General features: G+C 51.0%; 424 protein-coding genes, 3 tRNA genes, 12 pseudogenes, 3 riboswitches and 2 other annotated features (2 of these 444 running past the window's edge). Of the genes and pseudogenes, 263 read left to right on the top strand and 176 right to left on the bottom strand.

What is annotated here, in order from left to right; all coding sequences use genetic code 11:
* Positions 1–105, bottom strand: the 5' portion of a protein-coding gene (argH, locus tag HRU73_RS07620) for an argininosuccinate lyase (RefSeq protein ID WP_287398315.1). It extends 1281 nt beyond the left edge of the window; only the first 105 of its 1386 coding nucleotides appear in the window; its start codon is at positions 103–105; the stop codon falls past the left edge of the window.
* 184 nt (positions 106–289) lie between these two features.
* Between argH and HRU73_RS07615 the strand changes: the two genes are divergently transcribed.
* Positions 290–952, top strand: a complete 663-nt coding sequence (locus HRU73_RS07615) for a hypothetical protein (protein WP_011112391.1) — start codon at positions 290–292, stop codon at positions 950–952.
* Between the two features lie 47 nt (positions 953–999).
* Here HRU73_RS07615 and murA read toward each other — a convergent pair whose 3' ends face one another.
* Positions 1000–2253: a UDP-N-acetylglucosamine 1-carboxyvinyltransferase gene (gene murA / locus HRU73_RS07610; RefSeq protein ID WP_287398314.1), complete on the bottom strand. Its 1254-nt coding sequence runs from the start codon at positions 2251–2253 to the stop codon at positions 1000–1002.
* Between the two features lie 87 nt (positions 2254–2340).
* Between murA and HRU73_RS07605 the strand changes: the two genes are divergently transcribed.
* Positions 2341–2730, top strand: coding sequence for a RidA family protein (locus HRU73_RS07605; protein ID WP_276677344.1), 390 nt, complete (start codon positions 2341–2343; stop codon positions 2728–2730).
* Positions 2731–2760: 30 nt separating this feature from the next.
* Positions 2761–4818, top strand: a complete 2058-nt coding sequence (gene recG, locus HRU73_RS07600; RefSeq protein ID WP_287398313.1) for an ATP-dependent DNA helicase RecG — start codon at positions 2761–2763, stop codon at positions 4816–4818.
* Here the strand turns inward: recG and rapZ are convergent.
* Positions 4803–5669 carry an RNase adapter RapZ gene (gene rapZ, locus HRU73_RS07595; RefSeq protein WP_276677346.1) on the bottom strand — a complete coding sequence of 289 codons (867 nt, stop codon included), beginning with the start codon at positions 5667–5669 and terminating at the stop codon, positions 4803–4805. The two genes, recG and rapZ, sit on opposite strands and share 16 nt — an antisense overlap.
* Positions 5670–5752: 83 nt before the next feature.
* Here rapZ and greB point away from each other — a divergent pair, with 83 nt between their 5' ends.
* Positions 5753–6301 (top strand): transcription elongation factor GreB, encoded by a 549-nt coding sequence (gene greB, locus HRU73_RS07590; protein WP_011112386.1) that lies wholly within the window; start codon positions 5753–5755, stop codon positions 6299–6301.
* Positions 6302–6363: 62 nt separating this feature from the next.
* Here the strand turns inward: greB and HRU73_RS07585 are convergent, their stop codons facing one another.
* The 3 genes from HRU73_RS07585 to HRU73_RS07575 form a co-directional block, all read right to left on the bottom strand.
* Positions 6364–8082, bottom strand: a complete 1719-nt coding sequence (locus HRU73_RS07585; protein ID WP_276818122.1) for an adenylate/guanylate cyclase domain-containing protein — start codon at positions 8080–8082, stop codon at positions 6364–6366.
* On the bottom strand, positions 8045–8896 hold the full coding sequence (locus HRU73_RS07580; protein ID WP_011112384.1) for an HDOD domain-containing protein: 852 nt from the start codon (positions 8894–8896) through the stop codon (positions 8045–8047). Before HRU73_RS07580 ends, HRU73_RS07585 begins: the two co-directional genes overlap by 38 nt.
* Positions 8897–9948: 1052 nt before the next feature.
* Positions 9949–10039: transfer RNA gene (locus HRU73_RS07575), tRNA-Ser, on the bottom strand.
* A gap of 181 nt (positions 10040–10220) precedes the next feature.
* Between HRU73_RS07575 and HRU73_RS07570 the strand changes: the two genes are divergently transcribed.
* Complete coding sequence (locus tag HRU73_RS07570; RefSeq protein WP_276818123.1) at positions 10221–10709, top strand: hypothetical protein; 489 nt, start codon at positions 10221–10223, stop codon at positions 10707–10709.
* A 91-nt stretch (positions 10710–10800) separates the two neighbouring features.
* Here the strand turns inward: HRU73_RS07570 and ubiD are convergent, their stop codons facing one another.
* The 8 genes from ubiD to HRU73_RS07530 form a co-directional block, all read right to left on the bottom strand.
* Positions 10801–12264: a 4-hydroxy-3-polyprenylbenzoate decarboxylase gene (ubiD, locus tag HRU73_RS07565; RefSeq protein ID WP_287398312.1), complete on the bottom strand. Its 1464-nt coding sequence runs from the start codon at positions 12262–12264 to the stop codon at positions 10801–10803.
* Positions 12265–12334: 70 nt separating this feature from the next.
* A complete protein-coding gene (gene ubiA, locus HRU73_RS07560) occupies positions 12335–13213 on the bottom strand; it encodes a 4-hydroxybenzoate octaprenyltransferase (RefSeq protein ID WP_281870617.1) in 879 nt (292 codons plus the stop codon).
* Between the two features lie 88 nt (positions 13214–13301).
* On the bottom strand, positions 13302–13838 hold the full coding sequence (locus tag HRU73_RS07555) for a chorismate--pyruvate lyase family protein (protein WP_011112379.1): 537 nt from the start codon (positions 13836–13838) through the stop codon (positions 13302–13304).
* Positions 13839–13933: 95 nt separating this feature from the next.
* The gene (locus HRU73_RS07550) at positions 13934–14302 is read right to left on the bottom strand and encodes a response regulator (RefSeq protein WP_041357235.1); all 369 of its coding nucleotides are present in this window, start codon (positions 14300–14302) and stop codon (positions 13934–13936) included.
* 157 nt (positions 14303–14459) lie between these two features.
* Positions 14460–15929 (bottom strand): TrkH family potassium uptake protein, encoded by a 1470-nt coding sequence (locus HRU73_RS07545; protein ID WP_287398311.1) that lies wholly within the window; start codon positions 15927–15929, stop codon positions 14460–14462.
* A 9-nt stretch (positions 15930–15938) separates the two neighbouring features.
* Complete coding sequence (gene trkA, locus HRU73_RS07540; RefSeq protein WP_287398310.1) at positions 15939–17384, bottom strand: Trk system potassium transporter TrkA; 1446 nt, start codon at positions 17382–17384, stop codon at positions 15939–15941.
* A gap of 278 nt (positions 17385–17662) precedes the next feature.
* Positions 17663–18937, bottom strand: a complete 1275-nt coding sequence (locus HRU73_RS07535) for a YfiM family lipoprotein (protein ID WP_287398309.1) — start codon at positions 18935–18937, stop codon at positions 17663–17665.
* A gap of 115 nt (positions 18938–19052) precedes the next feature.
* A complete protein-coding gene (locus tag HRU73_RS07530) occupies positions 19053–19601 on the bottom strand; it encodes a Slp family lipoprotein (RefSeq protein WP_011112374.1) in 549 nt (182 codons plus the stop codon).
* A gap of 250 nt (positions 19602–19851) precedes the next feature.
* Here HRU73_RS07530 and minC point away from each other — a divergent pair, with 250 nt between their 5' ends.
* From minC to HRU73_RS07475, 11 genes are all read left to right on the top strand, one after another.
* Entirely contained in the window at positions 19852–20577 is a 726-nt protein-coding gene (minC, locus tag HRU73_RS07525; protein ID WP_011112373.1) for a septum site-determining protein MinC, read from the top strand.
* A 25-nt stretch (positions 20578–20602) separates the two neighbouring features.
* The gene (gene minD / locus HRU73_RS07520) at positions 20603–21412 is read left to right on the top strand and encodes a septum site-determining protein MinD (protein WP_011112372.1); all 810 of its coding nucleotides are present in this window, start codon (positions 20603–20605) and stop codon (positions 21410–21412) included.
* Positions 21412–21708, top strand: coding sequence for a cell division topological specificity factor MinE (minE, locus tag HRU73_RS07515; protein WP_011112371.1), 297 nt, complete (start codon positions 21412–21414; stop codon positions 21706–21708). Before minD ends, minE begins: the two co-directional genes overlap by 1 nt.
* A 130-nt stretch (positions 21709–21838) precedes the next feature.
* A complete protein-coding gene (lolB, locus tag HRU73_RS07510; RefSeq protein ID WP_287398307.1) occupies positions 21839–22459 on the top strand; it encodes a lipoprotein insertase outer membrane protein LolB in 621 nt (206 codons plus the stop codon).
* 20 nt (positions 22460–22479) lie between these two features.
* The gene (gene ispE / locus HRU73_RS07505) at positions 22480–23316 is read left to right on the top strand and encodes a 4-(cytidine 5'-diphospho)-2-C-methyl-D-erythritol kinase (RefSeq protein WP_287398305.1); all 837 of its coding nucleotides are present in this window, start codon (positions 22480–22482) and stop codon (positions 23314–23316) included.
* A gap of 9 nt (positions 23317–23325) precedes the next feature.
* Positions 23326–23400, top strand: a tRNA-Gln gene (locus tag HRU73_RS07500).
* Between the two features lie 92 nt (positions 23401–23492).
* A complete protein-coding gene (locus HRU73_RS07495; protein ID WP_011112368.1) occupies positions 23493–24443 on the top strand; it encodes a ribose-phosphate pyrophosphokinase in 951 nt (316 codons plus the stop codon).
* A 56-nt stretch (positions 24444–24499) separates the two neighbouring features.
* Entirely contained in the window at positions 24500–25096 is a 597-nt protein-coding gene (locus HRU73_RS07490) for a 50S ribosomal protein L25/general stress protein Ctc (RefSeq protein WP_011112367.1), read from the top strand.
* 115 nt (positions 25097–25211) lie between these two features.
* Complete coding sequence (gene pth / locus HRU73_RS07485) at positions 25212–25799, top strand: aminoacyl-tRNA hydrolase (protein WP_011112366.1); 588 nt, start codon at positions 25212–25214, stop codon at positions 25797–25799.
* Between the two features lie 74 nt (positions 25800–25873).
* Positions 25874–26965: a redox-regulated ATPase YchF gene (gene ychF, locus HRU73_RS07480; protein WP_276678401.1), complete on the top strand. Its 1092-nt coding sequence runs from the start codon at positions 25874–25876 to the stop codon at positions 26963–26965.
* A gap of 196 nt (positions 26966–27161) precedes the next feature.
* Positions 27162–28376, top strand: a complete 1215-nt coding sequence (locus tag HRU73_RS07475) for a tyrosine-type recombinase/integrase (protein ID WP_287398303.1) — start codon at positions 27162–27164, stop codon at positions 28374–28376.
* A 56-nt stretch (positions 28377–28432) separates the two neighbouring features.
* Here the strand turns inward: HRU73_RS07475 and HRU73_RS07470 are convergent, their stop codons facing one another.
* From HRU73_RS07470 to HRU73_RS07460, 3 genes and pseudogenes are all read right to left on the bottom strand, one after another.
* Positions 28433–29167 (bottom strand): sulfite exporter TauE/SafE family protein, encoded by a 735-nt coding sequence (locus tag HRU73_RS07470; protein WP_281870615.1) that lies wholly within the window; start codon positions 29165–29167, stop codon positions 28433–28435.
* Positions 29168–29285: 118 nt separating this feature from the next.
* Positions 29286–30059: an IS5 family transposase gene (locus HRU73_RS07465; protein WP_287398302.1), complete on the bottom strand. Its 774-nt coding sequence runs from the start codon at positions 30057–30059 to the stop codon at positions 29286–29288.
* Between the two features lie 278 nt (positions 30060–30337).
* Positions 30338–31574: pseudogene (locus tag HRU73_RS07460) on the bottom strand (IS3 family transposase).
* Positions 31171–31287, bottom strand: a sequence feature (AL1L pseudoknot). (Overlaps the previous pseudogene by 117 nt.)
* Here HRU73_RS07460 and HRU73_RS07455 point away from each other — a divergent pair.
* A complete protein-coding gene (locus HRU73_RS07455) occupies positions 31484–31897 on the top strand; it encodes a TonB-dependent receptor domain-containing protein (RefSeq protein WP_287398300.1) in 414 nt (137 codons plus the stop codon). The pseudogene HRU73_RS07460 and the gene HRU73_RS07455 overlap by 91 nt on opposite strands.
* Positions 31881–32225, top strand: coding sequence for a TonB-dependent receptor domain-containing protein (locus HRU73_RS07450; RefSeq protein WP_287398298.1), 345 nt, complete (start codon positions 31881–31883; stop codon positions 32223–32225). Before HRU73_RS07455 ends, HRU73_RS07450 begins: the two co-directional genes overlap by 17 nt.
* A 34-nt stretch (positions 32226–32259) precedes the next feature.
* On the opposite strand, the gene HRU73_RS07445 is transcribed toward HRU73_RS07450, so the two are convergent.
* The 4 genes from HRU73_RS07445 to dksA form a co-directional block, all read right to left on the bottom strand.
* A complete protein-coding gene (locus HRU73_RS07445; protein ID WP_287398297.1) occupies positions 32260–32493 on the bottom strand; it encodes a type II toxin-antitoxin system RelE/ParE family toxin in 234 nt (77 codons plus the stop codon).
* Positions 32493–32753, bottom strand: a complete 261-nt coding sequence (locus HRU73_RS07440) for a type II toxin-antitoxin system ParD family antitoxin (protein ID WP_287398296.1) — start codon at positions 32751–32753, stop codon at positions 32493–32495. The genes HRU73_RS07445 and HRU73_RS07440 overlap by 1 nt, the downstream gene beginning before the upstream one ends.
* Positions 32754–32852: 99 nt before the next feature.
* A complete protein-coding gene (locus HRU73_RS07435; protein WP_287398295.1) occupies positions 32853–33266 on the bottom strand; it encodes a hypothetical protein in 414 nt (137 codons plus the stop codon).
* A gap of 330 nt (positions 33267–33596) precedes the next feature.
* The gene (gene dksA, locus HRU73_RS07430) at positions 33597–34022 is read right to left on the bottom strand and encodes an RNA polymerase-binding protein DksA (RefSeq protein ID WP_011111087.1); all 426 of its coding nucleotides are present in this window, start codon (positions 34020–34022) and stop codon (positions 33597–33599) included.
* A gap of 271 nt (positions 34023–34293) precedes the next feature.
* Here dksA and HRU73_RS07425 point away from each other — a divergent pair, with 271 nt between their 5' ends.
* Entirely contained in the window at positions 34294–35226 is a 933-nt protein-coding gene (locus tag HRU73_RS07425) for an alpha/beta fold hydrolase (protein WP_287398294.1), read from the top strand.
* Positions 35227–35273: 47 nt separating this feature from the next.
* On the opposite strand, the gene HRU73_RS07420 is transcribed toward HRU73_RS07425, so the two are convergent.
* The 11 genes from HRU73_RS07420 to glgP form a co-directional block, all read right to left on the bottom strand.
* On the bottom strand, positions 35274–36710 hold the full coding sequence (locus HRU73_RS07420) for a DUF4139 domain-containing protein (protein ID WP_287398293.1): 1437 nt from the start codon (positions 36708–36710) through the stop codon (positions 35274–35276).
* A gap of 140 nt (positions 36711–36850) precedes the next feature.
* Entirely contained in the window at positions 36851–38947 is a 2097-nt protein-coding gene (locus tag HRU73_RS07415; protein ID WP_287398292.1) for a coiled-coil domain-containing protein, read from the bottom strand.
* Between the two features lie 5 nt (positions 38948–38952).
* Positions 38953–39096 carry a hypothetical protein gene (locus HRU73_RS07410; RefSeq protein ID WP_281871348.1) on the bottom strand — a complete coding sequence of 48 codons (144 nt, stop codon included), beginning with the start codon at positions 39094–39096 and terminating at the stop codon, positions 38953–38955.
* Between the two features lie 12 nt (positions 39097–39108).
* The gene (gene fliR, locus HRU73_RS07405) at positions 39109–39906 is read right to left on the bottom strand and encodes a flagellar biosynthetic protein FliR (RefSeq protein WP_287398291.1); all 798 of its coding nucleotides are present in this window, start codon (positions 39904–39906) and stop codon (positions 39109–39111) included.
* Positions 39907–39998: 92 nt separating this feature from the next.
* Complete coding sequence (gene fliQ, locus HRU73_RS07400) at positions 39999–40274, bottom strand: flagellar biosynthesis protein FliQ (RefSeq protein ID WP_287398290.1); 276 nt, start codon at positions 40272–40274, stop codon at positions 39999–40001.
* Between the two features lie 15 nt (positions 40275–40289).
* Positions 40290–41096 carry a flagellar type III secretion system pore protein FliP gene (gene fliP, locus HRU73_RS07395; protein ID WP_287398289.1) on the bottom strand — a complete coding sequence of 269 codons (807 nt, stop codon included), beginning with the start codon at positions 41094–41096 and terminating at the stop codon, positions 40290–40292.
* On the bottom strand, positions 41086–41535 hold the full coding sequence (gene fliO, locus HRU73_RS07390; RefSeq protein WP_276678514.1) for a flagellar biosynthetic protein FliO: 450 nt from the start codon (positions 41533–41535) through the stop codon (positions 41086–41088). The genes fliP and fliO overlap by 11 nt, the downstream gene beginning before the upstream one ends.
* 26 nt (positions 41536–41561) lie before the next feature.
* Complete coding sequence (gene fliN / locus HRU73_RS07385) at positions 41562–42035, bottom strand: flagellar motor switch protein FliN (protein ID WP_287398288.1); 474 nt, start codon at positions 42033–42035, stop codon at positions 41562–41564.
* Between the two features lie 14 nt (positions 42036–42049).
* Positions 42050–43042, bottom strand: a complete 993-nt coding sequence (gene fliM / locus HRU73_RS07380; RefSeq protein WP_011111096.1) for a flagellar motor switch protein FliM — start codon at positions 43040–43042, stop codon at positions 42050–42052.
* Between the two features lie 12 nt (positions 43043–43054).
* Positions 43055–43543: a flagellar basal body-associated protein FliL gene (fliL, locus tag HRU73_RS07375; protein WP_011111097.1), complete on the bottom strand. Its 489-nt coding sequence runs from the start codon at positions 43541–43543 to the stop codon at positions 43055–43057.
* 257 nt (positions 43544–43800) lie between these two features.
* Positions 43801–46365 carry an alpha-glucan family phosphorylase gene (glgP, locus tag HRU73_RS07370; protein WP_287398287.1) on the bottom strand — a complete coding sequence of 855 codons (2565 nt, stop codon included), beginning with the start codon at positions 46363–46365 and terminating at the stop codon, positions 43801–43803.
* 440 nt (positions 46366–46805) lie between these two features.
* On the opposite strand from glgP, the gene HRU73_RS07365 reads away from it, so the two are divergent.
* The 13 genes from HRU73_RS07365 (at position 46806) to HRU73_RS07310 (ending at position 54751) form a co-directional block, all read left to right on the top strand.
* Positions 46806–46964, top strand: coding sequence for a hypothetical protein (locus HRU73_RS07365; protein ID WP_281871345.1), 159 nt, complete (start codon positions 46806–46808; stop codon positions 46962–46964).
* Entirely contained in the window at positions 46961–47740 is a 780-nt protein-coding gene (locus tag HRU73_RS07360; protein ID WP_287398285.1) for a sulfite exporter TauE/SafE family protein, read from the top strand. Before HRU73_RS07365 ends, HRU73_RS07360 begins: the two co-directional genes overlap by 4 nt.
* Before the next feature lie 181 nt (positions 47741–47921).
* Positions 47922–48419 (top strand): transcription/translation regulatory transformer protein RfaH, encoded by a 498-nt coding sequence (gene rfaH, locus HRU73_RS07355; protein ID WP_287398284.1) that lies wholly within the window; start codon positions 47922–47924, stop codon positions 48417–48419.
* Positions 48420–48752: 333 nt separating this feature from the next.
* Positions 48753–49811, top strand: coding sequence for a dTDP-glucose 4,6-dehydratase (gene rfbB / locus HRU73_RS07350; RefSeq protein ID WP_287398283.1), 1059 nt, complete (start codon positions 48753–48755; stop codon positions 49809–49811).
* Between the two features lie 288 nt (positions 49812–50099).
* Positions 50100–50327: a DUF4160 domain-containing protein gene (locus tag HRU73_RS07345; protein ID WP_041356437.1), complete on the top strand. Its 228-nt coding sequence runs from the start codon at positions 50100–50102 to the stop codon at positions 50325–50327.
* Positions 50324–50824, top strand: coding sequence for a DUF2442 domain-containing protein (locus HRU73_RS07340; RefSeq protein ID WP_011111102.1), 501 nt, complete (start codon positions 50324–50326; stop codon positions 50822–50824). Before HRU73_RS07345 ends, HRU73_RS07340 begins: the two co-directional genes overlap by 4 nt.
* A gap of 129 nt (positions 50825–50953) precedes the next feature.
* On the top strand, positions 50954–51772 hold the full coding sequence (locus HRU73_RS07335) for an ABC transporter permease (protein WP_287398282.1): 819 nt from the start codon (positions 50954–50956) through the stop codon (positions 51770–51772).
* 166 nt (positions 51773–51938) lie between these two features.
* Entirely contained in the window at positions 51939–52181 is a 243-nt protein-coding gene (locus HRU73_RS07330; RefSeq protein ID WP_287398281.1) for a hypothetical protein, read from the top strand.
* A complete protein-coding gene (locus tag HRU73_RS13430; RefSeq protein ID WP_353765016.1) occupies positions 52117–52296 on the top strand; it encodes a Fic family protein in 180 nt (59 codons plus the stop codon). The genes HRU73_RS07330 and HRU73_RS13430 overlap by 65 nt, the downstream gene beginning before the upstream one ends.
* 184 nt (positions 52297–52480) lie before the next feature.
* On the top strand, positions 52481–53635 hold the full coding sequence (locus tag HRU73_RS07325; RefSeq protein ID WP_287398280.1) for an ATP-binding protein: 1155 nt from the start codon (positions 52481–52483) through the stop codon (positions 53633–53635).
* A 148-nt stretch (positions 53636–53783) separates the two neighbouring features.
* On the top strand, positions 53784–54005 hold the full coding sequence (locus tag HRU73_RS07320) for a ribbon-helix-helix protein, CopG family (protein ID WP_011111106.1): 222 nt from the start codon (positions 53784–53786) through the stop codon (positions 54003–54005).
* Positions 53983–54237, top strand: coding sequence for a type II toxin-antitoxin system RelE family toxin (locus HRU73_RS07315; protein ID WP_011111107.1), 255 nt, complete (start codon positions 53983–53985; stop codon positions 54235–54237). The genes HRU73_RS07320 and HRU73_RS07315 overlap by 23 nt, the downstream gene beginning before the upstream one ends.
* A 322-nt stretch (positions 54238–54559) precedes the next feature.
* Positions 54560–54751, top strand: a complete 192-nt coding sequence (locus HRU73_RS07310; protein ID WP_287398279.1) for a type II toxin-antitoxin system RelE/ParE family toxin — start codon at positions 54560–54562, stop codon at positions 54749–54751.
* Here HRU73_RS07310 and HRU73_RS07305 read toward each other — a convergent pair.
* On the bottom strand, positions 54696–56606 hold the full coding sequence (locus HRU73_RS07305) for an ATP-binding cassette domain-containing protein (protein WP_287398278.1): 1911 nt from the start codon (positions 56604–56606) through the stop codon (positions 54696–54698). The genes HRU73_RS07310 and HRU73_RS07305 overlap by 56 nt on opposite strands.
* A gap of 298 nt (positions 56607–56904) precedes the next feature.
* On the opposite strand from HRU73_RS07305, the gene vapB reads away from it, so the two are divergent.
* The 15 genes from vapB to HRU73_RS07230 all read left to right on the top strand — a co-directional run bounded on the left by vapB (position 56905) and on the right by HRU73_RS07230 (position 70296).
* Positions 56905–57138, top strand: coding sequence for a type II toxin-antitoxin system VapB family antitoxin (gene vapB / locus HRU73_RS07300; RefSeq protein WP_276678541.1), 234 nt, complete (start codon positions 56905–56907; stop codon positions 57136–57138).
* Positions 57138–57539, top strand: coding sequence for a type II toxin-antitoxin system tRNA(fMet)-specific endonuclease VapC (gene vapC, locus HRU73_RS07295; protein WP_276678542.1), 402 nt, complete (start codon positions 57138–57140; stop codon positions 57537–57539). The genes vapB and vapC (HRU73_RS07295) overlap by 1 nt, the downstream gene beginning before the upstream one ends.
* Positions 57540–57953: 414 nt before the next feature.
* On the top strand, positions 57954–58901 hold the full coding sequence (locus HRU73_RS07290; RefSeq protein WP_287398277.1) for an IS110 family RNA-guided transposase: 948 nt from the start codon (positions 57954–57956) through the stop codon (positions 58899–58901).
* Positions 58898–59278, top strand: coding sequence for a hypothetical protein (locus HRU73_RS07285; protein WP_287398276.1), 381 nt, complete (start codon positions 58898–58900; stop codon positions 59276–59278). Before HRU73_RS07290 ends, HRU73_RS07285 begins: the two co-directional genes overlap by 4 nt.
* Positions 59279–59327: 49 nt before the next feature.
* Positions 59328–60116 carry an ABC transporter permease gene (locus HRU73_RS07280; protein WP_287398275.1) on the top strand — a complete coding sequence of 263 codons (789 nt, stop codon included), beginning with the start codon at positions 59328–59330 and terminating at the stop codon, positions 60114–60116.
* Positions 60117–60122: 6 nt separating this feature from the next.
* Positions 60123–60863 carry an ABC transporter ATP-binding protein gene (locus HRU73_RS07275; protein ID WP_287398274.1) on the top strand — a complete coding sequence of 247 codons (741 nt, stop codon included), beginning with the start codon at positions 60123–60125 and terminating at the stop codon, positions 60861–60863.
* Positions 60856–62394 carry a glycosyltransferase family 61 protein gene (locus HRU73_RS07270; RefSeq protein WP_287398273.1) on the top strand — a complete coding sequence of 513 codons (1539 nt, stop codon included), beginning with the start codon at positions 60856–60858 and terminating at the stop codon, positions 62392–62394. The genes HRU73_RS07275 and HRU73_RS07270 overlap by 8 nt, the downstream gene beginning before the upstream one ends.
* Positions 62391–63146, top strand: coding sequence for an acyltransferase (locus HRU73_RS07265; RefSeq protein ID WP_287398272.1), 756 nt, complete (start codon positions 62391–62393; stop codon positions 63144–63146). The genes HRU73_RS07270 and HRU73_RS07265 overlap by 4 nt, the downstream gene beginning before the upstream one ends.
* Entirely contained in the window at positions 63143–63559 is a 417-nt protein-coding gene (locus HRU73_RS07260) for a sugar 3,4-ketoisomerase (RefSeq protein WP_287398271.1), read from the top strand. The genes HRU73_RS07265 and HRU73_RS07260 overlap by 4 nt, the downstream gene beginning before the upstream one ends.
* A complete protein-coding gene (locus tag HRU73_RS07255; protein ID WP_287398270.1) occupies positions 63559–64659 on the top strand; it encodes a DegT/DnrJ/EryC1/StrS family aminotransferase in 1101 nt (366 codons plus the stop codon). The genes HRU73_RS07260 and HRU73_RS07255 overlap by 1 nt, the downstream gene beginning before the upstream one ends.
* On the top strand, positions 64646–66745 hold the full coding sequence (locus tag HRU73_RS07250; RefSeq protein WP_287398269.1) for a methyltransferase domain-containing protein: 2100 nt from the start codon (positions 64646–64648) through the stop codon (positions 66743–66745). The genes HRU73_RS07255 and HRU73_RS07250 overlap by 14 nt, the downstream gene beginning before the upstream one ends.
* 44 nt (positions 66746–66789) lie before the next feature.
* The gene (locus HRU73_RS07245) at positions 66790–67560 is read left to right on the top strand and encodes a class I SAM-dependent methyltransferase (protein ID WP_287398268.1); all 771 of its coding nucleotides are present in this window, start codon (positions 66790–66792) and stop codon (positions 67558–67560) included.
* A complete protein-coding gene (locus HRU73_RS07240; protein ID WP_287398267.1) occupies positions 67557–68180 on the top strand; it encodes an HAD-IB family phosphatase in 624 nt (207 codons plus the stop codon). The genes HRU73_RS07245 and HRU73_RS07240 overlap by 4 nt, the downstream gene beginning before the upstream one ends.
* Positions 68156–68818, top strand: coding sequence for an NTP transferase domain-containing protein (locus HRU73_RS07235; RefSeq protein ID WP_287398266.1), 663 nt, complete (start codon positions 68156–68158; stop codon positions 68816–68818). Before HRU73_RS07240 ends, HRU73_RS07235 begins: the two co-directional genes overlap by 25 nt.
* Before the next feature lie 26 nt (positions 68819–68844).
* On the top strand, positions 68845–70296 hold the full coding sequence (locus HRU73_RS07230) for a glycosyltransferase (protein ID WP_287398265.1): 1452 nt from the start codon (positions 68845–68847) through the stop codon (positions 70294–70296).
* Between the two features lie 443 nt (positions 70297–70739).
* On the opposite strand, the gene HRU73_RS07225 is transcribed toward HRU73_RS07230, so the two are convergent.
* From HRU73_RS07225 to HRU73_RS07195, 7 genes and pseudogenes are all read right to left on the bottom strand, one after another.
* The gene (locus HRU73_RS07225) at positions 70740–72422 is read right to left on the bottom strand and encodes an AIPR family protein (protein ID WP_287398264.1); all 1683 of its coding nucleotides are present in this window, start codon (positions 72420–72422) and stop codon (positions 70740–70742) included.
* Between the two features lie 53 nt (positions 72423–72475).
* Positions 72476–72664 (bottom strand): annotated as a pseudogene (locus tag HRU73_RS07220) (IS3 family transposase); the annotation flags it as partial.
* A gap of 57 nt (positions 72665–72721) precedes the next feature.
* Positions 72722–73039: a HigA family addiction module antitoxin gene (locus HRU73_RS07215; RefSeq protein WP_011111121.1), complete on the bottom strand. Its 318-nt coding sequence runs from the start codon at positions 73037–73039 to the stop codon at positions 72722–72724.
* Between the two features lie 12 nt (positions 73040–73051).
* Positions 73052–73375: a type II toxin-antitoxin system RelE/ParE family toxin gene (locus tag HRU73_RS07210; protein ID WP_287398263.1), complete on the bottom strand. Its 324-nt coding sequence runs from the start codon at positions 73373–73375 to the stop codon at positions 73052–73054.
* 279 nt (positions 73376–73654) lie between these two features.
* Positions 73655–74650 (bottom strand): Rpn family recombination-promoting nuclease/putative transposase, encoded by a 996-nt coding sequence (locus HRU73_RS07205; protein WP_287398262.1) that lies wholly within the window; start codon positions 74648–74650, stop codon positions 73655–73657.
* A gap of 3 nt (positions 74651–74653) precedes the next feature.
* Positions 74654–74971 (bottom strand): helix-turn-helix domain-containing protein, encoded by a 318-nt coding sequence (locus HRU73_RS07200; RefSeq protein WP_011111124.1) that lies wholly within the window; start codon positions 74969–74971, stop codon positions 74654–74656.
* Positions 74968–75288 (bottom strand): type II toxin-antitoxin system RelE/ParE family toxin, encoded by a 321-nt coding sequence (locus tag HRU73_RS07195; RefSeq protein WP_011111125.1) that lies wholly within the window; start codon positions 75286–75288, stop codon positions 74968–74970. Before HRU73_RS07195 ends, HRU73_RS07200 begins: the two co-directional genes overlap by 4 nt.
* 988 nt (positions 75289–76276) lie before the next feature.
* Here HRU73_RS07195 and HRU73_RS07185 point away from each other — a divergent pair.
* Together HRU73_RS07185 and HRU73_RS07180 are read left to right on the top strand one after the other, a co-directional pair.
* On the top strand, positions 76277–77431 hold the full coding sequence (locus HRU73_RS07185) for an AAA family ATPase (protein ID WP_287398261.1): 1155 nt from the start codon (positions 76277–76279) through the stop codon (positions 77429–77431).
* Positions 77428–78042 carry a hypothetical protein gene (locus HRU73_RS07180; protein ID WP_287398260.1) on the top strand — a complete coding sequence of 205 codons (615 nt, stop codon included), beginning with the start codon at positions 77428–77430 and terminating at the stop codon, positions 78040–78042. Before HRU73_RS07185 ends, HRU73_RS07180 begins: the two co-directional genes overlap by 4 nt.
* A 244-nt stretch (positions 78043–78286) precedes the next feature.
* Here HRU73_RS07180 and HRU73_RS07175 read toward each other — a convergent pair.
* The 3 genes and pseudogenes from HRU73_RS07175 to HRU73_RS07165 form a co-directional block, all read right to left on the bottom strand.
* Positions 78287–79332, bottom strand: a pseudogene (locus HRU73_RS07175) (IS481 family transposase).
* Between the two features lie 120 nt (positions 79333–79452).
* Positions 79453–80619 (bottom strand): annotated as a pseudogene (locus HRU73_RS07170) (IS3 family transposase).
* Between the two features lie 405 nt (positions 80620–81024).
* Positions 81025–82341 carry an ATP-binding protein gene (locus HRU73_RS07165; protein ID WP_281870416.1) on the bottom strand — a complete coding sequence of 439 codons (1317 nt, stop codon included), beginning with the start codon at positions 82339–82341 and terminating at the stop codon, positions 81025–81027.
* 175 nt (positions 82342–82516) lie between these two features.
* On the opposite strand from HRU73_RS07165, the gene HRU73_RS07160 reads away from it, so the two are divergent.
* The 9 genes from HRU73_RS07160 (at position 82517) to HRU73_RS07120 (ending at position 88681) form a co-directional block, all read left to right on the top strand.
* Positions 82517–82657 (top strand): hypothetical protein, encoded by a 141-nt coding sequence (locus HRU73_RS07160; RefSeq protein WP_287398258.1) that lies wholly within the window; start codon positions 82517–82519, stop codon positions 82655–82657.
* A gap of 232 nt (positions 82658–82889) precedes the next feature.
* A complete protein-coding gene (locus HRU73_RS07155; protein WP_041356451.1) occupies positions 82890–83129 on the top strand; it encodes an antitoxin in 240 nt (79 codons plus the stop codon).
* Positions 83126–83536 carry a type II toxin-antitoxin system VapC family toxin gene (locus HRU73_RS07150; RefSeq protein WP_287398256.1) on the top strand — a complete coding sequence of 137 codons (411 nt, stop codon included), beginning with the start codon at positions 83126–83128 and terminating at the stop codon, positions 83534–83536. Before HRU73_RS07155 ends, HRU73_RS07150 begins: the two co-directional genes overlap by 4 nt.
* A gap of 35 nt (positions 83537–83571) precedes the next feature.
* Entirely contained in the window at positions 83572–84315 is a 744-nt protein-coding gene (locus tag HRU73_RS07145) for a glycosyltransferase family 2 protein (RefSeq protein ID WP_287398255.1), read from the top strand.
* 107 nt (positions 84316–84422) lie between these two features.
* On the top strand, positions 84423–84632 hold the full coding sequence (locus tag HRU73_RS07140) for a type II toxin-antitoxin system VapB family antitoxin (RefSeq protein ID WP_276818242.1): 210 nt from the start codon (positions 84423–84425) through the stop codon (positions 84630–84632).
* Positions 84632–85042: a type II toxin-antitoxin system VapC family toxin gene (gene vapC, locus HRU73_RS07135; RefSeq protein ID WP_276818241.1), complete on the top strand. Its 411-nt coding sequence runs from the start codon at positions 84632–84634 to the stop codon at positions 85040–85042. Before HRU73_RS07140 ends, vapC (HRU73_RS07135) begins: the two co-directional genes overlap by 1 nt.
* Positions 85043–85138: 96 nt before the next feature.
* Positions 85139–86086 carry a UDP-glucose 4-epimerase family protein gene (locus HRU73_RS07130; RefSeq protein ID WP_287398254.1) on the top strand — a complete coding sequence of 316 codons (948 nt, stop codon included), beginning with the start codon at positions 85139–85141 and terminating at the stop codon, positions 86084–86086.
* Between the two features lie 58 nt (positions 86087–86144).
* Positions 86145–86705, top strand: coding sequence for a sugar transferase (locus tag HRU73_RS07125; protein WP_287398253.1), 561 nt, complete (start codon positions 86145–86147; stop codon positions 86703–86705).
* An 8-nt stretch (positions 86706–86713) separates the two neighbouring features.
* Positions 86714–88681 (top strand): polysaccharide biosynthesis protein, encoded by a 1968-nt coding sequence (locus HRU73_RS07120; protein ID WP_287398252.1) that lies wholly within the window; start codon positions 86714–86716, stop codon positions 88679–88681.
* Between the two features lie 47 nt (positions 88682–88728).
* On the opposite strand, the gene HRU73_RS07115 is transcribed toward HRU73_RS07120, so the two are convergent.
* The 3 genes from HRU73_RS07115 to rluD all read right to left on the bottom strand — a co-directional run bounded on the left by HRU73_RS07115 (position 88729) and on the right by rluD (position 92033).
* Positions 88729–89226: a DUF4124 domain-containing protein gene (locus HRU73_RS07115; RefSeq protein ID WP_287398251.1), complete on the bottom strand. Its 498-nt coding sequence runs from the start codon at positions 89224–89226 to the stop codon at positions 88729–88731.
* 155 nt (positions 89227–89381) lie between these two features.
* On the bottom strand, positions 89382–90767 hold the full coding sequence (gene glnA, locus HRU73_RS07110; RefSeq protein ID WP_281870418.1) for a type I glutamate--ammonia ligase: 1386 nt from the start codon (positions 90765–90767) through the stop codon (positions 89382–89384).
* Positions 90768–90998: 231 nt separating this feature from the next.
* Positions 90999–92033 carry a 23S rRNA pseudouridine(1911/1915/1917) synthase RluD gene (gene rluD / locus HRU73_RS07105; protein WP_287398250.1) on the bottom strand — a complete coding sequence of 345 codons (1035 nt, stop codon included), beginning with the start codon at positions 92031–92033 and terminating at the stop codon, positions 90999–91001.
* Here rluD and HRU73_RS07100 point away from each other — a divergent pair.
* The 4 genes and pseudogenes from HRU73_RS07100 (at position 92032) to HRU73_RS07085 (ending at position 95438) form a co-directional block, all read left to right on the top strand.
* A complete protein-coding gene (locus tag HRU73_RS07100; protein WP_041356454.1) occupies positions 92032–92835 on the top strand; it encodes an outer membrane protein assembly factor BamD in 804 nt (267 codons plus the stop codon). The genes rluD and HRU73_RS07100 overlap by 2 nt on opposite strands.
* 76 nt (positions 92836–92911) lie before the next feature.
* Positions 92912–92987, top strand: a tRNA-Arg gene (locus HRU73_RS07095).
* A 147-nt stretch (positions 92988–93134) separates the two neighbouring features.
* Positions 93135–94019: a recombination-associated protein RdgC gene (locus tag HRU73_RS07090; RefSeq protein ID WP_281870407.1), complete on the top strand. Its 885-nt coding sequence runs from the start codon at positions 93135–93137 to the stop codon at positions 94017–94019.
* A gap of 116 nt (positions 94020–94135) precedes the next feature.
* Positions 94136–95438 (top strand): annotated as a pseudogene (locus HRU73_RS07085) (IS701 family transposase).
* A gap of 30 nt (positions 95439–95468) precedes the next feature.
* Here HRU73_RS07085 and HRU73_RS07080 read toward each other — a convergent pair.
* From HRU73_RS07080 to HRU73_RS07060, 5 genes are all read right to left on the bottom strand, one after another.
* A protein-coding gene (locus tag HRU73_RS07080) for an IS5 family transposase (protein ID WP_502709289.1) occupies positions 95469–96267 on the bottom strand; the annotation gives its coding sequence in 2 pieces (ribosomal slippage) (positions 95469–95993 and positions 95995–96267; 798 coding nt in all).
* 106 nt (positions 96268–96373) lie between these two features.
* Entirely contained in the window at positions 96374–97003 is a 630-nt protein-coding gene (locus tag HRU73_RS07075; protein ID WP_281871180.1) for a DUF1292 domain-containing protein, read from the bottom strand.
* Positions 97000–97614: an SCO family protein gene (locus tag HRU73_RS07070; protein WP_281871179.1), complete on the bottom strand. Its 615-nt coding sequence runs from the start codon at positions 97612–97614 to the stop codon at positions 97000–97002. Before HRU73_RS07070 ends, HRU73_RS07075 begins: the two co-directional genes overlap by 4 nt.
* A gap of 118 nt (positions 97615–97732) precedes the next feature.
* A complete protein-coding gene (locus HRU73_RS07065; protein ID WP_287398248.1) occupies positions 97733–99094 on the bottom strand; it encodes a YncE family protein in 1362 nt (453 codons plus the stop codon).
* A 718-nt stretch (positions 99095–99812) separates the two neighbouring features.
* On the bottom strand, positions 99813–100172 hold the full coding sequence (locus HRU73_RS07060; RefSeq protein WP_287398247.1) for a hypothetical protein: 360 nt from the start codon (positions 100170–100172) through the stop codon (positions 99813–99815).
* A gap of 319 nt (positions 100173–100491) precedes the next feature.
* On the opposite strand from HRU73_RS07060, the gene HRU73_RS07055 reads away from it, so the two are divergent.
* A complete protein-coding gene (locus HRU73_RS07055) occupies positions 100492–102054 on the top strand; it encodes an amino acid permease (protein WP_281871176.1) in 1563 nt (520 codons plus the stop codon).
* Between the two features lie 187 nt (positions 102055–102241).
* On the opposite strand, the gene HRU73_RS07050 is transcribed toward HRU73_RS07055, so the two are convergent.
* Positions 102242–102931, bottom strand: a complete 690-nt coding sequence (locus tag HRU73_RS07050) for a response regulator (protein ID WP_281871175.1) — start codon at positions 102929–102931, stop codon at positions 102242–102244.
* Positions 102928–104364 carry an ATP-binding protein gene (locus HRU73_RS07045; RefSeq protein WP_287398246.1) on the bottom strand — a complete coding sequence of 479 codons (1437 nt, stop codon included), beginning with the start codon at positions 104362–104364 and terminating at the stop codon, positions 102928–102930. Before HRU73_RS07045 ends, HRU73_RS07050 begins: the two co-directional genes overlap by 4 nt.
* Before the next feature lie 349 nt (positions 104365–104713).
* Between HRU73_RS07045 and HRU73_RS07040 the strand changes: the two genes are divergently transcribed.
* Positions 104714–105478, top strand: coding sequence for a DsbC family protein (locus HRU73_RS07040; protein WP_281871173.1), 765 nt, complete (start codon positions 104714–104716; stop codon positions 105476–105478).
* A 118-nt stretch (positions 105479–105596) separates the two neighbouring features.
* On the opposite strand, the gene HRU73_RS07035 is transcribed toward HRU73_RS07040, so the two are convergent.
* A complete protein-coding gene (locus HRU73_RS07035; RefSeq protein ID WP_011111150.1) occupies positions 105597–106385 on the bottom strand; it encodes a PEP-CTERM sorting domain-containing protein in 789 nt (262 codons plus the stop codon).
* Positions 106386–106856: 471 nt separating this feature from the next.
* On the opposite strand from HRU73_RS07035, the gene HRU73_RS07030 reads away from it, so the two are divergent.
* Complete coding sequence (locus HRU73_RS07030) at positions 106857–107861, top strand: class 1 fructose-bisphosphatase (RefSeq protein WP_011111151.1); 1005 nt, start codon at positions 106857–106859, stop codon at positions 107859–107861.
* Positions 107862–107886: 25 nt separating this feature from the next.
* On the opposite strand, the gene HRU73_RS07025 is transcribed toward HRU73_RS07030, so the two are convergent.
* The 5 genes from HRU73_RS07025 to yhbY all read right to left on the bottom strand — a co-directional run bounded on the left by HRU73_RS07025 (position 107887) and on the right by yhbY (position 111139).
* A complete protein-coding gene (locus HRU73_RS07025; RefSeq protein ID WP_011111152.1) occupies positions 107887–108867 on the bottom strand; it encodes a glutathione S-transferase family protein in 981 nt (326 codons plus the stop codon).
* 4 nt (positions 108868–108871) lie between these two features.
* Positions 108872–109138 (bottom strand): DoxX family protein, encoded by a 267-nt coding sequence (locus tag HRU73_RS07020; RefSeq protein ID WP_287398245.1) that lies wholly within the window; start codon positions 109136–109138, stop codon positions 108872–108874.
* Positions 109139–109780: 642 nt separating this feature from the next.
* Positions 109781–110164 carry a CBS domain-containing protein gene (locus tag HRU73_RS07015; RefSeq protein WP_011111154.1) on the bottom strand — a complete coding sequence of 128 codons (384 nt, stop codon included), beginning with the start codon at positions 110162–110164 and terminating at the stop codon, positions 109781–109783.
* Complete coding sequence (locus HRU73_RS07010; protein ID WP_011111155.1) at positions 110161–110571, bottom strand: CBS domain-containing protein; 411 nt, start codon at positions 110569–110571, stop codon at positions 110161–110163. Before HRU73_RS07010 ends, HRU73_RS07015 begins: the two co-directional genes overlap by 4 nt.
* A gap of 187 nt (positions 110572–110758) precedes the next feature.
* The gene (gene yhbY, locus HRU73_RS07005; protein ID WP_011111156.1) at positions 110759–111139 is read right to left on the bottom strand and encodes a ribosome assembly RNA-binding protein YhbY; all 381 of its coding nucleotides are present in this window, start codon (positions 111137–111139) and stop codon (positions 110759–110761) included.
* A gap of 43 nt (positions 111140–111182) precedes the next feature.
* Between yhbY and HRU73_RS07000 the strand changes: the two genes are divergently transcribed.
* The 10 genes from HRU73_RS07000 to HRU73_RS06955 all read left to right on the top strand — a co-directional run bounded on the left by HRU73_RS07000 (position 111183) and on the right by HRU73_RS06955 (position 124816).
* The gene (locus HRU73_RS07000) at positions 111183–111803 is read left to right on the top strand and encodes an RlmE family RNA methyltransferase (protein ID WP_287398244.1); all 621 of its coding nucleotides are present in this window, start codon (positions 111183–111185) and stop codon (positions 111801–111803) included.
* Positions 111804–111887: 84 nt separating this feature from the next.
* On the top strand, positions 111888–113819 hold the full coding sequence (gene ftsH / locus HRU73_RS06995; RefSeq protein WP_011111158.1) for an ATP-dependent zinc metalloprotease FtsH: 1932 nt from the start codon (positions 111888–111890) through the stop codon (positions 113817–113819).
* A gap of 113 nt (positions 113820–113932) precedes the next feature.
* Entirely contained in the window at positions 113933–114730 is a 798-nt protein-coding gene (folP, locus tag HRU73_RS06990; RefSeq protein WP_287398243.1) for a dihydropteroate synthase, read from the top strand.
* 180 nt (positions 114731–114910) lie between these two features.
* Positions 114911–116287: a phosphoglucosamine mutase gene (gene glmM / locus HRU73_RS06985; protein WP_287398242.1), complete on the top strand. Its 1377-nt coding sequence runs from the start codon at positions 114911–114913 to the stop codon at positions 116285–116287.
* 123 nt (positions 116288–116410) lie between these two features.
* Complete coding sequence (locus HRU73_RS06980; RefSeq protein ID WP_276677536.1) at positions 116411–117424, top strand: PstS family phosphate ABC transporter substrate-binding protein; 1014 nt, start codon at positions 116411–116413, stop codon at positions 117422–117424.
* A 167-nt stretch (positions 117425–117591) separates the two neighbouring features.
* Positions 117592–119019 carry a siroheme synthase CysG gene (cysG, locus tag HRU73_RS06975; protein ID WP_287398241.1) on the top strand — a complete coding sequence of 476 codons (1428 nt, stop codon included), beginning with the start codon at positions 117592–117594 and terminating at the stop codon, positions 119017–119019.
* A gap of 168 nt (positions 119020–119187) precedes the next feature.
* Positions 119188–119733: a sigma-70 family RNA polymerase sigma factor gene (locus tag HRU73_RS06970; protein ID WP_276677539.1), complete on the top strand. Its 546-nt coding sequence runs from the start codon at positions 119188–119190 to the stop codon at positions 119731–119733.
* Positions 119721–120647: a FecR domain-containing protein gene (locus tag HRU73_RS06965; protein ID WP_287398240.1), complete on the top strand. Its 927-nt coding sequence runs from the start codon at positions 119721–119723 to the stop codon at positions 120645–120647. Before HRU73_RS06970 ends, HRU73_RS06965 begins: the two co-directional genes overlap by 13 nt.
* A 345-nt stretch (positions 120648–120992) precedes the next feature.
* Positions 120993–123506: a TonB-dependent siderophore receptor gene (locus HRU73_RS06960; protein ID WP_287398239.1), complete on the top strand. Its 2514-nt coding sequence runs from the start codon at positions 120993–120995 to the stop codon at positions 123504–123506.
* A gap of 92 nt (positions 123507–123598) precedes the next feature.
* Positions 123599–124816 carry a sialidase family protein gene (locus HRU73_RS06955; protein WP_287398238.1) on the top strand — a complete coding sequence of 406 codons (1218 nt, stop codon included), beginning with the start codon at positions 123599–123601 and terminating at the stop codon, positions 124814–124816.
* Between the two features lie 24 nt (positions 124817–124840).
* Here HRU73_RS06955 and HRU73_RS06950 read toward each other — a convergent pair whose 3' ends face one another.
* Positions 124841–125032 carry a hypothetical protein gene (locus tag HRU73_RS06950; RefSeq protein ID WP_287398237.1) on the bottom strand — a complete coding sequence of 64 codons (192 nt, stop codon included), beginning with the start codon at positions 125030–125032 and terminating at the stop codon, positions 124841–124843.
* Between the two features lie 225 nt (positions 125033–125257).
* Between HRU73_RS06950 and HRU73_RS06945 the strand changes: the two genes are divergently transcribed.
* From HRU73_RS06945 to HRU73_RS06920, 6 genes are all read left to right on the top strand, one after another.
* Positions 125258–126574 carry a PepSY-associated TM helix domain-containing protein gene (locus tag HRU73_RS06945; RefSeq protein WP_287398236.1) on the top strand — a complete coding sequence of 439 codons (1317 nt, stop codon included), beginning with the start codon at positions 125258–125260 and terminating at the stop codon, positions 126572–126574.
* A 15-nt stretch (positions 126575–126589) separates the two neighbouring features.
* Positions 126590–128005 (top strand): efflux transporter outer membrane subunit, encoded by a 1416-nt coding sequence (locus HRU73_RS06940; RefSeq protein ID WP_011111168.1) that lies wholly within the window; start codon positions 126590–126592, stop codon positions 128003–128005.
* A 198-nt stretch (positions 128006–128203) separates the two neighbouring features.
* The gene (locus HRU73_RS06935) at positions 128204–129442 is read left to right on the top strand and encodes an efflux RND transporter periplasmic adaptor subunit (RefSeq protein WP_287398235.1); all 1239 of its coding nucleotides are present in this window, start codon (positions 128204–128206) and stop codon (positions 129440–129442) included.
* The gene (locus tag HRU73_RS06930) at positions 129439–132561 is read left to right on the top strand and encodes an efflux RND transporter permease subunit (RefSeq protein ID WP_287398234.1); all 3123 of its coding nucleotides are present in this window, start codon (positions 129439–129441) and stop codon (positions 132559–132561) included. Before HRU73_RS06935 ends, HRU73_RS06930 begins: the two co-directional genes overlap by 4 nt.
* A gap of 169 nt (positions 132562–132730) precedes the next feature.
* On the top strand, positions 132731–133231 hold the full coding sequence (locus tag HRU73_RS06925) for an RNA polymerase sigma factor (protein WP_011111171.1): 501 nt from the start codon (positions 132731–132733) through the stop codon (positions 133229–133231).
* A gap of 68 nt (positions 133232–133299) precedes the next feature.
* A complete protein-coding gene (locus tag HRU73_RS06920) occupies positions 133300–134283 on the top strand; it encodes a FecR family protein (RefSeq protein ID WP_287398233.1) in 984 nt (327 codons plus the stop codon).
* A 111-nt stretch (positions 134284–134394) separates the two neighbouring features.
* Here HRU73_RS06920 and HRU73_RS06915 read toward each other — a convergent pair whose 3' ends face one another.
* The 3 genes from HRU73_RS06915 to HRU73_RS06905 form a co-directional block, all read right to left on the bottom strand.
* Positions 134395–135018 (bottom strand): hypothetical protein, encoded by a 624-nt coding sequence (locus HRU73_RS06915; RefSeq protein ID WP_011111173.1) that lies wholly within the window; start codon positions 135016–135018, stop codon positions 134395–134397.
* Positions 135019–135038: 20 nt separating this feature from the next.
* Positions 135039–135779 carry a HupE/UreJ family protein gene (locus HRU73_RS06910; protein ID WP_287398232.1) on the bottom strand — a complete coding sequence of 247 codons (741 nt, stop codon included), beginning with the start codon at positions 135777–135779 and terminating at the stop codon, positions 135039–135041.
* Positions 135780–136181: 402 nt separating this feature from the next.
* Entirely contained in the window at positions 136182–136316 is a 135-nt protein-coding gene (locus HRU73_RS06905; RefSeq protein WP_256335805.1) for a hypothetical protein, read from the bottom strand.
* Between the two features lie 955 nt (positions 136317–137271).
* On the opposite strand from HRU73_RS06905, the gene HRU73_RS06900 reads away from it, so the two are divergent.
* The 7 genes from HRU73_RS06900 to HRU73_RS06870 all read left to right on the top strand — a co-directional run bounded on the left by HRU73_RS06900 (position 137272) and on the right by HRU73_RS06870 (position 145987).
* Entirely contained in the window at positions 137272–139635 is a 2364-nt protein-coding gene (locus HRU73_RS06900; protein WP_287398230.1) for a TonB-dependent siderophore receptor, read from the top strand.
* 223 nt (positions 139636–139858) lie between these two features.
* Complete coding sequence (locus HRU73_RS06895) at positions 139859–140392, top strand: RNA polymerase sigma factor (RefSeq protein WP_234989017.1); 534 nt, start codon at positions 139859–139861, stop codon at positions 140390–140392.
* 66 nt (positions 140393–140458) lie between these two features.
* Positions 140459–141409 (top strand): FecR family protein, encoded by a 951-nt coding sequence (locus tag HRU73_RS06890; protein ID WP_287398228.1) that lies wholly within the window; start codon positions 140459–140461, stop codon positions 141407–141409.
* Positions 141410–141540: 131 nt separating this feature from the next.
* On the top strand, positions 141541–143889 hold the full coding sequence (locus HRU73_RS06885) for a TonB-dependent siderophore receptor (RefSeq protein WP_287398227.1): 2349 nt from the start codon (positions 141541–141543) through the stop codon (positions 143887–143889).
* Positions 143890–143891: 2 nt separating this feature from the next.
* Positions 143892–145124, top strand: a complete 1233-nt coding sequence (locus HRU73_RS06880) for a PepSY-associated TM helix domain-containing protein (RefSeq protein WP_287398226.1) — start codon at positions 143892–143894, stop codon at positions 145122–145124.
* Positions 145125–145412: 288 nt separating this feature from the next.
* A complete protein-coding gene (locus HRU73_RS06875) occupies positions 145413–145700 on the top strand; it encodes a CopG family ribbon-helix-helix protein (RefSeq protein WP_287398225.1) in 288 nt (95 codons plus the stop codon).
* Positions 145697–145987: a type II toxin-antitoxin system RelE/ParE family toxin gene (locus tag HRU73_RS06870; RefSeq protein ID WP_287398224.1), complete on the top strand. Its 291-nt coding sequence runs from the start codon at positions 145697–145699 to the stop codon at positions 145985–145987. The genes HRU73_RS06875 and HRU73_RS06870 overlap by 4 nt, the downstream gene beginning before the upstream one ends.
* Before the next feature lie 54 nt (positions 145988–146041).
* On the opposite strand, the gene HRU73_RS06865 is transcribed toward HRU73_RS06870, so the two are convergent.
* Entirely contained in the window at positions 146042–146458 is a 417-nt protein-coding gene (locus HRU73_RS06865; protein WP_287398222.1) for a type II toxin-antitoxin system VapC family toxin, read from the bottom strand.
* The gene (locus HRU73_RS06860) at positions 146455–146733 is read right to left on the bottom strand and encodes a hypothetical protein (protein ID WP_287398221.1); all 279 of its coding nucleotides are present in this window, start codon (positions 146731–146733) and stop codon (positions 146455–146457) included. The genes HRU73_RS06865 and HRU73_RS06860 overlap by 4 nt, the downstream gene beginning before the upstream one ends.
* Positions 146734–147121: 388 nt before the next feature.
* Here HRU73_RS06860 and HRU73_RS06855 point away from each other — a divergent pair, with 388 nt between their 5' ends.
* From HRU73_RS06855 to HRU73_RS06825, 7 genes are all read left to right on the top strand, one after another.
* The gene (locus tag HRU73_RS06855; RefSeq protein ID WP_041356469.1) at positions 147122–147625 is read left to right on the top strand and encodes an RNA polymerase sigma factor; all 504 of its coding nucleotides are present in this window, start codon (positions 147122–147124) and stop codon (positions 147623–147625) included.
* Positions 147625–148554 carry a FecR family protein gene (locus HRU73_RS06850; protein WP_287398220.1) on the top strand — a complete coding sequence of 310 codons (930 nt, stop codon included), beginning with the start codon at positions 147625–147627 and terminating at the stop codon, positions 148552–148554. The genes HRU73_RS06855 and HRU73_RS06850 overlap by 1 nt, the downstream gene beginning before the upstream one ends.
* Positions 148555–148770: 216 nt before the next feature.
* Complete coding sequence (locus HRU73_RS06845; protein WP_287398219.1) at positions 148771–151122, top strand: TonB-dependent siderophore receptor; 2352 nt, start codon at positions 148771–148773, stop codon at positions 151120–151122.
* Between the two features lie 93 nt (positions 151123–151215).
* Positions 151216–151911 carry an RNA polymerase sigma factor gene (locus HRU73_RS06840; RefSeq protein WP_281871200.1) on the top strand — a complete coding sequence of 232 codons (696 nt, stop codon included), beginning with the start codon at positions 151216–151218 and terminating at the stop codon, positions 151909–151911.
* A gap of 99 nt (positions 151912–152010) precedes the next feature.
* The gene (locus HRU73_RS06835; RefSeq protein ID WP_287398217.1) at positions 152011–153042 is read left to right on the top strand and encodes a FecR family protein; all 1032 of its coding nucleotides are present in this window, start codon (positions 152011–152013) and stop codon (positions 153040–153042) included.
* A 628-nt stretch (positions 153043–153670) separates the two neighbouring features.
* Positions 153671–155590: a TonB-dependent siderophore receptor gene (locus HRU73_RS06830; protein WP_287398216.1), complete on the top strand. Its 1920-nt coding sequence runs from the start codon at positions 153671–153673 to the stop codon at positions 155588–155590.
* A gap of 151 nt (positions 155591–155741) precedes the next feature.
* On the top strand, positions 155742–156950 hold the full coding sequence (locus HRU73_RS06825) for a PepSY-associated TM helix domain-containing protein (RefSeq protein ID WP_287398215.1): 1209 nt from the start codon (positions 155742–155744) through the stop codon (positions 156948–156950).
* 117 nt (positions 156951–157067) lie between these two features.
* On the opposite strand, the gene HRU73_RS06820 is transcribed toward HRU73_RS06825, so the two are convergent.
* Positions 157068–157403, bottom strand: a complete 336-nt coding sequence (locus HRU73_RS06820) for a hypothetical protein (RefSeq protein ID WP_287398214.1) — start codon at positions 157401–157403, stop codon at positions 157068–157070.
* Between HRU73_RS06820 and HRU73_RS06815 the strand changes: the two genes are divergently transcribed.
* On the top strand, positions 157343–157720 hold the full coding sequence (locus HRU73_RS06815) for a TonB-dependent receptor domain-containing protein (RefSeq protein WP_353765128.1): 378 nt from the start codon (positions 157343–157345) through the stop codon (positions 157718–157720). The genes HRU73_RS06820 and HRU73_RS06815 overlap by 61 nt on opposite strands.
* A gap of 49 nt (positions 157721–157769) precedes the next feature.
* Here the strand turns inward: HRU73_RS06815 and HRU73_RS06810 are convergent, their stop codons facing one another.
* The 5 genes from HRU73_RS06810 to HRU73_RS13425 all read right to left on the bottom strand — a co-directional run bounded on the left by HRU73_RS06810 (position 157770) and on the right by HRU73_RS13425 (position 163184).
* The gene (locus HRU73_RS06810) at positions 157770–158192 is read right to left on the bottom strand and encodes a type II toxin-antitoxin system VapC family toxin (RefSeq protein ID WP_287398213.1); all 423 of its coding nucleotides are present in this window, start codon (positions 158190–158192) and stop codon (positions 157770–157772) included.
* Entirely contained in the window at positions 158189–158404 is a 216-nt protein-coding gene (locus tag HRU73_RS06805; protein WP_287398212.1) for an AbrB/MazE/SpoVT family DNA-binding domain-containing protein, read from the bottom strand. Before HRU73_RS06805 ends, HRU73_RS06810 begins: the two co-directional genes overlap by 4 nt.
* 431 nt (positions 158405–158835) lie before the next feature.
* Positions 158836–161574, bottom strand: a complete 2739-nt coding sequence (locus HRU73_RS06800; RefSeq protein ID WP_287398211.1) for a multicopper oxidase domain-containing protein — start codon at positions 161572–161574, stop codon at positions 158836–158838.
* Between the two features lie 41 nt (positions 161575–161615).
* Positions 161616–162635: a multicopper oxidase domain-containing protein gene (locus tag HRU73_RS06795; protein WP_287398210.1), complete on the bottom strand. Its 1020-nt coding sequence runs from the start codon at positions 162633–162635 to the stop codon at positions 161616–161618.
* Positions 162636–162977: 342 nt separating this feature from the next.
* On the bottom strand, positions 162978–163184 hold the full coding sequence (locus HRU73_RS13425; RefSeq protein ID WP_353765014.1) for a bacterial transcriptional activator domain-containing protein: 207 nt from the start codon (positions 163182–163184) through the stop codon (positions 162978–162980).
* Positions 163185–163397: 213 nt separating this feature from the next.
* Between HRU73_RS13425 and HRU73_RS06790 the strand changes: the two genes are divergently transcribed.
* A complete protein-coding gene (locus HRU73_RS06790) occupies positions 163398–164645 on the top strand; it encodes an EAL domain-containing response regulator (protein WP_287398209.1) in 1248 nt (415 codons plus the stop codon).
* Positions 164646–164687: 42 nt separating this feature from the next.
* Here the strand turns inward: HRU73_RS06790 and HRU73_RS06785 are convergent, their stop codons facing one another.
* Entirely contained in the window at positions 164688–165236 is a 549-nt protein-coding gene (locus tag HRU73_RS06785; RefSeq protein ID WP_287398208.1) for a dihydrofolate reductase, read from the bottom strand.
* Positions 165233–166027 carry a thymidylate synthase gene (locus HRU73_RS06780; RefSeq protein ID WP_287398207.1) on the bottom strand — a complete coding sequence of 265 codons (795 nt, stop codon included), beginning with the start codon at positions 166025–166027 and terminating at the stop codon, positions 165233–165235. Before HRU73_RS06780 ends, HRU73_RS06785 begins: the two co-directional genes overlap by 4 nt.
* Positions 166028–166125: 98 nt before the next feature.
* On the opposite strand from HRU73_RS06780, the gene HRU73_RS06775 reads away from it, so the two are divergent.
* Together HRU73_RS06775 and HRU73_RS06770 are read left to right on the top strand one after the other, a co-directional pair.
* A complete protein-coding gene (locus HRU73_RS06775; RefSeq protein WP_287398206.1) occupies positions 166126–167628 on the top strand; it encodes a M17 family metallopeptidase in 1503 nt (500 codons plus the stop codon).
* 50 nt (positions 167629–167678) lie between these two features.
* Complete coding sequence (locus HRU73_RS06770) at positions 167679–168029, top strand: DUF4389 domain-containing protein (RefSeq protein ID WP_011111196.1); 351 nt, start codon at positions 167679–167681, stop codon at positions 168027–168029.
* 121 nt (positions 168030–168150) lie between these two features.
* Here the strand turns inward: HRU73_RS06770 and HRU73_RS06765 are convergent, their stop codons facing one another.
* The 13 genes from HRU73_RS06765 to HRU73_RS06705 form a co-directional block, all read right to left on the bottom strand.
* Positions 168151–168912 carry a DUF2490 domain-containing protein gene (locus HRU73_RS06765; RefSeq protein WP_287398204.1) on the bottom strand — a complete coding sequence of 254 codons (762 nt, stop codon included), beginning with the start codon at positions 168910–168912 and terminating at the stop codon, positions 168151–168153.
* A gap of 296 nt (positions 168913–169208) precedes the next feature.
* Positions 169209–170138 (bottom strand): CysB family HTH-type transcriptional regulator, encoded by a 930-nt coding sequence (locus HRU73_RS06760; RefSeq protein WP_287398203.1) that lies wholly within the window; start codon positions 170136–170138, stop codon positions 169209–169211.
* 90 nt (positions 170139–170228) lie between these two features.
* A complete protein-coding gene (locus tag HRU73_RS06755) occupies positions 170229–171854 on the bottom strand; it encodes a family 2A encapsulin nanocompartment cargo protein cysteine desulfurase (protein WP_287398202.1) in 1626 nt (541 codons plus the stop codon).
* Positions 171841–172758, bottom strand: coding sequence for a family 2A encapsulin nanocompartment shell protein (locus HRU73_RS06750; RefSeq protein WP_287398201.1), 918 nt, complete (start codon positions 172756–172758; stop codon positions 171841–171843). The genes HRU73_RS06755 and HRU73_RS06750 overlap by 14 nt, the downstream gene beginning before the upstream one ends.
* A gap of 108 nt (positions 172759–172866) precedes the next feature.
* Positions 172867–173805 carry a serine O-acetyltransferase EpsC gene (gene epsC, locus HRU73_RS06745; RefSeq protein ID WP_287398200.1) on the bottom strand — a complete coding sequence of 313 codons (939 nt, stop codon included), beginning with the start codon at positions 173803–173805 and terminating at the stop codon, positions 172867–172869.
* Positions 173805–174893: a sulfate/molybdate ABC transporter ATP-binding protein gene (locus HRU73_RS06740; protein ID WP_287398199.1), complete on the bottom strand. Its 1089-nt coding sequence runs from the start codon at positions 174891–174893 to the stop codon at positions 173805–173807. The genes epsC and HRU73_RS06740 overlap by 1 nt, the downstream gene beginning before the upstream one ends.
* Positions 174890–175768: a sulfate ABC transporter permease subunit CysW gene (gene cysW / locus HRU73_RS06735; protein ID WP_287398198.1), complete on the bottom strand. Its 879-nt coding sequence runs from the start codon at positions 175766–175768 to the stop codon at positions 174890–174892. Before cysW ends, HRU73_RS06740 begins: the two co-directional genes overlap by 4 nt.
* 10 nt (positions 175769–175778) lie before the next feature.
* Complete coding sequence (cysT, locus tag HRU73_RS06730) at positions 175779–176612, bottom strand: sulfate ABC transporter permease subunit CysT (RefSeq protein WP_287398197.1); 834 nt, start codon at positions 176610–176612, stop codon at positions 175779–175781.
* Positions 176613–176677: 65 nt separating this feature from the next.
* Positions 176678–177466, bottom strand: a complete 789-nt coding sequence (locus tag HRU73_RS06725) for an EAL domain-containing protein (protein WP_287398196.1) — start codon at positions 177464–177466, stop codon at positions 176678–176680.
* 90 nt (positions 177467–177556) lie between these two features.
* Positions 177557–178468, bottom strand: coding sequence for an EAL domain-containing protein (locus HRU73_RS06720; RefSeq protein ID WP_287398195.1), 912 nt, complete (start codon positions 178466–178468; stop codon positions 177557–177559).
* 111 nt (positions 178469–178579) lie between these two features.
* Positions 178580–178885, bottom strand: coding sequence for a DUF2325 domain-containing protein (locus HRU73_RS06715; protein ID WP_287398194.1), 306 nt, complete (start codon positions 178883–178885; stop codon positions 178580–178582).
* A 57-nt stretch (positions 178886–178942) separates the two neighbouring features.
* Entirely contained in the window at positions 178943–179950 is a 1008-nt protein-coding gene (locus HRU73_RS06710; protein ID WP_287398193.1) for a sulfate ABC transporter substrate-binding protein, read from the bottom strand.
* A gap of 28 nt (positions 179951–179978) precedes the next feature.
* The gene (locus HRU73_RS06705; protein WP_287398192.1) at positions 179979–181553 is read right to left on the bottom strand and encodes an alginate export family protein; all 1575 of its coding nucleotides are present in this window, start codon (positions 181551–181553) and stop codon (positions 179979–179981) included.
* 258 nt (positions 181554–181811) lie between these two features.
* Here HRU73_RS06705 and HRU73_RS06700 point away from each other — a divergent pair.
* A protein-coding gene (locus HRU73_RS06700) for an IS5 family transposase (RefSeq protein ID WP_276678332.1) occupies positions 181812–182575 on the top strand; the annotation gives its coding sequence in 2 pieces (ribosomal slippage) (positions 181812–182172 and positions 182172–182575; 765 coding nt in all).
* A gap of 87 nt (positions 182576–182662) precedes the next feature.
* Positions 182663–183396: pseudogene (locus tag HRU73_RS06695) on the top strand (IS5 family transposase); the annotation flags it as partial.
* A 161-nt stretch (positions 183397–183557) separates the two neighbouring features.
* Here the strand turns inward: HRU73_RS06695 and HRU73_RS06690 are convergent.
* Positions 183558–184607, bottom strand: a complete 1050-nt coding sequence (locus tag HRU73_RS06690; protein ID WP_287398191.1) for a hypothetical protein — start codon at positions 184605–184607, stop codon at positions 183558–183560.
* 144 nt (positions 184608–184751) lie between these two features.
* Between HRU73_RS06690 and HRU73_RS06685 the strand changes: the two are divergent.
* Together HRU73_RS06685 and rpoH are read left to right on the top strand one after the other, a co-directional pair.
* Positions 184752–185051, top strand: a pseudogene (locus HRU73_RS06685) (IS5/IS1182 family transposase); the annotation flags it as partial.
* A 109-nt stretch (positions 185052–185160) separates the two neighbouring features.
* Positions 185161–186003 carry an RNA polymerase sigma factor RpoH gene (rpoH, locus tag HRU73_RS06680; protein ID WP_287398190.1) on the top strand — a complete coding sequence of 281 codons (843 nt, stop codon included), beginning with the start codon at positions 185161–185163 and terminating at the stop codon, positions 186001–186003.
* Positions 186004–186059: 56 nt separating this feature from the next.
* Here the strand turns inward: rpoH and HRU73_RS06675 are convergent, their stop codons facing one another.
* Positions 186060–186770 (bottom strand): type 1 glutamine amidotransferase, encoded by a 711-nt coding sequence (locus HRU73_RS06675; RefSeq protein WP_287398189.1) that lies wholly within the window; start codon positions 186768–186770, stop codon positions 186060–186062.
* A gap of 273 nt (positions 186771–187043) precedes the next feature.
* Between HRU73_RS06675 and HRU73_RS06670 the strand changes: the two genes are divergently transcribed.
* Both HRU73_RS06670 and HRU73_RS06665 read left to right on the top strand, forming a co-directional pair.
* Positions 187044–188435, top strand: coding sequence for a DUF2868 domain-containing protein (locus HRU73_RS06670; protein WP_287398188.1), 1392 nt, complete (start codon positions 187044–187046; stop codon positions 188433–188435).
* Positions 188436–188449: 14 nt separating this feature from the next.
* A complete protein-coding gene (locus tag HRU73_RS06665) occupies positions 188450–189871 on the top strand; it encodes a DUF3482 domain-containing protein (protein ID WP_276679036.1) in 1422 nt (473 codons plus the stop codon).
* Positions 189872–189890: 19 nt separating this feature from the next.
* Here the strand turns inward: HRU73_RS06665 and HRU73_RS06660 are convergent, their stop codons facing one another.
* Both HRU73_RS06660 and ppc read right to left on the bottom strand, forming a co-directional pair.
* Positions 189891–191876, bottom strand: coding sequence for an integrase (locus tag HRU73_RS06660; RefSeq protein WP_287398187.1), 1986 nt, complete (start codon positions 191874–191876; stop codon positions 189891–189893).
* 253 nt (positions 191877–192129) lie between these two features.
* A complete protein-coding gene (ppc, locus tag HRU73_RS06655) occupies positions 192130–194931 on the bottom strand; it encodes a phosphoenolpyruvate carboxylase (RefSeq protein WP_287400016.1) in 2802 nt (933 codons plus the stop codon).
* Positions 194932–195054: 123 nt separating this feature from the next.
* On the opposite strand from ppc, the gene hemC reads away from it, so the two are divergent.
* The 4 genes from hemC to HRU73_RS06635 are packed head-to-tail and all read left to right on the top strand — an operon-like array spanning position 195055 to position 199014.
* Positions 195055–195981, top strand: coding sequence for a hydroxymethylbilane synthase (gene hemC, locus HRU73_RS06650; protein WP_287400041.1), 927 nt, complete (start codon positions 195055–195057; stop codon positions 195979–195981).
* Between the two features lie 3 nt (positions 195982–195984).
* Entirely contained in the window at positions 195985–196791 is an 807-nt protein-coding gene (locus tag HRU73_RS06645) for a uroporphyrinogen-III synthase (protein ID WP_287400015.1), read from the top strand.
* Positions 196792–196814: 23 nt separating this feature from the next.
* Positions 196815–197822: a uroporphyrinogen-III C-methyltransferase gene (locus tag HRU73_RS06640; protein WP_287400014.1), complete on the top strand. Its 1008-nt coding sequence runs from the start codon at positions 196815–196817 to the stop codon at positions 197820–197822.
* Positions 197823–197844: 22 nt separating this feature from the next.
* Positions 197845–199014 (top strand): heme biosynthesis protein HemY, encoded by a 1170-nt coding sequence (locus HRU73_RS06635; protein ID WP_287400012.1) that lies wholly within the window; start codon positions 197845–197847, stop codon positions 199012–199014.
* Positions 199015–199018: 4 nt separating this feature from the next.
* On the opposite strand, the gene HRU73_RS06630 is transcribed toward HRU73_RS06635, so the two are convergent.
* Positions 199019–200065: a CDP-6-deoxy-delta-3,4-glucoseen reductase gene (locus HRU73_RS06630; RefSeq protein ID WP_011111220.1), complete on the bottom strand. Its 1047-nt coding sequence runs from the start codon at positions 200063–200065 to the stop codon at positions 199019–199021.
* A gap of 29 nt (positions 200066–200094) precedes the next feature.
* Here HRU73_RS06630 and HRU73_RS06625 point away from each other — a divergent pair, with 29 nt between their 5' ends.
* The 6 genes from HRU73_RS06625 to HRU73_RS06600 all read left to right on the top strand — a co-directional run bounded on the left by HRU73_RS06625 (position 200095) and on the right by HRU73_RS06600 (position 204842).
* Positions 200095–201006: an SDR family oxidoreductase gene (locus tag HRU73_RS06625; RefSeq protein ID WP_287400010.1), complete on the top strand. Its 912-nt coding sequence runs from the start codon at positions 200095–200097 to the stop codon at positions 201004–201006.
* Between the two features lie 53 nt (positions 201007–201059).
* A complete protein-coding gene (locus tag HRU73_RS06620; RefSeq protein WP_011111222.1) occupies positions 201060–202280 on the top strand; it encodes a type II secretion system F family protein in 1221 nt (406 codons plus the stop codon).
* Positions 202281–202327: 47 nt separating this feature from the next.
* On the top strand, positions 202328–203188 hold the full coding sequence (locus tag HRU73_RS06615; protein WP_287400008.1) for a prepilin peptidase: 861 nt from the start codon (positions 202328–202330) through the stop codon (positions 203186–203188).
* Between the two features lie 2 nt (positions 203189–203190).
* On the top strand, positions 203191–203802 hold the full coding sequence (coaE, locus tag HRU73_RS06610) for a dephospho-CoA kinase (protein WP_276818065.1): 612 nt from the start codon (positions 203191–203193) through the stop codon (positions 203800–203802).
* Positions 203803–203875: 73 nt separating this feature from the next.
* Complete coding sequence (gene zapD / locus HRU73_RS06605; RefSeq protein ID WP_041357059.1) at positions 203876–204631, top strand: cell division protein ZapD; 756 nt, start codon at positions 203876–203878, stop codon at positions 204629–204631.
* Positions 204632–204647: 16 nt separating this feature from the next.
* Entirely contained in the window at positions 204648–204842 is a 195-nt protein-coding gene (locus HRU73_RS06600; protein ID WP_276818064.1) for a DNA gyrase inhibitor YacG, read from the top strand.
* 114 nt (positions 204843–204956) lie between these two features.
* Here HRU73_RS06600 and lplT read toward each other — a convergent pair whose 3' ends face one another.
* Positions 204957–206222: a lysophospholipid transporter LplT gene (gene lplT / locus HRU73_RS06595; RefSeq protein ID WP_276818063.1), complete on the bottom strand. Its 1266-nt coding sequence runs from the start codon at positions 206220–206222 to the stop codon at positions 204957–204959.
* 226 nt (positions 206223–206448) lie between these two features.
* On the opposite strand from lplT, the gene nhaC reads away from it, so the two are divergent.
* From nhaC to HRU73_RS06530, 13 genes are all read left to right on the top strand, one after another.
* A complete protein-coding gene (gene nhaC / locus HRU73_RS06590) occupies positions 206449–207879 on the top strand; it encodes a Na+/H+ antiporter NhaC (protein WP_276818062.1) in 1431 nt (476 codons plus the stop codon).
* A gap of 4 nt (positions 207880–207883) precedes the next feature.
* Positions 207884–208348: a hypothetical protein gene (locus tag HRU73_RS06585; protein WP_011111228.1), complete on the top strand. Its 465-nt coding sequence runs from the start codon at positions 207884–207886 to the stop codon at positions 208346–208348.
* 4 nt (positions 208349–208352) lie between these two features.
* Positions 208353–209024, top strand: a complete 672-nt coding sequence (locus HRU73_RS06580) for a YoaK family protein (protein WP_287400004.1) — start codon at positions 208353–208355, stop codon at positions 209022–209024.
* A 175-nt stretch (positions 209025–209199) separates the two neighbouring features.
* On the top strand, positions 209200–209994 hold the full coding sequence (locus tag HRU73_RS06575) for a class I SAM-dependent methyltransferase (RefSeq protein WP_276818060.1): 795 nt from the start codon (positions 209200–209202) through the stop codon (positions 209992–209994).
* A 206-nt stretch (positions 209995–210200) separates the two neighbouring features.
* On the top strand, positions 210201–210446 hold the full coding sequence (locus HRU73_RS06570) for a hypothetical protein (RefSeq protein WP_011111231.1): 246 nt from the start codon (positions 210201–210203) through the stop codon (positions 210444–210446).
* A 31-nt stretch (positions 210447–210477) separates the two neighbouring features.
* Positions 210478–211275, top strand: a complete 798-nt coding sequence (locus tag HRU73_RS06565; RefSeq protein WP_011111232.1) for a carbonic anhydrase — start codon at positions 210478–210480, stop codon at positions 211273–211275.
* A 52-nt stretch (positions 211276–211327) separates the two neighbouring features.
* Positions 211328–212126, top strand: a protein-coding gene (locus HRU73_RS06560) for an IS5 family transposase (RefSeq protein ID WP_502709294.1) whose coding sequence is annotated in 2 segments (ribosomal slippage) — positions 211328–211600 and positions 211602–212126 — 798 coding nt in all. Because the reading frame shifts where the segments join, the coding sequence is not laid out codon by codon here.
* Positions 212127–212452: 326 nt separating this feature from the next.
* Positions 212453–212551: riboswitch (glycine riboswitch) on the top strand.
* A gap of 96 nt (positions 212552–212647) precedes the next feature.
* Complete coding sequence (gcvT, locus tag HRU73_RS06555) at positions 212648–213739, top strand: glycine cleavage system aminomethyltransferase GcvT (RefSeq protein WP_287400002.1); 1092 nt, start codon at positions 212648–212650, stop codon at positions 213737–213739.
* Positions 213740–213811: 72 nt separating this feature from the next.
* Positions 213812–214201 (top strand): glycine cleavage system protein GcvH, encoded by a 390-nt coding sequence (gcvH, locus tag HRU73_RS06550; RefSeq protein WP_011111234.1) that lies wholly within the window; start codon positions 213812–213814, stop codon positions 214199–214201.
* A gap of 68 nt (positions 214202–214269) precedes the next feature.
* The gene (gene gcvPA / locus HRU73_RS06545) at positions 214270–215631 is read left to right on the top strand and encodes an aminomethyl-transferring glycine dehydrogenase subunit GcvPA (protein ID WP_287400000.1); all 1362 of its coding nucleotides are present in this window, start codon (positions 214270–214272) and stop codon (positions 215629–215631) included.
* Positions 215632–215700: 69 nt separating this feature from the next.
* Positions 215701–217152, top strand: coding sequence for an aminomethyl-transferring glycine dehydrogenase subunit GcvPB (gcvPB, locus tag HRU73_RS06540; RefSeq protein WP_011111236.1), 1452 nt, complete (start codon positions 215701–215703; stop codon positions 217150–217152).
* A 1-nt stretch (position 217153) separates the two neighbouring features.
* Positions 217154–218089, top strand: a complete 936-nt coding sequence (locus tag HRU73_RS06535) for a carbohydrate kinase family protein (RefSeq protein ID WP_287399998.1) — start codon at positions 217154–217156, stop codon at positions 218087–218089.
* 307 nt (positions 218090–218396) lie between these two features.
* A complete protein-coding gene (locus HRU73_RS06530; protein ID WP_287399997.1) occupies positions 218397–219032 on the top strand; it encodes a lysophospholipid acyltransferase family protein in 636 nt (211 codons plus the stop codon).
* Here HRU73_RS06530 and HRU73_RS06525 read toward each other — a convergent pair.
* The 3 genes from HRU73_RS06525 to HRU73_RS06515 are packed head-to-tail and all read right to left on the bottom strand — an operon-like array spanning position 218974 to position 221084.
* Entirely contained in the window at positions 218974–219780 is an 807-nt protein-coding gene (locus HRU73_RS06525; protein WP_287399995.1) for a symmetrical bis(5'-nucleosyl)-tetraphosphatase, read from the bottom strand. The two genes, HRU73_RS06530 and HRU73_RS06525, sit on opposite strands and share 59 nt — an antisense overlap.
* A 6-nt stretch (positions 219781–219786) precedes the next feature.
* Positions 219787–220593 carry a 4-hydroxy-tetrahydrodipicolinate reductase gene (gene dapB / locus HRU73_RS06520; RefSeq protein WP_011111240.1) on the bottom strand — a complete coding sequence of 269 codons (807 nt, stop codon included), beginning with the start codon at positions 220591–220593 and terminating at the stop codon, positions 219787–219789.
* Positions 220590–221084 (bottom strand): outer membrane protein assembly factor BamE, encoded by a 495-nt coding sequence (locus HRU73_RS06515; protein ID WP_011111241.1) that lies wholly within the window; start codon positions 221082–221084, stop codon positions 220590–220592. Before HRU73_RS06515 ends, dapB begins: the two co-directional genes overlap by 4 nt.
* A 212-nt stretch (positions 221085–221296) precedes the next feature.
* Here HRU73_RS06515 and fur point away from each other — a divergent pair, with 212 nt between their 5' ends.
* Both fur and HRU73_RS06505 read left to right on the top strand, forming a co-directional pair.
* The gene (gene fur, locus HRU73_RS06510) at positions 221297–221737 is read left to right on the top strand and encodes a ferric iron uptake transcriptional regulator (protein ID WP_011111242.1); all 441 of its coding nucleotides are present in this window, start codon (positions 221297–221299) and stop codon (positions 221735–221737) included.
* Between the two features lie 455 nt (positions 221738–222192).
* On the top strand, positions 222193–224403 hold the full coding sequence (locus HRU73_RS06505) for a TonB-dependent receptor (RefSeq protein ID WP_276679019.1): 2211 nt from the start codon (positions 222193–222195) through the stop codon (positions 224401–224403).
* Positions 224404–224447: 44 nt separating this feature from the next.
* Here the strand turns inward: HRU73_RS06505 and HRU73_RS06500 are convergent, their stop codons facing one another.
* The gene (locus tag HRU73_RS06500; protein ID WP_287399994.1) at positions 224448–227186 is read right to left on the bottom strand and encodes a cation-transporting P-type ATPase; all 2739 of its coding nucleotides are present in this window, start codon (positions 227184–227186) and stop codon (positions 224448–224450) included.
* A 265-nt stretch (positions 227187–227451) separates the two neighbouring features.
* Between HRU73_RS06500 and HRU73_RS06495 the strand changes: the two genes are divergently transcribed.
* Positions 227452–228234 (top strand): M90 family metallopeptidase, encoded by a 783-nt coding sequence (locus tag HRU73_RS06495; protein ID WP_287399993.1) that lies wholly within the window; start codon positions 227452–227454, stop codon positions 228232–228234.
* A 6-nt stretch (positions 228235–228240) separates the two neighbouring features.
* Here HRU73_RS06495 and HRU73_RS06490 read toward each other — a convergent pair whose 3' ends face one another.
* The gene (locus HRU73_RS06490; protein WP_287399992.1) at positions 228241–229425 is read right to left on the bottom strand and encodes an iron-containing alcohol dehydrogenase; all 1185 of its coding nucleotides are present in this window, start codon (positions 229423–229425) and stop codon (positions 228241–228243) included.
* Positions 229425–229727 (bottom strand): antibiotic biosynthesis monooxygenase, encoded by a 303-nt coding sequence (locus HRU73_RS06485; RefSeq protein ID WP_276679014.1) that lies wholly within the window; start codon positions 229725–229727, stop codon positions 229425–229427. The genes HRU73_RS06490 and HRU73_RS06485 overlap by 1 nt, the downstream gene beginning before the upstream one ends.
* Positions 229728–229847: 120 nt before the next feature.
* On the opposite strand from HRU73_RS06485, the gene HRU73_RS06480 reads away from it, so the two are divergent.
* Positions 229848–230198 (top strand): cupin domain-containing protein, encoded by a 351-nt coding sequence (locus tag HRU73_RS06480; RefSeq protein WP_276679041.1) that lies wholly within the window; start codon positions 229848–229850, stop codon positions 230196–230198.
* Between the two features lie 83 nt (positions 230199–230281).
* Here the strand turns inward: HRU73_RS06480 and dcd are convergent, their stop codons facing one another.
* Positions 230282–230848 (bottom strand): dCTP deaminase, encoded by a 567-nt coding sequence (gene dcd / locus HRU73_RS06475; protein WP_276679013.1) that lies wholly within the window; start codon positions 230846–230848, stop codon positions 230282–230284.
* A 9-nt stretch (positions 230849–230857) separates the two neighbouring features.
* Positions 230858–231943, bottom strand: coding sequence for an iron-sulfur cluster carrier protein ApbC (gene apbC / locus HRU73_RS06470; RefSeq protein WP_281871496.1), 1086 nt, complete (start codon positions 231941–231943; stop codon positions 230858–230860).
* A 99-nt stretch (positions 231944–232042) separates the two neighbouring features.
* On the opposite strand from apbC, the gene metG reads away from it, so the two are divergent.
* From metG to HRU73_RS06435, 7 genes are all read left to right on the top strand, one after another.
* Complete coding sequence (metG, locus tag HRU73_RS06465) at positions 232043–234163, top strand: methionine--tRNA ligase (RefSeq protein WP_287399989.1); 2121 nt, start codon at positions 232043–232045, stop codon at positions 234161–234163.
* A 139-nt stretch (positions 234164–234302) separates the two neighbouring features.
* Entirely contained in the window at positions 234303–236963 is a 2661-nt protein-coding gene (gene pepN, locus HRU73_RS06460) for an aminopeptidase N (RefSeq protein ID WP_287399987.1), read from the top strand.
* Positions 236964–237582: 619 nt separating this feature from the next.
* Positions 237583–246243 (top strand): Calx-beta domain-containing protein, encoded by an 8661-nt coding sequence (locus tag HRU73_RS06455; RefSeq protein ID WP_287399985.1) that lies wholly within the window; start codon positions 237583–237585, stop codon positions 246241–246243.
* A 173-nt stretch (positions 246244–246416) separates the two neighbouring features.
* A complete protein-coding gene (locus HRU73_RS06450; protein ID WP_287399984.1) occupies positions 246417–247064 on the top strand; it encodes a hypothetical protein in 648 nt (215 codons plus the stop codon).
* A gap of 401 nt (positions 247065–247465) precedes the next feature.
* The gene (locus HRU73_RS06445) at positions 247466–249238 is read left to right on the top strand and encodes a type I secretion system permease/ATPase (RefSeq protein ID WP_287399983.1); all 1773 of its coding nucleotides are present in this window, start codon (positions 247466–247468) and stop codon (positions 249236–249238) included.
* Between the two features lie 13 nt (positions 249239–249251).
* Entirely contained in the window at positions 249252–250598 is a 1347-nt protein-coding gene (locus tag HRU73_RS06440) for an HlyD family type I secretion periplasmic adaptor subunit (RefSeq protein ID WP_287399982.1), read from the top strand.
* A 2-nt stretch (positions 250599–250600) separates the two neighbouring features.
* On the top strand, positions 250601–251929 hold the full coding sequence (locus HRU73_RS06435; RefSeq protein ID WP_287399981.1) for a TolC family outer membrane protein: 1329 nt from the start codon (positions 250601–250603) through the stop codon (positions 251927–251929).
* Between the two features lie 120 nt (positions 251930–252049).
* On the opposite strand, the gene HRU73_RS06430 is transcribed toward HRU73_RS06435, so the two are convergent.
* The 16 genes from HRU73_RS06430 to HRU73_RS06355 form a co-directional block, all read right to left on the bottom strand.
* On the bottom strand, positions 252050–252388 hold the full coding sequence (locus HRU73_RS06430; RefSeq protein ID WP_276818042.1) for a hypothetical protein: 339 nt from the start codon (positions 252386–252388) through the stop codon (positions 252050–252052).
* A gap of 389 nt (positions 252389–252777) precedes the next feature.
* Positions 252778–253404, bottom strand: coding sequence for a cob(I)yrinic acid a,c-diamide adenosyltransferase (cobO, locus tag HRU73_RS06425; protein WP_287399980.1), 627 nt, complete (start codon positions 253402–253404; stop codon positions 252778–252780).
* Positions 253391–253972, bottom strand: a complete 582-nt coding sequence (locus tag HRU73_RS06420) for a hypothetical protein (protein ID WP_287399979.1) — start codon at positions 253970–253972, stop codon at positions 253391–253393. The genes cobO and HRU73_RS06420 overlap by 14 nt, the downstream gene beginning before the upstream one ends.
* Positions 253973–253980: 8 nt before the next feature.
* Positions 253981–255819, bottom strand: coding sequence for a TonB-dependent vitamin B12 receptor (btuB, locus tag HRU73_RS06415; protein WP_287399977.1), 1839 nt, complete (start codon positions 255817–255819; stop codon positions 253981–253983).
* Positions 255820–255942: 123 nt separating this feature from the next.
* A riboswitch (cobalamin riboswitch) is annotated at positions 255943–256169 on the bottom strand.
* A 130-nt stretch (positions 256170–256299) separates the two neighbouring features.
* Positions 256300–257076, bottom strand: coding sequence for a twin-arginine translocase subunit TatC (tatC, locus tag HRU73_RS06410; RefSeq protein ID WP_287399976.1), 777 nt, complete (start codon positions 257074–257076; stop codon positions 256300–256302).
* Positions 257077–257172: 96 nt separating this feature from the next.
* On the bottom strand, positions 257173–257568 hold the full coding sequence (gene tatB, locus HRU73_RS06405; RefSeq protein ID WP_281871708.1) for a Sec-independent protein translocase protein TatB: 396 nt from the start codon (positions 257566–257568) through the stop codon (positions 257173–257175).
* 84 nt (positions 257569–257652) lie between these two features.
* On the bottom strand, positions 257653–257883 hold the full coding sequence (gene tatA, locus HRU73_RS06400; protein ID WP_011111262.1) for a Sec-independent protein translocase subunit TatA: 231 nt from the start codon (positions 257881–257883) through the stop codon (positions 257653–257655).
* An 18-nt stretch (positions 257884–257901) separates the two neighbouring features.
* On the bottom strand, positions 257902–258252 hold the full coding sequence (locus HRU73_RS06395; RefSeq protein ID WP_011111263.1) for a histidine triad nucleotide-binding protein: 351 nt from the start codon (positions 258250–258252) through the stop codon (positions 257902–257904).
* A 1-nt stretch (position 258253) separates the two neighbouring features.
* Positions 258254–258592 (bottom strand): phosphoribosyl-ATP diphosphatase, encoded by a 339-nt coding sequence (locus HRU73_RS06390; RefSeq protein ID WP_011111264.1) that lies wholly within the window; start codon positions 258590–258592, stop codon positions 258254–258256.
* The gene (gene hisI, locus HRU73_RS06385) at positions 258589–258978 is read right to left on the bottom strand and encodes a phosphoribosyl-AMP cyclohydrolase (protein WP_287399974.1); all 390 of its coding nucleotides are present in this window, start codon (positions 258976–258978) and stop codon (positions 258589–258591) included. Before hisI ends, HRU73_RS06390 begins: the two co-directional genes overlap by 4 nt.
* 156 nt (positions 258979–259134) lie before the next feature.
* Complete coding sequence (gene hisF / locus HRU73_RS06380; protein ID WP_287399973.1) at positions 259135–259911, bottom strand: imidazole glycerol phosphate synthase subunit HisF; 777 nt, start codon at positions 259909–259911, stop codon at positions 259135–259137.
* Between the two features lie 99 nt (positions 259912–260010).
* Positions 260011–260760: a 1-(5-phosphoribosyl)-5-[(5-phosphoribosylamino)methylideneamino]imidazole-4-carboxamide isomerase gene (gene hisA / locus HRU73_RS06375; protein WP_287399971.1), complete on the bottom strand. Its 750-nt coding sequence runs from the start codon at positions 260758–260760 to the stop codon at positions 260011–260013.
* A gap of 79 nt (positions 260761–260839) precedes the next feature.
* Positions 260840–261478: an imidazole glycerol phosphate synthase subunit HisH gene (gene hisH, locus HRU73_RS06370; protein ID WP_287399969.1), complete on the bottom strand. Its 639-nt coding sequence runs from the start codon at positions 261476–261478 to the stop codon at positions 260840–260842.
* A 30-nt stretch (positions 261479–261508) separates the two neighbouring features.
* Positions 261509–262096: an imidazoleglycerol-phosphate dehydratase HisB gene (gene hisB / locus HRU73_RS06365; RefSeq protein WP_287400040.1), complete on the bottom strand. Its 588-nt coding sequence runs from the start codon at positions 262094–262096 to the stop codon at positions 261509–261511.
* A 41-nt stretch (positions 262097–262137) separates the two neighbouring features.
* Entirely contained in the window at positions 262138–263217 is a 1080-nt protein-coding gene (gene hisC / locus HRU73_RS06360) for a histidinol-phosphate transaminase (protein WP_287399967.1), read from the bottom strand.
* A 39-nt stretch (positions 263218–263256) separates the two neighbouring features.
* Entirely contained in the window at positions 263257–263550 is a 294-nt protein-coding gene (locus tag HRU73_RS06355; protein ID WP_011111271.1) for a hypothetical protein, read from the bottom strand.
* 289 nt (positions 263551–263839) lie between these two features.
* Between HRU73_RS06355 and ispH the strand changes: the two genes are divergently transcribed.
* A complete protein-coding gene (gene ispH / locus HRU73_RS06350) occupies positions 263840–264811 on the top strand; it encodes a 4-hydroxy-3-methylbut-2-enyl diphosphate reductase (RefSeq protein WP_287399965.1) in 972 nt (323 codons plus the stop codon).
* Between the two features lie 2 nt (positions 264812–264813).
* Here ispH and thiO read toward each other — a convergent pair whose 3' ends face one another.
* Positions 264814–265920, bottom strand: a complete 1107-nt coding sequence (gene thiO / locus HRU73_RS06345; protein ID WP_287399963.1) for a glycine oxidase ThiO — start codon at positions 265918–265920, stop codon at positions 264814–264816.
* Between the two features lie 171 nt (positions 265921–266091).
* Between thiO and aroQ the strand changes: the two genes are divergently transcribed.
* The 5 genes from aroQ to HRU73_RS06320 all read left to right on the top strand — a co-directional run bounded on the left by aroQ (position 266092) and on the right by HRU73_RS06320 (position 270339).
* Positions 266092–266526 carry a type II 3-dehydroquinate dehydratase gene (aroQ, locus tag HRU73_RS06340; RefSeq protein WP_276677971.1) on the top strand — a complete coding sequence of 145 codons (435 nt, stop codon included), beginning with the start codon at positions 266092–266094 and terminating at the stop codon, positions 266524–266526.
* A gap of 200 nt (positions 266527–266726) precedes the next feature.
* Entirely contained in the window at positions 266727–267185 is a 459-nt protein-coding gene (gene accB / locus HRU73_RS06335; RefSeq protein ID WP_011111275.1) for an acetyl-CoA carboxylase biotin carboxyl carrier protein, read from the top strand.
* Positions 267186–267254: 69 nt separating this feature from the next.
* Positions 267255–268613, top strand: a complete 1359-nt coding sequence (gene accC, locus HRU73_RS06330; RefSeq protein ID WP_011111276.1) for an acetyl-CoA carboxylase biotin carboxylase subunit — start codon at positions 267255–267257, stop codon at positions 268611–268613.
* 35 nt (positions 268614–268648) lie between these two features.
* Positions 268649–269590, top strand: coding sequence for a 50S ribosomal protein L11 methyltransferase (gene prmA, locus HRU73_RS06325; protein WP_287399961.1), 942 nt, complete (start codon positions 268649–268651; stop codon positions 269588–269590).
* A complete protein-coding gene (locus tag HRU73_RS06320; protein WP_287399959.1) occupies positions 269587–270339 on the top strand; it encodes a zinc-ribbon and DUF3426 domain-containing protein in 753 nt (250 codons plus the stop codon). The genes prmA and HRU73_RS06320 overlap by 4 nt, the downstream gene beginning before the upstream one ends.
* A 45-nt stretch (positions 270340–270384) precedes the next feature.
* Here the strand turns inward: HRU73_RS06320 and HRU73_RS06315 are convergent, their stop codons facing one another.
* Genes HRU73_RS06315 through HRU73_RS06305 form a run of 3 tightly spaced genes read right to left on the bottom strand, consistent with a single transcriptional unit; the run spans position 270385 to position 272913 of the window.
* Positions 270385–271731 carry an N-acetylmuramoyl-L-alanine amidase gene (locus HRU73_RS06315; protein WP_287399956.1) on the bottom strand — a complete coding sequence of 449 codons (1347 nt, stop codon included), beginning with the start codon at positions 271729–271731 and terminating at the stop codon, positions 270385–270387.
* The gene (tsaE, locus tag HRU73_RS06310) at positions 271695–272171 is read right to left on the bottom strand and encodes a tRNA (adenosine(37)-N6)-threonylcarbamoyltransferase complex ATPase subunit type 1 TsaE (RefSeq protein WP_276818077.1); all 477 of its coding nucleotides are present in this window, start codon (positions 272169–272171) and stop codon (positions 271695–271697) included. Before tsaE ends, HRU73_RS06315 begins: the two co-directional genes overlap by 37 nt.
* A gap of 43 nt (positions 272172–272214) precedes the next feature.
* Positions 272215–272913, bottom strand: coding sequence for an SDR family oxidoreductase (locus tag HRU73_RS06305; protein ID WP_287399955.1), 699 nt, complete (start codon positions 272911–272913; stop codon positions 272215–272217).
* Between the two features lie 239 nt (positions 272914–273152).
* On the opposite strand from HRU73_RS06305, the gene metK reads away from it, so the two are divergent.
* The 3 genes from metK to metF all read left to right on the top strand — a co-directional run bounded on the left by metK (position 273153) and on the right by metF (position 276900).
* The gene (gene metK, locus HRU73_RS06300; protein ID WP_011111282.1) at positions 273153–274316 is read left to right on the top strand and encodes a methionine adenosyltransferase; all 1164 of its coding nucleotides are present in this window, start codon (positions 273153–273155) and stop codon (positions 274314–274316) included.
* Between the two features lie 37 nt (positions 274317–274353).
* A riboswitch (S-adenosyl-L-homocysteine riboswitch) is annotated at positions 274354–274431 on the top strand.
* A gap of 16 nt (positions 274432–274447) precedes the next feature.
* The gene (gene ahcY / locus HRU73_RS06295; protein ID WP_276677320.1) at positions 274448–275884 is read left to right on the top strand and encodes an adenosylhomocysteinase; all 1437 of its coding nucleotides are present in this window, start codon (positions 274448–274450) and stop codon (positions 275882–275884) included.
* Between the two features lie 170 nt (positions 275885–276054).
* A complete protein-coding gene (metF, locus tag HRU73_RS06290; RefSeq protein WP_287399952.1) occupies positions 276055–276900 on the top strand; it encodes a methylenetetrahydrofolate reductase [NAD(P)H] in 846 nt (281 codons plus the stop codon).
* A gap of 180 nt (positions 276901–277080) precedes the next feature.
* Here the strand turns inward: metF and HRU73_RS06285 are convergent, their stop codons facing one another.
* Complete coding sequence (locus HRU73_RS06285) at positions 277081–277422, bottom strand: hypothetical protein (protein ID WP_287399950.1); 342 nt, start codon at positions 277420–277422, stop codon at positions 277081–277083.
* 104 nt (positions 277423–277526) lie between these two features.
* Between HRU73_RS06285 and HRU73_RS06280 the strand changes: the two genes are divergently transcribed.
* From HRU73_RS06280 to HRU73_RS06255, 6 genes are all read left to right on the top strand, one after another.
* On the top strand, positions 277527–277733 hold the full coding sequence (locus tag HRU73_RS06280; RefSeq protein ID WP_287399948.1) for a hypothetical protein: 207 nt from the start codon (positions 277527–277529) through the stop codon (positions 277731–277733).
* A 168-nt stretch (positions 277734–277901) separates the two neighbouring features.
* A complete protein-coding gene (locus HRU73_RS06275; protein WP_287399947.1) occupies positions 277902–278168 on the top strand; it encodes a hypothetical protein in 267 nt (88 codons plus the stop codon).
* Complete coding sequence (locus HRU73_RS06270; protein ID WP_287399946.1) at positions 278150–278461, top strand: hypothetical protein; 312 nt, start codon at positions 278150–278152, stop codon at positions 278459–278461. Before HRU73_RS06275 ends, HRU73_RS06270 begins: the two co-directional genes overlap by 19 nt.
* 144 nt (positions 278462–278605) lie before the next feature.
* The gene (locus HRU73_RS06265) at positions 278606–279106 is read left to right on the top strand and encodes a C39 family peptidase (RefSeq protein WP_287399945.1); all 501 of its coding nucleotides are present in this window, start codon (positions 278606–278608) and stop codon (positions 279104–279106) included.
* Between the two features lie 2 nt (positions 279107–279108).
* Positions 279109–280014 carry a ChaN family lipoprotein gene (locus HRU73_RS06260; RefSeq protein ID WP_287399944.1) on the top strand — a complete coding sequence of 302 codons (906 nt, stop codon included), beginning with the start codon at positions 279109–279111 and terminating at the stop codon, positions 280012–280014.
* A gap of 48 nt (positions 280015–280062) precedes the next feature.
* The gene (locus tag HRU73_RS06255; RefSeq protein ID WP_287399943.1) at positions 280063–280920 is read left to right on the top strand and encodes a DUF2059 domain-containing protein; all 858 of its coding nucleotides are present in this window, start codon (positions 280063–280065) and stop codon (positions 280918–280920) included.
* 252 nt (positions 280921–281172) lie between these two features.
* Here HRU73_RS06255 and HRU73_RS06250 read toward each other — a convergent pair whose 3' ends face one another.
* From HRU73_RS06250 to HRU73_RS06240, 3 genes and pseudogenes are all read right to left on the bottom strand, one after another.
* The gene (locus tag HRU73_RS06250) at positions 281173–281982 is read right to left on the bottom strand and encodes an NYN domain-containing protein (protein WP_287399942.1); all 810 of its coding nucleotides are present in this window, start codon (positions 281980–281982) and stop codon (positions 281173–281175) included.
* A gap of 483 nt (positions 281983–282465) precedes the next feature.
* Positions 282466–283637, bottom strand: a protein-coding gene (locus HRU73_RS06245; RefSeq protein WP_287399941.1) for an IS3 family transposase whose coding sequence is annotated in 2 segments (ribosomal slippage) — positions 282466–283358 and positions 283358–283637 — 1173 coding nt in all. Because the reading frame shifts where the segments join, the coding sequence is not laid out codon by codon here.
* A gap of 237 nt (positions 283638–283874) precedes the next feature.
* Positions 283875–284471: pseudogene (locus tag HRU73_RS06240) on the bottom strand (transposase); the annotation flags it as partial.
* 545 nt (positions 284472–285016) lie between these two features.
* Between HRU73_RS06240 and sbcB the strand changes: the two are divergent.
* Positions 285017–286507, top strand: coding sequence for an exodeoxyribonuclease I (sbcB, locus tag HRU73_RS06235; protein ID WP_287399939.1), 1491 nt, complete (start codon positions 285017–285019; stop codon positions 286505–286507).
* Positions 286507–287223, top strand: a complete 717-nt coding sequence (locus HRU73_RS06230; RefSeq protein WP_287399938.1) for a YgjP family zinc-dependent metalloprotease — start codon at positions 286507–286509, stop codon at positions 287221–287223. The genes sbcB and HRU73_RS06230 overlap by 1 nt, the downstream gene beginning before the upstream one ends.
* 28 nt (positions 287224–287251) lie before the next feature.
* On the opposite strand, the gene glcF is transcribed toward HRU73_RS06230, so the two are convergent.
* The 4 genes from glcF to HRU73_RS06210 are packed head-to-tail and all read right to left on the bottom strand — an operon-like array spanning position 287252 to position 292034.
* On the bottom strand, positions 287252–288511 hold the full coding sequence (glcF, locus tag HRU73_RS06225; protein ID WP_287399936.1) for a glycolate oxidase subunit GlcF: 1260 nt from the start codon (positions 288509–288511) through the stop codon (positions 287252–287254).
* Between the two features lie 3 nt (positions 288512–288514).
* On the bottom strand, positions 288515–289600 hold the full coding sequence (glcE, locus tag HRU73_RS06220) for a glycolate oxidase subunit GlcE (RefSeq protein ID WP_287399934.1): 1086 nt from the start codon (positions 289598–289600) through the stop codon (positions 288515–288517).
* Positions 289601–289609: 9 nt separating this feature from the next.
* Positions 289610–291064, bottom strand: coding sequence for an FAD-linked oxidase C-terminal domain-containing protein (locus HRU73_RS06215; RefSeq protein WP_287399932.1), 1455 nt, complete (start codon positions 291062–291064; stop codon positions 289610–289612).
* A complete protein-coding gene (locus HRU73_RS06210) occupies positions 291054–292034 on the bottom strand; it encodes a 2-hydroxy-3-oxopropionate reductase (RefSeq protein WP_287400038.1) in 981 nt (326 codons plus the stop codon). The genes HRU73_RS06215 and HRU73_RS06210 overlap by 11 nt, the downstream gene beginning before the upstream one ends.
* A 225-nt stretch (positions 292035–292259) precedes the next feature.
* Between HRU73_RS06210 and rfbA the strand changes: the two genes are divergently transcribed.
* The 4 genes from rfbA (at position 292260) to HRU73_RS06190 (ending at position 295842) form a co-directional block, all read left to right on the top strand.
* A complete protein-coding gene (gene rfbA, locus HRU73_RS06205; RefSeq protein ID WP_281871379.1) occupies positions 292260–293141 on the top strand; it encodes a glucose-1-phosphate thymidylyltransferase RfbA in 882 nt (293 codons plus the stop codon).
* Positions 293141–293686 (top strand): dTDP-4-dehydrorhamnose 3,5-epimerase, encoded by a 546-nt coding sequence (rfbC, locus tag HRU73_RS06200; protein WP_287399929.1) that lies wholly within the window; start codon positions 293141–293143, stop codon positions 293684–293686. Before rfbA ends, rfbC begins: the two co-directional genes overlap by 1 nt.
* 69 nt (positions 293687–293755) lie before the next feature.
* Entirely contained in the window at positions 293756–294763 is a 1008-nt protein-coding gene (gene galE, locus HRU73_RS06195; RefSeq protein ID WP_011111300.1) for a UDP-glucose 4-epimerase GalE, read from the top strand.
* Positions 294764–294927: 164 nt separating this feature from the next.
* The gene (locus tag HRU73_RS06190; RefSeq protein ID WP_276677636.1) at positions 294928–295842 is read left to right on the top strand and encodes a formate/nitrite transporter family protein; all 915 of its coding nucleotides are present in this window, start codon (positions 294928–294930) and stop codon (positions 295840–295842) included.
* 45 nt (positions 295843–295887) lie between these two features.
* Here the strand turns inward: HRU73_RS06190 and HRU73_RS06185 are convergent, their stop codons facing one another.
* The 4 genes from HRU73_RS06185 to HRU73_RS06170 form a co-directional block, all read right to left on the bottom strand.
* The gene (locus HRU73_RS06185) at positions 295888–296457 is read right to left on the bottom strand and encodes a hypothetical protein (protein WP_011111302.1); all 570 of its coding nucleotides are present in this window, start codon (positions 296455–296457) and stop codon (positions 295888–295890) included.
* Positions 296441–297070, bottom strand: coding sequence for an SCO family protein (locus tag HRU73_RS06180; protein WP_276677634.1), 630 nt, complete (start codon positions 297068–297070; stop codon positions 296441–296443). Before HRU73_RS06180 ends, HRU73_RS06185 begins: the two co-directional genes overlap by 17 nt.
* Positions 297071–297164: 94 nt before the next feature.
* Complete coding sequence (locus tag HRU73_RS06175; RefSeq protein ID WP_011111304.1) at positions 297165–298643, bottom strand: cbb3-type cytochrome c oxidase subunit I; 1479 nt, start codon at positions 298641–298643, stop codon at positions 297165–297167.
* Positions 298644–298687: 44 nt separating this feature from the next.
* The gene (locus tag HRU73_RS06170; protein ID WP_011111305.1) at positions 298688–299212 is read right to left on the bottom strand and encodes a cupredoxin domain-containing protein; all 525 of its coding nucleotides are present in this window, start codon (positions 299210–299212) and stop codon (positions 298688–298690) included.
* Between the two features lie 290 nt (positions 299213–299502).
* On the opposite strand from HRU73_RS06170, the gene leuC reads away from it, so the two are divergent.
* The 17 genes from leuC to ilvA all read left to right on the top strand — a co-directional run bounded on the left by leuC (position 299503) and on the right by ilvA (position 318228).
* Positions 299503–300915: a 3-isopropylmalate dehydratase large subunit gene (gene leuC / locus HRU73_RS06165; RefSeq protein WP_011111306.1), complete on the top strand. Its 1413-nt coding sequence runs from the start codon at positions 299503–299505 to the stop codon at positions 300913–300915.
* 33 nt (positions 300916–300948) lie between these two features.
* Entirely contained in the window at positions 300949–301077 is a 129-nt protein-coding gene (locus HRU73_RS06160) for an entericidin A/B family lipoprotein (protein WP_011111307.1), read from the top strand.
* A gap of 5 nt (positions 301078–301082) precedes the next feature.
* Positions 301083–301748 carry a 3-isopropylmalate dehydratase small subunit gene (gene leuD, locus HRU73_RS06155; protein WP_287399926.1) on the top strand — a complete coding sequence of 222 codons (666 nt, stop codon included), beginning with the start codon at positions 301083–301085 and terminating at the stop codon, positions 301746–301748.
* Complete coding sequence (leuB, locus tag HRU73_RS06150; protein WP_287399925.1) at positions 301745–302815, top strand: 3-isopropylmalate dehydrogenase; 1071 nt, start codon at positions 301745–301747, stop codon at positions 302813–302815. Before leuD ends, leuB begins: the two co-directional genes overlap by 4 nt.
* A gap of 148 nt (positions 302816–302963) precedes the next feature.
* Positions 302964–304085 carry an aspartate-semialdehyde dehydrogenase gene (gene asd, locus HRU73_RS06145; RefSeq protein ID WP_011111310.1) on the top strand — a complete coding sequence of 374 codons (1122 nt, stop codon included), beginning with the start codon at positions 302964–302966 and terminating at the stop codon, positions 304083–304085.
* Between the two features lie 201 nt (positions 304086–304286).
* Positions 304287–306584, top strand: coding sequence for a motility hub landmark protein FimV (locus tag HRU73_RS06140; RefSeq protein ID WP_287399924.1), 2298 nt, complete (start codon positions 304287–304289; stop codon positions 306582–306584).
* 159 nt (positions 306585–306743) lie between these two features.
* A complete protein-coding gene (gene truA, locus HRU73_RS06135) occupies positions 306744–307529 on the top strand; it encodes a tRNA pseudouridine(38-40) synthase TruA (protein ID WP_287399923.1) in 786 nt (261 codons plus the stop codon).
* A gap of 56 nt (positions 307530–307585) precedes the next feature.
* A complete protein-coding gene (locus HRU73_RS06130; protein WP_287399922.1) occupies positions 307586–308221 on the top strand; it encodes a phosphoribosylanthranilate isomerase in 636 nt (211 codons plus the stop codon).
* Positions 308199–309398, top strand: coding sequence for a tryptophan synthase subunit beta (trpB, locus tag HRU73_RS06125; protein ID WP_287399920.1), 1200 nt, complete (start codon positions 308199–308201; stop codon positions 309396–309398). The genes HRU73_RS06130 and trpB overlap by 23 nt, the downstream gene beginning before the upstream one ends.
* A 52-nt stretch (positions 309399–309450) precedes the next feature.
* The gene (gene trpA, locus HRU73_RS06120) at positions 309451–310278 is read left to right on the top strand and encodes a tryptophan synthase subunit alpha (RefSeq protein ID WP_287399918.1); all 828 of its coding nucleotides are present in this window, start codon (positions 309451–309453) and stop codon (positions 310276–310278) included.
* Between the two features lie 3 nt (positions 310279–310281).
* Positions 310282–311175: an acetyl-CoA carboxylase, carboxyltransferase subunit beta gene (gene accD / locus HRU73_RS06115; RefSeq protein WP_011111316.1), complete on the top strand. Its 894-nt coding sequence runs from the start codon at positions 310282–310284 to the stop codon at positions 311173–311175.
* Positions 311176–311324: 149 nt separating this feature from the next.
* A complete protein-coding gene (gene folC, locus HRU73_RS06110; protein WP_287399915.1) occupies positions 311325–312617 on the top strand; it encodes a bifunctional tetrahydrofolate synthase/dihydrofolate synthase in 1293 nt (430 codons plus the stop codon).
* Positions 312618–312637: 20 nt separating this feature from the next.
* Complete coding sequence (locus HRU73_RS06105; RefSeq protein WP_287399914.1) at positions 312638–313294, top strand: SPOR domain-containing protein; 657 nt, start codon at positions 312638–312640, stop codon at positions 313292–313294.
* Positions 313291–313791 carry a CvpA family protein gene (locus HRU73_RS06100; RefSeq protein ID WP_287399913.1) on the top strand — a complete coding sequence of 167 codons (501 nt, stop codon included), beginning with the start codon at positions 313291–313293 and terminating at the stop codon, positions 313789–313791. The genes HRU73_RS06105 and HRU73_RS06100 overlap by 4 nt, the downstream gene beginning before the upstream one ends.
* A gap of 104 nt (positions 313792–313895) precedes the next feature.
* A complete protein-coding gene (purF, locus tag HRU73_RS06095; RefSeq protein WP_287399911.1) occupies positions 313896–315413 on the top strand; it encodes an amidophosphoribosyltransferase in 1518 nt (505 codons plus the stop codon).
* 16 nt (positions 315414–315429) lie between these two features.
* Positions 315430–316605 carry an O-succinylhomoserine sulfhydrylase gene (locus HRU73_RS06090; protein ID WP_281871395.1) on the top strand — a complete coding sequence of 392 codons (1176 nt, stop codon included), beginning with the start codon at positions 315430–315432 and terminating at the stop codon, positions 316603–316605.
* A gap of 111 nt (positions 316606–316716) precedes the next feature.
* Positions 316717–318228 carry a threonine ammonia-lyase, biosynthetic gene (gene ilvA / locus HRU73_RS06085; RefSeq protein WP_011111322.1) on the top strand — a complete coding sequence of 504 codons (1512 nt, stop codon included), beginning with the start codon at positions 316717–316719 and terminating at the stop codon, positions 318226–318228.
* An 82-nt stretch (positions 318229–318310) separates the two neighbouring features.
* Here the strand turns inward: ilvA and HRU73_RS06080 are convergent, their stop codons facing one another.
* From HRU73_RS06080 to HRU73_RS06050, 7 genes are all read right to left on the bottom strand, one after another.
* Positions 318311–318646: a type II toxin-antitoxin system RelE/ParE family toxin gene (locus HRU73_RS06080; protein WP_287399907.1), complete on the bottom strand. Its 336-nt coding sequence runs from the start codon at positions 318644–318646 to the stop codon at positions 318311–318313.
* On the bottom strand, positions 318646–318921 hold the full coding sequence (locus tag HRU73_RS06075; RefSeq protein ID WP_011111324.1) for a type II toxin-antitoxin system Phd/YefM family antitoxin: 276 nt from the start codon (positions 318919–318921) through the stop codon (positions 318646–318648). Before HRU73_RS06075 ends, HRU73_RS06080 begins: the two co-directional genes overlap by 1 nt.
* Positions 318922–319116: 195 nt before the next feature.
* On the bottom strand, positions 319117–319830 hold the full coding sequence (locus HRU73_RS06070; protein WP_011111325.1) for a hypothetical protein: 714 nt from the start codon (positions 319828–319830) through the stop codon (positions 319117–319119).
* A gap of 64 nt (positions 319831–319894) precedes the next feature.
* Positions 319895–321880 carry a type II secretion system secretin GspD gene (gene gspD, locus HRU73_RS06065; RefSeq protein WP_287399904.1) on the bottom strand — a complete coding sequence of 662 codons (1986 nt, stop codon included), beginning with the start codon at positions 321878–321880 and terminating at the stop codon, positions 319895–319897.
* A gap of 104 nt (positions 321881–321984) precedes the next feature.
* Positions 321985–322341, bottom strand: a complete 357-nt coding sequence (locus tag HRU73_RS06060) for a hypothetical protein (protein WP_287399902.1) — start codon at positions 322339–322341, stop codon at positions 321985–321987.
* Between the two features lie 175 nt (positions 322342–322516).
* On the bottom strand, positions 322517–323065 hold the full coding sequence (gspM, locus tag HRU73_RS06055) for a type II secretion system protein GspM (RefSeq protein ID WP_287399900.1): 549 nt from the start codon (positions 323063–323065) through the stop codon (positions 322517–322519).
* Positions 323062–324099: a PilN domain-containing protein gene (locus HRU73_RS06050; protein WP_287399898.1), complete on the bottom strand. Its 1038-nt coding sequence runs from the start codon at positions 324097–324099 to the stop codon at positions 323062–323064. Before HRU73_RS06050 ends, gspM begins: the two co-directional genes overlap by 4 nt.
* 192 nt (positions 324100–324291) lie before the next feature.
* On the opposite strand from HRU73_RS06050, the gene HRU73_RS06045 reads away from it, so the two are divergent.
* The 29 genes and pseudogenes from HRU73_RS06045 (at position 324292) to HRU73_RS05915 (ending at position 355270) form a co-directional block, all read left to right on the top strand.
* Positions 324292–324525 carry an RHS repeat domain-containing protein gene (locus HRU73_RS06045; RefSeq protein ID WP_287399896.1) on the top strand — a complete coding sequence of 78 codons (234 nt, stop codon included), beginning with the start codon at positions 324292–324294 and terminating at the stop codon, positions 324523–324525.
* Between the two features lie 168 nt (positions 324526–324693).
* Positions 324694–330876: an RHS repeat-associated core domain-containing protein gene (locus HRU73_RS06040; RefSeq protein WP_287399894.1), complete on the top strand. Its 6183-nt coding sequence runs from the start codon at positions 324694–324696 to the stop codon at positions 330874–330876.
* Positions 330877–330915: 39 nt separating this feature from the next.
* A complete protein-coding gene (locus tag HRU73_RS06035; protein WP_287399892.1) occupies positions 330916–331575 on the top strand; it encodes a hypothetical protein in 660 nt (219 codons plus the stop codon).
* 161 nt (positions 331576–331736) lie between these two features.
* Complete coding sequence (locus HRU73_RS06030; protein ID WP_353765111.1) at positions 331737–333359, top strand: polymorphic toxin type 10 domain-containing protein; 1623 nt, start codon at positions 331737–331739, stop codon at positions 333357–333359.
* Positions 333344–333643: an Imm27 family immunity protein gene (locus tag HRU73_RS06025; protein WP_276679993.1), complete on the top strand. Its 300-nt coding sequence runs from the start codon at positions 333344–333346 to the stop codon at positions 333641–333643. The genes HRU73_RS06030 and HRU73_RS06025 overlap by 16 nt, the downstream gene beginning before the upstream one ends.
* A gap of 87 nt (positions 333644–333730) precedes the next feature.
* Entirely contained in the window at positions 333731–333889 is a 159-nt protein-coding gene (locus tag HRU73_RS13415; protein ID WP_276679995.1) for a toxin C-terminal domain-containing protein, read from the top strand.
* A gap of 1 nt (position 333890) precedes the next feature.
* The gene (locus HRU73_RS06020) at positions 333891–334088 is read left to right on the top strand and encodes a hypothetical protein (RefSeq protein WP_287399891.1); all 198 of its coding nucleotides are present in this window, start codon (positions 333891–333893) and stop codon (positions 334086–334088) included.
* A gap of 205 nt (positions 334089–334293) precedes the next feature.
* Positions 334294–336762 (top strand): RHS repeat-associated core domain-containing protein, encoded by a 2469-nt coding sequence (locus HRU73_RS06015; RefSeq protein ID WP_287399889.1) that lies wholly within the window; start codon positions 334294–334296, stop codon positions 336760–336762.
* Between the two features lie 11 nt (positions 336763–336773).
* Positions 336774–337094, top strand: coding sequence for a hypothetical protein (locus HRU73_RS06010; RefSeq protein WP_287399887.1), 321 nt, complete (start codon positions 336774–336776; stop codon positions 337092–337094).
* Between the two features lie 138 nt (positions 337095–337232).
* Positions 337233–340394, top strand: a complete 3162-nt coding sequence (locus HRU73_RS06005; protein ID WP_287399886.1) for an RHS repeat-associated core domain-containing protein — start codon at positions 337233–337235, stop codon at positions 340392–340394.
* A gap of 107 nt (positions 340395–340501) precedes the next feature.
* The gene (locus HRU73_RS06000) at positions 340502–341161 is read left to right on the top strand and encodes a DUF416 family protein (RefSeq protein WP_287399884.1); all 660 of its coding nucleotides are present in this window, start codon (positions 340502–340504) and stop codon (positions 341159–341161) included.
* 4 nt (positions 341162–341165) lie between these two features.
* Entirely contained in the window at positions 341166–342056 is an 891-nt protein-coding gene (locus tag HRU73_RS05995; protein WP_287399882.1) for an RHS repeat-associated core domain-containing protein, read from the top strand.
* A 413-nt stretch (positions 342057–342469) separates the two neighbouring features.
* Positions 342470–343654, top strand: coding sequence for an RHS repeat-associated core domain-containing protein (locus HRU73_RS05990; RefSeq protein ID WP_287399880.1), 1185 nt, complete (start codon positions 342470–342472; stop codon positions 343652–343654).
* Complete coding sequence (locus HRU73_RS05985; RefSeq protein ID WP_281871030.1) at positions 343651–344163, top strand: hypothetical protein; 513 nt, start codon at positions 343651–343653, stop codon at positions 344161–344163. Before HRU73_RS05990 ends, HRU73_RS05985 begins: the two co-directional genes overlap by 4 nt.
* Positions 344164–344280: 117 nt before the next feature.
* Positions 344281–344730: a polymorphic toxin type 50 domain-containing protein gene (locus HRU73_RS05980; RefSeq protein WP_281871031.1), complete on the top strand. Its 450-nt coding sequence runs from the start codon at positions 344281–344283 to the stop codon at positions 344728–344730.
* 2 nt (positions 344731–344732) lie between these two features.
* Positions 344733–345044: a MafI2 family immunity protein gene (locus tag HRU73_RS05975; RefSeq protein WP_287399879.1), complete on the top strand. Its 312-nt coding sequence runs from the start codon at positions 344733–344735 to the stop codon at positions 345042–345044.
* Positions 345045–345467: 423 nt separating this feature from the next.
* On the top strand, positions 345468–346922 hold the full coding sequence (locus HRU73_RS05970) for an RHS repeat-associated core domain-containing protein (RefSeq protein ID WP_287399877.1): 1455 nt from the start codon (positions 345468–345470) through the stop codon (positions 346920–346922).
* Positions 346919–347650, top strand: coding sequence for a hypothetical protein (locus tag HRU73_RS05965; protein ID WP_281871028.1), 732 nt, complete (start codon positions 346919–346921; stop codon positions 347648–347650). The genes HRU73_RS05970 and HRU73_RS05965 overlap by 4 nt, the downstream gene beginning before the upstream one ends.
* A gap of 233 nt (positions 347651–347883) precedes the next feature.
* Positions 347884–349278, top strand: coding sequence for an RHS repeat-associated core domain-containing protein (locus HRU73_RS05960; RefSeq protein WP_287399875.1), 1395 nt, complete (start codon positions 347884–347886; stop codon positions 349276–349278).
* 15 nt (positions 349279–349293) lie between these two features.
* The gene (locus HRU73_RS05955) at positions 349294–349773 is read left to right on the top strand and encodes a DUF4265 domain-containing protein (protein WP_287399874.1); all 480 of its coding nucleotides are present in this window, start codon (positions 349294–349296) and stop codon (positions 349771–349773) included.
* Positions 349774–349848: 75 nt separating this feature from the next.
* A complete protein-coding gene (locus HRU73_RS05950) occupies positions 349849–350847 on the top strand; it encodes an RHS repeat-associated core domain-containing protein (protein WP_287399873.1) in 999 nt (332 codons plus the stop codon).
* Positions 350848–350849: 2 nt separating this feature from the next.
* Positions 350850–351289: pseudogene (locus HRU73_RS13535) on the top strand (MafI2 family immunity protein).
* Between the two features lie 290 nt (positions 351290–351579).
* Positions 351580–352749 carry an RHS repeat-associated core domain-containing protein gene (locus HRU73_RS05945; RefSeq protein ID WP_287399872.1) on the top strand — a complete coding sequence of 390 codons (1170 nt, stop codon included), beginning with the start codon at positions 351580–351582 and terminating at the stop codon, positions 352747–352749.
* 12 nt (positions 352750–352761) lie between these two features.
* Positions 352762–353244, top strand: coding sequence for a hypothetical protein (locus tag HRU73_RS05940; RefSeq protein ID WP_287399870.1), 483 nt, complete (start codon positions 352762–352764; stop codon positions 353242–353244).
* Between the two features lie 107 nt (positions 353245–353351).
* Entirely contained in the window at positions 353352–353630 is a 279-nt protein-coding gene (locus HRU73_RS05935; RefSeq protein WP_287399869.1) for a hypothetical protein, read from the top strand.
* Between the two features lies 1 nt (position 353631).
* Entirely contained in the window at positions 353632–354147 is a 516-nt protein-coding gene (locus HRU73_RS05930; protein ID WP_287399868.1) for a hypothetical protein, read from the top strand.
* A 64-nt stretch (positions 354148–354211) separates the two neighbouring features.
* The gene (locus HRU73_RS05925) at positions 354212–354337 is read left to right on the top strand and encodes a hypothetical protein (RefSeq protein WP_287399867.1); all 126 of its coding nucleotides are present in this window, start codon (positions 354212–354214) and stop codon (positions 354335–354337) included.
* Complete coding sequence (locus tag HRU73_RS05920) at positions 354313–354855, top strand: hypothetical protein (protein WP_287399866.1); 543 nt, start codon at positions 354313–354315, stop codon at positions 354853–354855. Before HRU73_RS05925 ends, HRU73_RS05920 begins: the two co-directional genes overlap by 25 nt.
* Before the next feature lie 10 nt (positions 354856–354865).
* On the top strand, positions 354866–355270 hold the full coding sequence (locus HRU73_RS05915; RefSeq protein WP_287399864.1) for a hypothetical protein: 405 nt from the start codon (positions 354866–354868) through the stop codon (positions 355268–355270).
* A 13-nt stretch (positions 355271–355283) separates the two neighbouring features.
* Here the strand turns inward: HRU73_RS05915 and HRU73_RS05910 are convergent, their stop codons facing one another.
* Genes HRU73_RS05910 through HRU73_RS05900 form a run of 4 tightly spaced genes read right to left on the bottom strand, consistent with a single transcriptional unit; the run spans position 355284 to position 356132 of the window.
* On the bottom strand, positions 355284–355391 hold the full coding sequence (locus HRU73_RS05910) for a helix-turn-helix domain-containing protein (RefSeq protein ID WP_502709310.1): 108 nt from the start codon (positions 355389–355391) through the stop codon (positions 355284–355286).
* An 18-nt stretch (positions 355392–355409) separates the two neighbouring features.
* Complete coding sequence (locus tag HRU73_RS05905) at positions 355410–355703, bottom strand: addiction module antidote protein (RefSeq protein WP_287399863.1); 294 nt, start codon at positions 355701–355703, stop codon at positions 355410–355412.
* Entirely contained in the window at positions 355696–355911 is a 216-nt protein-coding gene (locus HRU73_RS13405) for a type II toxin-antitoxin system RelE/ParE family toxin (protein ID WP_353765109.1), read from the bottom strand. The genes HRU73_RS05905 and HRU73_RS13405 overlap by 8 nt, the downstream gene beginning before the upstream one ends.
* A complete protein-coding gene (locus HRU73_RS05900) occupies positions 355911–356132 on the bottom strand; it encodes a ribbon-helix-helix protein, CopG family (RefSeq protein WP_041356728.1) in 222 nt (73 codons plus the stop codon). The genes HRU73_RS13405 and HRU73_RS05900 overlap by 1 nt, the downstream gene beginning before the upstream one ends.
* 343 nt (positions 356133–356475) lie before the next feature.
* On the opposite strand from HRU73_RS05900, the gene HRU73_RS05895 reads away from it, so the two are divergent.
* The 19 genes and pseudogenes from HRU73_RS05895 (at position 356476) to HRU73_RS05815 (ending at position 382001) form a co-directional block, all read left to right on the top strand.
* Entirely contained in the window at positions 356476–358206 is a 1731-nt protein-coding gene (locus HRU73_RS05895) for a GspE/PulE family protein (RefSeq protein ID WP_287399862.1), read from the top strand.
* Positions 358203–359423: a type II secretion system F family protein gene (locus tag HRU73_RS05890; RefSeq protein ID WP_287399860.1), complete on the top strand. Its 1221-nt coding sequence runs from the start codon at positions 358203–358205 to the stop codon at positions 359421–359423. Before HRU73_RS05895 ends, HRU73_RS05890 begins: the two co-directional genes overlap by 4 nt.
* Complete coding sequence (gene gspG / locus HRU73_RS05885; RefSeq protein ID WP_276818452.1) at positions 359423–359875, top strand: type II secretion system major pseudopilin GspG; 453 nt, start codon at positions 359423–359425, stop codon at positions 359873–359875. The genes HRU73_RS05890 and gspG overlap by 1 nt, the downstream gene beginning before the upstream one ends.
* The gene (locus tag HRU73_RS13400; RefSeq protein ID WP_078737664.1) at positions 359796–360278 is read left to right on the top strand and encodes a prepilin-type N-terminal cleavage/methylation domain-containing protein; all 483 of its coding nucleotides are present in this window, start codon (positions 359796–359798) and stop codon (positions 360276–360278) included. Before gspG ends, HRU73_RS13400 begins: the two co-directional genes overlap by 80 nt.
* Positions 360279–360282: 4 nt before the next feature.
* Positions 360283–360663: a type II secretion system protein gene (locus HRU73_RS05880; RefSeq protein ID WP_276677672.1), complete on the top strand. Its 381-nt coding sequence runs from the start codon at positions 360283–360285 to the stop codon at positions 360661–360663.
* Between the two features lie 2 nt (positions 360664–360665).
* Positions 360666–361310 (top strand): PulJ/GspJ family protein, encoded by a 645-nt coding sequence (locus HRU73_RS05875; RefSeq protein ID WP_276818453.1) that lies wholly within the window; start codon positions 360666–360668, stop codon positions 361308–361310.
* Between the two features lie 330 nt (positions 361311–361640).
* Positions 361641–363701, top strand: a complete 2061-nt coding sequence (locus HRU73_RS05870; protein ID WP_276818454.1) for a methyl-accepting chemotaxis protein — start codon at positions 361641–361643, stop codon at positions 363699–363701.
* A 73-nt stretch (positions 363702–363774) separates the two neighbouring features.
* Positions 363775–368916, top strand: a complete 5142-nt coding sequence (locus HRU73_RS05865) for a hybrid sensor histidine kinase/response regulator (RefSeq protein ID WP_287399857.1) — start codon at positions 363775–363777, stop codon at positions 368914–368916.
* A gap of 13 nt (positions 368917–368929) precedes the next feature.
* Positions 368930–369052, top strand: a pseudogene (locus tag HRU73_RS05860) (IS630 family transposase); the annotation flags it as partial.
* Between the two features lie 31 nt (positions 369053–369083).
* A complete protein-coding gene (locus HRU73_RS13530) occupies positions 369084–369215 on the top strand; it encodes a FitA-like ribbon-helix-helix domain-containing protein (protein ID WP_502709309.1) in 132 nt (43 codons plus the stop codon).
* A 497-nt stretch (positions 369216–369712) separates the two neighbouring features.
* Entirely contained in the window at positions 369713–370993 is a 1281-nt protein-coding gene (locus tag HRU73_RS05855) for a KamA family radical SAM protein (protein WP_287399856.1), read from the top strand.
* A 595-nt stretch (positions 370994–371588) separates the two neighbouring features.
* Positions 371589–372296 (top strand): SpvB/TcaC N-terminal domain-containing protein, encoded by a 708-nt coding sequence (locus HRU73_RS05850; protein WP_287399855.1) that lies wholly within the window; start codon positions 371589–371591, stop codon positions 372294–372296.
* Between the two features lie 182 nt (positions 372297–372478).
* Positions 372479–373237 carry a hypothetical protein gene (locus HRU73_RS05845; RefSeq protein WP_041357155.1) on the top strand — a complete coding sequence of 253 codons (759 nt, stop codon included), beginning with the start codon at positions 372479–372481 and terminating at the stop codon, positions 373235–373237.
* A gap of 55 nt (positions 373238–373292) precedes the next feature.
* Positions 373293–373838 carry a hypothetical protein gene (locus HRU73_RS05840; protein WP_041356718.1) on the top strand — a complete coding sequence of 182 codons (546 nt, stop codon included), beginning with the start codon at positions 373293–373295 and terminating at the stop codon, positions 373836–373838.
* Positions 373835–374050, top strand: coding sequence for a hypothetical protein (locus HRU73_RS05835; RefSeq protein WP_287399854.1), 216 nt, complete (start codon positions 373835–373837; stop codon positions 374048–374050). Before HRU73_RS05840 ends, HRU73_RS05835 begins: the two co-directional genes overlap by 4 nt.
* Before the next feature lie 32 nt (positions 374051–374082).
* Entirely contained in the window at positions 374083–375579 is a 1497-nt protein-coding gene (locus HRU73_RS05830; protein ID WP_287399853.1) for a tyrosinase family protein, read from the top strand.
* Between the two features lie 170 nt (positions 375580–375749).
* Positions 375750–377351 carry a peroxidase family protein gene (locus HRU73_RS05825; protein ID WP_287399851.1) on the top strand — a complete coding sequence of 534 codons (1602 nt, stop codon included), beginning with the start codon at positions 375750–375752 and terminating at the stop codon, positions 377349–377351.
* A 65-nt stretch (positions 377352–377416) separates the two neighbouring features.
* Positions 377417–379084 carry a lipoxygenase family protein gene (locus tag HRU73_RS05820; protein ID WP_287399850.1) on the top strand — a complete coding sequence of 556 codons (1668 nt, stop codon included), beginning with the start codon at positions 377417–377419 and terminating at the stop codon, positions 379082–379084.
* Positions 379085–379139: 55 nt separating this feature from the next.
* The gene (locus tag HRU73_RS05815; RefSeq protein ID WP_287399849.1) at positions 379140–382001 is read left to right on the top strand and encodes a peroxidase family protein; all 2862 of its coding nucleotides are present in this window, start codon (positions 379140–379142) and stop codon (positions 381999–382001) included.
* 87 nt (positions 382002–382088) lie between these two features.
* On the opposite strand, the gene HRU73_RS05810 is transcribed toward HRU73_RS05815, so the two are convergent.
* Positions 382089–384035: a GMC family oxidoreductase gene (locus HRU73_RS05810; RefSeq protein WP_287399848.1), complete on the bottom strand. Its 1947-nt coding sequence runs from the start codon at positions 384033–384035 to the stop codon at positions 382089–382091.
* 102 nt (positions 384036–384137) lie between these two features.
* Positions 384138–386807, bottom strand: a complete 2670-nt coding sequence (locus HRU73_RS05805; RefSeq protein WP_287399847.1) for a c-type cytochrome — start codon at positions 386805–386807, stop codon at positions 384138–384140.
* A gap of 383 nt (positions 386808–387190) precedes the next feature.
* Between HRU73_RS05805 and HRU73_RS05800 the strand changes: the two genes are divergently transcribed.
* From HRU73_RS05800 to HRU73_RS05765, 8 genes are all read left to right on the top strand, one after another.
* A complete protein-coding gene (locus HRU73_RS05800; protein ID WP_276818461.1) occupies positions 387191–387646 on the top strand; it encodes a hypothetical protein in 456 nt (151 codons plus the stop codon).
* 33 nt (positions 387647–387679) lie between these two features.
* Positions 387680–388984, top strand: coding sequence for a hypothetical protein (locus HRU73_RS05795; RefSeq protein WP_287399846.1), 1305 nt, complete (start codon positions 387680–387682; stop codon positions 388982–388984).
* On the top strand, positions 388966–390525 hold the full coding sequence (locus HRU73_RS05790; RefSeq protein WP_287399845.1) for a Dyp-type peroxidase: 1560 nt from the start codon (positions 388966–388968) through the stop codon (positions 390523–390525). Before HRU73_RS05795 ends, HRU73_RS05790 begins: the two co-directional genes overlap by 19 nt.
* Positions 390522–391736 (top strand): catalase family protein, encoded by a 1215-nt coding sequence (locus HRU73_RS05785; protein WP_287399844.1) that lies wholly within the window; start codon positions 390522–390524, stop codon positions 391734–391736. Before HRU73_RS05790 ends, HRU73_RS05785 begins: the two co-directional genes overlap by 4 nt.
* Before the next feature lie 264 nt (positions 391737–392000).
* Entirely contained in the window at positions 392001–392807 is an 807-nt protein-coding gene (locus HRU73_RS05780; protein WP_287399843.1) for a tellurite resistance TerB family protein, read from the top strand.
* Positions 392808–392964: 157 nt separating this feature from the next.
* Positions 392965–394092, top strand: a complete 1128-nt coding sequence (locus HRU73_RS05775) for a DUF1207 domain-containing protein (RefSeq protein WP_041357152.1) — start codon at positions 392965–392967, stop codon at positions 394090–394092.
* 39 nt (positions 394093–394131) lie between these two features.
* Positions 394132–395236, top strand: a protein-coding gene (gene prfB / locus HRU73_RS05770; RefSeq protein WP_281871417.1) for a peptide chain release factor 2 whose coding sequence is annotated in 2 segments (ribosomal slippage) — positions 394132–394212 and positions 394214–395236 — 1104 coding nt in all. Because the reading frame shifts where the segments join, the coding sequence is not laid out codon by codon here.
* A 56-nt stretch (positions 395237–395292) separates the two neighbouring features.
* Positions 395293–396549: a putative Na+/H+ antiporter gene (locus HRU73_RS05765; RefSeq protein WP_287399842.1), complete on the top strand. Its 1257-nt coding sequence runs from the start codon at positions 395293–395295 to the stop codon at positions 396547–396549.
* 187 nt (positions 396550–396736) lie between these two features.
* Here the strand turns inward: HRU73_RS05765 and HRU73_RS05760 are convergent, their stop codons facing one another.
* The gene (locus tag HRU73_RS05760; protein ID WP_011111813.1) at positions 396737–397315 is read right to left on the bottom strand and encodes a carbonic anhydrase; all 579 of its coding nucleotides are present in this window, start codon (positions 397313–397315) and stop codon (positions 396737–396739) included.
* 496 nt (positions 397316–397811) lie between these two features.
* Positions 397812–399116 (bottom strand): annotated as a pseudogene (locus HRU73_RS05755) (IS701 family transposase).
* A 108-nt stretch (positions 399117–399224) separates the two neighbouring features.
* Here HRU73_RS05755 and HRU73_RS05750 point away from each other — a divergent pair.
* Positions 399225–400022: an IS5 family transposase gene (locus HRU73_RS05750; protein WP_287399841.1), complete on the top strand. Its 798-nt coding sequence runs from the start codon at positions 399225–399227 to the stop codon at positions 400020–400022.
* 45 nt (positions 400023–400067) lie between these two features.
* Entirely contained in the window at positions 400068–400829 is a 762-nt protein-coding gene (locus HRU73_RS05745) for a head GIN domain-containing protein (RefSeq protein WP_287399840.1), read from the top strand.
* Here HRU73_RS05745 and HRU73_RS05740 read toward each other — a convergent pair.
* The 6 genes from HRU73_RS05740 to HRU73_RS05715 all read right to left on the bottom strand — a co-directional run bounded on the left by HRU73_RS05740 (position 400812) and on the right by HRU73_RS05715 (position 406611).
* Positions 400812–401645 (bottom strand): IS630 family transposase, encoded by an 834-nt coding sequence (locus tag HRU73_RS05740; protein ID WP_287399839.1) that lies wholly within the window; start codon positions 401643–401645, stop codon positions 400812–400814. The genes HRU73_RS05745 and HRU73_RS05740 overlap by 18 nt on opposite strands.
* Positions 401646–401776: 131 nt before the next feature.
* Complete coding sequence (locus HRU73_RS05735) at positions 401777–402169, bottom strand: hypothetical protein (protein ID WP_287399838.1); 393 nt, start codon at positions 402167–402169, stop codon at positions 401777–401779.
* Between the two features lie 61 nt (positions 402170–402230).
* The gene (locus HRU73_RS05730) at positions 402231–402494 is read right to left on the bottom strand and encodes an AbrB/MazE/SpoVT family DNA-binding domain-containing protein (RefSeq protein ID WP_287399837.1); all 264 of its coding nucleotides are present in this window, start codon (positions 402492–402494) and stop codon (positions 402231–402233) included.
* Between the two features lie 338 nt (positions 402495–402832).
* Positions 402833–403282, bottom strand: a complete 450-nt coding sequence (locus tag HRU73_RS05725) for a TonB-dependent receptor domain-containing protein (RefSeq protein WP_353765104.1) — start codon at positions 403280–403282, stop codon at positions 402833–402835.
* Positions 403283–403345: 63 nt separating this feature from the next.
* Positions 403346–404583 (bottom strand): IS3 family transposase gene (locus HRU73_RS05720; protein ID WP_502709308.1). Its coding sequence is split into 2 segments (ribosomal slippage): positions 403346–404292 and positions 404292–404583, totalling 1239 coding nucleotides; the frame shifts between segments, so codons are not numbered across the junction.
* Positions 404180–404296: a sequence feature (AL1L pseudoknot), on the bottom strand. (Overlaps the previous gene by 117 nt.)
* A 30-nt stretch (positions 404584–404613) precedes the next feature.
* Positions 404614–406611, bottom strand: coding sequence for a TonB-dependent siderophore receptor (locus tag HRU73_RS05715; protein ID WP_287399834.1), 1998 nt, complete (start codon positions 406609–406611; stop codon positions 404614–404616).
* Positions 406612–406936: 325 nt separating this feature from the next.
* Between HRU73_RS05715 and dinB the strand changes: the two genes are divergently transcribed.
* Positions 406937–408085 carry a DNA polymerase IV gene (gene dinB / locus HRU73_RS05710; protein ID WP_287399832.1) on the top strand — a complete coding sequence of 383 codons (1149 nt, stop codon included), beginning with the start codon at positions 406937–406939 and terminating at the stop codon, positions 408083–408085.
* Between the two features lie 387 nt (positions 408086–408472).
* Here the strand turns inward: dinB and HRU73_RS13390 are convergent, their stop codons facing one another.
* The 4 genes from HRU73_RS13390 to HRU73_RS05695 form a co-directional block, all read right to left on the bottom strand.
* A complete protein-coding gene (locus tag HRU73_RS13390; protein WP_353765127.1) occupies positions 408473–408799 on the bottom strand; it encodes a type II toxin-antitoxin system RelE/ParE family toxin in 327 nt (108 codons plus the stop codon).
* Between the two features lie 39 nt (positions 408800–408838).
* Positions 408839–409099, bottom strand: a complete 261-nt coding sequence (locus HRU73_RS05705) for a type II toxin-antitoxin system ParD family antitoxin (protein WP_287399830.1) — start codon at positions 409097–409099, stop codon at positions 408839–408841.
* Between the two features lie 143 nt (positions 409100–409242).
* On the bottom strand, positions 409243–410247 hold the full coding sequence (locus HRU73_RS05700; protein WP_287399828.1) for a FecR domain-containing protein: 1005 nt from the start codon (positions 410245–410247) through the stop codon (positions 409243–409245).
* Between the two features lie 35 nt (positions 410248–410282).
* Positions 410283–410864, bottom strand: coding sequence for a sigma-70 family RNA polymerase sigma factor (locus tag HRU73_RS05695; RefSeq protein WP_287399827.1), 582 nt, complete (start codon positions 410862–410864; stop codon positions 410283–410285).
* A 245-nt stretch (positions 410865–411109) separates the two neighbouring features.
* Between HRU73_RS05695 and HRU73_RS05690 the strand changes: the two genes are divergently transcribed.
* The gene (locus tag HRU73_RS05690; RefSeq protein ID WP_287399826.1) at positions 411110–413278 is read left to right on the top strand and encodes a heavy metal translocating P-type ATPase; all 2169 of its coding nucleotides are present in this window, start codon (positions 411110–411112) and stop codon (positions 413276–413278) included.
* 15 nt (positions 413279–413293) lie between these two features.
* Here the strand turns inward: HRU73_RS05690 and HRU73_RS05685 are convergent, their stop codons facing one another.
* The 8 genes from HRU73_RS05685 to hlyD all read right to left on the bottom strand — a co-directional run bounded on the left by HRU73_RS05685 (position 413294) and on the right by hlyD (position 425083).
* Entirely contained in the window at positions 413294–414133 is an 840-nt protein-coding gene (locus tag HRU73_RS05685) for an SDR family oxidoreductase (protein WP_287399824.1), read from the bottom strand.
* Between the two features lie 74 nt (positions 414134–414207).
* Positions 414208–416592, bottom strand: coding sequence for a sucrose synthase (locus tag HRU73_RS05680; RefSeq protein WP_287399823.1), 2385 nt, complete (start codon positions 416590–416592; stop codon positions 414208–414210).
* A gap of 69 nt (positions 416593–416661) precedes the next feature.
* Complete coding sequence (locus HRU73_RS05675; RefSeq protein WP_287399821.1) at positions 416662–418773, bottom strand: HAD-IIB family hydrolase; 2112 nt, start codon at positions 418771–418773, stop codon at positions 416662–416664.
* Positions 418774–418810: 37 nt separating this feature from the next.
* A complete protein-coding gene (locus HRU73_RS05670) occupies positions 418811–419752 on the bottom strand; it encodes a carbohydrate kinase family protein (RefSeq protein WP_287399820.1) in 942 nt (313 codons plus the stop codon).
* A gap of 249 nt (positions 419753–420001) precedes the next feature.
* On the bottom strand, positions 420002–421126 hold the full coding sequence (locus HRU73_RS05665) for an ABC transporter permease (protein ID WP_287399819.1): 1125 nt from the start codon (positions 421124–421126) through the stop codon (positions 420002–420004).
* 6 nt (positions 421127–421132) lie between these two features.
* Positions 421133–422284, bottom strand: coding sequence for an ABC transporter permease (locus HRU73_RS05660; RefSeq protein WP_287399818.1), 1152 nt, complete (start codon positions 422282–422284; stop codon positions 421133–421135).
* Complete coding sequence (locus HRU73_RS05655) at positions 422281–424053, bottom strand: ATP-binding cassette domain-containing protein (protein ID WP_287399816.1); 1773 nt, start codon at positions 424051–424053, stop codon at positions 422281–422283. Before HRU73_RS05655 ends, HRU73_RS05660 begins: the two co-directional genes overlap by 4 nt.
* A 1-nt stretch (position 424054) precedes the next feature.
* Positions 424055–425083 (bottom strand): secretion protein HlyD, encoded by a 1029-nt coding sequence (hlyD, locus tag HRU73_RS05650; protein ID WP_276679129.1) that lies wholly within the window; start codon positions 425081–425083, stop codon positions 424055–424057.
* Between the two features lie 216 nt (positions 425084–425299).
* Between hlyD and HRU73_RS05645 the strand changes: the two genes are divergently transcribed.
* Positions 425300–425431: a type II toxin-antitoxin system Phd/YefM family antitoxin gene (locus HRU73_RS05645; RefSeq protein ID WP_287399814.1), complete on the top strand. Its 132-nt coding sequence runs from the start codon at positions 425300–425302 to the stop codon at positions 425429–425431.
* Here the strand turns inward: HRU73_RS05645 and HRU73_RS05640 are convergent, their stop codons facing one another.
* Both HRU73_RS05640 and HRU73_RS05635 read right to left on the bottom strand, forming a co-directional pair.
* On the bottom strand, positions 425432–426193 hold the full coding sequence (locus tag HRU73_RS05640; protein WP_287399813.1) for an IS5 family transposase: 762 nt from the start codon (positions 426191–426193) through the stop codon (positions 425432–425434).
* Positions 426194–426284: 91 nt separating this feature from the next.
* Positions 426285–426845 carry a gamma carbonic anhydrase family protein gene (locus tag HRU73_RS05635; protein WP_011111795.1) on the bottom strand — a complete coding sequence of 187 codons (561 nt, stop codon included), beginning with the start codon at positions 426843–426845 and terminating at the stop codon, positions 426285–426287.
* Between the two features lie 30 nt (positions 426846–426875).
* Here HRU73_RS05635 and HRU73_RS05630 point away from each other — a divergent pair, with 30 nt between their 5' ends.
* Positions 426876–427352, top strand: a complete 477-nt coding sequence (locus HRU73_RS05630; RefSeq protein ID WP_011111794.1) for a glutathione peroxidase — start codon at positions 426876–426878, stop codon at positions 427350–427352.
* A 212-nt stretch (positions 427353–427564) separates the two neighbouring features.
* On the top strand, positions 427565–429736 hold the full coding sequence (locus tag HRU73_RS05625; protein ID WP_287399811.1) for a TonB-dependent receptor family protein: 2172 nt from the start codon (positions 427565–427567) through the stop codon (positions 429734–429736).
* 144 nt (positions 429737–429880) lie between these two features.
* Here HRU73_RS05625 and HRU73_RS05620 read toward each other — a convergent pair whose 3' ends face one another.
* Together HRU73_RS05620 and HRU73_RS05615 are read right to left on the bottom strand one after the other, a co-directional pair.
* Positions 429881–430873 carry a cation diffusion facilitator family transporter gene (locus HRU73_RS05620; protein ID WP_287399809.1) on the bottom strand — a complete coding sequence of 331 codons (993 nt, stop codon included), beginning with the start codon at positions 430871–430873 and terminating at the stop codon, positions 429881–429883.
* A gap of 265 nt (positions 430874–431138) precedes the next feature.
* A complete protein-coding gene (locus tag HRU73_RS05615) occupies positions 431139–431774 on the bottom strand; it encodes a hypothetical protein (RefSeq protein WP_276679136.1) in 636 nt (211 codons plus the stop codon).
* Positions 431775–432284: 510 nt separating this feature from the next.
* Between HRU73_RS05615 and HRU73_RS05610 the strand changes: the two genes are divergently transcribed.
* The 3 genes from HRU73_RS05610 to HRU73_RS05595 all read left to right on the top strand — a co-directional run bounded on the left by HRU73_RS05610 (position 432285) and on the right by HRU73_RS05595 (position 434652).
* Entirely contained in the window at positions 432285–433247 is a 963-nt protein-coding gene (locus HRU73_RS05610) for a universal stress protein (RefSeq protein ID WP_276680044.1), read from the top strand.
* Positions 433248–433568: 321 nt separating this feature from the next.
* The gene (locus HRU73_RS05600) at positions 433569–433919 is read left to right on the top strand and encodes a DUF3147 family protein (RefSeq protein WP_276680045.1); all 351 of its coding nucleotides are present in this window, start codon (positions 433569–433571) and stop codon (positions 433917–433919) included.
* 256 nt (positions 433920–434175) lie between these two features.
* The gene (locus HRU73_RS05595) at positions 434176–434652 is read left to right on the top strand and encodes a hypothetical protein (RefSeq protein ID WP_281871610.1); all 477 of its coding nucleotides are present in this window, start codon (positions 434176–434178) and stop codon (positions 434650–434652) included.
* A 36-nt stretch (positions 434653–434688) separates the two neighbouring features.
* Here HRU73_RS05595 and HRU73_RS05590 read toward each other — a convergent pair whose 3' ends face one another.
* A complete protein-coding gene (locus HRU73_RS05590) occupies positions 434689–435249 on the bottom strand; it encodes a YqaA family protein (protein WP_287399808.1) in 561 nt (186 codons plus the stop codon).
* Between the two features lie 458 nt (positions 435250–435707).
* Here HRU73_RS05590 and HRU73_RS05585 point away from each other — a divergent pair, with 458 nt between their 5' ends.
* The 20 genes and pseudogenes from HRU73_RS05585 to HRU73_RS05490 all read left to right on the top strand — a co-directional run bounded on the left by HRU73_RS05585 (position 435708) and on the right by HRU73_RS05490 (position 457475).
* Complete coding sequence (locus HRU73_RS05585; RefSeq protein ID WP_287399807.1) at positions 435708–436703, top strand: ABC transporter substrate-binding protein; 996 nt, start codon at positions 435708–435710, stop codon at positions 436701–436703.
* A complete protein-coding gene (locus HRU73_RS05580; protein ID WP_287399806.1) occupies positions 436700–437488 on the top strand; it encodes an ABC transporter permease in 789 nt (262 codons plus the stop codon). Before HRU73_RS05585 ends, HRU73_RS05580 begins: the two co-directional genes overlap by 4 nt.
* Positions 437485–438279, top strand: coding sequence for an ABC transporter ATP-binding protein (locus HRU73_RS05575; protein WP_287399804.1), 795 nt, complete (start codon positions 437485–437487; stop codon positions 438277–438279). Before HRU73_RS05580 ends, HRU73_RS05575 begins: the two co-directional genes overlap by 4 nt.
* A pseudogene (locus HRU73_RS05570) lies at positions 438273–439283 on the top strand (NnrS family protein). The gene HRU73_RS05575 and the pseudogene HRU73_RS05570 overlap by 7 nt, the downstream one beginning before the upstream one ends.
* 48 nt (positions 439284–439331) lie before the next feature.
* On the top strand, positions 439332–439493 hold the full coding sequence (locus HRU73_RS05565) for a hypothetical protein (protein ID WP_287399802.1): 162 nt from the start codon (positions 439332–439334) through the stop codon (positions 439491–439493).
* A 200-nt stretch (positions 439494–439693) separates the two neighbouring features.
* Positions 439694–441586 carry a patatin-like phospholipase family protein gene (locus HRU73_RS05560; RefSeq protein WP_287399800.1) on the top strand — a complete coding sequence of 631 codons (1893 nt, stop codon included), beginning with the start codon at positions 439694–439696 and terminating at the stop codon, positions 441584–441586.
* A gap of 365 nt (positions 441587–441951) precedes the next feature.
* Positions 441952–442137, top strand: coding sequence for a sigma factor (locus HRU73_RS05555; protein WP_287399798.1), 186 nt, complete (start codon positions 441952–441954; stop codon positions 442135–442137).
* Positions 442127–442477 carry an RNA polymerase sigma factor gene (locus HRU73_RS05550; protein WP_287399796.1) on the top strand — a complete coding sequence of 117 codons (351 nt, stop codon included), beginning with the start codon at positions 442127–442129 and terminating at the stop codon, positions 442475–442477. The genes HRU73_RS05555 and HRU73_RS05550 overlap by 11 nt, the downstream gene beginning before the upstream one ends.
* Positions 442478–442652: 175 nt before the next feature.
* On the top strand, positions 442653–443798 hold the full coding sequence (locus tag HRU73_RS05545) for a FecR family protein (protein ID WP_287399794.1): 1146 nt from the start codon (positions 442653–442655) through the stop codon (positions 443796–443798).
* A 214-nt stretch (positions 443799–444012) separates the two neighbouring features.
* The gene (locus HRU73_RS05540) at positions 444013–446385 is read left to right on the top strand and encodes a TonB-dependent siderophore receptor (RefSeq protein WP_287399793.1); all 2373 of its coding nucleotides are present in this window, start codon (positions 444013–444015) and stop codon (positions 446383–446385) included.
* Between the two features lie 242 nt (positions 446386–446627).
* Positions 446628–446996, top strand: a complete 369-nt coding sequence (locus tag HRU73_RS05535) for a DUF6164 family protein (protein ID WP_011111778.1) — start codon at positions 446628–446630, stop codon at positions 446994–446996.
* A gap of 216 nt (positions 446997–447212) precedes the next feature.
* Positions 447213–448706, top strand: a complete 1494-nt coding sequence (gene lnt, locus HRU73_RS05530) for an apolipoprotein N-acyltransferase (protein ID WP_287400036.1) — start codon at positions 447213–447215, stop codon at positions 448704–448706.
* A gap of 55 nt (positions 448707–448761) precedes the next feature.
* A complete protein-coding gene (locus HRU73_RS05525) occupies positions 448762–449685 on the top strand; it encodes a glycine--tRNA ligase subunit alpha (protein WP_287400035.1) in 924 nt (307 codons plus the stop codon).
* A complete protein-coding gene (gene glyS / locus HRU73_RS05520) occupies positions 449682–451829 on the top strand; it encodes a glycine--tRNA ligase subunit beta (RefSeq protein ID WP_287399791.1) in 2148 nt (715 codons plus the stop codon). Before HRU73_RS05525 ends, glyS begins: the two co-directional genes overlap by 4 nt.
* Positions 451830–451840: 11 nt before the next feature.
* On the top strand, positions 451841–452383 hold the full coding sequence (gene gmhB / locus HRU73_RS05515; protein WP_011111774.1) for a D-glycero-beta-D-manno-heptose 1,7-bisphosphate 7-phosphatase: 543 nt from the start codon (positions 451841–451843) through the stop codon (positions 452381–452383).
* Entirely contained in the window at positions 452383–453111 is a 729-nt protein-coding gene (locus HRU73_RS05510; RefSeq protein ID WP_011111773.1) for a lysophospholipid acyltransferase family protein, read from the top strand. The genes gmhB and HRU73_RS05510 overlap by 1 nt, the downstream gene beginning before the upstream one ends.
* A 192-nt stretch (positions 453112–453303) precedes the next feature.
* Positions 453304–455748, top strand: a complete 2445-nt coding sequence (locus HRU73_RS05505; RefSeq protein ID WP_287399790.1) for a S8 family peptidase — start codon at positions 453304–453306, stop codon at positions 455746–455748.
* 284 nt (positions 455749–456032) lie between these two features.
* Positions 456033–456263 carry a type II toxin-antitoxin system MazE family antitoxin gene (mazE, locus tag HRU73_RS05500; protein ID WP_276677604.1) on the top strand — a complete coding sequence of 77 codons (231 nt, stop codon included), beginning with the start codon at positions 456033–456035 and terminating at the stop codon, positions 456261–456263.
* Complete coding sequence (locus HRU73_RS05495) at positions 456256–456597, top strand: type II toxin-antitoxin system PemK/MazF family toxin (protein WP_287399789.1); 342 nt, start codon at positions 456256–456258, stop codon at positions 456595–456597. The genes mazE and HRU73_RS05495 overlap by 8 nt, the downstream gene beginning before the upstream one ends.
* 368 nt (positions 456598–456965) lie before the next feature.
* Positions 456966–457475: a DUF1269 domain-containing protein gene (locus HRU73_RS05490; RefSeq protein WP_276818375.1), complete on the top strand. Its 510-nt coding sequence runs from the start codon at positions 456966–456968 to the stop codon at positions 457473–457475.
* Between the two features lie 157 nt (positions 457476–457632).
* Here the strand turns inward: HRU73_RS05490 and HRU73_RS05485 are convergent, their stop codons facing one another.
* From HRU73_RS05485 to xseA, 6 genes are all read right to left on the bottom strand, one after another.
* Positions 457633–458022 carry a RidA family protein gene (locus tag HRU73_RS05485; protein ID WP_041356684.1) on the bottom strand — a complete coding sequence of 130 codons (390 nt, stop codon included), beginning with the start codon at positions 458020–458022 and terminating at the stop codon, positions 457633–457635.
* 157 nt (positions 458023–458179) lie between these two features.
* Positions 458180–458968, bottom strand: coding sequence for a peptidoglycan-binding protein (locus HRU73_RS05480; RefSeq protein ID WP_276677610.1), 789 nt, complete (start codon positions 458966–458968; stop codon positions 458180–458182).
* 27 nt (positions 458969–458995) lie between these two features.
* Positions 458996–459490, bottom strand: a complete 495-nt coding sequence (locus tag HRU73_RS05475) for a disulfide bond formation protein B (RefSeq protein ID WP_276677611.1) — start codon at positions 459488–459490, stop codon at positions 458996–458998.
* 6 nt (positions 459491–459496) lie between these two features.
* On the bottom strand, positions 459497–460684 hold the full coding sequence (locus tag HRU73_RS05470) for a THUMP domain-containing class I SAM-dependent RNA methyltransferase (protein WP_276677613.1): 1188 nt from the start codon (positions 460682–460684) through the stop codon (positions 459497–459499).
* Between the two features lie 40 nt (positions 460685–460724).
* The gene (locus HRU73_RS05465) at positions 460725–461105 is read right to left on the bottom strand and encodes a DUF423 domain-containing protein (RefSeq protein ID WP_287399786.1); all 381 of its coding nucleotides are present in this window, start codon (positions 461103–461105) and stop codon (positions 460725–460727) included.
* 208 nt (positions 461106–461313) lie between these two features.
* Positions 461314–461373, bottom strand: the end of a protein-coding gene (xseA, locus tag HRU73_RS05460; RefSeq protein ID WP_287399784.1) for an exodeoxyribonuclease VII large subunit. Its footprint extends 1287 nt past the window's final position; only the last 60 of its 1347 coding nucleotides appear in the window; the start codon falls outside the window, past its right edge; the stop codon is at positions 461314–461316.

Genomic DNA, 461373 nt, shown 5'->3' with positions numbered 1-461373 from the left:
TTCGGCCAGTCGGTAGTCGAATCCGATCGATGCGGTATAGCGTTGTACGAGTTGCGCAACCGGTTCACTGAAACGTCCCGACCAGGTTTTTTTATCTTTTTCCACGGAAATGTCTGTCGTTTGTTGAAACCCTGTATTTTACCCGCAACCCGGAAAGAATCGACTGGCAGATTTTGCAACACGTATGCATAATAGGGGCTGGTTATTGGCAGCACTGCTTTCCCTGGAAAAGGGAATGGTGGATAATTAGCGCCTTTCATCGAGTCACTCATTAACGAAGGAGCAATTCATGTCGGATCAATACACGCAGAACGAGAGCGACCAGTCCAAAGACAAGGTCGAATGGACCAAGCCCGCTTCATTACTCAATATTCTGGGCAAGAAGTTTGCGCCAATTGCCGACCTGCAGCACAAACAGTTGCCTTCATGGTCATTACTGGTTTTTCTGGGCATATTGCTGCTGGTGTTCATCTGGAAGCAGATTGCTGTAAACCAGGCTGAGTCACGGCTGGAAAAAGGGCAGGCTCAGATCGCGCAGCAGCTTGAGGAAAAGAGTAAGGAGTTGGTCAAAAAAGCGCGTGAATATGCCGACAGCCAGTACAAAAAGGAAGAGGAACGCTTTGGTCAGGTGCTGGCTTGGGCAGTGCGTGGCGAGCTGATCCGTAACAATCTGGACCAGATCGACCAGTATCTGACCGAACTCGTCAAGACGAAAGATACCGAGCGCGTTGTATTGATCAGTGATGAAGGCAAGCTGCTGGTATCCACCGATAAAAGACTGGAGAGTGAAGAGGCTTCGAGTCTTTATCCTAAAGATGTTCTTGGTCTGCAGACCATCACTATCAAATCCGACGTGGATAACAGGAAATTGCTGGTCGTGCCGGTCATGGGCCTGAACAAACGTCTGGCTACCATCGTGATCAGCTACAACCCGCCATCACTGCTGAACTGATTCGACGACGAACTGCCAGTTTCAGACCCCCGTAATACGGGGGTTTTTTAATTTATGCGTTTGATTTGTGCACCTGCCTGTGCCAGTTTTCGTTCGATTCGTTCGTAACCCCGATCCAGGTGATAGATCCGGTCGACGATAGTTTCTCCCTGCGCAACCAGCCCGGCGATGATCAGGCAGGCGGAGGCACGCAAATCAGTTGCCATCACACTGGCGCCATCGAGTTGGGGAATGCCATGCACGATCGCAGTATTACCTTCGACCTGAATATCCGCATTCAGACGTTTGAGCTCCTGTACATGCATGAAGCGGTTTTCGAAAATCGTTTCCGTCATGACAGAGGTCCCGTCAGCAATGCTGTTCAGCGCCATGAACTGCGCCTGCATATCGGTGGGAAAAGCCGGATAGGGTGCGGTACGCAGACTGACCGGCTGTGGCCGGTGCTGCATGCGCAGGCGGATCCAGTCTTCACCCGTATCGATGGCCGCACCAGTCTCGATCAGTTTACCGAGTACGACATCGAGTGTATCTGCGCGTGTCCGGGTCAGGGTGATGTCACCCCCGCAGGCAGCGACAGCAGTCAGGAATGTGCCGGTCTCGATGCGATCAGGCATGACAGTATGTGAACAGCCATGCAGGTGATCCACCCCTTCGATGACGATGATGTCACTGCCTGCCCCTTCGATTTTTGCTCCCATACTGATGAGGCAGTCTGCCAGATCGACTACTTCAGGTTCACGCGCGGCATTTTCCAGGATGGTGGTACCGGAGGCGAGCGTGGCGGCCATCATCAGATTCTCGGTGCCGGTGACGGTAACGAGATCCATGACGATACGCGTACCCGAAAGGCGTCCGGCCTGGGCACGGATGTAGCCCTGTTCGATACTGATGTCCGCTCCCATGGCCTGCAGTCCTTTGATATGCTGATCTACCGGACGCATGCCGATTGCGCAGCCGCCCGGCAGTGAAATATATGCCTGCCCGGTTCGTGCCAGCAGCGGACCCAGTACGAGGATGGCGGCACGCATGGTTTTGACCATGTCGTAAGAAGCGGTCGGATTGGTAATGCTGGCAGCAGACAGTTCTGTTGTATCCGGGTCATTTGTTAAAATGCGCACACCGATCTGTTCGAGCAGTGCCAGCATGGTGGTGATATCCCGCAGATGCGGGAGGTTCTGGATGGTAAATGTATCGGCAGTCAGCAGCGATGCGCACAATACCGGCAGGGCTGCGTTTTTGGCACCGGAAATACTGATTTCACCCTGGAGCTTAGCTCCTCCGTGAATGACGAGTTTCTGCATGAATTTATACTTTATCGAGAATTGAGACGCTGCCTGCCTGTGCGGGCGCCAGACATTTTATTCTATCGTACTATCCAGGGAGTCAGAATGAGCAAATTTATTATCCAGACCAATGATGCCCCGCAGGCAATCGGCACCTATTCACAGGCTGTTCGCGTGACGGGCGGGGAGACCGTTTACCTTTCCGGCCAGATCGGGCTCGATCCGGTCAGCATGGAAATGGTGGCGGGGGTCGATGCGCAGATCGAGCAGGTCATTGCCAATCTCAAGGCAGTGATCGCTGCCAGTGGCGGCAGTTTGGGCGATGTGGTCAAACTGAACGTTTATCTGACCGACCTGAGCAATTTCTCCCGGGTCAATGAAATCATGGGCAAGCATTTCAGCCAGCCGTATCCCGCACGTGCAGCCATTGGTGTGGCAGCATTGCCGCGTGATGCACTGGTGGAGATGGATGCTGTCGTCGTGCTGGATAAATGACGCTGGTTTCCCATTCACATCATTTTCCCGTTGGCTGCTCATTTTTTCGACTCACTGGATGAGGCTTTACGCAAGAAGCTCGAGAAACTTGGCCTGTTCAGTGATTTCGATCTGGTTTTGCACCTGCCGCTGCGTTATGAGGATGAAACACGGCTGTTGCCCATTAGCCAGGCCGTTCCTGGAAGTACAGTACAGGTAGAAGGGGTCGTTGCCGAGCAGGAAGTGCTGGTCCGCCCGCGGCGGCAGCTCGTTTGCCGGGTGGATGACGATAGCGGTACGCTTTATCTGCGTTTTTTCAATTTTTATGCCAGTCAGGTAACCGCCTGGTCACCGGGCACGCGGCTGCGCGTACTGGGTGAAGTACGGGCCGGATTCCACGGGGTGGAAATGGTGCACCCGAAATGCCGGGTAGTGCGTGGCAGTATGGTGCTGGCGAATACGCTGACACCGGTTTACCCGGGAATGGCCGGGCTGCCGCAACGTACCCTTGCCCGGCTGATCATGCAGGCTTTTGAACGATTACGTGCAAAACGGCTTCTGCAGGAAACCCTGCCGGCAACGATATTATCTGCTTGTCAGTTCCCTGCATTCGAGGACAGTTTGTCCATACTTCATTGTCCACCTGCCGGGGTGTCGATCACATCCTTGCAGCAACGCTCCCATCCGGCCTGGTTTCGGATCAAGTTCGACGAATTACTGGCGCAGCAACTCTCCATGCGTTGTCATTATCACCAGCGCCGCAGTCAGCAGGCACCTGTTCTGCAGCAGCAGACCGGCTTGCAGCAGGCATTGCTGGAGGTACTGCCATTCGGTCTGACTGACGCGCAATGCAAAGTGGTGACTGAAATCAGCAAGGATCTTGCGCAGCCTTATCCCATGCAGCGGCTGTTACAGGGAGATGTAGGCAGCGGCAAAACGATCGTGGCAGCACTGGCTGCTTTGCAGTCGATCGGAAACGGTTATCAGGTCGCTGTCATGGCGCCTACAGAAATTCTGGCCGAGCAGCATTTCCGCAAACTATCCGACTGGTTGACTCCCCTTGGTGTGGGGGTGGGCTGGTTGTCCGGCAGCCAGAAGAAAAGCCTGCGCAATCAGGAGCTGGAAAGAACAGCAACGGGTGAGGCTATGCTTGTCATCGGAACACATGCGTTGTTCCGGGAGGCGGTCCAGTTCAAGTGCCTTGGGTTGGTGATCATCGATGAACAGCACCGTTTCGGTGTTGGTCAGCGGCTGGCACTGCGTATGAAAGGCGGAGATGAGGAGGTGATACCGCATCAGCTGATGATGAGTGCCACACCGATTCCACGAACACTTTCCATGAGCTATTTCGCTGATCTGGATGTTTCTGTCATCGATCAGCTGCCGCCTGGCAGATCACCGGTGGTAACCAGATTGATCGACAGCAGCCGGCGCGAGGAAATCGTTGCGCGTATCCGTGAAGCTTGTCTGGCTGGTCGCCAGGCTTACTGGGTCTGCCCGCTGATCGAGGAATCAGAGGCATTGCAGTTGAAAACGGCGGTGGAAACCTATGAAACGTTGAGCCAGACTTTTCCTGATCTCAGAATTGCTCTCATTCACGGCCGGCTCGACAGCGATGAAAAATCTGTGATCATGGCGGAATTCAGTCAGGGAGAAGTACAATTGCTGGTTGCCACGACTGTGATCGAAGTAGGGGTGGATGTGCCGAATGCTTCGCTGATGGTGATCGAGCATGCTGAGCGTATGGGATTGTCGCAACTGCATCAACTGCGTGGGCGGATCGGTCGTGGATCGGCCACCGGTGTGTGTGTCCTGATGTATCAGCAGCCGTTGTCCGAAGTGGCACGTAAACGGTTGCAGATCATTTTCGAACATCGTGATGGATTCGAAATCGCGCGTCAGGATCTGTTGCTGCGCGGGCCTGGGGAGTTCCTCGGCACCCGTCAGAGTGGTGTGCCTCTGCTGCGATTTGCCAATCTGGAAGAGGATATCGATCTGCTTGAAATGGCACGCAATGTTGCCGAGGACATGCTGCGCGATCATCCGCTGGCGGCGCAGTGCCACATGCAGCGCTGGCTGGGAAGGAAAGAAGATTATCTGCGGGCGTAGTGCGGCTTGTATTCCGCCAGGCCGCGATGACGCACCAGAACATGGGCGCTGTCATGGAAGTGCAGTGCGAGCTTTTCTGCAAAATAAACCGAGCGGTGCTGTCCCCCGGTACAACCGATGGCAACCGTGAGATAGGCCCGGTTATCCCGTATGTAAGCAGGTAGCCAGGTACCCAGAAAACTGCTGATATCTCTGAGCATTTTTGAGGCATCCGGCTGAGATTCCATAAAGCGGATGACTTCGGGATCGTGCCCGGTCAATTCCTTCAGTTGCGGATCGTAAAAAGGATTAGGCAGACAACGTATGTCGAATACCAGATCAGCGTCCAGCGGAATACCGTGTTTGTAGCCGAACGACTGGAACAATAGTGTCAATTGAGAGGGGCTTCGGCTGTCTGCAATGAAATCCTTGATAAAGGCCCGCAGCGCATTGGGCCTGAGAGAACTGGTATCGATATGATGTCCCAACCCTGTCAATGTGGCCAGAGCTTCACGTTCACGCCGGATGGCTTCTTCCAGGGTAATATTTTTATCGCTCAGGGGGTGTCTGCGACGGGTTTCGGAAAAGCGCTGCATCAGCGTCTCAGTACGTGCTTCCAGAAATATGAATTTTATCTGGATGCTTTTGTCGATCATTTTGAGCTGCCAGGGCAGAACAGTAATGTTCTCGCCGCTGCGCATATCGATGGCGACCGCAACGTAAGCGTGCTGCTGCGTTTGCAGGTGGTTGATGAGAACGACAAGCAATGACGCGGGAAGGTTATCGACACAGTAGTAGCCTGAATCTTCCAGGACTTTGAGTGCGATCGATTTTCCCGAACCGGATAACCCGCTGATAATGATGACTTGCATGGTTTTGAGTATAACAGGCAGATTAATTTGGGAGTGTATGCAAAAGCAGTATTCGTTCATACAAATGATGAGTGAATGTAAGTGTGAGTAAGGCATTTACCAAGGAAAGTGACGGTGAGGAAGAGCTGGATGGCAACCCACAGCTGCCGCAAGGCGTAAAAAACTACATTACTCCGGGAGGTTATCAGCGCTTAAAGGATGAATTCGATCAATTATGGAGAGTGGAACGCCCGGAACTGGTCAAAGTCGTTTCCTGGGCAGCATCGAACGGTGATCGCTCGGAGAATGGTGATTACATCTACGGAAAACGGCGTTTACGTGAAATCGATCGCCGCCTGCGGTTTTTATCCAGGCGTCTGGATAACGCCGAAATCATCGATCCGAAGCAGCGCGGCGAATGTGATCAGGTATTTTTTGGTGCGACGGTAACGGTTTGCAATCAGCGCGGCGAGGAGCAGACTTACAGCATCGTCGGTATCGATGAAGCTGAACCGGGCCGGGGCTGGATCAGCTGGATTTCACCGCTGGCCAAAGCACTGCTGAAGGCACGTGAAGGAGATGTGGTGCCATTGCAGACACCGGGCGGCCCGCAAGAACTGGAAGTAGTGGAAATCCGTTACGAAGCGTTGTGACATCGATACAGGTGAGTCGTGTCCGGAACGGCTGATCGTTCGTGCATCAGGCAGAGATGTGATCAGTCTTTTGCGTGATGAGTGGTGAAAATGTCGTGCAACAGAGGCTGGCTGGCGGTTTGCACATAGCGAACGGCCTGTTTGTTGCGTTTTCCTTTCAGTTTGAGATGAAAGGGTTTACTGAATCTGATATCAGGGTGATCCATGTGTGCGGTGGTTTCGTACAGTGCTTCGCTGATCAGTATCGCGCCCGGACAGCAGTTTTTTTCAAGGCGGGCAGCAGTATTGACGACATCTCCGATCGTCGTCCAGTCGAGCCTGTCAGAAGAACCAACATTACCGATGACCACCTTGCCCCAATGGATACCGATGCGTAAGAGCAGCAGATCTTTGCCGGCACGCATTCGCAAATTATTGAAGTCGTAGGAATGTTTGTGAATTTCCAATGCGGCCAGTATGGCTTTGTGGGGCTCTCTGAACAGCGCCATGACACAATCACCCATGAATTTGTCGATGATTCCCTCATGCTGTCTGACGGCTTTTGTGATTCTGCCGAGTATCAGGTTGAGCGTATGAATGACGGATTCTTCTTTTTCGTTGTTTTCCACATAGCTGGTAAAGCCGGCAATATCACAGAACAGGACAGCGAGCCGGCATTCTTCATTGGGGAGTGCATTGCCGCCCAGCCGGACGATTTCCCGGGCTTTTTGCTCGACCAGCTGAGGGACGTAATTACGGGTGATGTTATGAACACGGGCTTCATTGAGGATGGAACCTTCGGCCAGTGTATGGGTGGCTTTATGGTCCAGCGATACGACCTGCCACAATGTGTGAATGGTCATGTCATGATGGCGATAACCGCTGATATTGAAAAGTAGCGACAGGCTGTTGTCATGCGGCAGTCTGACGCGGATTCTGTAGTTCTCGAATACCCCGTCCTGGGACTCCAGAGCAAGTCCCCATAGCACGTCGTTATAGAAATGGCCGGGAATGATGCCTGTCAGGATGTGAACCGAAGTCGGTGATACTTCCAGCTTCAGGTTGTTGAGAATCGCAGGGGAGATGGACAGGATATCGCCTGCACTGGAAAAAACGATGATGCCGTAGTTCAGTTTGCAGAAAATAGCCTGTGTTTTATCCGATTCCTCAGCAGAGAGCAGTAATTCAGAATGTTCCGCCTGTTCCAGGTGAGGGTGATGCCGTGCTATGTCTCTCACTACTTTGGCGGAGTGATAGCCCGGTGCGGTGGTCCCATCGATCTGTTTTAGCAGTGTGAATCCGATCGCTTTGGCAAGTTTACTATCCAGATAAGTACTGTTGTCACAGTTTTCCGGGTATTCGATGCGTATTAAAGTGCCCTTTTCTTCAGGAAAGGTCAGTATGACCTGGAAATGATTCTTTCTGCAGAATTGCTCGATATTCCGATCACCATGCGTGATCAGCTCATTCTGCAGAAGTTCATCGAATACATTGTCCTTGCTGGCGATATCGATGTTCAGATCATTTTCGATCGCTCGCTGGAATGCATGGCGATGCATGGTTCTGACTATGTTTGTAATCAGTTTGTGCAGTAAAAGTACGGTTGAATCCAGCAGACGCGGGCATTGCAGACGTTTCAGTGAACATACGATTTCCTGTTCCAGCTCTTGCCAGACGTTATGCTCAATCGAGGTAACGATGATCGGGCGACCGTGCCCGGGAGAATGTGATTCGATCTTGTTCGAGCTTGTTCCAGAGGGGGGGTCAACAGCGATCATGGGCGCAGAACTGAAAGATTTCATCGTTGATCAATTTCTGAAAGAAAGCTTCATCGAGCAGATGGTCAGAAAACTCTTCATTCAGTCCGTAAGCCATCAGCTTCTCCTTGCGGATGACCGGGTCACAGGGGTTGGTACCAATTCCGGCTCCTTTGATCAGGCTGTTGGCGATTGCCAGCCAGAGCAGGATTTCATTGTCGATCTGCCCGGGTAATAACTGATCCAGATCAGTGCCGACATACAGCTGAAACTGTGGCGGGAGTTTCCATTCCCTGACTGCCTGCTCACCGATCTGGTAATGATCCGTACCCATGAATTTTTGCTCCGCTTCCTTGCTAGAGCAGGCATTCTCGAGCGCATAGGTAAGCGCATCCATATAATCCTTGCGCACGTGGGTAAAAAGCAGCACCTTGCCGATATCGTGAACCAGTCCGGCAACAAAGGCCTCTTCACAATCCTCCGCTTTTCCCAGTTCAGAACAGATGTTGTAACTGGCAATGGCAGTCAGCAGGGAATGGTGCCAGATATGTTTGCATACCAGGGCATTCTTGCTTTTGGAAAATACGGAACGCGAGAAAGCCAGTATGACCAGTGAACGAATGATATTGATTCCCAGCAGACTGATCGCAATGGGTAATGTCCTGATCGGCTGACTGCGATTGTAAATGGGTGAATTTGCCACTCTGAGAATGAACGATGCAACCACCTGGTCGGAACGCAACAGATGATCCATTTCCCTGAAGCAGTTCGGAGATTCTTCATTGATCTCGATGATTCTGGAAATGATTTCCGGTTGTGCGGATTTTATGGTTTTGTAGTCAATGATGCATCGATTCATGGCTCATGGCTGCCGGGGTCATGGCAGTAAAAATTTTTGGGTGTTGTTATAAATTAAAACAACGGCATGTATGAGACCGGCTTGATAGATAACAAAGAAAATTCCCGGAATTTGGGAGAATTCTTGATCGTTGTTTCTGAAAGCCTGGCGAAAACAGTTTTAATCGGAATTAACTATATTCGGGATATGAGAATCCGAATTGATATGAGGTTGCAATAGAGAGACTCGTACAGCTTGTGGAAGTTTTAGCCAGGATTGTTGTAACCAACAATATCGAATCAGGTGGGTGGATTGAGAAACTGAGGAAAAACGCCCAGGTACTGAACACTCCTGTAGAGACTCGCGTTGTTTCCCTTTCAGGGGCGCCGTTGCCGCTACAGGGGTAAAGGAAGGGGTGTGTTCAGCACCTGACCAGACTATAAGCCCGAGAAATTGATGATGTCAAGGTTATTGAAATATGTTAATTAAATTATTTGCGTTTCGTTCGATGAAACCGTCTCGATTTTATTACCTTAGGTATGATCATAATTCTCATCTAATGGTTAGGAAATCCCTGAAGAACTGCCTGTGTTGCCATTTATGCGTTAAAAGTCAGCTCGAAATGCTCATTTATTACGTATATAAACTCCAATTTTTACTCGGCGCAAGCGCCTCGCTCTATGGGCCAACCTTACGGCTGTTCGCTACGCTTTACTTGCGTCACCGGCTTTTGCCCTGAACTGACTGTCTGCTGATGTTTTTCAGAGGTTCCCTAAATAGTTGCGGATGATCGATGCCTTACCATAAAACTGAGTAAACCAATCAGTGGCTGAGTGCGTTATGACAATTATGATGTAACCAGTCTTGGTTATCTGCCTTTTTGGCAGAATCATCCCCTGTCCACCATCCCTCCTCCTATGACAGGGGATTTTCTTATGATGTAAAGTGGTTTTATATAGTGAAGTCTGTCAACCGTAAAAAATGTTGACCAAAAAGCCGATGCAAAAACATGACCAAATATGCTTAAATATGGTCTGCTGGATTTATTAAGCAACTGATTTTATTGACGATAATGGCGGAGAAGGCGGGATTCGAACCCGCGGTACGGTATTACCGTACACACGCTTTCCAGGCGTGCACCTTCAGCCACTCGGTCACTTCTCCTTGCCCTGTCAAACGCGGCCGTAAAGGATAAACTAGATTCACATCGGGAGCAATACGTGGTGGGTTGTCGGGTGCTTCTGCGGGTATTGTCATCCGGTTGTTTGCCTGGGGTGTTTACTAATATTCATGATGTGGTGAGAATGATATGTTTCCGGCTCATCCCACAATAAAGGAGGTTGATTTGAAGAAAATTTTTACAATTGTTTTGGGTTTTGTCATGACTGCTGCCATGGCTGATGGAGTTGATCAGCGCCAGATTCTGCCCATGAATGAGATGCAGCGTAATCATCTGCTGAGCGAAATGCGTATGTTGCTGACCGGCACAGGTGCCATTCTGGAGGCACTTGCGCAGGATGACAGAGCCGCTGCCGCACGCCATGCCCGTTCACTTGGAACGGATATGCCGCACAAAATGGAAGGGCACATGGATAACATCCTGCCCGAGCAGTTCATGCAGTTGGGCATGGCCATGCATCAGGCGTTTGACAGGATTGCACAGGATGCGGAATCGGGGAAGGATACGAAGCATACGTTGCAGCAATTGAGTGAAACGCTGGGGCGTTGCACGGCGTGTCATGCCACCTATCAGATCAGTACTGGCAGGCAGCTTGCCGGGCAAGGTTCACAAAAAAATCACGGGGAGCATGGAGCGCATTCACATACGCATTAGGGTAGTCTGATGTGCAGTCGAGTCGGTATTCATGGACAGTATTCCGCTTTTCCAGAGAAGGAAAAGTCTTCTTATCCTCGTAACGGAACGATCAGAATGGCAGTCGCTGCCAGAGATGGTCGATTCTGGTTTTGACGGCTGCATCCATTTCGATGGGGCGACCCCATTCACGTGTTGTTTCACCCGGCCATTTGTTCGTAGCATCCAGACCCATTTTGCTGCCAAGTCCTGAAACCGGGCTGGCAAAATCGAGATAGTCGATTGGAGTGTTTTCCACGATCAGAGTATCGCGTACCGGGTCGACCCGGGTAGTCATCGCCCAGACGACTTCTTTCCAGTCACGGATATCGATGTCATCGTCGGTCACGATGATGAACTTGGTATACATGAACTGGCGCAGGAAACTCCAGATACCAAACATGACACGCTTGGCATGGCCGGGATACTGCTTTTTCATGCTGACCACGGCAAGACGGTAAGAACAGCCTTCCGGTGGCAGGTAAAAATCGGTAATTTCGGTGAATTGTTTCTGCAACAGCGGTACGAATACCTCGTTGAGTGCTACACCGAGAATGGCCGGCTCATCGGGCGGTTTGCCGGTGTAGGTGGAATGGTAAATCGGGTTGCGGCGCATGGTGATGCGTTCGATCGTGAAGACTGGGAAGGTTTCCTGTTCGTTGTAATAGCCGGTATGGTCACCGTAGGGACCTTCTACTGCCATTTCATCCGGATGAATATAGCCTTCCAGTACGATTTCCGCGCTGGCGGGAACCTGTAAATCATGCGTCAGGCATTTGACGACTTCAGTTTTTGCCCCGCGCAGCAAACCGGCGAACTGATATTCGCTCAGGCTGTCAGGAACGGGAGTCACTGCACCGAGGATGGTTGCCGGATCAGCACCCAGTGCAACGGCAACAGGGTAGGGTTGTCTCGGATAAATTTGGCAAAAATCACGGTAATCCAGTGCTCCGCCGCGATGCGCCAGCCAGCGCATGATTACTTTGTTCGGAGCGATCACCTGCTGCCGGTAAATTCCCAGGTTTTGCCTTGATTTATGCGGGCCGCGTGTCACCGTAAGCCCCCAGGTGATCAGGGGTGCTACATCTCCCGGCCAGCAGGTCTGGATCGGCAGTTTACCCAGATCGACATCGGCACCTTCCCATATGATTTCCTGGCAAGGGGCGCTGGCCAGTTGTTTGGGTGCCATATTGAGCACCTGCTTCAGTACCGGCAGTTTTTCCCAGGCGTCGCGCAGTCCTTTGGGCGGATCGGGTTCCTTGAGATAGGCGAGCAGCTTGCCCACTTCACGCAGGGCGGAAACCGATGTCTGGCCCATGCCTAGCGCCACCCGTTCCGGTGTGCCGAACAGATTGCCCAGCACCGGGATAGTATGTCCGGCAGGCCGTTCGAACAGTACAGCCGGACCGGCCTGTTTGAGCAGACGATCACAGATTTCCGTCATCTCCAGGCGAGGGTCGACTTCGATATCCACGCGCTTCAGATCACCCCGTTGCTCAAGCTGTACGAGAAAATCACGCAAATCCTTGTATTTCATAAATCAGGCCCGGTGGTTGTAAGTGAGTTGAGCGGCGTGTAATGGGGTTGGAGCTGATCCTGAATCTTCGTCAGAATGATTGATCGGTTCTGAGCAGCGTATCCAGCAATATACCCGCAAATATGACTGCACCGATCCAGTTATTATGCAGAAATGCCTGGAAACAGCGGGAAGGTTCACGTTTGCGGATCATGCCGTATTGAACGATGACCAGGCCTAATGCAACCAGCAGGGCGCCATAAAACCAGATGCCACGTTGCAGCAATATGCCTGCGTAAGTCAGGGTGCTCAGGAAAATGATATGGCATAGCAGAATCCCTGCCACATCAAACCGACCGAGCGTAATAGCAGATGTTCTGATACCGATTTTCAGATCATCTGCGCGATCCACCAGCGCATATTCGGTATCGTAAGCGATCACCCAGAACAGATTGGCCAGCACCAGTAACCATGCAAGCGGTGGTACGGTACCGGTTTGTGCTGCAAACGCCATGGGAATACCGAAACTGAATGCGATACCCAGATATGCCTGCGGCATGGCAAAAAAGCGTTTGGTAAACGGGTAGGAAGCTGCAAGGAACAGGGCTGGTACGGATAGCTGGATCGTCAGCAGATTGAGCGGCAGTATCAGCAGGAATGCGCACAAACTCAATCCGGCGGCGATCAGCAATGCTTCTCGTGCAGTAATGAGGCCGGCCGCCAGCGGACGGTTGCGGGTACGAGAAACGTGAGGATCGATGCGCCGGTCGGCAAAATCGTTGATGGCGCAACCAGCAGAGCGCATCAGAATTGTACCGAGAACGAAAATCACCAGAATCATCGGATCCGGCATGCCGTCAGCCGCCAGCCACAATCCCCATAATGTCGGCCACAGCAGTAACAGAATACCGATGGGTTTATCCAGCCGGATCAGCCGGGTGTATGCGGAAAGCCGGTCCGCGAAAGTCATGTTTACAGAAGTCATAAGAATGGGTTCAGTAATGTATCCGGGCCTGATGGATCGATCAGGATAAGGTATGGCGTATTTTACTACTGCCTCAGAGTCTGCGGATTGCGGGCAGAAATACCTCGGTGACGAGTATCGGCTGATGTTGCAGGATGAATAACGAGCGCCTTGCCCAGAGATCGGCCGGGCGGTTCTGCAGTCGTTTGCAGGCACGTTCGAACAGCGGGTGGTGCGGTTTCAGTTTCTTGAAAGCAAGAGGAGTGCGCTGTATCAGTGGGTTGGTAAACAGCATGGTGCCCAGTGACTGATTGCCCAGGCGGCTCAGGCCGCGCCATGCACCTCGTAAATGTTCTTTTCTGACGATCGAATGAGCAAATACAACCGGTGTTTCGTTACAGCGCAAATAAACCTCCCGTACCAGTGCCCGGGTCTGTCTGCGCAGGTTCATGACTTCCAGCTCATCGATACACGCCGTTGCCAGTGCCTGAAAAATAGGTTCGACACGAAAATGTTCACAGCGATCCTGAATCAGGCGGGTGAGAGAACCCCGGTGAGTCAGCCACCAGTGAAGGTCGACGGGAGCGGAAACAGGTGCAGGATGCCACGCCAGAGGCGGGTTAACCTTCATTACAGCAGAAATGAAGGAACGGGACGGTAGCCATGATACGAATCTGAATAACCATTGGACCAGGCCGATAATTGTTATATCGTTTTCCAGCCGTATCAGGCCGGTACCCGGTGGTGTGAAGTGTGTTTACGTACCGTGTCGAGCAGTGCTTCTTTGGTAAACGGCTTGGTAAGATATTCATCAGAGCCGACCATTCTGCCGCGCGCGCGATCGAACAATCCGCTCTTGCTGGAGAGCATGATCACTGGCACAGACTGATATCTGGGGTTCTTTTTGATCAGCATACAGGCCTGGTAGCCATCCAGCCGTGGCATGACGATATCCAGAAAAATGATATCCGGCTGACAGTCGATGACCTTGGCCATTGCATCAAATCCATCTGTAGCCAGAATGACCTCGCAGCCGGAGTGTGCGAGAAAAATTTCCGCGCTACGCCGGATGGTATTGCTGTCATCAACCACCATTACTTTGATACCTGCTAAATCATTTGCCGTTTCAGTCACGATTTCCCCTTATTTCCAAGGTTTCCTTGCCAAGCTATCTTTCCGCTGCAGTCAGATTTTTGCCCGTTATGATAACGCATTATCGGCCAATCCGATTCGATCTGAATATTCTGCGGCGTCATCTCCGCCAGAAGGCGGGGGTGAAAACAATCATCAGCGTATAAAATTCCAGCCTGCCCAGGAACATGCCAAAGCTGCACAGCCAGATCTGGAAGTCGTTGAGCGATGCATAGGTCATGGCCGGACCGACTGCTCCCAGACCTGCTCCCAGATTGTTCAGGCAGGCGACGGCAGCCGAGAAGGCAGTAATCTCATCCAGGCCACTTAACGTCAGCGCCAGCGTCATCAGAACGATGCTGATCAGATAGACGAAAAAAAATCCCAGAATGGCAAAAATGATTTCATTGGTAATGATGCTTCTGCCGATTTTGATCAGTGAAACTGCACGCGGGTGCATGATGATGATCATTTCACGAAAAAATTGCTGAAACAGGATACGTGCCCGGATCATTTTGATACCGCCGCCAGTCGAGCCCGATGAAGTGCAGAAACCCGATAAAAACAGCATCCAGAGCGGAGCAAAGATCGGCCAGAGGGCATAGTCGGTGTTGCTGTAGCCGGCAGTAGTGGCAGTGGAAACCACATTGAAAGCTGCATAACGCAAGGCAACCAGAGGATCCGTGTAAATACCTTTTATCCAGAGGAACCCGGCTACTCCAATACAACTGGCCAGCGTGATCAGGATATACAGTTTTGCTTCCGGGTCGGCGCGGTAAGGGGAGAAGCTTTTGGCGCGCCATGCAACGAAATGGGATGAGAAATTGATACCGGCAATCAGCATGAACAATATAGCGATTGCCTCGATCAGCGGAGAATTCCAGTATCCATAACTGGAGTCATGCGTGGAAAACCCCCCCAATCCCAGTGTGCTCAGCGCGTGAGCAATCGCATCGAATGGAGTCATTCCAGCCAACCGGTAGGCAATCATACAAGTAAGCGTCAGCGTGACATAGATCAGCCATAACCGCTTGGCGGTCTCGGCGATTCGTGGTGTCAGTCGGGATTCTTTTATCGGCCCGGGGATCTCGGCGCTGAGAAGCTGCCTGCCCCCGACACCGAGCATGGGCAGAATCGCCACGGCCAGTACGATCAGGCCCATTCCGCCCAGCCAGGCCATGAGGCAGCGCCACAGATTGATTGCATAAGGAAGCTCATCGAGCCGTGTCAGTATCGTCGCTCCGGTCGAGGTCAGACCGGAAGCTGCTTCAAAATACGCTTTGGCGATACCGAGTTCCGGCAAATACCAGACCAGGGGCAGCATGCCAAACAAGGGCAGTGACAGCCAGACCAGCACCACCAGCAGAAACCCGTCACGAATCTGCAGTTCCCGCTTGAAGCGATAAGTCAGTATCCATATAGCAGCACCACACCCGAGCGTAACGGACAGTGCATCGAGAAAAACCGACAGTGATCCATCCAGCGTCCAGTAAGCAACTCCGCAGGGGATCAGCAGAACCAGCCCGAACATCATGACCATGCGGCCCAAGATGTTGGCTACTGCCAGGAAATGACTCAGGACATGGCCCATGGTGCCTGATTACAGAAATCCCACATTCACCTGAAACAGTTTCTCCACCTGCCGTACCATTTTTTTGTTGACGACGAACAGGATGACATGATCATTCTGCTCGATCACGGTATCGTGATGGGCAATGATGACCTGTGCCTGCTTCCATTGAGCTAAGATACTGTCTTCTTCCTGTTCGGACAGGTTCCGGTAAACATCCCCCGGTGGCAGTCCGCGCACGATAGCGCCGATGGTGGTGCTTCTGGGCAATTTGATTTCTTCGATTTTGCGGCCGACCACCCGGGAAGAACGGGTGTCACCATGTGCGACCAGCTCCAGCGCCTCGGCTGCACCGCGCCGCAGGCTGTGCACCACGGCTACATCTCCCTGGCGGACATAAGCCAGCAGTGATCCAATCGTGACTTGTGCGGGCGAAATGGCAATATCGATGCCACTGTCTTGCATCAGATCCACGTACATACTGCGGTTGATCAGGGCGATCACCTTGCGTGCACCCATGCGTTTGGCCATCAGCGCAGCCATGATGTTGTTTTCCTCATCATCAGTCAACGCACAGAATATGTCCATTTCACTGATATTTTCACTCTCCAGCAGCTCTTCGTCAGTGACATTACCATGTAGAATCAGCGTGTTATGCAAATTCTGAGTCAGTGATTCACATACTTTGATATCCCGCTCGATGATCCGTACCTGGTGAGACTGTTGTAATACCTCCGCCAGCCGGCGGCCAATTCTGCCACCGCCTGCAATCATCACTCGCCTGACGGATTTGTCCATGCGGCGTAGTTCACCCATGACGGCACGAATGTCGCTGGAGGAAGCGATGAAAAATACCTCATCATCTTCTTCGACGATGGTGCTGCCTTCAGGAATGATCGGGTGGTTATGGCGGAAAATTGCTGCAACCCGGGTATCCAGATTGGGGACGTGCCGGCGCAATTCCTTCAACTGGCGTCCGATCAGCGGACCGCCGCGAATAGCTTTCACCGCTACCAGACTGACCTTGCCGGAGGCAAAATCGAGCACTTGCAGCGCACCCGGAAACTCGATCAGCTTTTCTATGTATTTGGTCAGTATCCGTTCCGGACAAATCGCAAAATCGACACAGAAATTTTCCCGGGAGAATATGTCCGGGTGATCCAGGTAATCCACGGTACGGATACGGGCAATCCGGGTAGGGGTGTTGAACATGCTTGCAGCCAGCTTGCATGCAACCAGATTGGTTTCATCGCTTCCGGTAAGTGCCAGTATCATGTCGGCATCTTCCATGCCCGCCTGAATCATGATGTCAGGGTGAGAGGCACTGCCGACGACAGTACGCAAGTCCAGCCGCTCCTGCAACAGGCTGAGCCTGTTCCTTACCAGATCGACTACCGTAATATCGTTGGATTCGCTGGCCAGGCTTTCAGCCACGGTCGAACCGACACGGCCAGCTCCCAGGATGACAATTTTCATTAACGGTACCTGTTTTATAAGCTGATGACAGGGAGTGCAATAATTCGTGTGCCGTTTACCGGCAGATCATGGAGTAGTGGTGTGTGGGAGGAAGAGTACCTTGTATTCATTATCCTGATCTGATCTGGAGAAGCGGGTTATACCGATCGCGTATATCGTGGCGGAGTATTTTACTCTTCCCTGCCTGCATCTGTCTTTCCCCAATCGGCTTCTGTTTCTGTGCAGGGAAATTTCTGGGTTGAAGGTATTAAAAATATTCGTAAGTGATTGAGCATATCCTAATAACGCAGCCATTTCAGGGAAGCCACCCGCTGTTCGATCTTATCCATCATTTCGTGATAGCGGGGGCTGCTGGTACTTCCAAAGCGCGCTTTGAAGGCAGTTTCGGACATGTGTTCGGGCAGATCGGACCAGTGTGGGATGAGGTCGGTGTCGTGTATTCCAGCCAGAATGATGTTCCGCATCCGGCGTGCTGAATCCTGGCTGGCCATGGCTTTCTCGGTAAAACGGGTTCCTGAGCGATCTGCCATGAGGTCGTTGAAGGAAAATCCGCTGCCGGAACGTGAATCTTCCAGCTCTTTATATAAACCAATGGCGTTGGACAGGGTTGTATCCGAGTAAGCAGTAATTACTGCGGAAGCCATGAAGTGCATGGCTAGATCGTTGCGTCCATCCAGGGTGACATTGATTCTGACCGGATCCGGCCAGTTGGCTGTTTCCGGGATGACCAGCCTGAGCGGGAATTGAACGACATGAAATGCCGTTACCAGAATTGCGGCGCGGAATTCTTCCAGCACGTTTCCATTGGGCGAATGACGAACGGTTTCCTGCATGATCTGTGTCAGTATCTCTGACAGCGTAATGGTGTGTGAAACCCGTTTACGATTCTGTTCGTTGAGGAAATGGTGATAGTGCGACAGCTTGTCCAGCGCCTGCCGGTCAAAAAAAGGCAGGCTGACGGGGGAGTAACTGGCTTTGTCGATTCCCCATCCTTTCCAGAAATAAGAAATTGCTACTTCATTGCGGGAAAACCGCAGTTTTCTGAAAGCATCGAGGCCGGCGCGTGCATCTGGACTGGCAGTCTGCAGCCATGCCAGCAGCTTTTCCGTCAGTTGGCCGGCAAGAATATCCGGGATATGTATTTTCCCGATGCTTACCGAGCTGAGCTCGGGAAAGCTTTTGCCTTCGGTCAGTGTAGCCTGCAGATTGAGATGACCTGTGATCATTCCCGGGGGTATCGGCAGGCTGAGCTGTATCTGTGCGCTTTTGTCGTGCATGGTGACTTTTGCATGTCCCTGAGCGAGATGATATGCAAGATAATTCAGAGCATTATCGAGATCATCTGCCTGGATTCTGACTGTGGCCGATGTGCCGGGGCGTACCTGGTAACGGTGTGTATCGAGAATATCTTTGGCACGGGCAATCTGTTCCGGTGTGATGGAGATTTCTCGTTCAATCCGGGGATGACTGTCGATGGCAAGGTAAGTCATGATTGCTAGGGTGACAACCAGAATCAGGGTGCAGATTCCTGTCAGATTGAGTAATTTCCACATGCCGGATGAGTGTTGTCGGATATCGGGCCGGCCACTTTCAGGTGGCCGGCTGCTTCATTGTTTACGGTATGAATCGGTAAAATATTGACTGCCCTGAATGTCCCGGGTACTCGTGTCACCACCAGAACCGGTAGGGCCGGTAATACCCGTTGTAGAAAAACGGGTAGCCATATCCATAATAACCGGGATAGGGTCCGTAACGGTACAGGTTGTCTTCACGATAGGCCTGCGGCCAGAGATGGATGGTCTTGGCAGTGATGAGTGGAATATGGATGGTTTTGTTTCCGATTGTGCGTTCGATATTTCCTTTTACTGTGCCGATGACGGTTACTTCTACACCTTTGGTATAAATTGCTGGATCGAGAAACTCATTGATCTCTACCGCGAAACGTCCTTCTCCAGGTTTTCTGGTTTCCGGGTATCCGCTGCGATCGAGCGGATGAAAAAGCACCTGCATCAGACTGAAATCCGTTTCGTTTTCCACCTCGATCACAGTCCCTCCCCAGCGAACCGGTGCATCCTTATAGGTTTCAGCGTTCTGGCTGACTGGCTGGTAAGGGATATCCACTGCTGAAAAATTTCTGATTTCAGGCGGCATGCTGGTGCAGGCGCCGATGAGAAACAAAGTGCACGACAGGAGAAGGGGCAGGGTATGGGTTTTCATATTTTTTCCTCGACGGATAAAGTGGAAAAGTGTAAACCTCAAGTTGGACAAACACTCCGCCTAGATGTTCGGTGCAGACAATACGCGATTTACCAGGTTTCTGATCAAACCAGTTTATTCCGATTGATTGAAAGGTATAATAACGACTTTTACAGCCGGCCCCGGATTATCTTGCCTGATTTCATCTTTCACATGTTTTCGCATAGCGCAGCCGGTTCAATACAAGGTATAAGGCTGAGGGATCACTGATATGGATCAGTCTTCCATCCTTGACTTCAGAAGTGGCACCTTTTTCGCACCCATTCTGGTCCTGTACAACAATGATCTGGAAAAGATCGAGCAGCGGTTGCAGGAGAAAATTGCCAGTGCTCCCGATTTCTTCAGCAGTTCCCCTGTATTGTTCGATTTGAGTGAGCTGAATGAGAATGACAAAAAGATCGATGTCGAAGCGCTCATATCACTCCTTCGTAGACTGAGCCTCTTCCCTGTCGGGATCAGGGGGGGAGATCCTTCACAGGAAAAGCGGGCGCTGGAATTATCCGTTCCGGTTGATTCCGGCCGCAGCCGTAATGACGCTATCCTGCCGGAGATACAAAGGAAAGACGATACCATGCCCGAGGTTCAGCCAGTGATCAGGGAGGCGGTACGCGCGCCTGCAATGATGATTACCCAGCCGGTGCGCTCGGGCCAGCGGATCTATGCTGCCAGCGATCTGGTGATTCTGGCACAGGTCAGTGCTGGTGCTGAAATCATGGCTGAAGGCAATATCCATGTTTATAACACGCTGAGAGGGCGGGCACTGGCCGGTGTGCAGGGAGATACCGCTGCCAGGTTTTTCTGTCTGGATCTGCAGGCGGAACTGGTTTCAATTGCAGGTATTTATAAAACCAGCGAGGATCTGAAGGAGACTCCCAAGAAGAAGCCGGTACAGGTCTATTTGCGCGATCAGGCGCTGATCATTGAAGAATTGAGCTGAAAATATTTCTGAGAAGGAGATTCAATTGGCAAGAATCATCGTCGTAACGTCAGGGAAGGGGGGGGTCGGTAAAACCACGACCAGTGCTGCGATCGCCATGGGGTTGGCTAAAAGGGGGCATAAAACAGCTGTCATCGATTTCGATGTCGGTCTGCGCAATCTGGATCTGATCATGGGATGTGAGCGCCGCGTGGTGTACGACTTCGTCAACGTCATCAATGGTGAAGCGAATCTCAATCAGGCGCTGATCAAGGATAAGAACTGCAATCAGCTCTATATCCTGCCTGCGTCGCAGACACGTGATAAAGATGCGCTGAATCTGGAAGGTGTTGGCAGGGTGCTGGAGGAACTTTCCAAGGATTTCAAATATATCGTGTGTGATTCCCCTGCAGGGATCGAGAAAGGGGCCTACCTCGCCATGTATTACGCAGATGATGCATTTGTCGTGACCAATCCGGAAGTTTCGTCCGTAAGAGATTCGGATCGTATGCTGGGGATACTGGCAAGCAAATCGCGCCGGGCTGAATTGAACATGGAGCCTATCAAGGAATACCTGTTGCTGACGCGTTATGATCCGGATCGGGTTGAATCCGGTGAAATGCTGGGTCTGGATGATGTGCAGGAGATTTTGTCGTTACATTTGCTGGGTGTCATTCCGGAATCCAAATCGGTGTTGAATGCGTCTAATTCGGGAATTCCCGTGATCCTGGATGAGAAAAGCGATGCAGGTCAGGCCTATGCGGATGTGGTAGCGCGTTATCTTGGAGAAAAAAAACCACTCCGTTTCATTGACAGTAAGAAAGGATTTCTCAGAAAGCTGTTTGGAGGTAAATAATGAGCTTACTGGATTATTTCAGATCATCTAAATCTAAAACAGCTTCGGTTGCCAAGGAAAGATTGCAGATTCTCGTTGCGCATGAACGTTATTATCGCAACAAACCGTCTTATCTGCCCCAGTTGCAGGAAGAGTTGATGCAGGTCATCCGCAAGTACGTACAAGTGGATCAGGATGCCATCTCCGTTAAATTCGAACAGGATGACAACCAGGAAACACTCGAATTGAATATCATCCTGCCGGATTCGCAGAATACGCGGAATACTCAGCAGGATGCAGTACGAAATTCATTCTGAACGGCCATGTCCCGCCGAATCATTAAAAATTACTGGAGGAGGGCTACCTGCCAGATCTCCTGAAATGAATGACATTGTGTTTTCCTGCATTTCCAGTTTGAGTGCCAGGAGAATGGCATGCAGAAGCTGGGTGTTGGGCATTCTCCTGGTTCTGGTCGGGTGTGCCGGGCCGGAGGTTCATCAGGGAGAAGTGACTACAGTCGTCATTCAACCGGTACAAGAGCAAGCTGATATTGCGAATGAGCCTTTTGTACTCACTGGCAGGTTGGCAGTGAATGCCAGACAGCATCGGTTTTCCGGGGGAATTCGCTGGCAGCATACCGGGCAGAGTGATGAAATTTACCTGTTTTCCCCGCTTGGGCAGATCGTTGCAGAGATTTTCAGGGATCAGACCGGCGTGCGTCTGGTTACTTCTGAGCCCGCCATTTATCAGGCACAGAATGCGGAGTATCTCACCAGCCAGGTACTGGGCTGGGAGCTGCCGCTTGCCGGTATGCGGTTCTGGGTGCGCGGAACCCATTTTCCAGATACGGTTGCTGAAAAAGATCTGGATAAGAACAGACGTACGGTAGCCATTCGTCAGGATGGGTGGCAGGTGGTTTACCAGAATTATTATCCTGCACAGGAGGGTATGTCTGTTTTACCAAGATTGCTGGAATTTAGTCGGCCGGACGTGAAAATGAGGCTGCTGGTCGATCAGTGGCAGGGTGAAACAAAGAACGGTGACGCCACGGGTAAAGAGTTACCGTAAATAATTTTTCTTTCTCGTGTATGGACATATTTCCAGCGCCGGCCAAACTCAACCTGTTTCTGCACGTGATCGGACGTCGGGAAGATGGTTACCACCTGTTGCAGACCGTCTTCCGCTTTATCGACCATTCAGATCGACTGCATTTTGACATTACTCATGATGGTGTCATCAGGCATGAGAACCTGATTCCCGACCTGACGGAAACGGATGATTTATGCGTTCGGGCAGCAAAATTGTTGCGGCAACGGTTCGGCAGAGAGTCACTCGGAGTGAAAATTCATCTGGAAAAGAATATTCCGCTGGGAGGAGGGCTGGGCGGAGGAAGTTCCGATGCGGCCACAACGCTGATTGCCCTGAACAGGCTGTGGGGGATCAACTGGAAAAGAGAACGCCTGATGGCACTGGGACTGGAATTGGGCGCCGATGTGCCGGTGTTCATCTATGGCAGGAATGCATTTGCCGAGGGAGTGGGGGAAGAACTGCATGCTGTCGATTTGCCATCGGCCTGGTATGTCGTGCTGACGCCGCCTGTCCAGATTTCCACAGCGGCGGTTTTCACCAGCAAAGAGTTGACACGAAATACAATTCCTATCAAAATGGCGGCCTTTTCCATGGGACAGGGGCATAATGATCTTGAGCCCGTTGCGATGCGCATGCAGCCTGTCATTGCTGGATGGCTGGAATGGTTGAAGCAGCAGCATGGCACGACGAAAGTGGCGATGAGTGGTTCAGGGTCGTGTATGTTTGCGGAATTCCCTTCCGAATCGGCTGCGCGCGAGGTATTCGGGCGGTTGCCGGGCGATATGAGCGGATTTGTCGTGTCAGGGCTCGCAAGACATCCTTTGTCGGATTTTTAGAATATTTTTTGGGGAGTCGCCAAGTGGTAAGGCACCGGATTTTGATTCCGGCATTCGTAGGTTCGATCCCTACCTCCCCAGCCAGATCCTAATGAGTCTGCCAGTATCGTGGCAGGTATCACGCAAGTGGTCGGATCAGCCCGTGTCGTTTTTTAAACCGGATGTAAAAGTTACCTATGTCCTATGACAGCCTGATGGTTTTTACCGGAACGGCCAATCCGAAACTGGCACATGATGTAGTCAAATATCTGAACATCAATCTCGGGCGTGCAAACGTTGGGCGTTTCAGTGATGGTGAAGTCATGGTGGAGATACTTGAAAATGTCAGGGGTAATGACGTTTTTGTATTGCAATCCACCTGTACACCGACCAATGACAGCCTGATGGAAATTCTGGTGATCGTCGATGCGCTGAAACGTGCTTCAGCCAGCCGTGTTACTGCGGCAATTCCCTATTTCGGTTATGCGCGGCAGGATAGAAGAACCCGGTCTGCGCGGGTACCCATTACCGCCAAAGTTGTGGCAAATATGCTGACCAGTGTCGGAGTGGACAGGGTGCTGACCATGGATTTACATTCCGACCAGATTCAGGGGTTTTTCGATATTCCGGTCGATAACGTCTACGGCATGCCGATTCTGCTCGGGGATATCTGGAAGCATGACTATCAGAACCTGATCGTCGTTTCGCCCGATGTGGGCGGCGTGGTACGTGCACGCCATCTTGCCAAGCGCCTGGAATGTGATCTGGCCATCATAGACAAGCGGCGTCCCAAACCGAATGAATCCAAGGTCATGAACATCATCGGTGACGTCAGGGGGCGTACCTGCGTGATCATCGATGACATGGTGGATACGGCAAACACGTTGTGTGAAGCGGCATCTGCGTTGAAACGGGAGGGTGCAGCCAGCGTGATCGCCTATTCGACTCATGCGGTTCTGTCAGGGAAGGCAGTGGAACGTGTCCAGACTTCGGATCTGGATAAACTGGTGGTAACGGATACGATTCCGTTAAGAGAAGATGCCAGCAAATGTAACCGTATTCATCAGTTAAGCGTGGCCAGCCTGCTGGGTGAATCCATGCTCAGGATAAGTAACGAAAGTTCGCTGAGCTCGCTGTTTATAGAATGAGATAATGTTCTGGTCCGTTCGCGGGTGGGCGGGCTGTTTGTTTTCAGGAGAATGGAATGCAAATCGAAATCAGTGCCAACAGTCGTAAATTACATGGAACCGGCGCAAATCGTCGTCTGCGTTCCCAAGGAAGATTGCCGGGAGTCATTTATGGTGGCAATGGTGACGCGCAATCGATCGAACTCGATCACAAGGATCTGTACTACAAGCTGAAAATGGAAGCTTTTCATGCATCCATCCTTTCGATCAGTATTGATGGCAAAAAGGAACAGGTGCTTTTGCGTGATGTGCAAATGCACCCGTTCAAGCAACAGGTGTTGCACATCGACTTTCAGCGTGTCAGACAGGATCAGAAAATCCACGTAAAAGTACCGTTGCATTTCATCAACGCTGATATTGCGCCAGGGGTCAAGTTGTCGGGCGGGATGATCAGCCACGTGGCAACCGAGATCGAGATATCCTGTCTGCCTAAAGATCTGCCTGAATTCATCACGGTGGATCTGTCCGGAATGACGGCCGGCAGCACGCTGCATTTGAGTGATCTGATACTGTCGGAAAATGTCGAAATACCTGCTTTGTTGAAAGGTGATAATCTGCCAGTGGCTACACTTATTGCGAAGCGTGGGGAAGCCGGCGAATCCAGCGAAGAATAAACCTGATTCTGTTTGTATGCCAGGGAGATACTCCCTGGCATCGTTTACCATCGCTCCATTATTAAAAGTCCGTTCACCCTTTTCTGAATCCCTTGTTGCCGAACTGCACTGAGTTATGGAGTTACCCGTAAGGCTGGTGGTGGGTCTTGGCAACCCGGGCGAGAAGTATGCCTCGACCCGCCATAACGTCGGTTTTGACTGGTTGGACCGTCTGGCCAGTTCACAACGGGTTGCATTCACGCTGGAAACCCGGTTTCGCGGGTTGTGTGCACGCATCATGCTGGCCGATACCGACATCTGGCTGCTCAAACCCCAAACCTACATGAATGCCAGCGGCATGTCGGTTGCTGCTGTATGCCGCTATTACAAGATAGTGCCCGAACAGATGCTGGTCGTTCACGATGAACTGGACCTGCAGCCTGGCGTCATCAAACTGAAATCCGGTGGCGGGACCGGGGGACACAACGGCCTTAAAAGTATCGTCGCGGATCTTTCCAGCCAGGTTTTCTGGCGATTGCGGATCGGCGTGGGACATCCGGGAGATCGAAATCAGGTGGTGGATTATGTCCTGCATCCCCCGCGCAGGGAAGAAGCAGCACTGATCGATGAAGCAATAGATCACAGCATGCAGGTATGGCCGCTGATCGCCCGGGGAGATTTTGCCGCGGCAATGCAGCGACTGCATACCCGGCAGGAAAACTGAAAAAAACTGAGAAACTGTCTCACCTGTAAGCCGCTATTCTGTATCGCTTTCAGGAAATCGATGGAAACCGGATTATGAGCCTGAAATGTGGAATCGTCGGTTTGCCCAATGTTGGCAAATCCACTTTGTTTAATGCGTTGACCAAAGCAGGTATCGCTGCAGAAAACTATCCGTTCTGCACCATCGAGCCCAACGTCGGTATCGTTGAAGTACCTGATTCACGCCTCACCGAGCTGAGCAGAATCGTCAATCCGCAGCGTGTGCAACCGGCCATCGTGGAGTTCGTCGATATTGCCGGACTGGTGGCGGGTGCTTCCAAGGGAGAGGGGTTGGGTAACCAGTTTCTTGCCAACATTCGTGAAACAGATGCCATCGTCAACGTCGTGCGCTGTTTCGATGATCCGAACGTCGTGCACGTTGCCGGCAAGGTCGATCCGCTGGCTGATATCGAGGTCATTTTGACCGAACTGGCACTGGCCGATCTTGCTACCGTGGATAAAGCCATTGCGCGTGATGGCAAGAAAGCGAAATCCGGTGACAAGGAAGCAATCAAACTGGTTACGGTACTTGAGAAATTGATACCACACCTCAATCAGGGACAGCCGGCGCGCACATTCCCGCTTTCAGACGAGGAAAAGGAAATCATCAGGCCGTTATGCCTGCTGACGATCAAGCCGGCCATGTATGTGGGTAATGTGCTGGAAGACGGTTTTGAAAACAATCCATATCTCGATCGCCTGCGTGAATATGCAGCAAAAGAAAACGCACCAGTCGTGGCGCTGTGTGCCAAGATCGAAGCTGAACTGGCCGATCTCGACGAAGCAGATAAAAAGGAATTTCTGGCTGACCTGGGGCTGGAAGAACCTGGCCTCAACCGCCTGATTCGTGCGGGTTACGATCTGCTTGGCCTGCAAACCTATTTCACTGCCGGTGTGAAGGAAGTGCGCGCCTGGACCATACACAAGGGTAATACCGCCCCGCAGGCAGCAGGCGTCATCCATACCGACTTTGAAAAAGGCTTCATCCGGGCACAAACCGTATCCTATGCTGATTTCATTGCCTGCGGCGGCGAAGCCGGTGCGAAGGAAAAAGGCAAAATGCGGGTGGAAGGCAAGGATTACATCGTTCAGGATGGTGATGTGATGCATTTTCTGTTTAACGTCTGACGAATTTTGCTGGATCTTGATGGCGCTCAGTAGCGCTTGGTGGACAGGTTGACCCATTTGAAATCAATGGGTTGCGTAAACAATACGGTCTGCTGAGCGTTCCTATTGTTCATCGAGGTCTGAAAAATTCGGGGGTAGCGTTGGGGGTACTCGTGTTCAACCGTGGGGGTACTTTTCCCCGCAGTGGAGTCCAACGATGCCCGAAAATCTACTCACCGACCTCAAGGTCAGGTCGGCCAAATCGACTGATCGAGACTGGAAACTTTCAGACGGCGGGGGCCTGTTCCTGCTGGTCAAGCCCTCCGGCGGCAAGCTCTGGCGGTGGAAGTATCGCCTGCAAGGCAAGGAGAACCTCTTTGCCATTGGAGGCTTTCCTCAAGTAAGCCTTGCGGAGGCACGTGCTACCCGCGAGAAAGCGCGTGCCTTGGTCAAGCAAGGTATCCACCCTGCGCATGAGAGGCAGCAGGTCAAGCAGCGCAACCTGGAAGCACTGGAGGAACGCAAGCGCGCCCGTGAAAACTTATTCGCCAAGGTGGCGCAGGCGTACCTGGCCGAGATCAAGCCAGTCTTTGCGCTCAGTTCCTACCGCACGAAAGAATCCCGCATCAGGAAGTACCTGTCGCCCAAGTTCGACGGCATGCCGATGAGTGACATTGGCGTCAAGCAGATCCGCCCGTTGCTGGAGGAGTGCAAGGCCCACGGCGCGTGGGCGGCCATTCACGTCAAAGGTGATCTGTCGGCCATCTTCGAGTTTGCTGTGGTGCGTGGCCTGATTGAGGCCAACCCGATCCCGAGCCTGCGCGGGCTGCTACGCGTGCCTGCCAGCGAAAGCAAAGCGGCGATGACGCGCGAGCAGATCCAGAAGTTCTACCTGGCCCTGCGGGGCTACAGAGGCTATCCGGAAACTGCACTGTGCCTGTGGTTGATTGCACTGACCGCTTGCCGTCTCGGGGAAGCTGCCAATGCCGAATGGGAAGAGTTCGATTTTGAGGACGCCGTGTGGCGTCGGCCTGCTGCCAAGATGAAAGCGCGGCGTGACCATATCAGCCCACTTTCCACACAGGCAATTGCAGTCCTAAAGGACTTGCAGCGCATCACTGGGGAAGGCCGTTATCTTTTCCCGCACCGCAGCGGCAAAGGCTTTGCCACGCCCAACCGGCTCACCTATGCCATGCGCGATATGAATCTGGGACGGGGAACGACACCGCATTGTTGGCGTACAACGTTCTCGACCTGGGCCAATGAGAACGGATTCAGGCCCGATGCGATTGAGCGACAGCTTGCCCATGTGGAAGGCAACAAAGTTCGTGCAACTTACAATAAAGCGCTCTTACTGGATGCCAGAAAATTAATGCTACAAGCTTGGGGAAACTATTTAGAAGATGCTAATAACGGCAACGCCTCTAAATGATTTGATTCCCTTCACGCCATAGGGCTTGGCCTCCTTAATGCAAATAGAGTATTAATCTACCAAAGAAGATTTAGTCCCGAAACTAGTAATAATACTGAAAGTATAGCGCGCAACCAGCGATCAGATAAAAACCGGCTTCCAATCAGTGCTCCAAGGGATCCGCCAACAGCAACTGCGACGAGCCACCAAGGCAAGGCGCTAGGAATCTGATCCCAATGGATATAAGCGCCCATCAGAGCAGCGGCTGAGTTAATTAGATTGTATACTGCGGTGGTCGCTGCTGTTTGCCTGGGAGTCCCCCAGTTCATTGCGAGGATCACGGGAGCCAAAAATACTCCTCCACCTGTTCCGGTAGTTCCCGAGACGAATCCAATGAGAGCGCCTGTTGCTAGCGCAGCATAAAATGGAGGCGAGGTAGGCGCGCCCACTGCTGCTGGCCTCTTGCTCAGAGCTGACCGGGCCATCTGAAAGGCTGAGAGTACAAGCACTCCCCCTACAATAGGAAAGTAGATATGTTCTGGAAGCTGAATTGCCCCACCAACCAGCGAAAACGGAAACCCCAAAACTGCAAACGGATAAACGCTTCGCCAACTCAAACGGCCAGCCTTAAAAAAATGAAAAGTTCCGATTGCTGCAACTAATAAATTCAAAGAAAGCGCAGTTGTTTTCATGGCCAGAGGCGCGAACCCCAAAAGCGCCATTGCAGCAATATAGCCTGATGCTCCCGCCTGCCCAACCGCCGCATAGATAAAAGCAATAACAAAAAAAGCTATTGCCAACCAGATCAACACTCTAAGCTCATTATTACCCCTGCGAGCCGCACCTTATAAGAGGGCGGCTTGTGGATCCAGACAGCACCTTGACGCGAAAAGCTTTCTTGGTGATTATGCATCTAAGTCTTTTGTGATTCTAGGATCTGTTAACACTAATTAAATAATCTACAATCAGAGCGAAATGGATGAAGAATCGGAAAACTGAATCCAACTTGTCAAAGCGAGAGAAGATTCTTCTGAATCTCTTCAGGCGACGAAACAGCCGTTCCACCTCATTACGCTTTTTGTACATTTCAACGTTGTACTCCCAGGGCGACACACGATTTGCTTTTGGCGGCACCACTGGAATCATCCCCAGATCAAGTACCAACTGTCGGGTTTCATCCCCTTCGTACGCTTTATCCATGATCACGTGAGTGTCAGAGAATCCCTTATTCTCCGGGGTTTTCAGCAATTTTCGCCCTTCTGGCGCATCACCGGCTTTGGCCGGGGATAACGAAAACACTACCGCGGTTCTGGCATCTGCCGCGACCAGATGAATTTTGGTAGTCCAGCCCCTCGTGATTGACCGATAGCTTGAACACCGTTTTTTTAGTGCACCAGTACCATCAGGATGGACTTTGACTATCGTACTATCCAGCGACATGTGATCCACTTCCAGCTGTATCAGCTTGTTTTGCTGGAGTGCGAGGAAAACCCGATCCAGGACGCCATTCTTGGCCCAACGGTTGGCGCGCGTGTAAATGCTGTGCCAATTGCCGAATTTCACAGGCAGACCACGCCACTTACAGCCGTGCTCTGCAACATACAAAATCGCGTTGAGCACTTCCAAATTCGAGAGTGTGACGTTACCCCGTTGTATCGGCAGTAGATTTTCAATAAGCTTGAATTGCAATGCAGATATTTCCATTCGGTAATTTTAATACAAATAGTGTTAACAGGCCCTAGTATCATTACTTACCGCTGGCCGGCTTGCGTTATTTGCCAAGATAAACAGCGCTGATTTGTGTTCTTTCATGACCCAGCTCACGACTGATGGTTTGCCTTGCTTCAACGTCCAATACATGCTGCGCAGCAGTCAGGTCTTTGGCACAAGGCCCACCCACCGCAGGTGCTTTCCACCCTGTCAAAGCCTCATATCGGCTCTGCGCCTCCTGAACCGTCCCGACAATCGAGGAGGCTATTTGGTTAAAGTAAAATATCCATCAATGTCTTATTATCCTGGGTTTGTCGGTAGTTTTCTTCAGCCTGAGCTGGAGGAATATACCCGATAGATCCAAGCAGGCGTTGATGGTTATACCAGGCAACCCATTCCAAAGTTGCCAGCTCCACAGCAGCCCTGGTTTTCCAGGGAGCTCTCCTGTGTATCAGTTCAGCCTTGTACAGGCCATTGATCGTTTCAGCCAGCGCATTATCGTAACTGTCACCGCGACTGCCGACAGACGGTTCAATACCGGCTTGTGCCAGACGTTCGGTATAACGGATCGACACGTATTGCGATCCTCTGTCGGAATGATGAATCAGGGTATCAGCAGGACGGCGATCATACAAGGCCTGCTCCAGCGCATCAAGCACAAAATCCGTACTCATGGTGCTGCTGACACGCCAGCCAACGATGCGGCGGGCAAATACATCGATAACAAAAGCCACGTACAACCAGCCCTGCCAGTTGATACATAGGTGAAGTCCGAGACCCACAGCTGATTGGGCCGATTGGCATGAAACATCCGGTTGACGAGATCGCGCGGGCAAGTCGCGTTCTGCCGGACAACAGTGGTGCGAATGATTTTGCCCCGTCGGGCACCTTGTAAACCCAGCTGGCGCATCAGACGTTCAACCGTACAACGCGCCACAGTCACACCTTCACGTTGCAATTGATACCAGATCTTGCGTGCACCATAGACTTGCATATTGGCCTGCCAGACACGCCGGATATCAGCCATCAACAACTCATCTCTGCGAGCCCGCGCACTGCGTAATTGTGGATAGCGCTGGCGGGCAGCATGGCGCCAGTACGCTGAAGGGGCAACCTGCAACACCTTGCAGACTGGCTCGACCCCATAGATACTCCGATACTGATCAATGTAAGCGTTTACTTCTTCAGAACGCGGTCGAGCTCCGCCTGGGCGAAAAAAGCACTGGCTGTTTTCAATATCTCATTGGCTCGGCGCAGTTCCCTGTTCTCACGCTCCAACGCCTTGAGGCGATCACGTTCACTGCTTGTCAGACCTTCGCGTGCGCCATTGTTAATTTTGCTACGTTTAACCCATTCCAGCAACGTGGAGGGCACACAGCCAATCTTGGGTGCAATTGATTCAACCGCCGCCCACAGCGATGGATACTCGCCGCGATGCTCCTGTACCAAACGAACAGATCGTTCACGAACTTCAGGGGAAAACTTGTTTTGCTTGTTTTGTTTATTCATGGCTCCATTCTCTCAAAAGTTGGAGCCTCCTCAAAACCCGGGGCGATTCAAATCGTGGAGAAGTACTTCCTCCGTTAGTCAGTAAACAATATGAAGTCGGTGCAAAATATGACATTAACCCCAACCTGTTGCTGAGCACTGCACTGTTCCGGATTGAAAAAGCCAATCAGTATTCAGATCTTGCAACTCCCATCCCGAGTTATGTCCAGGATGGTCTACAGGTACATAACGGGGTGGAATTGGTCTTGACCGGGAAAGTAACCGACAATCTGACCATCATGGGGGGGCACTCTAATGGATATCAGTGTGGAAAAATCCAATAATCCCACTATGGAAGGCAAAAAACCAACCAATGCCGCTTCCAGAATGGGCAAGATTTATGCGGAATACGCGCTTCCCTGGATTCCAGGGCTGAGCCTGACCGGAGGTATTTACTATACCGGTGAGAAATATGCTGATATATCCAATACCGACAAGATTCCCAGTTATACCCTGTATGACATTGGCGCACGATATACCACTCGTGTACTAGATAAAGCACTGACGGTACGTCTGAATGTCTTCAATCTGACCGGTAAGAACTATTGGCAAAACGCTAATTATTTAGGTGTACCGAGAACTGTTGCATTTTCTGTCAGTACGATGTTTTAGCAAAACGCTGATTTTTCCCGCCATCCGGATTGCTTCATCCCCGCAGGATTCGAAATGACAGCGTTTCGTTTATCTTTCCTGGATCCTTGATCATTCCCACGCGAAGCGTGGGAATGCCGCCCGCCGTGCAGGATGCAAACATGATGCGCTGACATTGTGCGCGCAACTCGCGCACGAAGCTTAAGGCACGCGTGGGGTTGTCAGCAGCGATATAATCAGCAATGGCTTCGAGGTCTTGCTCGGCCAGCGGAGTAAAGGCCAGACGCATCAACGTTCAACTTGCGCAGCGTACTTGGCCTCGAGGCGGTCGAACACTGCCTCGGCAGATTTGGCAGGACTGCTGGCCCGGCCTGCTGCGATTTCTGCACGCAGGGCATCAAGCTCAAGCTGTTCACGCTCCTCCAGCAGACGCAACCCCGCTCGCACCACTTCGCTTACCGAGCTATAACGCCCGGTTTCAACCTGATGTGCCAGAAATTTCTCAAAATGCTCACCCAACGTCACGCTGGTATTTTTTTGTGCAGACATAGTCGTCGCCTGAAGAGTTTCAGAAGAATCTTCTCTCGCTTTGACAAGTTGGATGTAGTTTTCCGATTCTTCATCCATTTCGCTCTGATTGTAGATTATTTAATTAGTGTTAACAGGACCTAACACCATGTTTTGTATCTCCTGTAAATCCTGAGCTTCATCAAATCTGACTTTTGGCATTCTGCCAGGCAGAAATATCCGTTTCAACCAGATGGTAAACGTCCGTCGCAACCCACTCTGTTCCGGTGATTGCAACCAGATAATCAGTGCCTGCAGTATTTGTTGGACATCTTCCGGGGTACGACTGTTCTCCAGCCGGAATAGTGCTGCCGTCAGATTACGCAGGGTGGCCAGTTCATGATCATGATAGCTGCCTTCATCCAGCAGCAGGTAGACATACAGCCAGTCTTTCCCCCAGCGTATACGCCAGATGATGTCGTCGTGCCGTTCACGCAGATCGGCCACCATCTCGGCGTGGGAGAACAATGCTTTATAATCGTGATCGTAATCCATCGGGGAAGTGTAACAGAGCCTGTGCCTGCCCGCGCGGACAGGTGTTAGCGGCATGTGAATGTAATGAAGCAGGAGGCAATCCACATTTTCTATGTAAACATCCGAGCTCGAAGAAAAAGAAGCCCGGATAACCCCAACCGTGCACTATTGCGGCTGGAGGGTGGCCGACGAAACTGACCCCGGTCGTCTTTGCGCAACCGGTACGGATGGGTGGATTGATCCCTTCGCCGGCTGCTGGAAAAAAACTAAGGAAATGAGAGTATTTGATCTGGATTCCGGCGTTCTGCCGGAATCAGGTGGTGACTGTTTGCTGTGCAGATTACCCGGCAGTTATTTCGCCATTTGCCTTTCCCGGATTTCGTCCAGTGTTTTGCAGTCGATGCAGAGTGATGCGGTTGGTCTTGCTTCCAGCCGTTTCAGGCCAATTTCGATACCGCATTTCTCGCAATAGCCATATTCCCCTGAGTCGATTTTGGTGAAAATCTCGTCAATTTTCTTGATCAGTTTACGCTCGCGGTCGCGACTGCGCAGTTCCAGTGCCATATCGGATTCTTGCGTAGCCCGATCAGCCGGGTCAGCGAAAATGGTGGATTCTTCCTGCATGACATGGACGGCGCGATCGATTTCCATGCTGAGTTCGGCCCGTTGGTATTCCAGTATTTTCCGGAAATGTGCCAATTGCTCCGGGCTCATGTATTCCTCGCCTGCTTTGGGCTCATAAGGGGGAATGGTGCGTGATTCCAGTTGTTTACCCATTCGTTGCATACTCCTTCTGGTTGTTCACCTTGTAAGTTGAGGAAAAATAAACCTGTCATCAATACCAGAAAGCATCATGGATGGCAAGTAAACGGCTGAAGAATGAGTGAAAACCTTATCAGATATATTGGTAATGCTGTGATTCGTAGATATGTTTTGTAAGTGTATTTGTATTCGATGGATCGAGCTGTATAAACTGCAGTAGCATTCATGCAGTTACAGCCTGACAATCCCTGCGGATACGATTTCACTCAGTTCTGAAAAAGGTGCTATGAAGAATTCTGCTGCTATAGCGTGGAAGTTTCTGTCTGTTCCGGCGCAACCCGGAAAAATGAAATCCGGGCGTGGCTGGCGTCAGCTTGCGTATACAGATTGGGGAAATCCGAAAAATGAACATGTGGTGGTGTGTGCCCATGGCCTGACACGCAATTGCAGGGATTTCGATTTTCTTGCGGCAGCGCTGGAACAGGATTTCAGAGTGATTTGTGTCGATATGGCAGGGCGGGGGCGCAGCGACTGGCTGAAAGAGGCTGAGGATTATAATTCGGCGGCAACTTATGTGTCGGATATGGAGCATGTGCTCGAACATGTTTACCGGCAGAATGACAGCGACAGCTTCCGGATTTACTGGGTAGGGGTATCGATGGGTGGATTGATCGGCATGCTGCTCGCTGCCCGCCAGCGTCCCGCGGTATCTTACCGATTCAGAACGCTGGTGATGAGTGATATCGGCCCGCATGTCCCTTCCGGGATATTGAGTCTGTTTGCGGCCACGATTGGCAAGGATCCCCGTTTCCGGAGTCTGAGTGAGCTGGAATCCCACATGCGCGCTACTGCCTTGCCTTATAGTCCGTTGACAGATACACAATGGCATCATTTGGCACTGTACAGTGCGCGCGAATATGAGGATGGCACGATTGGCTACCGTTACGATCCGGCGATTTCATCCGGTTTCAGGCCGGATCGTATCAAGGATATCGATTTGTGGGCCTACTGGAACAGGCTCGATCTTCCAGTGTTGGTGCTGCGGGGAGAGAAATCAGGCGTATTGACGCCTGAAACAGCGGGTGAAATGCAATTACATCGGTCCAATGTGCAGATTACCGAACTGGCGGGTATCGGGCATGCGCCCATGCTGATGGATGCGGATCAGATCAATCTGGTCAGAGATTATCTGCTGAAAATCAGAAACCGGACAGAATGAGGATTGTCCGGTTAGTGTCCTGATCTCTGCAGATAGAAACGGTTTTCTCAGTGTTTGATTCGAACCCGGTAACTGAGGATAGTTTTCTGGTTGGTGGGAACTTTGACCAGCCACTCGACCAGATTGGCAGAAGATTTTGTGTGTGGCTGGGATTCTGAAATCATCATCCAGTCACCCGGGATGGGCTCCTGTACGCGAATCGTGACAGCTTCCTGACGAGCATTATGGATTTCGATCTGGTGAGCCGTTTCGGTAAAACGGCGAGAAGGGGTATCCAGTTGCTGAAAGTCGGTTTGAGTCCGCATGGCCGTAATATCGGTAGCCTTGCCCAGTTTTACGCGAACCTCTTCGTTTTTTGCAGTATGGTCGATGTGATCTTCACCTAAAAACTGGAGATTATCGCGAGAGTCATTCTGGTAGACGCGTATGGTTCCCCTGGGTAACGGCACACCCAATCCTTCTCCTTCGTTCTTGAACTGGATCAGTACTACTGGCTTCAGCTTGTCATCGAGATTGGAATATCTGCTGAAATAATAGGCATTCGTGCCGCGCAACAGAAACTCCTGACTGACCGGAATATCCGTTACCGGCATCAGTGTGATCTGCTTGCTCTGATTCTCTGCCAGTGTAGTGGGAACGGGCAGGGAGTAAAGATGATATTCGGATAATGATTCCTCTCTGACTGCCTGATATTCAGCCGCATCAGCTACCATGGCCATCATTTTTCTTGCCTGGGGTGGCTCGGGAGTAACCTGATTGACCTCTCCGGAAACCAGCTGCAAATGAGCATCAGGGTAGGCAATACCACTATGATTGGCCAGCGTGACCAGTCCGCTGAGATCGAGCCGGCCGTCGTTGGCATCGAGCCGGGCGACGTAATCAGCCTGCCAGGAAAGCCCGGAAGTCAGGTAGGATAATTCGAGTTCATGTTTGCCTGGAGTGGCACCATCCAGTACCAGTGAAAGAGTGGGGTGATCGTGCAGGCTGCCGGGAACATCGGGGAAGGCGATTCGTCCCGGCGTACCGGTTTCGATCCGATCCTTGAATTTCAGCACGACACCCCCGCTGATAGAAAGTACGGTGGCAGCTTCCACGGTTTCTGCACCGGTGGCAGGATTGACGTAAATGACATTGACACTGCGCCCCAGATATTTTTCCAGCAGTTTTTCCGGGGTGAGCAGGTCAAAATCGAAATTCTGTTCCACCATCCGGATCGAGGAAGTTTTTTCCGGTGTGCGCAACAGTGCTGTTTCCGGGCGTATTTGGGCAGAAACGTCACACCAGGCCAGTTTGTTTATTCCTTTTTCCAGTGGAACGTGACGCAGATCCCTGATCAGGGCCAGATTTTCGTTGTAAATGGTGATGCTGACCTGTTGCTGATCCTGAAGCTGGGTGGTCTTTTCTTCTATGTGCATGGCAAACCCTTTGACACTGGCAGTTGCCAGTATCAGGGGCAATAAGGTCTTACACAAGGTTCTCAGCACGCTTGTTCCCCTCTGATTTTTTGTATTGTTATTAGCCTGATTCTGAAAGACTGCAGATCGGCATATTGCGTACCTTGCTGCCGTTCTGACCGTTTGAGGCATGTTGCTTATTTTATCTCAAGTTGAAATGAGTAGACCGATTATTCTATTTCAGCAGTTTCTGATTTATCCGGTAATACTTCAGTGTCATTGGATTCGATCGAGTTGCCGGAGGCACCTGACTGAACCGGATCGTTCAGCATGCCGGATTCCGGTTGATTGGCTGAATCGTCGGATCCATCGAGCGCACCAGATGTTTCTGCTGCCATGCGTTCTTCCGTAGCTGCGAGCAGGGCTTCACCGTCATCAGAGGAATGAGTATCGCCTTGTTCTTTATCATGCATGACGGTATCAGACGGGATTTCCTCATCAAAACAATCCTGAATCATTTTGGTTGTTTCAATTTCCTCCCGAATTTTCCGGGATGCCTGTGCAATTGCAGCTTCGTCGGTTCGGATACGGGCCAGTGCTGCTTCTACAGCCATCGCTTCGACGGCTTCCCGGGCAATGGCACGTTCAACGGCCAGTGCATCCTGCTCTATACGTTCCTGTATTGCCTTCAGCGCTGAAGATTCGAGCTTGATTTTATGCAACACGGTTGCCGCAGCGGTTTCAGCAGCCTTGAGTCTTTCTTCCGTTTTTGCCATGGCGATAACCTGGTTCTGGGCAATGCGGGTCGAAAGTTCGGTCAGTTTCTGTTCCATTTCTATACGTGCAGCAGCAGCGGATTTGGCTTGCTGTACGGCCTCGGCCTGTTTTCTCTTGTTTTCGATCAGGCGTGCTTCAGTTTCTGCCAGTTCATTGGCTTCTTTCTCGACCTGCCTGTCCAGAGCAATGCGTTTTTCAGCCAGTTCTGCCGCGTGTGTTTCTGCTGTAATTTTATCTTCTGCTGTTTTTCTGGCGACTGCTTCCGCGGCTGCGCGGGCACGTGCTCGCCGGATGGCGGTTTCCTGGGCCTGTATACGTTCCTTGATCGTATCGGTAACTGCCTGATCGGTTTGTGCCTTTTCGTTGAAAATGGCTGTTTCCTGTTCTTTTGCCTGCATGCGGGCTTCAGCCGCAGCGCATGCCTCGTTTTCCGCAAGAGTGTGTGCGCGTGTTTTCTCCAGCAGTAGCGTATCTGCCCGGGAACGTTCCAGAGCAGCGTTGGCTGCTTCTTGTTCAGCCAGGGCAACTTGCTCTGCCATGGCGCGGGCTTTCCGTTCTGCTTCGATTCGGGTGCGCTGGGCGGTGGCGGCTTCCAGTTCGGCTGCAGCACGTGCTTCCGCCTCCGATTTTGCGGTCAGATCGAGATCGCGACGGGATTGGGCAGCTTCGATCGCTTTCTTCTCAGCATCGAGCCGGGATTGTTCCGCTTCTCGCGCACTGATTTCACCCTGTAATTTTTGCTGGGCTTTCGATGTCAGATCAGCCTCGGCTTCGGTGCGCAGCCGGATTTCTTCGATCGCCTGACGCTCAGCCTCGGCTTTGGCATTGGCCAGTGCAATATTTTTCTCATCCTCTTCGATTCTTGCACGGGCGAGTGCAGTTGCTTCTGCTTCGGCTGCAGAAGCTGCAAGCGCTATTTTCAGCGCTTCTTCGTGGGTTCTTCGTCTGGCGATGGCCGCCTCGATGGCTCTTTGCTCTGCCAGTTCTCTTTCCCGGGATTTTTCCAAGGCAAGCGCTTCTTCCTGTAAACGTCGCCGTGCTTTTTCGGTGGTGGCGGCTTCTGCCTGCACTTTGGCACGCAGTGCGGTAACCGTTTCTTTTTCTGCTCTCAGGCCATCCTCGACAGTCTGACGCAGTCTCGCTTCCAGCTCCTGGCGTGCATGGGCTTCATGCGCAGCCAGTGCTTCTGCCCGGGCGCGTGCCCTGGCTTCTTCCGTTGCAGCGGTCTCGGCCTTGATGCGTGCTTCGGCTGCCAGTCTGGCACTGGCCTCCACTCGGGCACGCGCTTCTGCCGTGACACGTGCCCGAGCTTCGGTCTCAATCCGGCTTTTGGCTTCCCGGATCGCGAGATTCTCGGCTTCCAGCCGTGAGGCATTGCTGTCATCGGCAGGGGCATCATACTCTTCCTGTGCCGGAGTATCGTTCGTGGTCAGCAGGGTGTCGTCGGATGCGGTTTTACCGGTATAAAGGGGGACTACATTGGATTCAGCTTCATTTTCTGACTGGGGGCTAATATTCAGAATCGACCTGAGATGAGATTTGAATAGCATGGTGGTTACCGTTTTCTCAAGAAAAATATGCGAGTGCCGCTTACCTTATCAATCACCGGAAGATTGCGATCGGCCAAAAAAAGGGTAAAAAATCCGGTTAATCCAAAGAATGCCAAAATGTTCGATGAGGCCGGATCGGGAATGGCCATTCCGACTCATTTTCAGGGTATTCCAGCCACGCTGGCTTTGCTGGAGAGTGAACGCATGACCGAGAAATTCTCCTGAAACAGTTGATTGAGCAGAGGGGTGAAATAGGGCAATGCCCATGACATGACCAGCAGACCGATTCCCAGCGTCAGTGGAAATCCGACGGCAAAAATGTTCAGTTGGGGAGCGGCGCGTGTCAGGATACCCAGCGCAAGGTTGGTGATCAGCAGAGCTGTCAGGACAGGTAAGGACAGATGTAATCCCAGCATGAAAATTTTGATTCCCCAATTGACGAGTGCCGTGAATGAAGTGGTACTCATTCCCTCGGCCCCGATGGGCAGCGTGGTGAAACTGTGTGCAAGAATGGCGATGACCTGCAAATGCCCGTCGATGGCCAGAAACGTGAGAGTGGCCAGCAACCCGTAGAAGCGGCCAACCAGCTGGACCTGTCCGGATTGCTGGGGATCGAAGAAAGTGGCAAAACCAAGGCCCATCTGCAATCCTGTGATTTCACCTGCCATTTCGACTGCAGTAAAAACGATGCGCATGGAAAAACCCATGGCCAGTCCGATGATGATCTGCTGCATCAGAACGATGAGACCAACACCGGAACCCGGATCGATCTGAGGCAGCGGGGGCAGCAGCGGTGCAATCAGAATAGCCAGCAGTACAGCCAGCCCCAGTTTCGTCTGAGTCGGAATCGAGCTGCTGCCCAGCAGTGGTGTGCTCGCCAGGAGTGCGAGGATTCTGGCCAGCGGCCAGATCAGGGTGGACAGCCAACTGTTCAGTTGTTCGGTCGTGATGCTGAACATGGGTCGATGGCCTGGGCTAGATACGATGTATCAGGCTGCAGAAAAGCGTGAAGGATGCAGCATAAAATGGAAATGTCAGCACGTTTCGCCCGTCAGCCACTGCTGATGATCCAGGGAATGCTGGTATAAAGCCGGGTGATGTAATCGAGCATGATCTGCAATATCCAGGGTCCGGCCAGCGTCAGCGTGATGAATATGGCCAGCAGTTTCGGAATGAACGACAACGTCATCTCATTGATCTGTGTGGCAGCCTGAAAAATACTGATGACCAGACCCGTTACCAGCGCCGCCAGTAATAAGGGGGCTGCGATCGTGAATGTGACCTCCAGTGCCTGCCGGCCGATAGTCATTGCCTGTTCCGGGTTCATGGGGCGATCTCCTCGTCAGACGTAGAAACTCTGGGTGAGCGAACCGATCAGCAGATTCCAGCCATCGACCAGCACGAACAGCATCAGCTTGAACGGCAGCGAAATGATCATGGGTGACAGCATCATCATCCCCATGGCCATCAGCGTGCTGGCAACGACCATATCGATGATCAGAAAGGGGATGAATACGACAAATCCGATCTGGAAGGCGGTTTTCAACTCACTGGTAATATAGGCAGGCACCAGGATTTTCATCGGTACCTGATCCGGGCTTTCGATTTCTCCGTTTTCGGCAATCCGGGCAAACAGGGCGATATCTGCTTCGCGCGTCTGGCGCAGCATGAAGGATTTGAGCGGATCTCCCGCCTTTTCCATCGCTTCGACGATGCTGATTTTATCTTCCGAGAACGGCAGGTACGCTTCCGTATAAACCTTGTCGATGACCGGCGACATGATGAAGAAAGACAGGAACAGTGCCAGGCCGAGCAGTACCTGATTGGGCGGGGAGGATTGTGTGCCCATCGCCTGGCGCAACAGTGACAGAACGATGATGATACGGGTGAAGCTGGACATCATCAGGACGACGGCTGGCAGAAACGTCAGCGAAGTCAGCAGCAGCAGAGTCTGCAGGCTGAGGGTATAGGTAGCGCCCCCTCCCGCTGCAGGGGTGCTGGTAACGGCAGGAAATCCTGTTTTCTGAGCCAGCACCGGGCCGGCAACGCCGATTCCCGCAACCAGCAACAGGATGCCGCAATTGATGGAGCGTTTGGGCAGACTGTGCCGGAAGCTGGTTTTGGGATGGGCTGGTAATTTATCGTTCATGACCTTGTTCCAGATGAGCCTGCAACTTTTCCGTAAAACGGCTGGCGGGAGGTGGTTCGGCGGTTTCACCGGCAGGCAGAGTGTTTTTGTCCATCTGATGCAGCAGGTTGACCTGGCCCGGTGCAACGCCCAGTACCAGCCAGGTATCGCCGATTTCGGCCAGCACGATCCTTTCTCTCTGGCCGACACTGGCAGAGGAAATGACTTTCAGCAGACCTGTCCGGTTGGCAGGATGAAAGCCGATTTTCTTGAACAGCCAGGCAATCAGTGCGATGAATGCCAGTACCATGAGCAACCCGGCTGACAGTTGCAGCATGCTCTCGGTGGAAATGATCGGAGGCGGCGGGGTAAAGCCCTGATTTCCTGCAGGTTCGGCAAGCAACTGCTGTGGCAGCCACAGCCACAGTGCTGCACCAGCGCGGATACGTATGGGTTGCATGGATTTGGCGATCGGCCCGGTATCAATCAGCGGTTGAGTTTGCGTATGCGTTCACTGGGGGTGATGATGTCAGTCAGGCGGATACCGAACTTTTCATTGACGACCACCACTTCTCCCTGAGCAATCAGACAGCCATTGACCAGCACATCCATCGGCTCCCCGGCCATACCATTCAGCTCCACTACGGAACCTTGTGCCAGTTGCAGCAGATTTTTGATAGCGATCCGGGTGCGGCCCAGCTCGACAGTCAGTTGCACCGGAATGTCCAGAATCATGTCGATATCGTTGCGGGTATCGTTCAGCACGTCATTCCTGGAGAACTGCTCGAAAACGGGGGAGGGTTTCGTCAGGCTGTCACTCGCCAGATGGGCTGATGAGGGAGGTGGCGATCCATTGTCATCATCGGTTGTCGGCTGAGCATCAGCAGCCTGCTGTTCCGCCATGGCTGCGGCCCAGTCATCCTGTTCGGTTTGCGGTTCGGTTACGGTGGATTCATTCATCTTCTGCTCCGGTATCAGTCGGTTTCGTTGGGAGATCGTACAGTTTTGACTTTGAGCGCATAGTGGCCGTTGAGGATGCCGTAATGACAATCCATGATCGGTACGTTGTTTGCTATTGCCACCACGGTATCGGGAATATCGAGCGCGATGACATCGCCTTCCTGCATGTTGAGAATCTGGTGTAACGTTACCTGGGTCTGGCCCAGATTGGCGATGATTTCTATTTCCGCTCCCTGTACTTGCCTGGTCAGTGATTTGATCCAGTTTTTGTCAACTTCCGCACGATCTTCCTGCATGCTGTTGTTGAGCAGGTCGCGTATCGGCTCCAGCATGGTGTAGGGGATGCAGGTATAGAATTCCCCGCGATTGCCACCCAGGTTGAGCTCGAAGGCGCTGGCGACGACAATGTCGGTCGGGGTGACGATATTGGCGAATTGCGGATTCATTTCCGCCCGGATATATTCAAATTTGACCGGATAGACAGACTGCCATGCCTTTTCGTAGTGTTCGAACAGAACATCCAGCAGGCGCCGGATGATGCCCTGTTCGGTCAGGGTGAACTCACGTCCCTCCACTCTGGTATGGAAACGGCCATCTCCACCGAACATGTTGTCCACAATCAGGAATATCAGGTTGGGATCGATGGTGAACAGCGCGGTACCGCGCAACGGTTTCATGCTGACCAGGTTGATATTCGCCGGGACGACCAGTGAACGGGTGAATTCGCTGTATTTGATGGTTTTGATCGAACCGGCGGAAATATCCACCCCCCGGCGCAGAAAATTGTAGAGCCCGATCTGCAGTGAATTGGCGAATCGTGCATTGATGATTTCCAGGGCGGGCATGCGTCCGCGCACGATCCGCTCCTGGGTGGCCATGTTGTAGGGGCGAACACCGCCCGGATAGGAGACCTCGTTTTCTTTCTGGGCAGTTTGCTGATGCTTGCTGCCATTCTCAAAGTTCAGCAGCGCATCAACTTCATCCTGGGTAAGAAAATTCTCGGCCATGGCGCGCAGAGTTTACTGAATGATGAACGAGGTGAACAAAACATCCAGAATGTCATCCTCCAGCTCTTCAGAATCGATCTTTGATCTGACTGCCTGAATGATATCCTCGCTGAGTTTCTGTTTGCCCTCCAGCGTGTTGATCTCGGAGGGCTTCTTGCTGGATAGCAGCAGCAGGATCTGATTGCGGACTTCAGGTTTCTTGTCTTCGATGATCTTGACCGCGTCCGATTCGTTTACTTTGAGGGACAGTTCTACCTGCAGATAGTGTGGTTCCCTGTCATCTGATTGCAGATTGACAGTAAAGCTTTCGAGCTTGATGAAGGTCGTCGGTTTCTTTTTCTTCTTTTTCTCGACCGTGACTTCTGATCCCTCTTCCTGCTGTTGTTTCATGTAATACCAGGTACCGCCGATTCCTGCGCCGACGGACAGCACTCCGATCAGAACAAACAGAATCATCTTCTTTTTATTGCCCGTGCCGGCCGGTAGAGTCGCTTCGCTCATGATTTCTCCTGCGTGGATAGTGATACGGGCGAATTATGGGTAATACGCGGAAATTTCGATCATCTGAACAATCGCCTAATCTCCGGCTATTTCCACACGCTGCACGGAAAGGGGTTTCCTATGTCGCCAGGTTATCTGGTGCGAGTGAGTTGGAAGAAGTGGCTGTTCAGCAATGAGGGTGACAAAGATACCGGATCACTACACTTTTCTTGTGATCATCGCAATTCTGTCTGCAGTGCGGTTCATGGAGGGCTTAATCAGAGGTTCTTCAAGGATACGATTCCGCTCCACCAGTGGATCAGGTGATTCTCGATCGGGATACAGGCATCGGGGTGATGGGCGATACAACGTGGTGTGAAATCGGTATGGGCGCGCAGCGTATTCAGCCGGGCTGTATACAGATAGCCGTTTACGGCGCCAGGCATTTCATTGCCGCGCTGCATCGCTTCGCGGACGGGGACTTTACCTTCGATCGGATCGGCATAGAGTTGCACCTGTACAGATTCGGGAGGGATGCCTCCCAGATAAACCGGTACTTCAAACAGCCAGCCTTGCTCATCTTGAGAAACGATCAGGTTTCCCCAGTGGATTTCGTGCCAGCTTCTTTTCAGTTGCTCGTCCCACTGGCGCAGTTCCCGCGCTGTCGAGCTGCCGGGGGCCGTTCTCTGCTGGAAGGCAGCAGCGGCAGGAAGATAGAGTTGCTCGACATATTCACGTACCATCCGGTTGCTGCTGAACTGCGGAGCGAGATGGGCCATGCTGGTGCGCATACGGGCTACCCAGGCTGCGGGAATACCACTGGCATCGCGATCGTAGAACATCGGTATGATTTCTTCTTCCAGCAGGCGATACAGTTGTTCCGCTTCCATGGCATCCCAGCCGGGTTCATGGTGTTCGCGGCCATCACCCAGCGCCCAGCCGGCATCCGGGGTGTAGGCTTCGGCCCACCAGCCGTCGAGTTCCGAGAGATTCAATCCGCCATTGGCCAGTACTTTCATGCCGCTGGTACCACTGGCCTCCCACGGCCGGCGCGGAGTGTTGATCCAGATATCCACTCCCTGTACCAGTTCCTGTGCCAGCGCGATATCGTAGTCTTCAAGAAACACGACATGGTTGCGTACATCCGGCCTGCTGGAAAACTGTGCCCATTCCTGGATGAAGCGCTTGCCTTCGTTATCGGCAGGGTGTGCTTTGCCGGCGACGACCAGTTGCACCGGCCGGTCTGTCCGGGTGAGCAGCCGGGCGAGGCGTTCACGATCGTGCAGCAGCAGGTTGGGGCGCTTGTAAGCGGTAAAGCGGCGGGCAAAACCGAGTGTCAGCACATTGGGGTCCAGTATCCGGTCAACCTGACTGATCGCTTCCGTGTCTGCACCTCTTTGTCCCTGCAATATCCGCATCCGTTGCCGTGCGTGGCGCACCAGATCGGCGCGTTCCTGACCGCACAGATTCCAGAGTGCCGCATCGTCGAGTTTGTGTATTTTAGTGGCGAGTGTTTCTTCCGAACCCAGCCAGCGACCTTTGCCACAGGAATCTGTCCAGATTTCGTCTGCCCAGGGAGAATCCCACGAAGGGACGTGCACACCATTGGTAACATGCGTGACGGGGACTTCACATTCCGGCCACTGTGGGTACAACTTCTGGAAAATACTTCGACTGACCTGACCGTGCAGCCGGCTGACGCCGTTCATCATGCCGCAGGTGCGTGCTGCCAGATAAGCCATATTGAAAGGTTCATCATCATCCTGCCCGTTGCTGCGCCCGAATGCCATCAGTTCATCGAGTGGCATACCCAGGTTTCTGGCGTAGGGCAGGCCGTATTTGATCATCAGCGCGCGCGGGAAAGTGTCGAAACCAGCCGCTACCGGAGTATGCGTGGTGAACAGGTTGCCCGGGCGGGTCGCCCAGAGTGCTTCGTGGAAATCCATCTGCCTTTTCTGCGCGAAACAGCGGGCACGTTCCAACGTAACGAAAGCAGCATGACCTTCATTCAGGTGACAGACATCGATTTCCAGTGCCAGCGCTTCGATGAGTTGCCAGCCGCCGATTCCCAGCACGATTTCCTGTACCAGACGGATTTCTTCCCCTCCGCCGTACAGCTTGCCGGTAATACCACGATCGAGCGCATTGTTCAGCGGATTGTTACTATCCAGTAAATACAGGCTGACCCGTCCTACACGTGCTTCCCAGACGTGCAGTTGTACCGTCCGCCCGGGCAGCCTGATCGGGATGGACAGCCAGGTGCCGTCATGAGCTCGCAGAGGGTGCAAGGGCAGGCTGCTGGAATCGTTGTAGGGATAGATTTCCTGCTGCCACCCGCTGGCATCCAGCATCTGCCGGAAATAACCTTCCTGATACAGCAGGCCGACTGCGATTACCGGTACAGCCAGATCACTGGCTGCCTTGAGATAATCTCCCGCCAGCACACCCAGCCCGCCGGCATACAATGGTAAAGCCTTGCCCAGACCGTATTCCATGCTGAAATAGGCGATTCTGCGCAGACCGGCGTTGTCGTGTACCTCTCCAAACCAGCCCCCACAACTGCAATAACGATTGCGTGCTTCAACCAGACGATCGAGATGCTGTCTGAATTCCTGATCCTGGCTCAGCGTCTGCAATCGTTCATGCGATAGATTCTGCAGGACGACGAAAGGATTTTCGCTTTGTTCCCACAGCTGCGGATCCATGATTTTCCACATGGCATCTCCTCCGTGGCTCCAGGTCCAGCGCAAATCCATTGCCAGATCGGCAATCTGCTCGACCAGCGGCAGCAGATCAGCAGGCAAATCTCTCAGGTAAGACATGAGTAAACGAGGTATTTGCATACGTTTTGTCCTCCTTTTGCAGTGATGTCCGAATATCGAACATTAAGGTTATTTGTCGGGAAAAACGCGATGATCGGTTTCCCGTCAGGTTGTGCAGCCCGAAAGGGCGCATGGGCAGGTAGTGAGTTACTGAAACATTCGTTTTCCCATGGTATTACCGGCAGATCCACAGGTAAAGATATTCTTCGATTGCTGCCGGACGAAACCGATCCCATATTCAATTGGAATTCGGGCGGAGATTCATCTGTATGCAGCAGGGAATATCCTCTTCGGCTGGTTACAAGGCTGTTTGTCCGACAGTTTCACAAGAAAATTTAATCAGCAAAATCAAATCACGATAAACTGCCACCCTTTCTTACAGGTTGGGTTGTTTTCGACCCGGCAAAAAAGTGATTTGCCGGAGCGAAGTAACTTCAACCCGGACAGGCAAATAAATCCCTATGCGACAATTTGAATTCACAATTTTGGCAGAGCAAGCTGACCTGAACGGTGTTGATGAAGACGTACCGTATTCCGACAGGCGGCAGCAGTTCAACGAATCAGGTATTCACGATATTGTATTCATTGCGATGTGCGATTTTGCGGGAGCACGCGCATGATCGACTGGTCTTTTACGTTGGCGGGTGCATTGACCGGTTTTGTCATCGGATTGACCGGTGTGGGTGGGGGTGCCTTGATGACTCCCATTCTGCTGCTGGTGTTCGGTGTTCAGCCTGTAACGGCGGTAGCGACCGATTTGTGGTTTGCCGCCATCACCAAAATAGCTGGTGCTCGAGTGCACCATACCAATGGCAATGTCGATTGGCAGGTGGTCAAACGGTTGTGGTCGGGCAGTCTTCCCATGGCTCTGCTGGTCGTGCTGCTGGTAAGCATGGGAACACACATTGCAAAAGTGGATTGGCTGACCAAAGGGATCGGCATTGTCGTGCTGATTACGGCGATCGGCCTGCTGACCGCACCCCGAATGGTTGCTCTGGCCAGAAAGAAACGAACCGGGCAGCCGGAACGGTTCGAAACCATGCAATCGATACTGACAGTCATTGCCGGTGCAATCCTTGGTGTGTGCGTTGCGCTGACATCGGTGGGGGCGGGAGTGCTGGGAAGTGTAATGCTGCTGTATCTTTATCCGTTGCGTATGACTCCGCATCGCCTGATAGCCACGGATATCGTGCATGCTATTCCGCTGGCAGTTGTTGCTGGCCTGGGTTATCTGTTCGCAGGCAAGGTCGATTGGTGGATGCTGATCAGCCTGCTGCTGGGCTCGGTACCTACCGTCGTTGCGGGCAGTATGCTGGCCAGCAAAATTACCGGGCGATGGATTCAGATCGCTTTGGCATGCGTACTCGCTGCGGCAGGGCTGAAAGTTCTCATATAAAAGAGTCTTGACAAAATATATCCTGCAGGATGCGGGAACTGTCTGTGCAGATATTTTTCATATACTGAAGAGCAGTAAATAAACAGACAATTCTGTATACATCCCAGATATGACAAATTCATTGCTGTGCCAACATTGGCTACAGTAGAATGTTGTCGTCTGGATAACCTGGGGAGAGGCAATGCACTGGTATCTCGTTCATACCAAACTCAAGCAGGAGAAATGTGCTTTTCAGAATCTGCAACAGCAGGGGTATCGATGTTACCTGCCGATGTTGCCGGTAGAAAAGCTTCATCTGGGAAATCTGACGGTGGTCGATGAACCACTGTTTCCCCGTTACCTTTTTATTCAACTGGAGCAGGGCGATTCCGCCAAAAGCTGGGTGCCGATCCGTTCCACCAGAGGTGTCAACCGGCTGGTATGTTTCGGATCTGAACCTGCCAGGATCGATGATATTCTGATCGATCTTCTGCGTATGCAGGAAGCTTCTTTCCAGCATAAACCCGAACGACTGTTCAAACCCGGGGAAAGAGTGCGCCTGACAGAAGGCGCCTTCGCCGGTATCGAGGGGATCTACCAGATGGCAGAAGGTGAACGCCGTGTGATGGTACTCATCGAACTGCTGAGTAAACCGGTTGCCATGCGAGTTTCACCGACCAGTTTGCGTAAAACAAACTGAGAAACTCTAAAAATCTGCGTAACTGATTGGTAAGTTTGGCCAGCCTGTTTCATTCATTAGGCAGAATGTTTCCCAAAAACATGGCAATGTGGCAAAATTTCGCCCGTCTGCCGGCAGGTTGCGATTCATTTACTCGCTGCTGGTTTGTGCAGTCTGCTGCTTTACTTCGTTGAATCTCTCTCCTGTTATAAAACAGGCATGGCGGTAGCGTGCCTGAAATACTCAGATTTTTTCCCTAATGTGGTAACCCATTGTTGTCGTAAGAATTTCCATAAAAAGAATGGTGCGATTTGTATCTGAAGTTCGGCTGGATTTGAAAAGGAGTCATTGGAAGTGATATTGGTTACTGGCGGGGCCGGTTTTATCGGCAGCAATTTTGTTCTGGACTGGCTGGCGCAGTCTGAAGAAACAGTCATCAATCTGGATGCACTCACTTATGCCGGCAACCGGGCGAACCTGGCTTCGCTGGAAGGTGATTCACGCCATATTTTTGTGAAAGGCAGCATTACTGATTTCGATCTGGTTGCGCGTCTTTTACACGAACACCATCCTCGAGCTGTCATCAACTTTGCGGCCGAATCACATGTCGACCGAAGTATCCATGGTCCGGAGAATTTCATCCAGACCAATATCGTTGGTACTTTTCGCCTGCTTGAGTGTGTACGTGCCTTTTGGAATGATCTGAGGGAGCCTGATCAACAGGATTTTCGCTTTCTGCATGTTTCCACTGACGAGGTATACGGCACCCTGAGCAAGGAAGCCTCTCCTTTTACCGAGGTCAGTCGTTATGAGCCCAACAGCCCGTATTCGGCCAGCAAGGCAGCGAGTGACCACCTGGTGCGCGCCTGGCACCACACTTACGGATTGCCGGTACTTACCACCAATTGCAGCAATAATTACGGACCCTATCATTTCCCGGAAAAACTCATCCCGCTGATGATTGTGAATGCTCTCGCAGGCAAGCCACTACCCGTGTATGGTGATGGCATGCAGATCCGTGACTGGCTCTATGTCAAAGATCATTGTGGTGCAATCCGACGTGTGCTCGAGGTTGGAAAACCGGGTGAAATTTATAATATTGGCGGCTGGAATGAGAAGCCGAATATCGAAATCGTTAATACAGTCTGCAAACTGCTCGATGAGCTGCGGCCCAAAGCAGATGGTACGAGCTACGCATCACAAATCACCTATGTCGCAGATCGCCCCGGCCACGATCGCCGCTATGCCATCGATGCACACAAGATCGAACGCGAACTGGGCTGGAGACCTGCTGAAACCTTTGAAACCGGCATCTGCAAAACGGTGCAGTGGTATCTCGACAACCCGGAGTGGGTGGCACAGGTTCAGTCTGGTGCGTATCGTGAATGGATAACCAGGCAGTATGGAGAGTAAGGGTCAGGAATAGAAAGGTAGAAAACGGGAAACTATACAGACAGAAACACCGTCGTCCTATGCTTGAACTCTCATTGCGAACGCCAACGGCGTGAAGCAATCGAGTAATAGAGGTAGTGAACATACCGGGTTACCCTCGCTACGGCGCTTATTGTTACCCAATTCAATGAATAGCCAGAGATGAAGATACCTTTGGCTATTCGGGATAAACCGCTTATTTTCAATCTACTTTTAGCGCGTGCATCACTCTTCTTGAAATAGTGCAACCATTGCCCCAAACTTGATGTAATGCCAACCCTGAAACGTTTCAATGATCTACGGGTGTTGATGTATCTGAATGACCATCCACCACCCCATGCTCATGTCAAATTACGTGATGGACGGGAATGCACAGTCGACCTTGATAATCTTGCGATCAAGGGCCGGGTGACAGAGCGCGAGATACGTGAAGCACTGGCCTGGATTGAAGCAAGTCGGGATTTGCTGTTTGATGAATGGCGGAGGAATAATCCATGAACGAGTACTTTTTTCCAAAATTGACAGCTGTTGAGGCCTTGGCGCCTTACCGTCTGCGCACTACCTGGAGCACTGGCGAGGTGCTGGAGGTTGATGTAGGTGACATCCTGCGCAAAATTCCTGATCTCGCTCCTATCCTGGATCCAGAGGCGTTTGCGCGCGTACATATTGCTGAATGGGAGGGGAGTGTTGAGTGGTTCGATACCGAATTCGGCCGGGACAACGTTTACGCTTGGGCCAAGGAGCAGGCAGGTGAAGTTAGCCACGAAATGTTTGGTGACTGGATGCACCGAAATAACCTGTCACTAACTACTGCTGCCGAGGCGCTGGGAATTAGCCGGCGGATGGTGAGTTACTACCGTACCGCGCACAAAATTATCCCGCGTACTATCTGGCTGGCTTGCCTGGGTTGGGAAGCCACGCGCCCTGAGACAAAGACTCTGCCGCGCACTTTGCCTGCAGCCTACGCTAAGGGAGTTTCAGCTTCATTGTCATGATGGCGCTACTTTTAATCATGGTTGTCATTGGAGGTGCTGGATCGCCGCATTACTATGCAGCTTGCGAAGGCAGTGATGGCAACGCAGATAGTTTTGCAAATCATTTATTGAGGTGGAGGTATTGGGTTGATGCGTCAATTTCCTGCAACGCCGGTAGAAATGTTTACCAGTCTCTGGCGCAATCGTGAACTGATTCTGGCTTCTGCCAAGCGCGAAATACTGGGGCGTTATCGTGGCTCTGTGCTGGGCCTGCTATGGTCTTTTTTCAACCCGATATTCATGCTGGCGGTGTACACCTTTGTATTCAGCGTAGTATTCAAGGCGCGCTGGAGCGTGGGAAGCGAATCCAAAACCGAGTTTGCCCTGGTGCTTTTTGCTGGTTTGATCGTGTTCAACCTGTTTGCCGAGTGTATCAATCGTGCACCTGCGCTGATTCTTGCCAACCCCAACTACGTCAAGAAAGTGGTTTTTCCGCTGGAGACCCTGACTTTTGTCAGTCTGCTTTCAGCTTTGTATCATGCCTTGATCAGCCTGGGTGTCTGGCTGGCAGCCTACGTAATTTTGTTTGGTGTTCCGCATGCAAGTGCACTGTACCTGCCATTTGTCGTCATGCCATTTGCTCTGTTTATCCTGGGGTTGAGCTGGATTCTGGCATCACTGGGTGTTTATCTGCGTGATGTATCACAATTCATCGGAGTAATAACTTCGGTACTCATGTTTCTCAGTCCTATTTTCTACCCGATTAGTGCTTTGCCCGAAAGCTATCAGCATTTGCTGTACCTTAACCCTCTTACCCCAGTCATCGAAATGGTGCGGGATGTGTTGTATTGGGGGAAAATGCCGGATTTCTTGCTGCTGGCACTTTACTGGCTGGTTACCGGGACAATTGCTTGGCTGGGGTTTGCCTGGTTCCAGAAGACCAGAAAAGGGTTTGCTGATGTTCTTTGAATACCGCGTTGTAAAAATTCCTTTCTGCCACCTTTCCCATTTCATGAGAAACAGCGCACAGGTGCGGCAAGCTCCTGATTGACTTATCGATGAGTTATCAACCACCTTTCAGCCTTACTGCCACGTTGTTCAACCGTGTTGCGGCCTATACAGGGTTCACTGGCGATTGAAGGTAATTACCTATTACCAGGTCATTGCTGATAGCACGGCGCAAACCGATTGTGCATTTTTTATTGAATTCATGCTGACGGTGATTGAAGAAACCTTAAGCGAATCACAGATCATTACCCCGCAAGCTACCTTGCAAGATATCCCGCAAGCTGTATTGGAGATTATGGAGCAATATGGCGGAGTTTTACCAATACCGGCGCAGCCGTACCGAATTGCAAGCGTTTTGCCATTTGAGTGACCGCGAACATTTTCGCAAAGCTGTTTTAGCCCCTTTACTTGATGCTGGCTGGCTGCGGCGCACTCAACCAGATAAACCCAATAGCCCCAGGCAAAAATATTTTCGTGAGCATTGATGGTGCTGCGCTTATGCACCTGCTGGCTGACAGAAGCACCGGATTGCTATCCGTTCGTCCTGTTTGCGGATAAAGACTACATGATTCGTGAAAACAAACATTTGGGTTTCTATCCAGAATTTCTACAAAATGCTAGAGAGATCTATTGGATATAATAGAGATGTCTAGTATTTTGTAGGATTGCATGATGACTCTTTTTCAACGTCCTTTCGTCGCACAGCTTGCGCACCGTCTGGACGGTATGCAACCGCTGATACAAGTGCTGACAGGCCCCCGTCAGGTGGGCAAGACTACAGGTGTGCGGCAACTGATGGCACAATGCAGCTATCCGCAGCATTATGCCAATGCCGACGATGTGCTGGTGAGTGACCGCAGCTGGTTGCTGGAGCAGTGGCAACAGGCATTGCTGTTGGGCGAAGGCGCCCTGCTTGTGGTGGATGAAATCCAGAAGGTGGTGAACTGGCCAGAAACCATCAAGGCACTGTGGGACGCGCAGCCGGGACGCTTGCGAGTGTTGCTGCTGGGTTCCAGTGCCCTGCAAATTCAGAGTGGCGTAACAGAAAGTCTGGCTGGACGCTTTGAACTGCTGAGAGTACATCATTGGACATTTACCGAATTGCACGCTGCCTTTGGTTACGACTTGCCGCGTTATCTCGCTTTTGGTGGCTATCCGGGCGCAGTTGTCCTGGAGTATGATCCCGATCGCTGGTACGCCTACATGAAGGATGCAATTGTAGAGGCAGTTATCGGCAAGGACATCTTGCAAAGTCGCAAGGTGGCCAACCCGGCACTTTTTCGGCAGGCGTTCGAGATTTTATGCGCCTACCCTGCGCAGGAAATTAGCTACACCAAACTGCTGGGGCAGTTGCAGGACAAGGGAAATACCGATCTGGTCAAATATTACATTGAGCTGTACGGTGGTGCTTTTTTGTTGCATGCGTTGCAGAAGTATTCACCCAAGACATGGCTTGCACGCAGTTCCAGTCCCAAGATGCTACCGGCTTGCCCGGCGCTGTACGGTATGGTAGCGGGGGTAGATGTGATGCGGAGTACGGAGCAGCGCGGGCGGGCATTTGAACTGGTGGTGGGTGCTGAACTGATGCAGCTGCCTGGGCAGGTGTTTTATTGGCGTGAGCGTAACGATGAGGTGGATTTTGTATACCAGTATCGCGAGCGATTGTACGCCATCGAGGTAAAATCCGGTCGCAAAAAATCGGCCAGGGGACTGGACGCCTTTTGTGCACAGGAGCCCAAGGCTTTGCGGGTGATTGTAACACCGGAGAATTTTGCGCAGTTTTCTGCTGAGCCGCGCGATTTTCTGCAACAGGTGGCAATATGACAATTGCTTGAAATTACCTTGCGCAAGATAGTTACAGAAATGGGAAACGGCCTGATTGATGCGGTCTTATGAGAGCGGCATTGACCTGATAATGGCTCTTGCCTAGACTCGCATCAATTAACATTAACTGACATTACATGGGGGTGCTATGGCTCAAATTACTGCTCGTTTGCCCGATGACCTTGTTTCTTCCCTTGACGCGGCTGCAGCTCGTTTACGGCGTTCTCGGGCAGAAGTGGTTCGTCAGGCGGTGGAATATTATCTGGAGGATTTTGAGGATATCTCGCAGGCGATCGATATATTGCGAGATCCGGCAGATCCGATACTGGATTGGGAAGAGGTAAAGCGTGATCTACTCCATCTCGATTAGACAGAGCGCGGTAAAGTCACTTGAAAAAATTCCCGGACCAGACCGACTGCGTATCATAAAAGCAATCGATTTGCTGAAAGAACATCCCGGTGCCGGATCTATCCTGAAGGGTGAGTTTTCCGGGTTGCGCCGGATACGGGTTGGTATGTATCGAGTCGTATATGAAATCCAGGATAACCTCTTAACGATTCTGGTTGTTCGTATCAATCATCGTCGTGATATTTATCGCTGAGCGGTCAAGAAGCTTCTGATTAAATCGATAAATGTCATTGCGGGTGTATCAGTCTTCAGCCGCAGGGCCATAGGTCGTGGCGGGAAGCAATCCAGTAAAATATAAAACCCAATGACATCTGGATTAACAAATAACATTCAGAAAAACCTGGAGAGAATCTGTTTTCAGCAAAAGAAATGAGAGTGGCATGAAACCTGCCCCGGGCAATACAAGAGAGAGTGGAAGCTGGCCGCACCTCAATGCGGGCCGGTCATGGCCGTACAAATAATGAAGTTGAAGCTGAATTCGCTGCCAGGCGCAACCAGGTAATAACCGGCCGGGTGTGATAGTTGTCTGGACGCCAGAAGCGGAACAAGACTGGGCAGACATCTGGGACTACATCGCGGCGGACAACCCCGGCGCGGCTGGAGTGAAGCGTTTTGTGACACCCCGGTTTAGCCCGCTTTCAAACCATTGCGTTATACATCTTCCCCAAGTTCACTTTGCAATAATTCCAGCTCTTCTAAGTTATTGAGCCAGGTTTCTTCCAGTTTTACTTGCTTTTGTAGCAAGTTGGTTTGCTGGCTTAGGTATTGCTTGAGCTGATCTTTTTGCGGCTGCTCATAGAGACTATTATCAGCCAAAATGATTTCCAAAGCCTGCAGCTCTTTTTGAATGTTATCTAACTGTTTTTCTAATGTATCAGTGTGCTTGCGTAGCGGTGCCAGTTGTTTACGTAGTGCTGCAACTGCCTGGCGTTGTGCGCGGCGATCGACTTTATCGGGGCTGGCTGCATCGCTATCAGGACGCTGGCGCAAACGATAATCGTTGAGCCATTTGCTGTAGTCCTCAAGATCGCCTGCAAACTCCCGCACACGGCCATCAGCAACTAAGTACAACTCATCCACGGTACTTTTAATCAGATGGCGATCGTGAGACACCAGCAGTAGTGCACCGGAGAAATCTTGTAAAGCCATACTCAATGCTTGTCGCATTTCTAAATCAAGGTGGTTGGTGGGCTCATCGAGCAGTAATAAATTAGGTTTACCCCACGCAATCAGCGCCAAAGCCAAGCGGGCTTTTTCACCACCGGAGAAATTGAGCACGGGTTCATCACAGCGCTTGCCGCGAAAATTAAAACCGCCGAGGAAATTACGCAAAACTTGCTCGCGCTCATCTTGAGCAATACGTTGAAGGTGTAGCAACGGGCTGGCTTTTGGATCAAGTGAGTCCAGTTGATGTTGGGCAAAGTAGCCAATCGCTAAGTTTTCACTGCGGGTGAGTTGACCTGCCAATAGCGGTAAATCGTCCACAATACTTTTAATCAGAGTTGATTTACCTGCACCGTTGGGGCCAAGTAAAGCAATCCGTGCGCCCGGGACTAGTTGTAGCTTTACATTGCTTAAAATAGGCTGCCCCACGTTGTAACCAAGCTCTGCTTCATTGAGATTCAGCAGCGGTGTAGAGACTTTATCAGCCACGCGGAAAATAAAGTCAAAAGGTGAATCAAAGTGTGCTGGCGCCAGCTCCTCCATGCGTTCCAGGGCTTTAACACGGCTTTGTGCTTGCCGTGCTTTACTGGCCTTGGCTTTAAAGCGTCGGATGAAATCTTCCATATGCGCGCGCTGTGCTCTTTGTTTTTCGTGCGCTTGCTGTTGCTGCATAATACGTGCAGCACGGGCGCGTTCAAAGGCTGTATAGCCGCCGCAATATAGCGTTAGTTTTTGCTGATCAATATGGACAATATGACCGACCACTGCATCTAAAAAATCACGGTCATGGGAAATCAGCAGCAAGGTACCGGGATAGCTTTGCAGCCAACTTTCCAACCATAAAATCGCATCGAGATCCAAGTGGTTAGTGGGCTCATCAAGTAATAGCAAGTCTGATGGGCACATTAACGCTTGAGCCAGATTTAAGCGCATCCGCCAGCCACCGGAAAAGCTATTGACCTGATTTCCCATTTGTTCTTCCAGGAAACCCAAACCAGCTAATAATTTACGTGCGCGCGCGTCGGAGGTATAGGCATCAGCGTTATCAAGTTCCGAGTACAAGCGGCCAAGCTCAACTCCGTCTTGTCGTTGTTCAGCTTTGACCAGTTGCTGTTGAATATCGCGCAAGTAGCCATCACCATCGAGCACATAATCAATCGCATTACAATCAGGTGCATCGATTTCTTGGCGCATATGGGCAATGCGCCAGTTCATCGGCAATACGCAATCGCCCGCATCAGGATGCAGTTCACCACGTAGCAGGGCAAATAAGCTGGATTTGCCGGCGCCATTGGCACCAATTAAGCCGACTTTATGCCTTGGGTGCAGGGTTAAATCTGCATTTTCCAGTAAGCGCAGAGGGCCACGTTGCAAGGTCAGTTCTGAGATTCTTATCATGGCGCGCAGTTTAGCAGTTTCGCGGAAGTTACCGATCCTGATTGATGATCCGGATTTCCAGCAGCTTCTCCCGAACGGCTGGATTCACCGTGTCACTCATGGGTGACCTAGTCAAGTAAGCTCGGCAACCCAGTGCTTAAATTACGATTTCAGGCACGAAGTTGTACGTGCTATAGGTCGGGTGGTGCAGTACCCATTTTCATACCAAAAAATAGGTAAATATTCCTCCCGCAGATGTCCATACAACAAGCAATGCTATATACTTGTAGTATCTGGCTGCTTTGATTGGAGGATCGTGATGCATACAGGTACTGTTTTTGAAAATAACCGTACTCAGGCTGTACGTTTGCCGGTAGATGTGCGCTTTGCCGATGATGTGAAAAAGGTCTGGGTACGTAAACTGGGTAAAGAGCGAATCCTGACCCCGGTTGACCATACCTGGGACAGCTTTTTTCTGGCGGAACAAGGCGTTTCAGAAGATTTTTTGTCTGAACGTGCCAGTCAGGAGCAGCAGGAGCGCGAGGTGTTCTGATGCTCAAATATATGCTGGATACGAACATCGCCATCTACGTTATCAAACGTCGGCCAATAGAAGCGCTGGTTACCTTTAACCGCTATGCAGACATGATGTGCGTAAGCGCTGTTACCGAAGCCGAGTTACTGCACGGCGCAGAAAAAAGCCAGCAGCGTGAGCACAACCTGCGACAGGTGGCTGATTTTTTATCTCGTCTGGAAGTGCTGTCGTATACCAGTAAAGCAGCCGGGCATTATGGTGATATTCGTGCTGATCTGGAGCGAAAAGGAAAGCTCATCGGCGTGAATGACTTGCACATAGCCGCTCATGCTCGCAGTGAAGGTTTCATCCTGGTCAGCAATAACCTGCGTGAATTTGAACGAGTAGATGGTTTGCGTTTGGAAAATTGGATTACCTGATCGCTCTGTTGGATTGAAGATTGTTTGACATCCTTTTCTACCAGGTAACCTCAGATAACAACGCCGACAGAATGTAAAAATTACCGATTTCCTTTTCGTTACCGGCGGTACTGGATTGTCGCGTCGGCCTGCGGCCTCCTCGCAACGACGAAGTGGGCATAATGCAGATTACCCTGATTTCTGCCGTCATCCTATGCTTGAACTCTCATCTGGAATAGACGTATTTTAGATGAGAAGGAGAAGGGATAGAGATCGTGTCCGTCTTTGGCCATCAAGGCTGTTCGCAATGCAGATCGCCCTTTTCCAACCTGCCCACAAGGCCGGACAGTTCTATTGGAGCATGACTCCGTATTCAGGATGAAGGCAAAGGGTACAGGTATTAAATAACGTTTATATCAATTGGAGGAAACCCAAATGATAGTTGGAATAGACATCAGTAAAGACTGGTTTGACACGGCCTGGCTGATTTCAGATCAGCTTTGCAGTCGGCGCTTTCCCTATACGGATGAAGGGATTGAACAACTGCTGGAGCAGGCGCCTGCTGAAGCGGTATTTGTGATGGAGGCAACGGGTACCTACCATGCCCGGCTGGCAGTAAAATTGTTTGAAGCCGGATGCAAGGTCAGTGTGGTCAATCCGCTGGTGATCAAACGCTATGCCCAGATGAAATTACTGCGTGTCAAAAGTGATCGGGCAGATGCGGCGCTGATCATGCAATATGGCCGACATGAAACACCTGCCCTGTGGGCGCCTGCCAGCGAGGAAGTGCAGGAGCTGCAACAGGCTCACGGCTGGCTCAATGACTTGATTACCGAACGAACCCGTTTGTTCAATCGCCAGCAAGCGCATGCACACCGTGCCAGGCCAAGTGTTTTCGTTATCAAACAAATGAATTTGCAACAACGACAACTGCAGCAACGCATCGAAGCATGTGAACAACACCTGGAGACCCTGGTAAAAAAGTCTTTTGCCGAACTGCGTGAACGGTTGCTGACAATTCCCTCAATAGGGGACAAAACCGCGCTTGAACTGATCATTGTGACGAATGGATTCACTCGTTTTGAGGATGTCAAAGCGCTGTGTGCCTATATTGGCGTCAGCCCGACCACATTTCGTTCAGGCAGTTCGGTCAGAGGTAAAGGAGGCATTGCTAAAATGGGCCAGGGACATGTTCGGCAGCTGCTTTATCTGTGTACCTGGACGGCCAGAACGTGCAATCTTGCATGTAAAAAGCTCTATCAGCGGCTACAGGCTGCAGGTAAACCACCCAAAGTAATCGGTATTGCAATTGCCCATAAATTATTGCGACAGGTTTTTGCAATCGCTACAAAAAATGCGACATTTTCACCAGAATTTGCTTGACACAAAGCACAGTTCATTGCGAAACGGCGCAGCTGGTGAAACAATCCAGTAAAATACTGCTTTTACTTCTACCAAAACTCAAATGGCATTCGGATCAACAAATTTTTACCGTCTTTGCAAACGCTTGCGGCGTGAAGCAATCCGGTACTTTTGTGTCATTACCTTTGCTGGATCGCCGCAGCCTTGCAGGCTTCGCGATGACGAAAATTAGGGAAAGCTGCTCCTGTTTGCAGCAAGAAAATGAGGATGGCATGAAACCTGTCTCGAACAGTGCAAGGGTAATTGGCCACTGCCAGTGGCGGTTCAAATCACACGTGTTCTTCACGCCTTTGCACGCGGCGTTCAATTTCATCGCGCGTGGGAAGTGTTGTAGATAAAAATAACCATGGTAAGTAACAAATGTCAGTACAAGGGTGTAATCCCACGATGAATTCACGAATAACCATTTTTTTATCGGAGTTATATGGCAGCCGTAATGTATTGTTACAACTGATTACACAACAGCTAATCCTTCGTTATCGTCGTACTGCTTTGGGTTACGTGTGGACGCTTATCAATCCGTTGTTGATGATGACTGTCATGGCGGTTGTGTTTTCTACTTTATTTAAAGCAGATTTAAAAATTTTTGCGATGTTTCTGTTTGCCGGCATGATTCCATGGAATTTTTTTAACTCGGTTGTTACACAATCTGGCACGGCTTTTATTAATAACGAAGGATTGATCAAAAAGATCTATCTTCCCAAAATCATTTTTCCTCTAAGCATCGCCTTTGCGTTACTGATTGATAGTTTGCTTTCGTTTGCGGCTTTATTCGTCATTATTCTTGCGCTTGGCGGTACACTTTCCTGGGCGCTGCTATTTTTACCGCTAAGTTTTGCGTTACTGTTTCTTTTTGCCATGGGCGTCGGTCTAGTCATGTCCATTGCTACGGTTTTCTTCCGTGATCTTCAGCATGTTATTTTGATTGTCATGCAAGGTCTCTTTTTTCTGACGCCCATTCTCTACAAACATGATGCATTGGCGGGCAAGGTTGCCTGGTTGGTTGGGTTGAATCCAGTTACACCTTTTATCGCCCTTTTTAGAGTACCGCTTATGGAGGCCACTCTCCCGAGTGGCGACATAATATTACAAACCGTAGCTATTGCTGCTTGCGCAATGGCCATTGGCCTAATCGTTTTTCTCCGTCAAGAGAAAAAAATTGTCTTCAGGCTGTGAGTAAATATGTCAGGCATTCACGTTGAAGATTTATCGATCAAGTTTCGTATTTATCACGACCGTTCACCATCACTAAAAGAAAGCTTTGCAAATATTTTCAAGCGGAACGGCCAATCTGCATATTCTGAATTTTGGGCTGTTAAGAATTTGTCTTTTGACATCAAAGCTGGCGATAGGGTAGGCATTGTTGGCCACAACGGCGCAGGGAAAAGCACTTTATTGAAAGCTCTGTGCAGAGTTTATGAATCATCGGAAGGTATCGTCTCGGTCGATGGGCGCATCGCGCCACTGCTGGAAATCGGAGCCGGGTTCCACCCGGAATTTACCGGGCGTGAAAACATTTACCTGAATGGTTCTATTCTTGGTTACAGTAGGCAGCAACTAAAAAAAATAGAGCCCGAAGTCATTGCCTTCGCTGAACTTCAGGAGTTTATCGATACGCCAGTGAAGTATTACTCAACGGGAATGTACATGAGATTGGCGTTCACGCTGGCTACAGCTATGCACCCGGACATTTTGGTGCTCGATGAGATATTTGCAGGGGGAGATGCGGCCTTCATGGCCAAAGCCCAATCCAGAATGCACGACCTGATTGATAAGGCAAACATTATGATTATGGTTTCTCATGACCATTTGTTGGTCAAATCACTCTGTAATCGTGTGTTATGGCTAGATCATGGCAGGCTCATCGCGGATGGTTCTCCTGATGAAGTGATCGAGCAATATGTGGCAGGAAAAAATGAGTAAGCCCCCCGAGGAACTTGTATCTGGTTTACACGAAACTGTTTGCACCTCTCGCGAAAATCTATTGTGCCTAGAACAATTGCAAGAGCAGGTTTTGGCTCACACTCAGAAGAGTAGTGCGTGCACTGCTGCATGGCTGCCACCTGAAGATGGCGCAGATATGACTGGGTTGCTTCCGACGGTTAAGATCTGCAAAGTGGAGTCGCATCCCGGCACACTAGACATTGTTACTCGTCTTAAGGAAACCTGGGCTGGACGGTTTTATATAAATCACTTGAAACAAGTTCCGTTGATACGCAGATTAATTATCGTGTTGTGGCGAAATTTATATTTCTTCTATGCCCATTTTGTTGCCGCTAATTTTAGTTCACGTCCAGCAAATCGCTGGCGTCCATTAGTTAAACTCGCCGACTATGTAGAATCGTCGAATATTCCGACGATTAAAGTGTTCGATGCGGTCAGGGTAGATACTCCAGCGCCTAAAGTGTTCCCGGCCGAGGACCAGGCCTATCTGGTGTCACCGCATGACCACTATGTGTTCCCCCCGGTTTATGTCGCGGAACTAAGAGATGTGGAAGTGTATGGCGGCACCAACCTGCTCTTTGCGCATGATGCAGTGATTTGTCATGACCTGTATGACTTTGAGCGCGATTACACTAGCGAGGAGTTACATGGCCGTCATGTGATTAGCCCAAAAAAGAAGCTTATGCGGCTGTTGAGTGACGACGCCGCGCCGGAGCAGATGCTCTTGGCAGCGGCTTTCCTCGACGCTTGCGCCCATAACTATGCGCACTGGCTAACTGAAGTCCTCCCGCGCATCGCTGCTTTCTGCTCTATTAAGCAGTATGCAAATGTTCCCATACTTGTAGATGATGGTTTGCATCGTAACATCATGGAATCGCTGTTATTGGTTGTGGGACATGAGCGTGATGTTATTCTTGTGCCAATAGGCAGGTCGGTAAGAGTGGAAACTCTTTATACTACATCGGTGACAGGGTATGTGCCATTTGAACGCCGAACTAATAAGCTACAGGGTTATTCGCACGGCAAATTCAGCTCACTCGCATTGGAGCAACTCAGTAATCAAATTGCTACGATTGCTGATAGACAACCAAAACATATTTTTCCAGAAAAAATATACGTTTGCCGCAATTCAGGGGTAAGAAAAGTCACAAACTCAGCTGTATTGGAAGAGGTTCTCGCTGACCATGGTTATGTTACTGTTGAGCCTGAAAGATTTACGTTTTTAAACCAAGTTCGGTTATTTAGAAATACAAAAAAGATAGTTTCACCAACTGGATCAGCTTTGGTTAATGCGATTTTTTGTCAGCCCGGGGTGTGTGTTGGTGTTTTGATGGCGAAGCACGAGCAGATGATCTACAGGTATTGGGCAAATATGTTACCTCCTCTACAGATCATGACCTTTTATATCCTTGGTAATATCACCGATAATCATTTAAGCGGAATTCATGCTGACTTTAAAATAGATGAAATAAATATTGATAGATTGCTTGCGTCATGGGAAGCCAAATGACTCTAGTGCATCCAACAGCATATGTATCGCCAGGTGCAAAAATCGGGAAAAGCGTCGAAATTGGCCCATTTACTATCGTTCATGAAAATGTGATTTTGGGTGATCGGACTAAGGTTGGAGCATACTGTGAACTTGGGTTAGCAACCCAGCTTGGTGATGGTACTCCGTTAATTATCAGTGAAGACTCGCTAATTCGATCCCATTCCGTTTTTTATGAATCTTCCTCTTTTGGGCCCGGCCTTACAACAGGGCATCGTGTAACCGTCAGGGAAAAAACGAAAGCCGGTTCCAGTTTTCAGATTGGAACCTCTAGCGAAATACAAGGGGATTGCCTTATCAGAGATTACGTTCGGTTCCAATCGAATGTATTTGTTGGAAAAAAAACTACTATTGGAAATTTCGTCTGGATACTGCCTTATGTCGTTCTTACAAATGACCCAACCCCACCAAGTAACGTTTTGATGGGTTGTACAGTAGAAGACTACGCAAGTATTGCAGCAGCAGCGATCGTGCTTCCAGGGGTGACTGTTGGTTATCAATCTTTAGTTGCAGCTAAGGCATGTGTTACCAAGGATGTTCCTCCATACATGGTTGTTGCAGGCTTGCCCGCGCGTGTCGTAGGTAAAACGAGTGATATCAAGCTAAGAGATGGCTCTGGAGACTCTGCTTATCCTTGGACACGTCACTTTAAACGTGGCTATCCTGTTTCAATAACGGAACATTGGGTTTCCGAGGAAGAAAAATATTTATGAGTCTGAAAAAATGCCAAACCTATAATCTGCCGCGAATCAATGACCCGCGAGGTAATTTGACATTTGTTGAGGCCAATCGCCATATCCCGTTTGACATACGCCGCGTCTATTACCTCTACGATGTTCCGGGTGGTGCCGAACGAGGCGGGCATGCACACAAGGCTTTGCATCAATTGATCATCGCCATGTCCGGCTCGTTTGATATTCATCTGGATGATGGTTATGCAAAAAAAACGATACACTTGAACCGCAGCTATAACGGCTTATATGTGTGCCCCATGATCTGGCGGGAAATTGATAATTTTTCTTCGGGCGCTGTATGTATGGTATTGGCGTCCGATTATTACGATGAAAACGACTACTATCGCGACTATGCTTTGTTTATCAATGATGTAAAAAGGGTTGCCGAATAATGCAAGTTCCTTTTCTTGATTTAAGCCGCCTGCATCAGGCGATTCGTCAGCCACTTGACGAAGCCTATCGCCGTGTTATGGACTCAGGCTGGTTCATTATGGGCCCAGAATTGGAAGCCTTTGAGTCAGAATTTGCCGCCTACAGTGAGGTGAAACACTGCATTGGTGCAGGTAATGGCCTAGAGGCGCTCCACCTGTTGCTAAGAGCTTATGGAATTGGGCCAGGTGACGAGGTCATTGTGCCATCCAACACTTTTATCGCCACTTGGCTGGCTGTGAGCCAGTGTAGTGCGACACCGGTGCCTGTAGAGCCAGACATCAAAACCCACAATATAGACCCCGCACTCATCGCGGCGGCAATCACGCCTCGTACTCGCGCCATTGTGCCTGTTCACTTATATGGGCAGCCTGCGGATATGGATTCAATCAAAAAACTTGCTTCAAAGCATGGGCTGATTGTGATTGAAGATGCTGCCCAAGCGCAGGGTGCGAGATACAAAGGGCGGCGCGTTGGCTCGCTGGGCCATGCTGCCGCCACTAGTTTCTACCCAGGAAAAAATCTTGGAGCGATGGGTGATGGTGGCGCAGTACTTACCAACGATGATGCAATTGCCGATAAAGTTCGGTTACTTCGTAACTATGGTTCGAAGATCAAATATCAACATGACTTGACCGGCTACAATAGTCGACTAGATGAGTTGCAGGCAGCATTTTTAAGAGAAAAATTAAAAATACTGGATGAATGGAACGCAAAGCGCAGGGAAATTGCTGCCGCGTATTCAGTGCATCTCGAAGATTGCGATATTGAACTGCCATTCGTATCTGAGTATGCTGAACCTGTGTGGCATCTTTATGTAATATGCAGCAAAGACCGGGATGCGCTCAAGACTCATCTTGATCAACAGGGTATCTCGACTGTCATTCACTACCCAACTCCCCCCCACCGACAAGCCTGCTATTCAGATTATGAAAGCCGTAACCTGCCTGTCGCGGAAACGTTAGCGAGGGAGGTGCTAAGCCTGCCTATGTCACCTGACCTTCTAGAAGACGAGATAGAGCAGGTATGCAGGGCATTAAGAGGCTTTGATGAAAATAGCTGATTTTCTTCGACGGTTGCGCGGCAAGATTACTGGACTAGATGCGATATCGGCCCGGTTTGATATTTTGCAAACGCAGTTGGATCGTCTTTTGACTATTGCGGGACAATTGAATCAAGGTGGGCGGGCACTACCCGATATTGAAGGTAAATTGATCTATGCACAGAGCGGTTCACCGGCAGCATCTACTTCGATCGCACGAGCATCACTCGATTCTTCGAATGACTTGAATGTTCAAGTGGTGCCAAATCACAAGAGGTTATCAGTCATTGAAGCTTTGCCTGGCGAGAAGATACGGCTTGTTTTTCTTGTGATCACTCCAGAAATATGGCCATCGATTGAACCTGTCTGGAAAAAAGCCACTAACGATCAACGTTTCGTTACCTCGGTTGTGGTTCTTAAGAGTTCTAATCCCGAAATAACCCTAGTGTCATTATCCAAGGCAAAGGCCTTGCTCGAAGGCAAGGGAATACCCTATTTTTCTGAGCAGACGTTTTCCCTCGACAGTTATCGACCGCATGTGGTCTTCTTCCCATTACCCTATGGCAGCCTTTATCCCCAGAGCTACAAACCCGAGGTTGTTGCGGCCATGGGATGCCGTATTGCTTATGTGTCTTATGGTCTGGAGGTGGGTGGGGGCGTCTTCAATGCTCGCTATCAGTACGATAGCGAGGTTCCGCGTGTTGCTTGGCGGGTTTTCGCCCGTTCTCCGGCCCAACTGACAAGCTTCGGCCGTTACTGCAGCTACGGCAATGGGCATGTGGTGGTCACGGGCCACCCCAGGGTTGAGATAGACGGTAGTCATGAAATCCAAGTGCATCGTGTAGCAAAAACGAAAGCTTGTGGTCGATCTGTGATTCTCTGGACACCTCATTTCACAGTCATAACACGCCGGAAATGGTCGTCCTTCATTGATCACTACGAAACGATTCTCAGACTGATCGACGATCGTCCGGACCTTTTCCTGCTGGTAAGACCACATCCTTTTCTGCGAGCAAGTCTTACCAAACTTGAAGGTTGGGGGCCGGAGCGTGTAGCTGCATGGTTTAGCGCGATCAACGAAAAGGACAACGTGCATGTAGACACCGAGACGGATTACCGCCCAGCTTTCGAAATTTCTTCGGTGTTGATGGCGGATGCGGGATCTTTCTTGGTTGAATATCTGCGCACCGGAAAACCGGTTTGTTACCTCACTGGCAAGGACGATATTGGACTGAATGAGGAGGTACGCAGCCTTGCCTGCTTCTATTCCGGAGCAACCGAGACCGACATCGCTGGGTTTCTGGATCGGGTCGTCAGGAATGGCGAGGATTCTTTGTTGGAGGCACGGAAGTCTGCTTTGCTGACCTATTTTGGGCTGGACAATCAGACACCGTCACAATCCATCCTCGACGAAATCAGTAACAACGTTGGCAACAATTCGCCACGTATTTATAGTACCGAGCTGCCGACGTCACCCCGTCACGATGAGGCGTTTCAATACTGGGCAAAGGCAACATCGACCTTTCTTGCGCCTGAAACTTACTATCAGGAGCAAGAAACCAAGTTGCGCGACATCCTTAGCCGTCACGCAAAGGGGCGGTTTGCAGCTGATATCGGTTGCGGTAATGGTCGCTTCACCCAGATCATCAGTGAGTACTTCGAGTTTACCGAGGCTACAGATCCGAATGAGCTGCTCATTAGCGAAGCACGTGAGCATGCCGTACGGAAGGGCATTACCAATATCGCCTATTCCGTTGAGCGATTGGAGCATGCCGAAAGCCTGTCTACCTATGATTTTGTGAGCTGCATGAGTGTGACTTCGGACTTGGTCGACGATGAGGTGTTCATCAAGTCTATCTGGAAGCTCAAGGCAGCCATGCGACCCGGGGCAAAGCTTCTTCTAAAGGAAACCCTCAACCTATCCACCACTGAGATGATTGAATGGAACGGCTACACGGCGGTATACCGTAACGCTAGGGCTTATCTCCAGGCATTCGAGGCGGCAGGTCTTGCCTTGGTGGAAGAGCTGCTCATCGCTCAGGACTTGGAGAAGCATCGTGTCAATAGTTTCTACGTCTTCTTGGAGAGCACTGGTGAGCCTGTGTGATTTGGCTTGGCCTTGTTTAGAAATGAAATTCTGAAAGGTTACGCGTGAGAATTAAAACGAGGCCAGGCGAACAGGGCGCACCGCAGATAGACCCTGCTGCAGTGGAAAGCTTTTTCTGCAAACGTGCAGAGAAGGCGAAGACTATCGGTTCTTTGCGGGCCGTGATCTATCAGGACAAGCACCCCGATTTAGCCGAGCGCCGAGATGCCGCCGAAAAGGCGCTGCTGTTGCCTAAGCTTGGGCTCCAGGCACATAGCCGCGTGTTGGACATAGGCTGTGGTACGGGCAGGTGGACAGGTGTGCTTGCGCCGCAGGTTAAGGTGTATCACGGCACGGATTTCGCTGCCGGTCTCATCGATATCGCCCGCGTGGAACATGGCACGGCACAGAACGTGCGCTATTCCGTGCTGCCCAGTGTCTCCATTAGCTTGGGGGCACTTGGAGAATCCCAAGGCTTTGACAAGATTGTTGTGCTTGGGTTACTGATATACCTTAACGAGGAAGACGTTTTTGAGACACTTTGCCGAGTGGCTGAAGTGGCTGCACCGCAATGTCGGCTACTGATCCGCGAACCCATTGCCATAGGCGAGCGGCTAACCATTAAGGAGCATTTTTCGAGTGATCTGGAACAGATTTACAACGCGATATACCGTACCGAGGAAGAGCTTCTTTTCATGATCTCAGAGACTGTCGGGCGAGTCGGCTTCAAACTGAGCGATAGCGGTTACGTCTATGAGCAACGCGAGATGAATAACCGCGCAGATACTGTGCAAAAGTGGTATCTGTTAGAAAGGCGTAAGGGGGGGGTTAAATGAGCTTAAATTCGGCATGTGAGCGCACAGCCTTCTGTTTTGATATGGATGGAACAATTACCAAAGCAGAGTTATTACCCTGCATTGCATCCGAACTCGGAATCGCGGATGAGATAGCAACTCTGACCAATGCCACGATGGATGGTCATATCGAATTTGAGCCATCCTTCCGGCTGCGCTGCCTGCTTCTGGGGCAAATTGACCCGCAGGTGATCCGGCAAGTGGTCGCAGCTGTTCCACTTGACGAAAACTTGCTGCGTTTCATTACTGACCGTAAAGAAGACTGCTTCATCGTGAGCGGTAACCTTAATATTTGGATCCAGCCGATCTTGCAGCGTTGTGGTTGCCAAGCCTTTACGTCGGTAGGGGAGTATGTAAATGGCAAGCTACAGCTTAAGAGCATTCTCAACAAGGCTCGCGCTCTGAGAGGCATTCGAGAGAATATAGGTTATGAGCGCGTGGTCGCAGTCGGAGACGGCGCTAATGATGCGGTAATGCTTGATCAGGCGGATGTCGGGATCGCCTTCGGCGGTGTTCATGCTGCTGCTCAGGCAGCGATTCATGCATCAAGATATGTCATCCACGATGGAAGTACTCTATGCAACCTGTTGAGAACGCTGTAATTGCCGCCGCCGGCCTTGGCTCGCGTTTGGGTCTTGGACACCCCAAATGCATGTTGGAACTTGGCGGGATCACGTTGCTCACCCGGATGATCCGAATGCTCGAATTGCATGTTTCGCGGATCCACGTGGTCATTGGCTACCGTGAAGATCTGATCATCGACTATTGCGCCCGCTATCACCCGCAGGTTGTGCTGGTAAGGAATCCAGAATTCAGGATCACCAACACTGCCCAGAGCTTTGCACTCGGCGCGCGCTACCTGAGGGGTAAATGCGTCTTCCTTGACGGGGACCTCGTTATAAATCCCGATAGTTTCGGTGCTTTCCTTGACCAAGCTGCTCGGCCAGAGATACTCGTCGGGCTTTGCCAGCCCAATACTGAAAATGCCGTCTTTGTAAATACCGAAGAGTCTGCCCAAGGGCTAATCGTAACGGGTTTCACAAGAGAGAATCGGACACTTTGTGAGTGGGCTAATGTTTTCACCGGCCCAAGCACTGTGATGAACAGTGCCGAAAATTATGTTTTTGAACATCTGGCTAAATTGCTGCCGCTGTCCGGACACATGTTGGAACTGGCCGAGATTGACACGAGTGCCGACATGCGCTCGGCAGAATCTTTCGTATTGAAACATGGGCTCTGAGGCTGCCAGCCACCGTGAGCGCATAAATGTTTGTTTTTGATAGCTCAGTTCGTTCACTAATAAGCAGGGTAGAAATTGCTCTTGACGGTGACAGTGTTAACGTCGCGTTGCGTCTTGTTCACAACTTTGTCGAGCGGATAGTGACCGAGCCTATCTGTGCGGCGCAGGTTTTTGCTTCGCGTGACTTGGATCAGTTATGTTTGCGCATCGGTCGCCATAATCTGGCTGGCTTGGTTGTTCCACAAGATAATCCTTTGCCGGGTGGTAAGAATGGGTCAACTGTTGTTTATCTGGTCAGTCGCTTGCAGCGATCTGGTGGCCATTCGCGACTGGTTCAGGACTTCATTCGTGCGCAGCCAGAAAAGAACCACTTAATACTGTCAACTGAGGTTGGCGGTCCTTCGGATAAAGATTTTTTTTCGAAGCTTTTTGCTACAGATGAGAATGTGTATTTTATGTGTGCGCCAGGTGGGAACTTTGAAGCGCGACTAAGCTGGTTGCAATCTACTTTGCTCACCAGTCGGCCTGAACATGTTTATCTGTTTAACCACCATCAGGATAGTGTTGCAGCTGCAGCGCTTGTTCCAGAACTCAGGCTAGCAGGGAGTTTCTGCCACCACGGTGATCACCATCTTTGTCTCGGCGTCCACTTTAATCACCTCACCCATATCGACTTTCATCCGATGGGTTTTTACTATTGTCGTGATCAATTGGGCGTGGATAACCGGTACCTACCGCTCACTTTCGAGGACAAGCACTGCCTACCTGCTCAAACTGAATTCATGCATGGCGGGCCACTGACTACAGCTACGGCAGCGCGTTCTAATAAAGTTGAAATTCCTTACTACGTCAGCTATCTGGATACCATACCTCGCGTGCTGAAGGTAACAGGGGGGCGGCACATTCACATTGGAAAATTGACGCCATGGGCGCTACGTCGTATTTACAATCAGATGTGCAAGCAAGATGTCCAGAAAGATCGTTTTGTTTACATTGATTGGACGCCCAGTGTCTGGAAAGCTTTGCAGGAACATGAGGTGGATGTTTATATTGCATCATTCCCTTATGGGGCTGGCTTGACTCTGATTGAGGCTATGGGTGCTGGTATACCGGTGATCATGCATCAGCACATGTATTCACGCGTATTGAGTGGATTGGAGCTGGCTTACCCAGAGGCATTCAGCTGGGCAGATCCGGAAGATCTCTTAACATACTTGAAGGCTCTTGAGCCTGAAAGCCTTCAACATGAAAGGTATCTTGCGCGCCAGCGCTATGAAGCATTTCATCACCCAGAGATGCTACGAGACTATTTGCGAGATCCCGAATCGGTACGATTAGCAGTTCCTCCACTTATGAGTAAATTCAGGCCACGTTACGATGAGTGGGCTGCTTGGGCTGAGAGGCAGTTAAGTTTTTCCCGACTTGTTTATCGGTTTGCTTATCGTATTTGGCGCAGATATCGGCGTTTGGCGAGCTAAAATTCAGGATGCATCGGCAGTAAAATGCACGTAATATCAAGGTGCTATAAAATCTGCATGAAAAACTGACACCGGAAAATCGTTTTATCCATGATGAATTTTCCCGCTTCCGTAATGTTTCACTGTGGGGCCGGTTGATAGGCTTATACCGTACCGGGCTTTATCGACAAACACTCGTAGGAAATATCACTCTGTGGCTGGCGGCGTTATTCAAACGCCTTTAGCAGTCTGTTACAGCGATGTTCAAATAAGCTACCTTATTCAAATTTTCTGGATCGCCACGGCCTAACGGCCTCGTGAAGACGATGGAAATTGAGAAAAGCTGCTCCTGCTCGCTTTGTCTTTGCATGGTAATGCGCTCAATTCCTCTTCTTTCTTTGCGAGGAAGCGTAGCTGACAAAGCAATCCGGCGTAACTGACCTGGTTTGGTTGAAGGCCATCGATCACACCTCGATCTGATCAAGTTTCCCGATCAGATCACCACGGCGGAAGGTGGCAGAGAGTTGCTGCACGGAAATTTCCTGGTTCCCATACAGAGCCTTGAGTGCGGTATCGATATCTTGTCGGGACACTACAAACACGGCTTCGCCCTGTTCCTCAATCCATTGTCTGACCTGGACAAAATTGCGGTGGTCCAGGCCATTGAGCTTGATATCCAGTGCTTTGAGCAGCCGCTTTCCCATCTGCATGGCGATAAAGCAAGATGCATAGCGGACGAACAATGGATCATCACCATGCGGCCGGCGTCGGTGATTTTCAGCGATGCGATAAAGCAAGGCTGCAATCACCACCTGAGCGCCATTGAGCGACTCGCTAAAGATGGTGTCGTACAGCTTGCCGAAGTGCTCGCGGGTCAAAAATTTCGCCTGATGTGGCGCTTTACGCCAAATGGCCAGTACAGCCTCCGCTGCGGCACCTGTGGTAATGTCGGTGGCCTTGGTGGTTGCATCCATGCGCTTGCGTCGGTAACTATAGCCCAGGTTTTGAATGCTTTGTTCGAGCTGCTGCTGCCTGACATCGTTGGCGCGCAGATCCTTCAAGTCCACCGGGTTTTGACTGTTGGTGGCGTGAGTTATTTGCAGAACCACATCGTCGTTATCGCTGCTCAGTTCGTACAGCCGGATCAAGACGCTTGCCTGCGCGGGTAAGGCCTGGCCATTTTTTTCAAGTTCCTCGGCTGTTTTGAGGATGGTCATACAGCTTTGGCCACCATTGACGATCTGCAGGTTCTTGACTTTGATTTGAAAATCACCTTGTTGAAGTGCGTTGTAGGTGAATTTGTCGCAAACAAGGGTTATCCCATTGTTGAAAAAATAGAAATTCTCTGGCGCATTTGAACTCAATGTAGCGCGGATACCCTCATTTACACGATTTCCGTGCAACCCAAGATAGCGTCTAATATTGCGCTCCAGCAGCTTTTCGCCATGACTTTTCATGAGCGCAGCCACTTCAACCACGGGCATCCGCCCTACGCATACACGGCTGTAATTCATGTCTTCAACCATGGCCTTGCCCGTCAACCGCAAGGTTTCATCGACCGGTTTGATGCTCTGCAAGATACCGATCAATACGTCGTGATTAACATGTTCCCAGGTAACTTGATCACCAAAAACAGCACGGTCAATCGACTGCTGGGCATCTGCGTTCCATTTGAGGCCATTATTACAAGCGATGGCACGAACACGCGGAATCAGGCCATCTCGAATCAAAGAGCGAGCCTGTTCCACTTTGACGCGCAGTCGATCATTGATAGCGCCAAGATCGGCAGACGGATCGAAGATATGGCGAATGGCATTGACCATCGCTTCGATGCTGTTTTGTTCGAAATTTGAATTTCCCTCAAGATTTTTTTTGTACTTTCCTTGAAACAGGGTAACGCCAAACTCGCCATCCATTTCTTCGGTAATGTGCAGTGCATCCACCCCGAAGTCGCCGCCTCCGTCGGTCAGACAGTCGAAGGCTTCATCAGCATCGAGATCAAGCATGGTTTCGACGCACAAGTAAACAAAGGCTAGCGACCTGAGGCGATCGCCATCGCTGATGCCAAACTCTTCGGTCGCTCGTTCCCTGATTTTATCTTGAACACCAGCCAAACGCTGATCAATGATTGATGCGTTGATGTTCATATCATTGCTCCTTGTTCTGGCCTAATACTCCCGGACACTGTGCCATGATCTGGTCAAGTAAAACCGGATACTCCAGTTGAGTGACATTTTTCCATTTCTGCCTCATATTGATTCTGGCTTTTGTATCCCAAGTATGAATGTGGTCGATGACTGTTATAAAACATGGAAATATACTGCAGCACATCTTGTTGTGCTGCATGGCGGGTCTGGTAATGTATCGAATCACGCCAACATAGATGCTCTTGGGACCCGGTATTCTTACTTTGGTGGTGGTTGAAACCATCCACTGGGAACAATGATCAGGCCGGTGTCCCATGCTCTTGGGTATTTGCCCACGGCCTGATCTTCGCCAATGTTTCTTCCAGCGCACCGCGCGCCATCTCGATATCGTAGTCCACTTGTAGGCGCAACCACCATCCGTCTGACAGACCAAAAAATCGGCATAGGCGCAAATCTGTATCTACGGTAATGGCGCGCTTCCCCGTTACGATTTCACCGATGCGCTGCGCTGATACGCCAATTTCCTTTGCCAGCCGGTAATTGCTCATACCCAGCGGAATTAAGAATTCCTCTGCCAGCATCTCGCCGGGGGAAACCGGCGTTAATTTATTATTCATGGTTAATCTCCATCAGTGGTAATCCACAATCTCAACATCTTCTGCATCCGTGCCCGTCCAGCGGAAGCACACACGCCACTGGTCGTTGATGCGGATACTGTGCTGCCCGGCACGATCGCCTTTCAATATCTCCAGCCGATTCGCGGACGACACACGTATATCCTCAATGCGCCGTGCTAAATCAAGTTGCTTGAGCTTGCGTAACGCTGGACGCTCAATGTTGACAAATCGTGCAACTCGCCCTAACTTGAATAAGGTTTCAGGATCCGCGCATCGAAATGTCTTGATCGTCATGAGTATATAGTATTGCGTTGCGATATTAGCGTCAAACGACATTACAGATTAACGCCAACTTGGAGAAACACTGATTTATCCCGTCACCCTACGCTTTTATGCTTGCCTGGAATAAGCGTGTTTTGTGTAAAAGAGGAAAAGAGTGGGGAGCTTGTATCGTACAGGGCTTTATCGACAGACTTTTGCAGGAAATGTCACTCTGTGGCTGGCGGCGTTATTCAAATGTTTTTAGCAGTGTGTTGTAACGATGACTGAAACCGGCAACTTTGCACTCCTGCAACCACAATGGCGGGATGAAAGGGTGCGTAAATGCAGAAATCATTACTCTTCGAATACTTCTTCGATAGTTTGTGCTACCAGAATCCGCTCACCCCAGCGCAACAAAGTCTGCGAATCTGCAGATTTAATACGAGTCTGGGTAATTTCATCTGCCGGACCAAATTTTCGTTCCAGCAGCCTCAAAAAAAATTCTACCTCACCCTCCAATCGTCCTTCCTGTCGTCCTTCCTGGATACCGATTTGTTTGCCTTCCTCAATTCCCTGTTGTTTCCAGTCTTTGGTCCAATCTTTGACACGTTCTGAAAGCATGCTGTATACCTCCTGTAAATCATGAATTTCATCGAAGCTGGTTTTGGGCATTCTGCCTGGTAAGAATACCCGTTTTAGCCAGACAGTAAATGCACGTCGCAGGCTGTCTTGTTCCGGGGTATGCAACCAAGTGATTAATGCCTGCAATACTTGTTGGACATCTTCCGGGGTGCGACTGTTCTCCAGTCGGAATAACGCGGCTGTCAGATTACGTAATGCTACCAGTTCGTGTTCATGGTAGCGGCCTTCGTCCAGCAGCAGGTAGTTGAGTTGTGGTCGATAACGATCCAACCCACCAGGTGCAGGCAAGATCAGCTCACCCATATTCACTGGCGCTTGCCAGCGATGATCTCCGTTGTACAAAACCATCGGCAGTACCGGTGGCAGCTGTTCCCCCGTTTTAATGGATTCACTACGGATGAGATCCTGATACAGCAGGCCGATGTAAGTCATGATCCGCACCGCCATGAACCAGTCCACAGTAGATTGGAATTCCAGCAGCAGGTAAACGTACAGCCATTCGTCTTGCTTGCCTTGCTTGCGGCGCAAACGCCAGATGATGTCGTCCTGGCGCTCTCTCAAATCATCGCTAATATAGCTGCCGTTAATCTTTTCCAGTGTAGAGAAATCAAGTTCATTAACCCAGCCTTCTTTCACAAAGCCACGCAACAGGTCTGCCACCATTTCAGCGTGGGAAAACAGCAGTTTATAACCGTGATCGTGATTCATCTCTCAGTTGCCACGGTTTCTCTTGAAGGTACGCAAGGTTTGGGCAGAGAACATCTGGTTGCGGCCTACGATACAGCTGGGCACCAATTTGCCTGATTGCACATAGCGGCGCAGCGTGGGCAACGATATCTCCAGATATTCTGCTGCTTCCGGGGCCGAGAACGGTTCCTGATATGTTTCACCAAATATCTGCTCATGGGTGAAATCATCCTCACGGAAGGCGCTGTCCGCCAGCAGGGAAAAGAATCGAATCCGTTCAGCTATCGGCATTCTCTTTATTTCAGCGTATAACTCTTCGGCAGTTAAGGTATGGCTCATCATATTTCTCTCGGATTTTTATCGTGTCGCAAGTACTGTTTCAGTTTGTCGTAAAAGTTTTCGTGCGTACCGATTTGATAGAAGTCGATGATCATAAATTCAACAGGTGTGTTTCTGGTAGGCGATCGGTAAGCTATTAGATACTCTTGCTGATTGAATCGGAACTTGTAAACCCGAACATCAGCCAGATCCCCGGCCTTGAGCTCGCCAATTTCTGGTGTTTCACATATCATTTCCACCTCATCTTCGATCGCTAGCCGCAGCGGTTTGGTAGCTTTCTTGACATACTGGGCGAATGGGCGCTTAAAGCTGGTTTTCATGAGTCGATATTAGATAGCAATAGATTTCATGTCAAATCAAAAATGATCTTTCAACCGAAAAGGTAGTATTGTCAGATTTGCGTGAAAAACTAACCCCGGAGAGTTGGCTCATCTATGACGAATTTTCCCACTTCCGCAATGCTTTACTGTGGAACCGGCTGGCGGCGTTATTCAAGCGCCTTTAACAGTGCTGTTATAACGATGACAAAAATCGGCAGCTTTGCATATCTGCTAGTGTTGTCTCTGGATTACTTCACCCTTGCAGGGTTCGCAAAGACTGCGGAGGTTGGATCTGCTGTGTCTTTGGAGTACGAAGTGCAGCAATCCAGAGAGACAGGCGGTACAGGGACTGGATCGCCATGTCACGTTGCGATTCACGAAGACCGTGAAAATTGAGGCAATCCAGTTCCACAGGAGATGCGGTTTGTACCTCAGCCGGGTTTGCCCGATTTGCGCGCTGTGAGATCTTGCAGTGAGCCAGATATGTATTTATGAATAATACTGGAGACAAGCGTTTGATATGGGATGCCTTCTTCAATTGCTCTGGACTGAATAGCGACAAGATCCCTGTTCGATATGCGAATATTTATTCTTTTATCCTTCTTGAAGGTAAGGTTGGCCGCAGCCTCAAGTTCTTTCTTGCGTGATTTGGTTAGCGTCGATTCGTACTCGCCGGACTCCACATCATCAAGCAGCGTTTTCTTTTCATGTGATCGCTTTTCTTTGTTTATATTTCACCTGAGAACTTGTTCGATACCTCACTGAAGGGCGCATTACGGCGTTGGAGTTGAGCTTAAAATGCTCACATACTTCAAATATGCTCTGCTTTCTCATTCAATTTTGCCTTGCACTGCATTCCTTGATCGAGACCTTGAACAGGTCCTCAGGGCGAGCTGCGTCCGGATAGAATGAAATTGTTATCGGGCACTTGGAATGGTAAACGTTGAGCTACTCGCTAACGTACGCAGTCTTTGAGGAGATAAACATAATGCAGGTCACAAAAGTTAAATTGAAAAATTGGCGTAACTTTAGAAATTTTGAAGCGCCGTTTCGTGATGTTTCATACATCTTAGGGCCCAATGCTTCTGGTAAGTCTAATTTGCTGGATGTCTTCCGTTTCTTACGAGATGTCAGTAAACCAGCAGGCGGCGGGCTTCAATCGGCGGTGATCGCCAGAGGTGGGATCAGCAAGCTACGTTGTCTTCATGCGCGCCGAGATCCAGAGGTTTGTATCGATGTTGAACTGTCGGATTCTCCGGATGATGAAATACCTAACTGGCGTTATGTGTTGGGGTTCAAGCCAGAAGGCAAAGGTGCGCAACGTATTCTGGTATCCAAAGAAGAGGTCTGGCACGAAGGCAAGCAGTTATTTTCGAGGCCTGATAAGAGTGATGACAAGGACTCTGTGCTGCTGACCCAAACACGCCTTGAGCAAATTGCTGCCAATGCTGAATTCAGGGAGCTTGCGGATTTCTTCGGTTCGATCACCTATTTGCATTTGGTGCCTCAATTGTTGAAATTCGCGGATCAACTGGGTGGGCGACCTTTGGAGAATGATCCGTTTGGACAGAGCTTTCTTGAACGGATCGCTAAAACAACTGAGCGTGTTCGAAACACGCGATTAAAGAAGATCAGTGAAGCTTTGACATTGGCTGTGCCTCAGTTCAGAGAGTTGCGGTTCGTCAAGGATGATTCAGGGCACCCTCATCTTGAAGCTCTGTATTCGCATCACAGACCTAATGCAGGATGGCAATCAGAGGAGCATTTTTCTGATGGAACCCTGCGACTGCTCGGGCTGTTGTGGGCCTTGCTGGATGGTAGTTCCATGCTGCTTCTCGAGGAACCCGAGATTTCGCTTAATGATGCGGTAGTGAAAGAAATTCCGCTTATTATTCAGCGCCTGCAAAAGAACAGGAAACCAAAGCGACAAGTGGTCATCAGTACTCACAGCGAGGCTTTGCTAAGCAACCCGGGAATCGATGGTCGTGGCATTATTCTGCTGGAAGCTACGGCAGATGGTTCAACCGGGCGGACCTTGCAAAAAGAAGAAGCTTCAGCGCTCGAAGCGGGACTCTCGGTGGCCGAGGTGGTACTGCCGAAAACGCGCCCCAGTTCAGTCAATCAGCTTGGGTTTTGGGAATGATGCCTGTTGCCTTGGCTACTGAGGATGAGCTCAGTGAGGCGGCAGGTGTGAAGCTGTTATCAGAACATCCGGTTTTGGCAGAAACTCCGCCGATGCTACTGAGAAAAAACGGCTTTGGATACTTGCGCTCACGAATGGATAGCTGGCGACAGATGGCCAATCGCCAGATTGTGATCGTTTTAACCGACTTAGATAAAGTAGCATGTCCAGTGATTTTGTTGAAAGACTGGTTGGGTGCTGAGCGGCAGCACTCTGAAAACCTGTTGTTGCGTATTGCCGAACGCGAGGTTGAGTCATGGCTGCTTGCTGACCACGAGGCACTTGTAAAATTGATTGGCAAGAAAATCCAGTTTCCAGTACAGCCAGACAATTTGTCCGATCCCAAACAGCACCTGCTCGGATTGGCTAAAAAGGCACATCGTGCAGTGAGAGAAGATCTGGTCGCTCAACAAGGAGCCATTGCGCGGCAGGGGATTGGCTATAACAGCCGCTTGGTGAAATGGATACAAACGGAATGGTCTCCGGAAAGAGCCGCCACCCGCTCACCTAGCCTTTTGCGGGCCAGAAACGTCATGCGTGAGGCTGCCAATAGAGTGATGCAGGCAAAGTAATCGCTTTGTGGAGTCTGAACTCAGAAACAAACTTCGTTAAAGTTGTAGGATCGAAATGAAGTTAGTAATTTACAAAGGGTCTTGGGAAGCTAAAGTGGTTTTATTCGTAAAAGTTTGAGTATTTCAAGGTAAAGGTTATCACGGCGATAGTTGACGTGGTCAAGGTTTTTTGTACACTTTAGTTGTAGTAGTTGAGATCTGATCTGACAGTTACCCGATTTGACGAGTGCCTGTTAGATCAGATTCAGTTATTCAATTCGGTAATTTTATCGTCCCATATCTCCTTTGCGTCAATTAAAGTTTGCATCGGGGTGCGTCCACAGCACATTTTTCCCTGGTGAGTCCGCACACTGTTGTAGTACGCCATCCAATCATCCAGATCGTGTTGTAACTCTTCAATGGACTGGTAAATCTTGCGCCGGAATGTCACCTGGTAGAACTCCTGCAAGATGGTTTTGTGAAAGCGTTCGCAAATACCGTTGGTCTGCGGATGATTGGCTTTCGTTTTGGAATGTTCGATGTCATTGAGTGCCAGATAAAGCTGGTAATCATGATTTTCCGGCTTGCCGCAATATTCGGTACCGCGGTCGGTCAGAATGCGAATAATGCCCATACTCTGTTCAGCAAAGAACGGCAGTACCCGGTCATTGAGCATATCAGCTGATGTAATTGGTGTTTTGTTGGTATACAGCTTCGCTGCTGCCCGCCCACTTGGAATAAGTGTCGACGAAGGTTTGCTGGTAAATTCGTCCCACACCTTTGAGGGTACCGACGTAAAGGTATCCTGACTACCGAGATACCCGGGTGAGCCGTCTCAATTTCGCCTTGAGCAACATCATCTTCCTGCTTCTTCTCCAATGCTTGCACCTGTGCTTCGGTCAGCACTGCCCCAGTCTCAGCAATATGTTTCTCCAAGGCTGACAGACGCTTCTTGAACGATTCCAGATTCTGGCGCAGCCATACCGAACGGACACCAGACGGAGAAACAAAAATTCCACGCTTACGCAGTTCGTTGGAAACACGAACCTGACCAAAAGCCGGTTGCTCCAGAGCAAAGGCCAGGATCGCTGCTTCCGTCGCTTCTTCTACACGGTTCTTGATATTGGGCTTACGTCGGTTTGCATCTATCAGAGCTTCAACACCTCCTGTTTCCACAGCTGCCTGATAGCGATAGAAAGTATCGCGAGAAAAACCCATCACCTTACAGGCACGGGATACATTGCCAAGCTCAGCTGCCAGATTAAGCAAGCCAATCTTGTGTTTAATGATTTTATGATGAACACTGCTCATGGGATTACTCCTTTACGCTTTCGCGTTTGGTTGATAAAGATTCGCACCTCTATCAAACCGGGTAATCCCACCTCTTGGCAAGACCTGCTGTCAGATCAAATCTGAACTACTACACTTTAGTTAAGCAACTTTTCTGATTTTTGCCATTTCAGCTTCATACTGATTGGGGCTTCTGTACCCCAGGTATGAATGCAGTCGGTGGTTGTTGTAAAACATAGTGATGTAATTCAGCACATCCTGGTGGGCTTCATGGCGCGTCTGGTAATATCGCCACTGGACTCGTTCCTGTTTCAGGCTGCCAAAAAAACTTTCCACAACTGCATTGTCCCAACAGTCTCCTTTTCGGCTCATGCTGCCCTCGAACCCGTGGGCCTTTAGTAACCGGCGGTAATCCTTGCTGGCATATTGGGAGCCTCGATCTGAATGCATGATCAGTCCTGCTGTCGGTTGACGTTGCCAGATAGCCATTCTGAGGGCATCGCAGACCAGTTGTGCCTTCATGCGGGAACTCATGCTCCAGCCCACCACCTTGCGTGAGTACAGGTCAATGACTCTGCCGTACAGCCAACCTTTTGTGTCCACAGGCAGGTGATGTCTCCGGCGTACACCTGATCGGGCGCCACGACATCAAATTCCCGGTTCAACCTGTTATCAAATACCGGTTTCCGGTGATTACTGTTGGTCGTGACTTTGTACCGCTTACGCTGCTTTGCTTGTACACCTGCTTCGATCATGAGTTTGCGCACTTTGCTACGGCTGACCGGGTAACTCCGGGCATTGAGCACTTGCTTCATCCGGCGGCTGCCATAGGTGTTATCACTGGATTCTGCGATCTCACGAACCACTTCCAGCAGCGTCTGGTAGCGGGCATCATCCGGCTTATCGGTATTTCGCTTCAGGTAACCGTAATAGCCACTGCGGGTAACACCCGGAGTTGGCACATCAGGCCGACCGGGCAGGTCTTCTTCTTTTGGGTGATAAACGAATACTTCAATTCGTTTCTTTGGCGAAGAAGACCGTCGCTTCCTTTAAGATGTGTTTCTCCATTTCCAGTTGCTTTACCCGAACCTTCAGCTTCCTGATTTCCTCCTGCTCCAGAGTCAGCTTGCCGTTACCTCTGAATGCCTGTCCGTCGCTATCCTCCCGATACTCCCTGATCCAGCGCCCCAGTTGAGAAATATTGATTTCCAGACTTCTAGCTGCCTCCGCACGGGTATACCCCTGCTCCAGTACCAGACTGACTGCATCCAATTTGAATTCTTTTGAATATTGCTTCCTTGGGATCATTTCTTCTCCTACAGTTAAAAATATTATCTCTTAACTGAGGTGTACAGATCTATTGAACCACATCAAGTTGAATCGAAAATTAACGCCGGAAAACTGTTCCATCTATGGTGAATTTTCTCGTTTTCGTAATGCTTCATTATGGAATCGGCTTGCGGGTCTGTACCGTACAAGGCTTTATCGGCAGACTCTTGGGGGAAATATCACTCTGTGGCTGGCTGTATTATTCAAGCGCTTGTAGCAGCGCTACTATGATCATGATTTCCGTTGTCAATCATGGCCAATCAGCTTTGGTTAAATATGGATAGCAAAAACGAAGGTACCAGCCATCCCTCTGCTGTATCGGGTTACTGATATTTTTCTGGATTGCCTCAATCCCTCAAATTTTTGCGATGTACAAAAATTGCTTTATTCAAAACCCAGCAACCATTCACTTGCGGGAATATGCTCCACTTCATCAGGAACACCCACTGAGGAACTGGAATACAGGCTGATCAGCAACTTTCTGGCACCAGCTTCCGCCGGGCTTAAGTTCGCAAAGGGGCGAATTTCCCTTGCCAGGGTGGCTTCATCGCTGATATCCAGACTTACCTGCACCAGCCACAGCTCCCCGCTTGGCAGCCGTGCATGAAAATCAATTTCATATTTATTGGGTGTCAGAAAATAACCGACATCTGCCCCGGTTTTTATGAGTGCATGCAGCACTACCGTTTCCAGGGCATGGCCTAAGTTTACTTTTCTGGCAGGGTCGTAAAGTGCCATCAAGCCCGTATCGACGGGATAAATCTTGCGCGGGTTTACCTGCTGCCTGCGTACAGAATCCGTCGCTAAAGGTAAAGTATGCACCAAAAATGCATCTTCCAAATAGCCAAGCATTTGATACAGGCTGTCTTTACTAATGGCCACGCCACGCGAGCGCAAGTCACCGTGAAATTTATTGATACTGAAACTGCCAGCGGCATTGGCAAGCAACTGCTGCACCAACCAGCGTAACACCTGTGGCTGGCTTAGATTATGGCGTTCAATTACATCACGCAGCAGAACAACATCAATATAACTACGCAACAAGGCCAAACGGCTGCGCTCATCAAGCCCTTGCGCTTCAGGAAAACCACCTTGCCTTAAATATTGAAGTAATTGGGCGTCAAGTTGTGAACGAAGTGCTTTGGTTAAACGCGCGGTATTCCTTGGCTCCAATCCCTGGTGGCGCAAAAACTCACGAAAACAAAAAGGATCAACTGTTGTATCCAGGGCCCGGCCGCGCATAGTGGTGGCCACTTCCCTCGAAAGCATTCTGGCAGAAGAACCCGATAAATAAAGCTGGATATTCTCACTATCCAGTAGTCTTCGGGCAAAAGTCTCCCAGCCTGGTATCACTTGGATTTCATCCAGGAAAAACACCGCACGCTTTTGGTCGCGCCATTGAGGGTTCAGCTGATAAAACTCTTCCAGCACCAACTCCAAATCTTTGGCTTGCATACCTGACAGGCGCTCATCTTCAAAGCTGAAATACAACAGACCTTCTCTTGGTATTCCCTGTTGCACATACTCAGCCAACAGCTGCCACATAAAACTGCTTTTACCAGCCCGGCGTATACCAATAATAGCCAAAGCCTTATTCGGCACGTGTGGCCGCCAGACATTACGCAAAGTGAGCTGTGGCAGAGCTTGCGCTTGCGCATCAATAATCTTTTGGCGAATAACAGATCGGTATTTTTCTTTCATGGCGATACGATATTATCCCTGTAAAAGGGATAATATAAATGAAATATTTCCTGATTAACAGGATAATAAATGATCTGCGATATCAACAGCACACCGCTAATCTGATCGGGAGAAATAGTGGATGTATTGCCAGGTTCAGGCATTTGGATCTGATGCTATTCGGGAGGTATAGACAGTGGAATACGCGCAATATCGAGCCGTTGTCAGGCTTGCGGAGAAACTGACAGCGGAAAATGGGTTCATCTATGACGAATTTTCCCGCTTCCGAAATGCTTCACTGTGGAGCCGGCTGGCGGCGTTATTCAAGCGCCTTTAGCAGTGCTGTTATAACGATGACAGAAATGATGATTCTGCATATCTGCTAACGTTACTACTGGATCACCACGTTCCGCCACTTGTCAGAGTTAAATCCAGCATAGTGAGTCAAAAATCACGAAAAACCAGAATCAAGGATTATCGTGAAATTTGCAGGCTAAGCGAGTCGATACATTGACGATCTGTTAGAAGAAACATATGCTTGACCTATGTTTAGGAATAGGAGTAATACCATGTTATCTGAACGTTATGTCAGATTGTTTCGTAACGGCAAGAATCAGGCTGTGCGTATTCCTCGCGAATTCGAGCTGAATGCGCAGGAGGTAATCATGCGTCGGGAAGGTAATCGTTTGATTATTGAACCGGTACCCCCAAAAGGCTTGCTGGTAGTGTTGGCAGAGTTGGCACCACTTGAGGAAAATTTTTCTGATATTGATACCAGATTGGCACCGTTGGATGACATTGATTTATGATCTCACCGCGTTATTTACTGGATACGAATATTCTTTCTGATCTGGTTCGCTATCCACAAGGAGTTATAGCCCGACGAATTGAGGAAGTTGGTGAAGCGGCGGTATGTACGTCGATTATCGTTGCCGCAGAATTGAGGTTTGGAGCTGCCAGGAGAAATTCCTTAAGGCTGACCAGGCAGGTGGAAGCCATTCTGGCGGCAATCGAGGTGTTGCCGCTTGATACGCCAGTGGACCGCGCTTATGCGCAATTGCGCTGGGTGCTTGAGCAATCTGGACAGGTCATCGGGCCTAACGATATGCTGATTGCTGCCCAGGCTATGGCAAGTCAATGTGTGCTGATTACTGCCAATCTGGATAAATTTTCCCGGATTGGGGAATTGCAGGTAGAAAACTGGTTAGTGAGGTAAGTTGCGATATTGAGTATCTTTGAGAATGTTGTTACATGATCACTGTTTCTATCGTCAGTCATGGCCAGTCGACCCTGGTCGAGCAATTGCTCGCGGATTTGGTCAGATTGGATATGTCCATGGTTACCGAAGTTCTGGTTACGCTCAATATTCCTGAAGATATTTCATTAAAGCCCAGTGACTACCCTTATCCGGTCAGGATATTGAGAAATACTGCACCTAGAGGGTTTGGCGCAAACCACAATGCGGTCTTTCGGCAGGCAGAAGGGGAATGGTTCTGTGTGATGAATCCTGATATTCGTTTGGTTGATAATCCTTTTCCGATCCTGATCGAGGAGGGAGCACATGATTCTGCAGGTGTGATCGCACCGATGGTGGTTACGCCAAGCGGTATGATCGAGGACAGCGTGCGTCGTTTTCCTGTATTGACATCTCTGGCAGCAAAACTGTTCGGGCATGGAGATGGCCGGTATCTCTTTGCTGCCGGTGATGAGGCATTTGCAGCAGATTGGGTGGCGGGTATGTTCATGCTGTTTCGTACTGAGGATTTTCGTGCAGTCGGGGGCTTTGATGAAGGCTTCTTTCTGTATTACGAGGATGTCGATATTTGTGCACGCCTGTGGCAATCAGGGCGGTCAGTATTGGCGTGCCCAAAGGCCAGCGTTATTCACGATGCACAGCGATCGAGCCACCGGAATCTGCGCTACATGAAGTGGCACGCTTTGAGTCTGATCCGTTATTTCTGGAAACATTGGGGGCGTTTGCCTCGAATATTTTAGATTCCATATTTCTCGGAACTGTGGCCGTGATGATCGCTGATTAACAGATATTACTGTTGTATTTCACTTTGTTGAGTATAAGAATACACATTAGGAGATGTATAAGTATGCGCACAAATATTGTTATAGATGATCAATTGGTCGAGGAAGCGATGTCTCTGGCTGGCCTTCATACTAAGCGGGAGCTGGTCGAACTGGCATTGCGTGAGTTTGTGGCATCTCGCAAGCGCCTGAATCTGCGTTGTTTGCGCGGAGCGGATCTGATCGATGAAAACTACGACTATAAGGGTATTCGTGAAAGAAATATGGAGGATTGATGTATCTGGTAGATACCTCGGTATGGATTGATTTTCTCAGGGGTCGGCCTGGAGCTCATGTAGATTTTTTTGATCATTTGTTGGATGACCCGCTGGCTACCGGTTTATCAAATGTAATTTATCTGGAGATTCTTCAGGGCGCGCGTGATATGCAGGCTTTTGAACGTTTGCAACATTATTTTTCTACACAGCGTTTCTATGACTTTGCCAATGTCCGCCAGTCTTATGAGGCTGCAGCAATGTTATTCCACCTCTGTCGTCGACAGGGTATTACTGTGCGTTCCACTCTGGATTGTCTGATCGCACAGTGTGCTATTGAACATGATCTGATTTTGCTGCACAACGATCGGGATTATCTTGGGTTAAGTCAAAGTGCATCCACTTTGCGGCAAAAGCATTTTCTGGTTTGAGAACATAGGCATATTTATGCATGGTCCGCTATTACCGGAGATTTTGCGAGCATTTTCTTCGAACGCACTACCTGGATAACAAGTGGAGTAGTTGAAATGAACATTCTGGTTACGGGTGCAAATGGCTTTGTCGGGCAGACGTTATGTCCGGCTCTGGAGAGAGCTGGTTTGCGGGCCGTTCGAGCAGTGCGTATATCCACCAGGTATGAGGAGATTTCAGTTGGTGAAGTGGATGGGGAAACGAGCTGGAGCAGAGTGTTCGATGAAGGTATCGATGGTGTCGTTCACCTGGCGGCCAAAGTACCGCTGGCAGAGAAGGAAAAAGAAGCAGCCGATTCATATCACCGGGTGAACACGCTGGGTACCGTTCGTCTGGCTCGGGAATGCGCGGCAAGAGGTATCAGGCGATTTGTTTTCATCAGCACTGTGAAAGTGCTGGGCGAGGAGTGCGATAAGCCCTTTCAGGTTGATGATTCTGCTGTGCCGAGTGATGCTTATGCCATCTCCAAATGGGAGGCAGAGCAGTCGCTTAGGCAGATATCTGCTGAAACGGGGATGGAAGTGGTCATCCTGCGTCCGCCACTGGTATACGGGCCCGGCGTAGGGGGTAATTTCCTGCGGTTATTGCAGATGGTAGATCGACGAATACCGCTGCCGCTGGGAGCGATTCACAATCGGCGCAGTCTGATTTACCTCGGGAATCTGGTGGATATCATCCGGCTTTGTCTGACACATCCTGATGCTGCCAGCAAAACATTCATGGTGAGTGATGGTGAGGATGTTTCCACCCCGGGCTTGATTCGTCGGATTGGATCTGTGCTGGGGCATGGAAGTTTTCTGCTGCCTGTACCGGCAGCCTGGATGAGACGGGTGGGGGATTTGTTGGGAAAACGATCTGCAATCGACCGTTTGACGGGCTCGCTTTCGGTTGACAGCATGCCCGTACAGAAAGAACTGGGCTGGCTGCCGCCTTACGGCATGCAGGCTGGTCTGGCGCTGACTGTGCAGTGGTATCGTCAGCATAAACCGGAAACGAGGTCGTAGTGTGAGGCAGATGAGCGGCAAAACAAGAGAAAGCCCGCTTTTCGTGAACCGAGAGGTAATGTTGCGTTTACTGGATATCGTGCTGGTAATCCCGGGCATTCTGGTGACTTTGCCGCTTATGGTGGTTCTTTATGCAATCGGGTTGTTTGATACCGGCTCCCCGCTGTTTCGGCAGATACGAGTGGGTCGGCGGCAGCAACCGTTTACTCTGGTCAAATTCCGTACCATGCGGCCAGGGACGGCTTCGGTGGCCACTCATCTGGCCGATGCCTCTGCAGTGACTCCTTTTGGCGGTTTTCTGCGCCAAACCAAGCTGGATGAATTGCCACAGTTATGGAACGTACTCAGGGGGGAGATGAGTCTGGTCGGTCCCCGTCCGTGTCTGCCGAATCAGCATGAGTTGATCAGGGAACGGCAGCTTCGGGGTGTGTTCGATGTACGCCCTGGTATTACGGGGTTGGCGCAGATTCAGGGGATCGATATGTCTACCCCCGTTTTACTGGCGGAAATCGATGCACAGATGATCAAAACATTATCGCTGACATCCTGTTTCAGATACATTCTGCTGACGGCACTGGGGCGTGGTACAGGTGATCGCGTAAGAAAAAAATCCGGGTAGTGAACATCATGCTGGAAAAATACCTTGCACAGCTTGCATCTCCGGTCCTGGCATTGCCCCGTACGGCAAAACGTATGGTTGTGCTTTCAGTTGATCTCAGTTTATGTATTCTGACGGTATGGCTGGCTTATTACCTGCGCTTGGGTGAATTCATCAGTTTTTCCGGACAGGGCTACTGGGCGACAGGTGCTGTTCGGGCTGCGGCCGCTTCGGTCGTACTGGCGCTGCCCATTTTTATCGTAACCGGTCTTTACCGCGCCATCTTCCGGTATAGCGGCTGGCCGGCGTTGCTGGCCGTGGCACGTGCAATCGGTATTTACGGACTGGCTTATGCATCCATGTTTACGGTGATCGGGCTGCCGGGTGTTCCGCGAACAGTCGGTATCATCCAGCCGATTCTGCTTCTGCTGTTTGTAGGTGCATCGCGCGCAATGGCTCGTGTGTGGCTGGGAGATCAATACCAGAATATCCTGAAGCGCGCCTCCCAGCCCAAAGCCCTTATTTATGGTGTTGGCCGGACGGGTCGTCAGCTGGCCTCGGTTATGACCAACAGCCCGGAAATACAGGTAGTGGGATTTCTGGATGATGACGATCGTTTGCACGGACATGTGCTCAACGGTTTGCCTATCTATAATCCAGGTGATCTGACTGGGCTGGTTCTGACGCTGAACATCAGCGATGTACTGCTGGCGATGCCTGGTATCTCGCGCCGTCGTCGTAATGAAATCCTGAGCCAGATCCGCAGTGCACGTGTCTCGGTGCGCACCCTGCCCAGCATGGCGGATCTGATTCAGGGCAGGGTCAGTATTGCAGATCTGCGCGAGCTGGATATCGATGATTTGCTTGGCCGCGAGCCGGTAATGCCCAACCATATCCTGCTGGCGAAGAATATCCTGGACAAGGTGGTACTGGTAACAGGAGCGGGCGGATCGATCGGCAGCGAGTTGTGTCGCCAGATTCTTGCTGTCGAACCTGCCAGGTTGTTGCTGATCGAGCAGAATGAGTTTGCACTTTATCTGATTCACCAGGAGCTGGAGGAAAAGCTTGCTGGTCGTGAGGTTGTGCTGGTACCTCTTCTGGCTTCGGTGCAGGATGAAGATCGGATGTGCGAGATCATGTCTACCTGGCATCCTGATACCGTTTATCACGCAGCGGCCTATAAACATGTACCGCTGGTGGAGCACAATCCGGCGGAAGGCATCAAGAATAACGCACTGGGTACGCTTTGCCTCGCACAGGCGGCTGAGGAGAACGGTGTGGCGGATTTCGTACTGATCAGTACGGATAAGGCGGTGCGGCCTACCAATATCATGGGTGCGAGCAAGCGTTTGGCTGAAATGGTGCTGCAGGCGCTTGCAGACAGGGGTTCCGCCACCCGATTCTCCATAGTGCGTTTTGGCAATGTACTGGGTTCTTCAGGCTCGGTGGTACCGCGCTTCCGCCGGCAGATCCGTGAAGGTGGCCCGATTACGCTGACTCACCCTGAAATTACCCGCTATTTCATGACTATTCCGGAAGCCGCTCAACTGGTCATTCAGGCGGGAGCCATGGCGAAAGGGGGAGGTGTGTTCGTGCTGGACATGGGACAATCGGTCAAGATCATCGATCTGGCACACCGCATGATTGAGCTCTCCGGACTGAAGATCAGGGATGAGCAGAATCCGGAAGGAGATATCGAAATCGTGATTACTGGTTTACGTCCCGGAGAAAAACTCTATGAAGAGTTGCTGATCGGTGATGACCTGGAACCGACCTCACATCCACGAATCATGAAAGCACGTGAGGAGTTCGTTCCCTGGGCAGATCTGGAAGACAAGCTGAGTGCGCTGGAGGTGGTGCTCGATGTGAACGATGTCAGCGTGATTCGGCTGATGATGGAACAGCTCGTTCCTGGTTATACACCCAGCCAGGAGATCGTGGATTGGGTATATCTTGCGCAGGAAGCTGAAATCCAGGTACCGAGCCTGGGAAATTAATTATTTGGATCAGGCTGCAGAACTGAATTGCCTGCATCCGGGATGCATTAAAGGTTGTTGAGTTCCATTTTGAGTGCTTCGATATTGCGTTCGTGTGCTGCGGCCTGATTGCGCAGCTGCAGAATATCGAAATGATCTGACGTAAAGTACGGGCGGCCTGGTAAGTAGTTATCCGTTTTCTGTTGCGTCAGATCAATGGTTTTCAGGGCATCTTCCAGCAATCTGGTTTCGTTGGCAAGCTCCTGGGAAAGTATCTGCCTGCGTTTGCTGTCTCGCTGGTCCTGCTGGAGCTTGCTGACTCTGGGGTAATTGCTGCCGGTAATGGCGACTGTGATAGGTTCGGTGCTGGTGCCGTTCCGGCGCGAGGGGACTGCCGGCACTGATTTGGATGACTGAATTTGCCTGGTATTTTTAGCAGGATCATTGGTGAAAATGACGCGCCCGCGTTCATCCACCAGTTTATGGATACCGGAAGCTGTGCAGGCAGTAGAAAGACCGAACGACAGAGCTCCAGTCAGCATGATGGTGCAGTAGGTTCGTTTCATGGAGAACACCCCCGATTCTAAAATGGATAGTTTCAAACCGGAATTCCGTGTTCCACGGTGGTGAAGAGCACGGAATCCGATCCGGGATGTGTCAGATTCTAAGCCTGGCTGCTGGTGTGGTGACTTATGAATAAACGCAGATAAATATCGCTTTTTTACAGGCTGTAATACAGGGCAAATTCAACAGGGTGTGTCGTGGTACGCAATAATATCGCTTCTTCCGACTTGAGCTTGATGAAAGCATCGATCATGTCGTTGGAGAATACGTTGCCGCGTGTCAGGAATTCACGATCGCTATCCAAGCTTGCCAGCGCTTCTTCCAGTGAAGCACAGGTATTGGGCACCATCGAAGCTTCTTCCGGGGGCAGGTCATAAAGGTTTTTATCCATGGGGTCGCCAGGATGGATTTTGTTTTGAATACCATCCAGTCCCGCCATCAGCAGAGCAGTAAAGGTGAGATAAGGGTTGGCGCTGGGATCCGGGAAACGGATTTCGATACGGCGCTGCTTCGGGCTGCTGGCATAGGGGATGCGAACAGCGGCTGACCGGTTGCTGGCGGAGTAGGCGATGTTGACCGGCGCTTCGAAACCGGCCACCAGTCTTTTATACGAATTGGTACCGGGATTGGCAAAGGCATTCAGTGCCTTGGCGTGCCGGATAATGCCGCCGATGTAATACAGCGCGGTTTCCGACATACCGGCATAGCCGTTGCCGGCAAACAGATTTTTGCCTTCTTTCCAGATCGACTGGTGGACGTGCATGCCGGAACCATTGTCACCGACGATCGGTTTGGGCATGAATGTCGCTGTTTTGCCATAGGAAACGGCGATATTGTGGATGACGTATTTCATCAATTGGTTCCAGTCGGCACGTTTTACCAGGCTGCTGAAACGGGTACCAATCTCGCACTGCCCGGCATTGGCGACTTCATGGTGATGAACTTCGACGGGAATGCCCAGTTCATCGAGCACCATGCACATAGCCGAGCGGATGTCGTGCAGGGAATCCACTGGCGGTACCGGCATGTATCCGCCTTTGACTGCGGGCCGATAACCGTTATTGTTTTTCTCATAGCGTTTTTTGGAGCTCCAGGCAGCTTCTTCCGATTCGATTTTGACGAAACATCCGGACATGTCGGTATGCCAGCGGACCGAATCAAAAATGAAAAATTCCAGCTCCGGGCCAAAGTAGGCGATATCGCCGATACCGGTGGATTTCAGATAAATCTCACCGCGTTTGGCCAGTGAGCGCGGATCACGGTTGTATCCCTGCCCGTCAGCAGGATCGACGACATCGCAGGTCAGCAGCAGTGTGGTTTCTTCCATGAAAGGATCCAGTGCGGCGGTTTCCGGGTCGGGCATGAGCAGCATGTCGGACGCGTGAATGTTTTTCCAACCGGCAATCGAGGATCCGTCGAATGCGTGGCCATCTTCAAATTTATCGGTATCGAAGGTATGTGCGGGGACCGTGACATGATGTTCTTTGCCGTTGGTGTCGGTGAAGCGCAGATCAACGAACTTGACTTCATGATCCTGAATCATTTTTAAAACATCAGCTGCCACAGTTTTTCTCCAAAAGGTGTTTATTTACTTGGGAAACGATTTGTATGAATGCATGTGCCCGACTGGGAAAAATCAGGCAAGTACGAAGGGTGACATTGTACCGTCGGGCTGGCATCGAATAAATAGGCCGACTGTTTTATTTCGGGCAAGAAACCATGGTTTATCTGCGTTTTGGGCGAAGTTCATGGAGAACAGGTAAACAAATTCCGTTTATAGTGGCCTGGAAACAGAGGAATGAGGCAGGTTGCGTATTGCCTGCAATAAAGCGGCCATATCGTCCGGCAGTGGGGATTCCCAAAGTAGAATTTGTCCGCTGTGAGGGTGTGTCAGTTCGAGCTGCCAGGCATGCAGCGCTTGTCTGGGCAGGCGTACAACTGCATCTGCTGTCGATGGATCAGGGGATGTTCTGCCATATACCGGATCTCCTGCAAGTGGATGGCCGATGGACAGCAGATGAACGCGAATCTGGTGTGTGCGCCCGGTTTCCAGGCTGCAGTGCAGCAATGTGCTGGCAGTAAATTTTTCCAGCACCCGGTAATGCGTGCGTGCCGGTTTGCCATTCTGAACGACTGCCATGCGGGTGCGGTGGATGGGGTGTCTGCCAATCGGCGCATCTACTACGCCATCTTTTTCAAGTTTACCTAGCACGAGTGCGAGATAATGGCGTTTGACAGTGCGTTGCTGCAATTGTCTGGCCAGATCGAACTGTGCCTCGATCGTTTTAGCGACGACCAGCAGGCCGGTGGTATCCTTGTCCAGCCGGTGAACGATACCGGCGCGTGGTACCTGGCTGAGCTGCGGGGCATGATTGAGCAGTGCGTTCAGCAAGGTTCCATGCCAGTTACCGTTTCCCGGGTGGACGACCAGGCCGGCAGGTTTGTCGATGATAATCAGGTGGTCATCTTCGAACAGGATTTTGAGTGGAATGGCCTCTGCCTGATGGCTTTGATCGTTTTCAGCCTGGCTGGCAAGCACACAAATGGATTCTCCCCCCCATACCTTCTGTTTGCAGGTTGCTGCCGCGCTATCCACGCTGACACATTTTTGTTCGATCCATCCTTGTAACCGGCTGCGTGACCATTGGGGAAGCAGTTGCGCCAAGGCCTGATCCAGGCGCAGCCCTGCGAGATTATCGGGTACAGTCAGTTCGATGGTGTGTTCATTCTCCTGACTGCCGGCTGTGGATGAGTCGGGCTTTGCGCTATAATTGCGCCCATCTTGCTCGTTAATGAGACGGTTCATCATGTTGCGACAATTTTTGGCAGGGTGGTTGGTGGTAATGCTGGCTGCATGCGGCATCTTATCTGAGAAAACAGTTGATCACAGTAAATGGTCTGCGAGCAAGTTCTATGTCGAGGCTAAAAACGAACTCAACGAAGGTAACTATGCAGCTGCGGTCAAACTGTTCGAAGCACTGGAGGCTCGTTACCCCTATGGACGTTATGCCCAGCAGGCGCAGCTCGAAATAGCCTACGCCTATTATAAGGATCAGGAGCACGCTTCAGCCATTGCTGCGGCAGAGCGGTTCATCCAGCTTTATCCTCATCACCAGAATATTGATTACGCCTATTATATCAAGGGCCTGGCAAGCTTTAACGATGATCAGGGCCTGATGGGATATATCACTCACAAGATCATCAAACAGGATATGAGTGAACGGGATGCCAAAGCTTCACGGGAGTCGTTCGAAAGTCTGAAGCAACTGGTGACACGTTATCCGGACAGCAAATATACGCCCGATGCGCTTCAGCGTATGGCGTACCTGGTCAATGCACTGGCAAGAGGCGAAATTCACGTCGCACAATATTACATGAAGCGGAAAGCTTATGTGGCTGCCATCAAGCGCGCCCAGTTCATACTGGAGGAATATCCGCAGACCCCTGCCACGGAGGATGCTCTGTATATCATGGCGGTAGCCTACGGTGAACTCGGTATGACCGATTTGCGTGAAGACGTGGAAAAGGTCATCAGAAAAAATTTCCCGGAAAGTATCTATCTCACAGATTCCGGCGCAGTGAAAGGAAAATCCTGGTGGGAAATCTGGTAGCAGGCTGATTTCTTCCTGTTCCGGGAGCAGCTATGGATTTCGTTCACCCGGCATTTTGGCGTAAAATGCAGCCCCCGCCCTGGTAGCTCAGGGGATAGAGCGACCCCCTCCTAAGGGGTAGGTCGGACGTTCGATTCGTCTCCAGGGCGCCAAAAAAACAGCTTTTCGGAATCTGCTTTGTACAAAAACAAAGATTACCCTCTTTGCCAGTCATGCAACCTCCTGCTGTGAGCGATTCTTCTTTTTATACTGCATTTCTTGCCTTCTGTTCTGATGGAATTTTCGATTGATACGAGTATATGTGGTTTAGAAATTTACTGATTTACCGTCTTGCCGGTGAAGTGATTACCTCGGACGAACTTGAAGCGTATCTGGCAAAACAAACCTTGCAGGGTTGTCTGGGGTTGGAACCCCAAAGCCGGGGGTGGGTTCCACCGGGGATCGCAGAGGCCGATCTGGTTTACAGCTATGGACAGCAGATGCTGATTGCGCTGGGAACTGAGAAAAAGCTGCTGCCTGCATCCGTCGTCAATCAGCTGGCCAAAGTGCGTGCTCAGGAAATGGAATCGCATCAGGGTTATGCGCCTGGCCGCAAACAAATGAAAGAAATCAAGGAAGCGGCTTATCGTGAACTGTTGTCGCGTGCGTTTGCCATCCGGCAGCGGAGTCATGCATGGATCGATCCGGTGGGTGGCTGGTTCATTGTTGAAGGCGCAAGTGCTTCTAAAGCGGATGCCCTGATTGAAGCATTCATCAAATCGACTGGTATCGGGCTGAAACGCATCAGGACAACTATGGCACCGACATCCGCCATGACGGCATGGCTTTCAGGCGATGGTCCGCCTGCCATTTTTTCGGTCGATAGTGACAGTATTTTCCGCAGTCGTGAGGATAAGAAGGTTTCAGTGAGCTATATCCGGCAGTCACCCGATCCACAGGAAATCACCCGGCATGTCCGGACGGGTAAGGAAGTCATCAGGCTGGCGATGACCTGGCGAGACAAAATCTCGTTCATTCTGGATGAAAATCTGCAGCTGAAACGGCTGACTTTGCTCGATATCGACCGGGAATCGGCTGAAACAGCTGAAGAGCAGTTTGACAGCAGTTTTTTTCTGATGACGGAAGAATTGCGGCAATTGTTGCCGGACTTGGTTGAGATATTAGGTGGAATGACAGCTGACTAGCGCCCAGAGTAGTGCTTCTCTGATAAAACGTTGTTTCCAGTATTTCTTAGTACTACAGTCGTAGATAATGATGAGAGAATATAGCCTGAATCAACGATGAGGTGGGTTTGGGTATGATGTCACAACTGCATGATTGGGCGAAGGAGCTGGAGGTAGTGCACGAACGGCTTGGGAGTTTATTCAAGCGCAGCGAGCCACGCCAACGCAGTCTTGCGTACCTGAAAGGCCTGTTGAGCACGGTAGAGCGCAAGAACGGCTGGCAACTGGCCGAATGGATGGGCGAGACAACACCCGATGGGGTGCAGCATCTGCTGGAACGCGCACAGTGGGATGCTGATGCGGCGCGCGACGTGCTGCGCGATTACGTTGTCGAGCACGTGGGTGATCCAGACGGCGTGCTGATCGTTGATGAGACAGGTTTTGTCAAGAAAGGAACCCACTCGGTTGGTGTGCAGCGCCAGTACAGCGGTACGGCCGGGCGTATCGAGAACAGCCAGATCGGCGTGTTTTTGTGCTATGCCGGCGCCGGTGGCAGTGCTTTCATCGACCGTGAACTTTATATTCCGCGCCAGTGGACGGATGATCGTTCACGCTGCGAGGCTGCAGGCATTGCACAGGAGGTGGAATTTGCGACCAAACCCCAGCTGGCACGCAAGATGATCGAGCGAGCGCTGGATGTGGGCGTGCCCTGTGGGTGGATCACAGGCGATGAGGTTTACGGTAGAGACCGGCATCTGCGGGTATGGCTGGAGTCACGCGAGCAGGCCTTCGTACTGGCTGTAGCCGGAGAGTGAACCGCTGGTGGCAGGGGGCCACAGCACGTGAAAGCCGAGGAGATTGCACAAGCGCTACCAGCACGTGCATGGCGTCATCTGTCGGCAGGCGCTGGAGCCAAAGGTGAACGTCTGTACGACTGGGCGCTGGTACCGCTGTGGCGGCTGCAATTGACACAGAAGGAGCGTCGCTTCGGACACTATCTGCTGGTGCGGCGCAGCCTGGATGAGCATCAGGAGTTGGCCTATTATGTGGTGCATGCCAGGCGCTCGCAGGCTCAGCTCAAGCGTTTGGTGCAGATCGCTGGCAGACGTTGGGAGATTGAGATCGGCTTTGAGGCCACCAAAGGCGAGTGCGGACTTGATCATTACGAGGTGCGCCGCTGGCAGGGCTGGTATCGCCACATCACACTGGCGCTACTGGCCCATGCGGTGCTGGTGGCCCTGCGGGTGCGGGAGAAAAAAACACACACCCGGCCTGATTGCCCTGAGCGTGCCCGAGTTGCGTAAGCTGTTATCGCATCTGCTGTGGCACACCAGCCAGGCTATCGAACATGTGCTGCACTGGTCCGTGTGGCGTAGAAAACATCAACACAGAGCCCGACAAGCTCACTACCGACGCAGAGGGTTCTCTCCTCCCGAATAAAATATATACGGCTGTAGTATTAGAACCTGTTTACGATCTTTTGAGCAGTAATGCCAGGAAGGCCAGATGAATGAACTGCAGACTGGTGTTGAGCTTACGCTCGCAGTTTTTCCATAATCTTCTGCTCTTCTCCAGCCAGGCGAAACTACGCTCGACGATCCAGCGTTTGGGCATAACTTTGAAGGTATGCAGTTCACTGCGCCTGGCAATCTGCACCGTGACAGCTTCGCCCAGAATTTCTCGCACGCCTTCAGCGAATGGTTCTCCAGTATAGCCACTATCGCACAGCAAACTTTGTACTTGCCCCAAGCCCAGCCTGCAGCGCTCCAGAGCTTGCAATGCACCTTTACGGTCAGTCACTTCCGCCGTCGTCACCGCAATAGCATGCGGCAAATCCTGGGTATCGACAGCGATATGGCGCTTGATACCCGATACCTTCTTGCCAGCGTCATAACCTTTCTGGTCGGCCGTGTCTGTGTTTTTCACGCTCTGTGCGTCCATGATCAAGAGCGCGCTGCAAACGTTGCGCCCCTGTTTCTCTCGGACCGCGCCAACCTGATTTTTTGAGTGCCCGCTCCAATACGCTCACGCCGTACTGGTCGGGCTCACTCCACTTGCTCCAATAAGCATATACACTCTGCCACTTGGGAAACTCTCCGGGTAGGAATCTCCATTGGCAACCAGTGCGCAGCAGGTACAGCACCGCGCAGAATACCTCGTACAGATCCACCGTCGTGGGCTTGGTGCTGCGTCGTACACTGCGCAATAACTGCTCTATCTCCGCAAACTTCTCTCTGCTGATATCGCTGGCATACTCGGTTCTTTTCATCCATGCATTATCAGGAATAGTAAAAAGATCGTAAACAGGTTCTTATAAAGAATGTAACCAAATAAATGTTTTGTTTGGTTACATTCAGATGGTTTCATTACTATAGTCAGAGCCTTTGATTATTACTTTTGGGAGCGCAGATTTTATTGAGCAATGTAATAGCAGAGAGTGGCTTTTCATTGTTGTGTGTTTTTCCTTTTCTTCCCCAATCGTATATTTTACTGACTTCCAGCGTATCCCCTTTGATCCTGGCCCGAACTGTATAAGCATCAAAACTGAAATTTGTATTGAAATCAATCCAGTCTAGCGGCACACTGAATTCTCCTCCCCGAAAAATGGAAGTGATATTAAAGTTCGTCAAGTGTGAATTTACCTTGAATTTGCCAAGAATGAGGAGATCATCGTCATCAGGTTGAGGTGAGCGTTCATATACCAGCACCTGATTTTCTTTTTCTTTATTGACAGGCAAAAGAAGAACATAAGTTTTTCCATGTGTGATGTGAAGAAGCAGATAATCATGGTCGTTTCCCTGTATACGTTCTCCCCGTGTTTTAACCTGGAATACAAGATGGTGGTTGTCGGGCGAAATATCTGCCATTACACGTAAAATATCCAGTTCAGGTGCAATGGATTTATCCATAAAAGAAACAACTACCCGAGGATCCGGATTTATTCTCATGCCGGAAACAGATCCCATGACCATGAGCAGTACTACTGCTATCAAAGCTCTATTCATGATTTGAATAATCCCTTGTTATCTTTAAAGATTCTGGCTACATCGACAGCATCTTTCAATGCATCAAAAATTACCCTGATTTTCCCTGTCGGATCAATCAGGAAAGCTGTAGTACTGTGATCAACCTGATAGTGGGTTTGATTACCTGCATTCTTTGTATAGAAGATAACCTCTACCTGAAAAGCATTTTTGAAATGCTCAAGCTCTTCCCCTTCAAAGCGTAAATAAGTAATGCCATCACCAAAGCCTTTTGTATAGCCGGATAAAATTTCTTCTGTATCCCTATCCGGGTCAACTGTGACAAAAACTCCATTGAGCTCGATCTGTTCATTGGCTGCTGCTTTAACCAGCATAGATAAATTAGCAAGCGACATCGGGCAGACATCTTTGCAGTGGGTGAAGCCAAAAACGACCAGCTTCCACTGATTGGCATTGGTTGTGTCCGCTTGTTCCAGGTGAGTAATCGTTTCTGCCTGTAACGGTACCGGATGGGATAATGTAATGGTTGCTGCTCTGATATCAGTTTGTATAAAAATAAGAAATACGGTGGTAATAATCTGGAAACAGGAGCTTCGTAAGCTTTTCAATTTCATGTTATCTATCTTCTTCATCAATTGTCCTGAACTGTTTTATATGCTGTATTTATATTTATTTTTAAACCGATCCATCCTGATTTCTATCTGATAATTTTCTGGATAAAAGAGAACAGATCGGTTTCCTGAATTACAATCAGCGAAGACCGCCAGCAGTACAAATACCATGTGGTTTGGTCAGACCATCATTCGGTCCCCAGATTTTGACAACGGTATCTGTCTCAGTATCGATTTTGAGTACATAACCCGAAACCCAGCTTGCGACTATCAGATAACGGTTATCCGGTGTCGGGCTGATTGTATGAGCTACTGCATAGCCGGTGGGTAATTCCCGACCAGGTTTAAGCCTTTTCAGGAATCGTGGTTTGTAGCGATCGGTCAGATCAAATACAGAAATATATCCATCGTTGGCAAATGTGTAATCAAGCGAATCCTCTTCCGCAATATAGAGCTTGCCATTGACCACTGCGATGTCGGAGGGAGAGCGAAAAACACCTTTTCCATTTGCATGACTGGTATGGTCGAGAATTTTTGTTGCAGTTCCTTCCAAAGTATCAAGCAGCCATATACTGGGCGGGATAATTTGTTTGGTAGTAGCGGAAGTCAGTGAAGTTTTATCAAGCTGCATGGAAGCGGTCACAGCATATCGTTCATCCAGCCAATATACGAAATGGGTAAACGCTGCGTGCCGTTTTTCATCGCCCAGTCTGATCTGGCCAATCGTTTGCAGCTCGCCCGTTTGTCTATTGGGCTTGTAAACATCGATCACGCTGTTATCAAAGAAATATCCGGTTCCAAGGCCAATGGTTCCAGATTTATTAAACATGATACCGTGCGTTTGTTCCGTATAGCCGGGTATGGCAATAGGATCCACGCCACTTACGAGTTCGTTTGTTTTATGATTGATGACGCGTACCCTGTCCGAGGTAAGCTCGGTCATATAGATAAAGTCTGAGTAGGGCAAAATTGTGGGACCGTGTATCTGAGTTGTCCCTCTCCCTACTAACCAGTTAGGGACAGCTTGCACATTGTTGACGGGCTCAACAAACGGAAATTCTGTTGGTGTTCCCGGGTTATCTGCTGCTATTGCAGTTTCTACTGCAAGTGAGATTGTTCCTGCATCCCAGTTAATATCATTTACTTTCAGTATGATGATGTAAGCAGGATGCTCTGCCGTATTATCAGATGTAATAAAAATCTTATTTCCTTCTGGCAATACGAGAGTATGTTGTAATGGAACATTTCCTGGCCAGCCACTGAGGCTTGTCGGGTCAATAGTAATCAGTTTGTCATTTTCGTAGTTAAAGAGATAGACCATTCCGGAGTGATAGTCTATTGCGGTTGCTATAGGTTGCAGATAATTGTTGTAAACGTCAGGATACTGATACGTCGGTAATGGTGCCGGACGATTATCTTTAGCAAAGATTGCTCCGGAAGATAATGAAAATGTACATATTGCTGCTAATGTGACTCCTCTGGCCCAGCTTCTTAGAATCATTTATAAGTTCCTTTCTATGCTATTTAAATAAATTCTCAAGTAATCGGATGATAAAAACCTGTTACTTAAGAACCCGTCAGGAAATATCTTCCTGATTTCAACGTACCTGTGATTGACTGCGTATCTGCTTTATCAATCGTGGGTGACAAACTGACAGATTATCCATATGGCATATCTGATAAATTCGGATAGCACACTTTCCTAACCGGAGACGGAGTAACGGTACTCAAACTGGGTTTATTTAATAATTTTTCTGCTCTTGTATAAAAAACAGAGGGGTATCATTGGATATATGGCATCAAGTTTTTTGATAGCGTGTTGCTATTAGATGATATGGCGGTACTTGATTCTTAGATGTGGTGTATTTCACATACGATACTGCTTTCCTTTTATAAAGGAGAATGGTTCATACCAAAGGAGAAAAGTTGTTTGATAGTTCAGTCCGATTGAACTACATCATAGAAATAAAATTCCCAGTATTCTGGACAGTAACCTGTAGTTGAAGTGATCAGTCTTGATCGATATGGGTTGGGAACCGGCTGAAGCAGCCGGAAAGTAATTTGACAGCAATTTTTCCGACGACGGAAGAGCTGTGGTAGCTGTTACCAGAGTTGGTAGAGGTATTTGGCAGAATAGTCAGTGGATGAACAACGGCCTGCAATGGCCGATAGAAACGGGAGACCATTGCAGGCAGAGTGAATAGTGAATGTTTTTGTTGTTACTGTGTTGTACCTGATTGTTCCGGTTTTTTCTCCTGCATTTTTTGCTGATGTCTCTCGCGCCACTGTTCCTGCCGGCGCTGTTTCAGTTCCTGCAGTTTGGAATACTGCTCAGGTGTCAGAATGGTTTTCAGTTGGGACTGGGTTTCCTCGCGGATCGTCTTGAATTTTTCTCCATTTTGTTTGAAGAGTGTGTCAATTCTGGATTTCTGGTCGTCAGTCAGGGACAACTCTTTGTCCAGCCGTTCTATTTTCTTCGCCCGGTATTGTTCATGATCATGTTTGTGCTCTCCCGGGTTGGCAGTAACCGCCAAAGGAAATGCCAGAGCGAGAACGATACCGATAAGTTTTTTGTTCATGATGAACCTCCTGGTTGATTTTCAGAAACAGAACGGAATGTTTTCCGCCCTTGATGACAACTATACTTTGCCAATTTGCAAATACTTTGCAGAGATTGTGAAAAGAATGTGAAAGATGCAGGAACACAATCTGACTCAAATATGCTCCCGATGTTCAATCGGTTGTCATGTTGCCAAGCCTGAACATGCAGATAACCAGACGCAGACACAGGTATTTTTGTCCTGATTTCGGTCTTATGGTCATGGTATTTCTTGTACACTATCCCCCGCTAAATTCAGGGATTTTGTAACTATCTGTTTTTATTGAAGGAGAGGGTTCATGATCTTCTGGCGCGTAAAATCGCTAGATGCCATTCTGGCTACAGCCGAAAAGAAAAGTCTTCACCGTTCTCTGGGCGTGTGGCAGTTGACGCTGCTGGGGGTAGGAGCAATTATCGGCACAGGTATTTTTGTGCTGACTGCCGAGGCAGCACAAAAAGCCGGCCCCGGTATGATGATTGCTTTTGTCATTGCCGGTTTCGTTTGTGCAGTAGCCGCACTCTGCTATTCCGAGCTTTCTTCAATGGTACCGGTATCCGGGTCTGCTTATACCTATTCCTACGCCGTGCTCGGTGAACTGATCGCATGGATGGTGGGATGGGCATTGATACTGGAATATTCTGTTGCAGCCGGGGCGGTCGCCGTAGGCTGGTCGGGCTATTTCGTCGGGTTGCTGAATAATGCCTCGCTGGGATTCGAAATTCCCTATGTACTGGCGAACGGTCCGTTTGCCGGGGGTATCATCAATCTGCCCGCGGTTGTCATCTGCCTGCTGGTCGTCGGCCTGTTGATCATCGGAACACGAGAAAGCGCCATGTTCAATGCCATCCTTGTTGCAGTCAAAATCATCGCTCTGACGGCGTTCATTGCACTGGCGCTGCCGGCTGCCGATATGAACCATTTCGATCCTTTTCTACCACTGGGAACCTCGGGTGTTGTTGCTGCTGCTGCTTCCATTTTTTTCGCATATGTTGGTTTTGATGCGGTATCAACCGCAGCGGAAGAAACAAAAGATCCGCAACGTAACCTTCCAATTGCTCTTATCAGTTCGTTACTGCTGTGTACATTGTTTTATTTACTGGTATCTGCCGGGGTGATCGGCGCAGTGGGTGCACAGCCACTGGTCGATGCCGCGGGGGAGGGGCTCGCCCCCGGTTCCAGGGAAATGGCTGCGCAGTGCAAATTACTCGCGGCTGCAGGACAGCAACCGGTAGTCTGCTCGCACGAAGCACTGGCACATGTATTGCGTGAAATAGGCTGGGAGAGAATTGGCAACCTGCTTGGCCTGGCTGCTTTCCTGGCGCTTCCCTCGGTGATTCTCATGATGCTGTTCGGGCAGACACGTATCTTTTTCGTCATGTCGCGTGATGGTTTGCTGCCGGAAGTATTGAGCCGCGTCCATCCACGCTTCAAAACTCCATATATCGTCACGCTGGTTACCGGCGTAGGCGTAACGGCAGCAGCAGCTTTCCTGCCAGTGGGCAAGCTTGCAAATATTTCCAATTCCGGAACATTGTTCGCTTTTCTGATCGTAGCATTGACGGTCATGATTCTGCGGGTCAGGGACAAAAATCGTCCCAGGCCTTTCAGGACGCCTGTGATCTGGCTGGTGGGGCCACTTGCCATTGGCGGTTGTCTGATTCTTTTTCTGTTTTTACCGATGGATGCCAAACTGGTGTTTCCGATCTGGACTGGAATCGGTCTGATTTTTTATTTTCTTTACGGTTACCGGAGAAGTCATGTTCTGCTGGGTATTGATACACCTTCAGGTGGCGAGAACCTGATCGAACCGATCCGATCTCTTGCAGATCGCAGTGATAAAACCGAAGTGAAAGTGAAATAAACCTTTCGCCTTACGGCGAGGATCGCATTGTTTTATGTCTACTGCTTACATCACTCACCCCGTCTGCCTCGAACACAACATGGGATACGATCACCCGGAATCTCCCGGGTGGTTGATGGCACCGGAAGCTTTCCGGCCGGAAATGATGAGTGGGAAAGTTGAAGCGACGAAGTCCCGTACCGGATCGTTATTCTTCCAGCTCGACAGATTGTGGGTCATAGCGATAGCCTGCGCCATAGACTGAACAGATCACTTCTTTTTCCGGAATCAGTTCAGCAATCTTTTTCCTCAGCTTCTTGATGTGGCTGTCTATCGTTCTGTCTGAAACGATGCGCTGATCCTGATAGATCAGATCCATCAGTCTGGCGCGCGAGAAAATACGCCCCGGTTGCTGATATAACGTATAGAGCAACTGAAATTCAACGGCAGTCAACTCGATCTCTCGCCCATCGTACTGGACCTTGAAACTTTTGGGGGAGAGTGTGAGCGCCTGCTGCGCCGAGTTCGGGGCGGGCGGCTGCAGTCTGCGCAACACAGCCTTGACGCGTGCAACCATTTCTCTGGGACTGAAAGGCTTGCAGATATAATCATCCGCTCCCATTTCCAGTCCCAGCAAACGGTCGATTTCCTCGATTCGTGCGGTCACTATGATGACCGGCACCTGGCTGAAACTGCGAATATCGCGGCAGATATCGAGACCATCCCGCCCCGGTACCATCAGATCCAGCAATACTAGTTCGACAGTATTTTCCTTCAGCCAGGGGATCACTTCCAGCCCCTGACTCAGGCAATGAGTCTGGAAACCGGCATGCTGCAGATAATCGGCTTCCAGTCTGGCCAGCCTGGGTTCATCTTCGACGATCAGAATACGGCTCATAGCGTAATTGGCAGCTCGATATGTATCGCCAGACCGCCCAGAGCCGAATGGGATGCCATCAGCGTTCCTTCATGCGCTCTGACGATATTGCTGCAGATGGCCAACCCCAGGCCGGCTCCTCCCAGATGCCGGTTGCGTGAGTGATCGACACGATAGAAACGATCGAACAGATGCGCGATATCCTGATCCGAGACACCGGGACTGCTGTCCGCCAGTTCGATCACCAGCTTGTCTGCCAGGCGCTGAACCGTGATTTCCAGTTGCCCTCCCGCATCCGTATGGTTCAGGCTGTTGGTCAGCAAATTGCGGAACAATTGTGATAACCGGTCAGGATCAGCATTGACCAGTACAGGTTTGAACAGCCGGTTGATCCATCTGACACTGATCTGCTTATGATTGAAATCAGCTGTGAACGTTGCCAGATCTTCTCGCAGCAAGGGTACGGGGTCGAGCAGTACTTTCCGGTAACTCAATGCACCCTGATCGGATAAAGCAAGCTGGTAAAGATCTTCTGTCAGACGATTGAGCCGTAGCACATCACCGGACAGGGATTCTATCGCTGCGGGAGTTAATGGGTGAACCCCATCCAGGATGGCTTCCAGCTCACCACGCAAAACGGCCAGTGGTGTCCGCAATTCATGAGAGATATCGGCTACCCACCGTCTGCGACTCTGTTCTGCCTGCTCCAGCGCAGCTGCCGTATCATTGAAATTCAGTGCCAGTTGGCCCATTTCATCCTTCGATAGGACAGGTAGTCTGGCTTTGTAATCTCCTGTCGCCAACCTTTGTACCACCGCTGCGATCTGTTTGAGCGGACGACCGAGGTGATAGGCCATCAACCAGGCGATCAGTGCAGATAGCACCACCATGGACAATGCAATCCAGAAGAAAAAGTCAGCCTGTTGTTCCATGAAGTAAATATCGCTGGCCTGACTGACCGGGTTTCCCGGCAGCAGGCCAAGAAACCCGACTGTCCGGTATTCATACTGAACAGGATGCAGGTTCAGTTGAGAAATCAATTCTTTCCGCCCGAACAGAATCGATTTATCTGCATCCAGCAGCATTACCCGTAACTCGAATGGAGACCACTTTCTTTCAGCTGTTCCGGGTGTTACTGCCGGCGGCCACTGCCGATCAGGCTCGTGCTGTATCTGCTCGATAATCCACTTCGGTGGACGATGCCGGTGCGGGCCGGCATGCCACAATAACGAAATCCAGTGTTGCTTGTTTCCGGCCAGCTCTCCCCAGCCACGGTGCTCAGCATAGTGTTCCTCCAGTACATCGATGATTTTATCCAGCCGTTCCTGCTGTCTTTTTTCGATGAACTCGGTGAATCCTTTCTCCAAGGACCAACGGGTGAAAAAATGCATCCCCATCACCACTACGAACGTAGTCAGCAGAAAGGCCAGGAATAATTTGATTCGGATGGACATAAAAATGGATATTTACTACAGGGTGACCAAGAGGAAATAGTACGGAAATAAAAGAATAACCATCCTATCCTATGCTTGAATCTTCCTCTGGAATAGAATAGGCGTATTTTAGTTGAGCAGGGAAGAGGCAGTGATCTAAATCATCTGTAGTTGTGAAAATCTGGGGAAAAGAATGTGTTGTTCTACTAAAGAAGAGCGGGAATATTACGTTAGATTGCATTACTTTGATGTAATTACAGAAATACTGGATTCCCGTAGAGGTGCATGGTTTTGTCTATTGTCATGATAATAGGATTTGTGAAGATAGTAAGTTAAAAAAATCAGACTTTATCAGTTAGGAATATTAGCAATGAAGCTTGCAAAATTATTACTTACTTTAGTTTTAGCATCTTTCGCCTGCCTGACGGTGGCGAATCCAATGTGGGAACCGGATTTACCCAGGGCAAAGTCTGCGTTTGAAAAGGAAACGAGAGTTCCCTTACGGGCAGGTCATTATATCGAGCCCACTCTTTTCAAAGGATTTTATGCCGTGCGCACGGGGCAGGCAGGTGGCCCTTCTGCCTATTTCCGGGAGGACATGGGATGGTTGGGGAATATAAAGTCGCCAGGGTGGGTAATTCAGTCACCAGCTGAAGATAACCCGGCCTATAAACATACCTGGCTGCGTCAACAGCTTGCACAGATTCCATTGGAACAGTTGGTGCTGGTAAAACGATCTACTCCACCTGTGGCAGTGATATGGTCGGCGCCAGATTGTCCTTATTGCCGCAAACTTGAAAAAACACTGGAGCAGGAAAATGCTTCCGTATATGTGGTACCGGTGGGGGTGGCTGAAAATGGATTCAGGCAGGCTGCCAGGGTATATTGTGCTGATGATCCTGCACAAGCCTGGCGCAAAGTGATGCAAGGTTCTGAAATAAATGGTCGAGCGAAAACTTCATGCCAATATCCTCGTGATATGTTAAACGACATCGGCTTCTTTCTTGGAATGGGAAGAATGGCAACGCCAATCGTTGTTTTTGCCGATGGGTCTACGGTAATTGGGTGGAATGATCAGAATGCCTGGATGCTCTTGCGCAAAAAAATAAGTGAGCAAATTTTTTTTAACGATTAAGGTTAAGGTAAAAGGCACTGAATGCTAGGCGTTTTATCAAAGCGGTTCATCAAACGGCAATGGCAACTCGCGATTATTGCCATTGCTGTTGTGAAATAAAATACCGTGTTAAATCAGATTAGCTGTTCTTGCGACGGCGAGTAGCTGTCATACCAAGCAGGCCTAATCCCAATATCGCCAGAGTTGCGGGCTCAGGTACATTGTTAGTGTCATCACCACCACCACCAGCAACACTGCCAAAACCATCCAGATAGACATAACCCCAGTGTCCAGTAGGCTGGCAATCAGCCGCTACGAGGGACAACATGAAATCATGGCCTTTCAGTGTGTCGTTGATATTGAGCGTCTCGATTTGCCAGTCTTGGGTGTAGTAATTACCACCACTTAATGAGAAGCGACTGTCTACGCCACTTCCGCTAGAAGCGGCATTATATTCCCGGGTAATAAGATCAATGCCGTCTGTAAGATCAGTTAATACCAGTTTGAAGGTGGCGGCGTCATTGACACCATGTGCACCCAGCAGAACGGCTTTCCATACAAAGTTGATGCTGTCTTCCGTGTAGTTGGTGACGGTCTGCGTGATTGCGGAAGCATAGCCACCCCAAGTGGTGTCTTCGATACGGGCACTGTAATTACCGGCATACACGGTGCTGCCAAACGCGGCTCCAACATTGGGATCAATGGTGCCAGCGCTAATTATTTGCGAATGCATTGCATAGTTATCATTGGCAAATACCCAGTCTGGCGTCAGGTTGGCGTTATTGATACTGGCACGATAAGCTGAGTTTGAAACTGTCCAGCCGTTGAAGTTACCAGTTTCGAAACCTCCATTGACGAAGGGATCGGCGTGCGCGGCTGATACCAGCAGTGTGGAGGCTGCCAGAGTAAGAGCAAATTTTGTTTTCATATAAACCTTTTATTGTTTAAATTAATGATAAATAGGCAGTTTCTGCCAGATAGATATAAAGCATGAGATATGCCAGCTTTTCATGGCTTTTGTATGTGTATGAAATTACGTTACTTCCTGTTTCTTGATTTGTGAAATGACCAGAAAGGAGGGGGCTTGTGTAAATTCTTTTGACAACTTTCTGATATTTCCCGGAGATGAGGGTGCTATCAGTAAGGTTTCTCAGAATTTCTGTGAGAAGGTTAAAACCCGGGTAGAGGGTTTCGACAAAATATAGTTTGTTAAAAAAGTGTGGCGCAACTCCAGATTACTGATCAGTGGGAGATTAATCCGGGGCTTAGATGCGCAGTGCAGTCTCAATTTGAGATAAAAGTGATCGGGAGAGGATATTTAGCTCTTTTTTTCATACGCTCGTTATGGTTGCCAAACCAGTATAATTGACGCTTTTTTAATTTCTCGAGAGGAAAGCTGATGCATACCGGTACTACCCTTACCCAGTTCATCATTGAAGAGCAGCGTCACATCGCGGGAGCGAGCGGTGATTTCACCGCATTGCTGAACGATATCGTGACTGCTATCAAGACCATTTCCAATGCGGTGAACAAGGGGGCGCTGATTGGTGTGATGGGGGCGCTGGATACAGAAAACGTTCAGGGTGAAACCCAAAAAAAGCTGGATGTGATTACCAATGAAATCATGATCCGCAACAATGAATGGGCTGGTCATCTTTCTGGCATGGCATCGGAGGAAATGGATGATGTCTACTCGATTCCGTCTCCTTATCCACTCGGCAAATATCTGCTGGTATTTGACCCGCTGGATGGTTCCAGTAACGTGGATCTCAATATTTCCGTCGGGACGATTTTTTCGATTTTGCGCTCGCCAGTGCCAAGCCGGGCTGCCAGTATGGAAGATTTCCTGCAACCCGGCGTCAAACAGGTTTGTGCAGGTTATGCATTGTATGGTTCATCCACCATGTTGGTGCTGACCACAGGCCATGGTGTCAATGGTTTTACGCTGGATCGTGATATCGGTGAATTCGTGCTGACACATCCAAACATGAGGATTCCCGCCGATACCAGGGAATTTGCCATCAATGCCTCCAACCAGCGTTTCTGGGAAGCACCGGTACAGCGTTATGTGGCGGAGTGTCTGGCAGGAAGTACCGGGCCGCGCGGTCGCGATTTCAATATGCGTTGGGTGGCTTCGATGGTGGCAGAGGTGCATCGTATCCTCACTCGCGGTGGTATTTTCATGTATCCGCGCGATACCAAAGATCCCTCCAAACCCGGCAGACTGCGTCTGATGTACGAAGCCAATCCGATGAGTTTTATCGTCGAACAGGCAGGCGGGTTATCCACCACCGGCTACGAGCGCATTCTGGATGTCGTGCCGCAGGATCTGCATCAGCGTGTACCGGTGATTCTGGGCTCGAAGAACGAGGTCGAGGTGGTTCTGGAGTATCACAATGCCTGATGCCATCTGATTGATGCTGGCTGAATTATCCGGGGGAGGAGAAAGCCTGCACCCGGTTATGCGGCCGGGTGTAATCGATATCCGGCCCTTTAGGAATGATCTGGGTCGGATTGATGGTCGAGTGGCTGTAGTAGTAATGGGTTTTGATGTGTTCGAAATTTACGGTACCGGCGATACCAGATATCTGGTATAGCGCACGCAGGTAATTGGATAGATTAGGATAATCTTCGATACGCTGTTTGTTGAGCTTAAAATGGCTGTAATACACGGCATCGAAGCGAATCAGTGTGGTGAAAAACCGCCAGTCAGCCTCAGTCAGGCGATTACCCGCGAGATAGCGGCGGGTATTCAGGCTGTCATCAATTGCATCCAATCTATTGAAGATTCGATCGTAGGCTTTTTCGTAAATAAGCTGGTCAGTGGCAAAACCGGCTTTGTAAACTCCGTTGTTGAAATCCCGGTAGACCACTTCATTGATGGTGCCGATCTCATTGCGCAGGGCTTCGGGGTAGAAGTCGAGATCATTGCCGGTGAGCGAGTCAAACGCACTGTTGAACATGCGGATGATGTCGGCTGATTCATTGCTGACAATGGTGTCGCGTTGCTTGTCCCATAGCACCGGTACCGTAACCCGGCCGGTATAGTCCGGTTTGGCCCGGGTATAGAGTTGGTGCAGATAGCGGATGTCTTGTACAGGATTGTCACGAGAAATCTCACTGAACGCCCAGCCGTGCTCCAGCATTCTGGGATCGACGATGGTAATACCGATATGTGCCTGCAGATCTTTCAGATGGCGGAAGATCAGAGTGCGATGTGCCCACGGGCAGGCCAGTGACACGAACAGATGATAGCGGCCGGATTCTGCAGTAAATCCTCCCTCGCCGGAAGGGCCGGGTTGCCCGTCCGGGGTGACCCAGTGACGGTACTGAGCATTTTCACGTACAAACTCTCCATTCTGGAGGGTATACCACTGATCCTGCCATTTTCCGTTTATCAAGAGTCCCACTGGCTTATCCCTCCGGATGATCTGATTCGGGCAACAGCAGCGCCAATCCATCGAAGAATTCACCGGATCCCGCCAGTAATGCCATCAGGTAACCGGGATTGGGGCCGATTGAGTTTATCCACTGACCGGTTGCTTCAAGGCCATTGACACCAAACCAGCTAAATAGCTTCTGTGCACCATGTGCCATGAAAACGCTACCTGCCGTTGCATGCAGCAGCAATATCACCAAGTCAGTTTTGTCATGTGTTGCCAGAATCGTTGAAATCTTCATCTGTGACCTCATGTTACTTTTTTGTTATTACAGCCGCTGCAGACCGGGAAGAATCTGCTGTTAGATATCAGTGTGTTCATCATACTGCAGCAAACATTTTTACCGAACTGGCTGCTTGCTTTGATAGTGGCAAATTGGCAGGTTTTCAAGTGATTGAATATTGCTATGACTGATATGGTTGCGATATAGCTGATTTACCCGTGCTTTTTCCAGAAAATAACAGGGTTATATCCGTTGTAGTATGGAATCGTGATTATTTCCGGTAACGACTACATGGCTGTTACGTTTGTTGGTAAGTGCCGGGAAATCGGAGTTATTGAACGATTCTGGAAATCCTGTGTCGTAAACAATAATTTTTGCGCGGATTCCCGCAACTGGTAAACCCTCTGATGGCCATGACTAGAACTGGCCTCCCTTCGAGCCTGTACGGAATTTCCGTACAGGCTTTTTTTCATAGTGTACCCGAGATTGTATATTTCGATCGTTACCGGGTAAAGGTATCGAATTTCACCCGTTCACTTGGCATGATACGTAACTACGTAACAGGGCTGAAGAGTGTGCGCCTGAATTTATGCTGCCAGTAGAACTGGAAGATCCGGAATCAGACCAGGGAAAACAAGGCAGATGTCTGCTGTCTTCTCTTCAGGCCTTATTCATGACGTAACGAAGAAGATCTGTCGAGGTAAGAATACCCCATGGCTGATTTTCTTCTGCCCTGACGATGAGACTGTTGATTTTATTATCTAACATGATTCGGATAGCCATATTGATTTCGGCAGAGGGATCGATGACGACGGGCGTATCAGTCATCAAATCCCTGACGAGATGTTCATCCTTAGTGTTGCCTGAACCATGCCAGGCCATTGAAAGATCTCTGTCACTCAGAACGCCAACCAGTTTCCCGCCATCGAGTACAGGCAGATGATGGCAGGCACATTCTTTCATCATGACCAGGGCTTTTTCTACTGAAATGTCGAAACCTATCGTTTTCGGCATAGGGGTCATCAGATCACGTACCTTTGTCATTTTTTGCCTCGCAATATTTCTACCAGAATATCCAGTGCATCGGTTACTGTGAATATGCCTTGCAGGTTTCCCTGTTCATCACTGACCAGAACGCTGCCGATCTTTTTTTCCGACATCTTCAGGATAACGTCCTCAATGGATGTGCTGCCCCGGAAAATTATAGGATCGGGTGTCATCAGATCGGCAGCCCTGACCAAAAATTTCTCACGAGTGCTCAAAGCCGAGATAATTTTGAGATCCCGTTCACTGACGATACCTGTAACCTTGCCGTCTGACATGATGGGAATGTGCCGCACTTTGAGGTTTTTGATGAGATCCAGCAATTCTTCGATCGAGCTGTCCTCGCGAGCCGTGACCGGATAGGGGGTGGTAAATTCCTGAATCGGCAATTCAAGTTTCGTGCTCATAAAACATCTCCATATACGTGAACTGGGCTGAGTTATACCAGATCATGAGGTATTAGGGAATCTTGCCCGGGGAGAAGGGCCGACAGTCTCTGGCAAAGAGGGAGTCGTACCTGGACCACGGATTCCGGATTTGCAGTGAATGCTGCTCGTTTCTGATCGGTGAAAACGCAGGGCATACTTCCTGTTGTTATTTTCGTACTTTGGTTTTCTTAGCGGATTGTGCAGATCGGGGTTTGAGTTTTCGTTTGGAGCCGGGTTTGAGTGTATCTGGAGTCATAGCTCTGGCGATTTTTTTATCAGGATTTATCCGGTATATAATCAGAACTCTGCCGATTTGCTCGACGGGTGCCGCGTTCAGTGAGAGGCAGATTTGCTCCAGCAGGGAAGCTCTCTGATCCCGATCGCCATCGAGTACCTTGACCTTGATAAGCTCATGTTTCAGAAGGCTTCGATCCAGCTCGCCAATGACATTTTCAGTCAGGCCATCCTTGCCAATCGTGACTGTCGGATTCAGGTGATGTGCGCTGGCTGCAAGTTGCCGGCGCTGTGCCATATCGAGTTCAAGCATTAAACCTTCCTAAAAGAGTTAAATTTTACCTGATTTTTACCTGATGAAATCTGCCAGAACCAGCAGGGCCTGGATAAAGGCTCATATCAACGATAATTTTGTCCGCAAGGCCAACCACGAGGGCTATCGCTCGCGTGCCGCATACAAGCTGCGGGAAATTGCCGAACACGATGCCCTGTTTGTACCAGGGATGACAGTTGTCGATCTGGGTGCAGTGCCTGGCAGCTGGTCGCAAGTCGCACTCGAATCCGTTGGGCCGACAGGAAAGGTGTTTGCGCTGGATATGCTGGATATGCAGCCACTACCCGGTATGACGTTCATTCAAGGAGATTTCCGCGAAAATGAGGTTCTGGCGATGTTGGAAGCAGCACTGGGCGGGAAACGTGCAGACCTTGTTATTTCCGATATGTCACCCAATCTTACCGGTATCCGTGTCAGTGATCAGGCTCAAGGCATGTATCTGGCCGAGTTGGCCTTGATGTTTTGTCGTGAACATTTGAACCCTGGCAAAAATTTCCTTGTCAAAGTTTTTCAGGGAAGTGACTTTGAAGCTTTCCGGCAGATGATGCAAACTGATTTTTCAAAAGTTGTCATCCGGAAACCAAAGGCTTCGCGAGATCGCAGTAAAGAGCTATATTTGCTGGGACTAGAAAAAATAATCTGATAGACTGCGGTGACATCTTGTAAAAAGTAAACCGCAATGTGTCAGAAACCCGGTTTCGTCGAGAAGCAAAATTGAGGAGCTAATATGAATAATCTGATTAAGAACATGGCTATCTGGTTGGTGATTGCTTTGGTACTGATGACAGTATTCAATCAATTCTCCACACGGCAACCATCACAGCCCCCCATGGAATATTCACAGTTTATTAGTGAAATGCATCAGGGCAGGATTGCCAAGGTAGTGATTGACGGCCGGACTTTACGAGGATCGAAAACAGATGGTCGTCAGTTTATCGTTCATTCACCCTCCGATCCGTGGCTGGTAAGTGATCTGTTGAAAGCGGGTGTATCAGTGGAAGCAAAACCGGAAGAAGAGCCATCCATGCTGATGAGCATACTGGTGTCATGGTTCCCGATGTTGCTGTTGATTGCCGTCTGGATCTTTTTTATGCGTCAGATGCAGGGAGGCGGCCGGAATGGCGGTGCTTTCTCGTTCGGGAAAAGTAAAGCCAGGATGCTTGATCATAAGAACAACAATGTGACTTTTGCGGATGTGGCCGGTTGTGAAGAAGCCAAGGAAGAGGTTGCCGAACTGGTGGAATTTCTGAGAGACCCCTCCAGATTCCAGAAACTGGGCGGACGTATTCCTCGTGGCGTTTTGATGTGCGGCAGTCCGGGAACGGGTAAGACATTACTCGCTCGTGCCATTGCCGGTGAAGCAAAAGTGCCATTCTTCAGTATTTCCGGTTCGGATTTTGTTGAAATGTTTGTAGGTGTGGGTGCTTCCAGGGTGAGAGATATGTTCGAGCAGGCGAAAAAGCATGCACCCTGCATCATCTTCATCGACGAGATCGATGCGGTTGGGCGTCAGCGTGGTGCCGGGCTGGGAGGTGGAAACGATGAACGTGAACAGACCCTGAACCAGTTGCTGGTCGAGATGGATGGTTTCGAAGGCAATATGGGTGTGATCGTCATTGCGGCTACCAACCGTCCTGACGTACTTGATCCTGCATTGTTGCGTCCAGGCCGGTTCGACAGACAAGTCGTCGTTCCATTGCCGGATATACGTGGCCGGGAACAGATCCTGCAGGTGCACATGCGCAAGGTTCCGGTATCTCCTGATGTCAAAGCCGGTATCCTCGCCAGAGGTACACCCGGTATGTCAGGAGCTGATCTTGCCAATCTGGTCAATGAGGCTGCGCTGTTTGCTGCACGCGCTGGTAAACGCCTGGTCGATATGGATGATTTCGAACGTGCGAAAGACAAGATTCTGATGGGTGCTGAGCGTCGTTCCGTCGTCATGCCGGAAAATGAACGTCGCAATACTGCCTATCATGAATCCGGGCATGCAGTGGTAGCTTATTTGTTGCCTAAGACCGATCCGGTTCACAAGGTTTCGATCATTCCGCGCGGGCGTGCACTGGGTGTCACCATGCAATTGCCTTCCGAGGATCGTTACAGCATGGATCGTGATCAGATATTGCAAACCATAGCGGTCATGTTTGGCGGCCGCATTGCAGAAGAAGTGTTCATGAGCCAGATGACTACCGGTGCCTCCAATGACTTTGAACGGGCAACGGATACTGCTCGCAAAATGGTAATGCAGTGGGGTATGTCTGAGACGCTGGGACCTATGGTGTATGGTGAAAATGAGGGCGAAGTGTTCCTTGGTCGTTCAGTCACCACACACAAGAATCTAAGTGAAGCAACCATGCAGAAGGTCGATGCCGAGATCCGCCGTATCATTGATGAGCAGTATGCACTTGCACGCAAGCTGATCGAAGAGAACAAGGATAAAATCGAGGCAATGACTCAGGCATTGCTTGAATGGGAGACGATAGACAGCGACCAGATCAAGGATATCATGGAGGGTCGCCCGCCACGTCCGCCACAGGCACCGACTTCTTCTGCGCGGCAGGATAAAGGTTCAGCAGGCTCAGCAGCCAGTGAAGTAAAACAACCTGCTGGCGAACCTGCAACGACCGAGGCTCCTGCTGCCCAGAAAGTCGAAATCTAAAACAGTACGTTATTTTCTTTCCAGTGGCCTGTACGTTCTTTTGACGCACAGGCCATTTTTCTTGCCCAGTGAACAGATTACAAAGAATTCTTCAGCAAAATCGTCCGCTGATCATGGGCGTAATCAATGTCACGCCCGATTCCTTTTCCGATGGTGGGTATTTCGATACGACCGAAAAAGCAATTGAACAGGCAAGGCGCCTGATTCAGGAAGGGGCCGATATTCTCGATATTGGAGGAGAGTCTACCCGTCCGGGGAGTCGGTCCGTGGGGGGGGATGAAGAGCTGTTACGGGTGATGCCCGTCATAGAGTTTGCTTTGAGCATGGATATTCCGGTATCCGTCGATACCTCCAAGCCTGAAGTCATGCGTGCCACAATTGATGCTGGAGTGGATCTCGTCAATGACATCAATGCGTTGCGGGCTCCGGGTGCACTGGATGTCGTTGCAGACAGTGCAGTCATGATTTATCTCATGCACATGCAAGGAAAACCGGAAACGATGCAGCACAATCCTCAATATTCCGATGTGGTTGCCGAAGTCATATCATTTCTGGAGCAGCGAGTTGCAGCAGCAGTATCAACCGGAATAGAGCGAGAGCGTATCATCATCGACCCTGGTTTTGGTTTCGGCAAGACATTCGAGCATAATCTCATGCTGCTGCGTGGGCTGGATCGTCTTGTTTCCACGAATTTTCCCGTTCTGGCAGGTCTTTCACGCAAATCCATGCTGGGAACGATCACGGGTAATGCGGTGAATGACCGTGTCCATGCCAGTGTGGCTGCAGCGCTGTTGGCGGTGGGTCAGGGGGCCCGGATCATCCGGGTACATGACGTCAAAGCGACACGTGATGCATTCTCAGTTTTTGCAGCAGTGAATCGTATTGCCCCGGGCTTTCTGCTACATCTGTAATCCTGTCAGTGACCGGCTGTGATGATAGTCACTTCCGGATTGTCATAATTGTGTCAAAGTTGGAGATCAACCGGCGTTTGGCTGGTTGCCGGCGGAGCATTATGTTTGTGGAATGCGGATATTGATTTTGCAAACCCGATCAGGGCATATTCAGGTATTCATCGAGAAAACAATATTGAAATGAAGAAAAAATATTTTGGTACGGATGGCATTCGCGGGAAGGTGGGAGATTTTCCGATCACACCGGATTTCTTTCTGCGTCTGGGGTACGCTGTCGGCAAGGTGTTGCTGGCTTCTGACCGGCAACTGGCTGCGGATAAACGACCAACAGTGCTGATAGGCAAAGATACGCGGATATCGGGCTATATGCTGGAATCCGCACTGGAAGCCGGTTTCTCGGCAGCAGGCGTGGATGTGCTGCTGTCCGGGCCATTGCCGACACCGGCAGTGGCTTATCTCGTCCGAGCGTTGCGTATCCAGGCAGGTGCAGTCATTTCTGCTTCACACAATCCGTTTGATGATAATGGCATCAAGTTTTTTTCTTCTGCAGGCTCAAAATTGCCAGATAGCATGGAGCTTCAGATCGAGGCTGAACTGGATCAGCCCATGAAAACGACACCTTCCATCAAATTGGGCAGGGTACAACGTCTCAGAGATGCCGCCGGCAGGTATATCGAATTCTGCAAAAGCACTTTTCCCAATCAGCTCGATTTGCGGGGGCTGCACATCGTGGTCGATTGTGCCAATGGCGCGGACTACCATATTGCCGGGCATGTCATGCATGAACTGGGGGCCGATGTGATAACGACCCATGCCAGCCCGGATGGCTTCAACATCAATTACGAATGTGGAGCGACTCATATCGAGACACTTCAGAGTTCAATCCTGCAGCATAAGGCTGATATCGGAATTGCCGTGGATGGTGATGGTGACCGCGTACTGATGGTCAGCAGGGAAGGAGTGCTGTACGATGGCGACAGCCTGGCTTACATCATTGCCAAACACCGGCAGCAGCTTGGTGTGCTGCAGGGTGGGGTGGTCGGAACACTCATGACCAATCTGGCGGTCGAGCAGGCTTTCGAGCGACTCGGGATTCCATTTGCCCGGGCAAATGTCGGAGACCGCTATGTTTCCGAGCTGCTACAGCAAAACGACTGGTATCTGGGCGCCGAGAATTCCGGCCATATCATCTGCCGGGATAAACACACGACAGGGGATGGCATTATCTCAGCCCTCCAGGTTTTATATGCATTGCGTGATACCGGCCTGACACTGGCTGATTTTATGCGTGATGTTCCCTTTTTCCCTCAACGTCTGATCAATGTAAAGGTTTCCGGAAATTTTGATTTCCGCAGCAACCCGGCGGTTGCAGCCTGCAAAAATGAAGCGGAACAGGCGCTGGGAAACGATGGACGTATTCTCCTGCGCGCTTCCGGAACGGAGCCGCTGATCAGGGTCATGGTGGAAGGAAAAGTACTGCAACAGACCGATTACTGGGCAGAAAAAATTGCTGAAACGATTCGCCAGCAGGCAGCTTCTTCGATGACCGGAAGCTGAGTTACCATCGCAAATCTGTAATATCCTCTGTTTATTCTTATTGCGTACCTGATGACAGTCATCAGGTACGAGTTGCCATCAGTCGTCATTACCAAATAATTCTTGAAAAACAGAGAGGTTATCATGCAACAATCTTTACTGAGATTTGATACCGGATTTCTGGTCGCAATCCTTGGTTTTGCTCTCCTGAGCGGAATCGGCACGATGGTTCAAGCCAGACCGCTGGTGAAAATCAGTGGTTCGAGTACGGTCTTTCCAATTACAGAGGCTGTTTCAGAAGATTTCCAGGCTGCCAAGAAAGGAGCCATTATGGTCACTGCCGGTATTGCCGGCACGGGTGGGGGATTCAAGAAATTCTGCCGGGATGAAGTCGATATCGTGAATGCTTCCCGTCCGATCCTGTCCTCTGAAATGGAGCAATGCCGGCAGAATGGTGTGCAGTACATCGAAATGCCAATTGCTTTCGACGCTTTGACGGTGGTGGTCAATCCTGGAAATGACTGGATCAAGTCCATGACAGTGGCCGAATTGAAAAAAATCTGGGAGCCGGCAGCACAGGAAAAAATACTCAACTGGAACCAGGTCAACCCGGCCTGGCCCAATGCCAGAATCAAACTGTTCGGTGCCGGGGCGGACTCAGGGACATTCGACTATTTCACCGAGGCCGTGGTCGGCAAGGCAAAATCCAGTCGTGGAGATTTTACGGCTTCGGAAGATGACAATGTACTCGTGCAGGGTGTGGCGAGCGATTTGAATGCATTGGGTTTCTTTGGCTTTGCCTACTACATCGAAAATCATAAAAAACTGAAAGCCGTGGCAATTGATAATGGTTCAGGTGGCATTCTGCCTTCCATGCTTACGGTCCAGAATGGAAGTTACCAGCCGTTATCGCGTCCCCTCTTTATCTATGTGAATGCAAAATCGGCGGGTAAGCCTGAAGTCAGGGAATTTGTCATCTTTTACATGCAACATGCGCAGCAACTGGTTGAGGAAGTGAGATATTTTCCATTGAAAAAAGAGTTCTACGATTTCAACCTCAAACATCTTCAGAACAAGACACTCGGTACGGTATTCGGTGGTGAAGCTGGCATGGGGATATCCATCGAGGATCTGTACAAGCGGGAAAGAGTTCAATAACCGGCAGGCGATTCCAAATAAGGTTGTGATTACAGGTACGGAATGATACACGTGTACCGGTAGAGATTCGCCTGGTCCGGCCGTGTATCATGAGGTCATTGCATCATTCTGGTAACATTTTCAACGGATCCAACGATTCCTTGCTTGTTAAGTTCTGTTGCCTGTATATGGATTATTTACCTGTTTTTCTCAACATCAAACAGCGTGACTGCCTGGTTGTGGGCGGCGGGGAGATTGCCGTTCGCAAAATCAGGCTGTTGCTGCGGGCACATGCACGTATCCATGTGGTATCTCCTGCCATCAGCGAGGAGCTGAGTAATCTGCTGCTGCAATCACCTGTGATCACCCATACTGCTGAATCTTTCCGGCCGGATCATTTGCAGGATAGGGCGCTGGCCATTGCTGCCACCAATGATCATGAAGTGAATCAGGCAGTCTCCGCTGCCGCCACGAAAGCGGGCATTCCGGTAAATGTCGTAGATAATCCGGATTTATGTACCTTCATCATGCCGTCTATTCTCGACCGTTCTCCGATCATCGTTGCGGTTTCAAGTGGTGGTACTTCTCCGATATTGGCGAGGTTGTTACGTTCGCGGCTGGAAGCGCTGATTCCTTCTGCCTATGGTCGGCTGGCCGAGTATGCCGCACGGTTTCGTGACAAGGTCAGACAGCGTTTTATCCATCAGGAGAATCGTCGTTTTTTCTGGGAGAGAATGCTGCAGGGGCCGTTTGCAGAAATGGTTTTCGCCGGCAGAGATCAGGCTGCACAGGATTATCTGTCAGAAGCGTTGGAAAACAGTACCGATCAGTTTCCGACCGGAGAAGTTTATCTGGTGGGTGCAGGCCCGGGTGATCCCGATTTGCTTACTTTCCGGGCCATGCGCCTGATGCAGCAGGCGGATGTGGTCATCTATGACCGGCTGGTTTCTCCCGCCATTCTCGATATGGTCAGACAGGATGCAACGCGCATCTATGTTGGAAAAGTGCGTAATCAGCATACCCTGCCGCAGACATCGATCAATGAACTGCTGGTAAAGCTCGCCCAGGAGGGTAAACACGTTCTGCGCCTGAAAGGAGGAGATCCCTTTATTTTCGGGCGAGGGGGTGAGGAAATCGAAACTCTGTCGCAACACCACATTCCGTTTCAGGTGGTTCCCGGGATCACGGCGGCTTCAGGCGTGGCCAGTTATGCAGGGATTCCCCTGACCCACCGTGATCATGCACAATCCTGTGTCTTTGTGACGGGACATCTGAAAGACAACACCATACAGCTCGACTGGCCGGCGCTGGCGCGGCCAAATCAGACCATCGTCGTCTATATGGGGCTGCTGGGGGTCACCGAACTATGCCGGCAACTGATTGCTCATGGTCTGCAGGCAACCACACCGGCTGCGATCGTTCAGCAGGGTACGACCCCCAACCAGCGCGTGCTGACAGGTACGCTGGAAACGTTACCGGACATCATTCAGCAGAATCCACTGAAACCTCCCACACTGATCATCGTGGGAAACGTCGTCAAGCTTCATCAAAAACTCGCCTGGTTCAATTCAATTTCGGAACCCATGGGCACATCTTCCGGGCCGGGATACCCTTAATTCCAATTTGCACGCCGGTCGGATGACCGGATGTTCAGCCGTTTCGAACGCGGTAAATCACCCCCTGCGACAATTTGTCGCATTTTCAGCCGGCCAATTTGTGAAGATAATCTGCACATCGCAATGTGTGCTGATTGTTTCAGATTCTATTTCTCAAAGGCCATTTCCATGCAGGAATCCTCTGCCGCCGATACGGGGACGGCGGTCATCGATGCGTTGTATCGCGAACATCATCGCTGGTTGCTTATGTGGCTCAGAAAAAAACTGGGTTGTCCGCAGAATGCTGCCGATCTCTCGCACGATACTTTCGTTCGATTGCTTTCGTTGCAGGAAATGCCTGTACTGCGGGAACCGCGTGCCTACCTGCTGGTAACGGCCAATCGGCTGATGATCAACCTCAACCGGAAGCATAAAGTCGAGGCGGAAACCCTGCACAGCATTGCTGCGCTGCTTTCAGAACGCACAGAGCAGGATGTCGCTCATGTTGCTGCAGTACGTCAACTGCTCGAAGCAACCGTGCTGATGCTGATCGATGGACTGGATGAGCGATCACGCCAGGCTTTCCTGCTGGCGCGCGTCGAGGATATGACCTATGCGGAAATTGCTGAAACGATGCAAGTCTCGGTCAGTCGGGTCAAGCAATATCTCGTCAAAGCGCTTGCCTACTGCCATGTTCACCTGCATCAGCTCAAGGAAGATGTATGTCTGAAGTAACAGATCACAATACTGTTTCCCTGAGTGAACAGGCGGCCGAGTGGGTCGTGCGGCTGTCGGACAGCCAAATCAGCACCGCACAGCAGGCTGATTTCGAAGCCTGGCTGGCGCAGGATATCAGGCATCGTGAAGCCTACGAACAGATCAGTCGCCTCTGGCAAAGCGTCACGCCGCAACGGCGCAGAAAGCACCGACCAGCCGGGTTGCTGGCCAGTATCGTACTGGTGCTGATTGGTATTTACTGCCTGCCGTTATCGACGTGGCTGGCAGATGAACGAACGGCAACGGGAGAAATTCGCCAGGTGGCATTGCCTGACGGCAGTACCATCACGCTGGATAGCGATTCTGCAGCCGATGTCGTCTTCGATACTCACGCACGCCGCATCATTCTGCATCGCGGCCGCATATTTGCGGCAGTGGTTCCGGATGCAGCAGAGCAGGGTGCTCATCACCGGCCCTTCATCATCGAAAACCGTGATGGAACTGCCCAGGCACTGGGTACCCGTTACATTGTTGAGCAGACCGGCGATCACAGCCGGGTCAGCGTCGTGGAGTCGAGTGTCAATGTAACCAGCCGTGACCGGCCGGATCAGTCCATTACCGTGTACAGCGGTCAGAGTATACGTTTCGATAGTGAGCAGATCCATGGCCAGGAACCGATCCCGCCCGCTGCAGCGAGCTGGGTGCAGAGCAGGCTGGTTTACCGCAATGCGCCACTCAGCCAGGTGATCGATGATCTGGCCAGATATCGGACCGGTTTTCTGGGAATCAGCGGGGCCGCTGCACAGCTTCGCTTTACGGGCGTGCTGCCAGCTGATGACCCCGATACTGCACTCAAGATTTTGCAGCATGCCCTGCCAATCGGTATCGATCGCTATACCCGGGCACTGATCTGGATCAACCTGCAAACCTGATCGCCGTCGTGCGATTACTCCCCTCCCGGAGGAGCAATTCCTCTTCTAATCTGTCCCCGTCCGGCTGCAGCAGGAATGCAGTTGTTGCGCGATTACTTCCTCCCGGAGGAGCAACTCCTCCTCTAACCCGCCACCCGGCCGGCTGCAGTAAAAGCGTAGTCGGCCGGGTGTTTTGCCAGAGATCGGCTGAAATATATACCTATGTGCCACTTCCTGCTTTCTGGATCGCCACGTGATTGACCGTGGTGAATTTAAAAATCACGTAATCAGCACTACCCGGTTTTCCGGCTCGTGTCTCATGGATAACAGAAGCACATTTTTACCGACCAGACACAGGGAGTTTTCATGATTATAAAAATAATTTCGTTATATCACGGCTTTTTGTTTGGATTGGTGCTGGCTGCCGGCCTGTTCATCTCGGCCAATGTTACTGCGCGGTCTGCCGTCACTCAGCAAACGATTGCAATCGATATTGCCGCACAACCCCTCGAACAGGCGATCACGCAGCTTGCCACTCAGGCAGGTTTGCTCATCGGCGTTGATGTCAGTCTGGTTGCAGGCAAACAGGCTCCGGCACTGAATGGGCGTTTTACTCCCCTGCAGGCGATCGGGCAACTGCTCAAAGGCAGCGGACTCACCGTAGTCGAAAATGCCCCCGGGCGCTACACACTGGAAGCTGCCCCCGCAGGGCACACGAACAGTAATGCAGAGGCAGTGACTTTGCCGGAAATGAAAATAACCAGCGTGATCGATCCTGATGCGCCGGATAACCCAAGTTACCAGAAAACAAAAGCTTTTTCAGCCACAAAAACCGATACATCGATCATGGAAACACCATTTTCAGTGCAGGTAGTGCCTCGTGCCGTCATGGATGACCAGAAATCGACCAAAGTGAAGGATGCGCTGGAAAACGTCAGCGGTGTGCGCCCTCAGCCATCGTTAGGTGGCGGTGGCGGCTTCATCATTCGCGGCTTTAGAACCGGGAATATTTACCGCAACGGGTTGTTAACAAGTGAAGGTGGTTTTGGAGATTTCGACGCCAGCAATCTGGACAGCATTGAAGTATTGAAAGGCCCTGCGCAATTGTACGGGCGTACCGAGCCGGGTGGATTGATCAGCGTTATCACCAAAAGGGGACTGGAAACCCCCTATTATTCGGTGGAACAGCAATTTGGCTCTTATGATTATTTCCGGACACAATGGGATGCAGGCGGGCCCGTTACGGAGGACAAAAAATTGCTGTACCGGTTTTCGGGTGCCTATCAAAGCAACAATTCGTTCCGTGATTTCATTTCCGGGGACAGGAAAGTATTCAATCCCAGCCTTACCTGGCGGCCAACGGATGCTACCGATGTGACGATTGACATCGAAGGTACCGAGAAATTTGCTTCTGCTGACTTTGGTATTCCGGTGATCGGCAATCGCCCCGCGCCGATTCCGATCAGTCGTAATCTGGGCGATCCCAACACGCCGACAGGTGATCAATCGAGTGTGAAGGTCGGCTCCGAAATCAACCATCGTTTCAGTGAAAATTGGGCAATACACCACCGCTTTCTGGCCAGTCTGGCTGATGGCATCACTACCTTCGTGAATCCTGCGCCCGCGTTCAACGCGGCCGCTGCATTGAACCCGGCTACCGGACTGTTGCAACGTAATATCTTTGGCCAAAGCAGTGAACAGGAACATTATGCAACCAATCTGGATGTTACCGGCAAATTTGACCTAGGGTTCAGTCGTCATCAAGTATTGGTAGGATTTGATTTTTACCGCACCTATAACAAATATGGCGCAAGGGGTATTTGGAAAACGGCCGATCCGGCACTTGCTATCAATATTTACAATCCTTACCCCAGCTATGGAATTCCACAATCCAGTTTTGATGCTGCCGTCATTAACTCTGAGACTTTCGGTACAGCACCTAATATAGGCACTCACGCCGTGATCTATAACAATTGGTATGGCGTTTATTTCCAGGATCAGGTCACCTTGTGGGACAAATTGCATATCATGGGTGGCGGTCGCTATGACTGGGCGGAAACCGGGCGCGGCAACAGCAATAACTTCGATACAGCAGATTCTCTGGTCAAGCCAAATATCCGTAAAGATCAGGGTTTCAGTCCCAAGGCCGGCATTTTGTACGAGCCCTGGAAAGAACTCAGCATCTACGGTAGCTGGACTACATCATTCGGCGCCAATAACGCACCGGCGGCCGACGGAAGAACTTTCGATCCGCAAACTGCAGAGCAATTCGAAGCTGGTGTCAAAACCCAACTGTTTGACCGCCGTTTGACAGGAACACTGGCGTATTACCATCTGACCAAAGACAATATTCTGGTCAACGACCTGTCAACAGCCGACCCGTTCGACAAGATCGCCAACAAGCAGCGCAGCCAGGGGATCGAACTGGACATATCGGGTTATATAACAGACAGCTTTAGCGTGATCGCCAGTTACGCCTTTACTGACACCCGCATCCTCAAAGACTATTCTGGCGCTACAGCGGGCAATCGGCTTGCCAATGTGCCTAAACATGCTGGCAGTGTCTGGCTGCGATACGATGTGAAAAAATTCGCTCCACTCAACGGTTTGAGTTTCGGTTTGGGTGTTTTCGCAGCTGGAAAGCGGGAGGGGGATGTCCAGAATACCTTCCAGTTACCGGGCTATGCCCGCCTGGATGCATTTGCCGCCTACCGGATGAAGCTCGGCCCGACCCGTCTGACCGCGCAGATCAATGCACGGAATATTCTTGACAAACGCTACTACGAATCGACTGATCCTGATAGTAATGTCGCGCCCCGGCTGGGTGTCTATCCCGGTGCTCCGCTGACCATTCTGGGTTCCTTGCGTCTTGAATATTGAGCCTGGGTAATTCAACAAATTGGGCAGGATGTCATCCTGTGAAGGTAATGATCCCATCGCGATCATTCATTTTATTTTGGAGGACGAAAGAAATGACGAGTCAAAACACGTTGACAAAAATTTTCCCGGTCGGGTTGCTCGTATGGTTCTGCTGGTCACTGCCAGTGAGTGCAGAAACTGGCCAGCCCGGGTTTCCAATACAAGAAATCACCGTTCCGACCAGTGAAGAGAGTAAGCAGCATCATTTGGCGAAAACAGCTGATGGCCGCCTGATCCTCAGCTGGGTCGAAAGCGACGGGCAAAACAGCACAGTCCGTTTTGCCATTCGCGAGGGGCAGGGCTGGTCGCCTGTACGTACCGTGACCTCAGTCGACGGCAAGCTGGGTGACCCGCCCGTTGTATTCGGTCTCGACGATGGCAGTCTGGCGGCTGCCTGGATGCCCTATGTCAAAGGCGGAAAAAGCAAATATGCAGCAGACATTTTCCTGGCTCGTTCGCAGGATGGTGGCTTGACGTGGAGCGAGGCGTTCAAACCTTATGGCGAATCGGCACGTATCTACGATGCGCAAATGTCGCTGACGGCGTTGCCAAATGCCCGTATCGCGCTGGTCTGGACCGATATGCGCGAGACAGGTGATCCCGGGAAAAACGATCGCTATCAACTGATGGCCACTGTGCTTGCGAAGGGGCAACAATCGGCAGGCACGGAGCTGAGGCTGGATGATGATATTTGCTCCTGTTGCCGTGCATCTACCACTGCTGAAGGAGAGAGCCTGTTAACGGTTTACCGCGATCATAGCCAGGGCGAAATACGTGATACCGGCGCTGTGCGCTGGGATACAGACGGCAAGGTGCAAGCACTCTCTGCCCCGGGTGATGGCTGGCGTATCGAAGGTTGCCCAAGCAATGGCCCGGCGGTTGATATGTCCGCTTCGTCGGTAGCCTTAGCCTGGTTTTCCGCTGCTGACGATAAAGGCCGTTTCAAAGTTGCTTTTTCCACAGACGGTGGTAAAGGTTTCACTAAACCGTTCGAAGTCGATGACGATGCCAGAGGTTATGTCAACGTAGCGTTGCTGAGCACCAATGTTGCGCTGGTCAGCTGGCGCAAGAGAGCGGGGCCGGAAGATGAACTTCGTATTGCGAAAGTGACAACGGATGGTATCAGCCGGCAAACCGCTATTTATCAGGGAGATTTTCCGGGTTGGCCCAGTAAATATCCGGGCATGATAGTCCTCGATCACCAGGCTTTCGTTGCCTGGACTGATCCGATAAAGAAAAAAGTGCGCCTTGTCGCGGTAACGCTTGATTAGCATGGCAGGCTGGGGTTCGCACGCTCATCCCAATCTGTATTTTTTTATGATGCGGCCCCTGGCCGCTGCAGCCTTTTTCAGTGTTTCTTTGCGTATCCGCCTGCCTGCTTCGATCTGGGTATAGCCAGCTTGTGTGATACCCATGTGGCTGACCATTTCTCTCCGAGTCGCTCCATATCGCAGCGCGGCTCGTGATGACAATGAGCTGTGTGCCATTTCCCTCATGATTCAAAAATCAGCTACCCGATTTTTGGGCTCGCGTGTCATGGTTAATAGGAACACATTTTCTGTTCAGTGACGGGAGGTTCCTGTGACTGCAGGAACAGAAGTACTCAGCCTGCAATCAGGCTGTCAGGCCGTGTTTCTGAAATTTATTACAACCATGTCCGGTTTCAGCTGACTCAAACGTCTTATATAGAGAAGAGATCGATGAAGACTTCAATGATGCTTTTATTCCGTAATCCGTTTTCAGGGCTTAGAAAAATGGTACCGACACGTTCTTTTTGGGTTTGGCTGCACCGCTGGGCCGGGCTGATCATGGCCGCTTTTCTGATCATCGTGGGAGCGACGGGCAGTCTGCTGGCGTTTTATCCCGAACTGGAACGCCTGATCAATCCCCATATTTACCCCAGGCAAGTTCTGGAGAAAAAACTGGATATGGCGACGCTTGCGGAACTGGCGGAGCATCGGGTGCCTGCCGGCAGAGTGAATGGGGTGCTGATGGAGGCCAATCAGGAAGCTACTCTGATCTCCATGGATGCCCGTCCGGATAATGCCGATCCACCGAACAAGCTTGGATTTGATCAGATGATCGTCGATCCGTATACCGGTGAAGAGCTGGCTCGCCGCCAGTTTGGCGAGATTTCGGAAGGCATGATCAATTTCATGCCCTTCATTTACAAACTGCATTATGCGCTGGCGCTAGGCAAGTTCGGGTTATGGGTATTGGGGATTTGTGCTCTGATCTGGACGATCGATTGTTTCGTCGCGTTTTATCTGACCCTGCCGCAGCGACGCAGATCCGTGACCGCATCCGCACCCGCATCCGGTAATCATGGCAACTGGTGGCGGCGCTGGCAGCCGGCCTGGAAGATTCGCTGGCACTCGGGCAGCTACAAGCTCAATTTCGATCTGCACCGTGCCAGCGGATTATGGCTATGGCCGGTTCTGCTCATTTTTGCCTGGTCCAGCGTCTACATGAATTTGTGGGATACGGTCTATACCTGGACAACCCGGGCTGTGATGGAATACAAGGCACCCTGGACAGAGTTTTCAAAACGGGAAATTCCTCTGGCAGAACCTGGAGTGGATTGGCGGCAGGCTCAGCGCATTGGCGAACAGTTGATGAGTGAGCAGGCGAACAAGCATGGTTTTGCGGTCGAGCAGGTTATTGCCCTGAGACTGGATCGTGGAAACGGTACTTATCAGTACATCGTGCGCAGTTCAAAAGAGATCCAGGATCGGCGCGGCAGAACGAGCGTATTTTTTGATGCTGATACGGGTGAACTCAAACTGGCACTGCTGGCGAGCGGCCAATACAGCGGCAATACCGTGACGAATTGGCTTTTTGCGCTGCACATGGCCAATGTATTTGGATTGCCGTACCGTATTTTTGTCTGTGTGCTCGGCCTGGTTATTGTCATGCTGTCAGTAACCGGCATCATCATCTGGATCAGGAAACGGGCAGCGCGCCTCAGCCCGAAAAATCATCAGTACGATTCGCGCTACCTGAGGCCATCGGTACATCGCGATTCATAGTCATCCGGAGAGAAAATGCCGATCCGTCTCAAACCGGCTGCGGTGCTTGGCTTTGTGATGTTTGTCAGCGGCTGTCATACAGCACCGGAACGGCAGGCAAACAGGCTTGATGTTTCTGTACCTTCTGTGTGGAGTGCTTCTGCAAATACTTTTCCTCTTGCCGGGCAAAAATGGGTGGAATCGTTCGACGATCCGGTGCTGTATTCGCTGGTCGAACAGGCTTTGACCAGCAACTTCGATTTGAAGACAGCAGTGGCACGTGTCGATGCCGCTATTGCACAGGCACGTATCGATGGCGCCGCACTCTGGCCTCAGCTCTCATTTGCACCGGGATACCAGTATACGCAGGTGCGCAGTGCCGGTTTTGGTTCGGCGCAATACAGTGTATTCGAAGCCTTGTTCAATCTGAGCTGGGAAGCGGATATCTGGGGGCGCATCCGTTCATTCAGGGAAGCAGCCCGACAGGAAGTGGAAGCAACCAACGCTGATTTTCAGGCAGCACGGCTATCGCTTGCTGCACGTGTTGCGCAGAATTATTTTGCATTACTGGAAGCGAAGCTTCAGGCTCAGGTGGCAGAACAATCTGTTGCGGATCGCGGCACGATTGCCAGTCTGGTACAAGGGCGTTTCGAACGGGGTCTGGTGCGTGCGCTGGAGGTGCGCCTGGTGTTGACCGATCTGGCCCAAGCCAGATCACAGCTCGCTGCCGCCAGAAACCAGGTGCAGCTTGTAACCCGTCAACTGGAAATTCTGCTGGGAGATTATCCTGACGGTTCATTGCCTCAAATCGACGATACGGTTACCGCTTTATCCGGTTCAACGATCCGGCAGGCTCTGCCTGTTCCTCCATCACAACTCCCTGCCGGACTGCCTGCTGAACTGCTGACCAGACGCCCTGATCTGATCGCCTCATTTGCACGGCTGCGCGCAGCTGATGCACGGCTGGAAAGTACCAGCAAGCTGCTATTACCGCGCATTACGCTGACAGCAGCGGGAGGGACACGTGACAGTGCGTTGACCGACCTGATCGATCCACGATCGGTCGTCTGGAATCTGTTTGCCGGAGCGGTACAACCATTGTTCACCGGTGGGCGTATCCGTGGAAGTATTCAATTGAACGAGGCCTATGTGGAAGAAGCCTTCAACCGGTATCAGGATGTGGCGCTGAATGCCTTCCGTGAAGTCGAGCAGGCACTGGCAGCAGAAGAATGGTTACGTGCACAGGAAAAAGAATTACGTGAAGCCGTGCAGCAGACTGAAGCCGGTCAGGAACTGGCGCTGTATTCCTATCGCCAGGGGTTCATCCAGATTCTGACATTGCTGGACAGCTATCGCAGTACGCTGAATGCGCAGAGTGCTCATCTGGCTGTCAGGCGGCAACTGTTGAACAACCGTGTCAATCTCTATCTCGCTCTTGGGGGCAGTATTTGAGCACCCATGAAAAATGATCTTGAGTACGATAAAAGATACGTTATCTATCATTGAGTTACTGATTTTATTGCCGTGGCATGTCCGGTTCTGGCTGGCTAAAACGTCATAGAAGAAAAGGTTCCAAAACTACAACTCCATTCAAACTTCTGTTTGATCATCTGCAGTGTTGTTTCCCGGTAAAAGAATAAAAACAAAATTGTGAGCTTACGTCGTCAAATCCGGATTGCCACCCTGGTTTTCCTTATGGGTGGATTGGCAGCCTGGCTGCTCATTCAATTCCCGCCTGAAAATGGCAAACAGGAAGAAACACTGACACCGCCCATTGTTCGGGTTGCTCAAGTGGAAATGCAATCGAAGCGTTTACATGTCCATTCACAAGGACAGGTCGTCGCGCATACCGAAATCGATCTGGTGACAGAGGTTTCCGGCCGGATCATCGATACCTCGCCCGTTTTTGTCAGTGGTGGATATTTCAATAAAGGGGATGTGCTGGTCACCATCGATCCGGCTGATTATGACCTGCGTGTGGCACAGGCACAGGCACAAGTCAGGGAGGCACGTCATTTACTGATGCGTGAAGAAGCGGAAGCAGCCCAGGCTCATGATGAATGGAAGCATCTGGGCCAGGGTGATCCCGGTCCACTCAGCCAGCATATTCCGCAGCTGCAGGAAATGCGTGCGAAACTGGCTGCTGCAGAAGCTGCACTCAAATATGCCAGACAGCTCAGACAACGTACCCGGATTCGTGCCCCGTTTGACGGGCGCGTGCGCAACCACAATACCGGTATCGGGCAGTATGTCACGCAGGGTAATGTACTGGGAGTGATCTACAGCAGCGACTATGCAGAAGTCCGGTTGCCGGTTAGTACCCGGGATCTGGCGTTCATCGATGTACCCGATACATTGGTTGCGGATGAAGAGAATTCAAAGCGAATGCCGCGGGTGGTACTGGCAGCGGAATACCAGGGAGAAAAACGATTCTGGCACGGGCGGATCGTACGCAGCGAAGGCGTGATCGATCGAAATACCGGTATGCTGATGCTGGTTGCGCGGATCTCGGATCCATTTCTGCGGACATCCTCTTCACCGCAATCCGGTGAGGATCGCTTATCCAGGCTGACCAATACCACAGCGCTGCCAGTTGGTCTGTTCGTCGAAGCCCTGATCCAGGGGCGTCGATTCGACCGGCTGGTGATTCTGCCGACCAGTGTCGTGTTCAAGGATGATCAGGTAGCCGTTGTCGATCAGCAGGATCGATTGCATTTGCGTACGGTTAAGCTGCTGAAACGTGAGCGTGAGCAGGTCATCATTCAGTCCGGGCTCAATGCCGGGGAACGAGTGTTGGTATCTGGTTTGCTGCAGCCGATGGAAGGATTGCAGGTCAAACCTGAATGGTTGAACACGAATGACCAGGCCAGTGGTGACAGTCATCCATGAAACTGATCATCTGGTTTGTCAAGAATCCGGTGGCTGCCAATCTGCTGATGATCCTGATCATCGTCGGTGGAATCGTGGGATTGATCACTGCAGACCGTTATGTCTATCCGCCGGAGCCGCGTCACCAGCTCCAGATCACTACCATTTACGACGGAGCAGGGCCAGGTGAGGTCGAGCAGGCGATCTGTATTCCGATCGAGCATGCGGTTCATGATCTGCAGGGAGTCAGGCATTTGCACGTTGAGGCGAAGCAGTCGCTTTGCCGTGTACTGGTAGAATTTGATCCGGCTGTCGATGCCACTCGGCTGCAGGCGGAAGTGCAGGCACGTTTGGAAGCCGTGACAGTGTTTCCCGAGGATGCAGATAAACCGGTGATCCGTGAATTGAAAACAGGCCCGCAGGCGATCATTGCCACAGTACGCGGTATGGCTGATCTGCGTACGTTACAGCATTACCGTGATCGATTGCATATTCGGTTGAGCACTCATCCGGATATCGGTCAAATTCTGCTCTTTCCGGAAATACCGTATGAAGTATCAATCGAGATCACCAGAGAAGATTTACGGCGCTACGGCTTCAGCTTCGATGAAATTGCTGAAATGATTCGTGCTGTTTCCGGCAATATCTCAGCAGGGGAATTAAAGAATACCGATGGCAGGTTATTGATCAGAAGCCAGGCACAGGCCATGACGACAGAGGATTTTGCTGCCATCCGCCTGCGATCGGACCGGCAGGGCATGCAACTGAAACTTGGCGATATCGCACATATCACTGAGACCGTACGTGACCAGAGCATGCTGGTCAGATCGGATGGTCTGCCGGCAATGGAAATCCTGATCTGGCCACGAAACCAGCTGGGGAAAACGGTAGATGCGGTAAATCAGGTCATTACCGCATTTCACTCCGAACTGCCCGCCGACGTCGAAGTGATCACCTGGGACGACTGGTCCAAGTATTACGATGAGAATATGTCGATGCTGAGAGGCAACGCCATCTCCGGCTTCATCCTGATATTCGTCGTACTGGCACTGGTTCTGGATATGCGATTGGCGTTATGGGTCAGTGCAGGCATTCTGATTTCGGTTTTCGGTGCCTTCTGGTGGATACCGATTCTGGGTATTTCCCTGAATGTCTACACCATTACCGCGTTGATTCTGATTCTGAGTGTGGTGGTGGATGATGCTATCATCGTTGGTGAGCATATCTATCTGCTTCAACAGCGGGGTCAGTCTGGTATATCCGGTGCCATCGGTGGTGTACGCGCGATGGCACCGCTGGTTGTGCCCATGGTATTGACTACCGTGATTGCATTTACGCCAGGATTGCTGCTGCCGGGGTTGACCGGACATCTGCTGTACAACATTTCTGCAGTGGCGATCCTGGCGCTGCTGTTTTCCATGACGGAAACGCTGCTGATTCTGCCTGCCCACCTGGCCGGGCAGAATCCAAAGGATCCAGACGCTGCAACCGGGATCATGCCTCATTTTCTGAGATATGCGATGGCAACGCTCAAGGAGCAGGTGGATAACGGATTGCGCTGGTTGACCGGATGTTATACGCGCGCTTTGCACCTTGCACTGCAGTGGCGTTATATCGTGATCGCCGGCTTTACGGCAGCATTACTGCTGATTGCTGCGCTGGTCATATCAGGGCGCATCACCAGTGTGCTGGACAGGCCGGTAGATGACTATTATCTGAATGTCATGCTTAAATTTCCGGCCGGCACTGCATCGGAAGAAGTCGAGCGACAGCTGTTGCGGCTGAAGCATATCGCCCATGAAATCCGGACTGAACTGAATCAGGAATATTATCGTGATGGTTCTGTCATGAATGGTGACAGTGTTCGTCATGTGTTCATGTTCAGTAATGACAACGTGGCGAGTGTCAATCTTGAACTGGCCATCGATGAATGTATCCGTGGCCAGATAGACGATATCAAACAGCAGTGGCGGGAACGTTTTGGTCCGTTACCGGCTGGCACGGATTTGACCATCCAGAGTTTCTGGCCGCGCGATCTCGGTGTATCGGCAGAGGGGCCACCCAAGGCGATCGAATGGGTGCTGACAGCGCCGGATACCACGTTGCAGAATGCGGCCGGGGAAATACTGAAGCATAAGCTGGCTGCCTATGTCGGGGTGCACAGTGTCACCAGCTCGATGCAGCCCGGCAAACCTGAGCTGCATCTCGAACTGAAACCTGCCGCTGCCTTCTACGGCCTGACGATGCGTGACCTGAGTGAACAGGTACGACATGGCTTTTTCGGGCTCGAAGTGCAGCGGTACTATCACGAACACGATGAAATCCGTGTCATGCTGCGTTTCCCGCAGGAAGACCGGCAAGCACTGGAGCAGCTGCAGACTATGCCGATCAGATTACCTGGCGGGAACAGCGTACCGTTTGGCACAATTGCCCGGGCGGAATATCAGTCCGGGTTCGCCAGTATTCAACGTACCGATCGGGAACGTATTCAACTGATTGGCGCGGAAGTCTATCAGGATCAGGTGGATGTCGAATCCATCCTGGCCGATATGCGTGTGCATGTGATCCCGCAACTGAAAGCGCAATTTCCCGGGCTGGACATCAAGCCAGGCGAATCCCGGCAGAAACAGGAAGAAGTGATGTCGGATCTGTGGCTGTACGGAGTCCTAGCACTGTTTGGAATGTATGCGTTGCTTGCGATCCCGTTGCGTTCCTATGCCCAGCCATTGATCATCATGCTGACTGTTCCTTTTGGTTTCATCGGAGCAGTGGTCGGTCATCTGCTGTTCCGGATTCCACTTTCACTGGAGTCGTACTTTGCACTGTTTGCCGTGAGCGGGATTGTCATCAATGACAGTCTGGTTCTGATTGCACAGATCAATAAAAATCTGCAACAGAAAATATCTGTCATAAGAGCTGCGGTGGCAGCAGGTAAATCACGTTTCCGCGCCATATTGCTGATGAATGTCACGACCCTTGCAGGCTTGTTACCCCAGCTCAGTTCACAGGGTTACGATGCGGAAAAAATCATGCCGATGGCTGTCACCATTGCATTTGGCATGCTCTTCACGTTTTTCGTCACGCTGTTTCTGGTACCGGCTGTGTGTGTCGTATTCAACAAAAATATTCAAAGCGGTTAGGGAGCCCTGAAAGGGCGAATCGATCCGGGCTGCTATTCCCTGCCATGATGAGGTTCCTCAAGCATTTCGTAACCGCCGGATTTCCGGGTGCGACAATTTGTCACATTCTTCAGCCCGGAGAAAGACAGTATGATGAGCGCAGTTTTTAGCCAGGTATGCCCTACTGTTCATGACAATTACCTATTCCGGCGATGAACTGTTTCTTCAACTGCGCGGTGATCTGCTGAATTATCTGTGTCGCAAGCTGAGCAAAGATGAAGCAGCCGATATACTTCAGGAAATCTATCTGCGATGGCGCAGGCAGGATATCTCGAGTATTGAAAACCCGCGCGCCTTCCTGTTTACTGTTGCGCTCAATCTGATCCGGGATCAGGCACGCCGGCAGGCGCATGTGCAAACCTACGCCAATACCATGCAACACCTGTTTCAGGATAAACCTGCGGATTATGATCTGGCACAGCATTGTGACGAACGCAGACAAATAGAATACCTGCAGCAGGCTCTGGATCAGTTGCCGGAAAATGTGCGCCATGCTTTTCTTCTTTTTCGTCTCGATGGTTTGACATTTGCTGAAATCGCACTGCAGATGGGCATTTCAAGCAAATCCGTGGCACGCTACATTCAGCACGCCAGCGAGCACTGCCTGACTGCTCTTGCGCAATATCGGTGATAATACTCTACTGATCATTTCGATCCTGTGAAGTAATCAGCATTTATCAAAATGCTCCGGAGTGCAGTATGCACCTATCAAACAGTCCGAATTCGCATGACCCTGATGCACAGGCACGATCCTGGTTCGCACGGCAGCAGGGCCAGACTTTGTCGGAAGCGGAACAGCAGCAACTGGCTGAATGGCTGGCTGCCAATCCACTGCATCAGGATGCCTGGCGGCGTGTGGAGGAGGACTGGCTGGCAATCGACCGTTATCGTCATGCACTGAATGATGAGTTGAAAAAGGCACGCCGTAACCGCCCCGGACAGCATAAAGCGGCCTTTCAACTTAAACGACGGGCGGCAGCCGCAGCTCTGTTGCTGGCAGTATGCATTCCTGTGCTGTATCAGGGCATGACCGGAACGACAACATACTGGAACACCTTGAAAGGTGAACAGCAGCAGATCACCCTGGCCGGTGGCTCCACTCTGAATCTGGATACTGCAACGCGTATCACTGTCACGCAGAACTGGTTCACACATCATATTCAGCTGCATGAAGGTGAAATCTATCTGGAGACGGCATCATCCGACTGGCATACTTTGAGAGTGAGTGCGGAGCATTACGAAATTCGTGATATCGGCACACGTTTTTCGGTCAGGTATATCCCTGATCAGTTCATGGTCGAAGTTGCTGAAGGTACGGTTGAAGTAAAAAAACAGGGACAGCTGGTGTTACTGCAAGCGGGTGAAGTACTTTCCATCATTACCGGCAGTAATGAATGGAGGCTGGCGGCACTGCCGGCAGGGGATATCGCTCACTGGCGCAAAGGTCTGCTGGTATTCAATGCACACCGGCTGCATGACGTATTACACGAAATCGCACGCTATCATACGGTTCAATTCGATCTGACCGATCCCGCCATTGGCGAGATACAGGTCAGCGGTCGTTTCAAGCTCGATGAGCTCGATACCAATCTGCAAATCATCGCCGATACACTGAAAATCAATATCGAACACCCGGCACCCGGCCGTTACAGGCTGGGCGCCTTGCGGCAATCAACACGCTGAGGGACACACACGCATTCACCGAAGTATCATGCTGTGTGTGCCGTATATCGATCACGAGTCGGAAAGTAGCCGGGATTATTTACTATCAGTTCATCCCGGCCCTCGTATCTGTTATTTGAAATGTCTGATACGGGTATATTCTCCTTCAGTTTTGAGCGTAATCGTCATCGGGGTGGATGTCCGGTTTCGCCAGAACCACCCATGATCACCGTCAAAAGCTGCTTCTAAGACTCCTTCCCGCATTTGTCCGGTCCCCTTGCTGTAACTGTGGTAGTTGATCTTCAGTTCTTTTGAATCTCCATGCTGATCAAAAACAGCTGTTCCACCATTAGTCCGCCAAACGTAGTGAACTTTACTTCCCTTTGTCATCGTCACCTTGATCTCAGTACCTTGATTTGGGGCAAGCGTTATCTTTTTTTCATGACTCATCTCTGATTTTGGAGCAAGCGGCAGAGATTCTGTTACTGCTGTTACCGCTTCAGATAATTCGATCTGCAGGCTGGCAGCCGCATTCGCCCGATCTGCAGTTGCTTCCTCTGTCAGAGAAACTTTGATTTCTCCCATTCTTTTCAGACCGGTGATTTCACCGAAACCGGTTGGATCGATACCGTATTCCGCAGGCATTACAACAGTGACGAGTAAAAATATCGCAGTCAGTAATGCAATGACGGTAGATCTGATCAATCTGCCGGTTGAGGGTATCTCATGAGTTGAAGGTATGTTTGCGTTATACATAATTTTTCCTGTAAGAATAATCAGATAGTGCTGAATAAAATGAAATGGCCTGTAATCTGGTATCCCATCAAGAGGAAGCCGAGCATCATCATGAATGTATTGGTGTTATAGGCGTGGTTCATGAATTTTCCGGATTTCCTCCAATATGCAATTGCGATCAGAATGGCCGCCAGTGCCAGAATTTGTCCGATCTCGACACCGATATTGAAGAAAATGAGATTTGGCAGGAGTCCATCAGCCGGTAATTCGTACTCCAGGATTTTGGTGGCAAGGCCAAAACCATGAAACAGTCCGAAGATAAAAGTGGCAATCTTTGTATCAGGCTGAAAACCCAACCAGCGCTGAAAGGCTCCCATATTGTCCAGAGATTTGTAAACGATGGAAAATCCGATGATTGCATCGATCAGGTAAGGGCTGACAGCAACCTCAAACAGAACACCGGATAACAGCGTAATGACATGGCCGGCAGCGAACAGCGTGACATAAATACAGATGTCCTTCAGTCGATACAAAAAGAAAATCACACCCAGCAGAAAAAGCAGATGATCGTAACCGGTCATCATATGTTTTGCGCCGAGATAAATAAAAGGTATCGGCAATATGCCGGTACTTTCCAGAATATAGCCCTTGTCACCCTCGGTGACACCATGCGCAGTAACATCAGAAGTAACTCCAAAAATTACCGCGATAAAAAGAGCCTTCATACATAAACAAGTCAACACGCCATGCTCCACAGGAGATGACATTTTCATTTCAGTCATGCAAATTGTCTCCATGAATTACAGTCCGTGGATCCGGAATTTCCGTAAACCACAGCGATGGAACGGGTGCTGCAACAGTACTGGTTCTGTCAGGAATATAGCCTTTCCCCTGTCAAGTATCCGAGACAATGATTACCAGATGAAACCGGTAATACTGAGACAGGACATACAACAGACTGAAATCGCACTGGCGCTGACTGAGCCGTCAGCACACCCGATTGTGAAATTAGTACCTGATTTCTAAAGAAGCGGTATTTCGAGGAGGGCGGAACGGTAAATCAAGAGTTGATTCAGGAATGCCGGCAGGAAAGAATCCGGGGATATTTTCCTTTCCCGGGAGAGATGGAATAATCGGTAGCAAGATAAAATAGAAAGGCTGAAACTGCCCGGCTGCATGCAGGATTAAATGATCTGTGAAATCCGGATCGTTATCGAGGGTTTCGTCATGATGCTGATGAAACCCTGTATCTGCTGCGTGATCATGGTACGAATGATGATGATCGAATCTATGCGATACATGGAAATGATCAAGCTCATGTTTGAAGATTTCCTGATGGAATGACCAGGCAACTGCATTTGTCAATAAACTGACAAACAGTATCAGAAGAATAAAATTGTCGGTCATATATCTCTTGCCCATGGCAGCAAAACTGTATACACACCCGATCAGATCGTCAACTTTTCTGATCTGATAAAAGGTGGTTTGATGATTGCACTGATTTTTCCTGAAAATCACACTGAAAACAGCTGACCAAATCCTGACGACAGTGGACGAAAAGTGACATAAAAACAATGGCAGGAGAAGTAGAAAAAAAACGCCTGTCGATTTATAAAAAGACTATAAAAGGACAGGCAGAAGTAGAGGAGGGAAGCAATTACTTACCGGTGAGCACACTTTCATCCAGACAAGATCCGAAAGAAAAACCTGCATTCTTTCTCATGAATCTATATTCATATTGCAGATATGAATCCGGATATCAGAGGTGGTACAGATAATGAGCCAATTATGTTCTCAAACATCCTGTTTGAGAATGTGACATATTGTCGCATCGCTTATTTGGCGCGGATTTTGGCTGAAAAGAAGTGCAAAATTCGAGTTGAAATGTATCGAGATAGGAACGGTCAGCTAAGCTGACCGTTCCTTTTCACATCATCCGGCATGCGAGTTCACAATCGCTGCACGGGCGAACGGAGAACATCCTGCTCGCTTCATGTCCCGGTTTTAAAATGTGCAATGTGGTAAGAAACTGCACCTAAGCAGGTGCCTCATTTCTGTTTGGCCTGTACGATATCTTCTGATATACCCTGATAACTCTTTGAAAATCATACATATACACATAGAAAAAGCTCAGAGACTTCAGTAACGCTGCTGTATGCAAAGGCGGGCATGATGTAAAGGTGTCCGCAAATCTGTTTGTCCACTTTTTCCGATCCGTGCGTCCTGTAAGTAGCAAAAGATCAGAACGATCAACTTACAGGGAGTACGTCGAAAATGCAGCACTATCTGTCAATCATGATTTTAATTCTGCTGTTGCCGGTTGCTCATGCCCAGACCGGGGCAGCAGGAAGCACTTCAACGGCAATCAACTGGCATCTGTCAGCCCAGCCTTTGAGCACAGCATTGCAGCAACTGGCTGAACACAGCAATACCAGTATCATGTTTGATGCAGCAACTGTCCGTAACATTCAGGCTCCATCCCTCCGTGGCCAGTACACGCCGCAGGAAGCATTGGGAAAACTATTGTCCGGCAGCGGCCTGCAGGCCGAGGAAACGGCACCCGGCAGATTCAGTATCGTACAGGCAGCAACAACCGTACAGCAGTTACCGGAAATGACGGTAACGGGTGCTCCTGATCCGGATTCACCATACAGTACGCAATATAAAGTACCGGATACGACGACGGCGACCAGGACGAAAACGCCGATCATGGAAACACCGATGTCCATTCAGGTAGTGCCCAAGTCAGCCATGAACGACCAGCAAGCGATCACGTTGCAGCAGGCATTGAATAATGTCAGTGGCGTTTTTCACGGGGTTGGTCAAGGTGGGGTGGAATATTTTAATGTCCGTGGCTTTAATACTTGGGATTACTATCGAGAAGGTGTGCGGTTTACATCTGCACTAACACAGACTGGTTACCGGGAAGTGGCCAATCTGGAAAGGATAGAAGTCCTCAAGGGGCCGGCTTCGATTCTGTATGGTCGGATCGAGCCGGGGGGAATGGTCAATCTGGTGCCGAAAACACCACAAGCCACGCCGTATTATTCATTACAGCAACAATTCGGCTCATATAACCTGTTTCGTACCACACTGGATGCTACGGGTGGGTTGAATCACGATAGCTCGCTGCTGTACCGTCTGAATTTTGCCTATGAAGATAAAGGTTCATTCCGTCAGTTTGTTGACAATCACCACTTCTTTGTCGCGCCAGTGGTCCAGTGGCGTATTTCAGATCGCACTCAAATTACTGCTGAAATGGAATATAAAACAGGAAAATATACGAATGATTACGGGTTTCCTGCGATTGGTAATCGGCCTGCCAACTTGCCGATCAATCGTAGTTTGGGTGAACCGTTTAGTGGTGCTAAATATGATGAAATTATGGCGGGATTCAACTGGTCGCATGCATTTAATGACAACTGGGAAATAAAACACCGTTTCTATCTGCAACGCACTGACGAAGACGGTCATGTTGCCTTCCCGACAGCATTACGAGCAGATAACCGTACTCTCGATCGTTCTTATTCGGGATATAGAAACAATAAAGTAGAAACTTATACTACCAATGTAGATTTGACCGGCCATATCGATACCTGGGGTATCAAACATACGTTGCTGATGGGTGGCGATTATTTTAATTATAGAAACTATGGCCTCTTCTTTGGTAACTCAAATTTTCCGTCCATTGATATTTTTAATCCGGTACATAGTGGCACACCTGTTCGGGATCCGGCTAATGACAGTCCTTATGGCAGAAGAGATGACTGGTTTGGTCTGTATTTCCAGGACCAGATAAAATTACCCTATAACGTGCATGTGCTGGCAGGTTTCCGCTACGACAATGCCGAGATAAAAAACATATCCGGAAGGAAAAGCGCGCAGGATAAAATTTCACCGCGTGTTGGCGTGTTATGGCAGCCGATTCCAGCTCTTTCATTTTACGGCAATTATATCGAGAATTTCGGCGCTCCAAATTTAGGCGTAAGCGGATTGGATGGGCAACCACCTGCAGCTGAAACAGCACAACAATGGGAAGCCGGGATAAAAACAGAATTTTTTGACGGACGTTTTAGTGCAACACTTGCCTGGTTCCAGCTCACCAAACAAAACATTGCAACCCCTCACCCTGATCCACAACTGGCGCTGCAGAGAATTTCAGTATTGACCGGAGAGGCGCGCAATCAAGGCGTTGAATTCGATATTACGGGGGAAATATTGCCGGGGTGGAATGTCATCGCTAACTATACTTTTATCGATTCGGAAATAACCAAAACCAATAACAATATGCAGTTGGGTAACCGCTTCCCGAATGTACCCGAACACGCCGGTAATATCTGGACTACTTATGCCTTTCAGAATGAAACCTTGCGAGGGTTGAAAATTGGTGGCGGTGTGACGCTCAGAGGAAAACGTGAAGGCAATCCGGAAAATGATTTTCAGATGCCTGGTTATGCAGTTTTTAACCTGATGACGAGTTATGCAATGAAAATGGGTAAAACCCGGGTGACGGCACAGTTGAATGTCAATAATCTGTTCAATGAGGAATATTTCCCCGGTAGTGGTGGATTCAATCGTGCGCGTATCTTTGTAGGTACACCACGTGTATTCCTGGGCTCGCTCCGGGTCGAGTATTAACCAGAAGATTGTGGCGGATCACCTTACAGGTATCCGCCAGGACTACACATCTGATGACAGGTTGAATTTCGATACATCAGCCGCTTTCGGGTGATTCTCATGGCAGCCTCATGCTTTACATGGCAATCCGGCAACGGATGGAGGTTATGATGAAAGCATGCCAGAAGGCCTTTCTCTGCGACAATTTGTCGCATTCCACCCTTATGGCAAACACAGCATAATCATGCTCTTTTTAGCCCATTATGCCTTGCTGTCCATGACCACCAGTTGTACCAATGATGAACTGTTCCTCCAGTTACGTAATGACTTGCTGAATTTTCTGTATCGCAAGGTGGGGAGAGATGAAGCAGCTGATATGGTCCAGGAAGTTTATCTGCGCTGGCGTAAACAGGATGTTTCATCCATCGAGAATCCTCGCGCATTTTTGTTTACGGTTGCGCTCAACCTGATTCGTGACAGCTCACGCCAGCAAATTCGTGTGGACAAACATACCACCGAAATACAGAACTTCTTTGAAATCGGCAATGCTGCGGACGATCCGGCACGACGTTATGACGGCCAAAGACAACTGGCAAGTTTGCTGCACGCATTGAATCAGCTACCGGAACCGGTAGGCCATGCATTTCTCCTGTTTCGTTACGATGGCATGACTCATGCACAAATTGCCAAACAACTGGGCGTTTCCAGCAAAACAGTGGAACGCTATATTCAGCGTGCAGGTGAACATTGTCTGGCTATACTGGCAGAGTATCGGTGATAATCATCTTTTGTCGATCATGCCTGTCCTGAATGTCCTGTGGTTAAAAGCGCAGGAGAAAATTGCATGCCCGAATCTTTTCATGATGATATCGATGCAACGGCTCGTCACTGGTTTATCCGCCAGCAGGGCCGTGCACTTTCCGCAGAGGAGCAGCGCGCCCTGACGGACTGGCTTGCAGCCAGTCCGGATCACCGTACAGCCTGGACACGTGCAGAAGAGGACTGGCAATCGCTGGGCCGTTTTCGTACGGATCTGTCCGGCGAACTGAACAAGGCACGCCATTATCGTCCTCGTCATCACTCTCCCCGCTACCTCAAATGGGCCGCTGCAGTACTGGTGCTGATAGCACTTCCCATACTCTACCGCGCATCGGCCGGTATCCCCCAGCATTGGCAAACGGCAACGGGTGAGCGGCAGCACGTCACACTTGCCGATGGCAGCCAATTGAGTCTGGATACAGCAACGCGCGTAACCATCACTCAAAGCTGGTTCCAACGCCTTATTCAACTGCAGGAGGGAGAAATCTATCTGGAGGTGGTGCCCGACTGGCGTCCGCTGCAGGTAACAGCTGCCGATACACGAATTCGTGATATCGGTACCCGTTTCTCCGTACGCGATACGCCAGAAAAATTTACCGTACAAGTGGAAGAAGGCGCCGTGGAAATCATCCGCCAGGATAAACATCTCGTACTGCATGCCGGAGAAACCGTGACCCGCCATCCGGCAACTGATCGATGGCAACTAGCTACCGTGCAGGGAGACATTGCAAACTGGCGTCAGGGCATACTGGTATTCGACCAGCATCGATTGCCGGAAGTGCTGCAGGAACTGGCACGTTATCATGCCGTTCGATTCGATCTGGCCGACCCTGCTCTGGGAAGGAAACAGATCAGCGGGCGTTTCCGGCTTGACGAGCTCGATACCACCTTGCGCATCATTGCTGAAACGCTGAATCTGAACATCGAACACCCAACACCCGACCGGTACCTGTTGAGCGCAGCGCAGAAACAGTAAACGAAGCAGCAGTCGCCGGACACACCTCGTTCACTTTCCGGCACCATCATTAAAAATCTCTTCTGACTGACGGTTTACTGCAATCTGGTTCGTCCTATGTAAGGAAGAACATTCTTACTCAGGGAGAAACTATGCTTCGTTCAGGCCTTTTCTTGGCTGTCGTCATGCTCGCCAGCCCCATCGTGCAGGCACAAATATCCGCTACACAGCAACAGCCAGCATTACCGCTTGCTGCAGCTTTGCAACAACTGGCTGTCCGGCACAATCTCAGTATCGTATTCGATGCAGAAATCGTGAAAGATAAACAAGCTTCACCGTTATCCGAGGATCTTTCCATCCGGGAAGCACTCGATACTCTGCTGAACGGCAGCGGCCTGCGGGCCAAAGAAATCGCACCGGGCCGTTACAGTATCGTAAAGGCGACAACAGGAGCAATGCAGCAGACATTACCGGAAATGACAGTAACGGGTGCTCCTGACTCGGATTCGCCGTACAGCACCCAATATAGAGTCCCTGAAGCAACAACAGCCACTAAAACTCAAACGCCGATCATGGAAACACCGATGTCGATACAGGTGGTCCCTAAATCAGTGATGAACGATCAGCAGGCGATTACGCTGGAACAATCGCTAAGCAACGTCAGTGGTGTTTTTCCGGGGCTCGGATTCAACGGGGTCGAAACTTTTAATCTCCGCGGTTTTAATACCTGGGATTATTACCGTAACGGTGTACGGTTTCAGTCCGCACTATCACAGACCGGTAACCGGGAAGTGGCCAATCTGGAAAGAATTGAAGTATTGAAGGGGCCGGCATCGATTCTGTTCGGTCGGATCGAGCCTGGGGGAATGATCAATCTGGTGCCGAAAACACCGCAAGCCACACCATATTATTCATTACAGCAACAATTCGGCTCATACAACCTGTTTCGTACCACACTGGACGCCACCAGCAGCCTGAATCAGGATAATTCACTGTTGTACCGCCTGAACTTTGCCTATGACAATGAGGGCTCATTCCGGGAGTTTGTGAATAGTCATCATTTCTTCGTGGCGCCGGTGCTGCAATGGCGTATTTCCGACCGTACCCAGATCACTGCTGAAATGGAATATAAAACAGGGAAATATGCGCATGATTACGGTTTTCCTGCGATCGGCAATCGCCCGGCCAACTTGCCGGTCAATCGTCAACTGGGCGAGTCATTTAATAGTGCCAAATTTGATGAAATTACAGCCGGATTCCACTGGTCGCACGCATTCAATGATAATTGGGAGATAAAACACCGCTTCTATCTGCAGCGCACCGATGAAGACGATAATGTTGCCCTGCCGTTGGAATTACGCGCTGACAACCGCACGCTGGACCGGTTTTTTGCCGGATTCAGAAACAACAAAATAGAAACGTATACTACCAATGTAGATTTGACCGGCCATATCGATACCTGGGGTATCAAACATACGTTGTTGATGGGGGGTGATTACTATAATTTTAGAAATCACGGCCTTATGATTGACAACTTTAATTTTCCGTCGATTGATATTTTCAATCCGGTACATAGTGGCGTGGCTGTGCGCGATCCTGCAGATGACATCCCCTATGACACAAAAGAAGACTGGTTTGGTCTGTATTTCCAGGATCAGATAAAACTGCCTTATAACGTGCATGTACTGGCAGGTTTTCGCTACGACAATGCCGAGATAAAAGACAACATATCCGGGAGGGAAAGCGCGCAGGATAGAATTTCACCGCGTGTTGGCGTGTTATGGCAGCCGATTCCAGCTCTTTCGTTTTATGGCAATTATGTCGAGAATTTCGGCGCTCCAAATTTATATGGAAGCGGATTGGACGGACAGCCACTTCCAGCCGAAACGGCCCAGCAATGGGAAGCTGGGGTTAAAACAGAACTTTTTGATGGACGTTTCAGCGCCACGCTAGCCTGGTTCCAGCTCACCAAGCAAAACATTGCAACCCTTCACCCCGATCCACAACTGGCGCTACAGAGAATTTCAGTATTGACCGGAGAGGCGCGTAATGAAGGTATAGAACTGGATATTACCGGTGAGCTCTTGCCTGGCTGGAACGTCATTGCCAATTACACCTATATCGATTCGGAAATTGCTAAAACCAATGATAATACGTTGGGCAATCGCTTTCCGAATGTACCCAAACATGCCGGTAATATCTGGACCACTTATGCCTTTCAGAATGAAACCTTACGTGGATTGAAAGTTGGCGGGGGCGTAACGCTCAGAGGCAAGCGTGAAGGCAATTTGGAGAACGATTATCAAATGCCTGGTTATGCCGTATTCAACCTGATGACCAGCTACGGCATGAAGGTGGGCAAAACCCGGGTGACTGCACAGTTGAATGTCAACAATCTCTTCAATGAGGAATATTTCCCCAGCAGTGGTGGATTTGGCCGCACGCGTATTGCTGTAGGTACGCCACGTGTATTCCTGGGCTCGTTGCGGGTTGAGTATTAACCATGTCTTCCGAGTCAGCGCATCAACATGCTGCAGGGGGGGATGAAGAGCGCGGTACATTACCGCGGCGTTCGTGGCGCCAGCTCTGGCTGAGCATCCACCTTTATCTGGGGTTGTTCATCGGTGCGCTGCTGGTCATTCTGGGGCTTACCGGCAGCATCGCGGTGTTTTGGGCCGAGATCGATGAGTGGTTGAATCCGGAGCTGCTGACTGTCACGGTGCCTGAGCAGAAAAACCTGGCACCAGGCGCACCTGCTTATCAATCACTGGACGAGATCATTCGTGTGGCCAGACAGGCGGCCGCTCCGGATAGCCGGATCACAACTGTTTATGGTGCACGCAACAGCGAAGCGGTCTATGCCGTCTATGCCAGTCAGCCATCCGGCGCCTGGCAGCGTATTTATGTCGATCCTTATCGCGCGCGGGTAACCGGGGTACGCAGCTATGGCGCAAATGAGTGGATACCCAATTACTTCATGGATGCCATCTTCCAGCTCCATTTCAGTCTGTTGCTGGGTATGAACGGGCAAACGCTGATGGCTGTCTGCGCACTGCTGTTGCTGGTATCCCTGATCACCGGGTTGATCGTCTGGTGGCCAACATCGGGACAATGGCGCAAGGCGTTGACCATCAAGCGCGGTGCCGGCCCGGTGCGTTTCAACTTCGATTTGCACAAAACACTTTCACTTTACCTCTTTCCGGTATTGGGTGCGGTGCTGCTGTCCGGGGTGTTCATGAACCTCAACGAGCCGTTCGTGTGGGTGACTCAACTGTTCTCACCTGCAACCCGGCAATCACAACACACACTCACATCAATCCCTATTACGGGTATACCCTCGATCGGGGCTGAGCACGCATGGGCCATTGCCACCGAACACTACCCGGACGGTAAGTTTGGCGGCATGTTCATGCCCGGGAATACCGAAGGCGTCTACATCGTGACCCAGAAGCATGTGCCGAAGTTGAGTGCGTTCTGGTCGGAGCGGCAAATCGCGATCGATCAGTACAGCGGCGAGATACTGGACGTGCGTGCGCCGGATGCGCGCCGCAGTGCGGGGGAAACCTTTCTGGAATGGCAATGGCCGCTGCACTCGGGCCAGGCGTTCGGCTGGCCCGGACGCATCCTCATCTTCCTGTGCGGACTGGCTTGCCCGGTCATTTACGCCACAGGCGTCATCCGCTGGTTGCAGAAGCGGCGGGCGAAGGTGAGGAGCCCCCGGCACCCAATCCGGTGAGCTCGGGTTCAATCAATGGATTCTCGATTCCTACACCGGCGAGGAACCGGGGCGTTGCCATTTTTGCGTTAAAAGTTGGCTCAAAATGCTCATTTATCACGTATAAACTTCGCTTTCTCACCGATTTTTGCCTTGAACTGGCTGCTTCGCTAACATTTTTCAGAGGTTCCTAAGCATCAAAAAAAGAATGAGCTGGAACGATCTTTTCTTTTTGGCGCATTTTGCCTTTGAGTGTGCCTGGTAATGTGTTACAACGTAATTCTTGTTTAACACATGGAGGATGTGCAGATGTCAGAATCCACCTTTACTTTCCGGGTTGATGAAGATCTGAAAACCGAGTTCTCAGCGGCTGCCAAAGACTGTGACCGTAGCGGTGCGCAACTGTTGCGCGACTACATGCGCGAGTTTGTAAAGATGCGGCGTGAAGTGGCCGAGCATGACGCATGGTTCCGTAAACAGGTGCAAATTGGCCTGGACTCGGCTAATACTGGCAACCTGGTTCCGGGAGATGAGGTAGAGGCCGAGTTTGCGGCCAGGCGGGCAGCCACACGTCGCAGGCTTAAAGCTTCAGAATGATGAAATTGTTCTGGACACCAGAAGCGTTACGAGATCGCGATGCAATCTATGACTACATCGAAGTCGACAATCCGCGCGCCGCTCTGGCGCTTGATGAGCTTTTTTCAGAGAAGGCGCAGCGTTTGCCTGATCATCCCGCCCTGGGTCATCCGGGCCGTGTGGCTGGTACCCGTGAGCTAATTGCCCATCAGAATTACATCATCATTTATGATGTGACGGGCGAACTGGTGCGGGTGTTGCGTGTGCTTCACGCGGCACGGCAATGGCCTCCTTCAGAAAACGATTGATTTGTGTCGCCAGCACAGTGATATCTTTGTGGGACTTGGGGAGCTTAATCAAGCTTACTCAAAAGTAAAGGGGTCAAGTATTGAAATACCAATTTTTGGCATGTCGGCAACATTCCGCGTTACCAGGGTAAGTCTGTACACCTGTGCGGTAGCGGCCAGAAGGCTGTCCACGGTCGGTCTCGGATTGGGGGAATTCAAGCACCCCCATTGATCGGCGACTGCTTGGTCGACGGGCAGGATGCGGCCAGAAAAGCCCGCTATCAGGGCATCGAGCCATTGTTCCAGGCGAGCGGCCTTAGTGGGGGCGCGTAAACGTGCCAGTTCGATGCCTTTACGAATCTGGCCGGTTACCAATACACTCAGGAACAGGTCGTCATCAGACGTCTGTCCCCACCATTTGGCGACATGTGGATCACAGCGTTTGCCTTTACGCACTTCGGCGATGATGTTGGTATCGATGAGATAACTCATAACTCAACGTTGCGGCCCAAGTCTGGATTACGGGTCAAATCAATACCATCCAGAGGAGCTGCTGCCAGCAATTCTTTCAACCCGAGGTGTTGAGTGCCTACCAACCGCTGTAACTGGATACGCAACCTTGAAGCGGCTTCGCCGCGCAGTAATTGGGCAGTGCTGCGGATCAGTTCGGCATCTTGCATCGGTACCTGTACCTCGATGCGTGCAAGACCTTGCTCTTTGAGACGTTTACGGTGTGCTGCGATGGTTTTGTGGTTACTGATTGTCATAGCAGGTAGCCTCCTGAGTATTTCCGGAAATAATTCTGGAAATATAGCTGAAAAATTAGCCCATCGCCAATTGTCCTGACAAAACAATGTATTGACGAAAGCCCGAAGGCAGATCCGCATGGTTTTGCATGCCGAGCGGGTTATTTCATTGAGTGAAGTGAATCTGCAAGTCCCGATATCGGGTTGAATATCAACCTCACAGGTTAGTACATGCTGTTCAGTACTCAACATTTTATGCTGGCTGGTATCATCCTGGTTACCATCCAGGAAAATGCCGCAGACATAAGGTGATCATCAGGTGCGACATTATGTCGCATTCCAAACAGTTTTTCTGTCCCGCATAATTCCCCTGCATCGGGCATATAGCCGCACATCGCCACTATCTACCATGAATCCCAGCGTAATTCTTGCCAACCTTTACCTGCGCCATTTCAGCGAGTTACGTGCTTTCCTGTTCAGGCATACGGGTTGCAGAGAAATTGCGGCAGAGCTGACCCAGGAAACCTTTATCCGCATTATGGGTTACCAGACTGATACATCGATACAGAACGCGCGTGCCTTGCTGTACCGTATCGCGGGTAATCTGGCGATCGATCATCATCGTACCTGTGTGAAATTTCCAGAAAGCGTTTCTATCGATGATCTTCCGCAACATGAATTGCCCGCGACTGAATTGACCGACCCCGCCCGGCTGGTAGCTGCACGCCAGCTACTGGAAAAACTGTGTATCGCGATTGATGCACTACCGCCACAATGTCATCGTGCTTTCGTACTGCATAAATTTGACGGCTATTCACATGCGGAAATCGCCGAAAAACTGGGAATCACCCGCAATGCCGTCGAAAAACTATTGATTCGCGCACTCATCCGGTTACGCCAGGTGCTTGTGTAATGGAGCAGGATCAACAGGCAGGGCACCCCTCTGAAGAAAACGCATTAACTGAACAGGCAGCCGCCTGGTTCTTGCGTATGCAGCAAAGCGATGCCAATGATGTCGAGCAAAAAGCATTTGAAGCCTGGCTTGCAGAAAATGAAGCACATCGCACCGAATATCAGCAGTATGTCCAGCTCTGGCAGACCCTTGACCACCTGGAGCAGAAACCCCGGAAAAAATCCCGTTCAACGGTTACATGGATCGTTACATTGGCGATTCTGTTCGGCTCCCTGCACTGGCTTACCCGCCATGAAGAAATGATCACGACTGCAATCGGAGAGCATCAGCAGATCATTCTGGCTGATGGTACGACGATCGATATCAATACTGATTCGACACTGCGACTGGCATTGTACGGATTCACCCGCAAAGTAACACTGGAACGCGGTGAAGCATTATTCAGGATCGGCGATGAGCGCCTCCGGTCTTTCGAAGTGCATGCAGGTAACGGTATCCTGCGCGATATTGGTACTGAATTTAACGTTATCAAAGAAGAAGGTAACGTTACTGTTGCGGTGCTTGAAGGCGCAGTCGAGGTCGGCATCGATCATCAGAACGATACTGTCCGTTTGCTGCATGGTGGAGAGCAGCTTACTTATTCAGCGCATGGTTTATCAGAAATTTCCTCGACAGATAAAGAAACGGTCACTGCCTGGCGTAAAAGCAGGCTGATTTTCCGTGAGACACCGCTGGAAGAAGTCATCCGGCAAATCAATCGTTACCACTCGCGCCCTGTCAGACTGGGGGATCCACAACTGAATACACTGAGAGTCAGCGGGGAATTCAACTCGGCTGATCGTGCAGGGTTGGTCCAGGCGCTGATCACGCTGCTTCCGCTGCGCGCCAGTGAGCTGGATAGCGTTACTCTCCTGACTTATGAGAAATAAAACAAAACGTATTCTGCTGATCTCGCAGGGATGAAGCCATCCGCAATGAGGAACGGATCAGCCTGTATAAAAATGCAAACGAACTGATCCGAAAAACAGCCTGGAAGCATAAGAATTTTTTCTGCATGTCAGGTGCCCCTTTTTATTTTCGTCTTATCAGGTAAGCCAGTCCGCTGGCATATACCGATCAAAGATAAAAATATTCAGGGATGAATCATGCAGAAAAATTTATGGGTCATAGGGCTCAGCATCATTATGTTTTCGGGATTTGCTCAAGCACAGAGCAACAAGGTGCTCAGTATCCCGGCGCAGAATCTGCCGGATGCACTGCACAGCCTGTCCAGTCAGACAGGAATCCAGATCCTGTTCACCGCCGAGCAGTTGAAAGGGTTTCAAAGTCCGGCAATCAACGGATCGATGAATACCGAACAGGCACTCATCCGTCTGCTGCAGGGAACATCGTATACCTGGCTGGCCAGCGGACAGAATACATACGTCATCAAATCAGCAGCCGAAGTGGCGACCGTCATGCCGGAAGTCCGGGTAACCGGCGCCATGAATCCGGATACACCCGGTAACCCGAGTTATACACGCACCAACGCGTCAACCGCGACCAAATACAACCTGCCGCTGATAAAAACGCCGGTTTCGGTGCAGGTGGTACCGCGTGCGGTGATGGAAGACCAACAGGCAGTTCAAGTCGAAGATGCTATCAGGAACGTCAGTGGCGTATTTCCGGGCTTTACTTTTGGAGGTTTTGCTGAAGAATTCATGATCCGAGGTTTTAATACCAATTTTGCCAATTACCGTGATGGCTTTCGGACTCAGGCTGCAAGATTGTCACTAGCCAATATTGAGCGTGTTGAAGTGGTCAAAGGCGCTGCAACCAATTTTTACGGACGAATCGAGCCGGGCGGTATGATTAATTTAATTACTAAACGGCCGCAGGCACAGCGGTATTACTCATTGAATCAGCAATTCGGTTCATTTAACCAATACCAAACCCTGGTTGACACTACCGGTGCGCTGAACGAAAGTGGCACGCTGCTTTATCGGTTAAACTTTGAATATCTCAACAAGGATTCATTTCGCGATTTTGGCTTTACCAAACGGTATTTTGTTGCGCCATCGGTGACTTGGAAAATAACACCGAATACGCAACTTGACCTGGACTTTATGTATTCAAATGAAAAATCCCTGGTTGATTATGGTCATGTCGCGCTTGGCAACCGTCCGGCCAAGCTACCGAGATCGCGATTATTAGGAGAGCCCACCGATATATCTACACACGAACTTTACAATACGTATGCGACCTTGACACATGCATTTAGTGATAGTTGGCAGATACGCGCCCGTTTTGGCCATTTCTTTAGGCATGCGATTGACGGTGAAACTTTTGGAACAAGCCTGAATGAAGCGACAGGTATATTGGAAAGAATTTTTTATGGAGGCCCTACCAGTCCGGGTAATGAACATACTTATCAAGGTACTGTTGACGTAACTGGACGGTTTTATACCGCAGGTATTGAACATAATGTTCTTGCGGGATGGGAATATAACGGCCGGTTTGGGCAATATAGAGCTATCTCCATTGATGCCAATCCGATCAATATTTTTAATCCTCAATACAATCCGGTCAATCTGGGTGGGGTAAAGGAAAATTTATTTTCTCATAGCGATAATGAGTGGAATGGCATTTATTTTCAGGACCAGATTACATTGTTTGACAAGTTGCATATCATGGGTGGTGGGCGTTATGACTGGGCTTCACAAGAAACAGGCTGGGTTTCCGGCATAGGCCAATCACTGGCAGATGCCAGAGCTGCGAGTAACAAAATCACTAATGCGCGTTTCAGCCCGCGCGCGGGGATCGTCTATCAACCATGGGAATGGCTGTCATTTTATGGCAATTATGTGCAGTCGCTGGGAACTGAGAATGCCGCATTCGGTGCTGACGGTAATGTACTCAAGCCGCAAATCGGTGAACAATTCGAAGGCGGATTCAAGACCTCGTTCTTTGAGGGGCGGCTCAATTCAAATGTTGCCTATTATCGTCTGACCAAACAGAACCTGGCATTCCGAGTACCCGGGCAACCGTACTCGACCCCTATCGGCCAGGCACGCAGCCAGGGCGTGGAAGTGGATATTTCAGGACAGATCATACAAGGGCTGAATCTGATCCTGACCTATGCCTATACCGATGCTGAAGTGTTGGAAGGTGCCAATAAAGGTAACCGGTTGTGGAATGTGCCCAAACACGCCGGCAGTTTGTGGGCGCGTTACGATATGCAATATGAACCATTGCGCGGACTGAGCATAGGGGCTGGCATCTATGCTCAGGATAAACGACCGGGCGATCCTGCCAATACCTATTTTCTGCCGGCACAGGCACGTGTCGATGCGATGGTGCGTTACCGTCCGCCGGTGATGCATTCGCGCCTGAGTCTGCAGCTCAATATCTACAACCTCGCTGACAGCACACTGTATGGCGGTACCCTGGGTGATCGTTTCTCTGTGAATGTCGATGTCCCGCGTACCTTTGTCGGTTCGATCCGCTATGAGATGTAATGATCTGGAAGGCTGGCGGGATTCTGAATCTGTGAGCGAAATGATATCCCATCGATAGGGACGTTTTATCCATCTTCATTACATCATCTGGTGATGCAGCCATCATTCGCGCGGCGCAGCCAACTGCCGATGATGGCTGTTCTTCATCGCTCATCCGATATCATCGCTGCGACAATTTGTCGCATTCTCATTCCTCAGTTTTATAGTGATAATACCGTACCGATCAACGGTAATTATTCCTGTATTTTCTTGCTGTCATACATGTTTCCACTGGATTCTCCTCTTCTGGCAGACCTTTACAAAAAATATCGATCACGCCTCATAAGCAGAATTGCACGTTTGACTGGCTGCCGTGAAACTGCTGCCGATCTGGCGCAGGATGCCTACATGCGGTTGCTCGACCAGACCGGTGTGGCATGTCCTTCCAATCCTGCGGCTTATCTGTTCCGGATTGGACGTAATCTGGCTATCGATCATCAACGCAGACCGGATTTTCGGCAGCATGACGAAACTTCGTTCGAGGAAGAGTTACCTTCTTCTTTTTCCGGGCCGGATCAGCAGGCGGTCTATCGCCAGGAATGCGAACAGTTATGGACGGCAATCATGGAATTGCCTCGTCCGGTCAGTCGCGCATTGGTACTCAGTGTAATCGAAGGGGTCAGCCAGGCTGCCATTGCTGAAGAGCTTGGCGTAACCGAACGTACCGTACGCCGGTATATCAGCAAGGGGATGGCACATTGCCAGCGGCGTCTGCGTAACCCGTTACCACCAGCACGTTACGACCGCTGAGTGTCTGCAGCTGGCTTCTGCGAACAATTCTCCGAATCTGCGGTTTCCAGGATAAATGGACATCGAAACTGGCTCGGGAATATATCCCGCAGCGCTTTCATGTTAACCTCGCCGCATGTTTTTCTGCTGACTGATTCATATCAGATGTACCCCGATGATGATCGTAACCATTCCGGAAAAGAAGCCCTGGATTGGTTCGTGCGTATGCAGAGCGATTCCGTTACTGAGGCGGAACGGGCAGCTTTCATCGCCTGGCGTGATGCCAAACCGGAAAATGCACAAGCTTACGCTGATGCCGAGCTTCTGAGCCACAAACTGGCGGCACTGAAAGGCCATTCGGCCTATCATATTCCCCGGCTCACTCCCGATCAGAAGCCTTCGCTCATGACGATGCAGTCCTTCAACCGGATTGCATTATTCCTGCTCATTATTTTTTCAAGTGCCGGCTTGTGGTGGCAAACCGGGATTGTCAGCGATGAATATGTCACGTCTGCTGGTGAACAACGCCATATCCCTCTTGAGGATGGCAGCAAACTTGAGCTGAATACCGCTTCGCACGCAGATGTACGCTATACCCGCCTGGAACGTATCGTTACCTTATACAGCGGGAAGGCCTATTTTGACATTGCCGATGAGAATTACCGGCGATTTGTTGTATTGGCTGGCGGCCTGCAGGTACGGGATATCGGGACACGTTTCATCGTTCGCCATGACAATGAACAAGTCACGGTGACAGTGCTGGAAGGTGAAGTCGAGTTGACCCGGCCTGCATTGTCAGATCGCAGTGGAGAGCTGCCGGCTACCCTGACATTGCTGGCGGGTCAGCAAAGCCATTACCGGAATGAAGTGATTACGCCCGCAATCCCGATCGATTCGGTTGCCGCAGCTGCCTGGCGGGAGGGAAAGCTGATATTCAAGGCCACGCCGCTGCGTGAAGTTGTGCAGGAACTGGCACGTTACCACCCATTGCGCTTTGTCATACATGATCCGGCACTGGCTGATGAAACAGTCACCGGCAGCTTTCATATCGGGGAATTATCGTCTTTCTTGCGTGCACTTGAACAAGTACTGCAAATTCAAATCGATACCCGCAACCCGGATATCGCATCCATTCAACGCAGAAAAAACTGAATCACGTCATCCCGTGAAACATCGACAACCACGGAATTCTGTCACGATCAGCTTCTGAAATAATTGTCCGGTTTATTCCGCTATTTCGTCATAAACGATAGCTAACCCAAAAAGCAGAAAAATCGTTTAACGAAATAAAGGGAACCTCATGCCGCACATTACAGGGAAATTCAGGCTGTGCTGGCCTGGGATCATACTGTCATTTCTGATCATGATCACCAGTGCACAGGCAAGCAATACCTTCTTCGAATTTGATCTGCCGTCCCAACCACTGACTCAGTCTCTGGAGCAATTTCAGAAGACAACCGGCATCAACATCGTATATGCACCCAAAGAGCTCGCAAACTATTACAGTCCAGCCATACAGGGGCAATATACCCCTCGACAGGCCATACAAATACTACTGGCTGAGCATCGGCTGAATGCCGAATTCATCAGTGATTCGATGATTGCGGTAAAGTCGGCATCAGCCGTACAGCAACTGCCGGAAATGACAGTAACGGGTACTTCTGATCCGGATTCACCGGACAACAGAAGTTACAACCATTCCAGTGCTTTCTCGGCAACCAAGACCGATACGCCGATCATGGAAACACCGATGTCGATCCAGGTCATTCCGAAGGCGCTCATGGAGGATCAGCAAGCCATTCAACTCAAAGACGCTTTAAAGAATGTCAGTGGTGTATTTACGGGTAATCAGAGCGGAGAATACGGCTATGATAAGTTTTTCATCCGCGGTTTTCCCAACGCAGGCTCGACACAGATTTACAGAGACGGTTTGCTGTTGCCTCGCTCCAATAACGATACCTTCAATATTGAGCAAATAGAAATACTGAAAGGCCCGGCGGCAGTTCTTTACGGCCGCGTCGAACCGGGTGGCCTGATCAATACCGTTTCCAAGAAACCTTTGGACACGCCCTATTATTCATTACAACAGCAGTTTGGCTCGTTCGACCATTACCGCACGATGGCGGATGCCACAGGACCGATCACTTCTGACAAGTCTCTGCTATATCGCCTCAACATTGCCTATCAGAACACCGGTACTTTTGTCGATCTGGTCGACAATGAACGTATTTTGGTTGCACCTTCGTTGCAATGGAAACCCGGCGATCGTGATGTCCTCAATTTTCGGCTCGAATATCAGAACGACAATGGGCGCTATTACGACGGCATTCCAGCCGTCGGGCGACGACCGGCCGATATCCCGATTTCGACTTTTTTAGGTTGGGGGGGTGACAATGAATATCAGAAACAACAGCGAATCGTTACGGGTTACGACTGGACACATCACTTTAACGGCGATTGGAAAATCACCAATCGGTTCAGCTATACCAATTTGAATTATAAATTTATCAATACCTATTATGGCGACAGCCTGGCGGACGATAATCGAACATTTACCCGAGCCAATTATCATTACCCGTCAGATAAAACCGACGCTTATGCAACAAATTTGGATTTAACAGGCCGATTCACGACTTACGGCATTTCACACAAAGTGCTTCTAGGCTTCGATTATTACCGGAAGGACACTCACGCCATAGGGTACTGTTGTGACGCGCTGAATGGATTTATCCCAACAGTTGATATTTATAACCCGATTCATGCGGATGTTCGTGTACCGCTTCAAAATGAACTGAACGACTATCGTCGATCTTCGCAATACTGGTACGGGCTATATTTTCAGGATCAAGTGACTTTCTTTGACAAATTGCACTTGCTATTCGGTGGTAGACAAGATTGGGCGACGGATACCAGAGCATCGGCTTCGAGCGCTGCATCCTATGCATTGGCGCAGGATAAAGTATTTAGTGATAGTAAATTTACACCCAGAGCCGGCATTCTTTACCAGATTCAACCTTCACTTTCAATCTACGGTAATTACGTAGAATCTTTCGGCGTTAACAACGGACGGGGTTTTAACAATGAACCACTCAAGCCGCAGACGGCGACGCAATATGAAGCAGGAGTAAAAAAGGAGTGGATGGATGGCAAATTCATTACGACACTCGCTTATTATGATTTAACCAAAAAAAACATAACAACAACTGATCCATTACACCCGCAATTTGTTATTCCTGTTGGTGAAGCAAGGAGTCGGGGAGTGGAATTCGATATTTCCGGCCGTATCACCGAGAACTTGAGCGTTATCGGCAGTTATAGTTACACCGATACGGAAATCACCAAAGACAATCGAGGAAATCAAGGCCACAAACTACCTAATGTACCCAAGCATGCCGGGAGCTTATGGGGGAAATATGATGTTACCCAAGGCTTGCTGAGAGGGCTGAATATAGGTTCCGGTGTTTTTCTGATAGGCAAGCGCGAAGGTGACAATGCAAACTCGTTCGAGTTGCCGGGTTATGTGCGCTGGGATGCATTGGTGGGTTATAGATGGCGTACCAGCAAAACTGAACTGTTTTTACAACTCAACGTGAACAATATTCTGGATAAAACCTATTACGATGCTTCACCGGCCGGCGCAACTAACATTTATCCAGGCATTCCGCGCACTTTTTTAGGTTCAATAAAAATTGCCCTGTAGCGCATAGGTTGAGATGACGAAGGAATTCCAACCTATGCTGTTAAGCGGTACATGGATGATTGAGCTTTGGCATTTCAGCGCGATCTGTTTTATGAATTTATCCAGACACTCTGTTATTCCGGCCTGCTGGATTCAATGATGGACTGCAATCATGAAATTTACTGGTAAGCGGCTAACTCAACTTAAAGATCGCCGTAAATTTTGGCTCGATATCCATTTATGGTTGGGTTTGGTACTAGGGTTTTTATTGGCGATCTACGGTGTCACGGGCAGTATTCTGGTCTTTCATGCCGAAATCGATGAGCTTTTGAACCCCAAGCTGCTAACCGTCGTTCGACCAACAGGCGGTGCAGTGTACAAACCGTTAGCTGATATTTTTGAGATCGGTAAATCCGCTGTACCGGAAGGTGCCAAGCATACTTTTGCAACTTATCCCCGCAACGACAATGCTGCTTTTCGGTTGAATTATTCGGTGTCATCCATTGGCGGAAAAACCGAAAGCTGGCAGGTTTATGTTGATCCCTATTCTTTAAAAGTTCTTGGCAAGCGTCTGATGAAAACCTCTGACAGCTTATTTCCCCTTACTTTTATCGGTTTTGTATTCGAATTGCATTATGCCTTATTGATAGAGGGGGAGTTGAGCACCGTAATAGTCGGCCTTTCCGCTGCTTTGTTGATTATTTCAGTGCTGACTGGCTTGATTGTCTGGTGGCCGTTGACCGGAAAGTGGCAACAGGCTTTAATGATCAAGCGCAAGGCCAGTGGTGAACGGTTGAATTATGATTTGCATAAAACAGCTGGTTTTTACAGTACATTGATTTTACTGCCGGTATTGTTTTCCGGTATTTACATGGTCTTGCCACACAACGTAGTGCCGGTATTGGAAGTGTTTTCTCCGGTAACTTACCGCTATTGGTTTCGCTCCACGCCCATGCCGGGAAAACAGTCGATCAGTATGGCCGAAGCCATCGCACGCGCCGGTCAGCTTTATCCAAAGGGCCGTCCGCACTGGATTTACGGTGCTTATGGTGCTACCGAACAAACGGCGACTTACACTGTGTGCAAGGATGATGTCGACCGTCCTGGAAGCTGGTTGCAACGGGTATGCGTCGTCATGGATCGTTATTCCGGCAAGGTGCTTGATGTTGATGATCCTGCTCTTCCAAATGCTACGGCGGGCGAAGTATTCACGCATTGGCAATGGCCTTTGCATTCTGGCCAAGGGTTTGGCATGACGGGGCGTATATTGGTATTTTTGACAGGGTTAGCCTGTCCTGTACTGTTTGTGACTGGGGTGATTCGTTGGCTGCATAAGAGAAATGCTACGTCCGTACGGCGACTAAACAATCACCGGCTTTAGCCGGTGGTTGTTTAGTTAGCGGGAGTGCTTTGATCTGTAAGAAGGGAAGTTACAGTGTGAGACAGGTCGGGAGTGTGCTACTTGCTCCCGGCCTGTAGTGCTCAGTTCATCAGAGGGTTACTGAACCGGATTACGTTGCTGATCAGTGAGACCGGCTGACCATTGAGAGTTGAGATTTTGTACCCAGCCGTTATAGACGTTGGGTAACGCCACTATTCCCTGGCCGCCAAAACCCGCCAGACTGCTGATCTTGTCGTCCTTTGGCACACGATGATCGGCCACCAGCGTAACAGCACCGGCAATTTCAGCATCACTCAGATCACCATCACCGTTTGGATCTGGATCGACTACGATCAGCCGATTGGAGAATTTGTTGGTGATATAGGCGTAGTATCCTCCACCTTCTTTGGCTCCGAAATTGGCCCCATGGCAACCGCTTATTTTTAGCGGCAAAGCATACTGGTAGCTTATGGAGTACTTATATTTTTCAAAATGAGCTGTTGCGCGGACTGAAACCGGGCGGCGGTATTATCAGTGTTGGAAAGCGCCAGGGTGATGCAGCCAATACCTATCAGTTGCCTGCGTATGTAATTGGTAATCTCATGGCGAGTTACCAGATGAAAGTAGGTGCCACACTCGTGACTGCTCAGCTCAACGTGAACAATATTTCTAATGAAAAGTATTTTGTTGGCACAAACAGCGGGGTTTTTATTACGCCCGGTGCACCCCGGACTTTTTTGGGTTCATTGCGGATTGAGTTTGAGTATTAGTATTTCGGAAGAGCCGGGTAAGGTGGGCATTGCCCACCTTACCCGGGATTTATATCGGCAACATTCCGGGCAGTTGCTGTGCTGCCATGTCGAAGGTATAGATGCCAATCAGCGGTGTTGATCTGGTTTTTGCTGTGAACCTGGCTTTTCTGGCAATCAGGGCATCTGAAAAATCAGCCTGTTTGCCATTAATGGCATCGGCTTTCCGGTAGTCGTTCAACGCTTGCCAAACAGCTTGGTTGTTTTCAAAGCAAATACCCGATTCTTCAAGTAATGCCTTTACAACATGGATCAATTCAGGTTTACCAAGCTGATATTTTTTACCTTTCAGCGTCCAGATCGTCTCAACCAGGACTATATCGGGGATAAGGACGATTGCGTGTGAGGCAATCAATTGTGCAGCTTTAGGGGACTGATCCGGATCGTCCTGCAATAAATACCGCAACAGGACATTGGTATCGAGCGCAATCATACGATAGCGCTCTGCCGGGATTCCTCGTCACTGATATCAGATTTCGGTTTAACGTCACGTAATAAGCCATACGCACTGCCCGGCATTTTTTTCACAAGAGTCAAGTGCCCATCGTAAATGAAAATCTCGACTTCGTCTCCGGGTTGAATACCCAATGCCTGACATTGATCAACCGGCAAGGTGATCTGCCGTTTTGCACTGACTTTGCTCATTCTCTTTACCAATTAAAAAAAGTAAAGACTATAGTGATGGTAAAAGATTGTCAATCCTGTTCATTGCTCAGAATTGTTCCGGCAGGGCATACATGAAAAACAGCTTGTAAGGCGGGCACCGTATGGCCAGAACTGCGTGGCGGATATTACCCACCTATTCGCTATGCCGGTGAGTGGGAAGAACAACATTAAAGTTGATGGCAGGAACAGAAATTCCACCAGGGTTTTAAGCTGGCTACCTTACTGGCCGGAAACTGGCTGATCTGGAAAATAGTTGAAAACTGGCGTATCTCTGATCGGGACGGGTTTCTGTGTCGATGAACCCGAGGTCGGGATTGCGTGCAATACGAACGAACAGAAGGGTTACAGTGCGAGACAGGCCGGGAGTGTGCTACTTGCTCCCAGCCTGGAGTGCTCAGTTCATCAGAGGGTTACTGAACCGGATTACGTTGCTGATCAGTGAGACCGGCTGACCATTGAGAGTTGAGATTTTGTACCCAGCCGTTATAGACGTTGGGTAACGCCACTATTCCCTGGCCGCCAAAACCCGCCAGACTGCTGATCTTGTCGTCCTTTGGCACACGGTGATCGGCCACCAGCGTAACAGCACCGGCAATTTCAGCATCACTCAGATCACCATCACCGTTTGGATCCGGATCGACTACGATCAGCCGATTGGAGAATTTGTTGGTGATATAGGCGTAGTATCCTCCACCTTTTTTTGCTCCGAAATTGGCCCCATGGCAACCGGGATCGCACGGCAATGACTTGACGATGCTGTCCGTTCTCGTATCGATCACGACAATCTGACCCCCATAAGAAGCCGTTACCATGACTTTGCCATCAGGTGATACTGGTGACTGGATCGGCAATATTCCGATTGGCCCGTTGATTGCACCGGAAATCGGATCGTAATGCTCGATCAGATTGATGTTTTTGATGAAGTTGCCGTCCCCATCCATGACACTGACGCTGTGATGCAGTAAGTTGGCCGCGTATACCTTGCTGGAATCCGGCAGCATACCGATTGCAATCGGATGCGCGCCTGGCCGTCCTTCGCCGGTAGCCGTCCTGGCAACGATTTTGCCATCCTCGACATCATAGAAGCCCGCATCATGAGTATTGATATTGGGTGTGATGATGCGTTTGCCGTCTGCTGAAATCCAGTGACCGTGAGGGTTACCAGGTGCCTGTCCATGACTCTGTGTCAGTAAGGCATAGTTCACCTTGGTTGTGCCAGCCGGAATGATAACGATGTCATTCTCACCGTTGATGGCCACGGTAATATCATCCGTGTCAGGCAGTGTCATGACATGAGAAGGTGAATCACCCACCTGGACGTTACTGGCCAGTTTGCCCGTTTTCTGTTTGATCGCGGTCAGTTTGTTGTCGAACCACTGAGTGGTATAGACAATCGAATGATCGCGATTAGGCCACATGTTGTGCGGATTGTTCATATTGATTTGTGGCAGGGCAATTTTTCGCTTGAGCGTCCAGTTACTGGTGTCAACTACAGTGATGGTACCTGGCTTGGTTTTGCCGGCAGTTTTCTCGAACTGGGTATCGACCCAGACTTCCCCTATACCTGGTACCGCTGGACTAGGTAAGGGTGACAGGCTGATATCGTTACCATAACGCGCATTCAACACAGCTGGCAGTGAAACTTTACCGATATCCACGATGACATCCACATTCGGATAAGCGATCTTCCAGGGATTGGGAGAAGTAAAGTCCTGCCAGTTCTTTGGTACGGTTGTCACAAAGAAGGTATGCAGTAAACGTGTGGCGAGATCACTGCTGGTCGGTAAATTTTTGACCCCTGAAATCAGATCGATGGTGTTGCCCAGATCCAGACCGTCTGTTGCCGGATCATCGACAATCACAGCGGCAAACATGAAGGGATGGATCTTGCAGGTGAACACGTACAGACCAGGTACGTTGAGTTTGAGGATGGCGCCACCCCGGTAAGCCTTGGTTTCATCGAACGGAATCATGAAATGATCACCGCCATGGTCGTTATGTCCGGCTTCGCTTGGCCACAACAGACTGGTGATGGTGTGCACACCTGCAGTATCCGACATGACGAAGTGAACACTGCTGCCCGGAGGGATGATTTCCAGTGATTTGGTATGGGTCACCGGGCTCAGTGCATCACCGCGAGCACTTCTGAACCAGCCGGCAGGTTCATCACTTACGATAAATGTGACCAGTCCGGGCTGATCGCTATCATTGAGAAAAATGGCTCCGCTGGGAGATGCACCAACGATACTGTCTGCAGACTGTCCTGAGTCACGGGCAACCACATGAATGCGGCTGTTCATCCCGGATTGCATGTGCGATATCAGATGGCAGTGAAGTTGCCAGACACCCGGGCCGACACCGGTTCCAGCCTTGATGGTGAAGACATGGCTGTTGTTCAGGTCATCCAGGATATGGGTATCGATGATATGGGGTGCTTTCTGAGTACTGCCGGGTTCGATCCAGCGGTGTGCATGCAGATGGAAAGTATGTCCAGGGCCTACTGCGAGTACATGGAAACGGAGGAGATCGTCCTGATAGGCACCCAGATCAGGATTGGCCCACAGAGGCTGCTGATTGCCATTACGACTGATCTCGGTTCCCCAAAAAGTGGAGCCGACCATGAACAGCACGAATTCCTTGCTCAGTTGAGAGCGTTTGGTGGAAACGATAGTGCCATCGCCATCCACATAACTTTGAACATGGCCATTCGATTCATCGACCACGATCGCACCGAATAAGCCCAGCATCGGTGCTTTCTCGTCATGGTAAGCAAAAGTACCGGCTTTTCTGGCATTCAGCCGGTAGCTTTTTGTTTGTCCCGGAGCAGCCAGGGCACTATTACCCGTTGAAAGACCGGGGGCAGTGAAATTGACCGGGGACTGAGTATTGTTGGTAAGTTGAACATTGATTTTATCCCCTGTTTTGATGAACAGTGTCGGGCCGGGAATAGTGGCCTCGGTTGCATAGCCTGGTACGGTACCGTTACTGCTGGTGTGGCTGAGCAATTTATAGGCGGGTTGGCCGTTTGGCAAGGTTTCAGCCGATAGTACGACGTTGTGGGTCGCTGCCATCGACCAGGAGGGAAACAGGCAGGCAGCAACGAATGCAACCAGCGTTGCTGCAAATTGTATAAAAGTGTTGGATCTCATTTTTTTTCCTTGATTTGAGAAACAGATCAATATGTGCGCGATCAACGGGTGACGATGAAGTCACCCCGCATCCCCAGTAATCTGCTGGCGAAGGCAGTATCCTGGTAGCGCGAGGAATGGGTCGCTTTGACTGTAAAGACGTGCTTTTCGAGTGGCCCGAGGACTTTCCGGTTGATCGTGTTGCGTGTGCCTGGATCGGTCCACTGATACTTCGGTAGTTCGAACTGATGAAAGTTGGTGCCGAGTGCAATCAGATGGAATCTGACATTGGTATTGCGCTGTGCAGTAAGTGGAGGGTTCGTACCCAGAGCAGTCTGCTTGCCGGTGGCGTTATCGATTTCCATGGCCCAGAAGGCATCGTCACCCAGGTAGAACACGTAATCCTTGGCAACATTCGGTGAAACATGAGCCCGATTGCTGCTGGTTTTGGCCTGTCTGGCTTCCGCAGCTGAACGAACGATAAGAGCACCGAACAAACCTTTGTCCTCTGCTCCGTTGTGGTTCTCCATGTTGTGGTCATGGTAGGGCCAGGTTCCGGCTGTACCGGGTGCGGCATTCCAGCGATAAACGTAGGAGAGGTGAGGAACAGCACTCTCATCCTTGTACAGATTGATGTATTTCAGCGTGCCGTCACTTTCCCGATCGTAATGCACACCATGGACATGCAGGCTGACATGCTCCTGGAAGGGGGTATGCGGATCGAACTGATGCAGGAGTTCGATGTCGGCTATATCCCCTTCGTCCAGAATGATGGTCGGCCCCGGAATTGTGGCGGTACTGGTGACATAACGGTTTGTGATATCAATCTGTGTTCCATCCGGTTGTCTGACTATGTGTCCGGCCATGCGGTATCCATAGAGGTTACCGGGCAGTCTTTCAGCATATATGACGATGTTGTGTAAATTTCCTGCTGCCGCTGTGGTTCCGGAAAACAGTAACAGCAATGCGAGGGTGGCCATCGACCAGGCTATTCCAGTCGATAATGTTTTGCACGACCTTTTCAGATGGTGCAATGGATGAGAATCATGTGTGGGGAATCCACAACCGAACTCGAGCTCCATTTTACTTTCTCCTCTGTTGAATGTTATGAATCAGGCGTTTAATTCGCTCTTGAATGTAAATTTCATATTTCATTTCCTGTAACAGATCCGGATAGCCGTTTCATTCCCGGAAATATGACAAGAGGTAGGATTGTGGCAAACCAGGCGTTACATATCGGTTACAGATTGGAAAATAGTCAAAGGACAAGAAGGCGAGAGGGATATTTTTCTGGTACTTGCATGACCCGTCACGTGGACATATCGACTATCTATAGAAGATGTCTTTCCTGATTTCAGGCTACCTGACGGAGTATCTATCCGAAGTGCGGGTGGTATGAGATCGTCATACCCGGAATGCCAGGACTACTCGGTACGCAAATCTGTTGTCAGTGACTGGTAGAGAAGTTGGATTTCCTGACTGGGACTGGTGCCCAGATGAGAAAGAAACGTGTGACGGCAACGCTGGTAAGTAATTAATGCTTTGGCAGGTTGACCCAGCCGGGTGTAACAGATCAGACGCAACCTGTATCCAATGATAATTGGCGATTCTCCAGCCGAATTACTGACCACCCGGCGCGCATGGATATTTCAGTAGTGCTAAATATTTAGTCTTTTTTATATATTGTTGTTGGTGTTCGAGAATATAGTGAAACAGGGCTGATTCTGTTTTAGATTGTCATCTTTGCCGGTGCCAGGAGTATTGATATTCTGACGCAATGTTTATCGACAGGTTAAGCTGTTATCCATCTGTGCATCCAAGCACTCTTACTTGAGGTTTTCAGAATGAAGGCTGACATATTCACCACCAGAATCCTGATCCTGGATGATGATCCGTTCATACTGAAACTGCTGATGCGAATGCTGGCGAATATGGGGTTTTCATCCGTCATTTGTTGTGAAAACGGAGTAGATGCCTTGAAGTTGCTGGATGATGTCGCAACCCGGCCCGGTTTGATTCTGCTGGATCTCAACATGCCCGGTATGGATGGTATCGAATTCGTTCGTCATCTGGTCGAACGAAAGTTTTCCGGCAGCCTGATTCTCGTCAGTGGCGAGGATGAGCGAATGCTCAGAACGACAGAGAAATTGGTGCAGGCACATCGGATCCCTATTCTGGGTTACCTGCAAAAGCCGGTACAACCCGAAAGTTTGCGTATGCTGCTGATGAAGCTGGATGTGCCGTCATCCATGCGGAGCGGGGAAAGAAATACCCGAAAAATCTATGATGCCGACACAGTCAGAACCGCCATCGATTCCGGTCAATTGATCAATTATTACCAGCCCAAGGTTCGGGTCGATACCGGTGCGATTGCCGGTGTCGAGGCACTGGTGCGCTGGCATCATCCCGTGGATGGAATGGTTTATCCCGATCAGTTTATCGGCGTGGCAGAGGAAAACGGTCTGATCGGCCGGCTGACTCACACCGTGCTCAGCCGGGCTTTCATCCAGGCGAAAGTATGGCAGCAAAGCGGATATGAGCTGAAAGTGGCCGTCAATGTATCGATGGATAATCTGACATCGCTCGATTTTCAGGATGCTGTGGTAAGGCTGGCTGCCGAGGCTGAAATTCTTCCCGGCAAAATCGTACTGGAAATCACTGAAAGCCAGCTGATGGGGGATGTGCGTGTCTCGCTGGAGATTTTAACCCGCTTGCGTCTGAAACGTTTTCATTTGTCTATCGATGATTTTGGTACCGGCCATTCCTCATTGACACAATTGCGGGATATTCCGTTTGATGAACTCAAGATCGATCAGGGGTTCGTACATCGGGCCTCGGGCGATGAAACACTGCGCGCGATATATGATGCCAGTCTGGCCCTGGCAAAGCAGTTGAATATGGAAGCCGTTGCTGAAGGGGTGGAGGATCGTGAAGACTGGGAATTACTGCGCCAGACCGGTTGTGATCTGGCACAGGGTAATTTCATCTCGCGACCGATGCCGGCCGAAGCGCTGGGTGAGTGGATGGAGAAATGGCATGTACGAATCGAGACTGAATCGCTGATTTCTCCCAAAACAGGCAAGGTGTTGTGATAAGCGTTTACCGCCGATCAGTGAGATCGATACCGTTCAAAGTCAGGATAAATTTGTTGAACAGGCACCTGCATTGATCGGCTGCTTGCGATCCAATACCACGAAATGATATTCGATGCCGCTGTCCGAGGCATGATGCGTTTCACGAGAGGTTTCCCGCCAGTCATCACGATCATACTCCGGAAAAAAAGTATCTCCTGCGAAATCCTGCTGAATCTCGGTCAGATATAAACGCTGGCAGAACGGCAACGTCTGCTGATAGATTTCAGCACCACCAATGATGAAGATCTGCCGATCGTCACCACAAAAATGCTCCAGCACTTCCTGTATCGAACCTGCCGTGAGGATACCGGGCCAATCAAAGTGACGTTGCCGGGTGAGCACGACATTGGTACGATCAGGCAGTGGCCTGCCAATCGAATCAAACGTCCGGCGCCCCATCACGACGATCTGGCCGGTGGTCAGTTGCTTGAAATGCTTGAGATCAGCCGGCAGATGCCAAGGCAGCGTATTATTCAGCCCGATTACCCGGTTGGCTGAAACAGCAGCCAGAATCGCCAGCCGGGGGGGTAAAAGCGGCGGGATGGTCATACGGCCACCGGTGCCTTGATAGGCGGGTAAGGATCATAATCGTGCAAGGTAAAATCCTCGTATCCGAAATCAAAGATATTTCTGACTGTTGAATTCAGTTGCATGACTGGGAGTGCTCTGGGTTCGCGTTCCAGTTGCAACCGCGCCTGTTCAAGGTGGTTCAGATACAGATGCGCATCACCAAAGGTATGGACGAATTCGCCGGGCTGCAGGTCGCAACATTGTGCAATCATCAGTGTCAGCAGTGAATAAGAGGCAATGTTGAAGGGAACGCCCAGAAAGATATCGGCACTGCGCTGGTAAAGCTGGCAGGAGAGTCTGCCATCCGCCACGTAAAACTGGAACAGTACGTGACAGGGGGCGAGCTTCATTTTGTCGAGATCACCTACATTCCATGCGGAGACGATCATCCGGCGTGAGTCCGGTGTTTCTTTGATTTGCTGGATCACTTGCGATATCTGGTCAATGACAGTGCCGTCGGAAGCTGCCCAGGATCGCCACTGATGGCCGTAGATCGGGCCCAGATCACCGTTTTCATCTGCCCATTCATCCCAGATGGAAACCCCGTTTCTTTTCAGGTAATCGATGTTGGTTTCACCGCGCAGAAACCATAGCAGTTCATGAATGATCGATTTGACATGACATTTCTTGGTTGTCACCAGCGGGAAACCCGTTTGCAGATCAAAGCGCATCTGATAGCCAAAAACGGAGAGTGTGCCGGTGCCGGTGCGATCACTCTTTTTATGGCCGTATTGCAACACATGTCGCATCAGGTCGAGGTACTGATACATGAATAATCCTGAAAGGGTGAATCAAGCGGATATAATACAACGTTATTTTGACAATGATGCCGGTGGGCTTTTTGGGAGTGCCACCCGGCCGGAAACCAATGCTCGCCACACTTATACAAAACGATAACACTTTCGACGAATCAACCCGGGCTTCTCACTTACTGATTATCTTTCCCAAGACAGACAAAATCCCCGGGAAATATCAATTGCCTGCCGAGCAGGTATTGAATGATTTGCTGCAACGGCAGGGTATACCGGTAAACCGGCTGGCTGAAACGCCTTTGTCGGCCAGTTTGCAGCATGGAGGGTTGTATGCCTGGGTGATGGTGGATCCCGGTAAATCGCTGTTCGAGCAGCAGACCAGTCTGCGCAAGGCCATGCAGTTGCTGCTGAATGAACACCCGGCCGAAATCCATCTCGCTGTTTATGGGGATGATGCTCAAAGGCGTCATCTGGCTGAGCTTGCAGTGTATGTTGCCTGGGTCAATGGAGCAATTCTGCCGGTACGCAAGCAGCGTAAGCCGGACGATAAGCCTCTGGAGCGAATTTGCCTGCACGGGATGGTGGATTCCACCGGGTTTGCCATGCAATGTGCGCAGGCAGAGGGAAATTTTCTTGCCAGAGGATTGACCATTCTGCCACCTAATGAACTGACACCCAGAACTTACCGCGAGCAGATCAGAAAGCTGGCCGCCAGTGAGAACTGGCAATATGAGGAATATGAGCTGTCCCGATTGCGCGAACTGGGAGCGGGTGCATTCAGTGCCGTTGCCCAGGGCAGCCTCACGGACGATGCAGCGATCGTCCATTTGCGCAGAACCGCAGAGCACGGGGAAACCGGTAAAACGATTGCGCTGGTGGGGAAGGGGATCTGCTTCGATACCGGCGGTCATAATCTGAAACCGGCACGCTATATGTATGGCATGCATGAGGATATGAATGGTTCTGCAGTGGCGCTCGGTGTGCTGCTGGCAGCTACGCGAGCCGATCTGCCGATCAATATCGACTGCTGGCTTGCCATCGCACAGAATCACATCAGTCCTGCGGCATTCAAGCAAAACGATGTGATCACCGCTCTGAATGGCATGACCATAGAAATCGTTCATACCGACGCCGAAGGCCGTCTGGTGCTGGCTGATACGCTGACACTCGCCGCCAGGGAAAAACCGGATCTGATCATCGATTACGCCACGCTGACGGGCAGTCTGATTACCGCGCTGGGATCACGTTACAGCGGAGTTTTCACCAATCGGGATTATCTGGCGCAGAATGCGGTAGCTGTTGGCCGGTCAAGTGGCGAGCGGGTGTGCGTATTACCGGTGGACAGTGATTACGAGGCTGATCTCGACAGCAAAATCGCTGATATCAAACAGTGCACTATAGAAAGCGAAGCTGACCATATTCTTGCCGCCTGTTTTCTGCGGCATTTTGTGAATGATATTCCCTGGCTGCACATGGATCTTTCTGCTTGCCGTCATCAGGATGGACTGGGTGCGGTGGGTACGGAAGTTACCGGTTTTGGTGTGACCTGGTCAATACATTTTCTGCAGGAGATACTCAAGATCCTGCAGAAAAGAATGAGCAAATCCCGCACCGATTGAAAGTAGTAAATATATAGCCGAATTCATCAACCCGTTTGAGACATCACTTTATGAACGACGAAGTAAAACAACGATTGCAGAGTACTGAAACCTGGATTCGTGTACTTTTTATGTTGCTGTTCATGTTTATCCAGGGGAGTGTGAAATTTCTGATCGTGCTGCTGGCCCTGTTTCAGCTCGGATCGACTGTCCTGACCGGGCAGGCCAATACCCGACTGCTTAAACTGGGCCGCCAGCTGGCAATGTATGATTACCAGATCAGTCTGTTCCTGACATTCAACAGCGAACAACGCCCGTTTCCATTTTCTTCCTGGCCTTCTGATACAGATAACCGTACCTCGGACAATGCAGATAATCGTACTCCGAACGAGAATCCGGAAAAGACCAGCTGGTTTCAGTAATCGTTCTGCTGTATTTCTGAGCAGATGATCTCTGCTCAGTGAAGGGATGCACAGCTCGATGAACTGGCAGGCATCCGCGCAAATAATAGTGATTACCTCTCTGGATTAATGACTTTGCATATTAGAAATTCAGAAACAGGTTAACTGCAAAATTGTGCATCATTTGATCAGGACGAGGATTATGGCGCCTGTCAATGAATTGGTTCATATAACCCAGTTCAACAGTCGCGTTCCGATGAACTTTGTAACCCAGACCCACAAAAGCGCGATTCTGATCGAAGCCACGGGAAATAAAACCCGGATTACTAACCGTGTTCAACCCGATGAACAATTCATTCTGAATGATAAAAGTAAGATTGGGATCGATCATGGCTATTGGAATCGCCAGTTTTACCAGCTGACGGAAACGGTAAGCCACATCGTCACTACCAGAAACAGGTGCATTGTGATCAAAGAAGCGCTGCTCAAAGCGACTGCGCAATGACAATTTACCGAAAGAAAATTCATCCGCCCAGGTTACCTGCTGCCAGATTCTATGCTCATCGAACGGGAGCCCTGACTTTGGTACCAGCGGTTCATCCGAGGGAATCCAGGCATAGCCCGCCCAGATGATGATTTTATCAGTGATCGCATAGCCCAAACCCGGGCGGATGATAGCCTGCGTAAACTGTGAGGAATCATTACCGAATCGCCCCTGTCCTTCCATCCACCATCTGAATTTTTTCAAATCGGGGTTGCCCGGATTGATGAAGCCAAAATTACCAAGTGCAGTAATATTTCCCCAAACCTGAAAATCCTCTACGGTTCTGCCAGCCGTGGCGGGTTGATTAAATATCAAACTCAATGTAACGAGCGCAACAAAAATACCGACTCTTTTAAACACGCAATTTCCCCTTCTTCTTTTATATATAAGAATTTCTAGTGTTATTTACAGTACTCAGAAAAATACTGCAGATGAACGTACATAGATGCACATGCCTGACTTTACCGGATCATCAGGAAATTTTGCATCTTTATTAAATTTGACTCTGGAAAATAACACAGCTGGCAGAACGCTTCTGTGTCAGCCGGACAACCATCCATGAAGTTCTGAACGCGCCGAACTGTAAGAGTTTACGCTATACGACGGCCCCAATCAGTCATTTGAAACGCTGGGATATGGACTCTACCAATTTCGTATCAGTAGCCGTTCTGCTGTATTTCTGAGCAGATAGTATCTCTGCTCAGTGAAGGGATGCACAGCTCGATGAACCGGTAGGCGTATCCGCGCAAATAGTGGTTACGTCGTATGGATATGCAGGTGGTATTCTGCTCGAACAGATGGGAACCATCCAGTTTGATCAGTTTGGTGTCCCGTTCTGGTGTAAATGCGACAGATGCAACGATACCAATGCCCATGCCCAGAGCGACATAGGTTTTGATGACATCCGCATCGAGGGCGGACATGGCGATATTGGGCATCAGTCCGGCACGGGAGAATGCCTGATCGATTCGGGAACGCCCGGTAAAACCTTTGTGATAGGTAATGATCGGAAATTGCACAACAGCTTCGAGCGTGAGCGGGTGTACCGATTGCAGCGGATGCCCTGCTGGTACGATGACCGCATGATGCCAGGTGTAGTACGGAAACGATACCAGTTCAGAAGTACTCTCCAGCGCTTCTGTTGCGATGCCGATATCCGCCTGGCCATTCAGCAGCATGGATACGATCTCGCCGGGACTGGATTCGTGAAGTACGAGATGAACTTTGGGGAATATTTTTTTGAACTGCCCGACAACATCCGGTAAGGCATATTGTGCCTGGGTGTGGGTGGTGGCCACGGTCAGTTCACCCTGGTCATGCTGACTGAACTGTTCTGCCAGTCGTTTGATATTTCTGGTATCCAGCAGAATGCGGTCAACGATTTTGGCCAGTTCCTTGCCCGGTGCAGTCAGTCCGGTCAGTCGTTTGCCCTTCCGGATGAACAGGTCGACGTTTAGTTCATCTTCCAGATCCTTGATATGCTTGCTGACCCCGGATTGCGAGGTAAACAGGGCATTGGCTACTTCCGTCAAATTGTAATTCTGCCGAATTGTTTCACTGATGATGCGAAGTTGCTGAAAATTCACGTGTTTATACCTGTTGTCGATACGTGTTGTGATCGTGGAGTGAATGCGGTACAGAAGTCATGCAGGCCCGTTATCTGTACCGCATGGTGTTCAGAATGCGTTCTTCTTTCCCCGGATACGGTCTATGGCAGCGGCCAGCCTGTCGATATCCGTATATGTGTTATAAAAAGCCAGCGAGGGGCGGACGGTACTTTCCACGCCGAAGCGACGCAGAACAGGTTGTGCACAGTGATGGCCGGCGCGGACGGCAATACCTTCACGATTGAGCGCGGTACCGACTTCTTCCGAAGAGAAATCCTTCAGGGTAAAAGACAGTACGCCGGCTTTATCTGGTGCCGTACCAATGAGCCGCAGCCCTGCTATCGATTTGAGACACCCGGTGGCATAGGCCAGCAATTCGTGCTCGTAACGGCTGATATTTTCAAGACCGATACGTTCCACATAGTCGATTGCGGCGCCTAATCCTACTGCATCGGCAATATTGCCGGTTCCCGCCTCGAATCGGGCAGGGGCACCGTGATAGGCTGTCTTTTCGAAAGTGACATCCTGGATCATATTGCCGCCTCCCTGCCATGGCTGCGTGTCGTTGAGCAGTTCCGCCTTGCCATATAAAACACCAATACCGGTCGGGCCGAATACCTTATGCCCGGAAAAAACGAACCAGTCACAATCGAGTTGCTGGACGTCGACCCGCATGTGTGAAACCGACTGTGCGCCGTCGACCAGTACACGTGCACCGACGCGGTGTGCCATTTCCACCATTTGTCTGGCGGGCGTGATGGTACCGAGTGCATTTGAAACCTGTGAGAATGCAACGAGTCTGGTGTGTGAGTTGAGCAGCTTTTGATATTCTTCCAGCAAAACCTGTCCATCCTCATCGACCGGTACCACGCGCAATCGGGCACCTGTTTCATTACACAGCATCTGCCATGGAACGATATTGGCATGATGTTCCAGCCAGGTAATGATGATCTCGTCTCCGGCGCTGATATGCTGACGTCCCCAGCTTTGGGCAACGAGGTTGATCGCTTCCGTCGTTCCCCGCAGAAAGATGATTTCATCGGTGGATGAGGCGTTGAGAAACTGGTGAACCTTATTCCTCGATTCCTCATACGCATCTGTCGCACGGGCTGCCAGTTCATGTGCGGCCCGGTGAATATTGGAATTTTCGTGCGTGTAGAAATAGGTTAGCCGATCGATGACTGCCTGAGGTTTCTGTGTCGTCGCGGCATTGTCCAGCCAGACCAGGGAATGCCCATTGACGTGTTCCTGTAAAATGGGGAAATCACGCCGGATCGCATGGATATCGAAGGGGGGATGGGTAGCAGGAATTTGTGCTGTCCGGTCATGGCGCTCGGGTGCTATCCCTTTATCGAGGAAATAAAATGAGGCCCCACGTTGTGGATGATTGGAATGATCTGAACCAGACAGTCCGGTATGCGCCGGTGCACGATACTGATTCGGTGTGAACAGGGCTTTCAGTTCCGCTTCGCAAGGCAGTGGAATGGTCGAAGGGTAGCTCGACCCGGTGGCTGGGCGTGAATGACTGACTTCAGCACCGGGAACCGTCAAAGCAGGCGGTTCGGTCGATCGGGAAAGCGGAGGAGTGTTGAATAACGCATTGCCCATTTGCGTCAGTGATTCGATATCGGGTACATAAGCGGATGCCTCACCCGATACTTTATCTATCCACTGGTTGAACTCATTTGTATTCATGGTATTTACCCACTTCGACATTTTCCAGAACACCGAGTGCATCTTCAGTCAACACGGCCAGTGAGCAATACAGTGAAACCAGATAAGAAGCGATGGCCTTATGGTTGATCCCCATGAAACGTAAAGATAATCCCATGCCCTGTTCGCCTTGCAGTCCCGGCTGATAGAGTCCCACCACCCCTTGCCGGCTTTCACCCGTGCGTAGCAGCAGGATACTTGTTTTCCCTCCGGTAATGCCTATTTTGTCGCATGGAATGAGGGGCAGCCCGCGCCAGGTAAGGAATTGTGAGCCGAACATCGATACGGTGGGAGGAGGTACGCCCCGCCGTGTGCATTCCCGGCCAAATGCCGCAATGGCTTTGGGGTGTGCCAGAAAGAAGGCCGGTTCCTTCCAGACGAGCGAGATCAGATCATCCAGATCATCCGGGGTGGGTGCGCCTGTACGCACTTTGATCTTCATGTTCTTGGCAACATTGTTGAGCAAACCGTATTCCTTGTTGTTCACCAGTTCTTTTTCCTGGCGTTCCTTGATGGTTTCAATGATCAGCCGGAGCTGCTCGCGGGTCTGATCGTGCGGGCTGCTGTAAAGATCGGCGACGCGAGTGTGAACATCCAGCACGGTATTGACTGCACTGAGTACATACTCACGCCCCCATTCCTCATAATCTACGTAAGTGGCAGGTAATTCGCGCTCATCCTTGTTGGAGCAGTCGACTTCAACCTCGTCAGGATCTTTGACTTTATTGACGCGGTAGATACCTGCCTCGACCGGAACCCACTGCAGCAGATGAGTCAGCCACCGTGGCGTGATCGTGCCCATCATGGGAATGGTTTTAGTCGCGTTGGCAAGTGTACGGGCCGCAACATCACCTAATGCGGTCTGTGCCTGATGAATATCAGTCATTTAAATTCTCCTGAAGATTGTTGGGAAAAAACAGCGTTTTGTGTCACCGAACTATTCTGAATAATCCGGCGTTATTCGCATATACGAAATAAAGATATGCAATTGAAATTAACCGGGTACTTTTTCATGGCGCATCTGCGCCTGGGTGATATGACTCCCGGGGGGGATGTCGTGTGTCAGCCAGACATTTCCGCCTATCGTGGAGCCATGTCCGATAGTGATACGCCCGAGGATGGTCGCTCCCGCATAGATCACGACATCGTCTTCGACGACTGGATGACGTTGATTTCCCTTGATCAAGGCACCTTGTTCATCTACCGGGAAACGTTTGGCGCCTAGAGTGACTGCCTGATACAGGCGTACTTTACGACCGATGATGGCCGTTTCCCCGATGACGACTCCGGTTCCGTGATCTATGAAGAAACTGTCACCAATCCGGGCTCCGGGATGTATTTCTATGCCAGTCAGAGAATGCGCGATTTCTGAAATCATGCGTGCAATCAGAGGGACTCCCAGCTTGTGCAGTTCATGTGCCAGCCGATAATGGATGATGGCGGTGATACCTGGGTAGCAGACCAGTACCTCGTCGATATTGTGTGCAGCCGGATCGCCTTCATAGGCTGCACGAATGTCACTGTCCAGAATATGGCGTATGGCAGGCAACTGCCCGGCAAATACATGCGTGATTTCCACCGCCCGCTCTCGAACCGTATGGCTGATAGCTTCGAGCCCGGAAGCGAAATGGAGCTCCCGGATTACCTCTGCCGACAGATCGCGCAGGGCGGTATCCAGTGTGTACCCTACGAAGTAATCGATACTTTCTCCGGTCAGATCGGGTTGACCCAGGCGGTTGGGAAACAATGCGGCACTCAATTTGTCGATGATGTCCGCCAGCGTTTTGCGTGAGGGAAGTTTGGGCGGGTTGTTGAGTCTCTGCCGATGCTCCAGTGAAGTCTCGCGTAAATTACGCAACTCAATGACAACGTTGCTGATTGTCGTGCGCAGATAGGGTAATTCCGGCAAAGCTGTTTTTTCAGAGGCTGTCATCAATGTATCGATCCGTTTTGGGTATGGTTGGGAAACAGATCGAGCTTGCGCGGCTTGATGAAAACCTGATCTCCTCTTGCCAGTTGCAATTCACGAAAACGTTCTTTGCTGATCTCGGCATAAATGCTGTTTGTACTTTGATTGTCTTTGCCTGCCAGCTCCAGCCGTACGACCGGCCCGATAGCGAGAATATGGACGATATGGGCAGCCAGAGCTGATTCACCGTTTAATGTCCGATCCACTTCGATGTCATGCGGCCGCACATAGGCGATGGCACTGAGATCTTCCGCTTCTGAGTACTCCGGGGCATCGACTTCGAGATCGCCAATCCATGCATGGCCCTGATGCACACGCCCGTGGAACAGATTGACGTGTCCAAGAAATTCATATACGAACGGGTTGGCCGGTTTCTCATAGACTTCATCGGGAGTGCCGATTTGTTCGATACGGCCCCGGTTCATGACGACGATCCGATCTGCCACTTCCAGTGCTTCTTCCTGATCATGTGTCACGAAGACACTGGTAATGTGCATGTCGTCGTGCAGTTTGCGCAGCCAGGCACGCAGCTCCTTGCGCACCTTGGCGTCCAGCGCACCGAAAGGCTCATCCAGTAACAGAACACTGGGTTCGACTGCCAGTGCCCGTGCCAGTGCGATGCGCTGGCGTTGCCCCCCGGAAAGCTGGTGCGGATAACGATCTGCCAGCCAGTCGAGTTGCACCAGTTGCAGCAGCTCGGTCACGCGTCGATGGATTTCCCGGGTGCTGGGACGCTGTTTTCTGGGGCGTACACGCAAGCCGAAAGCCACATTCTCGAAAATGGTCATATTGCGAAAAAGCGCGTAATGCTGGAAGACAAACCCGACATGCCGATCACGAATGTGTTTGTCGGTTGAATCTTCCTGATTGAACAGCACCTGCCCGGAATCGGCTGTTTCAAGGCCGGCAATGACCCGCAGCAGTGTGGTTTTACCGGATCCGGAGGGGCCCAGCAGCGCGAGCAGCTCTCCCGGGTTGACTTTCAGATTGATGTCGTTCAGTGCGGTGAAAGAGCCGAATTGCTTGGATAGATTATGTATTTCGATAGTCATGAATGATTTCCTCTGGAGGTTTGTTGTGCCACTTTTGCTTCAACCAGCGTTTTCAGTACCAGCGTAATCAGTGCAAGTAACGCCAGCAAGGAAGCCACTGCAAAAGCAGCAACAAAGTTGTATTCGTTGTAGAGAATTTCGACGTGCAGGGAAAGGGTGTTGGTCAGGCCGCGAATATGTCCGGAAACGACCGAGACGGCGCCGAATTCGCCCATTGCTCTGGCGTTGCAGAGAATGGTGCCATACAGCAATCCCCATTTGATGTTGGGAAGCGTGATGTACCACAGTGTCTGCCAGCCACTTGCGCCCAGAATGATGGCGGCTTCTTCCTCCTCGCTTCCCTGTGCCTGCATCAGTGGAATCAGCTCACGTGCAATGAACGGCACAGTCACGAAAATCGTTGCCAGAACGATGCCGGGCACGGCAAAAATGATGGAAAGATCATGCTCCCGCAGCCATGGACCGATCCAGCCCTGCAGGCCGAATATCAGTACGTAAATCAATCCGGCGACGACGGGAGAGACGGAGAATGGCAGATCGATCAGGGAGGTGAGGATACTTTTGCCGCGGAACTCGAATTTGGCAATTGCCCAGGCGGCTGCGATACCGAATATCAGGTTGAGCGGTACGGCAATGGCGGCTGCAATCAGGGTCAGGCGGATGGCGGCGAGGGCATCGGGTTCAGTGATGGCTGCAAGATAAACTTCCCATCCTTTTCTCAGTGCCTCAAAGAAAACTGCTACCAGGGGCAGTAAAAGAAAAAGCGACAGGAAGGAGAGGGCCAGCAGGATGAGTGTCCAGCGCGCCCACGGTGATTCCTGCGTAACCACCTTGTGCGGCGCCGGAGAGGCTTGGGGTAACGGGATGGCAGTCATGACTTTCCTTTTATACTTTTGTGCTGCGACGGCGAACCCACCATTGCAACAGGTTGATGATCAGCAGAAGAATGAATGAAATAACCAGCATGACGACAGCAATGGCCGTTGCGCCGGCGTAATCATATTGTTCGAGTTTGGTGATGATGAGTAACGGCGTGATTTCCGAGACCATCGGGATATTGCCGGCGATAAAAATGACGGAGCCGTATTCCCCGATGGCGCGGGCAAAGGCCAGTGCAAAACCGGTGGTCAGTGCGGGCAGAACTGCCGGAAAAATAATGTACCGGAAAGTCTGCCAGCGCGTTGCACCCAGCATGGCAGCAGCTTCCTCCAGTTCTTTCTCGATGTCTTCCAGTACGGGTTGGACGGTGCGAACGACGAACGGCAATCCGATGAATGTCAGCGCAACGAAAACACCGACGGGCGTGAAGGCAACTTTGATTCCCAGGGGTTCCAGATACTGGCCGAGCCAGCCGTTACCCGCATAGACTGCGGTGAGCGTGATACCAGCAACGGAGGTGGGCAGTGCGAAAGGCAAGTCGATCAGAGCATCGACCAGACGCTTGCCCGGAAACGGGTAACGTACCAGCACCCAGGCGACCAGTAGTCCGAAAAATGCATTGACCGCTGCGGCTGCAAATGAGGCTCCGAATGTCAGCCGGTAAGATGCGACGACCCGGGGTGCAGTCACCGTACTCCAGAATTCCGGCCAGGTCAGTTTCGCGCTGTGGATGAATGCTGCCGACAGAGGAATCAGTACGACCAGACTCAGGTAGAGCAGGGTGAATCCCAGTGCCAGATTGAATCCCGGTAATACACTGTATTGTTTGAAAGTACTCAAAATTCAGACTCCTGTCATTCGATTGTAAAAATCCTTTCGGGTGATTGCCGGGATCCTGTCGTGAGTCATACTGCCGTTCCTAGAAAGTTACCCTGCAGATAATGTGCACCTGCCTGTTTTGCTGCTGTCAGCTGCGCTTGCGTTTCGATTTTTCTGACATGCAAGAGGGGTCTGGCATCCCGGGCGTGGTTGTCTGCGGAAGGGTCATCCTTCTGATAGTGCAGTAGCTCGTGTGCCTGCACGATCAGGATGTCTGGATGGAGATCATCTGTCCCCGGTAACCCGTGCCCGTGGGCACTGCTGAAATTAATGGCCACCTGATAACCGTATGAGCGGTAGTTGATGATCAGTTTCTGCAGCAGTTTCCAGTCGTGATTCAGGACCGGAGGTATTTCAATCACGACCCGGGAAGTGCTGATTCCGGTTAAATCCAGAAAATCCTTGAATGTCCGTCCGTGTTCATTCTGAATACTGCTCAGCAGACGTGGATGTACACTCAGAAAAAGCTGCCCGGTGCGGGTATCGGGGTTTTTCTTGAAATAATTCAGTGCGTGGATTGCTCTGCACAGGCGATCGAGATCGATCAACTGTTCATCTTTGGAGGCAAGTGCAAATACCTGCCAGGGCCAGAGCGAGATTTCACCATGTGATTCGGAGCGAATGTAGGCTGCATGGCCGATTATTTTATTCTCACGACTATCAAGGATTACCTGAAAGGCACTGGTCAGTTTGCAATGGTAGAAATTTCCACTGATCCGGCCATTTTTATCCTGTTCCAGCGAGTAATCGGTGGCGGCCTTGATCAATTCAAACTCATCCATTACGGTAAAGGGCCTGGCAGTCGTTATATTCATGAAAGCACTCCTTTCAAGGTGGTTTGTCGCTGTTTTTATAGGCAGGGCTGTTTTCGGGTACATGATTCGATATCTCGTAAATAGAATGGGTTATATGTTTCCGTAAGGCTGATTTTCCTGCAGCGGTTCATTATCGAATCTGTACCCATTCCTCTCGTCTGGTATCTGCCAGGAGAAGGGGGGCAGCATGCTGTCGGCTTTACGCGAGGGCCTGGCCAGGAAATTTCCCTGTAGCAGATCTGCACCTGCGTGTATTGCATCTGTCAGTTGATATGAAGTTTCTATGTTGCCTACCAGAACATCTGCTCCTTGATCATGAGCAGTGACTATCAACGGATCCAGTACACTGCGCCGTAACAGATCACGTGCATCAATACGTATGACGTTGGGATATAACTTGCCAAGTTCGGATATTCGGTCATTATTGGTACCGCTGTAATTGACTGAGATCAGATACCCGTGTGCACGATAGTTCATGATCACGCGTTTCAGTAGTCGCCAGTCACGATTGGCTTCAACTGGGATCTCGATAACGATTCTGGAGGTACGTATCCCGATAGTGTCGAGTATTTGCTCAAATGCGCTGCCATGATCATCCTTGACACTTTCCAGCAAACGGGGCTGTACGCTGACGAACAGCTTCATCTGTTTGTTAGTAATATTGTCAAGAAAATTGAGGGCATGAATCGTTCGGCAGAGGCGATCCAGCTTGATGAGCTGTTCATCGTCGGGGGCGAGTGCGAATATATGCCAGGGAGAAAGTTGTATTTCCCCATTTCCATTTAAATCAGCGCGGATACGAGCTTCTTGTCCAATGATATTGTTCCGGGCAGCTTCAAAAACAGGTTGATAAGCGCTTGATAACTTGCAGTGGTAAAAAAGACCAGTAATCTCGCCATTATCAGAGTGTTGTAAGGAAAAACCGGTGCTTGTGATAATGCGTTCTATCGTACGAATCATATAATCACCGTGTACCAGTGTTTTTAACGTTGATGGCAGCATTTGTAACTCCAGCAAAGAAGCTATCTGAATTGAAGCAAGAGAAGCGGGTAAATCGTTCATCCATTTCAACGGGATCTGCGCACTTCTTGCTTCACTGGACTTGTTCATTACTTATACAAAGTTGCAACAACTTTCTTCAGCTTTTTTCTCATCGAAAATCGTGTCGATTTCGTACAGGGAGCGGCGGCAGAAAATCATCGGGATACCGATGCGGCTGGCCTGGTCTTTCACTGAATTGGCGAGGTTGTGGCTGACGTAGTCATAGATGATCACGACCAGTTCCGTTCTGCCTGGCAATGCCCGTTTGTTGAACCCTTTTTTACGGCCATTCCAGTGTTCGATACGGGAATAGCCGTGTGCCGTGATTTTCTGTTTGAGAGACGCAATGTAATCTCCACCCACTATCAGTACTGTCATTTCTGGTTCTTTTCGAGTTTGAGGTTATGAGCAATCAATGTGCCGGTACAGAATCGATCATTGATTGACATAGATTTTGTCGAACAGGCCACCATCCTTGAAGTGGATGCTCTGGGCTTGCGGCCAGCCGCCAAATACTTCATTGATCGTAAACAGATTGATTGCCGGGAACTGATGCGCATATTTCTTGGCGATTTCCGGATCGCTCGGCCGATAGAAGTTGCGTGCTGCAATTTCCTGCCCTTTTTTGCCGTACAGGTATTCGAGGTAGGCCTGGGCAATATTACGCACGCCATGTTTGTCAGCGTTCTTGTCGACCACAGCGACAGGGGGTTCGGCAAGAATGCTGATCGAGGGAATAATGATTTCGAATTGCTCTGGGCCATATTCCTTGAGTGCCAGGAATGCTTCGTTTTCCCAGGAAATCAGAACATCTCCTATGCCGCGCTGGATGAAATTGATGGTTGATCCACGTGCCCCTGAATCGAGTATCGAGACATTCTTATAAAGTCGGGTGAGGAACTCCTGTGCTTTTGCTTCATCACCATCGTATTTTTTCAGTGCAAAACCCCACGCTGCCAGATAATTCCAGCGCGCACCACCCGATGTTTTCGGATTGGGGGTGATGACGGCGACACCCGGTTTGATCAGATCATCCCAGTCCCTGATTCCTTTGGGATTGTCTTTGCGTACCAGCAGGACGATCGTCGAGAGATAGGGCGAACTGTTGTTGGATAAGCGTTTCTGCCACTCGGCCGGAATCAGTCCGGATTGTTCGCTGATGGCATCGATGTCGTGAGCAAGGGCAAGTGTCACTACATCTGCAGGCACACCGTCGATGATTGCGCGTGCCTGTTTGCCGGAACCGCCATGAGACTGTTTGACAGTGATTTTTTCTCCGGTTTTTTCCTGCCAGTAGCGGATGAACTCGCGGTTATATTCCTCATACAGCTCGCGTGTCGGATCATAGGAAACGTTGAGAATGGTCCGGTCAGCAAGCGCCTGGCTGGAACTTGCCACAACGAACATCAATAAACCGACTGACAACCATGTATTGAATTTCATTTGATTTCCTTTCATAGATAAGTTGACGTTATTTGAATGCACTGACAGCGACTTCTACATAGAAAAAATCCGTCCCGGCAGTGGTTTCTCCCAGTTCCGCCAGTTGCCGGTTTTTTACGAATCCACCGTTGAACCAGTGCGAATAGCCCAGTGTGGTACTGATATGAGGTGTCAGCTTGTAACGGGCGCGAATATCGGCTGAATGCCCGAGAAAGCTTCCGCTGTTACCGCTGCGATCACGGTTGTTTCCACTACCATTGAGAAGGTTGTTGAAACGATCGGTTTTACTGGCGAGCCAGAAGCTGTTATAGCCCCCATCGATTTGTAAATCCGGGTGTGGCTGGAACTCTACTTTGATTTTTGGTGCCTGGATGTTTTCCATGACGATGTTGTCATCAGCCGACCAGGGGCGTGCAAAACCGAAGAATCTTTCAAAACGGTTGTTTGTGCGATCGTTAGGATCCCGATCACCACTTACATAGCCGTAAAAGGCACTGACGCGGGGCTTCCAGGCAGCCTGCTGGAAGGTATAGCCGAATTCGAGCAGATAGGCATGTGCTGATTTTTTCTGTCCGCCGTCGCGGCCAAACTGATAAATGGCACCGAGATCGAAATCGATTTCAGTGTTGGGCACAACACCGTAGGCTCGTATGGCAGGAGAGTGGATTTCACGTTTGACTCGTGTTCCACCATCGTCATCCTGTATCAACCCCATATAGTAGGGTTGGAAGGTGATTATTTTTGACCATTGACGAAAATGTCCGATTGCGCCATAAAACCACTGGCCTTTGTCGCGCCGGTCAAATTTGTCTATCAGCCTTATGACCGGTTGCACGCCCCATGCATCGAACTCCCAGTCATTCGATTCCTGGCCGAGTGTAACGCGGAAACCTTCAAAATTATTGGTAGTGTTGCGCCATTGATTACTACCCAGTAAGCGCCGATCCAGTGTTTCCCATGCCATGCGACCACCCCGGATTCTGATGGGGCGATGATTGCCAAGATCATCACGCCCCAGCGCATCCTTGAAATAGAGCTCTCCATAGGTCTGGATCAGTTCGAATTCATTCCAGTCGCGGTTATCTTTAGGGAATTTACCGTTATAGCGGCGTGCATCTTCAAATTCGACGACGAAGCGCAGAGGATCCAGGATTTCTTTGATACCCAGATAAGCCCGTGTTCGCAGGAGAACAGGGTCATCCGTGGTGATACGTGAGCGCCGGATATCATTGTGGCGATGTTCATAACGTACGCGGTAATCCAACCCGACATCCAGCCAGTAAAGATTTTTGAAAGCGTCGATCCCCGTTTTGGACAGAGTACGCACATAACGGGGGGGATCGGACTCCGGGTGAGTGCTGTAGCTGCGCGCGCGCTGGTAAAAACTGGAGGGTACGTCACCAGCAATGAATGTTGGTTTGGTCGATTCAGCTTGCTGGTTGGCTGCAGTTTGTATAATCACTTTTTTTGATGCCGCAGATCCGGAATCGACTGCTGTTGTCTGGCCATTCTGGTTGTCTGGAAGCGTTTCTTTTGCATGAACCATGTTTGTCAGCGACGGGAGAGTAATCAGATAAAGCCATATCCATGTACGGTGTTTCATTTATGCCTCTGTTTTATAGTTGTAGGTTTATTGGTTTATGGCTCTCGACGTCGTTCGAGCGAAGCAAAGATAACAACAATCTCTTATTTATAAAAATAATAAATAATGATTTCTTTATCTGAATTTAATATATGAGAGATTGTTTTGATCGTGTAGCAATGTGAATATGCGATGAAAGGGAGGTATTAGAGGCTCCCTAGATAGTGTAGTCATGAGATAAGAAATATGAGATCCTTTTAAGAAATTAAAGGGACTCGCATGACACATTCACATCGCAGGCATGATATTTCAGATAGGATATGGTCGCTACTTGAGGGGCATTTACCAGGCCGAGAAGGGGCATGGGGAGGGGTAGCCACAGATAATCGTCAGTTTATCAATGCTGTTTTCTGGATTATACGGACAGGAGCCCCATGGAGGGATTTACCGCCGGACTACGGGGGTTGGAGCAATACTCATCGCCGTTTCATTCGCTGGCGTGACAAAGGTATCTGGGAAAAATTGCTGGAAATCCTGATTGATGATCCAGATTATGAATGGCTGATAATGGATGCCAGTCACTGTAAAGTTCATCCACACGCCAGTGGAGCCAGAGGAGGTAATCAGGATATGAATCGGACAAAAGGGGGCTCAACACCAAGATACATCTGGCCGTGGATGCGCATGGTATGCCGGTCAGAATCCTTGTTACACAAGGTACCACTGCTGATTGCACGCAGGCTGGCCGCCTGATCGAAGGGATTGATGCAGATCATCTGCTGGCAGATCGTGGCTATGACAGTAATGCCATTGTTGAACAGGCGGAAAAACAGGGAATGGAGGCTGTTATCCCGCCAAAAAAGAATCGAAAAATACAAAGACCTTACGATAAAGAACTGTATAAGCTGAGGCATCTCGTCGAAAATGCTTTTCTTCATCTCAAAAGATGGCGTGGCATCGCTACAAGATACGCCAAAAACACCTCTTCTTTCCTTGCTGCCGTGCAAATTAGATGTATCGCCCTCTGGGCTGATATCTTGTGACTACGCTATATAAGGAAATTCTGAAGAAGGTTCTCAGATTTTGGCAAAATGTCAGGATTTACCCCACTGAGTATTTCAATGAAGTAGATGACCTTTACCAAGTATGCCGTTAAACGCAAACAGACCTGTAAGGAGTTGTTTCTGATCGAAATGGATTAGGTAGTGCCGTGGAGGGGTTCGATTGCTTTGGTTGAGCCGCACTACCCGAAAGGTAAAGGGGGTGTCCAGCATATCTATTGCTGGCGATGTTGCGTGTACACCTGATGCAGAACTGGTTCGGCTACAGCGATCCAGCGATGGGGGACGTTGTACGAGACCCCATCCTGCGCTAGTTTGTCGGGCTTGGTTTGGAGTGGATTTCCGACGAAACCACCATTCTCAATTTTCGTCATCTGCTGGGAAAACATGAACTGGCAGCCGGCATCCTTGGTGTGATCAATGGGATCGTGGTCTGTCACTGCGTCAGAGCACCATCGTCGATGCCACGTTGATCCACGCGCCCAGTTCGACCAAGAACTAGGACGGCAAGCGCGACCCAGAGATGCACCAGACCAAGAAGGGAAACCAGTATTACTTCGGCATGAAGGGCCCACATTGGCGTGGATGAGGAATCTGGCCTAGTGCACAGCATGGTAGGGACGGCGGCCAACGTGGCGGATGTTACTTAGGTCGACCAGTTACTGCATGATCGTCTGTGCTGATGCTCTGGCTACTACACTGGTGTTGAAAAGCATCCCGAGCATGAGGGCCATAAGGTTATTTGGCGGGTGGCGGTACGCCGCCGCACCTACAAGAAACTCGATAAACACAGCGTGATGTACATTTCGTGTTTTGTTGATAAAGATTCGCACCTCTATCAAACCGGGTAATCCTACCTCTTGGCAAGATCTTCTTATCAGATCAAATCTGAACTACTACACATATTAGTGGCTTAACCTATGCAGAAAATGCTGGGTTATTACAATACGTTTACTATTCCATATTACTTAAAACTACATGCTTCTGGAGCAGAGGTGGCAACCTTTGCTTTTTGGACAGATTCTGATAAAAAAACTATCTTTTTTCCTAAATCTTGTAAGCATAATGTACTATCGTTTAACTTTTCAAAAAACAAATTATATTCCTGTATAAGCATATTACATTTGTTTTGTTCAATATAGGGTTCTTTTTCAATATAGTCTTTTGTTTGCAGCCAGTTCTCAATTGGGGCATAAGCTGCTTTAGCAAAATTCTCTTTACAGCTTTCTGTTCGGAAATATGTAATTCCGATCCTGATTAAACCAGTAGCGAGTGCTTCTCCGTACTCACCAGTTTTAATCAAATTTTTAGTACGTTCGTCAAGATATCCAGTAATCGCATCTTGTACACCCATTCCTATCCCGTATTTCTCGCCATTAAGTGATGCTAGAAGCACACCACAACTCACACTAGTGATAGAACTGTGTATTTCTGTTTTTAACAAAGCTAATCCACAAGATTCCGCATCAATTAAATTCTTTATACACAAGTCATTCGCTAATTCTTGGCATTGTAAGTAGTTCCCACAAATAGTTTCTGGAAAAGATGGAATATCCCTTTGCGGAGGTAAATTACAGGTTTGTCCGTTAAAAAGTTCATTGTTATCAAGATTGGCCCGTGCTATACGAATATTAGTAGTGTAATTGTTTTCATTTTGAACACATTTTGCATGTTCTCGCTGAGAATCATTTAGTTGTGTTATTTTTTGGTTGTAATCATAGATCGATGTTATCTTAAAGCCAGTGTTCGGATCATACAAATACTCCCCTTCGTCATTGATAATGGTGTAACAAATGTTTGGTAGAGTATGAATAGGCAGAGAGAAGATTAATTTTTTTTCTTTGGCATCGGCCTGCGCAACAATACGATTATTCTTGTCTATAAGCTTGAAAGTCTTGTTTGTATCCTTACTCAATCCAACTTCCAATCCAGTTGCTGTTTGAACTGCATATTTCGGTTTGATCGCACACCCGGATATAATAATCATTATCAATATTAAGAATACCGTACGCATAAACTTCCTTTTTAGTATTTTTAGCAAAAGTGTTTGTCACGCCAGTTCGAATCTATTTTAAAGCTATCGTTAATGACTATTCAATCCGTATATTTTTTTATAACTTTAAAGTTACAGCAGTTGTCTCATGATGCCATGGTCGGAGTAACAGATCATAAGAGGGCTTTGTAGGCTCTGTGCTGCTGTAAATCCGGACTTAGACGGATGCAAAGCCTTGGTTACGTGGATCACCGTTTACGCAGGGTATGAACGAAATTCTGGGCGAACACGGCACAGATAACCGGACACAGCGAACTCGCACCTTCAGGGTTATGCCTAGTGCTGGATTGTCGAGCGTAGCTTTGCCTGAACCGACGACTGTGGAAGAACTGCGAGCGGTTGCTCAGCGCCAGCCTGCAATTTATTCATCTGGCATTCTTGATCCTGCTACTCAAAAGACTTTGAATAGGTTCTTCGGCACTCTTAAAATTAGCACTCATGAACTAAGAGTGCTAGGATATGTCTATTCGCTTCAAATCACGCAAGTACATTCTGAAAATCAATGGAGAAAATCATGAATGAGATTATGGCTTTACCGGTGATGGCAGGCGGTGATCTGGACAGCTATATTCGTGCGACCAGCAGCTTTCCTGTCTTATCCCGGGAAGAGGAAGCTTCCCTGGCTAAACGTATGCGAGAAGAGGGTGACGTCAATGCAGCGCATCAGCTGGTGCTTTCCCATTTACGCGTGGTGGTTACCATTGCACGCGGTTATCTGGGATATGGGCTGCCGCATGCTGACTTGATACAGGAGGGTAATATCGGCCTGATGAAGGCTGTCAGACGGTTTGACCCTGAACGGGGTGTTCGGCTGATTTCCTTTGCGATTCACTGGATCAGGGCGGAAATTCATGAATTCATCATGCGTAACTGGCGGCTGGTCAAGATCGCCACGACCAAACAGCAGAGAAAGCTTTTTTTCAATCTGCGCAGCATGAAGAAAGGGCTGGATACGATGAGCCAGGCTGAAGTGGCTTCGATGGCAGAACAGTTGGGTGTCAAAGCTGAGGAAGTCGTCGAAATGGAAACACGTTTCAGCGGCCGGGATATTTCACTGGAACCGGTGACGAACAGTGATGAAGATGATTTCAGCCCGATTGCCTGGCTGACGGATGGATCGGATCCCTCCAGGGAGCTGGAAAAAGAGCAGTTGGAGCGACTGACACACGCCCGGCTGAAAAATTCGCTGGACAGTCTGGATGAACGCAGCCGTCGTATCATCGAGGCACGCTGGCTGCGGGAAGACAAGGCTGCCACCTTGCATGAGCTGGCTGATGAGCTGGGCGTTTCTGCTGAGCGTGTGCGTCAGATCGAAGCAAAAGCCATGAAGAAAATGCGAGCCGAGATCGCCATCTGAACCGGTACGAACCATGAACATGCCTTGGGCCGATGGTCGCGTGTTGGTGGCGACCATCAGTTTTTCAATGCCTTAATCCATTTCTTGTACAGGCGATCTGCGATTGATTGCAGTGCAGCAATGCGGTCATCGAGATTCGCCTGAATCTCTTCACTGCTGCTGACAGCGGGACTTTCCCGGCTTTGTACCAGCTCGGTAGCATTTGCCTCACACCATATTTTTACCATCTCGGCGGTCATTTCGATATGACACTGCAGGCCCAGGTGAATCCCCAGGGCAAAGGCCTGATTGGGGCAGTAAGGGCTGGATAGCAGCCTGACTGCGTTTGCCGGTATGCTGAAAGTTTCGCCGTGCCAGTGAAAGGTATCGAATTCCGTGAGATCAGTGCCAAGCCAGTCACGCGCAATGGATGAAGAAGTGACATCTACGCGTCCCCAGCCCAGTTCCTTGACCGGATTGTTTGTTACCACACCTCCCAGAGCGGTTGATAAAAGCTGCCCGCCCAGGCAGTGGCCCAGTACCGGAATATCGGTACTTGTCGCTTGCCTGATGAGTGACAATACCGGGCCGATCCAGGGTAGATCATCATGTACGCTCATCGGCCCGCCCATCAATACCAAGCCGCTGTATTTGTTCATATTTTCCGGCGGAAGCGTTCCTTCATCCAGACAGATCAGTTGCCAGGGGATGTGATGGTGGTTGAGAAATGTGGCAAAATAGCCGGGCCCTTCGATCGGGAAAAACCTGAGAATTGCGACGGGTTTCATTGATGACATCCTTCCTGAAATAAATGAACGGACTTTACTGTCCTCTTGCGGATACTCTGTTTTGTTCGATAGAGCGTGGATTGTACGGTTTTCCAAGTTTTTACGGGGATCAGGTTGTATTACGATATTCCGGAGTGAGATAACCGTTTTCCATTATCGTATTCCGGCCGTTTATGCTGCTTGCCTCATCGGCTGGTGACAGGTTTTCCAGGTCGCCCGGGTTATGACGAGGTGATCTCCATTTTTATTTTTTCTGCTTAGATATCGATAGTGATGGCATTAAAAAACCACGATTTCAATGATCTGGTTCGACTGGAACAATTGCGGCATATTGAAACCGGCCAGCCTCAGGCACTTTCTTACGCCGGTATTGCGAGTATGGAAGCGTACCCTGCTTCCGGTTTCAGTTACGCTGCTTTTCTGGAAAGATTACTGGATCGCGCTCATCATCTGGTTCATGACAATCATCTGGACGAGGTGCTCCAGCAGCCGGAGAAGCTGTTCATACGTGCAAGCAGAATCATTCTGCTGCTGGCGGCGGTTCTCGGAGGGTTGGCCGCGGTCAATGCAGCCAGCGAATCTTCGACGCTGAATATTTACTGGTTGCTGGTCGTGTTGCTTGGGTTCAATTTCCTGTCGATGTTGCTGTGGTGTGCCGGGATTTTGATGAGTGTTCAGGGGTTGAGCTCGGGCATTGCTGCGCAACTGGCCTGCTGGCTGCCTTTTCAGCTCAAGAAAAGAGAGAGTGACTCCACTGGTACGTTTGCTGCACGTGCCTGGTGGGAAACCTGCCTGTCCGGCAGGGTGGGCCGGTGGCGAATCAGCATGTTGACTCATCAGTTCTGGCTGGTTTATCTGCTTGCAGGGATGGGCGTGCTGATTCTGCTGATGCTGGCAAAACAGTACGATTTCGTCTGGGGGACGACATTACTGCCGGAAAACAGCCTGCCAGAGCTGACTCGTCTGTTGGGTGTTCCCATGCAGCATATTGGCCTCGCTGTTCCTGACGGCCAGCAGATCGCAGCCAGCCGGATCGGGGCAGGTGTGCAGGATTCAGTCATCAGAAGCGCCTGGGCGGAATTTCTGGTGGGAGCACTGATCGTATATGGATTGCTGCCCCGGCTGATCCTGATGCTGCTTGCCTTTTTCATGTTGAAGCTGTCCGAGTATCGCTACAAACTGGATTTATACCTGCCTTACTACGTCACCCTGCGGCAGAGTCTGATCGCAAAAGAATTCGTGACCAGTGTGATCGACCGCGATCCCGGAATGGCAAAAGAATCGCTGGAGCCGATTACCCGTGCGAAACACAGTCGTCGTTTTCCCGAAAATGCATTGGTGATCGGTGTCGAACTGGACAGCCATGCCATCTGGCCGGAAGGACTGGTTTGCCAGGAAAATGTGGCGGATCAGAAAACATTTGCCCGGGTCTCGGAAATGCTCAAAAAATCCAAAGGAGCGTTAGTCATTGGCGTGGCGGCACATCGGTTGCCTGATCGTGGAGTGCAGCGGATGGTAAGAGAGCTTGCAACACTGGTATCCGGTCAGATCTGGTTGATATTGTTGCAAAGCAGCCCTGCAATTCCGGTGGCGGAATCACGCAGACAGGCCTGGTACCGGCTGGCACAAACCTGTGCGATTCCAGCCGAACATATCCTTTCCTGATGATGCATACTGATATGAAATCTGTCGGAACAGTCTCGATGCAGGAAGCACCACTGCTGGAGATTGCTGTCGTTGGCCATACCAATACCGGAAAAACCTCGCTGATTCGTACTTTGCTGCGCAGTACCAGCTTTGGCCGAGTGGATGATGCAGCGGGGACGACCCGTCATGTCGAACGGGCTACTATTTTTGCCGGAAGTGAAGCGGTGCTCAATTTGCACGATACACCCGGAATCGAAGATGTCTATGCACTGCAGGACAAACTCCATCTGATTGCGACCAGAAACAAGCGCAGCACGCAAAGTGAACTGCTGGAAAAATTTGTTGCTGCGACGCCTCTCAACGATCCGCTGGAACAGGAAGCCAAGGTTATCCGGCAGGTGTTGCGTAGTGATGTGCTGTTATATGTGATCGACGTGCGTGAGCCGGTGCTGGAAAAATATCTCATCGAAATCGAGATACTCGGCAAGGCAATGAAGCCGATGATCCCGATATTCAACTTTACTGCGGCGCATCGGGCCGAGCTCGATCTGTGGAGAAAAAAGCTGGCAGCGTTCAACATATACGCCTCGCTTGAACTGGATACCGTGGCATTTGCCTTTGAAGCGGAAAAGCGTCTGTACCAGAAAATACAAAGCCTGCTGGAAGTGCACTATACCCGCCTGCAACGTCTGATCGACCACCGTGCCAGAGTCTGGAATCAGCTTTGCATGTCTGCCGCCAGGCGGATTGCCGGCTTGATCATTACTACGGCGTGTTACCGGGAGCATACGGGTGATGAACGCAGTTCGGCTGGTGATACTTCATCTGCAGCGATCAGATTGCAGGATTTCATCCGTCAGGCAGAGCAGCACTGTCTGGTTGATTTGCTGAAGATGTTCAATTTCACGGATAAGGATATCGAACTGCAAAAGATCCCGGTACAGAATGGCTACTGGCAGCTTGATCTGTTTGCACCCGGTGTACTGAAAGCCTATGGTCTGGATATCGGCAGTGCGGCACTCAAGGGGGCTGCTGCTGGAGCAGGAATCGATCTGATGACAGGAGGATTGAGTCTTGGGGCTGCCAGCATGCTGGGCGCACTTGCCGGAACCGGCTGGTCTACATTCAGACGTTACGGCAAGGAAATTCAGGCGAAAATCCGGGGTACCCGGTGGTTATGTGTAGATGACAGCACCTTGCAGTTGCTGTATCTGCGCCAGCGCCAACTGCTGGACAAACTGATGAACCGGGGGCACGCTGCCTGTCATACCGATCAGGTAAGTCAGCAGCCGGAGCGTGGTGAGCTGCCGGACGGCTGGCAGCAGATCATCGATATGCTCAGGCAGAACCCAGCCTGGGGCAGATCACCAGGACTGCATACGGACGATACCCGGCAGTACAGCTCGATCGAAAAAAGACTGGTCGATGCGTTGTTGAAAAATCCAGCGTTATAGAATTACGTTATGAGGCCTGTCACACATCCTGCTTGTAATCGATCGGGTAGAACAGATTGACTGATTCGACCGGGTATCTGGTACCTGCAGGAGCATAAGTGCCGTAACCGGACAGTTCTGTCGGTGAGATATAACCCGTGACCGATTCGAGATCACCGAGGCGAATGCCTTGCCTTACCAGATAGAGAATATAAGTCTGGCGCAATATTTTAGCCGAAATCTGGTTATCTGCTGACAGATCGGCATCGATCTGCAGGCAGATCAGTAAGGCTTCCAGCTCTTCCTGACTCAAACGATTCCCGGCAGGATCCATCAGACAGTGGCCGTATTTACCGTAGAGCGCGGCCAGGACAGGATGCAGAGGAATCGTTCTGGCCGGCACGCTTCTGACCGTGAGTGAATTGTGTTCAAGATCGATGTCATCCTGCTGCAAATGGGTGATTTCATCCGGCGTCAAACCACTCATCAGCAAGAGCAGCAGCTGTTTTTCCCGGATGTTCGCTGTCTGAAACAGGGTGGCGATCTGCTGTGGCGTGAGCCCGTTCATACTGGTATGTTCGAGTGCCTGAGCAGGTTGCCGAGGCAGATTGACTGATGTCGACGGCAGGACATCGAAGGCACTGTGGGACAAATTATCCTGATTGTGAAGATGGATACCGGACAGATGGATTGCCAGTTTTTCCTGCTCCTTGTGCATCAGGAATTCAAGGATCCAGATCGCAGTCAGGCCCAGCAACAAAGACGCCAGTGTCGCGATCATGGCATTCCACAGGTAATCCGGTCCGATCGGGTGATGGGGCAGGAAAGCACGTTCAATGACATCGACGTAGGGGTATTTTCCGGTATGTTGCGTCTCGATCTGAGCCAGTCTTGCCTGAGTATCGCGGTAGAGCTGCTCCAGTTCTTCCAGATCGGATTTCAATGCATCATGTTCGGTGAAGCGGGCTGTGAATTCAGCTGCTTTTTTTCTGTGCTGGTCGAGTTGTTCCTGGATTGAACGGGTAGCCTGCCGGGCAGCAGCATATTCCTGCTCGGCATCACTGACGACTACGGTCTGACCTTTCCGACGGATGTGCTGAATTTCATCTTCGAGTGCTCGCAGTTTGTCCGGAATCACTTTGAGATCAGGGGATAAAGCCATGTATTCACGGGTGTATTGCCGATCCAGTTCTTCCAGTTGTTCTCGTAACTCCTGTGCACGTCTCTCGAGCGCACTCAGTGTGCGTGTATCTTCATTGGGTACGACGATCTGTCCCCTTTCGATCGATTTCCTGATGGTGTTGAGACGTGCTTTGGCCTTGACTTCTTCTTCGCTGGCTTTATTCAGCGAATCAGTCAGTCCTTTGAGACGTGCCAGTGCTTCATTGTCCTGCCGTTCGGTCGAGACGATTTCGTTATGCTGTCGGAATTGCTCGAGCTCGAGCCTCTTTTGTTGAATCTTTTCGGTCAGCGCAACCAGTTCCTCCTGCATCATTTCTACCGTCGAGCCTTTGGATCGGGCAATTTCTGCTGATCGTGCATCCAGATAAACGTCGATCCAGGTATTGATGAGGCGTGGCAGTAACCCGGGTTCATTCCCTTCAGCCACCATTTCGACCAGATTGGTGTCGTCTACCGGCCGGACATCCAGCATGTCGCGAATGGCAGCGGGTGTCAGATTGATTCCCGCTTCAGCATCGTCGCCTTTCCGCAGACGGTCTGCCGTTTCGGTCAGCAGTTCCGAACCGAGGAGAACCTGTTTCTGAATGGCAACATGCTGGATGTCGGCTTCCCTGCTTGCCTGATCGATGGCTGTTTTGGCAACGGTCAGCAGGGTGGCATAGCTCTGATAAGTTGCCGGTTGTAAAAAAACGAAACCGAGCGAAAGTAACAGGCAGGATAAAAAAACAGAGGTGAAAATGACCAGTCGGGTTGGTTTGAGTCGGGTGAGGTGATCGAGAAGAGAGCGGGTCGTTTTTTCTTCGATGGGTGTGGTGTTTTCCAATCGAGGACTCTCTTGTTTCATTATTCCTCCCGGTAGTGACAACAGTCAGGTTCAGGAAAAAGCCGGTTGAAGGAGTAACGCTTCAATCCATGGTTTCCGGTCTGTTTCCTGATTCGATTAAATACGATGCCAGCATGAATGCAAACCAGGCAATTCACAGTTTAATTAATGCCGGTAACCGGCCAGTAATCCTATACTTAAATATTATCCGCTGTTATCGTGAGTTGCAGTTATTTTAACCACAGAAATTCAGGCAGGTGGTTTCCGGGAAATATTAACCGCTGTTCCTGAGCCCGGTAGCGACTCCATTGATAGTCAGATGAATTGCACGACGAACGGTATCGTCATCATCTCCCGAGCGATAGCGGCGGAGCAGTTCTATTTGCAAGTGGTTCAGCGGGTCGATATAGGGTGTCCGGATACGGATGCTGCGCGCCAGAGTCGGGTTATCCTGCAGAAGTTCAGAATAGCCGGTAATGGCAAACAGCCATTTCATACAAAGCTCCCATTCAGTGCGGATGCTGGTGAAAACGCTTTGTCGTAATTCGGGATCAGTTACCAGTTCGGCGTAGCGCGAGGCGATACCCAGATCGCTCTTTGACAGCACCATGTCCATGTTGGACAGCAGGGTTTGCAAAAAAGGCCAGGTGCGATACATCTCCTGCAGTTGTTTCAATGCTTCCTGCTCATTCCCGGCTTGCTGCACGAAATTTTCCACGGCTGTACCAAACCCGTACCAGCCAGGAATCATCGTGCGATTCAGGCTCCAGCTGAATACCCACGGAATCGCCCGCAGATCTTCGATTTTGTCAGAAGGTTTGCGCGAAGTCGGCCGACTGCCGATATGCAGACCGGCAATTTCACGGATCGGGGTGGATTCCAGGAAAAACTGCTTGAATCCCGGTGTTTTATAGACCAGATCGCGATAGGCAGCACACGCACTGGAAGACAGTTCCTCCATGATCTGGTGATAATGGGGTGCGTGATAATGGACGGCATCACGATCCAGTAGTGTGGATTCGATGGTGGCGGCAACCAGGGTTTCGAGATTACGCCGTCCGATTTCAGGGTCTGTATATTTACTGGCGATGACTTCACCCTGCTCGGTCAGCCGGATCTGGCCACTGACACTGCCTGGTGGCTGAGCCAGTATTCCCTGATAGCTGGGACCACCGCCACGTCCTACCGTACCGCCGCGGCCGTGGAACAGACGCAGCCTTACTCCGTGGCGATCGAATACCCGAGTCAGCTCGATTTCGGCTTTATAGATTTCCCAGTTTGAAGTAACGAATCCACCGTCTTTGTTGCTGTCAGAATAACCCAGCATGACTTCTTGCAGATTGTCTCGTGAAAGCAGTAACTTGCGGTAATCCGGAAGAGAAAACAATTCATCCATGACGCTGGCGCAGCCGCGCAGATCATCGATCGTTTCGAATAGCGGGATGATGTTTACGGTCGAGCGCGGGTCATCACCAAATTGCAATAATCCGGCTTCTTTCAGCAGCAATGCCACTTCCAGGATATGTACAACGCCGGTTGCCATCGAGATGATGTAGTTGGGCAGTGCGGCGTGGCCAAAACGGCGCTGGATTTCAGCAGCCATTTTCAGGATGCGCAATTCGCCCTGGGTAACGTCGGAGAAATCTGAAAAAGAGGTGACCAGTGAACGTGGATGCCTGAGTTCGGCCAACAGCCATTCAACACGTTCAGAGCGAGACATCTCGAGGTAATTCCGGTCGTCACGGGTGTTTTTCTCATACAGTTCAGAGATGACCTGTTCATGAATCTTGCTGTGCTGGCGCATATCCAGCGGTGCCAGGTGGAAACCGAATACATCTGCCGCCCGTCGCAGATCACGTAAAGCCCCCTGGGCCAGTCTGTCTGACCGGTGTTGTCTCAATGAACGGATGACGATATCGAGATCATGTACGAATTCAGCACTGTCGGCGTAAGGTTCGGCATTGTTTTCCTGGCAACATCCACGAACGGACGATCCCAGATGTCTGCTGGTTGCGATCAGACGGGCATGGATGCCGAGAAATACACGCCGGTAGGGCTCATCGATTCTGCTGGCCGGCAGGCCGGGTGCGGTGGAAGCCAGTCCTTCCAGATCACTGCTGACCTTGATCAGACGCTCGGACAGACTCATGGTCTGGCCGATTCTTTCCACTTCGCTGATGTAGAAATCAAGTATCAGTGCCGAGTGTCGCTCAGCGGCATGCAGCATGATCTGGTGGGTAACGAAAGGGTTGCCGTCCCGGTCTCCACCTATCCAGCTGCCGATCCGCAGAAATGAGGCAATGCGCGGCGCTGCCTTGTCCATGTGGCGTTCCAGGATATCCTCGAGCTTGGCGTAGATATAGGGAATTTGCCGGAGAAAAGTGTAGTGGTAATAGATCAGGCCATTCTCGATTTCATCCTGTACCGTCAGCCTGACGGAACGCAGCACCCGGGTCTGCCATAATGTCTGGATGGCGGAACGCAGATCTTCCTCGTTGTGGCGCATTTCATTGGGTGTGAGCTGGGTACGATCCCGTTCTTTGAGCAGGCGCTGAATCTTCAGCTGATAATCCAGGATGCTGCGTCGCTGCACTTCAGTCGGATGAGCTGTCAGTACCGGGGAGATCAATGCGCTGGCAAAAAAATTCTGCAGTTGCCCGGCATCGATACCTTTTTTCACTACGCGTTGCAGAGCCAGCGTGACACTGCCATCCTGGGGTGGGGAGCCTGCACGCAAATGGGCACGACGACGGCGGTTGTGGTGCAAATCTTCAGCGATATTTGACAGCAGTGAGAAATAACTGAATGCTCGTACGACAGCGATGGTTTCCTTGTGGCTGAGATGGTTGAGGATGGTATCGAGCTCGTGTTCGGCCGCTTCATCCTGATCTCGCCGGAAGCGTACGGATGTCTGGCGAATGGTTTCGACCAGGTTGAACATCGTTTCACCTTCCAGCTCTCGTATGGTGTCCCCCAGCATACGTCCCAGCAAACGAATATCTTCCCGCAACGGATAATCTTTTTCGTTGGGCGTGTTTTTCTCGGGAATAATGTTTGCTCGGGTATTCAGACTCATTATTGCATGTCTCCTGTAATCATGGATTTGGGGGCCGGGATGAAGGCGCAGTCATCCGTCATCATCCGTACCGGGGGTGGCCATGCTAGAATGGCTGCATTGCCGCAAATTCGGATTTCTGCTATGTCCAGTCCTAAAAAAATTGTTATTGCATCACGCGAGAGCCAGCTCGCTTTGTGGCAGGCGAATTTCATCCGGGGCCGTCTGCTCGAATTATACCCGCAAACTGATATCACCATACTTGGCATGACGACCAAAGGAGATCAGATTCTGGATGTTTCCCTGTCGAAAATTGGTGGCAAGGGACTTTTTATCAAGGAGCTCGAGCTGGCGCTGGAAGATGGTCGTGCGGATATCGCCGTGCATTCCATGAAAGATGTGCCGATGATTGTTCCATCCGGATTCACACTGGCAGCTATTACGGAACGGGAAGATCCGCGTGATGCGTTTGTTTCAAATGATTTTTCCAGCTTGGAAGAATTGCCTGCCGGAAGTGTGGTGGGTACCTCCAGCCTGCGGCGTGAATCCCAGTTGCATGCACGTTTTCCTCATCTGCAGGTGCGGCCGTTGCGTGGCAATGTCCAGACGCGGCTGAGAAAACTGGATGAGGGAGAATACAGTGCGATCATTCTGGCTGCAGCCGGATTGAAGCGTCTGGAACTGGGGTATCGCATCAGTATGCTGCTGCCACCCGAACTGAGCCTTCCTGCGGTTGGACAGGGTGCGCTGGGTATCGAATGCCGTGACAATGATCCTGATATGGTGGAGTGGATGAAGCCATTGCACCACGCTGCAACAGCTTGCTGTGTGGAGGCGGAACGTGCCATGAGCCGTATGCTGGGGGGCAGCTGTCAAGTGCCTCTGGGTGGCTTTGCCGAGATTTTCGAAGATGTATTGACCCTGCGCGGTTTTGTGGCGACTCCTGACGGATCGAGAATGATTGCGGATAAATTATGCGGTAAACCGGAATCGGGTGAGCAGGTGGGTCAGCAACTGGCACAAAACCTGAAAGCTCATGGTGCGGAGGAAATTCTTGCTGCACTGGCGTGAAAAGTGACTGGGACCGGGGTTGAAACCGGGGTGGATTTGTCCTCCAATCGGCTGGCCGGTAAAAGTATCCTGATTACACGTCCTCTGCATCAGGCAGGTGGTTTGGCAACATGGGTCAGAGAACTGGGCGGAGAGCCCTGGTTGTTTCCCGTGCTGGAAATTTCCGACAGTGAAAACAAAGAACTCTTGCTTGATCTGATTGCAAGACTCGATGAGTTCGATTTAGCCGTATTCGTCAGTCCGAATGCCGTGGAGAAAGTCATCCCACTGGTTCAGGTCAGCCACAGCTGGCCTCGGCATGTACTGGTAGCAACTGTGGGTAAAGGGAGTGCCAGGGTACTTGAACGCTACGGCATCACCAATGTGATTGTTCCTGAAGAGGGTTCTGACAGCGAGGCATTGCTGCGCATGCCTCAGTTTCAGGTCATGCAGGGCAGGCACGTAGTGATTTTTCGCGGTAATGACGGACGGAGATTGCTGGGAGATACATTGCGTGAGCGCGGAGCCAGTGTTGAATACATTGAATGCTACCGTCGTCACAAACCGGAAGCTGATCCGCTGCCGTTGCTGAAACATTGGCGTGATGGCGGGATTCAGGCAGTGATCATAAGCAGTAGTGAAGGTCTGGATAATTTATTTGACATGATCGGTGAAACCGGCCAACAATTGCTCAAAGCCACGCCGGTGTTCACTGCACATGAGCGGATAGAGCGCAAAGCCCGGGAGCTGGGTATCAGAAAAATATATCGCACTCTTCTCGGAGATGAAGGAACAGTACAAGGCTTGCTGGAGTATTTCGAAAAAATGTAGTTTCGCTAAGAACATTCGATCATATGAATAAGCACACGCAGACCTCGACTTCCGGATCAGCCCGTCGCCTGGCTCTTTTCATACTGATCATCCTGCTGCTTGCCGTGGCTGTCATGCTGTGGAACTGGGCAGGCAAGCAGGGATACATCGCTGCAATGGAGTACTCCCTGACGAAATATCTGGCAGATGCAGATGTTTTCAGCAATCGTTCCCGCAAGATGCTTGACGAGCTTGAAGCGAAGAAAGCAGAAGTGGAACAGCAGTTAAATCTTCTTGAAGAAAATTTGCAGGCTGATCCTGCATCCTCCCCGGCAGTTGTTGAACTGCCTGCTGACGAAGGTAATGGTACCCGGTCCGATATCTGGATTCTGGGTGCGGTTGAACGCCTTGTCGTCTCGATTGATCGTCAATTACGATTGACAGGTGATGTGCGTTCCGCACTTGTCTCGTTGAAACACGCGTACGAATTACTGCAATCGAGTGATGTCCTCGGTGTTTCAAAACTGGCTGTAATACTGGCTGGAGAAATTGAACGACTGGAAACACAACCCGTTGTGGATGTCTCTGAAATTTCCCGGAATATTGACAAACTTGCAGCACGGATCGAAACGCTTCCGCTGGCAATGGAAGCCCATCTGATCAACGTCGATTTATCTGAAAAATACGATGATATGCCTGAACCAGAATGGTGGCAGCGTTATCTGCGTGAAATCGGTGAGGATCTCAGTCGACTGGTCAAAATTGAAAAGACAGATCAGGGAATACCCCTGTTGTCACCTTCTCAAGCTCACCTTCTGAAAGAAAACATCGAGTTGCAATTGATACTGGCTCGTCTCGCCTTGCTGACCCGGGACGAGGAGAGTTTTGGTTCCGCTGTCAAATCGGCATCAGACTGGATACAGCGGTATTTTGATATCGAGGCTCAGTCAGTCAGAGATGTACTGAAAGAGTTGGAGAGGCTGGCTGGCATCGATATCGGATCACGGTTGCCGGATACCGGAAAACTTCTGCAAGCCGTGCGTTACAACTAACTTACCATGAAAGGGGAGAAGGATGAAGCTGGTATTGTGGGTGTTGGCGCTGATCGCGGCAGCGGCCGCCATTGTATTGACTGCATATTACAATACGGGTTCGGTACTGTTTACGGTGCCGCCTTATAAAGTCGAGCTTGCGTTTAATACATTCGTTCTGACCTTACTGTTTGCTTTTATCCTGTTTTATGCATTGCTGAGGGCGCTGTCCGGTTTGTCCGGTCTGCGCAGCAGGAAAGTCGAACAGCTGACACGATCCGGACTGAAGGCATTCTTTGAAACCCGCTATGACAGAGCTGTAGCGTTTGCAGAAAAAGCTGCCAGACTGGCTGACAGACAAACGATCAAGGTTTTGAACGCCGTTGTGGCAGCCCGGTCAGCCCATCAGCAGAGAAACTATGCGCTGCGTGACCGTTTGCTGGCTGTTGCCAGAGAGCAGGCGCCAGCGGGGCGGGCACTTGCATTGATCGCCGAAGCAGAGTTGCTGCTGGATGAGGGGCGCCATGGCGATGCGCTGGCCGCGTTGCAATCGCTTTACTCGACCGGTGGCTTGCAAAGTACAGCAGTGCTGTTACTGGAGTTGAAAGCGCGTCAGATGGCTGGAAACTGGGATGCTGTACTGGAATTGACGAAGGTGCTGGTGAATCGACCTGCTGTTGACAGAACTCTCATAGATGAGCTGCGATTCCGCGCTCATCTGGAAAATATCAGAAAGAATGCGAAAGATATTGCCTCGTTGAGAAAGTATTGGGGGAGTTTGTCGTATCGGGAAAAGCTCGATGGCAGACTTGCGGTAGCCGCTGCCCGTGCCCTGATTTCCCTGGGGGATAATGCCACAGCCCAGAAAATTATCGAGAACGGCCTGGATGCTCAGCCATATCCGGAACTCGTGACGTTATATGCCGACTGTAAGAGTGGGGTGGTCAGCTGGCAGATACAGCGTGCCGAAAGCTGGCTTGCAAAATATCCGAACAATGCCGGTTTGCTGCTGACACTGGGAAGACTTTGCACTTATGGAGAGTTGTGGGGTAAGGCACAGAGTTACCTTGAAGCCAGTTTGTCAATCGAGCCGGGATACCCGGTGCACCTCGCGCTGGCGCAGTTATTCGAGAAACTGGGCAAGCAGGAGGCAGCGAGCGAACACTATCGCAAAGGGCTTGATTTTGCACTGAAACGGATCGGTACAGCCTGATTTCTCAGGCTGTTGCCGGTTTGGAAGGAACGAATGCGTCGGAGAAGAAATTTTCGCTCTGCAAATTGCGCTGATGAGTGAAATCATCAAAAGCAGCTTTTACCATGGCGGGTGCGCCACAGGCGTAAACCTGACAATCAGACAACGTGTTCATATCATTTATGACAGCTTGATGTACCAGGCCGGTTCTTCCCTGCCAGTCATCAGTTATGAGTGGCTCGGATAGCACCGGGATATAACTGAAGTTTTCATTCTCAGCTGCCCATTTTTCTGCCAGATTACTCAAGTAGAGACCATCTCTGGTTCGTGCACCCCAGTACAACCTGATTGTGTTGTGGGTGAAACGGGTATTTTCTGTTTGAAAAATATGTTCCAGCATGCTTTTTACCGGTGCGAAGCCGGTGCCGCCAGCAAGAAGGATAATGGGAGTGTCTTTCTTGGGCGCATCGTGCAGAAAGAACGATCCCAAAGGGCCTTCAAACCGGAGAATATCTTTTTCCTTCATGTGAGAAAAAACGTATTCTGAAAATACCCCACCTGCATAATTGCGGGTATGTAACTGCAGAAATTCATCATTAGCGGGGGCATTGGCCAGAGAGAAGCTGCGGCGCTGACCATCTTTCATCAGGATGTCGATATACTGGCCTGGCAGAAACTGCAACCGTTCATTTGCGGGCAGTTTCAGGTAAATAATCATGACATCGGATGCGACATGCTCCAGTTTGTGTACCCGACAGGGCATGGTGCGAATCTTGATGTCTTTGATTGCTTCGATTTCCTGGCATTCTATTTCCAGATCAGAGAGAGGCCGGGCGCAGCAGAAGAGTGCCAGTTGCTGGTTCTTTTCCTGTTCCGTCAGCGCTTCTTCGCTATGAACGCCGTAATCGACGATCCCTTGTATAATTTTTCCCTTGCATGTGCCGCAAGAACCATTACGGCAGCCATAGGGTAAGGATAATCCATGGTGCAGTGCTGCTTCAAGAATGGTCTCGGTCGATTCAGTGGTGATGATACGACCGCTTGGCCTGAAGGTAATACGGTAAGACGCCATCGGGGAGATATGATTTATAAATATGAGTTATGAAAAATAAGCTGTTGATCGTAGGATGTGGTGATGTTGCTTCAAGAGCGGCTGATCTGCTCGAAAAACACTACCAACTGTTTGGTTTATGTCGCAGAGCCGAAAATTCCGGCCATCTGCGTGCACTGGGTATCAGGCCGATAACGGGCGATCTTGATCAACCGGCAAGCCTCAACAAAATAGCCGGACTTGCTGCGCACACGATATTGCATCTTGCTCCGCCCCCGGGTCACGGCGAACGTGATATGCGCACCTTACACCTGCTGTCGGCGCTTTCCAGACATTCATCAAAAACACAGACGGGAATACTACCACAACGGTTGATCTATATCAGTACCAGCGGGGTGTACGGGGATTGCAGCGGTAGCCGGGTCAGTGAAAGTCACCCGACCAACCCGAAAAATGCACGTGCATTCAGGCGGCTGGATGCGGAACGTCAGGTCAGAAGCTGGGGGATCCGTAATCGGGTACAGGTATCCATTCTGCGTGTGCCGGGAATCTATGCGCACAACCGACTTCCGATCGAGCGTTTACAGCAGAGGACACCTGTACTGTTGTCGACCGAGGACAGTTATACCAACCATATCCATGCTGACGATCTGGCTCGCATTATCGTGGCAGTGCTGCGTTCTGGCAGGCCGGGCAGAATTTATCATGCAAGCGATGATTCCTGTTTGAAAATGGGAGAATATTTCGATCTGGTGGCAGATCATTTTGCTTTGTCCCGCCCGGAAAGAATTACCCGTCAGGAAGCGCGGAAAGTGATTTCCCCGGGCCTCCTGTCCTTTATGCTCGAATCAAGACGTTTGACCAATGACCGCATCAAACGGGAATTACGGGTTCGGTTACGTTATCCGACCGTTTCTGACTGTCTGGCAGAAATGAGAAAAATACCGGTTAAATCATCCTGAAATTTTTGCCGTAATAACCATGATCCGAGTCAGAAAACCAAAAGGGAACGGGTATGGCGACAGTTGCTGCATCAGAAAAGAAAATCAAGGAGTTCAATTTTCTGTGGGAAGGAAAGGATAAGGCTGGCAAGGCAGTCAAAGGTGAGATGCGTGCTGCCGGTACTGTTGTGGTGACTTCCACACTGCGCCGCCAGGGTATCAGGGTGACGAAAATCACCAAAGCCAGAGCTGGTGGAAAAATAACGGATAAGGACATAACGCTGTTTACACGCCAGCTTGCGACGATGATGAAATCAGGAGTGCCTTTGCTGCAAGCATTTGATATCGTGGGTAAGGGACACAGCAACCGTGCCGTGGGAAAACTGCTGATGGACATCAAGTCCGATGTGGAAACAGGTAACAGTCTGGCCAATGCCTTCAGAAAACATCCGCTTTATTTCGATTCCCTGTTCTGTAATCTGGTGGCCGCCGGAGAGGCCGCCGGTATTCTGGACAGCTTGCTGGACAGGCTGGCTACCTATAAGGAAAAGATTCAGGCCATCAAGGGAAAAATCAAATCGGCTCTGTTTTACCCCATTTCGATAATCGTGGTTGCATTCGTCATTACCGCAGTGATCATGATATTCGTGATTCCAGCCTTCAAAGAGCTTTTCCAGGGATTTGGTGCCGATCTGCCTGCCCCCACTCTGATGGTGATGGCGATTTCTGATTTCTTCGTGGATTACTGGTGGGCAATTTTTGGGTGCGTCGGTGGCGGGCTGTACGCATTCTTCTATACATGGAAGCGCTCTACGGTGATGCAGCATGTGATGGATCGACTAGCGCTGAGGTTGCCGATATTTGGAGAAGTAATTCGTAAAGCCACTATCGCCCGCTGGTCTCGCACGCTTTCAACTATGTTTGCTGCGGGTGTCCCTCTGGTCGAAGCGCTCAATTCCGTGGCCGGTGCGGCCGGAAATCAGGTGTATTTCGAAGCTACCAGGAATATACAGAATGAAGTCAGCACGGGCAGCAGTCTGGTAGATGCCATGACAGCCACCAATGTGTTTCCTTCCATGGTGTTGCAGATGGTTTCCATCGGTGAGGAATCAGGCTCGCTCGATGCCATGCTCAGCAAAATTGCAGATTTTTTCGAGGCAGAAGTGGATGATGCGGTGGAAGCACTCTCCAGTCTGATGGAGCCGATCATCATGGTTGTGCTGGGGACGCTCATTGGTGGAATGGTTGTTGCCATGTACCTGCCCATCTTTAAAATGGGTCAGGTCGTTGGCTGATAAACTTTTCTCATTTCTGAAACTGGATTGGAACGGACAGGCAGCACATGAATTTTCTTGATACCCTGCAGGCTTCATCTCTTTTTTTCGTTTCGTTCATCTCGATAATCGGCCTGCTCCTGGGCAGTTTCCTGAATGTAGTGATTTATCGGCTGCCCGAGATGCTGAAACGTGAGTGGCAGCAACAGTGTGCAGAGCTGCGCGGGGAACAGATAAAAGCACTGCCGGCATATAACCTGGCTATACCGGGATCCGGTTGTCCGCAGTGTGGGCATAAAATTTCCATTCTTGAAAATATCCCGATCATCAGTTACCTTTTTTTGCGAGGACAGTGTTCCGGTTGCCATACGCGCATTCCGTTCAGCTATCCTCTGGTCGAGGCGCTGACGGCCATTCTGAGCGGTCTGGCCGCTTGGCATTTTGGTTTCGGTGACCTTCTGTTTGCTGTCCTGGTTTTTGTGTGGGCGATGATCGTTCTGACCTTTATCGACCTGAATACTCAGCTTTTACCGGACAGTATCACCCAGCCGTTATTGTGGACAGGGTTGATCGTCAATCTGAACAACGGTTTTACCGATGTTCATTCGGCTGTGGTCGGTGCGGTTGCAGGTTATCTCACGCTCTGGAGTGTTTACTGGCTGTTCAGATTGCTGACCGGCAAGGAAGGCATGGGATACGGCGATTTCAAGCTGCTGGCTGCAATCGGTGCCTGGCTGGGCTGGCAATTGCTGCCACTGGTCATTCTGTTTTCTTCTGTGGTGGGTGCCGTCGTTGGTACTGTTCTGATTCTATCTGCCGGCCATTCGAAAAACATGACACTTCCCTTTGGCCCTTATCTGGCTGGAGGCGGGCTGATCGCCCTGTTCTGGGGTAAGCAGATCAATCAGGCTTACCTTGCCATGTTCTGATAATGGCACTGATTATCGGATTGACTGGCGGAATCGGCAGTGGCAAGACCAGAGCAGCCGATTCGTTCAGGGAACTGGGCATTGAAATCATCGATACTGACCAGATTGCGCACGAGCTGACACGTTCTGCTGGCAAGGCGATCAGCCCGATCCGTATTGCATTTGGCGATTGCTTCATCCTGGACGATGGTTCACTGGATCGGTCAGCGATGCGCAGACTGGTATTTTCTGACGAAACTGCAAGGCACCGTCTCGAATCCATACTCCATCCGCTGATTTATCAGGAAACCTTGCAGCGCCTTCCACTTATCCAATCCGAATACGGTATCGTGGTCGTGCCCTTACTGCTGGAAATTGATGGTTACCTTAAATTGGTCGATCGCGTGCTGGTGATTGACTGCCCCGAACCTCTGCAGATCTCCCGTACCATGCTGCGCAGCAAATTGAGTGAACAGGAAGTGCGTGATGTGATGGCTGTGCAATGTTCACGAGATGAACGTCTTGCACAGGCGGATGATGTGATTGTGAATGATTCCGGCGAGCAGCATCTGCAACGTCAGGTAGAGGAACTGCATCGGAAATACCTGATGCTTGCCCGCAAACACGGCCTTTGAACGATTCTGGTAAGATGCGTGCATATTGCAGTTTTCTGCTATGCTTTACAGTTCCAACGCCATCTTACTTACCGTGATCTGTTACGAATTGCCCCTGAGTGAACGCATCCGCATGCTGTTGAGGCTGGAAGATCTGTTCGACAAGATTGATTTTTTTTCGGCCAGGGATACCTCTTTCGAACATCATGCTGTTCTGGTTGCACTGTTTGAGATTCTTGATGTGACCAGTCGATCTGATCTCAAATCGGATCTGTTGCAGGAGCTGGACAAACAGCGGACCATGCTGGAAGGCTTGCGCAGCAACCCTGAAGTATCAGAAAAAGCACTCGACCATATATTGCAGGATATTCGCGCTGCATTTCGTGGCTTACTGGATATCCCGGGTCGGATCGGTGGACATTTGCGCGATGATGAATGGCTGATGAGCGTCAAACAGCGTATGAGCATTCCCGGCGCTGCGTGTGAGTTCGATTTGCCGGCCTATCATTACTGGCTGAATCTGGCTCCGGAAATCCGCAGAGAAGATCTTAAAGACTGGATTACCCCCTTCACTCCGATCCGCAGTGGGATCAATATTGTGCTGAATATGTTGAGAAACAGCGGTAAGAATTGTTGTTATACCGCAGTTCAGGGATTGTTCCAGCAGGCCGGTTCGGAGCATCAGGCACATCTTCTGAGGTTGCATATCAGCAGTGAATTTCCCTGTGTTCCTGAAATCAGCGCCAACAAATATGCTCTCAATATCCGCTTTGTTCCCTGGCGGTCGGATCACAAAACAGAAGTTTATGAAGAGGATATTCCTTTTGAGCTGACTTTCTGCAGTTTATGAGAAGCAGTACGAATGAATGGAGGTGAAATTGGGTAAATCTCCAGTCGTAAATTGTCCCCAATGTGGCGAAATGGTTGTTTGGGAGCCATCCAGCAAATACCGTCCGTTCTGCTCCGAACGATGCAAATTGCTTGATCTGGGGCAATGGGCCACTGACAGCTATCGAATACCGGAAGAAGAACGGCCCCGGGAAGACGACACAGAAGCCTGATTCAATCTTCGAACTTGCTGATCAAGTTGTGTCGGTTCCTGAATGTGCTGCAATAGCAGCACATTCCCGCAATATTTGTATTTAAAAACTGTTGGCCAGGGTCATGCAGCGCAATCAGAACTGTCGTTTCTGCATGCCGATCAGGTGTAGAGAATCCTGCTTACTCTGATTGTTCAGATGCCATTTGCGAACCATGATCATGGTAATGGATACGAACAGCCCAAACAGGATGATGACGGTATAGATATGCACATCGAACCAGATCAGCAGCGCATACAGTGACAACATGGTGAGAATACCGAGGTTTTCATTGAAATTCTGAACAGCGATAGAGTGTCCGGCACCCATCAGGATGTGTCCGCGATGTTGCAGCAGGGCATTCATCGGTACCACGAAGAAGCCTGCCAATCCTCCGATGATGATCAGCAGTACAACCGAAATCCAGAGATCTCGAGCCGTGATCATGAGAATCACCACGATTCCCATGATGATACCGAGCGGAATGACATCCAGCGACCGGCGGAGTGAAACCAGCTTGGCTGCCAGCACGGCGCCCAATGCAATGCCCACTGCAACGACCCCCTGCAGCAGTGCCGCCTGGTTTAATGCATAACCAAGAGCTGCTTCAGCCCATTTCAGTACGATGAATTGCAGCGTCGCGCCAGCACCCCAGAACAAGGTGGTAACAGCCAGTGAAATCTGGCCCAGTTTGTCGAACCACAGCAATTTTACGCAGTGAACGAAATCGTGAAACAGAAAAATCGGGTTCTTCTTGAGTATCCGATGATCGATTCCGGTATCGGGGATGAACAGATTAGTAACGGCGGCAATGCCATAGAACAGCATGATGATTATGATACTGGCGTCAACCGCTGTCTTGATCAGAGGGAGATCCAGAGAGAGCAGAACCGCAGCCACTGAAGGGGTGATGAGCAGGCCGCCGATGACTGTACCGAGAACGATCGATGCGACAGTCAACCCTTCCATCCAGCCGTTGGCGATTACCAGTTTTTCAGGAGGCAGCAATTCTGTAAGAATGCCGTACTTTGCCGGAGAATATGCAGCGGCCCCCAACCCGACGACCGCGTATGCACCTAGTGCAGAAAATTGATGTGCAGCAAAAAACAGTAATATGCAACCGACGATCTTGATCGAATTGCTGATGAACATGACCCGACCCTTGGCCATGGAATCGGCGAAGGCACCGACAAGAGGCGCCAGCAATACATAGAATAGTACGAATACAAATTTAAGCATGGGAGTAAGGTACGCTGGTGCATGCAGATCGATCAGCAGGGCAATGGCCACGACCAGTAGCGCGTTGTCTGCCAGCGATGAAAAGAATTGTGCCCCCATGATGGTATAAAACCCGCGTCCCAAATTTTTCTCCTGATCTGTTATCGATATCTCGAAGAACTGGCTCCGGTTTCTTACCAGAGGCCGTTTCAGCTTTGCAGCGTTATATCATGAAAATCAGGCAGGGCGAATTCCAGTTTTTAAATTATCGGTTCTGTTCGGCAAGGAAGGGGGTACGAAGTATTGCAGCATTGTGAGCACTCATCGAGAATATGATGAAAATGGAATTTGAGAGAGTAGGCTTTCTGTAATGACGAGTGAGAAAACAGCATTAGAGGAATTGCCGGTGGCGCAACCGCTGCCTGCTTTCTGGCAGGCAGCAGTTTGTTTTATCGGGATACTGCTGTTGATCGCACTCGGTTTGTTTGTGTTTGAGATCAGTCTGCACGCGCTGATTTTCCTGGCACTGGTCTGGGCCGGTGTACACACACGTATTCTGGGTTATTCGTTCATTGCCATTCGCAGCATGATGGATGAAGGTATCGTCAGGGCATTGCCGGCGATTTACATTTTCATGCTGATCGGCATGGTCATTGCCAGCTTCATGCAAAGTGGCACGATCGCGAGCTTACTGTATTTCGGCCTCGACTGGCTCGACCCGGCCCTGTTTCTGGCTGCCGGATTCGTGTTGTGCAGCCTGATGTCGGTTGCAACCGGTACTTCCTGGGGAACCGCAGGTACTATCGGTGTGGTGTTGATCGGAATCGGTGATGCCATGGGTATTCCGCTGCCGCTGACAGCGGGTATGATCATCTCCGGTGCAACGTTTGGTGACAAGCTGTCGCCCATATCCGATACCACCAACCTGGCTGCGATGAGTGCCGACACAAATTTGTACCGGCATATCGGTTCGATGCTGTATACCACGATACCTACGTTTGTGATCGTTTTGAGTATTTTTACCGTATGGGGCTGGCAGTATGGTGATCATCACCTGCCACAAGCGCATCTGACCGAAATTCGCAGCGCCCTGGCAGGTTCCTTTCGGATGGATGGAATGGTGACGCTGTTGCCACTGCTGGTGATGCTGGGTATGAGCATCAAACGTTATTCTGCCGAAGTCAGCATGACGTGCAGTACCCTGCTGGCGCTGCTGATTGCCGTGGTTTATCAGGACAGGAACGGTATCGATGTCATCAATGCATTATGGTTGAACACACCCGGAGGTACCGGGATTGCCAGTATCGATGAATTACTCGGGCGTGGCGGTTTATACAGCATGGCCTGGACTTTGCTGTTGTCCATCATGGCACTGGCACTTGGCGGTATCCTGCATCATGCCGGGTTTTTGCAGGTGCTGCTGATGCGACTGATTGCACCGATCAGACGGACCAGTACTTTGATTGTAGCGACTATTGCCTCCGGCCTGACCGGTAATCTGGTCATGGGGGAAGCCTATATTTCCATCATTCTGAGTTGTCAGTTGTTCAAAAAGGTTTATCAGGAAAAAAATCTGGATCCGGCAGTTTTGTCGCGCTCCGTTGAGGAGGGCTCTACCTTGACTACCGGCCTGATTCCGTGGACGACAGCCGGGATTTTCTATACGGCAACGCTGGGTGTACCCACACTGGATTATGCTCCGTATACGTTACTCAACCTGCTGAACCCTCTGGTTTCAATTGGGATGGCGGTAATGGGAGTAGGTTTGCTGCGTTCCGGGCACTATCAAAAAACAACCTGAAAATATGGAAAAAGAACTGGAAGACCGGAAATTGGCAGAATTGATGAATAGTATCAGGCATTACAGCACACTTCGCTTTGCCATGCTGACCGTCTATTTCGCGGTGACTGGCGGGTTGCTGGTGAAATTCTTCGATTGTGATTTTTCAGTGCGTTATCCCGAATTGCACGGGTTGTTTCAGATTGCCGGGAGTATGGTTACCGTTGCATTCTTCATTTTTGAAGTTGCCCTGGATGATAATTTAAGGAAATTGTGGGGATCAGTAAAAAAGCTGGCAGGCGAGGGGGATGTTCTTCTCAGCCATCGGCAACTCTGGAAAGGCTGCCTGGTTCCCATGGCAACATACGGGATTTTCGTAGGCGTACTGATATTCTGGTTATTCACTTCCCGGAATTACTACCCTTGTCAGGCGGCAGCGCATAAGGCTGTGCAGAGTGAAACAGTGATATCGAAAGAATGCAGGAAATGAATCAGTGATTCACAAACTGCCAAAATGGGTCGAAATCGGGGGATTCCTGCTGTCATTCAATGCCGGTTATGTGAATGCCATTGGCCTTCTGGGATTTGAGCATCAGGCAGTTTCACATCTTACCGGCATCTCGACCTTTCTTTCACTGGAGCTGGCCAACCATAATATGCAAGCAGTAGTGCATTTACTGCTGGTAATGGCTGGTTTTATCATCGGGGCTGCTTATAGCGGTTTTATCATTGGTAATGTCGCATTGAAGCTCGGAAGAAACTATAGTCTGGCGTTGATAACCGAGTCATTCCTGCTTGGAATTTCCATGCTTCTGCTGAATTACGGTTCCCCGGTTGGCCACTATTTTGCATCTGCAGCATGTGGACTGCAAAATGCCATGACCAGTACTTATAGTGGCGCAGTTGTCAGAACTACTCATGTGTCGGGACTGTTTACTGATTTAGGTGTTGCTCTGGGTTTGAGGGTTCGTGGTCAGCCTGCTGATACCAGAAGAATAGTGCTGTATCTGATACTGATTATCGGATTTATATCGGGTGGAGTAGCGGGTGCGGTTTGTTTTGGTCAATACCGGTTCTCGGCGATACTGGTTCCCTGCATTGTTACAATCCTCATTGGTGCCGGTTATTGGCTGTTTACACATCAAACGTATTGGCGGCTTAAATAATCGATGGAAGTCATAAAATCAGACTTGTTCATTGTGACCATCGATCAATCCGATGTCCTGTTTTCCAATTGAGTTTCACAAGTAGAGAGTGATTCAGGTAATACCCGTTTAGCAACGGGAAAACCACAAGCTACCGAGCTTGAATATTAATCATTTCATTGCAGGAGGTTTGTCTATGGCAGGGTATGTGGGCGATGTTGCCATTGCTTATGATCGTGATCTGGGGCACGTGCTGTTTGAGCAATATGCTTCTGATATCGCCAGGCGCACAGCAGGAAAACCGGTTCGTGATGTACTCGAAGTTGCATCAGGTACGGGAATCGTGACCAGGCAACTGCGAAATGTACTGCCCGGGGATGCGCAACTGACTGCTATCGATATCAGTGATTCCATGATGGAGGTCGCACGCACGAAATTTCTGCCGCATGAACAGGTTACTTTTCAGGTTGCAAATGCTGTGGCACTGCCTTTTGACGATCGAGCCTTCGATACGGTGGTTTGTCAGTTCGGCGTGATGTTCTTCGACAAGGATAAGGCCTTTCAGGAGACGCATCGGGTATTGAGACAAGGTGGGCGGTATCTGTTCAGTGTATGGGATTCACGTGACTACAATCCCTATGCCAGTCTCACTTTTGAAGTCATGAAACAGTTTTTTCCATCGGATCCTCCCCGCTTTCTTGAGAGCACTGTTTCATCCTTCGAGATTGATCCTACCAAGGAGAGGCTGATTCGTGCCGGGTTTGAGCAAATAAGCATTTCAGTTCAGCGACGGATTTACGACATACCGGATATCAGAGCTTTTGCGCGCGGGCTGATATTCAGTCCGATCATCAATGAAATCAGAGAGCGTGGTGAAGTTGATCCTGATGACATCGTTGAAGCTCTGGTAAAGACATTTATCGGGGAATATGGCTCGAACCCCACACGTTTTCCGATGCAGGCCATATTGTTTGAAACGGAAAAGCCCTGATCTGCATACCCTGATTTTCTATGCAGAAAGAGAGAAAGATAAAGGCCAGCCAGTTGAGGGGGTGAAGTCTCTGAAAGCTCTAAGTCAGGCTGCATATGTATGTTCTGTCGATTATTTTTTATGATTTTTTGTCATTTATCTCGTGATAATCTAAATACACATTCGATACATAACGAATGTGATTTGCATATTTAGAGAGGAGGAAAATGATGCGCGTTAAGCTTTTCTTGGCAGTTGTGCTGAGTTTGAGTGTTTCCTGTTTTGCTGGATCGGGGGGAGATCAGCCCGAGTCGTTGCCTGAGACTGGTCAAACGAAAAATGCCTCGACCGGGGATGAACAACCGACACGGATCGAGACGGGAAAGAAAGAAGCTGAATCACAGTCTTCACAAGAAACCGGCTTAGATAAACAATCTTTGATGATTGACTACTGCAGAAAACATACTTGTTAATTTAATAATATATTGCGATCGGAGTTGATTCATGAAAACAAAAATATTGGCGAGCCTGGCTTCAATAATTTTTACGGGTTACGTGAGCATTGCAGCCTCTGCTCCACCTCACTGGTCTTATGATGAAGAACCCATCTGGGGTGCTATTGAGGATGCTGCTCTACCCGTGCCATTACGCTATCCCTATGCGGAATGCGGTATCGGCCAGCATCAGTCACCGGTAGATCTGGCAGATGCAAAAATTGTCAGTGCTAAACCGTTGAACAAACTTTCTGCACAGTATAAGACAGATACGCCGACCTTCTTCAACACGGGACATGCCATACAGGTCAATACTTCCAAGAATTTTGCCGGGGGACTGAAAGTCGGGAAGGAATTACTGCCACTGATCCAGTTGCATTTCCATGAACCCAGTGAACATGTTTTTGGAGGTAAAAAATTCCCTGCAGAATTGCATTTCGTGCATATCAACAAGGATGGAAGAATTGCGGTATTGGGCGTAGTGATCAACATTGGTAAAGAAAATGCTGTATTCCAGACTATCCTTGACAATATGCCTCGACATGAGGGTGAAGCAAATTCGCCTTCCAGAGTCAGATTCAACCCGGCAAAATTGCTGCCATCAGGAGTGAACGCCGCTAATCTGAAATATCTGACTTTAGCCGGCTCATTGACGACGCCGCCTTGCAGTGAGGGAGTACAGTGGTACATTCTGACAAAATCGATCACGATTTCAGCTGATCAATTAGAGCAGATGAAATCTTTTTATCATGACAACGCCAGATCCGCGCAGAGCCTGAATGAGAGATCGATTCTTTCAAACCAGTGAGTCGTTCTGAGAACCTGTTTACGATCTTTTTGCTATCCCTGATAATGCATGGATGAAAAGAATCGAGTATGCCAGCGATATCAGTAGAGAGAAGTTTGCCGAGATAGAGCTGCTATTGCGCAGCGTACGACGCAGGACCAAGCCCACGAAGGTGGATCTGTACGAGGTGTTCTGCGCGGTGCTGTACCTGCTGCGCACTGGTTGCCAATGGAGATTCCTACCCGGAGAGTTTCCCAAGTGGCAGAGTGTATATGCTTATTGGAGCAAGTGGAGTGAGCCCGACCAGTACGGCGTGAGCGTATTGGAGCGGGCACTCAAAAAATCAGGTTGGCGCGGTCCGAGAGAAACAGGGGCGCAACGTTTGCAGCGCGCTCTTGATCATGGACGCGCAGAGCGTGAAAAACACAGACACGGCCGACCAGAAAGGTTATGACGCTGGCAAGAAGGTATCGGGTATCAAGCGCCATATCGCTGTCGATACCCAGGGTTTGCCGCATGCTATTGCGGTGACGACGGCGGAAGTGACTGACCGTAAAGGTGCATTGCAAGCTCTGGAGCGCTGCAGGCTGGGCTTGGGGCAAGTACAAAGTTTGCTGTGCGATAGTGGCTATACTGGAGAACCATTCGCTGAAGGCGTGCGAGAAATTCTGGGCGAAGCTGTCACGGTGCAGATTGCCAGGCGCAGTGAACTGCATACCTTCAAAGTTATGCCCAAACGCTGGATCGTCGAGCGTAGTTTCGCCTGGCTGGAGAAGAGCAGAAGATTATGGAAAAACTGCGAGCGTAAGCTCAACACCAGCTTACAGTTCATTCATCTGGCCTTCCTGGCATTACTGCTCAAAAGATCGTAAACAGATTCTGAGTTGTCCATCTTCCCCGATAGAATGACTGATATCCGGGGAAGATTCCTGTTTGTATGAATTCCTCCCGATTCCATCGTACGTCTGGACGTTTGTCTGCCCTGCGGAGAAATCGTCAAATCGCGGATTAGGCATCAATTTCCCCGGTTTCTATAGCTTGGCCTCACCTTGTCTTAATATCCCAAGCTAAGGTATAGTTCGGTCTGCTGATATTTCATCCAGGCAGGAGAGTGCGCTGTATCAAAATACAGTGTCACCGAAGGCGTAACCCCCCGGAATCGCTCAGGTGTGGCCATAAGGCTTGAGTAACTGCTTGTGATTGGCAATCTGGAGAGTGCTGAAACAGCTTCAGCCACCGAAGGGGCATGCGGAAAGTTGACCGTAAAACTCTCAGGTAAAAGGACAGAGGGGTAAGTTGATATCTGTTGGCTGCTTCGCGAGCACAAGTGGTAGTGGGCGAATGTAGGGCAGTACAGATAAAAAACTTCCTTTTTACTTTTGAGAGAAAACAGATGCTGAAGACAACCCCTTTGAATGCGGCGCACCGGGCCATGAATGCCAAAATGGTCGATTTTGGCGGCTGGGATATGCCCCTGCACTATGGCTCCCAACTGGATGAGCACCACTCTGTCAGGCGTGATGCCGGTATGTTCGATGTGTCTCATATGTTGACCGTCGATATTCACGGCGAAAACGTACGCCAGTTTCTGCGAGGACTGGTGGCCAACAATGTCGATAAACTGACCCTCCCAGGCAAAGCGCTCTATACCTGCATGCTGACCCCCGCAGGTGGAATCATCGACGATCTGATCATTTACTTCCTGTCCGAGTCCTGGTTCCGTCTGGTAGTCAATGCCGGTACGGCTGATAAGGATATCGACTGGATCACCGGGCAATCCCGCCAGCTTGCTCCCGCTCTGACCATTACCCCGCGTCGTGATCTTGCCATGATCGCAGTACAGGGACCCAATGCGCGTACGAAAGTCTGGAATGTCATTCCTGATTCCCAGGCGATTTCAGAAAACCTGAAACCATTTCAGTCTGTGATGCTGGGTGACTATTTCATCGCACGTACCGGTTATACCGGTGAGGATGGTTTTGAAATCACATTACCCGCCGGCCAGGCTGCTGATTTCTGGCAAAAACTGCATGCAGCGGGTGTTGCTCCGGCCGGACTGGGTGCACGTGATACCCTGCGCCTGGAAGCAGGCATGAATCTTTATGGCCAGGATATGGACGAGACCGTCAACCCGCTTGAATCAGGGCTTGCATGGACTGTGGATCTGAAAAGCGAGCGTGACTTCACCGGTAAACAGACACTGCTGGAAACGCCGGTCAATCGGCAGCTGGTTGGCCTGGTATTGCTGGATAAAGGAGTATTGCGTAATCATCAGAAAGTCATTACACGGCAGGAAGGTGAAGCAGGAGAAGGAGAGATTACCAGTGGCGGGTTTTCCCCAACGTTGAACCAGTCGATTGCGCTGGCGCGTATTCCTGCAGGCATCGCTGCTGGTGAGCAGGTACATGTCGTCGTGCGGGATAAACAGCTTGCGGCAAAAGTCGTCAAATATCCGTTTGTTCGCAATGGTCAGGCACTGGTCTGATTGTTTGCCGAAATGACAACAGATACAGGATTATTGAATTTTTTAAACTTTAAGTTTGGGGAGTACAGGTAAATGAGCGTTCCGGCAGAACTGAAATATACAGAATCACACGAATGGGTCAGATTGGAAGCAGATGGCAGTGTCACGGTAGGAATTACCCAGCATGCCCAGGAATTACTGGGGGACATGGTATTCGTTCAGTTGCCCGATGTCGGGCGCGCGCTGGCACAGCGTGAAGATTGCGCTGTGGTGGAGTCGGTCAAGGCAGCATCGGATATTTATGCGCCACTGGGTGGAGAAGTCATTGCAGTCAACTCTGAAGTGGAAACCTCTCCGGAAAAAATAAACGAGGATTGCTACGCAGCCTGGCTGTTCAAGCTCAAACCGGCCAATGCTGGTGAAGTGGATGGTCTGCTCGATGCCGGCGGATATCAGAAACTGCTGGATAGCGAAGCGCATTGAGGATGCTTGCGGCCTGGCCGCAGCAATCATCATTTTTATGAGTTTTTCTGAATAAATTACAGCCAATCATGCCCTTTATTCCCCATACAGAAGAAGACGTGGCCGAGATGCTCACCAGCATCGGTGCCAGGTCGATCGATGAATTATTCGATGAAATTCCCGCCGAGCTCAAGACCGGAAAATTGACTCAGGTACCACCCGGTTTGAGTGAAATGGAAATTTCACGTCTCATGTACGAACGTGCACAGCAAGACGGGTTTTATCTCAGTTTTATCGGTGCAGGTGCCTATGAACACCATATTCCGGCCGCAGTCTGGCAGATAACGACGCGAGGTGAGTTTTATTCTTCCTATACGCCTTATCAGGCAGAAGCCAGCCAGGGTACATTGCAGTTATTGTACGAATACCAGACCATGATGGCTTCACTGGCCGGAATGGATGTATCCAACGCCAGCCTGTATGACGGCGCATCAGCGCTGGCTGAGGCAGCTCTGATGGCGGTGCGCCAGCACAGGACCTCCAGACGCATTCTGGTTCCTCAGACTGTGCATCCGGTTTACCGCAGTGTGATGCGCACCATTGTCAGAAATCAGGCAATCGAAGTGGTCGAAGTTCCTTATGATCCCGCAACCGGACAGGTGGCCATCGATAAGCTTGATCAGTTTGCACAGGAAGAATTTGCTGCACTGATCATTCCTCAACCCAATTTTTTCGGTGTGCTTGAACAGGTCGATGCACTGACCGATTGGGCACACGACAAGCAATCCCTGGCAGTCGCGGTGGTCAACCCGACTTCACTTGCCATGCTGAAACCACCAGGAGAATGGGGACGTCGGGGAGCAGATATCGCTGTCGGTGAAGGTCAGCCTTTGGGGATCCCACTTTCCAGTGGTGGGCCATACTTCGGATTCATGACCTGCAAACAGGAGCTGGTACGGCAGATGCCGGGGCGTATCATCGGGCGGACTACCGATCTGGAAGGTAAGGAAGGTTTTGCCCTGACGTTACAGGCCAGGGAGCAACATATCCGCCGTTCGAAAGCAACTTCCAACATCTGTACCAATCAGGGGTTGATGGTGACGGCGGCTACGATCTATATGTCACTGCTGGGACCGGAGGGATTGTATCGGGTGGCTGCTCATTCTCATGCAAACACAGTGGCGCTGGTAGAACAGCTGGAAAAATTACCGGGTGTGAAAAAGGCATTCCACAGTCCGTTCTTCCACGAGGCAGTCCTTCAGTTATCCGTATCAGCTGATAAAGTCCTGAACAGACTCAAAGCACAAGGTGTACTGGGCGGCGTGCTGCTTGAAAATCACTATCCGGATTTGAAGAACACATTGCTGGTTTGCGCAACGGAAACCAAAACGGCTGAGGATCTGGATAAATACACTGAAGTGCTGCGGCAGGCACTGGCGGCCAGTGCCTGAGACAGATAAGCCGGATATAAAGCTGTACTACGTGTACTGCACACCAATTTCACCAATATAAGATAAAACATGCTGATATTCGAACATTCCCGCAAGAATCGTCGGAATTATTCTCAGGCTCCGGCAACCCGGCCAGCCAAAAACAATATTCCGGATCATCTGAAGCGTAAATCTACCCCCCTGTTGCCCGAAGTTTCTGAAATGGACACGGTACGCCACTATACCCGCCTGTCTCAGAAAAATTTCTCGATAGATACAGAGTTTTATCCGCTCGGTTCCTGCACCATGAAATATAACCCGCGTGCCTGTAATTCACTGGCTATGCTGCCGCAATTCCTGTCACGTCACCCGCTGGCACCTGAAGATACAGGCCAGGGATTTCTGGCCTGTATGTATGAGCTGCAGGAGATTTTGAAGGACATCACGGGTATGGCAGCGGTCAGCTTGACTTCAATGGCGGGCGCGCAGGGTGAACTGATCGGTATTACGATGATTCGTGCATATCATGAAGCACATGGCGATACCGGACGTACCGAAATCATTATTCCGGATGCCGCACACGGTACCAACCCTGCTACTGCTGTCATGTGCGGTTACAAAGTCATCGAGATTCCCACGAATCGCGATGGTGACGTGGATATGGATGCACTGAAAGCAGCCGTTGGTCCCAAAACGGCTGGTCTGATGCTGACCAATCCTTCCACACTGGGTGTATTCGAGAAGAAAGTAGCGGAAATGAGCCGGATCGTACATGCAGCAGGTGGTTTGCTGTACTACGATGGTGCCAACCTCAATGCGGTGCTGGGTAAAGTCAAGCCGGGTGATATGGGGTTCGATGTCATCCACATGAATCTGCACAAGACTTTCTCGACTCCTCATGGCGGTGGTGGGCCAGGTGCAGCACCCGTCGGTGTGGCTGAACGCCTGCTGCCCTATCTGCCAGTACCGATCGTGGCACATGAGCAAGGGGTTTACCGCTGGCTGACCGAGGAAGATCGTCCTCAAACTATCGGGCGTTTATCCGCTCACATGGGTAATGCCGGAGTATTGCTGCGTGCCTATATCTACGTCAGATTGCTGGGGGCGGAAGGGATGCACCGCATTTCCGAGTATGCAACACTCAATGCCAATTATCTGATGGCTGAGTTGCGCAAACTGGGTTTCGAGATTGCTTATCCCAATCGCCGTGCCAGTCATGAATTCATCGTCACGATGAAAGAGATCAAAGACAGAACCGGGGTAACTGCCATGAATCTTGCCAAGCGTCTGCTGGATAAAGGTTTTCATGCACCTACCACGTATTTTCCTTTGCTGGTACCAGAATGCCTGCTGATCGAGCCGGCTGAAACCGAATCCAAGGAAACACTGGATCGCTTTGTTGCTGCAATGAAGGAGATTCTGGATGAGATAGCCACCCAGCCGGATATGGTCAAGGCCGCTCCACACGATATGCCCCTGCGGAAAATCGATGATGTCAAGGCTGCCCGTGAGCTCGACCTGGTCTGGGATCCGGCGGGCTGATATGCATACACTGATCTGTGGTTCCATCGCCTATGACACGATCATGGTGTTTGAAGATCGTTTCAAACGCCATATCCTGCCAGACAAGATCCATGTTCTGAACGTCGCGTTTCTGGTGCCGGAAATGCGACGGGAGTTTGGCGGTTGCGCGGCAAATATCGCCTACAACCTGAAGATGCTGGAGGGTAAACCGTTGATAATGGCAACGGTCGGGGATGATTTCCAACCCTATACCTACAGACTGGAAAAGCTTGGGCTGGCACAGACATATATTCGTCGGATACAGGATACCTTCACGGCACAGGCATTCATTACTACGGATCTGGATGATAATCAGATCACTGCTTTTCATCCTGGCGCAATGAATTTCTCCCATCAGAACAGTGTGAAAGATGCTATCGATGTCAGTCTTGGTATCATTGCTCCGGATGGCCGGGATGGGATGCTTACTCACGCCCGGGAATTTCATGAAGCCGGTATTCCTTTCATATTTGACCCGGGCCAGGGTATGCCGATGTTCAGTGGTGATGAACTGATTGATTTCATTGACATGGCAGATTATATAGCGGTCAATGATTATGAAGCTCAGCTGTTACAGTCGGTCACAGGCTATACATTGAGTGAGCTGGCTACCCGGGTCAAGGCGCTTATCGAGACCAAAGGGGCGGAAGGTTCGGTGATCCATGCCCAAGGCAAGCAGTTTCAGATCCCTGCTGTTCGCCCGCAAAAAGTTGTCGATCCAACCGGTTGCGGAGATGCCTATCGTGCCGGATTGCTTTATGGCATTGCTCAGGATATGGATTGGCAGACGACCGGGCAACTTGCATCACTCATGGGCACATTGAAAATAGCTCATCGTGGCGGTCAGAATCATCAATATCAGCGTGATGAGATTGGCCAGCGCTACTTTGAAGCTTTTGGCTGCCGTATACTCTAGCCTGCATTATTCCCGGCAGTAGCCTTGTTGCCGGGAATATCTGTAATCCACCAGATAAACAGGTATCGGTTCTGATCCGGCGCCATAGAGCAGACCTGTCAAATCAAATTTTTATCGGATCGACGTTCTGCTATCCACCATGGCCGCAACCGGAGTTAACAGATTAACCAGAAGTGTCCGGTTTATCAGGTTGATCCTGCATATCACTTCCGGACTGTTGCAATCGTTTGCTTTGCCGTACGTCAGTACAGTCAGGCAAAACCGAATGGCCTGTAACTGGGCACAAAAATTTCTTCGGATTCTCAAAGTGAAGTTGTGCCCCGGTGGTGTGTTGCCTATTTGTGGCCGGCAAGGGGTAGTTTTTGTAGCCAATCACATCTCATGGCTGGATATCATGGTCATTCTGGCGGTATATCCGGTGCATTTCGTTGCCAAGGCAGAAATCGGCACCTGGCCGATACTGGGTCGGTTATGTCGCAATGCCGGAACCCTGTTCATCGAACGTGAGAAACGCGGGGATACGTTACGGATCAATCAGCAGATAAGCAGTATTCTGAAAGACGGACGCTCGGTCGTGATATTCCCTGAGGGTACGACCGGTGATGGGAATGTGCTCCAGCATTTTCATGCTTCCCTGCTGCAATCTGCTGTAACAGCTGAAACATTGCTTTATCCGGTTGCAATCCGTTATCGTAACCGTGATGGTTCGCGGAATTCGAGTGTTGCCTATGTCAGCGTGACGATACTGCAATCCCTGATGCAGATATTGGCAGAGCCGGAGATTCAGGTGGAACTGATTTTCAGGGAACCCATTCCGGGAGCGGGCAGAAACCGGCGCGAGCTGGCGCGTCTGGCAGAAAAAGCCATTGCGCAAACCCTGTCACTCAATGTCGTACGCACGGTACCTGAAACACTTTCCGATCTTCCAGCCGAACGGATGTAAGACAGCCTTGCCAGACACAGCCCGTATCCAAGGCGATGAGGTTGGGTGTCAGATGTAATCCCAGCGCTGACCAGTGCCCGAACACGATCGTCGTATCCTTGCTGGCTCGCCAGGGAATCTCGAACCAGGGCAGCAAACCGTCCGGAACAGATGACAATTCACCCTTGCAGGAAAAATTCATTCTGCCTTCCGGCGAACAGACACGCATGCGTGTCATGGCATTGATGATGACTCGCCAGCGATCTTCTCCCTGCAGCCGGTCATGCCAGTGATCAGGCACATTGCCATACATTGAACGGGAAAATGTCTGAAATCGGTCGCCGCGAATGATTGTTTCGACTTCCTGCGCCAGGATTTGCGCCTGCTCGATGCTCCAGTTCGGTAACAGACCGGCGTGAACCAGTGCATATTCATCTTCGTGATGAAACAGTTGCTGATGCCGTAGCCAATCGAGCAGCCTGCTGCTGTCGGGCGTTTCCAGAACCGGTTGCAGGGTGTCTCCGTGTTGTTGTCGGGCGGAGCCTGCTGCTATGGCCAGAAGGTGGAGATCATGGTTGCCGAGTACCATTGTGACGGCGTCACCCAGTTCTATCAAGGTACGCAGCAATGAGAGCGAATCCGGTCCGCGGTTGACGATGTCACCGACCAGCCACAGTCTGTCGCGGGTAGCGTTGAAGCCGATCAGGTCGAGCAGTTCGAGAAAATGCCGGTGGCAGCCCTGCAGATCACCGATTGCATAGGTCGCCATTGAAAGTCAGCGCAGCCCCAATACATCCTGCATATCGAACAATCCGGATTTCCTGGTCATGAGAAAACGTGCTGCATGCAGTGCCCCGGCAGCAAATGTTTTACGGCTGCTGGCTTTATGAGTGATTTCCAGGCGTTCACCGATTCCGGCGAATAATGCCGTGTGGTCGCCTACGATATCTCCGCCACGTATGGTCGAGAATCCGATGGTATCTGCACGGCGTTCACCGGTATTGCCTTCACGGCCGTAAATCGCAACTTTCTCAAGGTCCCTGCTCTGGGCCTGGGCGATTACTTCACCCATGCGCAGGGCCGTTCCGGAGGGAGCATCGACCTTATGACGATGATGTGCTTCGATGATTTCGACATCGTAGCCTTCCGGCAATGCTTTTGCGGCTACTTCGAGCAATCTGAACAGCAGGTTGACTCCCACACTCATGTTGGGAGCCAGTACGATGGCGATGTCTTGGGCGGCATTACGAATGATGTCTTTTTCTTCCGGTGAAAATCCGGTAGTGCCGATCACCATTCTGACACCCAGTTTACGACATGTGGCAAGGTGTGACAGCGTGCCGGCAGGGCGCGTGAAGTCGACCAGTATATCGCTGCCAGCCAGTGCAGAGACATAATCACTGCTGATGGCGACTCCCGGAGGTGTTCCGGTCAGGCTGCCCGCATCTTGTGACAGATACGGATTGCCCGGTTGCTCGAGTGCTGCGGATAATCGCAGATCGTCTGCTTCTGCAATGGTTTCCATGATTGCCCGACCCATGCGGCCGGTACTTCCGGCAACGGCTATGTTTAACGGCGTCATTGATTATCCTTGTAAAAATTTGTCTGGTTTTCTTTGAGGAAGTTGACCGTCCCTTTTTTGTCCGGTTCTTCATTCATATTGCTGTCGGTATCCGGGGCAGGGGTAAATGTTTGTTCGGGAGAAAAGAAGTTCTGAGCAGGCTCACTCTCGCTGAAAGCCGGCGGTTGCGGAAAATCTCCCTGAATGTGTGATAACCGGTCATCCTGGAAGAAAACGGTCAGTTTCTTTTCTTCAGCGACTCGACCACCCGGTGCAGTGCGATAGATATAATCCCACCGGTCACCATGGAATATATCCATCACCAGCGGTGTACCCAGTGTGAATCGAACCTGGGAGCGAGTCATTCCAGGCTTCAGTTTTGCCACCATTTCATCCGTTACGACATTACCCTGCTGGATATCGATTTTGTAGGGCAGTGAAGGAAGATAGGTGCAGTGTGTCAGAGGAAGAAACAGCAACAGAAGTAACAGTCGTGGGAAAAATGCATGCATACCAGATCAATATTTTTCAATCCGCCCGGGATAGGATACTATGGACGGTCAGCTCTCCCGGAGCGGGGTAAAGTGTAAACGAAAATGACTGTAATAATACGTATCTTTATGGCGAGTAGCGAGGTTTCCTCGGATCAAAAGGAAATTATGATGGAGGCTAAAGCGTCGTAATTGTCTCATAGATACAGCAAATATTTCTGGATAAATAACCTATGAAGAAATCGGAAAATTTGAAGAATATAGATCTTAAAACGATGGGATTGAAGACGACTCTCCCGCGTCTGAAAATACTGAATTTGTTCGAGAACAGTTTGATTCGTCACCTCTCGGCGGAAGATGTATATAAAGAACTGCTCAATGGAGGGGAAGATATCGGTCTGGCAACGGTTTACCGCGTGTTGACCCAGTTTGAACAGGCCGGCCTGCTCGAACGCCACCATTTCGAAAGTGGCAAGGCAGTATTCGAACTGGCGAGCGATAACCACCACGACCATCTGGTATGTCTGCAATGTGGCCGGGTGGAAGAGTTTTATGATCCGGAAATCGAGAAACGCCAGGCAAGAATTGCCAAGGAGCGTGGATTCGTATTGCAGGAGCATTCCCTGTCACTGTACGCTGATTGCACCAAGGAAAATTGTCCGCACCGCAAATAGACGGCAGTATTCTTGCCCGGAGATCGGGAAGCGGGCGTGAGCCCTGACAGTATCTTCCTGCACGCTGATACGATCATCTGGATCAACCGGATTCATATCTCCTCTCGTCACACGCAATTTTAATGCATTCCGGGAACAAGGCCGGTTTTGCAGATATGGTGTGCCCGTTCAATACCTGACAGGGCAGGTATTATGACGTCCATGATTCCACAGAAATTACTGTTGTACTGCAATCCCCGGAATCATCTTTGATACTTCGAGATACTCAGAAGTATGGTCAACGCGTTATAAACGCGGCAATCGACCATCGACCATGATGGCTTCCAGATTTACTTCAGATCTAAGTGCCGTGATTGCTGGGATCCGGTGCGACAATTTGTCACATTCTTTTTTTCGTTTGAAACCTGCACAATCCCGTTCCTGTTATCTGTAAAGACCAGAAACTGGAGGGGTTTATGAAATATCGTATCAAGCCGGTGACGGCAGCCGTGGCAGTCGCTCTGTCTGCTTTTGCCGTACAACAGACACAGGCACAAACTACTTTGGGTGAAGTGGTAGTTAAAACCAGCAAGATTCGTGATGCAGTGACACCCGAGGAAATTGGATCAGCCGAAATTGCGGCTCAGCATGCCATTACCCGGGATACTGCTTCTTTGCTGCGGGATGTGCCTGGCGTACACCTCTACGGTGCGGGGGGTGTTTCCAGCCTGCCCGTGATTCATGGCTTGGCCGATGATCGCTTGCGTATCACAGTAGATGGTATGGATTTCATTTCTTCTTGTGCCAATCACATGAATCCGCCGCTTTCCTATATTGATCCGACCAATGTCGCAAAAATCAGAGTGTATGCCGGTGTCACACCGGTCAGCGTTGGAGGGGACAGTATTGGCGGTACCATCATTGCCGAATCTGCGCTGCCGCAATTTGCCGCTCCCGGCCAGCGCTCACTCATCAAAGGCGAAATTGGCACTTTCTTCCGCAGCAACAACAATGCCATCGGTGGTAACCTGTCTGCCACACTGGCCAACGAATTCTTCAGCATCAACTATTCAGGTGCGATCACTACGGCGGATAACTACAAAGCGGGTGGCAATTTCAAGACAACAACCGCAACGGGACGACCAGGCCATACCTTGCCTCTGGATGAAGTGGGCTCCACTGCTTATAAAAGTCTGACGCATACCGTGGGAGTTGCCTTGCGAGCGGATAATCACCTGCTCGAGGCGAAACTGGGCTATCAGAACGTTCCGTACCAGTTTTACCCCAACCAGCGTATGGACATGCTGGACAATGAACAGAAGCGGGTGAATGTGCGTTATCTCGGCCAGTACGATTGGGGAACGGTCGATGGTCGTGTTTACTATGAAGCGGTCGATCACTATATGAATTTCAGTGACGACAAGCAGCTTGTCTATGGCACGGCGTTGAATGGTATGCCGATGTACAGCCGTGGCCGTACTCTGGGTTTCAACCTGAAAGGGGATATCGATCTCACCAGCAACGATTTGCTGCGTGTCGGAATGCTCTATCAGCACTACACGCTGGAAGACTGGTGGCCGCCGTCCGGAACCGGTGCCATGTCGCCTCTCACCTTTGAAAACATCAATGACGGCAAGCGTGACCGGATAGGTGTTTTTGCTGAGTGGGAAAGGCGGTTCGGTTCGCAGTGGACTACGCTGCTGGGTGCCCGTTACGAACATCTGGAAACGGATGCAAACAACGTTCACGGCTATGGAAACATGATGGGTAACCAGATTCCTGATACCAACGCTTTCAATGCCCGCGGTCACAAGCGTACTGATGATAACGTCGATGTGACGGCACTGGCGCGTTACACACCCGGTGACATGATCGACCTCGAGCTGGGTCTGGCACGCAAGGTGCGCACACCGAATCTGTATGAGCGCTATGCCTGGTCTACCTGGAGTATGGCTGCCATCATGAACAACTTTGTTGGTGATGGTAACGGTTACGTAGGCAATATGGATCTGAAACCGGAGAAAGCCTATACCGCTTCCCTCACCATAGATCTGCACGCGGTTGACCGGGAATGGGAAGTCAAGGCCACGCCCTATTTCACCTATGTGAACGACTATGTCGATGCCATCCGCTGTTCAAGCGGGCCAAACTGTACAGTAACCAATGCAACGACCGGCAACCAGTTCGTCATTCTGCAATATGCCAATCAGTCTGCCCATCTTTATGGGCTTGATCTCTCCGGTCGAACAGTACTGGCAAAAACCAGCCTCGGTGAATTTGGTCTGCGGGGTCTGATGAACTACACCAGAGGGGAGAACAAGAAAACGGGTGACGAGCTGTACAATATGATGCCACTCAACGGTAAAGTGACCTTCACCCATCAGTATGGCGGCTGGAGTAGCGCAGTCGAACTGGTCGGTGTCGCCCGCAAGAGTTCAGTTTCCTCGGTACGCAACGAAATCCATACGGGCAGCTATTTCCTGACACACTTGCGTACCAGCTACACATGGAAGAATATGCGCCTCGATCTGGGAGTAGAGAACCTGTTCGACCGTCTCTACGCGCTACCGCTCGGTGGTGCTTATACCGGACAGGGGATGACCATGGGTATCAATGGTATTCCTTACGGCATTGCCGTTCCCGGCATGGGACGTTCGGTTTACGCAGGACTCAATATCAAATTCTGACTTACACTGCCAGTCATCCTGGCCGGCCGTGACAGGCCGGCCTGTCAGGCCGATGTCACGACTGAGGCAAGGCGGGTATGCCGGATGACTGATTTCTCAATCTCGATGACACAAAACACCATCAATCCGGCAGCGATAGACTTGCACCATTGCAGCATCGTCAAATCAGTCGAATTGAATATGGATTGCATGGTCGGCAGATGAGTATAGGCAATCTGCAGCAGCAGGCAGGCAGCGATCGCCAGCAGGACATAACGGTTACCGGTCAATCCTTCGAGATGAAGAACCGATGCAAAGGTGTGGCGACTGTTGATCAGATAAAACATCTCGGACATTACGATGGCGTTGACCGCCATCGTGCGGGCTGTTTCCGTGCTGACTCCGATGTGCTGCTCCCACAGAAAAAGACCCAGTCCGCCAATCATCATCAATACAGATACCATCAGAACACGCCAGACAAAAAAGCCGGACAGTAGCGCTTCTTTTGGTGATCTTGGGCGGTGATTCATGATGTTACGTTCTGCCGGCTCAAAAGCCAGTGCCAGCCCCAGGGTACTGACTGTCACCATATTGATCCACAACACCTGTGCCGGTGTGAGTGGCAGGGTGAATTCAAACAGAATGGCGGCTATGATGACGAGTGCTTCACCACCATTGGTGGGCAGCATGAACAGGATGAATTTTTTCAGATTGTCGTAAACAACCCGGCCTTCGCGCACTGCGTAAGCGATGGTGGCAAAGTTGTCATCGGCCAGTACCATGTCGGATGCTTCCTTGGCGGCTTCAGTACCTTTCATTCCCATGGCCACACCGACATCGGCACGTTTGAGTGCCGGTGCATCGTTCACTCCATCTCCAGTCATTGCCACTACCTGACCACCGGCCTGTAAGGCTTTTACCAGACGCAGTTTGTGTTCAGGGCTGGTCCGGGCAAAGATATCGACATCCATGACGATATCACGCAGGGTATCATCATCCATGGCAGCGATTTCCATTCCGGTGAGTACCGGCCTGCCGACCCCGATGGCCAGTTGTGCTCCGACAGCACGGGCGGTTTCTGCATGATCCCCGGTAATCATTTTGACCCGTATACCTGCCCGATGGCATTCGGCTACGGCCTGAACGGCTTCTTCACGCGGGGGATCGATGATGCCAACCAGCGCAAGTAAGGTAAAACCCGTTTTCATATCACTGATTTTCAGGCTGTCTTCCTGCGGGGCTGATCGTTTGCAGGCCAGTGCCAGCAGGCGTAATCCTTTAGCAGCCGTGGCGCTTACCATCCGTTGCCAGTAGTCGATATCAATCGGCTGTTTACCATTCTGCTGCAACTGGGTGGTACACATATCCAGAATGCGTTCTGGCGCACCTTTGACGAAAATCCAGGGTTCATTCTCATTGTCATGGTGGTACGTTGCCATGAAGGAATGCTGGGATTCGAACGGGATGACGTCCCGTCGCGGCCAGGCTGCATTGGCATGATGATTGGAAAAACCGTTCTTTGCGCCCAGAATCAGCAGAGCTCCTTCGGTGGGATCTCCTTCCACGCTCCAGAGGCCATCCTTTTCCCGTAACAAGGCATCGTTGCACAGCACGCCGGAACGAATCGCCAGGGTAAGTGCCGGATAATGGGCAGGGTCGATGGTATGTCCATCGATACTGTATTCACCTGTCGGTACATAACCGACTCCGCTGACATCGATCGTATGATCGGCACAGACGATCCGCTGTACTGTCATTTCATTGCGCGTCAGTGTCCCGGTCTTGTCAGAGCAGATGACTGTCACTGATCCCAGTGCCTCGACTGCAGGCAGTCTTCGGATAATGGCATTGCGCCGTGCCATGCGCTGGACGCCCAGTGCCAGCGTTACTGTCATGATGGCCGGTAATCCTTCCGGTATTGCGGAAGCAATCAAAGCTACCGCCATCATGAACATTTCTGCCGGCGCATGGTTACGCCACAGGGTTCCCAACAGAAAAGTCGCAGCAGAAGCGGCCAGTATGAAAACAGCCAGTTTGAATCCGAAGTGATCGATCTGGCGTAATAACGGGGTGGACAGATGCTGAGTATCTTCCAGCAATCGATTGATTTTGCCCAGTTCAGTTGCGCTGCCGGTTGCCACGACGATCCCGCTGGCCTGACCGTAAACGACCAGTGTGCCGGAAAAAGCCATGCCGTAGCGATCCCCGGGTAACGTGTCCGGCAGTGCTGTCTCGATTCGTTTTCTGACTGGTAGCGATTCGCCGGTCAGTGCGGCTTCTTCGACCTGCAGTTCTTTGACTGAAATCAGGCGTATATCCGCCGGCACCCGATCACCGGAAGCGAGCAGAACCAGATCGCCGGGTACCAGTCCGGCCGCATCGATCTCATAGCGAGTACCGTCGCGGATGACCGTCGCATGTGGCGACAGCATGGCACGGATGGAATCGAGTGCCGTTTCTGCTTTGCCTTCCTGGATGAAACCGATGATGACATTGATGATCACGGCTGCCAGCAGGACGCCTGTATCCACCCAGTGACCCAGTACAGCCGTAATGGCGGCTGCGGCAATCATGATATACAGCAGGACATTGTGGAATTGCAGCAGCAGGCGCAGCAGTGGTCCGCGGCGCTTGGGCGGGATCAGGCTGTTCGGTCCGAACCGGGCAAAGCGATCGTTGACCTCGTCCGTTTTCAGACCGGCCGAGTCGGTGTGCAGGATCTGCCTGACTTCCGGCAGAGTCAGCGCATGCCATGCTGTCTGCCGTAAGGTTTCAGTGTGGTCAGTGACACGGTGATCTGTCATAGCAAAAATACTGTAGATGGTCGGTAAATATAATATGTTTAACCGAGAGTATGGTCAGCTGTACCGGATATACTTTCTGACACGCTGGTTGAACAGGGTTCGGATAATTCTTCTGGCAGATCAACGTTTGACCCTGCCATTTCATTGGTAAACAGGTTCGACGTTAAACGAACAGGATCAGGTTTTCAAGTTCCGAGTAGAAATAATACTGATGGAGAGGTGGTAATAATTTTATGCCGGTTGCTATCGAAAACTTTACCGACTCATGATCTGGTATCCGGAGAAATGGCGGCGGCGCTGGATTCTCGGACGTAAACCGATCCGGGAATCTGTCTGGCAGCCTGCAGTGGATCAACTTCCCTTCCTGCATGGGTTGACTCAAGATGAATTCAGGCAGCTACGGGAATGGACCACCATTTTTCTGCATGACAAGAAGATAAACGGTGTGCAGGGACTGGTCGTGACAGAAGCAATGCGTGTGATGATTGCGGTGCAGGCCTGTCTGCTGATTCTGAAACTGGATCCGGAATACTATGATGACTGGGTGGAAGTGATCGTCTATCCTGGCAAGTTTATTCTCGATCACGCCTATACCGATGAAGCCGGTATCGTTCATACCAGGCGGATGGTGGCTTCGGGTGAATCCTGGCAGGCCGGGCCGGTTATTCTGTCGTGGGAAGATGTAGTCCATGTTCACCATGAATCCGGATACAACGTGGTGATACACGAATTTGCACACAAACTGGATATGCTGAACGGTTCTGCCAATGGTTACCCGCCACTGCACAGCGATATGGATCCGCGGATATGGGCTGCTGTGTTCAGTCGGGCGTATGAAATTTTTTGCAGGCAGGTGGAGCGGGGTGAAGTCACAATAATGGATCCCTACGCAGCAGAGGATCCGGCGGAATTTTTTGCGGTATCGAGTGAGGTCTTTTTCACCAGGCCGTACCGGGTCAAACAGTATTTTCCCGAGATGTATCAGCAACTGGCCCGGTATTACCGCCAGGATCCGGTGGCGAGGCAGGAATGTGAAACAGACAGTTGAATATTGTTACAGTCTTTCCAGCAGAATCTGCCGAATCTCATCGTCGGTGAGCACGATCGGATTGGTCTTCATGCTGCTGCCGCGGCAATGGGCGATGACTTTATCGAGCCCGGCAGGTTGCAGACCGTAGTGTGACAGCCGGGGCAGGGTGAGTTCTTCTGTCCATTGCGTCAACAGATCGATCAGGGCATCAAAGGCGATTTCCGGATCGTTAAAGTGCTGCTTGCACAAAATCTCAGCAACATGCCGGTATTTTGCCAATGCCGGATTATCCGGCTCACGCATGTGCATGCTGTGAAGGTTGATCCGGGTGGCGGCTGCAACCAGGGTACCGCAAACGACACCATGCGGAATCGGGTAGAACGCACCGAGCGGGGATGCCAGGCCATGCACCGAACCCAACCCTGTTTGCGCCAGCGTGATACCGGAGAGCAGTGCAGCGTAAGCCATTTTCTCCCGGTGTTGCGCCAGCTCGCCTTGCTGGTGATAAAACGGGAGCAGTGCGTCACGAACAGCTTGCAATCCACTGATCGCCAGTGCATCGGTGAGGGCATTGGCTTTGAGGGATACGTACGATTCCAGCAATTGTGTCAGCGCATCCATACCGTTGGCAGCGATGACGCCGGGCGGGCAACTGGCCAGTAAATCCGGATCGACGATTGCATATTCAGCAACCAGTTTGTCGTGACGGAAGGATTTCTTGAAACCATTCTCGCCTTGCACGCTGAGTACGGCGTTTTTGGTTGCCTCGCTGCCAGTGCCGGCGGTCGTGGGGACAGCGATGAATGGTACGGCGGGCCCGTGATACGGCAACTCCGGGCCGACTCCTTCGAGGTAATCCATTACCGAACGTTGTACCTGCAACAATCCGGCTACGGCTTTGGCGGTATCGAGCGCACTGCCGCCGCCGATGCCGATGACTGCGGCAAAGTGCTGATTGGCATAAGCGCTGACGAGGTCATCGATCAGAGCGGGGGAAGGCTCTTCCATCACAGTAGCGTGTTGCCAGGTAATGGCGCGATGCTCGAGCTGATCGATCAGGAACCGCCAGTATGGAGTGTCTGTAAAGGAGCGCGCGCCGGTAACCAATAAAATGTGGGTACCATAATTTTCGATGATATCCGGCAGTTTTTTCAAAACGCCTGCACCAAATTCGATGCGCGGCAGTCGGGCAATGGAAAAGGGCATCATCAGTCGTTCTCGGCTGGATACAGGCCATCATATATGACCCCCTTGCGCGGCTCAGCCATCCAGTCCGTGACGGTATCGCGCCACGCCAGATAATGTGCAGTTTCTTTATGCGCTGCGGCATCCTCCCGGGTTTTGTACGCTTCGTAAAGTATGAACCGGGTTGGATCATCGGCAGACTGCAGAATGTCAAAACGCCTATTGCCCGGTTCGTGAATCGATTTTTCATGATTCATACGGGTGGCTTCCTTGAATGCTTCTACTTTGTCTGCTTTGACGGATGCATAGACGATCGTGACATACATGATGTAAATCCTCTGCATTTACGGGTTCTGAATAAGTGCCGTGATTATGGGCGTGCAGTTTTCCGGGTGCAAGTCAGACCTTATAATTACTGACTCATGAGTTAAGGAGAATTTTTGCATATGGATGTATACGAATTGGCAGATTTGGTTGCTCGGCAGAAAGAATCGGGTGAAGCTTATCTGGAGTTCTTGCGGGTACCTTCGCTGAGTATGGGGGTTTATACCTTGCCGGCAGGATCAGAAGATCTGCAGGAGCCGCATACCGAGGATGAGGTTTATTATGTGACGCACGGGAAGGCAACTATGCGGATAGGCAGCGACCATCGGCAGATTTCAGCCGGCAGTATTGTTTTCGTGGCGGCCAATGTTGACCACTGTTTCTATGACATTACGGAAGATCTGACTGTGCTGGTATTTTTCGCGCCGGCTGAATACACCCATCAGGGGCTAAACAACGGGAAGGAAGGCTGATGGATTCGGTAGGAACCAGAAATGGAACAGAGATAAAAGGAGATCAGTAGATGAGAAATACCGGTGGCGGGTATTTCTCAGGCTTATATTTTGGGCAGTGTAACTCCCTGCTGAAACTGGTATTTGCCGTTGCGATCCTTGTATGACGTTTCACACACTTCATCCGATTCGAAGAAGATGACTTGTGCTACGCCTTCATTGGCATAAATTTTGGCAGGCAAAGGAGTCGTATTGGAAAATTCCAGCGTGACATAGCCTTCCCACTCCGGTTCAAACGGGGTGACGTTGACGATGATGCCGCAGCGGGCATAGGTGGATTTCCCGAGACAGATCGTCAGTACACTGCGCGGGATGCGGAAATATTCGACGGTACGTGCCAGTGCAAAAGAGTTGGGCGGGATGATGCATATATCGCCTTTGACATCGACAAACGAGTTGGAATCAAAGCGTTTTGGATCGACGATGGTTGAATTCAGATTGGTAAACAGCTTGAATTCGTCCGAGCAGCGAATATCGTAGCCATAGCTGGACGTACCATAGGAAACGATGCTCTCGCCATTTCGCTGCTTGATCTGGTTGGGTTCGAACGGCTCGATCATATTGTATTCAGCAGCCATCCTGCGGATCCATTTGTCTGACTTGATTGACATTCGAGGCCCTTAATCGTCTTCCATGATGATCTGAGTGAATACATCCGAATAATCGCGTGCCATTTCGGAGATCTTGGCCGCTGTCCGGCGTGCAATGGTGCGGTAGATGTCTGCGATCTGTCCGTCCGGTTCGGCTACTACGCTGGGCTTACCGGCATCAGTGTGTTCACGGATGCGGATATCCAGCGGTAGTGCACCGAGCAGTTCGACGTTGTAATCCCGGCACATTTTCTCGCCTCCGCCAGTTCCGAAAATCGGCTCGGTGTGTCCGCAGTGTGAACAGGTATGGAGACTCATGTTTTCCACGATCCCCAGAATGGGAATGCCGACTTTTTCAAACATCTTCAATCCTTTGCGGGCATCCAGCAGTGCGATGTCCTGCGGCGTGGTGACGATTACCGCACCAGTCACCGGGATTTTCTGAGCAAGTGTCAGTTGAATGTCACCTGTACCGGGAGGCAGATCGATGACCAGATAGTCGAGATCATGCCAGAGGGTGTCGTTCAGCAACTGTTGTAAGGCTTGTGTCACCATCGGGCCGCGCCAGACCATCGGGGTTTCCACGTCGATCAGTAACCCGATCGACATCATCTGGATGCCGTGTGCCCGCATCGGTTCGATGGTTTTGCCATCCGGAGAATCGGGTCGCCCGCTGACACCGAGCATTTGCGGTTGTGACGGGCCGTAAATATCTGCATCCAGAATTCCCACGGTTGCGCCTTCGGCGGCCAGCGCCAGTGCAAGATTGGTTGCAGTCGCGGATTTACCTACGCCCCCCTTGCCCGAAGCTACGGCGATGACGTTCTTGACGCCGGGAATCAGCTTGAGTTTACGCTGGGCGCTGTGGGCAATGATATTGCTGGTTACGTTGACTGTTATCGATCCGATTCCCGGCACGGTGCGCACAGCCTGTTCGATCTGCTGGTGAACGGTATTCAGCACGCTGTTGGCTGGATAGCCGAGTTCGATATTGACCGAGACATTATCCTGGTTGATCTGAATGTCGCTGACCGCCTTGCTGGTCAGATAATCCTTGCCGGTCGTGGGGTCGATGGTCTGCCCCAGTACCGTCTCAATTTGTTGTTGTGTGATCAATTGAGAAAGCTCCTGTGATCAAAAACTATTGATGTTAGCAAATATCGCGCCGGCTGGTTTGTTATACAATTCTTTTTTCCTATATTCGATCGATAACTGATGACTACACGCGATATCCTGGTAACTTCCGCACTGCCTTATGCCAATGGCAGCATCCATCTCGGACATCTGGTCGAGTATATCCAGACCGATATCTGGGTGCGTTTCCAGAAAATGCAGGGGCATACCATCCATTATGTTTGTGCGGATGATACCCATGGCACACCCGTCATGCTGCGTGCCGAAAAGGAGGGGATTTCGCCGGAAACGCTGATTGCACGTGTTCATACGGAACATCTGCGTGATTTTACCGGTTTTCATATTGCTTTCGATCAGTACTACAGTACGCACTCCGACGAGACACGCTACTATGCCGAGGATATTTACCGGAAACTGAAAGAAGCGGGGCTGATTACCGTACGTGCAATCGAGCAGCTGTATGATCCGGTCAAAAACCTGTTTCTGCCGGATCGATTTGTCAAGGGTGAATGTCCCAAATGTGGTGCGGCCGAACAATATGGAGATTCCTGCGAGGCTTGTGGCGCAGCCTATACGCCGACTGAGCTGAAAAATCCCTATTCTGCCGTTTCCGGTGCGACTCCCGTCAGAAAAGCTTCAGAGCATTTCTTCTTCAGATTATCAGATACCCGCTGTGCGGATTTTCTGCGTCGCTGGACGCGTGAAGGGAATCATCTGCAGGCAGAAGCAGCCAACAAAATGGCGGAATGGCTGGGTGAAGCGGGAGAGAACAAGCTTTCCGACTGGGATATTTCGCGTGATGCCCCTTATTTCGGCTTCGAGATTCCCGGTGAAACCGGCAAGTATTTTTACGTCTGGCTGGATGCACCCATCGGCTACATGGGCAGCTTCAGGAAACTCTGTGCCCGGAAGGGGATCGATTTCGATGCATACTGGAAAAAGGATTCCACAACCGAGCTTTATCATTTCATCGGTAAGGATATTCTTTATTTTCATGCGCTTTTCTGGCCGGCGATGCTGGAGAACGCAGGCTACCGGACACCCACACAGATTTTTGCCCACGGTTTTCTGACCGTGAACGGTGAAAAAATGAGTAAATCACGCGGCACGTTCATTACTGCGGAAAGCTATCTGGAACAGGGGCTGAACCCGGAATGGCTGCGTTACTACTATGCCGCCAAGCTGAATGGCAGCATGGAGGATATCGACCTCAACCTGGATGATTTCGTCGCGCGTGTCAATTCCGATCTGGTGGGCAAATACATCAATATTGCCAGCCGGTGTGCGGGATTCATCAGCAAGCAGTTTGGCGGCAAGCTGGTGAGCGGTGAGGATTACCGTCTGCTGCAGCAAATGGTGGATGAACATTTTGCCGGCTGGCAGCCGGGAGTGATCGAAGCCGCTTATGAAGCACGTGATTTTTCTGCAGCAGTACGCCATATCATGCGCCGTGCAGATGAAGTCAATGAACTGATTCACACGCTGGCTCCCTGGGAAATTGCCCGGGATGAAACGCGGGAGCGGGAGCTGCACCGCGCCTGCAGCCTGGGTATCCAGATGTTTTATCTGCTTTCCTGCTATCTGAAGCCGATCCTGCCGCGCACTGCTGCGCAGATCGAGGATTTCCTCAATCTGGGTGAATTGGGCTGGCAGAAGCAGCCGGCCGGGCAACCTTTATCCGGCACGCTGTTGCCCCCCGGCCATGTGATCAACCCTTATCAGCATCTCATGACCCGTATCGACCCAAAGCAGATTACTGCACTGATTACGGCCAATCAACAAACCATGCAACAGACGATGAATACAGGAACTGAATCACACTCCCCGCAGCGACATGGTCAGGCACAACAACATCCCGTTGCGCCGATTGCGGAAACCATTTCTATCGAAGATTTCGGCAAGATCGATCTGCGCATTGCTCGTATAGTGGATGCGCAACATGTTCCCGGTGCTGACAAGCTGCTGCAACTGACACTGGATATCGGCTCTGAACAGCGTACTGTCTTCGCCGGCATCAAATCTGCCTATGATCCGGAACAGCTCAAAGGGCGTCTGACGGTCATGGTAGCCAATCTTGCTCCACGGAAAATGAAATTCGGATTATCCGAAGGCATGGTACTGGCTGCAAGTGGTGAAAACGGAGGAGGGCCTTTTCTGCTTGCCCCGGATAGTGGCGCCCAACCCGGTATGCGGGTGAAGTAGTTCTCTTGTCGAGTGAAATAGTATTAAGCGGTAACGATGCATCCGGTATTCTCTCCTGCTGATTACGCCTGACAGCTTGAAATCAGGAGACATAAGTGGGTTAATGCTTATTTGACCCACTTATTGTTGTTTACTGATCATGTCCGATATCTCTGGTACTCCCATTACCCCTGTCGCCGCTGTTACCCGCCTTGCTGATTACCGTGTTCCAGAATTTTTAATTGAAAAAACGCATCTGACGTTTGAGCTGTATGAAGGTTATACCGATGTCAGCAGCAGGCTGACGATTACCCGCAACCCGCAGAGCGCAAAAGCAGATCATCTGATTTTGCACGGCGAGCAGCTGGAATTGCTTTCTCTGGCGATTGATGAGCAGCCGCTTGATGCCGGGGATTACCAGATAACACCGCACAATCTGACCATTCGCGACGTGCCGGAACGGTTTGTATTGCATTGCACAACTCGCATTTATCCCGAAAAAAATACCGCGCTGGAAGGGCTTTATTGCTCCAGTGGTATGTACTGCACGCAGTGCGAGGCCGAGGGTTTTCGCAAGATCACGTATTACCTGGACAGGCCGGATGTCATGAGCGAATTTGAAACGGTGATCGTTGCCCGGGAAGGTGCTTTCTCGACCATGCTTTCCAATGGTAATTGTCTGTCCGATACGGTGCGCGATGGTAAGCGCATCGTGCACTGGCACGATCCTTTCAAAAAACCCAGCTATCTGTTTGCGCTGGTTGCGGGCAATCTGGTTTGTCTGGAAGACAGCTTTACCACGCAATCCGGCCGTCAGGTGATGTTGCAGATCTACACTGAAGCAAAAGATGGTGATAAATGCCATTTTGCGATGCAGTCGTTGAAAAAAGCCATGCACTGGGATGAACAGATCTACGGCCGGGAATACGACCTGGACCGTTTCATGATAGTCGCTGTGGATGATTTCAACATGGGGGCAATGGAAAACAAAGGGCTGAACATCTTCAATACGTCCTGTGTACTGGCTCATCCGACCAGTACGACCGATGCCGCATTCCAGCGTGTGGAAAGGGTAATCGCCCATGAGTATTTTCATAACTGGTCCGGCAACCGGGTTACTTGTCGTGACTGGTTCCAGTTGAGCCTGAAAGAGGGATTGACGGTTTACCGCGATTCCGAATTTTCGGCAGACATGAACAGCCATGCGGTCAAGCGGATAGAGGATGTCAGTCTCATACGCGGCGTGCAGTTTGTTGAGGATGCCGGTCCGATGGCGCATCCGGTGCGACCGGATTCCTATATGGAAATATCCAATTTCTATACCGTCACCATTTATGAGAAAGGGGCTGAGGTGGTACGCATGCTGGCCAATATATTGGGGCCGGAGCAATACCGCCAGGCAACGGACCTGTATTTCAGTCGCTTCGATGGGCAGGCCGTCACTTGCGATGATTTCGTCCAGTGCATGGAGGAAGTATCAGGCAGGGATCTGTGCCAGTTTCGTCTGTGGTATTCGCAGGCGGGCACGCCGCAATTGCATATCAGCGACAGCTATGATGCTGACCGCCAGCAATATAGTCTGACTGTTCGTCAGCATACACCCGCAACCCCCGGACAGACTGAGAAGAAAGCGCTCCATATTCCACTCAAGGTTGCACTCTACGGCGGTAACGGCGTACTGACTCTGGTAACTGACGGACAGGCCAGAGGTACGGAAACCGTACTGGATATCTGTGAGGCGCAACAGACCATCGTGTTTGAGCAGGTGGCAGAAAAACCTGTGCCGTCTTTATTGCGTGGTTTCTCGGCACCGGTCAGGGTTTTTTATGATTATCAGCTGACGCAACTGCGGCAATTGATTCTGCTTGATAACGATGGTTTCTGCCGCTGGGATGCCATGCAGAGCCTGATGCGCATCGTGCTGAGCAAAGCGATCGACGGCAAAGATAATCTTGCAGAGCAGGCGATGCTGATAGAGGTACTTAAGCAGTTGCTGGCTGATCACGCGGCTATGGATGCAGCTTTATTGGCCTGCATGCTGGATTTGCCCGGTGAGCAATATCTGGCAAGTCTTTATGACAAAGCCAACCCGCCGGCAATCAGCCGGTCAAGAACGCAGTTACAACATCAATTTGCCGTGCAATTGCAGACAGAATTGCTGAGCTGTTACCAGGCTTTGCAGGGTAGCGCATCCGGGTTGTCTGCGCAGGCGATGGCGGCACGCAGCTTACGCAATCGGACTTTGGCATATTTGCTGCACATCGATGACGAATACTATCGAGATCTGGCGCAGCAGCAGTTTCTTCGGGCAGATAACATGACCGACCAGTTCGCTGCCTTGAAAGCGCTGGTTCATGCCGAGCATGCCGGAGCGGCGGCACAGGAAGCACTGCAGGCGTTTTACCGGCAATGGCAACATGATGCGCTGGTAGTGAATATGTGGTTTCAGGTGCAGGCAACACGGCCCTGGGGTAATGTTCTGCAGGAAGTGCACCAACTTCTGAACCATGAAGCATTTGATGCATGCAATCCGAATAAATTGCGTGCCGTGATCGCTGCGTTTGCCAATCAGAATTTTGCCGGTTTCCATGACAGCTCAGGTAAAGCCTATCAGTTTCTGGCAGATCAGATCGCTGACATCGATCAACGTAACCCGCAAATGGCTGCCCGCCTGCTGACACCGTTAACGCACTGGCATCAGTTTATTGATGAGCACGCCACGTTAATGCGCAAAGCACTGGAATCACTATCGCAACGTGAATTGAGCAAGGATGTGTACGAGGTGGTGAGCAAGAGCCTGAACGGAAGGGGAGCCGGTTAGCAGGGTGTGAGAATTTCTGTATTTGTCACCCAGCGAAGTGCATTGAACATCTCGCAGCTCGTATCGACGGTATGTTTGAAGTACTGGCTATTACTGCATTTGAGTATTTCGTACCTGCCTGCAGCTACTGTAAAAGAAATCGACACATAAGCAGCCAGACTTCTACCCGGTATTGCGCGTATCAACCTGATTTATGAGATAAGAATTAATAAAGCTCAAATAATCATTGGCTTAGTATAAAGTATCGTTCTGTAGTACACCAGCATAATCCGGCAAACTCAGCCTTCTCAGGGAAAGGTAACCCACTTCCGGGCTTGTAACCGGCACATATCAATAATTTTCTTTGCTTATACAGATGATTCGTACATGGCATCAGCTATGCCAGAATCATTTTATGGAACCTGCCAGAACAAACCAGCCAGCTTCACTATTTTCTGTCGAAAAATTTTACATTTCTTTTTTTCGCTACCTGAAATATGAAGTAATCATTTTATGAAACATATTGTTATGGTATTGGCATAATTTGTGCTTGATTTCAAAGATTAAATATATTCATATTTTATAAATCGCCAGTTCAGGGAAATTTTCAGCTGATCGGACTTTAAAAAGGGTGCCAATAATGTTTCAGAAAAATAATGTAAAAGCACAGAAATTATTGATCGTAGATACAGATGTTCTGGATTCAGAGATTTTGTTGGCAGATCTTCAATCAGACTTTAGAACCATCAGACTTTCCCGCGAAACCGATCCTGTTTTACAAATTTCTCAAGCATTATTTTCCCATCAACCGGTTAGAGAAATCGTCCTGCTGGCACATGCCAACCCTGGAAAAATCCATTTTACTGATTATGTTCTCGACTTGACCGAGCTAGATAGCCGCAAAGATGAGCTGCGGGATTGGCGCAATTGGGTCACGGATGATGCCAGGCTATCCATCTATGCATGCCAATTGGCTTCAAATGAAACAGGCCGGGCATTCATTCAGGAATTGGGAAATCTGACCGGTATAGCCATTGCAGCTTCCAGTCAACCTATTGGTAACATGGGAACACACCGAAACTGGCATCTGGATCGCTTCACCCAGCCGTTTGAGGTGCCGGTGCCTTTTAGCAAGCACTCGCTTGCCGAGTATCCGCATCAGTTGGCACCGGTTATTACTTTTAATAGAAATGAATCGGTACTGGCGGTAACGGAAGGTGCCAGTGGCGGTCGGTATCTGGAATTTGTAGTTACATTATCGGAGCCGGCTACCAGTGCGGTACGCATTTACTACCGGACACTGGATGATGCCAGTACGGCGACGGGGGAAGTGGATTACAACGAAGCCTCCAGTTATATCGATATTGCTGCTGGTCGGAGCAGCGGTACGATTTCTGTTTATGTGTATGGTGACAATGCTGATGAAGTCGACGAAAGCGTTGTGCTGGAGTTGTACAACCCGAGCAATGCCGTATTTCCGGATGGTGCCAATATGTTGCGAGCTACCGGGGTGATTCTGGATGATGATGGTACGGCTAACAACCGGGCACTGTTTGTCAGTCAGGTACAGGTTGTCGAAGGCAACGATGGTTCGCAGCAAGCGGTGTTCGAGGTGCAATTGTCGCGTCCTTCGACAGATTCGATCACTCTCAGCTATACCACAACGGATGGCTCGGCGCTGGCCGGGCAGGACTATCAGGCAACGGCTGGCACCCTGACCTTTTTACCCGGAGAGACACTCAAGACAGTTGCTGTCCCGGTGATCGGCGACACGGTGGCGGAAGCGAATGAGTTTTTCAATCTGGTGTTCACACCGACTGCAGCGATTGCCAATGGAGTGGATGGTGCGGTGGGTACGGCGGTGATACTGGACGATGACACCAGTGCTTCATTACCGGAAATCAGCCTGTCTGGGGCGAGCACGATCGAAGGTGCCAGTGGTGGTAAGTATCTGGAATTTGTAGTTACATTATCGGAGCCGGCTACCAGTGCGGTACGCATTTACTACCGGACACTGGATGATGCCAGTACGGCGACGGGGGAAGTGGATTACAACGAAGCCTCCAGTTATATCGATATTGCTGCTGGTCGGAGCAGCGGTACGATTTCTGTTTATGTGTATGGTGACAATGCTGATGAAGTCGACGAAAGCGTTGTGCTGGAGTTGTACAACCCGAGCAATGCCGTATTTCCGGATGGTGCCAATATGTTGCGAGCTACCGGGGTGATTCTGGATGATGATGGTACGGCTAACAACCGGGCACTGTTTGTCAGTCAGGTACAGGTTGTCGAAGGCAACGATGGTTCGCAGCAAGCGGTGTTCGAGGTGCAATTGTCGCGTCCTTCGACAGATTCGATCACTCTCAGCTATACCACAACGGATGGCTCGGCGCTGGCCGGGCAGGACTATCAGGCAACGGCTGGCACCCTGACCTTTTTACCCGGAGAGACACTCAAGACAGTTGCTGTCCCGGTGATCGGCGACACGGTGGCGGAAGCGAATGAGTTTTTCAATCTGGTGTTCACACCGACTGCAGCGATTGCCAATGGAGTGGATGGTGCGGTGGGTACGGCGGTGATACTGGACGATGACACCAGTGCTTCATTACCGGAAATCAGCCTGTCTGGGGCGAGCACGATCGAAGGTGCCAGTGGTGGTAAGTATCTGGAATTTGTAGTTACATTATCGGAGCCGGCTACCAGTGCGGTACGCATTTACTACCGGACACTGGATGATGCCAGTACGGCGACGGGGGAAGTGGATTACAACGAAGCCTCCAGTTATATCGATATTGCTGCTGGTCGGAGCAGCGGTACGATTTCTGTTTATGTGTATGGTGACAATGCTGATGAAGTCGACGAAAGCGTTGTGCTGGAGTTGTACAACCCGAGCAATGCCGTATTTCCGGATGGTGCCAATATGTTGCGAGCTACCGGGGTGATTCTGGATGATGATGGTACGGCTAACAACCGGGCACTGTTTGTCAGTCAGGTACAGGTTGTCGAAGGCAACGATGGTTCGCAGCAAGCGGTGTTCGAGGTGCAATTGTCGCGTCCTTCGACAGATTCGATCACTCTCAGCTATACCACAACGGATGGCTCGGCGCTGGCCGGGCAGGACTATCAGGCAACGGCTGGCACCCTGACCTTTTTACCCGGAGAGACACTCAAGACAGTTGCTGTCCCGGTGATCGGCGACACGGTGGCGGAAGCGAATGAGTTTTTCAATCTGGTGTTCACACCGACTGCAGCGATTGCCAATGGAGTGGATGGTGCGGTGGGTACGGCGGTGATACTGGACGATGACACCAGTGCTTCATTACCGGAAATCAGCCTGTCTGGGGCGAGCACGATCGAAGGTGCCAGTGGTGGTAAGTATCTGGAATTTGTAGTTACATTATCGGAGCCGGCTACCAGTGCGGTACGCATTTACTACCGGACACTGGATGATGCCAGTACGGCGACGGGGGAAGTGGATTACAACGAAGCCTCCAGTTATATCGATATTGCTGCTGGTCGGAGCAGCGGTACGATTTCTGTTTATGTGTATGGTGACAATGCTGATGAAGTCGACGAAAGCGTTGTGCTGGAGTTGTACAACCCGAGCAATGCCGTATTTCCGGATGGTGCCAATATGTTGCGAGCTACCGGGGTGATTCTGGATGATGATGGTACGGCTAACAACCGGGCACTGTTTGTCAGTCAGGTACAGGTTGTCGAAGGCAACGATGGTTCGCAGCAAGCGGTGTTCGAGGTGCAATTGTCGCGTCCTTCGACAGATTCGATCACTCTCAGCTATACCACAACGGATGGCTCGGCGCTGGCCGGGCAGGACTATCAGGCAACGGCTGGCACCCTGACCTTTTTACCCGGAGAGACACTCAAGACAGTTGCTGTCCCGGTGATCGGCGACACGGTGGCGGAAGCGAATGAGTTTTTCAATCTGGTGTTCACACCGACTGCAGCGATTGCCAATGGAGTGGATGGTGCGGTGGGTACGGCGGTGATACTGGACGATGACACCAGTGCTTCATTACCGGAAATCAGCCTGTCTGGGGCGAGCACGATCGAAGGTGCCAGTGGTGGTAAGTATCTGGAATTTGTAGTTACATTATCGGAGCCGGCTACCAGTGCGGTACGCATTTACTACCGGACACTGGATGATGCCAGTACGGCGACGGGGGAAGTGGATTACAACGAAGCCTCCAGTTATATCGATATTGCTGCTGGTCGGAGCAGCGGTACGATTTCTGTTTATGTGTATGGTGACAATGCTGATGAAGTCGACGAAAGCGTTGTGCTGGAGTTGTACAACCCGAGCAATGCCGTATTTCCGGATGGTGCCAATATGTTGCGAGCTACCGGGGTGATTCTGGATGATGATGGTACGGCTAACAACCGGGCACTGTTTGTCAGTCAGGTACAGGTTGTCGAAGGCAACGATGGTTCGCAGCAAGCGGTGTTCGAGGTGCAATTGTCGCGTCCTTCGACAGATTCGATCACTCTCAGCTATACCACAACGGATGGCTCGGCGCTGGCCGGGCAGGACTATCAGGCAACGGCTGGCACCCTGACCTTTTTACCCGGAGAGACACTCAAGACAGTTGCTGTCCCGGTGATCGGCGACACGGTGGCGGAAGCGAATGAGTTTTTCAATCTGGTGTTCACACCGACTGCAGCGATTGCCAATGGAGTGGATGGTGCGGTGGGTACGGCGGTGATACTGGACGATGACACCAGTGCTTCATTACCGGAAATCAGCCTGTCTGGGGCGAGCACGATCGAAGGTGCCAGTGGTGGTAAGTATCTGGAATTTGTAGTTACATTATCGGAGCCGGCTACCAGTGCGGTACGCATTTACTACCGGACACTGGATGATGCCAGTACGGCGACGGGGGAAGTGGATTACAACGAAGCCTCCAGTTATATCGATATTGCTGCTGGTCGGAGCAGCGGTACGATTTCTGTTTATGTGTATGGTGACAATGCTGATGAAGTCGACGAAAGCGTTGTGCTGGAGTTGTACAACCCGAGCAATGCCGTATTTCCGGATGGAGTCAACACGTTACAGGCTATAGGTTCTATTCTGGATGATGACGGTGCGGGGAATAACAGAGGGTTATTTGTTGGCAATGCCGAAATTGTTGAAGGTGCGGATGGTGTAACACGGGAAGTTGCGGTGCCTGTTCATTTATCTCGTCCTTCAGATCAGACTTTGACGTTTCTGTACCAGACTGCAGATGGTAGCGCAACTGCCGGACAGGATTATATCCCGCAAACAGGCAGTGTAACTTTTTTACCTGGACAAACACTAGCTGCGGTGATCATACCGATCATTGGTGATGCTATTGATGAACCCAGCGAAACCTTTACATTGACGGTGACACCGACTGCGGCGATAGCCAATGGATCAGATGGTGCAACAGGTACGGTCACTATTCTTGATGGTGATGTTGTAGCTCCACCCCCACCTGCAGGCGTCACAGTGAATGCCGGAGGCAACGCGACTATCAGCGAAGGTAGTCTTTTTTCCCGTACGATTACTTTTATAGATGATATAGATACTAATGCAGATGGCTGGACCTACAGTGTGAACTGGGGTGATGGTTCTGCCATCGAGACAGGCAGTATTGTTGCCGGTGCCAACAGCTTCGATATCAGCCGCTTCTTTGCCGATGGTGATGCTGGTCACGATGTCAGCGTGACAGTGACGGATGTGGCAGGTGATTCGGACACTCAGCAGTTCCGCGTCAATGTGAACAACGTGGCGCCGGTGATTGCGTTGTCGGGATTGCCGGAAGTAAATGCTGGAGTCAGCTATACGCTGAATCTGGGTGCGATTACCGATCCGGGTGATGATACGGTCATCAGCTACATCGTCAACTGGGGCGATGGCAGTAGTGATACTTACGATGTGGCTGGAGAAGTCACGCATATTTATTCAACAGCAGGTAGCAATATCATTACTGTCGATCTGATCGATGAGGATGGGACGCATACCAATGCCAGCAGTTTGGCAGTAGCAGTTACTGTTCCTGCTGCGGGTGTTTCTATGAATGCCGGAATCGATGCAGTAATAAACGAGGGCAGTCTCTTCACCCGTACGATCACTTTCAGCGATGGTGAAGATGCTGGCGCTAACGGCTGGACCTACAGCGTGAACTGGGGCGATGGTTCGGTCATCGAGACCGGCAGTATTGCTGTCGGTTTCAACAGCTTCGATATCAGCCACTTCTTTGTTGATGGTGATGCCAATCACGATGTCAGCGTTACAGTGACGGATGTGGCAGGTGATTCGGACACTCAGCAGTTCCGCGTCAATGTGAACAACGTGGCGCCGACGATTGCATTGTCGGGACTGCCGGAAGTGGATGCGGGAGTGAGTTACACCCTGAACCTGGGTGCGATTACCGATCCGGGCGATGATACGGTGATCAGCTACATCGTCAACTGGGGTGATGGTAGTAGCGATATCTACGATACCGCCGGAGAGGTTATCCATACGTTTGCTGCCGAAGGTAATTACACGATCAGTGTCGATCTGGTCGATGAGGATGACACTCATACTGCTGCCGGTACATTGGCCGTTGCGGTTAACTCAGTGATCATCCCTGATGGTGTTTCTGTGAATGCTGGAATCAATGCAATTATCGATGAAGGCAGTGTCTTCACCCGCACGATCACTTTCAGCGATGGTGAAGATGCTGGTGCCGATGGCTGGACTTACAGTGTGAACTGGGGTGATGGCTCTACCATCGAGACCGGCAGTATTGCCGCCGGTGCCAACAGTTTCGATATTAGCCACTTCTTTGCTGATGGTGATGTTGGTCACGATGTCAGCGTTACAGTCACGGATGTGGCAGGTGACTCAGATACCCAACAGTTCCGGCTTAATGTAAACAACGTGGCACCGACGCTTAGCATTGCAGGCGCCGATGATATCAACGAAGGCGGCATCTACGTGCTGGCCATCACCGCTACTGATCCGGCTGGTGCTGCCGATCCGCTGACTTACAGCATCGACTGGGGTGACGGTTCATCGCTGCAGAGCCTCACCGCGACTGAATTGGCCGCACTCGGCGGCAACGTCGAGCACGTTTATGCTGATGACGAGGATGGCCCGGTCAATGCCACGCCGCGCACCATCACTGTCACGGCCAACGATGGCGATGGCGGTGTCACCCAGCAGAGCCGCAGCGTTACTGTCCATAATGTGGCGCCGACGCTGGCTGTCTCCGGTGCGGCCAGCCAGGTGCAGGGCACCGCCTATGCCCTGACCTTGGGTGCGGTCACCGACCCGGGCATCGACACCGTCACCAGCTACATCGTCAACTGGGGCGATGGCAATATCAGTAGCTACGATAGCGCTGGCGAGGTCTCTCACATCTATGCCAGCACCGGTGACTTTGTCATCACGGTTGATCTGATCGATGAGGATGGCACCCATACCGAGGTTGCCACTCAGGCGTTGGCCATTACCGCACCGACACCGACGTTGTCCTTCGAGGCCGGTGCCGACGTGACACTCGACGAAGGCACTACCTTTACTCGCACGATCGTGTTTAGCGACGGCGAGGATAACGGTGCAATCGGATGGGGCTATACCATCGACTACGGCGATGGCACCATCGACACTGGTACCACGCTGGCGCAGAACCTGGAATTGTCCCACCTCTATGCCGATGGCGATGCCACCCATACTGTTACCGTGACTCTTACTGACGGAGCCGGTGAGACTGTCAGCGACAGCTTCGCTGTACAGATCGATGACGTGGCGCCGGTGATTGCCTTGTCAGGGTTACCGGAAGTGGATGCAGGAGTGAATTACATCCTGAACCTGGGTGCGATTACCGATCCGGGTGATGATACGGTCATCAGCTATATCGTCAACTGGGGCGATGGCAGCAGTAATACTTATGATGCGGCTGGAGAAGTCACGCATACGTTTGCTGCCGAAGGCAATTACACGATCAGTGTCGATCTGGTCGATGAAGACGATACCCATACTGCTGCCGGTACGCTGGCCGTTGCAGTCAACCCGGTAATCATCCCTGATGGTGTTTCTGTAAATGCCGGAACCGATGCAGTCATCGATGAAGGCAGTTTCTTCACCCGCACGATCACTTTTGCAGACGGTGAAGATACCGGGGCAGACGGCTGGACTTACAGTGTGGATTGGGGTAACGATTCGGTCATCGAGACAGGCAGTATTGCTGCCGGTGCCAACAGTTTCGATATCAGCCGTTTCTTTGCTGACGGCGATGCCAGCCATGACATCAGTGTGATGGTGACCGATGTGGCAGGCGATTCCGATACCCAACAGTTCCGTCTCGATGTGAACAACGTAGCACCGACGATTGCATTGTCGGGACTGCCGGAAGTGGATGCGGGAGTGAGTTACACCCTGAACCTGGGTGCGATTACCGATCCGGGTGACGATACGGTGACAAGCTACATCGTCAACTGGGGTGATGACAGTAGTGATATCTACGATGTGGCTGGAGAAGTCACGCATACGTTTGCTGCCAAAGGTAATTATACGATCAGTGTCGATCTGGTCGACGAGGATGGTACCCATGCCGATGCTGGTAATTTTGCAGTGACGGTAAATGAGGTGGCACCTGTGGAAGTCGTACGGATTGGTGATGCACCGCTGCTCGTCTTACGGTCTAACCCAAATGCCTGGCAAGATGCCTGGACAGATGAAATCATCAGTATCAGTCATAAATCCGACTATACGAATGCCGGCGAATCCTGGAGCAGTGCCGTGCTGAACGGTGTTAATCCCAGTGCGTTGGCTGGTGGAGATATTTTCGGGGGTGATCTCGGTGTAAGCGGACAATCCCTGAAATCCAGCAGTATTGCTCAGGAAATCGATGGCACGGAGGCGTTACGCTTTGATCTGGCTAAAGCAGCTACTGGTGTAACAGTTGATTTGTCCCGGTTGGAGGGCAATACAGAGATGAATCAGTTTGATGCTGGTCGATTACAGTTGCTGGATGATTCCGGATTGGTCGTGAATGAACTGGTTTTCAGTGCAAATACGGCTGGGCACGAGCAGCAGATTACGTTGGAACATAGTGCGGGTTTCTTATCGGTAGTGTTGACAGCAGGTATTTATGAAGATGGCCAGTTCATCTTTGGTGGTCTTGCCGATGCTTCAGGAGCCTATCAAAGCAGTCCGGTTAATCCTGGAAACGGTAGCTGGGATGGGAGTGATTACCTGGTGAGTGCTATCGAATTCGAGTTTGGCAATATTTCTCTTGTAGGTGTTCAGGGAGATTTGGGATTGATTGTCTAAACCGTTCAGACGGAGATGTGATCGTATTTATCTTTGTGGAGGTGTCGGTTTTCTTTACTGGAATGATCCTGAAGATGAATGGAATCCATATAAGCATATGAAAACAGGTAAAAATATATGATGGCATATTTTGTGCTCATACTTGAGCATATAAAAATTAGGGGAAAAATATCATGATACGTGCTGTAAAACGATTATTTACTTTGCTGCTATTGAGCATGTTTTCTTTGACTGCCAGCGCTGTTGTGCTAGAACAGGCTCCATTGGATGATGGGGATGGAGTGTTGAGTGTCGGATCGGCTGGCGCGCAGGTTGCGGAAAATTTTCAGTTTACTGACAGTGTCACATTGACCTCGATTAGTTGGTGGGGGAGTTATGATGACAGCGCTCCCGATCCGGAATCATTTACTGTACGTATTTTCGAAGGTGATGGAGCAGGAAATCCACTAATCAATTCTCTGTATGAAACTACATTCACAGGGTTGGGAGATGACAGTGCAGGTCTCGCTGATATTGCTGGTGGTACCGTTTTCCAGTATGACGTCAGTGTCAGTTGGTTGTTGCAGGGAGGGATAAATTACTATCTTTCAGTATTCAGTAAAGATGGAGGGCAGGGTTGGTATTGGCTGGAAAGCCCGACAGGAAACGATCTAAATTGGTCTCGTGCCGCAGATGGTGATTCCTGGACTGCTAATGATGCTGCGCTCAATCTGTCATTTCGTCTGACAGCCGACCAGATTACAACAAATGTACCGGAGCCTGCCACGCTATTCCTGGTACTGCTTCCTTCGTTGTGGCTCATTCGGAAGTTTTACAAGTAAATTACTTCGTCATATCAGGATTTTTGGGTGATTTCAGATCGGGCTGCTGTGGTTTTGTGTTGCCGTTGAGAACAATGATTTCTGACTGGAAACAGTTGTTTTAAATAAGTGAGTATCTGGCAGCTTTGGAGGTTAGCCTTATTGCTGCTATGTAACAGATACCATCATTACTGATCGATCACCCATTACCTGGGTCTGGTCACACCGGGCAGCATGGTATGCCAGACTGGGTTGTCCATCGCGATTACATCGTATTCAAGTATGCACCTGCTTTATCGCTGATTATTTCCTTGATTCCTCAAAGGTTTCTCCGATAATTCGTTAAATATCTTCGATCAAAATACGCGCTGTGAAATAGCTGAGATGGTCACACAAGTAATATTACGTACTGATTCTTCCCGATGAACTCAGACAAGTTATTCCAAAGCGAGCTTGCTCAGGTATTGGTAAGTTTCAGGCGAGCTTTCAATACTGTCGGTGTTTTTAGCGCGGTCATCAACATCCTGATGCTGACACCGGCACTCTACATGCTGCAACTCTATGACAGTGTATTATTCAGCCGCAATGAAATGACGCTGGCTATGCTGACGCTGATTATGTTGGGAGCCTATATTTTTATGGGTTCACTGGAGTTCGTACGAAGTTTTATCCTGATCCGGGTTGGTGCGCAATTCGATATAAAACTGAATCAGCGTATTTACACGGCGGCGTTTGAGCAGAATCTGCGGCAAAATACCGATAGCGCCGGTCAGGCTCTGCAGGATCTCAGCAATTTACGTCAGTTTTTGACAGGTAATGCGCCTTTTGCCTTTTTCGATTTTCCCTGGTTTCCAATTTATCTGTCGATTCTTTTTCTGTTCAGTATCTGGCTTGGCATCCTGGCCGTGTTCGGAGTGGTCGTGCTGGTATTACTGGCTTATATCAATGAGAGACTATCGCAGAAGCCATTGGCAGAAGCCAGTAACGTTGCGATCACTTCAAATGCTCTGGCCAGCAGTAATCTGCGCAATACGGAAGTGATCGAAGCCATGGGGATGTTACCCAATCTGATGGCACGCTGGTATAAGCAGCATAGTCGTTTCCTGGCTTTGCAGGCACAAGCGAGTGAAAAATCCGGAACGGTGACCGCAATCAGCAAAACCTTCTCGATTATGATGCAGTCGTTTATGTATGGTTTAGGCGCACTGCTGGTACTGTATGACAGCATATCTCCTGGAATGATGATTGCCGGACCCATCCTGTTTGGCAGAGCAGTTGCGCCCGTTCAGCTAATGATCAATATCTGGCGGCAGTTTGGAAGCACGCGTAGGGCTTATGAACGACTGTCCAAATTGCTCGAAGAAAACCCCGCACGTAAAGCCGGTATGACATTACCCAGGCCAGCCGGGAAAATATCGGTTGAAAATATTATGGCCGGGCCGCCAGGATCCAAAGTAGCGGTGATCAAAGGGTTGAGTTTTGCAATAGAGCCAGGCGAAGTGCTTGGCATCATCGGACCAAGCGGTTCAGGCAAATCAACACTTGCCAGATTACTGGTAGGGGTATGGCCAGCCGTAGCTGGAAAGATAAGGTTGGATGGCGCAGATATCTATCAGTGGAACAAGGATGAATTGGGGCCGTATATCGGTTATCTGCCACAGGATATCGAGCTGTTTGCCGGAACGATCAGTGAAAATATTGCACGTTTTGGTGAGAGCGATGCTGAGAAGATCGTTATGGCGGCCAGGCTGGCCGGTGTACATGAAATGATACTGGCGATGCCTCAAGGCTACGATACTGTTCTCGGTGATGGAGGAACGGGGTTGTCTGGCGGACAAAAACAGCGTATTGGGCTGGCACGTGCTCTTTATGGCGATCCATCGCTGATTGTACTGGATGAGCCTAATTCCAATCTGGATGATATCGGAGAGCATGCATTACTGAAGACCATCATAGATTTACGTAAGCGTGGAAAAACGATAATCGTAATTACACACCGTACACGTATTCTTGCAGCTACGACTCGCTTGCTATTGTTACATAACGGGGTGATGAAATTATTTGGAACGACTGAAGAGGTGATGTCCAATCTGGCTCAGCAGCAACAGGCCCGGCCCTCATCCCAGGATAAACCACTGCAAAAAACAGAATTACCTGCATCTCAGGTAGTCACATCAGTGAGTCCTGATAACTAAAGATATGAAGTTTATGGATTTACCGAGACATAACGAGATGGCAAAGGATGTTCCTGTAGAAAATTCTGGCGGGATTGAAACGGATGAAAGGCGGCATGCTCGTTTCGGCTGGTTGATTGTGCTGGCAGGTGTTGGTGGCTTTTTTCTATGGGCATCTCTGGCACCTTTGGATAAAGGTGTGCCTTTATCGGGCTTTGTTATGGCACAGACCAATCGCAAGGCGGTACAGCATGAGGCGGGAGGTATCGTAGATGAAATTTTAGTCAGGGAAGGTGATATGGTTCGCACAGGGCAGGTGCTGGTACGTATGAATGATGTACATGCAAAAGCACAAGCTGACGCAACCCGTTCTCAGTTAATGACTGCACGTGCAGTTGAGGCACGATTGATCGCGGAACGAGATAACCAACCAAATATTGATTTTCCTGATTTTCTGCTTTCCCAGGCAGATAATTCTCGTGCAAATGGCGTGATCTCGCTGCAAAACCAGTTGTTCCAGTCACGCCGGCAGGCACTGGAGCATGATATTGCGGCATTAGGTGAGAATATTGCAGGCCTGAAAATTCAAATGCAGGGATTGGAAGCTTCCCGTGCAAATAAGAAACAGCAGTTGATATTTCTGAAGGAACAACTGGATGGCCTGCGGACACTGGCTGAAGAAGGTTTTGTGCCCAGAAACCGTTTACTTGAACTGGAACGTATACATGCACAACTGAACGGAGAAATTTCCGAAGATAGTGGAAATATCGGGCGCATCCATCGGCAGATTTCGGAGCTGAATATGCGCCGTATTCAACGCAGGGAAGAATATCAGCAGGAAGTCCGTCAACAGTTGGCAGATATTCAGCGAGATGCTGAGACACTAGATAACCGGCTGATCGAACAGGATTTTGACTTATCCAACATACTTGTCAAAGCACCAGTCGATGGGGTTGTCGTCGGAATCAACATTTTTACGCATGGAGGGGTTATCGGCCCCGGATTCCGTATGATGGATATCGTTCCGAGTGAGGATATGCTGGTCGTTGAAGGACAGCTTCCTGTTCATCTTATCGATAAGGTGCATACCGGATTGGATGTGGATTTGATATTTTCCGCATTCAATCAGAGCAGGACACCTCATATCGATGGAGAAGTTACCCAGGTTTCCGCTGATCGCCTGGTTGATGAATATAATGGTATTCCTTATTACCAGCTAAAAGCCAGGGTAAAACCAGAGAGTATGCAACTACTGGCGGATTACCAGATTCGTGCTGGTATGCCAGTTGAAATTTTTGTCAAAACCGGTGAGCGCTCATTGATGAACTATCTGTTGCGACCCGTTTTTGATCGCGTACGTGTCTCATTAGGTGAAGACTGATCGTGCGAATTCGCATTGTGATACTGAATCTGGCTGTAACGCTGTTATTACAATCGGGTAACAGCTTTGCCATGGGTCTGCTGGAAGCCTATGAAGAAGCATTGCACAGTGATCCGCTATTCCGTTCAGCAGTCCATGAGAATGAGGCAGGGCAACAGTCTGCTGAGATTGGTCGTGCAGGATTGTTGCCAAATTTGTCTATTACCCATTCTCAGGGAATAAATCGCGGAACGATAAGCCAGGATGGCAGATCTCTTCCTCTGGATTTTAATAACGAAGTGACAGCCCTTACCTTACGTCAGCCGTTATTGAATCTGGAAGCTCTCGCCGGTTACCGCCAGGGAGTTACCCAAGCCAATTCCAGCCAGGCCCGGTTTTCCAATCAGAGTCACCAATTGATCCTCCGGCTTGCAGAAGCCTACTTTACTGCGTTGCTGGCGCGAGATCGCCTGGCACTGGCTAGTGCACAGCGTGATGCACTGGCCGAGCTTAGGCAGGTTAATGAGAATATGTTGAAACATGGGGAGGGGACTAAAACTGACGTTCTCGAGACACGTTCACGTTATTCTCTGGCTCGGGCTCAGGTTATTGAAGCACAGAACGAATGGGAGGCTGCCCAGCTTGCACTGAGCGCTATCACCGGAAAATCTGTAACACAACTGGATTCTCTGAAGAAGATATTCGAGATTCAACCCTTACAACCACCTGACTTCGCAAGCTGGAAGGAGATTGCACTGGCCAGCAATACTGAGCTGGTCGCACAACGTTATGAAGTAGATTCCAGCAGAGAAGAAGTAACGAAAAGCCGTTCTGGCCATGCCCCAAGAGTGGATCTGGTTGCCAGCCTCAGTCGCAATAATGCTGCATCATTTGTTGCTGCTGATCGCAACGTCAGATTGGCGAGTGTGGGAGTTGAAGTCAGCATCCCTCTCTACGCCGGTGGACGGGTGAATGCAATCACCAAACAGGCAAGCGCCAATCAGGCCAAGAAGGAAGCAGATCTTGATGCGATGACAGACAAGGTACTGCTTGATTTGCGCAAGCAATACCAGTTGCTGCAAAGCAGCGTTTTACGAATCGATTCTCTGGAAATTGCAGTGGAGTCCGCTCGACTGCTGATTGAGGCCACGGAAAAAAGCATTTACGGCGGGATACGCATCAATCTCGATTTACTGGATGCTCAAAAGCAATTGTATTCTGCACAAGTTGACTTGGCGGAAGCGCGTTATAGCTATCTGCTTGCTTTTCTGCGTCTGCGCTATGCGGCTGGCATACTGGAACTGGACAATCTCAGGAAAATAGCATCCTATTTTGTTTCTGACAGTTATTAAAGAATCGCTTCACTAAACTGTATAAAAACGTGTTTTTTAACATGTACACTCTGGGTGACAATGTTTTTCAGTAATTACCCCATTAAAAATGGGAGATTACCTTTCTATTACACATAAATCTCAATCTTCCTGTTCTGTTACCGTATATGCAGAATCAAGCTGTGTCTTGTAGCCTTGCCTGTCCATGAATGTTTTCAAAGTCTGATAGGTTTCAAGTCCGTAGGAGTTGGCCACCATGAGTGCTATCCATGTCTGGATCACAAATACTCTGAGACCTTCATGTTTCTCCTGATTCAGATTCGTGACTTCGGTTATGTTTCTGGCAGCATCTTCGGGGCAGCTTCTTTGATACCTCAACAGCAGTTCCTCGATATCTTGATGATTGATTCTGGCCTTCTCGGCAACCGTAAGCGTATTTATCGTTTTTTTCAGTCCTTTACTGGGTATAAGCCTGAGCATAGTAGTTTTTCAATGATCTCACGAGTGCGCGCATATTCTGTGGAAATATGATCTTGCACCCTTATCCAGTTTGTACTCCGCGTATGAAGCTATTTGTCTGGCGTTGCATACACGTTTAGGAAATCTCTGAAAAATTACCTGCGTTGCCATTTCTGCGTTAAAAGTCGGCTCAAAATGCTCATTTATTATGTATAAACTCCGCTTTTTACTCGGCGCTAGCGCCTCACCCTATGGGCCAGCCTCATGGCTGTTCGCTTTGCTTGCGCGCCGGCTTTTGCCTTGAACTGACTGTCTCGCTGACGTTTTTCAGAAGGTTCCTTAGCCTAATGAATATGGTGTGACTAAGAAAATATTTTATGACAAGCTCTATTGCCATATCAACTCATCTATCAGTAATCGATTCCCGTTTGTGCCTGAATGCCTGCCTGAAAAGCGTGTTTGACATCGTGCATTTCGGTAACGGTGTCAGCCGCGTCACATAAAGCATCCGGCGCAGCGCGGCCGGTGATGACGACATGCTGCATGGCCGGCCGGTTCTGAAGATCAGTCAATACCTCGCTGATTTCCAGCCAGCCGAATTTGAGTGGGTAGGTGAGTTCATCGAGTATCAGCAGATCGATCGATGGATCGCACAGCATGGCTTGTACAACTGACCACCCTCGCCGGGCGGTTTCTCTATCACGCGCAAGGTCCTGCGTATCCCAGGTGAATCCTTCCCCCAGCACATGCCAGATGATATTTTCCTGTTGTCTGAAGAAGGCTTCCTCGCCGGTATCGGAGCGTCCCTTGATGAATTGTGCAACACCCACGCGCATGCCATGTCCCAGCGCGCGGGCAGCCATACCGAAGGCGGAACTCGATTTACCCTTGCCGTTGCCGGTCAGTATCAGCAACAGCCCCTTGCTTTTATCGGCACGGACAATCGCTGCATCCACGATTGCCTTCTGGCGCTGCATCCGCGAGCGGTAGCGCTGCGCCTTGTCCGCATCAATGTCTGTGCTGTCAGCCGATGGCATCAATCTGAGGGTGGCGTGATTTATGAATCAGTACGAACAGGGTATGTATCGTGGCCGCAGTACCGACATAAAACAGCAGGGACTGGAGATAAAGCGGGAAATAGTGCAATTCACGCTGCCAGAATTCAGCAAATGTGATTTCTTCAAATTGGCCGGAGAAAAAGTAGAATCCGCCACTGGAGAATAATTCGCACAGTATTGCTCCGATCAGGAGGCTGGTGGACAGGGGAGCTAATGCTCGCCATGAAAATTGATAACGGGTTGCGAACCAGCGGCCGGCCGCCCAGAGTGCGCTATAGGCGGGCAGCAGGAAAACATAGGCTGAGGTCAGGCAGAACTCGCTTTCTGCAATGGTAAAGTAAGTCGAAAAATCGAGTATCGAGGCAAGTGCCAGGAAGCCGAATAATGACCAGTTTGAGCCGAGGTAGATGCCAGCCAGAAAGAAAACTGCCCAGGAGGCTCCCGGCAGACTGTGCAGTGAGGCGAAGTGGTATTCACGTGTGACGATCATCAGGGCGATCAGGATCGATCCGATCAGGTATTGATGTCGTAATGGTAGTGTCAGCATTTTTTATCCTATGGTTGATAACGCAGGGTAACAAAAAAGTTACGCCCGGGCTGGTTGAAGAATGCAGCGGTTTCATAGTCCTTGTCAAACAGGTTTTCGATCCGTCCCTGGATGCGCCACTGTGGATTGATCAGATATTCTGCCCGCAAATCGACTTTGACATAATCATCAAGTTTCTGGCTGTTTGCCAGGTCATCGTAGCGATTGGTTTCTGCGAGAAACATGGCTCCCACAACAAAATCACCGAGCTGACGACTGGCATCGATCCGGAAAGCCTGCTTGCTGCGCCGTGGCAGGATATTACCTTTATTGGCTCCCTTGGAACGATTCTGCGGGTCAAGAAAAGTGAGGTTGGTTTGGATCAGCCAGCCTTTGATTTCGGTGTTGAGGATAGCCTCCAGCCCTTGTATGCGTGCTTTATCGATATTATCCGGAGTGAATGTTGCGGCATTGTATGAGATCAAGTCATCGATCCAGGTTTCATACAGGTTGAGTGACCAGTTGCCCCAGTCAAACCGTCCGGCTGCACCCAGTTCCACCGTGCGGGCATCTTCCGGTTTGAGATCAGGATTGCCAAATCCGGGGAAATACAGTTCGTTGAAAGTAGGGGCCTTGAATGCGCTGCCAAAGCCGGCAGTCAGCCTGACCCGTTCGGTCAGTGAATAGCCCCAGGAAGCGCCACCGGTTACCTGACTGCCAAATTGCTGGTTGTCATCATGGCGTACAGAAAGTTGCAGTTTGTGCGCTGCGAGTGAAATCTGGTGTTGCGCAAATACGCCCCAGTTATAGCGTGAAGTGGTGGTGAATTTTTCCGAGCTGTTGATACGATCGTACAGATAATCCGTACCGATGGTCAAAAGCTGATTCGGGGTGATGGTTATGTCATTTTGCCAGGAGATCGTATCGCGCCGGGCGTGGTAGCGTGTCGTGAATAGCTTTTCCTTGAAATTATCGGAATCTTCATTGCTGCGTCCCGCTGTCAACGTGATACGCCAGGGTTCAAAGAGTGAATAGCGTGCTGTTCCCCCGAATACTTGTTGTGCCAGCTGGGTTCTGTTTTGAAAGCTGCCGTCATACTCGTAATGACCATCAGTATGTAAAAAACTCGCTTCGATATCCAATCCATTATCAAAACGGTAACCAGCGCGAGCCGAGCCGGAAATGTTGCGGTAGCCATCCTTGTCGGGTTCGATGGTGAAGCATCCCGCACTGAAAGATCCTTTGCAGGCATTGAAGCCATTGGTGTCCGATCCGCTGATACCGAGATTGAACCAGGCACGTTCACTGCTGCCGGAGAGAGTGGCTGAGCCATTGATGGTGCCATAGCTGCCGCCTCCAAAACTGAGAGTCGGTTTCAATCCTTTTTTTCCACCTTTGCGGGTGAATATCTGGATTACCCCTCCCACGGCTTCCGGGCCATACAGACTGGATCGGGGGCCCCGGACGATCTCGATACGATCGATCAGTTCTACCGGATAGTTCTGGATTTCAGAAAATCCGGATGTAGCGGAGCCCATTCTGATGCCATCGACCAGAACCAGTACGTGGTCGGATTCTGTCCCCCGCAGGAGAAGTGTGGTCAATTTTCCAGGGCCACCGGTATTGGCGATATTGATACCTGCGACACCGTGCAGCAGATCCTGCATGGAGCGCGCTTGCTGGCGCTCGATATCAGTTCGCGTGATGACGGTAACCGAGGCGAGTGTATCTTCTGCAGCTTCATTGGTACGGCTGGCGGTAACGACTACTGGTTTTTCGAGATAACTGATTTCTTCTGCCCATGAAAGGGCAGAAAGACTGGCTCCCAGCCACAGAGTCAGTACAGATGAAGCATGATTTTCGGACATTGTTTCCTCCGCGCACACCCGCGCGATAATCGGGTTGTAAACAGATTGCGGAGAAACAGCAGGGAACCGGGCACGATTAAATACCGGGAATGAGATTCGGTGCCGTGTATTGCCCTCCGCAATAACATGATATTGTTTCAGGCCGGTCTCCGGACTTATGAGCGGAAGCTGTGTTTTCCTGATTCTGCGCCTTCCCGTGCCATACAGCACAGTGGCGTGTGCAGATCATTGACTCATTTACCGTTGCGGGGGCAGTGCCGGCATTGCGCTGGCTGATTCCAGCGCGCACCGGCTTCCCGTTTCATCCCTCGTGCGAATGCATCTGGGACACCTCAAACAAGGGGCGCAGACTATAACAGCGCTATGGTCATGTCAAGCATTGCGCCTGATCCGGGGTGAGAGACGGGTAATTATCTGTGGTGTAAGGAAAGTCTGCTGATTGACAGGAGAAGATGTGACCTGTAGTGGCTGGTGTATTGGCTACTCATTTTCTCCGGTATCATCATGCTGATTTTGCGTAACGGGTAGTGGTGACTTGCGGGAGGATGATTTCATCGACAAGGCAGCCAGGATGATGCCCAGTTCGTAGAGCAGGTATAAAGGGACTGCCAGCAAGATCTGCGACATGACATCAGGTGGAGTGAAAATCGCACCGATGACGAATGCACCTACCAGTACAAAGCGGCGGACAGATTTCATTTTTTCAATCGAGACGAGACCGGTCCGAATGAGTATCAGTACGAAGACCGGTACTTCAAATGTGATTCCGAAAGCCAGAAACATCGACAGGACAAAACCGAGGTATTCGCTGATGTCAGTCATGACGGCGACCCCTTCCGGCGCAAAATAGACGATGAACTCGAATACCAGTGGCAGTACGGCAAAGTAGGCAAATGCCATACCTGTGAAAAAAAGAAGGCTGCTGATGAATACCAGCGGCAGAAACAGGCGTTTCTCGTGGCTGTACAGACCGGGTGCGACGAATGCCCAAAGCTGATAGAGCGTATGCGGCAGTGTGACGAGAAATGCCACCATCAGCGCTACTTTCATCGGGATGAAGAAAGGGGTGACGACCTCGGTGGCGATCATCTGCCCGCCTTGTGGTAATTTTTCCAGCAGGGGGAAAGCCAGAAAACTGTATAACTCTCGCGCAAAGAAAGCGCAGGGGAGAAAACCCAGAAACAGTACCAGAAGTGCCCGGATCAGCCGGGAGCGTAATTCCACCAGATGTGAAATAAAAGTAATATCGTCATCCATCTGTTACTGCGGTTCGTCCTGTTGTTAGATTGGGCTGTCTGATTTGATGGAAATGAGGACGATCACCGGTTTGCAGTGATTGAATCCTTACAGAAACTAACTGTTCGGCTGCCGGGGTTCGGCAGGTGCTGATGAAGTTTTGGTTTCACTGGTATTGACCGGTTCGATATTTTCCGCAGCTTTTTCAAATGGAGGTTGTTTATCCGGTATGACTGCAGACTGGGTTTCTGTAGTTTCCTGAATTTTGTTTATTTCGCTGCGTACCGAATTCTCAAATGAATTGACGGTTTCGTGCATGGAATCTCTTAGTTTTCTCAGGCTGTCCAGTTCCATTTCTTCATGCAGGTCATGCTTGACCTGATCGACATAGCGCCGGGCACGCCCCAGAAAATAACCTACTGTGCGGGCAACGGTTGGTAACCGTTCCGGCCCGATGACGATCAGCGCTACAATTCCAACGACCACGAGTTCAGCGAAACTGATATCAAACATTTTCAGATTCGAACATTGTTGAACTGCACTTGGAGATTATCTCGAGCATCCTGTCCCGGTAATTGCGGAGAGCCATGTGTCAGATCACACTTTCGTCTGATCTTTTTCTTCTATTTCACTTTTGATCGAATGGCCGGTGACCTGCTGAGCCGGGGGGGGCGGAGTGCTTTCTTCTTCAGCCCCTTTCATTCCCTCTTTGAATCCACGGACTGCTCCGCCCAGATCACTGCCAAGATTGCGCAGTTTTTTGGTCCCGAATACCAGGACGACAATTGCCAGAACAACCAGCCAGTGCCAAATACTGAAACTTCCCATCATTTGCTCCTTGAACGGTTAGTCGTGGTGAACCATGGCGGGCAGACGATCCTTCCCTCCGATAACGTGAAGGTGAAGATGAAACACTTCCTGTCCGCCTACTCGGCCGGTGTTGATAATGGTTCGGAATCCATCTGTACATCCCTGACTGGCTGCCAGCCGGGGAGCCAGCCACAACATTTTACCGAGTAACTGCTGATGGCTCGCATCGACTTCACTCAGTGATCCGATATGCTGTTTGGGTACCACCAGCAGATGTACGGGTGCTGCCGGATGGATATCGAGAAATACCAGTGTATCCTCATCCTCATGGATTTTGGTGGCCGGGATTTCTCCACGGACGATTTTGCAGAATAGACAGTCTTCCATATTACTCAGTTTTGTTGGGTTGGGATCGCGATAACTTTTCTTCGATGCCGGATATTCCTTCCCGGCGTTCCAGTTCCCGCAATATATCTTCCGGCGAAATGTCATGCCGGGTGAGCATGATCAGACAATGAAACCATAAATCTGCCGTTTCATAAATGATCTGTTCTCTGTCATTGTCTTTGCAAGCCATGATGGTTTCAGCGGCTTCCTCAGCAATTTTTTTCAGCACCTTATCCTGGCTGCTGTTCAGCAATTTTGCCGTATAAGAGATGGAAGGATCAGCGTTCTTTCGTGCTTCGATTGTCCGTGCCAGCCGCTGCAGTATGGTCGATGCTGTCATTTGGTATAAATTTGTGACGAGTCTTTGATAACAGGTTCTGTGACGACCCATTCTCCATTTTTCAATTGACGGAAGAAGCAGCTTTGTCTGCCTGTATGGCAAGCAATTCCTCCTTTCTGTTCCACACTGAGGAGAAGGATATCTTCATCGCAATCGAGATGGATCGCACTGATTTTCTGGGTATGCCCGGATTCCTCGCCTTTATGCCACAGTTTTTTTCTGGAGCGTGACCAGTAAACCGCTTCACCGCTTTCGACAGTACGTTTGAGTGCCTCGCGGTTCATCCAGGCGACCATCAGAATTTTGCCGCTGTTTTTATCTTGTGCGATAGCTGGAATGAGGCCGTCTGCCGACCAGTTGATTGTGTCAAGCCACTTGTCTGTCATTGACGTGCTCCACGTGTTCTTCTGTTTCTTCGGGCGATCTTAACAGTTTCAAGGGTATTTTTAAAATGCAAGGGCAATAATGCCAGGTAAAAGGGCATTTCTGATCAAGCTGAAGCTAGGGTTATACAGGAATCAAGGAAAGATAATCCTATTTTGTTACAGGCGAACTTCTATCCCGTGCAATGACAGGTATTGCTTGGCTTGCCGGATACTGTACTCGCCATAATGGAAAATGCTTGCTGCCAGTACGGCATCGGCATGGCCTGCCAGAATACCTTCCACCAGATGATCCAGATGACCGACACCACCACTTGCAATGACCGGTAAATCGACTGAATCGGAGATTGCACGTGTCAGTGTGAGATCGAATCCGGAACGCGTACCGTCACGATCCATGCTGGTTAGCAGAATTTCTCCGGCGCCCAGGGCTTGTATTTTTTGAGCCCATTCAATTGCATCGATTCCAGTGGGTTTGCGTCCGCCATGGGTAAATACTTCCCAGCGTGGAGATTCAGGATTTGCATCAGGTATTTGTCTGGCATCGATTGCGATCACGATACACTGGGAGCCGTAGTGATCTGCTGATTCCTTGATCAGCATCGGATTCAATATCGCTGAGGTGTTGATGCTGACTTTGTCTGCACCTGCGTTCAAAAGCCTGCGTACATCTTCGGCCTTACGGACGCCTCCGCCTACTGTCAGAGGGATGAATACCTGTGCAGCAACTTTTTCGACGATGTGCAGAATTAAATCGCGATTTTCCGAGCTGGCGGTAATATCGAGGAAAACGAGCTCGTCAGCGCCCTGTTCATTATAGCTGCGGGCAATTTCGACCGGGTCTCCCGCATCCCGCAACGAGACAAAATTGACTCCTTTGACGACGCGCCCATCTTTGATATCAAGACAGGGGATGATACGTTTGGCTAATCCCATTGATCAGAAATTGTCAGAAGCAGGCTGAATAGAAGAGAGACAGGGTAAAAAATGTGCTGTGAGTGCAAATGATATTCGGATGGGACATAACTGAACCGATCAAATAGTTGCTGCATCCAGTTGATCTGCCAGGGCTTGAGCCTCTTTGAAATCAAGTGAGCCCTGATAAATCGCACGGCCGGTGATGACGCCAGTAATTCCTTCAGACTGGACTTCACACAATTTTCTGATGTCATCCAGATTGGTTACACCCCCACTGGCGATGACAGGAATCGTCAGTGCCTGAGCAAGTTCCACGGTGGCTTCGATATTGAGCCCGCTGAGCATACCATCGCGGCCGATATCGGTATGGATGATTGCTTCCACGCCGTAATCCTGGAATTTTTTAGCGAGATCGATGACATCATGGCCGGTTACCTTGGACCAGCCGTCGACGGCCACTTTTCCACTCTTGGCATCCAGCCCGACCATAATCTGGCCTGGAAACGCATAGCAGGCATCGTGCAGGAAACCAGGTACTTTGACTGCTGCCGTTCCGATGATCACGTAGGTGATGCCATTATCCAGATAGTATTCTATGGTCTCCAGATCGCGTATTCCTCCGCCCAGCTGGATTGGAATTCTGTCATCGACAGCCTCGACGATCGCACGGATTGCTTCGCCATTTTTGGGTTTTCCGGCAAATGCACCATTGAGATCGACCAGGTGCAGTTGACGTGCTCCGTTATCCAGCCAGTGCAGTGCTACTGTTTCAGGATTTTCCGAGAATACTGTGGCATTTTCCATGATGCCTTGCTTCAGTCGGACACAATGTCCATCTTTCAGATCGATAGCAGGAATAATCAGCATACGGGTTTATCTGGGTTGATGATCAGGGTTGAAAAATAAGGTAAAAACAAGGTAAAAACAAGGAAAGATCTGAATGTTATCAGGGCGTCCATTTCAGGAAATTACTCAATAATGCCAGTCCTGCAGAATGACTTTTCTCAGGGTGAAACTGAATGGCAAAAATATTATCCCTGGCCACTGCGCAGGTGAATGGAACCGGATATTCGGTGCTGCCTGCCACTATTTGCGGTTCATCTGTTGCCACGTAATAGCTGTGAACGAAGTAAAAACGTGTGTCGGTACCGATCCCGTACCATAACGGGTGCTCCAGAGTCTGGTGAACCTGGTTCCAGCCCATATGAGGGATCTTGATTTTGGGAATGTCGCTATCGGCTGTATCCGTAGATTCCAGTTTTTTGACTCTGCCAGGCAGAATGCCCAGTGCACGAATATTGCCTTCTTCACTTTCCTCGAACAGCATTTGCAACCCAAGGCAGATACCGAGGAAAGGCTTGTTTTTAGCAGCCTCGATAACTGATTCGCGTAAACCCTGGTCATCCAGCGCCTGCATGCAATGAGGCATCGCACCCTGACCGGGAACAACGACGCGTGTGGCAGAGCGGATAACTTTGGGATCACTGGTTACGGTGACGACAGCAGATGAATCGACATATTCCAGTGCTTTGGATACTGATCGCAGGTTGCCCATTCCGTAATCAACGACGGCAATCGAGTTCATGTTTGTATCAGAATGTTCAGAGTGTTTTGTCTACAGCACGCCTTTGGTGGATGGGATAAGGTTATCACAGCGCGGGTCGGTTGTTACCGCCATACGCAGCGCCCGGCCAAATGCTTTGAAAATGGTTTCAGCCTGATGATGCGCATTTTTACCGGCCAGATTGTCTATGTGTAGCGTCACCATGGCATGATTGACAAAGCCTTGAAAGAATTCCTGGATCAGATCGACATCGAAATTACCAATGACTGCGCGTGTGAATGTGGTGTTGAACTGCAAACCGGGCCTGCCCGATAAATCGATGACGACTCTGGACAAGGCTTCATCGAGAGGTACATAAGCATGTCCGTAGCGCACGAGTCCTTTCTTGTCAGCAACTGCACGATTCAGCGCCTGGCCCAGTGTAATGCCGATATCTTCCACTGTATGGTGTGCATCGATATGGAGATCACCTTTTGCGGCAACACTCAGATCGAACATGCCGTGACGGGCAATCTGATCGAGCATGTGATCAAGGAAAGGAACTCCGCTGTCTAATTCCGCTTTTCCCTGGCCGTCCAGGTTGATCGTTACCGTGATTTGTGTTTCCTGAGTATTGCGGGTGACTTGTGCTGTACGCATGGGCATTTAAATTCGAACGGATGTCGTGTTCGGTTTTCCGGTTAATTTCCTGCGATCAGGTCTTGCAGTGTGTTGCAGAAACGATCATTCTCTTCAGGTGTGCCTACCGTTACACGGAGGCAATTTTTTAATAAGGGGTGACTGTTGTCAAGATTCTTCACCAGAATGCCATGCTGCTGAAGCAATCTGAAAATCTGGCTGGCCCCATCGAGACGGAACAGAATGAAGTTGGCATCCGAAGGGAACACCTCGATTCCATTCAGATTTTCCAGGAAAGTGCGTAATCTGGTACGTGTTTGCCTGATTGCATCTGCCTGTTGCTGCAACACATCATAGTGCTGCATGATTTTTGTCGCAACAAGCTGGGTAATCACGTTGACATTATAGGGCAGGCGCAGTTTCTCCAGATGAGATAACCACTCCGATCTGCCGGCCAGAAGCCCCAGGCGGAGTCCGGCCAGTCCCAGCTTCGAAAGTGTCCGCATGACCAGCAGATTGGGATAATCGGCAAGCCTGCCAATGAAACTTTTTCCGGCAAAAGGATGATAGGCTTCATCGATCACGACCAGCCCCGGGGATACTTCGATGATCTTTTCCAGAGCGCTGGTATCGAACAGATTGCCGCTCGGATTATTCGGGTAGGCCAGGAATATGATGGAAGGCTGATGGCGCTCGATTGCTGCGAGCACCCTGTCGATATCCAGCGAAAAATCAGGTTTCAGGGGAATTCCGATATACTGCATGTTCGCGAATGTAGCAATCATTTTGAACATGGCAAATCCTGGTTCGATCGTCAGCAGCTTGGCTCCCGGCTTTGCTGCCGCCAGCATGATGATCTGAATGATTTCGTCTGAACCATTGCCCAGCATGATTTCCATTCCGGCCGGAACGGATAATGTGGTACTGAGCACTTCCTTGAGCGCGGTGGCGTGTGGATCAGGGTAACGATTGATGGATGTGTCTGCCGCTATCCGGGAGATTTCTTCACACAAAAAAGGGGGCAACCGGTAGGGGTTTTCCATTGCATCCAGCTTGACCATATCCTTGGCAGGGGGGACATGATAGGCTGACAGTGCAAGGATTTCCTGGCGAATGACCTGGTCAGGTGACGGTGAAGTCATGTATCAGAGAGAGGCGGAATATATTGAGTAAGGCAGTGATTATTTTGAACCGCCGTCTTTTTTATCTTTTTCGCTTAGATAAAAGAGAACTGCACTGATGACCACTACTGGAAAGATGACGAAATAACTGAGCGCATACAGCGTATCGTCATCGTGACCTGACGGGGGAGTGGTGCTAATGATTTTATACCCATGCATGATTGCTACGATAATTACACCAGCCAGACCAGCCCAGCGATGTCTGAGTAGTTTTTTGTTTGTAATGATATTCAGGCCGAGTGCAGCAAAATGCCCGACAAAGTAGATGAAAGTATAAAAAGCCAGCGCACCCATCAGGAAATTCCCAATAAAACTGTCAAGTTCCGAAGCCAGTTAAGTTGTTTTTGCAGCGTAACGTAAATATCGCGAGAGTATACAGTGAAATTTTAAGAGGATTGTGTATGGTGAAACAATAAAAATCGTTTTATTGCGAGTTTGAACATAATCAAACCAGATCACGAGTCGCTGTAATACTGCTTTAGTTACAGATGAAACAAGATATCGCTTCTGAGATGAAAACTCAAAACCTTTTCAGGATTATTTTATAATCGGACTTGTACACAAACTATGGAGAAACAGGCTGATGATCAGAGTATTGCTTGCGAACCCGAGAGGATTCTGCGCGGGGGTTGACCGGGCCATTGAAATCGTCGAGCGTGCGCTGGCGATGTATGGCGCACCTATCTACGTAAGGCATGAAGTTGTCCATAACCGCTTCGTAGTTGAAGACCTGGAGAAAAAAGGGGCGGTATTCGTGGAAAATCTCGAGGAAGTACCGGAAGGGAGTATGCTCATTTTCAGTGCGCATGGTGTTTCTCATGAGGTGAGAAAGGAAGCAGCCGCTCGTAAGCTGCAGATATTCGATGCGACCTGCCCGCTCGTGACCAAGGTGCATGTCGAAGTGGCAAAAATGGATAAGGAAGGTAAGGAAATTGTCATGATCGGCCATCAGGGTCATCCTGAGGTCGAGGGAACCATGGGGCAGATTGCCAAAAGCAAGGGCACGATGTATCTCGTGGAAACGGCGGAAGATGTGACCAGGCTTCAAGTCAAGAACGAAAGTAATCTGGCATACGTTACCCAGACGACTTTGTCGGTCGATGATGCAGCACGTGTGATCGAAGCGCTGAAGCAGCGTTTTCCAAAAATTATCGGTCCCAAGAAAGATGATATCTGCTATGCCACACAAAACCGTCAGGATGCGGTCAAGAAGCTGGTCAAGCTTTGTGATCTGGTCGTCGTGGTAGGGTCACCGAACAGTTCGAATTCCAATCGCCTCTGTGAGGTGGCAAGAAATGAGAATGTAGAAGCTTACATGGTTGATCAGGCAGAGCAGTTGCAAGAGAGCTGGTTGACCAATAAACGGTGTATCGGAATTACTGCTGGTGCGTCTGCTCCGGAAATACTGGTTCAGCAGGTGCTCGAACGCCTTGAACAGATTGCAGCAAAACAGTCAAACCAGGGTGTAATAATTGAAGAATTGTCCGGGGTTCTTGAATCGGTAACTTTTCCGCTACCGAAAGCTGAACCTGTGAGTTTCAATAAATATATCTGACATTATTCGGATGGATGCCACCCCCTCTGATACGGGGTGACATCAAAAGGTTGAGTACGTTTCAGGATTTCGTTCACCAGTATTTCCGCACTGCCGGGTGCCATCGTTACACCATAGCGAAAGTGTCCGCTGTTGATATAAAGGTTTTCAAGAAACGGGTGTGGGCCGATTATCGGGATATTGTCGGGTGTGGCGGGGCGCAGGCCCGACCAATGTTTCAGGAGTGGCGTATTTTTCAGTTGTGGCAGGATTTCTTCCGCCCAGCTGGACAGCCTGTTTTTTGCATCGAGGGTGATCTGCTTATCAAATCCTGTGTCCTCGATCGTGCTACCCACCAGCAAGTGTCCATCACGTCTCGGAATGAGATAGAGATCTCGTTGCAACACAATGGAACAAAGCGGATTTCCCGGCAGCCTGTATAAAAGCATTTGCCCGCGAATGGGTTTTATTGCGAGATTCAGTGCATGTTCTCCGAGAATTTTTCTGCTCCAGGCACCAGCTGAAAGAATGTACTGATCAGCAGAGTGTTTTTCAGATGGTGTCCGGATGGCATGAACTTTCTGACCGGATATCTCCAGTTCCTGGACTTCGCAATGCTCGATGATCTTTCCGCCCAGTTGTCTGATACGTTTGTATAACGCCTGTAGCAGACGTGGATTGCGAACCTGAGCAACTTCAGGGAGAAACAGCGCCTGAGCGTTTCCCTGTTCGTCGTTGATGTGAGCCCAGGATAATCCGCCATGGTGTGAGGATGAGAGGTATGTCAGCCGTACCGCATAGGCGGAGCACCAGTTGACGGCTGCCTCTGGATCGCAAGGTGGAAGAATGACAAGCCCGCAGATCTGATATTCGGGATCGATACCAGTGGCTGTATTCAGTGCTGCCGTCCACTCCGGATAGCGTGACATACTGTACGCAGCCAGGCGGGTTACGGAATCCGAATAATTCCATGGATATAAAGGAGACAAAATACCTCCACCCGCCCATGAGGCTTCACACCCTGCTTCCCGGCGATCGAGCAGGGTGACTGATGCACCTTCTTCAAGTAATCGAAGCGCAGTGGAAAGGCCGATGATTCCTGCGCCAATCACTATAAAATCACTTGCCATTTCCGTTCGACAGTATTTGTTTGCAAGAGATAAATGAGGCAGCCTCTGAATCAGCAACTCTGTAATTTGCCAGAATCAGGTATTTTGCTGTAACTTCGGGGAAAATACATAAAAAACTGTACAATATCAGGAGAAAAGGACATAATTGGCCATCGTAAATGAATGGTCGATATGGCTGCAAATATCCTGGTGATCCATGGCCCCAATCTGAATCTTCTGGGCAGAAGAGAACCTGCCGTCTACGGGCAAACAACACTAGAAGATATTAACAGGAATCTGACGGTCAAAGCGCAGGCAGCATCTGTAGCATTGAGTATCTTTCAGAGCAATGCTGAGCATGAGTTGATCGACCGGGTGCAGGGGGCCATGAGTGATGGTACCGATTTCATTATCATCAACCCGGCCGCACTGACACATACCAGTATTGCCCTGCGTGACGCTTTGGCTGCTACCAGCCTGCCATTTGTGGAAATCCATCTTTCCAATGTTTATGCTCGTGAATCATTTCGTCGTACCTCTTATTTCTCGGATATCGCAGTTGGGGTCATCAGTGGTTTGGGTGCTGCGGGATATGAACTGGCGCTTCAATTTGCTTTGACCAGATAAATAGTATGGGCAGGGTGGCGTCGCTGAAAAGATTTTATCCACAATCAGGCAGATTCCGATAATTGAAATGAATAGCAATACAAATCAGATGAACTGATTCAGTTCCAGATCGGTCAACGATCGTTATCAGGAAACAAAAAAATTTCGAACCTGAAGACAAATCAGAGTGTTTATGGACGGGATCCGCCCCGGAGGAAAATATGGATTTGAGAAAACTCAAAAAATTGATTGAATTAGTTGAAGAATACAGTATTACCGAGCTGGAAGTGACTGAAGGTGAAGAAAAAGTACGTATCAGCAAATCCATAACACTGACACAATCGACTGCCACAATAGTACCGCAATATCATGCACCTGCTCCGGCAGGGCCGGTAACGGCTACGGTGAGCGAGACTGATGCACCGGATAAACCTGGACTGCCGGAGGGACATATCGTTAAATCCCCCATGGTAGGGACTTTCTACCGTGCCTCAGCTCCCGGAGCGAAGCCATTTGTCGAAATCGGGCAATATGTGAAATCCGGAGAAACGCTGTGTATCATCGAAGCCATGAAGCTGCTCAACGAAATCGAGGCTGACCGTGACGGAAAAATCAAGACCATTTTGCCGGAGAATGGTCAGCCGGTTGAATATGGAGAGCCATTGTTTGTCATCGAATGATGATTTCCCGGGGTGATTTCCTGAATTCTCAAGCATCCATCCAGACCAGGTTCCCAGCACCTAATTTTTATGTTTGAAAAAATATTGATCGCAAATCGTGGTGAGATCGCGCTGCGCATCCAGCGGGCATGTCGCACCATGGGTATTAAAACAGTAGCCGTTCATTCTGAAGCAGATGCTGAGGCCAAGTACGTCAAACTGGCCGATGAGTCGGTGTGTATCGGCCCGGCAGCCTCTGCACAGAGTTATCTGAACATTCCTGCCATTATCAGTGCGGCTGAAGTCACCGATGCTGAAGCCATTCACCCGGGTTACGGTTTTCTATCCGAGAATGCGGATTTTGCCGAGAGAGTGGAAAAAAGCGGCTTTTTCTTTATTGGACCCCGGCCGGATACGATCCGGTTGATGGGGGATAAAGTCAGTGCCAAAAATGCCATGCGACAGGCGGGGGTACCTTGTGTACCGGGTTCCGGTGGTGCATTACCGGAATCTCTCGATGAGGTAAAGAAGATCGTTAAAGAAATCGGCTATCCGGTCATCATTAAAGCGGCCGGAGGCGGTGGAGGGCGCGGTATGCGTGTGGTGCATACCGAAGCAGCGCTTTCAAACGCGGTGATTACGACACGTAACGAGGCGCAGACTGCATTCGGCAATCCGGTTGTTTATGCAGAAAAATACCTGGAAAACCCTCGTCATATCGAATTTCAGGTACTGGCCGACGAGTACGGCAATGTCGTTCATCTGGGGGAGCGGGATTGCTCCATGCAACGTCGCCATCAGAAGATCATTGAAGAAGCACCTGCCCGCGGTATTTCTGTACAGTTGCGTGACAAAATCGGGGAGCTGTGTGTCGAGGCTTGCAAGCGTATCAATTATCGCGGTGTCGGGACTTTTGAATTTCTTTACGAGAACAATGAATTTTATTTCATTGAGATGAATACCCGGTTGCAGGTCGAACATCCGGTAACGGAGGCGATCACCGGGATCGATCTGGTTCAGGCGCAAATTCGTGTGGCAGCCGGAGAAAAGCTGTCTTTGCAGCAGAAGGATATCGTGTTCAAGGGCCACGCCATAGAATGCCGTATCAATGCGGAAGATCCCTATAAACTGACCCCATCGGCCGGGCGCATCACTCAATACCATGCTCCGGGCGGCCCGGGAATCAGGGTTGATTCACATATCTATCACAACTATCGTGTACCACCTTACTACGATTCCATGATTGCCAAGGTAATTGCCTATGGCGATGATCGCGACCTGGCTATTGCCCGCATGCGTATAGCATTGACGGAAATGATCGTTGAAGGCATCAAAACCAATATACCGTTGCATCTCGATCTTCTGACAGATTGCAATTTCCTGTCCGGCCCCGTTTCCATTCATCATCTTGAAGGTAAACTCGCGTTGTATAACAAAAAATCGACCTGATGCGATAGTGAGAAATTCTGTTACCCGCTTTGGCGATGTCCTGGCTATCTCTGACTTTTAGAATTGGATCCGATTACATCGATCTGGTAGGTGACCGGCTGCTGGAACGGGGTGCATTGTCGGTCGATGTGCATGATGCGGGGGAGGGAACCAGCCAGGAACAACCTCTGTTCGGTGAGCCCGGCGCACCTCCGGATCAATTCTGGCAGCAGGCGGAAGTAACGGTGCTGCTGGAAGAAAATGCCAATGTCGATGAGATCATACAGGAGGTTGCCGAGGTAATCGGGTCGCCTGCATTGCCGGAGTACCAGCTGGCACAGGTTATGGAGCAAGACTGGGTCAGGCTGACGCAGGCACAATTCGAACCGATCAGAATTTCCTCGCGGCTGTGGGTGGTTCCATCCTGGCATGAACCGCCAGATCCTGCAGCAATCAGTCTAAGGTTGGATCCTGGCCTGGCTTTTGGTACGGGCAGCCATCCGACTACCCGGTTATGCCTTACCTGGCTGGATCAATTCCTTCAACCCGGTGACAGTGTGCTCGATTATGGCTGTGGCTCGGGTATCCTGGCGATAGCTGCACTGAAACTCGGTGCAGATCGGGTCACAGGGATGGATATCGATCCCAATGCCATCACTGCCAGTCTGGATAATGCCCTGAATAATTTCTGTGACCCGGACAGACTGTTATTTACTACCGCATTGCCTCCGCTTGTGGAGGATGATCGTGCCAGTGCTGAATGGGCTCCGGTTACCGTAGTGGTAGCCAATATACTGGCCAACCCTCTGATTATGCTGGCACCTGTTCTGATGAAAGCTTTGCAGCCCGGCGGGCGTATCGTGCTTTCAGGAATACTGGAAACCCAGGCTGATGAGGTGTTGCAGGTTTACAGCGAATGGTTCGATATGCATATTGCAGCAAAAGAGCAGGGGTGGGTGCTGCTTGCAGGTCGAAAATCAGGTGGTGGTTTTGCATGACGCTGGTCACACGGTGTCCGGGCTGCCATGCGGTTTTCCGCCTCACAGGAATACAGTTGCATTCGTGCAATGGCGATGTTCGCTGTGGGCAGTGCAGGCAGGTATTCAACGGGTTCGTGGCGCTGATCGCAGTCCCGGAAGCATGTATTCAGTCTGCTGCACGATCTGCTGAATCAGCTCCGGGCTACTCCGAATCCGGTAATGTTGCTGTAGTACCAGTTGCAGAATCATCTTTTCCTGCAGATCATTTCGGTGTTCAACTGTCCACACGGAAAACTTCCCGCTGGTGGCTGATACCCAATGCATTACTGCTGTTATTGCTGCTGGGCCAGTTTGTGCATGCCTATCGTACTGAAATCTTTATTGCTTTTCCTGCATTCCAGCCGGCACTGGATAGCTATTGTGATTTGATGCAATGTGAGATCGACTTACCACACCATCTCCATTTGTTGAGTCTGGAATCTTCAGATTTACGTGTAAGCTCTCCCGCAGAGCCTGATGTCGTGGCGTTATCTGCAATCATCCGCAACCACGCACCCTTTCCACAAGCATTGCCGGCATTGCTGCTGACACTGACTGATTCTGATGAAAAGCCGCTTGCCAGCCGGATTTTTACTGCCAAAGATTATCTCGATTCTGTAACAGATCAGTCAGTATTGGGCGGAGATAGTGAAATACAGGTCCAGTGTTTTCTGAATACGGGCAGCCTTGATGCTGTGGGGTACAAGCTGGAGCTGATCTACCCGTAACAGGTCGTTTCACACAATTATAATGGAGTTGGCAAGGCTGTTTCGTTACCGGGTATCTGCCACATCTACGCGTGTTTTCCAGGCTTTGCCGCCGTAATAACGCTTGAGCCCGGCAGATATTGCATCGACCAGCTTGTTCTGATAAGCCTCGGAATTGAGTCTCGCTTCTTCGGTGTGATTGCTGATGAAAGCAGTTTCAACCAGAATGGACGGAATATCAGGTGATTTGAGTACCGCAAACCCTGCCTGCTCGACATTTCTTTTGTGCAGATGGTTGACCGATCCGATTTCATTCAGCACATGGCTTGCCAGCCGGACGCTGTCGTCAATCGTAGCATTCATGGACAGATCGATGAGTGTTTGCTTCAGATAACGATCCTTGTCATCCAGCTTGACTCCACCGAGCAGATCGACTTCATTCTCTTTTTTTGCCAGCCAGCTTGCCGTAGTAGAGGTTGCGCCGTTTTCCGATAAGGCATAAACGGAAGCACCATGCGCTTCTCTGCGCGGTGCAGCATCGGCGTGGATGGATACGAACAGATCCGCATTGGCCTGTCTTGCCTTGATGCGGCGTCCTGCCAGTGAAATGAAATGATCTCCGTCACGAACCAGTACGGCACGCATACCGGGTTCCCGGTCGATTCTGGCCTTGAGCTTTTTGGCGATCGACAGGGTTATATTTTTCTCCATGGTACCTTGCGGGCCGACCGCTCCCGGATCCTTGCCACCATGTCCGGCATCGATTGCAACGACAAAGGTTCGTTTGCCTGCAGGCTGGCGGTTGATCGCAGCCATGACGAGGTTCGGAGTCGCTTTCTGAGCAACGGGCCGGGTGGGAGGAGTGACTGCCGGCTGGGTATCTTTCTGTAATAGCGCCATCAGCGGATCGGTATATTCAGTTTTCCGGGCTTTATCAGCCGGCTTGGAGGCGTGAATATCCAGTACCAGACGGTGTCCGTATTGCTCGGCAGGAGCCAGTGCAAAAGCCTTGGGTATCGCATCGGTTTTCAGTTCGACGACCAGTCTGGTGGTTTGCGGGGTGAATCGGCTGACTTTCAGTGTTTTGATCAGCGGATCGTGTGATTTGAGTTTGGCCGGTAAATCACCCAGTGCACCGGGGAACGAAACATTTTCGATGTCCATGACAATTCTTTTGGGGGCATCGAGTGTGCTGATCTTGTATTTGACCGGCTTGCTCACGTCCATCGCCAGGCGGGTATACGCAGAGTCGGCCCAATAGCGGGCAGCAGTGATTTGCGTTCTGGCAACCGCTCCGTTGCCGTATGAAAGCGGCGGCAGGAAGAGAGTTGCAACAAGAAGTGAAAAGCAGGTGAGTAATCTGGTGCTGAATCGATTCAATCGGATACCCGTTTTTGCCAGTGTGATAAGCATTGTTCTCCCGCCTCTGTTGCCGCGCTAAATTCAGCGATTCTTCTTGTTCCAGAATAGCTGATCCGTATTTCCAGATCAGCCGCGTGCAGAAATTCCCCTGCTTTTTCAGGCCATTCCACCAGGCAGATCGAATCCTGATTGAAATACTCCCGAAAACCTGCTTCTTCCCACTCTAATGGGTCATTGAATCTATAAAAATCAAAGTGATACAAGTATAACCTAGAAAGTTTATAGATTTCAACCAGGTTATAGGTGGGGCTTCTGACTTTACCGTGATGACCCAGCCCTTTCAGGATGCCGCGTGCAAGCGTGGTTTTGCCCGCCCCCAGGTCGCCATACAGGAATACGGTCAGGCCCGGATGAAGCAGGGTTGCAAGCTGTTCTCCAAGTGCCAGGGTCGCTGCTTCACTATCCAGCTTTACCACGTGAGATGAGTACATCCAGGGTTTGATAAAAAAATTTCGCTCGATTGGCTGGCAGAAATTACCAGGGTATATGTTGCCCGTCATAGGCAATGAATTTACCCGTATCCGAGTGAGTCACTCTGCCCAGAATACTTTTCATCCCGGTAACACTCTGTTTTGTCGAGATCAGTGCACCCCGTCCACCCATATCGGTTTGCACCCAACCCGGATGCAGCAGCACCGCGATAATGCCGCGTGGCTGCAGATCGATGGCAAGGCTTTTGACTACCATGTTAACGGCAGCTTTGCTGGATCTGTAAATGTAACTGCCACCGCGCTGGTTATCGACGATACTGCCCATCTTGCTGGTGATGGTGGCAACGATTTTCAATTGGCTGCAGGCAATCTGTTTAACCAGTGCTTCGACCATTTTGAGGGGAGCGAATGTATTTACCCTGAAAGCTTCCATCCAGTCATCATAGCTGATATGACCGAATTCCCCGTTTTGTGCATGCGGGTAAACACCGGCATTGTTGATCAGAATATCAATGGGCAGATCTTGCAGCTTGTGTGACAACTGATCGATTTCTGCGAGTTCTCTGACATCGAGCCGGTGAATGGAAAATCGATCTTTATACTGATCAGCCAACCGGTTCAGCGCTTCAGCCTGCCGCGGTTGCCGGCAGCAGGCCACCACTTGCCAGCCATCGGCAGCATATTGTCTGGCAAACTCCAGACCTATCCCCCGATTGGCACCCGTAATCAAAACAGTATTCATTGGAAACCTCCGTCAATAATCGGAATCATGTCCTTTTTTCAAAGAATCAAAAGGAGCAATGATTTTTATATGAATTTCTGGAATAATCCGAATGCTCATGCAACAGCACATTAAGGCAATTCCTGCAACATGTCGTTATAACCCGCTATTATCTTCGGCCTCGAATCCGAAACTGGCTTTACTCTTGCACGAGTAAGTATTATCTCATTCATAACCCAAATCCAATCAATAAAACTAATATGAGTAACTATCTTTTTACTTCTGAATCAGTATCCGAAGGCCATCCCGACAAGGTTGCCGATCAGATATCGGATGCCATTCTCGATGCCATCCTGCAACAGGACCCTCATGCACGTGTAGCCTGCGAGACTATGTGCAGCACGGGGTTGATCGTCTTGTCCGGTGAAATCACGACTGATGCCACGATCGATTACAACGCCATTCCCCGGGGTATCGTGCGCGAAATCGGTTATACCAGTTCCGAGATCGGCTTTGATGCAAGCACTTGCGCTGTATTGACTGCTTTCAACAAACAATCTCCCGATATTGCTCAGGGGGTAAATCGCAGTAAAGACGAGGAAATGGATCAGGGGGCTGGAGACCAGGGACTGATGTTCGGTTATGCCTGCGATGAAACACCGCAACTGATGCCGTTGCCGATTTACTATGCGCATCGTCTGGTCGAGCAACAGGCAAAACTGAGGAAAAGCGGCAGATTGTCATGGCTGCGTCCGGATGCCAAATCCCAGGTTTCCGTTCGTTATGAAGATGGATTCCCGAAAAACATCGAAACGATCGTCATCTCAACCCAGCATTCTCCCGATGTTCCTCGTGATGAACTGGTTGAAGGCGTTATCGAAGAAGTCATCAAGCCGGTTTTACCGGCCGAGATGCTGAGCAATCATATTCAATATCTGATCAACCCCACTGGCCGTTTCGTGGTGGGCGGGCCGATGGGGGATTGCGGGTTGACCGGGCGCAAGATCATCGTGGATACCTACGGTGGGACGGCACATCATGGAGGGGGCGCTTTTTCCGGTAAGGATCCTTCCAAAGTGGATCGTTCAGCCGCTTATGCTGCACGCTATGTGGCCAAAAATATTGTTGCGGCCGGCCTGGCGCGTAAATGCGAAGTCCAGGTGGCCTATGCGATCGGAGTGGCAAAGCCGGTCTCGCTGATGGTGCAAACCTTCGGTACCGGGAAAATCCCGGACGGGAAACTTGCTGAACTGATTGCCAGACATTTTGATTTACGGCCTCGGGCCATCATTCACGAACTGGATCTGCTGCGTCCGATTTATGGCAAAACAGCTGCTTATGGTCATTTTGGCCGGGAAGAACCCAGCTTTACCTGGGAAAAAACTGACATGGCAGAGCAGCTCAAAGCAGATGCAGGTATCTGACCATTTTCACGGTCATTCAGGCTGAATGAAGTTCCACTGGTACCGAGGAGCGCTGCAGCGGTCAATTCCGTGAGGCTCGTACCAATGGACAACCCAACAACGGCGCTCTTTCACTTTTGCGGAGATGTGTTATGAGTGCAACAATCAACCCCGTTGTGGATAATTCTGTTTTTACCGACTGCAAGGTGGCCGATTTGTCACTGGCAGACTGGGGCAGAAAGGAAATCGCCATTGCCGAGACAGAAATGCCCGGTCTGATGGCATTGCGTGAGCAATATGCCGACAAGAAACCGCTGGCAGGTGCGCGGATTGCAGGCTCCCTGCACATGACCATCCAGACAGCCGTACTGATCGAGACACTGGTAGCGTTGGGCGCGGAAGTCCGCTGGGCTTCCTGCAACATTTTCTCTACTCAGGATCATGCTGCCGCAGCGATTGCTGCCCGTAACATTCCGGTATTCGCTTACAAGGGAGAATCGCTGGAAGAATACTGGGATTACGCTCACCAGATATTTGAATGGGCCAGTGATGGTTCGCATACTGCCAATATGATTCTGGATGATGGCGGAGATGCGACCCTGCTGCTCATTCTCGGCAGCAAGGCTGAGCGCGATCCTTCCGTGATCGCCAATCCGACCAATGAAGAAGAACAAGTCCTGTTTGCTTCCATCCGCAGTCGTCTTGCCAGTCATCCGGGCTGGTACTCACGCAATCTAGCTGCAATTCGCGGTGTGACTGAAGAAACGACGACCGGTGTCCATCGCCTGTACGAAATGGAAAAGAAAGGCGAACTCCCGTTTCCGGCAATCAATGTCAATGATTCAGTCACCAAATCCAAATTCGACAATCTCTATGGATGCCGCGAATCACTGGTGGATGGCATCAAGCGTGCAACCGATGTGATGATTGCCGGAAAAATCGCCGTGGTGTGCGGTTATGGCGATGTCGGCAAAGGATGTGCACAATCATTGCGTGGCCTGGGAGCAACGGTCTGGATCACCGAGATCGATCCGATCTGTGCATTGCAGGCAGCGATGGAGGGATACCGTGTGGTGACCATGGACGATGCCTGCGATAAAGCAGATATTTTCGTCACCGCTACCGGCAATCTTCGTGTGATTACCCACGATCACATGCTGAAAATGAAAGATCAGTCGATCATATGCAATATCGGCCACTTCGATTCCGAGATCGACATCGCTTCGGTTCAGAAATACCAGTGGGAAAACATCAAACCACAAGTCGATCATGTGATCTTCCCGACTGGCCGCCGTATTATCGTGCTGGCACAGGGGCGTCTGGTCAACCTGGGCTGCGCCACCGGCCATCCGTCTTTTGTCATGTCCAGTTCGTTCACCAATCAGGTGCTGGCGCAGATGGAGCTCTGGCAGAATGGTAAAGACTACCAGAAGAAGGTGTATGTACTGCCTAAACACCTCGATGAAATGGTCGCACGGCTGCATCTGGGCAAGCTGGGCGTGAAGCTGACTGAACTGACCGATGAACAGGCGCATTACCTTAACCTCGACAAGAACGGGCCCTATAAACCGGAAATGTACCGGTACTAAAAGCACTCTGAAAAACTGCGCCGGGGTTTGATGACTCCCGCGGCTTTTTCCGGAGTTGCTATGCTCAACCTGTCAAAGCCGGGAAACAGCGATAGAGTTTCCCGGCTTTGCTTCATTGATTTTCACCGTTGCCCTTCTTACAGGGTCGCAACTCATGGAAGTGAATCCCGATGCAATCCCAGAAAAAATTTACCCCCACATTCAGTTTTGAATTTTTCCCGCCGCAGACACCGGAAGGCATGGAAAAGCTGCGGGCAACGCGCATACAGCTTGCTCAGTTCAATCCGAAGTTTTTTTCGGTGACGTTTGGTGCCGGCGGATCCACTCGTGAACGCACGCTCGAAACCGTGCTGGAAATTCAGGCAGAAGGCTATCCGGTAGCGCCCCATCTTTCCTGTATCGGCTCCACTCGTGACAATATCCGTTCGATCCTTGAGAAATATCACAGTCACGGCATCAGCCGCATTGTGGCGCTACGTGGTGATTTACCCTCCGGCATGGCGCAGGCGGGAGAATTCCGCTACGCCAACGAGCTGGTGGCATTTATCCGCAAGGAGTTCGGTGATACTTTCTGGATCGAAGTGGCGGCTTATCCGGAATATCATCCGCAAGCCCGTTCCGCGCTGGAGGATTTCACCAATTTCAGACGAAAAGTCGAAGCAGGTGCCAATGCGGCGATTACCCAGTTTTTTTACAACGTGGATGCCTATCTGCATTTCGTGGAAATGTGTGAAGCTGCAGATCTGAATATCCCGATCGTTCCCGGCATCATGCCGATCAGCAAATTTTCTCAACTGGCAAGATTTTCGGATAGCTGTGGAGCAGAAATTCCACGCTGGATTCGCAGAAAACTGGAAAGCTTCGGTGATGATATTCCTTCCATCCAGGCATTCGGGCTGGATGTCGTCACAGCGTTATGTGCTCGTCTGCTGGAAGCCGGCGCACCCGGCCTGCATTTCTACACACTCAACTCCGCCGTACTACCCACAAAAATCTGGCAACGCCTGGGGCTATAGGCCGTTAGTGGGGGTAGAGTTCTCGGGAAGGAGCAGATTTTTCACAGCTCCGAACCAGTGGTTGGAGGTCGTGATCTTCTAGCAAGATTGCGAAATGTGAATAGGGACAAGCTTTCAGACTGGCTCAAGTAAGTAAGCCTGTAGCACAATGCAAGATCAGATTTTATGTTTGGCATTATATCAAAGGCATGAAACTGATTTGTGCACCGTCGGATTCTGGATATAATCGTAGAACACGCCAGCCAGTCTTATTAGCCAGCCGTGCCATCGCCAAGCCTGGCGGTGGCAATCGTTCGAAATTGGTTGGCTGACCCATGCAATTAGACGGTTTCTGCGCCCTGAATAATGGACGACATTCGCTGCGCTGCTTTCCATCACCATGCCGGGGGAACCGGCAATGCTGATGTCATCGGAGGTAGCATCCACACCACCAGCCGTGCAATCACCGACACAGAAGGAAATGGAGTTTTTGATGGGAGAGATCCATCGGAACCAGAGCGATCCTCCTGCCCAAATCGTCACGAATAGCATCCTGGCAAGTCAACTGGGATTTTATGGCGGATTAGCGGCGGGAGCTTGTTCAAGCAGCTGTCATAGTGCACACACCGCTACACCGGCATCTAAAAATGATAAAAGGTTTTTCATTGGGTGAGTGGTGTGAGTTTTTCACCTTAGTAGGGACAATGATCGCCGTTACTTTTCTTGTCGTTGTGTTACTTGCTGCGTATCAGCGAAAAAAGCTGCGTGACATGCAACTATCCAGCTTTACATTACCCTTGGTATTAGCTATCTCGATCGCGATTGGAAAACGGGTAGCAGAGATCATCTGCTGATGACAGGATCAGGGAGTAACTATTCGAGCTGGAATGGGGAATTTTGCTGATCATGAAATTGTATGATTCTCAAATGTTGTCATTATCTTGATTGTTATCGCGACGAATGAAATATGCAGACGTATCGATATGCTTTTCGTGATCAGAAAGAAATATCGGAAACGAGGGATGAGGCAGGGCCCTGCAGCGGTTGGCGTAGCCGTGGTGGTATCTGGGGTACTTGGTATAGGGGGCAGTGTATTAAATGATATAAGGCAAGGGAATTCAGTCGATTGGCAGAATGTGGTCTCTAACGGTGTTGCAGCCGCATGGGCTACGGGGGCCACTGCTTTGGCATCGCTCTCCAGTGTCGATCTTGTCAGTCAGGCCGTTGCTGAGGGGGTGATGGGCGGTGCGTCTTTGCCGGGTTGCAGCGCATGCTATTCTTCGAAGTAGAATTTTCCTGTCTGGCCGGGTTGGGGGTGATCCTTCTGTTCGGAGTGATAGTCCAACGGGGTATATCCGGAAACACCTGGCTCATTCCACTAAGTTTCACCATAGCTTCAATCGTTTGGGGCTGGCAACATGGAATCGTTTGGAATGAGTTTTGCCTGTTTCCTTTGTGGGCGGTACTGCTCTTTTTCCTGGGCTCAGAGTTGATTGGGCGATTGATTGGTACTCCTGCTGCTGCGTTCTATTGGGGTTCTTCATTCCTGATTATCGTTATGGAAGCAATTCCGGGGCTATAAATGTATCAAGGGTGCATTCCTATCGCCACAGCCATCCTAATTTCTGGGTGGGCTGAAATAACGACCGGAGCAGAAATAAACTCATTCGATCGATTCATCGATTCGATGCCGGTACAGTCTTGGGCCGAACGCCGGGACCAAGGTATGGCGAAACAGCAATTCGACTACTCCTGCGGTGCAGCATCCCTGGTTAGTGTATTGACGCACTACTACGGCGTTGCTACCGATGAACTCGAAATCGTCGATCGAATCGGGCTGAAGGAAGCCTTCTCCATGGCAGATCTTGCGCGAGTCGCTGACGAGTACGGGTTCAAACCGGTTGGCTTGGCACTCGACTATGAAACGTTGATGCGTTTTCGTCGACCGGTGATCGTTTATCTCGATTACTGGGATGATGGGCATTTTTCCGTATTGCGCGCAATTGATCGATATGGCGTCTGGCTTGCTGATCCCGCATGGGGAAACACCCGTATGCGTCGCGAGCGTTTCGAAAAATTCTGGCGAACCCGCGATAACCCTGAGACCCCGGGGCGCGTGCTCGTTTTGTTGCCGCGCCACGAGACCGAGGTATCGCTCAACGATGCTTTCCTGACGCCCCCTGAGAATGGTAGCGGAATAGCGCTGCCGCACACTGTAGGTTATTGAGATTGGACAATGTAATAAACCAGCGAGTGATCGGCCTGCTTTCAGTACTGCTCGTCATTTTTCTGGTAACGCCAGCAATGGCAAGCGACGGACGTATTCGCGAGACCTCGTCAGGAGAAGCGATTAGCGAAGCCAGGTTTATGGCTCGACTCGAAAAAGCAGATGTGGTGATTCTCGGGGAGCTGCATGACGATCCCGCATGCCATAGCATCCAGGCTGACATCATCAGGAATTTGATCAGCGCCGGACAGGTGCCTGCTCTCTATTTCGAGATGCTGACCGATCAGGAGGAAATAGCCCATGAGGATTTCCTGCGAACGTGGGCGGATAGTACGAACGATTCATTGGCCTTCAAAGATGCCGCTAGAAAAGGGGTTCTGGCGTGGGAAAGACGGGGTTGGCCGATCTGGGATGCTTATGCTCCTATCTTTCGGTTAGCCGATCAGAACGGATTGCCTGTCAGACATGCTGATCCTTCACCGGAGTTGATGCACAACATAAGGCGATTTGGTTTGCTGGCCATCCCCAAACAATTGCGTATTCGCCTGTTTGAGAATCTCAAGGACGATGAACTTGGCAAGTTGTCGAATCGTTTAACGCAGTCGATTACCGATGCACATGGGCTGGAATCCACTCCATCCGGACGAGTCGGCTTAATCCAGGCGCAGATGACGCGGGATGCCTACATGGCGCTCAGGCTTTCTCAGGCAGAACGCCCGGCTGTCTTGATCGCTGGTATTGAGCATGCACGAAAGGATCATGGCGTCCCGTTTCATCTTGGGCAAAGGGCTCCTCACCTGAACATCGTTGCAATCGCGCTTTGCGGTGTATTACCGCCGGTTCAGGAATCTACGCCTCCAACTTTGCTACCATTTGATTTCTACTGGCTGGTTGACTCAGGCGAATAACGCCTGCGGGTCATGACGATAGATCACCATTGATAAAGGAATATAACTATGCGACGACCACAAATAACTTCGATTTCAGTATTTCTGAAAATCTGGCTCTGTATTACGACAGGACTGCTTTCTGTCAATATTCACGCGACGGAGTTCTCGCCGCAGGCCTTGATCGAAAAATCAGGCGTGGGTGTCCAACTCGATTTCTTGCCAAGAAGCCTGAAAATTGCGATGGGGCATGCCATGAAGAACGGTACATTGAGGCTGTCTACTGAGCAGATTCGCGATATTCATGCGGCCTTCGATCATGCGTATGCTCCCGTGAAGCTGAGGAAAATGATGTCCGAACGTATTACAGAGAGAATTACTTCGGAGGAAGGGGAGCGAATCATTGCTTTCCTGGAATCACCTCTCGGGAAACGCATCATTGAGCGTGAGAGCAGACTGGCGCAGCCAGAAATTCAGACTGAAATTCAGGAAAATGCCTCAAAACTCGTTGCCGAAGCAGGAGCAAACGTGACACGATTAGCGCTTTATTCATCGCTTAATCAGGCTATGGGGGAGCCTCAACGCACGGTACAGATCTATATCGGATCGGCTTTAGCCACAAATGCGGCTATTCTATCCGTCATGCCCGATACCTCTAATAGGCCATCATTGGAAGAAATCAAGAAGGGGCTGGAGTCTCAAATGCTTGCCATCACGTCAGCGATGTCGCAGGTAATTCTTAGCAATACCGCATACGCCTATCAGGACTTATCTGAAGAAGAACTCAATGCCTATCTCCAGTTTGCGCTCTCGCCCGAAGGAAAAGTTTATTCGTTTGGATTTGGCGGAATTATTGCTGAGGTATTGGTAGAGTGCGCCTTTGAGGCGGGGGTAATTTCTACACCACAAAGGTCGGCACCGATTTGATAACTGCGTTGGGCATATCCCAAGGGTCTTGACACTCTCGTGTCTGTTGGATCCATCCTGAATAATTCTCGATTCAATGATTTCACGAAACTGGAAATTTGTTTCAGCAATTTTAATGATTTCTGTTATACCTATCTTTTCTTGATTCGTGATTTGACCCCGACCATGCGCAATAGAGCTGGATGGTGCTGCAATACTTGTACGGTGCAGTGTTTGGTAACTAAAAAGAGATTGAGTGCCTATGTCAAAAAATTATTTGGCACGAAGATACAAGGCTTTTTGTGTTGATCCCGGTACCTGCCGTTCTTCGGTTACGAAGAGATCTGTTCTGGCTTTGACAAGATCAGAAAGTTTTTTGTAACCGTAAAGTCGGGAGTCGAAATCAGGTTGTAACTTGTTGAGGTAGTTGCCGAAATTGCCTAAATTTGCCCACCCGGCATCATCGCTTGATTGTTCGAGTGCGGCCAGAACAAATTTCCTGGGGAATGCCTGTTTTGTTTCCGGCACCTGAGCAGCAGGCTGTGGCGAGGATGATTTCTGATCATTTTCTGTCTTTTTGGTTCGTTGTGCAGCTGATTCAGTTGCTGTATCCGGGCGAAGAACCTCGGTAAACACAAACTTATGGCAGGCATTGCGGAAAGCCTCGGGTGTTTTCTTCTCCCCGAAGCCGAGAACAGTAAGCCCCTCCTCACGTAAACGCATTGCAAGGCCGGTGAAATCACTGTCGCTTGTAATCAGGCAGAATCCATCAAACTTTCGGGTATAGAGTAAATCCATCGCATCGATGATGAGTGTGCTGTCCGTGGCATTTTTGCCTGTTGTATATGCAAACTGCTGAACAGGTTTGATGGCATATTTTTGAAGTACTTTTTTCCAGGAAGCGCTTGCAGGAGCGGTGAAGTCACCGTAGATGCGTTTCACGGTTGCTTCCCCGAATCGCGCAATCTCGGCAAGTAGTCCTTCAATGACGGCCGCTTGTGCATTGTCAGCATCAATGAGTACAGCTAACCGAAGAGTAGATTCTTCTGCTTCAATTTTAGTGACTAATCGTGGAGATACCATGCAAGCTCCTGTTTTCTAATACTCATGTAATGGGGATTTAGTGAAAAGCTTTAACCGGGATGCGATGTTCTCTTGTATTCATACCTGCCAAAGGGTAAAAACAGTTTTGACGCCAGTGAATATGGATTGGAAAAATTGACCAATATTTTCCATATGGATTGCCAAAACTGGTTTCGTGAATATACAGGAGACTGGTAGATATCTCGCCATGAATGATTTGGACTTTCAGGAAGCGGGTTCTACAGCTAATCAACCGCAACTGAGCAGTGCAGCTTCGCAATTTGTATAGTTCCGGAATGAGGGAGCGAAAGTCCGGATCGTTAGGATGGCTATATTCAATGCGGATTGTTTTCCCTGATCAAACCTTTGTTGCCTCCTTTCTATCACGGATGGGAAGCGCGGTGAAAGACAGGCGAATACACAGCCCTGGTGCATTGTCTTCCATAACGAGTTGACGTGGTCAAGGTTTTTTGTACACTTTAGTTAAGCAACTTTTCTGATTTTTGCCATTTCAGCTTCATACTGATTGGGGCTTCTGTACCCCAGGTATGAATGCAGTCGGTGGTTGTTGTAAAACATAGTGATGTAATTCAGCACATCCTGGTGGGCTTCATGGCGCGTCTGGTAATATCGCCACTGGACTCGTTCCTGTTTCAGGCTGCCAAAAAAACTTTCCACAACTGCATTGTCCCAACAGTCTCCTTTTCGGCTCATGCTGCCCTCGAACCCGTGGGCCTTTAGTAACCGGCGGTAATCCTTGCTGGCATATTGGGAGCCTCGATCTGAATGCATGATCAGTCCTGCTGTCGGTTGACGTTGCCAGATAGCCATTCTGAGGGCATCGCAGACCAGTTGTGCCTTCATGCGGGAACTCATGCTCCAGCCCACCACCTTGCGTGAGTACAGGTCAATGACTACTGCCAGGTACAGCCAACCTTTTTGTGTCCACAGGCAGGTGATGTCTCCGGCGTACACCTGATCGGGCGCCACGACATCAAATTCCCGGTTCAACCTGTTATCAAATACCGGTTTCCGGTGATTACTGTTGGTCGTGACTTTGTACCGCTTACGCTGCTTTGCTTGTACACCTGCTTCGATCATGAGTTTGCGCACTTTGCTACGGCTGACCGGGTAACTCCGGGCATTGAGCACTTGCTTCATCCGGCGGCTGCCATAGGTGTTATCACTGGATTCTGCGATCTCACGAACCACTTCCAGCAGCGTCTGGTAGCGGGCATCATCCGGCTTATCGGTATTTCGCTTCAGGTAACCGTAATAGCCACTGCGGGTAACACCCAGGAGTTGGCACATCAGGCCGACCGGGCAGGTCTTCTTCTTTTGGGTGATAAACGAATACTTCAATTCGTTTCTTTGGCGAAGAAGACCGTCGCTTCCTTTAAGATGTGTTTCTCCATTTCCAGTTGCTTTACCCGAACCTTCAGCTTCCTGATTTCCTCCTGCTCCAGAGTCAGCTTGCCGTTACCTCTGAATGCCTGTCCGTCGCTATCCTCCCGATACTCCCTGATCCAGCGCCCCAGTTGAGAAATATTGATTTCCAGACTTCTAGCTGCCTCCGCACGGGTATACCCCTGCTCCAGTACCAGACTGACTGCATCCAATTTGAATTCTTTTGAATATTGCTTCCTTGGGATCATTTCTTCTCCTACAGTTAAAAATATTATCTCTTAACTGAGGTGTACAGATCTATTGAACCACATCACGCGCAGCTTCGATCTGTTGCCGGTTTGGTCGGGAACGATTTTTATCAGCGTCCGCTGGCAATCACAAACGGCGCGTTGGTGAGCTTTTCCTGCTCTCGAACAGATAAAACTTTGCGGCGAAATGAAATGGGATAAGTCATCTGTAAATTATAATCAATCTATCTGAGCTTCTCTATACCGCTTACGCTGCTTTGCTTGTACACCTGCTTCGATCATGAGTTTGCGCACTTTGCTACGGCTGACCGGGTAACTCCGGGCATTGAGCACTTGCTTCATCCGGCGGCTGCCATAGGTGTTATCACTGGATTCTGCGATCTCACGAACCACTTCCAGCAGCGTCTGGTAGCGGGCATCATCCGGCTTATCGGTATTTCGCTTCAGGTAACCGTAATAGCCACTGCGGGTAACACCCAGGAGTTGGCACATCAGGCCGACCGGGCAGGTCTTCTTCTTTTGGGTGATAAACGAATACTTCAATTCGTTTCTTTGGCGAAGAAGACCGTCGCTTCCTAAGATGTGTTTCTCCATTTCCAGTTGCTTTACCCGAACCTTCAGCTTCCTGATTTCCTCCTGCTCCAGAGTCAGCTTGCCGTTACCTCTGAATGCCTGTCCGTCGCTATCCTCCCGATACTCCCTGATCCAGCGCCCCAGTTGAGAAATATTGATTTCCAGACTTCTGGCTGCCTCCGCACGGGTATACCCCTGCTCCAGTACCAGACTGACTGCATCCAATTTGAATTCTTTTGAATATTGCTTCCTTGGGATCATTTCTTCTCCTACAGTTAAAAATATTATCTCTTAACTGAGGTGTACAGATCTATTGAACCACATCAGATTGCGAACCTTCGAGACGTGGTATTACACCTGATTCTATTGGGTAGTGCGCTGTGTAAGAGATGGCGCGACGTTGTGTGAGGGTGAGGCAGGAGCCGGCTTTAGCCGGTGGTTATTTAGTACTTGTAAACTGCGCTTTTTATCTGTTTTTGCCTTGGCTGACTGCCTCGTCAATGCGATTCTCAGAGGATCCCTGAGAATCGCATTGACATGCTGTTTTCAGCGAAACCATAATGCAACCGGTAGAAACTATTTTGGTGGAAATGATGGCTTCTTTGACTGTTAAAAACATACCTGAGGATATTTATGAGCACCTTAAGCAGGCTGCTCTGCATATGATTGCGAATTCATATCGACTGCTAAGTCGCTTAACTCCAAACTCATCACGGCTGATAGAAAACTGATCACCGCATTTCCCGATATAGCGATAACAGTGAAGGATTACCTGGCTGCATAACCTTGACAGGCTGACTACTACGATGCAGACAGGTAACTTAACGCTTTACTGGCATGATTATGAAACTTCCGGGGCAACGCCACGCTGGGATCGGCCATTTCAGTTTGCCGGGTTGAGGACGGACGAAGCGCTCAATGAAATCGGTGACCCGCTGGTGATCTATTGCCAGCCGGCGCGCGACCGGTTGCCTCACCCGGAAGCCTGTCTGCTTACCGGCATTACGCCACAAATGGCAGAAGCCCGGGGGCTACCGGAGCCGGAATTCATCGCACTGATTCATGCACAGTTGGCGCAACCGGGTACTTGCGGAGTGGGCTATAACACGTTGCGATTCGATGATGAAGTCACCCGGTTTACGCTGTACCGCAATTTTTATGACCCCTATGCGCGTGAATGGCAATCCGGTAATTCGCGCTGGGATGTGATCGATCTTGCTCGTATGACCTTTGCTCTGCGTCCGGAAGGCATCAACTGGCCGATCAACGGGGAGGGAAAACCGAGCTTCCGGCTGGAGAACATCACTGCAGCCAATGAATTGGTACATGACAGTGCGCATGATGCGTTATCCGATGTCCGGGCTACGATTGCGCTGGCCCGCCTGCTGCGTGCACAGCAACCGCGCCTGTACGACTGGCTGTTCCGGTTACGCGATAAACGTGCTGCTGGCAATTTGCTGGATATGAAAACCCACACCCCGGTTTTACATACCTCCCGCATGTATCCGGCAGAATGCGGTTGTACTACGCTGGTCATGCCGCTACTGCCTGAAACCGGTAATGCCAACAGTGTTCTGGTTTATGACTTGCGGCATGATCCCGCTGAATTTGTCCTGCTGGATATCGATGCACTGGCGGAACGTCTTTTTACACCAAAAGAAGAGCTGGCAGAAGGACAGCAGCGCCTGCCAGTCAAAGCGGTCAGGCTGAACAAATGTCCGGCACTGGCGCCACAAAAAGTTCTGAATGATGAAGCCGCCAATCGAATCGGACTGAATGTCGAACAATGTCAGCAACACTGGCAACTGTTACTGCAGCATCCGGATTTCATGCAGCGAATCAAACAGGCGTATTCCGGCAATAAAGTATTTGCAGAAAACGATGCCGATCTGGCGTTGTACGATGGTTTTGCCAGTGATCACGATCGCAATCTGTTCCCGCTGGTGCGTGATGCAGAACCAGGGAAACTGGCTGACCTGGCCGGAAAATTTCAGGATGAACGGTATATCGAGCTGTTGTTCCGTTATCGTGCCCGCAACTTTCCCGATACCTTATCGGTTCAGGAAGAACACCATTGGCAAATGCATTGCCGCAGACAGCTTGGTGAAAATGCCATCAACGGTAGCCTGACATTGAATGAATATCACCAGAAACTTCTGCAACTGCGAACCGATTGCCCTCAGCAGGCGCAGCTGGACATTCTGAATGAGCTGGAAGCGTGGGGCAGGGCACTGGCACAGGAAAATGATCTGCCCTGGCCGCCTGATCATTCCGGATCGGAAGAACAGACTGATTGATGAGCGAACAGATCAGGCTGGAAAATCTTACGATTTTCATGCAACGCAGGGCAGTGAAGCATGTTTACCTGCGGGTGCATCCACCGGATGGCCGGGTGACACTGGTGGCACCAACCGGTACGCGGCTGGAAGTGGTGCGTGCGTTTGTCACTGCAAAACTGGACTGGATTCACAAGCAGCAGGCAAAACTGCAAGCGCAGGTCAGGGAAGTCCCTCGGCAATTTATCGGTGGGGAAAGTCATACCGTATGGGGGCGTCATTACGTGCTGCAGGTGGTGGAGAAATCAGCCGGGCCGTGTGTGCTGATGGATCAGCAGACCATCACCCTGCAGGTGCGCCCCGGTAGCGATCTGTTCAAACGTGCTGCTGTGATGCACGCCTGGCATAAATCCCTGCTGCATGCCGTGGTGCCTGATCTGATCGGAAAATGGCAGGAGCGACTGGGTGTGAGTGTCTCTGCTTACTTTCTGCAGCAGATGAAAACCCGCTGGGGTAGCTGCAATACGAGGCGTCGCCATATCCGGTTGAATACCGATCTGGTGAGAAAACCGCAGGATCTGCTGGAATATGTTGTGGTGCATGAGTTGGTTCACCTGATCGAACCATCGCATAACAAACGGTTTGTCGGGTTAATGGATCAGCATTATCCGGCCTGGCGCGAGGCCACAGCGGAACTGAACCAGATCCCCCTGTCGGCGATACGGCCGCGCGGATAGGTGATCAGCCTGATTTTTATTTCAGCAGTTACCCGGTCAGGGTTTCATCCAGCAGTTCAATCCAGTGGCGCACAGGCAGCGAAGTGCCGCCTTGCAGGTGCATCTGGCAGCCGATATTGGCGGTAACTACCAGATCAGGGTTCTCCATGGTTAATGCAGTGATTTTATTGTCGCGCAACTGGCGGGAAAGTTTGGGTTGCAGGATGGAATAGGTGCCTGCTGAACCGCAACAGAGGTGGGGATCAGCAACTTTGGTCAGGTTGAAGCCTGCCGCTTGCAGAACCGGTTCGACTTTTCCTTTCAGCTTCATGCCGTGCTGCAAGGTGCAGGGGGCGTGAAAGGCAAGATTGCGTGGAGATGAGGATTTCGATGTCGCTTTTTCTGCTTCCAGTAGCGGGATCAGTGTGGAAGCTTCGGCCGTGATGATTTCGCTGATATCCCGGGTCAGGCTGGAGATCTTTGCAGCTTTTTCGGCATAATCCGGATCGTGTTGCAGCAGGTGTCCGTAATCCTTGACAGTGACACCGCAGCCGCTGGCCGTGACGATAATGGCCTCAACCGGATTCTCGGATCGCGTGACAAAAGGCCACCATGCATCGATATTGCGGCGCATGGCGTTCAACCCTTCTTCCTGTGCATTGAGATGGTAGGCAAGTGCGCCGCAGCAGCCAGCTTGTTCTGCAGCCATCACTGCAATACCGAGCCGATCCAGCACACGTGTGGTGGCATGGTTGGTGTTGGGCGTCAGCGCCGGTTGTACGCAGCCGGCGAGTATCAGCATGGAGCGCGTGTGGGTTTTGCCGGAGGGGCTGCGTGCGGTTACCGGTTTCGGGAATATCGTCTTTTTCAGGCGGGCAGGGAGTAGTGGCCGACCCATACGGGCAACGCCCATGAGAGTGCTGAAAAGGGTGCGGTTGGGCAGCAATTTGCGCAGGGCATAACGCTTGAAGGTGGCATAAGGGGTGCGTTGAATTTGCTGTTCGACCATACCGCGGCCGATGTCGAGCAGATGCCCGTACTGTACACCGGATGGACAGGTGGTTTCACAGGCGCGGCAGGTCAGGCAGCGATCGAGATGCAGCTGGGTTTTTTCAGTGACTTCCTGGCCTTCCAGCATCTGCTTGATCAGATAAATTCGCCCGCGCGGGCTGTCCAGCTCGTTTCCCAGCAGCTGATAGGTGGGGCAGGTCGCGAGACAGAAACCGCAATGCACACAACTGCGCAGAATGGCATCTGCTTCTTGTCCTTCCGGCGTGTCTTTGATCAGATCAGTCAAACGGGTTTGCATGGCTCAAAACTCGGTATACAGTCGTTGTGGATTGAGGATACCTGCTGGATCGAACTGCTGTTTCAGACGTCGGTGGATTTTCAGCAGAGCAGGGGAAAGCGGGTGAAATACAGGAATCGCTGTTTTATTGCCGTGAAACAGGGTGGCGTGACCACCGGCATCCGCAGCGTGTTTGCGGATTACGGCAGCATCAGTATCTTCATCTGTGACGAACCAGCGCAGTGCACCGCCCCATTCGATCAGCTGTTTACCCGGCAGCGAAAGCGGGGGGGTGGTCGGCTTGATCGACAGGCGCCACAGTGATTTTTCGGCGGATTTTCCTTCCTGGAAAAACGGGTGAGTATGATCTCTGATCGATTCCCAGAAATCATCCTTGTCTTTGATTTCATCCCCCCCCAGTCTGGCATGCGCGGTTTGCACGGCAGATTCGGCGCCGGAAAGCCGGACGTAAAGCTGATCATTATGAAAATAGGTGGCGGAAACCGGCAGTGGCTCAGCTGTGCAGCGGCGCATGATTGCCAGGGCTTCGGGTGTGCTGGCCTGGAAGCGAAGGGTGCGTTCTACTGCCGGTTTGGGAAGCACTTTGAGCGATATTTCGAGCAATACGCCCAGTGTACCCATTGCACCTGTCATGAGGCGGGAAACATCATAGCCGGCAACGTTCTTCATCACCCGCCCGCCAAAGGACAGGGTACTTCCCTGGCCATCCAGCAGTTTGGTACCTAATACATAGTCACGCACCGCACCGGTATAAGCGCGTCTGGGGCCGGACAATCCGGCTGCGACACACCCGCCCAGTGTGGCAGCCGTGCTGAAATGAGGAGGCTCGAAAGCCAGCATCTGGCTGTGATCGTGCAACAGCTTTTCCAGCTCGGCCAGTGGTGTTCCGGAGCGAGCGGTGATCACCAGTTCGCTCGGCTCATAATCGACGACTCCCTGCCAGGTGGACGTATCGAGTATGGAAGAATGCTGTAAAGCCTGCGGATTGCCGTAAAAATCCTTGCTGCCGCCACCGCGGATGCGCAGCGGCTGTTTATTTTCGATTGCCGCGTTGATAGTGTCGATGAAATGATCGGGAAGGGTTTGCATGACAAAAAATTAGAATCTGGGTATTTCCGGGAATTTCTCAGCTCCCCGGTGTACGTGCATGGCACCGAATTCGGCACAACGGTGTAATTCGGGAATCGCTTTGCCCGGATTGAGCAGTGATTGCGGATCGAATGCTGCTTTGATCGCATGGAACCGGTTGCGCTCGGCATCATTGAATTGCAGGCACATCTGGTTGAGTTTTTCGATTCCTACACCGTGTTCGCCGGTCAGCGATCCGCCTGCTTCGATGCAGATCTCCAGTATTCGCGCCCCGAATGCTTCTGCCTTTTGCAGTTCACCCGGCTGGTTGGCATCATACAGAATCAGGGGATGCAAATTGCCATCTCCCGCATGAAATACATTCATGCAGCGCAGGCCATATTCTGCCGAGAGCTGTTCGATTTGTTCCAGCACGTGTGCCAGATGCTTGCGTGGAATGGTGCCATCCATACAGTAGTAATCTGGTGAAACTCTGCCTGCTGCCGGGAAGGCTGCTTTTCGTCCGGCCCAGAAGCGTTGCCGTTCGGCTTCATTCTGCGCAAGGCTGATCCGGGTAGCCCCGCTTGCCTGCAGAATAGTGCGTATCCGCTCGATTTCATCAGTGACTTCTTCCGCCGTACCATCGGATTCACACAGCAGAATTGCCGCCCCTTCGAGGTCGTAACCCGCATGTACGAAATCTTCGACGGCGTGGATGGTGATCTTGTCCATCATCTCCATACCGGCTGGAATGATACCGGCCTGAATGACGCTGGCGACGGCTTCTCCGGCTTTTCTGACATCGTCGAACACTGCCATGACCAGCTTTACCGTTTCCGGTTTGGGCAGCAGTCTGACCGTAATCTCGGTGACGATTCCCAGCATGCCTTCACTGCCCGTCATCAGTGCGAGCAGATCGAAACCGGGACTGTCGAGTGCATCTGCACCGATTTCCAGCAGATCTCCTTCGATCGTCAATACACGCAGCCGCAAGATATTGTGGACGGTCAGTCCGTATTTGAGACAGTGCACGCCTCCTGAATTTTCTGCCACGTTTCCGCCGATACTGCAGGCGATCTGGGAAGAAGGGTCAGGCGCGTAATACATTCCATAATGTGCAGCCGCTTCGCTGATGGCCAGGTTACGGACACCGGGCTGCACACGTGCAGTACCGGCTGCAGGATCGATTTCCAGAATACGGTTCAATCTGGCTAATGACAGTAAAACACCTTCTGCGTGAGGGAGTGCGCCCCCGGACAAACCGGTGCCGGACCCACGTGCTACCACCGGAATACGTTCGGCCTGGCAGGTTTGCAGGATAGCGGCAATTTCAGCCTCGGTTCGCGGCAGCACGACGATCATTGGTAGCTGCCGATAGGCGGACAGGGCGTCGCATTCATACGGTCTCAAATCCTCTGCCTCGTGCAATATAGCTTCCGCAGGCAGAAATTTGCGGAAGGCTTCGATCAGCTGGTTAGTGTTCATGGGCAGATTCAGTGGAGGTATCGAGGGTATGTCCGGCTAGTTGTTCGAGGATGCGCACGATGGCTGAACTGTCTTGTTGCGCATCTCCTTGCGCAATGCTGGCATTATAGAGCGATTGAACCAGTGCAGTGCCTGGCAGGCTGACGCCCAGTTCCGTGGCGCAATCCAGTGCGATGCCGAGATCCTTCCGGTGCAGATCGACCCGGAAACCGGGAGTGAAGGCATGTTTGATCATGCGTTCTCCATGTACTTCCAGGATGCGCGAGGCGGCAAACCCTCCCAGCAGGGCCTGTCTGACTTTATTGGGATCAGCTCCGGCTCTGGAAGCCAATACCAGGGCTTCAGCCACAGCCTCGAGTGTCAGGGCCGCGATGATCTGGTTGGCCGCCTTGCAGATCTGGCCGGTGCCTGGATCACCGATTCGCGTGACAGTTTTGCCCATCAACGCCAGTATCGGCTCGATTTCCGCAAAAACTGCCTCGGTTGCCCCGACCATGATCGTGAGGGTGGCATTCTGTGCACCAATATCTCCACCTGATACCGGGGCATCCGCGTACTCATGGCCGAGCTGCCTGATTCGTGTAACGAAATCCCGGGTTCTGATCGGGGAAATCGTGCTCATGTCGATGATGATTTTCGACCGAGGCGGGTTCGCAGACAGCCCTTGTGCCACTCCGTTTTCGGCAAACAGCACCTTTTCAACATCAGGCGTATCCGGCAACATCAGGATGATGATATCCGCTTGTTCAGCCACAGCCCTGGGGGTGGGGCAGGCCAGCCCACCCGGCACTGTCAGCTCAGCAGGTATGCCACTGCGTGAGTTGAGATAAACCGGGTATCCTCCCCGGATGAGATGGCCGGCCATGGGTTTTCCCATGATACCCAGGCCGATGAAACCGATCGTTGTCATGTGAACAGTATTACCGAGAAAATGGGTTTTATCTGCCGTTAAGCGATCCCGGTAAAACAGGTAGACTGTCCGGTGATTCGGCTGGCTTTGGATCTGTCAATTTATCTGAATCCGTGTGCTGGCAGCAAGCAGTCGTAGTATAGCAGTCAGCCTTTCGTGAATTGATCCTATCTGCAAGAATCCGTATATTTCCAGGTTCTTCCGGTTTTGCTGGCTGAGTACCGTTATTTCATCAGCAGGAATGTCCTGGATTACGTATCCGAAAAATATTCAAGGAATAAATACATGACACGCAGAGGCCTCATCCTTGCGGGAGGGTCCGGTACCCGGCTGCATCCGGCGACGCTTGCACTGAGCAAGCAGTTGTTGCCGGTATTCGACAAACCCATGATTTATTATCCGCTCAGCACCCTGATGCTGGCAGGCATACGCGATATTCTCATCATCAGCACGCCGCAGGACACCCCTCGTTTTCAGCAACTGCTGGGTGACGGAGAACAATGGGGACTGAATCTGCAATATGCCGTGCAACCTTCACCCGACGGCCTCGCACAGGCTTTTCTGATTGGCGAGGATTTCATTGGTAACCATCCTTCTGCACTGGTGCTGGGAGATAACATTTTCTACGGCCATGATCTCCAGCGTTTGCTGACTCATGCCATGATGCGCACCGAAGGAGCCAGCGTATTCGCTTATCATGTGCATGATCCGGAGCGCTATGGTGTAGTCGAGTTCAATGCACAGGGCAAGGTATTGTCACTGGAAGAAAAACCGATACAACCAAGATCTAGTTATGCGGTGACCGGGCTGTATTTTTATGATACGCAGGTCGTCGATCATGCCAAAGCACTTAAACCCTCTGCGCGCGGTGAACTGGAAATCACCGATCTCAATCGTTGTTATCTCGAACAGGGCAACCTCAGCGTGGAAATCATGGGGCGCGGCTACGCCTGGCTGGATACCGGTACGCATGCAACCCTGCTCGATGCCAGTCAGTTCATTGCTACCCTGGAAAATCGGCAGGGCCTGAAAGTTGCCTGTCCGGAAGAAATTGCCTACCGGCAAGGATGGATAGATGCAGCCCGGCTGGAAATGCTGGCCCAATTACTGGCTAAAAATGGTTATGGCCAGTATCTGCTGAAAATACTCAGGGAAAACGTGTTCTGATGAAGATAACTCCTCTTGCTATTTCGGAAATCGTACTCATCGAACCCAAAGTATTTGGTGATGAACGCGGCTTCTTTTTTGAAAGTTTCAACCAGGCCCGGTTTGAAGAAACTGTCGGCAGGAAAATCAATTTTGTGCAGGATAATCACAGTCGCAGCGTGAAGAATGTTCTGCGCGGTCTTCACTACCAGATACAGCAACCGCAGGGAAAACTGGTGCGGGTGGTGCAGGGTGAAGTTTTCGACGTGGCAGTCGATTTGCGCAAAAGCAGCCCGACCTTTGGCCGATGGGTGGGCCAGGTTCTTTCTGCAGAAAACAAACATCAGCTCTGGATACCTGAAGGATTCGCCCATGGCTTTGTCGTACTGAGTGATACCGCAGAGTTTCTTTATAAGACGACGGATTACTATGCGCCTGCCCATGAGCGTTGTCTGCTCTGGAATGATCCAGTGCTCAATATCCAGTGGCCGCCTGGGATTGCGCCTGTTCTTTCAGCCAAAGATACTCAGGGCAAGCCATTCAATGAGGTGGAAGTATTCGTCTGATGCGATTTATTTTTCTGGTGCAGCAGGCGCAGTTGTCTGCCGAATCTGATCTGAAAGTGAGAGATTGATATGAACGTTCTCGTTACCGGCGGTGCCGGTTACATTGGTTCTCATACCTGTGTCGAATTATTGACGGCCGGGTATGAAGTAGTGATATTCGATAATTTCTGTAACAGTCATCCAGAGGCATTGCGCCGTATCGAACAGATCACCAGTAAGAAAATCACTATCGTCACAGGCGATATACGTAATCAGGTTGCGATAGAAAAAGCGTTGAAAGATTACGGATGCGAGGCTGTGATTCACTTTGCCGGGCTCAAGGCGGTAGGAGAATCGGTCGAAAAGCCGCTCGAATACTATGACAATAACGTCATCGGTACTCACCGGCTGCTGGCAGCAATGCAAAATTGTGGTGTCTATACACTGGTTTTCAGTTCCTCGGCGACGGTTTACGGTGAGCCGCAGCGTCTGCCTCTGACGGAAGATCATCCGTTGTCCGCTACCAATCCGTATGGCCGCAGCAAGCTTATCATCGAGGAAATGTTGCGCGATGTGTATCGGGCTGACCCTCGATTTCGTATCGCCATTCTGCGTTATTTCAATCCTGTCGGGGCGCATGATAGCGGCCTGATTGGTGAAGATCCGCAGGGTATCCCCAATAATCTGATGCCTTTCGTTGCGCAGGTTGCCGTGGGGCGGCGTGAATATCTGAATGTATGGGGGAGTGATTACCCGACGCATGATGGAACCGGTGTGCGAGATTATATTCACGTCGTGGATCTTGCGCTGGGGCATCTCGGTGCACTGGATTACCTTACCGTGCCGCAATGTATGGCAATCAATCTGGGTACAGGCATTGGCTACAGTGTTCTGGACGTGATCAAGGCCTTTGAGGAGGCCAGCAGCCGGCAGATAGATTATCGGCTTGCGTCCAGACGATCCGGTGATGTAGCTGCCTGCTACGCAAACCCTGCACTTGCTGAGAAGCTGCTGAGGTGGAAAGCACAACGCGATCTTGCTGTGATGTGCAGGGATCACTGGCGCTGGCAGAAGAACAATCCGGCAGGATATGTATGAATCGATACCCTGGTGGGTATCGTTGTAAATGATCGTAACCTGCTAAATAAGCAGAACTATTTTCTTGCCGGTCCTTCCGGGATATGGCAAAATTCCGCCCGCCGTGCAGTTTTTGTGCACGACTTGACCATCATCAATTCCCTCAATTAACTCATCTCAAAAATATGAAAGAATCTGAACAACCATCGATCATTCTGAATGAACGGGTCATCCAATCCAGCATTGCTGCAGAGACTATGTCAACGGGTGGTTCTGTAGCCAGTGCTCCGGTCAAAGTGAGCAATGAGCCAACTGCAGTCATTGACAGTGTCTCACCTATACAGATGGGACATGATCTTGTCGAAGACGCAACGAAAAAGAAAAAATTCAAAGTTGGCCAGATTCTGATAAGGGGGTTCTTATGCACTCCTTTTCTGGCCTATGCCACGGCATTGTGCGCGTTGCTGGTTTCACAAGGCTGGCCAACGGCAGCAGCTGGCCTGCTTTTCCCGGCAGGCTACGTGATGCTGTCAATACTGGGTCTGGAGATGGCGACAGGTAGTTTTTCAGTGATGCCGATGGGACTCTTTGCCGGCAGATTTGGATTGGGGAGTGTGATACGCAACTGGTCCTGGACGTTTGTCGCCAATCTGATTGGTGGTGTTTTCTTTGCGTACCTGCTTTGGTTCTCACTGACCAAAGGAGGAGCAGTCGAACCTCCAGGGGTTCTCACTACACTGGCGCATCTTGCAGAAAAAAAGGCTTCCTATGCAGGGTATGGGGTGAACGGCTGGTTTGCAGCCATTGGTATGGGAATACTGTGTAATTGGCTGGTGAGTCTTGCTCCGGTTTTTGCCAAGGGATCGCGCAGTGTGCCCGGTAAGGTCATGTTAATGTGGTTACCACTTGCGACCTTCTTCTCACTTGGTTTTGAGCACGCGGTGGTTAATATGTTTGTCTTCCCGATTGGCATTCTGTCGGGTGCAGATGTGACGATTTCCCAGTGGTGGTTGTGGAATCAGATTCCCGTCACGATAGGCAATATGCTGGGAGCGGTGATATTCAATTCAACCTTGTGGTATCGCACGCACAGGGCATAAAGTAAAGACTGCAGTGATCTGCCGGATGGTGGATCACTGCAAGTTTCAGGTATTGATGATTTTGGTTCCAAACATTACTCGAAGCGTCCAGGCGATTGCCCAGGCACTTCCAATCAGTAGCAGTAACTGCCCTAGAACACGCTGATCACTCAAGAGATAATTTGCGCAGAGACGATCGGGCAGATCGAGATAGAGCCACCCCAGACGCATGAAAGTAGCCCAGAATTCCAGTTTCAGGACACCTTGTGCAATCGGATTGAGCTGGGGCCAGCTTACTCCCAGTGCGATACCCATCGCCGGGACGGTGATGAATTTTCCCAGCTCCACGTACCATTCGGATACAGCAGCATCCAGTGCGCGTGGCAGCATCCAATAGGTCATGATCACAATGGCGAGAGCCATGCCTGTTATTCCCCACCGGTTCCATGGAGCTATTTTGTTGCTCCAGCTTTCAGGCAGTGTTCTGCCGAATATCCATCCGATGACTGTCAGTGCCGGGAGCTGAACGAGCATGTGCGTTACCATGCTCTGTTCCAGAAAGCGCTGCATCGGGGGGAGGGTAAGTATGATGAATGCTGCCAGAAGCAGCCATTCCGGTTTAATTTTCAGACGCATTATCCTTCCCCTCCAATGCCTGATTCAGGTAGGCGCGTAGTTCATCCATCTGTTCCATTCCAAAAATAGCGACCAGTTTTCCATCCGGGTTGATGATATGGTAACCGGCAGAGTGTGTATAACCACCGTACTCATCAGGAATGACGATCACTTTAAAGAAATCGAGGATAGCTTCTTTCTGGGACGGGCTGGTTGGCCGGGCAGCTACCCAGTTTTTGAAATCAGCAGAAAAATGACTTAAATGTTCTTTCAGTCTTTGGGGCGTATCTTTTTCCGGATCGAAGGTGATACTGAGAAAGCGCAGCTTGTCTGATTTTCCCTCGTCAGAGAAATCTTTTTGCAGATTCTTGAGGTTGCCGCTAAGTATCAAACATACGCTGGGGCAACTTGTATAGATGAAATCTACAACAATGAGATGCCCATGCCAGTCTTGAAAAGTGAAGGTTTCTGCATCCTGATTCTGCAGTTGCCAGTCGGGTACAGAACGGGGATTTTCACGAATTTCAAGGCGGCGTGCTTCTTCAGCTGTAAAAGCACGCCCTCCATCGGTACTTATCCAAAGAATGAGTGTTCCTGAGATGGCTACGAAAAGTGTTGCCAGGAAAGTCCTCATTCCTTTTTCCTCCTATGGTGAGGGGGTATCGATTATCCTTGCCAGATTCCGGCAATTCTCCATTTATACAGGAGAAATTGCCGGTGTTTCTGTTTTAACGAGGGTTGCTGGCGCCTGGCAAACTGACCAGTGCACGAATGATGAACAACAACATTCCCAGAACAACCAGTGCAGCGGCAACAGTTCCTACCTGAGCAAAACTGACCCATTCAGGCATGTGTGCTGCCCAGCGGCGAGGAATACTGCTTGCGCCGCTGGCGAGGAAGACCATGGATGTCATGAATGCACCGATCAGATAGGCATAGAAACCAAGTTTGTCGGTTGCTTTAGGTTGTTCTTTACTATCACCTTCACCCGCCAGAAAGTAGGCGAAGCCGATGAGCATCGGCAGTAATCCCAGCAGCAGGTAGAAATGGAAATGACCAGGTACCCACAGTGTGTTGTGGAAAGCACGGTTAACCGTAACCATTGCATCCAGAATCGCAGGGATTACACCAGCCCACCAGCCAAACATGGATAAGAACAGCAGTTTGGCCGAAGTGGTCCATTTGATACCTGAACGGTATACGATCATCAGGGCACCGTAGCCGGTAACCACCATCACTGGAATACCACTGCCAAAAGAAAGCACCTGTCCTACTACGAGTGCCCAATTCGGCATCGCGAAGTCCATCATGAGGTGGTGTGGATAGACACCCATTACCATGAATACAATTGCAAACCAGGCTGCATAAAATGGTTTATTGGTTTTCCATGGACGACCAGTGTAGCGTGGCAGGAGTTCATAAACAGCGATGACTGATGCGTAGATAGTGGCATTGATGACAACGTGGCCAAAGAAGTAGATCAGGTTTTTCATCAGCAGCGCATCTGGCTTGAATTCAGGATAGAACAGATTGATCAGTCCCATCACCAGTACCACGGCACCTGCAGCGATACCCATAAAATTGACAATTAATACCATTGTGCTGGCAACTACTGCCGCTGGATGTTTGTAGTCTACCGGCTCTTTACCGAAAAGCTGGGTAAGTCCCAGTGCACGAGCCAGACTGCCGTAGCGAGCCAGAATGGCACGGCCAAAGTCCAGATAGAGGATAAGGAAGCCGACTCCGATGATAAGCAGACCAGCTTGAAACAGTGCTGCTGCACCATTCGACCAGGCACCCATTGAAATGGCGGGTAGCGGGAAGAGGAACGTCCATGCACCACCATATTTACCAACGAAAATGGAGCCGAGGATCAGCACGACACCTGTCAGAAAAATAAAGAAGTTCGTCCAGAAAATCCCGTTGCTCAGACGAACGTACTGACGCAGGAAATACCACTGTACACCGGTTGATGTGATCATTGCCGCACCCACAACGCCTACACCGTGCACAGTCATAATCTGATAGAACAGATCAGCGCCAATTTCCAACCAGGTACCTTGCGCTGCACGCATGGTAAAGCCTGCAATCATCATTAATAAAAATACTAAAAATCCCGCAATTAAATGGGATTTGACGGCGATCAGGGCATTCCGATTTTCCGGGTCGGAATACTCAATCTTTCCATTTACTTCAGTTGCACTCATTGTGTCCTCCAATACGTTTTTAGCTGTATTAAATGTTGTACTAATTATTCAACGGTCAATTCGCTAATCATGGCGTGATGTGCCAGACCACAATATTCCAGACAAAGAATTTTATATTTTCCGGGTTTGTCGAACGTATGAATAAGCTTATTGGTGTAACCCGGCATCGCCTGAGTTTGGGCAACTAATGTCAGTTTTTCATCGTAGATACCGAAACCATGGTTGACATCAGCAGAAGACACTTGAAATTCAACCGGTTGGCCTGCCTTTACGGTAGAAGGTGTCATTATCCAATACCATTGATGGCTATCCACAGTGACATTTTGATAGTCACCACCCGAGTATTCTTTTTTCTGATCGGGTGTTGGAAATGGATTCGTTGAAAGCACAGAGACGGTAATTCCTAATACAAGCAGAAAAAGAAACCATTTGCTGCGTACACCGTACCATTTTTTTGTGATTGACGGATAATCCGGATCAGCTTCCTTCGAATTGGCAATCACAAAATAAAAGACTGCGATGACCAAACCGATACCCACGAGTGTGATGGCATAAACTGTTGAGATCATTTTAAACTTTCCCCCTCCTTGTTTGTTAAACAAGTCGCGGAATCTACATTTGATAAAAGTTGCTGTCAACAGTTAATTATCGAAGGTCAAAATCCATTTTTGTCTTGTGGTTTATTGAGTTAGCGTTGATCGACCCCGGAATAAAAAGGGCATTTTTGCATTGGACGAGATGATGTTTTTAGCTTCTTCATCGGGTATGCCATTGCACTGCCGGCACAGAGATTCTGTTACTGAAATGGGCTTTATGGGATAATTGCGCGCATACAGCTGGTACTCATATCTGGATCAAAATGAAAACGTTATATGACAAACTCTGGAGTGACCATGTAGTGCATGCGGAATCGGATGATCCGAATGGCATGGTTATTCTGTATATCGATCGCCATCTGGTACATGAAGTTACCAGCCCTCAGGCTTTTGAGAGCCTGAAGCTGGCCGGACGCAAACCCTGGCGGACTGGCTCGATTCTGGCGGTAGCCGATCATAATGTTCCAACGACGGATCGAAGCAGTGGTATCAGCGATCCTGTATCCCGTTTACAAGTCGAAACGCTGGATCAGAATTGTGAGGAATTCGCGATTACCGAATTCAGAATGAACGATGAACGTCAGGGAATCGTTCATGTGATCGGGCCTGAGCAAGGTGCGACACTGCCTGGTATGACCGTGGTGTGTGGAGATTCCCATACCAGTACACATGGGGCATTTGCTTGTCTGGCATTTGGTATCGGGACATCCGAGGTTGAACATGTTCTGGCGACACAATGTCTGGTGGCCCGGAAATCCAAAACTATGCTGGTCAGGGTTGAAGGGGATCTGCCACCTGGTGTGACGGCCAAAGATATTGCACTGGCTGTTATTGGTGAAATAGGTACGGCCGGCGGTACGGGTTATGCCATTGAATTTGCCGGCAGCGCGATACGATCGCTTTCCATGGAAGGCCGGATGACGCTCTGCAATATGGCGATCGAGGCGGGTGCCCGTGCAGGTATGGTTGGAGCGGATGAGGTTACGATCGATTATATCAAGGGGAGACCCTTTGCTCCGCAGGGAGCGCTGTGGGATCAGGCGGTGGCTTACTGGCGTACATTGAAAAGTGATGAAGATGCGGTGTTCGATCGGATGGTGGAATTGAAGGCAGTCAACATCAAACCGCAGGTAACCTGGGGCACCTCACCAGAAATGGTGACCACGGTGGATGGGTATGTGCCCGATCCTGCGGATATCAGTGATCCGACCAAACGCCATGATGTCGAACATGCACTCGGGTATATGGGACTGAAGCCGAAGATGCCCATTCAGGAAATAACGCTGGATAAAGTTTTCATTGGTTCCTGTACCAATTCACGCATAGAAGATCTGCGCGCAGCAGCAGAAATCGTCAAAGGAAAACGGATTGCCCCGAATATCAGGCTGGCTATGGTGGTCCCTGGTTCCGGTCTGGTCAAATCGATGGCAGAGAAGGAGGGGTTGGATAAAATTTTTCTGTCGGCGGGATTCGAATGGCGCGAACCCGGATGTTCGATGTGCCTGGCTATGAATGATGACAGATTGTTACCTGGAGAGCGTTGTGCCTCGACTTCCAATCGTAATTTTGAAGGCCGGCAAGGCCCCGGCGGGCGAACACATCTCGTCAGCCCTGCCATGGCAGCCGCTGCTGCAATAGCTGGCCATTTCGTTGATGTGCGTTCTTTTATTCGGTAAGTGAGGTTTTTTTATTTTTAAAGGAGATCGATAATGAAAACGCTGTCCACATTATTTCTATTGTTGGCCATCGTTGCACAGTTGACTGCCTGTAATACCATACAGGGATTTGGCAAGGATGTTCAACGTGGCGGTGAAGCCATTGAAAAAACTGCAAAATAAACAGAATGGAAAAATTTGAGCAGTTCAAGGGAATAGTTGCGCCGCTGGATCGCGCAAACGTGGATACGGATGCGATTATTCCCAAGCAGTTTCTGAAATCGATCAAACGCTCAGGTTTTGGCCAGAACCTGTTTGATGAGTGGCGCTATCTCGATTATGGAGAGCCGGGGAAGGATATTTCATTACGGCAGCTTAATCCCGATTTCATATTGAACCAGCCGCGTTATCAAGGGGCCAGGATTCTGGTCGCACGCGACAATTTTGGTTGTGGATCCAGCAGGGAGCATGCTCCCTGGGCTTTGCAGGATTATGGTTTTGCTGTAATCATTGCGCCGAGTTTCGCCGATATTTTTTATAACAACTGCTTCAAGATCGGTCTATTGCCAATTGTGTTGGAAGCTTCCATCGTTGACAGGCTGATCAGGGATACACTCGAGACAGACGGTTATCGACTGGAAGTGAATCTGGATGCGCAAACCGTGACGACCCCTTCCGGCGAGATCCACCGGTTTGAAGTTGATTCATTCCGTAAGCACTGTCTGCTTAACGGGCTGGATGAAATCGGGCTGACGCTGCAGCATGCCGATAAAATCAGAACATTTGAAATGAATCGTCGCGATCGACAACCCTGGCTATTTTTACAGCAAAGTGGAGACAAACTGAGAACATGAAAATTGCGCTGCTTGCCGGTGACGGGATCGGGCCTGAAATCATGGCTCAGGCTGAGCGGGTATTACGCTATTTCCAGCAGGAAGGTTTGCAGATCGAGCTTGAACCTGGTTTGCTGGGTGGTTGTGCGGTGGATGCCACCGGTGAACCTTTTCCGGAAGCAACACGCCAGTTGGCAATCGAGGCGGATGCCATACTGCTGGGGGCAGTAGGTGGAACTCAATACGACGGCTTGCCTCGCGATAAACGGCCAGAGCAGGGGTTGCTGGCCATTCGGAAGGAACTCAACCTGTTTGCCAATTTGCGGCCGGTAGTGCTGTATCCGGAGCTGTCGAATGCTTCGACACTGAAGCCGGAAGTTGTCGCTGGTCTGGATATTCTGATTGTGCGTGAGCTGACTGGAGATATTTATTTCGGGAGACCGCGAGGCATCGAATACCGAGACGGGCAGAAAGTGGGCTTTAATACGATGATTTATTCTGAATCAGAAATCAGGCGTATCGCTCATGTGGCGTTTCAGGCAGCAGGCAGGCGAAACGGCAGGCTTTGCTCGGTGGACAAAATGAATGTCCTGGAATGCACGCAATTATGGCGTGATGTGGTGACGGAAACTGCGCAGTCGTATCCGGACGTTACGCTCTCACACATGCTGGTGGACAATGCAGCGATGCAGCTGGTACGCAACCCCCGGCAATTCGATGTGGTGGTTACGGGAAATATGTTCGGTGATATTTTATCAGATGAAGCATCCATGCTGACAGGCTCGATCGGAATGCTTCCTTCTGCTTCTCTGGATGACCGAAATAAAGGTTTGTATGAGCCTATTCACGGATCTGCCCCGGATATCGCCGGTAAAGGGATTGCCAACCCGTTGGCGACTATCTTATCTGCGGCAATGATGTTGCGATACTCTTTCAATCAGGAAACGGCCGCATCACGAATCGAGCATGCCGTTCAGAAGACATTGCAGCAAAGCTATCGTACCGAAGATATTTATGAAGCGGGTATGAAAAAGATCGGTACTGTGGAAATGGGGGATCGTGTCCTGGCAAACTTGCAATCCCGGTGATTCTACTGTTTCGTTACATGCTGTTTTTCTATTTCTGTTTATCGCCCGGTTTTACCGCTTTTTTCTGATTCTTTGATGGTATGCCGGATAGTAAGCTGTCAGGGGTGCGTAACATTAAAACTATTTTGTAAAAGGTTGAGTGAATTACATGAAACAAGTCGGATTTGTGGGCTGGCGCGGTATGGTGGGCTCTGTTCTCATGCAGCGGATGCGTGAAGAAAATGATTTCTCATTAATCGAGTCCGTGTTCTTTTCAACTTCGCAAGTGGGTGAAAAGGGGCCGGATATTGGCCGGGAAGCAGGGTTACTCAAGGATGCCTACGATATCGCAGCCTTGCGGGAAATGGATATCATCATATCCTGCCAGGGCGGAGATTACACCGGCGACGTTTTTAAAAAGCTGCGTGAGTCCGGCTGGCAGGGATATTGGATTGATGCCGCTTCTACACTCAGGATGAGTGATGATGCAATTATCATTCTTGATCCCGTTAATCGTTCGGTGATCGATGATGCATTGAATAAGGGTGTCAAGAATTATATCGGGGGTAATTGTACGGTCAGCCTGATGCTGATGGCCGTTGGCGGATTGTTCGACCAGGACATGGTTGAGTGGGCAAGTATCATGACTTATCAGGCGGCATCAGGGGCAGGCGCGCAAAACATGCGTGAACTGCTGCAGCAGATGGGAGAAACTCACGATGTCGCAAAAGATTTACTGGAAGATCCTGCTTCCAACATATTGGATATCGATCGCAAGGTTGCTGAGAAATTGCGTGACAAAGAATTTCCCGCTCAGAATTTTGGTGTTCCACTGGCTGGAAGCCTTATTCCATGGATCGATCGCGAGGTTGCACATGGACAGAGCCGGGAAGAATGGAAAGGGCAGGCCGAGACCAATAAAATTCTTGGGCACGGCGATGACCCCGTACCGGTTGACGGGATTTGTGTGCGAGTGGGAGCCATGCGTTGCCACAGTCAGGCATTGACGATCAAGTTGAAGAAGGATATTCCACTGGAAAAGATCGAGGAAATCATCGCAGCATCCAACAAATGGGTTCATGTGATTCCCAATGAAAGGGAAGCCACCACCAGGGAACTTACTCCGGTTGCGGTTACCGGGAAGCTCGATATTCATGTTGGCCGCATACGCAAATTGAATATGGGAAGTGAATATCTCTCTGTTTTTACGGTGGGAGATCAGTTATTATGGGGCGCGGCCGAACCATTGCGCCGAATGCTGCGCATCTTGGTCGAAGATAAGGCTGCATAAAATCTTTCCAATCGTTCCTGGTTTTGAACCACTGCACAGCAGAAGTGTTATGACATTTCTCTATGATATCTGCTGTTTTTACGGTTCTCGAACCATGGTACTCGGATAACGTCGAGGGGTATTCGTGTGAAGATAATGAATTTCAGGGCCAGGGATATATCTCCTTGCGTTTTATACAAAGCATTTTTGACAGGTATGCTTATGTCCGTCTGGGTCGTACAGGCGGCTGGTCTGGGAAAATTGACCGTGAGCTCATATCTTGGTCAGCCTCTCAAAGCAGAGATAGCTCTGGAATCGGTAACTGATAAAGAAATCAATACGCTATCTGCCAGGCTTGCTTCACCCAAAATTTTTCAGAAAGCAGGTATCAATCTTGCCCCCTATCATGCGACTTTGTCCGTGGCTGTGGAAAAACGAACGGATGGGCAGCCTTATGTTCGCGTGGTTTCATCACAGGCAATCAGTGAACCTTTTCTTAAATTACTGATCGAGCTTCACTCATCCTCGGGGCGTATGCTACGTGAGTACAACGTTCTGCTTGATCCTGCCGATACCCGGAAACCGGCCACTGCGCCGCCGGTTATACAATCAGCCGGCAACCAGGCAGAAGATTCTGCTGCAACTGCTGCGGGGGAAACGCAGCCTTTCGTTAAAGCAGAAAGGCAGTCATCGGTATCTCAGGAGAAATCAGCCGTTCAGACTGGTAATACCTATGGTCCGGTTATGCAGGGAGATACCTTGAGCAGAATTGCAAGACAGGTATCCCCTGATAGCGTCAGTCTCAATCACATGCTGGTTGCGCTGTATCGTGCGAACAGAGATGCTTTCCTCGAAAAGAATATGAATCTGCTCAAGGTGGGCGTCATTCTGCGCATTCCCGACGAGGAAGAGATATCGTCCATTACGGTTAAAGAAGCTGCTCGTGAAGTAGCGGTGCAGAAAGAAAGCTGGAACAGTTATCGTCAGAGAATTGCGGATCTGGCCGGCGATGCACCGGGAAAGAACGAGCTGAAACAGTCTCAATCGGGAAAAATCATAACCGTTTCTGAAGATACTTCGGTTGCAGGATCAGGCAAACCGGAAGAGGTGCTGATTCTTTCGAAAGGTGAATTGCTGGATGACAGCCATTCATCTGTCAAAAGTGCTGAAAGCAAGACTGCTCAGAACTATTTGCACATGATGGAAGAAGATGCGATTGCAAAAGAGCGGGCATTGCGTGAAGCGAATGAGCGAGTGGCCATTCTGGAGCAGAATGTCGCCAAATTACAGCGCCTGCTGGAGTTGAAAGAGGAGGCTTCCGGGAACAAGGGGCAAGCTGAATTAGATCAGGCTCAACATGTATCTGACCTGCAACCAGTTCCTGTAATAACTGATCAGACCGGAACCGTGGCTGAGACTTCTGAATCAGCTGCTCAGACTCCGGAAAAATCGGCATTGCCTGTTACCATTCCTGTACAGCCGGTTAATCCGGTGTCGTCGGCTAAATCTCTCCAGCCAGCCGACCCTGTATCAGAGGAGCCTGCTTTGATGGATACACTGGTTGAGTCTGCGATGGAGAACAGTGAATGGGTTGTTGGTGGCCTGGCGACATTGCTGACGATTGCTCTCGGAGCGTCGGTGGTTCGTCGCAGAAGAGCACAGACAGAAGATCTGAACGCTGAAGATGATCTATATGATTTTGATGAGAAGGATAATGGCTCGGGAACATCAGTAATGGCTGAAGCCATGCCATCTGGTTTAGAAAATCTGGAAAGTTCGGAGAGTACGATTGGATCAGCCCAACAGGCTGCTGGCCCGATAATGATGGAAAATTCCAGTTCGACTGACGATCACACTGATGTCGATCCGGGGTTGTTTTTTGGAAGCAGGCAGGATGAGAGGATCACAGAAGATTCTTTTCTCGATGATTCAGCCAGCCAGATCCAGGAAGAAGAGGATGCGACATTCAACGAACTGGATGAATTGGGTTATGAGATCAAAATTGATACGGAAGAGCCTGATCAGACTGAATACAAGCAAGAGGCCGTCGTTGAAACCGGAGAAAATGATAAAGATGATATAGGTGAGCAGTGGATTTTCACGGCCACTGATACCGGTCTGGAGCGTAAGCCCGATTCAGTGCAGCAGCAGGATACTGTTGAAGAATTTGTTTCATTGCATGATGAGCATCAGATCGATTTTGATCTGGATCTTCCGGTTGACACGGAAGCTCAAGAATCGGAATCGCACGTGAAGGATGAATTGTCGGATTTGGGTTCCAGTCTGGCGAATATTGATCTTGATCTGGGAGATAAGCCTGATACGAAGTTTCAATCGGGTGAATATTCTGAAGCTGAGGAAATGCAGTGGCAGGAAGTCGCGACTAAACTCGATCTGGCCAAAGCCTATCTTGAAATGGATGATAGGGACGGAGCCAGGGAAATTCTTGAAGAAGTGCTGCGCGAAGGTGATGATGAACAACAATCCACGGCTCGTTCCATGTTGGATCAAATAAGTTGAGCCTCTGATCCGCCGGGAACATTTCTGGTGATCCAGAAGAAATACAAACCTCTTTTGATCTGAATAGATTCTTATATTGACCATTCTGGTCAGGTGGTTTTCTATGTCTTCAAATCGGGATGACAGCGATACCACCCAAAAGGAATAAAACATTTTTTCGTGAAAATCGTTCTGGCGCTGGAATATGACGGCCGTGGCTATTGTGGTTGGCAAAAACAGCCCGGCTGCCTTTCTGTACAGAGCCGACTGGAGAGTGCTTTATCAGGGATTGCGGGCAGACAGATACAGGTTGTCGCAGCAGGGAGAACTGATGCAGGCGTGCATGCATTATGTCAGGTGGTGCATCTTGAGACCTGTGTACGACGGCCTTTGAATGCCTGGATCAGAGGAACCAACGCACTTTTGCCAGGTGATATTTCGATATTGGAAGCTTCGGAAGTCAGTGATGATTTCCATGCCCGCTTTAGTGCAACCGAGCGTACCTATTTGTATTATCTGTTGAGTCGTCCTGCCCGTCCCGGTATTCATTACGGAAAAATCGGGTGGGTTCATTACCCGCTCGATCTTGAGAAAATGCAGATGGCAGCAAAGCTGCTGATTGGCAAACATGATTTCAGTGCATTTCGTTCATCGGAGTGTCAGTCGAGAACTGCCATACGGCAGCTTACCAGGCTGAATATCAGCCAGCATCAGCAGATTTTCGTTTTTGAATTCTGTGCCAATGCATTTCTGCATCACATGGTTCGAAACATTCTCGGCGGATTGGTTTATGTTGGCCGGGGAAAATATCCTCCTGAATGGATGCGGATACTCCTGGAAAAACGTGACCGTACACTTGCCGCGCCGACATTCTCGCCGGATGGATTGTATTTGTCTGGTGTCCGATACGATGCCAGATGGAATTTGCCTGTTTTTAACGTTAACCGGCCGCTGGATATCATATAGAACGATTCAGAGCATAACTATCCGGAGAATCCGACAGAGTGCTAAAAGGAGATTGAGTGCGCATCCGTGTAAAAATATGCGGTATTACCCGCCTGGAAGATGCCATGGCTGCTGTGCAGCATGGTGCGGATGCCATCGGCTTTATTTTATGGCCGCAGAGTGAACGATATATTTCACCTGAAGAAGCGGGACGGATCGTGAAATGCCTGCCCCCGTTCGTACGGGCGGTAGGTGTGTATGTAAATCCTGATAAATCGTGGGTGGAGGAGACCAGTGCCACTGCCGGGCTTGACCTCCTGCAGTTTCATGGGGATGAATCTGCCGATTTCTGCAGCCGGTTTCATCTGCCGTATATCAAAGCTGTTCGTGTCCGGGACGGGCTGGATTTGCTACAATACGCGCAACATTACGCGGGAGCCAGAGGATTATTGCTGGATGCTTATACAGCAGGAATACCAGGGGGGACTGGCCATGTGTTCGATTGGAAACTCATTCCCGCAGAGTTGCCGTTGCCATGGATACTGTCCGGCGGACTTCATCCCGGCAATATTACCGATGCCATCGGACAGACACATCTGTCAGCAATCGATGTTTCGAGTGGTGTCGAGGTCACCAAAGGTATCAAGGATGTGAACAAAATTTCTGCTTTCATGCAAAGAGTGAGGTCCTGTGAAGATGTACGATCTTCCTGATAAACGTGGTCATTTTGGCCCGTATGGCGGTACATTCGTGGCTGAAACCCTGATTTCCGCCCTGGATGAGCTGTGTAAGCAGTATGAATACTATCGTGATGATGCCGAATTCCAGGCAGAGTTTTTTCATGAGCTCAAACATTATGTAGGTCGCCCCAGTCCCATTTACCACGCCAAACGCTGGTCAGAACATCTGGGGGGCGCACAAATCCTGCTGAAACGTGAAGACCTCAATCACACAGGCGCACACAAGGTAAACAATACCGTGGGTCAGGCTTTGCTTGCAAGGCGAATGGGAAAAGGTCGCATCATCGCTGAAACGGGTGCTGGTCAGCATGGGGTGGCCAGTGCTACCGTTGCTGCCCGGTATGGAATGGAATGTGTCGTATACATGGGTTCCGAGGATGTCAAACGACAGGCCACCAACGTTTATCGTATGAAGTTGCTCGGAGCCACGGTCATTCCGGTCGATTCAGGTTCGTGCACACTCAAGGACGCATTGAATGAAGCCATGCGTGACTGGGTTACCAACGTAAGTAACACTTACTACATCATTGGAACGGTGGCAGGGCCACATCCTTATCCAATGATGGTCAGAGATTTTCAGGCAATTATCGGGAATGAGGCCAGGCAACAGATGCGGGAAGAGTATGGCAGACAGCCGGATGCTCTGATCGCATGCGTGGGAGGGGGATCCAACGCCATTGGCCTGTTCTATCCTTATATTGATGAAGAAAATGTCCGGATGATCGGTGTGGAAGCTGCCGGCAAAGGGATCGATACACACGAGCATGCAGCCACGCTGGTGACGGGCAGACCAGGTGTGTTGCATGGTAATCGTACTTATCTGATACAGGATGAGCACGGTCAGATCATCGAGACACATTCAATTTCTGCCGGCCTGGATTATCCGGGTGTAGGACCGGAGCATGCATGGCTCAAGGATTGTGGTCGTGCCGAGTATGTGGCTGTGACGGATGACGAAGCACTGACTGCATTTCATGCGCTTTGCCGGTTCGAGGGCATCATCCCTGCTCTGGAATCCAGCCATGCCCTGGCTTATGCAGCCAAACTCGCACCAACGCTCAATAAAGACCAGTTGCTTCTGATCAATCTGTCCGGCCGTGGAGACAAGGATATGGCAACGGTAGCGCAGCAGTCGGGCATTTCGCTCTAACTGGGCAGCCCATGAACCTTATCCTGCCTGAATTTTTCTGGTCATCTGTCAAATGAATCGTATCCAATCTGTCTTTTCCCGGCTCAAATCACAGAATAGAGCTGCGCTCATTCCCTTCATCACGGCGGGTGATCCTGACGCAACTACGACAGTGGCGTTGATGCACCGGTTGACGCAGGCCGGAGTGGATCTGATCGAACTGGGAGTCCCGTTTTCTGATCCCATGGCGGACGGGCCAACCATACAGCGCTCTTCAGAGCGTGCATTGAAACATCACATCAGTCTGAAAGATGTATTCTCCATGGTAGCCGAGTTCAGGAAAACCAATCAGAGCACACCGGTGGTCCTCATGGGATATGCCAACCCGATCGAGGCCATGGGCTATAAAGATTTTGTGCAGGCAGCTGGCCATGCCGGAGTCGATGGTGTTCTGGTCGTCGATTATCCGCCGGAAGAATGTACTGAATGGGTGCGCTATTTGAAAGAGCAGAACATCGATCCGATTTTTCTGTTATCTCCCACGACACCTGAGTCACGCATCAGGCGGGTTGCGGAGCTTGCCAGAGGGTACGTCTATTATGTTTCTCTGAAGGGAGTTACGGGCGCTTCACATCTTGATTTGCATGAGGTTGGCGACAAACTGTCGCAGCTTCGTTCGTACATCAACATTCCGATTGGAGTAGGTTTCGGTATACGAGATGAACAAACGGCACGGCGTATTGCAGAACAGGCTGATGCGGTAGTCATAGGCAGCCGCATCGTGGAAGAAATCGAACACTCTCCAGCGGCGGATCTGCTGGCGAATGTGGGAGCCCTGGTAGAGTCTTTGCGGCGTGCAATCGACGCAAAATCCGATCATTCTTCTATTACGGAGAAGTGATGTATGAGTTGGTTTGAAAGCATCATTCCACCCAAAATCAAACGTAAGGAGAACGGTGAGAAAAAGGCCGTTCCCGAAGGCTTGTGGAGCAAATGTGCCAGTTGCGAGGCTGTACTTTACTGTACCGATCTGGCAAAAAATCTCAATGTTTGTCCCAAATGTGGTCACCACAACCGCATTTCAGCCCGCAAGCGTCTCGAACTGTTACTGGATTCTCAGGATCGCCATGAAATCGGTACCGATATCATTCCGCAGGATCCCCTGAAATTTCGTGACAGCAAACGCTATACGGACAGGCTGAGCGATGCACATGAAGCTACTGGCGAGACAGATTCACTGGTGGCCATGCGTGGCAATATCAAATCAGTCCCGGTTGTTGCTGCTGTTTTCGAATTTGGTTTTATGGGTGGATCCATGGGATCCGTGGTTGGTGAGCGTTTCGTCCGTGCTGTAAAAGCCTGTGTTACACATCATCTGCCTTTCATCTGTTTCAGTGCAAGCGGGGGGGCCCGTATGCAGGAAGGCTTGTTTTCGCTGATGCAAATGGCGAAGACGACCGCAGCACTGGAGCAGTTGAGCAAAGAGCGGCTGCCTTTTATTTCTGTGCTGACAGATCCTACGATGGGAGGAGTCTCTGCCAGTTTCGCATTCATCGGTGATGTCGTGATTGCCGAGCCTGGAGCGCTGATCGGTTTTGCCGGACCGCGTGTCATCGAGCAAACCGTACGCCAAACATTACCCGAAGGTTTTCAGCGAGCAGAGTTTTTACTGGCGCATGGTGCCATAGATCTGATCATCGATCGCCGCGAAATACGTGATCGGCTGGCAAATCTCTGCACGTTACTGATGCGTATCCCGGTTCCTGTATTACCGACTGCCGTGCCTGCAGATCCCTGATGGTTGTTGATTCGGCCGCAGATCAAGTCCGGATTGCTTGAGACTCGCTGTTACCCTTTGAACGGCTGCCATGTCAAATGAAAGCGACCATGTAAGTCTGCTGTTTGCCATGGCTGCAATACTTCCTTTACTCCTCCTCATTCAGATCGATGATTGATATCCGACCAGCAACTCTGGAGAGCTGGTTAAGCTATCTCGAAAAACTTCACCCTAAAATGATCGATATGGGTCTGGAACGAGTGAAGAAAGTCAGAGATGCCTTGAAATTGAAGCCGGAGTTTCCCGTCATTACCATTGCTGGCACAAATGGCAAAGGCTCAGTCTGCGCGATGCTTGAGTCGATACTCGGCTGCGCATCCTACCGGGTGGGGTGTTATACCTCACCGCACTTGTTGCGTTACAACGAGCGGATACGGGTCGATCGACATGACATCACCGATGAAGTCCTGTGTGAGGTATTCGCTGAAATTGAATCTGCACGTGAATCAGTTCAGACTACGCTGACCTATTTTGAATTCGGTACCCTGGCTGCCATGCTGATATTCCTGCGGTCGCGTGTGGATGTGGCCATCCTGGAAGTCGGGTTGGGGGGGCGCCTGGATGCAGTCAATGTGTTCGATACCGACTGTGCGATTCTGACCAGTATCGATCTGGATCATACGGATTACCTCGGATCGATACGGGAAGCCATCGGTCAGGAGAAGATCGGTATCTTCCGGGCAGACAAACCGGCGATCTGTGCCGAACCGGATATCCCCGGCAATCTTCGCGAAAAGATGCGAGCCATGAATGCCAGACTCTACTGTATCGATGAAGCTTTCAGCTATACCGCAGATCATCTACAATGGCGCTATCGGGGCGTGTCCGGACATCATTGCAGCTTACCGCTGCCGGCTCTCAAGGGAGACTGTCAATTGCAAAACGCGAGTGCAGTGTTGGCTGCACTGGAAGTCCTGGAAGAGGTATTTCCTGTCCCGATGGATGCCATCCGTCGTGGATTGGTCGAAGTCACCTTGGCGGGCAGATTTCAAATGATTTCAGCGCGACCTGTGATCATTCTGGACGTGGCACATAATCCGGCAGCAGCTCGCAGATTGTCGGCCAATCTGGAAACTCTGCCGGTAAAAGGGCGTACTTATGCAGTGGTAGGGATGCTGAAAGACAAGGATATGGCCGGCACGCTTCGGGCACTGAAAAACAATGTGGATTGCTGGCTGATCTCGGGTCTGGATGTCGCAAGAGGTGCGTCGGCGAATGAAGTCCTGCAGGCACTCGAGGATGCCGGTGTTGAACGGCGGAATATTCTGCATGCGTTCCCGGATGTGCAGAGTGCCTATGTTTACGCACATGAACATGCCAGTGATGATGATAGAATATGCGTATTCGGGTCGTTTCATACCGTTAGCCCAGTGATGACGGGTTTAGGCGAATCAGATTCTTAAAGATGAGCGGATAATCAAAAATGATCAAAAATGTCAGTGAAGAAGAAATTCTTCTGAGGAAGCGTGCCAGAAGACGCTTTATCGGTGCCGTTACATTCGTGATTCTGTCGGTTGTCTTCCTGCCCATGATTCTCGATGATGCACCTCAGCAGGAACAACAGCAGATCGATATCCAGATTCCTTCCGAAGAACTGACAGCAGAAACTTATCCGTGGATGACTCCGGAAAATGCTCCAGCCATTGATGAAGCAGAGATTGCATCTGATCCGGATAAACCGTTACCTTTCAGTGACTCCGAGTACTCCGGGAAAATAGAAAGTGGTAGAAGCACGAGTGGAATACCGGTTCCTGCTAAAAAACCACCGTTTGTAAAATCCACTCCGGCTTCGGTTCCAGCGCCGGTTGTGCAGGAGAAGGTGCCTGCCGGTAACAATGTGAAAGTACAGGAAGGTGCATTTGTCATACAATTGGGTGCATTTTCCGATGTTTCCAAAGCAAAGCAGCAACAGCAGAATCTCGTTGCAAACGGAATCAGGGCATATACCGAGACGATCAAGGTCGGCAACAATGAAATGACTCGCGTGCGTATCGGCCCGTTTGCCACACGGGACGCTGCCGAAGCAGAGCATGAACGCTTGAAAAAGACCGGTTTGAGCGGTGTCGTGACGACTAAATGACCGTTTTTGATTACATCGTTATTGGAATCATATCTTTCTCAGCCTTGCTGAGTATTACGCGCGGTCTGGTACATGAAATAGTGTCGCTTCTTGCCTGGATCATTGCATTCTTTGTCGCCAGCCGTTATTCAGTCAATGTGGCACCCTTGCTGACAGGTATGATCGAGAACGAATCCATACGTATGCTGGTCGCATTCAGTGCGACCTTTTTCATCGTTCTCCTGATCACGATGCTGGCATCCAAACTGCTGTCTGCACTGGTGAGGGGAGTGGGGCTTGGTCTGATAGACAGGATGCTGGGGGCACTATTCGGGATGATTCGCGGGCTGGTGATCGTATTGTTTCTGATAACAGCGGCCGGTTTTACGCCACTGCCGCAACAGCCCTTCTGGAAACAGGCGGTACTGAGCGAACCTCTGGAAGTAATGACAGCAGATATCATTCCCTGGTTACCTCAGGATTTCAGAAATCTCATTGGTTTCGACAGAAACAGCTAACATTCATGTCGTGACCGAATAAGAAATTCGTATCTCGTGGCTCATACAGATACGGCAGTCAGTTGCAGGAAGTTTTATGATCCACTTTTTTCAGCGAGTTCGCTATGTGTGGAATTTTAGGCGTGGTAGCCCGGTCACCCGCCAATCAGTTGCTCTATGATGGTCTGTTGATGCTGCAGCACCGTGGTCAGGATGCTGCCGGTATCGTTACTGCACAAGGTAACAGCTTTCACATGCATAAAGGTCTCGGTCTGGTACGGGATGTTTTCCGTACCCGGGATATGCGTGCGCTGCCGGGGTACATGGGCATCGGCCATGTACGCTACCCCACGGCGGGATCTTCAACCTCTCCTGCTGAAGCACAGCCTTTTTACGTAAATTCCCCGTTTGGTATCGTGCTGGCCCATAACGGTAATCTGACCAATGCGGAAACCCTCAATCAGGAACTGTTTCTTGCAGACCGGCGTCACGTCAATACGCATTCCGATTCAGAAGTATTGTTGAATGTACTGGCGCACGAGTTGCAGGAACGTGCCGTCGGTTATCAGCTTGACCCGGCTGAGATTTTCTCGGCAGTAGCCGGTGTACACGAACGCTGTCAGGGCGCCTATGCCGTTATTGCCATGATTGCAGGCTATGGTCTGCTCGCATTCCGCGATCCGTACGGAATCAGGCCGCTCGTGTTCGGTTCAGTAGAAACAGATGCGGGTACCGAGTATATGGTGGCTTCCGAAAGTGTTGCGCTGGATACGCTGGGTTTTCGTCTCATCCGCGATGTTGCTCCCGGAGAAGCCATTTTTATCGATATGGAAGGGCATTTCTACAGCCATCAGTGCGCTGTTCAAACCAGCCTGAATCCCTGTATTTTTGAGTACGTTTATCTCGCCCGGCCTGATTCGATGCTGGATGGAATATCGGTTTATGAAACCCGTCTCAACATGGGTGTCAATCTGGCGGACAAGATCAGTACTTCCATGCAACATCTCGATATCGATGTCGTCATTCCGATTCCGGAATCCAGCCGTCCGAGTGCCATGCAGCTTGCCAACCGTCTTGGGATCAGTTTCAGGGAAGGGTTCGTCAAGAATCGTTATGTGGGCAGAACCTTTATTATGCCAGGCCAGCAACAACGCCGGAAATCGGTCAGGCAGAAGCTGAATGCGATCGAAATAGAATTTCGCGGCAAGAATATCCTGCTGGTCGATGATTCCATCGTGCGTGGAACCACCAGTCGGGAAATCGTCCAGATGGCGCGTGAGGCTGGTGCCAACAAGGTTTATTTTGCTTCGGCCGCACCACCGGTACGTTTTCCTAATGTTTACGGTATCGATATGCCAACTCGTCAGGAACTGATTGCAACAGATCGAACCGATGAGGAAATATGTCGTGAAATCGGTGCGGATTATCTGGTTTATCAGAATCTGGATGCGCTCAGGCAAGCAATCACTCAGATCGATCCACAGATCAGGCATTTTGAAACATCCTGTTTCGATGGACGATACATCGCAGGCAATATCACTCAGGAATATCTCTGCAGAATCGAGTCACAACGCAACAATCCCGGCCTGTCTCAGGGTGAGCGTACCACTCAGCTTGATTTAGCTCTGTTATCAACGGATTAATCATAAAAGAACAATCATGACGAACGATCTGGATCCGGAAACACTGGCCATTCATACCGGTGTTCACCGCAGTCAATTCAATGAACATTCGGAATCACTTTACCTGACCTCGAGTTTTGTATTTGACAGTGCTGCCCAGGCTGCAGCGCGTTTTTCCGGACAAGAGCCCGGGAATATCTATTCGCGTTTCACTAACCCGACCGTGACTGCAATGCAGGAACGGCTGGCTGTTCTGGAGGGTGCAGAAGCCTGTATTGCGACTGCTTCCGGTATGTCTGCCATTCTCACCTGTGTCATGGGCCTGTTGTCTGCCGGGGATCATATCGTTGCTTCGCGCAGCCTGTTTGGATCTACTGTCAGTCTGTTCAACAATATTCTCAGTCGCTTCGGTATTCAAACGACATTTGTTTCAGCGACGGATCCTGCTGAATGGCAGGCTGCAGTCAGGCCCAACACCAGGTTGTTTTTCCTGGAAACACCTTCCAATCCGCTGACTGAGATTTCCGATATTGCTGCACTGGCAGAAATAGCCAAACGAGCCGGTGTGTGGCTGGCAGTGGATAACTGTTTCTGTACGCCGATCATACAGCAGCCACTCAAGCTGGGTGCGGATCTGGTGATTCATTCAGCAACGAAATATCTGGATGGGCAGGGCAGAGTACTGGGGGGGGCCATCCTGGGTAAACGTGATTTACTCATGGACAGTGGCATATTCAGTTTTCTGCGAACTGCCGGCCCGTCTCTGAGTGCATTCAATGCCTGGATCATCCTGAAAGGGATGGAAACATTGAGTCTCAGAGTGAAGGCACATTCGGATCATGCATTGGAAGTGGCACGCTGGCTGGAAACCCATCCTCGGGTGGAGCGTGTGTTTTATCCCGGTCTGCCATCACATCCGCAACATGAGCTTGCAATGCGCCAGCAGAAAACAGGAGGGGGTATCGTTTCGTTCGAGGTGAAAGGCGGCAGGGAAGCTGCCTGGCGTGTTGTCGATGCCGCCCGGCTGATGTCGATTACAGCCAATCTTGGTGATACCAAAAGTACATTGACACATCCTGCTACCACGACTCACGGACGCATCAGTCAGGAAGCACGTGAAGCTGCCGGAATCAGGGATGGTTTGCTGCGTATCGCGGTAGGTCTGGAATCACCAGATGACCTCAAGGCCGATCTTGCTCGCGGATTGCAATAAACGTGTGACGTGCGATTACTACAGACTCCACGATTTTTCAGAATTTGATGCAAATCCTGAACCTGGTTTCTCACTCAGTGCTGTCGTATTCCCTGGTTTTTCCACTTCACCATGGTAAATGATTATCTCGAAAGGATACTGACCGCGCATGTCTATGACGTTGCCAGCGAGACGCCACTTGATTTTGCTCCGTCATTGTCCGCTCGTATCCATAACCGCGTATTGCTCAAAAGAGAGGACATGCAGCGGGTTTTTTCCTTCAAGCTGCGCGGCGCCTATAACAAAATGGCCAGGCTCTCCCCGGATGTACTGCAACAGGGTGTGGTGGCCGCTTCAGCGGGTAATCATGCACAGGGGGTGGCACTGGCCGCACAAAAGCTGGGCTGTTCTGCCACCATCGTGATGCCGGCCACCACACCGCAAATCAAAATCAATGCGGTGATGGCAATGGGTGCAGCCGTGCTGCTGCAAGGAGATTCCTATAATGATGCCTACGAATATGCACGGAATCTCGCCGAAGAAAAAGAAGCTGAATTTGTCCATCCTTACGACGATCCCGATGTAATTGCCGGACAGGGCACGATTGCCATGGAAATTCTGCGCCAGCATCCGGGCAGGATTCACGCAATTTTTGTACCGATCGGTGGCGGAGGGTTGATTTCAGGCATTGCTGCATACGTGAAACGGCTGCGACCGGATATCAAGGTGATCGGAGTGGAGCCGGTTGATTCAAATGCCATGTACCGCTCCCTGCAGGCAGGCTATCGTGTCGAACTCTCCCAGGTGGGGCTGTTTGCGGATGGCGTGGCTGTCCGCCTGGTAGGCGAGGAAACCTTCCGGCTGTGCCGTGAGCTGGTGGATGACATCATCCTGGTGGATTCGGATGCCATTTGTGCAGCGATCAAGGATATTTTCGAGGATACACGCTCCATCGTTGAGCCTTCGGGAGCACTTTCAATTGCCGGGTTGAAGGCATACGTCAAACAAAAAAACTTGCTGCACGAAGTCCTGGTTGCGATTGCTTCCGGCGCGAACATGAATTTTGACCGTCTGCGTCATGTTTCTGAACGGGCAGAACTTGGTGAACAGCGCGAAGCCATCCTCGCAGTCACGATCCCTGAAAAACCGGGCAGCTTCAAAAAATTCTGCAATCTGCTGGGCGCTCGTAATATCACTGAATTCAATTACCGCTATGCGGATCCCGAGATGGCGCATGTCTTTGTCGGTGTATCAGTGCGAAATCGGGAGGAATCGTTACATTTGATCGAGATTCTGCAGGAAAACGGTTTGAAAACCGAAGATATGACCGATAACGAAATGGCCAAACTGCATATCCGTCACATGGTGGGCGGGCGCAGCAGAGAAGTCATGCATGAAATTCTGTATCGCTTCGAATTCCCTGATCGACCGGGTGCACTCATGAATTTTCTGAATCACATGAGCGACCACTGGAACATCAGCCTGTTTCACTATCGTAATCATGGTGCCGATTTCGGCCGTGTGCTGATCGGTATACAAGTTCCGCCGGAGGAAAAACAGGAATTCAGGGAGTTCCTCGATAAACTGGGCTACAGCTTCTGGGATGAAAATGACAACCCTGCTTACCAGCTTTTTCTCGCCTGACACGGTTTGTCATTGGGATCACTGCCATGAGCGTCTTACAATCTTCGTTTATCCCGCCTTCTCGATTTAAGTGGCTCAATCCTCATTTCCCCAGTAATCGGTGCATTAAAAGAGATTGCATATCACGCCGGCCATCAGCAATTAAGTAGATATACACCTTCTGCTCAATTACCCGGTAAATTACACGGTATGGTTTAAAAATCGCCTGTCGATATTCTCGGATGCCAACCGCAACAAGCTCCTTGGGCCAGGTTCCCCGACTGGGAAAAGTAGCCAGATTTTCCACCACTTCCAGCAGACGATCTAAAACACTGTCAGCATTAGCTTTGCAATCAGATTCAACAATATAATCGTAGATCAGTTCGAGATTCTGCTCAGCACCCCGAGTAAACAGTACTTCATATTGGCGGATCGCCATTATTTTATTGTCTGCCTGGTACGCAATCCTGCGATGACCTCATGTACCGGCTGCACTTCACCCGCTTCGATCTCAGCATTGCCGAGTGCAAGAATTTTTAGCAATGCTAACGTTTCCTGTGTCTCTTCAAAAGAGGCGATATCCTGGATAACAGCTTTAGCTTCTCCATTCTGAGTAATGATCAATGGTTCCCTGTTTTCGGTTAAATAAGCTAAAACCTCAGCGGCATTTGCTTTTAGATAACTAATAGGCCTGATCTGTGTTGAATAGCGCATTTAAAAATCCTCAAAAAATATAGGACTGAATATAGTCCTTTAATAGTCTATACACAATATTTACCTCTTTGCAAAACTCCTGAAGGCAGGAACAAGCAGCTTTCAGCCTCTCTTCCGGACTCCTGCTCTCCAGGAAGAAAATTATCCTTATCAATAAACTACCCCGTTGCTTGGGCAGGGTAGTTTATTTTTCTGCTATTGGGTGTTGAGGTTACGGCACTGCTTACTATTATCCATCCTGGTAATACGCTTCCAGCTTCTTATGAGATGACTGGGATCAATTTGTCCGGTAATCGTCACTTCGACGGAAAGCCCTGCAGCCTCATCCGAGGTATTCCCGGGAAGCACATTCACGCGAAGCGTGGCGCCAGTAACATTATGGGACGACGTATCGTCATTCAGGACAGAGTGCGTTCCGGCAGATCTGGATCTCAATCCAACAAGTTCGACCAGATCATTCGATGCATACCGCCAGTCGGGTTCCACCCGGCCTGAGTAAAATGTAATGTGAGGATAGAGACAGGCAAATGCACTATGGCTGAGACCAAGCATTGCCTGCAAATCAGTGTAGGTTGCAGGGCGAAGGGTGCCTGTCGAACGTGCTGACAGGAAATCAGGCTCACGTGAGTTCCGGGGGATGGCAAGCCACGCCAACAGTCGACTCAGTATCCGTGAATCAGATGTCATGGCATCTATGAGTCCTGTCGCCTGCTGAACTGAAACACTGAACATTTGCTCGCTGATCTGTACATTTCGAGTAACAATACCGTCACCTATCCAGATACTTCTGTTCCCTTTGACCAGGACATCATAGATAACCATTTCCACGGCCGATTCATGTGCAAGATCGGCTCTAAGCCGTCGCTCCGAGATCGTAAGCTCCTCGGCTGAATAAAAAACAGCCATCATCGAACCCACAATGAGGGTGGCTGCTGCGAGGAGCAGCCACAGCGTATGCAGGAGGACAAAGCCCCTACTGTGCACGTGATGGGGCAGGAAGACGAGCACGCTCGGCCAGACGGGAAGCCGCCTCGAGGCCATCAACTAACGCGTCGGCAACCGATTGTGTCTCCATCTGGTTACGCATTACATGAGGAACAAGCAGGACGACCAGCTCAGTACGGCGGATATCAGAAGTATTGCTCTTGAACAGATTGCCGATGACCGGCACATCCTTGATCAAAGGTACACCACTGTTGCCGGCGCTGCCATTTTCCCGGATCAGCCCGCCAAGTGCGACTGTGAAGCCATCCCGGGTTGCAATGACACTATGAATTTTCCGTCGCTGGATGGTTGGCGAATCAATACCGGATGAAGTGGTTTGTGCAACTTCGCTTACTTCCTGGGTGACATCGAGAATCACATTCCCGTTATCATTGACACGCGGTATCACCTCCAGGATGACGCCTGTATCACGCATTTGAATCGTATTGATGACCGGCGCTCCACTTACTACTGTTCCTTGAGATGTCTGAGTTACGATAGGAACCTGGTCGCCTACCTGCAGGCTTGCCTTCTGGTTGTTCAATACGGAAATCTTGGGTGCGGATAAAATTTTTACTTCTGTTTTGGATTGAAGGGCATTCAAGACAATGCGAGCATTTGCCTTGCCCGCATAAATATAGGAGAAGCCAGGGAACTGTGATGCCACTGAGCCGACATCGGTTGCACTCAGTGTAACGGTGTTTTCACCCGAATCGAAGAACCACTGAACACCATAGCGCAGGTTGTTGTTCAGAGTCACCTCGGCCAGAAATGCCTCGATCATGACCTGGCGCGGCAGCACATCGATCTGCTTGAGCGCCTCCTGAATGACACGGAACTCATCCTCAGTGCCGTAGAACATCAATGAATTGTTCTCTTCGATTGCAACAAGTCGACCGACATTCGTTTGAGAACCGGATATAGACGGTTCAGCTGAGAGAGAGGTGGCTGCTGCGGGCATCTGTGGTGTCGACATTGGCGTCGATGTCGGTGATACCGTTGTACCCGAAGCCGTTGTTGCCTGCATCTCGCCGGTCAGCACCTGTCGAAGGGGCGCCACCAGATCCTTGGCATTTCCGTTCTGCACGTTATAGACAAAAATGCGTTGTGCACCTAACTTCGAAACATCGAGGCGCTCGATCCATTCACGCAGTAATTCGAGATCAGATTTATTCTGAGCCACACCGAGTACGGCTTGCATTCGCTCAAGGGGTACGAGATGGATACGGGTGGTAAAAAGATCGATCTCGCCCTGGAAAATCTCTCTGAGTTCCGTAACGATGGCTTCCGGCCTGCTCTGAGAAAGCTTGTAGAGCGCAAAAGTCATTCCATTGAGCCAATCCACATCGAAATTTTCGATGGTATGGAGAATAGCGCCGCGATCCTGACTGCTGCCCGCAACGACCAGATGCCCATGACGTGTATCAGCCTGCAGAACTATTCCCTTCGGGACGAATGAGTCAAGAATCGCCTGCATGTCATTTGCATTGATATACCGGAGCGGAATGATTTCCACAGCATAGCCGGGAGTGGGAGGCATTGCAGAGGCAAAGCGCTGAGCGGGTCTGACTCTTTGAGGTGCTTCACTCCATGGCAACACGCTGATGGTTTGCTCATCTTTCAGTATTACCGCTGAAACCGTACCCAACGCCGCTTCCAGGGCAGAAAGTAGAGAAGCTTTCGATACCGGGCGACTTGTCCGCAACGTAATGCGGCCCTGTACTGCAGGTGAGACAACATAGTCAAGTTTGAGCATTTCCCCGAGCACCACATCGATTACACCGCGGATATCGGCCTCGTTGAAGTTGAGTTCGAAACGCTCGCCAGTGTCTGCAAAGGCAAACTTTCCAACCTTGGAAGATGAAGGTCCTCTCCAACCGGCTTCGAAATACTCCGTTGAGATGCCGGTGGGATGCTCCGGAGTAGTAGAGGTTGATGACGCAGCATTGCTCGGTTGCACCGGTACCGCCGGCATGATTTTCCATGTCGAAATAGGAGCCGGTTCAGGTGGTCGTGTCGTAGAACACGCATTTAGCCCTGCCAGCATGGCAGTTCCGATAAAGAATGTCTGGAATCGATTCATGGGTTGAAATTTTGGGAAGGTGGGACAGACGGCCTTAATCGGAGCTCGATATCAGAAGATGGATGGACTCCATCATTGATATCCGAGCGGCTTCGCAAATGAATGGCATCGGATGTAACTGAAACCACCATCCATGTCTCGAATGTATCCCCTTGCGCGACGAGCTTTCTGGAAGTGGCAGTCTCATCTTCAAGCAGGGCAAATCGTTTGTGCCCTTCCTCTTCGACGATACCCACCAGACGCGGGGGGGCAGTATCCAGAGGCACCGTGGATTCGGGAGAAGATATTACCGTACGGGTGCGTGAAGAAGAAAATAATAATGTCTGTTCCAGCGCATTCGGTAATGTCTCCATTGGAATACTCAGGGGGGTGGTCTCAGACGGTACGTTCCGGCTTTTTGTTGATAAATCATCCGGATGATCCAACACTATCCAGTGGATGAGTACAAACGCCGAGATCACACAGGTATTGAGGACAAGCAGAATGGTTGTCTGTCTATTGAACATTGGCTTTGCCATGGTGAAGTTGTCAGTATTCTGCAGCAAAAGCCCAAATTCGGAGTTCTACGGAAAGGGGGGGTGAAGTACCGTCGGACGCCGCAGCAGTGGCCAGAACAACGGCACGATCGATGATCAGGAGTGGCCGGTGGCGTTCGAGTGATTTCAACAGATGTACTAACTTTTCCTCGGGCGCGTTTATGCGTACGTCCAGCGCGAAGCGGGTCAGATTCCCATCATTGAATGGATCTGCCGTCCGCAGTTCCAGCAATTGCACATCCGAGTCATGGATCAGCATGTTAACAGCATCAACAAAGGCAGCATTGTCATTCGATGAGGGAAATACCAGTGTGGAAATCGATTGTTCGATCCGAGTGAGATCATCAGTGGTGAGATTACTGTTCTCGGCGGCGAGTGTCTGCAAACGCTGGAGCTCAAAGCGCGTGTCATCCAATCGTTCGATGGCAGTTGTGGGCAGAACGTAGAGCAGACGAACGACGATAGACCAGACGCTGGTCAGCAACAACACGCCTACAGCAAGCGCAAGAGCTCGCCGCGCCATTGCAGGGTAGGGCGTCACTTAGTTTCCTGGTTGACGAAAGTCGCGTTCAATACGAACTGAGGGATCTTCTCGCCACCTGCTCCCGGCTCCAGCTGCGATACTGATTCCAGCTTTATACTTTTCAAATGCTCTGATTGCTCGAGTGCGCGTGCTGTTGCCGTCGGATCCGCCGCATAACCCAACAGCTTGAGATACCCATGCTCATATTGAAACTGGCTGATCCATGACTGGCTCGGCAGATACATTGCGATATCCTCCATGACGCGCAAAACCCCGGGTGATTTTTGTGTTTGAGCCAGTAGATCTCGTATCGCGCGGATCCGCGCATGCTCTTCAGCAAGATATATGGCATTCCCCTGTGCTGCTCGTCCTTCGTCGATCCTGACCCGGACGCCGGCCTCGAGCCAGGACGCACTCAGGTAAAGCACCGGGCCGACAGCGAGCATGATACCAATGGCTGATACGGTCAACCACCGGTTGAGCCGCGCTGTGGCCGGGCTTTGTCGCATGTTGTACGAAGTATGGAACCTGTACCTGGGAGGCAGCTCTCCACCTGGTGAAAAGCCAACGAGAAAACCAGTTGCTCCAGTACGTTTGACAGTCTTCTCCAGATCGGTCACAAGAGTTTTTTTACATAGCGCAACGTCCACGATGATCTCATCACGGGCATGTACTGCCGTAATGTCGCCGATATCAAAGTACAGTGCTGCTTCATCGATCGGCGCCTCTACAGTCAGTCGGTATCGTACTGCGGATTTCAGATTCGCACGTGCCGACTGAGGCAAGGTCAGAGACAATCGCATAATCTGCTCGGGATGCAGCAGAACAATCACGGAACGCCCTGTAGATGCATCCTGCCAGTCAGGTGTCTGTTCGGAATTGTGTACAGGAAGAGAGAGTGCCCCGGTTGCATCTGTTGCCAATATCAGTGGAGCTTGTACACCAATGAATCGATCCATAATCGGCCTCACCAGCCAGGCCATCTCGGCCAACCACCACAGCCAGACAGTCCGGCAAGCAGTAAGGAAACCAGGTAACAGAGACTGATCCATACCATGCAAGAAATGCATGTGATTTTTATCACACATATGAGATAAATATTTTTATCGTTGATTATTGACAATCTGGATTATTGTTGCAAATAATATACGCGAAATATATAAATTCTATGCAAAATGGGTGGAATGTAGTCGAGCCTTGTCATGATTGTCAGAAATTAGCAGTCCATTTACCTGGAGGAATTAATGAGCACGCAACAAATCATCAAGCGTACATCTGCCACAGGCGTGGCATTTAGATTCCTCACAGTTGCAGCCATACTGGGGCTGTCGGCTGCAGTGTTTGCCGGGTCTGTCAGCTATACCTACGATGCACTGGGCCGGATCAAGACCGCCACTTACAGTAATGGAGTCATCATCACCTATACCTACGATGCGGCAGGTAACCGCGTCAGCCAGATCACCACTGGCGTACCCTAACCCTCCTTGCGGCAGCCAGCTGCACGTTTCATCAATTTCTTCACAGTACACCGTAGTCAGTAGTTTTTAAGCGATCCGCCAAACGGATCACATTATTGTCCTGCGCCCCGAGGAAGTATCGTTGGGATAAACGAGCATCCGAGTTGCGCATATTTCTTCAGGAGTCTGATGATGTTCGAACGCAACAAAAGTCCGCGTCGTGCGGCTGTGGGCGCAGGTATGAGTGTACTGTTATTGCTCCTGGCAGGGATTTTCCCGGGTGCAGTACTGGCTGAAGGCAACATCCAGTTCGGCCAGGGCGTGCCGGCAGTAGTCGAAGCACCTGCTGCAGATATCCGCACAACCGGTAAAGCACAACCACAAGCCATCCGCGGGGAGCGGACTGAATACGGCCCCGGGGTCAATCGAGTCATCCTCGCGCCAGTCACTCCGGAAGAATCCGAGCAGGCCATCCATGCCCGCCCACTGCCCAAAGGGCTGAACCAGGGTGTGCCGAGCGAAACCGGGCCGGGAACGCCTTCCAGCGGTGAAGCAATGCAACCGATGATGCGTATAGCAGGCGATACGGCGCCTACCGGGCCTGCCTCGATTGCAGAACTGGCGCGTGCCCTCAAGAACGATCCGGATCTGATTTACGAGTATGTGCGCAACAACATCGCCTACTACCCCTCCTGGGGTCTCCAGAAAGGAGCCATCGGCACCCTGCTCGACAACCAGGGGACGGCCTTCGACCAGGCCACATTGATGGTACAACTGCTGCGCCAGGCAGGTTTCACCGCCAACCACGTCAAAGGGCGCATCAACCTCACCGCGGCGCAGGTGCAGGACTGGCTCGGCGTGAGTACCAGCAACGTGTGCGGGGTGCTCAACCTTTTTGGCAATGCCCAGATTCCGGTAGCTTCGGTCACGGCGACCGCAGCAGGCAGCTGCCCGGGTTCGACTGCTGCGCTGCACAGCATGAAGTTCGACCACGTGTGGGTAAAAGTCAATATCGGAGGGACCAACTACTACTTTGATCCAGCCTTCAAGTCGCATACCCATAAAACGGGGATCAACCTCACCACGGCCAGCGGCTACAACGCCAGTACCTATCTGACCTCAGCCAAAAGTGGTGCGACGGTTACCGCAGATTACGTTCAGAACATCAACCGGACCAACATCCGCAACAACCTCGCCACCTATTCCAATAGCCTGGCCACGTATCTGCGTACCAACCTGCCTGCCGGTACACTCGATGATGTCATCGGCGGCAAAACCATTGCCCCTCATACGGGCGGCGCACTGCGCCAGGCGAGCCTGCCCTACCAGGACACGAGCATTGCCCTCACTGAATGGGTGACGATCCCGGCCAACTACAGCCCGACATTGCGCATTCGCTACCAGGGTATCGACAAGACCTACACATCAGATGCAATCTACGGCAAGCGGCTCACCCTTACCTATAACGCCTCAAACCAGCCAGTACTGATGCTCGATGGTACGGCACAAGCCACTGGCACTGCGGTCACACCCGGCACCATGGGTACCGTTACTTTCGACGTTACCCATGGTGCCTACAGCAATACTTTCGCCAACCAGAGTTTCCCTCAGTCGATCGTGGCAGGGGGCACCTTCCTGATCGGTAACGGCTGGGGCCCGGCTGGACGCGGGCTCATCGAGCGCTATCGCAGCCAGCTCGATACAGCCAAAGCCGCAGGCAGTGCCGCTGCCTCTGAAGTCGTACTCGGTTCATCGCTGGCGGTACTGTCCGCAACCTGGATCGCACAAGTCGATCATGCTAACTACATCACTGACCGGCTGGCCGGTACCAACACCCTGTTCCACCACCAGATCGGTATCGCCGGCTACAACAGTGCTCCTTATGTCGACCTGCCGGGTAACCTGGTGAGTGTCGTCAGCCAAAGTGCAGATGCAGCGAAAGAGCGTGCTGCTTTCTACAGCGCATCCATGCACATGAGTATCTTTGAATCAACAGCAGTACAACAGACTGCAGGCGTAAGTGCAGTATCAACTACCAAGCTCATCGATATTGCCACGATCAATAACTATCGTGTCTACAACGCCACGTCGGCGAACTACGCCTCGGCAGTACAGCCGAATTTGGTGGGCTGCGCATCGTGGCTGGCCACCTTCCAGAGCCAGGTCACGGCTGGCAACCGGCTGATCCTGCCGGCACGTTGCGATCTGACCGAGAACAGCTGGTCAGGTGCAGGCTATTTCGTTATCAACAGCACCGGGTGGACGATCAGCGCCATGATCGGCGGCGGGTTGGCAGGTGGATTCTCGACCCTGCCACTGCCAGCGGTGGATACGGGTACTAACATCCTCAACAATTCGGTTAATCCGTACGGTACCTTGTGGCAGTTTGTTGGCAGAGCCTTCGGTGACCCGATCGACATGGCCAAAGGCCACTTCCTCTATGCTCACGAGGACATCCAGACCGGAGCGGGTGAGTTCCCGCTCGGCCTCGGAGTACAAAAGCTCTACAGTTCAGGATTACGCACACAAGACAGCCCGCTGGGCAAGGGCTGGACACACAGCCTGGCTGCCAGCGCCACAGTCGGCTCGGACGGCTTCCAGGGCATGGGTGAGGATTCCGCGCTCGATGCGGTCCCCACGCTGGTCGAGAAACTGGTGTCACTCGATCTGCTGGCTGATGCAGCCAAGCCGCTGGACAAAATGGTGATTGCCACACTGGGCCAGCGCTGGTTCGGCGATCAGCTCATCAACAATACGGTGATCGTGCGTCAGGGCCTGAACGGCGAAGTGTTCGTCAAACTGCCTGATGGCAGCCACAACCCGCCTCCGGGCAATGCGGCACGGCTCACCAAACATACTGACGGCACCTATCGTTACGAGACCCTGAACCGCGCCCTGCTCGCCTTCAACAGTGCAGGCAAGATCGTCACCTACACGCATCCGAATGGTGTACAGGCCAAGTTTACCTATAGCGGCGCCAACCTCACTCAGGTTGCCAACAGCCTGGGCCGGGTACTCAACTTCACCTACAGTGGGGCACGCATCAGCACAGTAGGTGATGGCACACGCAGCATCAGCTACGCTTTTGACGCCAACGGTAACCTCACGAGCTATACCGACGCCACTGCAAAAGCCACCACCTTTCAGTACGACCTGCCAGGCCGGATAACCAAGTTCTTCTACCCGAGCAATCCGTCAACCGCCTTCGCTACCAACGTCTACGACAGCCTGGGCCGGGTACAGACCCAGACCAATGCCGCCGGCAAGCTCTACACCTACTACTTCGCCGGTTCACGCTCGGAAGAAGTGGGGCCGGGGCCAGTCAGCAAAGTCTCCTATATGGATGCTCTCGGCAAAGTAGTGAAATCGGTCAACCCGCTGGGCAAGATCACCACCAGCACCTACGATGGTCACGGACGTCTGACGCGCAAGGTGTTTCCTGAAGGCAATGCGCTCGAGTACGTCTACCACGATGCCCCGTGCGCAGCGACCGACAAACGCTGCACGCACAACGTCAGCCAGGTGAAACAGATTGCCAAACCCGGCTCAGGACTGACTACACTCACCAGCAGCTTCACCTACGAGACGGCTTTCAACAAGGTGGCCAGCGCAACCGACCCGCGCGGCAAGATCACCACGTACACCTACACCGCACAAGGTAATCCGCTGGCAGTCACTTCACCGGCCGATGCCGCGGGGGTACAACCACAGACTACCTTCGCCTACACTGCCTATACTGCCAGCGGCTATCCGACCTTCTATCTGCCGACCTCGCAGACCAGCAAGATCACATCCGGCAGTACGGTCGTCACCACCACTGCCTATAACACGACCAACAAATACGTACCGCAGACCGTCGTGGTCGATTCCGGTAGCGGCAAGCTCAACCTCACCACCACCTTCACCTATGATGCGGTGGGTAACCTCACCCAGATCAACGGCCCACGCACCGATGTCACCGACACCACCACACAGGCGTTCGATGCACAACGCCGTGTCACCACCCGGACCAATGCACTGAGCAAGCAGACCGTACTGGCTTATGACGCCGATGGCCGGCTGATCCGCACGGCAGCCCAAACCGGCACCCAATGGCTGGTGAGCTGCAACACCTACACCCCCACCGGCAAGCTGCTCAAAGCCTGGGGCCCGGCAGTCACCGCTGCCGCCACCACCTGCCCGAGCGCGGCTGCCCCGGTACCGGTTGCTGACTATGCCTACGACAACCTCGATCGCCTCATTCGTATCACTGAGAATCTCACCGCAGGAGAAGGCGGCAATCGTGTCACCGAGACGGTGTACAACGCGGATGACAGCGTGCAGATCGTCAAACAAGCCGTAGGCAGCAGCGTGGCACAGAACTATGCCACCTACACCTGGAGCAACAACGGCCTGCCGACCACCGTCAAGGATGCCAAAAACAACCTGACCACCTACGAGTACGATGGCCATGACCGCCGCGTGAAACTGCGCTACCCGCACCCCTCCACCGTCAACACCTCATCCACCACCGACTACGAGCAGATGACGCTCGATGCCAACGGCAATATCACCAGCCTGCGCAAACGTAATGGCCAGAACATCACGCTGGCGTATGACAACCTCAACCGGCTGCTCAGCCGCACCTATCCGACCAGTGCGGACAACATCACCTACACCTACGACCTGCTGGGCCGCACAACAGCTGCCAACAAAACCGGTTATGCCATCAGCTACGTCTATGACAATGCCGGACGGCTCACCAGCACCACCGCCGGCGGCAAGACACTCGCCTACCAGTACGACCCGGCAGGCAACCGCACCCGGCTCACCTGGCCGGAGACCGCGTTCTACGTCACCAGCACCTATGACGCACTCAACCGTCCGACCGCGATCAAGGAGACCGGCACGGTCAACCTGGCCACCTACGCCTATGATGACCTCAGCCGGCGTACTACGGTGACCCTGGGTAACAGCACCACCACCAGCTATGCCTACAGCACCCAGAGTGCACTGACCACCCTCACACACAACCTCACCGGCACCGCACAGGACCAGACCTACACCTACACCCGCAACCAGGTGCAGGAAATCACAGGCCAGAGCTGGACCAACGACAGCTACCAGTGGACAGGTTATGCCAACGGCACCAAAAGCTACACCGCCAACGGCCTCAACCAGTACACGGCAGCAGCAGGGGCCACCCTCACTCATGACACCAAAGGCAACCTGACCGGGGATGGGGTATGGACCTACACCTACGACCTCGACAACCAGCTGATCAGTGCCAATAAAACCGGCTCGAGCAACAGCCTGGCGTACGATGGAGCAGGGCGTCTGCGGCAAACCACCCTGGCGGGCACCGTCACCGGCCTGACCTATGACGGTGTCGATCTCGTGGCTGAATACAACAGCGGCGGCACACTGCTGCGCCGCTACGTGCACGGCCCCGGCGTAGATGAACCGCTGGTGTGGTACGAAGGCACCACCACCACCAACAAAACCTGGCTGTACCAGGACCAGCTGGGCAGTGTCATCGGCACCGCCAACAGTGCCGGCACCAGCACCGCGATCCACAGCTATGGCCCGTATGGCGAACCCAACATCGCTACCGGCATCCGCTTCCGCTACACCGGCCAGCAGTTCCTCGGTTCACTCAATCTGTACTACTACAAGGCACGGTTCTACTCACCCGCACTGGGCCGGTTCCTGCAGACCGATCCGATTGGTACCGCAGATGATCTGAATCTCTATGCCTATGTGGGGAATAATCCGATCAACTTCAGTGATCCAAGCGGGCAGTTTGCTAATTTCCTGCTCGGCGGTGCTGCTAACGTTGCGATTGGATATGGCATTAGTTGGGCTACAGGCCAAGATTACAGCTGGGGAAATGCGGCGGTTGATTTTGGTATTGGAGCTGCAACCTCTGGGGTATCTGCTGCAAACGTTATACATCGTTTTAGCCAGATGAGCTCCATAGAAAAGGGTGCGCTCGGTGTTCGTATGGCTGAACAAAGGATAGCTAGTCGTGGAGAGTCAGTTATCGGAAGGGAAATTGTGGTGGCTACTCCTGTAGCTAGGCCAAGAGCCGATCTTATTGTTGATGCTTCGACCGGTCTGCGAGGAGTGGAGGCCAAGTTAGGCCCTAGTGCAACACTAAGTAAAGCCCAAATAGAAGGTTATGGCTATATTAATAATGGTGGCACAGGCGTCTTGACCGGAAAGGCTGCTACAGGTGCTGGTATCGCAGGACAGACGGTATCAAATGTTGAGTTGATGCACTTCTATAAGAATGGGTACGACACAATGAGAAACGTAATGCCTAATGCACTAAAAATGGATCTAGGTTTCCAAGCATTTATGCATGGTGCGGATGCTAAAGCTGGAAAATAGATGCCGGAGCCGAATAATTCTGGCCGAAGCTGTGAAAGTATGAATCCATCTTTGACAGTTGAGGGGAGAATCGAAGTTGTGAATTCTCTCCTCGATACATGCCTGAGCCATATAGGCTTCTACAGGTATAAGCGCGACGCGGACTGGCGTAGGGAGAGATCTTCGACTATACAAGATCGAATACTGATACTGTATGGAAGGAAATATGCGCCAGAGATGGTGAGCTGCTCCCCGATGGCCTCAGTGTATTCACCTCTTCTAGTTGATGAGATAAAGAAACGGTACGGGGCTAAGTTTGCAGCTAATAATTTTGGGGCAAGAAATATCGGTTTGTTTACGCCTTCCGGCACATTCTTGAGTTGGGACTGCAGTGTAAAAAATTGTCCGGAAGTTGTTGCAACAGAAGTGGGAGATTGTTTTTTAAAATACTGCCTGCCAGAGATGGAAAAGGTGAAAAATTTGGACGATCTGGCAGTGTTTATTGAAGAGGGAAGGCAGTTCGCCGATCCACATAACCAGATACTGTCAAATGTTGCCCCTACATGCTTATTGTTCTTACGTGGAAAAAATGAGGAGTGCAGGTGCCGGTTAATGAAAATGTTATCTCTTTTTGATCAGATCAGTGAGAGTGGTAAGTGGGCTGCACAATATCTCCCGAAGCGGGAGAAAATTGAGAAATTTATCAAAAGCCTACCGTAGACGGCCCGCGCACCGATGTCACCGACACCACCACGCAGGCATTCGATGCACAGCGCCGTGTCACCACCCGGACCAATGCGCTGAGCAAGCAGACCGTACTGGCGTATGACGCCGATGGCCGGCTGATCCGCAGCGCAGCCCAAACCGGCACCCAATGGCTGGTGAGCTGCAACACCTACACCCCCACCGCCGGCGGCAAGACACTCGCCTACCAGTACGACCCGGCAGGCAACCGCACCCAGCTCACCTGGCCGGAGACCGCGTTCTACGTCACCAGCACCTATGACGCACTCAACCGTCCAACCGCGATCAAGGAGACCGGCACGGTCAACCTGGCCACCTACGCCTACGATGACCTCAGCCGGCGTACCACAGTGACCCTGGGTAACAGCACCACCACCAGCTATGGCTACAGCACGCAAAGTGCACTGGCCACCCTCACACACAACCTCACCGGCACCGCACAGGACCAGACCTATACCTACACGCGCAACCAGGTGCAGGAAATCACAGGGCAGAGCTGGACCAACGACAGCTACCAGTGGACAGGCTATGCCAACGGCACCAAAAGCTACACCGCCAACGGCCTCAACCAGTACACGGCGGCAGCAGGGGCCACCCTTACTCATGACACCAAGGGCAACCTGACCGGGGACGGCGTATGGACCTACACCTACGACCTCGACAACCAGCTGATCAGTGCCAATAAAACCGGCTCGGCCAACAGCCTGGCGTACGATGGCGCAGGGCGTCTGCGCCAGACCACCCTGGCAGGCACCGTCACCGGACTGACCTATGACGGTGTCGATCTCGTGGCTGAATACAACAGCGGCGGCACACTGCTGCGCCGCTACGTGCACGGCCCCGGCGTAGACGAACCGCTGGTGTGGTACGAAGGCACCACCACGACCAACAAAACCTGGCTGTACCAGGATCAACTGGGCAGTGTCATCGGCACCGCCAACAGTGCCGGCACCAGCACCGCCATCCACAGCTACGGCCCGTACGGTGAACCCAACATCGCTACCGGCATCCGCTTCCGCTACACCGGCCAGCAGTTCCTCGGTTCACTCAATCTGTACTACTATAAGGCACGCTTCTACTCCCCCGCACTGGGCCGGTTCCTGCAGACCGATCCGATTGGTACCGCGGATGATCTGAATCTGTATGCTTATGTGGGGAATAATCCGATCAATTTCAATGATCCGTCGGGGCTGAGTGCGGCTGCTGCCAGTATGCTGCTGGGTAAACTGGGCTCCACGAGTACAGGCCAATTCGCTCTGGGATTCATTCCAGGCTATGACCTCTACATGGCTTCCCAGAACCCGAATGCAACCATGCTTGACTATGGGATCGGGCTGCTAGGGATCACACCAATTGGTAAAGCTGTTGGCACAGGTATCAGGCTCGGCGATAATCTGATCGGGGCTGCGGCAAAGACGATAGCCAATCCAGTTTCAGATACGTTGGCTCGTGTTGTTCCCCGTGGACTTAATCCGACAACCCTTGGTCGGACCGGTGAGGCGGATGTTTTCGTTACCAATGCAAGTGAATTACGTGGTCTATCTAATGCGCAAATTGCAGATAAATTAGCGATCCCAGAAGTGCCGGGCGGATTTAAAGTAATTGAGTTCCCAAGCGTTTCCGTAGATGGCATTGCTTCACCTGTATTCAGGACGAATCCAGGCTTTGTGCAAGGCGGCCAAACCGCAGGAGGAGCAGCGGAATTTGTAATTCCTAACGGGCCAATTCCAGCAGGAGCAATTCAATGGATTCCACACTAATGAATATTCAACCAGCAGAAACCAAGATTGTTGGTAAATGGATTCTTGAAAATGGAAAGCTTGTGGCTGATGCTGTCACTAAAAGAATCGATTACTTAACTAATAATAAGCTTGTAGAGGTTGGGCGCTCTGATGATGGCTGGTCAGTTTTATATTTTGATAAAGCAGATGAGCGATATTGGGAATTGAGTTACCCAGAAAGTGAATTGCATGGAGGGGGAGCTCCATCATTGGAAACTGTATCTCAGGATGCGGCCATTAAGAAATACAAAATTTCTGGCTAATTTGAGCCAGCAAATCCGACTGTACAGCCTGCATGCGGGCTAAGCTGCCAAATCGTTTTGCCCCGCATGTGGTAGCGTATTTCATCTGTGCAAACTGTTTTTCAGCGCGGTAAGGATTTTATTACGAGGGATCTCGACGGACACAATGGAGGGGCATGGAAGATGGCCGATTCGGTAAAAAATCTTAGTAGCAAAGAAACGAGAGCTGGAACATACGATGCTAACTTGAATCGTATTGGGGATTGATATGGGTAACGAAACACACAAACAACCAGAATGGGTTCTTCGTGGAAAAACAATTCGACAGTTGATTAAGGAACTGCAATCTTTTGAGGATCAAGATCTCCTTGTCGAGATTTCAGTGGATGGTGGTGACACTCGGAAACCAATCAGTTTTGTAAAAAAATCGGGAGAAATTTGCCTTTTAGTTAATAGCGAGATTTAATACGACAAAGCGAAACGGGGGATACGCCACTTGTGGTGATCCCCGTTTCGCTCGTACGATTTCCGCACATCCTTTCGCCTATACTGCCAGCGGCTATCCGACCTTCTATCTGCCGACCTCGCAAACCAGCAAGATCACCTCCAGCAGTACGGTCGTCACCACCACTGCCTATAACACGACCAACAAATACGTACCGCAGACCGTCGTGGTCGATTCAGGCACCGGCAAGCTCAACCTCACCACCACCTTCACCTATGATGCGGTGGGTAATCTTACCCAGATCAATGGCCCGCGCACCGATGTCACCGACACCACCACGCAGGCGTTCGATGCACAACGCCGTGTCACCACCCGGACCAATGCGCTGAGCAAGCAGACCGTACTCGCGTATGACGCCGATGGCCGGCTGATCCGCAGCGCAGCCCAAACCGGCACCCAATGGCTGGTGAGCTGCAACACCTACACCCCCACCGGCAAGCTGCTCAAAGCCTGGGGTCCGGCAGTCACCGCTGCCGCCACCACCTGCCCGAGCGCGGCTGCCCCGGTACCGGTTGCTGACTATGCCTACGACAACCTCGACCGCCTCATTCGTATCACTGAGAATCTCACCGCAGGCGAAGGCGGTAACCGTATCACCGAGACGGTGTACAACGCGGATGACAGCGTACAGATCGTCAAACAAGCCGTAGGCAGCAGCGTGGCCCGGAACTATGCCACCTACACTTACAGCAACAACGGCCTGCCGCTCACGGTCAAGGATGCCAAAAACAACCTGACCACCTATGAATACGATGGCCATGACCGCCGCGTGAAACTGCGCTACCCGCACCCCACAACAGCCAGCACCTCATCGACCACCGATTACGAGCAGATGACGCTCGATGCCAACGGCAATATCACCAGCCTGCGCAAACGTAACGGCCAGAGCATCACGCTGGCGTATGACAACCTCAACCGGCTGCTCAGCCGTACCTATCCGACCAGCGCGGACAACATCACCTACACCTACGACCTGCTGGGCCGCACAACAGCTGCCAACAAAACCGGCTATGCCATCAGCTACCTCTATGACAATGCCGGACGACTGACCAGCACCACCGCTGGTGGCAAGACGCTCGCCTACCAGTATGACCCGGCAGGCAACCGCACCCGTCTCACCTGGCCGGAAACCGCGTTCTACGTCACCACCACGTTCGATGCACTCAACCGTCCGACCGCGATCAAGGAAACCGGCACGGTCAACCTGGCCACCTACGCCTACGATGACCTCAGCCGGCGTACCACGGTGACCCTGGGTAACAGCACCACCACCAGCTATGCCTACAGCACGCAAAGTGCACTGGCCACCCTCACACACAACCTCACCGGCACCGCACAGGATCAGACCTACACCTACACCCGCAACCAGGTGCAGGAAATCACAGGCCAAAGCTGGACCAACGACAGCTACCAGTGGACGGGCTATGCCAACGGCACCAAAAGCTACACCGCCAACGGCCTCAACCAGTACACGGCCGCCGCTGGCGCCACCCTCACTCATGACACCAAAGGCAACCTGACCGGGGATGGCGTATGGACCTACACCTACGACCTCGACAACCAGCTGATCAGTGCCAATAAAACCGGCTCGAGCAACAGCCTCGCGTACGATGGCGCAGGGCGTCTGCGCCAGACCACCCTGGCGGGCACCATCACCGGCCTGACCTATGACGGTGTCGATCTCGTGGCTGAATACAACAGCGGTGGCACGCTCCTGCGCCGCTACGTGCACGGCCCCGGCGTAGATGAACCGCTGGTGTGGTATGAAGGCACCACCACGACCAACAAAACCTGGCTGTACCAGGACCAGCTGGGCAGTGTCATCGGCACCGCCAACAGTGCCGGCACCAGCACCGCCATCCACAGCTACGGCCCGTATGGTGAACCCAACATCGCCACCGGCATCCGCTTCCGCTACACCGGCCAGCAGTTCCTCGGTTCACTCAATCTGTACTACTACAAGGCACGGTTCTACTCACCTGCACTGGGCCGGTTCCTGCAGACCGATCCGATTGGTACCGCGGATGATCTCAACCTGTATGCTTATGTGGGCAACAACCCCATCAACTTCAATGATCCGTCGGGGCTGACTGCAGCTGCTGCCAGTATGCTGCTGGGTAAACTGGGCTCCACGAGTACAGGCCAATTCGCTCTGGGATTCATTCCAGGCTATGACCTCTACATGGCTTCCCAGAACCCGAATGCAACCATGCTTGACTATGGAGTCGGAGTACTGGGTATCCTGCCCGGTGCAGGCAAGGGGGTTGGAACCGCAATCAGGGCCGGCGATAATCTGATCGGGGCTGCAGCTAGGGGAATTAATAGGGCTCCAGATTTTATCGTATCTCCTGGTGGGACTGCTTTCCCTGTTCCTAAAGGAGCGACCGGGCCATCCTCAGTGATTAATCCCGCAGGAAATCAAACAGGTGTTGCATTTACTGGTGGTGCTGGCGGTGCAAATGGACAAGTCTCAACCATGAGGATAATGGATTCGACTCCAGCAAGAGGTAATAGCCCAAGTTATCCAAATGGGTATATTAAATACCAAAACTCAGCATCCCCTAAACCACAAGGAGTAGATCCATATAGTGGCAAGACTTTATCTAATTCTCAATCACACTTTCCAATTGACTAGTGAGACATGCAATGGAGAAATCAAAATTAAGCGTTATACAGGGATTGAGAGTTGTAGATGCAGTATTAGCTGAGAATGGAGCTGGAATTATCTTTGAAAACGGAATCAACCTCGCTATTTATAATAAATATGAATTGATAGGATTTAGTTTTACTGAGACGCAGCAGTTAATTGGGCATTTTGTTACTCATGTAGACGAAGATATAAATACTATTATGATTAGATTTGAAAATAGCTGGGCGCTCCAGGTGGATATGCAAAACGATGCCTATACGGGGCCAGAGGCAATGCAACTTTGTGTCCCCGGTAAGCCTATCGTAATATGGAATTGACATATTTTCCCGTAATAACTCGTTGCTAAAGAACTAAGTTACCACTTACTTTAAAAGGTTAAGAGGGGGCAGGCCACGGTTATGGGCTTCGGCGGCTGTAGCGGTAAGCCATGGTAAAACCGTGATCTGTCCTTATTTTTGTTTGCTACCAACGTCTACGATAGCCTGGGCCGGGTGCAAACCCAAACCAACGCTGCTGGCAAGCTCTATACCTATTATTTTGCCGGTTCACGTTCAGAGGAAGTAGGGCCGGGGCCAGTCAGCAAAGTCTCCTATATGGATGCTCTCGGCAAAGTAGTGAAATCGGTCAACCCGCTGGGCAAGATCACCACCAGCACCTATGATGGCCACGGACGCCTGACGCGCAAGGTCTTCCCCGAAGGCAATGCGCTCGAGTACGTCTACCACGATGCCCCGTGTGCAGCGACCGACAAACGCTGCACGCACAACGTCAGCCAGGTGAAACAGATTGCCAAACCCGGTTCGGGACTGACTACACTCACCAGCAGCTTCACTTACGAGACGGCTTTCAACAAAGTGGCCAGCGCAACCGACCCGCGCGGCAAGATCACCACTTACACCTACACCGCACAAGGTAATCCGCTGGCAGTCACTTCACCGGCCGATGCCGCGGGGGTACAACCACAGACCACCTTTGCCTACACTGCCTATACTGCCAGCGGCTACCCGACCTTCTATCTGCCGACCTCGCAGACCAGCAAGATCACATCCGGCAGCACGGTCGTCACCACCACTGCCTATAACACGACCAACAAATACGTCCCGCAGACCGTCGTAGTCGATTCCGGTAGCGGCAAGCTCAATCTCACCACCACCTTCACCTATGATGCGGTGGGTAATATTACCCAGATCAACGGCCCGCGCACCGATGTCACCGACACCACCACGCAGGCATTCGATGCACAACGCCGTGTCACCACCCGCACCAATGCGCTGAGCAAACAGACCGTACTCGCCTATGACGCCGATGGCCGGCTGATCCGCAGCGCAGCCCAGACCGGCACCCAATGGCTGGTGAGCTGCAACACCTACACCGCCACCGGCAAGCTGCTCAAAGCCTGGGGTCCGGCAGTTACCGCTGCCGCCACCACCTGCCCGAGCGCGGCTGCCCCGGTACCGGTTGCTGACTATGCCTACGACAACCTCGACCGCCTCATTCGCATCACCGAGAACCTGACTTCAGCCCAGGGCGGCAATCGCATCACCGAGACGGTGTACAACGCGGATGACAGCGTACAGATCGTCAAGCAAGCCGTAGGCAGCAGCGTGGCCCAGAACTATGCCACCTACACTTACAGCAACAACGGCCTGCCGACCACCGTCAAGGATGCCAAAAACAACCTGACCACCTATGAGTACGATGGCCATGACCGTCGCGTAAAACTGCGCTACCCGCACCCCACAACGGCCAGCACCTCATCCACCACCGATTACGAGCAGATGACGCTGGATGCCAACGGCAATATCACCAGCCTGCGCAAACGTAACGGCCAGAGCATCACGATGGCGTATGACAACCTCAACCGGCTGCTCAGCCGTACCTATCCGACCAGCGCGGACAACATCACCTACACCTACGACCTGCTGGGCCGCACAACAGCTGCCAACAAAACCGGCTATGCCATCAGCTACCTCTATGACAATGCCGGACGGCTGACCAGCACCACCGCTGGTGGCAAGACACTCGCCTACCAGTACGACCCGGCAGGCAACCGCACCCGCCTCACCTGGCCGGAAACCGCGTTCTACGTCACCAGCACCTATGACGCACTGAACCGTCCAACTGCGATCAAGGAAACCGGCACGGTCAACCTGGCCACCTACGCCTACGATGACCTCAGCCGGCGTACCACGGTGACCCTGGGTAACAGCACCACCACCAGCTATGCCTACAGCACCCAGAGTGCACTGGCCACCCTCACACACAACCTCACCGGCACCGCACAGGACCAGACCTACACCTACACCCGCAACCAGGTGCAGGAAATCACAGGCCAGAGCTGGACCAACGACAGCTACCAGTGGACGGGTTATACCAACGGCACCAAGAGCTACACCGCCAACGGCCTCAACCAGTACACGGCCGCCGCTGGCGCCACCCTTACTCATGACACCAAAGGCAACCTGACCGGGGACGGGGTATGGACCTACACCTACGACCTCGACAACCAGCTGATCAGTGCCAATAAAACCGGCTCGACCAACAGCCTCGCGTACGATGGCGCAGGGCGTCTGCGCCAGACCACCCTGGCGGGCACCGTCACCGGCCTGACCTATGACGGTGTCGATCTCGTGGCTGAATACAACAGCGGCGGCACACTATTGCGCCGCTACGTGCACGGCCCCGGCGTAGACGAACCGCTGGTGTGGTACGAAGGCACCACCACGACCAACAAAACCTGGCTGTACCAGGACCAGCTGGGCAGTGTCATCGGCACCGCCAACAGTGCCGGCACCAGCACCGCCATCCACAGCTACGGCCCGTACGGTGAACCCAACATTGCCACCGGCATTCGTTTCCGCTACACCGGCCAGCAGTTCCTCGGTTCACTCAATCTGTACTACTATAAGGCACGGTTCTATTCGCCTGCTTTAGGTAGATTCCTGCAGACCGATCCGATCGGTACTGCAGATGATCTGAATCTCTACGCCTATGTGGGCAATAATCCGATTAATTTGACCGATCCTAGTGGTAATTGTCCGATGTGCATTGGCGCGGCTACAAGCGTTGTCATGGGTGGTGTTATTCGAGGTTTGACGGGAGGGGATATCTTCGACCCGAAAGCGATTGCCTTGGATGCGACACTGGGGGCGGTTGGCGCGGGAATAGCTAGCAAAGCCACAGCTATGTTTGAAGCCGCCACTGCTTCAAGGTTAGCGAGCCAAGCCAACCAAGTTCACAATGTTTTGGACCCAATCGCCCAAGCCCAGAGAACAACGGCCGTTCTAAGCACTTCCCGTGGAACCATTGTGGCGGGAGGAGCGCGGGATTTGACCCCGGCACAGCGTAGTTTGGCTCAAAACCTAGGAATGGATACCGCAAAACTTCCAGGCGCTCATGCGGAAGTTACGGCGATCCAACAAGCACAACAGCAAGGAGCGGGGTTACAGGCACTAGAGGTTACTCGAAATATATGCCCTAGCTGCGTCAGCTTCATCGAATCTACGGGTGGCAAGATTGTAGGTGAGAGGTCAGCAGTTTGGTCTACCAGCTCCGGCACGTACTCCGCACTCGGTGGTGGAGCTGCTGGTGGAATTTTAGGTAGTAGCTTGAAGTAGTGACACTCCTTAAATCTTTCGCAAAATAATTTCCCGGAACCGGACTCGCTCCGGTTCCGGGATGTTTTTTAAGCTACTCATATATCAAGAAACCACGGACAGCTAAAATGGGTGTTATGAAAGGCATTGAATTTTCAGAATCCAAATTGAAGGAAATCCTAGACCAGCTTCCTATAGAAGCGCAAAGTGCTTTTGCAGCCTCATGCGCGCAGAGGATTTTTACTTGTTATGTTGAATATGCAAGGGTGGCCAAGTCAAAAAAAGTCGATCTCGATGCTTACTCCGAAGCCATTTCCTATGTTTGGAACGCTGTGATAGCGGGAAACCACGATGCAATCATTCTCAATGGTTTGCTGGAGCGCTGCATGGCTGTGTTACCTTCTGAGGAGGATGCCTGGGAAAGTGGTACGCCCTATGCCGAAGACGCTGCGGCGGCGATTATTTATTCTCTGAGGTCGTTGGCTTCTGGATGTCCTCAAGAGGCTATATGGGCCGCAAAGCGCGTCTATGAAGCGGTAGATAATTTTGTAGTAAATACCTATAACGTGAATACTAATGCTACTGATGGAGAAAAATTTATTTTAGATCACCCCATAGTTAGCAATGAGCTAAGTAGGCAGCTTCGTGACTTGAACGAAATCATTAATTCGAAGCGGGATTCTGAATCCCTAAAAAAGACTATAAAGATTATTATGGAACGATCCAAGTCCGAATCGAACGACCTATTTTCTGAGGCTAGCAGGCACCATCACCGGCCTGACCTATGATGGCGTGGAACTGGTTGCTGAATACAACAGCGGTGGCACACTGCTGCGCCGCTACGTGCACGGCCCCGGCGTAGACGAACCGCTGGTGTGGTACGAAGGCACCACCACGACCAACAAAACCTGGCTGTACCAGGACCAGCTGGGTAGTGTCATCGGCACCGCCAACAGTGCCGGCACCAGCACCGCCATCCACAGCTATGGCCCGTATGGCGAACCCAACATTGCCACCGGCATCCGCTTCCGCTACACCGGCCAGCAGTTCATCGGTTCGCTCAATCTGTACTACTACAAGGCACGGTTCTACTCCCCCGCACTGGGCCGGTTCCTGCAGACCGATCCGATTGGTACCGCGGATGATCTCAATCTCTATGCCTATGTGGGGAATAATCCGATTAACTTCAGTGATCCAACGGGAACTTTCGTCTGGTTCGTGCCGGTCGTAACGGGTGCAATGGGGGCGATTGCAGGTGGAGTTGGATATACAGTTGGAAATGCTATTGTTGGTGGCGACTTCAGCTGGAGTGACTTCGGCGTCGCGGTAGGTGTTGGGACGATTGCTGGAGCTGCTGCCCCATTCACTGCAACCACCATTTCCGGGGCCATAGGTACGGGAGGGATCGCCAACGTGGCTCAAGGTTGGGTTTCATCCTCGATAAATGATACTACCTACTCGATATCACGGGCGGGAGTCGATTTTCTATCCGGAGGCCTCAGCGGTGCGTTGGGTGGTGCGTTTACGCGGGGAGTAGGCTACGGACGAATTGGTACTGCTCTTCCCGACATGGTAGATGTATCAAATGCAGTAAGGGATCTATCAGTTAACGTTACGGCCGCAACAATTTCAAGAAATGTCTTCGGGAGTACAGCAGCTACTGTTGGGAGCGCACTTAAATAAGGAGTCGGTACTTATTACGATTTGGCGAGAAAAATGAATGGTTTGACGTTGCTTGTTTGCGGAATAGCTTTTTTGCAGTGGGCATTTATGAATTTCTATATTTGGGCAGCTCAAGAGATTGTGCGGCGGTTATTCGGCCGAGGATACATTGTTCTTGAGCTGCTCGCGGGGATATCTGCAGCTGCATCTATAGTTATCGCTCCTTTGTGGTTACTTGGTTTGCTTCCCTTAGCAGATTATCTATTAAATTACTTTATTTCTGCGATAGTTGGTGGTGTCATGGCTATCCCAATTACTATATACGGGAGACGTTGGTTAAAGTCGAGGGATCGAAATTTTTAATTAAATGATTTTTAGTACACCATAAAGCCTGCCTGTCTAGCCGAAGAGAATGGACTTATCGTTTATATGCCGTGACCGCCAACGGCATCAACCAGTGCACGGCGGCAGCGGGTGCTACCCTTACTCATGACACCAAAGGCAACCTGACCGGGGATGGCGTATGGACCTACACCTACGACCTCGACAACCAGCTGATCAGTGCCAATAAAACCGGCTCGACCAACAGCCTCGCGTACGATGGCGCAGGGCGTCTGCGCCAGACCACCCTGGCGGGTACCGTCACCGGCCTGACCTATGACGGTGTCGATCTCGTGGCTGAATACAACAGCGGCGGCACACTCTTGCGCCGCTACGTGCACGGCCCGGGAATAGACGAACCGCTGGTGTGGTACGAAGGCACCACCACGACCAACAAAACCTGGCTGTACCAGGACCAGCTGGGCAGTGTCATCGGCACCGCCAACAGTGCTGGCACCAGCACCGCCATCCACAGCTACGGCCCGTACGGTGAACCCAACATTGCTACCGGCATCCGTTTCCGCTACACCGGCCAGCAGTTCATCGGTTCACTCAATCTGTACTACTACAAGGCACGGTTCTACTCACCCGCACTGGGCCGGTTCCTGCAGACCGATCCGATTGGTACCGCGGATGATCCGAATCTGTATGCCTATGTGGGGAATAATCCGATCAATTTCAATGATCCAAGCGGGCTGACCGCAGCTGCTGCCAGTATGCTGCTGGGTGAACTGGGCTCCTGGGGAAGGGAGAATGCCGGTACACTCGCAGAAATCGGGATAGGATTTACACCTGCCGGCTTCTATACCGATCTCTACAGTGCAGTAGCAGGCAGAACACCCATAACCGGTGATTCTCTCTCCGGTTGGGAACGGGTTGCGATACTGATCCCAGGCGTCTCCGAAATCAGAAATGCGAGAAGAATTGGGGCAGCAGCGGATGGAATAAGCACAGCGTTTAAAGATTTTAACCAGGCGCGAAATGGAGCTGTTCAGTGGCTTGAAGGACATGGATTTAAAGCTGAGCAGGCAACTCTGGGAAAATTCGGTGATAACGCAAATAAGCCAATTGGAATGAAATCTGCAGATGGCAAATCTGGTTTCCGCGTCGAATTTGATGAGAGGCACGGAGCTCACATCAATGTCTGGTCTGGAAGGCACAAAGAAACCTTCACTTTTGAAGGCGACCAGTCCACGGTTAATCAGATCGTGAAGCAGTTCGTTAAGGAACGATCATGAGCACATATGAAGATGATCTCCGGCATTCGTTGAAGGCCGAATTCGATACAGGTCGCATTCGCGAGGTAGTTGATGCTGCCAAAGTTTTCAGTCAACTCTCGAAGGTATACCCTACGAGCGGTTCAAAGATTGATTGGAAGAATATCCCAGGAGCAATCGAGCGCACTGAGGAAGATAAATCCTTACAGCTTGAGCGGTTTGTGGAGTTCTTTGATGAGATGTGTTCAAGGTTTGAATTAGCCGGCGTAATACTATACGTTGGTGATAGTGCGACAGATTTCGCGCTCGAAGGGACTGTTGACGCATTTAGGCGAGTACTGCCTGAACTTGTCGAGATTCCCCAACATCACTACTTTGTTGGTCCGGCTTGCTCATGGTGCATATGTCTAACGATGGAGGGTGACATGGGATTCGGGCGTGCCACAGCGCCCTTGCGCTCGGAAGAAGTTGGGCCAAGCTTGGTCAGCAAGGTGCCCTATCCGTGGCAATCCGGTGACACACTACGTTGATCCAAGTATCGGCCTGAATATCATTCGCGATTCTTCGAGCGATTTTTTGTCAGGTTGGAAGTTAAGCCCGCAGCAACTTGAGCACGTGTTAACTACTGGAAAACTGGGAGGTGGTTAATGAGTAATGCACTAATTAACTACGAGATACTGCTCAAACAGTTTCTTGATGATGCAATATCGATTGAGGAATTCCAGGCAGCTTACTGCGAGCGTTTCAAAAACGAGGGACGTTTGGATGAGCCATTGTTTAAGCTGCTTGATGAACTCTTTGGCGATGTGGATTCATTCACCACAGATCAAAAGCTACTGAAGCATTTTCCTGGACATAACTCTTACGAGCCAGGAAAAAGTATCTTAACGAGTGACCCTACGAAACTTGCGAAGCAGGCAGGAACAGGTCAACAAGTTGGGAAAATTCCTGTGGGTACTCCCGGCTCAAAAGAAAGAGTTAATTTTGGTGAAAACATCGGAACCTACATAGACAAGGCTGGTAATGCTTCTCCAACAACTAATGGAATGATTCATTACTCTAAAGATGGAATTCACATTGTTCCAGCAAGGCCATAGTCATGACGTCAATGCAAGAAGCGATAATTGACGCGCGCTTATCCATACAGAGAGCTTTGTTAGGAGCGGTTTCAGCGAATCTCCGTGCTGTGGTCTTCTCTATCGAGGATCGGCAGATAAATGTGCGTTTTTATTTTGATGGCTTGATTGAGGAATCTAATTTTGAGTCTGCTTCTTGTGTCGAAACGGAGATTCTTGCTGATTACCAAGCAGAGGATACGGTTACTGTTGAGTGTATAAGGCTGGATTCTCCTGGCGTCATTAGGGATGCTGGAGTTTGGGTCTACCATCGACAAGAGGCTTCTGGTGAATAGATGCTGCAAAGGGAGCAGGCGAGGCGATCCAGGTTACGAAGAGCGGTGGTGCTCTTCTTCCTGGGGCTAAGCACCAGATTCCCGAGGGTTTTGTTCGAAATCCGCATTGCTTCGGCAGCTGTGGCGAGGTAGTCGATGGAAATTTTAAGGAACGACCGTGTATCGACCCGCTGACACCTCCAGGGCAAAAGGGGCTGAACTATTCGTAAAAAGGGGAGACCCCGATTTTGGGTTCCCACGGCTGTAGCGGCAAGCCCTAGAGAAACGTGGTTTGTCCTCTATTTTTCTTGACTCAGTTGGCCGGAGACTGCGTTCTACGTCACCAGCACCTATGACGCACTGAACCGTCCAACTGCGATCAAGGAAACCGGCACGGTCAACCTGGCCACCTACGCCTACGATGACCTCAGCCGGCGTACCACGGTGACCCTGGGTAACAGCACCACCACCAGCTATGCCTACAGCACCCAGAGTGCACTGGCCACCCTCACACACAACCTCACCGGCACCGCACAGGACCAGACCTATACCTACACCCGCAACCAGGTGCAGGAAATCACAGGGCAAAGCTGGACCAACGACAGTTACCAGTGGACGGGTTATGCCAACGGCACCAAAAGCTACACCGCCAACGGCCTCAACCAGTACACGGCAGCCGCTGGCGCCACCCTCACTCATGACACCAAAGGCAACCTGACCGGGGACGGGGTATGGACCTACACCTACGACCTCGACAACCAGCTGATCAGTGCCAATAAAACCGGCTCGACCAACAGCCTGGCGTACGATGGCGCAGGGCGTCTGCGGCAAACCACCCTGGCGGGCACCATCACCGGCCTGACCTATGACGGTGTCGATCTCGTGGCTGAATACAACAGCGGCGGCACACTGCTGCGCCGCTACGTGCACGGCCCCGGCGTAGATGAACCGCTGGTGTGGTATGAAGGCACCACCACGACCAACAAAACCTGGCTGTACCAGGACCAGCTGGGCAGTGTCATCGGCACCGCCAACAGTGCCGGCACCAGCACCGCCATCCACAGCTACGGCCCGTATGGTGAACCCAACATCGCTACCGGCATCCGCTTCCGCTACACCGGCCAGCAGTTCCTCGGTTCACTCAATCTGTACTACTACAAGGCACGGTTCTATTCACCTGCACTGGGCCGGTTCCTGCAGACCGATCCGATTGGTACCGCGGATGATCTCAACCTGTATGCTTATGTGGGGAATAATCCGATCAACTTCAATGATCCGAGCGGGGAGTTTGCTAATTTCCTGCTCGGCGGTGCTGCTAACGTTGCGATTGGATATGGCATTAGTTGGGCTACCGGCCAAGATTACAGTTGGGGAAATGCGGCAGTTGATTTTGGTATTGGAGCCGCAACCTCTGGGGTATCTGCTTTTGCAGCAGCAAGCAAATTAAATAAAATCGCTGATTTGAGCCCCGCAGCTAAAGGAGTATTGGGAGAATCAATGGGAGCAGCTGAAATTGCTGCAAGAGGTGAAACTGTTGTCGCAAATCAAGTTTACACTCGGGTAGGCGGAGCAAAACCTCGATATGATTTTGTCGCAGAAACAGCATCAGGAACATTAAAATGTTATGAGTGCAAACTCGGGCCATCCGCATCAATTTCTAAATCTCAGCAAATTGGGCTAGATACATTTTCAGCTGGTGGATCAGGTTCATTTTTTGGCAAATCAGCGACTGGTAGTGGTATAAACGGTCTGTCGACTTCAGAAGGTGAAGCGCTATGGTATTATGCCAATGGTTTTACCCCAACACTACGAGATACTTTACCTTCCGCGTTGAAAGCTGACTTTTTATATCAAGGACTTACGTCATCTGGAAGTGCATATGGTACAACTGGTAAATGATTTTTTTTAAGAAGCCTAATCAACCTGTTGGGGAGCTCATTCAACCGCTGGCACCAGTGGATCTTCGTTGGCGCATTATGCAGGCCATTGAGGCTGAGCTTCAATCAACAGGCTTTACGCGAAACCGTGAGGATTGGTTTGTACGTGCGAGAGGTATGCATTTTGAGGACGAATTACGAATTATATTTGATAATTCTAAACGGCAGCTTATTGGCGTGTCGCCTATTTGCGGTGTCTCTCTACCTGAAGTAAAAAAAACGGTCAATCATTTACTAGACGAACACCAGCGTTCACAGATTGCCATAGTGCAAAATTTGGGATATGTGTCTCCGGCTCTAGCCACGAATGTGGCTGTTCCGGAGCTCAGCCAAATTTTAGGCGATTACTCTCAGCCAAAAACCTTTGCTACCTTTTGGTTTCCTGTAGATCGTGCGCCGGAGCCCCTAGCAATTCAGATTGCTCGAGATTTTAAGGCATATGGCATTCCGTTCTGTGAAACTTTCCACAGTTATGAGGATGTATTAGCTTTCATGGAAAAATCTAAACTTCGAGATCCATTTGTACAATTTAAGAAAGCTTTTATTTATCTAATTGCCGGCCAACGCAATGTTGCTGTCAAAATTCTGACTAACACTTTACGCGAACTAGATCAGAAGGGTATAAAGAATATATCTTATATTGCATCAGGCTTAGAGCTTATTAGTATAAGCTCGCGTAGATCTGAATAGCAGAGCATATTTGGCGCGCATATAGCTAAGTTGTCTGACGTACCACTGCCGGTGGCAAGACACTCGCCTACCAGTACGACCCGGCAGGCAACCGCACCCGCCTTACCTGGCCGGAAACCGCGTTCTACGTCACCAGCACCTATGACGCACTGAACCGTCCAACCGCGATCAAGGAAACCGGCACGGTCAACCTGGCGACCTACGCCTATGATGACCTCAGCCGGCGTACCACGGTGACCCTGGGTAACAGCACCACCACCAGCTATGCCTACAGCACCCAGAGTGCACTGGCCACCCTCACACACAACCTCACCGGCACCGCACAGGACCAGACCACCACCTACACGCGCAACCAGGTGCAGGAAATCACAGGGCAAAGCTGGACCAACGACAGTTACCAGTGGACGGGCTATGCCAACGGCACCAAAAGCTACACCGCCAACGGCCTCAACCAGTACACGGCGGCAGCAGGGGCCACCCTTACTCATGACACCAAAGGCAACCTGACCGGAGACGGCGTATGGACCTATACCTACGACCTCGACAACCAGCTGATCAGTGCCAATAAAACCGGCTCGAGCAACAGCCTGGCGTACGATGGAGCAGGGCGCCTGCGCCAGACCACCCTGGCGGGCACCATCACCGGCCTGACCTATGACGGTGTCGATCTCGTGGCTGAATACAACAGCGGCGGCACACTGCTGCGCCGCTACGTGCACGGCCCTGGCGTAGACGAACCGCTGGTGTGGTACGAAGGCACCACCACGACCAACAAAACCTGGCTGTATCAGGATCAACTGGGTAGTGTCATCGGCACCGCCAACAGTGCCGGCACCAGCACTGCCATCCACAGCTATGGCCCGTACGGTGAACCCAACATCGCCACCGGAACACGCTTCCGCTATACCGGTCAGCAGTTCATCGGTTCACTCAACCTGTACTACTACAAGGCACGGTTCTATTCACCTGCACTGGGCCGGTTCCTGCAGACCGATCCGATTGGCATCGCGGATGATCTGAATCTTTATGCCTATGTGGGGAATAATCCGATCAACTTCAATGATCCGTCGGGGCTGAGTGCAGCTGCTGCCAGTATGCTGCTGGGTAAAGTAGGTGGATATATGAATGGTATTCAGACCAGTTTGGATATCATTGGTCTGATACCGGGATTCGGTGAGCTGGCTGATCTGTTGAATGGAACCATTTACACAATCCGAGGTGATTATGTTAATGCCGGATTTTCTTATGGGGCTGCCATTCCTTTTGTAGGATGGGGTGCTACTGCTGGGAAGTTTGCTAATAAGGCTGATAATCTGGGTGGAAACGCTGCGAATGTATTCCCGATCAAACCTGGGTCTGCCAATGGATCAACAGCGGGCCAAGTATTTCCAAAAAGCGTAAAAGATGCAGCAAAAGCAGAAAACCCAACAGCTACTTGTGTATATTGTCAGATGGAAGGTACAGGAACCCAGGTTGATCATGCTATTCCACGAGCGCGCGGAGGAAATGCAACCCTAGATAATGCTCAATTGGCCTGTCCCCATTGCAACACATCAAAAGGCGCAGGTGATTTTCCGAAGACACCACCGTCAGATTATGTTGGCCCTTGGCCTCCTGAACATTGGTAATTTCAGAGGTTGATTATGAGTAAGATGTTTCAGCCCGGTGATTACGTGGCTGTCCATGAAAATCCAGTCTGGCGCGACAAATCTAATTTTATTATTCGAGCCTACCTGGAAGAGAATGAAGGACGTAACGAATGGGAGCAGCTTTGGGCTAGGCGATTGGATGATGGGAGATTCTCTCTTTGCTGCATTCCTTTTTTTGTATACGACCTTGCATTGGGTGATGAAGTTGAAATCGATGCTAACTTCATTCTTCAGCAGGTTGTTCATTCATCGGGTCAAGTGACTTTCCGTGTATGGTTTGGTGATCAAGATGCAGCGATGCGGCAAGGTTTGGTATCCGAAATTAAAGCGATGAAGCCACTGATGGAATGGTCTTCAGAGAATCTTCTTGCACTCAGTGTACCTGATGGTGCTGAAGCGCAGAAGGTTGCCGACTATTTGCAGGCCCGCGAGGAACAAGGTTTGCTTCAGTATGAAACAGGACGGACTAGCTGAGCGCAGTCGGGAATAGTTCTCTGTTTTAAAAATAAAAGAAAGGTTAGCGCTACTTGGGGTGTGCTGCACCAGACCATGTCACCGGTGCCACCCACCACCAACCTCACCTACGACGGTGTCGATCTCGTGGCTGAATACAACAGCGGCGGCACACTGTTGCGCCGCTACGTGCACGGCCCCGGCGTAGATGAACCCCTGGTATGGTACGAAGGCACCACCACGACCAACAAAACCTGGCTGTACCAGGACCAGCTGGGCAGTGTCATCGGCACCGCCAACAGCGCCGGCACCAGCACCGCCATTCACAGCTACGGCCCGTATGGTGAACCCAACATCGCCACCGGCATCCGCTTCCGCTACACCGGCCAGCAGTTCCTCGGTTCACTCAATCTGTACTACTACAAGGCACGGTTCTACTCACCTGCACTGGGCCGGTTCCTGCAGACCGATCCGATTGGTACCGCGGATGATCTCAACCTGTATGCTTATGTGGGCAACAACCCCATCAACTTCAATGATCCGTCGGGGCTGAGTGCAGCTGCTGCCAGTATGCTGCTGGGTAAACTGGGCTCCTGGGGAAGGGAGAATGCCGGTACACTCGCAGAGATTGGGATAGGATTTACACCTGCCGGCTTCTATACCGATCTCTATAGTGCAGTAGCAGGCAGAACACCCATAACCGGTGATTCTCTCTCCGGTTGGGAACGGGCTTTAGTCCTGATCCCAGGCGTCTCCGAAATCAGAAATGCGGGAAGGGTGGTAAGTGCGGTAAGTGCGGTAAGTGCGGCACCGCTGGTTAAGTGGAGCGCACAAGAGAAGCATTTTCCTGGACATAACTCTTACGAGCCAGGAAAAAGTATCTTAACGAGTGACCCTACGAAACTTGCGAAGCAGGCAGGAACAGGTCAACAAGTTGGGAAAATTCCTGTGGGTACTCCCGGCTCAAAAGAAAGAGTTAATTTTGGTGAAAACATCGGAACCTACATAGACAAGGCTGGTAATGCTTCTCCAACAACTAATGGAATGATTCATTACTCTAAAGATGGAATTCACATTGTTCCAGCAAGGCCATAGTCATGACGTCAATGCAAGAAGCGATAATTGACGCGCGCTTATCCATACAGAGAGCTTTGTTAGGAGCGGTTTCAGCGAATCTCCGTGCTGTGGTCTTCTCTATCGAGGATCGGCAGATAAATGTGCGTTTTATTTTGATGGCTTGATTGAGGAATCTAATTTTGAGTCTGCTTCTTGTGTCGAAACGGAGATTCTTGCTGATTACCAAGCAGAGGATACGGTTACTGTTGAGTGTATAAGGCTGGATTCTCCGGCGTCATTAGGGATGCTGGAGTTTGGGTCTACCATCGACAAGAGGCTTCTGGTGAATAGATGCTGCAAAGGGAGCAGGCGAGGCGATCCGGTTACGAAGAGCGGTGGTGCTCTTCTTCCGGGGCTAAGCACCAGATTCCCGAGGGTTTTGTTCGAAATCCGCATTGCTTCGGCAGCTGTGGCGAGGTAGTCGATGGAAATTTTAAGGAACGACCGTGTATCGACCCGCTGACACCTCCGGGGCAAAGGGGCTGAACTATTCGTAAAAGGGAGACCCCGATTTTGGGTTCCCACGGCTGTAGCGCAGCAAGCCCTAGAGAAACGTGGTTTGTCCTCTATTTTTCTTGACTCAGTTGGCCGGAGACTGCGTTCTACGTCACCAGCACCTATGACGCACTGAACCGTCCAACTGCGATCAAGGAAACCGGCACGGTCAACCTGGCCACCTACGCCTACGATGACCTCAGCCGGCGTACCACGGTGACCCTGGGTAACAGCACCACCACCAGCTATGCCTACAGCACCCAGAGTGCACTGGCCACCCTCACACACAACCTCACCGGCACCGCACAGGACCAGACCTACACCTACACGCGCAACCAGGTGCAGGAAATCACAGGGCAGAGCTGGACCAACGACAGTTACCAGTGGACGGGTTATGCCAACGGCACCAAAAGCTACACCGCCAACGGCCTCAACCAGTACACGGCAGCCGCTGGCGCCACCCTTACTCATGACACCAAGGGCAACCTGACCGGGGATGGGGTATGGACCTACACCTACGACCTCGACAACCAGCTGATCTGTGCCAATAAAACCGGCTCGACCAACAGCCTCGCGTACGATGGCGCAGGGCGTCTGCGCCAGACCACCCTGGCGGGCACCATCACCGGACTGACCTATGACGGCGTGGAACTGGTAGCCGAATACAACAGCGGCGGCACCAGCACCGCCATTCACAGCTACGGCCCGTATGGTGAACCCAACATCGCCACCGGAACACGCTTCCGCTATACCGGTCAGCAGTTCCTCGGTTCACTCAATCTGTACTACTACAAGGCACGCTTCTATTCACCCGCACTGGGCCGGTTCCTGCAGACCGATCCGATTGGTACCGCGGATGATCTCAACCTGTATGCCTATGTGGGCAACAACCCCATCAACTTCAATGATCCAAGTGGATTATGTCCATGGTGTGTTGCTGCTGGTGTTGGTGCGATCGTTGGTGGTGGCATCGACTTTGGTGTTCAGCTCTATGAAAATGGTGGTCACCTTTCGGAAGTTAACTGGGTAGAAGTCGGAATTTCCGCTCTTGCTGGAGCTGGTCTGTCAGCTTTAGGACCAACCGGCGGATTGTTAGGGCGTGGTGGACAAAAAGCTGTGCAATATGGCTATTCAGAAAGTGCCGGTTTGATTAACACCGGTACTACGCGTTTTGGCTGGACTTATAATCAAGCAAAAGATGTGGATGTATTAAGCCTTCGGATAGGTAAGCCTCATTTCGATATTCCAGGAATTGCCGCGACAGCTGGAGCTAATCCCATTCGAGATGGAATTATTTCTGGAGTCGCTTCGGCTAGTATTTTCACTCCTACACCAGCATATGGAGTAGATTTGTCGGGAGGACGTTATTCTATTAATCTAAAATAAATCAATATTGCCATGCTGGCATCTGCAGAAAAAAAGCGACAAGCTATAGAGAACTGGTTCAGAGAACAGGAATTTCAGCATATCAGAATGAGTATGCGTGAAGTTTCTGGTCATGATCCACTGGATCCAAATGATGATTACAAAATCAAATATGATTTTGATTTTGATGCAGAAAATCCTATGTCAGCTTCGGTAAATATATTTATATCAACAAATAATTATGTGGGATTTTACATAAAAGATGCTTTAGGTTTTCAGGCTAAAATTTTAAGTATTAGGGCAATTATCGCTGTTTTGAAAGTAATATCAGACGGGGATATTTTTTATAAACGCCCGATAATGAATTGGAGATATTTATTTAAGCCAAAACTTTTCACTAAGAAATCAGTACGCGATTTTCTCATTGAGAATAGCTTTCCTTATGCAAGTATTTTTCGTGTTGTTGAAGATGATTATAGATTAAATAATATCCAAAAATATGAGCCTTGGTCTTGAGAGGTAGCATCAAAAATTGCGAAACGGGGGATGCGCCACAATTTTTAAGACAGTGGTGCATCCCCATCCATTTTGCTTGTTCGGTACTCGCACGCCCTTTCATCTACATGTCGAGCGGCTACCCGATCTTCTATCTGTCGACTTCGCAGACCAGCAAGATCACGGCCAGCATTTTTGGAGCCACACTACCCGCAATGGTACCCAAAGTAACCCTGGGAACTAAAGCGGCAGATGCACTCTACGCTGGATCCATGGGTGCAATGATGGATTTAGTTGCAACCGGGTTGAGTGGCGGATCAGGCGGAGTGACCGGGCTCAATGGCGGATCAGGAGGGGTAGTTGCTCCATTTACTACATTCAGCCAGTTACTTAATTTGGGTAAATAAGATGTCCTGGCCTGATGAGAAGCAACAAGGCAAACGCGTATTATTGGCGATGATCACGATAATGACTGTAGTTCCGATAGTCGGTGCCATTCTCCTTCTCCTGGGTGGGCTTCTTCTTGAGTATACCTGGGGTGGAAGCGAGGCGGTTATACGAATGGTCACGGACTGGAGTGAACCAAGTCCTTATGCGCAGGACATTGGATTTAAGATAGGTTTCGTGCTTGTGGGTTGTTTTGCGATGGGTATTCCCGTGAGTATTTGGTATCGATTCTTTGTAAAAACGGGCTATCTGACAAAGCGCACGCTTGATAGTGTTGATCAAGGACAGCTTCCTGGTATTAGTAAATACTTGGTGCCATTTGTGTACCTATTCCTTGGATGGGGTTTTGTTAATGGAGCCTACGATAGCTTCCAGCAGGGCACCCATATCCTAATGGTTTTTTTGGGTGCAGGAGGAATCTGGTTTATTTACTTGAGTTTTCAGGAGTTGATACGCTGGTATCGCGGGAAGAAGTAGGTTGGCGTAGTCAATAAATTTTGAATGGGCTCCAATAGCATGACGAAACAGGAGGATGCGCCACTTGTGGCGCATCCCTCTGTTTCGCTTGTTTGACACCACCACGCAGGCGTTCGATGCACAATATCGTGTCACCCCCCGTACCAATGCACTGAGCATATTGCTGTGTACATTCAAGAGAAGCTTCTAGGAGAAGAAGAATTGTGCGTTACTATTTCTACCGATTTATCTGATAGCTATTCAACGATTGTGAAAACTGGATATGGAGCAGGTTATCGACTCGATATCGATCAAGATAAAGTTGTGATTAAGCGAGTCGATCGTTTGGCTGTCATGGCTGGATTTCTACCAATGTATTACTTTCGTGGGACATTACGAGTAGAAGACAAAGAAAGAGTGCTACGAGGACGTATCCGGATGGCACTTTTTCCACGTTGGTTCATACTAGTATGGAGTGCTTTGATATCTCTTGCGTTAATAGTAAGTGTATTTGCATACGTTTTATTGCTATGGAATTGGATTTTTCCTGGAGACGTTATAGAGAAGAAGCTGATGGCTGCCAGTTTCTTTGCTGGAATGATCGTGATAGTGGGAGGTGGTGGGGCAATGATAATTGGAGTAATTAGATGGTTATCGTCCAAGCAGCGATATCAACTCAAGCAGTTTTGCTTTGAGTATATGGAGGGACGAGTAAAGTACAGTAAATAATTCGAAAGGCTTGGGTCTGGCAGTCACCGAGACGGTGTACAACGCGGACGACAGCGTACAGATTGTCAAGAAAGCCGTGGGCAGCAGCGTGGCCCAGAACTATGCCACCTACACTTACAGCAACAACGGTCTGCCGACCACAGTCAAGGATGCCAAAAACAACCTGGCCACCTACGCCTACGATGACCTCAGCCGGCGTACTACGGTGACCCTGGGTAACAGCACCACCACCAGTTATGGCTACAGCACCCAGAGTGCAGTGGCCACTCTCACACACAACCTCACCGGCACCGCACAGGATCAGACGTATACCTACACGCGTAACCAGGTGAATCGCCCCGGATTTGAACTGACCCCCAGAAGTTGGGCAGCTGCCGCTGTGGCCAATCATGCCACTCATTTATGGGAAAGCTGATATTCAACGCTAACTAATTAGCTGTTCTCAAATATTGGTATAACGTCTCGCGGCTGATACCAAAGTTACGGGCAATTAACACTTTTTTCTCGCCTGCTACGACCCTTCGCTTTGATTCCACAATCTGCTCGCTACATGATCAGGTTGGGGTATGGAGTTTGGCGGTCATATCGACGCCAAGGGCTTGCATTACGGCGAGCGTGGTCTTCAGGGTTGGATTGCCGCCTTCACTAAAGGAACGGTAAAGCTGCTCACGGGAAAGTCCGGTCTTTTTGGCTATTTCTGTCATACCTTTTGCCCGGGCAACCACACCAAGAGCCTTGGCAATATAGGTTGCATCACCTGTTTCAAAGGTATCTGCCATGAAGAATGCAATTTCCTCATCATCCACCAGGGCGGCGACAGGGTCGTAGGTTGTCAGTTGTTCAATCATCTTGATCACTCCATTCTTTGGACAGTTTCTTTGCGGTGGCAATGTCGCGAGCCTGGGTACTTTTATCCCCACCGCACAGCAGCACAATCAGAAGGTTTCTCCATCGCTGGAAGTAGATGCGATAGCCAGGACCGTAGTGAATCTGCAGCTTGTTTAGTCCCAGATTGATCTGGGAGTCGTTGTGCCTCTCATTGCTCTGTTCACTCACTAAATGCCTACGATTTCAGTGAGTAATTGTTTGTTTTGATCAAGAATACCCAGTCTTTTTTTCTCTGATTTGGCTTCAGCGACCACGTCATACAGCGCAATGGCTTTGCGTAAAATCTCAGTTTTAGTTGTATGCCCAGAAGAAGCCAGCTGTTCCAACCGTTCGTTTAGCTCGGGTGATACGCTCAAGCTGAGGCGGATTGTTTCTTTATCGTTTGCCATATTTTTCCTGTTGATAAATAAGCGTCATTTATGCGTAAATATAGCGCTTATTTGGTGCATGAACAAGTTTCTTAAATTTCTGCTTATGACAACAATCGCGTCGCCCGGGCGATATGTACGCTGATACAAGCTAAGCGTGCCAATCCGCTTGAGCAACAGTCTGATTTACGATGGTGCTGGATGTCCGGGACAGATCACACTGGTGACCAGAATCAATACACTCTTTTGATATAATTCGATCACATAATTGGCATAGGGGTAGCAGTGCAAGTCTCAGCAAGAAATATCATATCAATGGTCAGGCCAGACTTGTTCAGCACAAGGTAGCACTGCGATATTCACGATGAGCATGCGAGCCAATCAGGCTTTATCAAACCCACCCGAGCACCTTCCCGGTACAACTCCTGCATTGATCGAAATACTTCAGCAACGCGGGCTCATCACAGACGAGGGAATCGAACGCGTACAGGCGGCAGCACTGGCACATGGCATTGCGTTTTCTACTGCAGCGACGCGACTGGGTGTCGTATCCGAACGCGATATGGCGCAGACCTTTGCAGGGATACTCGGTGTCGCTGTATTGACCCGTGCCGAGTATCCGCAACCTCCCCATATTCCGAATGATCTCAATCTGGCTTTCTTGCGAAAACACCGGGTATGTCCGGTTATGGTATCCGAGACGTATGTCAGGCTGGCCATGGCTAATCCGCAGGATAACGTAGCGATTGCGGGTATACGCTTTGCCCTGGGCAAGGATGTGGAACCGGTTGCTGCGTTGGAGTCGGATATCGACGAGTATCTCCAGGCAGGAATAGCTGATATTTCTGCAGGTACCGACAACGTTACGCCGGGCGCTTCCAGTACCGGGGATGATATCGACAAGCTTTCGGATCATGACTCGGAGGCGCCAGCTATACGTATGGCGCATCAGCTACTCACCCAGGCCATGGATGCCGGTGCATCGGATGTTCACCTCGAACCGATGACTGATTCGCTGGTCGTGCGATACCGGATCGATGGTGTTCTGCAGGAAGTCGATGTGCTGTCGAACCGCTGGTCGCGATCAGTGGTCTCGAGACTGAAACTCATGGCGCGGCTCGACATTGCAGAAAGACGTTTGCCACAGGATGGACGTATCCGCTTTACGACGCGAGGAGTCAGTCTTGATTTACGTGTTGCCACCTTTCCGACACTCCATGGCGAATCCATGGTATTGCGCCTGCTCGGGCAGCATTCGGTGTCGCCTGAACTGGAGAGCCTGGGCCTCGATCCGTCTGGCCTGCAGGCACTGCGCGCAGCCCTCGATCGTCCTCACGGTATCGTCCTGATCACCGGTCCGACAGGTAGTGGCAAAACGACAACTCTTTATGCCGCCTTGAACGCGATCCGGAGTCCGGAACGAAAGATCGTGACGGTTGAGGATCCGGTTGAATACACGCTTCCCGGGGTATCTCAGTTGCAGGTCAAACCGGAGATCGGGTTGACATACGGGGCCGCCCTGCGATCGGTACTCCGCAACGATCCGGATGTGATCATGATCGGCGAAATTCGCGATCAGGAGACCGCGGATATTGCCATCCGTTCGGCTCTGACGGGGCATCTGGTACTCGCCACCTTACACACCAATACGGCAGCCGGGGCCATAACTCGATTGCTCGATCTCGGGGTCGAGGATTATCTTTTGGCGTCGACACTGGTTTTTGCAGGTGCACAACGGCTGGTTCGCCGGATTTGTCCAGAATGTTGCACGACACGCGAACCGACAGGGGATGAACGTCATGCATTGGTATCGGTGTCTGGTCATAAGGCTGAGACATGTCAGTTACCCGTGGCTATGGGGTGCCCAGCGTGCCGCGGACGCGGGTATACAGGCAGATTACCGATCTTTGAAGCTCTTCCAATCGGCCTAGAGGAGCAGGCAGCAATCCGGCAACCACACGCAGAGGAGGTACTGCTGGGGATCACCAGGCGAAAGAACACGCCGACCTTATGGTCTCATGGCCTGGATAGGGTAATACAAGGGGAAACGACACTGGAGGAAGTGTTGAGTGTCGTCGAAGAGGTCGGACAGTGACACGATTCACGGTGAGGGCCATTACGCCGGAAGGGGGTTCCCGTATTTTTACCCGGGAAGCAGATGACGAACGCCAACTTACTGTTCAATTGATTGGTGAAAATCTGACGCCGATTCGGATCATTGAGCAGGATGGCAGCTTGAATGATCTGCTGAGCCGGCCCGTGACTTTGAACCGACGGATACCTATACGTGATGTGGCGCTCTTTTGTGAGCAGATCGGCACGATGGTGGGGTCGGGCCTCAATATCGAGCAAGCGTTGCAAGTCGTTTCGCGGCAAAAAGGAAACCGACCCTCTGCCAAGATGGCTCGACACTTGTTACCACGCATTCAGGCAGGCGGCCCGCTCTCAGATGCCCTGGATATCGAGGCGGGCATGCCCCGGTATCTGCCATCGATGATCAGAGCTGCGGAAAGTGGTGGCAGACTGGCCGAAGGTTTGGAAACAGCAGGGCGTTACTTGCAGCGGCAAGCCAGCACCCGGGCTGAGATTGCAAATGCGCTGACCTATCCGGTAATCGTACTGGTTACCGTGATGATTGCGCTTTTGATCGTACTTACCGTGGTGATCCCGGGTTTTGAGCCGATTTTTGCGGGCGAGGAGCACCGTTTGCCGGGGATGACTCGTTTTGTGCTGTGGCTTTCGGATCTCGCAGTAAATCATGCAATCACATCTTTGCTCTGGATGGGTGCAATTCTGGCGATCGGGTTCTTGCTGTATCGCAGATCGGTACGCTTTGGGGATTGGGTCGCTGCTTCGATTATGCGGCTTCCACCTGTCCGGATCATTGACCAGTTGAACGTCTCTCGCGTACTCAACGTGCTTGGGATGCTTTTCCAAAGTGGTGTGGAAGCTTCGGAGGCTGTGCTGCTGGCCGCCCAGGCTGCGGGTTCAAGGCGTCTTCGTGTTGCACTGGAAGGGGCGTCACGAAAACTGCGCGAAGGCGGTACGATCGGTACGACGCTTGGGGCTATCTACGTTATCCCGGATGAAACATGTGCGCTGATAGAAGTAGGAGAGCACACCGGGGAGCTCGGAAAGACAACCTTACGCGCGGCTCAGCTTCTCGAGCGAGATACATCCGAGCAGCTCGAACGAATGCTTGCTCTCGTCAACCCGTTAGCGATTGCATTTCTCGGTATCGTCGTTGGCCTTGTCGTGGGTGGCGTCATGCTCGGAATACTCAGTATCAACCAACTTGCATTGAGATCATAATGAAATATTTCTATTGTTCTGTTCAATTAAATCCAAGGGTGAATCAGGGTTTCACATTGCTTGAACTTCTGGTTGTGCTTGTCATCATGGGGTTGTTGACAGCCGTAGTCACGCCTCAGGTCATGAATATGTTTTCCGGCGCGAAATCCGATACGGCTGCTCTTCAGGTGGAAACCATCACGACTGCACTCAACTACTACCGGATCGATACCGGAAGCTATCCGGACATGGAGCACGGGCTCCGGGCGCTGTGGGAGGCTCCACCGGGAGTAAACAGATGGCGTGGCCCTTATGTGCGAAAGCAACAGCATTTGGTTGATCCATGGGGACGTTCGTACCGATATCGGTTACCCGGTAAACATGGACCTGTAGATGTTTTTTCGCTGGGCGCGGATGATAAGGAAGGGGGCAGTGGCGAGGATACCGATATCGGCAATTGGGATAAACAGTGAGCGCGGTGTAACACTGCTCGAACTTCTGGTGGTAATCGTGTTGCTTGGGTTGCTTTCTCTCATCGGCGCTCAAGCCTTACCCGGGGATGATCGACATTTGCAGACTGTATCGGAGCGTATCGAGCACCGTTTGAGAAAGGCGCGGCTGAGTGCGATGCGAAGCGGTACTGCTGTATTTATTCCATGTGAATCCTTGGCAGCTCCCTCCGACAGAACGACACCTGTTACCTCAAGCCGAAGTACTGATTGGATGGTAACTTGTTCGGGAGAAGTCGGACGTACAGAGGGTATCACTTTCTTTACCGACGGATCATCCAGCGGGGGAATAATTGAGCTTGTATCTGGAGTGGCACGCATACGAATTCATATTGATACGTTGACCGGGACTTCGAGGCTCGAGTAGCTGTATGGCGGTACAACGTGGTTTCAGTCTGCTCGAGACCCTGATAACGCTCGCTGTGGCGGCATTGTTCTTTGGTGTGCTATTACCTTCGATCGTGACGAATCTCGATCGAATCAAGGCAGATACCTTACGTGCAGAAGCACTACTGGTTGCACAGAATCAGATGGAGGCACACGCTGTCATCGCCACGGAAATGGAGGGCCATTTCGAAGGACAGGATGGACCCTTCTCGTGGATGGCAACTATCGAGCAATCAGAAAAGAAAGATCGCTCTGCCGGCACGGCAGGGCCATTTTCACTTCGCCGTGTACATGTCGATGTTTTCTTCCAGGGAGGTCAACCATTGGTATCGCTTGAGGCTTATCGTGTCGGAGCGATTCGTTGAGGATGCATGGCACCTGTAAGGCAGAAAAAGGTTTCACCCTGCTGGAACTGCTCATCGCAATGATCATTGGCAGCGGACTCGTCTATCTGACATCTGAAGTATTCTCACTGATTCAGCGAGGGGTGGAGCAATCCAGGCAGGCTGCCGATCAGGTGATGACTGAACAACGTGCGATTGCAGTCGTGAGAGAGGCTCTGTCGAACCTCATTCCACCCGTCACCTCGGACAAACGATATCGGATCGTCGCGACCGAATCGGTATTCGAATTTGCCGCTGTTCCAGTCGATGGCCGCTCTCAATGGGGAAGCATGAATACAAGAATTGTCATTGAGCCATCGGATAGTGGAAAATTTATGATCGTATTTGAACAGTGGAAATCGGAAGCAGGCTCATCGTTCACTATTCCGAAATCCCGGCTTATTCTCTTCAAGGATCTGAAAAGCGCCTCGCTGCAGTATCTTTATCTCACTTCACGCGGCCTTCATACGCAACCTGCTGAACCTGAACAACATCCTGAACTCGTGACATTACGCTGGACCGAGGCAGATTATGTTGGACAAACTGGAGCGGAATCATTATCTGTTCGTACAAGAATCGATGCGGGAGCGAATTGCCAACTCGATCTTCAATCCTTGAGCTGCCGTTGAAGAACTGATTATTTTTTCAGGGAACATGTGAGGCAAGTTGACTGTTGCCATCTTCTCCATTTATTCATCTGGCTAATAGCAACCCATCGTCCTGTCTGTTTTCGTTAGATGATGACACAACCAGCTTTTCAGAATAGAAACACTTCGTTTCAAAAGCACGATAAAGAAGAGTTTTACGAATTTCTTCCGATTTTTGTACCCGAAAGGCTGCGACTATCCTATTGCACTGGAATTATGTCATCATAATATCGGCTTTTCAGGAATTCGCTGGAATGCCGGGGGAGTGGTTCTGACAGAAGTTCCATTAAAGATGAGGTTTATTTCCAGCGTATGACAGGTTATAACAATGCCAACAATATGACTGTACTGCTCCCCGTAACCAGATATCTTCAGATCTTCCGCCAGTCGTGGTTTTCCGGAGTATTGTCCGTTCTGTTTCTGTCGATTGCTCTGATCATGCTGCGCATCGATACTCAACAGGCACGCACTCATACTGCTTCGCTTGAAATAGTCGGACGTATTCATGCCAATATCCAGCACCTGACCATCGTTTCTCCGGAGGCGCTGCGCGGTAACGAGCAGGCTTTTGTGCAACTGCGCAATAACCTCGACCAGTTGAATCATTACGCAACCTTGCTGCAATACGGGGGGGAATATCAGCGGGAAACTCTCCCGGCCATAGCTGAACTGCTGCCAGCAGATTTGTTCAAGACATTCCGGAACACATTGCGCATCAAGGAGAACCGGGCTCGTCAGATTCTGGAAAGCCGGGAGGCTCTGGTCAGTCTGGCAGAAATTCTGAAACGGGTGGATCTGGTCAATCATGGTTTGCAAAAAAAGTTGCAGGAATTCTCTGTCGAACTGACACAGACAGGGCACGCATTCAACCAGGCAGTAGCAGTCGAAACCGTAAAAATTCTTGTCCAGTTCATTACCGGCAGTGTCCGTTCTCTGATAGAGGGCGGGTTCCAGGTTTCCAGCCCGGCGGATCAGCAGTCAGTTGAATCTGAACAAATAACCGGGATGATCCAAACGTTGATAAAAGGGCGGGATTGGCTGTATTCGACTGTGCAGGGCAATCAGCTTTCTTCCGGGACACTGTCCCAGATTCGTGTCCAGTTCAATGCACTGGAAGATCTTTTGCGTGTTGCTCAGAGACTGACACCGGAAGTAACCGGCGCCTGGCATGCAATACATGAAACTTTCTCAGCCAGCGACAGCTTGTCGACACTGGTCAGCCAGATCGAACAGGCAATCACTGAGCACAACAATAATGCAGGCATGCTCACAACCGTGCTGTTTTATCTGACGGCCGTACTGACCATCATCAGCAGTCTGGTATTCATTCATCTGTTTTCCACCAGTTTGCGCAAGCATATCCACCAGGGTGAACAAAATGTCGAAACCACCCAGAAGGCGATACTGCGTCTGCTCGATGAAATGGAGATACCGGCAGGAGGCGATCTGACTGCCCGGATGTCCGTCACCGAAGATATTACCGGCACGATTGCCGATTCGATCAACCTGACCATCGAGGCATTGCAGGAACTGGTCAGGAAAGTGAATCACGCCAGTTTTCAGGTGATGAGCGCTTCCCATCAGGCAGAGAGTATTTCATCCGATTTGCTGGATGCCACCCGGGAACAGGCAGGCAAAATCGAAGATGCCACGGTTGCCGTACTGGGAATCGCCGAATCGCTGGAGGCAGTATCCGGCTCGGCGGAAGAATGCGCGGATGTGGCCAGACAAACGCTGCATGCAGCAGAGAGTGGTGCCAATGCCGTTCAGGATGCCATGGCCGGTATGAACGAAATCCGGGTTTACATCCAGGAAACCTCCAAACGGATCAAGCGGCTGGGAGAAAGCTCCCAGGAGATCGGTGAGATCGTCACCTTGATTTCAGATATTACCGAGCAGACCAATATCCTGGCGCTGAATGCTTCTATCCAGGCAACGGCAGCGGGTGATGCCGGAAAAGGGTTCTCTGTCATTGCTCAGGAAATACAGCGACTGGCCGAACACTCGGCCGAAGCAACCCGGCAGATCAGTACGCTGATTCGCAACATCCGGGGGGATGCGCAGGACACCATCATTGCGATGGAGCGCAGTACGGCAGGGGTGGTTGAAGGTGCAAGGCGCGCCAATACCACGGGAAGTGCTCTGGAAGAAATCGAAACGGTGTCGAAGCGCCTGGCGCAACTGGTGATTCGAATTACCGAAGCGACACACAAGCAAACCCGTGTTTCCAACAAGGTAGCCAAAAGTATGGAGGATATTTTGTCCATTACCCGTCAAACCTCCCGCGGTACCCAGCAGAATGCTGATTCCATCAAACAGATCACCGAACATGTCACTGACTTGAAATCATCCGTCGCCAGTTTCAAGGTGTGACAGCGTAACCTACACACTCACGCTCCAACAAAGCAGAAATGTTATCAACCTCAGGACTCAATAAGGCCGCATCATGAACACTGCAACCAGGATAAACATCTCATCCGTCATGGGGATCAGAGAAGCCATCGAGCAGATTTTTACCCTGATCCATCGTCATTTTGATTCCTATGCCACGGATACCGACGATACCAGACAGATCGAAGAATGCCGCTACTACATGCATCAGCTGAATGGCATGCTGGAAATGCTGGAGCTGAATGGCGTTGCGTTCGTCGGTCATAATGTGGAAGCGTTGCTCACTGCCTTGCAGGAACGGCGTACCGAGCCGGATACGGAAGTGCTGACCGTCACCCGGCAGGCAATCCGTTCCATTTATCGTTATCTGGATGCGCTGATCGATGGTGAGACGGATAACCCGGTCAGACTGTTCCCGGTCTACCGGAAAATCATGCAGATACAGGGGCTGGAAGAAATTTCCGAAAGTGATCTGTTTTTCCCGGATGTGCGCGAATCGTTACCGTTACAGCCGGTGGAGCCGGATCTGGATGATTCCTCCCGGCAGGAGGCCGCCAAACAGGCGCGTGCACAATTCCAGTCAGGTCTGTTGAGCTGGCTGAAAAATGCGGAAGACAGACACAGTCTGCAGAAAATGGTGGAAGCTGTGCGTTCGGTTGAGAAACTGCCCGCTCCCATCGAGCAGCGAAAATTCTGGTGGATCTCTTCGGGGTTTCTGGACAGTCTGCTTCATCAGGTACAGGCCGCCGATAAATCGGCCCGCAGATTATGCGGTAAGATCGAGCAGGAAATCAGGCATCTGAACAAGGAATCGCATACCGTTGCTGATCGTCTGACGAGAGAACTGCTTTATCGGGTAGCTCGCAGCCAGCCGGTGAGTGAGCGTCTGCAGGAAATCGGGCGCGTTTATGACTGGCAGATTCCTCTGTCCACGATAGACAACCGGGAGCATCTCGACGAATCCATCCTGGACGAAGAGACAACTGCTTCGGATTTGCAGAATATGCGTGTTCTGTTGGAGGACATCAACGACCGGTGGCGCAGATTCAACGCCGAGGATCAGGAAAATCTTTCCTCGCTGCTGGCGCTCGTCGAACGGTTCAGAACCCAGGCTGCACGGGTGAATTGTCCACCGCTGGAGAAACTGGCGGGTGTCATCCATGGCGCCTTGTCCTATTTGCGTATTCGCCCGCAGAGCATGAATGAGGGGATTGCGCTCGACATTGCTTCATCCCTGTTGCTGACCGAGAATGCCATCGACAATTTCCATCGGTTGTCACCGGAATTTCCGGCCCAGGTTGAGGTGCTTGCTACCCGCATCCGTGCGGTGACCACCGGAAAGGGAAATGAAGACGATTTGCCTGATCTGCCCAGCCCGGATCAGGCAGGGCACCTCGCCCAGGAGAAGAAGCTGCTCAAGCAGGTGGCGCAGGAAGTGCTCACCAACCTGGCCCAAGTCGAAGATATCCTCGATCGCTTCTTTTTTGAGCCGGAAATACGGAACGATCTGCCGGTTCTGCCGGAACTGTTCAACCAGATCAGCGGGGTATTGCTCATGCTCGGACTGGATCGGGCCGGTACACTGCTCGATTCATGTCGCGATCTCGTTGAAAAACTGACTGATCCGAATCGGCCACTGGATCAGGCCGAACAGATTCTGCTGGCCGATGCGCTGAGTGGCCTCGGTTTTTATATCGAAGCACTCAGAAATGCCCAGTCGGATTCCGAGGAAATTCTTACTGCGACGATCAGCCAGTTCAATCAGAAGCTGGCCGGGCAATCTCTGTCAACAGATATTCCGGCAATCTCTGCCGAACCGGCACTCACGGCTCCTGAAATGCCATCTGAAGCTGCCACGGATCAGCTGTACGACCCCGAACTGTTGGCGATTTTTCTCGATGAATCCACTGATGTGCTGGCAAGTATCGCAGCACACCTGGAAGCCTGTTACGGCGATCATCTGGATCTGGCTGCACTGACCGCCATTCGCCGCGACTTTCATACCCTCAAGGGTAGTGGCCGCATGGTGAAACTGGAAGCGCTGAGCGAAGTGGCATGGCGTATCGAGCAACTCATGAACCGCTGGTTGAGTGAGCAGAAACCGGCAACCGGTGAACTTCTGGATTTGCTGGCGGAAAGCCACAGACAGTTCTGCAACTGGTGTGCCAGCCTGAAAAAGAACGGTACCGCAGAAATCAGGGCGCAGCACTTGCTCGACCGAATCAGGGAAATGATGTACGGCACGGAAGAACAGACGGCCATGGACGCTACGATTCCTGTACTCCCTCTGTCTGCCGTGCCTGAGCAGGAAACGAGTCTTGAATGGACCGTGGAACCCGTTGTATCTCCCTCTGCTGTAGAAGCTGAGTCTGTAACCGAAACGATGGTGCAAATCGGGAAGATCGAAGTACCGGCCGAGCTGTTCAGCATTTTCATCAAGGAAGCCAGCACCCATGTTGATACTCTCAAGCAAGCGCTCGGGTTATCCGAAGGTAATACCATTCTGTCGATTTCCCATGAGTCGATGCTGGCGGCGCATACTCTGACCAGCACCGCACGCGCACTGGAGCTGGATTTCATCGCACAGACCGGACAAGTACTGGAACGCTGGTTCAATCGCCTGCTGATGACTTCAGGTATGCCGGGACCACAGATACTGCCTCACATGACGGCGGCCGTAAATTTGCTGGATGACATGGTGACGGCCATCCGCAATCATCAGTATCCCTCGATTGAAACATTACAGGCAGGGGAAGAAACGACGAACGAGCTGGCACGTCTTCTGGAAGAAGTGTCGGTTCAAATGCCTGAAACGGAGTCGGCTGAATCTGAATGTATCAAACCTGAATCTGCCGAGCTGCAGGCGAGTGAAATTCTGGCGGAAATCGCTCCTGTCCTGTTACAGGAATCTGCTGTTACGTTGCCGGTTTCACCAGTTCAGTCGATTGAAACCGAGGCTGAATCCACTGGTGTGGATCGGGAATTGCTGGAAGTGTTTCTCGAAGAAGCACAGGAACTGCAATCCGAAATTGGAACAAATCTGCGGGCATGGCGCAGACAGCCTGAGCAGGTGGCTGCACGCAAGGCGGTATTGCGTGCATTACATACACTGAAAGGCAGTGCTCGCATTGCTGGCGCACTGCAGGTAAGTGATCAGGCGCACCAGATGGAAAGCGATATCGAGTCCATATACGACCAGGCTGTGCCAGCAGCACTGCTCGATCGGCTTGAAAGCCGATTCGATATCATCCTGGATGATATCGAACAGTTGAGATCCTCCCTACAACCCGTGCCGCAGCCTGTTTCGCCGATTGAGGAAACCGGGATACGACCGGATCTTCCCGTTTTCCCCGTAATTGCAGAGGACGATCAGCCTGTGCGCAAAACTGTTCTGCGGGTCGATGCGGAGCTGATAGATCGCCTGATCAACGAATCGGGAGAGTCGAGCCTCATCCGTTCCCGCATCGAAGCGCAGCTGTATGATCTGGAGCAGTATCTGCAGGATCTGGGTGAAAGTGTGGATCGTATGCGTGGTCAGTTGCGTGAAATCGAGTTGCTGGCTGAAACCCGGATTCCCTCTGGCGCGCTGCCTTCGGTAACCGATGAGGCTGATTTCGACCCGCTGGAGCTGGATCATTTCACGCGTTTCCAGGAATTGACCCGGCTGATGGCAGAAAGTATGGATGATGTGGTCACCATCCATAAAAGCCTGCGTGAAATGCGGCGGGCTGCTGATATGGCAGTGGATCAGCAGGCACATCTGAATCGCCGTTTACAGCAGGATCTGGTCCATATTCGTACCGTTCCATTCAGACATTATTCTGAGCGTCTCTACCGTGTGGTCAGACAGGCGGCAAAAGATACTGGCAAACAGGCCAGCCTGACGATTCAGGGAGAGGATATCGAACTCGACCGGAGTGTGATCGATAAAATAGGCTCTCCACTGGAACATTTACTGCGTAACGCGCTGGTGCATGGCATCGAGACACCGCAAGAACGCCTGCAGGCCGGTAAGGTGGAAACCGGACAGATCACACTCGATCTGCATCAGGAAGGCAGCGAAATCGTCATGGTATTGCGGGATGATGGTATCGGGCTGGATGCCGGGCGTATCCGTGACAAAGCACACCAGCTTGGCCTGGATGATCCGGAAAATGAACAGAATGATGAACAGTGGTATCCGCTGATCTTCACACATGGATTTTCCACGCTGGATAATGTGACGGATATGGCAGGGCGGGGAGTCGGCCTCGATATCGTCAGAAACGAGCTGGGCGAGATTGGCGGCAATATTACCGTGACCTCGGAAAAAAATCGGGGTGTCACCTTTACGCTGCGTCTGCCGGTGACCCTGGCGGTAACGCAGGCGCTGATGGTCAGAGCAGCCGACAGCACCTATGCCATTCCGGCTGCGAACGTGGTACATGTGCTGGAAATGAATTCAGAAACACTGGGTATGGCTTACCGGGAACATCATCTGACATGGAATGATGATCGCTTCCCGCTGATCTATCTGCCGCATCTGCTGGGTGTGCCGCATACTTTTCCTGAAATCCGGCGTCACAACCGTATCGTGTTGTTACAGGCAGGGCATGAACGACTGGCTGTTCATGCCGATGCACTGGTCGGCCAGTGCGAGGTGGTGGTCAAGAACGTCGGTCCGCAGCTGTCTCGTGCACCAGGCATCGAAGGTGCCACCATCACGGGGGATGGCAGCGTTGTGCTGATCATCGACCCGATCAGGCTGCTGCAGCGCGAGCAGGTGCAGGAGCTGCTGTCTGCAGGGCCGGTTGCACCGGTCAATGCCTCGGATATCCATCCTTCTGCTACTGCACCGGTCGTGATGATCGTCGATGATTCACTGACGGTACGCAAAGTCACCAGTCGCCTGCTGGAGCGGCAGGGCTATGAAATCCTGATTGCCAAGGATGGAGTGGGAGCACTGCAGCTGCTGCGTGAAACGACACCCGCGATCATGCTGGTCGATATCGAAATGCCGCACATGGATGGTTTTGAGCTGATTCGGGCGGTGCGTGACAACCCGCAACTGCATACCCTCCCGATCATCATCATTTCTTCACGCACTGCGGACAAGCACCGTAAGGTGGCGGAAGAACTGGGTGTGAATGAATTCATGGGCAAGCCTTATCAGGAGGAAGAGTTGCTGTACCATATCGAACGCCTGATCAAAGGGTGAGATGGATTCACTCATTGAAGCCAGAGGCGCTCGTATCCTTTACCTGTCACCGTATTCTCCAGACCGCAATCCTATCGAACAGGTCTTTGCAAAATTCAAGGATCTGTTGAGAAAGGCCATGGCACGGTCATTCGATGCTTTTCATTGATATATAACGCTGCATTTGCATGTATTGCAGTAGGATGAACACGATGCCATCCATCACCATTCGCACTGTCCCGGATGAGGTACATCGCGCGATTCGGATTCGTGCTGCCATGCCACGCGTAGTGCCGAAGCTGAAATCCGTTATATCCTAGAGCAGGCAGTAAAACCTGCGAGCCGCCTGAAATTCGGTTCTCTGCTAACATCCATCGCCCGCAAAGCAGGAGGGTTGACTGTGACGTCGAAGCGGAGCAAATCAACCAGCTCCGCGGCAAGACTCCGGCCAAACCGATGAGGTTTGAATGATCGTCCTTGATAAGGCGGGCCATAGGTGAGAGGGAGGAGAGGATATCAACTCGATAAAAACCAGGCTGTATGATAGCGATTTGACAGGAAAAGTAGTGCAGAAAAATTTGAGTCAAGACAAAAAATAATTTACCCTTCCCGTCCTTTCTCAGGAAAGATGCCTTTTCGGATACTTTCCGAGCTTTGTGGAATTGATTCCATGTATCAGGCGACTGCGGTAACCTAGGTTGCCGATGCCGTTTTTTATTGCCCAGCCGTCCCGGGTAATTGTCTTCCCTGCGGGGACCCAATCCAAGCGAGTGCCGCATCAAGGCTTCAGGGGCACTTGCGTAGAGTGGAGAAACCCATGAATCATGCTATAAAAATAATGGCTCCGGGTCATGAAGCATTGACTCAAAATACTCGGTTCCAGGTATATACCGAGCGGCAACTGGACAAAATCAGGCCGCTGGAGAGGTTCACGAAAGAGCAGCGTTTCGAAATGCATGTAGTGGCCAGTGTTCTGCCGTTTCGTGTCAACCAATATGTGATTGACGAACTGATTGACTGGAACAACATACCGGCAGATCCTGTTTTCCAGCTCACCTTCCCCCAGCGCAACATGCTGGAACCGGAGGATTTCGAGCGTATGGCCGAAGCATTGCGTCGCGATGCGCAACGCAGCGAGATCCAGGCGATTGCTGTCGATATTCGCAGCAAACTGAACCCCCATCCTGCCGGACAGCAGGAAATGAATGTGCCGGTTTTTCACGGCGAGCCTCTGCCGGGCACACAGCACAAATACCGCGAAACCGTGCTGTTCTTCCCCAGCCAGGGGCAGGTGTGTCATAGCTATTGCACCTTCTGCTTCCGCTGGGCGCAGTTTATCGGTGACAAGGAGCTGCGCTTTGCCAGCAATGAAGCCGGCAACCTGCACAAGTATCTGGCTGGCCACAAGGATGTTATCGATCTGCTGATGACCGGTGGTGATCCCATGGTGATGAAAACCCACCACCTGAAAGCTTATCTGGAAGCCATGCTGCGCCCGGCGCTGGAACATGTGCAGAACATTCGCATTGGCACCAAGTCGCTGACCTTCTGGCCGCAGCGCTATGTCACCGACGAGGATGCGCACGAGCTGCTGGCGCTGCTGGAGCGGCTGGTAAAAGCAGGCAAGCACGTGGCCCTGATGGCGCACTTCAACCACTGGCGTGAAATGGATACACCCATTGTGCGTGAGGCGGTCAGGCGCATCCGTGCGGCAGGTGTGGTGATCCGCGCTCAGGCTCCGATTGTGCGCAACATCAATGACGATCCGGCCGTCTGGGCAAAAATGTGGCGCATGCAGGTGGGCATGGGCATCATTCCCTACTATATGTTTGTCGAGCGCGATACCGGTGCCAAACGCTACTTTGAAGTACCGCTGGAACGCACCTACCAGATTTACCGTGAAGCCATCCAGCAAGTATCAGGACTGGCACGCACGGTACGCGGTCCGTCCATGAGTGCCGGTCCCGGTAAGGTGGAAATCCAGGGCATCGTTGAGCTGAATGGCGAGAAAATCTTTATCTTGCGCTTTATCCAGGGCCGCAATCCCGACTGGGTACAGCGCATTTTCTTTGCCAAATACGATCCCGAGGCCACCTGATTTGATGACCTCAAACCGGCTTTCGGTGAGGAAAAATTTTTCTTCACTGATGAATATAACGCCATGCAGGGGGTGTAACCGACTATTTGTCCGGTAGGAGAGGAAGCTCATAGTAATAGCAGTTGCTAGGGGCTTTTTTCAGCGGGATGAATCCTGATTGCGAAAACTGTATAACCTACGTCACATAAAATGATTTGATTTTGAAGAGTTGTTCGACGGTTTTGTTTTGTTGTTTTCTGATTGCATTTGATTCCAATCGTTATCGGATGCATCTCCGATTTGCCCATTCCTGCAATTCCAGATTTCAGTATCAGTTCGATCTTTTCAACTGCTTCATTGCTGATCTTACCGAGGTAATTTTTTTGTGTTCCAATCTGCGACATCAATGTAGATTGTGCCCAGATGCCTGGACAAAAACATGGCAACAAAGAATCGCACATGGCAATGACAATGCAATATTTGCTTACCATCTCAAAATAAAAGGTGTAGATTATTTCAGAGGGGATAGTAATACACCACTATTCTGAAAACCTGAAAACAGTTTCCTGTCTAACAAGGGATCCGTTCCAAAGCTCTCCAGGAGAAGGAGGAACACATGAAACAGCAGAAAAATCAGGCCGGAACTCAAGCTCGAAATGCGTGTGTTTTGGCAGGAAAGCGATCCCCCACGCAATTTACTTCTGCCCTGGATTTACCTGGATCGGGCTGTTCTGGCTTTAATCCGCGATTTTGCTTTTCTTATGATTTCAGCGCCGGCAATGGGGCGTTCAGTTCTGGCCGGGGTCTGTCGCCACCATCGATCACGCGCAAGACCAGGAAGGAATTGCCACGATATCTGAATGCATTGATCACCTGGTTGATCGTGCTTTCCATTTCTCTGGCTGTAGCGGGCTGTGAGGAAGGCAAACCCCCACAACCTCAATTACAACCACAAGTTTGCGGCACGATCCAGGGATTGGCCTGTCCTGCCGAGCAGTACTGTGATTTGGGCATCGGCCAGTGCAAAGTTGCTGATGCGCAAGGTGTCTGTAAAACCAGGCCAACAATCTGCACGAGAGAGTTCAATCCGGTTTGCGGTTGTGACGGAAAAACTTATGGTAATGCCTGTGGAGCGGCTGCGGCAGGTGTTTCTATCGATCATGAGGGTGAATGTAAAACAGCAGAACCCCAGGCTTGCGGAGGAATTGCAGGAATCAGGTGTCCGGATGGCCTGGCATGTGTTGATGATCCGGGTGATACCTGCGATCCCGAACAAGGGGGAGCAGATTGTGCGGGGATATGTATTGCCGAGCAGGGTCAGTGACATCTTTTTATGTGTTTTTTAGAAAAATGGAGGTAAAAATATTTTGCAGGTAACGTGAGAGGCCACTCTGTCTCCCGGGTTGGGCAAGATGAAGTGGGCCTGTTATTAGCCCGGTGCGGATGCGATGCACATCAGGAACATGGTATCTGTAGAGGGCACCAACACTCGGTGAGGTGGCTATCATGAAACAATCGAATGTGATCAAACTCTTTTCAATTGTTCTCGGGTTATGGCTTTTGTTTAATCCAATCGGTACTCAGGCAGAAACAGCAAAATACGAGACAATCAAAACCGAATATCAGTATGCTGCAAAAGTGGCGTGTTCGTTATTACTGCCACACCAGGACGGTACTCTGGCGAAAGGCATATACCGTACTATCATCAATATTCACAATCCTGCCAGCAAGAAAATCACGGTTGCCGCCAAGGTGGCACTTTCCACTCAGATGGGCTCTGAACCAGGCCCTTTCAATGTTACGCCGTTCAAGGGAATTACACTGCAACCGGATGGTGCTGTCGGAGTAAATTGCTTTGACATTGCCGGCTACTTTTGCCCGATTAATGGGGTATGCGTAGATTTTGCATTTCTGGAGGGGTTTCTGGTAGTGAAAAGTCCTGTTCCACTGGATGTGGTAGGGGTATATACCGCACGACCCGTGGAGGGAGAAGTTCAATCGATCGATGTCGAAACTGTTCAATCGAAAAGGATACACGATATCGTGAAGCTGGGTACCACCGAGCTGCCCGGGCGTGGAGAGGGAAAACGTGTTGATTATCCGCCCAAAGGAAGCGCTGCATACGATGGTCAGAAGCCTAAACAAATGTGTGGAGGGATTGCCGGTTTTCCCTGCCCCGAAGGTATGAAGTGTGTGGATGATCCCTCGGATGACTGTGATCCTGCCAAGGGAGGTGCCGACTGCGCGGGTATCTGTGTGAAATAGCGTAAAAATGAAGCGTTGGGTTGTCTCTGCGTGTGGGCTATCAGGGAAAGATGCGATGAAACAGGCTGCTGTGATCCTGACGGGAATCCTGGTATTGCTGGCTGGAAAAAGTACCACGGCAATATCGAGGGAGCCCTTCCATCTGGAAAATATGACGTGTTCCATTACGTCAGCCAGTATGAATGGCTGTACCGGGGTCCCAACGCTTCATTCCGGAATATTGACTCTATCGAAAGAGGGTACTTTCAAATTAAAGGCACGCTACGAGGGCTGCTTCATGGTCGAGAATGTAACAAAATCGGGAGACTTTGCAGCATCCTTTTTCGAAAAAGCAATGAGCCTCGAATTGCTGACCACAAGGACCACGGGCATGAAGAATGCGCTATCAGATTTTCCCGGGACGCTGGGGTTTGCACATCTGAATTATGACGGGCTGGACGGGTACTTTATTGATATATCTGCCGTAATTCGTGCACGTGGACGCGAGATGGAAAATGTCATCGTTACCGCAAACCTGCAATGCACGGTGATCGATGACGCAGCAAGGACTGCAGTAAAAGCAGATCGATTGTCATTCATCCAGAAAGGAGTTTACAAATGACACACCATACAGAAGTTTTTGAAGGCGGTACGATCGATATAGAAGACGATACCAACCTCACAATCAATGGAAAGGAAATCAGTTACGTACATGATGCAGTAAAAAACAAGTGGTCTTCGAGATATCTGCCTTATACCCAATATGATTCATTACTGGATCTGGCGCGGGCGATCATCCGGGACACCGTTGAATTCTCCGGTGTGAAAGAGTAATTCCTGCAGATAAAAACATGGAGGAAATTCTCATGGCTATCAGAAAAGATGCAAATACACTGACTGCTGCAGAACGGGCAGAATTCGTTGCTGCCATTCGCGTGTTGAAGGCCGAAGGCATCTATGATCGATTCGTGCTCAGACATGCGAACGCCAATATGAGTGCAATTCATCGATGCTCTGCTTTTTTGCCGTGGCACCGCCGCTTTATTTATGATCTCGAACTGGAACTGCAGCGCGTTTCGGGTAACCCGAATCTCGGGATACCTTACTGGAACTGGCCATCAGGTAGCGCCAATGCCTCCATGTGGAATGATGATTTGCTGGGTGGCAATGGAGATGCCGGTGGTGTTGTCCGTACCGGTCCATTCCGCTCCGGGCAATGGACTGTCATCAATTCCAGCGGATTGCCAGCAGGTCCGCTGATGCGCGCTTTCGGTCAGAACGGCTTGCCAACCTTACCCACGCAAGCGGCAATCAATCAGGTCATGGCCGTTACGCCCTATGACACATCGCCGTGGAACATGAACAGCAATCCAAGTTTCCGTAATCAGCTGGAAGGCTGGATTGGCCCCAATCTGCACAACCGTGGTCATGTCTGGGTGGGGGGGTCCATGCTGCCGATGACTTCCCCGAATGATCCGGTGTTCTTCATGCACCATTGTATGGTGGATAAAATCTGGCATGAATGGCAACTGCGCTTCCCGAATCAAGGTTATTTACCAGCCAGTGGGGGCCCTTTTGGTCAAAATCTGACTGATCCAATGGGTAGTACCCCTTCAGGACAGGTCGGGTCGCGTCCTATCGATGTACTGGACAGTGCAGCGCTGGGTATCGTATATGATGATGCTGCTCCTCAGCCGCAACCTCAGCTGGAAATACCGCTCATTGTCGTTGGAGCCGATCCGATAGCAGCTGCTATCGGCGTGCCGGGAGAAACCGATGTTTTCCGTTTCGAAGTCCCGGCCTTCGGTGCTCATACGATGTATACCCTCGGATCATCCGACACGTTCATGACTCTGTTCGGCCCCAATGATCCGAATTTTGAAGTGGCATCAGATGATGATGCAGGCGAGGGCTTCAATGCACAAATCAACCGCAATCTGTCTGCAGGCACTTATTTTCTGCGCGTTCGTCTGTACAGCCCGAACAGTACGGGAAATTATGCGGTTGGCGTGCGCGCAGTCAGTGTCACTCCAGGCCCCGGCCCGGTTCCGATCCCCGAGCTCATCGTGAATGGTGTGGGCATCGATGCATCGATTTCTGCAGCGAATGAAAGCGATGTGTACCGGTTTAATGTCACTACGGGAGATTTTTATACCATCCAGACGAATGGGACAACGGATACCTTCATGAGCTTGCATGGCCCGAACAGCCAGATACCGGAAATCGCCAGCAACGATGATTCAGGCATCTCCTTCAACGCGCTGATCCGCCGTCAACTTTCTCCGGGTGAATATTTCGTTCGTGTAAGACACTACTCGCCTTCCGGGACAGGTGCTTATTCTGTTCGGGTGACGCAGGGATGAGCTGATTGCTTTGTCTTGAGAACAGGATTTGATGAATCGCACTTTTCATTTTTGAGTGTACTTTGAGAAAGGGAGAAAAAACAGCTACCAGGCAGCCGCATATACACTAAAACCAAAGTTCCAGCAGCTGAAGGGAATGTGAGTTATCACTGACAAAAAGGGGATGCGCTATGAATGAATTCTTTTTTCAGATCATTTTTCGGCTTGTAAACCGATTCCCATGGATCAGTCGAGTCGCCTCGCGCATAACGTGGTTGCGGCGCTGGATCAGCGATACTTTTATCAATTGGCAGGCCTATGCCACAAACCCCCGTCCCAGGCCATTCTCCATGGCCGCTCCCTATACCACATGGCAGGCATTGACAGACCGGACATTCACCGGACGACATCTGCCGGAAGCGGAAGGAGAACAGAATCTTCCGGATCTGAAAAGTGTTGTCAATCTGTGGCGCAGAAAAGAAAACAGGGAAATCCCGTCAGTTGATACCAGCATCCTGTTTTCTTTTTTCGCTCAATGGTTCACCGATAGTTTTCTGCGGACAGATTTTTTCGATCGCCGGAAAAATACATCAAATCACGAAATCGATCTGTGCCAGATCTATGGCTTGCGTGAAGACATCACGCATTTGCTGCGGTTGAAAAAGGATGGCAAGCTGAAATATCAGGTCATCGATGGAGAAATTTTTCCTCCTTACCTTTTCAATGTAGAAGAAACGACTGCAGATAATTGGGTGTTTGCTGACAGGGAATTTGAGAATTTGCATCCCCGCGCTGTTCTGGAATTTGTTTTTGACAATGTCCCGGAAGAACGGTTGAAGCGTATGTTTGCCACCGGGCTGGAACATGGTAATTCATCGATTGGCTATACCCTCATGAATACCATCATGTTGCGTGAACACAATCGGATCTGTGACGTGCTCAAAGAAGCGCATCCCGCCTGGGATGATGAACGTCTGTTCCAGACAGCCAGAAACATCATGATCGTGCTGCTGATTAAAGTGGTGTTGCAGGATTATGTTTCGCATTTTACACAATTTGGTTTTACGCTCGATCCTACACCGGGGATGGCGGAAAGGCAGCGCTGGTATCGCACCAACTGGATTTCGCTGGAATTCAATCTGCTCTACAGGTGGCATTCTATGGTGCCGGAATACTACTTTGTCGGTGATCAGCGATACACGCTCGATGAGTTTCGCAACAATACCGCGCTGGTCACACACCAATATGGTATTGGAACCATGATATCAGCAGCCTCGCAGCAAAAAGCCGGCCGTGTCGGTTTGTACAACACGCCTCAGTTCTTTTTTGATCCATTGCCTGTGGGTGCGGATAACCGGAGTGTCATGGAACGCAGCGTAGAGATGGGGCGTCAGGCCAAACTGCGTTCATTCAATGATTACCGCCAGGCATTCAGCATGCCGCGTTTGAGAAGTTTTGAGGAATTGACAGCAGATCCGGCGCTGCAACGGGAGTTGAAGGAGCTGTATAACGATCGCATCGATGACCTGGAGTGGCAGGTCGGTATCTTTGCGGAAGATCACGATGAAGGGTTTAGCCTGGGGCGCCTGATGGTGCGGATGGTGGGTTACGATGCATTTACCCATGCTCTGACCAATCCACTGGTATCGGGCTACGTACATAATGAAAAGACCTTCTCGTCCGTCGGGCAATCGATCATCGAAGAAACCAGTCTGCTTGCAGATATCGTTAAACGTAATGTCAGGGACAGCGATACGGTTATTGCAAGTTTCAGAATCTCTGCTGTTGCTTGAATGAGGATGTCGCAGTGAAGTAATCCGGGAACTGGATGAATTTTATCCTTTTAAAGGAGCGTCACATGATGAACAAGCTGCCACAACAGGAAGAAAACAGACGCACGGTAGAGAATCGGAAAAATTATCTGCTGCGAAGACAGGCACAGTATCAATATGCCTACGAGTATGCCAATACGATTGCTGTGGTACGCAAACTGCCATGTCGGGAGATACCAGGGCCTGGATACTGGCTGCGTGGCGGGATCAATTTGCTGCAGCTGATTCCAAGTCTGCCGAGTCTGCTGGTGACGTATATGCGCTATTTGCTTGGCAAACCGATGGAAAGCTACCGCGACTATATTTTTTATCCGTTTAGCCCTCCGAATCCGGCACTGGTCGATAACTTTCAGCAGGATCTGATATTTGGCCTGCAACGTGTCATCGGAGTAAATCCTGTCGTATTGCGCGCCGTGACTTCTCAGCATCCGCTGCCACAGAAATTACCGGAATCTGAAATCCAGCGTGTTTTTGCAAAGTATGTTGATGAAACTGACTATGCGACTGCAATTACGCAAAAGCGTGTGTATATCCTGGATTATGCAGATCTGGAGATATTGCAGCGCAATCCCGGACAAATCGATGGCGGCCGTAAACAATATGTCACGACCCCGATTGTGGTGCTGTTTCTGCAAGCAGATGGCATATTGCGGCCGATTGCCATCCAGCTGTATCAGGATGCCGGGCCTGACAATCCCATTTATACGCCAAACGATGGCAATCTGTGGCTGGCAGCCAAAACGTTTGCCCAGGTCGCAGATGGTAATCACCATATACTGGTTACCCATGCTACCCGCATTCATTATGTGATGGAAGCCATTATCATGGCCTCACGCCGGCAGCTTTATAAATCCCATCCGCTCTGTGTGCTGTTGAATCCGCATCTTCGACATACACTCAACGTCAATCATCAGCACACCTTCCTGCGGGATCGAAAAGGGCGCCCCGGCCGGTATGGTGAGCTGTTTGCCGGAGATTATGATGCGACGACTCAGTGCATGGCCAATGGTATGACAAGTTTTGACTTCAGGGCATCGGCCTTCCCTAACGATATTGCCAGCCGGGAAGTCGATAACCCTGATCTCTTTTATCCGTATCGTGATGATGGTGTGTTGTTATGGAATGCAATCCAGCACTTCGCCACAGAATATATCGATGTCTGCTATCAATCGGATGGAGATGTGGCTGAAGATTGCGAGATTCAGGCTTGGGCGCATGATATCGGCGCCCGGGATCGCGGCAGAATTCCCGGGTTTCCCGCCAGGTTTGCATCCAGACAGGAACTGGCCGAGACTATTGGCCATGTCATTTTTCTATGTACGGCATTCCATTCGTGCATTCATTTCAACCAGTACAAATATCCGGGTTTTGTTCCCAATATGCCTCATTCGGCCTATGCACCTCCCCCGGTGGGGAAAGGTGCGGAAATGGATGCAGACGGGCTGTTGAAGTTTCAACCCGCATTCCGGGCGGCATATTCGCAAACCTGGACTTATTTCCAGACCAATTTTACTGTCAATCGTATCGGCCAGTATCCGTTGCGGCAATTTGACCCGGCAGCACGTGATGTCATAGAGCGCTTCAGAAAACAGCTCCAGGAAATAGCGGGACAAATCGATCAAAGAAACAGCAGCCGATCCGTTCCCTATGACCGGATGAATCCAAGAGTCATCCCGAATGGGGTAACGGTTTGATTCTCGCGGGATTCGTACGAATTTCTAATAGCCTGGTAGAGCTTCTGGATTTCAGATGAGCCACTTTCCGATAGTTATCGTACTGACAGGATTACTGCTTTTGAGCGGGTGTGATGCTTTGGAACCTGAAATATCCTGTCTCTCTGTGCTCATGCAAGGTGACATTCAGCACGTTGCCAAGACGAGAGAACAGCGGTTTCTCGGTAAGGTCACCGGGAGACGGGCGCATTGTCTTGGTGGAGATCATGCTGTGGCGCTCAACCGGAATCCCTGGCTGGATTGGCCAAATTTCTGGGGAACAGGTGACAGCTTGTCATTATCTTCTTCGCCATTGGCCAGCTCGTTTTTCGGTCCGAATGAACGTGGCATCAACAGTGCGCTTTATGAACTGGAGTTGCAGCGGATCGAGCTGATCAAGTTCAATCTCTTTGACAACAGCGGTACTTACCAGGCTTATGTGACAGGCCGTGATGGCAGGGCAGGCCCTGTTTTACAAGTCTGGCCGGAAATGCAGTTACCGCCAACTCATCCTCATTACAAGGACGTTGAGCATAATCAGGAACACCAGGTTTGCAGTGGCGAATTGATTCGTTTTCGTACTGTTACCGGTATCTGTAACGATATCTACAATCCGTTGATGGGCTCGACTCATCAGATCTTTGCGCGCAATGTCCAGTTCGATACAACCTTTCCTGATCTGGGCCTCGATGAGATGGCCAGGAATCGTCATGGAGATCGATTGGGTTTGCTGAAACCCGATCCACAGGTCATCAGCCGGAAATTGTTTACGCGCACGCAGTCACAGCCTGATAAATGCCGGAACGACGACGAGTTATCCGGCGATCTTGAGAAATTCGCATGTGATTACAAAAAAGCACCGGCCCTGAATGTGCTGGCAGCTTTCTGGATTCAGTTCATGACCCATGACTGGTTTTCTCATGTGGAAGAGGAATCTGACCAGTCAGCGTGGATGACGGTGGGTTGTATGACTCAGCGAATTGACAACATCGAACAGCCTTTGGCAGCGAAGGAAGCCCGCCAGCTGGGCTGCCGGCCAGGTGACAGAATCCATGTTGCACCGATCGATGATGACACACCGCCCGCATCGTTCATGCATGACGGCCACCTCTATCGTACACGCGCGCCGAAAACGACACGTAATCATGTGACGGCCTGGTGGGATGCCTCACAGCTTTATGGCTATGACGAGCGCTCCAGTCAGCGGGTGAAACGGGATCCCGAGGATGCTGCCAAATTAGCGTTGATTCATGTAAGAGAAAGCGTGGACAGAGGCGATGAGTTCGGATATTTGCCGACCTTTGAAGTGGATGATCCGATCGATCCGGCATGGTCAGGTCAGGAAGCAGTCGCTTTTCCGGACAACTGGTCCATTGGATTGAGTTTTTTTCACAATGTCTTTGCCAGAGAGCACAATGCTTTTGTTGAGGAATTCCGCAAGCAGGCAGCCAAAACACCTGATGCTGACAGCGGCCTGAGGAATCCGGCACATCCTGAGATGATCATTCGTTACCGGGATGTCACGGCAGGCGAATTATTCAATGTAGCCCGACTGGTGATTGCCGCCGAGATCGCCAAGATCCATACCCTCGAGTGGACGACGCAGCTGCTGTACAACGAGCCGCTGTATCGGGGGATGAACGCCAACTGGCATGGGTTATTTCACGAGCATGCGGCGGTATCCGAGGTACTGAGAGAAATTATCCGCCAGCTGGACGATACTGAAGGTATCAGCAACAGTCTTCATGCCGCTTTCGCTGGTGGAGCAGGTATTTTCGGGTTAGGCAATCATCGCTATGAAGGCGCGCCGCTCTATTCCCTGGTCGATCGCAACAGAAAGGATATCTGGACACTCACCCGCAACGAAGATATCAATGGCGGAGTCAACCATTTTGGTTCTCCTTTCAGTTTTCCTGAAGAGTTCGTCACGATATATCGACTGCATCCTTTGTTGCCGGATTTGATCGAATACCGTGAATGGCATAACAATCCGAATATCATTCGGCAGAAAATACCTGTCATCGATACCTTTCGCGGTAAAGCCACCGGGGCGATGCGGCAGAAAGGCCTGGCAAACTGGGCGCTCAGCATGGGTCGTCAGCGGGCAGGTGTGTTGACGCTCCAGAATCATCCCCGGTTTTTGCAAAACCTGAAGATCCCTCATCTGCAATCATCCACCCGGCAAATCGACATTGCTGCACTCGATCTCATTCGCGACCGGGAGCGGGGCATTCCGCGCTATAACGAGTTTCGTCGGCAGTACGGGTTGAAGCAATTGACCGGCTTCGATGATTTCATCGATCCGCGCGTGCCCGGAGATTCGTCTGTTCGTCGCCAACAGGAGCAGCTCGTGCGGACATTACGTGAGGTATACGGACAGCACCGGTGCGATGAATCCAGACTGATCACAAACGCCCAGCTGAATGACGACAAATCACCCATTAACGATTGTCTGGGGCATCCCGACGGCAGTCTTGTAGACAATATCGAGGATGTCGATACGGTCGTCGGCTGGCTGGCGGAATTCAAACGACCGCACGGTTTTGCCATTTCAGAAACCCAGTTCGTCGTGTTCGTTCTCAATGCTTCACGCAGGCTCTTCAGCGACCGGTTTTTTACTTCGAGTTTTCGCCCGGAGTTCTATAGCACTCTGGGAGTGGAGTGGGTAATGCACAATGGGCCAGGCCCGGAAATAATGGAAGAGGGGACGTACAATGGTCACCGGCAACCGGTTTCTCCGCTGAAGCGAGTCCTGTTGAGAACGTTGCCCGAGCTGGCGGATGAGCTTCAGGGTGTGGTCAACCTGTTCGATCCCTGGGCGCGAGATCGCGGAGAATACTACAGCACTCAATGGAAACCCCGGCGCGGTGCCGAGGGGGATGAAGCATTTACTCGGTAAGAACCTGTTCAATATCTCGCTGAAGGGTGCATTGCGGCGTTAAAATCGAACTCGAAATGCTCAGGGTTTACAGAAGCTGATAAGTGATCAGCTGTGGTTTCCAAGTTTACTCCTTACATCTTCAATAATGACTTCACCGGCCTTTTCACTGATCATGTAGATGGCGGATACAATAAAAAAACCCGGTATTCTGGGAAAGATTGAAGCATCGACAATCCGCAGGCCAGTGGTTCCATAAACACGGAACCGGCTATCGACGACGGCCATTTCATCGCTTCGCGGTCCCATTTTGCAGGTGCAGGAAGCATGGTGCCCCCAGGCCTGATCCTTGATGAACTGACGGATTTCATCTCGGCTGTTGACGTTTGCACCCGGTAGAATTTCTTCATTAACCAGATCCCCGCAATCTTCGAGAATATTGCGAACGGTTTCCACGCCCTCTACTACTGAATCCAGATCCTTCTCGCTGCTGCCGTCATCCTCATTTTCTGGAAAGTAGTTGAAGTTGATGTCAGGCACATCACGCGGATCGCTGGATCGTAAGGTGACATATCCCGTGTTGCTTGCGTGTGCCTTGAGAATGGCCCAGGTAAAGATATTTTCTTTGCAGGTATCGGAGTGGTCGCCATTCTTATTACATAGCGCATTAGGATAGCGACTGCTATCTCGGGTAATGTCACGAGCATAGCCTGGATAGTAGCCGCTGAAATTACCGAGCAATCCAAAAATCAACAGATCCGGATCGTCATCTGGATGCCTGGCAGAAGAGCGCTTGATGAGCGCAATCGTTGCACCGTTCGTGGTGTAAGGTCCTTTTTCCTGGAGCCACAGCGCGTATTGCGGATCTGGCTCTTCTCCAGGTTCTGGCGGGCGTAATTTCATTCCTTTGATCAGGGGAATGTTTTCTTTGAGTCTCGTTACCACGCCGATTTCATAGCGATCCTGTAAATTTTTTCCGACACCTGGCAGTTCTACTTTTACCTCGATCTCATGTTTTTCCAGTTCTTCCCGCGGACCAATCCCGGATAGCATGAGCAGTTGAGGCGTATTGAAAGCACCCGCAGCAATGATGATTTCACGTTTTGCACAAACTGTTTTGGCTTCGGAGACAACTGATTCTTCGTGCCGGGGGTCAGCGCGATATTGATGAGCGCCCACACGATACACCACGCCGTAAGCTCTGTTATGTTCGTCGAGCAGGATCCGCTGGACCAATGAGTGGGTTCTTACTATCAATTTGTCAGGGCATTGTTCCCGAACCCGCAGGATGTACTCTCTGGTACCGGCCCGCTTGCCGTGTTGGGTCGTCATCGGAATTTTGCACAGTCCTTCAGGAATCCTGCGAATCAAACGCCAGTCATTGGGATCGAAGCGAATGATAAATTTCAGAATCCCCAGAAAAAAACGTTTGAGCGGATGCATCATGCGCCGGGATTCTTTCACTGCGGCGATCGTCAGTTTTGTCAGGACTTTGTCCTTCAACAGCATCCAGCGGTTAGCTGGATTGGTTGGCAACCAGCCGTCAAATCCATGGCGACTCCAGATTTTCCATCTTGGAACATATTCGCAGCGTTCCAGACGGCGGAAGTATTTGTGCATATTTCTGCTATGCCAGCTGGGATCATTCATCAGTTTGGCAATGTAATCCCAGTCACTATTGTGGGGATACATCAGAACCATGGCATTATGCGCGGTACATCCGCCTAATGTGCCCGAGCGAGGGTAAAGCACACCATTCTTTTCTTTGCTGAACTTGCAATCATATTCCTGCCGGACTTTGTCGCCATAATGATGAACAAAGTAATCCCAGCGAAGCGCTTCATTTTCCGAAGCACGTGCATGAAATGCCGGAACCCTGTAATCACAGGGCTCATCATCTCCTCCGGCTTCCAGCAACAGCACACGAAATCCTGCCAGAGCCAGTTTGCAGGCGACTGGCCCACCTCCTGCACCGGAGCCGATGACGATATAGTCAAACTTTTCGTCACTATCACTATCGATCTGATTATTTTCCGGGGAGGCAGGCTCAATCATAGATATCTCCTGGAGCAGAAAACGGGTAGAGCGTCGTGATCTGTAAACTGAGAAATACGGCGGATATTCCGGTTGCATGTTGGATTACCCGCCGTTACAGAATTACATGGTCTTGAGAAACTCGATCAAAGCACGTTTATCGTTATCATCGAGCGCTGTTCTGCCTTCTTCTGCCGGGAGGTAGTCTGTGCCGAAATAATGCCCGCGGTTTACGACAAAATCCGGGCATTTGTTAACTTCCAGCAGAGGATCGACTATCCCGCTCAATATTTTGCGCAGCTCTTCATCAGTCATGCTTTCAGGATGTTGCTGAGCTTTCCACAAATCAAAGATATCCCACCCGATAGCCCTTGCAAGATCCCACGAAAGAGAAAGCCGCTGCCCCCAGCTCATTTCCATATTGGTATTGGAAACCAGATTCACAGGAATGCCTTCAGGGAATGGACCAAGCTCCAACCCATCACCAATAGGGAAAATTCTGACATACCATGGCAGGTAACCTTTCGGTACTTTTAGCTCACTCCTTTCTGTCGTCCGGTCGATAATACCCGGTACTTCTTTGCCGGATCGGGTCAGATAGGTTTTTCCTTCGCAACTGCCTGCTGCTTCCGAATCATAGGCATAGGAGCCTTTTCCTTCTTTATCCTGTCCGTAGTAGTACAGATCTTTCTGATCGCAGTAGCGTTTTTCAGGCCATAGCAGCTGCTCGATACTGATCTCGAAAGATTTCATACGATCTTCCACTGAACCCGAGGGATAAAATTTCCCGACCGTATTGTTCAGTAAAAATGGTGCTGTAGACCAAATGCTCGAAAGGGAAGGTGGACGAATATAACCACGTCCCCCGTCTGGCATGACGTAATCTGCAGATTTGCGTGTAACTGGATGATGGATCAGTGCTTTTCCTACCGAAGGCAAATTTTTGTAGGAAGTCGAAGAAAAATTGTCCCAGGTATCTCCCTGGATGGCATTGGTCGCGATCGACGCACAAATATTGGTTTCCAGCAGAGTCACCGGGATGCGTAACTCCGTGGACAGGAAGTTCTCTTTGAGAAAGTCTTCTTCCATGACCAGCTTTGTCATTTTCTCCTTGAATTCGGGTGAGTTGGTCCAGTGCCAATACTGATTCCAGCACTTCAAGTAATCAGGGCCGACACACCCTTTATCAGGGAAAAACTTGTTTGTCTCGTCCGGTAATTTACTCGAATGGCAAGCAGCACAATGCTCGGCAAATACCTTCTTACCATGTTCCAGAGTTTCTTCATCATCGGTCAGGTAATGTTTACCCCCGGGAGCATCCTTCAAATGATCCGGAGGGGTGGCAACCAGAAAAAACAAGGCGCCATCCAGCGTCTGCTGCTCGGTTGCCCGCCAGTAGCTGGAATTCTGTTCGGCTATTTTGATCGGGAAAGGTGTAAACGGCTTTCCTCCTACCAGGGGATTGATGTGCTGTAGCCATTCTTCACTGAACAAACCGATATTGATGAAAACACGATTCAATGCGCCCAGTGCACCGACCGAATCCGCACCATCTTTGAGCACACGCGGCGTCAGTACCGTATCCGGATCTTTGAAAAAGGCTCTGAGCGGGCTGTCGGCAGGGATTTCGTCGAAATGATTGAACTGCTTGTTATCCCGCTCGCCACCGTTCAATTTTTCTTCACCCCAGCGTAAGGTATTCAGCATCCGTGCAGGAAGGCTGTAAACAGCGTTCATGGTACGCGGATTGTTGATGTAGTCGGTGGAGATGAGCGAGGTATCCAAAGCACCCGGCCGGTTGGTATGGAGATGCTGGTAGGCGAAACTGGTTCTATCGGCCTCGTACGCGAATACCCGGTCGAACCAGAAATACTGTGCCCCGGGATTGGAATTGAGATTGGCCCACTGCGGATTTTCCGGATCTTCAGGCGGGTTGGTCGGGTTGGGTCCTACGTGACAGAAACTGCAAGCCATTCCCACCCGGTACGGTTTGACCAGTTTGGGATTATTGTAGTAATTCGGATCAGAATAATATTTTTCGGCATCCCAGCGTTTTTTTGCGGCTTCATTGAAATCGGGATTGGGAAACAGGCGCAGACCTACAATACCAGTCGCATAACCATAATAAGACCCCACTGGCACGGTTTTGCCACGCGCACCAATTTTGACGCCTGGATATTTTTCCTCATTTTCGAACGGATCAGCAGGACAGGTCGGATCTCGTACATCCAGATATAGGCCGAAACGATCTTCACGCCCGACCAGTTTGCCTTGCGCGTCGGTATTTTTTATGAAACACGGTTCATTGACCAGACCAAACCAGTGCCATCGGTTGTCGCGGCTGTACCCCGGATTTTTCACAAGTCTGGGATGGTTCGATAGCACTTTCAGCAGGTCGAAGCTGCCAAAGCTCTTCACGCTCATATAATCCCAGAACTTATCGTTACCACCCGTCCAGACGATCCAGTTGTTTCGGCCTCTGACTATCGATTTGACGGCCTCGTCCGGATTCTGTGAAACGCCGGGCACGAAGGGCTCAAGGGCAGCGACTACCTTATCAGGAGTCTGACTGATTCCATAATCCATGTCCTTGAAATAATCTTCATCCGCTCCCGGAAAGCTCTCTGCAGATCTGTTTACACACTGTGCTTCATCCAGAACCGATCCGGACTGGATGTGATTACCTTTGATACATTCGGCTGCAATTTTCAGAGATAAATCATCTGAACATCCTGCAAGAAGTAAAACCAAGCTGATCCCGGTGAAATAAAAGATATTTCTACATGTTTTCATGATGATCTCCAGTTAAATGTTGATCAGGGCAAGCTAAAGTTTGAAGCCATTACTGCAGTATGCTTTCATAATATATCCCTTTTTCTACTGAGGGTATTACTATGTTTGAATTAATTTTAGAGAAAATTAGATAGCCAATAGTTATTCAGCATAATCCTGTTTTTCTGTTTTGAGGCGATCAAACAATTGCATATTGGGTAAACCAGGAATAAAGTTATTGTGAGTGTGGTCTTTGAATTCGATACAGATTGATTCTTTTCTGCGAGGGGGGGTCAGCTTGTTGAATAGGTAAGGTGCTTGTCCTGGATCATCCTGTTTCGGATCACGTGTTGTCAGACGATTCTGTTTATTTGTTTTTGGTATAACCATGAGGAGTAACTGAAATGAATAATACGGTCAGAGCTTGGTTGGGGAAATCACGTGAAGAACTGGATGAAATCTATCGTCATGCCACGCCGGGAAATATTCCGACAGGCGATACACGCGGCACGGCAATTCTGGCGGGATCATTCTTTTCAAAAACAGTGGCTGCTTTTGCACGCCTTTTTGCCTGGCAGGGCAAGGTATTTGATTTATTTTGTCCAGGCGGTCAGGCGGGTGTCCTTGTCAACAAGATTACGCCGTTTGGTTTGACGTTTATCGTTGCCAAGGTGTATCGCGATAAGAGTTGGCTCGACGGGCAAGACACCATCGTCATTGATTACTCTAAAACTTCATTCGTTGCCAAAGTGATTCGCGATGAGATTCGCGAGGTTGAGCCTGGTGTTTATCTTGGAAAAGTCTGGTGGGGCAAAACGCGCGTCCTGGATTTTGCCCTGACGCAAAGCGACACCCAATAACGCGCTGTCCAACTGTTTTCGGGATAGAAGACCATGACACCTCAATCTGCCTTCATGATTGCTGCGACGATACGTGTTGGGCAACTGCAGGATTTGCGTACCTTGCTCGCTTCGATGAATACAATCCCCGGGCATGCTGATCCTGATAATGACCTGATTCCATTCGGGAAACTGGATCGCTTGCATTTTGCACGGTTTGTGATCATAGAAGCAAAAACGCTACAAGAGATTAAAGAGTTCGGTGTAAAACCACGGCCATGGCGGCCCATGCTTGCTTTCCTGGGTGACATCGACGGGGATATGCACACTTTCCTGGCAGAGCTCGTGGAACGTGCAGAATCGGGGCTGACAAAAATCTTCTCCCACTGTGATGATTTCTCTACGGAAAATCAGAATTTGCTGGAGTGGATGAAGATGCGTAATGTCAGCCCCGGCGCCAATTATGTTAACTGGGTGGGTCGAACCGTCAGGCAGATCCATGAAGAAGCAGCGCTACATCACAGCCTGTCTGACTGTTTACAGAAAATTGTTGCAGAGGTCGGGCGGGAAAATATTCATACTCTACGGCAAAAGCTTTTGTCACATGTCGAAATGGAAAAGTATAAAGGCAGGCTTGTGCTTTCCCCGCCGGAGCCAACGCCGAGTGAATGGAGAACCCGTAATCTGCTGCATAAAATCGGCGTGCCGCTGGTCCTGTTGCTTTTCTCTCCATTGCTATTGGTGATTGCTCCCTTCTTTGCATTATGGTTGAGAAAGCGGGAGCGCTCTGATCCCGAACTCTTCATCCGGCCTGCCTACTCACATATCGAAGTGCTTTCCGAACAGGAAGATTGGGATGTCAGTAATCAATACAGCGTGTTTGGGGATGTAAAACCAGGGTTGTTCCGCCTGTTGACCTTTAAATTCATCCTCCTGCTGACCGACTGGTTTGCCAGGCATGTTTACAATCACGGCTTTCTTGCGCGCATCAAAACGATCCATTTTGCCCGCTGGGTATTCATGGATAACAACCATCGCGTTTTCTTTGCCAGTAATTACGATGGCAGCCACGAAAGCTATATGGATGATTTTATCAACAAGGTTGGCTGGGGGCTGAACCTGACCTTTAGCAATGCTGTCGGCTACCCGACGACAAGGTGGATGATTAAGGAAGGCGCGCAGCGTGAGCATGCATTCAAATACACGCAAAGGCGGCATCAGATACCTACCGAGGTCTGGTACAAGGCTTATCCGGGACTGACCGCCGTTGATCTGGTGCGCAACAGCCGTATTCGGCAAGGCGTGGAAATTCGTCAGTCGGATGATGCGGAAATCCGTGAATGGCTCAGCCTGATCTGAGAGGGGGTATATACATGAAAGAATCCGGCAATTTTGAATTCGATGATGTACAGGGATTGCTGCGTTTTGGATACGGAAAGCTGGCTGATACCTGCTTCATGTTGCTGAAAATTGCGGATGCCAGTGCCGCCAGACAATGGCTGAGCACAGCGCCGGTCAGCAGTGCCATTGCAATTCATCCACCGCCTGATACGGCGCTGCAGATCGCTTTTTCCGTGCAGGGTTTGCGTGCATTGGGCATTGATGAATCCATTATTGATGGTTTTTCCGATGAATTCGTTCATGGCATGACCAGAAATGAAAACTGCTCTCGTCGGCTCGGTGATATTGGACACAATGCGCCGAAGTACTGGAAATGGGGGGAGGGTGCAGACGTACCGCATATCTTGTTATTGCTTTATGCCAGAAAGGGGGGGCTTGATGCCTGGAAAGCGACAGTAGAAGGCGAGTATTTCTCACAGGCATTTCAGCTGCTGCAGTATCTGCCCACCTCGGACATGGGGCGAACTGATCCTTTCGGGTTTGAGGATGGGATCAGTCAGCCCGCGATTGACTGGGCAGATCGGCATGATACGGATTCACATGCAAACGACCGCTACACCAATTTACTGGCTGCCGGCGAGATGGTGCTTGGTTATCCCAATGAATATGGGCAATACACTGCACGACCGTTGATCGACCTTCAAAAAGACCGGTTTGCCGTGAATCTGCCGGATGCCAAAGATGATCCTGCACGGAAAGATTTTGGCCGCAATGGAACGTATCTGGTACTTCGGCAACTGGAGCAGAATGTTCCCGGTTTCTGGCAATTTCTCGACAAGGTATCGGATTCCATCCCGGAGAAGCGGGAGCGGCTTGCCGCATCGATGGTGGGCAGAGAACGGAATGGTACGCCCTTGATTGCGGAGCACATTCCGGGAATTTTGCCCAAGGATCATGGCAATCATTTTACCTATGACCTCGATCCGAAAGGGAATCATTGCCCAGTCAGTGCTCATGTGCGCAGGGCTAATCCCCGGACAGGCGATTTGCCGACGGCTGTAACGGGTACCGGTGCGATCGCACTGATAAACCGGCTGGTTAAAATCCTGGGGTTTGGACAAAAACCGGAGGAAGATCTCATTGCTTCTTCTCGTTTTCACCGTTTGTTGCGGCGTGGTCGCAGCTATGGCCCTGTCCTTGCACCGGGAGACGCTGTCAAACCGGATGCACCTGCTGCTGAACGTGGTTTGCAGTTCATCTGCCTGGTAGCCAACATAGGGCGACAGTTTGAATTTGTCCAGAATGCCTGGATTGTGAATGGCAAATTTGGTGGCTTGCAGGAGGAGCCGGATCCCTTGCTGGGAAATCGTGAACCGATGATAAACGGTAACAGCACGGATCATTTCAATCGCCCCACTTCATCCGGACCGATGCAAAAAACCTGTCATTTACCGCAGTTTACGACTGTACTGGGTGGCGGATATTTTTTCATGCCCGGGTTGCGTGCACTCAAATACATTTCAGCTTTACCTGCTAACGGAAACGGCGGTTCATCATGAACATGACAATCAAAAACCGGGTACTCAAAGCGATTCATAATTTCCTGATTTTGTTGCTGCGCATCGAGCGTCGATTGGAACCCTGGTTTCGACCGCAGTGGGATTATCTTTTTCGCGAACCTGGCTCAAGATTGATCCAGTTTCTGATTAATCGGCGACGCAAGAACAAGGATTCTGATCTTGAACTGGCGGAAGAAAGATTTGATCCCGACGAAGAAGAAAGCCTGAACAAAATTATCGATCTCATGATGGATCAGATGCGCGGGCGCTTCAAACCGGGAGGTTATGAACGAGGGGGTAATACCAAAACACACGGTATCGTGCGTGCCACCATTACTATCCGGGATGATCTGCCGGAGCATTGCCGCAAAGGTATTTTTGCCAATCCGCGCAGTTATCCGGCATATATCCGCTATTCCGGACCGGGCCCGAATGTGCCTGCTGATATTAATGATGTCGGATTTATGAGTATGGCAATGAAAATCATGGGGGTGCCGGGCGAGAAACTGATGAGTGAAGAAAAATTGACGCAAGACTTCATTGCAACCAGCGGAGGGGCGACATTCGTTACGCCCAACACGCGGGAAAACGCCAAGTTGCAATACTGGAGTCTGGTGGATATGACACTTTATTACTTTCTCAATCCGAAAGATTCTCACTTGCTCGATTTTTTCATGCAGAGCCTGTGGACAGCAACTCAGTACAATCCGCTGGGACAGCGCTACTGGAGCTGTACACCTTATCTGCTGGGTGAAGGCCAGGCAATGATGTATTCATTTGTGCCAAAAACGAAAGAGGTTGAAAGGCATATTCCTGGCTTGCCTTTTGGCACACCACCGTTCAACTATTTACGGGAGAACATGATCAAGACGCTCAATGAAAAAGATGTCGAGTTTGATCTCATGATCCAGGTACAAACTGATCCCCATTTGATGCCTATCGAGGACAGCTCAGTGCGCTGGCCGGAAAAGCTTTCTTCATTCATTCCTGCTGCTACCATCCATATTCCCAGACAGAAATTCGATTCGGATGCGCAGTTCGAGTTTTCCAAGCGTCTGAAAATGAATCCCTGGCATTGCCTTCCTGAACACCGGCCGTTGGGCAATATCAACCGGGCACGTTTTAGAATGTATTACGAATTATCCCGATTCCGCCAGGAGATGAATGAAACGACTCACCTTGAACCGACAGGAAATGAAGTATTTGATTAATTGCACCCTGTCGAATGCCTGATCATAAGGTGATTTCGGATGCTTTGGCTTAGAGAGAAAATTCTTGCCAATCAGACTGGCTTTGAAGTATCGTCCGGTAAAATAAAATAGAAACAGAAGTCGTTTTTACTCATTTATCATCCATCGTAACAGCAGTTGAAGGTCGACTGACCATCATCGTGGTACAGGCAAAACTAAATGGTGGCCGTCGGTGTAATTGATCGTTTTCATACACGTAGGGCCAACCACAAGGAGTATATAACTATGAGTTTTGCAAACATTATCGGTCAGTTTCTGCAACAGGGTATCTCAGGACAAAGTCGTTCGCGCCTGGATCAGGCTCTCGGTTCACTGGAACTGGACGGGGCTGGTGGCAAACTGGAGCAGTTTCTCAGAAACTTACTGAATGACAATGATAATGGTAGCGGGCGTGACTCTGCATCGACCAGCGGTGGTTTGCTCAATCTGATACGCGGTTTCTTTGGCAGCAAACAGACAGGTAAGCTGACTGGAAGTCAACTGACCGGCATTGGTGCGCTCGCAGGAGCATTGTTGAGTGGAGGTGTCAAAGCAAGCAAAGGAGCACTTGGCGGCAGTGCTATGGCAATTCTCGGTTCTCTGGCACTGAATGCGCTGAAAGGACACCTGGCTGCCGGCAATACTTCAGCCAGTGCAGCTGATATCGATCGATATGCCATGGAAGCAATTGATGACCCGGATACCCAGCGTTTGATCGTGCGTGCGATGATTGCTGCCGCAAAGGCGGATGGTATCATCGATGAACAGGAGAACGCGCGTATTCTGGGCAAGGTGGGTGAGGATGGTGTTACCGAGGCCGAGCGACAACTGGTAGACGAGGAATTACGTCGTCCTGCGGATATGGCTGCGCTGGTAGCCGAGGTGCCGAATCAGGTCGTTGCAGCCGAGGTTTACAGTGCCTCATTACTGGCGATCAATGTCGATACCGAAAAGGAAGAGAACTACCTGCGCGAGCTGGCAAAACTGCTGGGTCTGGATGCGGCAGCGGTTGCCCGGCTGCATCAACTGACCGGTGCTCCTGAAATAAGCTGAGTTGTGTACTTTTCAGCCAGGCAGTCTTTCAAACGCCTGGCTGGAAAAGAAGAGTGTTATTTTTTATCCGGTTTTAACAGAGAGCAGGGGATACCTGAATATCCCATTACGCCTGCCTGTTATCAGGATCAAAAATTCTTCCTGCCAAGGTGATATTGTGCGATTTCTGTCAATTATCATAGCCGCAATATTCTGTACTTTCCCTGTAAGTGCTGCGACACCGGCATCAGATGATTCCTATATCGCTGGTTATGCTGCAGCCATTCTGAAATTTCAGTTCGGGATCGATCTCCCTTCATTAACCGTGCGGAATGGCAATATTACGCTGCCAGCTGACAAATTGCCGGCAGAAGACCGTACCAGGATTACGCAGTTGTTCTCGGAGATTCCCGGTGTTACCAGAGTGGAAATAGTGGAATATACCGCACAGCAACCTTCACTTGCTTCTCCGGAGCCAGATGAGGCGATTGTCGATAAAGGCGCTTTGGCAACACGCTCAACGATGCTGGCAACTGGCCCCCTGCCGGAAGGTCATTTATTCAAGCCATTACTGGCTGACCCACGCTGGAATCATTTCTCGGCTGCCTACCGTAATTATGTGGGAAGAAATGTAGACGGTAACCATAATGGCTCTGTCAGCTTCGGTGAAACGATACCATTTTACCGTGCCAATATCGGGCAATCGATTGTGCAGTGGGAGGTCGGGCTCCAGGCCGGTATATTCAGTGATTTCAACCTGGGCGCTTCCTCAACTGATCTCATCAATACCGATTTTATCGGAGGAATCTATACCAGCGTACGGGCAGGTAATGCTTCCGCCTTTGCCCGTATTTATCATCAGAGTTCTCATCTTGGCGATGAATTCCTGTTGAGAAAACTCACTGATATAGAGCGTATCAATCTTAGTTATGAGGCCGCCGATCTCAGACTTTCCTATGAATTCCCGTATGGAATACGTGTTTATGGCGGGGGTGGTGGGATTTTTCGCAAAGAACCGTCGGCGATCAAGCCCTGGTCAGCGCAATACGGTATAGAGTTCAGAAGTCCGTGGCAAATGGAGTTTGCATTGGTACGGCCGGTTTTTGCCGTGGATATCAAGAATTACGAACAGAATAACTGGAATGCTGATATATCTGCCAGAGCCGGTATTCAGTTCGATAATTTTCAGGCCTTCAACAGGAAACTTCAATTTCTGCTTGAATACTTCAACGGATATTCCCCTACCGGCCAGTTCTTCAGGGAAAAGGTAGAATATCTCGGTATCGGCGCACACTATCATTACTAGACTTACAGTATAATCAACTGCTTTGGGTAGGATACTGTCATGGAAGTCGAACAAATCAATGCAATGACCGAACAGCTGGAAGGTATGAAGCAAAGAAGTCTTGATTTGCGGAGGTATCTTTGACTTCGATGCCAAGCAAATACGGCTGACGGAGCTGGAACGCCAGTCTGAAGATCCCGCCATCTGGAATGATCCGGATCGCGCCCAGGAAATGGGGCGTGAGAAAAAATCTCTCGAAAATATCGTACATACTCTGCAATCGGTCGATCGTCAATTGCGGGATACGCATGAACTGCTGCAGATTGCCCAGGAAGAAAACGACAAAGAAACCCTGCAAAGCATTGCCGATGATGTCGCAGAACTCGATCAGGCACTGGCTGGTATGGAGTTTCGCCGGATGTTTTCCGATCCGATGGATCCTAATAACTGTTTTGTCGATATCCAGTCCGGTTCGGGTGGAACTGAAGCGCAAGACTGGGCATCGATGCTGGAAAGAATGTATCTGCGCTACTGTGAACGGCGCGGGCTGGAGGTGGAACTGCTGGAAGAATCTCCTGGCGATGTAGCTGGTATCAAGAGTGCCACGCTCAAGATAAGCGGTGAATATGCCTATGGCTATCTGCGCACAGAAACGGGTGTGCACCGGCTGGTGCGTAAATCACCATTTGATTCCGGTAACCGGCGGCATACTTCCTTTGCCAGCGTGTTTGTCTATCCGGAAGTGGATGACAGTATCGAAATCGACATCAATCCAGCCGATTTGCGGGTAGATACCTTTCGTGCCTCAGGCGCGGGCGGGCAGCATATCAATAAAACCGATTCAGCTGTCCGGATCACGCATATTCCAACCGGTATCGTCGTTCAATGCCAGAGTGGCCGCTCCCAACACCGCAACCGTGCTGATGCCATGACAGTACTGAAATCCCGTTTGTATGAAGCAGAACTGAGAAAACGTAACGAGACCAAACAGGCCATCGAAGATTCCAAAACCGATATCGCCTGGGGTCACCAGATTCGCTCTTATGTGCTGGATCAGTCCCGTATCAAGGATTTGCGCACCAATATCGAGATCGGCAATACCCAGGCTGTACTCGATGGTGATCTGGATACATTCATCGAAGCAAGTCTCAAGCAAGGGGTATGACCTTTCACCTGCTGGCAAAGCACGGAGGGTACGGGCTTGATATTCCAGGATAAAACATGACACCGACCCTCATCGAACTGATGGGTGCAGGGTTGTTTGCCCTTGCCATCCTGCACACTTTTAGCACCGGATTCTTCAAGCGACTGGCGTATATCCAACCTGCACATGCCGGGCTGTGGCATCTGCTGGGTGAAGTGGAGGTGGTGTTTGGCTTCTGGGCACTGGTGCTGGTGATAGCTCTGTTCACCATCGAAGGTGAAGCCGCAGCGATACATTACGTTGATTCCCGCAATTTCACCGAACCAATGTTCGTTTTTGCCATCATGGTGATTGCAGGTACCCGCCCGATCCTGCAGACAGCGATGGCTGCGGTTCATTTGGCCACTCGCCTCATTCCCCTGCCGGGCGGTATGGGATTCTGCTTTACCATCCTGACATTGATTCCTCTGCTCGGTTCGTTCATTACCGAGCCTGCTGCCATGACACTGGCTGCACTGATCCTGGCCGAACATATTTTCGCGAAAGGGATCTCTGCACACATGAAGTACGCCATCCTGGCTGTACTGTTCGTCAATATTTCCATCGGCGGTACATTGACACATTTTGCCGCACCCCCCGTTCTGATGGTGGCAAGTAAATGGAATTGGGATACGGCTTTCATGCTGACGACTTTCGGCTGGAAGGCAGCCATCGCCGTAGTGGTGAATGCGCTGTGTGTCACATTGCTGTTCCGTGAAGAACTGCGGCTGTTGCCGGTAACCGAGAACAATCGTCATGAGGCTGTACCGCCTGTGCTGGCCGGGGTGCATCTGGCGTTTCTTGCGGGCATCGTGATGTTCTCTCATCACCCGGCCATGTTCATGGGGCTGTTCCTGTTTTTTCTGGGAATTACCCACGCCTATCAGCAATATCAGGATCGACTGATTCTGCGTGAAGGTCTGCTGGTTGCCTTTTTTCTGGCCGGGCTGGTAGTGTTGGGCGGCCAGCAGCAGTGGTGGTTGCAACCGCTGCTGATGAGCATGACCAGCGACCAGATGTTCCTCGGTGCAACCCTGCTGACCGCAGTGACCGACAACGCAGCACTGACCTATCTGGGTTCGCTGGTCGAAGGATTATCCGACGATCTCAAATATGCCCTCGTCAGTGGTGCAGTGACGGGAGGAGGGCTGACCCTCATTGCGAATGCACCCAATCCGGCGGGTATAGCTATCCTGCGTAATCATTTCGATGATGAGGCGGTGCATCCCTTCAGGCTGTTGCTGACTGCAGCAATCCCCACGCTCATTGCCGCACTGGCATTCCGATTGCTGTAATCAAACGCGATTAACGATGGCTGCCCAACAAGCTCTGGACAGTGGAAAAGCGCAGGGTGCGCTGGCGTGTGCTGCTATTAGCTTCTGGGAAATAGTGGTGTTGTTTCGAAAAATGTGATCAACACAGTAGGATGCGGGTTCATACCTCACACCGTATCCTACTATGCTGGATTATCAGATATTCTCCTTACCCCTGTTTTGCTACAGCAGTTGGAATAGCTTCTACTTCACCATTCAGCCCCATCAACAGTGTTTCAACCTCTATTTTTGGATATTTTTTATTGATCATATCTTTGAGCTGTGTGAGTTTTATAGTGTGTTCTGCCGTTTCTCTATCTGTATCCTTGGAGTAATCTTCTCCAAGTAATATCTTATATGCACCACAGTCACGATGATCCATCACCATAACGGTGTGTATCTCGTGTAGATTGACCGCCAGGTCGAGATGATCCCAAAAAGTCCTGCTCCAGGCAGGATATTTATCTGTAACAGCACCCAGTGAAGCACCGGCCAATACAATATGGTCATAGTTGTGGTACAACCCTCGACGGAGCATGTAGCGTTCAATTTCATCCATCAGGCGGTAATCCATACAACTTAGCAGTAATGTACCTGCTTTTTTTTCTGCACGGGCTTCTGATATCCCTGATACCACTGAAAATAAACCTATGCTACTACCAAGCGCAGCGAGCTGAAGAAATTTCCTCCGATTGGCTTGTGGAAACGGAACATCTTCGGTTGTGTGTGAACAAGACTGTTTTTTCATTTTCTCTCCATAAAATTTTGTAACTGCTAATCATAGATATTTTTTAAATCTATTTTCAACCTCTTTGTTATTATGGCTAATCAGCTGTAATTTATATTTATATGGAATATATTGGGGTTGGTAAAAAATATATATAAATTAGTAGGATGCGGTTTGTACCTCACTACATCCTACTGCGCTACTGTGTAGCGGTAAAATCGTAGCTTGATCGGGTTAGGGAACCTCTGCACGCATCCCACATGGTCGCACACTGTGTTTTGCGGATGGAATGCAAGGCGAGTGAGGCAGTGAATGGCTACTCCCTTCACAACGAATTCAACGCTGCAGTCCATCTGCAAAACCAGTGCCCTGAAGGGTTGTGGCAAAATCACGCGCCTCGGCATCGTAGAATAACTACGATCTTCGTTGCGCTCCTTGCGATCATCATGATTTTGCCTGCAATGCGGCTCATGGAGGATGCGTGCAGAGGTTCCTTAGTACTACAGCCGTATATATTTTATTCGGGAGGAGAGAACCCTCTGCGTTGGTAGTGAGCTTGTCGGGCTCTGTGTTGATGTTTTCTACGCCACACGGACCAGTGCAGCACATGTTCGATAGCCTGGCTGGTGTGCCACAGCAGATGCGATAACAGCTTACGCAACTCGAGCACGCTCAGGGCAATCAGGCCGGGTGTGTGTTTTTTTCTCCCGCACCCGCAGGGCCACCAGCACCGCATGGGCCAGTAGCGCCAGTGTGATGTGGCGATACCAGCCCTGCCAGCGGCGCACCTCGTAATGATCAAGTCCGCACTCGCCTTTGGTGGCCTCAAAGCCGATCTCAATCTCCCAACGTCTGCCAGCGATCTGCACCAAACGCTTGAGCTGAGCCTGCGAGCGCCTGGTATGCACCACATAATAGGCCAACTCCTGATGCTCATCCAGACTGCGCCGCACCAGCAGATAGTGTCCGAAGCGACGCTCCTTCTGTGTCAATTGCAGCCGCCACAGCGGTACCAGCGCCCAGTCGTACAGACGTTCACCTTTGGCTCCAGCGCCTGCCGACAGATGACGCCATGCACGTGCTGGTAGCGCTTGTGCAATCTCCTCGGCTTTCACGTGCTGTGGCCCCTGCCACCACAGCGGTTCACTCCTGGCTACAGCCAGTACGAAGGCCTGCTCGCGTGACTCCAGCCATACCCGCAGATGCCGGTCTCTACCGTAAACCTCATCGCCTGTGATCCACCCACAGGGCACGCCCACATCCAGCGCTCGCTCGATCATCTTGCGTGCCAGCTGGGGTTTGGTCGCAAATTCCACCTCCTGTGCAATGCCTGCAGCCTCGCAGCGTGAACGATCATCCGTCCACTGGCGCGGAATATAAAGTTCACGGTCGATGAAAGCACTGCCACCGGCGCCGGCATAGCACAAAACACGCCGATCTGGCTGTTCTCGATACGCCCAGCCGTACCGCTGTACTGGCGCTGCACACCAACCGAGTGGGTTCCTTTCTTGACAAAACCTGTCTCATCAACGATCAGCACGCCGTCTGGATCACCCACCTGCTCGACAACGTAATCGCGCAGCACGTCACGCGCCGCATCAGCATCCCACTGTGCGCGTTCCAGCAAATGTTGCACCCCATCGGGTGTTGTCTCGCCCATCCATTCGGCCAGTTGCCAGCCGTTCTTGCGCTCTACCGTGCTCAACAGGCCCTTCAGGTACGCAAGACTGCGTTGGCGTGGCTCGCTGCGCTTGAATAAACTCCCAAGCCGCTCGTGCACTACCTCCAGCTCCTTCGCCCAATCATGTAGTTGTGACATCATACCCAAACCCACCTCATCGTTGATTCAGGCTATATTCTCTCATCATTATCTACGACTGTAGTATTAGAACCTGTTTACGATCTTTTTGTTATCCCTGATAATGCATGGATGAAAAGAATCGAGTATGCCAGCGATATCAGTAGAGAGAAGTTTGCCGAGATAGAGCTGCTATTGCGCAGCGTACGACGCAGGACCAAGCCCACGAAGGTGGATCTGTACGAGGTGTTCTGCGCGGTGCTGTACCTGCTGCGCACTGGTTGCCAATGGAGATTCCTACCCGGAGAGTTTCCCAAGTGGCAGAGTGTATATGCTTATTGGAGCAAGTGGAGTGAGCCCGACCAGTACGGCGTGAGCGTATTGGAGCGGGCACTCAAAAAATCAGGTTGGCGCGGTCCGAGAGAAACAGGGGCGCAACGTTTGCAGCGCGCTCTTGATCATGGACGCGCAGAGCGTGAAAACACAGACACGGCCGACCAGAAAGGTTATGACGCTGGCAAGAAGGTATCGGGTATCAAGCGCCATATCGCTGTTGATACCCAGGGTTTGCCGCATGCTATTGCGGTGACGACGGCGGAAGTGACTGACCGTAAAGGTGCATTGCAAGCTCTGGAGCGCTGCAGGCTGGGCTTGGGGCAAGTACAAAGTTTGCTGTGCGATAGTGGCTATACTGGAGAACCATTCGCTGAAGGCGTGCGAGAAATTCTGGGCGAAGCTGTCACGGTGCAGATTGCCAGGCGCAGTGAACTGCATACCTTCAAAGTTATGCCCAAACGCTGGATCGTCGAGCGTAGTTTCGCCTGGCTGGAGAAGAGCAGAAGATTATGGAAAAACTGCGAGCGTAAGCTCAACACCAGTCTGCAGTTCATTCATCTGGCTTTCCTGGCATTACTGCTCAAAAGATCGTAAACAGGTTCTTAGAGCATACGGAAAATTTTTATGCGGAATCAGATCTTGAAGAAAGCAACCGTTTCAATAATGCTGTTGCTTAGCATCAACGTAAGCGTTGCTGGTACTTCAACCAGCGTTAGCTGTGCTGAGGGTGGCTCTGCGTCCGCCTATTCCCGTTCAGGAAACAGTGTTTCATATTCAAGTGTAAATTGTTCGAGTAACAATGAACAAAACGCAATGACACCAGCTGGCACAGCTGTCAGCAAATCCTATTCGCCTGAACCGTATACATCACTGGTTTTATCGGGTGCGTTCAATACTGAAATAAAAACCGGTGGTGAAAACAAAGCCACAATCTCTGGAGATAGCAATTATGTGGAATCTGTTGAGGTCAATTCATCCAATGGAGTATTAATCATCCGCAGGCCAGGCTTAGGAAATGGCAATCTCAATGTGGTTGTGGAAAGTACTACGCTTCAAAAACTCAAAATCTCCGGGGCGGGTAGCACAAATATTTATGGTGACTTTTCTGATGGTTTATCTGTCAGAAAAAGCGGCGCCGGCAGGATGAATATCGAAGGTCAGGCAAGCACGCTTAAGTTAAATCTATCCGGGGCGGGTGATACAACAGCAAGAGATTTCACAGTAGATAATGTTGAAATTGATGCTACAGGCGCAGGTAACATAGCTGTATGCACTAAAAAATCAGTGGCAGGATCACTTACTGGTGCTGTGCATTTCAAAGTTTACTGCAATCCGTCTCAAAGATCAGTCAACACGCGAGGGGTTTCACGCGTCAGCTATAGCCTACGTCACATAAAATGATTCGATCTTAAAGAGTTGCTCAACGGTTTGGTTTTGTTGTTTTCTGATTGCTTTGGTTTGAGCCCATTTGTGCTCAATAGGATTAAGGTCAGGTGAATACACTGGCAGATATTCAAGCGTATGTCCGGCTTGTGTGATTGCATTTTGAATATCCAGCCTCTTGTGAAAGGTCGCGTTATCCATGACCACGACTGACGCTGGCGGGAGTTTTGGCAACAGATCGTGTATCGTCCAGCCGAAAAAAGTATCTGCATCGATATTGCTTTCGAACAATCCCACCGTCAGCAGACATTTATCGATTAATGCGCCGATGACATTGACACGGCCTCTTGCGTGCCAATCACACACTCCATGACATCGCTTGCCAATGGGCGCGTACCCGTGTGTTCGTGGCATATCGTGAGCAAAACCACTTTCATCAATATAGACGATGACACGGTTTTGAGCTTGATACGCTTTAATCGTCTCTGGAAGATGCGCCGTTCGTCTTCGTCCGCTTTGGGATGCTGCAGTGTTTTTTTTATAGCTGATGTTCATACGCCTTAGTGCGTGGCCGATACCTTTTTCGCTCACACCCAGTCGACGAGCCCGTTCGGCCTGATAGGCGTCTGGAAATTCCCGTACATCACGAGCCAGCGCAGCCATGTCGATCTTCGTTGCCGGTTTGTTACGGGTCTCCTGAGGAACAGGATTTTTTATCCAGCGTGTCACGCTGGCAATTCCTACACAAAAACGGGCTGCCGTTTGCACTATGGTGAGTCCTTCCTTCTCTCGAACAGATAAAACTTTGCGGCGAAATGAAATGGGATAAGTCATCTGTAAATTATAATCAATCTATCTGAGCTTCGCTATATCGGTAAATAAGATTTCCCTTATTGTCTGTAGTCATTTGTATGATGCAAATAGGGCATATATGTCGTACCTGCTTGTATGTTGATTGGTTATTTCTATCCGTCTGTATGCTGCTCGGCTGTCTCGTTCGGACCGACGCAGCGCAAGCGCTGAAAATAGTTGCGATAAGGTTTTACATCCCGACTGAGCACACTTAGATTGGCAACAGCCGCATGGGCGCCAATGTAGAAATCCGGCAACGGTACGAGTCGAGTGCCACCTCGACGACGATAGTTCAGATAGGCTTTCGCCGCCAGCCCGGCACACGACCATGGTAAGGGACTGCGCAGGGTATCGTAGATATCGAGCATCGTATCCAGAGCGTCTATGTCTGGTCCCGGGATAAGCAACTCAGTGTAGATCATCAGATTGATGTGCAGTGGCGCCTGCTCGCTACAGATCTGAAGCTGATCCACGGCCCAGTCGTGCCACCGGCTATCGGTGTCCATGCAGTCGATCCAAATATTGGTATCGACTAAGAAACCTGCCGAGCCGTCATATTTGGACAAGTCATGCACAATCGTCGCCATCCGGGCGCAGGAACGCGATGATGTCGTTGCTGTTCATCTGCTTGAATGGCTCATCCAGGCTTTTGCGTACCTTTGCGGCAGCAGCGCGCAGCGACTTACGTCGGTCGTCAATTCCCATGCCGGCCTTGCTGATGATGATCTTTCCTCCTTCCAACGAGAAGGTGACCTGGCTGCCGGGCAGAAAGCCGGCAGCATCGCGCAGGCGTTTGGGGATCGTAACTTGTCCTTTGTCAGTAACTTGCATATTCTTGGCTCCCAAAAAGTAAGAATTCCTAGTTGGAATTCTACTGCCGCCTGAGGTTCAAGGCAAATTTCCTGATCACTGAGATATTTCTTGACCGTATTGCGTGATACACCGTCTTCCCCTGCTTGTTAACACCCTGATCATCATTGCTATCTCCTGTGTTAACAATAGAGGTCACTTCGTAAAAAAAGTGGTCAGCTTAATTCAGAGATCAATTTTCAATCGCCGTTAGGGGATTATTTTTACACTGCCGGTAACATCCGCGAAGCACGGATATGTGAAATTAATTGATCATTCCCATGCAGAGCGTGAGAATGATCAATTATGGACGGGAAATTTTAAAACATCGTACTGACAGAAAATGCAACAGTTCTTGGGGCACCCAAAGTATATTCGTTTTGCCAATAATTTTTACCGGTCAGATTGATGACATTTAGACGTACCGTCAGCGCTTTGTCGAGTAAACGGGTGGTGTACCGTGCACCGATATCGTACAGGGTATAGCTGGGAATCTTATCGGTATTGGCGTTATCGCCATATTTTTCACCGGTATAGTAAATACCGCCAGTTAGGCTCAGTCCAGTAATCCATGGAAGAGCATACTCCGCATAAATTTTTCCCATCCGGGAAGCAGCATTAGTCGGCTTCTTTCCTTCCAGAGCAGGATCATTGGATTTTTCTACACTGATGTCCATCAGGGTGCCGCCCCCTATGATAGTTAAGTTGTCGGTTACTTTTCCAGTCAGGACTAATTCCACCCCGTTATGTACTTGCAGACCGTCTTGCACATAACTCGGAATTGGCGTTGCACGATCCGATGAACCGTCCCGACAATCGAGGAGGCTATTTGGTTAAAGTAAAGTGTTCATCAAGGCCTTATTATCCTGGGTTTGTCGGTAGTTTTCTTCAGCCTGAGCTGGAGGAATATACCCGATAGATCCAAGCAGGCGTTGATGGTTATACCAGGCGACCCATTCCAAAGTTGCCAGCTCCACAGCAGCCCTGGTTTTCCAGGGAGCTCTCCTGTGTATCAGTTCAGCCTTGTACAGGCCATTGATCGTTTCAGCCAGCGCATTATCGTAACTGTCACCGCGACTGCCGACAGACGGTTCAATACCGGCTTGTGCCAGGCGTTCGGTATAGCGGATCGACACGTATTGCGATCCTCTGTCGGAATGATGAATCAGGGTATCAGCAGGACGGCGATCATACAAAGCCTGCTCCAGCGCATCAAGCACAAAACCCGTACTCATGGTGCTGCTGACACGCCAGCCAACGATGCGGCGGGCAAATACATCGATAACAAAAGCCACGTACAACCAGCCCTGCCAGGTTGATACATAGGTGAAGTCCGAGACCCACAGCTGATTGGGCCGATTGGCATGAAACATCCGGTTGACGAGATCGCGCGGGCAAGTCGCGTTCTGCCGGACAACAGTGGTGCGAATGATTTTGCCCCGTCGGGCACCTTGTAAACCCAGCTGGCGCATCAGACGTTCAACCGTACAACGCGCCACAGTCACACCTTCACGTTGCAATTGATACCAGATCTTGCGTGCACCATAGACTTGCATATTGGCCTGCCAGACACGCCGGATATCAGCCATCAACAACTCATCTCTGCGAGCCCGCGCACTGCGTAATTGTGGATAGCGCTGGCGGGCAGCATGGCGCCAGTACGCTGAAGGGGCAACCTGCAACACCTTGCAGACTGGCTCGACCCCATAGATACTCCGATACTGGTCAATGTAAGCGTTTACTTCTTCAGAACGCGGTCGAGCTCCGCCTGGGCGAAAAAAGCACTGGCTGTTTTCAATATCTCATTGGCTCGGCGCAGTTCCCTGTTCTCACGCTCCAACGCCTTGAGGCGATCACGTTCACTGCTTGTCAGACCTTCGCGTGCGCCATTGTTAATTTCGCTACGTTTAACCCATTCCAGCAACGTGGAGGGCACACAGCCAATCTTGGGTGCAACTGATTCAACCGCCGCCCATAGCGATGGATATTCGCCGCGATGCTCCTGTACCAGACGAACAGATCGTTCACGAACTTCAGGGGAAAACTTGTTTCGCTTGTTTTGTTTATTCATGGCTCCATTCTCTCAAAAGTTGGAGCCTCCTCAAAACCCGGGGCAATTCACCGAATACTGGTTGGCTTTTTCGATTCTGAATAGTGCAGTACTCAATAACAGGTTGGGGTTGATATCGTATTTCGCACCCACTTCATATTGCTTGCTAACCAGTGGAGGGAATATCTTTCCATAATTGGCATAGGTATTACCCACTATAGTACCTTTCTCAAGCGCTTCCATATAGGAGACGTAGGTGGTTACCTCTTTGATTGGTTTATACAGCAGTGAAACAGTGGGGGTCAGTGCAGATTTTTCATAGTGACTATCACCAAAGATACCCCTCGCTTTATTGGCTGTAGTAGCATAGTTGAGCCCGACCATCGCAGACCATTGATCATTGAAGGTAATATCATCTCCAATCAAAACATTATCATATCGATCATCCCAGACAGGTAACTTTGGTTGATTTCCTACAGAAGAGCCCCACTCTGGTTCAGGTATATTTTTGAGTTCATTCAATGAAAGGTTACTCATTCCACTTTGACGAATACAACAGTCACTACTCACAAAGTATTTATAAAGATTAGATGAATAACCAAGTGTTAGCTTGTGATCAATATCAAAGGTTGAGAACCGAGTATCCAGATAGATATAGCCTCCGTAATTTTCATGCGCTTCATCTGCTGTGTTTCCGAGTGTTTGGGTAAAAGTCCTATCCATTTGTTGATTTAAAGATATCTGATTAACTCTCATATTTCTATGCTGATAGGAAAAAGCGCTTCTGAGGGTAAAATGCCTACTAGGATCCCAGCGCAGACTGGTATAAGCCTTATGACTTTCCACGTCATTGGATGCCCATTTGGGAGAATAGCGTTTACTGGTATCGATAGAGGTTCTTTCACTCATATAAAAGAAAGGTTGTGTTGCCTCTTTTCTATAGTCGTTATAGGTATATTTGACATCTGCATAAAGGGTATCAGTAATATGACCATCCAGCACAATATTGGCGACTTTCTGGTTTACCGGTTCACCGATGGCAGTATCTCCGCCCTGATAGAGCAGATTAGCCCGGTAACCGAATCGGCCTCGTTCGTCGAATTTTCCACTGACATCGGCATGACCATAAAACTGTGTGCCACCGTAGTTACCAAACGTCAGCCTTCTGAGTGGGACATCAGTAGAGTTTTTAGTCACATAGTTTACGGCTCCGCCCACTCTACCACCGCCATAGAGGAAACCTGAGGTTCCGCTGAGAATTTCAACCCGATCAATCTCGATCACTGACACAGCAGAACCATCAGAAGCCATGGGTATCCCATCATGGATCGGGTTAGCTGATTCAAATCCCCGTATGACGACGAAGGGAACACCAGTGAAATTCTGGATGATCGGTTCTTGGGTCAATGGGTTCATTTTGAAGATCTGGCCCATATTCTGGGCATTGATATTTTCGATCAGATCGGAAGGGACAACACTGATCGAATAGGGTGTATCGCGCAAACTACGCTCGTCCCATAAGCCAACCCCGCTGACATTACTGACCCGATAGCCTTCTTCTGCTGTACCTTGTTTCAAATTATCAGCCGACGTACTCACCGTCATCAGGGGAAGTGTTCCGACTTCGCTCGTAGCCAGTTGCAGAACGTACTGTCCCTGTGCATTACGTTTTGCTTCAAGCCCGGTTCCCGTCAGCAGTATATCCAGTGCTCCCTGTATGCTGAATGATCCCTGTACACCGGGGCTGTTTTTGCCTTGCGCAAGATCGTTAGCACCTACAAGGAAGATGCCGGCTTCGGTAGAAAATTGCGTCAGTGCAGCACTCAGCGGCCCGGCTGGAATATTGTAGCGACGCATGGTGGCAGCTTGAACCTGTTCGGTTGCAGGCGCTGCGGTAGTTTGTGCTCGGGTATCGGTTGACCTGCCCGCGGCAATGAGCAGGCTGCCGGCAAAGATCAGCTGCACGACCAGCCTTAGCAGATACAGGAATGAGTCGAATGGTAAGGGGTGCGCCGTAGCGGCAGTATGGGGCGAGCGACTGTAAAACATGATATTTTTTCCTCAGACAGGGTTAATGTGACGTTGCGAGCGCCTTTACCGTCAGGATTACCAGCTGCTTGAGCAAAGCTTGGTCCGGATATACTGATCTTGCCTTTCAGGCAGCTGATCAATCGCTGATATGAACTGCGCTCTCACCCTGTAAATCAATCGAGCGAGCAAAAAGCGGAACCATTTTCAAAAAAATTTTGTACGTACGGTCTTTGAGATATTGCTGCAGAGGGTGCTGATACCTTGGAAGATTGCAAGCCAGAATTGCTTTCCACTGTTCCGAATATCCCGGAGAGAGGTTTGAAATACGATTAATATGCATTGCATGGATACGAAAAGTCGCCGCATTGCCCATTTGGATATGGATGCTTTTTATGCATCGGTAGAACTTCTGCGTTATCCGGAGTTGCGGGGATTGCCGGTTGTGATAGGCGGCCGGTCGGTTCACCAGCCAGTCATTCAGCCGGATGGGAAGCGTTCATACGTAAGGCTGCGTGACTATACCGGTCGAGGAGTAGTAACGACATCGACTTATGAGGCACGTGCATACGGCGTTTTTTCAGCGATGGGGATCATGAGGGCCGCACAGTTGGCGCCTGATGCCATACTGTTACCCGCAGATTTCGATACCTATCGTCACTATTCGCGGCTGTTTAAAGATGCGATTGCACGGATTACGCCTCATATAGAAGACCGTGGCATCGATGAGATTTATATTGATCTGAGTGAGCATCCTGATGAGACAGCTTCACTCGCATCGTGTATCAAGCAGGCAGTGCGTGATGCCACGGGGCTATCCTGTTCGATCGGAATAGCGCCCAATAAGCTCCTGGCAAAAATCAGTTCCGATCTTGAGAAACCTGATGGGCTGACTATCCTGACTCATACTGATATTCCGAATCGAATCTGGCCTTTGTCAGTTCGCAAGATTAACGGGATCGGGCCAAAAGCAGAAGAGAAGCTTGTCAGGCTGGGTATTCAGAAAATCGGGGAATTAGCCAAAGCTGAACTCAGCTTACTCCAGGCTCATTTTGGCCGTAGTAACGCAATCTGGCTCCATGATTCAGCCCATGGTTACGATGATCGCCCCGTGGTAATCAGTTCAGAATCCAAGTCAATCAGTCGTGAAGCAACCTTTGAACGAGATCTTCATGTGCAGGAGGATCGGGAAATATTGTCGGATATCTTCACTGAATTATGTACGCGTGTTGCAGAAGATTTACAACGCAAAGGCTATGTCGGGCGAACGATCGGTATCAAATTGCGATACGAAAATTTTCAAACGATCACACGTGACCTGACTGTACGGAACCCGACTGCTGATGCGTCAACTATTCGCAAGGCTGCGAGAGATTGTCTTCGGCGTGTTCCTTTCGAACAAAAGTTGAGATTACTTGGCGTTCGTATCAGCGGGTTGTCCAGGATCAGTACGTTATCAAGGGAAAACTATTACTTTCAGGAAGAGCTGTTTTGATTAATGGAAAAGATTATGGATATCAGACCAATCAGGACAGACACTGGCTACCGTACAGTACTGAAGGAAGTCGAAACGCTCATGACTGCAGAATCTAAATCCAGAACACCAGAAGATTCCTGGTAACACTGATCGAAGTCTGTGAACGGAAACACTTTCCATTCGATCTGCCTGATCCTGCTGAAGCCATCAAATGTCAAAGACCTGGAACCCACGATTGGAAAAAGCAACTGTATATATGAAGCTCCGAATCATAAACGTTCTCTGACACTCAAAATGATTCAGAGAAAACTTTACCAAGATCTGGGTATCCCCTTTGATAAACAGCCTTTGCAGATATATTCAGCCCCTTCGTGTGTAAAGAGGTGTACGAAAAGTTTAGCTACGTCATCCGAACAAAAAATGTTGAGTGTATGTTTCAATCCGCTTACTTAAGGTTAAATTCCTGTGCGTTGATATCTTGTTTTTGATGAAAACGCGTACTACAATCATTGTATCTTCAATAATGCGGAAATAAAAACAACGCTCACGATAAGGAAATACACGCAAACCACTGCTTATCCAGTCACGCGGCGAACCCGTAACTCCCGATTTGGCTAAACTGAAAAGTTTGTTTGTCAAATCATTTATGAATATTTTGGCTGCTGTTGGATTGTCCCGTTTTATATGTTCATAAATTGCTGACAAATCCGCTTTGGCAGTATCGGTGACGATGAGGCGCAGACTTTGAATTGTTTTTCTCCCTTGGATTCCTTAGCGGGTAATACTGTTTTCAAACTCTTGTGCATTATCATATTCTGTAATGCGTCCGGCTTCTATATCTGCGTCTCCTTCGGCAATCAATGCTCGCAAGCGTTTAATTTTTTCATTGTTCTCATAGTCTTCTAAAAGGCGTAAGCCGGCCCGCACAACTTCTGTTCGATTTCCAAAGCGGCCTTTCTCTACCATATTTGCAAGAAATTCAATATCACGTTCACCAAGTGTAAAACTTACTGGTTTGGTTGTTCTGACCATTGTCATAGTCCTTCTTTATCATATTTGAGTAATATTAATACAATATATAGTATTGTTGTTAAATCAGATCAGCGATAGCATAAAATACTGCTATCACGCCATATGATGCGGTAGTAGGGAGAATTCCGGCAGGTGTCACCGACTCAATGACTTTGATCAGCGTCGGTTCGTGCCTCGATGCTGACCCACCAGGGCAGTGTGCGCTGGATGTGGATCGGGAGGGCAGATGCCAGCATGGTCAGGGTATCGTCGGTGTCTCGTAGCGGGAAGCTGCCAAACACGCGCAGACCAGCCACTTCAGGGGCTATACCCAGATATCCATTGCGATAACGGCGCAGTTCCTTCACGACATCGCCCAGTGACATATCCCAGGCCACCAGTACACCACGGCTCCAGGCTTCGCGTGCACTATCGGCTGGTTCGATTGCTGTTGAAGCATCGGTGGTAAAACGGGTTTGCTGTCCCGCCTGGATGAGGGATGGGGCACCTGCTGCAGGCGTTATTTCGACGCTGCCCTGATAGACCCCCAGGAACGTTTTGTCATCTTCCAATCGCACAGTAAAACGGGTGCCTAATGCTTGCAATCGTCCCTGTGGTGTATCGACTACGAAAGGCCGCTGCGGGTCAGTGGCAGTATCGATCAGAATTTCACCTGTGATCAGATGCAGGCGGCGGAGACCGGCGCGATACGCTTCATTGAGTGCGGTGTCGGTATTGAGCCAGACATGCGTGCCATCCGGCATGACGACTTCGCGCAGTTCACCGGTAGCAGTGCGATAGTCGGCCATCTGTGCCAGAACGATACCGGGCAGTGGTGTATGACGCCAGGTTGCCCAGCCGAATAGCCCGGTCCCGGTCAGAACGACGATACCAGTCAGTATTTTGCGGCGCTGCAGCACCCGTTTATTGGCAGCCCACAAACCATCGGCAGTTTGTCGGGGATCAGGGGTGGCGCGGATAGGCTCGAAACTGCGACTGATGGTTTCAACATATTGCCAGGCGAGGCGGTGGTCGGAGCTGTGTTCCAGCCAGGACTGCCAACGGGCATGATCATCGTGGGTGGCTTCGCCGGAACGCAGTAGTGCATACCACTCGGCAGCCTGTTCCATCGCCTGATGCGAGGGTTCGGTCCGGATAGAATCAGACATAGAATCGGGCGGTGGAGTCGTAGTGGACATGTGAATCAGGTCATGCCGGGATCAAGGGACTCGACCACGGTTTGTCTGGCCTGTAATTGCATGCAGCGCAGCATAGCCTGAGCAACATACTTGCGTACCATACGGGAGGAAACGCCAAGTGCTTCAGCTACTTCTTTGTCTGTCATCTGGCAGGCAGCAGCCATAAGGAAAGCTCGGGCGGCTTTGGGGGAAAGATCGAGCAGCATGGTGCCAATTTCATGCAGTGCTTCCAGTACCATCGCTTGCCGTTCAGGAGAGGGGGCATATGTTTCCGGCCAGGCAGCCAGGGTATCCAGCCAGGCTTGTTCGATCTCACGCCGGTGCCACAGGTTGATGCACATGCCCTGAGCCATGGTACGCAGGTAGGCGCGTGCTTCACCAAAATTGGCAAAACCGCGAGGAGCCGGTTTGATAATGAGGCGCAGAAAAGTATCATGTGCCAGATCGGCTGCGTCAGCAGCGTTACCCAACCGGTGGCGTAACCAGCTGTACAGCCAGTCATGATGATCGCTGTACAGGAAATAAACCTGCTGCATCGCAGAATCGGCAGTCGGTACGATATCCTTGGAGGAATCGGTTGAGCACATATACAGAAAGATCAAGAAATGAGAACGATTCACATTCTACAAGATGCAATATGAATCTTGCAATCGAGCTTTGATCGGCTGCTGTTGACGATAATGCATATCCATCATCTGTTGTTTAGCTCCATGGTATGCCGATAGCTCGCCAGGAGTGGATGGTCTGGTGTATGGTGGAGTAAGGGCGCCTGCGACGTACTGATGATCATAGTCTGCGAAGTTGTCCTGTTCCTAACTCTGAGAGGTCTGCTATGAGACACGAACATCATCAGCCCAATAGTCATGATCCAGCCACGGCACAGCCACCTGCCGATGTATCTGGGACGATCTATACCTGTCCGATGCACCCCGAGATTCGCCAGGATCATCCGGGTACTTGCCCAAAATGCGGTATGGCTTTGGAGCCACTGCTACCTGATCTGGATGATGACGACAATCCTGAGTTGCGCGATTTCTCGCGGCGCTTCTGGTGGACACTGCCTCTGACGCTGGTTGTACTGATTCTGGCAATGTTTGGCGAGCATCTGCAGTTGATGGATATGACGCAGCAGAGCTGGGTTGAGCTAATTCTGTCGCTGCCAGTCGTTCTATGGGCCGGTTGGCCTTTCTTCCTGCGCGGGTGGCAGTCCGTGTATAGCCATAGCCCGAACATGTGGACACTCATCAGCCTGGGCACAGGAGCAGCCTTTATCTATAGTGTGGTTGCGACTGTTGCACCCCAGGTGTTTCCCGCATCATTCATGTCAATGGGGCGTGTCGGGGTGTACTTCGAGGCTGCTGTAGTCATCATTTCACTCACACTGCTGGGTCAGGTACTGGAGCTGAAGGCCCGCTCGCAGACATCGGCAGCAATCAAATCCCTGTTGGGTCTGGCCCCCAAGACTGCACGCCGCATCCGCGTAGACGGCAGTGAGGAAGATGTGCCGCTGAGCCACGTGCATGTCGGCGACTTGCTGCGCATCCGGCCTGGTGAAAAAGTGCCCGTCGATGGTGTGGTGTTCGAAGGCAGCAGTTCGGTGGATGAATCAATGCTGACCGGTGAGCCGTTGCCTGTCAGCAAACGCCAGGGTGACAAGGTCATCGGGGCCACGCTGAATACCAGCGGTTCGCTCGTCATGCGCTCGGAACGGATTGGCTCGGACACCGTACTCTCGCAAATCGTGCAAATGGTCGCTCAGGCGCAACGTTCCAGAGCGCCGATGCAGCATATGGCAGACGTAGTGGCCGGCTACTTCGTAATAGCCGTCGTCGTCATTGCCATTACCACTTTCTTTGTTTGGGGAATGTTCGGGCCGCAACCTTCCTGGGTATACGGGCTGATCAATGCCGTCGCGGTGCTGATCATCGCATGCCCGTGCGCGCTGGGGCTGGCCACACCGATGTCGATCATGGTTGCTACGGGGCGTGGTGCCACGCAGGGCGTGTTGTTCCGCGATGCGGCGGCGATCGAGAATCTGCGTAAGGTCGATACGCTGGTCATCGATAAGACTGGCACCTTGACCGAAGGGCGGCCCGCCTTTGATCGCGTAGTGCCAGCCGATGGTTTCACTGCCGAGGAAGTGCTGCGTCTTGCGGCCAGCCTCGACCAGGGCAGCGAGCACCCGCTGGCTGAGGCCATCGTTCAGGCCGCCCGTGCCCAGGGACTTGTACTTGTCAAACCCCAGACCTTCGAATCGGGATCCGGTATTGGCGTGCGTGGTAATGTGGAGCACCAGCAGCTTGCGCTCGGCAACACAGTACTGATGGAACAAACCGGCGTATCGGTCACTTCACTGATGTCGCAAGCTGAATCGCTGCGCGGCGAAGGGGCCAGCGTCATGTATCTGGCTGTGGATGGCCAGCTTGCCGGATTGCTCGCGGTATCCGATCCGGTGAAGGCCAGTACACCCGAGGCCCTGGCCGCGTTAAAAGAGGCGGGCCTGAACGTGATCATGGCCACGGGTGATGGCCAGACGACTGCCAGGGCAGTTGGTACGAAACTGGGCATCGACGAGGTTTACGGTGAGGTCAAACCTGCAGACAAGCTTTCACTGATCGAGCGTTTGCAAAAAGAAGGCCGTATCGTTGCCATGGCGGGTGACGGCATCAACGATGCTCCAGCTCTTGCCAAGGCAGATGTCGGTATCGCAATGGGTACAGGAACCGATGTTGCGATGAATAGCGCTCAGGTCACCCTCATCAAGGGTGATTTGCGCGGAATCGCTACCGCACGCACATTGTCGGTGAGCACAGTGCGCAACATGAAGCAAAATCTGGCATTTGCTTTTCTTTACAACGTCATGGGCATTCCGGTCGCCGCAGGCATCCTGTACCCCTTCACGGGGTGGCTGCTATCGCCGATGATTGCCGCCCTGGCCATGAGTCTGAGTTCGGCATCGGTGGTTGGCAATGCGCTTCGGTTGCGGAACAGTAGCTTGTAAGGGCTCGTGGCAGATTCATTGATGATCATTCCCGGCCTTGGCCAGGATTTTATCCAGTACGGAAACCGGGAGGATGCGTTTGAGAAAACCGAACAGGTGTGTCGGGAAGGTGACGTAGTAGCGTGCCTTGGGAGTATCGGCTTCCAGCGCGTAGATCACTTTTTTCAGCACGGCTTCCGGGGGTAAGGTGAAGGGGACAGCCGATCCCGGTTTATTGAGCCGATTGTGGATAGCGAGATATTTTTCGCGATGAACGCTTCGTTCGACATCGATATAACGTTCGAATGCTTTCATCGCATTGGCGCGGAATTGGGTGATGATCGGCCCCGGCTCGATCAGGCTGACAAAAATTCTGCTTCCTCTCAGCTCCAGCCGCAAAGTATCGCTCCAGCCTTCGATCGCATATTTGGAGGCATTGTAGGCGCCGCGAAACGGCATGGCGGTAAAGCCCAATACCGAGCTGTTCTGAATGATGCGTCCGTATCCCTGCCTGCGCATGGCGGGCAGAATCAGATTGGTCAGCTCCACCCAGCCAAAGAGATTGGTTTCGAACTGCGCGCGTAATGCTTCCCGGCTGAGATCTTCAACTGCACCGGGCTGGCCGTAGCCGCCGTTGTTGAACAGGGCGTACAACTCACCACCGCTGCGTCGCAGGGTTTCTTCGACAGCCCACCGAATCGAATCGGAATCATTCAGATCGAGCCGAAAACTCTCCAGTCCTTCCGCGAGCAGCATTTCTACACTTTCCTGTCGGCGGGCGGTGGCAAAGACACGGTAACCGCGTGCATGCAGACCATGGGCAGTGTAATAGCCGATACCGCTGGAACAGCCGGTAATCAATATGGATTTTTTCATTGTTCTGCTCTATGTAGTCGATTGAAGTTCAATTTCACCCGTGCACGTGCAGTCTGGGCGGCCAGGCAGCCGGGTCATATCTCATGGGCCAGCCTGTTTGCCAGCGGCCGGAATTGCAGATGATAGAACATGTTGAGGTAGCGATCCGTTTCTTCCCGTTCGAGCCCGCTGACGAATTTCCAGAATCCGTAGATGCGCGATAGCGTCATCATACGTTCAGCATACAGCTTCCAGGTGTAGCGGCTGGCGACACGGTCGAGCGCACCTTGTGAAATGCGTTCCCATTCCTGCGGGTTTTCCTGATTTTTTTCAAAAAAATCCGCGATCAGATCAGCCGTGGCAGCCCCCTGGTTGGGATCGATATGGAAGCCGGAACGGTTGTTCTGGATGATTTCCAGCGGGCCACCGTAGCGGGTGGCGAAAGTGGGCAGGCCGGATGCCATGGCCTCGATGATGGTCAGGCCGAATGCTTCGAACAGGGCTGGTTGTACGAATATGCCGCGTTTATCGGCAATGTAGCGGTAGAGTTCTCCTGCCAGGTTTTTGTCGAGGCGCATGCCCAGCCAGCGCACCTGCTGATCGAGCTCGTGTTCATCCATCAGTTGATGCATTCGATGAATCTGTTCCTGTTCTTCATGGTCACTGGAATGTTGCGGATCGATTTTGCCGCCGACGATGACCAGATTGGCGAGCGAACGCAAACGTGGTGAAGCGGCATACAGTTCCACCAGGCCGGTAATGTTTTTGATCCGATCCAGGCGCGCCATGGTAAAAATCAGAGGTTTGTCCGGATCCTGAAGATATCCGCGGGCCGGGAGGTTGGTCGCATCATCAAAGATCAGGGATTCGATTTCCGGTATCAGGCTGTGCAGGCGCCTGTTCGGGTCGGAGTAGGGGAAATAGATATCCGCATTTGCTCCTGGAGAAACGATATTGAATTTCGGATCGAATAAGTCGATGCCATGGATTACCCGGTAAAGGTCGGGCATGGAAAAAGCCTGGTAACTCTCATACTGGCCTTCTGCTTCCCGTGTTCCGGCAATTTCCTGATATGTGCTGGTGACGATGAAATCGGCGGAATTCATTGCCAGCAGATCTGCCGTGTACTGGCAGGAGAAATGATATTTATCCTCGTTTTCCTGCCAGTAGATATCCGAATGCAGGTATTTGGTTTTTTCGAGTGCATGCGCGATATTGCATTGGGTGACGCCCAATCTTCTGCTGAGCAGGGTGGCTACCAGATTACCATCCGAATAGTTGCCGATGATCAGGTCAGGATGTCCGCCCAGTTCCGCCAGTGCTTCCCGTTCGACATCACCGGCAAAAATTTCGAGATGAGGCCATATTTCAAAGCGCGAAATCCAGTGAGGAATGATCTCTCCGTTGTGCTTGCGGAACGGAACACGCAGAATCCAGGTATTGGTACAGCCGCTGACTTTTTCCAGCCGCTGGTTACAGGTGGTATCGCCTGCATCGGGTATCAGGCGGGTGACGATCAGTATTTTCGGCTCGACCTGCACTCCCTGTAATTGCAATCGGTCGTGCATTTCCTTTTCCAGTGCGCGCACCTGGTCGAGAATATAAACGACCTGGCCGCCGGTATCGGGCAGCCCGAGCACGTTATCCTGACCGAAATAGCCGTGAGGAGAAAGAATCAGCAAGCGGGAGATCATGGGAATACGTGCCAGGAATTCTTCCAGTGCGGAAGGAGAGGGGGCTTCGAGGATGTCCATCAGCATATTCATGGTTTCAGCCACCCGGTTGGCGTTATGTCCCCAGCCGGGCGCGAAACCGAGCTGATTCATTTTCGGAGCCAGCTCGATCCATGGTGTCGTTCCGTCCAGTGTTTCCAGCATTTCCAGCGCTTGTCGCAACTGGTTGCGCACGGCATGAATATCGTGAGAATTGTTGCTGAACATCAGTTGCTGACCCTCGATGGCGTGTACTCCCAGGAAATGCAGCAAACTGGTATGGCCTGCCTCGATGCGGGAAAACATTTCACTGGACAGCTTGCGATTGAGGAAAATGACACCCTGCCCGATCGAGCGGGATTCCTTCAATCTGGGAAATCCACGGTTGAATGGTCCGAAATCGACTTCGAGCACCGATTCGGTTGCTTCACCCTTGACCACGGTTTCCTTGAATTTCAGAAATTCACTGATGGTTACTTTTTCCGGAATGAGGTGTTCCTGATGAATCCGCATGAACTCCCATTTGGCAATTTCGGGCCGCAGTGCCAGATAGGCCCAGGGAGAGCTGAAGATCCCTTCCTGCAGGCGGAATACGAATGCGCGGAGCATGTCGGACTGGCCGCAATCCTGTTCCGTTTGCAGCAATCCCTCCCGCAGATCGGATTGCAGAAGCAGGGTGCGATTTGCCGTGAAATAACGTCGTAACAGGGTGTAGACGGCATCTCTGTTCTGCTGGGTACAGGTGGCGAGTGTGTCAATCGTGGTCATGTCGGATACCTCCGGTATAACGGTTGCAGTACTGCCTCATAGGGTGCAGCAGGTACAATCAATGTATGATCATTGGTCGAAGTGGTAGTGTTTCATCCCTTCGAGTATGCCCAGTGCATAGGTGTTTTTTGCAAAATAGATCTGTTCCCGGTCGCGCAGTGATTCCAGCTCAGGGCTGTGATTTCCTACTACCACTCCCAGAGTGTCGCCTACCAGCATTTCTTCATCATTACCCGAATCCCCGGCGATCAGAAAACTTTGCAGCGGCAGTCCCCATTTATAAGCGAGATAACGTACTGCCAGCCCTTTGGAAGCGCGCACCGGCAGCACATCCAGAAATGCTTCATGTGAGTAGATCAGTTTTGCATGCAGATTCTGTTTGTGCAGATGCTGATAAAGCTGTTTGAGTGGGGGCATTCGTTCAGGTGTGACCAGATAACTCAGCTTGAATTCACGTTGATTTTCCGGGGCCTGGAGTGCCAGTCCGGGTATTTCTTTCAGTGCTTCAGCCAGCGCTTCCCGTCGCCACCGGTGGCGGATGTGATTACTCCAGCCTTTATCCGGTCGCAGTGATGGCCAGTAGTTGATTTCGCTGCCGACCGAGGTGATCAGGATATCGGGCATCGGTACGCGCCATTTTTTAAGGATTCTGACTGCACTTTCGACGGTTCTTCCGGTGGCAATACCGAATGAGATATTTCCGGCATGCATGCGCAACCATTGCAGAAATTCAGCCAGTCCCTGTTCATCTCCAAGCAGGGTATTGTCGATGTCGCTGATGATCACTTTACGCGCCAGCGGCATGGGTGACCGGCCTGCATGCAGAGTGGCTGCGAGCTGACGGCGCAGACGTTTGCGTTCCCGGTAGAGCAGCTTGTCGGCTTCCCTGAGGTATTTGCTGACATGTGCATCCCAGGTGTAATGGCGCCTGACGCTGGCAATTCCGTTTCTGGACCAGTTACGCCAGCGTTTTCTGTCGGACAAAGCATCCTTCAGAGCGCTGGCGATATCGGAAGGGTTCAGCGTATTGACAAGCAATCCATTGCGGCAATTGGTGATGATGTCACGCGGACCGCCATCTTCCGGGGCAATGATCGGCAGGCCACTGGCGGCGGCTTCGATCAGGGTGAGTCCGAAGGGTTCGGTCAGGGCCGAGTTGACGAATATGCCGCGCCTGCGTACCGCCAGGCGATACACTTCCGGTACATCTTCCACCATGAAATGTTTGGGAATCGCTATTTTTCCCCACAGATCATAGCGGTCGATATCGAGCAGTACATCGTTCATGACCTTGCGCTGCGATTCTTCCATCGCACGGATATCTTCGCGTGAGCCGGCGATGATCACCAGGTTGGCCATATCCTGCAGTGACGGGTCCGAGCCGTATGCCTGAATCAGTCCATGAAGATTTTTGCGTGTGTCGGGCCGGCAGATGGTGAGAATCACCGGTTTCTCCGGTGTATTCAGGAATCGGTCGATACCGGCCTGTATCGCCGGATCGAGAGGTTTACGTCCAGGGGGCGAGAAGCGCGAGGTATCGGTCCCTGGCGGAATGACCTGACAGCGGCGCGGATCGGTATTTTTATACATACCGTACTGATCTTCGATTTCCTGCGAGGTACTGGTGATGATCAGTGAGGCATGCACCAGTACCTCTTCTTCTGCAGCGATTCGCCGGGACAGGTTGAACTGTCGTTCGATGGCCTGTTCCTTGCGGCCGGAAGCAAGCAGGCGCGCCCGTTTGGGACGGCCGAGCGAGTGGCCGGTATGTATCTGCGGAATACCCAGCAGGTTGGACAGATGCTGGCCGACGTAACCGGCATCGGCATAGTGGGTATGGATCAGATCGGGCAGGCGCCCCTGCTGGCGCAGATAGTGCAAACAGCGATCCACCATCTGATCCAGATGTGGCCACAACAGCTCCTTGCGCAGATATTTACGAGGGCCGCAGGGTAACCGGACGATACGGGCATTTGGCCCGAGTTCTTCGATTTCAGCTGCATAATCGGGTGAGATGTTGGGATCCTCGATCTGGCGGGTCAGCAGATCGATCTGGGCGATATGACTGTTGCGGCCCAGTGCACGTGCCAGTTCAACGACATAGGTGATCTGTCCGCCCGTATCCGCATCACGTCCCAGTTCCATGTCATGCCCGCGGACCAGGCCATGTACGCTCATCATCAAAATATAAAGTTTCTGATCTGTCATCGTTCGGCAGTCAATTGATCATCCCCCAGTCTTTGAGGAAGGGAGAATAAAATTCAGAGGATTCGGGAATGGCGCCACGAATACCGCACAGTGCTGCGGCAAACCGGTTGGCGCGCTCCAGTGTCAATGTCTCCGGCCAGCCCAGCAGCATGCCGAGAATGAATACGGCGGAAAATCCGTCTCCGGCACCAACGGTATCGATGATGGTGATATCGGTGATACCGGGTGTTTCAGCTTCATTGCCGGACTGGTCGAGTAGCCATGCACCCTCGGCGCCACAGGTCACCAGCAGGGTGTGCAGTTGAAATTCTTCTATCAGGCGCGATGCAGTATCACGGGGGTCACGGGTGTGTAAATTCAGTAAACCGGGTAACTCGATCAACTCATCCTCATTGACTTTTACGTGATCGGCCCGGGTAAGCGAATAGCGTACGGTGTCCCGTGTGTACCAGGGTTTTCTCAGATTGATGTCCAGCAGGCGCGGGGTCTGTGGTGTATACCGGAATATCGTTTCCAGGGCGCTGCCGGACAAACGGCTGCGTTGTGCCAGTGTTCCGAAATACACCAGATCAGGTTCTATGGACGAAGCAGCGGTAGCAGCCGTCACCGGATCGATGAAGTCGTAGGCCTGGTTTTCGAGAATTTCAAACTGGTGTCCGTACCCGTTTTCACCGGGTTTGATCAATACCTGGCCGGTTGGATAGTGTGGATCACTTTGAATGCCGGAGATAGTCATACCGGCATTACGCATCAGTCTGATCAGTTTCCGGTGGAGCTCATCGGTACCGGTACGTGTAATCAGCATGGGGTGCAGACCGAATGCCTGAAGATGGCAGCTTACATTCAGGGGAGCGCCCCCCATTACCGGGCCGTCAGGGAAAATATCGGCTAGTGCTTCGCCGAACAGAATGACATTTCGTTTTGTGAGCGTACTGTAAGAATCGGTAGACATGGTTACAGAGGTTCCTGCCGGTCATTGCTATTCATTGCATGGAGTGTCATGGTAGCCGTCCGTATGAAGAAGGACCCGGGCGGTTGCAGAAAACGGGCAGAAAACAAGCGCCGGAAATTGCATTTCCGGCCGGGTGTTTTTTTATTCTGGCATGGATGGCGGATATGTGCAAAGAACTGTCAGAAAAAGTGCACTTCCGGGAAGAAGGTAAAACTGATGATTTCACATGGCCGGCATGCTGTTTTTATTTCACTGCAATCGGCTGCGGGCAAAGATCATGGCGATCGGCAGCATGGTAAAAGCAATGACTGCCAGAGGCCAGAGATTGGCAAGAACATCCCGGGGTGGAAGTGCTTTGAGAAAACAGCCTTCGATAATGATCAGAAAATGGGTGAGCGGAATGGCCTGGGCCAGCCATTGCAGCAGCAGCGGCATATTTTCCACCGGGGTGGCAAAGCCTGATATCAGCACAGTCGGTACACCGATGACAAATCCGCCCAGGATGGCCTGCTGCTGAGTCATGCTGATGGCGGAAATCACCAGGCCGATACCCACTGCCGATAGAATGAATAACACAAGCCCGATCAGCAGCAATCCGAATGAGCCTGTGAACGGGATCCGGAAAAACCAGATTGCCAGGGTAATCATCAGTAAAGCGAGCAGTGTACTGATCGTCAGTGCCGGCAATGATTTGGACAGGATGATCTCGAGCGTCGAAGCAGGTGATACCAGCAGCTGATCGAAAGTACCCAATTCACGTTCCCGGGCAATGGACAGCGCGGTGATCATGAGTGCGCTGAAAAAGGCGAGTGTGCCGGTCAGGCCGGGGACCATGAACCAGAGATAAACCAGATTGGGATTGAACCAGTGGCGCACGGTTACCGATGTTTCCGGTATCGGCGCGGTATCTGCCGTAAAGCGGATATCTCTGGCGATGGAGGACAGATAACCCACAACGATCTGGCCGGAATTACTGCGCCGACCATCGACCAGTACCTGTGCGTGGCCGCTCCCGCTGACTGCAACGGTGCGGGAAAAATCAGCAGGAATGGCAATCGCGGCAATTACCTTGCCCTCTGCCAGCTGTTCGCGCAATGCGGTATTGCTGTGGACATGGTGTACCTGCGCAATGAAGCGGGCGGCTTCCAGATGCCATACGAGTTCCTGCGCTGCACGCCCGGTATCCTGGTTGTATACGGCAATATCGAGATTGCGTACCTCCAGGGTGGCAGCGTAGGAGAATATCAGGAGCTGCATCAGCGGGGGAACGAACACCACGACCCGGTTGCGCGGATCACGCAGAATACAGAGCAGCTCTTTGATGAACTGAGCGCGCAGGCGGATGAGCATGGTCCGGAAATCATGATAAGACATCGTTCATCACTCCAGACTTTTGCGTGTATAACGCTGCGCAATCAGAAAAAATATCAGGCCGATCGTTGCCATACCCAGCAGATCGGGCAGGAAAACGCTCCAGACATCTCCCGCCAGGAATATCGTTTTCAGCGAAGAGACGAAATAACGCGCCGGAATCAGCCAGGTGATCGCCCGGATGGGCGCGGGCATGGCATCGATTTCGAACAGGAAGCCCGATAGCATGAACGCGGGCAGATAGCCGGAAAACAAAGCCAGCTGTGAGGCGAGGAACTGGTTGCGTGCCAGTGATGAAATCAGCAGCCCCTGGCCCAGTGCCGGCATCATGAATACCGCGGAAAGCACCAGCAGCGCGAACAGTGAACCGCGTAACGGCACATCGAACAGGAACACGGCCAGCGCTGCCGCGATCAGGGTGGACAGCATCCCCAGCACGAAATACGGCAGCAGCTTGCCGGCCAGAATCTCCAGTACCGATGCCGGCGTGGACAGAATCGCTTCCATAGTGCCGCGTTCCCATTCACGCGCCACGACCAGTGCAGTCAGCAAGGTGCCGATAATGGTCATAATGATGGCAATGGCGCCTGGTACCAGCGCACGTCGACTGGCCAGCTCGGGGTTGAACCAGTAACGCGGTTCCAGCTGGACAGCCGGCATCGGCATGGTTTCAGTGAGACTGGCCATCCAGGTCTGCACGACGCCTTGGGCATAGTTGGCTACGAAATTGGCCGTGTTGGGTTGCGAACCATCGGTGATGATCTGTACCAGCGGACTGCCCGTATCTGCGAAGTGGCGTTCAAAATTCTGCGGGATCACTACATAACCGCGCAGCTCGCCGGCAATGAGTTTCCCGGCGACTTCGCGACGATCGTAGGCAAAAGTTACGTCCAGATAGTGCGTGCCGGAAAAAGCATCCGCCAGTGTTCGGGCTGTTGCTCCGGGGGATTCCAGAACGACACCGATGCGCACGTGGCGTACATCCAGCGATACGGCGTAGGCAAACAGGAACAGCAGAATCAGCGGCAGAACCAGAGCAATCAGCAGTGTGGACGGATCCCGCATTGCCTGCAGGCTTTCCTTGCGTACCAGTGCGACGAAGCGTGCCGGATCAAAGTGGCGCACGACGATACTTTTTTCCTGACCGGATACGCTTTTCATATTTTTACTTCATCGGTGAGTGCTGAAGTTTCCACCAGATGAATGAAGGCATCTTCCATGGTCGGATCCGGTCGATCAGCGCTGGCTGCATCACGCTTGAGTACGTCGGGGGTATCCAGGGCAATCAGACGGGCACGGTAAAGCATCGCCACGCGGTCACAATACTCGGCTTCATCCATGAAGTGAGTCGTGACCATGATCGTCACACCCTTGCGCGCCAGGCCGTTGATATGTGTCCAGAATTCGCGCCGAGTGATCGGATCGACACCCGAGGTCGGCTCATCCAGAAACAGCACCGGGGGATGGTGCATCAGCGCACAAGCCAGTGCCAGACGCTGTTTATGCCCCAGCGGCAGAGAATCGGGTGCGGCGGACAGCCAGTCATGCAGATCAAAAATTCTGATCATCTCTTCGATGCGTTCGCGCTGCGTGGTGCTGTCCAGCCCGTAGACACCGGCTGAGAATTCCAGGTTCTGACGTACCGAGAGCAGGCCGTAGAGAGAAAACTTCTGTGCCATGTAACCCAGTTGTGCTTTCGCGATACCGGGCGCCCGGCGCAAATCCAGGCCGACTACGTGCGCTTCACCGCCGGTAGGTTTGAGTAACCCGCACAACATTTTGAAAGTGGTCGATTTGCCGGCGCCATTAGGGCCGAGTAATCCGAAAATTTCACCTTTATGCACCTTGAAACTGACATTATCGGTCGCAATGAAATCACCGAAACGTTTGGTCAGGTTGTGGCAGGAAACCGCGATATCCGAAGTCAGTTCAACGGGCGACAGACGCTCAGCCAGTGCCGATGTACCACCCGGGCCACCGCCCAGCAGATCGATGAAGGCATCTTCGAAACGGGCCGGGACCGGTGTTAGACGCGCGCCAACCCTGCCGGCAAGTGCCTGGATTTGCTCCGGCCCCGCACCGGCACGTAATACGACACGTACCCCGGCACCCTGAATCACGCCATCGCCGATCGTATCCAGGTCCAGTGCTTCAGCCAGCACCGCCCGGCGCTGGGCACCGACAGCTTCCAGCCGGAAGCTGCGGCCCTTGAGGCGTCCGGTCAGTTCACCAGGTGGACCGGCAAAAGCGAGCCGGCCTTCGTTGAACAACAGTACGCTGTCGCAACGTTCGGCTTCATCGAGATAAGCAGTAGACCAGACGACAGCCATGCCTTCGCCCGTCAATGCCTGCACCATGCGCCACAGATCCTGACGGCTGACCGGATCGACACCAACACTCGGCTCATCCAGCAGCAGCACCCTGGGTCGCGCCATCAGGGCGCAGGCCAGGCCCAGTTTCTGCTTCATGCCGCCGGAGAGTTTTCCGGCCAGGCGTCCGGTGAAAGGTGCAAGGCGGGTGAAATCGAGTAGTTTGGTAAACAGATCAGTATGCCGGCCGGCATCCATGCCGCGCAGTTGTGCATACAGATGCATGTTTTCCATCACGGTCAGATCTTCATATAAACCGAAGCGCTGAGGCATATAGCCGCTTACCACGTGAATGGCATCGTTATCTGCTACCACATCGAATCCGGCCAGGGTGGCGTGGCCGGTATCCGGCACCAGCAGGCCGGTCAGGATACGCATCAGGGTAGTCTTGCCGGCACCGTCCGGGCCGACCAGACCGGTCAGGCGGCCGTAATGAATCTCTGCGCTGAGGTCGCGCAGGGCATACACATTGCCGAAATGCTTGTCGACATGGTCGATGATAATGGCGGTATCGTCATGCTCAGCAGCTGAAGAGGGCGGCAAAGCAGCCACGGGATACATATTACAAATCCTTGGCGGACAGGTTGGCAGCCGGCCGGGTATCGACTTCGATCGTTATCGGCATGCCCTGTCGCAATGCGGCGTCGGCATCACTCACTACGATCCGCAGGCGATAAACCAGGTCGGTGCGCAGATCGGTGGTTTCTACTGTTTTGGGCGTAAATTCGGCGCGTGGCGAGATGAAGCCGATCTGGCCATGGTAGATCTTTTTTGAGGAATCACTGCGCACCTGTACCGGCGTTCCGGGGGCAATGCGACCCAAAGCCGTTTCACCGATGTAAGCGCGCACATACACCGGCTTGTCGAGGCTCAGATTGTAGACGGCACTCTGACTGACGACCATGCTGCCCGGTTCACGGATCCGGGCGATGACGGTACCATCGCTCGGTGCAAACAGTTCGGTATCGGCCAGCGCGGTAGCCGCCTGATCCCGCGTGGCCATTGCAGCCGCCAGCTGTGCTTCAGCCGCAGCGATATCTTCTTTGCGGAATCCCTCCCTGGCCTGGGATAAAGCCGCTTTGGCCGCCTTGACACCGGCAATGGCCTGATCCCGTGCAGCACGTGCATTGTCCACATCCTGCTGACTGCTTGCTTTCGAAGGAAGCAATCTACTCAGACGCACGTAGTCACGCTCGGCCCGGCGCGCCACCGCCTGTGCCTGGTTGAGTGCTTCCTGTGCCTGAATGATTTCCTGCGGGCGCAAACCGCGGCGCATCTTGGCCAGCTCCGCCTGTGCCACCCGCACGGATGCTTCTGCTGCCGCAAACGCCTCCTGATACGGCTGAGCATCGAGCGTTGCCATGCGTGTACCGGCTACCACGGCATCTCCCTCATCGAACATCATCTGCGCCACTCGCCCCGGCTGACGGAAGGCTAACTGTACTTCCCGGATATCGACGTTCCCGTACAGATATAGCAGGCTTTCATCCTGCTCCGTATGCAGTACCCATGAAAATACAGCGCTCCCCGCAGCGAGAAGGATGACTGTGATGATCAGAATACGTTTTACAGTACGGGATAAACTGCCCATCTTTATGTCCGGCCTCGGTAATCAGGTATTCCACTGGAAAATACTCTATTACCTGCCCGACTGCAAAGATGCTTTGCTGCAGAAGCTGGATAAGGATAGGGCCGAATTGTCGGAGTGCTTTTATGTGGATAAAAATGGATATTTGTTGGAGCTGAAGCGGGATGTTGAATTTAGATAAACTAAGTCAATTAAACTAAGTTGAATTGGAAAAATAGGATGCGGACGTACAACATTCATGATGCTAAAACTCAGCTGTCCCGGTTGGTGGAGCAAGCTGCCAAAGGCGAGCCATTTATCATTGCCAAGGCTGGCTATCCGGGTCCAGTACAACTTGTCTATATAGTGTAGTCACAAGATATCAGCCCAGAGGGCGATACATCTAATTTGCACGACAGCAAGGAAAGAAGAGGTGTTTTTGGCGTATCTTGTAGCGATGCCACGCCATCTTTTGAGATGAAGAAAAGCATTTTCGACGAGATGCCTCAGCTTATACAGTTCTTTATCGTAAGGTCTTTGTATTTTTCGATTCTTTTTTGGCGGGATAACAGCTTCCATTCCCTGTTTTTCCGCCTGTTCAACAATGGCATTACTGTCATAGCCACGATCTGCCAGCAGATGATCTGCATCAATCCCTTCGATCAGGCGGCCAGCCTGCGTGCAATCAGCAGTGGTACCTTGTGTAACAAGGATTCTGACCGGCATACCATGCGCATCCACGGCCAGATGTATCTTGGTGTTGAGCCCCTTTGTCCGATTCATATCCTGATTACCTCCTCTGGCTCCACTGGCGTGTGGATGAACTTTACAGTGACTGGCATCCATTATCAGCCATTCATAATCTGGATCATCAATCAGGATTTCCAGCAATTTTTCCCAGATACCTTTGTCACGCCAGCGAATGAAACGGCGATGAGTATTGCTCCAACCCCCGTAGTCCGGCGGTAAGTCCCTCCATGGGGCTCCTGTCCGTATAATCCAGAAAACAGCATTGATAAACTGACGATTATCTGTGGCTACCCCTCCCCATGCCCCTTCTCGGCCTGGCAAATGCCCCTCAAGTAGCGACCATATCCTATCTGAAATATCATGCCTGCGATGTGAATGTGTCATGCGAGCCCCTTTAATTTCTTAAAAGAATCTCATATTTCTTATCTCATGACTACACTATCTAGTCAAACATAGAAGATCTGCCATTGAAAACCTACAGTTCATTCTGGATGTGTTTATACCCTTGTACCAGAGTGTTGTTGGTTCTGGCTACATCTTCCGAAAATTCTGAAGCTTTGGGTGATACTTTCGGAATGGTGGATAAATCAGTGCGCGGCCCGATCCTCTGGGTGGAGGGAACATAAAAACCGGGTGGCAGATCACAACCATCAACGACCGCGTTATGTCGAACGACACAACCTTCACCGATCGTGCAGTTGAACAGCACGCTGTTGAACCCGATGAATACATCCGGGCCGACGGTGCACGGGCCGTGCACGATCGCCCGGTGAGCGATCGAGGTACGTTCTCCGATCGTCACTGCAGCACCTGATTTGGAGTGAATGACCACGCCATCCTGTATATTGGAATGTGCACCCACGGTGATGGGTTCCATGTGTCCGGTTTCATCCACTTCATCTGCCCGGATGACGGCGTAAGGGCCGATAAATACATTCTCATGCACTACGATACGTCCGCAGAGGATGGCGGTTGGATCGACAAAAGCGCTTTCATGGACGATCGGCTGATCACCCCTGGGGTTTTTCCTGATCATGATAATTTCTGAATAGGGTTATAAATAGTGATGAATATTTACGACTGCGGTATCAAAACCATGGATGGGCAGGACAAATTGCTCGGCGATTATAAGGGTAAAGTTCTGCTGATTGTGAATACTGCCAGCAAATGCGGGTTTACACCGCAGTATCAGGGCCTGGAGGATCTGTACCGTCGCTACAAGGACCGGGGATTTGTCGTACTCGCTTTTCCCTGTAACCAGTTTGGCCACCAGGAACCCGGCAGTGAGTCCGAGATTCAGCAATTTTGTACCACCCGCTATGACGTCAGCTTTCCGGTATTCGCAAAAATCGAAGTGAATGGCGCCAATACCCATCCGCTCTATCGATATCTGAAGAATGAGAAATCTGGTGTACTGGGCACTAAAGCAATCAAATGGAATTTCACCAAATTCCTGGTAGACCGATCCGGCCACGTGGTCAGGCGTTATGCACCTGCCGATAAACCGGAATCACTGACCGGAGATATCGAACAACTGCTTTGAGCAGGTGTTGCAAAGCACAAGAGTGTGTGCATTTCAGTTGTTAATGATAATTATTATTGTTATCTTGTATGATATTGGCACGTAAATGACAACTGTTAAATTGTACGAGTGGCATCATGAAACAATATTCAGGGACACAACCGGGATCGAGGTTATTTTTCATACCGTGGCGCACAGCCTGCTCAGGCTCAATGTTTATGCTGGTTTTTTTCATGGCCAGTCAAATTTGTTATGCACAATCCGCCACACCGGGGGCAACATTACTGAAGCCGATCGTCATTACTGCCCCACGTGAGGAAGATTCATTTTCTTCTCGTACCAAACTTGAATCACTGCCGGGCGGGACTTCATACATCGCTGCGGAAGAGATGCCGGGTGCGGCAAATCTGACGGCGTCGAAGGCATTTTTTGGAACGCCTGGCCTGATCGTGCAGGATTTTTTCGGAGGGAATGATCAGCCCCGTATCCAGATTCGCGGTTCGGGCCTGCAGCAGAATCCGGTAGAGCGGGGGATTCTGGTACTGCAAAACGGTCTTCCTATCAACCGTGCTGATGGATCCTATATCGTTGGTTTCATCAATCCCCGCCAGGCAGAGGCGATCGAAGTCTATCGGGGCTATATGGCAAACCGGCTGAGTGCAAATGTACTGGGCGGAGCATTAAATTTCATTTCCCCGTCAGGCATTACTTCACCGAATACCCGGATGATGATCAGTGGAGGCAGCTTCGGGCAATTGAATCTTTCCGGTCAGGCAGGCGCTACTTCAGGGGATTTCGATGGTCTGATCCAGGCCGATTTCAACCGACGGGATGGCTATCGCGACTACAATGATTCCAGACGTTTCAGTGTCAGCGGGAATGCTGGCTGGCATCTTTCCGAGGATGTTACGACTCGGCTGTTCGCGAGTTATACCGACCTCGGTTTCGATGTGGCCGGACCACTTTCGAAGGATCAATTGAAAAGCAGCCCCAGAAGTGTTTCTGCCGGTCCCGTCGTCACACCTGCCGGTGCAATCTACCCCGGGCCAAACGTCATTCGCGACCAGCCTGAGCGAACAGCCAGTCAGTTCCTGGTCGGATCGAGGACCACACTTCAGTTCGATAAACATATTCTGGACCTTGCCCTGGGATTTACCCATACGGATGATACATTCCGCTTTCCGGTTTCATCCGGGATACGTGAAACCCGCGGCAGTGATCTGACGGGTGTCATCCGGTATACCATCGAATCGACAGATAAAAATGCACTGCCGATATTTGAATCGGCGGCGTACTACACGGCAGGATGGGCCGATCGGAAAAATTATCTGAATCGATCCGGTACGAAAGGGGAACATTTCGGTTCAAACAAGCTCGATGCAACAACATTGTCGCTGCATGCCAACCTCAATATTCCGATTCATCGGAATCTGACGCTGACCCCTGCCATTTCGTATTCTCGTGCAACCCGCGATAACAAAGATATCTATGATTCGCCTACCCGGCCAACATTGGCTTACCGGCCCAATGATCCGACCCAGTTGCTTCCGGCTGGTGCGGTTCCCTACGATAGTACGCGCTACAAACGATCGTTCGACAGTTGGAACCCGAGCCTGGCGATGACTTTCCGCCCGGTTGCCGGCCAGACTCTGTTTACCGCGATCAGCCGGAGCTTCGAACCACCTACCCATGATGACCTGCTGGCAACCGTGAACGGCACACCCAACAGCAGTGCGGGACGTCCCAATCCGGCCAATTCCGCATTACCGGCCGCTGTATTCGTAACGCCCGATCTGAAAGCCCAGACAGCAATGACGCTTGAAGGGGGATGGCGCGGAAACCACGGTATTCTCACCTGGGATGCTGTGGCCTATTATGCGTGGATCGATAATGAGCTTCTGAGTTTGCGGGATGAGTCCGGTGTATCACTCGGTTCTGTCAATGCCGATAAAACCACACACCTTGGAATTGAACTCGGCCTGAAAGCACAATTGACCGAGCACCTGCTTGCCCGGATAGCCTATACCTATCAGGATTTCCGCTTCGATAACGATCCGGTGAGAAACAACAATCGGCTGGCGGGTGCGCCTCCTCATTTCATTCAGACACAGCTGCAGGCACGGATCATCGGGAATCTGGTGATGCAGGCTGCCGTAAAATGGGTGCCTGCCAGAATCCCGGTCGATAATATGAATACTCTGTATGTCGATCCCTACGCCATCCTTGATCTTCGCGCCGAATACAGATTCAATCGCAACTTCACCGTTTTCGGTGAAACGACCAATCTGTTCAACAAGACCTATGCTTCATCGTCACTGGTCGTCGATCAGGCAAGAAGCGACCAGGCCGTATTTCTTCCCGGAGATGGACGGGCCTTTTTTGCCGGAATCAAGGCGACATTCTGAAAAATTAATATGCATGAATCATTTTCAGCAATTCTCCTGTTCCATAGCAGCAACGGACTGGAATTTCCACTGATGGCCATTCCTGGCGAAAGAATGCAATCTGGTAAGTCACGTACCTTATGACTCTTTGCTGCGGGTGTTACCTCATCGATGTTCACGGTCGAGCTGGCCTCGTGGATCAACCTGTACAGTGACGTGGTCGATGGCGTAGCGTGCCTTCAACCAGGCCGAGACGACAGGCGGCAATATTAAGGGGTCAACACCCTCGGCTGGACTGACGTGTACTGTTGCCACGGCACTCTCATCTGCCAGGATCCAGGCATGGAAGTGCCCGGCGTCATCTATTTCAGGCAACTCTGCCAGGCCGCGTTCGGCCGCTACTGCGTCAACCCCCTGGGGGACTGCCTGCAATAATACGCGAATCGAATCGGCTATCAGCTTCCAGGCCGAGCGAACCACCAACGCAGCGACGAGTACCGACAGCAGGGAGTCCAGAATGACCCAACCGGTGAACATGATGCCGATCGCGGCGCCAATCGTTCCCACTGATCCGAGCAGATCACCCATCATATGCAGCAGGGCTCCACGTAAGTTGCTGTCGCTCCTGTTTCCTGACCACAGAATCCAGGTACCCGCGAGATTCACCAGCAGACCGATGATTGCGACGATCAGCATGGGCCCGGCCAAGACCTCAGTCGGCGAATTGATGCGCTGTATGGCCTCCCAGGTGATCCAGGCTACCAGCAGGAGCAGCATTGCGCCATTGGCTAACGCAGCCAGCACGCGAACACGGTGGAACCCATATGTCCGCGTTTCATCGGCAGGCTGACGTGCAATACGGTAAGCCACCAGTGCCAGCAGCAGCGCCGCGGCATCTGAAACCATGTGGCCGGAATCAGCGATCAATGCCAGTGAACCTGACAACCAGCCACCGACAGCCTGAATCAGCGCATAACCTGCAGTGAAAATGAAGACGAAGCGGATGCGACGTTCGTTGTTCGCTGTGACGATATGATTATGCTCATGGCCATCATCATGCTCGTGATGATTGTCGTAGCCATGATCGTGGGCATTACTGTGGTAATGAGGTATGTTCTTGGAATTTTCGGAACCTGTTTGCGGCGTTGTATTAGCCATGACTACCTTTCCTATGTTGGTATTGAAGTCAATTTCTGGCACAGCATCACAGCAATTTGCAACCCTCTATCAGTAATTTTGTTTCTTCAGGATTCTGTAATAGATCGCCATAATATCGGACGCATATTGGGGCACTGGTTTTGCAGATGAACTGCAGCGTTGAGCTCATTCAGCCATTCACTGCCTCACTCGCCTTGCATCCCATCTGCAAAATACAGTGTGCGGCCATACGGGACTTAATCAGAGGTTCCTTGACAGTAGAAAACTAATTCACTATTCGCCTGAGGTTATATAAGAAGATCGCAGATGCGCCCAGTACCAGCATCGGCCAGTACGGGACAAAAGGCTCATACCATTTCGTACCGATGGTGACGGGTATATCCAGATGGAACTCAGACTGGTATTCATCCGTGCCGGAGAGCTGAAGCACGTATTCCCCTGGTTCATCGATACGAACTTCCTGCGAAATAATGCCTGACTGATAATTTCTGGCGGGAATCGACAAGAGCGGTTCCATTATTCTTTCACCATTCTTTCTGGCCAGACTGACTGCTACCGGCTGTTCCCGTATGGAGGCCGGATACAGCAGATCGACAGTGATACTGAGCAGGCCGGGGCCCGGTACTTTGTCACACAAAACAGGGACGACAGATAGGGCGCTCATTGAATCATCCGGTATTTCATAATCGACAGGGATGAAATAAGCGGAGTACCCGACCAGCAGCGTGTCGGATTCGATCGTGCAGGTACCACCGCGAAAACCCTTGGGATAAGTGTCCGACATACTCCCTTGTGAATTAACATGGAACTGCATCCCGATCAGCACGATACCGGTCAGTATGCAAAGGGCAATAAAAAGGCGCTGAATATTGATCGATAAGTTTTGCCAGATTGTGATCATGTTGCCTCCTCGGAACTGTTTCAGATGATTCACACGAAAGTAAGCCGGATTGGCCTACTTAGCTTTTGATACTTAGTGATACTTGGCCAGGAAGTACAGATTGACTGAGCGTTACATAGAAAATCTGGTGCAGTCGTCATCAGATCTCCGTAATAAATAAGTTACAGGAAGGAATTTCATATATTCGTACCTGATATTCAGGATTATTCGGCATTTTTTCTATGAGTAGACTGATCAGTCTACTTGTGGAAAAGAATATACCTGAAATAGTGGGATGACAAGATTGGATAAATGAATGTCTGATCCTGGGTTGTTTGAATATTTTCTTATTTTTCTTATTCATAAGATTGAGGACTGAATCCTGATATCCAGCATTTTTGAGATATTCCCGGGATGGGGAGGTTATAAATACGATACAGGTGTTCCTCTGCAGTACCCGCCTCATAGATCTGGCAAAAGGGGATGAGTGAATCTATACTTATCCGATGACCTGTGAACAGGGGTATCCATATGATCAGACGGACACTTATCCCGTTGGATGGCTCTGAACTGGCGGAGCGAGCCATTCCTCATCTGCTGCGTTTCGTCGAACCGGATCAGACTGAACTGCTGCTGATGGCGGCATTGTCATCCACTTCTTCTTCCTTGTTTGAAGATACCGCCAGATTGCTCATGTCAGGGCAAACGGCTCTGTCGAAGGGACATGAAGCAGGTAAGCGAGTGGATATCGTGGCGCAGCAACTTCGTCAGACCGGTTTCAATGTGGCGAACCGGCTCCTGTCGGGAGCGCCGGCTGCAAGCATTCTGCATCTGGCAGAAGAGGCATATGTTGATCTGATTGCCATGTCAACACATGGCAGAACCGGTCTGGGGCAGGTGCTGCTCGGCAGCGTGGCAGACGAAGTAGTACGTAATGCCCGTCCACCGGTATTTTTAGTGCCTGCCGCAGTGGTGGTGAAACCTGATTCTTTACCTCGTACCATTCTTCTGCCACTCGACGGTACTCCTCTGGCAGAGACGGCCATTCCCGTTGCCAGCCAGTTTGCGCAGAATACGGGAGCAACTATCTATCTGATCCGTGTCGTTGAACCGGGTGATTCCGGGGATGAACTGCAGGATGCGCAAATACTTGCCGGTTCGGATTATGCCGGCGAACAACCCATCATCCGGCAGGCGATCAGCTATCTGGAACGGATACAGTTGCGGTTGCAACTGGCGGGTGTTTCGTCCTGCAGCCGGATTGCAGCCGGCGATCCGGCTGATGTCATTGCTCGCATCGTGCATGCAGAAGATGCCGATCTGATCGTGATGAGTACGCATGGCCGGTCAGGTATGGAGCGTATGGTTCACGGCAGTGTCGTCAGCCGGATCATTGGTAATACGATCTGTCCACTGTTGCTGATGCGTGGAAGGGTACCTGTCGAGGCTTATGAACGTACTGGTAACGAAGTATCGGCGGCTTCTTTCTGCTGATTGTCAGGGTTGAGCAAGTTCTGAATCACCAGGTAGTTGTAACAACCTGTATTTCAAACTGTATTGACCAGCAGGTTGCGGAATTAAAGCAAAGAGTCATGGCAGGGGAACAAAAAGCATTGCTCATCCGCAACTTTGTTATCAGCCGTGAGACGTTATACCAGTATCTGAAAACGGTAGACTGAATATGGTCGTTGCAATGACCATCGCCTGAACTACCATGACGTTCTTAATGGATTCCTTTTGAGAACGATATCTATGTCATTTTTACAGTATTAAGTTTGCATGACTGAAGAAATACCTTTTTGAATTTCACCTCACATGACCTGGATCCTTACCAAATACTTTATAACTGCAGCAGTTGTTGTGATCGTCTCAGAATTTGCAAAACGCAGTGACAAACTCGGAGCCTTGGTCGCTGCACTGCCAATGGTGACGATACTCACGTTGATCTGGCTTCATGTAGAAAATCAGCCGGAAACCAAAGTTGCCAATCATGCGTGGTACACATTCTGGTATGTCGTGCCAACGCTCCCGATGTTCCTGATTTTCCCATTCTTGCTGCAGCACTTCGGATTTTGGCTTGCTCTGACACTCAGTGCTTTCATTACGATCGCCTGTTTCGGAGTTTTTGCCCTCCTGGTCCGCAGGTATGGGATTCATCTCATGTAATACAGATACTTTAGAAAAGCTTCATACTTGTAACAACCTGCAATTCAAACTAGCCGATCTATAATGAATGCTATCCAGGTTGAAGTTCAGGTTGTTACAGGTAGTGTTTCAGAGATGTTGGAGCGTACATCGTAAGGTGTATGAAACAGTAGTGGAATATCCGGAATGGCAGAAGAGTTACCGCAATTTATCGTAGTATCCCAATAGCCCGATATAATCGGGCTATTGAATAATATGGCTTGAAACTGGAAAAATCATGGTTTGGGTAATTGGATTGATCGTGCTGATACTGCTGATCGTATCAGCATGGTTCCGTAAGGTGGCAGTGAGCGTGATCATTGTTACCGGGGTGGTCGGCAGTCTCATTTATGTTCTGAATGAACGTGAGGAAGAGCGCGCTCTTTCCCGTATCCCGCTGGCGGAACTGGATTTTGAAAATGTGGCACTCAAGCCCAGTTACAGTGGATACAAGCTGTCTGGCCGTATCAAAAACAATTCACAGGAATTTACACTCAAGCAGGTCAATCTGCTGATCATCATGCAGGATTGCACCGGTACACCGGATTCTCAGGACTGTGTGACTATCGGGGAAAGTCACGAGAATATGGATCTCAACATTCCACCCGGTCAGGCCCGTGACTTTGAAAAATCCCTGTATTTTCCCGGGGGCAACCTCAAGCTCCTGGGTAAACTGGAGTGGAATTACTCTGTTTCCGGGATAAAGGGTGAATAATCGTTACTGAGCTGAGAACAATGTGTAAGTTTTTCCTTAAAACCACCTGCTTGCTGCAATGATCAGCCAGTAATAAAGGAAAAAGCGGGGAATCCGGAATACCAGTACAGCGGCCAGAACGGTCGTTCCGCGCAGTGCCATCATGCCCGCTGCCCAGCAGGTCACTGAAAATGGGAACGGTGTGATCGACCCGATCGCGATCGCCCAGAATCCGTAACGGTGAATGAATTCCCGCTGATTCTCCTCAAGCTCCCCGAGTATGCGTTTTATGAACCCGAAATGCCCCAGCCAGCGGCCGATTCCCCAGCCGAGCATACCTGCAATACAGGAAACCACCCCGAGTATCGATACATACATGAACCAGTGTTCAGACAGTGAACTTTTGGCAATGACCAGTAGCAGAATATCCGGCGGAAAGGGTGTGATCAACGTATCCGTTACCAGCAGAATCAGGCAAAGACCAAGAAAACCGATTTGATCGACGATCCAGTTCGTTCCTGCTTCCAGCTCCTCTTCGAACAGATAGCCTATTGCAGCCATGGTGAGAACAAATATTGCCAATGCTATGAGGGTTTTAATCAGGTTTTCACTGATCATCGATTCATGTCTCCTGTGCCGGAAATAATATTGACGCAATATACAAAAATGCAGGCAGCTCTGGTGTTCTGATTTTTCCCATAATCGGCATGGATCAATGGGTGGAGCTGTTCATGATACGGCCATGATCGTTGCGTCAGTACCTGATTTTTGGATTACCTGGCCGGACCAGCGGCAGGTTTGACTAACCTCCCGGCTTTACGTATATTTTTTCGAGTAATGAAGATTCACCCACCGAGCAAGTCAGCAATGCGCCAGTCGGCGACCAGCAAGCCAGCTCCTTTTTCAGGAAAAAACAGCATGGCGAGTTTGCCCTCGTTCTTTGTATTCCTTTATGTTTATTTTTGTCATATCGCCTCCAATCGCTGCTGTTACAGTCTGGTTGCAGGAAAGGGCTGCGTATCGTTTCCCGGCATCGCGCCATTCGGGTGTGCTGATGCTTCCAGGAGATTGCTGACATGAGAACAATGATACAAATACTCGTCGCTGTGCTCATGGCTCTTACAGTCTTGTCAGTGCATGCCGAACGAAGACCCCATCTCGTGCTGGCCGGACCATTGGCGGCCGTATCATTTCCACTGATCCACATGGTCGAGTCAGGCACCCTGGCTGATCTGGCCGAGACAGTCGAATTCGTCTCCTGGCGGGATCCCGATCAACTGCGTGTACTTGCACTCAAGAACAAGGCAGATGTACTTGCCATGCCGACCAACGTCGCGGCAAACCTGTACAACCGCGGTACTGACCTTGAGCTGATCAACGTATCGACCTGGGGAATTCTGTGGCTGGTCTCGCGCAGTGACAAACTGGAAACACTGGCTGATCTGAAAGGGGAGGAGATTGCTATCCCGTTTCGGGCTGATATGCCTGATCTGCTGTTCGGACTGATCAGCGAAGCTCAGGGACTGGATCCGCGCCGCGACTTCAAACTGCGCTATGTGGCAACCCCGATGGATGCGATGCAGTTACTGATTGCGCGCCGCATCGATCACGCTCTGCTTGCCGAACCGGCTGTATCGATGGCACTGCGCCGCACACAATCATTTCCGATCAGTGTCATTGCACCTGAACTGCACCGTTCGATCGATCTGCAGGCTGAATGGGGACGTGTACTGGAACGTGCACCGCGTATCCCGCAGGCCGGTATCGTCGCAATGGGCACGATACGTCATGATCCAGACCTGATCGCACGTATCCACGATGCCTACCGCAAATCACTCGCATGGTGTCAGGCAAATGCCATCGAATGCGGACGGCTCGTCGCTACCTATACCGATATGCTCAGCGCTGAAGCAGTCAGTGATGCAATCGCTGTCAGTCCGCTGGAAGCCGTACCCGCTGCAGCCGCACGTAACGAACTGGAATTTCTTTTCACGACATTGATGCACCGTAATCCCGCCGTAATCGGGGGACGCATGCCCGATGATGATTTTTACGGGCACGGTTCGCCGTGATTCTGCTGCGCAGCGGGTTGAAATCGTTCCTGATCTATTTGTGGAGCGGCTGGGGGGCAATCGCGAGCCTGATGCTGTTTCTCGCCCTCTGGGAATGGGCCGGTTTGTATTACGGTGAACTGATCCTGCCCAATCCGCGTATCACCTTCCGGACCCTGGCTGAGCTGATCGCCGATGGCAGCGCATGGCAGGAGCTCACGATTACTGCGCGTCGTGCACTGATCGGATTCGGCGCGGCACTGGCGGTGGGCAGTACACTCGGGCTTGTGGCCGGACTATCGATGACTGCTTCGATGATGTCGCGGCCGATCGTCACCGTATTGATCGGCACGCCACCGATTGCGTGGCTGGTACTTGCGCTGCTGTGGTTTGGCAACGGCGATGGTACTCCGATATTTACCGTATTCGTCGCATGTATGCCGATTGTATTCGTCGGTGCAATGCAGGGGGCACGCACACTCGACGGGCAACTCGGGGATGTCGCCACAGCCTATCGTCTGCCGCCATTGATGCGCTTCACCGATATCGTGCTGCCGCATGTCGTATCCTATCTGTTTCCCGCCTGGATCACAGCATTGGGCATCTCGTGGAAAGTGGTCGTGATGGCTGAGTTGCTTGCATCCAGCGACGGTGTCGGCGCCGCCCTTGCGGTCAGCCGCTCACACCTCGATACTGCTGCGACGCTGGCATGGATCACTGCCGTAGTAGGGCTGCTGCTTGCTGTCGAATATCTTCTGCTTGAACCGATCAAACGGGAAATCGAACGCTGGAGGGTAGCTGTGTGACGACTGCAGTACACGCGCCGGCACACCTGGAAGTACGCGGGCTTGGACATAAGTTCGCACTCCAGACCATCCTCGAAGCTATCGATCTCGATGTCACCAGTGGCGAAGTCGTTTCACTGGTCGGTCCATCAGGTTGCGGTAAAACCACGCTGCTGCATCTTTGTGCCGGCCTCATGCCGGTACGTACCGGCCAGATTATCAGCAGTTTTAACAATCCGGCATGCATGTTTCAGCAACCGCGCCTGCTGCCATGGAAAAGCACGCTCGATAACATTGCGCTGGGTCTCAAGGCAGCTGGCACTGGGCGTGACGAGCGCACCCGTCGTGCACGAATGCTCGGTTTGCAGACTGGTCTCGCCCACGAGGATCTCGGCAAGTTTCCCCATCAGTTGTCCGGCGGCATGCAAAGCCGCGTCGCACTCGCACGGGCGCTGGCAATCATGCCCGATTTGCTGTTGCTCGATGAACCGTTCTCCGCGCTTGATATCGGCCTCAAGGCCGAGTTGTATGCACTGTTGCTGCATCACTTGAATACTTGCAGCCTGGGCGTACTGATGATCACGCACGACCTCATGGAAGCCATCCGCCTGTCTGACACGATTCTGGTCATGGCGCCGTCTCCAGGTCGTATCGTTCACCGCTTCAGAATCGATCTTCCGGCCATGCAACGGGATGATGCCTTCGTCTACAAAATGACAGCTGAACTGCTGCAGGACAGCGCGGTACGGACGAGCTTCAGACTGGCTCCGATAAAATCCGGGTTGCTGACCAGGCAGGAGCTGCCATGTTGAAATTCATCCATTCGGGTCTGTTTGCCGCACTGTTCGAATGCGGCTTCCGGCCGTTCTTCCTGCTGATTGCAGCTACCGCTGTGATCGCTGTCGCGGCATGGGTCGGGTTTCTCACTCTCGGCATGCCGCTGCCTTTGACACCGAATGGCCCTGTCGTCTGGCATGCCCATGAAATGCTGGCCGGCTTTGCAATGGCATCGGTCGCTGGCTTTGTACTTACAGCGATTCCTGAATTCACTTCGACCCGCATGATCGAGCGCCATCATGTGTTCATACTGCTCATTTTGTGGATCACAGGGCGTGTCGCGTTTGCTACTCCGATCGCACCGGCCGGTACGATTGTCGCAATGATCGCCGACCTCGGGCTGCTGGGAATGCTGGCTGCCATCATCGCACCACGCCTGTGGCGTGACGCGAATCGCCGCCATCTATCCTTTTTATGGATACTGCTTGCGGTGATCGTGGCAACAGGCGGATTCTATTTCGATACGCTGACCGGTACTTACCCGATGCGCTGGCTGCTCGTGATAACAGGGCTGATGATGGCGCTCATCGTCATTGCAATGAGCCGTATCTCGATGCGTATCGTCAACACTGCACTGAGCCAGGTCGGCGAAACTGGTACTGCTTATCTTGCCCGGCCGCCACGGCGCAACCTGGCGATCTTCTGTATTTTGCTCTATACACTGGCCGAATTTGTCGCACTGCAGCACCCGGTATCGGGCTGGATTGCACTGGCAGCGGCGGCCGCCCTGTTCAACCTGACCAATGACTGGCACATCGGCCGCGCCTTGCTGCAGCGCTGGGCCTTCATGCTCTACCTGGTCTACTGATTCATGGCGCTGGGGTATGCGGTGATCGGTGTGGCGATTCTCATGGAGACTGCCTGGGCCAGTGCCGGTCGCCACCTGCTGCTGGTCGGTGCGCTGGGGCTGGCCGTGTTTGCCGTGATGAACATTGCCGGACGTATTCATGCTGGCATCGAGCCCGACAAACGGCTATGAGTTCCCATCGCTGCTACGCTGATTGCCGGCGCAGCTGTACTGCGTGCAATGATGAATTTCGACCAGATCGAAGCCAGTCTCGCAATCGTGGCTGCAAGCGCATGCTGGATCACAGCCTTCAGCCTGCACCTCATCTTCCATTGGAGAATACTGATCCGCCCGCGTACCGATGGCCGGCACGGCTGTGCGGGGATCGCAAGTGATGCCTGACTTGCGTCAGTCATCACAGATGATTCACCTCGTTGTATCTCTTGAGTCAATCAAAATAATGCTGATCAGCATCAGAAAGAGTAATCTGGGAAACCCATATGGGATATTTTGCGAAATCAGTTGCAACCGATGGGCAAGAACCGGGTAGAGAGTACTACTTCTCCATGTTCTGATCTGTAAATGAAAATAATTGGAGGTGCATGATGAATCCAAATGATACCAGTGACACCGAAACCCGCGAACCGCCAGCAGATCGTTTTTGTGACCTGGTCATGAAGGGAGGGATCACGAGCGGGGTGGTCTATCCACGCGCGATCAGGCGGCTATCGGAGCATTATCGATTCAGAGGGATTGGAGGCACTTCGGCCGGTGCAATCGCAGCGGCAATTACTGCGGCGGCTGAATATCAACGCCGTGAAAACAATGGTTCTCGCGAAGGTTTCAAGTTGCTTGGCAGTCTTCCTGAGGAATTGGGAAGTGAGGTGAAAAAGGGTAAATACAAGCTTCTCAGTCTGTTTCAACCGCAGCCAGCGACACGCCGGTTATTTACAGTATTGATCAGAACGCTGAACAAAAGCAGCACAAAAAGCCGATGGTTCAGTGTATTCCAGGGATTACTGATCGCGTATTGGCCTGCGACTGTACTTTCGATGATAGTCGCTTTGGCAGTTGCTCAAAGCGGGGCATGGCTGGCTGCATTCTTGCTGCTGGTTATAGCACTGCTACTCAGCATAGGTTATTGGGTTTACTCGGACATTACCGGGAAAGTGGTTGCCAATGGATTCGGATTATGCAACGGGATGTCTAGGGAAGGAGAGCTTGAGGCGCTGACACCCTGGCTGCACAGCAAGATTCAAAAGGCAGCCGGGCGAGATGCCAAAGATAAACCGTTGACATTTGGTGACCTGTGGGATGCAAAAGGATTTCCCCCGACGTGGCGATCGATACCGGAAGGAGTAAGAAAACATTCTATCGATCTTCAGGTATTTTCAACCAATCTTGCTCATGGACGACCTTATGTCTTCCCTCTGGCCGAGCCGGAAACTGGAGAAAGTCGATTCAGAAGTCACGAGTCACTGTATTTTACTGAAGCAGAAATGAAGGAATATTTTCCTCCTGAAGTGGTGCAGTGGATGGTGGAGAAATCTCCTGCAAAGTCAAAAGAAGATGGAAAGGATATGCTTGAGTTGCCAGAACCAGAGCATTTTCCCGTGGTGCTGGCTACCCGGATGAGTCTTGCTTTTCCATTCCTGATCTCAGCCATTCCTTTATATGCTGTAGATCGCGATCTCACGGATAAGCGGAAGTTTCGCCGGTGCTGGTTTTCAGATGGAGGAATCAGTTCAAATTTTCCTATCCACCTTTTTGATGGTCTGGTTCCAGTCTGGCCTACATTCGGGATTCATTTAGAACCCGCAATAATGAAAAATCGGAAAAAGTTTTATTTACCGTCCAGGTACGATGAAGGCTATGAGGAATCCTGGAGCCTGTTTGCGGGAAAACCCGAACCTGCTGGCATATTAGGGGGATTTATCAGTGCCATCGTCAATACGATGCAGAACTGGAACGACAATACTGTCAGGCTTATGCCCGGTTTCAGAGATCGTGTCGCTCGCGTCAGGCTCGAAGATGGAGAAGGCGGTATGAACCTGAATATGGAGCCCCACATCATCGAGGATCTTGCTGAGCGAGGGGAGGAGGCTGCCAATGAGCTGATCCGGCGTTTTGCATCTTCCAATGGAAATGTAGCGGCTGGCTGGGATGAACACCGTTTTGTTCGATTCAATAATCTCCTCAAGATGATGAAAGCGCGCGTACCAAATCTGGTGGAAGCACTCGGTAATGACTGTAAATATGCAACCGGAATGGAGGATTTACTGGAGAAATTGAGTCGTGCAACGGATGATAACGGCAAGCCAATTCCTCCACCTGGCTATGAACTTCCAATGACTCAGCAGGAAAAGGATGCCTACAAAATTATAGTAGCTGCATTAAATACATTGGCAACGGTGATGAATAATCAGAAATACAATATCCCATTCAAACCGATTCCAAAACCGGAACCTGAGCTCAGGGTCAGACCACCCCTCTAATACCCAATTACATTCACTAAACAACCACCGACTAAAGCCGGTGGTTGTTTCCTTCATCACGAACCAACACTGCAGTCCGTCTGCAAAATCAGAGGTTCATTCGCTCCTGACCATATTCGTCCTATATCAAAACCACGGGTAGATTCGTTTTTATCAGCCTGATAGAATAATAAGCATTCTCATTCTTGTTGATTGTCATGTTGGATAACAGCATTCATACCGATTTATGTCTGGTGTCTGACGCCACCGTGTCCACCAATATTCAAGCCCTGTTACCTCAACTCTGAGAAAACATCTCCAACTCTCGCAACTTCAGAATTAATACTCAGGCGGACGGCCTGAGATTTTTAAAATCAATGACAGCTATGTTGACAGTTACCGACTACTACAAGGAATTGCTGAATTTCTGCGCTCGTACCCTGAAAGACCGCAATGCTGCGGCTGATCTGGTGCAAGAGGCCTACATGCGCTTCCTGGTGACCCAGCGTTCCGGTACCGCCATCGCGGATCCGCGCGCTGCTGTTCCGTACCACGCGCAATTTGCTGATTGACCAGCACCGCCGCGCCGCAATCCGCACGCACCTGAGCCTGGACACGCTGCTGGAAGAAGAGCAGCCCCTGGCCTCCAGGCACCTGCAGCCGGAGGAAGTGCTGGCATTCAGCCAATACGCACAAGCCCTCTACGCGGCCATCGAAAGCCTGCCCCGGCGCTGCCGTGAAGCCTTTATTCTCAATCGTTTTGATGGTTTGTCCCATCAGGAAGTGGCCGAAAAAATGGGCATCTCCCGCAACATGGTGGCCCAGCACATCATCCGTGGCGTGCTGGTCTGCAAGGCCTGCGACGATCGCTTTCATGGCCGTGCCGCCCCCGTCAGCAAGCCAGCAGAGTAAAATAACCTCTGATCAGGTCTGCCATGAGTTGCGATGCGCTCTTCAGCGAGATATTGAACAGGTTCTTATGCATCTACACTAACAAGAAATCCAAACTTTCCACATGAGCCAGCCCGTTCCCAGCCGTCCAACTGCCAGGCCCGACACGCCGCCGGCACCTTCTTCGCAAGAGGAGGTGGATGCGCGTGACTTTGCCGAGTTCATCGCGGGACAAGATCCGCTCGACGCGGCTGCTGCCGGCTGGGTGGTGCGCCGCCAGGACGGGCTCACACCCGAGGAAGAAGCCGAGCTTCAGGCATGGCTGGCCGCTGATCCGACACACGCCAGGGCGCTGGCGCAAGTGGAAGGCGTCTGGGGTCGCATGGATGAATTGCCCGATGAAGGCATCGTGGCGCTCAAGGACGGGCTATTATCACATGAAGCTGACACTGCACTGCCTCCTTCGGTTGCGGTGCCTGATCCAGGGCCGGTAGTACCCGAGTCTCCGCATCCTCTCCGGCCCTCGTTGCCGGCCTTTCCCGGCCGTCGTTCCTGGCTGATCGGCCTGGGCCGCTTCGTGCCCCAAATCACGGCGGCAGCCGTGGCTTTCAGCGTGGTGAGCGTCGGCTGGTATGGCTGGAGCACCTGGCAGCACCAGCCCACCTTCCAGCAGTCGTTTGCCACGGCACGTGGTGAGCAGAAAAAAGTGAATCTGCCCGATGGCAGTACCCTGTGGCTGGACACTACTACCCAGGCCGAAGTTGCCCTGTACCGCCAGCGGCGCGAGGTGCGTCTGACTGACGGACAAGCGCTCTTCGCCGTACAGTCCAATCCCGACCAGCCCTTCGATGTGCTCACGGGTGGTACCCGTATCACCGTGGTCGGCACCCGTTTCTCGGTGCGGCGCACGCGCAGCGGGCTCGGTGCCGAGGGCAGCGTCAGCGTGGTGGTGGAAGAAGGGCGTGTGCGCGTCGCCAGCCGCTCGGCGGCGCACAAAATGGATAGCAGCTCATCTGTCGAACTCAGCGCGGGCCAGTCCATCATTGCTGATGCGGCGGGTGCGCTCGGGCCGGTGAATCGCGATGATGCCCCGGCCGCCACCTGGCGCGAAGGGCGCGTCAGCTTCAGCGGCACCCCGCTGGCGCAGGCGCTGGCTGAGTTCGAGCGCTATGGTGACACTGGCCTCGTCATCCGAGATCCGTCTGTCGCCGCGCTGAAGGTCAACGGCAGCTTCGATCTGCGGCAGATCGGCGCCTTTGCCCGGGCTTTGCCCCGGGTTCTGCCGGTGCGGCTGAGTACGAGAAACGGGCAAACGGAAATCACTGCCGGCACCGGCGGCTGAGGTCGGCTGCCCATCGCACTGCGACTGGGGCTTTGAGTGGCCCCGGGCGGAGCTGATCACAAAAAATTGAAGGAAGGTCGGGCGGCGACCTCAACATATCGGCAGCTCGTGCGTCAGCACACGTAGAAACCTCATTTTTTCTACTGTGGAGATCTCATTCATGCCGCGCCCTTGCTTCCGACTCACCCCACTCGCTCTGGCCGCCGCACTGGCCTTGCCGTCATTGGTGTTCATCGTTTCGCCAGCTCATGCCCAGGCATCTACCGCTACCGCTGTGCTTATCTCGCTGCCCGCGCAGTCACTGGGCACCGCACTGAATGAGCTGGCCCGACAGGCGCGCTTGCAGTTGATGGTACATCCCGATCTGGTGGCAGATAAGCAGGCGCCAGCCGTATCGGGCAGTCTGACGCCACGACAGGCACTGGATAAAGTATTGGCCGGCAGCGGGCTGAAGGCGGATATTCAGGATGCGGAAGTCATCATTCGCCGGGTGCCTGATACAGCGGAGTCTGGCGTGACCACGTTGGCTGAGATGAAGGTGACAACGCAGAGCATGGACGAGAGCACCACCGAAGGAACAGGCAGCTACACCACGCGTAGCATGGGCACGGCCACCGGACTGGTGCTGTCGCCGCGCGAGACGCCGCAATCGGTCAGTGTTATCACGCATCAGCGTATCGAGGATCAAAGGCTGGTGTCAGTGGCCGAGGTATTGCGCAACGCGCCTGGCGTCTCGTACAAGGCAGCTGATCGTGGTCGTGGCGGTACCACTGTGCGCGGCTTTGACCTCACCAATTTCCAGATCGACGGTGTGCCGACGATCCTCGATGCCAATATGGATATCGACAACGCTAGCATCGCGATCTACGATCGCATTGAAGTGGTACGCGGCGCCACCGGTTTGCGCTCTGGTGCGGGCAATCCGGCCGCGACTATCAACCTCGTGCGTAAGCACGCAAACAGCAAGGTGCTCACCGGTAGTTTCATGCTGGAGGCAGGTTCCTGGAGCCGCTACGGCGCCACGGCCGATCTCACCGCACCGCTGAATACCGACGGTTCGGTGCGTGCCCGCGTGGTGGCCAATTACCGCGATCAGGACGGCTTTATCGATTTCGAGCAGACCCGAACTACGGTGTTCTACGGCATTGTCGATGCTGACCTCGGTGACCGTACGCGTCTGAGTCTTGGTTTCAGCGACCAGCGTAACGAGCGCAAGGGAACCTATTGGGGTGGTCTGCCGATCTGGTATGCGGATGGCACACGAACCGACTGGGATCGTTCCAAGACTACGGCAGCAAAATGGCATCGGTGGGACGATCACTTGCAAAGCGTGTTTGCGTCGCTTGATCATTACTTCGATAGCGGCTGGTCGATTCAGGTCAACGCCCAGTACCTGCGCGCCAAGGAAATCACTAATCTGCTCTGGTTCGGAGGATTGCCAGATCGTACCACCGGCCTGGGTATGAGTGCGTGGCCATACTACTATCGGGGCAAACCGCGACAATACCAGATCAATGTCCAGGCTGGCGGCCCCTTCGAACTGTTCGGTCGCACGCATGAACTGATGGTTGGCGCGGTGTACATGCACGGCAAGAGTGGCTGGGATTCAGCGGATCAGATCGGCGACCCCGCGCCGGTCGGCGATTTTAATCACTGGGACGGCTCCTATCCCGAGCCGGCTTATGGCCCGACGTATGTCGGCCGTGGACAGACCGAGACCCAGTCAGCCGCCTACGCTGCCGCGCGTTTGAACTTGAGCGACCCGCTCAAGCTGATCGTCGGCACACGCGTCACCCGCTTCGACCGCGACATCACCGCCATGTGGGGGGCACCCCCCTACGAAATGCGTGAGTCCGCCGTCTTCACGCCGTATCTTGGCGTGTTGTACGACCTGAGCACCCATCTGACCGCCTACGCCGGCTACACCAGCATCTTCTCGCCACAGAATTTGCGCGACCGCAACGGTGGCTATCTCGATCCGCTCGAAGGCCAGAGCTATGAAGCAGGCCTCAAATCCGAGTTCTTTGATGGCAATCTCTACGCCTCGGCATCCGTGTTTCGCATTCAGCAGGAGAACTTCGGCGTGCTTGATGGCGGCACATTGGTGCCCGGCACTACCGAGCGGGCATACCGCGCCGAAAAGGGAGTGAAGAGCGAAGGCTACGAACTGGAAGTCACGGGTAGGATTCTCCCGCGCTGGGATGTCAGCCTGAGCTGGACACAGTTTTCGGCCAAAAACCGTGAAGGCGAGCGCGTTGCGTTCCGGTATCCGTCACGTATGCTCAAGCTGTTTACCAAGTATGATCTGTCTGGTGCCTTGAGCGGACTCAGCATCGGTGGCAATGTTGAATGGCAGAACGACATGCGCGACTGGCGTAACAACCCCGTGACAGGCATTCGGGAAAACGTCGGCCAGTCGGCCTTCGCCACCGTGGGGCTGATGGCGCGCTACCAGCTCAACAAGTCACTGTCAGTGCAGGCCAACATCTATAATCTCTTCGACAAGCAGTACTACGAGGGTTCGTGGGGAACCTTCACCTATGGCGAGCCGCGCCGGATTTTGGCCAACCTGACGTACCGGTTCTGATCCGATTGCGTTTGTCGGCACCTCCGTATCCGGCAACCGTGCGTGCCTCTGTCGATCCAATAGTCGCTTCTCGCATCGCCGCCGTCTTGCCGGGCGGCTACGCTTTCTGCCGTGCTTTGCCGCCACGTGCGCCGGATCAGCGAGGGATTTCAGATAATTTATCAGCCTTTTGCAACGCGGATTTTACTGCGCTCCGATTTTGCTGGAGAATTTGGGTTTTATCCACGAAATTCCGTTACCCGATGTCGAAACTGTTATTCAAGCTGAGAAACGTACCGGATGATGAAGCAGAAGAAGTACGGGCGCTGCTGAGCGCGCACCAGATCGATTTTTATGAGACTTCTGCCGGTAACTGGGGGATTTCTCTGCCGGCACTGTGGGTACGCGATGAGACGCAGTATTCACAAGCGAGGGAATTGCTGGATGTCTACCAGGCGGAGCGCAGTGCACATGTTCGTGAGGAATATGCCCGACTCAAACAGGAGGGGAAACACAAAACGGTGCTCGACAGTTTTCGTGAAAATCCCTTCGCTTTCATTGCCTACCTGTTTATCGTGTATGCCTTGCTGTATCTTCCTTACAAGATTATTACCGGGCTGAGCAGTCAATAAAAGAACCTGTTTAATATCTCACTGAAGGGCACATTGCGACGTAGAAATTGAACTCAACATACTCACATACTTCGAGTATGCTCCGCTTTTGCGTCCAATTTTGCCTTGCACTGCATCCCTTGATCGAGATCTTGAACAGATTCCTAAGATTATTTTCCCGTCCACAACAGCTATTTCTGCTCCGATTTTTCTTGATTTGATAGAAATGTGAATAAATTGAACGGTTATTTCAGACTGGTTGCTGCATTTGCGCTGGGTGTGGCGACGGTTTCGGGTTTTGCGCCTTTTTATCTTTATCCGATTCCGCTGGTTACGCTGGCGCTGCTTGCTCTGCTCTGGCGCAGGAGCAGGACACCTGGCCAGGCTGCACTGACTGGATTTACCTTTGGCATGGGCCTGTTTGGTGCGGGTGTAACCTGGCTTTACGTCAGTCTGCATGATTTTGGCCATATGGAGCCCGCGCTGGCGGTACTGGCGCTGATAATCCTGTGCGCTTATCTTGCATTGTTTCCTGCGTTGACCGGATGGATCACCGCTTTCCGGCATTTTCGTGCATCCTGGGCATGGCCGGGGATGGTAGCGGCACTCTGGGCGCTGGCGGAATGGCTGCGCGGTACGCTATTTACCGGTTTTCCGTGGCTGACAGTCGGTTATTCGCAGGCACCGGCCAGTCCTTTGGCGGGGTTTGCTCCGGTGATCGGGGTGTATGGCTTGTCGTTGCTGCTGATGTTGAGTGCGGTCTGGCTTGCCTGTTGGCTGGAGAACAGACAGAGCCACCGTTTCTGGCTGGGGCTGGGAAGTGTCTGGCTCATTGGTTTTGGTTTGCAGCAGATTCACTGGACGCAGCCGGAAGGAGAGCCGGTGACGGTCAGCCTGCTGCAGGGTAATATTCCGCAGAATATGAAATGGCAGCCGGAACATCTTGCAGCCACCATGCAGGTTTATGCTGAACTGGTGCAGGAAAGCCCGAGCAGATTGATCGTTACTCCGGAAATTTCGTTTCCTCTGTTTTATGAACAGGCGCCGCAGGATTATCTGGCTTTACTGGCTGAACATGCCCGCTCTCGCCAGGGTGATTTGCTGATCGGCATGGCGGAACGTTCTTCATCCGACAATGGCTATTACAACACCATGTTCAGTTTCGGTACTTCGCCGGAGCAAAGTTATCGCAAATATCATCTGGTTCCGTTCGGGGAATATATTCCGCTGAAGCCGGTATTTGGCTGGATTATCGACGTGCTGCACATTCCGCTATCAGATTTTTCGCGTGGCGGACTGGATCAGCAGCCGCTGAATCTGGCCGGGCAGCGGGTGGCCGTCAATATCTGCTATGAAGATGTGTTTGGTGAGGAAATCATCATGCAGCTGCCGCAGGCCAGCCTGCTGGTCAATGTCAGTAATGATGCCTGGTTTGGCCGCTCGATCGGTCCGCGGCAGCATCTGCAGATTTCGCAGATGCGCGCGCTGGAAACAGGTCGCTACATGCTGCGGGCGACCAATACCGGCGTGACCGCTATCATCGATGAGCGGGGCAGGGTGCTGGAGCAGCTGGATATGTTTACCACTGCTGGTTTGCACAGCACTGCACAGGGTTTTGGCGGTGCTACTCCCTATGTTCGATTCGGAAACAGTCTCGTATTTGCGTTGATTGGCCTGCTGTTGCTGGCCGGCAGCCTGGCGGCATTTTCCGGGAGACGCAAAACTCTGTAGAATGAGCGCGGTTCATCATCAGGCCGCTATCAACCCATCGCTAAACCGCCGTAACATGCCTATTCCCACTTTTCAGGAAATCATTCTTACCCTTCAGCAATACTGGGGGCAGCAGGGTTGTGCATTGCTGCAGCCTTACGATATGGAGGTCGGTGCCGGTACCAGCCATACCGCAACCTTTCTGCGGGCACTCGGGCCAGAACCCTGGCGTGCTGCCTACGTGCAGCCTTCCCGCCGTCCCAAGGATGGCCGCTATGGCGATAATCCCAATCGCCTGCAGCATTACTACCAGTTTCAGGTTGTACTGAAACCCGCACCACACGATATTCTGGATCTGTATTTCCGTTCGTTGCAGATACTGGGGCTGGATTTGCAGCAGAATGATGTGCGCCTGGTCGAGGACGATTGGGAGAATCCCACACTCGGTGCCTGGGGGCTGGGCTGGGAAGTCTGGCTGAATGGTATGGAAGTGACCCAGTTCACTTATTTTCAGCAGGTGGGCGGGATCAACTGCCGGCCGATCACGGGGGAAATCACCTACGGGCTGGAACGTCTTGCCATGTATCTGCAGGGAGTGGAAAACGTATTCGATCTGACCTGGACGGATGGGCTGACCTATGGCGATGTCTATCACCAGAATGAAGTGGAACAGTCCACCTACAATTTCGAATACAGCGATACCGGATTTCTGCTGCTTTCTTTCGATAAACTGGAAGCACAGGCCAATCAGCTGATCGATGCACAACTGGCATTGCCCGCCTATGAGCAGGTACTGAAGGCTGCGCATACCTTCAATCTGCTGGATGCGCGCGGTGCGATTTCAGTAACCGAACGTGCAGCCTACATTGGCCGTATCCGCAATCTGTCGCGCCGCGTGGCACAAGCTTATTACGATAGCCGCCTGCGTCTGCAGCCACCGTTTCCGCTGGCACCACGTGAGTGGGTCGCTCAGATTCTGAATCAGGCGGAGTCGGCATGATGATCGAAAATTTACTGATCGAACTCCTGACCGAAGAACTCCCACCCAAATCACTCGACAAACTGGGCAATGCTTTTGCCGCCGTCATTGCCGACAGCCTGAAAAGCCAGAATCTGACTACACCGGATACTATCCTGACTGCCTTTGCTTCCCCCCGCCGGCTGGCGGTGCATCTGACCGCCATTCCTGCTCAGGCACCGGATCAGATCGTAGCACTCAAACTGATGCCGGTTACCGTTGGGCTGGATGCACAAGGACAGCCGACACCGGCATTACATAAAAAACTGGCTGCGCTGGGTACGAAAAATGTCGATGCCTCTGCGCTCAAACGGGTGCAGGAGAGTAAGGCGGAAATGCTGTTCCTGGAACAGAACGTTACTGGAATTTTGCTGGCAGCGGGTTTGCAGAAGGCGATGGAGGATGCCATTCGACAACTGCCCGTTTCCAAAGTCATGACTTATCAGCTCGATGATGGTTGGGAGAATGTACATTTCGTGCGACCGGTACATGGGCTGGTTGCGTTGCACGGGCAGAAAATCATACCGGTCAGCGCGTTTGGATTGACTGCCGGGAACACTACCCGCGGGCATCGTTTTGAAGCAAAGCAGGCTGAGCTGATCATCGATCATGCAGATCGCTATGCTTCCCTGCTGGAAACGGAAGGGGCTGTGATCCCGGGGTTTGACCAGCGTCGCAGCCGGATCCGGGGAGGGCTGGAGGCTGCCGCGAGTGCCGTGCAACTGCGTTGTATCAGCGATGAAGCATTGTTCGATGAGGTCACTGCGCTGGTGGAGTATCCCAATATCCTGATGGGAACGTTTTCGGCAGATTTTCTGGAAGTGCCGCAGGAATGCCTGATCTCGACCATGAAAATCAACCAGAAATACTTTCCTCTGCTGGATATCGATGGAAAACTGACCAACCGGTTTCTGATCGTTGCCAATATCACGCCGGCTGATCCGGGGCAGATCATCTCGGGTAACGAGCGGGTGATCCGCTCGCGGCTGGCGGATGCAAAATTCTTCTTCGATCACGATCGCAAGCGGACGCTGGCTTCACGCCTGCCTGATCTGGACAAGGTGATCTACCATCACCAACTGGGTTCACAAGGGGAGCGAACCCGCTATGTGCAGACACTGGCACGAATCATCGGGCGGCTGCTGGGTGACGATAACCTAGCCAGTCAGGCGGATCAGGCCGCGATGCTGGCCAAGGCCGATCTGCTGACCGATATGGTCGGAGAATTTCCCGAGCTGCAGGGCATCATGGGACGTTATTACGCCCGATTCGAGGGAATGGATGAAACGATTGCATTTGCCATCGAGGATCACTACAAACCCCGCTTTGCCGGCGATGTGTTACCGCGCAGTATGGCGGGAATCTGCGTGGCACTGGCCGATAAACTGGAAACCTTGATCAGTCTGTTCAGTATTGGCCAGCTTCCGACCGGTGACAAAGATCCTTACGCACTGCGGCGGCATGCACTGGGCGTCATCCGTATCCTCATCGAAAAAAATCTGCCGATCGGGCTGGATGTGCTGATTTCACGCGCGGCTGATGTATTGCAGGATGAAATGATCGGAAAACAGGATTCGGGGCCGGGCCATGCGCGTCCGGTAACGCCGCAACTGGTGGGACAGTTGCAGGATTTCTTTTACGATCGCCTTGCCGCTAGCCTGCGTGATCAGGGCTACACGGTTCAGGAAGTGGAGGCTGTTCTGAACCTGCGGCCTTCACTGTTGTGTGAAATTCCCCGGCGGCTGGCGGCGGTGCGTGCATTTGCCGCCTTGCCCGAGGCAGCCAGTCTGGCGGCGGCCAATAAACGGGTAGGTAATATCCTCAAAAAATCGGAATGTGATGCGACTGCCGGTATCGATGAAGCTTGTCTGCAGGCTCCCGCTGAAATCACTCTGTATCGTGCCTTATCCGAAATTGAATCCGATGCCAGGCAAGCTTTTCAAAACGGTGATTATGTGACTGCCCTGCAAATTCTTGCGGCCTTGAAAGCACCGGTCGATGCCTTTTTCGATCAGGTGATGGTGAATGATGAGAATGAGGCATTGCGACGCAATCGCCTGGCTCTGCTGATGGCATTGCAGGCGACGATGAACCGCGTCGCGGATATTTCCCGGTTGGCTGCCTGAGTATCCCGGAAATGAAACTGATCATTCTCGACCAGAACGGCGTCATCAATTATGGCAGTGAGACCTATATCAGAGCACCCGGTGAGTGGAAATCCATTCCTGGCAGCCTGCAGGCGATTGCACGGCTGACTCATGCCGGTTATCGGGTGGTGACTGCCACCAATCAATCCGGCATCGGGCGCGGTTTGCTCGACATGACGACCTTCAATTCGATCAACGACAGGATGCTGCGCGCCGTGCAGCAGGAAGGCGGGCGGATCGATTCCCTGTTTTTCTGCCCGCACACTCAGCATGACAAATGTAGCTGTCGCAAGCCGGGTATCGGCATGTTCAAGGAGATCCGGCAACGCTACGGCATTGAACTCAGCCATGTACTTGCGGTGGGTGATTCTTTGCGCGATCTGCAGGCGGCTGCCAAAGTGGGCGCCATTCCCGTACTGGTGTTGACCGGCAAGGGCCAGGTCACCTTAGCGGAGGGTAATCTGCCAGCAGGTACGCAAATCTATCCGGATTTGTCAGCAGTGGCAGACAGCCTCGAAGTAGAGGCAGTGTAATGGCCGGTTTGCGTTCTCTGATCTACATGCTGCTGCAGGCAATCATTACACCGCCGTATGCGCTGTTTACGCTGATGTGTTTCGCGTTGCCTCCTCATTCCCGCTATCAGGTCACTTATGGCTGGACCCGGCTGATGCTGTTCATGCTGCGTACCATTTGCGGCCTGCGTTATGAAGTGCTGGGACGGGAAAATATCCCGGATCAGCCATCGATCATCCTTTCCAAGCACCAGTCCGCCTGGGAAACACTGGCCTTGCAGCAGATTTTTCCACCGCAGGTATGGGTGTTGAAAAAAGAACTGCTGCGCATTCCATTCTTCGGCTGGGGGCTTGCCATGACCAGCCCGATCGCGATCGACCGCAGTGCCGGCAAAGCAGCACTGGAGCAGATCGTGGAGCAGGGAAGGGAACGGTTGCAGCAGAATTTCTGGATCGTCGTTTTCCCCGAAGGTACGCGCATTCCCCCTGGCAAAAAAGGCAAATACCGCATCGGTGGCGCCTGGCTGGCTGTGCATACCGGTGCGCTGGTCGTACCGGTGGCGCACAATGCTGGAGAATTCTGGGGCAGAAACTCCTTCATTAAATATCCCGGTACCATCACGTTGAGTATCGGCCATCCGATTCATCCGGATGGCATCGAAGCAGGCGAGCTGATGGCACAGGCAGAAGCCTGGATCGAGGCTGAAACTGCACGCATCAGTCGCCCATCACACCGGCCGATCGAATGATCGTGATATTGACAATCATCACCTGAGCTGTTTTGGCCATTATCCGAGCCATCGTTTTCTTCTCCCGCACGAATTGAAATAATCTGTTTTCTGCAACAGGCAGAGAGTATTATTTGATTGACATAGTCGGATCAGATACACGATCGAATCGATCTGACAGAAAGCGGGACTATTCAGTCAAGGAGAAAAAACATGGCCACAGAAAAACGGAGTTCCCGTTCCACCAGCAGCAAATCATCCGGCAGCAAATCAGCTGGTACCGGAAAGACCAGACAACCCGGCGTCGAACACATCAGTCCTTTCGTTGAATTTTCCCGTTCTGCAGCCAGCACTAAATCTGCCGAATTTCCATCGATCTTGAACAAGGAAGGCAGTTCACCGGAAATTGGCACGGTTGTGTATATCCATGGTATTGGTAATAAACCCGTGGCATCGGTCCTGAAATGCCAGTGGGATACGGCGTTGTTTGGTGCACCCATGGGAGATCGCACCCGCATGGCGTACTGGGTGGATCGTAATCGTTACCCCAAACCCAAGGACGCCAGTTGTGCCGACAAGGATACGCTGCCGGAGGATGCAGGTGGAATGGGGGTACAGGCGCTGCAGGAAAACGAGCTGGAGCCGGAAATCAAACTGAGTGCGGCCGAGCGCAAAATCATGGCCGCGCTGGAAGAACGTCTGCGCGCAGGAGAAAAGCAGCCCGACGGTGTCAATGTCAAGGTACTGCCTCTGCCAGAGAGTGTGCGATTGTGGATTACCCGCCGTATTACCAAACTGTTCCTCAAGGATGTGCAGGATTTCTTTTTCGATGAGCACAAGCGCAACGTGATGGAACAGTCGCTGCGTGATCGTCTGGATGTCGGCGGTGGCCCTTTCATCGTGGTTGCCCACAGCCAGGGTTCGATGATCGCCTATCATGTGTTGCGCCAGTTGAAAAAAGCTGACTGTGACGTACGCCTGTTCATCACTATCGGTTCACCCCTCGGTATTCAGGAAGCGCAGGATGTGCTGGGCAAGATCGATTCCGGAAAACCGCTTGCCGTACCGGAATGCGTCGATCGCTGGCTGAATGTGGCTGAACGCCTCGATCCGGTCGCACTTGACTCACAGCTTGGAAACGATTACCAGCATAACAGTCGTGGCGTGAAAGTCGAGGATCATACCGGCCTGATGATGAATCCCGACTGGGCATCCAATCCGCATTCAGGTACGGGCTATCTCTCGCTCGATATCGTGCGCCAGGCCGTGCGTGAAACAGCAGGTCCTACCTTCAGCAATCCGGTGGGTCGCAATATCCTGATGAAAGATCTGGTCGACAATATCGAGGATGGCCACCGTGAGCAGAGACACCCGACACTGATTCAACTGGTTTCAGATGACGATGATGCCACTTCGCTGGATGAGGTGCGTGATCGCCTCAGTAACCTGATAAAGAATGTCCTGATTTTCAACAACGCTGAACCCGAAGAAGGGCGCATCCAGCTTATGCGCCGTTTCATCTCGGCGGATCTGACCCGGAGTGAAATCGAGGAATTACGTTCGCACTGCAGTACATTGAAAATCGATCGCGTGTGGCGTAATGCGCTCAAGCGTACGCTGTTGCACCAATCGGCACACACGATCCAGGTGCGCCCGGCCAATCTGGGTTATGGTGCCTGTGGCCAGAATATCGCCTGGGCCGTGCTCGATACCGGAATCGCTGCTGATCACCCGCATTTCAAAAAACACAACAATGTGGTCGCACAGTGGGATTGCACCGGCAGTGGCAGCCCCAGGGAACTGAGACTCGGCGACAGCGGGTTTGGCACACTGGATGGTCATGGCCACGGTACCCACGTTGCCGCCATCATTGCAGGCACGCTGACCTTACCGCACGATGAAAAGGATAAATCTGAAATCCTGCTGCAGGGAATGGCACCCGAGGCCAGGCTTTATGGTTTCAAGGTGCTCAAGGACAACGGCAATGGAGAAGATGCTTTCATCATCAAGGCGCTCGATACCATTGCAGAACTGAATGAACGTGCCGGCAAACTGGTCATCCATGGTGTGAATCTCAGCCTGGGCGGCAATTTCGATCCCAGTGTTTTCGGTTGCGGTCATACGCCACTGTGTCAGGAACTGCGACGCCTGTGGCGTCAGGGAGTACTGGTATGTCTCGCGGCTGGCAATGAGGGTTACGCGCTGCTCGATTCCGCCAGTGGTGTGATACCGGCCAACATGGATCTTTCCATTGGTGATCCGGCCAATCTGGAGGAAGCCATTTCTGTTGGCTCGGTGCATAAAACCAATCCGCATACCTATGGCATTTCCTATTTCTCCTCACGCGGCCCGACTGCCGATGGACGCATGAAACCGGATCTGGTTGCCCCGGGTGAGAATATTCTCTCGGCACGCCATCAGTGGCCGAAAAGCAAGCTCACCATGCGTAATGCGTATGTCGAGATGAGTGGCACCAGTATGGCTACCCCGCATGTTTCGGGATTGCTTGCGGCTTTTCTTTCCGCCAGACGGGAGTTCATCGGCTATCCGGATCGCGTCAAAACACTGTTGCTGCAGTATTGTACCGACCTGGCTCGTGATCCTTACATTCAAGGTAAAGGGATGCCCAATCTGGTAAGAATGATCATGAATACCTGAGCAAGAGCCGGCCACGTCACTCTTGGGTTGTCTGATTATTAAGATAACCCGTGTGTTGCCGCTCCGGCGGCCAATATGCCCCGCTGGAGCGAGGCGGACTGCAAGGAAAGAATCATATTTTGGCCGCTTAATAACATATTAAATGGGCATTTTAAGCTGCGTTTTTAACGCAGAAATGGCAACGCAGGTAGTTTTTCAGAGGTTTTTTAAGCGTCTAATCACATACCTATGAGTATTACTATACAATATGACTATGTAGATTAATGAATAGTATGAGGAATACCATGACTCATAGAGTGACTATTACGCTCGACGCAGAAACATTTGCTTTTCTGAACGATGTTGCAAGTAGTAATCGTAGCGCCTATGTTAATCAGCTCTTAAAACAGGATCGCAAAAATTTCCTGCAGGCAGCGCTACGCAAAGCGAATCAGGAAGAGGCAGAAGATACAAACTACCAGGAAGAATTACAGGCATGGGAAAGTACGCTGTCAGATGGATTAGCCAATGACTGATTTCAAGCAGCGGGATATTTACTGGATCGATCTTGAACCGACAAAGGGTGCGGAAACAAGAAAATTAAGGCCATGTGTAATTATTCAAAGTGACCTGGTTAACATTCAATCCAGAACAGTGATAGTTGCCCCTTTGCTCCCTCAGCATAAACCCTGGCCGTTTGCAGTGAATCTGGAGCCCACAGAAAAAAATGGTCTGGATAAGGATCGTCATATCAACCTCAAGCGATTACGCGCGGTTGATATTTCACGCATTGGAAAAAAACAAGGCAGGCTTGAAAATAGATACAAGGATCCTATCAAAGCAGCTTTAATGATCATCTTTGATTTGTAAGCTGGTAAACATGCCTCGCTGGAGCGAGGCGGGCTGCATTCTCACACGGAGCGTGGGAACGATCAATTGGCTATCCGGATCGCGTCAAGGCACTGCTGCTGCAGTATTGCACCGACCTGGCCCGTGATCCCTATATTCAGGGTAAAGGAATGCTTAATCTGGTAAGAATGATCATGAATACCTGAGCAAGAGCCAACCGGATGTATCCGGTTTTTTAAAAATAGAGTCATGATTAAAATTTTTAGTCTTATCATGACTCAAATACAAAGTAGTCAAAATAGTAATCGTATTGATCAAAAGTGCTTCCACCAGAAGAGTAGGTCACTACTCTTTCGTTCTTGACTGAGCAGTTCTAAATGGAGGGCATCATGAGACGCATATACTTTTTGGTTCCAGAGATCGTTACTACCCGAAAAATTGTCGATGATTTGCTTCTGGCAAAGATTGAAGAGAGGCATATTCATGTGATCGCAAAACGTGGTACGCCGCTGGAAGATTTGCCGGAAGCCAGCCTGCTGCAGAAAACTGATTTTGTTCCTGCCGTTCAGCAGGGAATTGCACTGGGTGGCGCCACAGGGCTGCTTGCCGGGCTGGTGGCCGTTGCGCTGCCACCTGCATCAGCAGTCATTGCCGGCGGCATTCTGCTGGCAACCACACTGGCGGGAGCTGGTGTCGGATCATGGGTAAGTGGCATGATCGGTATGACCATCGGCAATCGGCGCATTAAAGAATTTGAAGAGGAAATCGAAGCAGGAAAACTGCTGGTACTGGCGGATGTGCCAGTCAATCGAGTCGATGAAATTGAAGATCGGGTGAAACAGCATTTACCGCAAATCGAGGTGATGCGAACAGAACCCAAGGTTCCGGCATTTCCTTAAAACGAATATCCGGGCTCAGAACAGAGCCCGGATGTTTATCATAGAAAAATGGATGACTTCACTACATTTGCAATGATGAGGGTAATACCGCCTTTGCAAACCCGGTAAGGATAAAGCAATCCATCAGATAAACGGGATTCCGGGAAATCGGATCCAATCAGACTCCGGCACCGCGATAAGCTGTTACCTGAATTTCAATTTTCATGCGCGGATCGGATAAACCGGCAGTCAGCATCATGGCAGATGGTCTGACATCACCCAGGTATTTGCGCATCACCGGCCAGCATTTCTCAAAATCTTCTGCCTGGGGGAATACATAAGTGACTCGCACTACTTCTTTCATGTTCGACCCTGCCTGATCGAGTGCTGCTTCGATATTCCTGAAGCATTGCTCCGCCTGTTCCAGCAAGTCATCGGAAATGGACATTTTGCTGTAATCGAAACCTGTCGTGCCGGATACCAGTACCCAGTTATCCACGACGACTGCACGCGAATAACCAATTTCTTTTTCAAAGGTTGAGCCCGAGCTGATGAGTTTACGTGTCATGAAATGATTTCTCCGTGCTGATTAAATGATTCGTACCTGTGATGTCGTGCAGCTATTCATTTAGGGTTTCTGTAAAACTTGCAGTATTCCGGATCTGTTTCAATGGAAACCAGTGTTACTCATCATTGGTGAGAACGTATCGTTATTTTCGTCCTGGTCAGGCTCGCAACCTGGTCCATGTATTTCTCTCGACGATACCATTTGCCTCGAGGCTGTTGGCTTTCTGGAATGTCATGACGGCAAGTTCGGTTGCTGCACCGAAGCTGCTGTCAATGGAAAGTGAAAATCCCTTGTTGATCAGTAATTCCTGCAGCTCGGCCACGCCAGCTCCGAATGACCCGCGATGCAGAATCATGGTGTTGCCACCTTCATCTGCCGATATGACGAGCCCTTCGATTCTTGCTAATTCGGACTTGGCCTTGATCAGATAACCACGGCGATCTTCGAGCCCATTCAGGCCGCCATTAACAAGTCTGGTGGCGCTGATCAGGTCATCGCGATCTGCTGCCGAATTGATATTTCGCTTTTTCCAGTATTCACATGCTATTTTCAGCGCAGTGACTGGTTCTGCTGCCATCGCAGGGTTATCTTCCAGAGGCAGGCCAAGTATCTGGCCGATATCCCGATAGTTTGCACGACCGGTCAGCTGAATCAGTCCGCGTCCCTTATAACGCTTGCCATCTCCCGCTTGAGTATTGCCCAGATCCTGGCGGCCTTCGTATGCTGTCCCGGAGGCAAATTCTTCCGTGGTTCTGAAACCGGCACATTCATGAGTAACCTGCCCCATGAAATGAGCGATCCGCAATCTGGTATTGATTGCATAACCATCGAGCGTTGCAGAAAAAATGGCTGAAATTGCTCCAATGATCTGTTCCTGGGCAGCTTTCTTGTCACCAGAGAACTGTGGAGCAACTGCGAGTATGAAATTGCCATCGACTGGAATCATTTCGTTTCTCCAAGCCAGGACAGGTGCTTATTTGAGATTTGAGGAGCTGATTGACCGACTTCGCCAGAGTAATCCGGCTGTCAGGCTGAATGCCAGAAATATCAGCAGTGACCAGTCGGGAATCGTCAGTGACAGAAACTGCCAGGTGCCATCGGTGCAGTCGCCGTTGGCTTCAAACATATCCGGCCACCATCGGGCGAGAGGCAGTTCATTCAGAAAAGCTTCTTCCGGGCTGATGCCGCATTCGAATGCTTCAGGAAAACGTACCAGCCAGGCTTGCCGGCCGGCAACGATCGCACCTGCCAGTGAAAACAGGATGATCAGTCCGCAATAGATGCGTCTTCCCAATCGTTGTGGATGATGGATGAACGCGAATAATGCGGTAATGCCAACCAGCCAGTAGGCCATACGCTGGAAGATGCACAGCGGGCAGGGCAGCAATCCATCAGCCAGTTGCAGATAAAGTGCGTAGCTCACCAGTCCGGCACAGATAAGGGCAATCAGCAGAAAGATTATTCTCATGGTTCCTTATGTTATGGGCTGGTTTGTGCTTGATTCGCTTGATGGTTGTTTTTCTCTGCGCATACTACCGGCAACCAGTCGGTATTCAAGCAGACGGCATTCCAGCGCGCCGTTGAACAGTGGAGTTCGACGTGAAGGCGTGAGCCGGATGGATTTTGCCAGCAGCGGATCGGCAGTCAGCAGAAAAGCGCGCCAGCCGCTGAACCGTTGTTTCAGAACATCTCCCAATCGAGGATAAAATTCAGCAAGCATCTGATGATCTCCGATGCGTACACCATACGGCGGATTGCTGACCAGTATACCGGTTTCGGCCGGGGCGGAAATTTCCAGGACATTCGCCTGTTTCAGCGTGACGCATTCGGCCAGTCCCGCTGCGGCAAGATTGTTGCGGGTATGGGCCAGTGCGCTGCCATACAGATCACTGCCATAAATGGATTGAAATGTACGCTCATGCTGACGTTCCGTTGCTGTCTGTTTGAGTTTTTTCCAGGAACGGGCATCGAACAGTTTCAGTTGCTCGAATGCAAATTGCCGTCCGGAGCCGGGCGCAATCCGGCAGGCGATCTGGGCGGCTTCCAGCAGCAGTGTGCCACTGCCGCACATCGGGTCGAGCAGGGGCGTACCGGGCTGCCAACCAGTCAATGCCAGGATGCCGGCAGCCAGGTTCTCGCGCAGAGGCGCTTCGCCCTGAGTCTGGCGCAGGCCGCGTTTGAACAGCGCTTCACCGGAAGTATCGAGGTAAAGCGTGAATTCCTGCGCATTAAGAAAACCGTGGATGCGCATATCCGGTGCAACAGTGTCGATATCAGGCCGCTTACCATGAATTGCCCGGAATTTGTCGCATACAGCATCCTTGATGCGGAGTGTCACAAAATCGAGACTGCGCAGTGGACATTTGATTGCAGCCAGGTTTACTTTTATCGATAACCGCGGTTCAAACCAGTCTTGCCAGGGCAAAGAATGGGTAAGGTCGTAGATATCGGCTTCACTGCGGTACTGATCTTTGGCGATTTGCCACAGAATACGGCTGGCGATGCGACTTTCGAGGTTGGCACGGTAACAGGTCTGCCAGTTTCCGTGGAAAGCCACACCGCCGGGTGAAGCCTGGATGGATGTTGCATCCAGACGTTCAAGCTCCGCTGCCAGGACGGTTTCCAGCCCGCGCGGGCAGGGAGCGAAGAAACGCTCTGTCATTTCATGTGGAGAGATCACAAAGAAATCCGGAATACGAATTTCATGCGGATTTGTTTTTCCAGGTGGCCCAGGCAAACAGGAGCCAGCCTGCCATGTAGGATGTCCCTCCCAATGGGGCCACCATTCCCAGCCCGCGCCACCCGGTCAGGCTGACGACATACAGCGTGCCAGAGAACAGCACGATACCGGTCATCATCAGTATCCCGGAAAACTTCAATGCACGTGCCTGTGGAAGCCGATCCAGCGCCAGTCCGACCAGTATCAGCCCGATGGCGTGGTAGAAGTGATATTGCACACCGATCTGGAAGGTGGTGAGGATGTCGGGTGCCAGTATGGATTTCAGGCCATGTGACCCCAAGGCACCCAGCATGACACATAAAAATGCATTTACTGCGCCCAGCGCAAGAAAGATTCTGGACATCGTCGGTTGAACTCCCGGTTAAAGTGAGGGGTGAAAAGAATGAAGGAACCTCTGAAAAACTACCTGTGTTGCCATTTCTACGTTAAAAATCGGCTCAAAATGCTCATTTATTACGTATAAACTCCGCTTTTTTGCCGATTTTTGCCTTGACCTGACCGCCTCGCCGACGTTTTTCAGGGGTTCCTGAAGGAAAATGGGCAGCTCGGATTCATTCGCCTGTTTCAGTGATATCCGCTTTGGCCCAGCCGCTGGCAAAAACCAGTCGCAC

Origin of the sequence: Nitrosomonas sp. H1_AOB3 (genome assembly GCF_015709435.1) — a bacterium.
Lineage (GTDB): Bacteria > Pseudomonadota > Gammaproteobacteria > Burkholderiales > Nitrosomonadaceae > Nitrosomonas > Nitrosomonas europaea.
The sequence above is the reverse complement of the archived record's forward strand: the minus strand, read 5'-3'. Positions and strand labels throughout refer to the sequence as shown.

Bases quoted from the DNA above. Each gene is read 5' to 3' on its own strand.
- HRU73_RS07495 (WP_011112368.1), top strand. From the start codon at position 23,493: ATGTCCTATGACAGCCTGATGGTTTTTACCGGAACGGCCAATCCGAAA.
- HRU73_RS07015 (WP_011111154.1), bottom strand. From the start codon at position 110,164: ATGACAAAGGTACGTGATCTGATGACCCCTATGCCGAAAACGATAGGT.
- sbcB (WP_287399939.1), top strand. From the start codon at position 285,017: ATGCAGACAGGTAACTTAACGCTTTACTGGCATGATTATGAAACTTCC.
- HRU73_RS05980 (WP_281871031.1), top strand. From the start codon at position 344,281: ATGAGTAATGCACTAATTAACTACGAGATACTGCTCAAACAGTTTCTT.
- HRU73_RS06045 (WP_287399896.1), top strand. From the start codon at position 324,292: ATGAGCACGCAACAAATCATCAAGCGTACATCTGCCACAGGCGTGGCA.
- HRU73_RS07010 (WP_011111155.1), bottom strand. From the start codon at position 110,571: ATGAGCACGAAACTTGAATTGCCGATTCAGGAATTTACCACCCCCTAT.
- HRU73_RS07345 (WP_041356437.1), top strand. From the start codon at position 50,100: ATGCCAACCCTGAAACGTTTCAATGATCTACGGGTGTTGATGTATCTG.
- HRU73_RS05820 (WP_287399850.1), top strand. From the start codon at position 377,417: ATGATGAACAAGCTGCCACAACAGGAAGAAAACAGACGCACGGTAGAG.
- ubiD (WP_287398312.1), bottom strand. From the start codon at position 12,264: ATGAAATACAAGGATTTGCGTGATTTTCTCGTACAGCTTGAGCAACGG.
- HRU73_RS06855 (WP_041356469.1), top strand. From the start codon at position 147,122: ATGAATCCCAGCGTAATTCTTGCCAACCTTTACCTGCGCCATTTCAGC.
- HRU73_RS06455 (WP_287399985.1), top strand. From the start codon at position 237,583: ATGTTTCAGAAAAATAATGTAAAAGCACAGAAATTATTGATCGTAGAT.
- hemC (WP_287400041.1), top strand. From the start codon at position 195,055: ATGTCCAGTCCTAAAAAAATTGTTATTGCATCACGCGAGAGCCAGCTC.
- fur (WP_011111242.1), top strand. From the start codon at position 221,297: ATGAAGAAATCGGAAAATTTGAAGAATATAGATCTTAAAACGATGGGA.
- HRU73_RS06860 (WP_287398221.1), bottom strand. From the start codon at position 146,733: ATGACAATCAGTAACCACAAAACCATCGCAGCACACCGTAAACGTCTC.
- gspG (WP_276818452.1), top strand. From the start codon at position 359,423: ATGAAATATTTCTATTGTTCTGTTCAATTAAATCCAAGGGTGAATCAG.
- HRU73_RS05685 (WP_287399824.1), bottom strand. From the start codon at position 414,133: ATGAAAAAATCCATATTGATTACCGGCTGTTCCAGCGGTATCGGCTAT.
- HRU73_RS05630 (WP_011111794.1), top strand. From the start codon at position 426,876: ATGAATATTTACGACTGCGGTATCAAAACCATGGATGGGCAGGACAAA.
- HRU73_RS06890 (WP_287398228.1), top strand. From the start codon at position 140,459: ATGCCCGAATCTTTTCATGATGATATCGATGCAACGGCTCGTCACTGG.
- HRU73_RS07440 (WP_287398296.1), bottom strand. From the start codon at position 32,753: ATGTCTGCACAAAAAAATACCAGCGTGACGTTGGGTGAGCATTTTGAG.
- HRU73_RS07055 (WP_281871176.1), top strand. From the start codon at position 100,492: ATGATCTTCTGGCGCGTAAAATCGCTAGATGCCATTCTGGCTACAGCC.
- HRU73_RS06845 (WP_287398219.1), top strand. From the start codon at position 148,771: ATGCAGAAAAATTTATGGGTCATAGGGCTCAGCATCATTATGTTTTCG.
- gcvH (WP_011111234.1), top strand. From the start codon at position 213,812: ATGAGCGTTCCGGCAGAACTGAAATATACAGAATCACACGAATGGGTC.
- HRU73_RS06900 (WP_287398230.1), top strand. From the start codon at position 137,272: ATGCAGCACTATCTGTCAATCATGATTTTAATTCTGCTGTTGCCGGTT.
- HRU73_RS07615 (WP_011112391.1), top strand. From the start codon at position 290: ATGTCGGATCAATACACGCAGAACGAGAGCGACCAGTCCAAAGACAAG.
- HRU73_RS05905 (WP_287399863.1), bottom strand. From the start codon at position 355,703: ATGATTGAACAACTGACAACCTACGACCCTGTCGCCGCCCTGGTGGAT.
- HRU73_RS06255 (WP_287399943.1), top strand. From the start codon at position 280,063: ATGCGACGACCACAAATAACTTCGATTTCAGTATTTCTGAAAATCTGG.
- HRU73_RS05600 (WP_276680045.1), top strand. From the start codon at position 433,569: ATGACCTGGATCCTTACCAAATACTTTATAACTGCAGCAGTTGTTGTG.
- HRU73_RS06505 (WP_276679019.1), top strand. From the start codon at position 222,193: ATGAAATATCGTATCAAGCCGGTGACGGCAGCCGTGGCAGTCGCTCTG.
- dapB (WP_011111240.1), bottom strand. From the start codon at position 220,593: ATGACGCCGTTAAACATAGCCGTTGCCGGAAGTACCGGCCGCATGGGT.
- HRU73_RS06675 (WP_287398189.1), bottom strand. From the start codon at position 186,770: ATGAAACCCGTCGCAATTCTCAGGTTTTTCCCGATCGAAGGGCCCGGC.
- gmhB (WP_011111774.1), top strand. From the start codon at position 451,841: ATGAAACTGATCATTCTCGACCAGAACGGCGTCATCAATTATGGCAGT.
- mazE (WP_276677604.1), top strand. From the start codon at position 456,033: ATGACTCATAGAGTGACTATTACGCTCGACGCAGAAACATTTGCTTTT.
- HRU73_RS05480 (WP_276677610.1), bottom strand. From the start codon at position 458,968: ATGATTCCAGTCGATGGCAATTTCATACTCGCAGTTGCTCCACAGTTC.
- HRU73_RS07030 (WP_011111151.1), top strand. From the start codon at position 106,857: ATGCATACCGGTACTACCCTTACCCAGTTCATCATTGAAGAGCAGCGT.
- HRU73_RS05810 (WP_287399848.1), bottom strand. From the start codon at position 384,035: ATGATTGAGCCTGCCTCCCCGGAAAATAATCAGATCGATAGTGATAGT.
- HRU73_RS05760 (WP_011111813.1), bottom strand. From the start codon at position 397,315: ATGAAAAAACAGTCTTGTTCACACACAACCGAAGATGTTCCGTTTCCA.
- HRU73_RS06970 (WP_276677539.1), top strand. From the start codon at position 119,188: ATGCAGGAATCCTCTGCCGCCGATACGGGGACGGCGGTCATCGATGCG.
- HRU73_RS07070 (WP_281871179.1), bottom strand. From the start codon at position 97,614: ATGAAGAAGATAGATAACATGAAATTGAAAAGCTTACGAAGCTCCTGT.
- HRU73_RS06395 (WP_011111263.1), bottom strand. From the start codon at position 258,252: ATGGAAGACTGTCTATTCTGCAAAATCGTCCGTGGAGAAATCCCGGCC.
- HRU73_RS06585 (WP_011111228.1), top strand. From the start codon at position 207,884: ATGGAAAAAGAACTGGAAGACCGGAAATTGGCAGAATTGATGAATAGT.
- gcvPB (WP_011111236.1), top strand. From the start codon at position 215,701: ATGCTGATATTCGAACATTCCCGCAAGAATCGTCGGAATTATTCTCAG.
- HRU73_RS07155 (WP_041356451.1), top strand. From the start codon at position 82,890: ATGTTATCTGAACGTTATGTCAGATTGTTTCGTAACGGCAAGAATCAG.
- HRU73_RS06770 (WP_011111196.1), top strand. From the start codon at position 167,679: ATGAACGACGAAGTAAAACAACGATTGCAGAGTACTGAAACCTGGATT.
- HRU73_RS06960 (WP_287398239.1), top strand. From the start codon at position 120,993: ATGATTATAAAAATAATTTCGTTATATCACGGCTTTTTGTTTGGATTG.
- HRU73_RS07230 (WP_287398265.1), top strand. From the start codon at position 68,845: ATGTTTGTTTTTGATAGCTCAGTTCGTTCACTAATAAGCAGGGTAGAA.
- HRU73_RS06800 (WP_287398211.1), bottom strand. From the start codon at position 161,574: ATGAGATCCAACACTTTTATACAATTTGCAGCAACGCTGGTTGCATTC.
- HRU73_RS06275 (WP_287399947.1), top strand. From the start codon at position 277,902: ATGAGGCAGGGCCCTGCAGCGGTTGGCGTAGCCGTGGTGGTATCTGGG.
- HRU73_RS06170 (WP_011111305.1), bottom strand. From the start codon at position 299,212: ATGATCTCAACAGTTTATGCCATCACACTCGTGGGTATCGGTTTGGTC.
- HRU73_RS06320 (WP_287399959.1), top strand. From the start codon at position 269,587: ATGACGCTGGTCACACGGTGTCCGGGCTGCCATGCGGTTTTCCGCCTC.
- HRU73_RS06740 (WP_287398199.1), bottom strand. From the start codon at position 174,893: ATGACTATCGAAATACATAATCTATCCAAGCAATTCGGCTCTTTCACC.
- HRU73_RS13530 (WP_502709309.1), top strand. From the start codon at position 369,084: ATGTATTGCAGTAGGATGAACACGATGCCATCCATCACCATTCGCACT.
- fliQ (WP_287398290.1), bottom strand. From the start codon at position 40,274: ATGAACCCGGAACAGGCAATGACTATCGGCCGGCAGGCACTGGAGGTC.
- fliO (WP_276678514.1), bottom strand. From the start codon at position 41,535: ATGCAACCCATACGTATCCGCGCTGGTGCAGCACTGTGGCTGTGGCTG.
- HRU73_RS05510 (WP_011111773.1), top strand. From the start codon at position 452,383: ATGGCCGGTTTGCGTTCTCTGATCTACATGCTGCTGCAGGCAATCATT.
- HRU73_RS07365 (WP_281871345.1), top strand. From the start codon at position 46,806: ATGCGACAATTTGAATTCACAATTTTGGCAGAGCAAGCTGACCTGAAC.
- HRU73_RS06315 (WP_287399956.1), bottom strand. From the start codon at position 271,731: ATGCTTATCACACTGGCAAAAACGGGTATCCGATTGAATCGATTCAGC.
- HRU73_RS05730 (WP_287399837.1), bottom strand. From the start codon at position 402,494: ATGCAAGTTACTGACAAAGGACAAGTTACGATCCCCAAACGCCTGCGC.
- HRU73_RS06915 (WP_011111173.1), bottom strand. From the start codon at position 135,018: ATGTATAACGCAAACATACCTTCAACTCATGAGATACCCTCAACCGGC.
- HRU73_RS05815 (WP_287399849.1), top strand. From the start codon at position 379,140: ATGAGCCACTTTCCGATAGTTATCGTACTGACAGGATTACTGCTTTTG.
- HRU73_RS06535 (WP_287399998.1), top strand. From the start codon at position 217,154: ATGCATACACTGATCTGTGGTTCCATCGCCTATGACACGATCATGGTG.
- HRU73_RS05495 (WP_287399789.1), top strand. From the start codon at position 456,256: ATGACTGATTTCAAGCAGCGGGATATTTACTGGATCGATCTTGAACCG.
- HRU73_RS06875 (WP_287398225.1), top strand. From the start codon at position 145,413: ATGTCAGAATCCACCTTTACTTTCCGGGTTGATGAAGATCTGAAAACC.
- HRU73_RS07305 (WP_287398278.1), bottom strand. From the start codon at position 56,606: ATGATAAGAATCTCAGAACTGACCTTGCAACGTGGCCCTCTGCGCTTA.
- HRU73_RS05590 (WP_287399808.1), bottom strand. From the start codon at position 435,249: ATGATCAGTGAAAACCTGATTAAAACCCTCATAGCATTGGCAATATTT.
- hisA (WP_287399971.1), bottom strand. From the start codon at position 260,760: ATGCTGATTATTCCTGCTATCGATCTGAAAGATGGACATTGTGTCCGA.
- HRU73_RS05505 (WP_287399790.1), top strand. From the start codon at position 453,304: ATGGCCACAGAAAAACGGAGTTCCCGTTCCACCAGCAGCAAATCATCC.
- btuB (WP_287399977.1), bottom strand. From the start codon at position 255,819: ATGTCCGAAAATCATGCTTCATCTGTACTGACTCTGTGGCTGGGAGCC.
- HRU73_RS06565 (WP_011111232.1), top strand. From the start codon at position 210,478: ATGAAAACAAAAATATTGGCGAGCCTGGCTTCAATAATTTTTACGGGT.
- HRU73_RS06390 (WP_011111264.1), bottom strand. From the start codon at position 258,592: ATGACAGCATCGACCATACTGCAGCGGCTGGCACGGACAATCGAAGCA.
- HRU73_RS07320 (WP_011111106.1), top strand. From the start codon at position 53,784: ATGGCTCAAATTACTGCTCGTTTGCCCGATGACCTTGTTTCTTCCCTT.
- HRU73_RS06825 (WP_287398215.1), top strand. From the start codon at position 155,742: ATGAAATTTACTGGTAAGCGGCTAACTCAACTTAAAGATCGCCGTAAA.
- HRU73_RS06880 (WP_287398226.1), top strand. From the start codon at position 143,892: ATGTCTTCCGAGTCAGCGCATCAACATGCTGCAGGGGGGGATGAAGAG.
- HRU73_RS06230 (WP_287399938.1), top strand. From the start codon at position 286,507: ATGAGCGAACAGATCAGGCTGGAAAATCTTACGATTTTCATGCAACGC.
- HRU73_RS06625 (WP_287400010.1), top strand. From the start codon at position 200,095: ATGAAAAATAAGCTGTTGATCGTAGGATGTGGTGATGTTGCTTCAAGA.
- HRU73_RS05485 (WP_041356684.1), bottom strand. From the start codon at position 458,022: ATGACACGTAAACTCATCAGCTCGGGCTCAACCTTTGAAAAAGAAATT.
- dksA (WP_011111087.1), bottom strand. From the start codon at position 34,022: ATGGGTAAACAACTGGAATCACGCACCATTCCCCCTTATGAGCCCAAA.
- HRU73_RS06050 (WP_287399898.1), bottom strand. From the start codon at position 324,099: ATGGATCAGTCTCTGTTACCTGGTTTCCTTACTGCTTGCCGGACTGTC.
- HRU73_RS05930 (WP_287399868.1), top strand. From the start codon at position 353,632: ATGTCCTGGCCTGATGAGAAGCAACAAGGCAAACGCGTATTATTGGCG.
- fliL (WP_011111097.1), bottom strand. From the start codon at position 43,543: ATGAGCGAAGCGACTCTACCGGCCGGCACGGGCAATAAAAAGAAGATG.
- nhaC (WP_276818062.1), top strand. From the start codon at position 206,449: ATGACGAGTGAGAAAACAGCATTAGAGGAATTGCCGGTGGCGCAACCG.
- HRU73_RS05610 (WP_276680044.1), top strand. From the start codon at position 432,285: ATGATCAGACGGACACTTATCCCGTTGGATGGCTCTGAACTGGCGGAG.
- fliP (WP_287398289.1), bottom strand. From the start codon at position 41,096: ATGAACGATAAATTACCAGCCCATCCCAAAACCAGCTTCCGGCACAGT.
- HRU73_RS07065 (WP_287398248.1), bottom strand. From the start codon at position 99,094: ATGATTCTAAGAAGCTGGGCCAGAGGAGTCACATTAGCAGCAATATGT.
- HRU73_RS05700 (WP_287399828.1), bottom strand. From the start codon at position 410,247: ATGTCTGATTCTATCCGGACCGAACCCTCGCATCAGGCGATGGAACAG.
- ahcY (WP_276677320.1), top strand. From the start codon at position 274,448: ATGAGTGCAACAATCAACCCCGTTGTGGATAATTCTGTTTTTACCGAC.
- tatC (WP_287399976.1), bottom strand. From the start codon at position 257,076: ATGGATGACGATATTACTTTTATTTCACATCTGGTGGAATTACGCTCC.
- HRU73_RS05855 (WP_287399856.1), top strand. From the start codon at position 369,713: ATGAATCATGCTATAAAAATAATGGCTCCGGGTCATGAAGCATTGACT.
- HRU73_RS06090 (WP_281871395.1), top strand. From the start codon at position 315,430: ATGACGAACGATCTGGATCCGGAAACACTGGCCATTCATACCGGTGTT.
- hisH (WP_287399969.1), bottom strand. From the start codon at position 261,478: ATGAACTCGATTGCCGTCGTTGATTACGGAATGGGCAACCTGCGATCA.
- HRU73_RS07045 (WP_287398246.1), bottom strand. From the start codon at position 104,364: ATGTCCATCCGAATCAAATTATTCCTGGCCTTTCTGCTGACTACGTTC.
- accC (WP_011111276.1), top strand. From the start codon at position 267,255: ATGTTTGAAAAAATATTGATCGCAAATCGTGGTGAGATCGCGCTGCGC.
- HRU73_RS07250 (WP_287398269.1), top strand. From the start codon at position 64,646: ATGAAAATAGCTGATTTTCTTCGACGGTTGCGCGGCAAGATTACTGGA.
- HRU73_RS05935 (WP_287399869.1), top strand. From the start codon at position 353,352: ATGTCGAGCGGCTACCCGATCTTCTATCTGTCGACTTCGCAGACCAGC.
- HRU73_RS06690 (WP_287398191.1), bottom strand. From the start codon at position 184,607: ATGCGTACGGTATTCTTAATATTGATAATGATTATTATATCCGGGTGT.
- HRU73_RS06025 (WP_276679993.1), top strand. From the start codon at position 333,344: ATGGATTCCACACTAATGAATATTCAACCAGCAGAAACCAAGATTGTT.
- HRU73_RS06635 (WP_287400012.1), top strand. From the start codon at position 197,845: ATGAAGCTGGTATTGTGGGTGTTGGCGCTGATCGCGGCAGCGGCCGCC.
- glgP (WP_287398287.1), bottom strand. From the start codon at position 46,365: ATGCAAATACCTCGTTTACTCATGTCTTACCTGAGAGATTTGCCTGCT.
- HRU73_RS07240 (WP_287398267.1), top strand. From the start codon at position 67,557: ATGAGCTTAAATTCGGCATGTGAGCGCACAGCCTTCTGTTTTGATATG.
- HRU73_RS07280 (WP_287398275.1), top strand. From the start codon at position 59,328: ATGAATTCACGAATAACCATTTTTTTATCGGAGTTATATGGCAGCCGT.
- pth (WP_011112366.1), top strand. From the start codon at position 25,212: ATGGAGTTACCCGTAAGGCTGGTGGTGGGTCTTGGCAACCCGGGCGAG.
- HRU73_RS07235 (WP_287398266.1), top strand. From the start codon at position 68,156: ATGCAACCTGTTGAGAACGCTGTAATTGCCGCCGCCGGCCTTGGCTCG.
- trpA (WP_287399918.1), top strand. From the start codon at position 309,451: ATGAATCGTATCCAATCTGTCTTTTCCCGGCTCAAATCACAGAATAGA.
- HRU73_RS05695 (WP_287399827.1), bottom strand. From the start codon at position 410,864: ATGTGCTCAACCGATTCCTCCAAGGATATCGTACCGACTGCCGATTCT.
- HRU73_RS06600 (WP_276818064.1), top strand. From the start codon at position 204,648: ATGGAGGTGAAATTGGGTAAATCTCCAGTCGTAAATTGTCCCCAATGT.
- HRU73_RS05765 (WP_287399842.1), top strand. From the start codon at position 395,293: ATGACACCGACCCTCATCGAACTGATGGGTGCAGGGTTGTTTGCCCTT.
- HRU73_RS06250 (WP_287399942.1), bottom strand. From the start codon at position 281,982: ATGGTATCTCCACGATTAGTCACTAAAATTGAAGCAGAAGAATCTACT.
- HRU73_RS06775 (WP_287398206.1), top strand. From the start codon at position 166,126: ATGCTCGCCACACTTATACAAAACGATAACACTTTCGACGAATCAACC.
- HRU73_RS06485 (WP_276679014.1), bottom strand. From the start codon at position 229,727: ATGTATGTCACGATCGTCTATGCATCCGTCAAAGCAGACAAAGTAGAA.
- HRU73_RS06490 (WP_287399992.1), bottom strand. From the start codon at position 229,425: ATGATGCCCTTTTCCATTGCCCGACTGCCGCGCATCGAATTTGGTGCA.
- glcF (WP_287399936.1), bottom strand. From the start codon at position 288,511: ATGCAAACCCGTTTGACTGATCTGATCAAAGACACGCCGGAAGGACAA.
- pepN (WP_287399987.1), top strand. From the start codon at position 234,303: ATGTCCGATATCTCTGGTACTCCCATTACCCCTGTCGCCGCTGTTACC.
- HRU73_RS05955 (WP_287399874.1), top strand. From the start codon at position 349,294: ATGAGTAAGATGTTTCAGCCCGGTGATTACGTGGCTGTCCATGAAAAT.
- HRU73_RS07270 (WP_287398273.1), top strand. From the start codon at position 60,856: ATGAGTAAGCCCCCCGAGGAACTTGTATCTGGTTTACACGAAACTGTT.
- HRU73_RS07585 (WP_276818122.1), bottom strand. From the start codon at position 8,082: ATGAAATCTTTCAGTTCTGCGCCCATGATCGCTGTTGACCCCCCCTCT.
- HRU73_RS05690 (WP_287399826.1), top strand. From the start codon at position 411,110: ATGAGACACGAACATCATCAGCCCAATAGTCATGATCCAGCCACGGCA.
- aroQ (WP_276677971.1), top strand. From the start codon at position 266,092: ATGGCTGCAAATATCCTGGTGATCCATGGCCCCAATCTGAATCTTCTG.
- HRU73_RS07200 (WP_011111124.1), bottom strand. From the start codon at position 74,971: ATGATGAGCCATACCTTAACTGCCGAAGAGTTATACGCTGAAATAAAG.
- HRU73_RS06945 (WP_287398236.1), top strand. From the start codon at position 125,258: ATGATGCTTTTATTCCGTAATCCGTTTTCAGGGCTTAGAAAAATGGTA.
- HRU73_RS06920 (WP_287398233.1), top strand. From the start codon at position 133,300: ATGCACCTATCAAACAGTCCGAATTCGCATGACCCTGATGCACAGGCA.
- HRU73_RS07580 (WP_011112384.1), bottom strand. From the start codon at position 8,896: ATGAATCGATGCATCATTGACTACAAAACCATAAAATCCGCACAACCG.
- rapZ (WP_276677346.1), bottom strand. From the start codon at position 5,669: ATGCAAGTCATCATTATCAGCGGGTTATCCGGTTCGGGAAAATCGATC.
- hisB (WP_287400040.1), bottom strand. From the start codon at position 262,096: ATGCGTACAGCACAAGTCACCCGCAATACTCAGGAAACACAAATCACG.
- purF (WP_287399911.1), top strand. From the start codon at position 313,896: ATGTGTGGAATTTTAGGCGTGGTAGCCCGGTCACCCGCCAATCAGTTG.
- HRU73_RS07445 (WP_287398297.1), bottom strand. From the start codon at position 32,493: ATGCGTCTGGCCTTTACTCCGCTGGCCGAGCAAGACCTCGAAGCCATT.
- vapC (WP_276678542.1), top strand. From the start codon at position 57,138: ATGCTCAAATATATGCTGGATACGAACATCGCCATCTACGTTATCAAA.
- HRU73_RS05805 (WP_287399847.1), bottom strand. From the start codon at position 386,807: ATGAAAACATGTAGAAATATCTTTTATTTCACCGGGATCAGCTTGGTT.
- HRU73_RS07165 (WP_281870416.1), bottom strand. From the start codon at position 82,341: ATGAAAGAAAAATACCGATCTGTTATTCGCCAAAAGATTATTGATGCG.
- HRU73_RS05840 (WP_041356718.1), top strand. From the start codon at position 373,293: ATGAAACAGGCTGCTGTGATCCTGACGGGAATCCTGGTATTGCTGGCT.
- HRU73_RS06160 (WP_011111307.1), top strand. From the start codon at position 300,949: ATGAAAACGCTGTCCACATTATTTCTATTGTTGGCCATCGTTGCACAG.
- ubiA (WP_281870617.1), bottom strand. From the start codon at position 13,213: ATGACTTTCGCGGACCGGCTTTCCGCATACACCCGGCTGATCCGGCTG.
- HRU73_RS05705 (WP_287399830.1), bottom strand. From the start codon at position 409,099: ATGGTCAGAACAACCAAACCAGTAAGTTTTACACTTGGTGAACGTGAT.
- HRU73_RS06040 (WP_287399894.1), top strand. From the start codon at position 324,694: ATGATGTTCGAACGCAACAAAAGTCCGCGTCGTGCGGCTGTGGGCGCA.
- HRU73_RS06440 (WP_287399982.1), top strand. From the start codon at position 249,252: ATGGATTTACCGAGACATAACGAGATGGCAAAGGATGTTCCTGTAGAA.
- HRU73_RS06075 (WP_011111324.1), bottom strand. From the start codon at position 318,921: ATGCGCTATTCAACACAGATCAGGCCTATTAGTTATCTAAAAGCAAAT.
- HRU73_RS07465 (WP_287398302.1), bottom strand. From the start codon at position 30,059: ATGGAAATATCTGCATTGCAATTCAAGCTTATTGAAAATCTACTGCCG.
- leuB (WP_287399925.1), top strand. From the start codon at position 301,745: ATGAAAATTGCGCTGCTTGCCGGTGACGGGATCGGGCCTGAAATCATG.
- accD (WP_011111316.1), top strand. From the start codon at position 310,282: ATGAGTTGGTTTGAAAGCATCATTCCACCCAAAATCAAACGTAAGGAG.
- ppc (WP_287400016.1), bottom strand. From the start codon at position 194,931: ATGAGTCTGAATACCCGAGCAAACATTATTCCCGAGAAAAACACGCCC.
- HRU73_RS05870 (WP_276818454.1), top strand. From the start codon at position 361,641: ATGACAGGTTATAACAATGCCAACAATATGACTGTACTGCTCCCCGTA.
- HRU73_RS07255 (WP_287398270.1), top strand. From the start codon at position 63,559: ATGCAAGTTCCTTTTCTTGATTTAAGCCGCCTGCATCAGGCGATTCGT.
- HRU73_RS05490 (WP_276818375.1), top strand. From the start codon at position 456,966: ATGAGACGCATATACTTTTTGGTTCCAGAGATCGTTACTACCCGAAAA.
- HRU73_RS06175 (WP_011111304.1), bottom strand. From the start codon at position 298,643: ATGAGTGCAACTGAAGTAAATGGAAAGATTGAGTATTCCGACCCGGAA.
- rfaH (WP_287398284.1), top strand. From the start codon at position 47,922: ATGCACTGGTATCTCGTTCATACCAAACTCAAGCAGGAGAAATGTGCT.
- rfbA (WP_281871379.1), top strand. From the start codon at position 292,260: ATGACACGCAGAGGCCTCATCCTTGCGGGAGGGTCCGGTACCCGGCTG.
- HRU73_RS05675 (WP_287399821.1), bottom strand. From the start codon at position 418,773: ATGATGAGCGTACATGGCCTGGTCCGCGGGCATGACATGGAACTGGGA.
- HRU73_RS06835 (WP_287398217.1), top strand. From the start codon at position 152,011: ATGTTAACCTCGCCGCATGTTTTTCTGCTGACTGATTCATATCAGATG.
- coaE (WP_276818065.1), top strand. From the start codon at position 203,191: ATGGCACTGATTATCGGATTGACTGGCGGAATCGGCAGTGGCAAGACC.
- HRU73_RS05895 (WP_287399862.1), top strand. From the start codon at position 356,476: ATGAGCATGCGAGCCAATCAGGCTTTATCAAACCCACCCGAGCACCTT.
- HRU73_RS06630 (WP_011111220.1), bottom strand. From the start codon at position 200,065: ATGGCGTCTTACCGTATTACCTTCAGGCCAAGCGGTCGTATCATCACC.
- HRU73_RS06640 (WP_287400014.1), top strand. From the start codon at position 196,815: ATGAATAAGCACACGCAGACCTCGACTTCCGGATCAGCCCGTCGCCTG.
- HRU73_RS06930 (WP_287398234.1), top strand. From the start codon at position 129,439: ATGAAACTGATCATCTGGTTTGTCAAGAATCCGGTGGCTGCCAATCTG.
- cysG (WP_287398241.1), top strand. From the start codon at position 117,592: ATGGATTATTTACCTGTTTTTCTCAACATCAAACAGCGTGACTGCCTG.
- rfbC (WP_287399929.1), top strand. From the start codon at position 293,141: ATGAAGATAACTCCTCTTGCTATTTCGGAAATCGTACTCATCGAACCC.
- HRU73_RS05660 (WP_287399818.1), bottom strand. From the start codon at position 422,284: ATGAAAAGCGTATCCGGTCAGGAAAAAAGTATCGTCGTGCGCCACTTT.
- HRU73_RS06715 (WP_287398194.1), bottom strand. From the start codon at position 178,885: ATGACAGTACTGATAGTGGGTGGAGATTACATTGCGTCTCTCAAACAG.
- HRU73_RS06705 (WP_287398192.1), bottom strand. From the start codon at position 181,553: ATGAAACACCGTACATGGATATGGCTTTATCTGATTACTCTCCCGTCG.
- HRU73_RS07275 (WP_287398274.1), top strand. From the start codon at position 60,123: ATGTCAGGCATTCACGTTGAAGATTTATCGATCAAGTTTCGTATTTAT.
- HRU73_RS06885 (WP_287398227.1), top strand. From the start codon at position 141,541: ATGCTTCGTTCAGGCCTTTTCTTGGCTGTCGTCATGCTCGCCAGCCCC.
- HRU73_RS05655 (WP_287399816.1), bottom strand. From the start codon at position 424,053: ATGTATCCCGTGGCTGCTTTGCCGCCCTCTTCAGCTGCTGAGCATGAC.
- ftsH (WP_011111158.1), top strand. From the start codon at position 111,888: ATGAATAATCTGATTAAGAACATGGCTATCTGGTTGGTGATTGCTTTG.
- HRU73_RS06080 (WP_287399907.1), bottom strand. From the start codon at position 318,646: ATGGCGATCCGCCAATATGAAGTACTGTTTACTCGGGGTGCTGAGCAG.
- HRU73_RS07265 (WP_287398272.1), top strand. From the start codon at position 62,391: ATGACTCTAGTGCATCCAACAGCATATGTATCGCCAGGTGCAAAAATC.
- HRU73_RS07120 (WP_287398252.1), top strand. From the start codon at position 86,714: ATGCTGGAAAAATACCTTGCACAGCTTGCATCTCCGGTCCTGGCATTG.
- HRU73_RS05615 (WP_276679136.1), bottom strand. From the start codon at position 431,774: ATGATCACAATCTGGCAAAACTTATCGATCAATATTCAGCGCCTTTTT.
- ispH (WP_287399965.1), top strand. From the start codon at position 263,840: ATGATCAGAGTATTGCTTGCGAACCCGAGAGGATTCTGCGCGGGGGTT.
- tsaE (WP_276818077.1), bottom strand. From the start codon at position 272,171: ATGTACTCATCTCACGTGGTAAAGCTGGATAGTGAAGCAGCGACCCTG.
- HRU73_RS06850 (WP_287398220.1), top strand. From the start codon at position 147,625: ATGGAGCAGGATCAACAGGCAGGGCACCCCTCTGAAGAAAACGCATTA.
- epsC (WP_287398200.1), bottom strand. From the start codon at position 173,805: ATGACAGCCTCTGAAAAAACAGCTTTGCCGGAATTACCCTATCTGCGC.
- HRU73_RS05880 (WP_276677672.1), top strand. From the start codon at position 360,283: ATGGCGGTACAACGTGGTTTCAGTCTGCTCGAGACCCTGATAACGCTC.
- HRU73_RS06105 (WP_287399914.1), top strand. From the start codon at position 312,638: ATGATCAAAAATGTCAGTGAAGAAGAAATTCTTCTGAGGAAGCGTGCC.
- cysW (WP_287398198.1), bottom strand. From the start codon at position 175,768: ATGACTGCCATCCCGTTACCCCAAGCCTCTCCGGCGCCGCACAAGGTG.
- HRU73_RS07535 (WP_287398309.1), bottom strand. From the start codon at position 18,937: ATGTGGAAATTACTCAATCTGACAGGAATCTGCACCCTGATTCTGGTT.
- HRU73_RS05470 (WP_276677613.1), bottom strand. From the start codon at position 460,684: ATGACAGAGCGTTTCTTCGCTCCCTGCCCGCGCGGGCTGGAAACCGTC.
- HRU73_RS07545 (WP_287398311.1), bottom strand. From the start codon at position 15,929: ATGGGCCATGTCCTGAGTCATTTCCTGGCAGTAGCCAACATCTTGGGC.
- cobO (WP_287399980.1), bottom strand. From the start codon at position 253,404: ATGCCATCGGCTGACAGCACAGACATTGATGCGGACAAGGCGCAGCGC.
- HRU73_RS05620 (WP_287399809.1), bottom strand. From the start codon at position 430,873: ATGGCTAATACAACGCCGCAAACAGGTTCCGAAAATTCCAAGAACATA.
- HRU73_RS05830 (WP_287399853.1), top strand. From the start codon at position 374,083: ATGGCTATCAGAAAAGATGCAAATACACTGACTGCTGCAGAACGGGCA.
- HRU73_RS06710 (WP_287398193.1), bottom strand. From the start codon at position 179,950: ATGAAATTCAATACATGGTTGTCAGTCGGTTTATTGATGTTCGTTGTG.
- metF (WP_287399952.1), top strand. From the start codon at position 276,055: ATGCAATCCCAGAAAAAATTTACCCCCACATTCAGTTTTGAATTTTTC.
- HRU73_RS06060 (WP_287399902.1), bottom strand. From the start codon at position 322,341: ATGGAGACATTACCGAATGCGCTGGAACAGACATTATTATTTTCTTCT.
- HRU73_RS07290 (WP_287398277.1), top strand. From the start codon at position 57,954: ATGATAGTTGGAATAGACATCAGTAAAGACTGGTTTGACACGGCCTGG.
- HRU73_RS07435 (WP_287398295.1), bottom strand. From the start codon at position 33,266: ATGGATTACGATCACGATTATAAAGCATTGTTCTCCCACGCCGAGATG.
- HRU73_RS06795 (WP_287398210.1), bottom strand. From the start codon at position 162,635: ATGGAGCTCGAGTTCGGTTGTGGATTCCCCACACATGATTCTCATCCA.
- HRU73_RS07455 (WP_287398300.1), top strand. From the start codon at position 31,484: ATGGATACTCGCCGCGATGCTCCTGTACCAAACGAACAGATCGTTCAC.
- HRU73_RS06830 (WP_287398216.1), top strand. From the start codon at position 153,671: ATGGAGGATCAGCAAGCCATTCAACTCAAAGACGCTTTAAAGAATGTC.
- HRU73_RS06755 (WP_287398202.1), bottom strand. From the start codon at position 171,854: ATGAATACAAATGAGTTCAACCAGTGGATAGATAAAGTATCGGGTGAG.
- HRU73_RS07260 (WP_287398271.1), top strand. From the start codon at position 63,143: ATGAGTCTGAAAAAATGCCAAACCTATAATCTGCCGCGAATCAATGAC.
- folC (WP_287399915.1), top strand. From the start codon at position 311,325: ATGATTGATATCCGACCAGCAACTCTGGAGAGCTGGTTAAGCTATCTC.
- HRU73_RS05635 (WP_011111795.1), bottom strand. From the start codon at position 426,845: ATGATCAGGAAAAACCCCAGGGGTGATCAGCCGATCGTCCATGAAAGC.
- HRU73_RS06000 (WP_287399884.1), top strand. From the start codon at position 340,502: ATGGGTGTTATGAAAGGCATTGAATTTTCAGAATCCAAATTGAAGGAA.
- HRU73_RS05625 (WP_287399811.1), top strand. From the start codon at position 427,565: ATGGCCAGTCAAATTTGTTATGCACAATCCGCCACACCGGGGGCAACA.
- HRU73_RS07000 (WP_287398244.1), top strand. From the start codon at position 111,183: ATGAAATCTGCCAGAACCAGCAGGGCCTGGATAAAGGCTCATATCAAC.
- HRU73_RS06785 (WP_287398208.1), bottom strand. From the start codon at position 165,236: ATGACCATCCCGCCGCTTTTACCCCCCCGGCTGGCGATTCTGGCTGCT.
- HRU73_RS05835 (WP_287399854.1), top strand. From the start codon at position 373,835: ATGACACACCATACAGAAGTTTTTGAAGGCGGTACGATCGATATAGAA.
- HRU73_RS06570 (WP_011111231.1), top strand. From the start codon at position 210,201: ATGATGCGCGTTAAGCTTTTCTTGGCAGTTGTGCTGAGTTTGAGTGTT.
- HRU73_RS05715 (WP_287399834.1), bottom strand. From the start codon at position 406,611: ATGTTTTACAGTCGCTCGCCCCATACTGCCGCTACGGCGCACCCCTTA.
- ispE (WP_287398305.1), top strand. From the start codon at position 22,480: ATGGACATATTTCCAGCGCCGGCCAAACTCAACCTGTTTCTGCACGTG.
- HRU73_RS05850 (WP_287399855.1), top strand. From the start codon at position 371,589: ATGAAACAGCAGAAAAATCAGGCCGGAACTCAAGCTCGAAATGCGTGT.
- gspD (WP_287399904.1), bottom strand. From the start codon at position 321,880: ATGCCGGCGGTACCGGTGCAACCGAGCAATGCTGCGTCATCAACCTCT.
- HRU73_RS05965 (WP_281871028.1), top strand. From the start codon at position 346,919: ATGATTTTTTTTAAGAAGCCTAATCAACCTGTTGGGGAGCTCATTCAA.
- HRU73_RS05465 (WP_287399786.1), bottom strand. From the start codon at position 461,105: ATGTCCAGAATCTTTCTTGCGCTGGGCGCAGTAAATGCATTTTTATGT.
- HRU73_RS06500 (WP_287399994.1), bottom strand. From the start codon at position 227,186: ATGACAGATCACCGTGTCACTGACCACACTGAAACCTTACGGCAGACA.
- HRU73_RS06180 (WP_276677634.1), bottom strand. From the start codon at position 297,070: ATGAGGACTTTCCTGGCAACACTTTTCGTAGCCATCTCAGGAACACTC.
- HRU73_RS05825 (WP_287399851.1), top strand. From the start codon at position 375,750: ATGAATGAATTCTTTTTTCAGATCATTTTTCGGCTTGTAAACCGATTC.
- HRU73_RS06965 (WP_287398240.1), top strand. From the start codon at position 119,721: ATGTCTGAAGTAACAGATCACAATACTGTTTCCCTGAGTGAACAGGCG.
- HRU73_RS07130 (WP_287398254.1), top strand. From the start codon at position 85,139: ATGAACATTCTGGTTACGGGTGCAAATGGCTTTGTCGGGCAGACGTTA.
- HRU73_RS06100 (WP_287399913.1), top strand. From the start codon at position 313,291: ATGACCGTTTTTGATTACATCGTTATTGGAATCATATCTTTCTCAGCC.
- HRU73_RS05560 (WP_287399800.1), top strand. From the start codon at position 439,694: ATGATGAATCCAAATGATACCAGTGACACCGAAACCCGCGAACCGCCA.
- HRU73_RS06910 (WP_287398232.1), bottom strand. From the start codon at position 135,779: ATGACTGAAATGAAAATGTCATCTCCTGTGGAGCATGGCGTGTTGACT.
- HRU73_RS07410 (WP_281871348.1), bottom strand. From the start codon at position 39,096: ATGGCCATTCCCGATCCGGCCTCATCGAACATTTTGGCATTCTTTGGA.
- HRU73_RS06865 (WP_287398222.1), bottom strand. From the start codon at position 146,458: ATGAGTTATCTCATCGATACCAACATCATCGCCGAAGTGCGTAAAGGC.
- HRU73_RS07325 (WP_287398280.1), top strand. From the start codon at position 52,481: ATGATGACTCTTTTTCAACGTCCTTTCGTCGCACAGCTTGCGCACCGT.
- minC (WP_011112373.1), top strand. From the start codon at position 19,852: ATGGATCAGTCTTCCATCCTTGACTTCAGAAGTGGCACCTTTTTCGCA.
- HRU73_RS05950 (WP_287399873.1), top strand. From the start codon at position 349,849: ATGTCACCGGTGCCACCCACCACCAACCTCACCTACGACGGTGTCGAT.
- thiO (WP_287399963.1), bottom strand. From the start codon at position 265,920: ATGGCAAGTGATTTTATAGTGATTGGCGCAGGAATCATCGGCCTTTCC.
- HRU73_RS07360 (WP_287398285.1), top strand. From the start codon at position 46,961: ATGATCGACTGGTCTTTTACGTTGGCGGGTGCATTGACCGGTTTTGTC.
- HRU73_RS07140 (WP_276818242.1), top strand. From the start codon at position 84,423: ATGCGCACAAATATTGTTATAGATGATCAATTGGTCGAGGAAGCGATG.
- HRU73_RS05585 (WP_287399807.1), top strand. From the start codon at position 435,708: ATGAGAACAATGATACAAATACTCGTCGCTGTGCTCATGGCTCTTACA.
- HRU73_RS06280 (WP_287399948.1), top strand. From the start codon at position 277,527: ATGATAAAAGGTTTTTCATTGGGTGAGTGGTGTGAGTTTTTCACCTTA.
- HRU73_RS07035 (WP_011111150.1), bottom strand. From the start codon at position 106,385: ATGAAAACAAAATTTGCTCTTACTCTGGCAGCCTCCACACTGCTGGTA.
- HRU73_RS05565 (WP_287399802.1), top strand. From the start codon at position 439,332: ATGATGAATTTCGACCAGATCGAAGCCAGTCTCGCAATCGTGGCTGCA.
- HRU73_RS06840 (WP_281871200.1), top strand. From the start codon at position 151,216: ATGCAGCCATCATTCGCGCGGCGCAGCCAACTGCCGATGATGGCTGTT.
- HRU73_RS05665 (WP_287399819.1), bottom strand. From the start codon at position 421,126: ATGTCTTATCATGATTTCCGGACCATGCTCATCCGCCTGCGCGCTCAG.
- HRU73_RS06035 (WP_287399892.1), top strand. From the start codon at position 330,916: ATGAATCCATCTTTGACAGTTGAGGGGAGAATCGAAGTTGTGAATTCT.
- HRU73_RS06190 (WP_276677636.1), top strand. From the start codon at position 294,928: ATGAAAGAATCTGAACAACCATCGATCATTCTGAATGAACGGGTCATC.
- HRU73_RS06215 (WP_287399932.1), bottom strand. From the start codon at position 291,064: ATGAACACTAACCAGCTGATCGAAGCCTTCCGCAAATTTCTGCCTGCG.
- rluD (WP_287398250.1), bottom strand. From the start codon at position 92,033: ATGATGAACCGTCTCATTAACGAGCAAGATGGGCGCAATTATAGCGCA.
- HRU73_RS07415 (WP_287398292.1), bottom strand. From the start codon at position 38,947: ATGCTATTCAAATCTCATCTCAGGTCGATTCTGAATATTAGCCCCCAG.
- HRU73_RS06670 (WP_287398188.1), top strand. From the start codon at position 187,044: ATGGCATTAAAAAACCACGATTTCAATGATCTGGTTCGACTGGAACAA.
- HRU73_RS07340 (WP_011111102.1), top strand. From the start codon at position 50,324: ATGAACGAGTACTTTTTTCCAAAATTGACAGCTGTTGAGGCCTTGGCG.
- HRU73_RS07180 (WP_287398260.1), top strand. From the start codon at position 77,428: ATGATGCCTGTTGCCTTGGCTACTGAGGATGAGCTCAGTGAGGCGGCA.
- dcd (WP_276679013.1), bottom strand. From the start codon at position 230,848: ATGTCAATCAAGTCAGACAAATGGATCCGCAGGATGGCTGCTGAATAC.
- fliR (WP_287398291.1), bottom strand. From the start codon at position 39,906: ATGTTCAGCATCACGACCGAACAACTGAACAGTTGGCTGTCCACCCTG.
- HRU73_RS06445 (WP_287399983.1), top strand. From the start codon at position 247,466: ATGAACTCAGACAAGTTATTCCAAAGCGAGCTTGCTCAGGTATTGGTA.
- HRU73_RS07550 (WP_041357235.1), bottom strand. From the start codon at position 14,302: ATGGTGGTTGATGACAGCAATACCATCCGGCGTAGCGCGGAAATTTTT.
- HRU73_RS06810 (WP_287398213.1), bottom strand. From the start codon at position 158,192: ATGATTGCGCTCGATACCAATGTCCTGTTGCGGTATTTATTGCAGGAC.
- HRU73_RS07060 (WP_287398247.1), bottom strand. From the start codon at position 100,172: ATGAACAAAAAACTTATCGGTATCGTTCTCGCTCTGGCATTTCCTTTG.
- HRU73_RS05845 (WP_041357155.1), top strand. From the start codon at position 372,479: ATGAAACAATCGAATGTGATCAAACTCTTTTCAATTGTTCTCGGGTTA.
- HRU73_RS05595 (WP_281871610.1), top strand. From the start codon at position 434,176: ATGGTTTGGGTAATTGGATTGATCGTGCTGATACTGCTGATCGTATCA.
- HRU73_RS06615 (WP_287400008.1), top strand. From the start codon at position 202,328: ATGAATTTTCTTGATACCCTGCAGGCTTCATCTCTTTTTTTCGTTTCG.
- HRU73_RS06980 (WP_276677536.1), top strand. From the start codon at position 116,411: ATGCAACAATCTTTACTGAGATTTGATACCGGATTTCTGGTCGCAATC.
- HRU73_RS07150 (WP_287398256.1), top strand. From the start codon at position 83,126: ATGATCTCACCGCGTTATTTACTGGATACGAATATTCTTTCTGATCTG.
- HRU73_RS05940 (WP_287399870.1), top strand. From the start codon at position 352,762: ATGCTGGCATCTGCAGAAAAAAAGCGACAAGCTATAGAGAACTGGTTC.
- HRU73_RS05680 (WP_287399823.1), bottom strand. From the start codon at position 416,592: ATGACCACGATTGACACACTCGCCACCTGTACCCAGCAGAACAGAGAT.
- yhbY (WP_011111156.1), bottom strand. From the start codon at position 111,139: ATGCTTGAACTCGATATGGCACAGCGCCGGCAACTTGCAGCCAGCGCA.
- HRU73_RS07125 (WP_287398253.1), top strand. From the start codon at position 86,145: ATGTTGCGTTTACTGGATATCGTGCTGGTAATCCCGGGCATTCTGGTG.
- gcvT (WP_287400002.1), top strand. From the start codon at position 212,648: ATGCTGAAGACAACCCCTTTGAATGCGGCGCACCGGGCCATGAATGCC.
- HRU73_RS07075 (WP_281871180.1), bottom strand. From the start codon at position 97,003: ATGAATAGAGCTTTGATAGCAGTAGTACTGCTCATGGTCATGGGATCT.
- HRU73_RS06665 (WP_276679036.1), top strand. From the start codon at position 188,450: ATGAAATCTGTCGGAACAGTCTCGATGCAGGAAGCACCACTGCTGGAG.
- HRU73_RS05800 (WP_276818461.1), top strand. From the start codon at position 387,191: ATGAATAATACGGTCAGAGCTTGGTTGGGGAAATCACGTGAAGAACTG.
- HRU73_RS06515 (WP_011111241.1), bottom strand. From the start codon at position 221,084: ATGCATGCATTTTTCCCACGACTGTTACTTCTGTTGCTGTTTCTTCCT.
- HRU73_RS07490 (WP_011112367.1), top strand. From the start codon at position 24,500: ATGCAAATCGAAATCAGTGCCAACAGTCGTAAATTACATGGAACCGGC.
- HRU73_RS07195 (WP_011111125.1), bottom strand. From the start codon at position 75,288: ATGAAAACCAGCTTTAAGCGCCCATTCGCCCAGTATGTCAAGAAAGCT.
- glyS (WP_287399791.1), top strand. From the start codon at position 449,682: ATGATGATCGAAAATTTACTGATCGAACTCCTGACCGAAGAACTCCCA.
- HRU73_RS05525 (WP_287400035.1), top strand. From the start codon at position 448,762: ATGCCTATTCCCACTTTTCAGGAAATCATTCTTACCCTTCAGCAATAC.
- HRU73_RS07205 (WP_287398262.1), bottom strand. From the start codon at position 74,650: ATGAATCACGATCACGGTTATAAACTGCTGTTTTCCCACGCTGAAATG.
- HRU73_RS07100 (WP_041356454.1), top strand. From the start codon at position 92,032: ATGTTGCGACAATTTTTGGCAGGGTGGTTGGTGGTAATGCTGGCTGCA.
- vapC (WP_276818241.1), top strand. From the start codon at position 84,632: ATGTATCTGGTAGATACCTCGGTATGGATTGATTTTCTCAGGGGTCGG.
- HRU73_RS06955 (WP_287398238.1), top strand. From the start codon at position 123,599: ATGACGAGTCAAAACACGTTGACAAAAATTTTCCCGGTCGGGTTGCTC.
- HRU73_RS06620 (WP_011111222.1), top strand. From the start codon at position 201,060: ATGGCGACAGTTGCTGCATCAGAAAAGAAAATCAAGGAGTTCAATTTT.
- HRU73_RS05780 (WP_287399843.1), top strand. From the start codon at position 392,001: ATGAGTTTTGCAAACATTATCGGTCAGTTTCTGCAACAGGGTATCTCA.
- leuC (WP_011111306.1), top strand. From the start codon at position 299,503: ATGAAAACGTTATATGACAAACTCTGGAGTGACCATGTAGTGCATGCG.
- leuD (WP_287399926.1), top strand. From the start codon at position 301,083: ATGGAAAAATTTGAGCAGTTCAAGGGAATAGTTGCGCCGCTGGATCGC.
- HRU73_RS06940 (WP_011111168.1), top strand. From the start codon at position 126,590: ATGCCGATCCGTCTCAAACCGGCTGCGGTGCTTGGCTTTGTGATGTTT.
- HRU73_RS05900 (WP_041356728.1), bottom strand. From the start codon at position 356,132: ATGGCAAACGATAAAGAAACAATCCGCCTCAGCTTGAGCGTATCACCC.
- fliN (WP_287398288.1), bottom strand. From the start codon at position 42,035: ATGAATGAATCCACCGTAACCGAACCGCAAACCGAACAGGATGACTGG.
- fliM (WP_011111096.1), bottom strand. From the start codon at position 43,042: ATGGCCGAGAATTTTCTTACCCAGGATGAAGTTGATGCGCTGCTGAAC.
- HRU73_RS05670 (WP_287399820.1), bottom strand. From the start codon at position 419,752: ATGTCTACCGATTCTTACAGTACGCTCACAAAACGAAATGTCATTCTG.
- HRU73_RS06070 (WP_011111325.1), bottom strand. From the start codon at position 319,830: ATGATGGCTGTTTTTTATTCAGCCGAGGAGCTTACGATCTCGGAGCGA.
- ychF (WP_276678401.1), top strand. From the start codon at position 25,874: ATGAGCCTGAAATGTGGAATCGTCGGTTTGCCCAATGTTGGCAAATCC.
- HRU73_RS06270 (WP_287399946.1), top strand. From the start codon at position 278,150: ATGCTATTCTTCGAAGTAGAATTTTCCTGTCTGGCCGGGTTGGGGGTG.
- HRU73_RS06720 (WP_287398195.1), bottom strand. From the start codon at position 178,468: ATGCTGCCATCAACGTTAAAAACACTGGTACACGGTGATTATATGATT.
- HRU73_RS07050 (WP_281871175.1), bottom strand. From the start codon at position 102,931: ATGAGCCGTATTCTGATCGTCGAAGATGAACCCAGGCTGGCCAGACTG.
- HRU73_RS06305 (WP_287399955.1), bottom strand. From the start codon at position 272,913: ATGAATACTGTTTTGATTACGGGTGCCAATCGGGGGATAGGTCTGGAG.
- HRU73_RS07090 (WP_281870407.1), top strand. From the start codon at position 93,135: ATGTGGTTTAGAAATTTACTGATTTACCGTCTTGCCGGTGAAGTGATT.
- asd (WP_011111310.1), top strand. From the start codon at position 302,964: ATGAAACAAGTCGGATTTGTGGGCTGGCGCGGTATGGTGGGCTCTGTT.
- HRU73_RS07210 (WP_287398263.1), bottom strand. From the start codon at position 73,375: ATGTCGTTTGACGCTAATATCGCAACGCAATACTATATACTCATGACG.
- HRU73_RS06950 (WP_287398237.1), bottom strand. From the start codon at position 125,032: ATGGCACACAGCTCATTGTCATCACGAGCCGCGCTGCGATATGGAGCG.
- HRU73_RS06905 (WP_256335805.1), bottom strand. From the start codon at position 136,316: ATGAGCTTGATCATTTCCATGTATCGCATAGATTCGATCATCATCATT.
- HRU73_RS07605 (WP_276677344.1), top strand. From the start codon at position 2,341: ATGAGCAAATTTATTATCCAGACCAATGATGCCCCGCAGGCAATCGGC.
- HRU73_RS05795 (WP_287399846.1), top strand. From the start codon at position 387,680: ATGACACCTCAATCTGCCTTCATGATTGCTGCGACGATACGTGTTGGG.
- HRU73_RS06725 (WP_287398196.1), bottom strand. From the start codon at position 177,466: ATGAATATAACGACTGCCAGGCCCTTTACCGTAATGGATGAGTTTGAA.
- HRU73_RS05535 (WP_011111778.1), top strand. From the start codon at position 446,628: ATGTCGAAACTGTTATTCAAGCTGAGAAACGTACCGGATGATGAAGCA.
- glcE (WP_287399934.1), bottom strand. From the start codon at position 289,600: ATGCAAACCCTTCCCGATCATTTCATCGACACTATCAACGCGGCAATC.
- HRU73_RS05790 (WP_287399845.1), top strand. From the start codon at position 388,966: ATGGCTCAGCCTGATCTGAGAGGGGGTATATACATGAAAGAATCCGGC.
- HRU73_RS06780 (WP_287398207.1), bottom strand. From the start codon at position 166,027: ATGTATCAGTACCTCGACCTGATGCGACATGTGTTGCAATACGGCCAT.
- murA (WP_287398314.1), bottom strand. From the start codon at position 2,253: ATGCAGAAACTCGTCATTCACGGAGGAGCTAAGCTCCAGGGTGAAATC.
- gcvPA (WP_287400000.1), top strand. From the start codon at position 214,270: ATGCCCTTTATTCCCCATACAGAAGAAGACGTGGCCGAGATGCTCACC.
- HRU73_RS05975 (WP_287399879.1), top strand. From the start codon at position 344,733: ATGACGTCAATGCAAGAAGCGATAATTGACGCGCGCTTATCCATACAG.
- HRU73_RS07115 (WP_287398251.1), bottom strand. From the start codon at position 89,226: ATGAAACGAACCTACTGCACCATCATGCTGACTGGAGCTCTGTCGTTC.
- hisC (WP_287399967.1), bottom strand. From the start codon at position 263,217: ATGACTTCACCGTCACCTGACCAGGTCATTCGCCAGGAAATCCTTGCA.
- glnA (WP_281870418.1), bottom strand. From the start codon at position 90,767: ATGATTCAGGATCATGAAGTCAAGTTCGTTGATCTGCGCTTCACCGAC.
- HRU73_RS07530 (WP_011112374.1), bottom strand. From the start codon at position 19,601: ATGAAAACCCATACCCTGCCCCTTCTCCTGTCGTGCACTTTGTTTCTC.
- HRU73_RS06805 (WP_287398212.1), bottom strand. From the start codon at position 158,404: ATGAGCAAAGTCAGTGCAAAACGGCAGATCACCTTGCCGGTTGATCAA.
- HRU73_RS07555 (WP_011112379.1), bottom strand. From the start codon at position 13,838: ATGAAGGTTAACCCGCCTCTGGCGTGGCATCCTGCACCTGTTTCCGCT.
- HRU73_RS13400 (WP_078737664.1), top strand. From the start codon at position 359,796: ATGTTTTTTCGCTGGGCGCGGATGATAAGGAAGGGGGCAGTGGCGAGG.
- HRU73_RS07185 (WP_287398261.1), top strand. From the start codon at position 76,277: ATGCAGGTCACAAAAGTTAAATTGAAAAATTGGCGTAACTTTAGAAAT.
- rpoH (WP_287398190.1), top strand. From the start codon at position 185,161: ATGAATGAGATTATGGCTTTACCGGTGATGGCAGGCGGTGATCTGGAC.
- HRU73_RS06020 (WP_287399891.1), top strand. From the start codon at position 333,891: ATGGGTAACGAAACACACAAACAACCAGAATGGGTTCTTCGTGGAAAA.
- HRU73_RS05785 (WP_287399844.1), top strand. From the start codon at position 390,522: ATGAACATGACAATCAAAAACCGGGTACTCAAAGCGATTCATAATTTC.
- folP (WP_287398243.1), top strand. From the start codon at position 113,933: ATGGGCGTAATCAATGTCACGCCCGATTCCTTTTCCGATGGTGGGTAT.
- HRU73_RS05475 (WP_276677611.1), bottom strand. From the start codon at position 459,490: ATGAGAATAATCTTTCTGCTGATTGCCCTTATCTGTGCCGGACTGGTG.
- HRU73_RS13430 (WP_353765016.1), top strand. From the start codon at position 52,117: ATGGCGGAGTTTTACCAATACCGGCGCAGCCGTACCGAATTGCAAGCG.
- HRU73_RS07425 (WP_287398294.1), top strand. From the start codon at position 34,294: ATGAAGAATTCTGCTGCTATAGCGTGGAAGTTTCTGTCTGTTCCGGCG.
- HRU73_RS06575 (WP_276818060.1), top strand. From the start codon at position 209,200: ATGGCAGGGTATGTGGGCGATGTTGCCATTGCTTATGATCGTGATCTG.
- HRU73_RS06480 (WP_276679041.1), top strand. From the start codon at position 229,848: ATGGATGTATACGAATTGGCAGATTTGGTTGCTCGGCAGAAAGAATCG.
- metK (WP_011111282.1), top strand. From the start codon at position 273,153: ATGAGTAACTATCTTTTTACTTCTGAATCAGTATCCGAAGGCCATCCC.
- HRU73_RS06420 (WP_287399979.1), bottom strand. From the start codon at position 253,972: ATGCTGACACTACCATTACGACATCAATACCTGATCGGATCGATCCTG.
- galE (WP_011111300.1), top strand. From the start codon at position 293,756: ATGAACGTTCTCGTTACCGGCGGTGCCGGTTACATTGGTTCTCATACC.
- HRU73_RS07145 (WP_287398255.1), top strand. From the start codon at position 83,572: ATGATCACTGTTTCTATCGTCAGTCATGGCCAGTCGACCCTGGTCGAG.
- HRU73_RS07225 (WP_287398264.1), bottom strand. From the start codon at position 72,422: ATGAACATCAACGCATCAATCATTGATCAGCGTTTGGCTGGTGTTCAA.
- HRU73_RS07040 (WP_281871173.1), top strand. From the start codon at position 104,714: ATGAAGCTTGCAAAATTATTACTTACTTTAGTTTTAGCATCTTTCGCC.
- hisF (WP_287399973.1), bottom strand. From the start codon at position 259,911: ATGGGATTAGCCAAACGTATCATCCCCTGTCTTGATATCAAAGATGGG.
- HRU73_RS07215 (WP_011111121.1), bottom strand. From the start codon at position 73,039: ATGAATAATAAATTAACGCCGGTTTCCCCCGGCGAGATGCTGGCAGAG.
- metG (WP_287399989.1), top strand. From the start codon at position 232,043: ATGACTACACGCGATATCCTGGTAACTTCCGCACTGCCTTATGCCAAT.
- HRU73_RS05555 (WP_287399798.1), top strand. From the start codon at position 441,952: ATGTTGACAGTTACCGACTACTACAAGGAATTGCTGAATTTCTGCGCT.
- prmA (WP_287399961.1), top strand. From the start codon at position 268,649: ATGTCCTGGCTATCTCTGACTTTTAGAATTGGATCCGATTACATCGAT.
- HRU73_RS05735 (WP_287399838.1), bottom strand. From the start codon at position 402,169: ATGGACACCGATAGCCGGTGGCACGACTGGGCCGTGGATCAGCTTCAG.
- hlyD (WP_276679129.1), bottom strand. From the start codon at position 425,083: ATGGGCAGTTTATCCCGTACTGTAAAACGTATTCTGATCATCACAGTC.
- HRU73_RS06660 (WP_287398187.1), bottom strand. From the start codon at position 191,876: ATGAAACAAGAGAGTCCTCGATTGGAAAACACCACACCCATCGAAGAA.
- HRU73_RS06140 (WP_287399924.1), top strand. From the start codon at position 304,287: ATGTCCGTCTGGGTCGTACAGGCGGCTGGTCTGGGAAAATTGACCGTG.
- ilvA (WP_011111322.1), top strand. From the start codon at position 316,717: ATGGTAAATGATTATCTCGAAAGGATACTGACCGCGCATGTCTATGAC.
- HRU73_RS05640 (WP_287399813.1), bottom strand. From the start codon at position 426,193: ATGACACATTCACATCGCAGGCATGATATTTCAGATAGGATATGGTCG.
- HRU73_RS05750 (WP_287399841.1), top strand. From the start codon at position 399,225: ATGAAAAGAATCGAGTATGCCAGCGATATCAGTAGAGAGAAGTTTGCC.
- HRU73_RS06450 (WP_287399984.1), top strand. From the start codon at position 246,417: ATGATACGTGCTGTAAAACGATTATTTACTTTGCTGCTATTGAGCATG.
- tatB (WP_281871708.1), bottom strand. From the start codon at position 257,568: ATGTTTGATATCAGTTTCGCTGAACTCGTGGTCGTTGGAATTGTAGCG.
- hisI (WP_287399974.1), bottom strand. From the start codon at position 258,978: ATGACAGACAAGTGGCTTGACACAATCAACTGGTCGGCAGACGGCCTC.
- HRU73_RS06355 (WP_011111271.1), bottom strand. From the start codon at position 263,550: ATGGGTGCGCTGGCTTTTTATACTTTCATCTACTTTGTCGGGCATTTT.
- HRU73_RS05865 (WP_287399857.1), top strand. From the start codon at position 363,775: ATGAACACTGCAACCAGGATAAACATCTCATCCGTCATGGGGATCAGA.
- HRU73_RS06495 (WP_287399993.1), top strand. From the start codon at position 227,452: ATGATCTGGTATCCGGAGAAATGGCGGCGGCGCTGGATTCTCGGACGT.
- HRU73_RS05875 (WP_276818453.1), top strand. From the start codon at position 360,666: ATGCATGGCACCTGTAAGGCAGAAAAAGGTTTCACCCTGCTGGAACTG.
- HRU73_RS06870 (WP_287398224.1), top strand. From the start codon at position 145,697: ATGATGAAATTGTTCTGGACACCAGAAGCGTTACGAGATCGCGATGCA.
- trkA (WP_287398310.1), bottom strand. From the start codon at position 17,384: ATGAAAATTGTCATCCTGGGAGCTGGCCGTGTCGGTTCGACCGTGGCT.
- HRU73_RS05645 (WP_287399814.1), top strand. From the start codon at position 425,300: ATGCGGACGTACAACATTCATGATGCTAAAACTCAGCTGTCCCGGTTG.
- HRU73_RS06010 (WP_287399887.1), top strand. From the start codon at position 336,774: ATGGAGAAATCAAAATTAAGCGTTATACAGGGATTGAGAGTTGTAGAT.
- dinB (WP_287399832.1), top strand. From the start codon at position 406,937: ATGGATACGAAAAGTCGCCGCATTGCCCATTTGGATATGGATGCTTTT.
- glmM (WP_287398242.1), top strand. From the start codon at position 114,911: ATGAAGAAAAAATATTTTGGTACGGATGGCATTCGCGGGAAGGTGGGA.
- minE (WP_011112371.1), top strand. From the start codon at position 21,412: ATGAGCTTACTGGATTATTTCAGATCATCTAAATCTAAAACAGCTTCG.
- HRU73_RS06185 (WP_011111302.1), bottom strand. From the start codon at position 296,457: ATGCGTCTGAAAATTAAACCGGAATGGCTGCTTCTGGCAGCATTCATC.
- HRU73_RS07020 (WP_287398245.1), bottom strand. From the start codon at position 109,138: ATGAAGATTTCAACGATTCTGGCAACACATGACAAAACTGACTTGGTG.
- tatA (WP_011111262.1), bottom strand. From the start codon at position 257,883: ATGGGAAGTTTCAGTATTTGGCACTGGCTGGTTGTTCTGGCAATTGTC.
- HRU73_RS06925 (WP_011111171.1), top strand. From the start codon at position 132,731: ATGACAATTACCTATTCCGGCGATGAACTGTTTCTTCAACTGCGCGGT.
- vapB (WP_276678541.1), top strand. From the start codon at position 56,905: ATGCATACAGGTACTGTTTTTGAAAATAACCGTACTCAGGCTGTACGT.
- HRU73_RS07335 (WP_287398282.1), top strand. From the start codon at position 50,954: ATGCGTCAATTTCCTGCAACGCCGGTAGAAATGTTTACCAGTCTCTGG.
- HRU73_RS06790 (WP_287398209.1), top strand. From the start codon at position 163,398: ATGAAGGCTGACATATTCACCACCAGAATCCTGATCCTGGATGATGAT.
- HRU73_RS05740 (WP_287399839.1), bottom strand. From the start codon at position 401,645: ATGACTTATCCCATTTCATTTCGCCGCAAAGTTTTATCTGTTCGAGAG.
- HRU73_RS06895 (WP_234989017.1), top strand. From the start codon at position 139,859: ATGCTCTTTTTAGCCCATTATGCCTTGCTGTCCATGACCACCAGTTGT.
- accB (WP_011111275.1), top strand. From the start codon at position 266,727: ATGGATTTGAGAAAACTCAAAAAATTGATTGAATTAGTTGAAGAATAC.
- HRU73_RS06750 (WP_287398201.1), bottom strand. From the start codon at position 172,758: ATGACTGATATTCATCAGGCACAGACCGCATTAGGTGATGTTGCGGCC.
- HRU73_RS07475 (WP_287398303.1), top strand. From the start codon at position 27,162: ATGCCCGAAAATCTACTCACCGACCTCAAGGTCAGGTCGGCCAAATCG.
- HRU73_RS05985 (WP_281871030.1), top strand. From the start codon at position 343,651: ATGAGCACATATGAAGATGATCTCCGGCATTCGTTGAAGGCCGAATTC.
- HRU73_RS06525 (WP_287399995.1), bottom strand. From the start codon at position 219,780: ATGGCGACCTATGCAATCGGTGATCTGCAGGGCTGCCACCGGCATTTT.
- HRU73_RS06265 (WP_287399945.1), top strand. From the start codon at position 278,606: ATGGCGAAACAGCAATTCGACTACTCCTGCGGTGCAGCATCCCTGGTT.
- HRU73_RS06430 (WP_276818042.1), bottom strand. From the start codon at position 252,388: ATGCTCAGGCTTATACCCAGTAAAGGACTGAAAAAAACGATAAATACG.